Raw genomic sequence first — 446,802 nt, 5'->3', positions numbered from 1 at the left:
GGGGATGATGATCTGCAACGACCGCCGCTGGCCGGAAGCCTGGCGCGTGCTGGGGCTGCAGGGGGCGGAGCTCGTGCTGCTGGGCTACAACACGCCGCGCCACGATCCCACGACGCCGCAGCACGACCGGCTGGCCGAGTTCCACAACCACCTCTCCATGCAGGCCGGCGCCTACCAGAATGGCTGCTGGGTGGTGGGCGTGGCCAAGGCCGGCGTGGAGGAAGGCATCGAGCAGATCGGCGGCAGCTGCATCATCGCGCCGACCGGGGAGATCGTGGCGCAGGCCATCACGGCGGGCGACGAGCTGGTGATGGCGCGTTGCGACCTGGACGCCGCGAACCCGATCAAGCGCAACATCTTCAACTTCGCCCGCCACCGCCGACCGGAGCATTACCGGATGATCGTGGAGAGGACCGGGGCCGAGCCGCCTGCCTAGTACCCGGCCTTCGCTTCCACCTCGAAGCCGCGCTTCGCGATCAGCATGGTGCGGTCGAACTCGCAGACCAGCTTGCCATCCTGGTTGAAGCCGCGCGTGCGGATGGTGACGATCCCTGCATTCGGGCGCGACTTGCTCTCCCGCTTGTCCAGCACCTCGCTCTCGGCGGAAAGCGTGTCGCCGGCGAAGAGCGGGTAGGTGAGCTTGATCTCCTTCCAGCCGAGATTGGCGATCGCCTTCTGCGACACGTCGGAGACGCTCATCCCCACCATCAGCGCGACGGTGAAGGGGGAGCAGATGATGCAGCGGCCGAACTCGGAATGCTTCGCGTATTCCGCGTCGAAATGCATCGGGTGCTGGTTCATCGTCAGCAGCGTGAACCAGGTGTTCTCCGTCTCCGTGATCGTGCGGTTGGGGCGGTGCTCGTAGATGTGGCCGGGCTCGAAATCCTCGAAATAGCGGCCGAAGGTCTCGCGGAAGCGGCCGGGCGCGACTTCCTTGTGGGTCTGGACCAAGGCGTCCCCCTCTCGATTTGTCCGGACAATTCCGTGCCGCCGGCTGTGCGCGGCGTCAAGTGCGGCGGCGCAACCGGCGATAGGCGGGCGCGACCAGCACCGGCATGACGAAGAGCGCAAGCTGCGCCGCCGCGACGATCAGGCCGATGTCGCTCTCCCCGGGATCGCCCAGTGCCGCCAGCAGCAGCACCATGTTGCGCGTGCCGCTGACCAGGCCGGCGGAGAGCGCGCCCTCCCGCGGGGCCGGCAGGAACACCACGAAGCCGATGGCCTGCAGCGCCAGGTTCAGCCCGAGCGCGAAGCCCAGCATCAGCAGGAAGCCGAGCGGGCGCGCCGCCAGCGCCTCGCCCACGCCGTCCATGCAGGGGATCGCCGAGGCCGTCACCAGCACGACGATCCAGGTGTCGAGCACGGGTGCGGCGCTGCGCAGCGCAGGGCGCCCGGCAAGCCGGATCGCGAGCCCCGCCAGCGCGAAGCTGCCGAAGACCAGCACGGCCAGGCGCAGCGCCATCCCCCAGGGATCCACCTGCGCGGACACACCCATGAAGGCTGCGACGGCCGGCAGCAAGACCGGCGCCAAGGCATTCGAGGGTATCGCCACGACCGTCAGCAGCGCGGCATCGGCGCCGAGCAGGATCGCGAAAACCGCGGCCGACATCACGGAGGGTGTCGCGGCGATCAGCACGGCCGCGGCGAGGAAGGCGCTGCCGCCTGCCAGCAAGGGCGCCAGCAGCGCATAGACCAGCGCCGGCACGCCGAGTGTCACCCAGGCCAGCACCAGCAGCGCCAGGCGCGGCCGCCGCAGCACGCCGACGAGCGCCGCCGGCTCCACCCGCAGCAGCGCAAGTGTCATCACGGCCAGCGAGATCCAGAGCAGCCAGGGCCGCATCGTGGCGGCAAGCGGTGGCACCGCGATGCCGAGCAGCGCCCCCGCCGCGATCAGCGCCATGCCATGGCGCCGGATCAGCGCGCTCATCCGCGCGTGGAATGCGGCAGGAAGGTCACGATCTCCGGGAAGACGGTGATCAGCGCGGTGAAGACCATCATGATCGCGCAGAAGGGCCAGGCCCAGCCGGCGATGCGGAAGATGCCGTCGCGTGTCAGGCCCTGGATGACGAACAGGTTGAAGCCGACCGGCGGGGTGATCTGCGCCATCTCGATGGTGATGATGAGGAAGACGCCGAACCAGACCGGGTCGAAACCGGCCGCGACGGCCAGCGGCAGCGTGACGGGCAGCGTCATCACGATGGCCGAGAGCCCGTCCAGCACGCAGCCCAGCAGCAGGTAGAACAGCAGCAGCACGAGGATCAGCGTGTAGGGATGCAGTCCCCAGGACTGGATCTCGTTCGCAACCTCGGCCGGCAGGCCGAGGCGCGCCATTGCCTTGGAGAGGAACAGCGCGCCCACCAGGATCAGGCCGATCATCGAACAGGTCTTCACTGTGCCGAGCAGCGCCTGCCACAGGCCGTGCAGCGTCAGCGTGCGCTGGCCGATCGCGACGAACAGCGCCCCCAGCACGCCGATGGCTGCCGCTTCCGTGATGGAGGCGAAGCCGAAATAGAGGCTGCCCATCACGAAGCCGATCAGGAAGACGATCGGGATGAGGTTCGCGAGCGACCGGATCGCCTCGGCGCGCGGGATGGCGGGCTCCTGCGGGGGCACGAGCGAAGGGTCGCGCCAGGCACGGAAGGCGATCCAGCCCATGAACATCGCGGCCAGCAGCAGGCCAGGCACCAGTCCGGCGATGAACAGCTCCAGGATCGAGACATCAGCGACGACGCCATACACGATCAGGGGGATCGAGGGCGGGATGAGGAAGCCGAGCGTTCCCGCGCCAGCCAGCGAGGCCACCGCGAGCCGCCGGTCGTAGCCGCGTGCGAGCAGCTCCTGCAGCGTGATACGCCCGACCGTCGCCGTGGTGGCGGCGCTGCTGCCGGAGACGGCGGCGAACAGCGTGCAGCCCAGCACGTTCACATGCACGAGCCGCCCCGGCAGCCGCCGCGTCCAGGGCGAGAGGCCGCGGAACAGGTTCTCCGACAGGCGCGTGTGGAACAGCAACTCACCCATCAGGATGAAGAGCGGCAGGGTGATGAGCTCCACCGCCGTGCTGCTGGACCAGATGTCGCCCGCGAGGAATCGGTCCACCCGCATGTCGCGGAAGGTCTCGAGCGCGACGACTCCGATGGACATCAACGCAACGCCGACCCACACGCCACCCGCCAGGGTGACGACGAGCATGCCGAGGACGAGGGCGAGCGGACCCGTCATTCGGCGCCGCCGCCATAGCCCGCGCCGAGGTCGGGCCGCAGGCCGACCAGCAGCCGCAAGAGCCGCGCGAAGAAGGCGAGCAGCAGCAGCGTGACACCGAGCGTCAGCAGCGCCTGCGGGATCCAGAGCGGCGTGCCCATCGGGTAGTAGGAGGTCGAGCCGAACTCCACCGTGCGCAGCAGCTGCTGCCACAGCGCCCAGGTTGCGAAGCCCAGGATCCCGAGGGCGAAGGTGGTGCCGAGCAGGTCGAGTAGCCTGGCCGCGCCGGGCCCCAGCGCCTGTAGCAGGATGCCGACGCGGATATGCCCGCCCTGCCGCAGCGTCCAGCCCGCGCCGCAGAACAGCACGAAGCATTGCAGGTAGATCGCGTATTCCACCGCCCAGGGCTGCGACCAGCCGAGGAAGGATGTCGCGATCACCTCGGTGATCAGGATCAGCGCCAGCAGCGCCGCCGAGACGGCGGCGACCACCGCGCCGGCGGCGCAGAGCAGGTCGATGCCGCGCAGCAGCGCCGCCAGGGGGGGCGGCGCGGCGCGCGCGTCATCGCCGCTCGTCACGCCCGGCCGACGCGCTGGCGGAACTGCTGGATGATCGGGCCGGCCGGCGCGTTCGTGCGGGCGAAGTCATCCGCCATCGTGGCGGTGGCCTGGCGCAGCGCCTGCAGCAGGGCGGGGGCGGGCTGCGCCACCGTCATGCCGTTGCGCTTCAGCTCCTCCATGCGCAGGTCGTGCTCGCCCTTCGAGACGTTCCAGAATTCCGGCTCCATGCGCTTCGCGAGCTGCATGATGGTGTCGCGCGTGGCCTGCGGCAGACGGTTCCAGCTCTCCCGGTTCACCACCATCAGGTTGGACGCCCAGAGGTGGTTGGTGACGTAGGTGTGCTTCAGGAATTCCCAGTAGCGCTGCGCGACGGCGGTGGTGCCGCTGGTCATCACCGCATCCACGCGGCCGGAGGCGAGCGCCGGCACGACATCGGGGTTGGTGAGCTGCTGCGGCACCATGCCGAGGCGCGTGACCATCTCCGCCGTCACCCGGTCGTAGGTGCGCATGCGGATGCCGCGCAGGTCGGCCGCGGTGTTGATCGGCTTCTTGAAATACATGCACTGCATCGGCCAGGGCACGACGTAGAGCACGACGTTGTTCCGACGCTCCAGCTCGCGCTCCCAGGTGGGGCGGACGAGGGAATGCATGGTCGCCAGCTCGTCGTAGCTGGCGATCAGGAAGGGGATGCTTTCGATGCCGAGCATCGGCACGTCGCCGACATTCTGGAAGCCCGCCATCTCCGCCATGGGCACCACGCCGTCGCCCACGGCGCGCACCGTCTCGTTCGCGCGGACGCCGAGCGAGCCGCCGGCATGCACGGTCATCTGCACCGCGCCGTTCGTCGCTTCCCGCACGGCAGTCGCGAAGCGGCCGGCATTGACGGTATGGAATTCCGAGGGGCCCCAGGGAATGGACACATCCCAGCGCGTCGCGGACTGCGCGGACGCCTTGCCGCCGATAACGCCGGCCAGGCTCAGGCCGCCGGCCGCCCGCATGAGGTCGCGTCGCTGCATGTCTCGTCCTCCTGGATCTCCCTGGCCAGACCTAACCATGCGTCCCTGGCGCTGACAACGGTTGTTCGGACAAATCGCCCGCGCCGTCTGGCGCCGCGGAGCGCGGGGCGGATAGGTTGCCGGTAAGGCAGGCGGGGACAGCCCATGAATGAGGCGGAACGGCATTTCGACGGCACCATCGGCCAGGTGCCGGAGAGCGTCGCGCTGTTGCGGCGCCACGCGCCGGAGGCCTTCGCGGCCTATCTGGCGGCCCGCGAGGCGGCGTATCGCCCGCCGCCCGAAGGCCACCTGCCGCTGGCCCAGAAGGAGCTCGTCTTCATCGTGCTGGACGTGGCCGCCGGCCATGTGGAGGGCGCGGTGGCTCATGCGGAGGCAGGGCTGCGCGCCGGGCTGACGCCGGGGCAGATCATGGAGGCGCTGTCCATCGCCATTCTCATCCACGGCCATCAATGCTGGGCGCGGGCCGGGGCAGCGGTTATGAAGCGCGTCGAGGAGCTTTCGGCATGAGCGGCGCGGTGCGCCTGCTGCGCCAGGGCGCCGTGGCGACGCTGCTGCTGGACCAGCCGGCGCGGCGGAACGCGATGACGCGTGCGATGTGGCGCACACTGCCGGCGCTGGTGGCAGAGGCCGCGCGGGACGCGTCGGTGGCTGTGCTGCGGCTGGAAGGCGCGGGCGGGCATTTTTGCGGCGGCGCGGACATCAGCGAGTTCGCAGAGACCTATGCGACGCTCGAAAACACCACACGGGCGAATGCGGAGATCGGCGCGGCCGTCGAGGCGCTCGCGGCCTTCCCGAAGCCGGCCGTCGCTGTCATCCGTGGCGCCTGCGTCGGCGGTGGCGTCGCACTGGCACTGGCCTGCGATCTGCGCTTTGCGGCCGATGATGCGCGGTTCGCGGTGACGCCGGCGAAGCTCGGGCTGATCTACAGCCAGGCCGACGCCACGCGGCTGATGCGCGCGGTGGGCGCGGCGCGCGCGAAGGACCTGCTGTTCACGGCACGGCTGGTCGAGGCCGCGGAGGCGCTGCGCATCGGCCTGGTCGAGGAGGTCTGCGCGGCCGAGGCGCTGGAGGATTTCGTGGCGCAGCGCATCGCGCCGATGGTCGCCGGATCGCGCCCCGCACTGCGGGCCATCAAGGCCGTGGCGAATGCCATCGAGGATGGTGCCGAATGGGAGTCGGCCGAGTTGCGCACGATGTTCGACGAGGCCTTCGCCGGGGACGATTTCCGGGAAGGCTACGAAGCCTTCCTCGCGAAGCGCGCGCCGGTGTTCAGGGCGCGCTGAGCGCCTCCGCCACGCCGACCAGCAGTGCCTCGGTGTAGGCGTGGCTGACGAGCTGGACGGAGGCGGGCAGATCCTCCGTCGGCCAGGGAAGCGCGATGGCCGGCAGGCCGGCGATATTGGCAAGCGCGGTGAAATCCGCCTGGTCCGGCGGCGGCGCCGCGCCGAAGGCGAAGGCGCGCTGCGGCGCCGTGGGCATCAGCAGCAGGTCGCAGGCGTCGAGCGCACGGAGCGCGCCCGCGCGCACCTCCGCCAGTCGGAACATCGCGCGCGCGAGCCGCACCGTGCCGGCTTCGCGCCCGTATTGCAGCGCGGCGCGGAAGCCCGGCGTGGTCGCGGTGGGGTCGGCGATCAGCGCTTCGTGCAGCGCGGCGGCCTCCGCTTCGATCAGCAGCAGGCCGGCCCGGCGCGCGGCGCCGGGCTCCCAGCCCCGCACGGCGACGGGTGCGACGATGGCGCCGGCGTCGCGCAGGCGCTGCGCGGCTGCCTCCCAAGCGGCGCGGACCGCGGGTTCCATGGGCGCGGCGAGGATCGGCTCCGGCAGGCCGATGCGCAGTCGGGCAAGATCGGGCGCGGCCTTCGGCACGGCGTGCCAGCCATCGGGGGCTGGCCGGCTGGCGGGGTCGGTCGGGTCGTCGGAGACCATCGCCTCCAGCCCGCGGGCGGCGAGACGCGGCGTGCGCGCGAGCATCCCGACATGATCGAAGGCCGGGGACAGCGGCACGACGCCGCTGCGCGAAACGAGCCCCGTCGTCGGCTTCAGCCCGACCACGCCGCAATAGGCGGCGGGAATGCGCACGCTGCCCATCGTGTCCGTGCCGATGGCGAGATCCGCAAGCCCCGCGGCGATGGCCGCGCCAGATCCGCCCGACGATCCGCCGGGCGTGAAGCCATGGCGCAGCGGGTTGTGGCAGAGCCGCGGCTCGTCCGTGATGGCGCCGAGCGCGCCTTCATGCATCGCGACCTTGCCCAGGATGGCAGCGCCCCCCGCGCGCAGCCCGGCGACGCAGGGCGCGTCCCGCGTCGCCATGCGCGCGGTGTGGACGGCGAAGCCGGCCGTCGTCGGCATGCCGACGACGTCCACATTGTCCTTCACGGCCAGGGTCAGGCCGGCGAGCGGCCCGTCCGTCGCGGGCTGTGGTGCGTAGTGCCAGAAGATGCCCCAGCGATCGTGCATCACTTGCGCTCGTCCAGCAGGCGGATGGGCTTCTGGCGGCTTTCCACCTGGGTCAGCGCGGCGAGGCTGCCGGGCGCTTCCAGCGCAACCGCCACCTCCACGCCGAGGCGCGTCTTCAGCACCGCCTCGAGCGTCTCGCGCAGGCCGTCCGCGCGCTCGCCGCGGACTTCGAGATGCGCCGTCATCGCATCGCGCGCGCCGTCGCGCCGCACGCGGCAGATGAACTCGCCGGTCGCGGCCTCGCAATGCTCGACCAGCAGGGCGCCGATGCCGGTTGGGAACAGGTTGATGCCGCGGAGCTTCACCATGTTGTCGCTGCGGCCGAGGAAGCCCTTGATGCGCCGGAAGGGGATGCCGAGGGGGCTCGCGCCCGCCACTTCCTCCGTCACGTCATGCGTGTTGAAGCGGATGATCGGGAAGATGTCGTCCTTGAAGAGGCAGGTGCAGATCATGTCGCCGAGGCGGCCGCGCTCCACCGGCTGGCCGGTGTCGGGGTCCGCGATCTCCAGCGCATGCGCATCCTCCATCACATGCATGCCCGTGCGGTCCGGGAACTCGCCGGCGATGATGCCGGTGTCGCCGACGCCGTACCAGTCATACACCGCGGCACCGCCCCAGGCGGCCGAGAGGCTCGCCTGGCTCTCGCTGCCGAGATGGGCGCAGATCAGGCGGATGGGGATGTCGCGGCCGGGGACGAAGCCTTCCTCGCGCGCCACTTCGGAAAGCCGCTTGATGTAGTCTGCGAAGCCGATGAGGCAGGTTGCGCCGAATTCCTTCATGATGAAGACCTGCTGCGCGCTGCGCGTCTCCGTGCCCGTGCCTGCCGACATGAAGCGGGCGCCGACCCAGTGTTGCACCGTCTCCCGCACGTAATGGCCGCCATTGATCAGGCCGTGGCCGTAGACGCTGTGCACGACGTCGTCGCGCGTCATGCCGGCGGCCAGGTAGAGTCGGGCGAGCAGGCGGTTCTGCACCTCGCGGCTCTTCGGGCCGAACAGCAGGGGCTGTGGCTTGCCGGTGGTGCCGCTGGTGGTGTGGAAGATGATCTGCGGCCGGCGCTCCGGCGGATGCGCATCCTGGCCGTGGAAGTCGCCGATGGGCGGGTGCTCCGCCACGCTCGCCATGATGTCGGCCTTGTCGTAGCTGGGCAGCTTCGGGAGGTCATCGAGCCCGCCTATGTCGCCAGGCTCGATGCCCTTCGTACCCCAGAGCCGCTGGTAGAACGGCACCTTCCAGGCGAAGGCCATCACCTTCCGGAAGTCGCGTTCCTGTCGCGCGCGGAGTTCGTCACGCGAGAGGCCGCGCAGCGCGCCGGGAAAGTCGGGGCCGATCGGGTAGTCGCGCCGCAGGCCCTCGGGGTCCATCGCGGTGACGTAGTCGAAGACGGCCATGCGCGGCTCCGGTCAGGGCAGGAGGTCGTTCAGGCGGATCGCGGGCGCGTCGTCCAGCAGGGCGAAGGCGGCCGCGATCACCGCATCCGCACGCTGCGCATCCACGCCGGCGCTGTCCATCAGCATGCGTGCCTTGGCGAGGATGGCGTCCTCGGCCAGCGGGTTCTCGGGATCGCCGAGCGCATCGGCGACGCTTTCGCGCAGCAAGGTGCCGTCATCCAGGCGCAGCGTGACGGCGGCGCCGAAATGCGCCGGATAGGCGGTGGTGAAGGCTGGCGATTCCTGCGCCGTGACGCGGCCGCGGAGCGCGGTGATGTCGGCGCGGTCGAGCGCCGGCGGGTCGAAGGCGGCGAGCGGCGGCGGGCCGTCCAGCAGGCAGACCGCCACGGCATGCTGGAGGGAGAACTTCGCTGCGATGGTGTCACGCGGCGCGGGACGGTCGCAGAAGGCCAGCGCGTCGGCATAGCTCTCGACGGTGACGCCTGCGATGGCGCGGCCTATCACCTTCGGGCGCAGGGCCAGCGCGGCGTCGATCGTCGGATGCGCGTGGCGGCAGGCGGGCCAGGGCTTGAAGCTGGTCGCATGCACCAGCCAGGCGGCGTCGGGCTCTGCCAGCACGCGCTCCGGTCGCGCATCGGGCGCCAGCCCCGCGAAGACACCCTGCGGGCCTTCAAGAATATGGCGAGGGCCGGTCAGGCCCAGCGCCGCGAGCTCCGCCGCCTCCAGGCCCATCGCGGCCGCGCGGGCGGTATGCAACTGCTTCGTCATCACCGGCTCGTGCCGGCACTGCCACACGCCGCCGGCCTGCGTGCCGGCATTGCCGAGCGCCCAGGCCGTCGCGGCCGCGTCGAGATACAGCAGCGACGCGCAGGCGGCGGCGGCGCCGAAGGGGCCCATGGTCGCGGTCGGGTGGAAGCGCGCGTAATGCGCGCCGCCCATGGCGCGGCCGATCCGGATCTCGGCCTCGTAGCCGCGCAGGATGGCGTCGAGCAGCGCCAGGCCGCCGGCGCCGAGCTCCGCGGCCAGTGCGAGGGCCGCAGGCATCACGACCGGGCCGGGGTGCAGGATCGCCTCGCGGTGGACGTCGTCCATCTCGAGAACGTTGCCGAAGGAACCGTTCGCGAAGGCGGCCTCGCGCGCGGTGGTGCGGCCGCCACGGATCACGCGCGCGGAACCGGCGGGCTGCACGGCCGCGTGGCGGCGGAACACGGCGCCCGTCTCGCTTGCCGCGCCGGCCGAAGCACAACCGATCCAGTCCAGCAGATGCAGCACCGCGCGCCTGCGGTCCGCCGGCGCGACGGGCCGCGCCAGCAGTGCGACGAGGCCTTCGGTGAGCGAGGCCTCAGCCATCGGCCAGGCGTTTGCGCGCCTCGGCAATCGCCTCCGCCGTATGCTCGCCGAGCTTCGGCAGCTTGGGGTTCAGCGTGCCGGGTTCATCGCGGAACTTGATCGGCAGGCCGAGATGCAGGTTGCCTTCCTCATCGCGAACGAGCATCCGGCGCGCGAGGCTGTGCGGCTGGTGCAGCGCCTCGCGCAGGTCGAGCACCGGCGCAAAGCAGACATCGCGGCCGGCGAACCAGGCTTCCCACTCGTCGCGGGTCTTCGTCGCGAAGGTCTCTCGCAGGAAGGTCTCCGTCAGCTTGTGCGCGGGGCCAGGCGGGCCGGAGGCGGCGGGGATCAGGTCGGCGCGGCCGAGCGCATGCAGCAGGGTCTCGACGAACTTGTGCTCGCTGCCGCCGAGCACGACCCACTTGCCGTCCTTCGTGTCGTAGATGTTGTAGAAGGCGCCGCCGCCCCACTGGCGTTCCTCCTTCACCCGCGGGGGGCGGTCCTCGGCGAAGACGGCGCCGGTGGCGTTGGGCAGCCAGGAGAGCGTGGCGTCGAACATCGCCATGTCGATCACGTCGCCGCGCCCGGTCGTCTCGCGGCGATACAGCGCCATCAGGATGGCAGAGAGCGCGAGCAGGGAGGCGGTGACGTCGGCCAGCGGGACGTTCGGATGCGTCGGCTTGCCGTCCTGCCCGAGGCTGATCGAGACGGTGCCGGCCAGCGCCTCCACGGCCAGGTCATGCGCGGGGCGGTCGCGGAGCGGGCCGTCCTGGCCGAAGGCGGAGATGGAGCAGTAGACAAGCCGAGGGTTGAGCGCGGTCATCGCCGTCGCGCCGATGCCGAGGCGATCGGCGACGCCCGGGCGGAAGGATTCCAGCATCACGTCGCAGCTGCGCGCGAGATCGTGCAGCGCCGCGAGATCAGCGGGATCCTTGAGGTTCAGGACGACGGACTTCTTGCCGCGATGGGTGTTGCGGAACCACACGCTCTCGCCATTCGCGCGCAGCCCGATGCTGCGCACCGGCTCGCCCGCGGGCGGCTCCACCTTGATCACCTCGGCGCCGTGATCGGCCATGACCGTGGTGAGATACGGCCCCGGCAGGAACAGCGAAAGGTCGAGGACACGGACGCCTTGCAGCTTCATACCGGGTTCCGCGCGATGAGTTGCTTCGCGATGATGATGCGCTGCATCTCGTTCGTGCCCTCGCCGATGCACATCAGCGGCGCGTCGCGGTAGTAGCGCTCCACGTGGTATTCCTTCGAGTAGCCGTAGCCGCCATGGATGCGCATCGCTTCCATGCTGTTCTCGACCGCGGCCTCGCTGGCGAAATACTTCGCCATGCCGGCTTCCATGTCGCAGCGCTCGCCCTTGTCGTAGGCGCGCGCGGCGTCATAGGTCAGCAGGCGTGCCGCCTGCAGCCGCGTCGCCATCTCGCCGAGCTTCAGCTGGATCGCCTGGTGCTCGCAGATCGGCTTGCCCATGGTGCGGCGGATCTGGCTGTAGCGCACGGAATCCTTCAGCGCCGCGGAAGCGAGGCCACAGCCGCGCGCGGCGACGTTGATGCGGCCGAGCTCCAGGCCGGACAGCGCCGCCTGCAGCCCCTTGCCTTCGCCGCCGATCAGGTTCTCGGCGGGCACGGCGTAGTCTTCGAAGACCAGCTCCGCGGAATCGATGCCCTTGTAGCCGAGCTTCTCGAGCTTGCGGCCGACGCGGAAGCCGGGACCCTTCGGCGCCAGCACCATGGACATGCCCTTGTGGCGCGGCTCGGCTTCCGGGTTGGTCTTCACCAGCAGGGCGAAGCAGGTGCCCTCGATGCCGTTGCTGATCCAGGTCTTGGTGCCGTTGATCACATAGCCTTCGTTGCTGCGCCGCGCGCGCGTGCGGATCGCCTGAAGGTCCGTGCCGCAGTCCGGCTCGGTCAGCGCGAGGCCGCCGCGGATCTCGCCGGCGGCGAATTTTGGCAGCCACTGCCGCTTCTGCTCCTCCGTCCCCATGCGGGTGACGATGGCGGCCATGATGAGGTGGCTGTTGAAGATCCCGGAGAGTGACATCCAGGTCTCGGCGATCTTCTCGACGATCTTGGCGTAGGTCGTGGCAGACAGGCCGAGGCCGCCATACTCGACCGGGATGGTCGCGCCGAACAGGCCGAGCTCCTTCATCTGCGCGACCATCTCATGCGGGTATTCGTCCGCATGCTCCAGCCGCAGCACATGCGGCCGCACGTCGCGTTCCAGCCATTTCTCGATCACGTCGAGAAGGGCGTCGTCCTCCTCGGACTGGCGGGCGATGTTCACGTCCATGGCGGCCTCCCGCGGCATTTGTCCGGACAAATTAGCGCGCCCCGGCGGGCGGTCAATCGCGGCCCGCGAGCACCGCGGGCAGGGCGGCGATGTCGGGCACCGCCTCGATGCCCGCGATCATCTCGATCACGCGATGCGCGCGGTCGCGTGGCAGCGCAGGCTCCGCATGGCCCCAGCAGCGCAGGAACTTTTCTTCGTTTTCTGCCTCGGTGAGGGCCGCCTTCGGGTGGCCATAGGCATGCGGCAGCAGCATCTCATGCACGGCGCCGGAGTTCAGCGTGATCACGAAGCGTTGCGGGTCCAGCGCGTTCTCGTTGGTGTTGCCGTCCGGCTCGTGGCGGATGCGCGCGGCATAGGCGTGCACGCGGGGATCGCGCAGCGCCTCGCCGCGGAAATGCGGCACGTCGCAGGCGCCATGCGCCAGCCAGACGCCGCCGACGAAGGGCAGGCAGAGCTTGGCGTAGTTCGACGCCGGGTCGGGCACGAGCGGGCGGCCGACCAGGCGGCGCACCAGCGGCGGCGCGTAGCAGACCACCTCCGCGACGTCGTCGGCGGCAAAGCCGTGCTCGCGCATCATGTCGCGCAGCGCGTGCACCAGGCCATGCGTCAGGCGGCCGGAGGGGAAGGGCTTGTGCGAAAGCTGCTCGATCTCCCAGCGCTTGCCGAGGCGTTCCGCGACGCGTTCCGGGTGGAACTGCCCGTCCTCGATCAGCACGTAGTAGCCGTAGCGGCCGTGGAAGATGTCGAGCGGGCCTGTCAGGCCCGCCGCGGCGAGGTCCGTGGCCCCGATCGCGCCCCGCGCATTGTAGCCGATCTGCAGCCCCAGCGCCGGCGAGCCCTCGACATGCGCCTGCATCGTGCCGCAGGTCTGGGCGTACATGTGGCCGAAGGCGCTGCGGATCGTCCCGGCGTCGAAGCCGGCGAGGTTGCCGATCGCCGCGGTGGCGCCGAAGCCGCCGGCGGTGGCGGGGCGGAAGAAGCGCAGCGGCGCATCCGTCGCCATGCCGAGATTGCCCGCGACATCCACGCCGACCGCCATCGCGGCCAGGAAGCGCTTGCCGTCCACGGGACGGCCGCGCGCGGCCTCGCGTTCCGACCAGGCCATCAGCGCGGACAGCAGCGTCGCCATCGGATGCACCACCGCGCCTTCATGGACGCAGTCGAATTCCAGGCAGTGGATCAGATAGGCATTGGCGATGGCGGCCGATCCCGCCGACATGCGGTGCCCGCCGACCCAGGCGGTCGCCTCGTCGCCCGGTCCCCAGGAGCGCGCGAGTTCGAGCACCTGCGCGACGCCCGTGCCGGAGCTGCCGGCGACACCGACGCCGATGGTGTCCAGGAGGAAGGTTTTCGCGCGCGCGATGGCTGACGCGCTGAGATCCGCGAAGCGCACGCGCGCCGCGTGCTGCGCCAGGGCTTCGGTGACGTCGTAGCTCATCGTGCGGCGGGCTCCGCGGGGGCGGGGGTGTGGGCGGCGAAGGCGCGCGCGATCTGCAGCCGGGTGGCGAACCACACGCCGGCCTTGCTGCGCGCGTGCTGCACGAAGCGGTCGAAGGCGCGGATGCGTCCGGGGCGGCCGATGATGCGCAGATGCAGGCCGAGCGACATCATGCGCGGCGCCGATGCGCCTTCCTCCCACAGCACCTCGAAGGTCTCGACGGCGTAGTCCAGCCACTGCTCCGGCGTGTAGCCGGGCGCAAGCCAGAACTTCATGTCGTTGGTGTCGAGCGCATAGGGCACGAGCATGATGGCGCGCGGCCCGGCATCCGTCTCCACGACATCCCAGCGCGGCACGTCGTCCGAGAAGTCGTCCATGTGGTACAGAAAACCTTCCTCCGCCAGCGTGCGGCGCAGGCGCGGCGAATGCAGGTAGCGCGACAGCCAGCCGAGCGGGCGTTCGCCCGTGGTGGCGCGGATGCTCTCCACCGCCTTGCGCACGAAGTCGCGCTCGCGTTCCTCGTTGTAGGAGAACTGGTGGATCCAGCGCCAGCCATGGCTGCAGGGCTCGTGGCCACCGGCTGCGATGGCGCGGCCGATCTGCGGCGCGCGTTCCAGCGCCATCGCCGCGGCGGTGAAGGTGGCGGGGATGGCGTGCTTCTTCAGGATGGCGTCCACGCGCGGCCAGCCGGCGCGGATGCCGTATTCGTAGTTGGACTCGTTCGCGAAGTTGCGGATCGGCACCTTGAGGTGGACGCCGAGCTCGTCAACCGGCTCCGGCCCCTTGTCGCCGTCGCGCAGCGACATCTCGGCCCCTTCCTCGACATTCACCACGATGCTGAGCGCGAGGCGCGCCTCATCCGGCCACATGGCGGGTTCCCCGGAACTTGTCCGGACATTGCCTAGCGCGCGGCGCGCCGCGCGTGAAGTCTCAGCCCTCCTGCCGGCGCAGCCGCATGGCGTAGGTGAAGCCCTCCGCCGGGTGCCAGTTGCGCGAGACCAGCAGCGTCTGCCCATCCGTCAGCACGTGGCGCCGCATCAGCAGCATGCCGGTCGCCCGTCTCTTGCGGCGCAGCGCGTCGGCGGCGGCGGCGGGGAGGGGGCCGGCCGAGATCTCCTGGACGACTTCCGCGACCTCCACGCCGAAGCGCCGTTCGATGGCGTGGTGGATCGCGCCGCGCTCCGGCAGGTCCGGCCCGATCGCGGCGAAGCGCGGATGGATCAGGATGTCGGTGGTGGCGAGCGGCCGTCCATCCTGGCCGATGCGCAGCCCTTGCACCGAAAGCCACATCTCACCGACCTCGCCCTGGGCCAGCGCCGCTTCCTCACGGCCGAGCGGGGCCATGCCGCGGTGGTTGATCAGCAGCCGCGTGTCGTCGCCGTAGCGCATCAAGCCGTCGATGCTGGGAATGCCGAAGACCTCACCGCGCGGCGGCTCGCGTGCGATGACGATGCTGCCGGCACCCTGCCGCCGCTCGACCAGCCCGGCTTCCACCAGGCGACGCAGCGCCTCCCGCACGGTGTGGCGGGAGACCTTGAGCGTGGCGCAGAGCTCGGCCTCTGTGGGCAGCAGCGCACCCACGCCATACCGCCCTTCGGCGATCGCGTCGCGCAGCCGCTGCTCGATGCGGGCGTAGAGCGGGGCGCGCGGCGTGACGTCGCGCGGCGACATGCGTCTCAGTGCTTCTCGAGCAGGGCTCCGAAGCCCTGGACCTTGTCCTGGATGCCGTTCTGCCGCAGCGCCCACCAATAGGTGGCCGTGTTGATGGCGATCACCGGCTTGTCGAGCCAGAACTCGGCGATGGCGGCAAGGCGCGCCATGGCCAGGTTGGTGCCGACCTGCACGATCGCCTGCACCGAGGAATCGTTCAGCTCCAGGATGGCGTCGCGCAGCGTGCGTTCGGAGACATGGGCGATGGCGACCGGGCTCTCGCATTTCAGCCCCTTCAGTGCCGCCACCTCGTAGCCGCAGTCGTTGAAGAACCGCACCACCTGCCTGTCACCCACGGGTTGGTAGGGGGTGATCACCGCGATGCGGGTGATGTCCGGCCCGAGCGTGCGCAGCGCGGCGCGGCAGGCGTCGGAGCCCATCGCCACCTTCACGCCGGCCCGCGCCTCGATGCGCTTCTCGAGCTCGACCGAGCCTTCGAGCCCGTCCCAGAAGGTCTCGGCGGACATGCCCATGACCAGGTAGTCGGGCTCGCAGGACATCACGGAATCCACGCAATCCATGATGGTGCCGCGGATCGCGTCCATCAGCGCGCTGAAATCCGGGTCGTTGGCGAGCTTCATGTTGGGGATGCTGATGCGGCCGAAATGGTTCGTGACGCCGGGGGGCCGCATGGCGTCGAATTCCGGCTGCACGGAGGTGTTGGTGGAGGGCGCGATGACGCCGAACTTGCGGCGCCAGCCGAGGCTGTCCGTCATGGGGCGATCCTTCCCGTCGCCCGCAGGCTAGCGCGCCGCTTTTGTCCGGACAACTCGCCCGTCACGGCCCCGCGACGGAGGGCAGCCACAACGCTATTCCCGGAAAGACCATCAGCACCGCGATCGCGAGGATGTAGACCAGCACGAAGGGCAGCACGCCGGAGAAGACGTGGCTGATCGGCCCGCCGTCGCGGCGCAGCCCCTGCAGCACATAGAGCACGGTGCCGTCCGGCGGGCTGATCAGCGCGATCTCCACCAGCATCGTCACCACCACGCCGAACCAGATGGGGTCGTAGCCGAGCGCCATGACGACCGGGAAGATCACCGGGACGGTGGTGATGATCATGGAGAACCCCTCCATGAAGGTGCCCATCGCCAGGTAGAAGCCGATGATCAGCGCCATGACGACCCAGGCCGGCAAAGGCAGCGCACCGACCGCCTGCGCCATCATCTGCGGCACGCCGAGCAGGCCGATGACGTAGTTCAGCACATAGGCGCCCATCAGGATCAGGCCGATCATCGCCGTGTTGCGTGCCGTCGCCTCCGCGCTGTTGTGCAGCATGCGGAAGGAGAAGCGGCCCTCGGCGACCGCTATCGCGATCGCGGCGACGACGCCGAGCGCGGCGGACTCGGTGGGCGTCGCCAGGCCGGCATAGATCGTTCCCAGCACGACGAAGATCAGCAGCAGCGTCGGGATCAGCCCGACCAGCGCGCGCAGCTTCTCCCGCAGCGGGATCGGCGGGCCGGGTGGCGGTGCCGCGGCCCGTTTCAGCAGGATGACGACGATGAAGAACGCCACAACCATCAGCGCCGGGCCGAGCGCGGCGAGATACAATGCGCCGACGCTGGTTTCCGTGATCAGCGCGTAGATGATGAAGGTGATCCCGGGCGGGATCAGGTTGCCGAGCGCGCCGCCCGCCGCAAGCGAGCCCATGACCATGCGCGGGTCGTAACCCTTGCCCTGGAAGAAGGGCATCGCGACCGAGCCCATGGCCGCCGCCGTCGCCACCGAGGAGCCGGAGATCGCCGAGAACACGCCGGAGGCCACGATGTTCGTGTGCAGCAGCCCTCCCGGCATGCGGTCCAGCCAGACATTCAGCGCGCGATAGAGGCGTTCGGAGAGGCCGGCGCGCAGCAGGATCTCGCCCATCAGCAGGAACAGCGGCACCGAGACGAGCACGAAGGAGGAGGAGGGGCCCCAGATGGTCTGGCCGAGGAAGCTCCAGAACGGGCGGTCGGAAAAGGCGAAGCCCATCAGGATGCCGAGCACACCGAGCGCGGCGCCGATATAGATGCCAGCCGCGAAGAAGGCGCAGAAGATGCCGAGCACGACGAGGATCGGCCCGATCGGCAGCGACCCGGCATCTGCCATGCCGAAGAAGGACAGGCCGATGAAGACGCCGAGCAGCAGGAGGATGAAGACGACGGCGATCACTGCGACGCGCCCGGCGTCTTGATCGCGACGAGCGCTTCCTCCGCCTCCTCGGTGTAGCTGCGGGAGGAGAGGTTGCGCTCCACCTGGCGCGCGTCGCCGGCCAGGGCGAGCAGCAGGTTTTCCAGCAGCATTGCCACGATCAGCAGCAGGAACACGATCAGCCCTGCGGCCCAAAGCCCCTGCGGGACGGCGAGTGGTGTGCGCAGGGCGCTGATGTCGGTGGCGTTGAACAGCAGGCTCTCATCCACCAGGTCCCAGGCACCCTTCGCCAGGAACGCCATCAGGAATCCCAGCAGCGCGAGCGAGAGCAGGTGCAGCCAGACCCTGACCGGGCGCGGCAGGTGGTTGATCAGCACGTCGATCCGGACGTGGCCCCGCTGGGCCAGGCCATGCGCCAGCCCCCAGGAGAGGCCGAAGGCGAGCATGTAGCCGGAGATTTCCACCGTCGAGCCGGTGCTGAAACCCAGGAAGGCGCGCGCCAGGACCTCGAAGGCGATGAAGAAGGCGCAGAGCACGAAGCCCCAGCCCGCGACCACGCCCATCACGGTGGCGACGAGGGTGATGCCGCGGCGGAGCGCCGTGGCCGCCTTCAGCATCCGACGGGCCCTCCCCGACGCGGGAGGGCCCTGGGCGCGCGCGTCACCGCGCCTCGTACCGCACGCCGGAGATCGGGGCGACGACGCGGTTGTAGGTCTCGCCGCAGGCGGCGCCGCAGCGGCGCACGAAGGCGGGCAGCACGTTGTTGGTCAGGATGCCGCGCAGCGTCTGCAGGTCCTCCGGCGTCGCGCGGGTGACCGTCATCGGGCGGTTCTCCACCAGCCGGCCGATGGAGCAGCCCTGGCGCTGTCCGATGTTGCAGGCGATGCCGTCCTCGGTCGCTTCCTCGCCGAGCTTCCACTGCGCGTCCTGCAGTTCGGCGAAGGTCGTGGTGATCAGGTCGCGCGTGGGCGCGTCCAGGCGGTTCCACCAGTTCAGGTTCACGAAGTAGCCGAAGGTCGACCAGGCGACGGGCAGGGCATACATATGGGTGGTCACCTCGTACCAGCGCGCGCCGTTGCCGCTGCCGGTGCCCGTGATGGCGCAATCCACCACGCCGCGCTCCAGAGCGCCGTAGACCTCGGGGAATCCGATCCCGACGGCCTGGCCGCCGACTGCGGTGACGAAGTCGTTGATCGAGCCGCCACCGGTGCGGATGCGCTTGCCGCGCAGATCGGCCAGGCTGTTCACCTTGTCGCGGCAGAACAGCACCTGCGCCGGGTAGGGCGCGGTGGCGATGATGCGCACGCCGATGCGCTCGAGCCCACGGTTCAGCTCGGGCGTCAGCGCTTCCGCGACGCGGCGCGCCTGGCCGATATCCGGGTTCAGGCCCGCGAGGTCCGGCATGTCCAGCAGCGGCACGTCGCCCGCCACGGTGTTCAGCGGCACCGCGCCGATATCCACCTGGCCCGAGCGCACAAGGCGCACGATCTCGGGCCCGTTCAGGTTCCGCTCCGGCCAGGAGGCGAGGGTGACGCGGATGCGCCCGTTGCTCCGCTGCGGCAGGCCCTCGCGCAGCATCGGGATGTCCACACGGGTCCACTGTGGAATGCCCGGCGAGGGCTGCGTCACTGCCTGAATGTTCACTTGGCCCTGCGCCTGGGCCGGCCCGGCAAGCATCGCCATGCCAAGCGCCGCGCCCAGCAATGCGCGGCACATCGTCCCGATCCTGGTCATGCTTCGATCCCTCTCCCGTCCGTCTCTCGGCATGGCCAACATAAGCAAGGCCGATGCCGTGGACTCGCTCTCCCAAGGCTCGGGAGAGTGCCGCAGGGCGGGCCGGCAGGGAAGCCGGGCCTGGGAGCCTACTCGGCCTTGATCCCGGCGGCGCGGATCACACCGCCCCATTTCGCTATCTCGGCGCGCTGGAAGGCGGCGAACTGCGCGGCGGTGCTGCCGACGAGGTCGAGCCCGAGCGTGGCCGAGCGCTCCGCCACCTCCCGGTCGCGCAACGACGCGGCGACTTCCTGCTGCAGCCGGGCGATGGCGGCCTCCGGCGTGCCGGCGCGGACGGACATGCCGTACCAGTTCTGCACCTCGAATTCCGGCAGCGTCTCCTTCAGCGTCGGCACGTCGGGCAGCGCCGCCATGCGCTTCGGTCCCGTGGTGGCGAGAGCGCGCACGCGCCCGGCCTCGATATGCGGCTGGCCGATGGCGAAGGCGTCGAACATGAACTGCACGCGCCCGCCGATGAGGTCGGCATAGGCCGGCGCGCTGCCGCGATACGGCACGTGCACCGTGCGGATGGCTGCCTGCGCGTTGAGCAGCTCGCCCGAAAGATGCGGCAGGCCGCCGTTGCCGGAGGAGCCGAAATTCAGCTCGCCGGGCTTTGCCTTCGCCAGCGCGATGAACTCCGGCAGGGTCTGCGCCGGCACGGCCGGGTTCACCACCAGCACGAAATCCAGCGAGGCGACATGCGACAGCGGCGCGAGGTCGCGCAGCAGGTCCACCTTGTCGGGATACAGCGCCTGGTTGACCGCCAGCACGCCCGTCGTGCCGAACAGGATCGCGTGGCCGTCCGCCTCGCCGCGCGTCACGGTCTCGGTGGAGAGCAGGCCGTTTGCGCCGGGGCGGTTCTCCACCACGACGGGCTGGCCGAGCTTCTCCGACATCTTCGGCGCCATCAGGCGCGCCAGGATGTCGATGCCGCCACCGGGCGGGAAGCCGATCACGATGCGCACGGGCCGGTTCGGCGCCCAGGCTTGCGCGGCGGCGCCGCGGCCGAGGAAGGGCAGGGCGCAGGCCGACAGCAGCAGGCCCCGTCGCGTCGCGCGCATTTCCATCTCGCTTCCTCCCGCTTATGCCGGATCGTCGCCGGGCTGTTGAGATTTGTCGCATGCTGGGATTAGTTTGTGCGGCCGGTCAAGGGCGAGCCGTGACGACCGGGCAGGAGGGAACGTTGGGAGCCGCACGCGACGCGACGCGCGAAGTGCATGTCTATGCCGGGACTGCCGGCCACTCGGCCTGGTTCAGCGACGATCTGGGCGAGAGCTGGGTCCATCCGAACAGCCATTCCGGCATGTATCTGGAGGCACGCGTGTGGTCGCTGGCCAGCCATCCGGCGCGGCCCGAGCGCCTGTTCGCAGGCACCGACATGGGCCTCTATCGCTGGGACGAGGCGACGGCGCGCTGGGCTGCGCTCGACTCGCCGATGCAGGATGTCTGGGCCGTCGCGATCGATCCGAAGGACCCGGATGTGCTGATCGCCGGCACGCGGCCGGCCTCCTTCTGGCGTTCCGCGGATGCGGGCAGGAGCTGGCACCAGTTGCAGGCACCGGGCCTCGCGCAGTTCTCCGAGCAGAACATGGGGCCGACGCGCGTGACGCAGATCCTGTTCGATCCGGTGAATGACGGCACGGTCTGGGCCTCGGTCGAGATCGGCAGCATCTACCGCAGCAAGGATCGCGGCCGGACCTGGGAGAGGAAGGACTCCGGCCTCGTTTCCGGCGACGTCCATGGTCTGGCCGTGATCGCGCTGCCGGGTGGCGGCAAGGCGCTGCTCGCGACCACCAATCGCGGGCTGCACCGCAGCGAGGACGATGGCGAGAGCTGGCACCTGCAGGAGCTGCCCTCGCCCTGGCCCTACACCCGCGGGGTGCAGCCGCGCGCCGATAATTCGGGCGTGGTGTTCCTGGCCAATGGCAACGGCCCGCCGGGCAATGACGGCTTCCTGCTGCGCTCGCGCGACCATGGCCGGAGCTGGGAGGATGCGAAGCTGCCGGGCGCGCTGGAGAGCAGCGTGTGGTGCATCGCGACGGATCCCGCCGATCCCATGCTGATCTTCGTCTGCACCAATCTCGGCGAGCTGTTCCGCAGCACCGATGGCGGGGAGAGCTGGACGCGCCTGCCGCATGTCTTCGGCGAATTGCGCGCGTTGCACTGGCGGTCGCTGCCGAAGGGCACGCGGCAGGCGGCGCATTCGATCACGCGGCCGACGCTGAAGGCCGTGCAGTTGGGCTGGAAGGCGGCATGAGCGCACGATTTCCCGCCGTCCCGCCGGAGGCGATGGACGAGGCGCAGTGCGCCCTGGTGGCCGAGATCGCCGGCGGGCCGCGCGGCGGTGTGCGCGGGCCGTTCCTGGCGCTGCTGCACAACCCGAAGCTTGCGCATCGCGTCCAGGCGCTGGGCGAGCATCTGCGCTTCGGCACGGGCCTGCCGCAGCGCCTGGTGGAGATCGTGGTGCTGGCCACGGCGCGGCACTGGACCTGCCACTACGAATGGGTCGCGCATTCCCGCATTGCGCGGAACGAGGGCGTGCCGGAGCACATCATCGAGGCGATCCGCCTCGGCCGGCGCCCCGACCCGATGCAGGAGGATGAGCGGCTGGTCTATGACGTCGCGCTGGCCGCGCATGACAGCGGCGACCTGCCCGATGCGCTGTTCGCGGCGGCGGAGGCGCGATTCGGCAGGGCCGCGATCCTCGATCTGCTGGCGCTCTGCGGCTACTATGCGATGCTCGCGATGGTGCTGAACACGGCGCGGCCGCCGCTGCCCGATGGCACCGCGCCGCCGCTGCAACCGCTGCCGAGAGGTGCCGCATGAGTCAGACATTGCGCGTCGGCCTGATGGTGCCGGCGAACAACACCACGATGGAAGGCGAGCTGGCGGCCTGGCTGCCGCCCGGTGCGCAGATCACGCGCGTCGGCATTCCCCGCGGCGCCGGGCTGCTGACGAAGGAGACGATGCCGGCCTATCGCGACACGGCGATCGCGCTGGCGGCCCAAAGCTTCTCGCCGGCGACGCATGACCTGGTGGCCTATGGCTGCACGGCCGCGGGCTTCATCTCCGGCCCGGCGGGCGATGCGGAGCTGGCGGCGGAACTCGCGCGGGTGACCGGGCTGCCGGTGGTGACGACCGCGCGGTCCATGGTCCTCGCGCTGCAGGCCGCGGGCGCGCAGCGGATCGCGGTGGTGACGCCCTATCATGCTGCCGTGAATGCGCAGCTCACCGCCTTTCTTGAGGATGGCGGCATCGCGGTGGAGCGGCTGGACAGTTTCCGCGCCGCGGATGTGCATGCCCTCGGTCGCATCACGGCGGAGGAGGTGCGGGACCTCGCGGAACGCACCATGGGCGATGACGTGGATGCGCTGTTCATCGGCTGCTCGCAGCTGCCGACCCATGCGGTGCTGGATGGCCTGGCGAAGCGTTTCGGCAAGCCCGCGCTGTCCTCGATCAGCGCTACGGCCTGGCAGGCGCGACAGGTGATGCAGCAGCGCGCGGCGGCGTAGCCGCTTCCCGCCACGGGGGCGGATCAGCGCAGCGGGGAGTGCGGCGCGGCCAGCACCAGGCTGCTCTCGACCTCCTCCACCAGCGATCCGTGCCGCGCCAGCACGCTGTCCTGGTGCCAGGAGCGGGCGAAGCGCGCGGACGCGTCGGCGTGCGCAAGAAGCTGCACGACCTCGTTGATCGGCCCCGCCGTCGTGACCCAGACGCCGAGCGTGCCCGCCTCGCCATCGGCCGCCACGGCGCGCGCCAGCTCGCCCGCGCCGCCGGCCACGCTGCGGATCAGGCGGAACTCGTAGAGGCGTGAGGGCGCGGGCGGCGGGCGCAGCGGCAGCACCGCGTCCATGAAGCGCACCACCTGGCGCAGCATCAGAGGTCGGACATGCGCCAGGTACTGCTCGCGCCAGGCGGGCAGCGCCTCCAGCTCCAGCCGCAGCTTGCGGCGCGTTTCCAGGTCCTCGTGGCGCCACAGGTTGAAGACCGTGTTGGCGGCGCCGACCTCGCCCGCCCAGAAGCCCAGCAGCACGCCGAACCGGTCGCCGCGGACCGGCACCGCGACCTTCTCCGCCAGCTCCATGTAGCGGGCCATCGCGCCGGGCCGGAGGGTGTAGATGCGGAGTTCGTCCACCATGTGCGCGATCTCGTGCTTGATCGATTGCCGTATGGTGGGACATTCTTCCGGATGCCGCAACGCGCGGCAAAAGGAGGAAACGCATGCGACGGCTGCTTGCCGCGGTGCTCGGCGCCGCCCTGCTGTTCGGTGTTGCGCCGGCGGCGATTGCCTTCCCCGACCGGCCGATCCGCCTGATCGTGCCCTACGGCCCCGGCGGCATCACGGACATCACGGCCCGCATCATCGCGCCCGCGCTGGGCGATCAGCTCGGCCAGCAGGTCGTGGTGGACAACCGGCCGGGCGGCGCGGCGATGCTGGGCTTCGGCATGACGGCGCGCGCCCCGGCCGATGGGCACACGCTGGTGCTGGCCACCACCGCGCTGGCGGCGAACCCCGTGCTGTTCCGCGACATACCCTATGATGCGCGGCGCGACTTCACGCCGGTCAGCCTGGTCGGGCTGGTGCCCATGGTGCTGGTGGTGCCGCGCAACGCGCCGGCGAACTCCATCGCGGAGTTCGTGGCCCTGGCGAAGCGGCGCGACGGGCAGATGAACTACGGCTCCGCCGGCAATGGCAGCGGCAATCACCTGACGACCGAGATGTTCATGCACGCCGCCGGCATCCGCGCGACGCATGTGCCCTACCGCGGCGGCGGGCAGGTGATGACGGACCTCGTCGCCGGCCGCGTCGAGTTCGTCTTCGCCGTGCTGCCGACGGCGCGGCCCTTCATCCTGGATGGCTCGCTGCGCGCGCTCGCGGTCACTGGCCGCACCCGTAGCGATGCGGTGCCCAGCGTGCCGACGGTGGCGGAGACGGTGCTGCCCGGCTTCGCGCTGTACGAGTGGCTCGGCCTGCTCGGGCCCGCAGGTTTGCCGGAGCCGGTGCTCGCGCGGCTGCACCAGGCCGCCGTCGCCGCCGTGCGGGATCCGGCAATCGCGGAACGGCTGAAGGGCATCGGGGTGGAAGCGCAGGGCAGCGATCCCGCAACGCTCGCCACGCATCTCGACAGCGAGCTGCGGCGCTGGGACGACCTCGCGAAGCATGTCCGCTTCGAGGTCGCGCAGTGAGCGCCGCGTCGGCGGGCGTGCTGCGCAATGCGGCCGCGGTGCCCTGGATCGAAGGCCCGGGGCATCACGGTGGTGCGCTGTCCAAGGTGCTGGTCGCGGCGGGGGAGGGTGGCTCGCGGCTGACCGACTACCGCATCTCCTCCTACGCGCCCGGCGCGCATGTGGCGCGCCACGCGCATGAGACGAAGGAGCAGATCTACCATTTCCTGGAAGGCGAGGGCCTGCTGGAACTGGGTGAGGCCGCGCATGTCGTGCGCGCCGGCGACTGCGCGTTGATCCCTCCACATGTGCCGCACGCGCTGCAGAACACCGGCATGGGCCGGCTGGTCTTCATCGTCGTGACGGTGCCGCTGTAGCTCACCCCACCGCGCGCGCCGGGCGCGCGGCCTGCGGCTGCTCCTCGACCAGTCGCGTGCAGGCTTCGCGCGCGGCCGCCATCACCCGCTCCGCCAGTGCCGGCCTTGCGGAGGGCGGCACGCGGCCGGCCTCCGTCGCGATGCCGAGGCTGCCCAACACCTCGCCCTGCGCGTTGAAGAGGGGCGCAGCGATGCCAAGCACGCCGGGCTGGAACTCGCCGATCGTCACGCAATGCCCGGCCTCCCGGATCAGGCGCAGCGCGTTGCGGAACGCATCCCAATCCGCGCCAAGGCCGGCGGCGGCAATCGTCGTGCGGTGCTTCACGAAGAGCGTGCGCAGCCGGTGCGGCGGCAGATGCGCGAGGATCACCTTGGAGGCCGCGCCGGCGAAGAGCGGTCGCTTCTGGCCGCGGCTGAACAGCCCGGCCGGCGCGCCCGCGGCCGGCACGTCGTCCACGCACATCACCGCGCCGCTGAAGAGCAGGCAGAGCAGCCCGCTGAACCCTGTCTCCGCCGCAAGGCGCCGCATGGGCGGGCCGCCGCCCGCGCTCACCGGGTCGCAGAGGCGCATCGTGCGGTCCAGCTCGATGATGCGCGGCCCCAGCATCCAGGCGCCGCCCGCCACCGGAGAAAGCAGGCCCGCCGCCTGCAGCGCCTTCAGGTAGCGGTAGAGGGTGGAGCGCGATGCGCCGGAGTAGCGGATCAGGTCCTCGGTGGACCAGGCCGGCGCCGCCGTGGTGAAGACATCCAGCAGGCCGAGCATGCGGTCGAGGCTGCTGCCCGAGCGGCGCGGCGAAGAAAGTCCCGTCATGCTGGACATCCCAACGCAGGCCCCCTAGCGTGGCGGCGGTCACGAAGCGGCGCCGCGGAAGGCGCCGCCGGGCAGGAGGAAGCGGTCATCACGGCCCAGGATAGAGCCGCGAATCCGGCGCAGCGAAGGCTTGCCGAAGGCGGGACCGTCCTGTGCATGGGCGTGCGGCAGACCCGCACCCCCGACATCGCCCAGATCGCTGCGGCCTGCGGCTTCGACGCGCTGTATCTCGACATGGAGCACAGCCCGCTCTCGATCGAGACGGTCTCGGCGATCTGCGTGGCCTCGGCCGGCCTCGGTATCGCGCCGCTGGTCCGGCCGCCCGGCCATGGCGCGGACTGGATCGGGCGGATCCTGGACGGCGGCGCGCAGGGCCTCATCGTGCCGCATGTGAACACGGCAGCCGAGGCCGAGGCGCTGGTGCGCGCCGCGCGCTTCCCCCCGCTCGGCCGGCGTTCCGTGATGGGCGCGGGGCCGGGCGTGCGCTATCGCGCGTTGCCGCTCGGCGAGATCAATGCCGCGCTCAACGCCAACACAACCCTGGTCTGCATGATCGAGACGCCGGAGGGCGTGGCGAACGCCGAGGCCATCGCCGCCGTTCCCGGCGTGGACGTGCTGCTGATCGGCTCCAACGATCTGTGCACGGAGATGGGGATTCCCGGCCAGCTCCGTCACCCCGATCTGCGTGCCGCCTATGAGCGCGTCGCAGCCGGCTGCGCAAAGCATGGCAAGCTGCTGGGCGTCGGCGGCATCCGCGGCGATGCGGAGTTGCAGCGCGACCTGATCGGCCTCGGCGCGCGCTTCCTCATCGCCGGCAACGATGTCGGCTACCTGATGGGTGCGGCGCGGGCGGATGTCGCCACGCTGCGGAAACTCATCGGCGGCTGAGATGGCGCGCGGTCGCCTCACGCTGCTCTCGGCCGCCGAGCGACGCTATTGCGAGCCGCTTCTCGCCAGCTTCGCGGCACGCCATCCGGCGGTGGAGCTCGACTTCGTCTTCGGTATCAGCACCTCCCTGCACCAGCGCTTCCTGGCCGAGCTCGCCGCCGGCGACGCGACCGCCGACCTTATCTGGAGCAGCGCCATGGACCTGCAGATGGGCCTGGTGCTGCAGGGCGAGGCGCAGCCGCATGGCGTCGCGCATGGCCTGCCGCACTGGGCAGCGTATCGCGACCTTGCGCTATCCACGACGGCGGAGCCGATCGTCACGCTGATGCGCGGCCCGCCCGCGCCGGCGGGCACGCCGGGCGAACTCGCCGCGCTGCTCCGCGCGCAGGCTCCGCGGTTCCGCGGGCAGGTGGTGGTGCCCGACATCGAGGCGAACGGCCTCGGCTTCCTTTCCATGTTGCGCTGGAGCCTTGAGGCGCCGGAATTCGGAGCGATGCTGGACGCGCTCGCCGCCGTGGCGCCGCGCCCGGTCGGCTCCATCGGGCAGCTTGCCGCCGCCATGGAGCAGGGGGCGGGGCTCGGGCTGCATGTGCTTGGCGCCTATGCCGCGCGCGCGGCAGCGGCGCATCCCGACCTGTCCGTCGCGCCTTCCGCCGCGCCACCGGCGGCGGTGGCGCGCGTCGCCTTCATCCCCCGCCGCGCCGCCAACCCGGAAGCGGCCGCGGCCTTCCTCGCGCATCTCGTTTCGCCCGAAGGGCAGGCGGCACTGGGCGCGGCGGGGCTCTACCCGCTCCTCGGCGCGGCGGCGCAGCCCGTCTCCTCGATCGCGCTGGACCAGGGATTCGAGCGCCTGCTCGACCCGGCGAACCGCGAGGCGATGCTCTCAAGCTGGCGCGAAGCCGTCGGCCGCAAACACGCGTGAAGGGAGGACACCACGCCATGAACCGTCGGACCCTGCTCGGCGCACTTGCCGCTGCGCCGCTCGCAAAGCCGGCCTTCGCGCAATCCGGCTGGCCGGATCGGTCGCTGCGCATCGTCGTGCCCTTCGCGCCCGGTTCCTTCACCGACACCTCCGCGCGCCTGGTCGCGGCCGAGATGTCCGGGCCGCTGGGTCAGCAGGTGATCGTGGAGAACCGGACCGGCGCAGGCGGCACGGTCGGCGCCACCGCCGTCGTGCGCAGCCCGGCCGACGGCTACACCATGCTGCTGACGGACAATTCGCTGGCGATCTCGCCGGGCCTCTATAACAACCTGCCCTTCGATCCGCTCAAGGACCTGCAGCAGGTCAGCCAGATCGCGACCTCGCCCTCCATCCTGCTGGTGCGTCCCGGCCTCGGGCCGAAGACGCTGGCGGAGCTTGTGGCCCTGGCGAAGCAGAAGCCGGGCGAGATCACCTTCGGCTCGGGCGGGCAGGGCTCCTCCGCGCATCTCGCGATGGAGCTGCTGCTGAATGTCGCGGGGATGCGCGCGTTGCACGTGCCGTTCCGCGGCGTGGCGGCCGCGATCCAGGAGGTGATCGCGGGGCGCGTGGACATGGCGATCGCGAGCCTCGCTTCCGGTGTCGCGCATGTGCGCGGCGGCTCGCTGCTGGGCCTTGCCGTCAGCGGCGATGCGCGCAGCGCGATGCTGCCCGACGTGCCGACCTTCGCCCAGGCCGGCCAGCCCGGCTACACCATGTCCTATTGGTGGGGCATCGCCGTCGCCTCCGGCACGCTCGCGCCGATCGTCGCGCGGTTGAACAGGGAGGTGGTCGCGGCCTGCGAGAAGCCGGCGCTGCGCGAGGCGTTCGCGCGGCAGGCCGCGGTGCCCGTGACCTCCACGCCCGAGGCAATGAGCGCCTTCCTCGCGCGCGACGTCGCGCTGTGGAAAGAGGTGATCGCCCGCGCGGGCGTGAAGGTGGAATAGGAGAGCCCGCTTGCACGAGAACGAACCGCCGCCGGCCTTCCGCGCGCCGCCTCTCTCCTGCGACGCGCATTTCCACGTATTCGGCCCGGCCGAGCGCTATCCCTACGCGTCCTCCGAGCCGCTGCGCTACGCACCCCCGGTCGCGGAGCTTGCGGACTACATGGCGCTGGCAAGGCATCTCGGCATCGAGCGTTTCGTCTTCGTCCAGCCCAGCGCCTATGGCCGCGACAATGCCTGCATGCTGGACGCGATGAAGCAGATCGGGCCGCAGCGCTGCCGCGGCATCGTGGACATCGAGGAGGACGCACCCGACGTCCTCCTCGCGGAGCTGGACGCAATCGGCGTGCGCGGCGTGCGGATCAACTACTCGCCCGTGAAGCCGCATGTGCCGGGCTTCTCCGCGACCATGCTGCCGCGCATCCGCCGGTTGGAGGCACGGTGCATCGAGCTCGGCTGGCACCTCGATTTCCTCGGCCCGGGCTGGCTGACGGAGGAGCTGCTGCCCACCTTCGCCTCGCTGCGCTGCCCCTTCAGCGTTGCGCATATGGGCATGTTCCTGGCGAAGGACGGGCCAGCCCAGCCGGGCTTCCTGAAGCTTCTGGAGATCGTGCGCGGCGGCGCGGTGCAGGGCTATGTCAAGTTCACCGGCACTTACCGCATGGCGACGCCGCCCGGCTTCGCCGATGCGGTGCCGATGGCGCGTGCCGTGATCGAGGCTGCGCCGGACCGGATCATCTGGGGCAGCGACTACCCGCACCTCTCCTTCGCGGATCAGGTCGGCTCCGTGCAGCTCTTCAACCTGCTCAAGGATTGGGCACCTGAGGAGGCGATGCGCCGCAAGATCCTCGTCGACAATCCGGCGGCGCTATTCGGATTCTGACGATTGCAAGCGTCTGGCCGGTCTTGACGGGACTGCGGCGACGCCCGAATGATCGAGCAAGATCAAGCAACCACGACGCGAGGGATGTTCCAGGATTGCCCGGGCCGAGGCCCGGCAAGCCGGCCCCTTGCGCGGCGAAAGGGAACGTGCCGGATGACGCAGCCTGTGACGGGCGTCGAGCATTGGACGGACAAGGGCGATGTCCGTCTCTTCCTCTGGGAGAAGCGCTCGGTGGCGCCGGGTCCGCGGCGCGGGATCATCCTCTTCATCCACGGCTCCTCCATGGGCTCCCAGCCCACCTTCGACCTGCAGGTGCCGGGGCGCGACGACACCTCGGTGATGGATCTGTTCGCGCGTGCCGGCTACGACACCTGGTGCCTGGACAATGAGGGCTACGGCCGGTCCTCGAAGCGTCGCGACATCATCTGCGACATCGCGACGGGCGCCGACGACATCGAGCGCGCGGCCGAATACATCGCCGCGCAGCGCGGGCCTGAGCCCCTGCTGGTCTATGGCATCTCCTCGGGCGCGCTGAAGGCGGCGCTCTTCGCGCAGCGCCGGCCGGAACGCGTGAAGCGCCTGGCGCTCGATGCCTTCGTCTGGACCGGGGAGGGCAGCCCGACGCTGGAGCAGCGGCGGAAGAAGCTGCCGGAGTACCAGGCGGCCGGGAAGCGGCGCCCGATCGATCGCGACTTCGTGCGATCCATCTTCACGCGCGACCATCCCGGCACCGGGGACGAGACCCTGGTGGAGGCCTTCGCGGACGCGATCCTCGCCCTCGACGACAGCGTGCCGATCGGCACCTATGTGGACATGTGCCTGAACCTGCCAGTGGTGGATCCGGCGAAGATCACGGTGCCGACCATCGTGATGCGCGGCCAGTACGACGGCATCGCGGGCTTCGACGACCTGATCGAGTTCTTCAGGCGCCTGCCCAACGCGGACAAGCAGTTCGCGGTGATGCCCGGCATCTCGCATGCCAGCTTCCAGCAGAAGAACCACGCGCTGGTGAAGCACATCCTGGCATCCTTCTTCGCGCAGCCGGACCCGGTCTACCGGGGCGCGGCCGAAGGCCACTGAACGTCGCCGGCGCGCCGCCGGTCCAACGGGAGGAGACAACGACGATGGGCTTCACCAACCGCATGATCGGCCGCCGCGCCTTCGGGGCCGGCGCTGCCGTCGCCGCGCTCGGCGCTGCGTTGCCGCGCGGCGCATCAGCGCAGTCCGGCTTCCCCACGCGCAATTTCCGCGTGGTGATCCCAACCGGCCAGGGCGGCGGCGCGGACCGCCTGGCGCGCGCCTTCGACGACGCGTGGTCGAAGCTGCTCGGCGGCCGGCAGTTCGAATACGAGTTCTTCCCGGGCGCGGCCGGCCAGGTGGGCTACGAGCTCTACGTCAACCGGCGCGATCCGGACGCCTACAACCTGCTCTTCGGCAACATGGGGCCGGAGATGATCATGTATGCCCTCCAGCGGCCGCGCTTCCGCTTCCCCGAGGACATCTCCTATTTCTGCCGTACCGACATCGACGACAGCGCCATCTTCGTGAAGAACGACTCGCCCTTCCGGCGGGTCGAGGACATCGTTGCGGAGGCGAAGCGCCGGCCGTTGAACGTCGCGGTCAGCCGCATCCCGCACCCGGCCTCCATCGGCATGCTGGCGCTGGGCGAGGCGCAGGGTGCGCGGTTCAACCTGATCCCCTATGGCGGCGGCAGCCCGACGCTCGTCGCGGTGATGAACAGCGAGGCCGACATCGGCGCGCTGCCGGTCAGCGGCCTCACGCTGCAGCGCGGGCGCCTCAAGGTGCTCGGCGTCTTCGCGCGCGAGAACGTGCTGGCCGACCTGACGGAGAATGCGCCGACCATCAACCAGGTGTTCGGCACCCGCATTCCGGACCTCTATTCCTCGCGCGCCTGGGCGATCCACACCCGCGCCATCGAGCGTTTCTCGGACCGCTTCCAGATCCTGGAAGACACGGCGAAGAAGGTCTTCGACGATCCGCTGTTCAAGGAGTCGATGGAGAAGGTCGGCCAGCCGGCGCAGACGCTGCGCTTCGGCGACCGCGCGACCTGCACGGAATACGCCCTGGCGATGATCGAGCTGGCGAACCGCTACCGCCAGCAGCTTTCGGCGCAACGCTAGCCCAAACCCGGCCGGAGGAGGTTCGAATGCAACGCCAAGGCAGCGACCCTCCGCCGATCGGGCAGGAGCTGATCATTCCGGCCCTCGCGGTCGGCTTCACCGCCTACTATTTCTGGACGGTGCAGGAACTGGCCTGGGAGGCGAAGGCCAACGGCATCGTCATCGGCGCCATCCTCCTGCTGCTGGTGGCGCTGCTGCTGTTCCGCGTGGGCTGGCGGGTGGCGAACCGGCAGGCCACGTTGCGCTTCACGCTTGGGGGCGATCCCGAGACGGATCGGGTCCGCCTGATGCTGATGGCGCTGATGGTGGCGTTCCTCGTCGTTCTGCCGCTGCTCGGCACCAGCATCACGCTCGGGCTGATGCTCTTCATCGGCATGTGGCTGCTGGGCGGTCGGCACTGGCCGAGCCTGATCGGCGTCTCGGTCATCACGCCGCTGCTCGTCTGGGCCACGCTGATCGTCATCCTGGGCACGCGCTTCCCGCTCGGCCCCTTCGAGCATGCGATGGCAGCGCTCTTCGGCATCGGGCCGGTGGACTGATGGAACTCGACCTCGCGACGATCGCCGATCTCTTCGGCCGGTCCTTCTCGCTCTGGTGGGCGATCATCCCGGGCATCGCGCTCGGCCTCGCGGTCGGCGTGCTGCCGGGCTTCTCGCCGCAGAACACGCTGATCATCCTGCTGCCCGTGACGCTGGCGATGGATGTGGAGGCGGCGCTCGCCTTCATGATCTCGCTCTACTGCGCCAACCATCTGTCGGGCGGCATCCCGGCGATCCTGGTGAACATTCCGGGCAGCGCGGGTGCCGCCGCCACCTGCATCGACGGCTACCAGATGACGAAGAAGGGCCAGGCGCAGCAGGCGCTGATGCTGTCCTTCATCGCATCGGTGGCCGGCGGGCTGATCACTTCCGTCGCCGTGCTCGGCGTCCTGCCCTTCCTTGCGGAACTCGGCCTGATCCTGCGCTCGGTCGAGATGGTGGTGATCATCCTCTTCGGCTTGACGCTGATCGCGGTGCTGGCCGCGAAGGACATGCTGAAGGGCCTGATCGGCGGGGCCTTCGGCCTGATGCTCGGCGCAATCGGGACCGACCAGGTCTATTCGACGCCACGCGCCACCTTCGGCTTCCTGGAGCTGTATGACGGGCTGCCGCTGGTGCCGGTGCTCATCGGCCTCTTCGCCATCAGCGAATGCCTGGTGATGCTGGAGGAGAAGTTCGGCGGCGGCAGCAAGCCAGCCACGCAGCAACGCCCGCAATGGGCGGATACGCTGGACGGCATCCGGCTCTCCCTGCGCTACTGGTGGCAGATCGTCTGGACCGCCTTCCTCGGGCTTGCCATCGGCGTGATCCCGGGCGCGGGCGCCTACATCGCGTCCTTCGTGGCCTACCAGCAGTCGCGGCTGTTCTCCAAGACGCCGGAGAAATACGGCACCGGCTTCGCCCCCGGCGTGATCGCGCCGGAAAGCGCGAACAACGGCGTCACCTCCGGCACGCTGGTGCCGACCATGGCCATCGGCATCCCCGGCGGCTCGACGGCCGCGGTGATGATGATCGTGCTGCAGTACCAGGGCATCACGCTCGGGCCGCGGCTGTTCCAGGACAGCCCGAACATCGCCTACGGCGTCTTCGTGATGATGACGGTCGCCTACATCTTCATGATCCCGCTGATCCTGCCCATGGCGCGCTACGCATCCAAGGTGGTGACCGTGCCGGTGCATGTGATCGTGCCGCTGATCCTGGGGCTGACGGTGATCGGCGCCTTCGCCGACCGGGAATACATGTTCGACATGGCGCTCGCGCTCGGCTTCGGCGTGATCGGGTACATCGCGGTCAAGACCAACTACCATGTCACCTCGATCCTGATCGGCGTGCTGCTCGGCCCGATCTTCGAACGCTACCTGCTGCGCAGCCTGCGCATCGGGCAGGGGGACATCATGGTGCTGTTCTCCTCGCCCATCGCGAATGCGCTGTGGGTGCTGCTGGTGATCTCGGTGGTGCTGCCGATCTGGCGCGAGCGCCGGCTGGCGCGGCGCGCTGCTGCCTGAAGGAAGACACAGGATGAGCGAGGGCGCGGTTTCCGCGAAGGGCCTCAGGCGGATCGCCTGGCTGGACATGCCGGGCGGCGGCCAGGTCTATGTGGATGGAGGCTACGCCTATATCGGGCACATGGAGCCGCCGCACGGCACCTCCATCGTGGACGTGTCCGATCCGCGGAACCCGCGCATCGTCGCGCGCCTCGACCCACCGTCGAGCGGCTCGCACACCCACAAAGTGCGTGTCGCTGGCGACATCATGGTCACGAATGTCGAGCAGGATCAGCGGCATGCGCTGCGCCGCGCAAAGCGCATCCCGGAGATCGAGGCTGCCTATCTCGCGCAGCATGGCCGCGCCATCAGCGATGTGGAGCTCGCGGCCGCGATCAAGGTGAAGCCCGGCTTCCTGCCGCGTGCCCGCGCCTCGCTGACCGAGCCCGCCTATGCCGAGGGCGGCTTCCGAGTCTGGGATATCCGCGACCGCTCCAACCCGAAGCTGCTGACGCACCAGCTCACCGGCGGTATCGGCGTGCACCGCTTCGACCTGGATGCGCGCTACGCCTACATCTCGACCGAGATGGAGGGCTATGTCGGCAACATCCTGGTGATCTACGACATCGCCGACCCGGCGAAGCCGCGGGAGGTCTCGCGCTGGCACATGCCGGGCCAGCACGTCGCCGCCGGCGAGGTTCCGACCTGGCAGGGGCAGCAGCACCGCCTGCACCACACGCTGCGCCATGGCGACCAGCTCTTCGCCGCTGTGTGGTATGCTGGCTGCCGCATCCTCGATGTCAGCGACATCACGAGGCCGAAGGTGGTCGGCGAATACCGCTACCATCCACCCTTCCCGGAGCCGACGCACACCTTCATGCGCGTGCCCTTCCAGATCGGTGGCCGCGACATCGCCGTGGCCGTGGACGAGGAGCACGAGCATGTCGCGGGCCAGTTGCATGGCGGCCTCTGGGTCTTCGACGTGACGGACCCCGCGAAGATCCAGCCGCTGTCCATGTGGCACCTGACCGAGCTGGACAATCCCTACGTCAAGGCCGGCGGCCGCTTCGGCGCGCACCAGTTCCAGGAGCACATGGAGGACACCTGCCTCTACACCACCTGGTTCGGCGGCGGGCTGCGCGTGGTGGACATCGCCGATCCGACCGCGCCGACGGAGGTGGCGCACTGGCTGGCGGAGCCGCCGCCCGGCCAGAGCAGCCCGCAGGCCAACGACGTGGACACCGACGCGCGCGGGCTGGTCTATGTGCTGGACCGCAACCGCGGCCTGGAAATCCTCGAGCGCACGGCATGACCACGCCGCCGGCCTTCTTCTGCGGCGCGATCAAGACGGCGGTGGAGCGGCTGGACTGGCCTGGTCATCCGGAGATCGCCTGGGGCACGGTGGGCGCGCTGCGCGACCGCGTGCTGGAGGGTGAGCGCCCCGCGGTGATCGTGGTCAGCGACGACGCGCTGGAACGCCTCGCCGCGCGCGGGCTGATCCGGCGCGAAGCGATCCTCAAGCTCGGCCTCGCCGGCACCGGCCTGGCGCTGCGCGAGGGTGCGCCGCGCCGGCCCATCGACACGCCGGACGCATTCCGCGCCGCGCTGCTCGCCGCCGAGAGCATCGGCTGGGCAGAGGGCAGCAGCGGCGCCACCGCCGGCAAGCACTTCGAGGCCGTGATCGAAAAGCTGGGGATCGCCGATGCGGTGCGGGCCAAGGCGAAGCTTGTGCGCTTCGGCGTCGAGGCCGTCGCCGCCTGCGGCCGCGGCGAGGTGGAGCTTGCGGTCAGCCAGGTGACGGAGATCGTGAACCGTCCCGGTGTCTCGCTGCTCGGCGAGTTTCCGCCGCCCTACGACCTCGCCACCGGCTATGCCGCGGCCCCGGTCGCGGATGGCGCACAGGCGGAGGCGATCCTGGCCATGTTAGGCTCGCCCGCCATGCGCAATGCGCTGGACGCCATTGGCTTCAGGCAGGAGAGAGCGCCATGACCGCCCAACGCCGCGCCCTCGGCGCCAACGGCCCGCTCGTGTCGCGCATCGGGCTCGGCTGCATGTCGCTCTCCGGCGTCTATGGCGATGCCGACGACGCGGCCTCGGAGAAGCTGATCCATCACGTGCTGGACCAGGGCGTGAACCACCTCGACAGCTCCGACATGTATGGCTGGGGCCACAACGAGGAGGTGATCGGGCGCGCGATCAAGGGCCGCCGCGACCAGGTCTTTCTCGCCTCCAAGTTCGGCCAGATCCGGCGCGAGGGCGGCGGCAACGGCGTCGACGGATCGCCGGCGCATGTCGCGGCGGCCTGCGAGGCTTCGCTGAAGCGCCTCGGCGTGGACCACATCGACCTCTACTACCAGCACCGCGTGGATCCGAACGTGCCGGTGGAGGAGACGGTCGGTGCGATGACGCGGCTGGTGGAGCAGGGCAAGGTGCGCTGGCTCGGCCTGTCGGAAGCCGCGCCGGATCGCATCCGCCGGGCGCATGCGGTGCATCCGATCAGCGCGATCCAGACAGAATACTCGCTGCTCTACCGCACGGAGGCGGAGCAGACGCGGGAGGTGACTCAGGAACTCGGCATCGCCTTCGTCGCCTATGCGCCGCTTGGCCGCGGCTTCCTCTCCGGCACCATCAACACGCTGGAGGATGTTGGCGGCCGCCGTGCGCAGCATCCGCGCTTCCTGCCGGAGAATTTCGCGCACAACCACGCGCTGGCGATGCGCGTGGCCGATTTCGCGCGGGAGAAGGGCTGCACGCCGGCGCAGCTCTGCTTGGCCTGGCTCCTGGCGCAGGGCGACGACGTGTTCCCCATCCCCGGCACGCGCAGCGCCAGCCGGTTCGACGAGAATCTGGGCGCGCAGGATGTGGTGCTGACGGCGGAGGAAGCGGCGCGCATCTCCGCCACCATCCCGGCCGGTGCCGCCGCCGGCACGCGCTATCCCGCCGGCGGCATGAAAGGCGTGTTCATCTGAAACCGCGGCCCAGTTAGCCGGGCGTTAGTCCCTGAAGCGGCATTTCCTTCCCGGCCAAAGCCGGGGAGGAGTGCATGACGAAGATCTCCAGTGCATGGCCGGACCCGGCCTTCCCGGGGCGGCACGTCATCCAGGACGCGCTGATCGCCATCCGCAACCATCTCGGGATGGAGGTGGCGTATCTCTCGGAATTCTTGGGAGACCGCTCCGTCTTCCGTCATGTGGACGCGCCGGGCCTCGAACATCTGATCAAGCCGGGCGACAGCATGCCGCTCGCCGATGTCTACTGCACCCATATCCTGGAAGGCCGGCTGCCCGAGCTGATCCCGGATACGGCGGCGGAACCGCTGGCACGGGCGCTGCCGATCACGCGCAACGTGCCGATCGGCGCGCATGCCTCGTTGCCGATACGCCTTCCGGACGGCTCGCCCTATGGCATGTTCTGCTGCCTGAGCCCCCGTCCGAACCCGACGCTGAACCGGCGCGACCTGGAGACGATGCGGGTCTTCGCGGGCCTCGCGGCGAGGCAGGTGAATGCGGAGCTGGAAGCGCAGCGGCAGGGGCAGGCACGCCGCGCGGCGCTCGATGCGGTCATGCAGGGCAGCAACTTCTCCGTCGTGTTCCAGCCCATCATGGACCTCGCGCGGATGTCTACCGTCTCCTGCGAGGCGCTTTGCCGCTTCAGCCCGCAGCCCTACCGGTCGCCCGACAAATGGTTTCGGGACGCGGCCGAGGCGGGACTGGCCGTGGATCTGGAACTGATGGTCATCGAGCGCGCGCTCGCGGCGTTGGATGCATTGCCGCAAGCCGTGACGCTGTCGGTCAACGCCTCGCCCGAAACCATCCTGAGCGGCCGGCTGGAGGAGGCGCTTATCGCCCGCCATCTGCCGCGCACCGTGCTGGAACTGACCGAGCATGCGATGGTGCCGGACTATGGCGCGCTGCAGTCCATCCTGGCGCCGCTGAAGAATCGCGGGCTGAAGATCGCCGCGGATGACGCGGGCGCCGGCTATTCCGGGCTGCAGCACCTGATCCAGCTCCAGCCCGACATCATCAAGATGGACATGAGCCTGACGCGCAGCCTCGATGCCGATCCGGCGCGCCGCGCGCTGGCCAGCGCGATGACCTATTATGCGCGGGAAACGCGGGCCATCCTGGTGGCCGAAGGCATCGAGACCGAGGCGGAACTCGCCACGCTGCGCAGCCTTGGGGTGGACCGGGGCCAGGGCTACCTGCTCGGCCGCCCCGCGCCCCTGGCCGCCCTGCTCGGGCCCGCACTGGCGGCCGCGGCCTGAACCGGGCGGTTCACGCGACGGCCGGCCGAGCGAGACGCAGGCGCAGCGCCGACAGCAGCGGCCAGGCCGCGAGCACGATGCCGGCCGCCATGATCGAGCCCGACAGCCAGTTGTGGAAGAACACCGTCAGGTCGCCCTCGCTGATCAGCAGCGACTGGCGGAAGGCTTCCTCCGTGCGGTCGCCCAGCACCAGCGCCAGCACCAGCGGCGCCAGCGGGTAGTCCAGCTTCTTCAGGACGTAGCCGATCACGCCGAAGGCCAGCATCAGCACGATGTCGAATTCGGCGTTGTTCACGGTGTAGGCGCCGATCGCGCAGACCACCAGGATGATCGCCGCGATCACCGCGAAAGGTACGCGCAGGATTGCCGCGAACCAGGGCACGGCGACCAGCACGATCAGCAGCCCGGCGATGTTGCCGAGATACATGCTGGCGATCAGCCCCCAGACGAAGTCCGCCTGCTCCACGAAGAGCATCGGCCCCGGCTGCAGCCCCCACATGATGAGGCCGCCGAGCAGCACCGCCGCGGTGGGCGAGCCCGGCACGCCGAGCGTCAGCATCGGCAGCAGCGCGGAGGTGCCGGCGGCGTGCGCTGCCGTCTCCGGCGCGATCACGCCCTCGATCCGTCCCTTGCCGAACTCCGCGCGGTGCTTCGAGATGCGGCGCGCCACGCCATAGGACATGAAGGAGGCGGGCGTCGCGCCGGCAGGCGTGATGCCCATCCAGCAGCCGATCAGCGCGGAGCGCAGCGCGATCGCCCAGTGGCGCGGCAACTCGCGCCAGGTGCGCAGCACCACCTTCAGGTCGATGCGCGCCTTCTGGCCGCGGAAGCGCAGCCCGTCCTCGATGGACATCAGGATCTCGCTGATGCCGAACAGGCCGATCACGGCGACGAGGAAGTCGAAGCCGCGGATCATCTCCGTGCTGCCGAAGGTCAGGCGGAGCTGTCCGGTCATCGCATCCATGCCGACGGCGGCGAGCAGGAAGCCGAGCATCATCGCCATCACGGTCTTCAGCGCGGAGCCGCGGCCCATGCCGATGAAGGCGGCGAAGGAGAGGAACATCACCGCGAAGAACTCCGGCGGGCCGAAGCGCAGCGCGAAGCCGGCGATCACCGGCGCGACGAAGGTGATCATCACCACCGCGACGAAGGCGCCGACGAAGGAGGAGGTGAAGGCCGCCGTCAGCGCCTCCCCGGCGCGGCCCTGCTGCGCCATCGGATAGCCGTCGAAAGTGGTGGCGACGCTCCATGGCTCGCCGGGGATGTTGAACAGGATCGAGGTGATGGCACCGCCGAACAGCGCGCCCCAGTAGATGCAGGAGAGCATGATCACCGCCGAAACCGGCGGCATCGCAAAGGTCAGCGGCAGCAGGATCGCGATACCGTTGGCGCCGCCGAGGCCGGGCAGCACGCCGATCAGCACGCCGAGCACGACGCCCACCAGCATCAGCACCAGGTTCTCGGGCTGCAGGGCCACGGCAAAGCCCTGCATCAGCAGGCCGAACTCGTCCATCATCCGCTCCGGAATGTCGTGGGAGTCGGGAGCCTCGGGTCAGTAGCCCAGAAGCTCCTCCAGCGGTCCCTTCGGCAGCGCGACGAGGAACCAGATCTCGAACACCGCGAAGGCGACCAGCGCCGTTGCGACGCCGCTGGCGGTCGCCCGCAACGGGCCGAAGCCGCCGAGGCGCCACATGAACCAGGCAACGAGCAGCGCCGAGGCGACATAGAGCCCGATGAAGGGGATCGCCGCGACATAGATCGCGGTCGGCACGAAGACCGTCGCGACCGTGCGCAACTGCTCCCAGCTCAGGAACAGCGGTGCCGCGCGGCCGCGCAGCTCGCCCCCGCGCGGGCGTGCCGCGAGCGCGACGCCGACCAGGTTGATCGCCGAGGCGGTCACCAGCAACAGGCCGATCCAGAAGGGGAAGTAGCCGGTCTGCGGCCCGTCCGCGGCCCAGCCGGCACCGAGCCGCAGGCTGTCCCAGATCGCGGCGGCCCCGGCGGCCATGAAGCCGAGGGAGGCGACCGCCTCCATCGTTCCCACGCCGACGCCGCCGTGCGCCGCGGTCTGCGGCACGTGCAGCTCCATCCCGACTGCGCCGGCCGCCGCGCCATCCGGCGCGCGCGGCGGATGGCGCGGTTCCTCGCCCGTCACCAGGGGCATCAGCTCTGGCCGGCGAGGAAGCCGGCTTCCTGCATCAGCGCCCGGTGGCGTTCCTCCTCGCGCGCGAGCCAGGTGGCGAAGGCGTCGCCGGTCATGGTGGTGGTGTTGAAGGCGCCCTGCGCCATCAGCTCGCGCCATTCCGGCGTCTCGCGCACCTTGCCGAGGAGATCGGCGTGGAAATCCAACTGCGCGGGCGTGATGCCGGGCGCGCCCATGATGCCGCGCAGCATCAGGTATTCCACATCGAGGCCGGATTCCTTCGCCGTGGGGATGTCGCGCCACGCCATCGTCTCGGTCATCTTCTCGGTGCCCGCCAGGCGCTGGCTGTCGAAGACGCAGAGCGGGCGCAACGCACCGGCGCGCCAGTGCGTCACCGCCTCGATCGGGTTGTTGACCGTGCTGTCGATGTGCCGCCCGACCAGCTGCACCGCCACCTCTCCGCCGCCACGGAAGGGCACGTAGTTGAAGGGCGCGCCGGTGGCGCGCGTGATCGCGGCGGTGATGATCTGATCTTCCTGCTTCGATCCGGTGCCGCCCATGCGCAGGCGGCTGCCCTTCGCCGCCTCCACGAACTCGCCGACGGTCTTCCAGGGCGACTCTGCGTTCACCCACAGCACGAACTCGTCCAGCGCCATCATTCGGATCGGCGTGAGGTCGCGCCAGCTGAAGGGCACGCCGGTGGCCATCGGCGTGGTGAAGAGGTTGGAGAGGGTGATGATCAGTACATGCGGGTTGCGCCGCGCGCCCTTCGCTTCCAGGAAGCCTTCCGCACCGGCGCCGCCGGCCTTGTTCACCACCACGATCGGCTGGCGCAGCAAGTTGTGTTTGGAGACGATGCCCTGGATGGCGCGCGCCATCTGGTCCGCACCGCCTCCGGTTCCGGCCGGGACGATGAGCTGCACCGGCCGCGTCGGTTCCCAACCGGCGGCCGACGCGCCGCGCCCGCCCAGTGCCGCCATGCTCACTCCGCCGCCAAGGCCCAGCGCCAGGCTCCGGCGCGACACCAGCTTCGACATCCGTGCGACTCCCTCCATGCGGCGCGCTGGGCGCCCGCGCTTCCATCTCCAGGGCCTCGCGGCCGTGGCGTGTCACGACGGATGGGGCGGAAACCACTGTAAAGCAAAGAAAATCGTGTAAAGCGTGGCGGGGGCCTTGCCGGGCGCATCCGGCTGCTGCCTGTTCGCTGCCGGCAGAACGGGGGAAGGGACATGGTCCTGTGGGTCCGCTACGCGCATGACGGCGCGGAGGGTTTCGGCATGCTGGAGGGAGAGGCGATCCGCGTACATGCGGGCGATCTTTTCGCCGGCGCCACGCCGACCGAGGAGACGATCGCGCGGGCCGATGTCGCCCTGCTGCCGCCGGTGCGGCCCGGCCTGTTCGTCGGTCTCTGGAACAACTACCGAGAGGCGGCGGCGAAGCAGAACCTGGCGATCCCGGAGACGCCGCTCTACTTCCTGAAGTCGCCGCGCAGCGTCATCGGGCCCGAGGCGCCGATCCGCCCGCCGCCCTCCTACGCCGGCCGTGTGATCTACGAAGGCGAGCTGGGCCTGGTGATCGGCAGGCGCGTGCACGACGTGGATGAGGATGACGCCGCGGCGGCGATCTTCGGCCTCACCTGCGTGAACGACGTCACCGCGCTCGACCTGCTGAACGCGGATCCTTCCTTCGCGCAGTGGGCGCGCGCCAAGGGCTGCGACAGCTTCGGCCCGATCGGCCCGGCGATCGCGACCGGCCTCGACTGGTCCGCGCTGCGCGTGCAGGTGACGCTGAACGGACGCATGCGGCAGGACTATCCGTGCAGCGACATGATCCTGCCGCCCGCGCGCATCGTGTCGCTGCTCTCGCGTGAGATGACGCTCGAGCCCGGCGACGTCATCGCCTGCGGGACCAGCGTGGGCGCGCTGCCGATGCGCCCCGGCATGGCCGTGGAGGTCACGATCCAGGGCATCGGGACACTGCGGAACGTCTTCGAAGGCCCCGTCGGAGCGGGCTGAGCGGCAGAGGCGGGCGCTTCCACCCCCAGCGCCCGCCGCTGCGGGCGCGCTCAGCCGACCAGGATGTCGGTGCCTTGCACGAGCCCTGTGACGCCGAACAGCAGAATGCCACCAGGGTCGTTGGCGAAGCCGATCCAGGTGCCGTTCGCCACTTCCCGCACCGCCAGGCTGTCGCCGTTGAGCGTGATGCGGATGGCGTCGCGCCCGGCCTCGAAGCCGCGCACCAGATCCACGCCGTCCGTTCCGACGACATAGATCAGCAGGTCCGGGTCGCCATCGGGCAGCGCCGATCCAGGCCCGCGGAGATCGATGTAGTCCTGGTCGGTGAGCAGCACCTGCTGCGCGCCGGCCGGCCCCCGCAGGATGGCCGTGCCGCCGTCAGCGCCGCCGATCACCGTGTCCGCGCCCTCACCGGCGCTGATCACGTCCAGGCCGGCCCCGCCCGAGATGGAATCCGCGCCGGCGCCACCAAGCATGCGGTCGCTTCCGGCGTCGCCCTGCAGCGTGTCCGCACCCTCGCCGCCGGCCAGAAAGTCGTCCCCGGGGCCGCCTTTCAGCAGGTCGTCCCCGTCGCGTCCCAGCAGCACGTCGTTGCCATCGAGGCCGCGCAGCCGGTCGTCGCTGTTCCTGCCGACAATGCGGTCGACCGCCGGCGTGCCGCTGCGGTCGCGGCCGACCTCGACGACGAAGGTCTCGTCATGGGGTGCCCCGGCGAGGTCCGTCGCGCGCAACGTCAGGTTCAGCAGCGCACCGTTGGTGAAGGGCAGGGGGCGCGCGATCTCCAGCGCATCGCCGTCGATGGCGAAGAAGCCGCGCGGGTTGCCGCCCGGCGCGAAGGACAGCGAGACGCTGTCGCCCGCGTCCGGGTCGGTCGCCGTGATCCGCGCCACCAGGCTGCCTGGCGGCAGGTAGGACGCCACCCGCTGGTCCGAAAGCGTGATGTCGTCGGGCGCCTGGTTGCCGGCGTCGTCGTTGACGAAGGTGCCTGTGGCCGAGAGCGGGCCAGTGGTGGACAGGGTGCCCTCGCTGGCCGAGAGCAGTGTCAGGACCACGTGCTCGTCGGCTTCCGGCCGCGTGTCGCCGGCGGCGAGCACGTTGACGAAGCGCTGCGTCTCGCCGGCGCCGAAGGTGATCTCGAAGGTACCGAATCCGTTGCCGAGGCCGGTGCCGCCATCGGCGACGGTGGCGATGTCGTCGGCGGTGGTGCCGCCGCTGCCGCCGATCGAGAATGTCACGACCGAAGCGTAGGCAAGGTCGCCGGTGCGGGTGATGACGAACTGCAACAGCCCGCCGGTCGCATCGCCCTCCGGCGCAACGCCGGCGGTGGCGGAGGACAGCGCGATCTCCGGATAGACGTCGTCGTTGACGAAGGTGCCTGTGGCCGAGAGCGGGCCGGTCGCGGACAGCGTGCCCTCGGTGGCGGAGAGCAGCGTCAGCACGATGCCTTCGACATTTTCCGGCACGGCGTCGCCGGTGGCGATCACGGTGATGATGCGCTCCGTCTCGCCGGGGTCGAAGGTGACCGTGAAGTTGCCGAAGCCGGCGCCGAGGCCTGTGCCGCCATCCGCGACGGTGTCGACGTCGTCGGCGGTGGTGCCGCCCGCGCCGGCACCCACCGAGAATGTCACGACCGAGGCGTAGGCGAGGTCGCCGGTGCGGGTGATGACGAACTGCAACTGCCCGCCGATGGCGTCGCCCTCCGGCACGCTGCCGGCGCTGGCGGAGGACAGCGCGATTTCCGGGTAGATGTCGTCGTTGGTGAAGGTGCCGGTGGCGCTCAGCGGTCCGGTGGCGGAAAGCATTCCCCCGGTGGCGGAGAGCAGCGTCAGCACCACGCCCTCGTCGGCCTCCGGCACGGTGTCGCCGGCGGCGATGACGGTGATGGTCCGATCGGCCTGGCCGGGGTCGAAGGTGACCGTGAAGTTGCCGAAGCCGGCCCCGAGGCCTGTGCCGCCATCGGCGACGGTGGCGACGTCGTCGGCGGTGGTGCCGCCCGCGCCCGCGCCGACCGAGAATGTCACGACCGAGGCGTAGGCGAGGTCGCTGGTGCGGGTGATGACGAACTGCAACTGCCCGCCGATGGCGTCGCCCTCCGGCATGCTGCCGGCGCTGGCGGCTGACAGCGCGATCTCCGGGTAGGCGTCGTCGTTGGTGACGGTGCCGGTGGCGTTCAGCGCCTGCGTGGTGGACAGGGCGGCGCCGCTGGCCGAGAGGATGGTCAGCCGGATGCTCTCGTCGGCCTCGGGCAGCACGTCGCCGAGCGCGAAGATCGTGATGTTCGTCGCGTCCTGGCCTGGGTCGAAGGTCGCCGTGTAGATGCCGAAGCCGGTGCCGAGGCCGTCGCCGCCATCGGCGACGAGGCCGACATCGTCCGACGTCGCGGCGACGCCGCTCAGCTCGCCGCCGACCGAGAAGGTGACGGTCGCGCTGCCCGAGAGGTCGCCGCTGCGCACCAGCCGGAAGACCATGGACCCGCCCTGCGCGGAGCCGGGCAGGTCGCCCTCGGCCGCGCTGACGACCGTCGGCGGATCGAAATACACCACGCCCGTGCCCGGCGCGTCGTCGTCCAGGATCGTCACCTCGATCAGCGCGTTGCGCGGGTCCACCGCGCCGGGATTGCCGCCTGTCGGGCCGTCAATGGTGACGGTGAAGCCTTCGTCCGCCTCCGCCACCGAATCACTGGTAATCAGGATCAGGAATTGCGCCTCCGCCTCGCCGGCTGCGAAGGTGTACTGCGCCTGCGTGTTCTGCTCGAAGCCGCCGCGGGTGTCGTCTTCCTCGGCGCTGTCGCCGGCGAGCGCAGGGGCGATGCTGAACAAGATCGTGGCCTGGTCCAGCACGCCGCTGCGCGCGATCGTGAAGAAGTACTGGCCGTCGGTGCCCGTGCCTTCCTCGACGGTGAAGCCGCTGCCGGTCAGGCGGTAGACCGTCGGTGCGAAGGTGACGGTGATCAGGCCGAGGTCGGTGTTGCCGCCGGCGCCGCTGTCGTCCTCCATGAAGTAGACGAAGCTGCCGGTGCTGCCGCCGACATCGGGTGACACGCGATAGCCCAGCGTCTCGTTGGTGGCGGGGTCGAGGACCGCCTCGAAGCTGCCGACGAAGTTGCCGAAGCCGGTGTGGCGCACCGCATCGCCATCCGCGTCGACGGTCGCGTCCTCGAGCATCTCCAGGGTGATGACCTCGCCGGGCGCAAGGGTCAGCGCGAAGTCGCCGGCTTCGGGCGCGGTGTTGTCCACCAGGATGGTGACGGTGGCCGCGGCGACGTTGCCGAGGACGTCGCGCACCGCGTAGGTGGCCTCGTCCTGATACGGGATCGCCTGTGCATTCGGATCAGCCTCGTAGCCGATGACGCCCGGGATGCCCGACCCCGTGACGATCTCCTGACCGAAGAAGCCGCGCCCGAGCTGCGTCAGCACGAAATCAGCCGGCCCCGCGCCGGGGCTCACGAGCTGCAGGCTGCTGCCGCCGTCATTGCCGAGCAGCACGGAGACCGGCAGAACGCCGGTCTTCCCGAAGCTCCAGCGGATCGTGTCGGCATTCGCCTCCAGCGGCTCGGCGATCTCGAATCGCAGTGTCGCGCTCGGATACGGGAAGGTCGGCTGGGCGCCGCCGAGGTCGGGCTGGTCGATGATGCCGTAGGTAATGGAAAAGCCGCCGGCGTAGTCGGCCACCGGCGTGAAGGTGATGCCGCCGAGGTCATTGTTGCCGAAGCCGGCCAGCGTTCCGAACGGCCCCGTGCCGCTGCCGTTGTAGAAGGCCAGGGTGACCGGATCGCCATCCGGATCGGCATTGCCGGGCGCGCGGACGATGGGCCCCCAGTCGAAGCTGTTGGCGACGCCTGGCTGGACGTAAAGCGTCTGGTCCGTCGCCACGGGCACTCGGTTGGCGAGGGTGACCTGCACGGAGGCGCTGTAGAAGGTCCCGTCCGTGTCCTGGGCGTCGTACTGGAAGCTGACGGTTCGCGCGGCCGTGCGGTAATCCGTGAGGTAGAAGAGTTCCGCGGACCGATCGATGCTGAGCATGAAGGTGCCGTCGTTGAAGAAGGCGCCGTCGGAGACGCTCACACCACGGTCGTTTGCCAGCAGCGTCGCGAAGGGGATGACGATCGTGCCGCCGATGGTGCCGCGCACGACGTCGTCCAGCGCCTCGGGCGGAGCCGTGACCGGCTCGATGGTGACGGTCGCAGTGCTGCCGAGCTCGACGAAGCCGTTCGCTTCCATCTGCGTGCGGTACGTGAAGCGCAGCGGCGCGGTCAGCGGGTTGTCGAGGACTGCCAGCAGCAGGCCTTCCGGAAACTCGGCGGGTTCGTAGCCCGCGTTGGCGATGTCTGCGGCATCGCGCAGCACGGAGAAGAAGGCGATCCCCGGCCCGGCGACGGGCAGGATCGCATCGAAGGTCAGCGTGTCGCCATCCGGGTCGAAGTCGTTGGCCAGCAGGGCAGCGATGCTGATCGCGACCTCCTGCGTGCCCGCCGCGCCCTGCACGGTGTCGCTGTAGGAGAAATGCGCGCGCCCGATGCCGGAGGCAGAGCTGCCCTCGTAGATCGCGGACCAGTCGACCAGCGTGAGCGGCACGGCCCCGTTCGCCAGGTCCTGCGCCGTCACGCCGAAGGCGAGTTGCTCGACGTCCACCACCTCCGCCCTGAAGCCGCTGCCGGGCCCCATGCCCAGGAAGTTGACGAGGAAGCTCGACAGGAGAGGGGCCGCGTAGAATTGCGGCGTGCCTTCCAGCGCGAGCACGTCGTTGCCGTCGCCCCCGAAGACCTGGTCGTGATCGCGCGGCCCGGTGTCGGACCTGCCTGCCGCCAGCGTATCGTTGCCCGGCCCGCCGCTGATAACGTCGTCTCCGTCGCCGCCATCGATGACGTCGTTGCCGCTACTGGTGGAGGGTCCCGCCCCGAAGATGTCGTAGTCGTCGCCGGTCAGGTAGTCGGCGCCGGCGTCGCCGATCAGCGTGTCGTTGCCCGCCCCGCCCACGCCGCTGTCGATGCCCGACGCGCCCGCGACAATGCTGTCATTGCCCTCGCCGCCATCGAGCAGGCCGAAGCCGCTGCCGGATGTGACGAGGGTGTCGTTGCCGTCCTCCCCGAACAGCCGGTCCGTCCCGCCCGTACCGGCGCTGAGTCCGGTCAGGGAGTCGTCGCCGGTATCGCCATAGATCTCGTCCGGCAGGTCGGCGCGACCCGGCAGCGTGTCGGCATTCGGGGTGCCGGGGATGGTCTGCGACATGGTGCAACGGGCTCCGCCGATGCGGCGAAAGCCGATCCGGGTCTTCCGGTGGCCGTCCGCCCACGCTCAGGGGCGGCCGGCAGGCTTCAGCGCAGCGGCAAGGATCCGTTAGCGAATTTGTCGTGCTTGCGGAACAGAGAAATTGCAGGAGAACGCCGGTGAAGAACACCGGCGTTCTCCTGCAAGAAAATGTCCGATACTACTCCGTTACGGACAAGAAACGCCCAGGGGGCGCCCTCAGTAGCAGCCCGCAGCCCGCCCCCGTGCGCGCACCAGCGCCAGCACGGTCCGGCAGGTCGGCACCTCCACGCCCACCAGCTCCGCCAGCTCCACCACCACGCCCAGCAGCGCGTCGATCTCCATCGGCCGTCCGCGCTCCAAATCCTGCAGCATGGAGGTCTTGTGCGCGCCCACCTCCGCCGCGCCCGCGATGCGCTTGTCCACGTCGATCGCGAAGCGCACGCCGAGTTTCTGCGCCACCTCCTGGCCTTCCAGCATCATCGCACGCGCCACGCCGCGCTGGCCGTCATCCGCGATCACCACGTCGAGCGTCGCGGTGGTGAGTGCGGAGATCGGGTTGAAGGCCATGTTGCCCCATAGCTTCACCCAGATCTCGTCGCGGATCTTCGGGCGCACCGGCGCCTTGAAGCCCGCGGCGATCAGCGCCTCGGACAGCGCCGCGATGCGCGGCGTGCGGGTGCCGTCCGGCTCGCCGAGGGTGAAGCGGTCGCCATAGGTGTGCTCGATCACGCCAGGCTCCGGCACCTCGGCGGCCGGATAGACGATGCAGCCTATCGCGCGCTCGGGCGGCAGCAGTTCGGAAACGACGCCGCCGGGATCCACGCTCTCGACGCGGTGGCCCTCATGCGGGCCGGCAAGCTTGTGAAAATACCACCAGGGAATGCCGTTGACGGCCGAGACCACCGCCGTCTCCGGCCCGAGCAGCGGCTGCATCTGCTTCGCCGCGCCGGGCAGCGAATGCGCCTTCAGCGTGACCACCACATAATCCTGCGGTCCCGCTTCCTCCGCCGAGCCGACGGCGCGCACCGGCACCACGCTCTCCTGGCCTTCGCTGCGCAGCGTCAGGCCCTTGGCCTGCATCGCGGCCAGATGCGGCCCGCGCGCGATCACCGTGACCTCGGCGTCGCCCTTCGCGGCGAGCTTCGCCGCCATCAAGCCGCCGATCGCGCCGGCGCCGAATACGCAGAGCTTCATCGCGCGTCCCTCAGCCCGTGACGCCGAGCTTCTCGGCCAGGCCGATGCGCATCAGCTTGCCCGTCGCGCCCTTCGGGATCTCCGGCACGAAGACCACCTTGCGCGGCACCTTGAAGTCGGCGAGCGACTTCGCGCAGAAATCGCGCAGCTCGCGCTCTGTGCATTCGGAGCCCTCGCGCAGCACCACGGCCGCGCCCACTTCCTCGCCGAGCTTCGGATGCGGGATGGCGAAGCACAGAACCTGCGCGACGGCGGGATGCGCGGAGAGCACGCCATCCACTTCCAGCGGCGACACCTTCTCGCCGCCGCGGTTGATCAGCTCCTTGAGGCGGCCCGTCAGCATCAGGAAGCCGTCCTCGTCGAACATCCCCTGGTCGCCGGTGCGGAACCAGCCATTGGTGAAGGCCTTCGCGTTCGCTTCGGGGTTCGCTTCGTAGCCCTTGGTGACGTTCGGGCCGCGGATCACCACCTCGCCGATCCCGCCCTGCGGCATGATGGTGCCGTCGTCATCCATGATGGCCACTTCGGGCCCTGCGGCGCGGCCGACCTTGCCGGGCTTGCGCGGGCCTTCCAGCGGGTTCGAGCACATCTGGTGGCTCGCCTCGGTCATGCCATAGCTCTCGACCAGCGGGCAGCCGAAGGTCTTTTCCATCTGCTCCATCACCGGGCCGGGCAGGGAGGCCGAGGAGGAGCGGATGAAGCGCAGCTTCACGCGCTCGATGATCTCCTTGTTGCGCTCGGCCCGCGAAAGGATCGCCTGGTGCATGGTCGGCACGGCGGTGAACCAGGTCGGCTTCTCCTCGTCCATCCAGCGGAAGAAGCGCAGCGCGTCGAAGCCCGGCGTGCAGACCACCGCACCGCCGGCGCCGAGCGAGCTCAGCACAGCCGCGATCAGGCCGTGGATGTGGAAGAGCGGCATCACGTTGAGGCACGCGTCGCGCGATGTCAGCGACAGCGATGCGCCGATGTGGCGGGCGGAGGCGCAGACATTGCCGTGGCTCAGCGGCACGATCTTCGGCCGCGCCGTGGTGCCGGAGGTGTGCAGCACCAGCGCGACGTCGTCCTCCTCCGCCATGCCGGGCTTCGCCGCCGCGGCATGCGCGCCGCCTTCCAGCGTGAAGTCGCCCGCGGCGGCGCCCGGGATCAGCTCCAGGATCGGCACGCCAAGTTTCTGGGCAGCTGCGCGGGCCGGCGTCTCGGAGCCCTTCAGCACCACGAGCGCCTTGGCCTTCAGGTCCTCGATGTAGAAAGAAAACTCATCCTCGCGGTAGGCGGGGTTGAGCGGTGCGGTCGTGGCGGCGCAGGCGATGGCGACAAAGGCGGCCGCCATCTCCGGCCCGTTCGGCAGCACGATCGCCACCCGGTCGTTGCGCCCGATGCCGATGCCGTTGAGCGAAGCGACCGTTTTCCGTGCCAGCTCGCGCAGCGCGCCATAGGTCAGGTGCGGGCGGCCCTCGGTGGCGCGCAGCGCCGGATGCGGCGCCTCGCCGCGTTCGAGCAGTTGGGCGACGGTCCGAAAGGCGGTCATGCGACGTCTCCGTGTGCACGCTGGTCTATATCGGTGGGGGCAGGGGCCTGGAAGCCCGACGGATCAGCGCGGGTAGGTCTGGTCCCGCACGGCTTCGATCAGCACGGGCTCCAGGCCGGGCGGGGCCAGGGTGATGGTCTCGACATGGTCGGCATGCAGCCGGTGGATCAGCGCCCCGGGCCCGCGGCTGCCGGCCATGCCGGGCTGGTCGGCCGGATCGCAATAGAAGGAGAGCGCCGGCGCCCAGGCATGCAGCACGGGCCCGCGGCGGACTTCGTGATGCAGATGGATATGGCCGGAGGCGACCAGCCGCAGGCCGGGATGGTCCAGCAGCGGCGCCAGCGCGCCGCGCGCTTCCGGCGCGACGGACCAGGGATTCCACGCGGCCTCGTCCAGCGTGGCGAGGAAGGGCGGCTTGTGCAGGAACAGCGCGATCCGCCGCTCACCCGCGCCGGCCGCCGCCTCCGCGATGAAGGCGGCCTGCGCCGCTTCCTCCGCATGGCCGCTGCCCATCACCTCCGAATTCAGGCCGACGATGCGCCAGCCGGGCAGGTCCAGCACCGCGCGGTCCGCGCCGAGATGCCGCCGCCAGCGCGCCAGCCGCGCATCATCCACCGGCTGCCGCGCCGAAAGCCGCGCCTCGCTGCCGACATCGTGGTTGCCGGGCAAGGCCATCAGCCGCCCCGGCAGGCCGCGATGCGCCGCGGCGGCGAATTCCAGGTCGGCGTCGCCGCCCGCGCCGTCCAGCGAAAGATCGCCCGTCGCGACGACGAGATCGGGCGCGACCTCCGCGGCGGCACGCGCCACGCGCTCGAAGTTGCCGCGGAACAGCGGGCTGCGCGGCGAGAGATGCGCGTCGGAAACCTGCAGCAGCGTGATCAAGGGCTCAGCTCCGGTCGGGTGCCGCGCCGGCGGTGTTGACCCCGATCAGCGGATAGATCGGGCAGACCCCCGTGATGCCGGTGACCAGCGGCAGGAAGCCGATCAGGCCCCACCAGCCGAGCGGCCCGAAGATCCACATCAGCACCATCGCCGTGCCGACCCCGATCCTGAGCGTCCGGTCGAGCGATCCGACATTGCGTCCCATGCGGCGCCATCCCCTGTCCACCCGGGATCACACACCGATCCCCCGCCCGCCGTCCAGCAGGCCCCAGCAAGGCTGGACGGCCGCGCGGCGCCGGGGCCATGCTCGCCATCGCATGGAGGGAGGCGGCATGGCGATCGAGGTCTGGTCCTGGCCCACGCCGAATGGGCACAAGGTCCATATCGCGCTGGAGGAACTCGGGCTGCCCTACACGGTGGTGCCGGTGAACATCGGTGCCGGCGAGCAGTTCCGCCCGGAGTTCCTGGCCATCACGCCGAACCACCGCATCCCCGCCATCGTGGACCCGGACGGGCCGGGCGGGCAGCGCCTGGCGCTGTTCGAATCCGGTGCGATCCTGATCTACCTGGCCGAGAAGGCCGGTGCGCTGATCCCGAAGGATCCCGCCGCGCGCTACGCCTGCCTGCAATGGCTGATGTTCCAGATGGGCGGTGTCGGCCCGATGTTCGGGCAATACGGCCATTTCCACACCTATGCGCCCGAGCGCATCCCCTACGCGATGGATCGCTATGCCAAGGAGGTGCGGCGTCTGCACCGCGTGCTGGACAAGCGCCTGGCCGAGGCCGAATGGCTCGCCGGCTCCGAGTATTCGATCGCCGACATCGCGACCTTCCCCTGGATCCGCCTGCCGGAACGCCGAGCGATCAACCTGGCCGACTATCCGAACGTGAAGCGCTGGCACGACGCCATCGCCGCGCGCCCCGCGGTGCAGCGCGGCGTTCAGGTCCTCGCCGACCGCCAGCGCAAAGGCAGCATCACCGAAGCCGAGCGGGAGATCCTGTTCGGCGCAACCCAGTTCCAGGCACGCTGATCCATGGCTGAAATCGACCACATCGTCATCGGCGCCCGCACCCTCGCGGAGGGGGCCGCCTATATCGAGGCGCATCTCGGCGTGAAGCCCGGCCCGGGCGGCACGCATGAGGGCGTGGGCACGCACAACCTGCTGCTGGGCCTGGGCAGGAACAGCTACCTGGAGGTGATCGCCCCCGATCCCGCCCAGCCCGAGCCGCCGCATCCGCGCCCCTTCGACCTCGACAGCCCCAGTGTGCGCACGATGCTGGACGCCGAGCCGCGGCTGCTCGCCTGGGTGGCCCGCACGCCCGTGCTGGATGCCGTGGTGACGCGCCTCGGCGCGCACCATGCCGGCGAGATCCGCGCGATGAAGCGTGGCAAGCTCTCCTGGCGGATGGCGATGCCGCCGCAGAACCAGGACATGAGCAACCTGATCCCCGCCCTGATCCAGTGGGACGATGGGAAGGGTGCCGCGCCGCGGCTGGCTGATTCCGGCGTCCGGCTGGTCGCGCTCGAGGCCGAGCATCCGGAGGTGGACGCGGTGCGCCTCGCTCTGGCCGGGCGCGGGCTGGACGAGGCGATCCGGCTCCGCCGCAGCCCGCATGCCAGGCTGGTGGCGCGCTTCACCCGCGCCGACGGCACGGAGGCCGTGCTCGCCAGCGCCTGAACCGGCCTGCCCCGCCCGCCGGCCCTTCGCCCGGCGGGGCGGCCCGGTTGCGAGAGGCATGGCCCCCCGCACGCCGTAATGGTAAATTCAGGCTCTTCGCACCGCGGGTGAGTGGAAGGAACAGGATGCCCTTGCGGCTTGCCGCGTCACCGGATCGGCTGGTAGCGCCAGACGCTGGCGGGCGGCAGGTTCAGCGGTGTCCAGGCCTCCCGCTTCGCCGTGAGCCCCAGCTTGCGATACGGCAGCGGCGAGGTGATGCAATAGGTGTAGAGCAGGAAGCCCTTGCCGGGCGCCACGGCCTCGACCGCATCGACGAAGCGCTGCTGCTGCTCCAGCGGCAGCATGACCAGCGGGATGCCGCAGATCGCCGTCCCCACCTTGCCGTGCAGCCGCTCGGGCAGGTCGCGCGCCAGCTCGAACGCGTCGCCCTGGATCACGTTCACGCCGGGCAGGACCTGGCGCAGGTGGTCGGCCATGTCGCGTACGATCTCCACCACGACCAGCCGCTCGGCCGGCACGCCGGCGGCGAGCAGGGCGCGGCTGATCACGCCGGTGCCGGCGCCGAGCTCCACCACCACCTCGTCCTCGGCCCGCCGGACCAGCGCCGCGATGCGCCGGCAGAGCGCGGGAGAGGAGGGGATGACCGAGCCCATCTGCAACGGATTGGCCAGCCAGCGGCGCAGGAACAGGCCCGTGTTCCTGACCTCGGCATGCGAGCGGCCCTCGCCCTGGCCCACTTCTGCGGGGCGTTGGCCATCCGCGGCGATGTCCGACATGCGGTTCTCCTCGACAGAATCGTGACAGGCAGGCGGCACCGCTACCCGGCGCGCCGGGACAGCGCGCGCACGCATCGGCGTCAGTGGCGTGACAAGTCGCTGACGGCCCCGGGCGTTCGCGCCCCCCGGCTCACGCCCGCGCGAGGCCGCCGATGACCGCCCGTGTCCTCGTGGTGGACGACATCGTCGCCAATCTCCGCCTGCTCGAGGCGAAGCTGCTGAACGAGTACTACGAGGTTTCCGTCGCCGGCTCCGGGCAGGAGGCGCTGGCGCTGGTGCAGCGCTGGCAGCCCGATGTCGTGCTGCTGGACGTCATGATGCCGGGGATGGACGGGTATGAGGTCTGCCGCCGGCTGAAGGCGCAATCGGCCACTGCCCATATCCCGGTCGTGATGGTGACCGCGCTCACCGACCAGGCGGAGCGGGTGCGGGGGCTGGAGGCGGGGGCGGACGACTTCCTCTCCAAGCCGGTGGACGACGCCACGCTCTTCGCGCGCCTGCGAGCCCTGCTGCGCATGAAGCAGGTGCTCGACGCCTGGCGCCTGCGCGCCGAGACGGCACGGGACCTCGGCTTCGAGCCGACGCCCGGGCCATCCGCCTCCGTCGCCGGTGCCCGCGCGCTGCTGGTGCTCGGGGAGCCGGCCGAGGCGGAACTGCTGGGCGACATGCTGCGGCGCGACGGGGTCGAGGCGAGCGCCTCCGCCGACATCGCCGGCGCCTGGGATGCGATTCGCCGCGAGCTGCCCGACGTGGTGCTGATCAGCCTCGCGCCCGATGGCGGGGATGCGCTGCGCTTCGCCTCCCGCCTCCGGGCGGAGACACTCACCCGGGACGTGCCGGTGGTGCTGGTCGCCGATGCCTCGCAAAAGGGTCTCGTGCTGCGGGGCTTCGACCTGGGCGCCAATGATCATGTGCTGCGCCCGGTGGACAGCAACGAGCTCCGCGCCCGGATCCGCAACCAGATCCGCCGCAAGCGCTACCAGGAACGGCTGCGGGCCGAACTCGACCGGTCGCTGGAACTGGCGGTGACCGATCCGCTGACCGGCCTGCGCAACCGCCGCTACGTGCGGCGCCACCTGGATGCGGTGCTGCGCGGCACCGGGGCCGCAGTGCTGCTGCTGGACGTGGATCACTTCAAGCGGGTGAACGACACCTATGGCCATGCCGCGGGCGACCTCGTGCTGCGTGAGGTGGCCGAGCGCGTCCGCGCGCATCTGCGCGCCGCCGACGTCGTCGCGCGCTATGGCGGCGAGGAGTTCATGGTCGTGATGTCGGGTGCCAGCACCGAGGATGCCTGCCTGGTGGCGGAGCGGCTGCGCGGCGCCATCGCCTCCTCCCCGGTGCTGGTGGACGGGCACTCGCTGAGCGTCACGGCGAGCGTCGGCGTCGCCTCCGGCGGCGCGGGTGCCGCATGCGACGACGTGATCGGCGCCGCCGACGCGGCGCTCTACCGGGCGAAGAACAACGGCCGGAACCGGGTGCAGGCGGCGGAGACGCGGGACTGGCCGCCCGAATCGATCACCGACCGTCGCCCGCGCGTCGGCATCTGAAGGGGCCGCAAACGTCGAAAGCCCGGCCAGGGGCCGGGCTCTCCATGCCGTTCCGGGCAGCGGGCCGGAGGCCCGCCGGGATCACTTGATCTTGGCTTCGCGGAACGGAACGTGCTTGCGCGCGACCGGGTCGTACTTCTTCAGCTCGAGCTTGCCCGTGGCCGTCCGGGTGTTCTTCTTCGTCACGTAGAAGTAGCCGGTGTCGGCGCTGCTCACGAGCTTGATGAGGACGGTGTTGGCCTTGGCCATGGTCAGGGTTCCAGCGGATAAAATGGCGGGCACCGCGCACACCGACGGTGGCCCGGCAGGACGCCGGAACATAGTCGGGCGCCGCCGCAGGTCAAGGCGAAAGGGCGGGCTGCGGACCGGGTGCCCGCCGAAGCGCCCTACTGCGGCAGGGATCGCAGCGCCGTCTCATAGGCGCGAGGGCTGTCGATCAGGGCCCGCGCGGCCGCAAGATCGGCCGGCCGGCCCTCGGCCGGCGGGCAGGCGCCGCGCAGGGCGACCACCTCCGAAGGCAGCACCGGCGGCCGCGCCGCCCTTTGCCGGGCCAGCGCCGCCGCCATGGGCGGGCGCCCGGCCGCGAGCTCCGCGAGGCCGGCGGCGAGCGCCTCCGGCCCCAGGCTGGTGCAGAGCTCCGGCAGCACGCCGAGGCCCTGCACGGGCCAGCCGGAAGGCGAGACCACCTGCGACCAGGTGATCAGCAGCTCCGCCTCGTTGGCCAGCGGCGCGACCAGCTGGATCAGGCCCTTGCCCGTGGTGGCGCTGCCCACGATCACGGCCCGGTGGCGCGCGGCCAGCGCCATGGCGACGATCTCGGCCGCCGAGGCCGTCCGGCCGTCCACCAGCACGACCACCGGTCTGCCCTGCGCCAGGTCGCGCCCGCCCGCCACGTAGCGTCGGGCCGCATCGGGGTGCCTTCCCTCGGTGCGCGCAACCTCGCCCGAGGTGAGGAAGGCGTCGGCCACGGCCACCGCCTGGGTCAGCAGCCCGCCCCGGTTGCCGCGCAGGTCCAGCACCACGCCGCGGGGCGGGCGGTCGTCGAAACCCTCCACCAGCGTCGCGATGATCCGGTCCTCGGTCTGGGAGGAGAAGCCGCTGACGCTGATCCAGAGGATGTCGTCCCGCCGCTCCACGCTCACGGTCTCCGGCACCACCAGCTCACGCACCAGCGTCACCCCGAAGCGGCGCGTGCCCCGCGCCAGCGTCAGGGTCACCGCCGAGCCTTCCGGCCCTTCGAGCAGGGCGGCGGCCCGCTCGGGCTCGGCGGCGCTGAGGCGCCGGCCGTCCACGGCGAGCAGCCGGTCGCCGACCCGCACGCCTTCCTCCGCGGCCGGGCCGCCCTGGGTGACGGCGACCACCCGCAGCCCGTTGCCGCGCACCGCGATGCGCAGGCCGAGTCCGGACTGGCCGACCCGCCGCTCGCGGCTGATACGGGCCTCCGCGGCCGTCACGTAGCGGCTGTAGGGATCGAGGTGGTTGAACACCTCGTCGAAGCCCGACGCGATCACCCGGTCCGCCCCGGCCCGGCGCAGTACCGGCGAGACCCGCCAGGCCGCCTCGTAGGTCTCGGCGAGCAGCTCGCCGAGCGCGGTGCCCGCCGCCTCGGGTGTGGCGGCGGCGGCAAGGCGTGCGAGGGGAAACGCCGCCAGCGGCTTGTCCTCCACCGTCACTCGCAGCTGACCGTCGTGCTGGACGACGTCGAATCGGGGGTCGAGCACGCCCAGGCCGCGCAAGGACCAGAGCGCCAGGTCGGGAATCGCCGCGCCTTCCAGGTGACGCTCCAGCACGAGGCGCATCGCCTCGGCGATCACGCGCTGCGCCAGCGGGCGGGGAAACGCCTCGGCGTCCGCCAGCGCCGGCAGCGGCGCCGCGAAAAGCCAGAGGCTCAGCGCCGCCGCGAAGGCCCGGAACGCCGACCCGAATGGGAAGGAGGCTTGCGGCCGCGCCCGGCGCGCGGATCGCCCTGCATCAGCCGGAACACCATGCCGCCGGTGCGCGGAGTCGCGGAGACGAGTTGAACCTCGACCGCCTGGCCGAGGCTGAAGGTGAGGCGCGTTCTCTGGCCGGTCATCGCGTGCCCGGCTCCATCCAGCTGCCATCGGTCGTCCGGCAAGGACGCCAGCGGGACGATTCCGCTCGCGCCATTCGCCTCTACAGTCACGAAGAGACCGAATCGAGTCACCCCACTGATTCGCGCATCGAACATGTCGCCGACGCGGTCCGCCATCCAGGCGGCGAGATAGCGGTCCACCGCATCGCGTTCCGCCATGGCGGCGCGGCGCTCGGTCTGGGTGATGTGCTCGCCCGTGTCGGGGAAGCGCGCGGCCTCCTCCTCCGCCAGGCCGTCGCGGCCGAGCTTCAGGCCGTTGACCAGAGCGCGATGCACCAGCAGGTCGGCGTAGCGCCGGATCGGGCTGGTGAAATGGGCGTAGCGCGCCAGCGCCAGGCCGAAATGGCCGATATTGTCCGGGCTGTAGGCCGCCTGGGACTGGCCGCGCAGCACCGCCTCGTTCACCAGCCGCGCCTCCGGCCGGTCCTTCACGAGCTCCAGCACCTGGGAGAAGTCCCGCGGGTGGATGCGGTCGCGCGGCGCCAGCTTGATGCCGAGGCCCTGCAGGAACTGGCGCAGGCCTTCCAGCTTCTCGTCGCTGGGGCGGTCATGGACGCGGTACATGCAGGGCTGGCGCAGCCGCTCCAGCTCCTCCGCCGCGCAGACATTCGCGGCGACCATGAACTCTTCGATCAGCTTGTGGCTGTCGAGACGGGCGCGCGGGACCACCGCCTGGACATTGCCCCTGGAGTCGAGCAGTACGCGGCGTTCCGGCACGTCGAGATCCAGCGTGCCGCGCCGCTCGCGCTCCGACAGCAGCGCCCGGAACGCGCCGTAGAGCTTCTGGACGTGGCCGGCTTCCAGCCCTTCGGGATCGGTGCCGGCATCGTGGTGGGCCTGCACCTGTTCGTAGGTGAGGCGGGCGGCGCTGCGCATCAGGCCGCGGCCGAAGCGGTGGCCGGTCTTGGTGCCCGCCCTGTCGAAGCGCATCTCCACGAACAGGCAGCCACGATTCTCGTTCGGCCGCAGGCTGCACCAGCCATTCGAGAGCGCCTCGGGCAGCATCGGCACGACGCGGTCCGGGAAATACACGCTGTTGCCGCGCGCCCAGGCCTCCCGGTCCAGGGCCGAGTCCGGCTTCACGTAGTGGGCGACATCGGCGATGGCGACGAGCACGCGCCAGCCATGCCCGTCGGGCTCGGCGAAGACGGCATCGTCGAAGTCGCGGGCATCCTCGCCGTCGATGGTGACGAGGGGGATGCCGCGCAGATCCTCGCGGCCGCGCACGGTCACTCCCTTGGCGCGCTCGGCCTCCTGCACCGCTTCGGCGGGAAAGATGTCCGGGATGCCGTGGGCGTGGATGCAGACGAGGGAGACGCTGCGCGGCTCGCCCATGCGGCCCAGCACCTCGACGATGCGGGCCGGGCGCGGGCCGAAGGCGCGGTGCTGGGGCAGGGGCTCGGCCAGCACGATGTCGCCCGCGGCGGCGCCGTTCGCGTCGGCGGGCGAGACCATCCAGTCGGCGCGCTGGCGGCGGTCGGTCGGGATGATCCTGCCTTCCTCGAAGACGCCGAGGATGCGGGCGGGTGCGCCGCTGCCGGCGAGCCGCTTGAAGGTGCGGCCTTCGTATTTCGTACCGCCGAGGAATTTCAGCCGCGCGAGGACGCGCTCGCCCGGCGCGAGGGCGGGCTGGCCGCGCGCCTCGGGGCGCATGAAGATGGCGGGGGGCGGCCCGTTTGCCTTGTCCCACTGCACCGGGCGCGCGATGGCGTCGCCATCGGCGTCGGTGCCGACGACCTCCACCACGGTCATGTCGGGCAGGCGATCGGGTGCGGCGAAGCCGCGGCGGCCGGCGGGCGCGGCCTGGCCGGTTTCCTTCAGCGATCGCAGCAAGTCGCGCAGCGCCGGGCGCTGTTCGGTGGTCAGGCCGAAATGCCGGGCGATCTCGGTCTTGCCGACGCGGCCCGGCGCGTCGCGGAGGAAGGCGCGGAGTTCCTCGCGGCTGGGCAGCCGCGGCTCGCCCTTTTCGCCCCTCGGCTTCCGCCGAGGTGCCTTCGCGGCAGTATGCTCGAACCGCTTCGCGTCTCCCGCGGCTGCGGGAGGGGCCGCGCGACCTTCGGGTGTCGCCCGAACCCGCTTCCGCGCGGCATGCCCCTTCTTCGGCGGCCCGCGGCGCGGCATCCTATTTCGCCTTGCGGGTGGCGGTCTTCGCGGCCGGCTTCTTCGCCGCGGGCTTCCGCGCCGGCGCCTTCTTCGCCGCGGCCTTCCGTGGCGCCGCCTTCGGCTTCTCCTCGCCATCCGGCGCCGCCGCCTTGCGCGAAGCCGGTTTCGCCTTGCCCTTCGCGCCCTTGGCTCCCCGCGGTGGCAGCGCCTTGCCCTTCTCGGCGAGCAACGCGACCACCTCGTCCAGCGTCGCCGCTTCCATCTCCATGCCGCGCGGCAGGTTGGCGACCATGCCGCTGTGCAGGGCATAGGGACCGAAGCGGCCCTTGCGGATCTCCACCGGCTGCGCGTCCTTCGGGTGCTGTCCCACCAGACGAACCTTGGCGCGCGCCTTGGCCAGCAACTCCATCGCGCGGTTCATGCCGAGCGTCAGCACCTCATCGCCGGGCTCGAGCGACTGATACACGTTGCCCAGCCGCACATAGGGCCCGAAGCGGCCGATGCCTGCGGTGATCTCCTCCCCCGTCTCGGGGTCGCGTCCGACCACGCGCGGCAGGGAGAGCAGGCCGAGGGCGGCCTGCAGGTCCAGCGTCTCGGGGTTCATGTCGCGCGTGAGGCTGGCGCGGCGCGGCTTCACCTTCTTGCCGTCCTGCTCCGTCTCCTCGCCGAGCTGCACATAGAGCCCGTAGGGGCCGCGCCGCAGCGTCACTGGCTGGCCGGTGGCGGGGTCCACGCCCATCTCGCGCTGGCCTTCGTTGAGCCCTGCCGCGCCTTCGGCCTCGGCCCCGGGCACCGCCAGCGGCCGCGTGTAGCGGCATTCGGGGTAGTTCGAGCAGCCGATGAAGGCGCCCTGCCGCCCCAGCCGCAGCCCAAGCCGGCCATTCGCGCAGGCGGGGCATACACGGCCATCCGAGCCGTCCGCCTTCTGCGGGAAGAAATGCCGCCCCAGCTCCTCGTCCAGCGCGTCGATAACGTCGCTGATCTTGAGGTCGGTGGTCGCGGCGATTGCGGCGGAAAAATCCTCCCAGAAGGCGCGCATCACCGCGCGCCAGTCGGCGCGCCCGCCGGAGATGTCGTCCAGCTTCTCCTCGAGCCCCGCGGTGAAGCCGTAGTCCACGTATTTCTCGAAGAAGGATTCGAGGAACGCGGTGACGAGGCGCCCGCGATCCTCCGGCAGGAAGCGCCGCTTCTCCAGGCGGACATATTGCCGGTCCTGCAGCACCTGCAGGATCGAGGCATAGGTGGAGGGGCGCCCGATGCCGAGCTCCTCCAGCTTCTTCACCAGCGTCGCCTCCGAGTAGCGCGGCGGCGGCTGGGTGAAATGCTGGGTGGCGGCGACGGCGCCGGTCTTCAGCGGGTCCTTTTCCCGCATCGGCGGCAGCGTCTTCTCGTCGTCATCGTCGGCGGCGGCCGTCGCGATGCCCGCGCGGGCGTCGGCCGCGCGGTCGTCCTCGTCCTCCCGATAAAGGCGCAGGAAGCCGTCGAAGGCGACGACCGAGCCGGTGGCGCGCAGCCGCGTCTTTCCTGGCCCGTCCGCGATCTCGACCGTGGTCTGGTCTAGCTCGGCCGACTGCATCTGGCTGGCGACGGCACGCTTCCAGATCAGCTCATAGAGGCGGCGCTGGCGGTCATCGAGGAACGGCCCGACCTGCTCTGGCGTGCGCGTGACGTCCGTCGGGCGGATCGCCTCATGCGCTTCCTGCGCGTTCTTCGCCTTGGACTGGTATTCGCGCGGCGCGCCCGGCACGTAGTCGCCGCCGAAGCTTTCCTTGACGTGGTCGCGGATGGCGAAGATCGCCTCGCGGGCCATCTGCACGCCGTCCGTCCGCATGTAGGTGATCAGGCCCACCGTCTCGCCGGCAATGTCCACGCCTTCGTAGAGCTGCTGCGCCAGGCGCATGGTCTGCTGCGCGCCGAGGCCGAGCTTGCGGGACGCTTCCATCTGCAGGGTCGAGGTGGTGAAGGGCGGCGGCGGGTTGCGCCGCACGCGCTTCTTCTCGACCGAGACGACGCCGAAGCGCCCGGCTTCTACCGCCCGCTTCGCGGCCAGGGCCGCCGCCTCGTTCGGCAGGTCGAACTGCTCGAGCTTCTTTCCTTCGTGATGGGTCAGGCGGGCCGTGAAGGGGGCACCGGTGGGGGTCTGGAAGCGCGCCTCGACCGTCCAGTATTCGCGCGCCCGGAAGGCCTCGATCTCGGCCTCGCGCTCGCAGATCAGCCGCAGCGCGACCGACTGCACGCGGCCGGCCGACTTCGACCCTGGCAGCTTCCGCCACAGCACCGGCGAGAGGTTGAAGCCCACCAGGTAGTCCAGCGCGCGGCGGGCCAGATAGGCCTCGATCAGCGGCGTATCGAGGTCGCGCGGGGCGGCGATCGCGGTCTGGATGGCGCGCTTGGTGATCTCGTTGAAGGTGATGCGGTTGACCTCGACGCCCTTCAGCGCGCCGCGCCGGGCCAGCATGTCCTTCACATGCCAGGAGATCGCCTCGCCCTCGCGGTCCGGGTCGGTGGCCAGGAACAGCCGCCGTGCGCCCTTCAGCGCCTGCGCGATCTCGCGCACCTGGCGCTCACCGCGGTCATCCGCCTCCCAGTCCATGGCGAAGTCCTCCTCCGGCCGGACGGAGCCGTCCTTGGGGGGGAGGTCCCGGACATGGCCGAAGGAAGCGAGCACGCGGAAATCGCGGCCGAGATACTTGTTGATGGTCTTGGCCTTTGCCGGGCTCTCGACCACGACGACGTCGGTCATGCTTGCGGATTCGCCCAGTTTGTCCGGCGCAAGCCGGTCAGCTTGCGGCGCGCGCGACGCGGTTGCCGGGCAGGGGTTCCACCAGACCGGAAAGCTCCAGGTCCAGCAGGATGGCCCGCACCGTTGGCGGCGAGAGGTGGCAGCGCCGGACCAGATCGTCAACGGCTACCGGTGTAGGTCCAATCAATTCAAGCAGTTGCGCGGCGGCATCGGAGGGCGCAGGGGGCTCCTCCACCTCCTGCGGTTGCGCTTCGGACTCGCTGCGGGGGCGGAACAGGGGCAGGTCGCGGGGCGCCTCGGGCAGGTGGGCGAACACGTCCTCGGCCGTCTCGACCAGATGGGCGCCCTGCCGGATCAGGTCGTTCGACCCACGGCAACGCGGATCGAGCGGGCTTCCCGGCACGGCGAAGACCTCGCGCCCCGCTTCCAGCGCCAGGCGCGCTGTGATGAGGCTGCCGGAGCGCAACGCGGCCTCGACCACCACCACGCCCAGCACCAGGCCGGCGACGATGCGGTTGCGGCGGGGAAAGTGGCGGGCAAGCGGGGCGGTGCCGAAGGGCGCCTCGGCCACCACGGCCCCGCCTTCGGCCGCGATGCGGGCCTGGAGCTTGGCGTTCTCGGGCGGGTAGGGCTGGTCAAGGCCGCCGGCGACCACCGCGACGGTGCGCCCATGCGCCTCCAGCGCACCAAGATGGGCCGCCGCATCCACGCCGCGCGCGAGGCCAGAGGTGACGGCAAGGCCACCGGTGGTCAGACCCGCCGCGAGTTCCTCCGCGATGCGCCGCCCGCTGGCCGAGGCCGCGCGGGCGCCGACCAGCCCCACCTGCCGCCGCAGCAGGACAGATGCGTCGCCGAGCACGGCGAGCACCGGCGGCGCGTCCTCCGTCAGCGCGAGCAGCGGCGGGTAGCCGGGGCCGTCCAGGTGAAGCCAGGTGCCGCCGAGCTTTGTGACTGCCCCTGTCTCCCGTTCGGCGGCGTCGGCGGGGAAGGGGGCGAGAGGACGCCCCGTCTGCGAGGAGATGCGCGGCAGCGCTGCCAGCGCCGCGGCGGCCGAGCCGTGGCGGGCGAGCAGCCGGCGGAAGGTGGAGGGGCCGATGCCCTCGGTCCGGGCGAGGCGAAGCCGCGCGAGGTGGTCCGCGTCCCGCAACCCGCCTAGCCCTTCGAGCCCACCCGTGGTTCCGTCCCCGCCAGCAGGCGCTGGATGTTCGCCTTGTGCCGCCAGGCGATCAGCGCCGCGAGTCCCGCGGCGAAGACCGCGAGCTTTGCATCCCCGAAGATCAGTGCCGCGATCGGCGCCGCAACGCAGGCCGCGAGCGCGCCGGCGGAGGAGATCCGCGTCACCGCGAACACCGCCAGCCATGTGCCCAGCGCCACGGCGCCCAGCCACCAGGCTGCGCCGAACAGTACGCCCGCACCGGTGGCCACGCCCTTGCCACCCTTGAATCCGAGCCAGACCGGGAAGGCGTGGCCCGCCATGGCAGCGACGCCCGCCACCAGCCCGGCATCCTCGCCCCAGAGCCAGCGCGCGATCAGCAGCGCCGCGAGCCCCTTCACCGCGTCCAGCACCAGCGTCGCGGCCGCGAGGCCCTTGTTCCCGGTGCGCAGCACATTGGTCGCGCCGATATTGCCCGATCCGATGCTGCGGATGTCACCAAGGCCAGCCGCCCTGGTCAGCAGCAGCCCATAAGGCACGGAGCCCAACAAGTATCCGAGCGCGGCAGCGAGCAGAAAGGTCATCCGAACACCCGCCGCCCGGCCTTCCAGGTGCCGAGCACCTTGCCTTCCAGCGCCCGCCCGTCGAAGGGCGTGTTCTGCGCCTTGCCGGGCAGCTTCCCGGCCTCCACGCGCCAGCCGCGCTCGGGGTGGAACAGCACCAGGTCCGCGGGCGCACCCTTGCGCAGCGTCCCGGCCTCGATCCCCAGCAGCTTCGCGGGCCGTGCCGTCAGCAGGTCCAGCGCCTGCAGCAGCGTCAGGTCGCCGGCATGCACGCGGGCCAGAGTCACCGCGAGCAGCGTCGCGAGCCCCGCCCCGCCAGCCTCGGCCTGGGCGAAGGGCAGGCGCTTGTCGTCGGCGTCGCGCGGCTGGTGGTCCGACGCGATGGCGTCGATCGTGCCGTCCTTCAGCGCGGCCACCACGGCGAGCCGGTCCTCGTCCGAGCGCAGCGGCGGGGAGAGTTTCGCATAGGTGCGATACTCGCCGATCGCCGTCTCGTTCAGGTCGAAATAGGGCGGCGCGGTGTCGCAGGTAACGCGCAGGCCCAGCACCCGCGCGGCGCGGATGTGGGCGAGGGCGGCCGCGGTCGAGACATGTGCGAAATGCACATGCCCGCCGGTGATCTTCGCGAGCTCGATGTCGCGCGCGACCAGCATGGATTCCGCGGCGACGGGGATGCCGGGCAGGCCCATGCGCGTCGCGCGCTCGCCTTCCGTCGCGGCGCCGCCGGCGGCGAGGCTCGGCTCCTCCGGATGCTGCACCACGAAGCTGCCGAAGGCGCGGGCGTAGGACAGCGCGAGGCGCATGGTGCGCGCATTGCCGATGGCGCGCGTTCCGTCGGTGAAGGCGACGGCGCCGGCTTCCTCCAGCAGGCCGTATTCGGCGATTTCCTTCCCCGCGCAGCCCGCTGTGGCCGCTGCATAGGGCAGGATCGTCACGCAGCCCGTCGCCTCGCCGCGGCGGATCACGAACTGGATCAGCGCGGCGTCGTCCAGCGGCGGGTCGGTGTCGGGCAGCGCGCAGAGGGTGGTGATCCCGCCAGCGGCGGCCGCCTGAGCCGCCGAGGCGATGGTTTCGCGGTGCTCGGCGCCGGGCTCGCCCAAGGCTGCGCGCAGATCCACGAGGCCGGGCGCGAGGCAGGCGCCACCGGCATCCACAACTTCCGCCCCGTCCAGTCGGCCGAGGCCGGTGCCGTGGTCCAGGATGATTCCGTCCCGCACCAGCAACTCGCCAGCCGCATCGAGGCCCGAGGCGGGGTCCAGCAGGCGGGCGTTGGTGATATGCAGCAGGCTCATGCGTTGCGCCGCAGGTTGCGCGACAGCAGGTCCAGCACCGCCATCCGCACCGCAACCCCCATCTCCACCTGCTCACCGATCACGCTGCGGGCGGGATCGTCGGCCACCGCGCTGTCGATCTCGACGCCGCGGTTCATCGGGCCGGGATGCATCACGATGGCATCCGGCTTCGCGTAGGCCAGCTTTGCGGCATCCAACCCAAAGAAGCGAAAGAACTCGCGCGCGCTGGGCACCAGGCCGCCAGTCATCCGCTCTTTCTGCAAGCGCAGCATCATCACGACATCGGCCCCTTCCAGGCCCGACTTCATGTCGTGATGCACCTCCACGCCGAGCCGCCCGGCTTCGGACGGGATCAGCGTCGGCGGGCCGACGATGCGGACGCGGGCGTTCATCGTCAGGAGCAGGTGGATGTTGCTGCGCGCGACGCGGGAATGCAGCACGTCGCCGCAGATCGCGACCGTCAGCCCCTCCAGCCTGCCCTTGCGGCGCCGGATGGTCAGCGCGTCCAGCAGCGCCTGGGTCGGGTGCTCATGCGTGCCGTCGCCGGCATTGATCACCGCCGCATCCACCTTCTGGGCCAGCAGCGCCGGCGCGCCGGACTGGCCGTGGCGCACCACCAGCAGGTCGGTCCGCATGGCGTTCAGCGTCGCGGCGGTGTCGAGCAGCGTCTCGCCCTTGTTCACGCTGCTGGTGGACACCGACATGTTGACGATGTCGGCGCCCAGCCGCTTGCCGGCCAGCTCGAAGCTGGTGCGGGTGCGCGTGGAATCCTCGAAGAACAGGTTGATGAGCGTGCGGCCCTTCAGCAGGTCGCGCTGCGTGGTGCCGCGCCGGTTCTGCAGGGCGTAGTGGTCCGCCAGCTCCAGCAACTCGGCGATATAGGGCGGCTCCAGGCCTTCGATGGCGAGGAGGTGGCGGAAGGGGTAGGGCACGGGGCCGCACCTTAGGCGCGGCGGCGGGGATTCGGCCAGTCTGGCGGCTTGCATGTCGGGCGGGCCGATTCAGACCTTCGGGCCTCGCGGCCCTCCGGTCATCGGGCCGCCTCAGCCCGGATGGGTCGCGTCCAGCGCCGCCTGGAGCATGTAGGCCGCCGCAGCCGCATCCACGCGTTCCGCCCGCTTGGCGCGCGACAGGTCGGCCTCGATCATCGCCCGGTTCACGGCCGCGGAGGACAGCCGCTCGTCCCAGAAGGCCACGGGCAGCGCGGCCGCCTCGGCCAGCGCCCGGCCCCAATCCTTCGCCGCCTGCGCCGCCGGGCCGAAGCTGCCATCCATGCCGAGCGGCAGCCCGACAACCAGTCCGCCGGCGCCTTCCTTCCGCGCGATCGCCGCCACCTCGGCCGCCACCGCGCCGAGCTTCCCCCGCTTCAGCGCCGTGTAGGGCGAGGCGAGGGTCAGCGACACGTCCGACAGCGCCACGCCGATCACCTTCGTGCCGGGATCGAGACCGATCAGCCTTGTGGCGCGGGGCAGGCTGGCGCGGAGCTCGGCGACGGTCAGGGGCGGCATGGCGCCGGAAGGACCGGATCGGCCCCCGCCGGTCAAGCCGCCCCGTCGCCTACTCCACCGGCCTCAGGTGGTTCGCCACCGCGTAACGGCCGATCCGCCGCCCGAGCTCGAGCCCCGCATCGCAGGCGAAGCGGAAATGCAGCCCGGCGGCGATGCGGCTTTCGGCATTCTCGCGCGCTGCGGCGGCGAAACCCTGGAAGCGCCGCACCGGGTTCTCCGGCAGGGCGGTGGTCGAGGCCAGCGCGAAAGGCGTGGCATCGCCGAGGAGCTCCGCCATAACCGCCGCCGCCGCAGCCCCGAGCGTGGCATGGGTGGAGGGATGGTCCTGCACGGGCGGGGTCGGCAGCAGCGGCTCCCAGGCGGGGTCGGGCGACGTTTCCGGGTTGAAGTCCTGCGCCGCCATGCGGATCGCCGTCACCGGGCGCCAGAAATCATGGTGGATCTTGGAATCCCAGCCCGCGATGTAGCCATCCGCCAGGGCCATGTTGACCAGGGCAAACAGCCGCGCGGCGTCCCACAGGTCCAGCGCATGCTCCCGCGCGGCCACGCGCGCCACCCGGTTCCAGCCGATGTCGGAGAACTCGTACCAGAAATGGGCGGCGTGCGTCTGGTCCTCCGTCCGGTCCGCCGAATCCTTGCCGCCGATGCGCTTCACCTCCGCGAAGGCGCGGGCATAGGCAGCGCTCTCGACCGAGGTCGGCGGGGCGGTGCGGAACTGCGCGGGCCGGAGCAGGGCGAAGGGCCGGACGGAGCGCCACTGCGGCGCAAACAGGAAATCGTAGCCCGGCGTGTAGCGATAGGCGCCGACATGGTTCATCGGCCCGTAGCGCTCGACCCGGTCGGCGCCGTCGCCGGCACGCGAGACCAGCATGGTCGCGGCCACGGTCTCGCCGAGCAGGCGCCCGCGCGCCACCGCCTCGCCCCGCCCGGCCTCCAGCATCGTCTTCTCGGCCTCGAAGGCGAGGGCCTCGCGCTGGCCGGGGCAGAGGGCGCGCAGGACGCCATGCGCCGCGGCCGAGGCCGCCACGGCCGGGTCCGCGCCCTGCACGGCCGACAGCGGCAGGTGGGTGGCGAAGCGCGGCGCCGCGGCGTTCACCGCGTCATGCATCGCCAGATGCATCATGGCGAGGATGCGGCTGGCGGCGAGCGGGTCGCGATAGCCGTCCTTCGCCTTGATCGCCTGGTAGGCGGCGAGGCTCCAGCGCGCGACGAGATCGCCGCCCGGATCGAAGCCGGGCTCGGCGGCCTGGCCCGCAGCGGCGGCTTGGCCCGTCGCCAGATACGCCCCGGCCATGCCCGCGCCGCCACCGAAGGCGGCCGCGGCCAGCAGGGCGAGGCCTCGGCGGCCGAAAGCGTGTGTCGGGTGCTCTGGCATCGTGTGGCTCCGCTGCGCTTCGCCGCGCACGGCGCGGCCTTGGCGCCGGGTTTTGGGCCAAGGGCGTTTCCAGGCGATTGCGCCGCGGCGAGAATCAGGTTTCGCGCCCGTTTCGCCGGCGTGTCGCGTGCGACGCCGGTGGCGCGGATGGCGCGGGCCTTGACTTCCGCCGCCCTCGGCGCTTCCTGCCGGGGTCATTCAAGCCTGGAAAACCGCCCGAAAATGTCGCTCGACGCCGCCACCGTGAGGCGCATCGCCTCGCTGGCCCGCATTCGCCTGGAAGAGGACGAGGTCGGCCGCATGCAGGCCGAGCTGAACGGCATCCTGGGCTGGATCGAGCAACTGCAGGCGGTGGACACCGAGGGGGTGGAGCCGATGGCCGGCGGCGCGCCGGAGGGCCAGCCGGCGATGCGCATGCGCGAGGATGCGGTGACCGATGGCGGCCAGGCGGATGCCGTGCTGGCGAATGCGCCGGACCGCATGGGTGCCTATTTCGGCGTGCCGAAGGTGGTCGAGTGATGCGCCTGACCGATCACACGCTGCGCTCCGCCCTGGATGCGCTGAATGCAGGCGAGACGACCTCCGTTGCGCTGACCGAGGCGTTCCTGGAGGGCATCGCGCGCCTGAACCCGCGGCTGAACGCCTTCATCACCGTCTCGGCCGACCAGGCGCTGGAGGCGGCGAAGGCCTCCGACGCGCGGCGCGCGGTGGGGAAGGCGGGGCCGCTGGAAGGCGCTCCGCTGGCGATCAAGGACCTGTTCTGCACGGCCGGCACACAGACCACCGCCGGCAGCGCGATCCTCGGCGGCTTCGTCCCACCTTACGAGAGCACTGTAACAAAAAACCTGCTGCGCGACGGCGCGGTGTTCCTGGGCAAGGTGAATCTCGACGAGTTCGCCATGGGCTCCTCCAACAAGACCAGCGCCTATGGCGCGGTGGAGAACCCCTGGTCGCGCGCCAACGACCCCGATACGCGCCTGGTGCCGGGCGGGTCCTCGGGCGGGTCGGCGGCGGCGGTGGCCGCGCATCTGGCGCTTGGCGCGACAGCGACCGACACCGGCGGCTCCATCCGCCAGCCGGCGGCCTTCTGCGGCATCGCCGGCATCAAGCCGACCTATGGCCGCTGCTCGCGCTTCGGCATCGTGGCGTTTGCGAGCTCGCTGGACCAGGCGGGCCCCGTCGCGCGCACCGTCGAGGATTGCGCGATCCTGTTGCGCAGCATGGCGGGCTTCGACCCGCGGGACGCGACCAGCGCCGACCTGCCGGTGCCCGACTTCGCCGCGGCCTGCGCGCGCCCGGTGAAGGGGCTGCGGATCGGCGTGCCGCGCGAGTACCGCCTGGACGGCATGGCGCCGGAGATCGAGGCGCTGTGGCGGCAGGGGCTGGACTGGCTGGTGCAGCAGGGTGCGACGCTGGTGGACATCAGCCTGCCGCACACGAAATACGCGCTGCCGACCTACTATGTGGTGGCGCCGGCCGAGGCCTCCTCCAACCTCGCGCGCTATGACGGCGTACGCTTCGGCCTGCGCGAGACGGCGCAAAATTCCGACCTGCGCGACCTGTATGAGCGCACCCGCGCGAAGGGGTTCGGGGCCGAGGTGCAGCGGCGCATCATGATCGGCACCTATGTGCTGAGCGCCGGCTACTACGACGCCTACTACCTCAAGGCCCAGAAGGTGCGCGCGCTGATCCGCCGCGACTTCGAGCAGGCCTGGGGCCAGGTGGACGCCATCGTCACGCCGGCGACGCCCTCGGCGGCCTTCGGCATGGACGAGAAGCAGGACGATCCGGTGACGATGTACCTGAACGACGTCTTCACCGTGACGGCGAACCTCGCGGGCCTTCCCGGCATCGCCGTGCCGGCGGGACTGGACGCGCAGGGCCTGCCGCTCGGCCTGCAGGTGATCGGCAAGCCCTGGGACGAGGAAACCTGCTTCAGCGTCGGCGCGGCGATCGAACGCGCGGCAAACTTCACGGCGGTTCCGGGGATCCGCGCATGAGCTACACCATCGAAGGCAACACCGGCCCCTGGGAGCTGGTCATCGGCCTGGAAGTCCACGCCCAGGTCATCTCCCACTCCAAGCTGTTCTCCGGCGCCGCGACCGCCTTCGGCGCCGAGCCGAACAGCCAGGTGTCCTTCATCGACGCCGGATTCCCCGGCATGCTGCCGGTGATCAACCGCGAATGCGTGGCGCAGGCCGTGCGCACCGGGCTCGGGCTGAATGCCGAGATCAACCTCTGGTCCCGCTTCGACCGGAAGAACTACTTCTACGCCGACCTGCCGCAGGGCTATCAGATCAGCCAGTACGCCCACCCGATCGTCGGCAAGGGCGAGATCGAGATCGAACTTGCGGACGGCGCGAAGAAGATCGTGGGCATCACGCGCCTGCACCTCGAGCAGGACGCAGGAAAGTCGCTGCACGACCAGCACCCGACGAAGAGCTTCATCGACCTCAACCGCTCCGGCGTCGCGCTGATGGAGATTGTTTCAGAACCCGACATGCGCAGCCCGGAAGAAGCCGGGGCGTATCTCACCAAGCTGAGACAGATCCTGCGCTACCTCGGCACCTGCGACGGCAACATGGACGAGGGCTCGATGCGTGCCGACGTCAATGTCTCCGTCCGCAAGGCGGGCGAGGGCTACCGCACGCGCTGCGAGGTGAAGAACGTCAACAGCGTGAAGTTCGTCATGCAGGCCGTCGAGGCCGAGGCGCGGCGCCAGATCGAGGTGTGGGAATCCGGCGGCACCGTCGAGCAGGAGACGCGCCTGTTCGACACGCAGCGCGGCACGACGCGCTCGATGCGGTCGAAGGAGGATGCGCATGACTACCGCTACTTCCCCGAGCCCGACCTGCCGCCGCTGGTCCTGGAGCCGGACTGGGTCGAGCAGCTGAAGGCGTCGCTGCCCGAACTGCCGGATGTGCGTCGCGCGCGCTACGTCGCCATGGGCCTCACGCCCTATGACGCGCATGTCCTGACGCTGGAGAAGGAGACCGCCGCCTTCTTCGAGACGGTGGCGAAGGGCCGCGACGCGAAGCAGGCGGCGAACTGGGTGACCGGCGATTTCTTCGCCGCCCTCAACCGCCTGAAGCGCGACATCACCGACCCGCCGGTGACCGCCGAGAACCTCGGCGGATTGCTCGACCTGATCGCTGACGGAACCGTCAGCGGCAAGCTGGCGAAAGAAATATTCGAGATCATGATCGAGACGGGCAAGGCGCCCGGCGTGATCGTCGAGGAACGCGGCCTGAAGCAGGTGACCGACACCGGCGCCATCGAGGCCGCGGTCGCCGATGTGCTGGCGAAGAACGCCGACAAGGTCGCGGAATACAAGTCCGGCAAGGACAAGCTGTTCGGCTTCTTCGTGGGCCAGACGATGAAGGCCATGCAGGGCAAGGGCAATCCCGCGCTCGTGAACGAGGTGGTCAAGAAGCTCCTGGGCTGAGTATTTTCCTCATGCGCGCCGCGCCGCCGGCGCGCAGGGGAGATTCCCGGTCATGGACCAGCCACCGCCGCCGCAGCCGCAGGGCCTCGCGCCGATCATGGAGCGCGGCCTTGCCATCCTCGCGGTCGGCGGCGTGGTGCTCGGCATCCTGGCAACGCTGCAGCCCTTCGCGACCTCCATCATGTTTGGCGCGATCCTGGCCATCGCGCTCTGGCCGCTGCGCGACACGCTGGTCCGGCGCGGCATCGGCCGCGGGCTCGCCGCGACGCTGCTGATCCTCCTGGTTCTGGCCGCCATCGTGTTGCCGACGCTCGCCATCGCCCCGGGCCTGGTCGAAGCGATCAATGCGGGGATGGTCTGGGCGCGCGAAGCGCTGCTGCGCGCGCCGCTCGAGCCGCCCGCGTGGCTCGCCGACCTGCCGGTGGTGGGCAGCAAGGTCACCGCGGGCTGGGGGCAGCTGGCCGAGGCTCGGGACAATCTGGGAGCGGTGATCGCGCCCTATCTGGTTCGCTTCCAGTCGGTGCTGCTGAGCGTCGCCGGCGGGCTGGCCGACAGCCTGATCCAGATGCTGCTGGCGCTGGCCGTCGCGGCGATGTTCTGGACCTCGGGCGAAGCGATCGCGGACTCGCTGCAGCATGCCGCGCGGCGGATCGGCGGGGCGACCGGCGCCGATGTGCTGGCGACCGCGAGCGGCGCGGTGCGCTCGGTGGCCTATGGCGTGGTCGGGACCTCGATCTGGCAGGGCGTGGCGGCGGCGATCGGCTACGCCATCGCCGGTGTTCCCGCCGCCTCGCTGCTAGGATTCCTCACCTTCGTCTTCTCGATCAGCCAAGTGCTGAGCCCTCTGGTGGTCGCCATGTGGATCGGCGCCGCCTGGTGGCTGTTCGACCAGGGGCAGACCGGATGGGCGGTCTTCATGGCCGCCTGGGGCCTGACCGCCATCTCCTCCGCCGACAACCTGATCCGCCCGATGCTGATCAAGCGCGGCGTGGACATGCCGCTGTCCATCGTGATCATCGGCGTGTTCGGCGGCTTCGTCGCCTTCGGGTTCCTGGGCCTGTTCATCGGCCCGGTACTGCTTGCGGTCGGCCTGGTGATGCTGCGGGCCTGGCGGGCGGCGACGCCGGTGTGACGCCGCCGCCCTGTTTCTCCGATCAGGCGGGCCGCACACCCCAGGGATAGGGCATGCTGCCTTTCTGGAAGCCGGTCAGGTTCCGCCGGTAGGCCGTGCGCATGGTGAACTGGCCGAGCGGCACCGTCGCCACGTCGTCCTGCGCAAGCTTGTTCAGCTCGTTCGCGATGGTGAGCTGCTTGTCGGCATCCGGCGCGTCAAGCCAGGCCGCGACCAGTTCCTGCGCCCGCGGGCTGGTGTACCAGCCAAACCAGCCGGTCGGGCCGGGGCCCTTCACCAGCGAGGAGACGGCGGGGTTCAGGTAGGCCAGCGCCGAACCATAGGTGTGGAAGATGCTCCAGCCGCCCTGCTCGACCGGTTCCGTGCGCACGCGGCGCTGCACGACCGTGCCCCAGTCGGTCTCCGCCAGTTCCACGTTGAAGCCGATGCGGCGCAGCCGGTCGGCCGTCACCTGGCCATGCGGCCCGATCAGCGGGAAGTCGGTGGGGTTGATGATGACGACCTTCTCGCCCTTGTAGCCGCTGGCCTGCAGCGCCGCGCGGGCCCGGTCCAGGTTGCGCGGCGGCGCGTTGACCGGCGAGAGGTCCTCCGTGCCCAGCGGCGTGCCGCAAGGAAAGAGGCTGCGGCAAACGCGCCAGACGCTGCGGTCGTCGCCGAGCGTCGCGCGCATGTATTCCTCCTGGTCCACGGCGAGCGCGACGGCCTGGCGCACCTTCACGTCGTTGAACGGCGCCTGCAGGTGGTTCAGCCGCATGATCGACATGATGCCGTAGGGGTTCAGCACGTCCACGGTGACGTTGCGGTTGCGCTGCAGGGTCGGGATCAGGTCGGGCAGGGGCTGGTCCAGCCAATCCACCTCGCCGGCCTGCAACGCCGCGGCGGCGGTCGCGGGGTCTGGCAGGATGTGCCACTCGATGCGCGGGAAATGCGCGATCTTGCCGCCCGCCGCACCGTCCGCGGCCTCGCTGCGTGGGCGATAGCCGTCGAACTTCTCGTAGACCAGGCGACTTCCGGCGACGAACTCGTTGCTGCGGAAGCGGTAGGGACCGCTTCCCACCACCTCGCTCACCTGCGTGTTCGCATCGGTGCGCGCCAGGCGCTCCGGCATGATGAAGGGCACGTTCGCATCAGGCTTGCTCAGCGCGTCCAGCATAAGGGCGAAGGGGCGCTTGAGCCTGATCTCGATCGTCCGGTCATCGGGCGCGCGCCACTCGTCCACGCGTTCGGCCAGGATCTGGCCGAAGGGGTCGCGCTTCGCCCAGCGCGCCAGGGAGGCCGTGCAATCCTGGGCGCGCACCGGCTCGCCATCATGGAAGCGCAGGCCCTCGCGCAGGCGGATGCGCCAGATGCGGCCATCGGCCGAGACCTCGTGCCGCTCCGCCATCTGTGGCCGCGGGCGGAGCTGGCCGTCCATGCCATAGAGCGTGTCGTACACGTGATAGCCGTGCATCTGCGTCACGATCGCCGTCGTCCAGATCGGATCGAGCGTGGCGACGTTGGCCTGCGGCACGAAGCGCAGCGTCATCGCGCGCGTGGATTGCCCGAGGGCGGGCGCGACGAGACCGCCTGAGGCCGCGAGGCCCGCGGCGGCGGTCATGAAGCTACGACGACGCATCATCTTCCTCCTGTTGTGCTTTTAGTTGTTCGAAGGCTAGGCGTGCGACGCGCCCTCGGTCAACGCGTGGCGTGCGGCGCGGTATTCGGCCGTGAGCCGCGCCACGACCTCGCCCGCCGGCAGGACCTCCGCGATGCCGCCGACGCCCTGGCCGGCGCCGAAGATGTCCTTCCAGGGCCGCGGCCGGTTCGCGCCATAGCCGCTGCGCGCCTGCTCTGCCGGCAGCGCTTCGGGGTCGAGCCCCTGCGCGGCGATCGAGGGCTTCAGGTAGTTCGCCGGCACGCCGCTGAAGAAGGGCGTGTAGAGGATGTCGGCGGCGCGGCTCTCGACGATCATCGCCTTGTGGCGTTCGTTCGCCATGGATTCCGTCGTCGCGATGAAGCGCGTGCCGACATAGGCGAGGTCCGCGCCCATCGCCTGCGCCGCCAGGATCTGCCGCCCCTGGGTGATGGCGCCCGACAGAGCGAGCGGCCCGCCGAAGATGCGCCGCACCTCGTCCACCAGGGCGAAGGGCGAGAGCGTGCCGGCATGGCCGCCCGCACCGGCCGCCACCAGCACCAGCCCGTCCACGCCGGCTTCCAGCGCCTTCTCCGCATGGCGCAGCGTGGTGACGTCGTGCAGCACGATGCCGCCCCAGCCATGCACCTGCTTCGCGATGTCGCCCGGTGCGCGCAGCGAGGTGATGACGATGGGCACGCGATGCCGCGCGCAGGCGGCAAGATCATGCTCCAGCCGCGCGTTGCTGCCATGCACGATCAGGTTCACGGCGAAGGGCGCGTCGCCTTGCCGCAGGCCTTCGCGAATGCGCGTGAGCCACACGTCCAGTTCCGCCTCCGGCCGCGCATTCAGGGAGGGGAAGGAGCCGACGATGCCGGCGCGGCACTGCGCGATCACCAGTTCCGGGTTGGAGACGAGGAACATCGGCGCGCCAATCACCGGCAGGGCCAGGTTCTGCAGAAGGGGCGGCAGGGGCATGCACGGGGTCCGGAGCGGTCTGGGGCCGAGCATGCCGTCCGCGCCCGCCCCCGTCCAATCGCCTTGACCCGGTGTGGGGGGCGGGCGATCAAGCCGGCCGGATAAATCAGGGGAAGCGCAGCATGACAGGTCCCGTGCGGTTCGAGATCGCCGAGGGCATCGCCATCGCCACCATCGCGAACCCGCCTGTCAACGCGCTCTCCGCCGCGCTGCGCGGCGCGCTGGCCGAGGCGGTGACACGCGCCACGGCGGATCCCGCCATTCGAGGCTTGGTGATCGTCGCGGAGGGCCGCACCTGGATCGCGGGCGCCGACATCTCCGAATTCGGCAAGCCGCCGGTCGCGCCGACCCTCGCCGATTTGATCGCGCTGCTGGATGGCTGCCCGAAGCCCGTGGTGGCGGCGATTCATGCCGCGGCGCTCGGCGGCGGGCTGGAGGTGGCGATGGCCTGCACGGCGCGGCTGATCGGGCCCGCCGCGAAGCTCGGCCTGCCGGAGGTGAAGCTCGGCCTGCTGCCGGGCAGCGGCGGTACGCAGCGCGCGCCGCGGCTGATGGGCGCCGCGCCGGCGCTGAAGCTGATGGTGCAGGGCGATCCGCTGGACGCCAAGGCCGCGGTCGCCGCGGGGCTCGCTGATGCGCTGGTAGAGGGCAACCTCCGCGCCGCCGCCTGCGCCCATGCCGCGAAGCTTGCCGGCGAGCCTCTGCCCAGGCCTGTTTCGCAGCGCGACGAGGGGCTGGGTTCCCGCGACGCCTTCGAGGCGGAGGCCGCTGCCCTGGCGAAGCGCGCCGCGACCGAGCCGCAGGTCGCCGCCATGATCGCCTGCGTCCGCGCGGCCTTTGAGAAGCCCTTTGCCGAGGCCCTGGCCGAGGAACGCCAGGCCTTCCTCGATCTGCTGCAGGACCCGCGCAGCAAGGCGCTACGCCACGTCTTCTTCGCGGAGCGCGAGGCGGCGAAGATCGCGAACCTTCCGGAAGGCACGAAGCCGCGGAAGGTGGAACGCGCCGCGGTGCTCGGCGCCGGCACGATGGGCGCGGGCATCGCGATGTGCTTTGCCAATGCCGGCATTCCCGTGCGCGTGATCGAGACGGACGAGGCCGCCATGAAGCGCGGCCTCGACCGCATCCGCGCCACCTACGAGGCCAGCGTGAAGCGCGGCAGCCTGACGCCGGAGAGGCGCGCTGCGCGCATGGCGCTGGTCGAGGGTGCGGTCGGCCTCGACGCCGCCGGCGACGCCGACATCGTGATCGAGGCGGTGTTCGAGGAGATGGGGCTGAAGAAGCAGGTCTTTTCCACCTTGGACAAGGTGGCGAAGCCCGGCGCGGTGCTGGCCTCGAACACCTCCTATCTCGACATCGACGAGATGGCGGCGGCGACAAGCCGACCGGGCGACGTGCTGGGGATGCATTTCTTCTCGCCGGCGAACGTCATGCGGCTGCTGGAGGTCGTGCGCGCGAAGCACACCGCGCCGGATGCGCTGGCGACGGCGGCAGAGATCGGACGGAAACTCGGCAAGGTGCCGGTGGTGGTGGGCGTCTGCTTCGGCTTCGTCGGCAACCGCATGCTGGCGCGGCGCACGCAGCAGGTGGAGCGCCTGCTGCTGGAAGGCGCGCTGCCGGACCAGGTGGACAAGGCGCTGACGGATTTCGGCTTCCGCATGGGCCCCTGCGCGATGGGCGACCTGGCCGGGCTCGACATCGGCTGGCGCATCCGCAAGGCGACCGGCAAGCGTGCGCCGGTGGCCGATGCGCTGGTGGAGGCCGGCCGGCTCGGCCAGAAGACCGGCAAGGGCTACTACCTGTATCCGGAAGGCGCGCGCGCCGGCGTGCCCGATCCCGACGTGGCCGCGCTGATCGCGAACGTTGCGGCGCAGGAAGGCGTGGCGCGCCGCGCGATCGGTCAGGAGGAGATCCTCGACCGCCTGCTGCTGCCGATGGTGAACGAGGGCGCTCGTATCCTGGAGGAAGGCATCGCCGCCCGCCCCGGCGACATCGATGTTGTCTGGCTGCACGGCTACAACTGGCCGGCCTGGCGTGGCGGACCGATGCATTGGGCCGATGCGCGCGGGCTGAAGGAGGTCTTCGCGCGGCTGACGGAACTGGCGCGGCAGAGCGGCGACGACAGCCTGGCGCCGGCGCCGCTGCTGGCGCGGCTTGTCGCCGAGGACCGGGGCTTCGCGAGCCTTCGATGATGTCCCGAGTGGCGCATCCCTGGGAGGCGAGCTACCCGCCTGAATGCCGCTGGGACGCGCCGATCGCGCAGGGCACGCTGCCTGGTTTCCTGGACAAGGTCGCGGCGCGCTACGGCGATGCGCCGGCCCTCGGATACCGCGGCGATGTGCTGAGCTATGCCGAAGTGAAGCGGCTTTCCGACCGCGTGGCTGCCGCCCTGATGGCGATGGGCATCGGGCGCGGCGATTGCGTCGCGCTCTACCTGCCCAACACGCCGTGGCATCCGATCTGCTTCTTCGCCGCGCTGCGCACCGGGGCGCGCGTGACGCATCTCTCCGCGCTGGATGCGAAGCGGGAGCTGGCGCACAAGGTGCGGGATTCCGGCGCGACGCTGCTGATCACGACGGGCTTCGCGCCCCTGCTGGAGAATGCGGCCTGGCTGCGCGCGGAAGGCGCCGTGGCCCGCGTGCTGCTGGCGCCGGAGGCGCGCTGGAACGGCGAGGATTTTTCGAACGATTTCCCGCTGCTGCCGGAAGCGGAGCCGACGCAATCCTGGCCCGCGATCGTGCCCGACGACGTCGCGCTGCTGCAATACACCGGTGGCACCACGGGCACGCCGAAGGGCGCGATGCTGACGCATGGCAACCTCACGGCCGCCATCAGCATCTACAAGGCCTGGCGGGACCGCGCGACGATCCCGGAAGGGCAGGGGCGCTGCCTCGTGCTGCTGCCGCTGTTCCACATCTTCGCGCTGACTGCCGTGCTGCTGCGGCAGATGTCGGAAGGCCATCTTTGCCACCTCCGCCCGCGCTTCGACGCGGCGCAGGCGGTTGAGGAGTTTCGGGCGCTCCGCATCACCACCTTCTCCGGCGTGCCAACCATGTGGATCGGCATCCTGAACATGCCGGGCGTGACGCGCGCGCATTTCGCGACGCTGCGCCAGGCCTCCTCCGGCGGCGCGCCGATGCCCTTCGAGGTGCAGCAGAAGCTGGAGACGCTGGTCGGCCTGCGCATCGGCGGCGGCTGGGGCATGACGGAAACCTGCCCCGCCGGCACGCGCATCCCGCCCGATGCGCCGCGGCGCGCCGGCCTCATCGGCCTGCCGCTGCCCGGCATCGAATTGCGCATCGTCGATCCCGATAACCCCACCGTGGAGCGCGCCGTGGGTGAGGTCGGCGAGATGGCGGTGCGGGGGCCGAACGTGTTCTCCGGCTACTGGAACCGTCCCGCCGAAGAGAATGCGCGCGCCTTCGCCGATGGCTGGTTCCTCACCGGCGACATGGGCTGGATGGATGAGCGCGGCCATTTCACGCTGGTGGATCGCCGCAAGAACATGATCCTGTCCGGCGGCTTCAACGTCTATCCCGCGCAGATCGAGCAGGCGATCTACGAGCATCCGGACGTCGCCGAATGTATCGTCATCGGCGTGCCGGATGCGTATCGCGGCCAGGCGGCGAAGGCCTATGTCGCACTGAAACAGGGCGCACGCGGCTTCACGCTTGAGGAGCTGCGCACGTTCCTCGCGGATCGCCTCGGCAAGCACGGGATGCCTGCCGCGCTGGAGATCCGAGACAATCTTCCTCGCAGTGCCGCCGGCAAGCTGCTGGCCAGCGCGCTGCGCGACGAGAACAGGGAGTAGAGGCCATGGAGCTGCGCTACACCGCCGAGGAGATCGCCTTCCGCGACGAGCTGCGGCAGTTCTTCCGCACGCAGATCCCGGCCGAGATCCGCCGCAAGGTCAGCGAGGGCCGCGCCCTGGCGCGGATCGACTACGTCACGTCCCAGAAGATCCTGCATGCGGCGGGGCTGGCGACGCCGAACTGGCCGGTGGAGTGGGGCGGCAAGGACTGGTCCCCGGTGCAGCGCTACATCTTCGTCGAGGAGCTGCAGGCCAATGCCGTGCCGCAGCCGCTCGGCTTCAACGTGACCATGGTCGGCCCGGTCATCGCGACCTTTGGAAGCGAGGACCAGAAGCGCCGCTTCCTGCCGGGTACCGCCAGCCTCGACATCTGGTGGGCGCAGGGCTTCTCCGAGCCCGGTGCCGGCTCCGACCTCGCCAGCCTCAAGACCACCGCGCGGCGCGAGGGCGAGCATTTCGTCATCAACGGCCAGAAGACCTGGACGACGCTCGGCCAGTATGCCGACTGGATTTTTTGTCTCGTTCGGACGGATGCCAGCGCGAAGAAGCAGCAGGGGATCTCGTTCATCCTCATCGACATGAAGACGCCCGGCATCACCGTGCGCCCGATCGTCACCATCGATGGCGGGCATGAGGTGAACGAGGTCTTCTTCGACGAGGTAAAGGTGCCGGCCGAGAACCTTGTCGGCGAGCTCAACAAAGGGTGGGACTATGCGAAGTTCCTGCTTTCCAACGAGCGCATCGGCATCGCGCGCATCGGCATGACCAAGGAACGCCTGGCCCGCGTGAAGCGCCTGGCGCAGGAGACGCCTTCCGGCGAGGGCACGGTCTGGGACGACCCGGATTTCCGCCGCCGCCTCGCCTGGTCGGAGATCGAGCTGAAGGCGCTCGAGATCACGCAGATGCGCGTCGTCGCCGCTCAGCGCACGCGCGCAGCCGACAAGCCGGACCCGTCGAGCTCCATCCTCAAGATCAAGGGCAGCGAGATCCAGCAGCAGGCGACGCAGCTTCTCATGGATGTCGCGGGCCCCTACGCCGCGCCGCGCCCGGATCGCGAGGAGGACGGGCTGAACCTGCCCTCCGTCGGTCCCGAATGGGCGGATGCCGCCGCGCCGCTGTTCTTCAACTTCCGCAAGGTCTCGATCTACGGCGGCTCGAACGAGATCCAGCGCAACATCATCGCGAAAGCGTTCCTGGGGCTCTGACGTCAGATGGATTTCGACCTCACCGACGAACAGCGCCTGCTGGCCGAGAGCGTCAACCGCTTCGTCTCCGACCGCTACGGCGACTTCGAGAAGCGCAAGGCCTACCGTGCGGAAGCGAAGGGCTACGCCGCCGCCAACTGGTCTGCGATGGCGGAGATGGGCTTGCTCGCCCTGCCGTTGACCGAGGAGGAAGGCGGCTTCGGCGGCGGGCCGGTGGAGACGATGCTGGTGATGGAAGCCATCGGCCGCGGCCTGGTGGTGGAGCCCTATCTCGCCACCGTCGTCCTCGGCCTCGGGCTGCTGCGCGGCGCTGGCGGCCCGCCCGAACTGCAGGCGCAGGTCGCCGCAGGCGAGGCGACGCTCGCCTTCGCGCATCAGGAACGCCAGGCGCGCTACGACCTGCACGACCTCGCCACCACCGCGCGGCGCGACGGCGACGCGTATCTCCTCGACGGCGCCAAGGGTGTCGTGCTGAACGGCGACACGGCGGATCGCATCATCGTCTCGGCGCGCCTGTCCGGCGGGCGCCGCGACCGCACCGGCATCGGCCTGTTCCTGCTCGACGCCGCGACGCAAGGCGTCACGCGTCGCGGCTACGCCACGCAGGACGGGCTCCGTGCCGCCGAGATCGTGCTGGAAGGCGCGCGCGCCACGCTGCTGGCGGAGGACGCGCTGCCGCTGGTCGAACGCGTCGCGGACGAAGCGATCGCCGCCCTCTGCGCGGAGGCGGTGGGCGCGATGGAGACGCTGCGCGACCTGACGGTGGACTACCTCAAGACCCGCCAGCAGTTCGGCCGCGCCATCGGCGAGTTCCAGGCCCTGCAGCACCGCGCCGCCGACATGCTGGTGGCCACCGAGCAGGCGCGCAGCATGGCGATGTATGCCGCCATGATGGTGCAGGAGCCCGACGCGGCGGCCCGTTCCACCGCGCTTTCGGCCGCCAAGGCGCTGGTCGGGAAGCTGGCCGACCAGCTCGGCAAGGAGGCGATCCAGCTGCATGGCGGCATCGCCATGACCGAGGAATACAAGGCCGGCCACTACTTCAAGCGGCTGTCCATGCTGAACGTCCTGTTCGGCGACGTGGACCATCATCTCCGGCGCGTGGTCGCGGCCGGCGGCCTCCCGGACTGACCCGACGGGCCGGGCGGCGCGGGGGTACGGGATGCCGCGGAAGGGGATCTGGCGGCGCGCGCTGCTTGCCGGGGTCTTGGCGCTGCCCGCGCGGCCGAGCCTCGGCGGCGCCGGCTTTCCCGGCCGCCCGATCCGCATCCTCGTGCCCTTCCCGCCGGGCGGCACCACCGACCTGCAGATGCGCGCGCTGGCCGAGCCTGCTTCCCGGCGCCTCGGCCAGCCCGTGATCATCGAGAACAAGCCCGGCGCCGGCGGCACGCTCGGCGCCGCGACCATCGCGCGCGGCACGCGGCCGGACGGCTACACGCTTTCGGTCATGCCTGGCAGCGTGTTCCGCATGGCGGCGATGTCGTCGTCACCGCCCTACGACCCGCTCGCGGACTTCACCTGGATCATCCGCCTGGTGGGCTACACCTTCGGCATCGTGGTCCGCGCCGATGCGCCCTGGCGGACCCTGCGGGCGTTCCTGGACGACGCCCGCGCGAATCCGGGACGCATCACCTTCGGCACCCCCGGCGTCGCAACGCTCGATGTCACCATGGAGCAGATCGCCCGCGCCGCCGGCGGCATCCAGTGGGTGCATGTGCCCTTCCGTGGGGGCACGGAGAACCTGCGCGCGCTGCTGGCCGGCCAGATCGACGCCGCGGCCGAGAACAGCCTCTGGGCCGATCTTGTGCTGCAGGGGCGGTTGCGTCTGCTCGCCACCTGGGGCGAGGCGCGTACGGCGCGCTTTCCCGCCGTGCCGACCCTGCTGGAGAGCGGCATCCCGGTCGTCGCCTCCGCCCCCTACGGCTTGGCCGGCCCGCGCGGGATGGACGCCGACGCCGTGCGCATCCTGCATGACGCGTTCCGCGATTCGCTCGACGATCCTGGGCATCGTCAGGTCCTCGCGCGGTTCGACATGCCGCTGCTCTACGCCGACAGCGCCGCCTATGAGCGATACGCCCAGGCGTTCCACGCCGAGGACAGCGCCATGATCCGCGCCATGGGCCTGCGCATCTGAAGGCTGCGGCGCCCGGCGCAGGCGAGATACCCGGACGACCGAACAAGTTGTTGATGTGAAATTTCCGTGGCGCGGAATACTGCCTTTACTTTCGTTAACCGTGTCTCCTTATCGTTCCGATGCGTGCGGTACCAAGGAATGGGCTCTGGGCCCGTCGGATCGCTCGGCTGGGGAAACGAAGCGACATGCCCGATGGCCTTCTTCAGGCCCAGGCCATACAGGCGCGCGCGCCGCGCCAGAGTGCCGCGCTGCCGATCCTCGGCGCCGGCGCGGCGCTGCGTGTCGTGCTGATCACCAGCCGCGAGACGAGGCGCTGGGTAATCCCGAAGGGCTGGATCGAGCCGCGAGAGGCGCCGCATCGCAGCGCGGCGCGGGAGGCCTTCGAGGAGGCCGGGCTGGCCGGCGAGGCGGACCCCGATCCGCTCGGCCTCTATGCCTATCCGAAGCGCCTGGCCAGCGGAGCGGTGCGCCCGACCGAGGTCCTGGTCTTCCGCTACCGCGTCGCCCGGCTGCTGCATGACTGGCCCGAGCGGCGCGAGCGTGAGCGCAAGCTCTTCACCGCCGAGGCGGCAGCGGCGGTGGTGAAGGAGCCGGGTCTCGCCGAACTGCTGCGTAAGCTCCGCTCGGCCTGATGGCCGCCGCTACGGCGCCACGAAGCCGTCCGGCGTGATCCCGCGCGGCTTCACCAGGTCGTAGGGGCCGCGCGGCAGGTAGCGGCCACTGCCGGGCTCGGCCTGCACCTTTCCGTCCCGCATCACCACCTCGCCGCGGCGGATCGTCATGGCCGGCCAGCCGGTGACCTCCAGCCCCTCATAGGGCGTGTAGTCGATCGCGTGCTGCATCAGCGCGTTCGTGATGGTCACCTTCTTCGCCGCATCCCAAAGCACGATGTCGGCATCGCTGCCCGGCTGGATCACGCCCTTGCGCGGATAGAGGCCCATGATCCGCGCCGGGTTGGTCGCGGTCAGCTTCACGAAGTCCTCGAGGCCGATGCGGCCCTTGGAGACACCCTCGCTGAACACGATGGGCAGCCGCGCCGCGAGGCCGGGGATGCCGTTCGGGATGTCGCGGAACACCGCGTCCCGCCCGTTCTGGGCCTTGCCCTGCGTGCCCTCGTAGCTGAAGCCGCAATGGTCGGAGGAGACGACGTCGAGCGTGCCGCGGCGGATCATCTCCCAGATGCGCGCATGCTCGGCCGTGTCGCGCGGCGCCGGGCTGCACATGAACTTCGCGCCCTCGAAGCCGGGGCGGTCCATGTGGGCGGCGGTCAGCGTGACGTATTGGGGACAAGTCTCGCCCCACACCTTCAGCCCGCGCGCCTGGGCGCGGGCGATCTCCTCCGCGGCTTCCTCGCAGGAGACGTGGAAGACCTGGATTGGCTGGTCCACCAGCTCGGCCAGCGCGATGGCGCGGTGCGTCGCTTCCCGCTCCACCACGCGCGGGCGCGACCAGGCGTGGTATTTCGGCGCGGTCATCCCCGCTTCCAGCAGCGCGCGGGTGCGCCAGCCGATCGCGTCGTAGTTCTCGCAATGCACCGTCACCAGGCAGCCATGCCGGCGCGCGGCGAGGAGCACCTTGATGAACTCGGCGTCGTTCAGGTGCAGCGGCTCATAGGTGAGAAACACTTTCAGGCTGCGCACGCCCTCCGCGACGACCTTCGGCACTTCCTCGTTGATCACGGCATCGGTCGGGTCTGCGATGATCTGGTGGAAGGCGTGGTCGAGCATTCCCTTCGCGCCGCGCGCCTTGTAGTCCGCGAAGCGCTCCAGGATGCCGCCGCCCTTGAACTGCGGGATGAAGCAGACGGCGGAGGTGGTGCCGCCGGCGAAGGCGCTGGCGGAGGCGGTGACGAAGCTGTCCTCGTGCACCGTGCCGTTCGCCTCCGGCTGCTCGATGTGGCAATGCGTGTCCACGCCGCCCGGCAGCACAAAGAGCCCGTCGGCCTCGATCACCTGCGCGGCATCGCCGATGCGCTCGGCGATGGCGGCGATGCGGCCGTCCTTGATGCCGATATCGCAGCGCGCGGCGCCGAAGGATGTGGCGACCAGGCCGCCGCGGATCGCGATGTCGTACTCGGGCATGGCGCGTCTCCTATCTGCGCGTCGGGGCGCTCATCGCCGGTCGGCGCGGTCCGCGGCATAGGCGCGACCGTAGCGCGCCTCGAGCCGCCGTTGCACGAAGTCCCAGGCGGTCGTCATCGCCAGGTACCAGATGGCCGCCACGATGAAGAGCTCCAGCACCATGAAGCGTTCCTGGATCAGGATCTGCGTGCGGCGCAGCAGCTCCTCCATGGAGATGACGCTGGCGACGGAGGTGGTCTTGAGCAGGCCGTTCACGGAATTGCCGAGCGGCGGGATGATGATGCGGAAGGCCTGCGGCCAGGTGATGGTGCGGAACACCTGCGACTTGGACAGGCCGAGCGCGAAGCCTGCCTCCCGCTGGCCCTTGCCGACCGCGAGGATGCCGGCGCGCACGATCTCCGAAAGGTAGGCCGCCTCGTTCAGAGAGAGGCCGAGCAGCGCGGCCTGCGTCACGCTGAAGCGAAGGCCGAACAGGGGCAGGCCGGTGTAGATGATCAGCAGTTGCACCAGCAGCGGCGTGCCGCGGAACAGCCAGCAATACGCCGCGGCGACGCCGGACAGTGCGCGATTGCCCGAGAGCCGCATCAGCGCCAGCGCGATCCCCAGCACCAGCCCGCAGGCCAGGGAGGCGACGGTCAGCCACAGCGTGGTGAGCGCGCCTTCCAGCAGGAACGGATTGAAGAGGTACTCGAAGAACCCCGACCAGGACCAGATCTGCATATGCCCTCAGACGCCGTGCGCGCGCCTCATGCCGTCGGCATGCCGGGCGGGGGCGGCATTCGCGGCATCGGCCTGCGCGAGATGCGCAGGCCGCCCGTTCCCGTTCTTCACTGCGGCCCGACGATGGCGAAGGCGCGGTCGGCGATACCGACGCCATACTGGTCGAACAGCCGCTCCAGGCTGCCATCGGCCAGCATCTGCTGCAGCGCCCAGGAGGTCTCCTCCGCCAGCTTGCGCGAGCGGAAGGCGAGCGCCGCCGGCGTCGCGTTCAGCCCGTGCAGCACGCGCGGGAATTCGCCGCGCCGGTCATATTCCGCGGCGACCGCGTCGATGCTTGTCACCGCATCCACCTGGCCCGCGCGCAGCGCCTGGAAGGCGACGGCGAAGTTGTCGAAGGTGCGGATGTTGATCGCGGGCTTGCCCGCCTGGGTCAGGCGCTGGCTGATGGCGCGCAGGCTCCGCTCCTCGAAGCCGCCGAGCTCGACGCCCACGGTCTTGCCGGCCAGGTCGTCCTCGGTGCGGATGCTCTTCGGGTTGCCGCGCGCCGCGCTGATCGCCACCGCGTTGTTCTCGTAGCGGATCATCTGCATCATCCGCGCGCGTTCCTCGGTGTAGAAGATGCCGGTGTTGATCATGTCCCACCGGCGCGCGGCGAGGCCCGGGATCATCGCACTGAACTCGATGCGCACGTATTCCGGCGTCAGGCAGAGCCGCCGCGCGATCTCGTTGCCGAGTTCGATGCGCATCCCCTGCAGCTGGCCCTGCGCGTTGACGAACTGCAGCGGCGGCAGGGTGGGGTTCGTGGACATCACCAGCGTGCCGGGCTTCACCAGCTCGCCCGCCGGCACGCGCGGCGTGCAGTTCTGAGGGGCCTGCGCGAAGGCGGGCGTTGCGATCACCGCCGCGACGGCGGCCAGAATCAGACGACGCATGTTGCTCTCTCCCTGTCCCTTGCGGGGTTCCTAGGCCGCCTGCCTGGCGCCTTCGGCCAGCAGGCCCATGGTCTGCAGAACCGCGGCAAGCCGCGGCATGTCCGCACCCGGCAGTGGCAGGCGCGGCGGACGCGGATTGCCCATGTCCATGCCCATCAGCCGGAACCCGGCCTTGGTGCCCGAGACGTAGCGCGGCCCGCCCACCCAGGGCAGCAGCGGCGCAAGGCGCCGATACAGCGCCAGCGCCCTGTCCATGTCCTTGTCGAACGCCGCCGCGTGGAACATCTCCGTCGAGAGCTTCGGCGCGAGGTTGGAGCACACCGCCACCCAGCCGATCGCGCCGAGCCATGCGCTTTCGTAGCCCAGCACGCCGGCGAAGACCTCCATCCTGTCGCCGCAGAGCGCCACGATGTCGCGCACGCGGGTGACTTCCAGCGTGCTCTCCTTCACGTAGCGGCAGTTCGGGATGCGGCTGATCTCGGCCAGCATTTCCGGCGTCATGTCCACATTGGCCGTCGCCGGGTTGTTGTAGACCATGATCGGGATGCCGATGGCCTTCGCCACCGTGTCGTAGTGGTGGATCAGCTCGGCCAGCGTCGGCACCGAATAGAAGGGCGGGATGATCATCACGCCGTCGGCGCCGAGCGCCTCGGCTTCCCTGCTGGTGCGCACCACCTCCCGCGTGTCCTCGGCGCCGGTGCCGACCAGCACGGGCACGCGGCCCGCGGCGGTGCGCACCACCGTCTCGACGATGGCCGTGCGTTCCTCAGGCGAGACCGAGAGGAACTCGCCGGTCGAGCCGAGCGGGATCAGGCCGCGTATGCCCTCGCGGATCTGGAACTCCACGAGGCGCTCCAGCGCCTTGATGTCCACCGCCGCGCCGCCTTCGGTGAAGGGCGTGATGAGCACGGTGTAGCAGCCGCGGAAAGGCTCACGTGATGCCCTTGGGGCCATGGTCCGGGGCTCCCTGTCGTGCCGGGACGTGTCGTGCGAACATCCGACCGCCATTCGACCGGTACGACAACCCCCCTGCGATGCGATTGATCCATCCGCACATCACGCCGTCTGCCGAAGCGGTGGGCATCACCTTCGACTGTCGCCCGCTTTCCGCGCTGCCCGGCGAAACCGTGGCAGCCGCGCTGTCCGCTGCCGGAATCCTTGCCTACCGCCACACCGCGAGCGGCGCGCCACGCGGATTGTGGTGCGGCATGGGTGCCTGCTTCGACTGCCTTGTCACCATCGACGGCCGCGCCAACCAGCGCGCCTGCCTCGCGAAGGTTGCGCCGGGGATGGTGGTGGAGAGCGCTCCGCCCGCAGCGCCCGCGCCGCTCGCGCCGGAACCGGCATCGCAGGCCGCCGAGATTGCGCCCGACGTGCTCGTGGTCGGCGCGGGACCGGCCGGTCTATCCGCCGCCATCGCCGCGGCCGAGGCGGGATGTTCCGTTGTGCTGCTCGACGAGCGCGACGCAGCGGGCGGGCAGTATCTGAAGCCGCTCGCGGCAAGCCACGCGCATGCCGCACCGGATCGCCAGTTCCGCCAGGCCGCGGCGCTGCGCGCGCGTGCCGAGGCGGCGGGCGTCGTCTTCCAGCACGGGGCGACGGTGTGGGGCGCCTTCGCGCCGGATGAGCTCGGCGTGCTGGTCGGCGGCCGGAACATGGTGGCGCGGCCGCGCCGCCTCGTGCTCGCGCCCGGCGCGCATGAGCGGCCCGTGCCGATCCCTGGCTGGACGCTGCCCGGCGTGATGACGACGGGCGCCTTGCAGACCCTCGCGCGCGCCAACCGCGTCTCGCCGGGGCGCCGCGTGGTGGTGGCGGGCAACGGCCCGCTGAACCTGCAGCTCGCCTGCGAATTGGTGGAAGGCGGCGTCGAGGTCGCGGCCGTGCTGGAGGCCGCGCCGAAGCCCGGCTTCCGCGCCTGGCGCGAGGCCGTCACGCTGGCCGCGCGTGCGCCGGACCTCGCCTGGGATGGCGTGCGCTATCTCGCCGTTTTGCGCCGCGCCGGCGTGAAGGTGATCTGGGGCGCGATGCCGGAGCGGGTCGAGCCGGCCACGGACGGGCTGACGCTGCATGCCGAAGCGCCGGGCGGCCCGCGCGCGGTCACGGCGCAGGCCGTCGCGCTCAATCTCGGCTTCCAGCCGGAGACGGGGCTGGCGCGTGCGCTCGGCTGCGCGCATCGCTTCACCGACAGCGGGCTCGGCCGATTGGAAACGATCACCGGGCCGGATGGCCGAACCAGCCTCGCGCAGGTGCTCGCCATCGGCGACGGGGCGCAGATCGGCGGCGCCCGCATCGCGCTGGCGCGCGGTCGCCTCGCGGGGCTCGCCGCGGCACGCGATCTCGGCCGCGCGGTGCCGGACGACGCCGCGAGCCGCACGGCGCTCGCGCGCGCCGAGGCGTTCCAGGCGGCGCTCTGGCGCCTGTTCGAGGTGCCGGGCTTCGACGCGTCGCGTCTTGCCGACGACACCGTCGTCTGCCGCTGCGAGGAAGTGAGCGCGGGCGCGCTGCGCGCGGCGATGGCGCAGGGCGCGTGTTCGCTCGGGTCGCTCAAGAAGGCGACGCGCGCCGGCATGGGCCGATGCCAGGGGCGGATGTGCGCCGCGACGGTCGCGCGCATCGCGGGCGCCGGGACCGAGCCCGACTGGGCCGCGCCGCGCGCGCCGGTGAAGCCCATCCCCGCGCTGGCGCTGGCGATGGAAAAGCCGGAATGGACCGAGGCGCCATCCTTCGAAGCCGTCTCCCTCCCCCGCGATGCGGGGGAGGGTCGGGGTGGGGGCCGCGCACGCTCCGAGACCGCCTGCGACCTCCTCGTCATCGGTGCTGGCGTGCTCGGCCTCGCCATCGCCCGCGCCGCGGCGCGCGAGGGCCTGCATGTCGTCGCGCTCGATCGCGGCGAGCCGGGGCAGGGCGCTTCCACCGCGAATGCCGGCAGCCTGCATGTGCAGCTGCATGCCTACGACAGCGCCGGCGCGGCGGAAGGGCCGGAAAGCGCCGCGGCGCAGATCCTCACCTTGGGGCCACGCTCCGTCGCGCTGTGGCGCGACATCGCGCGCGAGTCGGGCGAGGCGCTGGCGATCCGCACCGAGGGCGGGCTGATGCTGGCGGAAACCGAGGCGCAGCTTCGCGCGCTCGCCGACAAGGTCGCGATGGAGCGCGATTTCGGCGTGATCTCCTCGCTGCTCGGCGCCAACGAGCTCTACGCCGCCGCGCCCTGGCTCGCACCCGGCTTCGCGGGTGCGGCCTTCTGCGCGGAGGAAGGCCAGATGGACCCGCTGCGCGGCCTCTCCGCGCTGCTGCGCCTGGCGCGCGAGGCGGGCGCCGAGATCCGTGGCGCGACGCCCGTCACCGCGCTCTCGCGCGAGGGCAGCGTCTTCCGCGCGGAAACCCCGGAGGGCGTGATCCGCGCCGCGCGCGTGGTGAACGCCGCCGGCCCCTGGGCCGGGCAGATCGCCGCGCGACTCGGCGCGCCGATCCCGGTGCGCGCCACGGTGCAGCAGGTGATCGCGACCGAGGCAGCGGGGGCGGAACTGCTGCGCCCGCTGGTGCTCCACGGGTCGCGCCATCTCAGCCTCAAGCAGGGTGATGCCGGACATCTGATCCTCGGCGGCGCCTGGCCGGGCGAGCTCGACGCGGCGGGCCGCCCGCGCAACCTGCGCGCCAGCATCGAGGGCAATCTCTGGGTGGCGCGCAGCGTGCTGCCGGCGATCGAAGGGCTGCATGTGATCCGCGCCTGGACCGGGCTGAACGTGCTGATCCCCGGCCCGATCCTCGGCGCCGATCAGCGCGTGCCGGGCCTGTTCCACGCCGTCACCTTCAACGGATGGACACTCGCGCCGGTGATCGCGGAGCTGATCGCGGAGGCGCTGCGCGGAGGGAAGGGACCGCCGGCGGTCTTCTCGCCTTCGGCCTACGAAAGCCGGTCGTAGATCACGTGCAGCGCGCCGCCGCTGCGCGGCGTGCAGCTTCGCAGTGCGAAGCGCGCCTCCGGCGTGCCCTCGGGAAACAGCGCGATGCCCTCGCCGAGCACGATGGGCAGCACCGCCATCTCCAGCACGTCGAGCCGTCCCGCCGCGAGCATCTGCCGCAGCAGGTCGCCGCCGCCTTCCACCCAGACGCGGCGATGGCCGCGCGCCTCGAGCGCTGCCGCGATAGTCGTCACCGCGCCGGCAAGTGGTTCCACGCCCGGCGGCCTGTCGGGCAGGTCGCGATGCGTCACCACGAAGACCGGCTTTTCCGGATACGGCCATGCGCCCATCCGCCGCACGGCCTCGTAGGTGCCGCGGCCCATCAGGATGGCGTCGACCTCGGCATAGAAGGCCGCGAAGCCGAACTCCTCCGGCGGTCCGGCCATCTCCAGCCAATCCACCGCGCCATCCGCCCGGGCGATCCTGCCGTCCAGCGAGACGGCGATGTGGCAGTGGAACAGCGTCTTCAATGCAGCCGCGGCGCCTTCAGGAAGCTCGCGCGGTCTGCGCTCGCGACCGCGAGGTCGATGCGGCGCCCGTCGCGCTCGGCCGAGAGCGTCACCTTCACGCCCGCATTCCCGCAGGACCACAGGCTGCGCCACAGCCCGGCGAGATCCGTCGCCTCATGCCCCTCGATCGAGAGGATCCTGTCGCCCGCGCGCAGCCCCGCACGCTCCGCCGGCCCCTTGCTGGCGACCGAGGCCACCACCACGCCTTCCTCCTGGTCGGCGGCATAGACGCCGAGCCACGGCCGCGCCGGCTTGTTCACGCGGCCATAGCTCAGCAGGTCGTCCAGGATCGGATGCAGCAGGGCGACGGGGACGCACATGTTGAGGTCCATCCGCCGGCCGCGCTTGTCGCGATGCTGCAGCACCAGCGACCCGATGCCGAGCAGCTTGCCGTCCGGCCCGATCAGCGCCGCGCCGCCCCAGGAGGGATGCGCCGGTGCCGTGAACAGCGCCTCCTCCAGCAGGTATTCCCAGTAGCCGGCAAAGGGCTCCTTTGCGACGATGGAGCAGGCGATCGCGCCCGCCTCGTCCTCGCCGGCCGCGGCGGCGAGCACGGTCTGCACCCCGGCCTCCGGCGTCTGCGCGGGGCCGAGCGGCATCGCCGGCGCCTCCAGCCGGCCGAGCGCCTGCACCAGGCCGAAGCCGGTCTCGAAGTCATAGGCCAGCGCATGGCCCGGCACGACGCGGCCGGCGGCGGTGGTGATCCAGATGCTCTCGGACTCGCTCACCAGGTAGCCGATGGTCAGCACCAGCCCGTCCTCGCGGATCACCACGCCGCTGCCCTCGCGCTCGGTCCCGAGCGTGCGGGCCGAGAAGGCATCGGCAGGCACGCGCGACTTCAGGGCCACCACCGAACCCAGCGCCGTCCCGAGGTCATAGGCATAGTCGGCCGGATCGGGCCGCAGCTCCTCCGGGATCGTCCAGTCCTCGTCCGCCATTGCGTATCCTGCTTCCGGGCCCGCAGCCTAGCCAAGACCGGCCCGCAGGCGAAGCGGGGGCGGGTTCATTGGCTATGCCGGCAGTTCCTCCAGCAACTCGATCTGCCATTGGAGCTCGGCCGGGGAGAGGGTCCAGCTGCCCTCCACGTTCGCCCGGAGCACGCGCGGGCGCGGCACGCCGAGCGCCGACTGCACCTCCTCCGCGAGTTCCGCGGTCCAGCCCGCGCGCCAGCACAACGCCGCGATGGCGCGTGGGCTGCGCAACGCCAGCGCGGCCTCGACGCGCCCCTCGCCGAAGCCGGTCGCAGCGGCGAGAAGCGCCGAGAGCGCCGCCCGGTCGCCGCTGCGCGCCGCCTCCCGCGCGGCGCCCTGGCTGGCCGCGGACTCGGCCAGGTGGGCCTCTATTCGCGGCCGCAACGTCTCGGCGAGCCCTTCGGGCAGGTCGGGGCGGCTTGCCAGGGCCTGCAGCAGATGGGCGGCCAGGATTTCCCCCAGCGCCCGCGCCGCCCTGGCCGGCAGACGCGGCCGGCGCACCAGCGCCGCCTGCCACGAATCCTGCCCGGCCGAGCCGGCCGCCAAGCGGTCCAGCGTGGCTTCCCGGATCGCGGCCGAGGGGTTCGCCAGCAGCGCCGCAATCGCCGGCGCATCGGTGGTGCCCGCCAGCGCTTCCGTCACCGGCTCCGTCAGGCGCGGTCGGGCGGCGACCAGGCGGCGGGTGAAGGCCGCCGGCGGGGCCGAGACCAGCGCCAGCAGGTCCTCTTCCGTCAGCAGGGGCGAGAGCCGCAGGACGGGCTCGGCCACCGGCAGGGCGGTGTCGCGCGCCAGGCGCAGGATCAGGTCGCGCGGCGCGTCGGGCAGGCCGGCGACGGCATCGGACAGCGCGGCGCGCACCGCGACCGCGGCGTCCTCCACCAGTCGCCCGAGGATGGCGCCGGTCATGCGCGCGAGCCGGTCCTGCGCTGCGGCGGTCAGCCCCGGCGCGAGCCGGCCGATGCGGCGCGCCAGAGCCTCCCGCACTTCCGTCTCGGCATCCTCGGCCAGCAGCAGCCCGGCCTGGGGCGGCGTCGCGGCATTGGCCGCGACGGCGGCGCGCACCTCGGGCGCGGGATCGGCGGCCAGGAAGGTGAGCAGCTCGGGCGAGGTGCGGTCATCCGCCGCAAGGGCGGTGCGTGCGGCGACGCTGCCCTGTCGCTCGCGCAGCGCGGCGTGGCTCATGCGGCGCGCCTTTCGCGCTTGCGGTGATACATCGCGGCATCGGCCCGCGCGATCAGCGCCTCCGCGCTGTCGCCGGGTGCCACTTCGGCGACGCCGATGCTGGCCGCCACCGCCGCAGTGCCGGCTTCCGGGAAGCCGGGCAGCGGCCCCGGCGCGCCGAGCGACGCACACCGTTCCAGCGCATCCCCAGGCGTCGCACCGGGCAGCCAGAGGGCGAACTCGTCGCCGCCCAGCCGCGCGGCAAGCTCGCCCGCTCCGGCCATCGCCGACAGCCGTCCGGCGAGCGCGCGGATCGCGGCGTCCCCCGCGGCATGGCCGTGCCGATCGTTCACCCGCTTCAGCCCGTCCATGTCGAGATAGGCGATCACGCCGGCCGGCTGGCGCGCCCTGCCATGCTCCAGCGCCTCGGCAAAGCCGCGGCGGTTCAGCAGTCCGGTGAGCGGATCGGTCCGCGCCGCGGCGGCCAGTTCCGCCTGGCGTGCGGCCTCCGCCTGCAGCCCGGCCAGGGCGGGGGCCAGCGCCGCCAGAAGCTCCCTCTCTTCCGCATCCGGGGGCGTCGCGCGCCAGACGCGAAGTGCCAGCCCCTGGCCGAGGGCGAGGCTGTCGGAGGCGCCGCTTGCAGTGCCGGCCTGCGCCAGCGGCGCCGCGCCCTCCGGCGCCGCCGGCAGCAGCGCGGCGGCGCGGAAGCCGAGCGCCTGGCAAAGCCCTTCCAGCAGCGTCGCGAGCGCCGGACCGGCCGCGCCCTCCGTGGCGCGGCCGCGCCCAGCGAGGCCGAGCAGCCTTGCGATCGCGGTCGCGCGGCGCAGCATGCGCGCCGTGGCGAGCCCGTCGCGTTCCTCCGTCGTGACGTCACGGGCGACGCCGCGCAGCCCGCCCGTATCGAGCGCGAGCGCCGTCACCTCCAGGCAGGCCGCCTCGCCCACCGCGGTGCGGAACCACGCGCGCAGGCCGCGCGGCGGGGCCGCGGGATCGAATGGATCGGGGCCGTCCTCCGCATCCAGCAGGCGGCGCATGGAATGGCCGAGCAGCGCCTCGGCGGCGTGGCCGAGCACCTCCTCCGGGGCGAGGAAGGTCAGGCGGCCCTCGGCGTCGGTCTCGAACAGCAGGTCGGCCGCCAGCAGCGCGAGGTCACGCCAGCGCGCGCGGCTCTCCAGCAGCGCGGCGGCGAGGGGATCGGCGGGTCCGGCGGTCATGGCGCCCACAATGCGGCACGGCGCTGAACCGCTGGTTGACGCTGCCGCGGGTCACCGCGTTGACAGCGCATCGCCCCTCTTCCAAACCTCGCGGCCTGCCCATCAGCCCAGGACCACGATCACCATGGACAAGACCGCCCTGCAGGCGCGCATTGAGGCGCTCTGGGCCCGCCGCGACACGCTCAACGCGCAGACCACCGGCCCAGACCGTGCCTGCGTGGAGGAAGCGCTGGCGCTGCTCGATTCCGGCGGCGCCCGGGTGGCCGAGCCCGACGGCAAGGGTGGCTGGAAGGTGAACCAGTGGCTGAAGCAGGCCGTGCTGATCAGCTTCCGCCTCTCCGACAGCACGGTGATGGACACCGCCGCCGGCGCCTACGACAAGGTGCCGCTGAAGTTCGAGGGCTGGGGCGAGAACCGCTTCAAGGCCGCCGGCTTCCGCGCGGTGCCCGGCGCCGTGGTGCGCCGCTCCGCCTACATCGCGCCGAACGTGATCCTGATGCCGAGCTTCGTGAACCTCGGCGCCTATGTCGATTCCGGCACCATGGTGGACACCTGGGCGACAGTCGGCTCCTGCGCGCAGATCGGCCGCAACGTGCATCTCTCGGGCGGCGTCGGCATCGGCGGCGTGCTGGAGCCGCTGCAGGCGAACCCGGTGGTGATCGAGGACGACTGCTTCATCGGCGCCCGGTCCGAGGTGGTGGAAGGCGTGATCGTCGAGCGCGGTGCGGTGCTCTCGATGGGCGTCTACATCGGCGCCTCCACCAAGATCGTGGACCGCGCGACCGGCGAGGTGATCTACGGCCGCGTGCCGGCCTATTCGGTGGTGGTGCCGGGCGCGCTGCCGGGCAAGCCTCTGCCGGACGGCTCGCCGGGGCCGAGCCTCTACTGCGCGGTAATCGTGAAGAGGGTGGATGAGCAGACGCGGTCGAAGACGAGCATCAACGAGCTGCTGAGGGATTAGCGCGTGAGAACCCCCACCCCGACCCTCCCCCGCTTCGCGGGAGAGGGAGCAGGGCATGCTGACACTCCCTCTCCCGCTTGCGGGGGAGGGTGGCGGCGCGGAGCGCTGCCGGGTGGGGGGTCGCGTGCCGCGCGATGCGGCCACGCGCCATGACCGCCGACCCCGTTCCCGTCGCCCAGGCGCTGATCCGCTGCCGCTCCGTCACGCCCGCCGATGACGGCGCGCTGGACGTTGTGCAGCGCTTCCTCGAGCCGCTGGGCTTCGCCTGCACGCGCCTCGTCTACGGCCCCGACGACTACCGCGTGGACAACCTCTTCGCGCGCCGCGGCACCGAGGGGCCGCATTTCTGCTACGCCGGCCACACCGATGTCGTGCCGCCCGGCGACGTCGCCGCCTGGCGCGACGACCCGTTCTCGGCGACCATCCGCGATGGCGTGCTCTACGGCCGCGGCGCCTGCGACATGAAGGGCGGCATCGCCGCCTTCCTTGCCGGCCTGGCCGACTTCCTCGCCGCGAACCCCGCGCACAAGGGCTCGGTCTCGCTGCTGATCACGGGCGACGAGGAGGCCCGGTCGGTGGACGGGACGGCCAAGGTCCTCGAATGGATGCAGGCCAATGGCCAGATCCCGGACATGGCCCTCGTCGGCGAGCCGACCAGCCGCCACGCGCTCGGCGACACGATCAAGATCGGCCGTCGCGGCAGCCTGAACGCCTGGGTCACGGTGGACGGCATCCAGGGCCACAGCGCCTATCCGGCCGGCGCCGACAACCCGATCCATCGCATGGTCGCGGCACTCGGGCCGCTGCTGTCGGCGCCGCTCGACAACGGCAGCGCGCATTTCCCGCCCTCGACCCTGCAGGTCACGGGCTTCGACGTGGGCAACCGGACGAGCAACGTCATCCCGGCCACGGCCCAGGCGATGCTCAACATCCGCTTCAACGACCACCACACCAGCGCGCATCTCACCGAACGCCTGCACGCCGCCTTCAAAGCCAGCGGCGCCCGCTACACGATGCGCACCGAATGCTCCGGCGAGAGTTTTCTGACCGAGCCGGGCCCCTTCGTGGACGGCCTGTCGCGCGCCATCGCGCGCGCCACCGGCGTGACGCCGAAGCTCGACACGGGCGGCGGCACCTCCGATGCGCGCTTCATCGCGCGCTACTGCCCGGTGGCGGAGTTCGGGGCGGTGGGCGAAACGCCGCACCAGGTGGATGAGCGCGCGCCGGTGGAGGAACTCCGTCGGCTGGCCGGCGCCTATCGGGCGATCCTCGAGGAGTTCCTGACCTGAGCGGAACGCAGCAGCCGCCGATGCGCGAGGTGATCGTCTCGGGCCTCGCCGGCGCCTTCCTGCTCGGCCGAGGCCGCAGCGAGGGCTTCGCCCTGATGGAGGACACGCCGGAGGGCGCTTGGCGCTCCTTCGTCGCGGCGCTGCTCTGCCTGCCGGCCTTCCTCGCGATCCGGGTCTTCGCCTGGGCCGGGATCGGCGCGCCGGAAGGCGGGCTGCTGCGGGGGCTGCTGGCCGAGCTGATCGGCTACAGCATCGCCTGGACGGCCTTCGCGCTGCTCTCGCTCGGCATCGCGCGCGCCTGGGGACGCAACGGCGAGTGGCCGCGCTTCATCTCGGCCTGGAACTGGACCAACATCGTCCAGTATCTCGTGCTGCTGGCGCTGATGCTGCCGGGTGCGCTGGGGCTGCCGGATGCGCTCTCGCAGGTGCTGACCCTGGTCGGGCTCGCCTACGCGGTGTGGCTGGAGTGGTTCGTGGCGCGGCGCGCGCTGGGCGTGGAAGGCGGCCGGGCGGCGATCATCGTGGCGCTCGACCTCGTGCTCGGCCTGTTCCTGGGCGGGTTGATCCGCACGCTCTCCGAAGGATGACGGGCATGGCCTTTGCCGCCGATGCGCTGCTGCGCTTCGCGACCGAATGCTGCCGCGTCGCGGGCTTGCCCGCCGACAAGGCGCGCGACGTCGCGGAGGTGCTGGTCGAGGGCGACCTGATGGGCCACGACACCCACGGCCTCGCGCTGCTCACGCCCTATCTGGACAGCCTTGCCGCCGGGGAGATGCGGGCGGAGGGCGAGCCCGAGACGATCTCGGCCACGCCGGTTGTGCGGAGCTGGGACGGTCGCAAGCTGCCCGGGCCCTGGCTGGTGCGCCGCGCGATCGCCGCGGCGGACGAGGCGGCGGAGGGATTCGGCATCGGTGCCGTCGCGATCGCGCGCAGCGGCCATATCGGCTGCCTCGCCGCCTATGCGCCGCCGGTGGTGGAGCGCGGGCGGATGCTGGTGCTGACCTGCTCCGATCCCTCCACCGCGTCCGTCGCGCCCTGGGGCGGCACGCGGCGGGTGATCACGCCCAACCCGCTCGCCGCCGCCTGGCCGACGCCCGAGGGGCCGGTGATCCTCGACGTCTCCATGTCCATCACGACCAATGGCATGACCGGCCGCCGCCGCGCCGAGGGCACGCGCTTCCCGGGCCAGTGGCTGCTTGATGCGGCTGGCAACGCGACCGACGACCCCAACGCCTTCTTCACCGACCCGGCTGGCACGCTGCTGCCGCTGGGTGGGATGGAGGCCGGGCACAAGGGCTGGGCCCTCGGCCTGCTCGTTGAGGCGCTGACCAGCGGGCTCGCTGGCCATGGCCGCGTGGAAGGCCGCACCGACTGGGGCGCGAGCGTTCTGGTGCTGGTGCTTGACCCGGCGAAATTCGGCGGGGCGGAGGCCTTCATGGCGGAAGGCGGCTGGATGGCGCAGGCGGTACGCAACAACCCGCCGCGCCCTGGCATGACGCCGCGCATGCCGGGCGATGCGGCGATGGCGCGGCGCGCGAAGGCGCTGGCGGAGGGTGTGGCGCTGCATCCCTCCGTGCCGCCGGCACTGGCGAAGCTGGCGGCGCGCTACGGGGTGGCGCCGCCGGGCTGAAGCCGGCGCGCAACGTTGATCCACTCCCAGAGGATCGCGTCGTGTTCCGAGAAGCGCCAGCCCTCGTGGTCGGCCTTGTCGCGGTACCAGGCGCCGATCTCGCGCCGCCACCACGCCAGAGTCCGCTCACCCTCTCCGTAGGCACGCGCCATCGCCTCCGTGACGTCACGGAACCGCACGGTCTCGACGCCGGTCGTCTCGACGATGCCGACCGGTCTTTCGCGCCCGTCGAGAAGTACAGAAAGTGCGCCGGCGAATGGGATGCGGCCATCTGGATAGTCGGAGAAGGGCGACGAGGTCGCGGTCTTTGTGCCGTCGAGAATCAGCGCGGCGCCGTAATCCGCGAGGTCGGGCGTGCCGCCGATGCGCATCGAGAGGAAGAACCGCCCGGATTCCCCGGGGAAGGCGGCTTCGAGGATGTCGTGGCGGTGATCCTGCATCACACCCACTCCGGCTCGGGATCGTAGCGGGCGGCGACGAAGACGAGCCCCTCGGCCGGCGCGGTCTGGCCGGCCTTGGTCCTGTCCCGCCCGTCCAGCAGCTGCCGCGGCCAGTCCACGCCGCGCTTGCCGGCGCCGACCTCCACCAGCGTGCCCACCAGGTTGCGGACCTGATGGTGCAGGAAGCTGCGCGCCTCCGCGACGATGACCACCTCCTCGCCGAGGCGGCTGACCTCGAGCCGGTCCAGCGTGCGCAGCGGCGACTTCGCCTGGCAGGCGGCGGCACGGAAGGCGGAGAAGTCGTGCCTTCCCAGCAGACGCTGCGCCGACGCGTGCATCGCCTCGGCATCCAGGCGCCGCTTCACGTGCCAGAGCCGTCCGGCTTCCAGCGCCGGGCGCGCGCTGCGGTTCATGACGCGGTAGCGATAGGCGCGGCCGGTGCAGGCGAAGCGGGCCGACCAGTCATTGGCGACGCGCGCGGCGGCAAGCGCGACGACGGGATGCGGCGCGGTGCGGGCGTTGATCGCCTCCCGCACGCGCTCGGGCGGCAGCTCGGCGGCGAGCATCAGGTCCACCACCATCGCCTCGGCATGCACGCCGGCGTCGGTGCGGCCGGCGGCCGTGGCGAGCGGTGGCTCGCCGCGGTTCAGCGGCGCCGCCGCCTCCTCGATCACCTGCTGCAGCGAGAGCCCATCCGCCTGGCGCTGCCAGCCGACGAAGCCGGTGCCGCAGAATTCCAGCCTGAGGGCGTAGCGGGGCATCTCAGCCCAGCAATTCGCCGGGCCTCAGCGCGTAGCCGCGCAGGAAGGCCTCGGCGTCCATTGCGGCGCGTCCCGCGCGCTGGAGCCGCAGCAGGCGCAGCGCGCCCTCGCCGCAGGCGACGGTCGGCGCGGCATCCAGCACCGTTCCCGGTGCGCCAGCGCCCTCGGCGGGCTCCGCGGCCAGCACGCGGATGGTCTCGTCGCCATGCGCGAAGAAGCAGCCGGGCCAGGGGTTCAGCGCCCGCACCCGCCGGTCCAGCGCCGCCGCGGGCTGCGTCCAGTCGAGGCGGCCGTCCTCCTTCGCGATCTTCGGCGCATAGGTGACGCCCTGCTCCGGCTGCGGCGTTGCGGCCGGGTCTTCGGCCAGCGCACGCAGGATGAGCGTCGCGCCGAGTGAGGCCAGCGCATCGTGGATCTCGGGCGTCGTGGCGCGGGGCCCGATCGGCACCGCGGCGCGCAACAGCATCGGGCCGGTGTCGAGGCCTTCTTCCATCCGCATGATGGTGATGCCCGTCTCGGCATCGCCGGCGAGGATCGCCGCCTGGATCGGCCCCGCCCCACGCCAGCGCGGCAGCAGCGAGGCATGGATGTTGAGGCAACCGCGCCGCGGCGCATCGAGCATCGCCTTGGGCAGGATCAGCCCATAGGCGGCGACCACCGCGGCATCGAGATCGAGCGCCGCGAAGGCCGCGTGTTCCGCCGTGTCTCGCTTCACCCGCGCCGGGGTGCGGACCGGCAGCCCGAGTTCCAGCGCCGCGCGATGGACGGGGCAGGGGGTCTCCTTCTGGCCACGACCGGCGGGGCGTGCCGGCTGCGCATAGACGCAGGCGATCTCATGCCCCGCCCCGTGCAGAGCGCGCAGCGCCGGCACCGCGAAGTCCGGGCTGCCCATGAAAGCGAGGCGCATCAGGCGGCCGCCGCAGGCGGCCGAGGCCGCGAACCCGGCCCGCCGCTCGTGCGGTGCAGCCAAGGCCGCGGACGCGGCCGCCCGGCGTCTGAGGGCATTGGAAGATCCCTACTCCCTGGCTTTGGACTTCAGTTCCTTGGCCAGCTTGCGCAGCAGCATGTTCCGCTTCAGCGCGGAGATGTGGTCGACGAACAGCACGCCATCGAGGTGGTCGATCTCGTGCTGCAGGCAGGCGGCCATCAGGCCCTCCGCCTCCATCTCCTGCCGCGCGCCGGTCAGGTCCGTCCAGCGCGCCTTCACCCGGGCGGGACGCGTGACATCGGCGAACTGGCCGGGGAGGGACAGGCAGCCTTCCTCCCGCGTTGCCAGCTCCTTGCTCTCGGCCACGATCTCCGGATTGATCAGCACGATCGGCTGCGGCGTCTCCTCGGGCCGGAGGTCGATGACCACGAGGCGCAGCATCTCGCCCACCTGCGGGCCGGCAAGCCCGATGCCGGGCGCCTTGTACATCGTGGCCAGCATGCGCTCCGCCAGGGCGGGCACGCGCGGATCGCCCGGCTCGACCGGCTTCGCCTTGGCGCGCAGCCGCGGGTCGGGGACGTAGAGGATGGGGAGGAGCTCGGCTTCGGTCATCGCTGGGGTCCGCAGGACGCCAGACCTAGCCCCCCGCCACCCCCCTTGCAACGGCATGAGACAGGGCCAAAATCCTGCATCGCAGGGCGCTTCGGGTCCTGCATTTCGGATGCCTTGCCCAGCACATCCAGGCCGGCCAACGCCGGCGGGGATGGGGGAGGCCAGGGGAACCCAGGATGTCGCGTCCCTCGCTGTTCGGTTCGCCGCTTTTCCTCGGCTTCGACCATCTCGAGCAGATGCTCGACCGGGTGCAGAAGAACGCCGACGGCTACCCGCCCTACAACATCGAGCAGACCGGCGACACGCGGCTGCGCATCACGCTCGCCGTCGCGGGCTTCTCGATGGACGACCTGCAGATCACGCAGGAAGACAACCAGTTGGTGATCCGCGGCCGCCAGAAGGAGGACACGGAAGGCCGCGTCTTCCTCCATCGCGGCATCGCCGCCCGCCAGTTCCAGCGCGCCTTCGTGCTGGCCGAGGGCATCGAGGTGGAAGGGGCCTGGCTGGACAACGGCCTGCTGCATGTGGACCTGCGTCGCCCCCTGCCGGAGGCGCGGGTCAAGACGATCCAGATCGCCACCCGCGGAAACGGCGCGCAGCGCCCCGTCGTGGGGGGCCTGGCCGAGCCGATGACGGACGGCCGCGTCAAGGAGGGGTGACCGACGACACCCTCGCAACACGGGCACGGGCCTCTCGGGGACGTGCCGGAAGGAGTGCACCATGAACGAGCATGACGGCGGCGCCGAGACGGGCCGCATCCAGATCAGCGCCGCGGCGCTGCGCAACCTTTCCGTGCAGGATTTCGCCCGCCTCGGGCTCGAGGAACTGGCCTATGTGCGGCCGGTCGTCCTGAACGGTGCCCGCGCCTTCTCGATCCACGCGGCCGACGGCACGCCGATCGGCGCCGCGCCGAGCAGCCAGCTCGCGGCCGCTGCGATCCTGCAACACGAGATGGAGCCCGTCGCGGTTCATTGACCCCACGCCGCGCGCACTCCTAGGCTTGCCGGCAACGGCAGGAGGGAGGAACGCGCCATGCGGGTTGGAAGACGCATTCTGCTTGCGGGCGCGGCGTCGCTGGCCGCCCGGCGGGCCTTCGCACAGGCACCGGCGCTCCGGATCGTGGCGCCGTTTCCGCCGGGCGGGTCGGTGGACCTGGTCGCGCGGATCGTGCAGCCGAAGGTGGCGGAACTGCTGGGCGGCGCCGTGGTGGTGGAGAACCGCGGCGGCGCAGGCGGCATGCTCGGATCCGAGCAGGTGGCGCGCAGCGCGCCCGATGGCAGCACGGTGGTCTGGGGCAACATCGCCACCCATGCGCTGAACGCCGCGGTCTACACCCGCATGCCGTACGATCCGGTCGCCGACTTCGCGCCAGTGACGCTGGCGGCGCAAGTGGAGTTCATGCTGGCCGTGCACCCCTCGGTGCCGGCGCGCACGGTCGCCGAGCTGGTGGCGCTGGCCAAGGCGGAGCCGGGCAAGCTGAACTACGGCACGGCCGGCGCGGGCAGCCTGCCGCATCTGCTGACGGAGATGCTGAAGCGCGCCGGTGGCGGGCTGCAGATCGAGCACGTGCCCTATCGCGGCGGCGGGCCGATGCTGGTGGATCTGCAGGCCGGCCACATTTCCATGACCATCGCCGATGTCGCGAACATCCTGCCGCTGCTGCAGGCGGGGCGGCTGCGCGGCATCGCGGTGGCGGGCGCGGAGCGCAGCGCCGTGCTGCCGGACCTGCCGACCATCGCGGAGACGCTGCCCGGCGTGGTGGGCACCGCCTGGCACGGCATCTTCGCACCCGCGCGGACGCCAGCCGATACGGTGAAGCGGCTCAACGCGGCCTTCGTGGGCGCCGTCCGAGACGCGGATGTCCAACAGCGGATGCGCGCGGCGGGCACGGTGCCGGTCGGCTCCACGCCGGAGGAACTGGCCGACTTCCAGCGCGCCGAGATCACGAAATGGACGGAGATCGCGCGCGCGGTGGGCGCGAAGGTCGAATAGGGGCAGGGCGCCCGAAAGCCTCCCCCGCGGCAGCGGGGGAGGCGAAGGGCGTCAGCCGGCCTTCGCGTCGATCCAGCCGACATGGCCGTCGGCGCGGCGGAACACCACGTTCATCGCGCGCGAGGCGCGGTTGCGGAACATCAGCGCCGGCGCCTGCAGCAGGTCGAGCCGCATCACCGCCTCGCTGACGGTCAGTTCCTCGATGCTGGTGACGGATTCCGCGATCACCGCGGGATGATCCTGGCCGTTCGCCACCACGGTTTCGGCCGCATCCTCCATGTCTTCCTCAGGCTGGCGCAGCACCATCTGCCGCGCCGGCTCGCCTAGCGGACGGTCGCGCTCCGCGGCCATGCTGCGCGCATGGTCGTTCACCCGGCGCCTGTAGCGACGCAGCCGCTTCGCAACATGTTCGGCCGCCTCCTCGAAGGCGCGGTGCGCGTCGGGGCCCTCGCCCTCGCCGCGCATGAACAGGTCGCGCCCGGCCTTGAGGTTGATGTCGCAGACGAAGGCGTGGCCCTTGCCGTTGCGGCGGAAGGTCACGTTGGCTTCCAACGCGTGGTCGAAATACTTTCGCGCGATGGTGCCTAGGCCTTCGCGGACATGGGTCTGCAGCGCTTCGCCGGTTTCGACCTGCTTGCCCGCGACAGTGATGTGCATGTGGGGTGAACTCCGCTCCAGAGGTCGGAGAGGGCCACCCACGGTCAGGCCGGGACGGCCTTCTCCCGCTTGCGCTGCACCGATGAGGGAATACGCAGCGCCTCCCGGTATTTGGCCACCGTTCGCCGCGCGATGTCCACACCTTCCTTCCGCAACCTTTCGACGATGGCGTCGTCCGAGAGGATGTCGTCCGGGTGCTCCTGCGCGATCATCTCCCGGATGCGGAAACGGATCGCTTCCGCGGAATGGGCCTCGTTGCCGGACGTGCCGGCGATGGCGGTGGTGAAGAAATACTTGAGCTCGAAGGTCCCGCGCGGCGTCGCGATGTGCTTGTTCGCGGTCACCCTGCTGACGGTGCTCTCATGCATGGAGACGGCTTCCGCCACGTCGCGCAGGATCAGCGGGCGCAGATGCGCCACGCCATGGCGGAAGAAGCCGTCCTGCCGGCGCACGATCTCGGCCGCCACCTTCAGGATGGTGTTGGCCCGCTGTTCGAGCGACTTGACCAGCCAGGTCGCGCTCTGCAGCCGGTCCGCCAGGAAGGCCTTGTCGTCCTTGGACTTCGCGCCGACCACCGCGCGCGCGTGGAAACCGCGGTTCACCAGCACCCGCGGCAGCGTCTCCGGGTTCAGCTCCACGCTCCACTCGCCGTTCTCGAGGCGGCGCATCAGCACGTCCGGCACCACCATGGGCGGCGGCGCGGCGTCCCAGTTGGCGCCGGGCTTGGGATCCAGCCGCTTGAGCTCGGTGATCATGTCGGCGAGGTCTTCCGAATCCACCCCGCAGACCTTCATCAGCCCGCGCAGGTCGCGCCGCGCGAGCATGTCCAGGTTGTCGAGCAGCGCCTCCATGCAGGGATCGAGCCGGTTCAGCTCCGCCAGCTGCACGGCGAGGCATTCGCGCAGGCTCTGCGCGAACATGCCCACCGGATCGAGCCGCTGCAGCCGCCGGCGGACGCCGGCCACCAGCGCCTCCTCGCACCCCATGGCCGTGGCGATCGCGGCATCGGTCACCGGCAGCCGGCCCGCGGCATCCACCATCGCCAGCATCTGCGCCGCGATCAGCCGCTCCTGCGCCGCGTGGAAGGTCAGGCGGATCTGCTCGCCCAGATGCTCGCGCAGCGTCAGCCGGGCATCGGCGACCTCCTCGATGCCGGAGAGGTCGTCCTCGAAGTCGCCGCGGCCGCCGCGCCCGATCCCGGTGCCGAGCCCGGCCGCGCCGTCGGGGTCGTAGACGTTGTCCCATTCGGCATCGAGCGGCGCGGCACCCTCGGCGGGCAGCGCGTCGGAGGTCGCGGCGGCGTGCGCATCCGCGGGCTCGGGGGCGGCGGGTTCCGGTGCGCGCTCATCCGCCGTGGTGCGCGGCTCGGGGCGCTCGTCGCGCTCGAGCAGCGGGTTGCGTTCCAGCTCCTCCTCGACGAAGGCGGAAACCTCGACGTTGGAGGACTGCAGAAGCTTGATGGCCTGCCGCAACTGCGGCGTCATCACCAGCGACTGCGACTGCCGCAGGTCGAGGCGTGGACCTAGCGCCATGGCGACCCGTGCGGCTGCTGCCTGCGGTTCCCCCCACCCATCGCCGCGCCCCTAGAGGGAAAACCTTTCCCCAAGGTAGACGCGGCGCACGCCCTCATGCTCGACGATGTCGCGCGGGCTGCCCTCCATCAGCACCTGGCCTTCGTGGAGGATGTAGGCGCGGTCGATGATCTCCAGAGTCTCGCGCACATTGTGGTCGGTGATCAGCACGCCGATGCCGCGGTCCTTCAGGTGCTTCACCAGGTCGCGGATCTCGCCGACGGCGATCGGGTCGATGCCGGCCAGCGGCTCGTCCAGCAGGATGTAGGCGGGCTGCGTGGCCAGCGCGCGCGCGATCTCGCAGCGCCGCCGCTCGCCGCCCGAGAGCGCGAGGGCAGGGGCGCGGCGCAGATGCGCGATGCCGAACTCGGCCAGCAGCGCGTCCAGCATCTGCTCTCGGCGGTCGCGGATCGGCTCGATCACCTCGAGCGCGGCGCGGATGTTGTCCTCCACGCTGAGGCCGCGGAAGATCGAGGCCTCCTGCGGCAGGTAGCCGAGGCCGAGCCGCGCGCGGCGATACATCGGCAGGAAGGTCACGTCGTGACCGTCCATCATCACCTGGCCTTCGTCGGGCTGCACGAGGCCGGTCATCATGTAGAAGGTCGTGGTCTTGCCGGCGCCGTTCGGGCCGAGCAGCCCCACCGCCTCGCCGCGCTTCAGGTTCACCGAGACGCCGCGCACCACCGGGCGCTTCTTGTAGCGCTTGCCGAGCCCGATCGCGACGAGGCCGGCATTCTGCGCGGCCAGGCGGATGGCGGGTCCGCCCTCGGCGCGCGGGCTGTCCGGCGGGCTCATGGCGCGGCCCCCGGGCGCGGCTGGCGTGGCTGCCGGGCGGCGCCCTGCGGCATGCCGGCCGGCGGCAGCTGCGCCTCGCCGGGCTGGCCCTGCTGCGGCACGATCAGGCCCTGGACGCGCTGGCCGGGCGCGGAGACGAGGCGCGCGATGCCGCTGCGCAGGTTCACGATGGCTTCCTGCCCGTTCAGCTGGTTGTCGCCGCGCGTGATGCGGACGCCGCCGAGCAGGCGCGCCATGCCGGTCTGCGGCGAATAGACCCCGCGCTCGCCGCGCACCACTTCGTCCGGCGTGCGGATCTCGACCTGCCCGAAGGCCTCGACGCGGTCGATGCGGCTACCCTCGCCGCCGCCGGGAAGGCCCGGGATGCCGGGGCGGCCCGGCTGCGCCGCAGGCTGGGCGGCGGGCTGCGCCGTAGGCGCTCCGGCCGCCGGGTTCTCCATGAAATGGGCGACGAGCGTGTCGGCGGTGATGCGGCGGTCGTCGGTGGTGGTGACCACCGCCCCGCCGCGCGCGACCGCCATGCGCCGCTGCGGCCAGTATTCCAGGCTTTCGCGCGCCGTGATCCGCTGGTCCGGCGTCTCCAGCGCGAGGCCCTGGCCGGAGAGCACCATCACCGCCTGGTCCATGTCGTAGACCGCGCGGCTGCCGGTGGCCTTCTCGCTGGCGGAGGTGATCCGGACATTCCCCTCGGCCTCGAGGCGCCAGATCTCGCTGCCGGAGACGGGGCTTGCGGCGGACTGGCCCTCCCGCTGCGCGGCCGCGCCGCTGCGCGGCCGATAGCGCGCGATCAGCCGGTCGGCGTCGATGATCACGCCGTCCCGCGCGGCGCGCGCATTGCCCTGCGCGATGACCGCCTGCTCCTGCTGGCGCCACTCGATCCCGTCCTCGGAGGTGATCTCGACCGGCCCGCCCTGGGTCAGGTCGAGCGTCTGCGCCGCCGCCGGGCCTGCGGCGAGCAGGGCGGCGAGCACCAGCGCGCCGGCCGCCCTCATGGCGTGCCCTCCAGCACGGCGCGGGCCTTGCCGGTGAAGACCACCACCTGGCCGCGGTCGCGCAGCCGGAAGCCCTCGGCGGTCAGCGTGCCGAAGGGGCCCTGCGCGGCGACCGGCGAATCGCCGGCGGCATTGCCGCCGGTGACGTCGATGGCGGCGCGGTCGGTGACGAACTGCGTGCCGTCGTCGTGGTGGATCGTCACCCGGCCGGCGAGGTCGAGATGGTTGCGTGGCCGGTCGTAGCGGCCCTCGCGCGCCTCCATGTAGAGCCAGCCGCCATCGGTCAGCAGCAGGTCGGCGCGCGGCGCGCGCAACTGCACCACCTCCTCGCTGCCGGCCTGCACGGCGGTGTCGGCAGTGACCGTGTAGGGGCGGTTCTGCTCGTCCAGGCCCTGGAAACGCGGCTGCACCACGCTCAGCGCATCCGGCCGGACCTCCGTGACGCGCTTGAAGGCCACGCGTCCGCGATCGGCGGCGCTTTCGATCTCCGGCCAGAGGGCGATGGCGGCGAGGAGGGCCACCGCGGCGAGCGGGAGCACGCGCTTGGCCACCGCGACCGCCACGCGGCGCCGCATGAGCTGGCCGGCTGTCGGCGGGGCCCTGCGACGGGACGGCGGCGGCAGCCGGCTGGCGGGCGGGCGCGCCGCGGCCGCCGGCGAGGGGCCGCGCGCAGGGATCAGGGGAGGGGACTTCACCAGCCTTGTATGGGCCTCGGCATGGCGGGGGTCAACGCAACAAAGCGATCGGACAAGAAATGTGCCAGTATGCGACAATCAGTTCTTCACAAACGCTTGAGGTTAGCGCTTCGCACTTGACGGATGAGTCCACCCATCAGTGGGCGAAGAGGTCGGGGTCCTCGTAACCGAGCAGGTCGAGCCGGCCGCGGGTTGGCAGAAAGGCGTAACAGGCCTCAGCGAGGTCGAGTCGCCCCTCGCGCTGCAGCAGCGCCTTCAGCTTCGCCCAGAGCGCATGCAGGTGCAGCACGTCCGAGGCGGCATAGGCCAGCTGTTCGGGTGTGAGGTCCGGCGCGCCCCAGTCGCTCGATTGCTGCTGCTTGGAGATCTCGACCCCCAGCAGGTCCTTCAGCAGATCCTTCAGCCCGTGCCGGTCGGTGTAGGTCCGCACCAGCTTGGAGGCGATCTTGGTGCAGACCACCGGCGCGACGGTGACGTCCAGCGCGTGGTGCAGCATCGCCACGTCGAACCTGGCGAAGTGGAAGATCTTCAGCACCGCCGGATCGGCCAGCAGGCGCTTCAGGTTCGGGCAGTCCGAGCCCCGGCCGCCGAGGGCAGGCGGGATGATCTGCACGCAATGCGCCGTGCCGTCGCCGGCCGAGAGCTGGACGAGGCAGAGCCGGTCGCGCCGCGGGTCGAGGCCCATCGTCTCGGTGTCGATGGCGACGGAGGCGCCGAAATCGAGCCCGTCGGGCAGGTCGTGCTTGTGGAGGCGGATCATGGCGCCTTGGGTGAACAGGGTCTCGCCCATGGGTCGCGACCACCTCTCGAAAACCCGCTTGGCGCGGGTGGTGCCCAGGAAAGGACTCGAACCTTCACGGCCTCGCGGCCACAGGTACCTGAAACCTGCGCGTCTACCAATTCCGCCACCTGGGCAGGTGCGCGATGCGGCGCTGTGTAGGGGGGGCGCCGCGGAGGCGTCAAGCGGGGGGGGCCTGCGATCGTCGCAGGGCGGAGGCGCCCGCGGCGCCGAGCACCGGAGACGTGAATCGCAGGCCTGTCCCTTTGGCCCCTTATGTCGCGCCGATCGCGTTCAGCCGCCGCTCTTCGTCCACGATGTAGTCGCGGATCACCGGCACGTCGTCGCGACGTTCGGAAATCAGGATCTGGAAGACGAAGTTGGAGCCGTGCAGGAAGCCCAGCTCCACGCTGGCCAGGTAGAAATCCCACATCCGGCAGAAGCGCTCGCCCATCTTGGCCACCGCCTGCTCCCGCACGGCGTCGAAGGCCTCCCGCCAGTGCTTGATGGTCCAGTAGTAGTGCAGGCGGAGCATCTCGCAGTCGGCGCACCAGGTGCCGGTGCGCTCGAGCGAGGCGAAGACCTCCGACATCGCCGGCACGTAGCCGCCGGGGAAGATGTACTTTCGGATGAAGGGCGCCGTGGTGCCGGGCGGCGACTGGCGGCCGATGCAGTGGACGAGGGCGAATCCGCCCGGCTTGGTCAGCGCCTTGATCTTCCGGAAATACGTGTCGAACTCGTCGATGCCGATCGCCTCCATCATGGCAATGGAGACGACGCGGTCATAGGTGCCTTCCAGCAGGCGGTAGTCGAGCTCGCGGAACTCCACGAGATCCGTCACGCCCTCATCCACCGCGCGCTGCTTCGCGATGGCGCATTGCTCGGGCGAGAGGGTGACCGAGACCACCTTCACCCCGTAGTTCCGCGCCAGGAAGGTGCCGAGCGCGCCCCAGCCGGAGCCGATCTCGGCCACCGTCATCCCCGGCTCCAGCCTGAGCTTCGCCGCGATGTGGCGCAGCTTGGCCAGCTGCGCCTCGTGCAGCGTGGCGTCCGGCGTCGGGTAGTAGGCGCAGGAATAGGTCATCGTGGGATCGAGCCAGGTCCGGTAGAACTCCGGCGGGATGTCGTAGTGGTGGCGGATGTTCTTCGCCGCCAGGCCGAGTGGGTTGCGCTGGTGCCAGCGGCGCGCCGCGCGCCAGGCCTTGCGCAGCGCCTGCTGCACCGGGTGCGCCGCGAGGCCGGAGCGGTTCACCGAGAACAGGTAGAGAAGGTCGAAGACCCGCTGCCCGCCCTCCATCACCAGGCGACCGTCCATATAGGCCTCGGCGGCCTTGAGTTCGGGATTGAAGAAGATCTCGTGCTCGACCTTCTTGTCGGTCAGGCGGATGGCGACGTTCGGCCCGTCCGCCCCGCTGCCGAAGCGATGCGCCACGCCGGCGTGGTCGGTGACGGTCAGGCTGCCGCGCTGGACGAAGCGGTTCAGCAGGCTGGAGAGGAGTCGCATGGGCCCGTTCCGAGATGCGGGCCCTGTATGGCCGCATGCGGCGGGCGCGGCCACCCCGAAGGGCCCGCTTGGCGTGTCCAGTATGGGCTCATATGGTCCGGCCCGCGAAGGTTGGGGAGTTGACCATGCGGGGTGCGCTCGAGCGCAAGGTGGCGACGGTGTTCGGCGGCTCCGGCTTCATCGGCCGCTACGTCGTCCAGCGCCTCGCCCAGCAGGACTACGTCGTCCGGGTGGCGGTGCGGGACCCGGCCGGGGCGCGATTCCTGCAGACCCAGGGGCGCGTCGGCCAGATCGTGCCGCTGGCCGCGCCGGTCACCGATGCGGCGGGGGTCGCCCGCGCCGTGGAGGGCGCCCAGGTGGTGGTGAACCTGGTCGGCATCCTGTTCGAGCGCCGGCCGGGCGATTTCCGGCGCATCCAGGGCGAGGCGCCGGGCGCCGTGGCGCGGGCCGCCGCGGCCGCGGGCGTGGAGTCCTTCGTGCATCTTTCGGCGATCGGCGCCGATGCCGCCTCGCCGAGCCTCTATGCGCAAACCAAGGCCGAGGGCGAGGAGGGGGTGCGCGCGGGCTTCCCGGCGGCGACCATCCTGCGCCCCTCCGTGGTCTTCGGGCCGGAGGACGGGTTCTTCAACCGCTTCGCGGGGATGGCCTGGCTGCCGGTGATGCCGGTGGTGAGCGGCGGCACGCGCTTCCAGCCGGTCTATGTGGGCGACGTGGCCGATGCGGTGGGCGCCGCCCTCGCCCGGCCGGAGGCGCGCGGCAAGACCTATGAACTCGGCGGCCCGCGCGTCATGACGATGCGGGAGGTGCTGCGCTTCATCCTGGAGGTGACGCGGCGCCGCCGCCCGATGGTGGACATGCCGCCCGGTCTGATGCGCTTCCAGGCCGGGCTTCTGCAGCGGCTGCCGACGCCGCCGCTGACCCAGGACCAGCTTCTGCTGCTGGAGCGGGACAACGTCGTGGCGCCCGACATGCCCGGGCTCGCGGAACTCGGCATCGCGCCGACCTCGGTGGAGAGCGTGGTGCCGGGCTATCTGAAGCGGTTCCGGCCGGGCGGCGGTCGCCGCGAGGTGGCGTGAAGGTCCGGATCGGACCTTATACAACGCGCTGAGAGTGCGCTTCCGACGCTGAACAGGTCCGGTTCGGCCGAATGCGACAGAAAAACTGTCCTTATCGGCCAGATCGGACTCGCAACCCCGCGAGGCTTGCTGTAGAGGCCGCCGCCGATGGGCGCGCTGAAAGCGCCCAGGGAGGGTCTCGCCGTCATGGCCGAACGGATGCTGCAATTCGTGCGCCTGGATCAGCGCCAGCCCGAGAAGCGGGCGGCGGAGACGCGCCGCGCCGATTTCGGCGAGATCTACAAGGAGTTCGAGCCGCAGGCCGCCACCGCCCAGGCCAGCCGCTGCAGCCAGTGCGGCGTGCCCTTCTGCCAGGTGCATTGCCCGCTCAACAACAACATCCCCGACTGGCTGAAGCTGACCGCCGAAGGCCGCCTCGAGGAAGCCTACGAGGTCGCCTCCGCCACCAACACCTTCCCCGAGATCTGCGGCCGCATCTGCCCCCAGGACCGCCTCTGCGAGGGCAACTGCGTCATCGAGAAGGGATTCGGCAGCGTCACCATCGGGTCGGTGGAGAAATACATCACCGACACCGCCTGGGAGCGCGGCTGGGTGAAGCCGCCGAAGCCGCGCCGCGAGCTGGCGCAGAGTGTCGGCATCGTCGGCGCCGGCCCGGCCGGCCTTGCCGCGGCGGAGCGGCTACGGGTGCGTGGCTACCAGGTGCATGTCTATGACCGCTACGACCGCGTCGGCGGGCTGATGATCTACGGCATCCCCAACTTTAAGCTCGAGAAGGATGTCGTGCTGCGCCGCTGGAAGCAGTACGAGGAAGGCGGCATCCACTTCCACCTGAACACCGCGGTCGGGCAGGACGTCTCGCTGGCGGAGCTGCGCGCGCGGCACGACTCCGTGCTGATCGGCACCGGCGTCTACAAGGCGCGCGAGATGTCGGCGCCGGGCATCGGCCTCGACGGCATCGTGCCGGCGCTGGACTACCTCACCGCCGCCAACCGCGTCGGGCTCGGGGAGGCCGTGCCGGCCTTCGCCTCCGGCGCGCTGGACGCCACGGGCAAGCATGTGGTGGTGATCGGCGGCGGCGACACGGCGATGGATTGCGTGCGCACCGCGGTGCGCCAGGGCGCGACCTCCGTCACCTGCCTCTACCGCCGCGACAAGGCGAACATGCCCGGCTCCATGCGCGAGGTGTACAACGCCGAGGAAGAGGGCGTGCGCTTCGAATGGCTCGGCGCGCCGGAAGCCTTCCGCGGGGAGGGCCATGTCAAAGGCGTCATCGCACACCGGATGCATCTCGGCCTGCCCGACGCCACCGGCCGCCAGCAGGTCACGCCCATGCCGGACAGCCGCTTCGAGCTGCCGGCGGACCTCGTCATCATGGCGCTCGGCTTCGACCCGGAGGACCTGCCGACGGCCTTCGGCGAGAAGGACCTGCCGGTCACGCGCTGGGGCACGCTGAAGGTGGACCACCGCACGATGATGACGGCGCTTCCCGGCGTCTTCGCCGCGGGCGACATCGTGCGCGGCGCCTCCCTCGTCGTCTGGGCCATCCGGGACGGCCGCGACGCGGCCGAGCAGATGGACCTCTACATGCAGCAGAAGGCGAGCCCCCTCGCCGTGGCCGCGGAGTGAGCGCGATGACCCACGAGAACGGTTCCGAGTTTGCCTCGCGTTTCGCCGCCAACCGCGACCTGCTAGCGAGCACTGCGCATGTCGACACAACAGAGCACGATGCCTGCGGCGTCGGCCTCGTCGCGGCGCTGGATGGCAAGGCCAGCCGCAAGGTGGTGCAGGCGGGCATCGACGCGCTGAAGGCCGTCTGGCATCGCGGCGCGGTGGATGCCGACGGCAAGACCGGCGACGGCGCCGGCATCCATATCGAGATCCCGCAGGACTTCTTCGCCGAGGTCGTGCAGCGCGGCGGCGACCGCGTGCGGCCCGGGCGCATCGCCGTCGGCATGGTCTTCCTGCCCAAGACCGACCTCGGTGCGCAGGAGCGCTGCCGCGGCATCGTCGAGACCGAGGTGCTGAACGCCGGCTACGCCATTTATTCCTGGCGCCAGGTGCCGATCGACGTGGCGTGCATCGGCGAGAAGGCGAACGCTTCCCGCCCCGAGATCGAGCAGATCCTGATCTGGGACCCCGAGCAGCGCGACGAGGCGACCTGCGAACGCGACCTCTATGTGATCCGCCGCCGGATCGAGAAGCAGGCGATCGCGGCACAGATCCCGGAGCTCTATCTCTGCTCGCTCTCCTGCCGCTCGATCATCTACAAGGGCATGTTCCTGGCGGAGAGCCTGACGGAGTTCTATCCGGACCTGCTGGACGAACGCTTCGTCAGCCGCTTCGCGATCTACCACCAGCGCTACTCGACCAACACCTTCCCGACCTGGCGTCTGGCGCAGCCCTTCCGCATGCTTGCCCACAACGGCGAGATCAACACGCTGCACGGCAACGTCAACTGGATGAAGAGCCACGAGACGCGCCTGTCTCACCGGCTGCTCGATTCCTTCATGGACGACATCAAGCCGGTGGTGCAGGCGGGCGGCAGCGACACCGCGACGCTCGACAACGTCTTCGAACTGCTGGTGCGCGGCGGGCGCGACGCGCCGATGGCCAAGGCCATGCTGATCCCCGAGAGCATCGGCAACAACGCGACGATGCCGGAGGCGCATCGCGACCTCTTCCTCTACTGCAACGCCGTGATGGAGCCCTGGGATGGGCCGGCCGCGATCTGCGCGACCGACGGCAACTGGGTGATCGCCGGGCTCGACCGCAACGGCCTGCGCCCGATGCGCTACACCGTGACCGATGATCGGCTGCTGATCGTCGGCTCCGAGACCGGCATGGTGAAGCTCTCCGAGGACGCGATCCTGGAGAAGGGCCGCCTCGGGCCCGGCCAGTGCATCGGCGTGGACCTCGCGACCGGCAGCTTCTACGGCGACCGGGCGCTCAAGGACCTTCTGTCCGCGCGCAAGCCCTTCGGCCAGTGGACGCAGCGCACCACGCGCATCGATGGCATCGTGAAGGGCGGCTGGGAGGAGCTCTCGCGCTTCTCCGGCGAGGAACTGCGTCGCCGCCAGCTTGCCGTCGGCTACACGCTCGAGGAGCTGGAGACGATCCTGCACCCGATGGTGGAGGATGCGAACGAGGCCGTGGGCAGCATGGGCGACGACACGCCCATCGCCGTTCTTTCCGGCCAGTATCGCGGGCTGCACCACTATTTCCGCCAGTCCTTCAGCCAGGTGACCAACCCGCCGATCGACAGCCTGCGCGAGACGCGGGTGATGACGATCAAGACGCGGCTCGGCAATCTCGGGAACATCCTCGACGAGGACCCGACGCAGTGCGACATGCTCATGCTGGACAGCCCCGTGCTGTCCAACGCCGAGTTCGCCGCGATGCGCGCCTACATGGCGGACACCGCCTGCGTGGTGGACTGCACCTTCCCGGTGGCGGAGGGCGAGCAGGGCCTGCGCCGCCACATCGAGCGCATCCGCCGCGAGGCCGAGGACGGCGTGCGCAGCGGCTGCACCCATGTCATCCTGACCGATGAGCAGCAGGGCGCGGACCGCGCGCCGATCCCGATGATCCTGGCGGTCGGCGGCGTGCACACGCATCTGGTGAAGAGCTCGTTGCGCACCTTCACCAGCCTGAACGTCCGTTGCGCGGAGGCGATCGACGTCCACTACATCGCGGTGCTGATCGGCGCTGGCGCGACCACGGTGAACGCCTATCTGGCGCAGGAGAGCATCGCGGACCGCCATCGCCGCGGCTTGTTCGGCAAGCTTTCGCTGCAGGATTGCGTCGCCCGCTACAAGAAGGCGGTGGACAAGGGCCTGCTGAAGATCATGTCCAAGATGGGCATCGGCGTCCTGTCCTCCTACCGCGGCGGCATGAACTTCGAGGCCATCGGCCTCTCCCGCGCGCTGGTGGCGGAGTTCTTCCCCGGCGTGCCGAGCCGGATCTCCGGCATCGGCCTTTCCGGCATCGCGCGGCGCGTGCTGGCGCTGCACGCCAAGGCCTGGGACGCGGATGCGGTGACGCTGCCGGTCGGCGGCCTCTACAAGCTGCGCCGCCGCGGCGAGAACCACGCCTTCGACGGCAGCCTGATCCACACGCTGCAGAAGGCCGTGGAGACCGACAGCTACCAGACCTTCAAGCGCTACTCCGACGGCGTGCGGAAGCTGCCGCCCGTCGCGCTGCGCGACCTGCTGGACTTCCGCACGGAAGGCCGCGCCCCGGTTGCGCTCGAGGAGGTCGAGAGCATCACGGAGATCAGGAAGCGCCTGGTCGCGCCCGGCATCTCCCTCGGTGCGCTCTCGCCGGAGGCGCATGAGACGCTCTCGATCGCCATGAACCGCATCGGCGCGCGGAGCGATTCCGGCGAGGGCGGCGAGGATCCGGCGCGCGCGCGGCCGCGCTCCAATGGCGACAACGCGAATTCCGCGATCAAGCAGATCGCCTCCGGCCGCTTCGGTGTGACGGCGGAGTATCTGAACAACTGCCGCGAGATCGAGATCAAGGTGGCGCAGGGCGCGAAGCCCGGCGAGGGCGGCCAGCTTCCGGGCTTCAAGGTGACGGAGCTGATCGCGAAGCTGCGCCATTCGACGCCGGGCGTGATGCTGATCAGCCCGCCGCCGCATCACGACATCTACTCGATCGAGGACCTGGCGCAGCTCATCTACGACCTGAAGCAGATCAACCCGGATGCGACGGTCTGCGTGAAGCTGGTGGCGCGCAGCGGCATCGGCACCATCGCGGCGGGCGTTGCCAAGGCGAAGGCCGATGCGATCCTGGTGTCCGGCCATTCCGGCGGCACCGGCGCCTCCCCGCAATCCTCGATCAAGTATGCCGGCCTGCCCTGGGAGATGGGCCTCAGCGAGACGCACCAGGTGCTGCAGCTCAACCGGCTGCGCCACCGCGTGAAGCTGCGCACCGATGGCGGCATCAAGACCGGGCGCGACGTGGTGATCGCCGCGATGCTCGGCGCCGAGGAGTTCGGGATCGGCACGGCCAGCCTCGTCGCGATGGGCTGCATCATGGTGCGGCAGTGCCATTCCAACACCTGCCCGGTCGGTGTCTGCACGCAGGATGACGACCTGCGGAAGAAGTTCGCCGGCACGCCGGAGAAGGTGATCAACCTGTTCAGCTTCGTGGCGGAGGAGGTGCGCGAGATCCTTGCCGGCCTCGGCTTCCGCAAGCTGACCGACGTGATCGGCCGCACCGACCTGCTGCGCCAGGTCAGCCGCGGTTCCGAGGACCTCGACGACCTCGACCTCAACCCGCTGCTGGTCAAGGCCGATGCGGGGCCCTTCGAATCCTACTGCACCCTCGAAGGCCGCAACGAGGTGCCGGAGACTCTGGACGCCGAGATGATCCGCGACGCCGAGGCGCTGTTCCGCCACGGCGAGAAGATGCAGCTGCAGTACAACATCCGGAACACCCACCGCGCGATCGGCACCAAGATCAGCTCCAAGATCGTGCGAAAGTTCGGGATGAACGGCTTGCAGCGCGGGCACCTGACGGTGAGGCTGCGCGGCTCCGCGGGCCAGTCGCTCGGCGCCTTCGCGGTGCGCGGCCTGAAGCTCGAGGTGTTCGGCGACGCCAACGACTATGTCGGCAAGGGCCTCTCGGGCGGCACCATCGTGGTGCGTCCCGCGCCGTCGGCGAAGCTCGTCTGGAACGAGAACACCATCATCGGCAACACCGTGCTCTACGGCGCGACCGGCGGTGCGCTGTTCGCTGCCGGCCAGGCCGGCGAGCGCTTCGCGGTGCGCAACTCCGGCGCGCTGGCGGTGGTGGAAGGCTGCGGCGCGAATGGCTGCGAGTACATGACCGGCGGCTGCGCGGTGATCCTCGGGCCGGTCGGCGACAATTTCGGCGCCGGCTTCACCGGGGGCATGGCTTTCGTCTACGACGCGGACGCGACCTTCGAGCAGCGGATCAACCCCGAGACGCTGCTGTGGCGGCGCCTCGGCGGCAGCGCCCACTGGGAGGACGTGCTGCGCGACCACATCGGGCGGCATGTGCGGGAGACGGGCAGCCCCTTCGCCGCGCGCCTGCTGAACAACTGGGCGGTGGAGCGCGCCCACTTCTGGCATGTGGTTCCGAAGGACTACGCGCGCTACCTGCCGAAGCCGATGGAAGACGCGCCGGCCGTCGCGGCGGAGTGAGTCGCGGCGGCGTGACCTGATCCGGTCGCCGACCCGTTGGCCGCGCGGCGCGCGCGTGCCATAGGGATGGTGACCGGAGTCGCGCGAGGCCGATGCGGACCCTCTACCACCTTCCCCTGTCGCCGTTTTCCCGCAAGGTCCGCCTCGCCCTGGCGGAGAAACGCATTCCGTTCGACCTGAGGCTCGAGCGGGTGTGGGACCGGCGTCCGGAATTCCTGGCGCTGAACCCTGCCTGCACGGTCCCGGTGCTGCAGGACGCGAACGGCCTCGTGCTTGCCGATTCGAACGCGATCTGCGAGTACCTGGACGAGGCCTATCCCGACCTGCCGCTGCTCGGCCGCACGCTGGCGGAGCGAGCGGAGGTGCGGCGCCTCGTCGCCTGGTTCGACCACAAGTTCCAGTCCGAGGTCACGCGCAACCTCCTGCACGAGCGGCAGATGAAGCGCCTGCTCGGGCGCGGCAATCCGGATGCCGGCGCGATCCGCGCGGGCTATGCGAACCTCAAGCCGCATCTCGACTACATCGGCTGGCTGGCCGAGACGCGCGCCTGGCTCGGCGGCAGCAGCCTCAGCCTCGCGGATCTCGCCGCGGCGGCGCATCTCTCCGCGCTCGACTACATCGGCGACGTGGACTGGTCGCTGAATGACGGCGCCAAGGACTGGTATGCGCGCATCAAGTCGCGTCCCGCCTTCCGCGCCATCCTCGCGGACCGCCTGCCGGACCTGGCGCCCCCCGCGCATTACGACGACCTGGATTTCTGATCCGCAACCACGGATGTGCCCCGGCGTTCCGGCGAGGAACGTCCGGAGATGCCCGTGTGAGCCGACTGCCGCTCCGCCTTCCCCTCGCCCTGCTGCTGCTGCCCGCGCTGGCCGCCGCACAGCAGGTGACACCGCCCGTGGCCGGCGGGCCGCCGCCGGGGCGCGCCGCCTCCATCGGCGCCGATGCCGGCCCCGCCGACCAGCGGCCCCGGACCGACAGCGCGCAGGCGGTCAACCGCGGCACCGACGGCTCGGCGGTCGGGCTCGTGGAGCCTGGCAGCACGGGCACGACGCCGCAGGGCTTCCTCGGCCGGTCCACCGCCGGCGCGCGCGAGCCGGATGCCCCGATTGGCGGCGCGCCGGAGATGAGCCGCCCGCCCCGGTAGCCGCCTATTCGGCGAAGAGCGCCCAGAGCAGCGGCAGCAGCAGCGCCGTCGCCAGCGCGTTCAGCCCCATCGCGAGCCCGCTGAAGGCGCCTGCCGTCGCATTCACGGACAGCGCCCGCGCCGTGCCGATGCCATGCGCCGCCGTCCCGATCGCGAGCCCCCGCGCGCGCCAGTCCCTCACCCGCATGAGGTCCAGCACGAGCGGGCCGAGCGCGGCGCCGGTGATGCCGCCGAGGATCACCACCACCGCGGTCAGGGAAGGCAGGCCGCCGATCCGCTCGGCGATGCCCATCGCGACGGGCGTGGTGACGGAGCGTGGCGCCAGGCTCGCCGTGACTTCCGGCGCCGCGCCGAGGGCGAGCGCGATGGCGATTCCGGCGAGCGAGGCGAAGGCGCCGCCCAGCACGACGGAGGCGATGGCCGCCGCCGCCGAGCGCCGCACCAGCGCCAGCTGCCGGTAGAGCGGCACGGCGAGCGCCACCGTCGCGGGGCCGAGCAGGAAGTGCACGAATTGTGCGCCGGCGAAGTAGTCGCGGTAGTCCACGCCGGCCGCCAGCAGCCCGCCGGCGAGCAGCGCCACCGCGATCAGCACCGGATTGGCCAGCGCATGGCCGCCGCACCAGCGATGCACGCGCAGCGCCAACAGCCAGGCAAGCAGCGTCGCGGTGAGCGCGGCCAGCGGCTCCCGCGCCAGGTAGACCCAGATCTCGGCAAGGTCGTTCATCCGCCGCCGCGCCGCAGCAGCCATTGCGCCAGCCGCCCCGTCGCCGCGATGGCGAAGAGCGTGCCGGCGAGGATCGCCAGGGACAGCGGTGCCCAGTCGCGCGCCAGCAGCGGCAGGTGCAGCACCACGCCGACGCCCGCGGGCACGAAGAGCAGGCCGAGATTGCCGAGCAGCGAATCGGCGGTGGCGCCGAGCTCCGCCGGCACCTCCCGCCGCCGCAGCAGCAGCGCGAGGAACAGCAGCACCATCCCGATCACGGGGCCGGGGACCGGCAGCGCGAAGGCGCGCGCCGCCACCTCGCCCAGAAGCTGGCACACGAGCAGCGCCGTGATCGCCGGGATCACCGCCGGGCCGGCCCGGCTTCGCTCAGCGCGAGGTTCTGCGCGGCGAGGTCGGCCGCGGCGCTGCCCGGCGCGATGGCCACCACGCGTTCCCAGTCCCGCCGCGCGCCCTCCTCGTCGCCGGCGAGCTGACGGAGGATGCCGCGCTCCAGCAGGCCCTCCACGTGGTCGGGCTCGATCGCCAGCGCGCGGTCCAGGTCGCGCCGCGCCATGTCGGGGCGGTCCAGCTGGCGTAGCGCGGCGGCGCGGAAAACCAGCGCCTCGGCGCGGTCCGGGTCCAGCGACAGCACGCGGTCGAGGTCCTCCAGCGCCTCGCGGTAGCGGCCGAGCGTACCGAGAGCGACGGCGCGGTCCACCAGCAGTTCGAGATCCTCGGGCGTCAGGGTCAGGGCGAGGGTCGTCGCGCCATAGGCGCGGTTGGCATCGCCGGCCAGCAGCCAGGCCTGCGCGGCCTGCGCGAACAGTGCTGCCTTGGTCGGCCTGTCGCCGGCGCCGCGGGCCGCGATCGCCTCCAGCCGCGTCGCCGCCTGCGCGGGATCGCCAAGCGCCAGGATGGCCAGCGCCTCGCATTGCTCGGCCGCGCTCCCGCCCTGCGCGCTGCGCCATTGCGCGGCGAAGCCGCGTGCCGCGTCCGGGTCGCTGCGCAGAAGCGCGTTGCAGCGTTCCGACTCGCTCGTCGCCGCCGGGGCGGCGGGCTCCGGGGGCGCGGCCGCGGACGCAGCCGCTTCCGGCGGCGGGCCGGGCGGGGAGGGGGAACGCAGCCAGACAGCGCCTGCCACCGCGCCGATCAGGACGGCGGCGGCGCCACCGAGCAGCAGGGCACGGGGCCTGGGACGCATCGGCGGCAATCTATCCCCCGCACAGGCGTGCTTCCAGAGCGCGACGCGTCTCCCGCCCCTTCACGACGGGCGGAAGGCGGCGCATCTGCAGGGGATGGAAGCGCGGATGGTGGTGGCCGGGATCGGCTATGCGGGCAGGGCGATCGCTGCGGAGGCCGTGGCGCACGGCTTCGTGGTGACGGGCACGACGCGCGACCCGGTGGCGGCGAGCCCGCCCGCGGGCGTTGCGCTTGTGGCCTTCGCGGAAGCCGCTGCGGCGCTGCGGCAGGCGACGCATCTGATCGTCACCGCCGCGCCCGAGCAGGGCGGCGATCCGGTGCTGGCGGCGCATGGGGAGGCGATCGCCGCGGCGCCGGCGCTGCGCTGGATCGGCTATCTCTCCACCACCGGCGTCTATGGCGACCGCGACGGCGGCTGGGTGGATGAGGCGACGACGCCGGCGCCGGGCCAGGCACGCTCCGTCCGCCGCCTGGAAGCCGAGCAGGCCTGGCGCGCGGTGGCGGTGGCGCGCGGCGCGGCGCTCGACCTCTTCCGGGTCGGCGGCATCTACGGCCCCGGTCGCAGTGCGCTCGAGGAAGTGCGGGCCGGCGTGGCGCGGCGCGTGGTGAAGCCGGGCCACGCCTTCAGCCGCATCCATCGCGACGACATCGCGCTCGCAGTCGTCGCCGCCGCGTTGCGCCCGGACGGGCAGCGTGTGCTGCACCTGGTGGACGACGAACCCGCGCCGAGCGCCGTGGTGGTGGAGGAGGCGGCGCGGCTGCTCGGCGTCGCGCCCCCGCCCGCGATCCCCTTCGAGGAGGCGCGGCAGCGCATGTCGCCCATGGCGCTTTCGTTCTGGACGGAGAATCGCCGCGTCGCGAACGTCATCACGAAGCAGGCGCTCGGCATCGCCTGGCGCTGCCCGACCTACCGCGAGGGGCTTCGCGCCATCCTCGCCGCCGGCGATCAGGGCTGAGCGCGCAGCGCGTCAAGCGTCTCGGCCAGCAGGCGGAGGTCCTCGGGCCGGCTCAGCCGGTGGTCGCCATCCTTGATCAGGTGCAGGCGCACATCCTCGCCCACGATCGCGTCCACCAGTTTCAGCGCGTGCTGCCAGGGCACGTCCGGGTCGCGCATGCCCTGCAGGATGCGCACGGGGCAGGCGAGGGGGATCGGCGCGTCCAGCACGTTGTGCCGGCGGCCATCCTCGATCAGCGCGCGGGTGACGGGTGTCGGCTCGCCATACTGGCTCGGCAGATCCAGCACGCCCTTGGCCATGATCTCGGCGCGCTGTTCCTCGGTGAAGGCGGGCCACATCAGCGTCTCGGTGAAGTCGGGCGCCGGCGCGATGCCGATCAGCCCCGCGATGCGCTCCGGCCGCGCGCGGGCAAGCAGCAGCGCGATCCAGCCGCCCATCGAGGAGCCGATGAGGATCTGCGGCCCCTCGGTCAGCGCGTCGAAGACGGCGATGGCATCCGCCGCCCACTGGCCGATGGTGCCGTCCTCGAAGCGCCCGGCGCTCTCGCCATGGCCCGAATAGTCGAAGCGCAGCAGCGCCTGGCCAGACGCGGCGCAATGGTCGCGCAGAGCGAGCGCCTTCGAGCCCTGCATGTCGCTGCGGTAGCCGGGCAGGAAGACCACGCCTGGCCCGCTGCCGGGAAGCCGTGCCCAGGCGAGGCGGCCATCGAGGCGGCCGGTCTCCTCCGTCACCGCGGCAGGCCGCGGCGCGAGAGATTCGCCATCAGCGCGCCGATGCCGAAGCTCCAGGGCGGGCATTCGTCGGTGCGGTCCACCTCGTTGGCGAGTGCGCCGAGGCGGGGACTCGCGATGCGCACCACATCGCCCTCCTTGTGCGTGAAGCCCATGCCCGGCGCGCCCCGATCCTTCACCGGCGAGAAGGGCGTGCCGAGGAACAGCACCGCGCCATCGGGATACTGGTGATGCGCGCCGATCATCTGGCCGACCACATCGGCCGGATCGCGCGCGATCGCGCCGACCGGGCCGTGCTCGTCCAGCGTGAAGCCGTCCCGGCCGGTGATGGTCACGCGCAGCTCGGCGCGGCGCACATCCTCCAGCGTGAAGCCGGCATCGAACAGGCGGATCATCGGGCCGAGCGCGCAGGACGCGTTGTTGTCCTTCGCACGGCCGAGCAGCAGCGCGCTGCGCCCTTCCACGTCGCGCAGGTTCACGTCGTTGCCGAGCGTGGCGCCGACGATCCGGCCCTGGCCGTTCACCACCATCACCGCTTCCGGCTCCGGGTTCGACCAGGAACTCATCGGATGCACGCCGACCTTGCTGCCGACGCCGACGGCGGAGAGGACGGGCGCCTTGGTGAAGATCTCGGCGTCGGGTCCTATCCCGACCTCGAGGTACTGGCTCCACCAGCCCTTCGCGACCAGCGCCTCCTTCACGCGCGCCGCCTGCGGGCTGCCGGGCACCAGGTTCGCCAGGTCGTCGCCGATGATCGCGCGCACCTCGGCGCGCACCGCCTCGGCCTGCGTCGCGTCGCCGCGGCAGCGTTCCTCGATCACGCGTTCCAGCATCGACCGCACATAGGTCACGCCGGCGGCCTTGATCACCTGCAGGTCGATGGGCGCCAGCAGCCACGGCTTGTGGGCGTCGCGCGCGGCGTGATGCGCGTTGGCGAGCGCCGCCGGCAGGTCGAGCGCGGAGGGCACGCCCTCGCGCCGGATCGCGCCGAGCGGGTCGTCGCTGTTCAGCCAGGCGCTGCAGGTGCCGAAGGCGGGCGTCATGTCGAAGCTTGCGCCGCCGAGCAGCGCAAAGACCGAAGGACCATCCGGTGTCATCACCCTGAGCGCGAAGGCGCCATCGCGCCAGTCCTGCGGCAACGCTTCGGCGGACCATGCTGCATCGGTCATCGTCACGTTTCTCCCCCCGGGTTGCCGCAAGCCTAGCGGCATCGCGGGCGCGCGGAAGGGGGGTGGGCGATCACGACGAAAGCCGCGTCACGCGCGACATGGCGGTGAAACCTCTTTGGCTGCGGGGCGCAATCGAACGGAAACACGCCGCGCCTAGCACTCCGGCCACCCGACGCGGTGGCTGACGCTCTCGCCACCGCGCGACAACCGACCGGAGGACCAGAGAGATGCCGCACGCCGACATACACGGGAATGCCGTGTCCACCGCCAACCGCGCCGCCATCGCGAAGCTCGACGAGGCGACCGGGCTGATGCTCGGCTTCCGCGCCGACCCGCTCGCCGCAATCGACGCCGCCATCGCCGAGCAGCCGGACTTCGCCATGGCGCATGCCTTCCGCGCCGGGCTGATGGTGATGTCCATGGAGCGCGCGAGCGTGGCCGAGGCCGAGGCGAGCATCGCCGCGGCGTGGGACCTTCCGGTCGCCAACGACCGTGAGCGCGCGCATCTCGCCGCCGCGCAGGCCTGGTGCGAGGGCGACTTTGTCGCCGCGCATCGCGGCTATGCGGCGCTGGCTGCGGCGCATCCGCGCGACCTCTTTGCGCAGCAGGTGGCGCACCAGTTCGACTTCTTCCTGGGCAACCCCGCCGGCCTGCGCGACCGTCCCGCCGCCGCGATGCGTGCGTGGCGCACGGGCGAGGAGGGCTTCTCCTGGCTGCTCGGCATGCAGGCCTTCGGCCTCGAGGAGAATGGCGAGTACGCCGCTGCCGAGGATGCCGGGCGCATGGCGCTGGCGCTGCAGCCGCGGGACGCCTGGGCGGTGCATGCCGTCGCGCATGTGATGGAGATGCAGGGGCGCGACCAGGAAGGCGCGGCCTTCCTGGAGCGGCGTGAGGCCGATTGGGCGCCGGCGGCGATCCTCGCCGTGCACAACTGGTGGCACCTGGCACTGTTCCACCTGGAGCGCGGCGCGTTCGACCGCGTGCTCGGCATCTACGACCGCGCCGTGGCGCATGGGATCGCGAAGGGCGAGGCGCAGCCGGCGATCGACCTGGTGGATGCCTCGGCCATGCTCTGGCGGCTGCTGCTGCGCGGCGCAGACACGGGCCGGCGCTTTGCGCAGCTCTCCATGGCGTGGCAGCAGGCGGGCGGCGAGGGCTTCTATGCGTTCAGCGACCTGCATGCCGTGATGGCGCATCTGGGCGCGGGGCGCGAGGAGGCGGCGGCGCAGGTGCTGGGCGCGATGCGCCGCGCGGCGGCGGGTCAGGGCACCAATGCGCGCCTCACGCGTGAGGTCGGGCTGCCGCTTTCCGAGGGCGTGTGGGCCTTCTCGCGCGGCGACTTCGATCGTGCCGCGCAGCTGATGGCGCCGGTGCTGCCGCGGGCGCGCGACTTCGGCGGCTCCAACGCGCAGCGCGACGTGCTCAGCCTGACCTTGCTTGAGGCGGCGCTGCGAGGCGGCGATCGTTCCCTCGCGCAGCTGTTGGCCGCCGAGCGCATCGCGGCGAAGCCGGACAGCCCTCTGGCGCAGGCGTTCTGGGCGCGCGCCGGCGGCGGCAGGCTCGCGGCCTGATCCGGGCCGCCGCACCCCTGTTCGGGCGCGGCGTGCCGGCTTCGCGTAAGCGGGAACTACCGCAATTGCCGCTCCGACCCTGACGTTGGCCGATCGGCGGGGCGCCCTGCACGCAGGGCGCTCCGGCGCGAACGGAGACGAGGAGGAGCAGAACATGGCGAAGAAGTGGCTCACGCATGCGGCCGGCGCCACGCTCTTCGCAGCCGCGGCGCTCGGTGCGCCGCAGGCGGCGCAGGCGCAGTGGGGCGGCAACTACGACACCTACCAGTACGGGCAACGCACCCCGTATCGGGGCGGCGAGCGCTACGAGCGCTTCGACCGCGAGCCCGATTGGAGCGGCTACAACCAGTTCAACCCGCGGCGCAATGACGGCTATGGCTACGGCAACCGCTACGGCGGCAGGCCCTATGCCGGCGGCGAGCGCTACGAACGCTTCGATCGCGAGCCCGACCGGAGCGGCTACAACCAGTACAATCCGCGCCGCAACTACGGCGGCTATGGCTATGGCGGCGATGCCGGCACGCGCTACGGCCAGCGTTCGGAGCGCTACTACGACCGGATGGAGGATCGCTACGACCGGCTCGAGAGCCGCTCGGACGACTGGGACAGCGACTGGGATCTCTGGTGAGCCGGCCCCGGCGGCGCATCGCGGCGCCCGCGCACTAGCCGAGGCGCCGCCGGGACGGTAACGGGGCGGCTGCATGCCGTCCCCGCCCGCCATCCTGCAGGTCCTGCCCGCGCTCGTCTCGGGCGGGGTGGAACGCGGGACGGTGGAGATCGCGGAGGCGATCGCCGCCGCCGGGATGCGGGCGCTGGTCGCCTCCGCCGGCGGGCCGTTGGCGAGGGAGGTGGAGCGCGTCGGCGGTGCGCATGTGGCGCTGCCGCTCGACACCAAGTCGCCCTTCGGCATCTGGCGCAACGCCGCCGCGCTGGCGAATCTCGTCCGCGGCGAGGGGGTGGCTGTCCTGCATGCGCGCTCCCGTGCGCCGGCCTGGTCGGCGCTGCTGGCGGCGCGGCGGACGGGCGCGCATTTCGTCACCACCTATCACGGCGCCTACAACGAGGGCCTGCCGGGCAAGCGGCTCTACAACTCGGTGATGGCGCGGGGCGAGCGGGTGATCGCGATCAGCCGCTTCATAGCGGACCTCGTCGCGGCCCGGCACGGCACGCCGGCCGCGCGCATCCGGCTGATCCCGCGCGGCGTGGATCCGCGCCGCTTCGATCCGGCCCTCGTGCCGTCGTCGCGGGTGCTGGCGCAGCGCGAGGCCTGGGGCGCTGCGCCCGGCCAGGCGGTGGTGCTGCTGCCGGCGCGACTTACGCGCTGGAAGGGGCAGATGGTGCTGGTGGAGGCGCTGCCGCGCCTGCCGGGCGTGCTGGCGGTGCTGGCAGGCGGCGGCAACGACGGCTTCGCTGAGGAACTGCGCGCGCGCGCCGCATCGTTCGGCGTCGCCGACCGCGTGGTGCTGGCCGGGCATGTGGAGGCGCTGGATCTCGCGCTCTGCGCGGCCGATGTGGTGGTGCATGCCAGCACCGACGCCGAGGCCTTCGGTCGCACGGTGATCGAGGCGCAGGCCATGGCGCGGCCGGTCATCGCTTCCGACCTCGGCGGTCCGCGCGAGACGGTCGAGCCCGGCGTGACCGGCTGGCGCGTTCCGCCGGGCGATCCGGCGGTGCTGGCCGAGGCGCTCGGCCAGGTGCTGGCGATGCCGGAGGCCGAACGCGCCGCGATCGGCGCGCGCGCGCGACAGGCGGTGCTCCGCGACTACACGACGGCGGCGATGCAGCGGGCGACGCTCGAGGTCTATCGCGAGCTGCTGGCGTGAATCGCATCCTCGTCATCCGGCTCGGCGCGCTCGGGGACTTCGTGCAGTCCTTCGGGCCCTTCGCGGCGATCCGCGCGCATCATTCCGGCGCGCGGATCACCCTGCTGACGACGCCGCCCTTCGCGGAACTCGCCCGGCGCAGCCCCTGGTTCGACGAGGTCTGGGCGGATGGAAGGCCCTCCTGGAAGCACCCCGGGCGGCTGCTGGACCTGGCGAGGCGGCTGCGCGGGGCACGATTCGACCGGGTCTACGACCTGCAGACTTCCTCCCGCTCCTCCCGCTATCGCTGGCTGGTCGGGCGGGGGGCGGAGTGGTCCGGCATCGCCCGCGGCGCCTCCCACCCCCATGCCAACCCCGAGCGCGACGCGATGCACACGGTGGAGCGGCAGCGCGAGCAGCTGGAGATGGCGGGGATCCGGCACTTCCCGCCGCCGGCGCTGGACTGGCTGGACGCCGATGTCGCCCGCTTCGCCCTGCCGCCGCGCTTTGGCCTGCTGATCCCCGGCGCATCGCCGCTGCGGCCGCTGAAGCGCTGGCCGGCCGAGCATTTCGCGGCGCTGGCCGCGCGCGCGGGGCAGCCGGTGGCGGTGCTGGGCGGCAAGGCGGAAGCGGAGATCGCCGCGCGCATCCTGGCCGAGGCGCCCGGCGCGCTGGACCTGACCGGGCGCACCAGCTTCGCCGAACTCGCCGCCATCGCGCGCCGGGGCGACTGGGCCGTAGGCAACGACACCGGCCCGACCCATCTGGTGGCGACCGCCGGCTGCCCGACGCTCGCGCTGTTCGGGGAGGACAGCGACCCGGCGCTCTGCGCCCCGCGCGGCCCGGCGGCGCAGGTGCTGCGCCACGTTCCGCTGGCGGAACTCGGCCCCGAGGCCGTCCGCACCGCGCTCGCCGCACTGCCGCCCCGCGCCTGAGGCGCCTTGACGCGCGAGGGGCCGGCTGGCCATGTGCCGCGTCCCGCAACCCCCGAGGAGCCCGGAAGCCTTCCCATGCCCGCGATCACCCTGCCCGACGGTTCCGTCCGCACCTTCGACGGGCCCGTGACCGGCACGACGGTGGCCGCGGCGATCGGGCCCGGCCTTGCCAAGGCCGCGCTCGCCATGCAGGTGGACGGCAAGGTCCGCGACCTCGCCCATGCCATCGAGCAGGACGCGACCGTCCGCTTCATCACCCGCAAGGACCCTGAGGCGCTGGAGCTGATCCGGCACGACGCCGCGCATGTGCTGGCCGAAGCGGTGCAGGCGCTGTTCCCGGGGACGCAGGTGACCATCGGGCCGGCGATCGAGAACGGCTTCTACTACGACTTCGCCCGCAACGAGCCATTCAAGCCCGAGGACTTCCCGGCCATCGAGCAGAAGATGCGGGAGATCGTCGCGCGCAATGCCGGCTTCGAATGCATCGTGACGAGCCGGCACGAGGCGATGGAGCTCTTCGAGAAGAAGGGCGAGAAATACAAGGTCGAGCTGATCCGTGACCTGCCGCGCGGCGAGACCATCACCCTCTACAGGCAGGGCGACTGGGTGGACCTCTGCCGCGGGCCGCATATGCGCGGCACCGGCGATGTCGGCACCGCCTTCAAGCTGATGAAGGTGGCCGGCGCCTATTGGCGGGGCGACCACCGCAACGCGATGCTCTCGCGCATCTACGGCACGGCCTGGCGCGACCAGAAGGAGCTCGACGCCTATCTCCATCAGCTGGAGGAGGCGGAGAAGCGCGACCACCGCAAGATCGGCAAGGAGATGAACCTCTTTCATCTCCAGGAGGAGGCGGTCGGCTCGGTCTTCTGGCACCCGAAGGGCTGGAAGCTCTACCGCACCGTCGAGGACTACATGCGGCGCCGGCTCGACCAAGCGGACTACCTGGAGGTGAAGACCCCGCAGCTGGTGGACCGCAAGCTCTGGATCGAGAGCGGCCATTGGGAGAACTACCGCCCGCACATGTTCATCGCGACCGTCGAGGACGAGTCCGAGAAGGACCGCGTGCTGGCGGTGAAGCCGATGAACTGCCCCTGCCACGTGCAGATCTTCAACCAGGGTGTGCGCAGCTACCGCGAGCTGCCGATGCGCCTGGCAGAATTCGGCGCCTGCCATCGCTACGAACCCTCGGGTGCGCTGCACGGGATCATGCGCGTGCGCGCCTTCACCCAGGACGACGCGCACATCTTCTGCACCGAGGACCAGATCGCCACCGAGACCGTGCGCTTCGTGGAGCTGCTGTCGGGCATCTACCGCGACCTCGGCTTCAGCGATTTTCGCGTGAAGTTCTCCGACCGGCCCGAGAAGCGCTCGGGCAGCGACGCGGTGTGGGACCAGGCGGAAGGCGCGCTGAAGGAGGCGTGCCGGATCGCCAATGTCGAATACGTGCTGAACCCGGGGGAGGGCGCCTTCTACGGCCCGAAGCTGGAATTCGTGCTGCGCGACGCGATCGGGCGCGACTGGCAGTGCGGCACGCTGCAGGTGGACTTCGTCCTGCCGGAGCGGCTCGGCGCCGAATACGTGGCGGAGGATGGCAGCCGGAAGCGACCGGTCATGCTGCACCGCGCGATCCTCGGCAGCTTCGAGCGCTTCCTCGGCATCCTGATCGAGCAGCATGCCGGGCGCTTCCCGCTCTGGCTTGCGCCGGTGCAGGTGGTGGTGGCGACCATCGTCTCGGACGCCGACGAGTATGCGCGGGAGGCCGTTGCCGCGCTGCAGGCCGCGGGCATCCGGGCGGAGCTCGACCTGCGGAACGAAAAGATCAACCGCAAGGTCGTGGACCATATCGACCAGCGCGTGCCCGTGCTGGCCGTGGTCGGCCGGCGCGAGGCCGAGGAGCGCGCCCTGGTGCTGCGCCGCCTGCCGGGCCGCGAGCAGGAGACGGTGAAGCTGGCCGAGGCGGTCGCCCGCCTGGCCGCGGAGGCCACGCCCCCCGACCTTCGGGTTGCGTCGGACTGATCGGATCGCCATAAAGATGGCATATTGACAGAAACTGCGACAGGAGAGCGCCATACCCCGAGGTCCGATGCCCGCCCAGCTGCCGACAAGAGACGGCCCGCGGGTCAACGAGGAGATCCGCACCCCCCAGGTGCGCCTGATCGACCAGAACGGCGAGATGCTGGGCGTGATGAGCGCGCGGGAGGCGTTGATCCGCGCCTATGATGTCGGCCTCGACCTTCTCGAGATCAGCCCCAATGCGGTGCCCCCCGTGGTCAAGATCCTTGACTACGGCAAATACAAATACGAGCAGCAGAAGAAGGCGAACGAGGCCCGCAAGCGCCAGAAGGTGGTCGAGATCAAAGAGATCAAGGTCCGCCCGAACATCGACGACCACGACTACGATGTGAAGATGCGCCAGATGAAGGAATTCATCGGCGAGGGCGACAAGGTGAAGGTCACGCTGCGCTTCCGCGGCCGCGAGATGGCGCACCAGGACCTGGGACTGAAGGTGCTGGACCGGATCCGCACCGAGATGGCGGAGATCACCAAGGTCGAGGCGATGCCCCGGCTGGAGAACCGCCAGATGATCATGGTACTGGCGCCGAAGTAACGGCGCCGGACCGGCCCCGCGCGATGCTCGCCCGGTTGCGCGCGCTGTTCGCGCCGCCCGCGACCATCGCGACGGAGCGCACGCCCTCGGCCAAGCCTGGCCTCTCGCCGCCCGATCCAATCGCCAGCGATCCCGTCCTGCAAGCCGCCGCCGCGCCACTGCGGGCGGGTCTGGCGGATCGCCTGGGCTCGATGGATTCCGCCCTGGCGGCGCTGCAGGCCGCAGGCAGGCTGCGCCCCGACCAGCTGGACTATGCGCGGCTGCACCGGCGCCGCTTCGCCGAGGCCGCCCAGGCCATCGCCGTGCTGCTGCAGGACCATTCCGACTGGCCGGAATGCCGCGTGGTGGAGATCGGCTCCTCGATCACGCCCATGCTCTACAAGCGGCTGTTTCCGGCGCTGCGCATCGGCTCCGCCTGCCTGTTCCGCCACCCGCAACTCGACGGCGTGGTGGAGCAGGCGGCGCAACTCGACCTGGAGAAGGCCGATCTGCGCCAAGGGCCCGTGTTGCCGCATCGCGACCAGCATCTGGTCATGCTGTGCGAGGTGCTGGAGCACCTGGTGGTGAACCCGGCCAACCTGTTCCGCGCGCTTGCCGGCAGCCTGGCGCCGGGCGGGCTGCTCTACGTCACCACGCCGAACTTCTTCCGCGCCGAGGCGCGGGCGGCGCTGCTGGCCGGGCGGAACCCGGTGGCGATCTATCCGCCGGCCTTCGGACCGGCCGACCGCTTCCACCACCATGTGCGCGAATACGCGATGGCGGAACTGCTCCACGCCATGCGGGACGCCGGGCTCACGGTGGCGGCGGCCTACTACTCCGATTGCTGGGACACGCCGCAGGACGCGGCGCTGCTGCCCCCGGATGCCCTGCAGAACCTCGTCGTGCTCGGTCGCAGGCCGACGTGAGCGGCTCGCCGCTCACCCGGCCTGCATTGCCGCGTCCTTCGACTTCCGCAGGTTCGGCAGCAGCATCAGGCCGAGCGCGATCGCGGCCAGCACCAGCAGCGTCGCGCTGATCGGCCGCTCCACGAAGACGCCGACATCGCCGCGGGAGAGCAGCATGGCGCGGCGCAGATGCTCCTCCATCATCGGGCCGAGCACGAAGCCCAGCAGCAGCGGCGCGGGCTCCATCTTCAGCTTGGCGAAGACGTAGCCGACGATGCCGAAGGCGAGCATGACATAAAGGTCGAAGACGTTGTTGTTCAGGCTGTAGGCGCCGATCAGGCAGAAGGTGAGGATGCCGACGAACAGGTATTTGTAGGGCACGCGCAGCAGCTGCACCCAGATGCCGATCATCGGCAGGTTGATGACCAGCAGCATCAGGTTGCCGATCCACATCGAGGCGATCAGGCCCCAGAACAGATTGGGCTGCGCCTCCACCATGCGCGGCCCGGGCTGGATGCCTTGGATGATGAGCGCCCCCACCATCAGCGCCATGACGGCGTTGGAGGGAATGCCGAGGGTGAGCAGCGGGATGAAGCTGGTCTGCGCGCCGGCATTGTTGGCGCTCTCCGGCCCTGCCAGCCCCTCGATTGCGCCATTGCCGAACTTCTCCGGCCGCCGCGTGATCCGCCGCTCCAGCATGTAGGAGGCGAAGGCGGAGAGCGATGCGCCGCCGCCCGGCAGGATGCCGAGGCAGGTGCCGAGCATCGTGCCGCGCAGCACCGCCGGCGTCGCGTAGCGCCACTCCTCGCGCGTCAGCCACAGCTTGCCGCGCTTGGCGACGATGCCGGCGCGGATTTCCGGATTCTCGAGGTTCAGCACCACCTCCGCGATGCCGAACAGGCCCATGGCCAGTACGACGAAGTTGATGCCGTCCGACAGCTCCGGCACGCCGAAGGTGAAGCGCTGCTGCCCGGTCTGCACGTCGGTCCCGACCATGCCGAGCGAGATGCCGAGGATGACCATGCAGACGGCCTTCACCACGCTGCCCTGCGCCAGCACGCAGGAAACGATCAGGCCGAGCAGCATGAGAGAGAAATAGTCGGCCGGCCCGAAGGAGAGCGCCACCTGGGTCAGCAGCGGGCCGGAGGCGGCGACGAAGAAGGTCGCGACCGTGCCCGCGAAGAAGGACCCCATGGCCGCGATGGCCAGCGCCGCGCCGGCCCGGCCGGCCTGGGCCATCTTGTAGCCCTCGATCGCGGTCACGACGGCGGAGATCTCGCCGGGCAGGTTCAGCAGGATCGCCGTGGTCGAGCCGCCATACTGCGAGCCGTAGTAGATGCCGGCCAGCATGATGATCGCGGTGGTCGGATCCAGGCCGAAGGTCAGCGGCAGCAGCAGGGAGATGGTGGCGGTCGGACCCAGCCCGGGCAGGACCCCGATGGCCGTCCCGATCATCGCGCCGAGGAAGGCGAAGCTCAGGTTCTGCAACGTGAGCGCGACGCTGAAGCCGAGCAGCAGGTTGTCGATCATGCCGGATCCCCAGGTTGAGCCGCGCGGGAGCGCGATTCAGGCGGCGAAGGCCCACCAGACGATCGAGGCGAGCAGCCCTGCTTCGATCGCCCCCGCGAAAGGCGGGATCGGCTGGTTGAGCGCAAGTCGAACGAACGGGACACCAAGACCAGCGGCCAGGACGGGTCCGATGAAGTGCGCTGCGGTCACCGTTGCGGCCAGTGTCGCAACGATACGTATTGCTGGCGAGCGCATGGCACTTCGGATTTCTTCTGAAGTTATCCCATACCATGATCCTCCGCTTCGGTTTTCCTTGAACGTGAAGCCGGATGGGATCAACCGGGGCTGCCTTGATTTCGCCTCCTTGTGAAAAGATGCCAGGTTCCGCATGGGTCGGGCTCGCTCCACGCCGGCCATCGGCCTTGACGCGCGGGCGGTGGCGGGCGTATCGAGCCCATCTTCGGTCCGCCCTGGACCCTTTCGTCGGCCCCGATGGCGGGGCGGGCGCCGCCGCTCCGCGATGCTCGCGCAGCGGCGCGAACCGTTTTGGGGCGGCCGCAGGCGGAAAGGAAGCAACGGCCCTCATGTTCGAGGCCTTGGGCAACAGGCTGACCGGGGTCTTCGACAAGCTGCGCCGCCGTGGCGCGCTGTCGGAGGCCGATGTGCAGGAGGCGCTTCGCGAGGTGCGCGTGGCCCTGTTGGAGGCCGACGTCGCCCTGCCGGTGGTGCGCGACCTCATCGCCAAGGTGCGCGAGCGCGCCGTGGGCGTGGAGGTGATCCGCTCCGTCTCCCCCGCCCAGCAGGTGGTGAAGATCGTCAACGATGCGCTGGTCGAGGCGCTCGGCGGCGGCGAGGGAGACAGCGGGAAGCGCGGCCTCGACCTGAATGCGCCGGCGCCGGTGCCGATCCTGATGGTCGGCCTGCAGGGTTCGGGCAAGACCACGACCTCGGGCAAGATCGCGCTGCGCCTGCGCGCGCGGGAGCGCAAGAAGGTGCTGCTCGCTTCGCTCGACGTCCACCGCCCCGCGGCGCAGCTGCAGCTGCAGACGCTGGCGCAGCAGGCCGAGGTGACCAGCCTGCCGATCGTCGCCGGCGAGACGCCGATCCAGATCGCCGCGCGCGCGATGGATGTGGCGCGGCGCGAGCTCTACGACGTGGTGGTGCTGGATACCGCCGGCCGCCTGGCGATCGACGAGGCGCTGATGGCGGAAGTGGCGGAGGTGAAGGCCTTCGCCAGGCCGCATGAGACGCTGCTGGTCGTGGACGCCATGACCGGCCAGGACGCGGTGAACACCGCCCGCGCCTTCCAGGAGAAGGTGGGCGTCACCGGCGTGGTGATGACGCGCGTGGACGGCGACGCCCGCGGTGGCGCCGCGCTGTCCATGCGCGCGGTCACCGGCGCGCCGATCAAGCTTCTCGGCGCGGGCGAGAAGCTGGACGCGCTGGAGGATTTCCACCCCGACCGCATCGCGAACCGCATCCTCGGCATGGGCGACATCGTCTCCCTCGTCGAGAAGGCGGCGGAGCAGCTCGACCAGGCCGAGGCCGAGAAGCTCGCGAAGAAGATGCAGAAGGGGTCCTTCGACCTCGAGGACTACGCCCAGCAGCTCAAGCAGATCAACAAGATGGGCTCGCTCTCCGGCATGCTCGGCATGCTGCCGGGCGTCGGCAAGATGAAGAAGCAGATCGAGGAGGCGAACCTCGATCAGACCGTGCTGAAGCGCCAGGCGGCGATCATCGGCAGCATGACGCCGAAGGAGCGCCGCAACCCGGACCTCATCAAGGCGAGCCGCAAGAAGCGCATCGCCGCCGGCAGCGGCACCTCCGTGCAGGAGGTCAACAAGCTGCTGAAGCAGTTCGACGACATGTCCGCGATGATGAAGCGGATGAACAAGCTCGGCCAGAAGGGAATGATGCGCGGAGGCCTCTCCGCGCTGATCCCCGGCCTTGGAAACCGCAGACCTTTCTGAACACAGGAGCGTAGAGAAGCTATGGGCCTCAAGATCCGTCTTGCCCGCGCCGGCGCGAAGAAGCGGCCGTACTACCACATTGTTGTGGCCGACAGCCGCAGCCCGCGCGACGGCCGCTTCATCGAGAAGCTGGGCAGCTACAACCCGATGCTGCCGTCCGACCATCCGGACCGCGTGCGCCTGTATGCCGAGCGGATCAACCACTGGAAGTCGCAGGGCGCGCTGCCGACCGATCGCGTGGCGAAGTTCCTCGGCCATGCCGGCCTGGCGCCGATGCCCGTCTTCCCCGAGCAGCCCAAGAAGTCCGCGCCGAAGAAGAAGGCGCAGGAGCGGGCTGCCGCGGCCGCCGCGGCGGCGGGCTGATCGGGCGCGCCTGAGGGCTGGTCGTGACGAAGCGCGTGCTGCTTGGCGAGATCGGGAGGCCGCACGGCGTGCGGGGCCTGGTGCGTCTGCACGCCTTCACGGACGACCCGATGGCGATCGGCCGCTACGGCGCGCTGACCGACGCGACCGGCACGCGGAGCTTCGCCGTGCAGCCTTTGCCGGGTGGGCTTGGCCGTATCGAGGGCATCGCGGATCGCGACGCCGCGGCGCGGCTGACCGGCACGAAGCTCTATGTCGCGCGGGAGAAGCTGCCGCCCTCCACCGACCCGGACGAGTTCTTCCTTTGCGATCTCGAAGGCCTGTCTGCCTTCGATGCGGACGGGAAGGCGCTCGGCACCGTGCGCAGCGTGGAGGAATACGGCGCGGGCGCGTTCCTGGTGATCCAGGATGGCGCGCGCGAGCTGCTCGTGCCCTTCACCAAGGCGGCCGTGCCGGCGGTGGATGTCGCTGGCGGGCGCGTTACCGTGGTGCCGCTGCCGGAAGTCGTCGTGGAACCGCGTCCTGGCGAGGAGGCGGCCTGATGACCTGGCGCGCTTCCGTGCTGACGCTGTTCCCGGAGATGTTCCCCGGTCCGCTCGGCCTCTCGCTTGCCGGCAAGGCGCTGCGCGACGGGCGCTGGGCGTTGGAGGCGCTCGACATCCGCGGCTTCGCCACCGACCGCCACCGCAGCGTGGACGACACGCCCTTCGGCGGCGGCGCGGGCATGGTGATGCGGCCGGATGTGGTGGATGCCGCGCTCGGTGCAGCCATCGCCGCGCAACCGGCGGCGCGGCGGATCTACCTGACGCCGCGCGGCCGGCTGCTCGACCAGGCGCTGGTGCGCGAACTCGCGGCGGGGCCGGGCGTGATCCTGCTCTGCGGCCGCTACGAGGGCGTGGACCAGCGCGTCATCGAGGCGCGGGAACTGGAGGAAGTCTCTGCCGGCGATGTCGTGCTCTCGGGCGGGGAGGTGGCGGCGATCCTGCTGCTCGATGCCTGCGTGCGGCTGCTGCCGGGCGTGATGGGCGCCGCCGACAGCGCCACCGAGGAAAGCCACGGGCCGGAAGGGTTGCTGGAATATCCCCACTACACGCGGCCCGCCGAATGGCAGGGCCGGACCGTGCCGGAGGTGCTGCTCTCCGGCCACCATGCGGAGGTCGCGAAGTGGCGCCGCGCGCGGGCCGAGGAGGCCACGCGCACGCGCCGCCCCGATCTCTGGGCCAAGCATCTGAATCGAAACGCGGGCGAGGGCGGGCGGCTGGACGGCCAACCGGCCGCCGCCTAGATGACCTCACAGAAGGAACCACTCCGATGAACCTGCTTCAGCAGTTCGAGGCGGCGCAGCAGGCGCGCCTCTCCGCCGCCAGGGCGACGCCGGATTTCGCGCCGGGCGATACGGTCCGCGTGATGGTGAAGGTGGTCGAGGGCGAGCGCATCCGCACCCAGGCCTATGAGGGCGTGGTGATTGCGCGCTCCAACCGCGGCCTGAACAGCAACTTCACGGTTCGCAAGCTGTCCTACGGCGAGGGCGTGGAGCGCGTCTTCCCGCTCTACTCGCCGAACGTCGCCGAGATCCAGGTGGTCCGCCGCGGCCGCGTGCGCCGCGCGAAGCTCTATTACCTGCGCGGCCGCACCGGCAAGTCCGCCCGTATCCAGGAGCGGGCGCGCGAGACCACGGCCTCCGCCGAGGGCTGAACTGAATCACCCGCGCGACCCGCATGGTCGCGCGGGACCTGCTTGAGAGGTGAGGAAGCCATGTCGGCACAGAAGCCGCGCACGCTGTTCGACAAGATCTGGGACGCCCACGTGGTGGAGACGCTCCCGGACGGCACCGCGCTGCTCTACATCGACAAGCACCTCACCCATGAAGTGACCAGCCCGCAGGCCTTCGAGGGCCTGCGCATGGCCGGCCGCAAGGTGCGCCGGCCGGATGCGACGATCGCGGTGGTGGACCACAACATCGCCACCGACGCCTCCCGCTACGGGACCATCGAGGATCCCGAAAGCCGCGTGCAGGTCGAGACGCTGGAGAAGAACGTCAAGGAGTTCGGCGTTCCCTACATCCCGCTGACCGACAAGCGGCAGGGCATCGTGCATGTCATCGGGCCGGAGCTGGGTCTTTCGCTGCCGGGCATGACGATCGTCTGCGGCGACAGCCACACCTCGACGCATGGCGCGCTCGGCGCGCTGGCCTTCGGCATCGGTACCTCCGAGGTCGAGCATGTGCTGGCGACGCAGACGCTGTTGCAGAAGCCGGCGAAGAACATGCGCGTCAGCGTGGACGGCACGCTCGCGCTCGGCTGCACGGCGAAGGACATCGTGCTGGCCATCATCGGCCGCATCGGCACGGCGGGCGGCACCGGCCATGTCATCGAATATGCCGGCGAGGCGATCCGCGCGCTGGACATGGCCGGCCGCATGACTGTCTGCAACATGTCCATCGAGGCCGGTGCCCGCGCCGGCATGGTGGCGCCCGACCAGACCACCTTCGACTACGTGAAGGGCCGCCCCTTCGCGCCGAAGGGCGAGGGCTTCGACCGCGCGCTGGCCTGGTGGAAGACGCTGCCCTCCGACGCCGACGCGCATTTCGACACGGAAGTGCGGCTCGACGCCGCGCAGATCGCGCCGCAGGTCACCTGGGGCACCAGCCCCGAGGACGTGCTGCCGATCACCGGCAGCGTGCCGAATCCGGCAGAGGTCGCCGACGAGGCCAAGCGCGCGCGCATGCAGCGCATGCTGGACTACATGGGCCTCACGGCGGGCCAGCGGCTGCAGGACCTCGGCGTGGACGTGGTCTTCATCGGGTCCTGCACCAACAGCCGCATCGAGGACATCCGCGCGGCGGCGGCCATCGTGAAGGGCCGCAAGGTGGCCGATGGCGTGCGCGCGCTGGTGGTGCCGGGCAGCGGCCTCGTGAAGGAACAGGCCGAGCAGGAGGGGCTCGACCGCGTCCTGAAGGAAGCGGGCTTCGAGTGGCGCGAGGCGGGCTGCTCCATGTGCCTCGGCATGAACCCGGACAAGCTGAAGCCCGGCCAGCGCTCCGCCAGCACATCGAACCGCAACTTCGAGGGCCGCCAGGGTCCGGGCGGGCGGACGCATCTGCTTTCGCCGGCCATGGCGGCCGCGGCGGCGCTCGCGGGGCGGCTTGCCGATGTGCGCGACTTCCAGCCGAAGGGGGCGGTGTGATGCAGGCCTTCACGACCCTGACCGGCGTCGCGGCGCCGATGCCGGAAGCCAATGTGGACACCGACAAGATCATCCCCGCGCGCTTCCTCAAGACCATCGCGCGCACCGGGCTCGGGCGTAACCTCTTCGCCAATCTTCGCTACCGGCAGGACGGCACGGAGAACCCGGACTTCATCCTGAACAAGGAGCCCTACCGGAAAGCCGAGGTGCTGATCGCGCACGAGAATTTCGGCTGCGGTTCCTCGCGCGAGCATGCGCCCTGGGCGCTGCTGGATTTCGGCATCCGCTGCGTCATCGCGCCGTCCTTCGGCGACATCTTCCACAACAACAGCTTCAAGAACGGCATCCTGCCGATCCGCCTGCCGCGCGAGGTCTGCGACCAGCTCATCGAGGATGCGAAGCTCGGCCAGAACGCGCGCGTGACGGTGGATCTGGAGCGGCAGGTCGTCGTCCGCCCGAACGGGGAGGAGATCCGCTTCGAGGTGGATCCCTTCCGCAAGCACCTGCTGCTGAACGGCCTAGACGACATCGGCCAGACGATGCAGCACGCCCCGGCCATCGACGGCTACGAGGCAAAGCAGAAGGCCGCGCAGCCCTGGCTGTACTCGGCTGCACCGGGGGTCTGAGATGCCTGCGAACAAGAAGCTCCTCATCCTGCCGGGCGACGGTATCGGCCCGGAGGTCGTGCGCGAGACGCGCCGGATCATCGAATGGCTGGAGCGCCGCCGCGCCATCACCTTCGAGATCGAGGAAGGGCTCGTCGGCGGCATCGCGCTCGACACCACCGGCTCCGCCTGCCCGGACGAGACGGTGGAGGCCGCGAAGGCTGCCGATGCCGTGCTGTTCGGCTCGGTCGGCGGACCCAAATGGGACAGCCTGCCCTTCGACAAGCGGCCGGAACTCGGCATCCTGCGCCTGCGCAAGGATCTCGGCCTCTTCGCGAATCTGCGCCCGGCGGTGGTGCTGGACCCGCTGCTGGACGCCTCGGCCCTGAAGCACGACCTGGTGCGCGGCCTCAACATCATGATCGTCCGCGAGACGACCAGCGGCGTCTATTTCGGCGAGCCGCGCGGCGTGACCACGGGCGCCGACGGCAAGCGGACCGGCGTGGACACGCAGCTCTACCATGAGGACGAGATCGCACGCGTCGCGCGCGTGGCCTTCGAGCTGGCGCGCCAGCGCCGGAACAAGGTGACCAGCGTCGACAAGGCGAATGTCATGCAGTCGGGCCGCCTCTGGCGCGCCGTGGTGGGCGAGGTCCACAAGGCCGAATTCGCGGATGTCGAGCTCGAGCACATGTACGCCGACAACTGCGCGATGCAGCTCGCCAGCCGGCCCAAGCAGTTCGACGTCATCCTGGCCGACAACCTGTTCGGCGACGTGCTGTCCGACCTGGCGGCGGCGCTGACCGGCTCGCTCGGCATGCTGCCCTCGGCGACGCTCGGCGAAGTCCAGCCCACGGGCAAGCGCCACGCGCTCTACGAGCCGATCCACGGCTCGGCGCCGGACATCGCCGGCAAGGGCATCGCGAATCCGTCGGCGCAGATCCTGTCCTTCGCCATGCTGCTGAAGATCTCCTTCGGCATGGAGGAGGAGGCTGTGCTGATCGAGCAGGCGATCGAGAAGGTGCTGGCCGGCGGCCTGCGCACGGCGGACATCATGGCGCCCGGCATGGCGCGCATCGGCACCAGCGTGATGGGCGAGGCGGTGCTGCGGGAACTCGACAAGCTCGCAGCATGAAGTCGCCGCCCGGGGGTTGCGCCCCCGGGCCGGCCCCGCTACATCGCCGTTCCCGGCAGGACCCGTAGCTCAATTGGATAGAGCACCAGACTACGGATCTGGGGGTTAGGGGTTCGAATCCTCTCGGGTCCGCCAGGGATGCGCGCCGCCGCGCGACGGCTGCAAGGATGGATGGGCGCTTCGCCCGGAGAATTCCATCGGTGGTGAAGTTATCTTCCCGCCTGCTTCTTCCGCCCGCCGCCGTCCCGGGCTGCTTCCTGCCATTCACCGCGTCGACAGCTCAGCCCTCCCGGCCATGACGAACCGGCCGACGCAGTGCTGCCCTGCCTGTGTCGCCGTCGCGATCCCGTCCTTTTGCATCGGCGCCGTGCCGGCGGGGCCGGGCCGTCCATGACGCTCGTCCCCGATGCGCCGTCCGCCCTGCAGGAGCGCATCGGGGCGCATGCGGCGCTCCGCGCGCGCTATCTCGCCCGGCCGCATCCCGGCGCGCCGGCGATGCGCATGCTGCGGCTGCTCGCCGGGGCGGCGCGCGGCGCCGGGCGCTGGGCCTTCCTCGGCCTGGTCGGCGCCGTGGTCCTGACCGTCGTCGGGCAGCTTCTGGTCAACCTGCGAATCACCACCTGGAACGCCGATTTCTTCGACGCGCTGGAGCGACGCTCGGCGCCGGAGCTGTTGCGCCAGGCGTGGATCTTCCTCGCCATCGTCCTGGGCTGGATGGCGGTTGTCACGGCCGCGCTCGTCGCCAAGCGCCGCCTGGTCATTGCGCTACGGCGCCATCTCACGCTGATGCTCACCGGCGCCTGGATGGATGCCGGGCGCCATTACCGGCTGCGCAACATGGAAGGCAGCCACGACAACGAGGATGGCCGCATCGCGGAGGATGCGCGCGTGGTCTGCGAGATGGGGGTGGACTTCCTCGCCTCGCTACTCGCCGCGACGCTGCAGTTCGTCGCCTTCGTCGGAATGCTCTGGATCCACTCCGGTACGGCGCGGCTGGCCATCGGCCGCGTCGAGGTCGCGATACCGGGCTACATGGTCTGGATCGCGCTGGTCTATGCGTTCCTGGGCGCCGCCCTGGCGATCTTTGTCGGCCGCCCGCTGGTGCGCGCGACGGATCGCCGCCAGGCGGCCGAGGCCGATTTCCGTGCGAGCCTGCTCGCCGCGCTTTCGCACTCGCCGGTGATCGCGCTGACCGGTGCGGAGCCGGGCGAGCGCCGGCGCCTCGCCGGGGCCTTTGCGCGCGTGCAGGCCAGCTGGAACGTCCAGACCGGCTCGTTCCGCAATCTGTCTTTCCTCTCTTCCGGGTTCGGCCTGCTGACCGCGGGCCTGCCCATGCTGATCCTCGCGCCAAGCTACCTGGCGGGCGAGATCAGCCTCGGCACCCTGATGCAGCTCACCATCGCCTTCGGCCAGGTCGTGGGCGCGCTGCTCTGGCTCTCGGACAACTACCCGACCATCGCGCAGTGGGAGGCTTCGGCCGAGCGCGTGCTGGCGCTGCACGAGGCGGTCTGCGACCTGCCGGGCGAGGCCTCGGCCGCCGGGCCGGGCCGCGTCCTGCGGGCTGCGGAGAAGGGGCCGGAACTCGCCTTCCGCGCGGTGACGCTGCTGGGCTCGGCCGGGGAGGTGCTGCTGTCCCGCTTCGACACGGTGATCCGCCCGGGCGAGCGCGTGCTGCTGGAAGCGCCGCCGCAGGTCGCCGCCGCCCTTTTCCGCGCGGTGGCGGGGCTGTCCAGCTGGGGGGCCGGGCGCATCGAGCTGCCGGAGCACTCCGCGCCCTTCTTCATGGGCGAGCGGCCCTTCCTGCCACGCGCGCCGCTGCGCGAGGCCGTGCTCGAACCCCAGGCCGTCGGCGACGTGGCCGACGAGGCGCTGAAGGCGGCAATGCTCGCAACCGGCGTCGCGCATCTCGTCCCGATGCTGGACGCCGTGGCGGACTGGGAGGAGGAGCTGGGACTCGAGGAACAGCAGCGCCTGCAATTCGCGCGGTGCCTGGTGCAGCGGCCGGGCTGGATCATGATGCATGACGCGACAAGCGCGCTGGGCGCGGCGGAGGAGGCACGCTTGCTCGCGGCGCTGGCTCAGCACCTGCCGGATGCGGCGATCATCTCCATCGCCCATCGGCCGATCGCCGAGGGGCTCTACCAGCGGCGCATCACGCTCCCCGCAGCAGCCTGAGCCGCGGCGCGCCGGTTCAGCGCGGCGGCTTGCCCGCGGTGAAGGCCGCCGCGCCCCGGCGCCATTCGCCATCCGCGAGGCACCGGTCGATGGCCAGCATCTCATAGGCCTGGCCCGTGCGCAGGTCGCTTTCCATGCCGACATCGATGCAGCGCTTCGCGAGTTGCACGGAGAGCGGGAAGGCCTGCAGGATCATGCCCACCGTCTCCTTCACCGCCGCCTCTAGGTCTTCCGGCGCGACGACGCGGTTCATCAGGCCGACGCGCAGCGCCTCCTCCGCGCCCATCACCCGGCCGGTGAAGAGCAGCTCCTTCGCCAGCGCCTTGCCCACGATGCGCGGCAGGCGCTGCGTGGCACCGACGGAGCCGCGCACCGCCTCCGGGTACCGGAAGGAGACGCGGGAGGAGGCGAGGATGAAGTCGCAGGCGGTCGCGATCTCGCAGCCCGAGCCGATGATCGGCCCGTGCCCCACCGCGATGCAGGGCTTCGGGCAATACTGGATGGCGTCATAGGCGGCGAAGGCGGCGAGGCGGCGGTTGCGCAGCCATTCCTCCGTCACGCCCGCACGCTCCTTCATGTCGGCGCCGGCGCAGAAGGTCGGGCCGGCGCCGCGCACCAGGATCACGCGCACCGAGCCATCCGCTTCCAGCGCCTTCACCGCGGCGTGGAGGTCGAGCGCCATCTGCAGGTTGAGCGCGTTGCGCTGGTCGGGCCGGTTCAGCGTGATCGTGCCGACACCGTCCAAGGCTTCGCACAGCACCGTCTCGAACTGGCTGCCCATCAGATCGCTCCTTCCGCGCGCAACGCGGCGATCGCCGCCGCGTCCAGCCCCAGCCGCTCGCGCAGCACCTGCTCCGTGTGCTCGCCCAGCATCGGCGGCCGCGTCACCTCCAGCCGGTCGTAGCCCGAGAAGCGGAAGGGCACCGGCAGCGCCGGGAATTCTCCCAGCTTGGGATGCGCGAAGGCCGAGACCATGCCGCGCGCCTTCACATGCGGGTCCTCCACCACCTCCCGCACATCCAGCACCGGGCCGGCCGGCACGCCGGCGGCGACGCAGGCCTCGACGAAGGCATCGCGCGTCCAGCCGCGGATGGCCTCCGACAGGCGCTGCATCACCTCGGCGCGGTTCTCGAGCCGCGCGGCATTCGTCGCCACGCGCGGATCGGCGCCCCAGTCGGAGAGGCCGAGCAGCCTGCACAGCGGCGCCCAATGCGGCTCGTTGCAGGTGATCTGCACATGGCCGCCGTCGGCGGTCGCGAAGGCGGCCGAAGGCACGCGGCCCGGATGTTCCGTGCCCATGCGCCCGGGGACCTCGCCGAGGGCGAACCAACGCGCGGCGGCGATGGTGAGCAAGCTGACCTGGCCGTCGAACATCGAGAAGTCGATATGCGTGCCGCGGCCCGTCGCGTTGCGGCCCATCAGCGCCGCGAGCACCGCGATCGCCGACCACAGGCCGGAGGACAGGTCGGCCACCGGCAGCCCCGCCTTGCAGGGTGCGCCGCCCTGCTCCCCGGTCAGCGACAGCATGCCCGTCATCGCCTGGAACACCGTGTCGTAGCCGCGGCGCTTCGCATAAGGCCCGTCCTGGCCGAAGCCTGTGACGGAGAGATAGACGATGCGCGGATTGACCCGCGCGATGCTGGCGTAGTCGAGCCCGTAGCGCTTCAGCGTGCCGACCGTGAAGTTCTCCACCACGACATCGGCGCCGGCGGCGAGGTCGCGCACCAGCTGCTGCGCCTTCGCGTTGCGCAGATTGGCCGTGATGGATTTCTTGCTGCGGTTGGCGGTGAAGCCATAGGCGCTCTCGCCCTGGATCATTGGCTCGTAGAAGCGGATCTCGTCGCCGGTGCCGGGCTGCTCCACCTTGATCACCTCGGCGCCCATCTCGGCCAGCAGCATGGTCGCATAGGGCGCGGCCAGCACGCGGGCGAGATCGAGGACGGTGATGCCTTCCAGCGGCTTCATGCCGGTGTTCCCTGCGCGTCAGCCAAGGCCGAGATCGGTCAGCGCGAAGTCGCGCAGCTTGTTCTTCTGCACCTTCGCGCTGGCCGTCATGCCGATATGCTCGAAGCTGTCCACGATGCGCAGGTGGCGCGGCACGCGGAAGCCGGCCAGGCGTTCGCGGCACCAGGCGAGCAGGTCGTCGGGCGTCGCGGCGCCGGGCGCGCGCAGGATCACATAGGCGGCGGGCACCTCGACCAGGCGCGGATCGGGCACGCCGACCACCTGCGCCTGCACCACGGCGGGATGCGCGTGCAGCACATCCTCCACCTCGGCCGGCGCGACATTCTCACCGCCCACCCGGATCAGCTCCTTGGCGCGGCCGGAGAAGCGCAGGCGCCCGTCCTCGTCCATCACGCCGAGGTCGCCGGTGTGGAGCCAGCCTTCCGCATCGATCGCGCGGGCAGTCTGCTCGGGCATGTTGTAATAGCCCTTCATCAGCGCCCAGCCGCGCACGAGGATCTCGCCGAGCTCGCCGGGCGCGCAGTCGCGCGCTTCCTCCGGGTGGCGGATGCGGACCTCGAGGCCGGGCAGGGGGAAGGCATAGCCTTCCAGGCGCTTCGCGGGGTCGTCGTCGAAGGGGCCCATCGCCACGTTGGGCGAGGCCTCGGACTGGCCATAGGCGCAGCAGATGCCGGGCATCCCGAAACGTTCCTGCGCCTGGCGCATGACAAGGCCCGTCGCCGCGGCCCAGCCGCCGCGCAGCGCGATGCGTTCCTCGGGCGGGCGCGGCTCGCCCAGCATCATGAGGAACATCGTGTCGTTGCCGCAGATATGCGTGCAGCACTCCGCCTGCAGCATGCGCAGCGCGAGCGCGGCATCGAAGGTCGGCGTGGTGACGTAGGTCGCGCCGGCGGTCAGCGCGGCGAGGAAGGAGAGGGTGACGCCCGCCACATGGAACAGCGGTCGCTGGCTGAAATAGCGGTCGCCCGGCCGCAGCCCGAGCCGCTGCCCGACATGGAAAGCGTCGCGCAGCATGCTGTCATGCGACAGCATCGCGCCCTTCGGCGCGGAGGTGGTGCCGGAGGTGTACTGGATCAGCACCGCGTCCTCCGGCTGCACGCCAAGGCTCTCCGGGTCGAAGCCGGCATCGGGATCGCGGTCGAGCTCGGCATGCGGCAGCGCCGCGCGGGGCAGGTTAGCGCCGAGCACCAGCAGCCGGCGCAAGCGCGGCAGCGCCGCGCCGGGCAGGGCGCTGTCCACCGCCGGCTCGATGCCGCGCAGCATCGCAACGAAATCCACCTTGAGCAGCCTGTCCTGCATCACCAGGAAGGCCGCGTCGGACTGGCGCAGGCAATAGGCGATCTCGGGCGGGCGCAGCCGGGTGTTCACCGGCACGACGACGGCACCGAGCGTGCCGGCGGCGAGCAGCAGCGCCGTCCACTCCACCGAATTGCCCATGCAGATCGCGACGTGGTCGCCGCGCCGCAGGCCGAGCCGATGCAGATTCGCCGCGCGCCGCAGCACCAGCGTGCGGAGCGCGGTGAAGGTGATGCGCTCGCCGGGAAGGACCACGGCCTCGGCATCCGGCCAGAGGCGTGCCGCCCGGTCCAGCGCGCCCCAGTAGGTCGTCTTCGGCCAGTCCGGTGGCGGTCCGGCCACGCCCATGCTCAACGCCCGCGCTCGGCGCGCCAGGCCTTGAACTCCTCGAGGCTCCGCGGGTCGGTCGCGGGATAGAGGCCGCGGATTGAGCGGCCTTCCGCCACCTTCTCGGCCACGAAATCCTCATAGGCGGTCATCTCGGTGCCCTCGGCGGCGATCTCCTCGGCCAGATGCGCCGGGATCACGATGACACCGTCGGCATCGCCCACCAGCACGTCGCCCGGGAAGACCGGCGCGTCACCGCAGCCGATCGGCACGTTGAGGTCGATGGCGTGGTTCAGCGTCAGGTTGGTCGGCGCCGAGGGGCGGCTGTGATAGGCGGGGATGCCGAGGGCGGCGATTTCAGCCGAATCGCGGAAGCCGCCATCGGTGACGACGCCCGCGACGCCGCGCGCCTTCAGTCGCCCGACCAGGATCGCGCCGGCCGAGGCCGCGCGGGCATCCTTGCGGCTGTCGAAGACCAGCACCGCGCCGGGCGGGCACTCCTCGATCGCCTTGCGCTGCGGATGCGCGGGGTCCCTGAAGACCTCGAGCGTGTTCAGGTCCTCGCGCGCCGGGATGTAGCGTACGGTGTAGGCTTCCCCGACCATGCTCTCGCCGCCGGCCGGATGCAGCGGCAGCACGCCCTGGATCATCTGGGTGCGGAAGCCGCGCTTGAACAGCGCGGTCGCGATGGTGGCGGTGCTGATCCGGCGCAGCTTCGCGCGGGTGGAGTCACTCAGCGGCATCGACTTCGCCTTCGCTCAGTAGATCACGGGTTCGGGGACGGGCGCGCCGAAATCCGTGCGCAGGAAATCGAAGTCGCAACCCTCATTGGCCTGCTGGATGTGCTTCGTGAAGGCGAAGCCGTAGCCGCGCTCGAAGCGGGCAGGGGGCTTCACCCAGGCCGCGCGGCGCCGCGCCAGCTCCTCCTCGCCGACGCGCATGGTAATGCTGCGCGCATCCACGTTGATCTCGACGATGTCGCCGGTGCGCAGCAGCGCCAGCGGCCCGCCGATGTAGCTTTCCGGCGCCACGTGCAGCACGCATGCGCCGTAGCTGGTGCCGGACATGCGCGCATCCGACATGCGCAGCATGTCGCGATGGCCTTCCTTCAGCAGGCGCTTCGGCATCGGCAGCATGCCCCATTCCGGCATGCCCGGCCCTCCCTGCGGCCCGGCATTACGCAGCACCATCACCGTGTCGGGCGTGAAGGGATAGCTCTCGTCGTCCACCGCCTTCTTCATGCTGGGATAGTCGTCGAACACCACCGCCGGGCCGGCATGCTTCAGGAACTTCTGGTCCATCGCCGCCGGCTTGATGACGCAGCCGTCGGGCGCCAGGTTGCCCTTCAGCACCGCCAGCGAGCCCTCGCCATAGATCGGATTGGACAGCGGGCGGATGACGTCGTCGTTGTAGACCTTTGCGCCCGCGATGTTCTCGCCCACGGTCCTGCCGGAGACCGTCATGCAGGACAGGTCGAGATGCTCCGCCATCGTGGCCATCAGGCCGCGGATGCCGCCGGCGTAGTAGAAATCCTCCATGAGGTAGGTCTTGCCCGAGGGCCGGACATTCCCGATCACCGGCACCTTGCGGCTGGCGCGCTCGAAATCATCGAGGCCGATCTCATGCCCCGCGCGCCGCGCCATCGCGATGAGGTGGATGATTGCGTTGGTTGAGCAGCCCATCGCCATGGCGACGTTGATCGCGTTCAGGAAGGCGGCGCGCGTCTGGATGCGCCTGGGCGTCACGTCGTCCCACACCATGTCCACGATACGCCGGCCGCTTTCGGAACAGAGGCGGATATGGCCGGAATCCGCGGCGGGGATGGAGGACCCACCCGGCAGTACCATGCCGACGGCCTCCGCGATCGCGGTCATGGTGCTGGCCGTGCCCATGGTCATGCAGGTGCCGTAGCTGCGCGCGATGCCTGCTTCCACGCCCAGCCAGTCCTGCTGCGTGATCGTGCCGGCGCGCAGCTCATCCCAGTATTTCCAGGAATCCGATCCCGACCCGAGTGTCTTGCCGCCCCAGTTGCCGCGCAGCATCGGGCCGGCGGGGATGAAGATCGCCGGGATGTCCATGCTGGTCGCGCCGAGCAGCAGGCCCGGCGTGGTCTTGTCGCAGCCGCCCATGAGCACGGCGCCGTCCACGGGATGGCTGCGCAGCAGCTCCTCCGTCTCCATCGCCAGCATGTTGCGGTAGAGCATCGTGGTCGGCTTCACGAAGCTCTCGGAGAGGCTGAGCGCGGGCAGTTCGACCGGGAAGCCGCCGGCCATCAGGATGCCGCGCTTCACATCCTCCACGCGCGTCTTGAAGTGGACGTGGCAGGGCTGCAGGTCGGACCAGGTGTTCACGATCGCGATCACCGGCCGGCCCTGCCATTCCTCCGGTGCGTAGCCCATCTGCATGGCGCGGGAGCGGTGGCCGAAGCTGCGCAAATCGGCCGGGCCGAACCAGCGGCGGCTGCGCAGCTCCTCGGGCTGCTTGCGGCGGGACGTATCGCTCATCTCTTGGCCTCTGGCGTGGTCGTGGCGCGCGACACTGTCGGACAGGCGGCCGCCGAGGGGAAGCGGGGCAGGGGCCGAGTTCCCCCTCGCCGCCACCGCCCTGCCAGATGGCTATCGCAGCGTCAGGCCGATCGCCTTGACGATCGGATCCCAGGTCGCCCGCTCCTCCTGCAGGAAGGTGGTGAGCTGCGCGGGGCTGCTCGGCACCGCTTCCGCACCCTGGCGCGTAAGGGCGGCGCGCACCGCCTCGTCCTGCTGCGCCGCCGTCACCGCGGCGGCGACACGATCGAGGATCGGCGCCGGCGTGCCTGCGGGGGCCAACAGCGCCTGGAAGTTGCGCACGCGCAGCGCGGGCAAGCCGAGCTCCGCGGCCGCGGGGATGTCAGGCGCGAGCGGAGAGCGCCTGTCGCCGGTGATCGCCAGCGCACGCACCCGGCCGCCTGGCAGCAGCGGCAGCACCGCGGAGATGTCGCCGAACAGCCCGTCGATCTTGCCGCCGACGAGGTCTGGCAGCGCCGCGCCGGTGCCGCGATAGGGAATGTGCTCGAAGCGCACGGAGGCGATCTGCCCGAGCAGTTCCATCGCCAGATGCGGCGTCGTGCCGATCCCGGCCGAGCCCATGTTGAGCCCGCCGGGTCGCGTGCGTGCCAGCGCGACGAATTCGGCGAGCGTCGTCGCCGGAAGCTCGGCATTCACCGCCAGGATCTGCGGGCTGCTTGCGATCAGCGCGATGGGCGCCAGCGCCTGCAGCGGGTCGGGCGCATCGGCGCTGGCCGCGGGCGCGATCACCAGCGGTCCCGGGGAGCCGACCAGGAGCGTGTAGCCGTCGGGTCGTGCGGCCGCGACCAGGCGCGTGCCGACCACGCCGCCGGCGCCGGCGCGGTTCTCCACGACGACCGGCCCGAGATGTCGCCGCAGCCCGTCCGCCAGCGGGCGCGCGACGTTGTCCACGGGGCCGCCCGGCGCGAATGGCACGACCAGGGTGATGGCGCGGCTCGGCCAAGTCTCGGTCTGTGCCGTCGCGACGGCCGGCAGCAGCAGCGACGCAAGCAGGGCGCGTCGGGAAAGGGCGCTCATTGGATGCTGATCCCGCCGCGGCGGATGACCGGTCCCCATCGCTCCGACTCCTCCTTCACGGCTGCCGCAAGCTCCGCCGGCGTGCCGCCCAGCTTCTCGATGCCCAGGATGCGGAAGCGGTCGGCGACGATGGGTAGGTTCAGCACTGCATTCATCGTCGCGTTCAGCTTCTCGATGATCTCCGGTGGCGCGCGTCCCGGTGCCAGCAGGTAGTTGAAGGACGCGTCGTGATAGCCTGGCAGGGTGCGTGCCAGCGGCGGCAGCTCCGGGGCGGCGGCGGCGTGCTCGGCCGTGCTGACGGCCAGCGCGCGCAGCTTGCCCTCGCGCACCAGCGGCAGCAGCGTCGCGATGTTGTCCATCATGAAGTCCACGCGCCCCGCCATCACTTCCTGCGCCGCCGGGGCGGTGCCGCGGAAGGGCACGTGCAGCAGCTCCACATCCGCCATCTGGCCGAGCATCGCCGAGGCGAGATGGCCGGAGGAGGCGACGCCTGCGCTGCCATAGCTCAGCGGCTGCGGCGCGCGCTTCGCCAGCGCGATCAGGCCCGCAGGATCAGGCGCCGCGAAGTCGGGGCCGACGACCAGCAGCTTCGGCGCGCGCATCAGCGCGATGACCGGCGCGAAGTCGGCGACCGGGTCGTAGGGCAGGTTGCGCATCAGGAAGGGGTTGAGGATCTGCACATTCGGCGTGGCGTAGAGCAGCGTGTGTCCGTCCGGCGCGGCCCGCGCGACAGCGACGGCGCCGATGGTGGTGCCGCCGCCGGGGCGGTTCTCCACCGTCACGGGCTGGCCGAGATCCTGGCCCAGCGGCTCTGCGATCAGTCGCGCGATCGTGTCGGCCGCGCCACCCGGGGCGAAGGGGACGATGAGGCGGATCGGGCGGTCCGGCCGCCAGCCCTGAGCCCGCACGCGCGGTGCAGCGAGGCTCGCCGCCGCCGCGAACAGCACGACGCGGCGCGCAAGGCGATACGGGTGCGCTGGCATGGCCTCCCTCCCTGTTTGTGTCGTTAGGTCAGTCCTATGACCTTATTCGCGCTCCCGGCGCTTGTCGAGGGCGCGCCGCCTGGACAGTCCTCGCGCCGGGCCCTTAAGTGAAAAGCCTAGCCTATAGGCGGAAGGGAGAGGAATGGCCGAGCCTGCCCCGCTCACGCTCGAAGACCTGGATGCGCTGGACGATGCCGCCTTCCGTGCGCATGTGCGCGGCTGGATCGAGGCGAACACGCCGCCCGAGTTGCGCTTCCCGCGACGCCGCCTGCACTGGCGGGAGAACCGGCCCTGGTACCTGGCCCTGTCGCGCCGCGGCTGGCTGGCGCCCGCCTGGCCGCGCGCGCATGGCGGCATGGGGCTGAACGCGACGCGCCAGCTCATCATGATCGAGGAGTTCGAGCGCTGGGGCTGCCCGCGCATCAGCGACATGGGCGTGCTGATGCTCGGGCCGCTTCTACTGAAGCACGGCAGCGAGGCGCAGAAGCGCCGCTTCCTGCCGCGCATCCTCTCGGGCGAGGACATCTGGGCGCAGGGCTATTCCGAGCCGAATGCCGGATCGGACCTGGCCGCGCTGCGGCTGGAGGCGGCGGATGCCGGCGACCATTGGGTACTCAACGGGCAGAAGACCTGGGTGACCTTCGCGAACGACGCCAACTGGATCTTCGTGCTGGCGCGCACGGACCGCGGCGCGAAGAAGCAGGAGGGTATCTCATTCCTGCTGCTGCCAACGGACAGCCCGGGCCTCTCCATCCGGCCGATCCTCAATCTCGACCTGCATGACGAGTTCTGCGAGGTCTTCTTCGACGATGTCCGCGTGCCCAAGGACATGCTGGTGGGCGAGGTCAACAGGGGCTGGACCTATGCCAAGGCGCTGCTCGGCTTCGAGCGAGTCGCCATCGGCTCGCCGCGGCTTTCGGCCAATGGCCTCGCTGCGCTGATGCGTCTGGCGCAGCGGATGGGGCGCGCCGAGGACCCCGTGTTCCTCGACCAGTATGCGCGCTTCCGGCTGGAGCTCGCGGACCTCAAGGCGCTGTATGAGAGCTTCACCGCGGCGCTCCGCCGCGGCGAGACGCTCGGCCCCGATGTCGCGATCCTGAAGATCGTGCAGACCGAGCTCTACCAGCGCATCACCGATGCGATGCTGGAACTGGCCGGCGGCCATGCCGGGCTGCTGGACCCGATGGAGGATGCGTTGCACCCGGCGGGACAGTTCCTTCTCGCGCGTCCGACGACGATCTTCGGCGGCAGTTCGGAGATCCTGCGCAACACGCTCGCGCGCGGCCTGCTGGACCTGCCGGCATGAGCGCGCTGCCGAACATCCGCGTGCTGGACATGACGCGCGTCTTCGCCGGCCCTTGGGCGGCGCAGATGCTGGGCGATTTCGGCGCCGACGTGGTGAAGGTGGAGCAGCCGGGCACGGGTGACGACGTGCGCCGTATGGGCTTCCGCGCGCGCGACGCGGAGGGCAGGGAGGTCGGCGCCACTTCCTCCTTCCTCGCGATGAACCGCAACAAGCGCAGTATCGCGCTCGACATCGCGACGCCGGAAGGCCAGGCGAGGCTGCGCGCGCTGGCGGCGAAGGCCGATGTGTTCCTGGAGAACTTTCGGGCCGGCGGCCTGGCGAAATACGGGCTCGACTACGCCGCGCTCTCGGCCGTCAACCCGCGCCTGGTCTATTGCTCGATCACCGGCTTCGGCCAGGACGGACCCTATGCGCCGCTGCCCGGCTACGATCCGATCTTCCAGGCGATGAGCGGGCTGATTAGCGTGACGGGCCAGCCGGATGGCACGCCCGGCGCCGGCCCGGTGCTGGCGGGCTACAGCCTGTCCGACATCAATGCCGGCTTCTACGCCGCCATCGCGATCCTGGCCGCGCTGCATCACCGCGACACCGTCTCCGGCCGCGGGCAGCACATCGACCTGGCGCTGCTCGATGCGCAGATCGCCGCGCACTCGCATATCGCGATGAACTGGCTGGTCTCCGGCAGGATGCCGGTGCGCGCCGGCGCGGCCAGCCAGATCAACACGCCCTGGCAGGCCTTCGAGACCGCGGACCGGCCGCTGATGGTCGCCATCGGCAACGACCGGCAATTCGCGCAGTTCTGCCGCGTCCTGGGCCTGCCCGACATGCCCGGCGACCCACGCTTCGCCACCAACCGCCAGCGCATGGCGCACAAGGCGGAGATGCTGCCGCTGCTGCAGCAGGCGCTGCGCGCACGCAAGGCGCGGGAATGGATGGATGCGCTGAACGCGGTCGGCGTCGCTTCCGGTCCCATCAACGATTTCGGCGCGGTCGCGGAAGACCCGCAGGTGCGCCATCGCGGCGTCTTCACGCAGGTGGAGGGTAATGGCGCGCCAATAATCGCCAATCCGATCCGCTTCTCGGAAACGCCGCCGCGTTACACGCGGCCCGCGCCCGACCTCGGCGAGCACACGGAGGAGGTGCTGCGCGACTGGCTGGGAGAGGGCCCGTGACCGAGGCCGAAGCCCACGCCGCGCGGATGGACTCGCTGCGGATGATCCGCGACAGCGCGGCCGCGATCGCGCCGCCGGGCGGGGATCTGCGGCGCGTCCGCGCGCTGCGCTTCACCGAGGCCGGGCACGATCCCGCGGTGCTCCGCCGCATGGGCGAGCTGGGCTGGATCGGCCTGCGCCTGCCGGAGGAGGCGGGCGGCATCGGCCTTGGCATGGCCGAATGCTGCGCGCTGGCGGAGGAACTCGGCCGCGCCCTCGTGCCGGAACCGCTGATCCCGGCGCAGCTTTCGGCCGCGCTGCTGCTGACGGTCGGCGCGGAGGATCACCTGGCGTCGCTGCTGTCCGGCGAGTGCTTCGTCGCGACGGCCTGGCAGGAACGGCCTGATGCGCTGGAGGCGCCCGGCACGCCCGGCGCGGCGCGGCTGTTCGTGCCGGCGGCGCGCGCGGCGCAGGGTTTCCTGCTGCCGATCCATGACGGCAACGGCCTGGCATTGCACCTGGCGGAAGCGCCGATGCTTGACGTCTCGATGCTGCAGGATGGCGGCCATGTCGCGACGCTGCGGTCCGGCGCGACCCGCCGCCTCGGCGGCCTGGGCGACGCCCTGCCACGGGCGCTGGACGAGGCGGCGCTGGCGACGGCCGCCTACCTTCTCGGCGTCATGGAGCGCGTCTTCGCAATGACGCTGGACTATCTGCGCACGCGCCAGCAATTCGGCCGCCCCATCGGCGGCTTCCAGGCGCTGCAGCATCGCGCGGTGGACCTGCGCATCCAGATCGCGCTGACGCGCGCCAGCGTCGAAGCCACGGCCGCGACCCTCGATGCCGGCTGCACCGACACGCAGCGCCAGGCCGCTGTCTCCCGCGCCAAGGCGCGCGCGGCGGAGGCGGCGATGCTCGTCACCCGCGCCGCCGTGCAGCTGCACGGCGCCATCGGCTACACCGACGAATACGATGTCGGCCTGTTCACGCGGAAGGCGATGGTGCTGGCGAACGCCTTCGGCTCCGCCGCACTGCATCGCCGCCGCTTCCTGGCGACGGAGAGCGAGGCGGAGTCCTGAATTCTACCGGAGCTTGATGTCGATCCGCACCACGTCGCCGCGGTAGATGCCGTCGGCCACCATCACCAGCACGCCGCGCTGATCCACCGCGGCGCGGCGCACATGCGCGACCGGGGCGTTGAGCGGAACCCGCAGCGCCGCCGCCGTCTCGACATCCGCGGTGCCGATGGTCAGCGTCTGCCGCGCATCGCCGATCCGCACGCCGGGCAGGCTCGCCACCAGCTTCAGCGCGGTCTTGGTGCGCAGGTCCTCCTCCGTCACCTTCGGCGCCAGCCGCTCGTCGAGATAGACATCGGCCAGCAGGAAGGGCTGGCCGTCGCGCCAGTGGCGGCGGTGGAAGTGGCGGTAGAGCGCGGCGGGCCGGCCGATCTCCGCAGGCGGCACGGCGGTCGCGGGCAGCTTCTCGCGGATGGACAGCGTCTCGATCTCCGCCCCTTCGCGGGAGCGCAGCAGGCCGGACCAGTCCGTCTCCACTTCGCACCAGAGCCGGTTCGCGGCGGGCGCGGCGCGCACGAAGGTACCCTTGGCGCGGAAGCGCTCGATCAGCCCCTCGGCCTCCAGCTGGTCCAGCGCCTGGCGGATGGTGGCGCGCGCGACCCCGCATTCCGCCGCCAGGTCATCCACCGTCGGGATCTGCGCGCCGGGCTTCCAGGCGCCCTGCTCGATCCGGCGACGGAACAGCGTGGCGAGCTGGATGTAGCGCGACACCGCGCTGCGGCTGAGGTCGATCGCGGGCGTGGCACGGATGGCCGAGGACATGACCGATGCTTATCCGGCGCCCGCGGCCGCGTCCAGGAAGTCGCGGCCGGCGCGGAAAGCCTCGATGTCGGAGACGATGCGGGAGACCACGGCCGCGCGCGTTTCCACCGTGATGGAGGCCGAGTGCGGCGCGAGCACGACGTTCTCCAGAGCCAGGAAGCGCGGGTCGAGCGCCGGTTCCGTCGCGAAGACATCGAGCCCCGCGCCGGCGATCGCGCCCGTCTCCAGCGCATCCAGTAGCGCCAGCTCGTCCACCACGCCGCCGCGCGCGATGTTCACCAGCACGCCGCGGGGCCCGAGCGCCCGCAGCACGGCGGCGTCCGCCATGCGGTCCGTGTCCTTGCCGCCCGGCACCGCCAGGATCAGCACGTCGGATCGCTCCGCAAGCGCCAGCACCGAGGGCACGAAGCCGTAGGGCAGATCAGGCTTCTCGCGCGGGCCGGTCCAGAGCACGGTCATGCCGAGGCCCGCGCAGCGCCGTGCGATGGCCTGGCCGATCTTGCCCATCCCGGCGATCCCGGCGGTCTTGCGGTGCAGGCTGGTGGAAGGGCGCATCCGCTCCTTGCCCCAACGCCCGGCGCGCACGAAGCGGTCGGCTTCGGCCACCAGCCGCGCGGCGCCGTACATCAGCCCGATCGCGGCATCCGCCACGTCCTCCGTCATGACGTCGGGCGTGTAGGCCACCGCGATGCCGCGCCGCGCGGCGGCGCCAAGGTCGATGCGCTCGAGCCCCGTGCCCTGGCTCGAGAGCAGCCTCAGGTCGGGGAGCCTGTCGAACTGCGCCGCGCCCGCGCCATGCATCGCGGTGCAGACGGCGATGCGGAAGCCGGGGCGCGGGCCGTCCGCCGGCTTGTCCTCCACCAGGTCGAAGCGCTCGGCCAGTGCCGCCCGCAGGTCAGCCGGGATGGGGCAGAGCAGCAGGATCGCCTCGCGCCCCGTCATGTCAGCGGCCCTTGAACACCGGCTTGCGCTTCTCCGCGAAGGCGCGCCAGGCTTCCTGCGTGTCCTCGGTGGAGGCCAGTGCGACGGTCTGCGACTGCTCGAAGCGGTAGCCCTCGTGCAGCGGCATGTATTCGGTGACCTGGAAGCTGCGCTTCGCCGCCTGCACGGCCAGCGGCACCTTCGCCGCGATCTCCGCGCCGATCTTCCGCGCCTCGTCCAGCAGCGCCTCGCGCGACAGGCAGAGCGAGGCCGCGTTCATGCGCAGCAACTCCGGCCCGGACATTCGGCGCGCCGTGTAGATCATCAGCCGCGCATCGGATTCGCCAAGATGCCGGCGCACATGCTTCACGCCGCCGGCAAGGCCGACATCCACCTCGGTCATGGACAGGTAGGCGTCCTCCGCGACGAGGATGATGTCCGCCGAAAGGGCGAGCACGCAGCCCGCGCCGATGCCGAGGCCGTTCACCGCCGCGATCACCGGCTTGCCGCATTCCATCACGCTGTCGAAAACGGCGCGTGTCAGGCGGTTGTGCCGCGGATAGGCGCCGGGATCGCCGGCGATGTTCGGGCGCTCCTTGAGGTCGGCGCCGGCGCAGAAGGCCTTGCCGGCGCCGGTCAGCACCACCGCGCGCACATCCTCGCGGTCGTGCAGCGCGTCGAACACGCGCACGATCTCCTCCCGCATCGCGCGGTTCATCGCGTTGACGGGCGGGCGGTCCAGCGTGACGGTGGCGACGTAGCCGGCCACCTCCAGCCGCAGCGTCTCGTAGGCGTCGCTCATTTCACCCGTATCCCCGCTGCCTCGATCACCTGCTTCCAGCGCGCGCTCTCGGCCGCCGGCGCGACGGCCGCGGCAGAACGGTGCCGGCGTCGCATCATGCCTACTCCAGCTTCGCACCGGTTGCGCGCACCACCTCGCCCCAGGTGGCGTAGGTCTCGCGGATGAAGGCGACGAACTCGGTCGGCGTGCTGCCGACAATCCGGCCGCCCTGGCCGGACAGCACGCGCTGCACCTCCGCATCCTGCAGCGCGCCCCGCGCGGCATCGACGAGGATCCCGACACGCTCTTCCGAAATGCCGGCGGGGCCGAAGATGCCGTACCAGGTCTCGCTGACCATGCCCGGGACGCCGGCTTCGATGGCCGTCGGCACATCAGGCAGGATGGCCAACCGCTCCCGCGAGGTGACCGCGAGCGCCGGCAACGCGCCGGCGCGCACCTGCCCGAGCAGCGCCGGCACGTCGGCCGCCAGGATCTGGATGCGCCCGCCGAGCAGGTCGGTGACCGCCGGTGCCGCGCCGCCATAGGGGACATGGACGATGTCGATGCCGGCGCGCAGCTTGAGCAGCTCGCCCGCCATGTGGAGCGAGGAGCCGATGCCGGCCGAGCCGAAGGAAAGCTGCCCGGGCAGCGCCTTCGCCATGGCAACCAACTCGGCGAGGTTGCGTACGCCGAGGCCGGGCGAGACGGAGACGATCTGCGGCACCGCCAGCACCTGCGTGATCGGGGTGAGGTCGCGAAGCGGATCGTAGGGCATGTTGCTGCGCATATGCGGCAGGATGACGATCGCGCCGGAGGAGGCGAGCACAAGCGTATGCCCGTCCGGCCGGGACTTCGCCACGACATCCACGCCGATGGAGCCACCCGCGCCGGCGCGCGACTCCACCACGACGGGCTTGCCGAGGCGGTCAGACATGACGCGGGACACGGTGCGCGCGATGAGGTCTGCAGGCCCGCCCGCGGCGAAGGGCACGATCATCCGCAGCGGCTGGTCGGGAAAGGCCTGCGCCCTGGCGCTGCGGGCCAGGGCCGGCACGGCCATTGCGGCCAGGGTTGTCCTGCGGGTGATCATGGTTGTCCTCCCTTTTGTCAGTCGTCGAAGCCGAAGAGCCGGGTCGGGTTTTCCACCAAGATGCGCCGTACGAGGTCCTCGTCCTTCGTCCAGTCCAGGAACAGGTCGAGCATCGCGCCGGCATCCGGGGCGGGCGCCATGCGCACATACGGCCAGTCCGACCCCCAGAGCAGGCGATCCGGATTGGCGGCCAGCAGCCTGTCCTGCAACGGCCGCAGCGTCTCGATCCCGCCCGCGCGCGGCACGCGGCAGAGTGTGAGCTTCACCCAGAGATGCCCATCGCGCAGATGGCCGAGGATGCTGTCGAAGCCCGGGTCCTCGGCGCCCCGCGGCATCGCGAGGTGATCCACCACCAGCGGCACGCCGAGCTTCGCGAGGCTCGGCAGCAACGCCTCGCATTGCGAGGCTTCCGCCCAGAGATGCGCCTGCCAGCCAAGCGCGCGCAGCCGTGGCGCGAGTTGCTGCAGTGCATTGACGCCAATCGCGCCCGGATAGCGCCCGCTGCCGCCCGGCGCGCGCATCTCCGTGAAGCGGAGCGCGCGCACGCCGGCCGCGTGCCAGGCTTCCAACGTCGCGTCGGTCACCGTCTCGTCGGCGATCATCACGCCGCGCAGCGAGGGGTCGCGCGCGAGCGCATCCAGCAGGCAGGCGGGATCGCGGCCATAGGGCGCGGGCTGCACCAGCACGGCTCGCGCGCAGCCCAGTCTCGCCCGCATCGCCTGGTGTACCTCCAGCGATGCCAGCGGCAGCGCGTAGGGCGAGGGGCCGTTCGGGAAGCGCGCGTCGAAGACATGGGTGTGCGAGTCGCAGGCGCCCGCCGGCACCGCATGCCGCGTGCGCGAGACGTCGGGCGCCGCGACGCGCTCCGTCACCGCCCGCGTTCCGGCAGGTCGAACAAGCCGCGCGACGGCGCGGTGAGCGGATCCGGCTCGCCATCCGGCAGCGGGATGCCATGCGCGTTCAGCGTCATGGAGACCATCGTGTAGTAGCCGATCAGCGCCGTCAGCTCGACCACGCCCTTCACGCCGAAGGCCTCGCGTGCGGCAGCGTAGGTCGCGTCCGAGACGCGGCCATCGGCCTGCAGCTCGCGCGCGAAGTCGTAGACCACGCCCTCCTGCGCATCGTTGAACTCCGGCGCGCGGCCGTCGCGGATCGCATCCAGCACCGTGGGCGCGATGCCGGACTCGGCGGCGACGCGGGCATGGACGAACCACTCCACCTGGCTGCTCCAGCGACGCCCGGTGACGCAGATGGCAAGCTCGGAAAGGTGCTTCGGCAGGGAGGTGTTGAAGCGCAGCGCCTCGCCCAGCGCGGACCAGCGGCCGGCAAGCTCGGCGTTGTGGATCGCGGCGCGCAACGGGCCGATCACCTGGCCGCGCGGGCCCGAGACGACGCGGTCCCAGACCTCGCGCTGCGCCGCGTCCAGATCCTCGCGACCGGGCAGGGGGATGCGCGGCGCCATCAGATCACCCCTGAATCCCGGAGCGCCGCGCGCTCCGCATCGCTGATCCCGAGTTCGCCCAGCACCTCGGCCGTGTGCTGGCCGAGCGTCGGCGGCGGCGTCTCGAAGGTCAGCGGCGCGTCCTGCAGCCGGATCGGGTTGACCACCTGCTGCACGCGGCCGGCCAGCGGATGCGGCAGTTCGCGCAGCATCTGCCGATGCAGCACCTGCGGATCGGCGAAGACGTCCGGCACGCTGTTGATCGGGCCGCATGGCACGCCGGCCGCGTCGAGCAGCGCGGTCAGCTCCGCGCGGGTGAAGTCGCGGAACCGGTCCGCGAGCAGCGGCGTCAGCGCCGCTTCGTGCCGCACGCGATCCTGGTTCTTCATGAAGCGCGGATCCGCGGCCCAGTCCGGTCGGCCGATCGCCTCGCACAGCTTCGCGAACTGTCCGTCATTGCCGACCGCGAGCACGATGTGGCCGTCCTTCGCCGGGAACACATCCTGCGGCTGGATGTTCGGATGGCGGTTGCCCGCGCGGTGCGGCACCTTGCCGCCGACCAGCCAGTTCATCGCCTGGTTCGCCAGGAAGCCTGCCTGCACGTCGAGCATGGCAAGGTCGATCGTCTCGCCCTGGCCGGTGCGCTCGCGGTTCGCGATCGCGGCGAGGATCGCGACGGTCGCGTACATGCCGGTCATTAGGTCCACGATGGGCACGCCGACCTTCTGCGGCGCGCCGTCGCGTTCGCCGGTCACGCTCATCAGCCCGCCCATGGCCTGGATCATGAAGTCATAGGCCGCCTGGTCGCGCCGCGGCCCGTCCTGGCCGAAGCCGGTGACGGAGCAGTAGATCAGCGACGGTTTTTGCGCTCGCAGGCTGGCCGCATCCAAGCCGTATTTCGCCAGCGCGCCAGCCTTGAAATTCTCCACGACCACGTCGGCGGTTTCCGCGATACGCTTCACGATCGCCTGGCCCTCCGGCTTTGCGATGTCGAGCGTGACGCTGCGCTTGCCGCGGTTCACCGCGAGAAAGTATCCGGCTTCCTTCGTCGGCGTGCCGTCCTCCGCCTTCAGGAAGGGCGGGCCCCAGGCGCGCGTGTCGTCGCCCGCGCCCGGCCGCTCGATCTTGATCACGTCCGCGCCGAGATCGGCCAGGATCTGCGTCGCCCAGGGCGCGGCCATGATGCGGCCGAGGTCCAGCACGCGGATATGCGAAAGCGGTCCGGGCATGCGCGTCAGGCGTCCACGATCGGCGTGGAAATCATGGACGGCCGCCGCGCGAAGCCCTCCTGCCAGGCGGAGAAGCGCGGGCAGCGTGCCCGCCAGCCGAGATCGCCGAAGCGGAAATCCATATAGGCACCCGCGACCGCCGCGGTGATCTGCGCCAGCCCGAGGGGAGCCGCCGCGATCGCCTCGATCTCGGCCTCGATCGCCGGTAGCACGGCGTCGGTCTTGAGCGCGAAGGCCTCGATCAGGTCGGGCAGGGGCTGCGGACGGTCGCGCTCGTTTCGCCAGAGGATGAGCAGGTCGAGGAAGCCGTCCAGCAGCGCGTGCCGCCGCAATTCCTGCCAGCGCGCCGCGCCGCCGGCCGGGATCAGCTTTCCGCCGCCCGCCAGGCTGTCGAGATACTCGATGATGACCTGGCTGTCGTAGAGGATCGTCCCGTCCTGCAGCACCAGCGTCGGGATTTTTCCCAGCGGGTTCTCCGGCAGCAGTTCCCGCGCCGGCTTGCGCATGGCGACCACGGTGCGGACGGTGCGGATGCGGTCGGCGAGGCCGAGCTCATGCGCAGCGACCATGACCTTGCGCACGTAGGGCGAGCGCGGCGACCAGTGCAGCTTCATCATGCGCTCCGCGCGTCCTCCCCTGATCGGCCGAAAGGTCAGCTTTATGACTTAAGCCCTTTTCCCCGGCACGGTCCAGCCCTAAGCTCCCGCCGGCTTCGGGGACGGGCGTGCATGCCGATCACCTATGCGGCGGTGAAGGCGCTGTCGGCGCAGCTCTACGACTGGTCGTTGCGCAAGGTGCCGGACGACACCAAGGCCGGGCTGGAAGCGGCGCTTGCGCGCGAGACGCAGGAGGGCGCGCGGCAGATCCTGCGCATGATGCTGGGCAGCGCGCGCCGCGCGGAGCAGGATGAGCGCTTCGTCTGCTCCGATGCCGGCGTGCCGGTTTATCATGTGACCATCGGCACGGCGGCGCAACTCGACGGCGACATCAAGCAGGCGATCGGCGACGGCTTCGACGAGCTGGTCGAGCGCATCAGCCCGCCGCTGCTCAAGCATGTGACGAACCCGCTGACGAACGAGCGCGGCTACAAGGGCAAGGACATGCCGCTGATCACCTGGGATGTCGCCGGCGGCGCCGACTGGGTGGAGATCCTGTGCCAGCCCAAGGCGCTCGGATCCGGCCGCTGGGCCGCGCTCGAGACCTTCTCCTTCCCGACGCTTGCGCAGATCGAGGAATACGTGATGAAGGTGGTGATGCAGGCGGGCTCGCAGCATTGCCCGCCGGTGATCATCGGCGTCGGCATCGGCGGCAGCTTAGACGTGGCGGCGAAGATCGCGAGCAACGCGACGATGCGCCCGGTCGGCAGCACGAACCCGGAACCCGTGCTGGCGGCGATGGAGGAGCGGCTGCTGCGCGCCGTGAACGCCACGGGCTTCGGCCCGATGGGCACGGGCGGCGACACCACCGCGCTGGCCGTGCATGTGGATTACGCGGCGGGCCACGGCTACACGCCCGTCGCGGTCTGCTTCAACTGCTGGATCAACCGCCGTACCCGCGCGCGCCTGCATGCCGATGGCAGCGTGGAGCGCTTCGAATGAGCGCTTCCGATGACCGAAGGGCGGAGGCGCCGGAGGCGACGAGCACCGAAGGTCTGAATCGGATGCGAAGCATGCGCTTCCCGATGTCGCCGGCCGATGCGCGCAGCCTGCGCGCCGGCGACGTGATCCTGGTGGAGGGCGAGATCGTCATCACTGCCGGGCTGCCGACTCATCTGCGCCTGCTGGACTGCGCCGAGCGCAACGCGGCGCCGCCCATCGCGATCGCCGGCGGATCGTTGCTGCATCTGGGTTCCTACAGCCGCGACACGGCGGATGGCGGGCTGGAGGTCCTCTACATGAACCCCACCACCAGCACGCGCTTCAATGCGCTGATGCCGCGGCTGATCCGCCACTACGGGCTGACGGCGGTGGGCGGGAAGGGGGGGCTCGATGCGGGCTGCGTCGCGGCCATGCAGGAGGTCGGCTGCGTCTACCTCTCCTTCCTCGGCGGCGGCGCGCCGCTGCACACGGCAGCCATCCGCGCGGTGAAGGAGGTCGCGTGGAACGACCTGGTCGCGCATTACCGCCTGGTGCGCCTCGGGGTCGAAGGGCTCGGCCCGCTGACCGTCGGCATTGATGCGCATGGCAACAGCCTGTTCCAGAGCCTGCAGGCCGGTGCCGCCGCGCGGATGCCCGAAATCCTCGCGCGCCTCGCGCAGGACCGCGAAGGAGCAGGCGCATGACGGCGCTTCCCGAGGGCATCGAGCCCGAGGTGCCGGTTCCCGGCTATCCGAACACCTGGACGCACACGCCGGCGCAGCCGCTGCTGCCGCGCCCGGCGGGCCGTACGGAGATGGCGGGGCCAGTCAGGCTGCACCGCAAGCTCGTGCCCGGTGCGGTGAACCTGGCGGAGGCGACGCCCGGACGGCCTGCTATCGGGCAGCTCATGCAGATCGGCGGCCGCATCCTCGACGAGGCGGGGCGGCCGGTGGCCGGTGCCGTGGTGGAACTCTGGCAGGCCAATGCCGCCGGGCGCTATGCCCACGCCAATGACGGCAGCGCCGCGCCGCTCGATCCGAATTTTACGGGGCATGGACGCGCGCTGACCGACGAGGATGGGCGCTACGCCTTCACCACGATCAAGCCCGGCGCCTATGCCGTGCCGGTGCAGGAGACCTGGTGGCGCCCGCCGCACCTGCATTTCTCGGTGCATGGGCCGTCCTGCCTCTCGCGGCTGGTGACGCAGATGTATTTCCCCGGCGAGCCGCTGAACGCGCTGGACCGCATCCTGAACGCGATCCCCGATGGCGCCGCGCGGTCGCGCATGATCGCGCGCTTCCTGCCGCCGCCCTCGGTCGGCGATTTCTTCCTCGGCTTCACGCATGACATCGTGCTGCGCGGCCGCCACGCGACGCCGGAGGCATGAGGATGTTCCCGACCTCGCAGCAGACCATCGGGCCCTTCTTTCCCGCGGAGTTCTTCGGTCCCGCCGACCATGACCTGACACGCGTCTCGGCCGAGGCCGCGCCGACGCGGCGCGGTGAGGCGATCCTGCTGCGCGGCCGCGTGACGCGCCAAGGCGGGCTGCCCTGCGTGAACGCCGTGCTGGAACTCTGGCAGGCCGACGCGGCGGGCCGCTTCGCCGGCGATGCGGATGCGGATCCGGACTTTCTGTTCTGGGGCCGTGCGCGCACCGATGGGGATGGCCGCTACGCCTTCCGCACCGTGCTGCCGGGCCGCTTCGCGGATCAGCTCGGCCCGCGCGCGTCGCATGCGAATGTCACGCTGCTGGGCAGCGGGCTGATGCGGCGCGTGCTGACCACGCTCTTCTTCCCGCGCGCCGCGGAGGAGCTCGCCGCCGACCCTGTGCTTGCGCTGGTGCCGTCCGGTCGCAGGCCGCTGCTGCTGGCTGATCCGGCTGGCGAGGAGGACGGGCTGCGCGTCTTCCGCTTCGACATCCGCTTGCGCGGGACGGACGAGACTCCCTTCTTTGCGGTGTAGGCGCGCCGGCCGCGCGGCGCAGCCGGCGCCGCATGGCCGGGCGCGCAGCCTACGGCGCCTGGCCGGATGTTGCTTGATGCCTGCGGCTCGGACACACTCCCCCCTGCATTCCAAAGGGGACGGAACCTTTGCGACTCGGCGTTCGTGCCGGGCCTCTCCGCGCTTCCGCGCTGGCCCTGCCGCTGGCGGTGCTCCTGCCGACCTTCCCCCTGTGTGCGCAGCCTGTCGGCGGCGGCACCGGCCTCGGCGACATCCGGGACGAGCTCGCAGGGCGGCTGGAGGCGCTGCGGTCTTCGCTGCGCGCCCGGCCCGGCGGCGTGCTCGGCCTCATGGGATACAGCATGGTGCCGGATGGCTCGGCCAATGCCGTGCAGGTGGATCGAAGCACCGTCAGCGGCGGCAGCGACGACGGAGCCGATACGACCCTCACGCTCAGCCAGTTCGGTTTCGGCTTCACCTGGAGCGAGGCCTTCCCGCTGTTCACCGAGATCTATGGCGGCTACGCCCGCTATGATCCGCGTGCGGTCTTCTCGGGAACGGGCACGCGCCGCACGCCGCTGCGCTGGAACAACTTCACGACGACGGTGGGTATCGGATACGATATCCGAATTGCTGAAAATCTCTGGCTGCGCCCGATCGTGAACTTTGCCGGCGGCTACGCCGCGGGCGACGCCAGCCTGTTCGCGCAATTCATCAAATACCGCACCGATCTGGACATCGCCGCGCTCACCGACCGGCACGTGAATGTCTGGGGCGTCGGCGGGGCGTTGATGCTCGCCTATTACGACTATCGGCCGGAGCGCGACATCGACGTCGAGCTTCGCTACACGCAGCTCCGCCTCGAGACCTTCGGTGACACGCTGCCTGCCGCAACGGGCAGCTCGACGGCCGAAACCATCGGGCTCTGGGCCCGCTACCGGTGGCCGACGGGGCGGGAAGTCTTCGGCCGCCCGCTACGCTGGGTGCTCGATGGCTCGGCGACGAGCTATCTGGGCGACCAGCGCGAGGCGATCGGCTTCGCCTGGTCGGCCAAGTTCGGCGGCGGCATCGAATTCGACACCGGGCGTTGGGAACTCGGTGCCATGGGCATCAACCTCAATCGTGTCCGGCTTATCGGCCGCTACTTCATCGGCGACGACAACATCACCGGCTACTCGATCGGCATTGGCATGAGCTTCTGACGCGCCGGCGGTCGCCCGGCCTTCAGAAGCGGAAGGTCACGCCGAGGAAGGGGCCGCTCATCGCGATGTCCGCCTCGACATTGTCCCTGCTGCGGTCCACCGCCATGTAGCGCCAGCCCGCCCGCCCGATGATGGCTGGCGTGATCCGCCAGTCGAGCGACCCGATCGCCTGCCAGGTCAGCTTGGAGCCGGTGTCGAAGCCGCCGACGTCGCCATAGGCGGTCAGCGAGAAGGCCTCGCTCAGCCGCACCTGGCCGCGCGCGGCGATTAGCGGATCCACCCAGTTGGAAGACGCGCTGGCGGAACGACCGGCGAGCAGCCCCTGGTTCGCGCTGACATCGGTGTCCAGCCACCAGGCGCGGAGGCCGCCGCCGACATCCAGCCAGTAGCCCGGCTGCTCCACCGCGCGGAACAGGCCGACCACGGAGAGCTCCGTCGTGGTCAGGCGGGTGTCGCCGCCGCGCACCGCGATGCTGCGCGGCGAGTTGAAGCCTTCCTCGTTCTCCAGGTAGACGAAGTCGAGCACCACGCCGAAGCGCCCGCGCCGCGCTTCGGCGGTCGCCATGGCGCCGAATTTCAGCGAGTCGAAGACATCGCCGAAATCCGCGCTGAAGTCGCGGTTGCCGCCGCGCGGCAGGGTGACGTCGCCGCTGACGCCGGCGAACCAGACATAGGGTGACAGGCTGAACTCCCAGCCGTCATTCCGCGTCTGCGCGACGGCGGGCTGGGCCGCGCCGAACAGCCCTGCGAGCAGCGCGCCCCCGATCGTCAGGTTGGCAATCTTCCGTGGCGAGGCACTGTCCGGCCGTCGCGTCGCTGTCCGAACCGTCATGATAAGTCCTCGCGCATGAAGCCGCGGCCCGGAGGAATCCCCGATGCCCGCCGGGCCGCAAGAGATTAGCGAGTCCCTTTCTTGACCGCATCGGCCCGCGCTATCCTGTTCGGGCGAACCCGGAGGTTGATCGCGCTTGCGCCTTGTTGAGCAGTCCCCGGTCGATGCCGCGGTGCATGCCACGCAGGAGGTGGAGGAGCACGCCGCGGCGATCGTCGGGGGAACGTTCGAGTTCCTGCCGGTGCCGGGCAGGTCCTTCCGCGCGGGCCTGCGCCGGCTCCGTGTCGCCGACATGGTCGTGCAGCACGGGGACAGCACGGGCCACGCCATGCTCGGCGCGATGCATCCCGGGCTCGGCACCCTTCTGCTGCCGTTCCACTACCCGCAAGGCATCGGTCGCCTCAACGGCGCGGAGGTGCACCACGCGGACGCGCTTCTGGTGCCGGGCGGGCTGGAGTTCCGCGGCACCTGTTCCGCGCGGCATGAGTGGATCGCCTTGGCGGTGCCGCTCGAGCGCATGGGGGCCTGGCTGGAACTCGCCAGCCCCGCCCTCACCTTTCCGGCGCAGGCGTCGGTGCTGCAGGTCTCGGAGACCGCGCATGCCGAACTGCTCCGCATCTGCCTCGCCACGGCGGACTATGCCGAGCGCCCGCCCGACGTCCTGTCCGAGCCCGGCTGTGCCGAGAACATGGCCCTCTCGCTCGTGGACACGCTGATCGACGCGCTGGCGACCGGCGTGACACTGCTGCCGCGGCCCCGTGCGGCGCGGGAGGCACAACGTGTCGTGCGGCTGGCGGAGGACTACCTTCGCGCCAACATCCATCGTCCCGTCTATCGGGAGGAGCTGTGCGCGGCGCTGGGCGTGTCCCTGCGCAAGCTGCACGACGCCTTCATCGGCGTCACGGGGCTCAGTCCGCAGACCTATCTGAAGGTGCGGCGACTTGCGCTGGTCCGGGGCGCCCTGCGGAGGTCGGACGCTGGCCACGCGCTGGTGAAGTCCATCGCCCTCTCGCACGGCTTCTGGCATCTGGGCCATTTCGCTCGCGATTACCGACAGCTGTTCGGCGAGACACCCTCCGAGACCCTGGCCGGGGCATCGGCCCGCGCGCCGGGCGGAGAAGGCCGGACGCGGCGCGCCGCCTGAGGCACGTCCGCCGGTTCGGCGGCGTGGGTGCAAGTCGAACATTATGCATAGCGGCGCGGCGCGCGCCGCCCCGGCCCCCCCCAGCTCTGGTAATTGCCCGTTTCGGATAGCGTGGCCGGCTGACCCGGTGCACTGACGGTCGAATACTCCATCCTCGGCGCCCGGCTGGCGGGCGATGCTGCGGCCGACAGGAGAGTAACGTGGCATTCAGGAAGCAGCTTGCGCGCAGCGCCCTTCTCTCCGCGGCGGCGTCATTGGCGTTCGGCTTGGCGGCATCCGCGCAGGTCGTGCGCGGCACCCCGGGTTCGCCGGACGCGGTGATGACACCGCAGGGATTGCAACTGCCCACGCCGACGCCGCCCTTCAGCGGCGTCATCATGCCGAACCTCGTTGACAGCCAGCCGGCCTGGCCCCCGCAGGTCATGCCGCCCGAGCGCGCGCCGAATGTCCTGCTGATCCTGACCGACGACGTCGGCTTCGCCGCGCCCTCCACCTTCGGCGGCGTGATCCCGACGCCGACGCTGGACCGCGTCGCCCAGAACGGCCTGCGCTACACGCAATTCCACACCACCGCCCTCTGCTCGCCGACGCGAGCCGCGCTGCTGACCGGCCACAACCACCACCAGGTCGGCTTCGGCAACATCAGCGAACTCTCGATGGGCTTCCCCGGCTACAACTCCGTCATCCCGCGGGAGACCGCGACAGTCGCCGCCATCCTGCAGGAGAACGGCTACGCCACCGCCTGGTTCGGCAAGAACCACAACACGCCACCCTGGGAAGCCTCCGCCGCCGGGCCCTTCACCAACTGGCCGGTCGGCATGGGCTTCGACTATTTCTACGGCTTCATCGGCGGCGACACCTCGCAGTGGCAGCCCGGCAACCTGTTCCGCAACACCACCCCGATCCACCCCTATGTCGGCACGCCCCGGGGGGAGTGGAACCTGATCACCGCGATGGCGGACGACGCCGTCAACCACATCCGCACCAACACCGAGATCGCGCCGAACCGGCCCTGGTTCATCCACTACGCCCCGGGCGGCACCCACGCGCCGCACCACCCGACCCGCGAATGGATCGAGCGGATCGAGGCGATGCGCCTGTTCGACGAAGGCTGGGAGAAGCTGCGTGAGCGCATCTTCGCCAACCAGCAGCGGCTCGGCGTCGTCCCGGCCAATGCGCAGCTGACGCCCTGGCCGGCCGACCTGCTGCGCCGATGGGACAGCCTGAGCGACGCCGAGAAGCGGCTGTTCATCCGCCAGGCCAATGTCTACGCCGCCTACCTCGCCTACACCGACCACGAGATCGGCCGAGTGATCGCCGAGGTCGAGCGGCTCGGCCAGCTCGACAACACGCTGATCATCTACATCAGCGGCGACAACGGCAGCAGCGCCGAGGGCTCGGTCAACGGCACGCCGAACGAAGTGATGTACTTCAACGGCGTCGCGCTGGACGCGCAGCAGCAGATGCCGTGGTACGACGCCTGGGGCAGCGACCAGACCTACAACCACATGGCGGTCGGCTGGACCTGGGCCTTCGGCACGCCGTATCGCTGGACGAAGCAGGTCGCGAGCCATTTCGGCGGCACGCGCAACGGCATGGCGGTGTCCTGGCCGCGCGGCATCGCCGACCGCGGCGGCATTCGCACCCAGTTCCACCACGTGATCGACGTCGTGCCGACCATCCTGGAGGCCGCGGGCATCCCGCAGCCGCGCTCGGTCAACGGCATCACGCAACGGCCGATGGCCGGGACTTCGATGGCCTACAGCTTCCCGCAGGCGGCGGCCAACGCGCCGTCCACGCGCCGGACGCAGTATTTCGAGATCATGGCCAACCGCGCGATCTACCACGATGGCTGGATCGCCAGCACGACGCCGCCCGCCCCGCCCTGGGAGGGCACCGCGCCGCGCCCCGAGGACGCGATGAACGGCTACCGCTGGGAGCTTTACGATCTGCGGGCGGACCCGACGCAGAACAACAACCTTGCTGCGCAGCAGCCGGACCGGCTGCGGATGCTGCAGGAGCTTTTCACCATCGAGGCGACGCGCAACCAGGTCTTCCCGCTGAATGGGAACGGGCTGGCCGGCATGCTGGTCGCGCGCCCCGGCCCGGCCGCCGGACGCACGCACTTCGTCTATACCGGCCCGTCCTGCTGCACCCAGGCCAATGCGGCGCCCAACGTCCTGAACCGCTCCTTCCGCATCACCGCAGAGGTCGAGGTGCCGGCCGGCGCCGACGGCGTGCTGGTGACGCAGGGTGGCCGCTTCGCTGGCTGGGGGCTCTACCTGCTGCAGGGCAGGCCGGTCTTCACCATGAACCTGCTCGACATTCAGCGCGAGAGGTGGGAAGGCCCGGCCCTGCCGGCGGGGCGGCACACCATCGTCTACGACTTCGTGCTCGACATGCAGGGGCCGATCCCATTCGCGCATGGCGGCACCGGCACGCTGACCGTGAACGGCCAGCAGGTCGCGCAGCGCGCCATCCCGCGCACCACGCCCTTCACCTTCGCCTGGGACGAGACCTTCGACGTCGGCATGGACACCGGCACGGCCGTGGACGATCGCGACTACCAGGTGCCCTTCGCCTTCACCGGACGGATCGGCCGCATCACGTTGGATCTCGGCCAGGGCACGGTGACGCCGGAGGCGGTGCGCAACTTCGGCGCCCTGATGGCCCAGCGTGCACGAGAGGCCGAGCGCGCCGCGCCGGCCACCACCACCGCGCCGCGCTGATGCACGCCGCGCGGCGGCGGTTTGACGCCGCCGCCGCGCTCCTCCATCTCATCCCCAACCGGCGCCCGTCGCCGGGCAGGGAGAGAGACAGAGATGGCGACTTCGCATCCCACCGGCCTCACGCGGCGCAGGCTCTCGCTGGCGGCGGGCTTCGGACTGGCGGCCGCGGCGCTGCCGCGGATGGGGGCGGCCCAGCCCCGCATCCCCGACGGGCCCGTGACCATCGTCGTGCCCTTCACGCCGGGCACCGGGCCGGACATCCTGGCGCGCCTCGTCGCGCCGGTGCTGCAGCAGAAGTTCGGCCAGCCTGTCGCCGTGGACAACCGCGCCGGCGCCAGCGGCAACATCGGCAGCCAGGCGGTCGCGCGCGCCGCTCCGGACGGGCGGACGCTGGTGATGCAGCCCAACACCTTCGTCATGAATCCGAGCCTGTTCCGCCAGGTGCCCTACGACCCGGTGGCGAGCTTCTCGCCGATCGCGAAGCTGGCCGTGGGCGACCTGGTGCTGGTGGTGAACCCCGACGTGCCCGCCACCGATGCGCGCGCCTTCGCGGCGTGGTCGGCCGCGCAGCCCGGCGGCGCGAACTATGCCTCGCCGGGCATCGGCACGCCGCATCACCTGGCGATGGAGCTGTTCCGCCTGACCGCCAACGTGCCGATGAACCACGTGCCCTATCGCGGCAGCGCGCCCGCGATCCAGGACCTGATCGGCAAGCGTGTCGCGGCGATGGTGCTGCCGGTGCATGTCGCCGGGCCGCTCGCGCGCGACGGCCGCATCCGCATCCTCGCCGTCGGCAGCGCGCGGCGCGTGGAGAGCGCGCCCGATGTGCCGACCATGGCGGAGGCCGGCTACCCGGACGTGCTGGTGGACCTCTGGTATGCGCTGCTCGGCCCGGCGGGCCTGCCGGATGATTTCGTCGGCCGGGTCAACGCGGACCTCAACGCCTGGCTGGCCGAGCCGGCGACGCGCCAGCAGCTTCTGGCGCAGGGCCTCGTGCCGACGCCGGGCACGCCGGCCGATCTCGCCGCCCTGATCCGCCGCGACCTGGCGCGCTGGGCCGATGTGATCCGGCGCGCCGGGATCAGCGCGGACTGATGCGCCACTCGTCGGGGCCCGACATGCGCCCGCCGAAGGCGGGCGAGGCCGCGAACGCGGCCCGCTGCAGGTGCAGCGAAGCCGAGCGCCGAAGGCGCGCTGGCGTCTGAAGCATGAAGTGCGTCAGCACTTCATGAGCCCGGAGTCAGCGCCGCCTTGTCGTAGCCGGCGACGCGCTTGTAGCCCTCGAGCATCGCGGTCAGCTCCTCCTTGCTGATCACGTCCTCGATGCGGGCGAAGGGGCGGTCGCCGCTGCGCTGCCAGACCTCGCGGATGATCGCGTCGGGCGGGCTGGTACGGTTGGTGCGCACCACCTGCGCCGTGGGGCCGAGGCGGCGGGTTTCGTACTCCTGCAGCGCCGCTACCGGATCGGCGTGCCCGCCGAGGCATTCCGCCAGCGCCTTCGCATCCAGGATCGCCTGGCCGGCACCGTTCGACCCGCGCGGATACATCGGATGCGCCGCGTCGCCGAGCAGCGTCACGCGGCCATGGCTCCAGCGCGGCAGCGGGTCCTTGTCCACCATCGGATATTCCAGGACCGTCTCGGCCTTCCGGAACATCTCGGGCACGTCGAGCCAGTCGAAATGCCAGTCGGCGAAGGCGGGCAGGAAGTCCTCCAGCCGACCCGGCTTCGCCCAGTCATTCGCGGCGTAGTTGGGCGTCTCGATCTCGGCCACCCAGTTCATCAGCTGCGTGCCGTCCGGGTAGTCGCGGATCGGATAGACGACGATCTTGCCATGCGCGAGCCAGCCGGCGCGCACCATCGTCGCGCCGGAGAGGATCGGCTTCATCCGCGTGACGCCGCGCCACATGTTGACGCCCGAATAGAGATAGGGCGGCTCGTCCGGGAAGAATGTCCGGCGGATCGCGGAATGGATGCCGTCCGCGGCCACCACCGCATCCGCGCGCTCGGCCGGCAGGGCGGCGCCCGTCTCGGTCTCGGCCAGGTGCAGGGTGACGCCCGAGGCATCCTGCTCCAGGCCCGTGCAGCGTGTGCCGGTGCGCACCGACCCTGGCCCGAGCCGCCGCAGCACCGCCTCCAGCAGCACCATCTGAAGCTCGCCGCGATGGATCGAAAGCTGCGGCGTGGCGTAGCCGGCGCCGCGGCCCAGCGGCTCGACATGGATGAGCTGGCCGAAGCGGTTGAAATACGCCGCCTCCTTCGTCGCAACCGCAACGGCTTCCAGCGGGCGCAGCACGTCCAGCGCCTCAAGGAAGGCGGTCGCGTGCGGCAGCAGGTTGATGCCGACGCCGAGCGGGCGGATCTGCGGCACCGCCTCCAGCACCTCACAGCCGATGCCGCGCGCCTGCAGCGCGAGGGCGGCGGTCAGCCCGCCGATGCCGCCGCCGACGATCACGACCTTCATGCACCTGCTCCTCGGCCCTGCTGCCGCGGCTTTACCCCGGCGCGGGCCTGCGGCGGAAGGGGGCGAGTAGCCGCCCCATCAGCCCCGGCACCGACCACAGCGCCGCGAAGATCGTCAGCGCGCAGAGGACGGCGCTGATCGGGCGCGTGAAGAAGGGCGTCAGGTCGCCGCCCGAGAGCGTCAGGCCACGCAGCAGGTTCTTGTCGAGCAGGTCGCCCAGCACGATGCCGAGCACCAGTGGCGCCATGGAGAAGCGAAGCTCGCGCAGGATGAAGCCGACCAGGCCCGCGCCGAGCATCACCCAGATGTCGAACAGGCGGGAGGTGATGGCGAAGGCGCCCACAGTGCACAGCACGAAGACGATCGGCATCAGCCGCGCGCGGGGGATCAGCAGCACCCAGAGCAGCGGCCGTACCAGCACCAGGCCATAGACCAGCTTCACCATGTCCGCGATGATCAGCATCGCGACGATCTGGTAGATGAACTCGGGCGCCGTGATCGCCAGCATCGGCCCCGGGTTGAGCCCGTGGATCATCATCGCCGCCATCAGGACGGCGGCCGGCGCACTGCCCGGTACGGCCAGCGTCAGCACCGGGATGATGGCGCCGGGCACGCAGGCGCTCTCGCCCGTCTCGGCGGCCATCAGCCCCTCGACGCTGCCCTTGCCGAATTTCTCCTTCTCCGCGCTCGCACGCTTTGCCGCGGCGTAGCTGGTCCAGGCGGCGATGTCCTCGCCGAGGCCTGGCATCGCACCGATGAAGGTGCCGAGGCCGCCGGAGCGCAGGATGGTGCGCCAATATTGCGTCACGTCGCGAATGTGCGGGATGACGCTGTCCATCTTGGAGCTGACGGCCTTCACCGCCGGCCCGCGCATGGAGTTCAGCACCTCCGCCACGCCGAAGACGCCGACCAGCACCGGCAGCAGCCCGAGCCCGCCGGCGAGATCGGTGTTGCCGAAGGCGAAGCGCGGATAGGCGTGGTTCGCCTCCTGCCCGACCGTTGCGACAAGGAGCCCGAGAAAGCCGGCGATATAGCCCTTCAGCGGATCGCCGCCGGAAAGCGACCCGGCGATGACGATGCCGAACAACGCCACCCAGAACATCTCGTAGCTGCCGAACTGCAACGCGAACTCGCCGAAGCTCGGCGCGAAGAGCGCCAGGATCATCGTGCCGAACAGCGTGCCGAGCCAGGAGCCGAGCGTGGAGATGCCCATCGCCCGTCCCGCGAGCCCCTGTCGCGCCAGCGGATAGCCATCCAGCGTGGAGGCAGCGGAGGCCGGCGTGCCCGGAATGTTGAGCAGGATCGCGCTGCGCGAGCCGCCATAGATCGCGCCGACATAGACGCAGACCAGCACCAGCATCGCCACGTTCGGGCCCATGCTGAAGGTCAGCGTGGTGAGCAGCGCGACGCCCATCGTCGCCGTCAGGCCGGGCAGGGCGCCCACCACGATGCCGATCAGCACGGCCCACAGCGCGTGGAAGATCGCGCCGCCCTGCAGCACATGGGCGAAGCCCGCGCCCAGCATCGAGATCGGGTCGGTCAAGGCAGCCGCACCAGGAAGATCCGCTCGAAAACCAGCATCACCGCAAGCCCGGTGCCGAGCCCGATCAGCGCCGCCTCCACCAGCCGTCGTGGCCTCCCCTTCGGCCCGAGCTCCCATTCGAAGATGGCGGTGAAGGCGAAGACGAAGAGCGCGCTCGCCATCCAGAAGGGCAGGCGCCCGACCAGCACGCCCGCGTAGACGGTGCCGAGCACCGCCGCGATCAGCAGGCGCGACGCGTCGGTGCGCGCATGTGACGCCGGCGCCGACTGCGCCCGCAGCGCGCCGCGACGCACCGCGCGCAGCCCGAGCACGATCGCCAGCAGCGAGATCACGGTCGCGTGGAAGCCGGGCACGATGCCCGGCGCCGTCAGCCCGGTCTGCGACTGCTCGACGAAGGTCGGCATGTTCCAGGCCAGCGCGATCACGCCGAGCCCGAAAGCCAGCAGCACCGCCGCGGTGACCAGGTCCCAGCGCGGCGGCAGCGGCGCGCGGTCGCCGGAGAAGGGGCTTTCCGCCTCTTCCTCCGGCGCCTGCTGCGCCGTCACGCGGGCGCCCCGCCCAGGATCAAAGCCGCTGGATCCCCAGCGTGTCCGGGCTCACCTTCGCGGTGCCGCCGTCGAAGTAGAGCCAGGCGGTCTGGCGCACCATCTTCCAGGCCTGGTTGTGGGCTTCCTCGCCATAGAGCGGCGCGAAGACCGCGGCGCGCTGCGCGGCGTAGTCCTTCAGGCGCTGGCTGTTCGCGATCTTGTCGCGCCAGACCTGGCCCATCGTGTCCACCACGTTCTGCGGCACGCCCTTCGGGCACCAGATGCCGAAGTAGTTCAGCGGCGCCGGGACGTTCGGCAGCCAGCGCGTGATGGAGGGGATCTCGCCGAAGCCCTGCAGCGTCACCGGCTGCTCGGCCTGGACCGCCAGCGGGATCAGGCGGCGCGCGCGGATCATCTCGGCGGCTTCCACCAGCAGCACGGCGCCCATCGGCGTCTCGCCGCTGACGGTCGCGATCATCGCCGGGTTGCCGCCGTCATAGGTGGCGTGGCGGTAGTTGATGTTGGTCGCGGCCTTGACCGCGGACATCATGTTGTGCCCGGCCGAGCTCACGCCCGCCGTCGCAACCGCGAGGCTGGCGCCGCGGCTGCGGAAGGCCTCCATGGCGGCACCGAAGTCGCGGATGCCGGCCTGCGGATTGGCGACGAGGATGTTCACATTCGCCACCGCGAAGAACAGGTTCCAGTCCGCCAGCATCGTGTCGAGCAGTCCGAGCACCTTGTAGCAGCCCACATCCACCGCCGCGCCGGCGGCCCAGGTGTAGCCGTCCTTCTCCGCCGCGAGGGCGTTGCGCGTGCCGATGGAGCCCGAGGCGCCGGGCTGGTTCACCACCACGAAGCGCTGGCCGAGCGCGGCCTCGAGCTCCGGCGCGACGAGGCGCACCATCTGGTCAGTGGAGCCGCCGGCCGCCCAGGGCACGATGATCGTGACCGGTCGTTCGGGCCGCCACGCGCCCTGCGCGCGTGCGATGCCGGGCATGGCGAGGCTTGCCGCGCCGGCGGCGAGCAAGGTCCTGCGTGCGATGGTCATTCTGGTCCGTCCTCTCCCGTGGTGCGGTAACCCGGCAGTTACCGGGATGGTGCGGCGATGGCGCCGCAGCGTCAACCGAACTCGGGCCCGGCCATGGCGACGAGCAGCCCGGGCGCGCCGGGCAGCGGCGTGCCGAGTGTCATGCGCGTGAAGCGCCTGAGCCGTTGCGCGCCGGCGGCCTCGATGGCGAGGGCAAGCTCCGCCTGGTCGTCGGCGAGGTCGAGCAGCGCCGGCCCGCCGATGGCACCGCGCGCCGCCGCGACCAGACCGACTGCCGCGGCGGGAGAGCGCGCGACCACCGGGCCGATCTGCGGCAGCCGGAACCCGTCGCGGCCGAGCGCGAAATCCGCACCGTCCTGCGTGATCCAGGCGGCCTGAGGCAGCCGTGCGGCGAAGCCGCGCAGCAGGCTCTCGCGCGGCACGCCGAAGGCCGCCGCATCGCGGTCGAGGATGCCGTCCCAGTCCTCCGCGCGCAGCGCGCGCGCGGGCGCCGCGCCGCCGGAAGGCGCAGCGCCCAGGCGCCAGCGCGCGAAGCCGAAGCGGTCCTCGAAGCCGAGGCGGCGATAGACCTCTCGCCCCTCCGGTGTCGCATCCAGTGCGATGCAACGCGTGCCGGAGAGCGCCTCCACCGCCCAGCGCATCAGCGCGGTCGCCAGCCCGCCGCGCCGCCGGTCCGGCCGCACCAGCACCATGGAGATCCAGGCGAGGTCCGGACCGAAAGGCAGCACGGCGGCGGTGGCGGCCAGGCAGTCCGGGTGGCCGTCATCCAGGGTCCGCACTTGGCCCTGGCGCAGGAAGACGCGCCAATCCTCCGCCGTCTGGTTCCAGCCGGCGGTGGCGGAGAGCGCGACGGCGCGGGGCAGGTCGTCCTCGGTGAGCGGGCGGGGGGGCATGGCGCCAAGGCTTCCGCCTGCCGGGCGCGGGGTCAACCTTGACGGCATGGTCCGCGCGGATTTGGCTGCGCGGATGCCGCGCATGCTGCTCATCGGATGTGGCGCCTTCGGGCGCGTCCATGCCGCGGCGCTGGCGCGGCTGGGTGTGACGGCGCTCGGCTATGATCCGTCGCAGGCGGCACGCGCCGCCCTGCCGGGCCTGCGGTTCGCGGACACGCTGGAGGACGGGCTCGCCGCTTGTGACGCCGCGATCGTCGCCACGCCGCCCGAGACGCATCGCGCCATCGCGGAAGCGGTGCTGCGCGCTGGCTGCGGCCTTTTCCTGGAGAAACCGGCCACCGTGACGGCGGCGGAAAGCGTGGAGCTCGAGGCGATCGCGCGCGAGACCGGCTGCATCGCGCAGGTCGGCCTCTATTTCCGCTTCCACCCCAAGGCGCAGGCCCTGCATGCGATGGTCCGCGCGGGCGACTTCGGTCGGCTGCATCACCTCTCCGCGCGCATGTCGGGGTTGAAGCGCGCACGCGCCGATTCCGGCGCGCTGTTGAACGACGCGGTACATTTTGCCGACCTGCTGCCCTGGATGGCGGGGGAGGCGCCGGCGCGGGTCTTCGCGACGCTCTCCGATCCGCTCGGGCGCGGGCGGGAGGATCTGGCGCTGATCCAGCTTCTCTTCCCCTCCGGCGCCACCGGCTTCATCGAGGCCGGCTGCGTCCTGCCCGGCGAGCATGACGACGCCGTGGTACCCGGCGCGGAGACGCGCAAGCTGCTCGCCATCGCCGGGCGCGATGCGCTGGCCGAGCTCGACTTCGCGGCCGAGCGCCTGGCGCTGCGGCGCGGCCGGCATGAGCCCGCGCCGGGCGGCGCCTGGCTGCCCGCTCATGCGCCGCGAGAGATGGTGGACGCGCCGGGGCTCGATCCCGTCGGCGTCGTGACGGCGCAACTCGCGGCCTTCCTCGAGGCGGTGCGAAGCCGCGTGCCACAGGGACCCGGCCTGCGGGAGGGCGGCGTCGCGCCGCTCGCCATCCTGGACGCGGCGCGGCGTTCGGCGCAGGAAGGCCGTGTCGTCACGATCGGGGAGGGGTGATGCGCATCGCGCTGTGCAACGAGGTCGTCGCGGGGCTGCCCTTCGTCGATCAGGCGCGCCTCGCCGCCGGCCTTGGCTATGCGGGGCTGGAAGTCGCGCCCTTCACGCTCGACGCAGAGGCGCCGCATCTGCTGCCCGCCTCGCGCCGCGTCGAGCTGCGCCGCATCGCGGAAGCGGAGGGCGCGCCGATCACCTCGCTGCACTGGCTGCTCGTGGCGCCGGCAGGGCTTTCCATCACCGGCGCCGATCCCGCGCTGCGCGCCCGCACGCTGGACGTGATGCAGCGGCTGATCGGCCTCGCCGCCGATCTCGGCGCGACGCTGCTGGTGCATGGCTCCCCGAAGCAGCGCCAGGTGGAGGCGGAGGGCGACGCAGCGCGCGCGGAGGAGGCGATGGCCAAGGCCGGTGCCTGGGCCGCGCAGCACGGCCTGACCTATTGCCTGGAGCCGCTGGATGCGCGCCAGACCAATTGGGCGCGCACGGTGGCGGAGGCGATCGCGATCGTCGAGCGCATCAACGCGCCCGGCCTGAAGACGATGCTGGACGTCAGCGCCGCCGGCAATGGCGAGGCCGAGCCGGTGGAGGCGCTGCTGCGCCGATACGTGCCGACCGGCTGGATCGCGCATGTGCATCTGAACGACCGCAACCGCCGCGGTCCGGGGCAGGGGAATGACCGCTTCGGCCCGGTGCTGCGCGCCCTGCGCGAGACGGGCTATCGCGGCTTCTGCGCCGTCGAGCCCTTCGACTACCACCCGGATGGCCCGACCTGCGCCGCGCGCGCGATCGGCTACCTCTCCGGCCTGATGGAGCCAGCCTGATGCACGCGCCGCGCTTTTCCCTCATCGAGACGCAGCGCCTGGAATGGCCGTTTAAGCTGCGCATGCCCTTTCGCTTCGGCGTGATCACGGTCACGCATGGCCGCCAGGCGGTTGTGCGCGCGCGCATCCGGCTGGAGGATGGCAGCGAGCACTGGGGCGTCGCGGCCGAAACCCTCGCAGCGAAATGGTTCGACAAGGACCCCGCGCTCTCCGACGCCCAGAACGAGCAGCAGCTTCGCCGCGCGCTTGAGATCGCGACGGAGGCGACACGCGCCGCCGGCGCCAACACCGCCTTCGGCCATTTCGCCGACACCTATGCGCAGGTCACCGCCGCCGCCGGCGCGGAGAAGCTCAACCCGCTGGTGGCCAGCTATGGCCGTGCGCTGCTGGACCGCGCGATGCTGGACGCGCTGCTGAAGGCGAAGGGTTTCTCCTTCTGGCGTGGCATGCGCGCCAACATCGGCGGCATGCTGCCGCACGCCGTCGTGCCCGACCTCGCCGGCTTCGACTTTTCCGCGTTGCTTGCCGCGCTCGATCCGCTGCGGCGTATCCACGCGCGGCACACCGTCGGCCTCGTGGACCCCATCACCGCGTCCGACCAGGCGGAGCGCGTGGATGACGGGCTGCCGGAGACGCTTGAAGACGTGGCCGCGACCTATCGCCACCGCTACTGGAAGCTGAAGGTCGGCGGCAACGTGCAGGCCGATGTGGAGCGCCTGTCGCGCATCGCCTCCGTGCTCGACCGGCTGCACGGCGGCTACCACGCCAGCCTCGACGGCAACGAGCAGTACGAGGATGCCGAGGGCGCGCTCGCGCTCTGGCGCGCCATGGAGGCGGAGCCGCGGCTTGCGAAGCTGCGCAACTCCATCCTGTTCATCGAGCAGCCGGTGAAGCGCGCCCGCGCGCTGGACACGGGCATGGGCACGCTCGCCGCCGCGCGGCCGGTCATCATCGACGAGAGCGATGGCCCGCTGGACGCCTTCGTCACCGGGAAGGCGCTGGGCTATGCCGGCGTCTCCTCCAAGGCCTGCAAGGGCGTCTGGCGGTCGCTGGTCAACCTCGCGCGCTGCCGCGCCTGGAACGCGGCGGAAGGGCGCGACCGCTACTTCATGTCGGCCGAGGACCTGACGACGCTCGCCGGAATTTGCGTGCAGCAGGATCTGGCGCTGGTGTCCTTCATGGGCCTGCCGCATGTCGAACGCAACGGCCACCACTTCGTGGACGGCTTCGCCGGCCGCCCGAAGGCCGAGGCGGTGCGCTTCATGGAGGCGCATCCCGATCTCTACGCCGACACCGCGCGCGGCCCGCGCTTGGCCATCCGCGACGGCGTGCTCGACCTCGGCTCGCTCGACGTGCCGGGCCTTGGCGCAAGCACCGAGCCGGACTTCGCGGCAATGGAGCCGATGCCGAAGGCCGCCTGGCCCTGAGGGCCGCCAACCGGTCTGGCCTCCCCGCAGCCGGCCGGGCAGAGTGCGCCGCAAGGAGCCGAGGAGCCTCGCCATGATCGACCTGCACGCCAAGCGGATGGAAGGGCCCGTCATCCGCCTCCACCCGGATGACAACGTCGTCGTCGCCCGCGTGGACATCGAGCCCGGCACGCCCATCCCCGGCGAGAACATGGTAGCGCGGGAGAAGGCCCCGGCCGGCTACAAGATCGCCACCCAGCACCTGCGCAAGGGCGATCCGGTGCTGAAATACCAGGTGACGATCGGCTTCGCCTCTGAGGACACGCCGCCCGGCACCATGCTGCACGGCCACAACATCGAGTTCCGCGAATTCGACCGCGACCCCGCGATCGGCCGCGATTTCCGCCCCGTCGCGCCCGTCCCCGAAGCCGAGCGCAAGACGTTCCGCGGCATCGTCCGCGCCGATGGCCGCGTCGGCACGCGCAACTACATCGCGGTCGTCTCCAGCGTGAACTGCTCCGCCACCGTCAGCCAGGCCGTCGCCGACTGGTTCACGGAGGAACGCCTGGCGGACTACCCGAATGTGGACGGCGTCGCCGCCTTCACCCACTCCACCGGCTGCGGCATGGAATTGTCGGGCGAGCCGATGGACCTGCTGCGCCGTACCCTCGGCGGCTACATGAAGCACGCCAATGTCGCGGGCGTGCTGGTGATCGGCCTCGGCTGCGAGCGCAACCAGATCAAGTCCATGCTGGAGAGCCAGGGCCTCACCCCCGGCCCGATGCTGCGCACCATGGTCATGCAGGAAGTGGGCGGCACGAAGAAGAGCATCGAGGCCGGCATCGCCGCCGTGAAGGAGATGCTGCCCGAGGCGAACCGCGCAACGCGCAGCACGGTCAGCGCCGCGCATCTCTGCATCGGCCTGCAATGCGGCGGCTCCGACGGCTTTTCCTCCATCACCGCCAACCCGGCGCTCGGCGCGGCCGTTGACCTGCTGGCGCGGCACGGCGGCACCGGCATCCTCTCGGAGACGCCGGAGATCTACGGCGTGGAGCACACGCTCACGCGCCGCGCCGCCAGCCAGGAGATCGGCCAGAAGCTGCTCGAACGGATCCGCTGGTGGAAGGACGTGTACGCGGCGGGGCGCGACACGCAGATCAACGGCGTGGTCAGCCCCGGTAATCAGGCCGGCGGCCTCGCCAACATCTTCGAGAAGTCGCTCGGCGCCATGATGAAGGGCGGAACCGGTCCGCTGATGGGCGTCTATCACTATGCCGAACCGGTCACCGCCAAGGGATTCGTCTTCATGGACACGCCGGGATTCGATCCCGTCTCCGCCACCGGCCAGATCGCAGGCGGCGCCAACATCATCGCCTTCACCACCGGTCGCGGCTCCATGTATGGCGCGAAGCCGGTGCCGAGCGTGAAGCTCGCCACCAACACGCCGATGTACCGTCGCCTCGAGGACGACATGGACATCAATTGCGGTGAGATCCTGGACGGCACGGCGAGCCTGCCGGAGATGGGCGAGCGCATCCTCGACCTGCTGCTCCGCATCGCCTCCGGCGAGAAGAGCAAGAGCGAGGAGCTCGGCGTCGGGCGGCACGAATTCGCGCCCTGGCAGATCGGCATCACGGGCTAGGCGCGGCGCATGGCAACCGGCCTTCTCGCGCTTCTCGACGACATCGCCGGAATCGCCAAGATCGCGGCGGCGTCGGTGGACGACGTCGCGGCACATGCGGCCAAGGCGGGCGCCAAGGCGGCGGGCGTCGTCATCGACGATGCCGCCGTCACGCCGCGCTACGTGGTGGGCTTCGCCGCGGCGCGCGAGATCCCGATCGTCAAGAAGATCGCCATCGGCTCGCTGCGCAACAAGCTGGTCTTCCTGCTGCCGGCGGCACTCGCCCTCAGCGCCTTCGCGCCCTGGCTGGTCATGCCGTTGCTGATGCTGGGCGGCGCCTTCCTCTGCTACGAAGGGGCGGAGAAGGTGTGGGAGAAGATCAGCCCGCACGGCGCCCACAAGCACGAGGAGAAGGTCGGCGCCGTGCCGCAGGATCCTCGGGCGCTGGAGGATGCGCGCGTCGCCGGCGCGATCCGCACCGACTTCATCCTCTCGGCCGAGATCATGGCCATCGCGCTCGCCACCATCACCACCGATTCGTTCTGGATGCGCGCGATCGTGCTGGCTGCGGTCGCCGTCGGCATCACCTTCGTTGTCTACGGCGCGGTCGCGGTGATCGTGAAGGCGGACGATGCGGGGGCGGCGATGGCGCGCGGCGGCAACGGCGCCGTCGCGGCGCTCGGCCGCCTGATCGTGCGCGGCATGCCGCCCTTCCTGGCGCTGCTCGCCGTGGTCGGCACGGCCGCGATGCTCTGGGTGGGCGGCGGCATCGTGCTGCACGGCCTGTATGAGTTCGGCCTGAAGACCATCGGCCACCTGCCGCAGGACCTGTCGCATGCGCTGCTGCCATCCGGCGGCTTCCTCGCGTGGCTGGTCGAGGCCATCGTCGCCGGCGTCTTCGGCCTGCTGCTCGGCGCCGCCATCATCCCGCTGGTGGAGCGCGTGGTTGCGCCGCTGGCGAAGCGCCTGCGCCGCGCGCCGGCGGCGTAGCTCAGCGCGCGGGCGCGTCGCCGCAGCGGTTGCGCAGCCTGCCGCCATCCGCGACCGCCATCGCGACCAGGATCTCGTCCGGGCGCGGCGCGTCGGCGAGGGTCACCGTCACCGCGTCGAAATGCGCGAAGCTCCAGGGGTCGTCCTTGTGGCCGAGCGGGATGTCGAGCGTCGCGCCGGCGTGTCCGACCTTCACGACGCTGCCGATCAGCGCTGCGCCGCCGCCGACCGCGGCGCGCATCGGCTTGCCGAGGTGCGGATGCACGCAGGCGCCGCCATGCTCCACCTCGCCGGCCACGCCCACCAGCGCCGCCTTGCCGTAGGACACGGCCGGCCCGCCGAGCAGCGCCACGAGCCCCGGCATGAGCCGCGCGCCAAGCTCCGCCCCGGCCTCGAACAGCGCCGACAGGTCCTGCACGGCGGGTTGCCCCGCGAAGGGGTTGCGGATCACGGCGAGGCCGACGGCCTTCACAACGGGGCGTTCGGGCATGGTGCCGAGCTCCTCGAAAATCTCCTCGCGCCATGTGACGATCTTGCGGATGTGCATGCGGCGGTTCTCCCTCGCCCCAGCATCACGCGCCTTTAGGCCCGGCATCAAGGGATTGCGCTGGTAAGCTTCCGGCGACCCCGGCAGGCTGCGGCGCATGACCTACATTCTCTACGGCGACCGGGGCTCGGGCTCCGCGATGGTCGAGATGGCGCTGGCCGAGGCCGGCCAGGCCGTCGAACTGCGCAGCGTTCCGCTGGAAGGCGATCACCAGCTCCGCGCCGCGTATCGCGCCATCAACCCGATGGGTCGGCTGCCGACGCTGCTGCTGCCGGACGGCACGGTGCTCACCGAGCATCTGGCGATCCTGCTGACCATCGCGGATCTCCACCCCGACGCCGCGCTGCTGCCGCCGGCAGGCGACCCGGCGCGCGCCATCGCGCTGCGCTGGATGGCGCTGATGGCGAGCGAGTTCTATCCGCTGGTCACCGTCTGGGACTACCCGGCCCGTTATACGCCCGACGCCACGGCCCTGGCCGGCATCCGCGACCGCGCGGTCGCGCAGGCGCGCGACGTGCTGCGCGTGGTGGAGGCGCATGCCGGGCTGCGCGGCGCGGGGTCCGAACCCTTCCTCCTCGGCGCGCGCTTCAGCCTGGCGGACATCCCGATCGCGGTGATGTCGCGCTGGATGGGCGGCCGTGCCTGGACGCCGGCGAATTTGCCGCGCATCGAGGCGCTGGCCCAGGCGGTCGCTGCCCGGCCGGCCATCGCTGCCATCTGGCGGCGCCACCGACTGTCCGGCGACTGAAACAATCCAGCACTTGCAACTGCGCTTCCCGTAGCCGCAGGCTCGCGGGCCGGGTTCACCTTCGCCGGGCGCAGCGCGCCCCGGGAGCTTCGCATGTCCGGCTTCCTCACCGAGGACGACCTGGAACGGCTTCGGCCGGCCAACGAGGTCATGTTCCCCTCGCCGATCCCTACGCAGGTGGTGGCCTCCGACGAGTTCATGCCCGTGCCGCAGAACGAACGGCAGAAGCGCGTCGAGGCGCGCATCAAGGCGATGGCCGACGAATACGGTCCGAAGCATGGCCTGTCGCGCCGCCGCTTCCTGCAGACCGCCGCTGGCATGGCGGCCGCCTTCCTCGCGATGAACGAGGAGTATGGCGAGCTCTACGGCGTCAGCCGGGCGGAAGCGCAGACGCCGGGCGCAGCCGATGCGCGCGCGGCCGCGCTGCGCGACCAGTTCGTGTTCGACGTGCACACGCATTTCCTGCGCCCCGACACGCGGCTGATGACCTTCGTCAACGCCCGCCGCGCGGTCGGCCAGGCCGGCTGGAACCCGCAGCTCGTCGGCGTGGAGCAGACCATCGAGCATCTGATGGAGGCGAACTGGTTCAAGGAGATGTTCCTCGACAGCGACACCAAGGTGGCGCTGATCAGCGGATCGCCATCCGAGGATCCGCGCGACTGGTTCCTGACCAACGACATGAAGTTCGATGCGCGAAAGCGCGTCAACGACGCCGCCGGCACGCGTCGCGTCCTGACGCATGGCATCTTCACCCCCGGCATGCCCGGCTGGATGGACGAGGTGGAGCGCTGCATCACCGAGCTCGATGTGGACAGCTGGAAGGGCTACACGGTCGGCGACAACACCAACAAGCACCTGGCGCAGCATCCCTGGCGGATGGATGACGAGAAGCTGCTCTATCCCTTCTACGAACGCATCCTGCGCGCGGGAAAGAACATCGTCTGCGTGCACAAGGGGCTCTATCCGCAGCAGGTGACGGACCGCTTCCCGCACCTGGTGCCCTATGCCGGCGTGGACGACGTGGGCAAGGCGGCGAAGGATTTCCCCAACATCAACTTCGTCATCTACCACTCGGCCTATCGCTGGACCGGTGGGGGCGGAGCGGGCATCGGCGTGGAGCAGTTCGCCCGCACCGGCCGCGTGGACTGGACCACGGACCTGGCGGAGATTCCCGCGAAGTTCGGCGTCAGCAACGTCTATGGCGACCTCGGGCAGATCTTCGCGCAGACCACGGTGATCGAGCCCGGTCTCTGCGCCGCGCTGATGGGCACGTTGATCCGCGGCCTCGGCGCGGACCACGTCGTGTGGGGCACGGACGCCGTCTGGACCGGATCGCCGCAATGGCAGATCGAGGCACTGCGCCGCCTGGAAATCCCGGAGGCCATGCAGCGGCAGCACGGCTTCGCGCCGCTCGGCGAGGCGGACGGGCCGGTGAAGCGCATGATCTTCGGCGAGACGAGCGCGCGGATGTACAACTACCAGCGCCGCGCCGACCTGATGGACGACGCCGTGAGCAAGGCCAAGGCGCAACACGCCGCCAGCGGCCAGGGCCGCAGCAACCTCGCCTATGGCTACGTGATCTGCGACCCGGAAGGCGAGACCATCGTCTCCTGAATGCGCCTGCCACTCCCTCCCCCATTGCGGGGGAGGGGTCTGCTACGCACGCTGCAACGCGATCGCACCCGGCAGGCGCTCGCTCGTCCAGAGCGCATCCAGCACGCGCCGCGCGGTCGCATCGCCCACCGCCGGCGCGGTCAGCTCGAGAAACTTCCCGGACAACTCGTCGTCGCTCAGCGGCAGGTCGGGATCGCCCTTGCGCGTGGGCTGGAAGTGCTGAAGCGTGCACCCGTCCTTCAGCCGCACCGTCACGCGCGCCGCGCGCTGCTGCGGATAGGCATCCGCCAGTTCGGGATCGAGGCTGACGCTCACCCGCGGCATCAGCGCGTGGATGGCGGGATCCGTCAGCCGCTCCGGCGCGAAGGCCGCCAGCCGCACGCCACCGAGCAGCAGCAGCGCCGCCGCGCAGTACTGCATGCTGAAGCGCGCTTCCTGCTCGGTCTCTGCGACGGGGCGGTCGCAGATGTCCTTGGTCGGGCCGTAGCCGCCGACATGGATCGCCTCGACATCCGCCGCGCCGAAACCCGCCTGGCGCTGCAATTCCAGCAACCCGTCGAGGCCGGCGAAGATGTGGCCGCAGCAGCCATGGTTCTTGAAGGTGATGGCCTCGATCGCATGCGTCTCGCCCAATCCGGCCAGTGCCTTGTCCCACTTGCCGCGATCCTCGCTGGTCGCCGCGGCAAATCCGACCGGGCCGTCCAGCACGTCGAGCGCGCCGGTCACGCCGGCATGCGCGGCCAGCGCGGCGAGCACGCCGGCTTCCGCCGCGTGGCCGGCATGCAGGGGCTTGCTCATGCCGGCGCCGCGGAAGGCCTGCTGCAGGCCGCTCGCCATCGTGGCCGCCGTGGCAAGCGCATGCGCCGTGCGTTCCGCATCGCTGCCGAGCAGCACCGCCGTCGCGGCTGCGGCGCCGAAGGTGCCGACGGTGCCGGTGGTGTGCCAGTAGCGGTAATGGCTCGGCTGCACCGCCAGGCCGATGCGGCAGGAGACCTCGTAGCCCGCGACGACCGCGCGCAGCAGCGCGGCCATGTCGCCGCCGCGCGCCTGCGCCGTGGCGAGGGCCGCCGGCATGGTCGGGCAGGCCGGGTGGTAGCCCGCGTCGCGATAGATGTCGTCGAACTCGACCGTGTGGCTCGCCGTGCCGTTGAGCAGGGCGGCGCGGCGGATATCGGAAGGCCTGCCATCCACGTAGCAGATCGCGGCGCCGCCTTCCGGCGCGCCGGCCGGCAGGGCGCGGGCCATGAGCGTCGCGGGCGGATGCGCGCAGCCGGCCAGGAGCACCGCGAACCAGTCCACCAAGGCCCGGCGCGCATGGTGTTCCAGGCCGGCGGAGAGCGGGCGGTCGCGCCAGCCGGCGGCGTGCTCCGCCAGCACCGTCAAGGGGTTGTGCATCGTTCCGCTCCCACGTCGCGCCGCTGAGGCCGTGCCGCGTATCCTAGCATCCCGTCCGGTTCCCTGGCAGGTTGCCAGGAGACAACGCCTGATGCCGTGAGAGACCATGGTCCACGCCCCTCAACGTCCGCCCGCGGATGCGCCACCCGTCCGCATCAACCTCTATTCCGACACGCAGACACTGCCGACCGCCGCCATGAAGGAGGCGATGATGCGGGCGGAACTCGGCGACGAGCAGCATGGCGACGATCCGACCGTGCATGCGCTCTGCGACCGCATGGCCGCGCTGATGGGGAAGGAGGCAGCGGTCTTCATGCCCTCCGGCACGATGTGCAACGTCGCCGCGACGCTGACGCATTGCCGGCCGGGCGACGAGATCATCGCGCATGAGACCGCGCATATCCTCACCAGCGAGGGCGGCGCGCATGCCGCGCTCGGCGGCTTCCAGATCCTGCCGCTGACGGGTGCGCGCGGCATGTTCTCACCCGATGAGCTGCGCGCGCATATCCGCGGCAAGTCGCGTCACACGCCGACGCAGCGGCTGGTCGAGGTGGAGCAGACCGCGAATATCGGCGGCGGCGCCGTCTGGCCGAAGGCGACGCTTGATGCGATCGCCGCGATCGCCAAGGAGCATGGCCTCGCCACGCATATGGACGGCGCGCGGCTGATGAATGCCTGCGTCGCCGCGGGCGTTCCGGCGCATGACATGGCCGCGGGCTATGACAGCGTGTGGCTCGACTTCACCAAGGGCCTGGGCGCGCCGCTCGGTGCCGTGCTCTGCGGCACGCGCGAGTTCATCGACGATGCCTGGCGCTGGAAGCAGCGCCTGGGCGGCGCGATGCGCCAGGGCGGCATCTGCGCCGCCGCCTGCCTGTATGCGCTGGATCACCACGTGGCGCGGCTGGCGGAGGATCACGCCAATGCCAAGGCGCTGGCGCGCGGCCTGGCGCAGCTTCCCGGCGTGAAGGTGGAGGCGCCGGACACCAACCTGGTCTTCTTCGACCCGTCCGGCGCGGGCGTCGGCGCGGCGGAACTGGTCGGCCGGATGCGCATGCAGGGCGTGCAGCTTTCGATGCTCGGCGGCCGCATTCGCGCCTGCACGCATCTGAACGTGACGGCGCCGATGATCGAGGAAACCCTGCAGATCCTCCGCCACGCTTTGCAGCGTGCCTGAATGCAGGTCCAGGAGGCTCAGCCTCCTGGTAGGGGGTTCGGGGGGCAAAGCCCCCCGATCATCTTGAACGCAGTCTCGACCGTCGCGGCCCTTACCGCCGTCCGGTCCCCCTGGAACACGTGCCGCGCCACGCGGGTCTCACCGCCGCGCTGCGCGCAGCCGATGAAGACGAGCCCGACCGGCTTCGTCGCCGTCCCGCCCCCCGGCCCCGCGATCCCGGTGCAGGAGACGGCGATGTCCGCGCCCGATGCCGCGAGCGCGCCCTCGGCCATCTGCCGCGCCACCGGCTCGCTCACCGCGCCGTGGCTGGCGAGCATCGCCTCCGGCACGCCGAGCATCCGCGTCTTCGCCGCGTTGGCATAGGTGACGTAGCCCGCCAGCACGGTCGCGGAGGATCCCGGGATCGCCGTCAGCGCCGCGGCGATCAGCCCGCCGGTGCAGCTTTCGGCCGTCGCCACCGTCAGCCCCTGCGCCTGCAGCGCCGCGAGCAGCGCGGCGGCGTCGTCCAGCGTCTTCGGCGTCAGCATCATCCGATCACTCCCGGCACGGTGGCCTGCAGCAGCACCAGCGCCGCCGCCGCGATGGCGCCGGCGAGCAGGTCGTCCAGCATCACCCCTGTCGCACCCGGCTGCGCATCCGCCCAGGAGACCGGCCAGGGCTTGGCGATGTCGAGCAGCCGGAACAGCACGAATGCCAGCGCCACGCCCGCCAGCGTCGGCACCGGCAGGGCCGCGAGCGCGAGCAGCATGCCCGCGCCCTCGTCCACGACGAACCAGCCGGGGTCCTCGTCCTCTGTCAGCACGCGCGACGCGGCCCAGAAGCCGGCGAGCGTCAGCAGCAGGGAGAGCGCCAGGCAGGGAAGGGGGCCGAGCAGCGCGAGGGGTAGCACGACGGCCGAGCCCCATGTCCCCGGCGCTGGCCGCAGCAGCCCGGCGCCGCCGAGCGTGGCCACAAGGCGCGCCATGTCCAGCCCGTCGCCCTGCCGGCGCGTCATGGAATTCCGTCCAGGAACGGTTCGATCTGCGCCAGCACGGGCGGCGCCTCCAGCAGCGGCGCATGGCCGTTGCCGGGCAGTTCGTAGAACGCCATGTCCGGCCGCTCGCTGCGCATGCGGTCCGCGGTTTCCGTGGAAAGCAGCTGTGACAAGCCGCCGCGCAGCAGCATCAGCGGCGCATGCGCCAGGGCGCCGAAGGGCCCCCAAAGCTCCGGCACGCGGCCGCCGGCACGCATCGCCTCGGCGATGCGGATGTCCCAGCGCGGATGCCACAGCCCGTCCGCCCCGCGCGCGTATGTGTTGGAGACGAAGCGCCGCCAGCCGGCCTCGTCGATCACATGCGGTGGCAGCACCGCACGCAGATGCGCCATCGCGGCCTCCAGCGAGGGCAGCGCCGGATCATGGCCCACGAAGCCCTCGACATGCCCGAGACCCACCGGCTCCAGCTTCGGCCCGATGTCGTTGAGCACCGCGCCCGCGACGGCGCCAGGGCGCAGCACGGCCAGCACCATCGCCAGGATACCGCCGAAGCTCGTGCCGACGATGATGGCGCGCGGGCAATGCAGTGCGGCCATCGCATCCAGCACGTCGCGCAGCGCGCTCTCGATCCCGTAGCGGGCGGGCGAGGCGGCCCGCGCGCTCTCGCCATGGCCCGCCAGGTCGAGCGCCAGCACGCGCCGCCTTCCCGCGTGGCGCTCCGCGAGCGCCGCAAAATCCTGCGCGCAGCGGGTGATGCCGTGCAGGCAGAGGATCGGCGCGCGCCCCTCAGGCCCGGTGAAATCCAGCGCCGAGAGCGCCAGCCCGTCGCGGGCGCGGAAGCCGATGCGGCGCGGGGTCACGGACGGCCCGCCAGGAAGGTCTCCAGCGGATGCGCCATGTCGCCCGTCGCGGGGTTGCGCGCGCGATAGACGACGACGTTCTCGATCACGCGCTGCACGTAGTTGCGCGTCTCGGAGAAGGGGATCAGCTCGATCCAGTCGCGTATGTCGGGCCCGCCCGGGGCGCGCGGATCGCCATAGACTTCGACCCACTGGTCCACGCGCCCGGCGCCGGCATTGTAGGCGGCCGCCGCGAGCGGCAGCGCGCCGGCATAGCGGTCGAGCCGTTCGGCGATATAGGCCGAGCCGAGCCGCAGGTTGTGCGCGGCGTCGCTGGTCAGCATCGCCGTGCTGTGGGGGATGCCGAGCCGCCGCGCTACGCCGCTGGCCGTGGCGGGCAGCAGCTGCATCGGGCCGCGCGCATTGGCGCGGGAGACGGCCGTGAGCTCGAAGTTGCTCTCCTGCCGGGTGATGGCGTTGACCACCGCGGCCTCGGCGCCACTGGACGGCGTGGGGTAGGGGGTGGGCCAGCCATCCTCCAGCAGGATCACGCCATCTGCGCCGGCGCGGCGCGCCACCCAGACCGCGTGGTCCGGCCGGCCCATCAGCACGGCGAGGCGAGCGATCAGCCAGCGATCCGTCGCGTCGGGCGAGAGCTCCTCCATGCGCAGCAAAAAGACCCGCGCGCGGTCGGACTGGCCGAGGTCGCCGAGGGTGACAGCCGCGCGCGAGAGCTCCCGCGCGCCGAAGTTGCGCGCGACCTCGGCGGGGGGTTCGGGCAGGGTGGTCGCGCCGATGCGCGCCGAAAGCTGCGCCGGCGTCTCGCCCAGCGCGCGGCTGGAAAGCTGGCCGTAGAAGGCGACGGGCAGCGCCGCGCCCTGCTCCCAGCGGGCGCGCGCCTCGGCGGGGCGGTTGAGCGCGGCAAGCGCCAGCCCTTCCCAATAGGCGCTGCGCGCGCGGGTGATGACGCTGCGGCTGCCGTCGTCCACGCGCGCGAAATGACGTTGCGCAGTGGCCGCGTCGTTCAGGCGGCGCAGCGCGATGAAGCCGGCGAGGAACTCCGCCTCCTGCCGCGGCTCGCCCGGCTCCGTCTGGCCGTGATTGGCCACCAGGCGATAGGCGGAGCGCGCATCGAACTGGCGGAGCAGCTTGCGCGCCAGGATCTGCCGCTCAGCCCAGATCGCGCGGGCGGCTTCCGGCGAGAGGTCGCGCTGCAGCGGCTCGGCTGCCGCCCAGACGGCCGCCGCTTCGGAGTCCCGGTCAGCCTGGCGCAACTGCCGTGCGGTCGCATAGGCCACGCCGATGTCCCGCGTCGCCGCGCCGGCATTGATCTCGCCATTGCTGCGCGCGGCCAGGCGCGCCTCGGCGGTGGCGCGGCGATTGCCGTCCAGCCGCGGCATCACGCGCGCAGCCGCCGCGGCCTGGTTCTCCCAAAGCAGCCGGTCGAAGCGGCGCCAATGATCGTCCGCCGTAAGCTGGGCGGCGAAGCGCTCCAGGAAGGCGGCCTCGGCGGCCGGGTCCGCCGGCGGGCCGTCGCGCCAGGCGCCGCGCAGCATCGGCGTCGCCTCGGCGCCCCGGCCCGCGCGGGCCAGCGCATCCGCATGGCGCTGCGCCGCCTCCACCCCGCGCGGCGGGATGCGCGCGAAATGTCGGAGCACCAGCGCATCGTCTGGGTCGGTGGCCAGCGCCTCCTCGGCGCGGCGGGCGGTGGTCTCGGGCAGCGGCCAGTCGGGATTTTCCGCCAGCCAGCCCGCGATCTCGGCGCCCGAGGCGCCGGAGCCGCGGCTGTGCATGCGCGTCCAGGTCACCAGCTTCCGCGCAACGGGGTCGGCGGTGCGGGCCAGCGCCTCGGCCTCGTCGTACCGGCCTGCCTGGGCGGCGGCGAGGGCCTGGCGCCCGGCATTGCGCGCCGCCTCGGGGGCCCAGGGCTGGGCCGCGGCAGGCAGGGCGAGGGAAATCAGCAGGATGGCGAGCAGGGTCCGGCGCATGCCTCGCAGCATAGCGCGATTCGGGAGGCAAGGGCGGCGTCGCGGCAGGCCGCGCCACCTGCTTGCGGCAGGGCCGCGCCACCTGCTTGGGGCAGGCCGCGCCACGCCCTTGCGGCAGGGCCCCGCCACGCCTAGGTTCCGCGACCCGCCACACACCGAGGGAAGACGCATGTTCCGGGGATCGCTGGTCGCCTTGATCACGCCCATGCAGGCCGACGGCTCCCTCGACCTGAAAGCCTTCGCCGACTTCGTGGAGTGGCAGATCGCCGAGGGCACCCAGGGCCTGATCCCGGTGGGCACCACCGGCGAGAGCCCCACGCTCAGCCATGAAGAGCATCACCAGGTGGTCGCGCAATGCATCGCCACCGCGCGCGGCCGCGTGCCGGTGATCGCGGGCACCGGCAGCAACTCCACCGCCGAGGCGATCGACCTGACGCGCCATGCGAAGCAGGCGGGCGCCGATGCGGCGCTGGTGGTGACGCCCTACTACAACAAGCCGACGCAGGAAGGCCTGTACCGCCACTACATGGCGATCGCCGATGCGGTGGCGCTGCCGATCATCATCTACAACATCCCTGGCCGCAGCGTCGTGGACATGAGCGTCGAGACGATGGGCCGGCTCGCGAAGCACCCGAACATCGTCGGCGTGAAGGACGCGACCGCCAACCTGACGCGTCCGCTGCACACGCGCATCGCCTGCGGCCCGGAGTTCTGCCAGCTCTCGGGCGAGGACCACACGGCGGTCTCCTATCTCGCCGCCGGCGGGCATGGCTGCATCAGCGTCACGGCGAATGTCGCGCCGCGGCTCTGCCGGATGATGCACGACGCCTGGTCGGCCGGTAAGCCGCAGGAGGCGATCGCGATCCAGGACCGGCTGGTGCCGGTGCATGACGCGATGTTCTGCGAGACCTCGCCCGGACCCGTGAAGTATGCCGCGAGCCTTCTCGGCCGCAGCACCGATCTTTGCCGGCTGCCCATGGCCCCGGTTGCCGAGAGCACCAAGGTCCGCGTGCGCGAGGCCATGACCGGCGCCGGCCTGTTGAATTGATGGAAGGAAGCCGCGCCCGCTTCTCCCTCTCCCGCTTTGCGGGGGAGGGTCGGGGTGGGGGCTTCCGAAGCCCCGAAGAATGGCCGAACCACGAAAAAAGGGCCTGATCAGCCACGGCGTCGCCGCGCAGAACCGCAAGGCGCGCTTCGACTACAAGATCAACGACACGATCGAGGCCGGCGTCATGCTCGTCGGCCCCGAGGTGAAGAGCCTGCGCGCCGGCCGCGCCACCCTGGCTGACGCCTGGGCCGGCGAGCGCGACGGCGAGATCTGGCTGTTCAACGTCTACATCCCCGAATGGCAGGCCGGCAGCTTCGTGGCCCGCTTCGAACCGCGACGCCCGCGCAAGCTGCTGCTGCACAAGAAGCAGGTGCGGGAGCTGATCGGCGCCATCACGCGGGACGGCACGACGCTGGTGCCGATGGACATCCACTTCAACGAGCGCGGCGTGGCGAAGGTCACGCTCGGCCTCGCGGAAGGCAAGAAGAAGCACGACAAGCGCGCCGCCATCGCGGCGCGCGACTGGCAGCGCGACAAGGCCCGGCTGATGCGGGAGAAGGGGTAGGGGGCGGCTCCCTCCGCCTCGGCCCCTCCCGGCCCGGTGCTCAGGCGGCCGGGCGCGCCTTCGCCTCTCCCAGCGCGTCCAGCATCAGCCGCGCCGCAGGCTCGGCCGAGGCCGGATTCTGGCCGGTGACGAGGTTGCCGTCGCGGACGGCATAAGGCGCGAAATCCGCCCCGCCCTCGAAGCGGCCGCCAAGTTCCCGCAACCGGCTCTCGAGCAGGAAGGGCACCACGTCGGTCAGGCCCGCCGCCGCCTCCTCGGAATCGGTGAAGCCGTTCACCCGCCTGCCCTCGACGACAGGCCGGCCGTCCGCCCGCCTGGCCGCCACGAGGCCGGCGGGCCCGTGGCAGACCCCGCCGACCGGCTTGCCGGCGTCGAACAGCGACCCGACCAGGGCCGCGAGCGGCGCGCTGCCGGGCAGGTCCCACATCGTGCCATGGCCGCCCGGCAGGAAGATCGCGTCCCAGCCGGTCCGGTCGAGGCTGGCGACGGGACGCGTCGCGCGCAGCGCCGCCATGGCCTTGCTGTCCTCCAGGAAACGGGTCACCGCGGGCGGGTTCTTCTCCGAGAGGCTGGTCGGGTCAGCCGGCGGCTCGCCACCGGCGATGCTGGCGAGCGTGACCTCGTGGCCGGCATCGCGGAACGCCCAATAGGGCGCGGCCAGCTCCTCCCAGTAGAAGCCCGTCGGGCGCTTGCCGCCGAGGTCGCCATGGCTCGTGAGGACGATCAGGACCCTGCTCATCTCGTGTTCCGTCTCCGTGTCGATGCGCGTGCGGGCGGAACGCCCGCCGCCATGAGCAGCAGATGTGGCGGCGCCGGCGGAGCGGAAATCAGGGATGCGTTTGGTCCGCATCGGTCCATTGGCCTGGTGGATGCCGCCGGCGGGCGGACGCGTCCGGCCCTTGCATCCGCGTCGCATGGCCGCAACTTACGCCGGGCGAGGAGAGGGCATGGCCGAGGACGACGCCGTCCCGCTGACCGGCAAGGTCAAGGACAAGCTGATCGCGACGAAGCAGGACTGGGCGCGGGAAGGCCGGCTGCTCACCGGCATGCATGCCGATCCGCGTGCCGAGCGCCTGCCGCCGGGCCAGCGGCTGGTGCAGGATTTCCCGGTGCTCGACCTCGGCGTGCAGCCGGATGTGAACCCGCAGAACTGGCGCCTCAGGATCGAGGGTCTGGTCGCGGCGCCGGTGCGCCTCACGCTCGAGGAGTTCCGCGCCCTGCCACAGGTGGAGCGCGTCAACGACATCCACTGCGTCACGCAATGGTCGCGCTACGACAACAGCTGGCACGGCGTCTCGGTCGCCACGCTGCTGGAGATGGCCCGCCCGAAGGACGAGGCGCGCTTCGTCGCGCTGACCAGCTACGACGGCTACACGACCAACCTCGCCATGGCCGATTTCGCCCGCGAGGAGAATCTCTTCGCCCATTCCTGGGAAGGCGCGCCGCTGGAACGCCGGCATGGCGGCCCGGTGCGGCTGGTCGTGCCGCATCTCTACTTCTGGAAGAGCCCGAAATGGGTGACGCGGATCGAGTTGCTGCGTGAGGACCGGCCTGGCTTCTGGGAGGTGCGCGGCTACCACAATCGCGGCGATCCCTGGATGGAGGAGCGGTATGGGTGATGTTCCGCGACGCTCGTTGCTCGCCGGCGCTCCGCTGCTGATGGCGGCCGCACCCGCGCCGACCGCCTTCGACTTCACGCTCGACGCGCTGGAGGGCGGGAGGCTGCCGCTCGCCGACTTCCGCGGCCAGGCGCTGCTGATCGTCAACACCGCGAGCTTCTGCGGCTTCACGCCGCAATATGCCGCGCTGCAGCGCCTGCACGACCGCTTCGCGGGGCAGGGCTTCGCGGTGATCGGCGTGCCCTCCAACGACTTCGCGCAGGAAAGCACGGACGCCGCGCGCATCCGGCAGTTCTGCGACACGATGTTCGGCATCACCTTCCCGATGGCCGCGCTGACGCGAGTGCGCGGGCAGGGGGTGCATCCGCTCTTCGCCTGGCTCGGCCAGCGCGCCGGCGGCCCGCCGCGCTGGAACTTTCATAAGTATCTGGTGGCGCGGGACGGCATGGCGGTCCGCGCCTTCCCGACATCCACCGAGCCCGACAACCCGGTGGTGCTGCGCGCGGTGGACGCCGCGCTGGCGGGGCGGCCGCTGGCGTAGCGCGCGGCGACGGGCGATACCGCTTGCGTGTCACGCCGCCTCCTCCTGCCTCTGCTGCTTGCGGTTGCCGGCTGCTCCACCGGGGATGCGCTGATGGTCAACCAGGCGCGGCAATCGCTGGTGGGGCTGCCGGCCGACGACCTGCGCCTCTGCGCCGGTATCCCGGACCGGGAGGCGGAGTCGCCCGGCGGCACCTTCTGGACCTATGACCGCGGCGCCCCGGCCTCGGCCCTGTCCGGCGGCCTTCCCTGGGTGGATGTCGGCGTGAGCATCTCCGGCAGCGGCGAGTGCCGGACCACCTTCCACCTCGTCGAGGGTCGGGTCCGCCGCATCGGCTACAGCGCCGCGCGCGAGGCCGGCGTGATGACCGACGCAGCCTGCGCGCCCGTGGTGCGCGGCTGCATGCGGATGCTGCGCGAGGGCGCGATCGCCACGCGGTAGCGCTCAGGGCCGGGCGAGCACCGCCTGCACCACCGCCTCGAACATCTCGGTCGTCAGCCGGCCCGTCTGCGTGTTGTAGCGGCTGACATGATAGCTGTCGGCCAGCGCCACGCCGTCGGGCAGCTCGTGCATCGCGCCATGGGCGAATTTCACCCGCGCGACCGGGATGCGGTAGGTCTTGAGCAGCGCGTTGTGCGCCACCAGTCCGAGCGCGATCACTGCCTTCAGGCGCGGCATCGCCGCGCGCTCCGCCGCGAGGAAGCGGTTGCAGGTGGTGATCTCGGCCGGCGTCGGCAGGTTCTCCGGCGGCACGCAGCGCACGGCGTTGACGATGCGCACGCCTTGCAGCGCCATGCCGTCCTGTGGGTCCTCCCGGTATTCGCCGGTTGCCAGGCCGTATTTCAGCAGGGTGGCGTAGAGCAGCCGACCGGCATGGTCGCCGGTGAAGGGCCGCCCGGTCCGGTTCGCGCCCTTCACCCCCGGCGCCAGCCCCAGCACCATGATCCTGGCCTCTTTCGGTCCCCAGCAGGGCACCGGCGCGTTGTGCCACTCGGGCCACTTTGCCCGGTTCGCCTCGCGATAGGCGACGAGCCGCGGGCAGAGGGGGCAGTCGCGGCCAGGGGTGTCGGCGGTCTCGCTCATCGCCGCCGCATAGCCCGCCCGGCGCTACTCGGGCAGGTCCACCGGGTCGCGGAAGGGATCGGCCGGCGTCGGGCGGGCCCGATCCGGCGCCCGGACCACCGGCGGCCGCGGTCGCGGCTCCGTCTGGCGGCGGGTGATGTCGGGGGCGAGCTCGGCCAGGTCGATGAACTGGTCGGCCTGCCGGCGCAGCTCGTCAGCAACCATGGCCGGCTGGGTCCGGATGGTGGAGAGCACCGACACGCGGACGCCCTGCTGCTGAACCGCCTCCACCATGCGGCGCAGGTCCCCGTCGCCGGCGAAGAGCACGACGTGATCGAGGCGCGGCGCCAGCGTCAGAACGTCCACCGCCAGCTCGATATGGATGTTGCCGCGCACGCGGCGGCGGCCCGCGGAATCCGTGAACTCCCGCGCCGCCTTCGTCACCACGCAATAGCCGTTGTAGCCGAGCCAATCGACCAGCGGCCGCAGCGGGGAGTATTCCTCGTTCTCCAGCAGCGCCGTGTAATAGGCGGCCCGGACCAGGCGGGCCTGCCGGCGGAAGAAGCCGAGCAGGTCCTTGTAGTCCACGTCGAAGCCGAGGTTGCGGGAGGCGCCATAGAGATGCGCGCCGTCTATGAAGAGACCGAGCCTCTCCTGGGGATCGAAATGCACGTCCAGCTCTTTCGCTCGCAGCTTTCGGACCATAGTGAAAGCGTCACGCAACGTCACCGGTCCGTTCCGCGGCGCGTCGCGTGATTCTGGTCGGGATCGGCGCGAACCTGCCGGGGCCGGACGGCGCCCCGGCGCTTGAGACCTGCCGGCGGGCCGCGGTGGCGATGGACGCCCTGCCGGGCCTCAGGCTGCGGGCCCTTTCGCGCTGGTTTGCGACCGCGGCCCTGCCGGCGGGCTCCGGCGCGCCCGACTACGTCAACGGCGTGGCGCTGCTGGCGCCGAGGCCGGGCGCCGCCGCGCCCGATCCCGCGGCGCTGCTGGCGGCGCTGCAGGGCATCGAGGCCCGCTTCGGGCGGGTGCGGCCCTATCCCAACGCGCCGCGCACGCTCGACCTCGACCTCTTGGACCTGGACGGGATGCTCCGGCCGGCGCCGGACCCGGTGCTGCCGCATCCGCGGATGCAGGACCGGGCCTTCGTGCTGGCGCCGCTCTGCGACCTCGCGCCGGGCTGGCGGCACCCCGGGCTCGGCCGCACCGCCGCGCAGTTGCTGGCCGCCGCCGGCATGGCGGGTGTCCGTGCCCTCGGCTTGGCGCTTGCACCCGCAGGCGCCGATGGCTACATGGAGGTTTCACCGAGTTAGGGGAGGGTTGCCCCGGGCCATCGCATGCCCGGAAGGCCGCCGCACCCCGCAGCACTGGAGCCGCCATGGCACGCGTCACGGTCGAGGATTGCGTCCTCAAGGTGCCGAACCGCTTCGAGCTGGTCCTGCACGCCGCCCAGCGCGCGCGCAACATCAGCCGCGGCGAGGAACTGACGGTCGAGCGCGACAACGACAAGAACCCCGTCGTCGCCCTGCGCGAGATCGCCGAGGACACGGTGGACCTCGACGCCCTGCAGGCCGACCTGGTCAAGTCGCTGCAGCGCGCGCCGGAGCCCGAGCCGGCCGAGGAGGAGGTGCTGGACCTCATCGCGACCGACGAGAACATCTTCGGCGTGATGGACGTCAACGAGGAGCCGGCCGGCGACGGCGCGGGCCTCGAGGACCTCTCGGCCGACGACATCGAGGCGGCGATCGCCGCCGAGCTCGGCGGGAAGCGCTGACGCCGCGACGAAAAGGCGGGGGCGCCGCCCCCGCTTCCCCGAACAGGCGCCGCCCCGCGGCGGCGCTGCCATGAACGCGCCCATCGGGCCTTCCTGGGCGCCCGAAGGCCTGGCCGGCGGCGTGCCGGCCAGCGCAGGCCAGGACCTGGCCCGCATCGTCTCCACCTACGACCAGCGCGCCGACGTATCGCTGATCGAACGCGCCTTCGAGGTCGCCGCGGCCGCCCATGCCGGCCAGGCGCGCGAGAACGGCGACCCCTACATCACCCACCCGGTTGCTGTGGCGCAGATCCTGGCGCAATACCGGCTCGATTCCGCCTCCATCGCCACCGCGCTGCTGCACGATGTGGCGGAGGACACCAAGACCGGCCTTGCCGAGCTGGAGAAGCGCTTCGGCAAGGAAGTCGCCCGCCTGGTGGACGGCGTCACCAAGCTGACGCGGCTGGAGCTGCAGTCCGAGCGCACCAAGCAGGCCGAGAACTTCCGCAAGCTCGTCCTCGCCATGTCGGAGGACATACGGGTCCTCCTCGTGAAGCTGGCGGATCGCCTCCACAACATGCGCACGCTGCACTTCGTCCCGCAGCCCGAGCGCCGCCGCAAGACCGCGCGCGAGACGATGGAGATCTTCGCCCCCCTCGCCGAGCGCATCGGCATGGACGCGCTGAAGACCGAGCTGGAGACGCTCTCCTTCCGCGAGCTCGACCCGGACGCCTTCCAGACCATCGCCGCCCGCCGCGCCTTCCTCTACGGCCAGGGCGCCGAGCTGATCGACGAGATCAAGGACGACCTCGCCCGCGTGATGAAGGAGAACGGCGTCGAGGTGCTGGAGCTGACGGGCCGCGAGAAGTCGCCCTATTCCATCTGGCTGAAGATGCACGGCAAGAAGGTGGAGTTCGAGCAGCTCTCGGACATCATGGCCTTCCGCGTCATCGTCGCCGACAAGGCGGCCTGCTACGGCGCGCTCGGCGCCGTCCACAGCGCCTATCGCGTGGTGCCCGGCCGCTTCAAGGACTACATCTCCACGCCCAAGCCGAACGGCTACCAGTCGCTGCACACCGGCGTGACCGTGCCGGAGAAGCGCAACGCCAAGATCGAGGTGCAGATCCGCACGCGCGACATGCACGAGGTCGCCGAATACGGCGTCGCGGCGCACTGGATCTACAAGCATGGCGGCGTCGCCGCGAGGGACCAGCAGAAATTCCCCTGGGTGAAGGCGCTGCTGGAGATCCTGGAGCAGGCCGCCGAGCCGCAGGAATTCCTGGACGCCACGCGCCTCGAGCTGCACCGGGACGAGGTGTTCTGCTTCACGCCGAAGGGCGACCTGATCGCGCTGCCGCGCGGCGCCACCTGCGTGGACTTCGCCTACCAGGTGCACAGCCAGGTCGGCGACCAATGCGTCGGCGCCAAGATCAACGGCGTCATCAAGCCGCTGCGCACGCCGCTCGAGAACGGTGACCAGGTCGAGGTCATCACCGCCCGCGGCGGCACGCCGAACCCGCAATGGGAACGCTTCGTCGTCACCGGCAAGGCGAAGGCGCGCATCCGCCGCTTCGTCCATGCCCAGCAGCGCGAGGTCAGCCGCCAGGAAGGCCGCGCCGCCATCGCGCGGGCCTTCCGCCAGGAAGGGGTGGAGTTCTCCGAGAAGGCGATCGAGCCCGTCCTGAAGCAGCTCAAGCAGCCGAGCTTCGAGGAGCTCTGCCTCGTCGTCGCGGCAGGCGGCCTCACACCGAAGGAGGTGCTGCACGCGGTCTACCCGGAGTTGCGCGGCCCGCCGCGCGTGATGGACCCGCTGCCCATCGCCCGCTCCCGCCCGCGCGCCGTGCCCCCGATCCCGACCAAGGGCGGCCGGCGCGACGTGGCGATGGGCGTTTCCGGCCTCGTCGCCGGGATGCAGGTGAACTTCGCCGGCTGCTGCCACCCGCTGCCCGGCGACCGCATCGTCGGCATCGTCACCACGGGCAAGGGCGTGACGGTCCACAAGGCGGATTGCCACAACCTGTCGGGCTTCGCGGACAGCCCCGAGCGCTTCCTCGACATCGACTGGGACTACGAGGGCGGGGCAGGGGGCGCGCATCTTGGTCGCATCGAGGTCGTCGCCTCGGCCGATCGCGGCGCCCTCTCGGCCGTGACGGATGCGATCGCCCGGCAGGACGGCGCGATCGAGAACCTGCGCATCCATCATCGCGGCCCGGACTTCCAGGAGATCTCGATCGACGTGGAGGTGCAGGACCTGCGCCACCTGTCGAACATCATCGCCGCGCTGCGCGCCGTGCAGGGCGTTGCGCAGGCCGAGCGGGCCAAGGGTTAAGGGCGCTTCATGATCATCGGCCTCGGCAGCGACATCATGGACATCCGCCGGATCGAGCGGGTGATCGAGAAGCACGGCCAGCGCTTCCTGGAGCGGGTTTTCACGCCGCTCGAGATCGCCAAGGCCGAACGACGGACCGAACGAATTCGCGCCGCGACCTATGCCAAGCGCTTCGCGGCGAAGGAGGCGGCCTCCAAGGCGCTCGGCACCGGCTTCCGGCAGGGCGTGTTCTGGCGCGACCTCGGCGTGGTGAACCTGTCCTCCGGCCAGCCGACGCTGCGCATGACCGGCGGCGCGGCCGAGCGGCTGAAGGCCATCACGCCGCCCGGCCACCTGGCGCATGTGGCGCTCACCATGACCGACGAATTCCCCTACGCCCAGGCGATGGTGATCATCAGCGCCGTCCCGGCCCCGGCGATCCTCGGCGGCCTCGCCCGCCCGGCGGCCACCCCGATGCCGCAGGACGCTCTTCCTTGACACGCAGGGGGGCGCCGCGCTCTATCCGCGCGCCCAGCAACGGATCCGGCGCCTCGTCCGGCCAGTAGGATGCCCGTGAACACCCCCTCCATGGCGAAGAAGAAGTCGGGCGGCTGGCTCGAGTCCATCAAGACCATCGTCTATGCCGGGTTGATCGCCATCGGCATCCGGACGATCGCCTTCGAGCCCTTCAACATCCCCTCCGGCAGCATGATCCCGACCCTGCTGGTGGGCGACTACCTCTTCGTCTCGAAATATTCCTATGGCTATTCGCGGCATTCCATGCCGTTCAGCCCGAACCTGTTCTCGGGGCGCATCTTCGGCAGCCTGCCGGAGCGCGGCGACGTGGCGGTGTTCAAGCTGCCGCGCGACAACTCGACCGACTACATCAAGCGCATCATCGGCCTGCCCGGCGACCGCATCCAGGTCCGCGGCGGCGTGCTGCACCTGAACGGCCAGCCGGTGCGGCGCGAATTCGTCGGCAACTACACGGTCGAGGGCGACGGCCCGCGCATGGTGGTGCGCGAATTCCGCGAGATCCTGCCGCCGCAGCCGGGCGTCGAGCCGCACGCCCACCTGATCCTCGAGATGTCCGACGACCAGCCCTACGACAACACGCCGGAATTCGTCGTGCCCCCCGGCCATGTCTTCGCGATGGGCGACAACCGCGACAACAGCCTGGACAGCCGGGCGCAGAACGCGGTCGGCTTCGTCCCGCTGGAGAACCTGGTCGGCCGCGCGGAATTCATCTTCTTCTCGGTCGATGGCTCCGCCCGCTGGTGGGAGATCTGGGGCTGGCCGACTGCCATCCGCTGGTCGCGCCTGTTCAGCGCGGTCCGGTGAGCGGCGCGGCGCACCCGGACGAGGACCTGCCGGAGCCGGTCGCCGCCCTCGCGGCGCGCCTGCCGCACCGCTTCGCGCGCCCCGACCTGCTGCTGCATGCGCTGACCCACCGCTCGGCGGCCGATCCGCGGCAGCGGATGCTCGACAGCAACGAGCGGCTGGAATTCGTCGGCGACCGCGTGCTCGCGCTCGCCATGGCCGAATGGCTGGCCGAGCGCTTCCCGCAGGAGCGCGAGGGCGATCTCGGCAAGCGGCTCGCGCATCTCGTCGCGCAGGAGAGCCTGGCGAAGGTCGCCGCCTCGCTCGAGATCGGGGACGCGCTGCGCGTGCCGGCCAGCGAGGAGCGGTCCGGCGTGCGGCGCCGCGCCTCCGTGCTGGCCGATGCGGTGGAGGCGCTGCTGGGCGCGCTCTATGTGGATGGCGGGCTGGAGCCCGCGCGCGCCCTGGTGCGCCGCGAATGGTCGCCGCTGCTCGAGGCCTCGGCCCATCCGCCGGTCTCGCCCAAGACGCGGCTGCAGGAATGGACGCTCGGCCGCGGGCTGGGCCTGCCGGAATACATGCTGGTCTCCGCGACGGGGCCCTCGCACAACCCGATCTTCGTCGTGCGCGCGCTGGCCGCCGGGCAGGACGCCGAGGGCAGCGGGGAGAGCAAGCGCGCGGCGGAGCAGGAAGCGGCCGCGAAGCTGCTGGCGCAGCTCGGCGCATGAGTGACGCGCCGGCTGAACCGGGGCCGATGCGCTGCGGGCTGGTCGCGGTGGTCGGCGCGCCGAATGCGGGGAAATCCACGCTGGTGAACGCGCTGGCGGGCACCAAGGTCACCATCGTCTCGCCCAAGCCGCAGACCACGCGCTTCCGCATCCGTGCGGTGGTCATGGAAGGGCGCAGCCAGGTCGTGCTGGTGGACACGCCCGGCATCTTCGCGCCCCGCCGGCGGCTCGACCGCGCGATGGTCAATGCCGCCTGGACCGGCGCGCAGGATGCGGACCTCACGCTGCTGCTGGTGGATGCCCGCGCCGGGCTGAAGGAGGATGTGCGCACCATCCTCGACGGCCTCGCGAAGTCGCGCCGCCCGCTGATGCTGGCGCTGACCAAGGCCGACCTGATCCCGCGCGAGCGGCTGCTGCCGCTGGCGAAGGAGCTGAATGACATCCTGCCCTTCCGCGAGACCTTCATGGTCAGTGCGCTGAAGGGCGACGGCCTCGACCGCCTGCGGCAGGCGCTGGGCGCCGCGATGCCGGAAGGACCGTGGCTGTTCCCCGAGGACGACCTCTCCGACCTGCCGCAGCGCATGCTGGCGGCCGAGATCGTGCGCGAGCAGGTGCTGCGCCAGACGCATGAGGAAGTGCCCCACCACGCCACGGTCGAGACCGAGCAGTGGGAGGAGCGTAAGGACGGCAGCGCCCGGATCGAGGTGACGATCTACGTCAGCCGCGCCAGCCAGAAGGCGATCCTGATCGGCGACAAGGGCGCCCGCATCAAGGAGATCGGGCAGCGCGCGCGGTCCGAGCTGGAGAAGCTGCTGGAGCGCCGCATCCATCTGTTCCTGAACGTGAAGGAACGGGCCGGCTGGGACGAGGAGCGCGGCAGGCTGCGCGCGCTGGGCCTGGACGATCCGGGGTAGCCGCCGCGGGCCTCGATTGGCCCGGGCAGGCGCCTAGTAGCGCGGCTCGCCGATGCGGAAGGTGCCGGTGATGCGCATGAAGCGGGTGTTGCGGAAGATGCTCGTCCCCGCGCCGCCATCGCTCCAGTTGCGCACCGGGCCGCTGTCCAGGTGGATGAAGCCGCGGCTGCGATAGACGCCGACGCCGCCCTTCTTCAGCGCCAATGCCGCCTCGGCCACGGCGGGCAGGCGCCCGGCCGCTATCCCGACATCAACGGCCGAGGCGCGCAGGTGCTGGCTGTCGCCGGCGCCGTGCACCGCCCGATTCACGGCCGGGGTGCGATAGCCGGAATGCACGTCGAGTTCGCCCGTCAGCCGCGTGCGCGCCGCAACCTCCCACAGGATCGCGATCGCGTCGGCGTCGAAGGGATGTGGCGGGCAGCCGGGGTCGGCCAGCACCTCGGACAGCTCGGCCATCGCCGAGCGGTCCGGCGCGCGGCCGTCATGCCAGGTGCCGTCGAATTTCGCGCCGCTGCCCGCGTGCTTCAGCGAAATCCGCCGAGCGGCGGCATGGGAGGTGCGGGGCAGGACCAGCGTGGCGAAGGCGGCTGCGCCGCCAAGGATGAGACTGCGTCGCATGGCTCTTCCTCTAACCAATGTCGCCGGCGAGCGCGACCCCCTTCCGCCCCTCCCGGCCCCCGCGCAGGGCACACGATCGGTTCAGCCGCGCTGCTGCCTTGATCGCGGACGCGGGATATGGAAGGCCCCGCCGATGGAGTGGCAGGCCCCCGCGGTGGTGCTGGATGTGCGGCCGCACGGCGAGTCGGGCGCCGTGGTCACGCTGCTGACCGAGGCCCATGGCCGCCACGCGGGTCTCGCGAAGGGCGGCGCCTCCCGCGCGCAGGCGCCGCTGTGGCAGCCAGGCAACCTGGTCGAGGCGCGGTGGGTCGCGCGACTCGCCGACCAGCTCGGCGCCCTGTCCGGCGAGCTCGTGCATCCCGCCGCCGCCCTGGCCATGGAGGACCCGCTTGCGCTTTCCGTGCTCCGCGCCGCGACCAGCCTGGCCGAAGGCGCGCTGCCGGAGCGCGAGGCGCATCCGCGCATCTTCCACGGCCTGGTGGCGCTGATCGCCACCCTGGCCCGGGGAGCCGAGGCCGCGCTGCCCGACCTGGTGCGCTGGGAGGCCGACCTGCTCGCCGATCTCGGCTACGGCCTCGACCTTGCCCGCTGCGCCGTGACCGGCACGCAGGATGAGCTGGCCTTCGTCTCCCCCCGCACCGGCCGGGCCGTGTCGGAGCGTGCCGCGGGGGAGTGGCGGGACCGGCTGCTGCCGCTCCCGGCCTTCCTGCTCGGTCAGGGGCCGTCCGGGCCGGCGGATTGGCTGGCGGGCCTGCGCCTCACCGGCCATTTCCTGGCCCGCGACGTGTTCGGGCTGCAGCACCGGCCGCTGCCGGCGGCGCGGGAGATGCTGGCCGACCGGCTCGCCGCGCTGGTGGCGCCGCCGGCCGATCCGGGCTAGACGCCTCCCGACAGGAACGAAGCGCGAATCAGCCGCAGCATGCCCGACGACATCAAGACGCCGCCCGCCGGCGGGTCCTCGCACGAGACCCCGCTCGCCGATGCGCTCTCCGAGCGCTACCTGGCCTATGCGCTGTCCACCATCGTCAGCCGCTCGCTTCCGGATGTGCGGGACGGGCTGAAGCCGGTCCATCGCCGCCTGCTCTATGCGATGCACCAGTTGAAGCTGGACCCCGAGGCAGGCTTCAAGAAATGCGCCCGCATCGTCGGCGACGTGATGGGCAAGTATCACCCGCATGGCGACAGCAGCATCTACGAGGCGCTGGTGCGGCAGGCGCAGGATTTCGCCGCGCGCTACCCGCTGGTCGAGGGCCAGGGCAATTTCGGCAACATCGACGGCGATAACGCCGCGGCCATGCGCTACACGGAAGCGCGGCTGACCGAGGTCGCGCAGGCGCTCCTCGACGGCATCGAGGAGAATGCCGTCGATTTCCGCCCCACCTATGACGGGGAGGAGAAGGAGCCGCTGGTGCTGCCGGCGGCCTTCCCGAACCTGCTGGCGAATGGCGCGGCGGGCATCGCCGTGGGCATGGCCACCTCCATCCCGCCACACAACGCCGGCGAGCTCTGCGGTGCGGCGCTCGAACTGGTGCGCAACCCGGACGCCACGGTGGACGACCTGCTCAGGCACGTCCCCGGCCCGGATTTCCCGACCGGCGGCATTCTGGTGGAATCGAAGGAAGCGATCCGCGAGGCCTATGCGACCGGCCGCGGCGGCTTCCGCCTGCGCGCCCGCTGGGACGTGGAGCCGCTCAAGAACGGCACCTGGCAGGTGGTCGTCACCGAGATCCCCTACCAGGTGCAGAAGTCGCGCCTGATCGAGCAGATCGCGCAGCTGATGGAGGAGAAGAAGCTCCCGCTGCTCGGCGATGTGCGCGACGAGAGCACGGATGTCGTGCGGCTGGTGCTGGAACCGAAGTCCCGCACAGTGGACGCCAAGGTGATGATGGAGACGCTGTTCCGCGCGACCGCGCTGGAGAGCCGCTTCCCCCTCAACATGAACGTGCTCGACGCCGACCGCACGCCGCGCGTGATGGCGCTGAAGGACGTGCTGCGCGCCTGGCTCGACCACCGCCATGTCGTGCTGGTGCGCCGCACGGAGCATCGCCTCGCCGCCATTGCGCGGCGGCTCGAGATCCTCGACGGCTATCTGATCGTCTACCTGAACCTGGACGAGGTCATCCGCATCGTCCGGGAGGAGGACAAGCCGAAGGAAGCGCTGATGGCGGCCTTCGGCCTGACGGAGGTGCAGGCCAACGCCATCCTCGACATGCGCCTGCGCGCCCTGCGCAAGCTCGAGGAGATGGAGATCCGCAAGGAGCACAAGAGGCTCTCGGCGGAGCAGAAGAAGCTGCAGGGCCTGATGAAGTCCGAAAAGGCCCGCTGGGATGCGATCGCCGAGGAGCTCGAGGCGACGCGCCAGAAATTCGGCGACGGCGCGCTCGGCAAGCGCCGCACCACCCCCGGCGCGGCGCTGCCGGAGGTTGCGGTGGACGAGCTGGCTTTCGTCGAGAAGGAGCCGATCACCGTCATCCTCTCCGAGAAGGGGTGGATCCGCGCCCAGAAGGGCCACCTGCCGGACGAGGCGGAGCTGCGCTTCAAGGAAGGCGATTCCGAGCAGTTCCGCCTGCACGCGCAGACCACCGACCGCATCGTGCTGTTCGCGACGAATGGCCGCGCCTTCACGCTCAAGGCCGACGCCATCCCGCGCGGCCGCGGCGATGGCCAGCCGGTGCGGCTGATGGTGGACCTCAGCAACGAGGACGCGATCGTGACGCTTTTCGTCCATGAGGACGGCGCGAAGTGGCTGCTCGCCGCGACGGACGGCAAGGGCTTCGTGGTGAAGGGCGAGGAGCTGCTGGCGGAGAAGCGCACCGGCAAGCAGGTGCTGCTGGTGGACCCGCCGAAGGAGGCCTGCGTCTGCATCCCGGCCGAGGGCGACAGCGTCGCGGTCACCGCCAATGACCGCCTGCTGGTCTTCCCGCTCGACCAGGTGCCGGAGATGGCGCGCGGCCGCGGCGTGCAGCTGATCGGGCTCAAGGATGGCGAGCTGAAGGACGCGCAGGTGTTCAAGTCCAAGGAAGGCCTCGCCTGGCGCCATGGCAGCGGCGTCCGGGTGGAGACCGACCTGCGGAGCTGGCGCGGCCAGCGCGCCGGCGCCGGCAAGAGCCCGCCGCCCGGCTTCCCGCGCAACCGCCGCTTCGGGGTATGATACCGCGCGCACAAAGGCTTCACCTTTGTGCCCCTCATACGCCGGGCGGGCCGCGTCCGCGGCCCTTGGCTTCGCGCCGTGCGGCGCGGCGCGTATTCGCGCGCTCGGCCCTTCGTGCCGCAGCTCCGAACTTCGTGCGCTTGGCATGATCGCGCCGCCGCGCATCCCGGCAGGCGACTCAATCTGTCACTTGTGCGGAACGGCCGGGCATGCGTTCATGCCCGGCGCGCCTTGGGCCGGGGAGCCGGGGCAAGCCAATTCTTCGAAGGCGGCTGTCAGCCAGCCACGCCGTGATCGGCGGGAAGGAGGCTTGCGTGGTGACCGGACCCGGGATTCGAGACCTGCTCGACTCGCTCGCGCGTGCCATGCCGGAGGCAGGGCCGGTCCGCGATCGCGCGCGCGACGAGACGCTGGAACTGCTCGTGGCGATATTCGGTCCGCCGGAAGGTGAGCCCGATGCGGCGCTCGAGGCGCGAATCAGCCGCGCGGCGGACGCCATCCTCGCGGAGCGCAGCGCCTTGCCGCGGAACCCCAACGCGCTCGCCCCGACAGTCGTGACCTCCGCCCGCCAGCGCGTCGCGGGCGTGGTCAGCCGCCGACGCTGACCTTTGCGTGCCCCTCGGCGGGCTGTTCCTCGACGGCCGGCGCCGCGTGCTCGGGCAGCATCCGCCAGATGCCGCCCGTGAGCGCCTCGCTCGGCCGGAAGCGGGCCTTGTAGCTCATCTTCCGGCTCTCCGGCACCCAGTAGCCGAGATACACATAGGGCAGGGACACGGTCTGCGCCCGCGACACCAGCCACAGGATCGCGTGGGTGCCGAGGCTGCGGCGGGTCTCCGCCGGATCGAAGAAGGAATAGACGGCGGACAACCCGTCCGAGAGCCAGTCCGTCAGACAGGCCCCGACGAGGCGCCCGGAGGTGTCGCGGAACTCGACCACGCCACTGGTGATCGGCGTGTCCTCGACCATGGCGCGGTAGTCGTAGAAGCCCATCGCGGCCATGTCGCCGTCGCCGTGCCGCGCCGCCTGATAGCGCTGGAACAGGCCGAACTGCTCGGCCGAGGCGCGGGCCGGCATCTCGAAGGCGGTTATGTCGGCATTGACGCGCATGATCCGGCGCTGCGTGCGGTCGGGCTGGAACTGCCCGGCCACGATGCGGATCGGGATGCAGGCGCGGCAGCCGGGGCAGACCGGGCTGTAGGCGATGTTGTGGCTACGGCGGAACCCGGCGCGGGACAGCCGGTCATGCGTCGCCTCCGCATCCGCGCCGGCGAGTTCGGTCACGATCTTCCGCTCCGTCCGCCCAGGAAGGTACGGACAGGGAAGTGGTGCCGTCGTGTAGAAGAATTGCGGGCGGCGGGCGGTGCGATGGAGCATCGGTCCCTGCAGTCTCGGCGGAGTGACGCGGCGAATCAACAGTCCCGCGGGTGGTTCCTCATGGCGTGAGCCGGATGCGTCCCGCCTCGCGCTGCGGCGACCGGCCCAGGCGCAGAACGTCGCCCTCGCCCCAGCGTTGCAGCAGGTCGCCCCAATGGTCGGAGAGCGGGTGTCCCGACTGCCCCGTCGCGATCATCACGAGCACCCCGTCCGGATCGGCGAGGTCGAACACGGCGCGCAGCCCGGCGCCGTGGACATGCTGGAAGGGATTATCGCCGGTGCCGCGGAAGCCCCCGCGCGACACCGTCTCCCCATCCCCGCCCGTCGGCGCCGCCAGCGCGATGGCGGAGCCGAGCAGCGGGACGTAGCGCAGCACAGGATGCTCGAATCGCGCGACATGCACCGCCCCCCAGCGCCAGTCCGCGGGATTGCTGCCGTGCCGCGCCTCCAGCGACTGGACGGCATCGTCGAGCGAGCGGGTGAGCAGCGAGGCGCAGGCATCCGCCCCGCACCAGGCGCTGCCCCGGCCGTCCCGCGCCAGCAGGAAGGCCAGGAATTCCGGGCCCGCCAGCCCCTCCGCGGAGGTCGCGCCGCCGCGCTCCAGCGCCAGCCGGCGGAAGGCGCGCAGCCAGGTGTGGAACAGCAGCGGCTGCGGTGCGTCGGCCGTCATCGTGCCGTCCCAGTCGCGCAGCAGCGCGTGGGCGCGCGCGGAGGCCGGGTTGGGGCGGATGGCCTGCAGCGTCGGCAGCACGTCCCTGGCCAGCAGGGAGAGCGTGTCGTTCTGCATCGCCGCGAACTCGGACGCCGAGTGCCTTGGCCGCGCCGCGAGCAGTTCCCCGATGCGACGCAGCCGCCAGTCGCCGAACCAGTGCTCGCCGAGGAACACCGGGTGGTCGGGCGGGGCCGGGCGGCTGTTCGCGGCCGCGAGCATGCCGCTTGCGGGATTCTCCAGATGGGGCATCTCGTCGAAGGGAACGAAGCCGATCCAGTCGCCCTCGCCATCCCAGCCCGGGACCGGCAGCGTGCCGTCGCCGCCCTCGCGGATCGGCGTGCGGCCGACGAGATACTGCGCGATGCCGCCCGAGGCCTCCGCCACCATCAGGTTCTGCGGCGGGCTGGTCACCCGCGCTGCCGCGGCGCGCGCCTCCGCCAGCGTGGTGGCGCGGTTCAGCGCAAGCAGGCCGTCCGCGCTGGTGTCGCCGGGCGCGAGGTTCGCCATCGCCACCGACAGCACCATGTCGTGCGGCAGCCCGGCCTGCGGCTCCACGTCGCTGATCACGGGGCCGTTGCGCGTCTCGCGCACGACGAGGCGCTCGCGGTCGTGGCGACCGCGGATCTCGATGAACTCCTCCCGAACCAGGAAGGGCCTGGGGCCTTCTGGGGTCTCGTAGCTGTCCTGGTCCACCAGGCGCTCGATGAACACGTCCTGGGTGTCGGAATGCGTCGTGGTGAAGCCCCAGGCGAGCCGCTCGTTGCGGCCGATCACCACGGCCGGCACGCCCGGCGCCGTCGCGCCCGCGCGGAAGCGCCCGCCGGGCAGCTCGATGCGGGCGAGGTACCAGAGGATCGGAGCCTGGAAGCCGAGATGCGGGTCCGAGGCCAGCAGCGGCGCGCCGGATGCGGAGCGGGCGGCGGTCACCGCCCAGGCATTGGAGGCGCTGTCGGGCAGGGGCGCGTCCTCCCCGAAGACCGGCACCTGGGCCAGCATGCGGCCCAGCGCCTCGGGCGGCAGCACCGCCGACAGGTCGAGCCGCCCGCTGCTCCGGTCCTGCGGCCAGAGCATCGGCAGCCTGTCCTCATCCACCAGGCGCGCCGCGCGCGCCCGCTCGATGTCGCGGCGCCACGCGCCGGAGAGCCAAAGCCCCATCACCCGGCCCCACAGCAGCGAATGCTCCGGCTTCCACGGCTCCGGTTCTCCGAGAACGAGGAATTCCGGCGCGCTCATCATGCCGCGGGCGGCGATCCGGGCGTTCACGCCCTGCGCATAGGCTTCCAGCAGGTCGCGCGCCTCGGGCGAAAGGCTCTCGAGGTCGCCGCGGGCGCGCTCCGCGAGGCCCAGGGTGCGGGTGAAGCGGTCGAGCCGCAGCGCGCTGGCGCCGGCGATCTCGGCCAGGCGTCCCTCGCCGCCGCGGCGCATGGCGTCCATCTGGAACATGCGGTCGCGGGCGTGCAGCCAGCCGAGCGCGATGGCGGCATCGCGCTCGGTCTGCGCGGTGATCCGCGGGATGCCGTTGCCGTCGAGGGTGATGCTGACGGGCGCGGAAAGGCCGGGGATCGCCGCCTCTTCCGAGGCATCGGGCAAGCTGGTGTAGACCAGCGCCAGGGCGAAGAAGGCGGCAAGAATCGCCAGCACGGCGACGAAGCCCACCACCCGCCCGCCGAAGCGGAGAAGCGGGGCGAGGAAGGAGGACTCCCGGCGCCGCTTTCCGCTCCGGCGGCGCGGTTCGCCCTCCGGCCGGCGGCGCCGGCGGCGCCGGCGGCTGCCCTGGACGGGCTCCTCGCCGGCAGGCCGATCGGACGCCAGGTCGTTCATGACGCGCCGCGCCGCTTCATGAGTCCCGCCCCGCGCGGCCTCAGCCCATGTTCACCATGATGGTCTTCTTGTGCGTGAAGTGCTCGAGCATCGCCTCGAGCGAGGCCTCCTTGCCGAGGCCCGACTGCTTCACGCCGCCATAGCTGAGATTGGCCTGCACCACGAGGTTCTGGTTGATCTGCACCAGGCCCGCTTCCAGCCGATGCGCGAGGTCGAGCCCGACCTTGAGGTTGTTGGTCCAGAGGCTCGCAGCCAGGCCGTAGTCGCTGTCATTGGCCTCGGCCAGCACGGCCTCGGGGTCGTCGAAGGGCTGGATGACGGTGACGGGGCCGAAGATTTCTTCCTTCACCAGCCGGCTGTCCTTCGTGAGCCCGGTGAAGATGACGGGCTGGATGAAGAGCCCCTTCTTCAGCGCCGGGTCCTTCGGCATGGCGGAGCAGACATGGGCGGTGGCGCCGGGTGTCTTCGTGCCTTCCGCGATGTAGCCCTTCACCTTCTCGAACTGGCCGTCGCTGATGATGGTGCCGATGTCGGTCTTCTCGTCCAGCGGATCGCCCATGACCATGTTGTCCACGGCGGTCTTCATGGCCGTGACGAAGCGGTCGAAGATCGGGCGCTCCACATAGATGCGGCTTGCCGCCGTGCAGGACTGGCCCTGGCGGGTGAAGCGCATGGAGGTCAGCGCGCCGGAGACCGTCTTGTCGAAGTCGCAATCGGCGAAGACGATCATCGGCGACTTGCCGCCGAGCTCCAGCGTCACCGGGATCAGCTTCTCGGCCGCCGCCTTGTAGACGATCTTCCCGGTCTCGACCGAGCCGGTGAAGGTCACCTTCTTGACCTGCGGATGCGAGACCAGCGGCGCGCCGCATTCCGGGCCGAAGCCCGAGACCATGTTGAACACGCCGGGCGGCAGCACACGGTTGAGAATCTCGCAGATGCGCAGCACGGCGAGCGGGGCTTCCTCGGCGGACTTCACCACCACCGTGTTGCCGGCCACCAGCGCCGGCGCGACCTTCAGCGCCATCAGCAGCATCGGCACGTTCCACGGGATGATCGCGCCGACCACGCCCAGCGGCTCGCGCACCGTCACGCTGAGCACGTTCGGCGCGAAGGGCACGCTCTCGCCCTTCAGCTCGGAGCCGAGGCCGCCGAAGAACTCGAAGACGTCGGCGACGACATTGGCCTCCACCCGCGATTCGGTGCGCAGCGCCTTGCCGGTCTCGAGCGCGATCAGCCGGCCGAGCTCCTCCACATGCGCCTTCAGCGCGGCCGAGCAGGCATGCACCATGGCGCCGCGCTTGCGCGCAGGGACCTTGGCCCATTCCTTCTGCGCCTTCGCGGCGGCGGCCACTGCGGCATCCACATCGGCGGCGTCGCCTTCCGCGGCGCGGGCGATCTCCTCGCCCGTCGCGGGGTTCACGACGGCGAAGGTCTTGCCGGAGCGGGCCGGCACGTAGCGCCCCGCTATGAAGTGATTCCCCGACAGGGCCTTGGCGAGCGCAAAGCAGTCGTTGGTGGGCGCTTCGGGCGTCGGATGGGGGCGGTCGAGCATGGGTTTCCTCCCGCAGGATCGGGACCTAATAGAGGCCCGCGACCATGCGGCGCCAGACCCCCCGCGGCAATGATGGCGGGACGCCGAGCTGAGAGGACCGAGAAGCAGATGGAGAAGGCGCCGAGCGGCCCGCTGAAGGGCCTCAGGGTCCTGGACCTCACCCGGGTGCTGGCGGGGCCGACGTGCACGCAGATGCTGGGCGACCTGGGCGCCGAGGTGATCAAGATCGAGCGCCCCGGCGCCGGCGACGACACCCGCGGCTTCGCGCCCCCGTTCTGGCCCAACACCCAGGAAAGCGCCTATTTCCTCGGGGTCAACCGGAACAAGAAGTCGCTGACGCTGGATATCGCCGCGCCCGAGGGGCAGGAGATCATCCACCGGCTGCTCGAGACCTGCGACATCCTGGTCGAGAACTTCAAGGTCGGCGCGCTGGCGAAATACGGCCTGGGCTACGAGCAGCTCAAGGCGAAGCATCCGGGCCTGATCTACTGCTCGATCACCGGCTTCGGCCAGACCGGCCCCTACGCCCCGCGCCCCGGCTATGACGCGCTGATCCAGGGCATGGGCGGCGTGATGAGCCTGACCGGCGAGCCCGACGGCCTGCCGCAGAAGGTCGGCGTGCCCGTGGCGGACCTGTTCGCCGGCCTCTATGGCTGCATCGGCATCCTGGCCGCGCTGCGCCACCGGGAGCGCACCGGCCAGGGCCAGCAGATCGACATCGGCATGCTGGACACCTCGGTCGCCTGGCTGGCGAACCAGGGCATGAACTACCTGGCGACCGGCGAGAATCCGCCCCGCCTCGGCAACCAGCATCCGAACATCGCGCCCTACCAGGTCTTCCCGACCAAGGACGGGCACATCGTGCTGTCCGTCGGCAACGACCCGACCTTCGAGCGCTTCTGCAAGTCCTTCGGCTGCGAGCAGCTGCTGGCCGATGAGCGCTTCCAGACCAACGCGAACCGGGTCGCGAACCGCGACGCGGTGACGGAGGCGCTGACCCCGGTGATGCAGTCCAGGACCACCGCCGAATGGGTGGCGGCGCTGGAGGAGCGGAAGATCGGCTGCGGGCCGATCAACAAGCTTTCCGAGGTCTTCGCCGATCCGCATGTGCAGGCGCGGGGCTGCGTGGTGCCGCTGCAGCATGCCTCGGGCGAGACGGTGAAGGTGATCGCCAACCCCGTCAGGCTCTCCGGGACGCCGGCCGACTACCGCATTCCCCCGCCCCAGCTCGGCGAGCATGCCGAGGAGGTGCTGTCCGGCCTGCTCGGCATGTCCGCGGCCGAACTGCAGGCGCTGAAGGACAAGGGCGTCGTCTGAGCCGCGGATCGGAAGCGCGCCCATGATCCCCCGCCAGAACCGCCTGCGCTACCTGCTCGCCGGCGGGTTCCAGCAGCTCGCCTGGACCGAATGGGGTCCGGAGCAGGGCGCGCCGGTGGTCTGCGTGCATGGTCTGACGCGCAACGCGCGGGACTTCGACGCGCTCGCCGCGGCGCTGGCGGCGCAGGGGCGGCGGGTGCTGTGCCCGGACCTGCCGGGGCGCGGCGCCTCCGACTGGCTGCCGGACCCGATGCTCTACACGCCGCCTTCCTATGTGGTGGCGCTGGCGCATCTGCTGGCGCGGCTGGATGGGCCGGTGGACTGGGTGGGCACCTCGCTCGGCGGCCTCTGCGGCATGATGGTCGCGGCGGGGCGCAACACGCCGCTGCGGCGCCTGGTGCTGAACGACATCGGCAGCCGGGTGCCGGCCACCGCCGCCGAGCGGATCGCGGCCTATGTCGGCACGCGGCTCGTCTTCCCCGACGTGCCGGCGCTGGAGGCGCATCTACGCAAGGTGCATGCCCCCTTCGGCCCGCTGACGGATGCCGAGTGGCGCCACCTGGCCGAGCACAGCGCGCGGCGCCTGCCGGATGGCAGCATCACCACCCACTACGACCCCGACATCGCCGTGCCCTTCCGCGATGCGCCGACCGGCCCGGTGGACCTCGCGGCCATCTGGTCGCTGGTGCGGCTGCCGACCCTGGTGATCCGGGGCGCCGAGAGCGACATCCTGGACGAGGAAACCGCCGCCGACATGGCGACGCGGACGGGGGTGGAACTGGTCACCCTGCCGGGCATCGGCCACGCGCCGGCACTGATGGACCCGGCACAGATCGCGCTGGTTTCGGGCTTCCTCGACGCGGCGCGCTGAGCGCCGGAGCCCCTCGCGATACCGTGACCGCCGGCTGCCAGGCTCCGCCTGGGACGACCAGGCGGGCCGCCCACAATATGCGTGCAGACGCATTGAATTGGGGAGGCAGGGATGGGCAGGCTGCAGGGCAAGGTTGCGCTGATCACCGGTGGCGCGCGGGGCATGGGGGAGGCGACGGCGCGGCTCTTCGTGGCGGAGGGCGCCCGCGTGCTGCTGACCGACATCCTGGAGGAGCAGGGCCAGGCGCTGGCCCGCGAGCTCGGCGCGGCCGCCCGCTTCCAGCGGCATGACGTGTCCGACCCCGTCGCCTGGCGGGAAGCCGTTGCCGCGGCGCGCGACGCCTTCGGCGGGCTCGACGTGCTGGTGAACAATGCCGGCATCTACGAGCCCTCGCCGCTCGCCGAGACCGAGCTCGCGCTGTTCGAGCGGATCTACCGCGTGAACCAGCTTGGCGTGTTCCTCGGCATGCAGGCGGCGGTGCCGGCGATGCGGGCCCGCGGGGGCGGGGCGATCGTCAACTTCTCCTCCATCGCCGGGCTGCGCGGCTTCCCCGGCGCGGTGGCCTATGTCGGCACGAAATGGGCGGTGCGCGGCATGACCAAGACCGCGGCGGTGGAACTCGCCGCCGACCGCATCCGCGTGAACTCCGTCCATCCCGGCCTGATCGACACGCCGATGATCGCGGCCAACACGGAAGAGACGAACCAGGCGGTGATCGCCGCGACGCCCCTGAAGCGCGCGGGCGAGCCGGAGGAGGTGGCGCGGCTGGTGCTCTTCCTCGCCTCCGACGAGGCCAGCTACGTCACGGGCGCCGAGGTGGCGGTGGATGGCGGATGGACGGCCTGAGCGCCGCTTCCGCCGCGAGCCAGGGCGCCGGATCGGCGCCATCCTCCACCGCCCAGCAGGCGGCGATGACGGCGCCGGCATAGCCCCAGGCCAGCACCCGCCGAGGGTCCAGGCCGGCGACCTCGGCGATGATCGCGGCGCGTCGCGGCGCGCGGGCGAGCAGCGCGGGATCGGCCGGGTTGCGGAGCAGGCAGGCGGCCTCGGCGGCGGGCTCGCCGAGCAGGCCCTTGGGATCCACCGCCACCCAGCCATCGCCCTCGCGCAGGATGTTCCGGTGGTGCAGGTCGCCATGCAGCAGCGCAAGCGGCGGCGCATCGGCGGCGAGGTCGCGGAGCAGCCCCGCCGCGCGGTCCAGCATCGCCGTCGCCAGCACGCCGGCACCGGCGGCTAGGGCGCGGCCCCAGCCGGCGGCCTCGGCGAAAAGTGCGCCGTCGGGCGGCGGGCAGGGCAGGGCGGCGACCAGCCCTGCCGCGATCCGCGTCGCCGCGTCGTCGTCCTGCCGGGCGAGGTCGAGCAGGGGCGTGCCGGGTGTCGCGCGGGCGAGAAGCAGAGCGCCCTCCGCCGCATCTTCCCGCAGCAGGCGCGCCGCGCCGCGCCCCTGCATCGCGCCGAGTGCCGCGATCTCCGCCGCGACGCCCTGGCCGGGCGGGGCGAGCTTCAGCACGCGATCCGGGCCGACCGCCAGCACCCGCGCGGCCGGGCTTTCCGCGAGCATCGGTCCGGGTGCGAGGCCCCATGCCGCGGCGATCCTTGCCGCCCGCGCGTCCAGCCCCGCGCGCCACGCCGCCAGCCGGCGCGTGCGGCTCACGTGCCGAGGCGGCGGGCGATCGCGCGGGGCGGCGATTCCTCCTCCACGCGCAGCCGCCCGGTCCGCAGCTTCACGCCCTGCCACCAGGAGAGCGCATGGACGGGCGGTTGTGGCAGCGGCGGCAGGCGGTTGCGCTCGGTCTCCGGCAGCAGGGCACGGCGCGCGACGCGCAGGCGCTGCAGCCTCCACCAGGCGAGGTTTTCGTCCTCGCCCGGCTCGGCGTGGCGGAAGGCCAGCAGCGCATCCACCTCCGCCCGCTGCAGGCGGAGTGCGGCGACCGCGGGCTCCTCGGGCCGGTCGGAGGCGCCGTGCCAGGGTCGGCGCAGCGCCGCCCGTTCAGGCAAGACATTCCCCCGCGCGCTTACGCACGACGAAGCATTCGCGCCGCCTCCACGGCGAAATAGGTCAGCACGCCGTCGCAGCCGGCGCGCTTGAAGCCGAGCAGGCTCTCCAGCATCGCCTTCTCGTGGTTCAGCCAGCCATTCTGCACGGCCGCCATGATCATCGCGTATTCGCCGCTGACCTGATACGCGAAGGTCGGCACGCGGAACTCGTCCTTCACCCGACGGCAGATGTCGAGGTAGGGCATGCCAGGCTTCACCATCACCATGTCCGCGCCCTCCGCGAGGTCGAGCGCCACTTCGCGCAGCGCCTCGTCGGAATTGGCGGGGTCCATCTGGTAGGTCTTCTTGTCGCCCTTCAGCGCGCCGCCCGATCCCACCGCGTCACGGAACGGGCCGTAGAAGGCCGAGGCGTATTTCGCCGCGTAGCTCATGATCCGCGTGTGGATCAGGCCGCGCGCGTCGAGCGCCGCGCGGATCGCCGCGACGCGGCCATCCATCATGTCGGACGGCGCGATGACGTCGATGCCGGCTTCCGCCTGGATCACGGACTGGATCGCCAGGATCTCCAGCGTCTCGTCATTCGCCACGTAGTGCCCGCCGGGGCCGTCGCGCAGCACGCCGTCATGGCCGTGATCCGTGTAGGGATCGAGCGCCACGTCGCCGACCAGGCCGAGCTCCGGGAATTCCTTCTTGAGCAGACGCGCCGCGCTGCACATCAGGTTCTCGGGGTTCTTCGCCTCGGTCCCCTCCGCGTCCTTCTTCCCGGCGGGCGTCGCGGGGAACAGCGCCAGCGCCGGGATGCCGAGCTTCGCCGCCGGCTCGACATGCGCGGCCAGCCGATCGAGCGTGACGCGCTTCACGCCGGGCATGGAGGCGACGGGTGTTTCCGTCGCCGTGCCCTCGATGACGAAGATCGGCCAGATCAGGTCGTCCACCGAAAGGCGGTTCTCCGCCACGAGGCGGCGCGTGAAGGCGTCCACCCGGTTGCGGCGCATCCGCACCGCCGGGAACGCGCCCTGCTGGCGCGGCTGCTCCAGGCTCTGGGCGTGGCCCTTCTCGAAGGCGTTCACGACGCGGCCGCCAGCGCCTGGTCGAGATCGGCGATGATGTCGTCGATATGCTCGATGCCGATGGACAGGCGCACATAGCCGGGCGTCACGCCGGTCTTCGCCTGTTCCTCGACCGTGAGCTGGCTGTGCGTGGTCGTCGCCGGATGGATCGCCAGGCTACGGGCGTCGCCGATGTTCGCGACGTGGTAGAACATCTTCAGCGCCTCGATGAACTTGCGGCCCGCTTCGGCGCCGCCCTTGAGCTCGAAGCCCATCAGCGAGCCATAGCCGCCCTTCAGCGCCGCATCGGCGCGACGCTTCCATTCGCCTTCCATCAGGCTGGGGTGGATCACCCGGGCGACCGCCGGGTGCTTCGCCAGATGCGCCGCGACCTTCAGCGCGTTCGCGCAGTGGCGTTCCATGCGCAGCGGCAGCGTCTCCATGCCCTGCAGGAACAGGAAGGCGTTCATCGGCGCCATCGGCGCGCCGAGGTCGCGCAGCAGGCAGGTGCGCATGCGGATGATGTAGGCGATGGGCCCGAGCGGCTTCACCGCCTGCGTCCAGACCGCGCCGTGATAGGACGGGTCGGGCGTGTTCAGCGTGGGGAAGCGCTCCGCATGGGCTTCCCAGTCGAAATTGCCGCCATCCACCACGATGCCGCCGATCGAGGTGCCGTGGCCGCCGATGAACTTCGTCGTCGAATGCATCACCACCGCGGCGCCGAGCGCCAGCGGCTTGCACAGCACCGGCGCCGCCGTGTTGTCCATGATCAGCGGCACGCCGAGCTTCCGGCCGATGGCGGCGACCTCGGCGATGGGGAAGACCTGCAGCTTCGGGTTGGGCAGCGTCTCGGCGTAGTAGCAGCGGGTCTTCGCGTCGGTCGCGCGCGCGAAGCCCTCGGGGTCCGCCGGGTCCACGAAGCGGACCTCGACGCCGAACTGCTTCAGCGTGTTGGCGAAGAGGTTCCAGGTGCCGCCGTAGAGATCCGTGCTGCTGACGATGTTGTCGCCGGCCTGGCAGAGATTCATCACGCTGAAGGTCGTCGCCGCCTGGCCCGAGCCCAGCGCCAGCGCGGCCACGCCGCCTTCCAGCGCCGCGACACGCTGCTCCAGCACGTCCACGGTCGGGTTCATGATGCGGGTGTAGATGTTGCCCAGCTCCTGCAGCGCGAAGAGGCGCTGGGCGTGGCCCGTGTCCTGGAACTGGAAGGAGGTGGTCTGGTGGATCGGCACGGCGACCGAGCCCGTGGTGGGATCGGCCCGCCAGCCGGCATGGAGCGCGATCGTCTCCGGGTTGGTGTAGGTCACGGGCATTCCTCCGGTGCTTGGCCGCCCACAGGGATGGCACAGCCGAAGCGGGCTGGGGAAGGGCCGGCGCGGCTTTCTCCATCCGGGGCCGCGGCTGGCAAGCCATTCCCCCGTCGCGCCGCCGCGCAACAGCTTGTGGCAGTGGTTCCGGCCGGCCACCGGGCGTGGTAGTGCTAAGCCCATGACCCCCCAGGATGTCCCGGTCGCGCTCGGTTCGGACCATGCCGGCGTCGCGCTGAAGGCGACGCTGATCGAGGCGCTGCAGGCCGCCGGCCACCCGACCTTCGACATGGGCACGACCGGCACCGAGAGCGTGGACTACCCGGATTTCGCCGATGCGGTGGCGCAGGCGGTGATGGACGGGCGGGCACGCTTCGGCGTGCTGGTCTGCGGCACGGGCATCGGCATCTCGATGGCCGCGAACCGCCATGCCGGCATCCGCTGCGCCCTGGTGCATGACATGACGGTCGCCCGGCTTTCCCGCGAGCACAACGACGCCAATGTCATGGCGGTCGGCGCGCGGGTGACCGGGCCGGAGGTTGCGCTCGATGCGCTGCGCGCCTTCCTCGCCACCCCCTTCGCCGGCGGCCGCCATGAGCGCCGCGTGCGCAAACTCACGCCCGACTGGAGCCCGCGATGAACCAGCAGACCCCGGCGATGACCCCGGCGCGCTTCTTCCAGGCGGGCGTCGCGGAAAGCGATCCTGAACTCGCCCGCGCCATCGATCTCGAACTCGGCCGCCAGCAGGATGGGATCGAGCTGATCGCGTCCGAGAACATCGTCTCACGCGCCGTGCTGGACGCGCAGGGCAGCGTGCTGACGAACAAGTATGCGGAGGGCTATTCCGGCCGCCGCTACTATGGCGGCTGCGAGTTCGTGGACATCGCCGAGGACCTGGCGATTTCGCGGGTCACCAAGCTGTTCGGCTGCGGCTTCGCCAATGTCCAGCCGCATAGCGGCGCGCAGGCCAACCAGGCCGTGTTCCTCGCCCTGCTGCAGCCGGGCGATGCCTTTATGGGCCTCGATCTGGCGGCGGGTGGCCACCTGACGCATGGCTCGCCCGCCAACCTCTCGGGCAAGTGGTTCAAGCCGGTGCCGTACACGGTCCGGCGCGAGGACCAGCTGATCGACATGGCGGAGGTCCGGCGCATCGCGCTGGAATCGAAGCCGAAGCTGATCATCGCCGGCGGCAGCGCCTATGCCCGCACCTGGGATTTCGCCGCGTTCCGCCAGATCGCGGACGAGGTCGGCGCGTATTTCATGGTGGACATGGCGCATTTCGCCGGTCTGGTTGCGGGCGGCGCGCATCCCTCGCCCTTCCCGCATGCGCATGTGGTCACCACCACCACGCACAAGACGCTGCGCGGCCCGCGCGGCGGCCTGATCCTGACGAATGATGAGGCGCTGGCGAAGAAGTTCAACAGCGCGGTCTTCCCGGGGCTCCAAGGCGGCCCGCTGATGCATGTCATCGCGGCGAAGGCCGTGGCCTTCGGGGAGGCGCTGAAGCCCGAATTCCGCGCCTATGCCAGGCAGGTCGTCGCCAATGCCAAGGCGCTGGGCGAGGGCTTGAAGGCGCAGGGCCTCGACCTCGTCACCGGCGGGACGGACAACCACCTGGTGCTGGTGGACCTGCGGCCGAAGAAGCTGACGGGCAAGGTGGCGGAAGGCGGGCTGAACCGCGCGCACCTGACTTGCAACAAGAACGCCATCCCCTTCGACCCGGAGAAGCCGATGGTGACCAGCGGCATCCGCCTGGGCTCCCCCGCCGCCACCACCCGCGGCTTCGGCGAGGCCGAGTTCCGCGAGGTCGCGACCCTGATCGGCGAAGTCCTGGACGGCCTCGCCGCCGCCAATTCGCCCGAGGCGAATGCCGCGGTCGAGGAGCGCGTGAAGGGCCGCGTGCTGGAGCTCTGCCGGCGCTTCCCGATCTACGCCTGACGCATGGCGCCCTCGGTGCAACAGATGGACCACGCATCGAGGATCCGGCCGCACAGCGGCCGGCGCCGCCCACATGACAGTGCCGCCGGGTGCGACCGTTGCGCGGCGAAGGCAAGCGCGCCGATGCGCGCGCCCGCCGTCTGAGGGCACCATAGGATGCGCTGCCCCTTTTGCGGCAACGAGGACACGCAGGTGAAGGACAGCCGTCCCGCCGAGGACGGCGCCTCGATCCGCCGTCGCCGGTCCTGCCCCGCTTGCGGCAACCGCTTCACCACCTTCGAGCGGGTGCAACTGCGGGAGCTGGTGGTCATCAAGTCCGATGGCCGCCGCGTGCCCTTCGACCGCGACAAGCTGGCGCGCAGCGTGCGCATCGCGCTGCGCAAGCGCCCCTTCGACGAGGAGCGCATCGAGCGCATCGTCAACGGCATCCAGCGTCGGCTGGAGGTGGAAGCGGACAGCGAAGTGACCAGCCGCCGCATCGGCGACGTGGTGCTGGACACGCTGCGCGACGTGGACCAGGTGGCCTATGTCCGCTTCGCGTCGGTCTACAGGAATTTCCGCGAGGCCAAGGATTTCCAGGCTTTTCTCGGCCAGATGGACGGCAGCTGAGTCGAACTGGCGGCGGCGCACTCGACGAGCTTTACAACCCTGTTGACGCGCTCGCCGTTATGCATCGCCGCCGCCCTGGCTCGCGGCCGTCGACACAAAGGACTTACTTTCAACGGTTTAGTGCCGACGCCGCGACCCTCTGAGCCCTTCTGACGGCGTCGGCGTCCACTCGCGACGGATCGGCGACCGTCGGCAGAGTTTACAGGCCGACACGGCCGGGTCGCCAAAACGCAGCGCCGGTGCGGGTTCTCCAGTGTGGTGCCGATTTTGCTTGGAACGTTCCGGTTGCTCAAAGGGGGCGCCGCGACCACCATGCCTGCCCACGCCCGATCGGTCTGGAGACCACGATGCACGACGGAAAGCTTGCGCTTCTTCTCGCCACGAGTCTGGCTTTGGCGCCTCCCCTGCCGGCCGAGGCCGCGAGCCTGGTCGGCACGAGCGTTACAGCCACGGACACGTTCTGGACTGTTGGGCCGGCAGCAACAGCCGTGGTCGGCAACGGTATCGAGTTCACCCTCAGCTTATTTGGTGTAGATGGTTTCACGGTTGACGTGACGGCCGATGCCATCGTGATGACGGGGATCTACTCGCTTGCTGATCCCCACAACCTCACAAGCCCCTTTCTCCTGACGGTCGGGGACCTGAATTTCGGTCCTGGCCTCGTCATCACGGGGGTCAACTTCAGTACGAGCCAGACGATTGGCGGGCTGCTCGGATCGGACGGGCTGGTCGCGTCGGATGTGAGCTTCACCACCGACAGTGTATCGCTCAACTACAATTTCGTCTCGTGGCCCCGTGGAGCGAGCGTCACCTTGACCTTCGATCTCGGCCCAGCGGCGACGGTGCCAGAGCCGGCGTCGCTGATGCTGCTGGGCTTCGGTCTTGCAGGCCTCGCCGCCACCCGCCGCCGGAGCCATCCCGCCGGCGCATGACGCCCCGGGCGCCCGTGCGGGCGCCCGGCCCTTCCGCCTCCGGGCAGGCTGCGCCAAGTAACAGCGATGTGCCCCCGCGACGCCGCCTGACCTCCGTGCCCGACCCTGCCGACCTTGCCCATATGCAGGCCGCGCTGGCGCTGGCGCGGCGTGGGCTCGGCAATACCTGGCCCAATCCGGCGGTCGGCTGCGTCATCGTCCGCGACGGCGCGGTGGTCGGCCGCGGCTGGACCCAGCCCGGCGGGCGCCCGCATGCCGAGACGGAGGCGCTGCGCAGGGCAGGGGACCTCGCCCGCGGTGCCACCGCCTATGTGACGCTGGAACCCTGTTCCCATCACGGCCGCACGCCGCCCTGCTGCAATGCGCTGATCGGCGCCGGCGTCGCGCGCGTCATCGCCGCCATGCGCGATCCCGACCCGCGGGTGGATGGCCGCGGCTTCGCCATGCTGCGCGCGGCCGGCATCGTCGTGGAGGAAGGGCTGCTGGAAGCCGAGGCGCAGGCGATCAATGCCGGCTTCTCGCGCCGTATCCGCGCGGGCCGCCCCGTGGTGACGCTGAAGCTCGCCACCACCCTCGACGGCCGCATCGCCACCCATGCGGGCGAAAGCCAATGGATCACCGGCCCCGAGGCGCGGCGGGAGGCGCACGCCATGCGCGCGCGGCATGATGCGATCCTGGTCGGCTCCGGCACGGCGGTGGCGGACGACCCCGACCTCACCTGCCGACTGCCCGGCGCGGCGCCCACCCGCTCGCTGCGGGTGATCGCCGATGCGCGGCTGCGCACCCCGCCCGGCGCACGCGTGTTCGCCACCGCCCGGCAGCATCCGACCCTGCTGGTGACCGTGCCGGGCCACAAGCCGGCCGCCCTCGCGCCCTATCTGGAAGCCGGTGCCGAGGTGGCGACCGTCGCCCGTGGGCCGGAGGGGCTGAGCCTCACGGCGCTGCTCGGCGCGCTGGCGCAGCGCGGCGTGACGCGGGTGCTGGCCGAGGGCGGCGCCGGCATCGCCGCTGCCCTGCTGCGGGAGGGGCTTGTGGACCGGCTCGCCTGGTTCCATGCCCCGGGCGTCATGGGCGGGGACGGGCTGCCGGCGGCCTACCGCCTGCCGGTTGAGGTCCTGGCCGCCATGCCCAGATTCCGCCGCGTCGCCGCCCGTCCGCTCGGGCCCGACTGGCTCACCGAATTCGAACCGCGCGAGGCCTGACCGATGTTCACCGGGATCGTCACCGACCTCGGCACCGTGCGCGAGATCCTGCCCATCGGCGGAAGGCACGACCACCGCATGGTCATCGGCACTTCGCCGGGCTTCCTGGCCGCGCCGGTGCAGGCGGTGATCGGCGCCTCCATCGCCTGCTCCGGCGTCTGCCTGACGGTGGTGGAGCTTGGCGGCGACTGGTTTGCGGTGGAAGCCTCGGCCGAGACGCTGTCCAAGACCACGCTCGGCGAGTGGAAGCGCGGCATGCGGGTGAACCTGGAACGCGCACTGCGGCTGGGCGACGAGCTTGGCGGGCATCTGGTCGCGGGCCATGTGGACGGCACGGGCGAGGTGGTCTCCGCCACGCCGGAGAACGCCTCCGTCCGCTGGCGCTTCCGCGCGCCGCGCGAGCTTGCGCCCTTCATCGCGCCGAAGGGCTCGATCGCGGTGGATGGCGTCTCGTTGACGGTGAACGAGGTGGCGGGCGACGAATTCGGGGTGAACATCATCCCCCACACCGCCGCGGTCACCACCTTCGGCACGCTGCAGCCGGGCAGCCGGGTCAATCTCGAGATCGACATGATGGCGCGCTACGTGGCGCGCCTGCGGGAGTACCAGCGGTGAAGGTCGAGACGACGCAGACCAGCTTCGCCGAATTCCTCAGCCCCGCCGAGGAGCTGCTGGAGGAAGCCCGGCGCGGCCGCATGTTCATCCTGGTGGATGACGAGGACCGCGAGAACGAGGGCGACCTCGTCATCCCCGCGCAATTCGCCACGCCCGACGCCATCAACTTCATGGCCCGCCACGCCCGCGGCCTGATCTGCCTGGCGATGACGCGCGCGCGGGTGGAGCAGCTTGGCCTGCCGCTGATGGCGCAGTCCAACGGCACGCGCCACCAGACCGCCTTCACCGTCTCCATCGAGGCGCGCGACGGCGTTACCACCGGCATCTCGGCCGCCGACCGCGCGCGCACCATCGCGGTGGCGATCAACCCGGAGCTGGGGCGCGAGCACATCGTCACGCCGGGCCATGTCTTCCCCCTCGTCGCGCGCGACGGCGGCGTGCTGGTGCGTGCGGGCCACACCGAGGCCGCGGTGGATTTCGCGCGCATGGCCGGGCTCAACCCCGCCGGCGTGATCTGCGAGATCATGAACGACGACGGCACCATGGCGCGCATGCCGGACCTCGTCGCCTTCGCGCAGCATCACGGCCTCAAGCTTGGCACCATCGCGGACCTGATCGCGCATCGCCGCCGCACCGAACGCCTGGTGCGCCGCGTGGAGGAAGGCTCCATGGAGGGCGTCGGCGGCACTTGGCGTGTGGTGGTCTATGCCTCCACCCTCGACCATGGCGAGCATCTGGCGCTGGTGAAGGGCGACCTCTCGCGGCCCGGGCCGGCGCTGGTGCGGATGCACGCGGCCTCCATGCTGCAGGACCTCGTTGCGGGGCGCGTCGAGCATGAGCTGCACCGCGCGATGCGCCTGATCGAGGCGGAGGGCAGGGGCGTCGTCGTGCTGCTGCGCGACTGGCGGCCCGACGGGCTCTCCCAGGCGATCCGCGCCGGGCGCGAGCGGCGGGCCACGGCGCCCGAACTGCGCGACTACGGCATCGGCGCGCAGATCCTCGCCGATCTGGGCTTGCGCGACATCATCCGCCTGTCCGACAACCCCCGCCCTGTGGTCGGCCTGGAAGGCTATGGGCTGACGGTGGTCGAGAGCCGGCCGATCCTGAAGGATTCCGCGTGAGTACGAAGGACTCTCCCGAACGCGCCCGGGCGGCGCTCGACGGCCCCGCGCCGCGGGTGCTGGTGATCCTGGCGCCCTACTATGCCGATGTCGTGGGCGGCATGGTCCGGGGCGCGCGCGGCGTGCTGGCCGAGGTCGGCGCGACCATCGACGTCGCCGATGTCGCCGGCGCCTATGAGCTGCCCGCGGCCTTGCGCATGGCGCTGCGCCGGGGTGGCTGGGACGGCTTCCTGCTGCTCGGCTGCGTCGTGCGCGGCGAGACCGATCACTACACCTTCATCTGCGAGGCGGTCTGCCAGGGCGTGATGGACCTCTCGGTCGAGACCGGCGCGCCGCTCGGCTTCGGGCTGCTGACGGTGGACACGATCGAGCAGGCGGTCGCGCGCTCCCGCGACGACCGCATGAACAAGGGCGCCGAGGCGGCGCATGCGCTGGTGCAGCAGATCGCGCTGGCGCGGCGGTTCGCGTCATGAGCGGCAAGGCGCAGATCCAGCGCGGGCGCCCGCGCACCGGTGCGCGAGTCGCCGCCGTGCAGGCGCTGTTCCAGTCGGAGCAGGCCGGCGAAAGCCCGGAGACGGTGATCGAGCAGTTCGTCCGCCACCGCCTCGGTCCCAACGAGGCCGAGGAAAGCTTCGGCGAGGGCCGCGTGCCGGAGGCCGATGTGCGCCTCTTCGCGAAGCTCGTCCGCGCCGCGGCGAGCAACATCGAGCCGATCGACGGCGCGCTCGCCGAGGTGCTGGCGAAGGACTGGCCGCTCGAGAAGCTCGATCCCGTGCTGCGCGCCCTGCTGCGCGCCGCCGGCGCCGAGCTGATGCAGAAGAACGACCCGCCGATGCGCGTGGTGATCAACGAGTATCTCGACATCGCGCACGGCTTCTTCGCCGGCGACGAGCCGAAATTCGCCAATGGCGTGCTGGAGGCGCTGGCGCGGAAGTTCCGGGCGGATGAGTTCGCGCGGGGGTAGGGGATCAGCCCCCACCCCGACCCTCCCCCGCACTGCGGGAGAGGGAGAAGAAGCCCTCCCCCGCAGTGCGGGGGAGGGTTGGGTGGGGGCGGCGCTGCCTTCCCCAACATGACGCTTCCCCCCGAATTCGCCCTGATCGCCCGCCATTTCCGCCCGCTCGCCGGCGCCGGCGCGCTCGATCTTTCCGATGACGCCGCACTGCTCGATCCCCCCGCCGGCCGCCAGCTTGTCCTCGCCGCCGACGCCATGGTCGCCGGCGTGCATTTCCTGCCGGACGACCCGCCGGACACGATCGGCCGCAAGCTGCTGCGGGTGAACCTGTCGGACCTCGCCGCCATGGGCGCGGCGCCGCTCGGCTACCTGATGACCTGCGCCTTCCCGCAGGGGACCGACGATGCCTGGATCGCGCAATTCGTCGCGGGCCTCGCGGCGGACCAGGCGGAATTCGGGCTGACGGTGCTGGGCGGCGACACCGTCGGCACGCCCGGCCCGGCGACCTTCTCGCTGACCATCCTCGGCACGGTCGAGCCCGGCCGCGCGCTGCGTCGCGCCGGCGCGCGGCCCGGCGACGAGGTCTGGGTCTCCGGCACCATCGGCGACGGGGCGCTCGGCCTGCTGTCGCTGACCGGCCGCCTGCCGCCCGACCCGCACCTCGCCGCGCGCTACCGCGTGCCGGCGCCGCGGCTGGCGCTCGGCCAGGCGCTGTCCGGCGTCGCGCGCGCCGCGATGGATGTCTCGGACGGGCTGGTGCAGGACCTCGGCCATCTCGCCCGCGCGGCCGGCTGCGGGGCGGTGATCGAGGCGCCGTCGGTCCCTCTCTCTGAACCCGCCAGCGCCGCGCTGGCGGCCGATCCGGCGCTGCTGCCGCGGATCCTCTCCGGTGGCGACGACTATGAGCTGCTCTTCGCGGCCGATCCGGCCGATGCCGGTCGGGTGCTCGCGGCCGCGAAGGCGGCGCAGACCCCCGTGGCGCGCATCGGTCGCTTCCTGGACGGGGAGGGCGTGGTCGTGCTGGATGCGCAAGGGGCCGCCATCCCGCTGCCCCGCGGCGGATGGAGCCACTTCGCGTGAGCATCGCAGGAACCGGGCCGCAGGCCCTCGCCGCCGAGAAGCGGATGAAGCTCGACGTCCTGCTGCTGTTCTTCTGCCAGGCCTCGATGAACGCCTCCATCGTCGGCCAGGTCGCGATGAGCGCGCTGATCGGCTACAGCCTGGCCGAAGACAAGTCGCTCGCGACGCTGCCTTTCGCGCTGCAGATGGTCGCGACAATGGCCGCTTCGATTCCGGCCGGCGTGATCTTCGCGAAGCTCGGGCGCCGGGCCGGGTTCACGCTGGGCGCCTTCGCCGCGCTGACCGGCACGCTGATCTTCGCCGCCGGCATCTGGATGCATGATTTCTGGCTCTACGTGGCCGGCGGGCTGCCGGCCGGCATCGGCTTCGGCATTGCCCAGCACTACCGCTTCGCCGCCGCCGAGGTCGCCTCGCCCGCCTATCGTCCGCGCGCCATCGCGCTGGTAATGGCCGGCGGCGTTCTGGCGGCGATCTTCGGGCCGGAGATGGTGAAGCACAGCAAGGACATGGTGGAGCCCTTCCTGTTCCTGGGCACCTACCTGATCTTCGCAGGCCTGCCGCTGGTCTGCCTGGTGCTGCTGCATTTCGTGCGCCTGCCGCCCGCGCCGGCGCCGCAGGCGAGCCCGACCCCGGTGTGGGAGATCGTCCGCCGACCCGCCTTCCTCACCGCCGCCGCGGCCGGCGCGATCGGCTACGGCGCGATGAACCTGGTGATGACCTCGACCCCGCTCGAGATGATGGCCTGCGGCTTCGCGGTGACCGCGAGCGCGACCGTGATCCAGGCGCATGCGGTCGCGATGTTCGCGCCCGGCTTCTTCACCGGCCGGCTGATCGGGCGCTACGGCGCCCGGCGCATCATCGCGGCCGGCGCCGCGCTCAACATCGCCTGCATCGCGGTGGCGGTGATGGGGCTCAGCTTCGGGCACTTCACCGTGGCGCTGGTGCTGCTCGGCCTGGGGTGGAACTTCATGTTCACCGGCGCCACCGCGCTGCTCGGCGAAAGCCACACGCCGGCGGAGCGGGTGCGGGCGCAGGCGGCGAATGATTTCATCGTCTTCGGCACTGTCGCCTGCACCGCGCTGGCCTCGGGCGCGGTGCATGCCGGGTACGGCTGGAACGTGCTGAACCTGGCGCTGCTGCCGGCCCTTCTCTTCGCGGCGGTGATGGTGCTGCGCAGCCGGCCGGCGCCGCGCCTCGCGTAGCGCCCGGCGTGCGCGTCGGGCCTTGGCCTACTGGCCGCTGCCCGGGCTCGCGGCGCCAGGACCACGCTGCGGCTGCTGGCTTCCGGGCACGCCGACGCGCCCGATATTGCCGAAGAGCTGCTGCAGCACGCTGCGCTCCGTGCCCGGCGAGGGCGTGACGCGCGACACCATCTGGATCTCGCGGCCGTCCTCCATCCCGAGGCGGCGGACCTCCTGCACGGTGCCGCCCGGATCGAAGCGCACCACCAGGACATTCTGCTCGATCACGCCCAGGTTGCGCGCCGGCCGCTGATGGGTGATGCCGCTGATGTAATACCACTCGCTCGGGTCGAAGGTGCCGCTGGCGGAGGGCGAGCCGAGCAGCGCCTCGACATCGTCGCGGGAGGAGACGCCCGGCGTGATCTGGCCGACCTGCTCCTCGGTCACGGCATGGCCGCGGAACTGCCGCGGCGATTCGAAGAGCCCGGCGCCCGGCACGCCCGGCACCGCCGCGGTGGGAAGGTACGAGCACCCGCCCAGTGTCAGCGCGGCGGCAGCCAGGAGAGCCCGGCGGCACGGAAAGCGGGAGGGGCGCCCGGTCGGGGCTCCGAACGGCACGTTGACCATCCTGCGTTGGCGCTCCATCTGGGCCGCATGCCATCGCGCCGTCCGCCGGTCAATCCGCGCGGCTGCGGGGGCCACGCTCACGGAGTTCGTCGCATGGGCCTGCTCGGCCTCTTCACCCGCAAGCCGCATGAGAGAGCGGGCTTCGCGCTCTATGGCGCGGCCGTGGGGGCGGCGCGCCAGCCGGTCTTCTTCGCGGAGCTCGGCGTGCCCGACACGCTGGATGGCCGCTTCGACCTGGTGGCGCTGCACACCGGCCTGCTGGTGTGCCGCATTGCGCGCGACCCGGACCCGCGCGCCAAGGACCTGGCGCAGGCCGTGTTCGATGCGATGTTCGCCGACATGGACGTGAACCTGCGGGAGATGGGGGTCGGCGACCTGGCCGTCGGCAAGCGCGTGAAGCGCATGTGGGAGGCCTTTCACGGCCGCGCCCAGGCCTATGAGGCGGCGCTGCGGACCGGCGACGAGGCCGGGCTGGCGGGGGCGCTGGCCCGCAACGTCTGGCGCGGGGAGCCGCCGGAGGGCTCGGCGCCGCGGCTCGCCGCCATCGCGGTGGCAGCCGATGCCGCGCTCGACCGCGTGCCCTTCGCCGAGCTCGTGGCGGGCCGCGTGGACTTTCCCCCGGTGCCCGCATGACCGCCCCCGAGTTTTCCCGCCTCGTCCGCCTGGTGCCGGAGCGGCGCGAGGTGGAGCTGGTGGCCGACGAGGCGGAGCGGGCCGCACTCGCCCGGCGCTTCGGCATCCTCGGCATCGGCGCCGTCTCGGCCCGGTTGCGGCTGGAGCCGGAGCCGGGCGGCACCATGCGTGCGCGCGGCCGGCTGGAGGCGGAGGTGGAGCAGGCCTGCGTCGTCACGCTGGAGCCGGTCGCGCAGCGCGTCTCGGCGCCGGTGGACCTGCGCATCCTGCCCGAAGGCCAGGAACCCGCCGACGACGACCCGGACAGCCCCGACGAGATCGAGAGCGAGGGCGGCCAGGTGGATCTCGGGGAGGCGGTGGCCGAGCAGCTGGCGCTGGCGCTCGATCCCTATCCGCGTGCCGAGGGCGCGGTGCTTCCCGTGCTCGACGAGGAGCCGCCGCCCGAGGAAGCGCCGGCCCGGCCGAACCCCTTCGCGAAGCTTGCAAAGTTGCGCGAACAATGATCTTTGCCGGGCCGCATCGGGTTGCCGCTTGCGGCCCTGGGGGGGCGGTGCTAATGCGCGCGGCTCACCCGATCTTGCAGTCCGTTGACGAGAAAGGCTCGGCGCCATGGCCGTCCCGAAGAAGAAGGTTTCGCCGTCCCGCCGTGGGATGCGCCGCAGCCATCACGCCCTCAGCGCCTCGGCGCATCATGAGTGCTCGAACTGCGGCGAGCTCAAGCGCCCGCACCATGTCTGCTCCCATTGCGGCCATTACGATGGGCGCGAGGTGGTCTCCGCCGAGAAGGCCAGCGGCACCGTCCGTCTCTGAGCCGGGCATGACGGGCGCCGCACCGATGTGGCGGGGCCGGCAGGGGGGTCATGACGGTGCCTGACGACGCGGGACCGCCAGCCTCTCCGGCCTTTTCCCTGGCGGTGGACGCCATGGGTGGCGACCATGCGCCCGATGTCGTGCTCGACGGGCTCGAACTGGCGGCGGAGCGCCATCCCCATGCGCGCTTCCTGCTGGTGGGCGACGAGGCGCGGCTCGGGGCGCTGCTCGCGAGGCGCAAGCGCGCCGCCAAGGCCTGCAGCGTGCGCCATGCGCCGGAAGCCATCTCCGGCGACATGAAGCCGACCGCGGCGCTGCGCGTCCGCGGTTCCTCCATGCGCGTGGCGATCGACGCCGTCGCCGCCGGCGAGGCGGCGGGCATCGTCTCCGCCGGCAACACCGGGGCGCTGATGGCGCTGGCCAAGATCGTGGTGAAGACGCTGCCGGAGATCGACCGGCCGGCGCTCGCCGCGATCGGGCCCTCGGCGCGCGGCGACGTGGTGATGCTCGACCTCGGCGCGAATGTTCAGTGCGACGCGCGCAACCTGGTGGAATTCGCCGTGATGGGCGACGCCTTCGCGCGCTCCGTGCTCGGCCTCACCAAGCCCACCATCGGCCTGCTGAATGTCGGCTCCGAGGAGCTGAAGGGCGACGAGCGGGTGCGGCAGGCCGCGGACACGCTGCGCGATTCCCTGTTCGGCGAGAATTTCCGCGGCTTCGTCGAAGGGCACGACATCGCCGCCGGCACGGTGGACGTGATCGTCACGGACGGCTTCACCGGCAATGTCGCGCTGAAGACCGGGGAGGGCGCGCTGAAGCTGATGCGCGACCTGCTGCGACAGGTCTTCACCAGTTCGATCCCCGCCCGCGTCGGCTACCTGCTGGCGCGGCCGGCGCTGGATCGGCTGCGCGAATGGATGGACCCGCGACGCTACAACGGCGCCGTGCTGATCGGGCTCAATGGCGTCGTGGTGAAGAGCCATGGCGGCACCGATGCGCTGGGCTTCGCCCATGCGGTGGACGTCGCGATGGACATGGTGACGCACCGCTTCAACGAGCGGATCCGCGAGGGGCTCGTTCGGCTGTCCCAGGCCGCGCCCCGGCTCACCGACGCGCCGGGCTGAAGGAGGCGAAGATTCCCGCGTTGCGCGCCCTGGTCGCGGGCACCGGCGGCTATCTGCCGGAACGTTCCCTGACGAATGACGAACTCGCGGCCTGGAAGGGCCTCGAGACATCCGATGCGTGGATCCGCGAGCGCACCGGCATCCGCTGCCGCCATGTCGCGGCGGAGGGCGAGACCGCCTCCGACCTCGGCCTTCGCGCCGCCCTTGCCGCGCTGGCGCAGGCCGGCGCCGCCGTGGAGGAGGTGGACGCGATCCTGGTGGCGACCTCGACGCCGGATTCCGCCTTCCCTTCCACCGCCGCGCGCATCCAGGGCAAGCTCGGCGTGACGCGGGGCTTCGCCTTCGACCTCGCGGCCGCCTGCACCGGCTTCATCTACGCCCTCGGCGTCGCTGACGCGCTGATCCGGGCCGGCCAGGCGCGCGGCGTGCTGGTGATCGGGACCGAGGTCTATTCGCGCATCCTGGACTGGACCGACCGCGGCACCTGCGTGCTGTTCGGCGACGGCGCCGGCGCGGTGTTCCTGCGCGGCGTGGCCGCCGAGGAGACTGGCGGGCGCGGCCTGCTTTCCACCCACATGCATGCCGATGGCCGCTTCGGCGACATCCTGGTGGTGGATGGCGGGGCGGGCTCCACCGGCGGCACGGGCGTGGTGCGGATGGCCGGGCGCGAGGTGTTCAAGCACGCCGTGACCAAGCTCGCCGCCGCCGTGGACGAGGCGCTGGCCGCCAACGGCCTCGGCCATGCCGACGTCGCCTGGCTGGTGCCGCACCAGGCCAACCTCCGCATCATCGAGGCGATGGGCAAGAAGCTGCACCTGCCGCTGGAGCGCGTGGTGGTCACGGTGGACCGCCATGCGAACACCTCGGCCGCCTCGATCCCGCTGGCGCTGGCCGAGGCGACGCGGGACGGGCGGATCCGGCGCGGCGATCTCGTGCTGATGGAGGCCATCGGCGGCGGCCTCACCTGGGGCGCGACGCTCGCGCGGTTCTGATCGCCCGCCGCGACAAAACCCTTGTTCCAGAAGCGCTTGCGGCGCTTTTCTCATTTGTGGACGAAAGCGTGCGGAAGGCGATACGAACCGCACGGTTGACGGCTGGCGCGGAGATCGCTTTTGTAACCGATTGAAGGACTTGCGGCGACGCGCTGCGGTCGTGTCAACCGCTGGGACGGTGCGCTCCATGAGGGCTCTGCGATGAAGACCATCACGCGCGCGAACCTTGCGGAGGCGATCTATGCGCAGGTCGGCCTCTCGCGCAACGAGAGCGCGGCCCTGCTCGAGACCGTGCTGGAGCGCATGTCGGCGGCGCTGGCGTCGGGCGAATCCGTGAAGATCTCCGCCTTCGGCTCCTTCATCGTGCGCCAGAAGGGCAAGCGCGTCGGCCGCAACCCGAAGACGGGCGTGGAGGTGCCGATCCTGCCGCGCAAAGTGCTGTCCTTCCGGCCGTCGCAGGTGCTGAAGGCGCGGCTAAACCCGGGCCAGAGCTTCGGCCCGGATGACGATGCCTGATCGCATGGCGATGACCGAGGACACCGAGGCGGAGGAGGCGGAAGGCGCGCGGCCGCGGCCGCGCAAGGCGCCCACCGCCTTCCGCACCATCAGCGAGGTGGCGGACGATCTTCAGATCCCGCAGCATGTGCTGCGCTTCTGGGAGACGAAGTTCCCCGCCCTGAAGCCGCTGAAGCGCGGCGGCGGGCGCCGCTACTACCGGCCCGAGGACATCGCGCTGCTGCGGCGCATCGCCGACCTGCTCTACACCCAGGGCTACACGATCAAGGGCGTGCAGCGCCTGCTGCGCGAAGGCGGGCTGGAGGGCGAGGCGGCGCCGGAGCTGCCGCTCGGCCATCCCGACCGCGACGAGGCCGAGCAGGACGAGGCGGACACCGCCACGCTCGCCCTGCGGGAGGCGCTGGCCACGCTCGAGAAGCTGGCCGAGGAACTGCGGATGCTCGCCGCGCGCCGCTGAAGCGGCGGTGGCGGAGGGTTGGCGGCGCCGGGCGCAGGGTGCTATGCCCCCGCCCAGTCGGAGCGTAGCGCAGCCTGGTAGCGCATCAGTCTGGGGGACTGGGGGTCGTGGGTTCAAATCCCGCCGCTCCGACCATTGCCGCAAGTCCCCTCATGTCGCGCTGAGCATATCCGGCTGATCACGTCGTGATCCCATGCGCCGCGCGATCTGCGTTGGGCATTTCATTTCGCCTGCCTTGCCGAATCGGCTTCACATGGCTGCGAGGCGGCGTCCCAACTCCCTGAGTTCGTGACAAACTCCCATTGCTGCGGTGCCAGCGCGCCGCGGCGGGGAGGCCAGTGATGCCCACGCGCAGACCACCTCTTCCCTGGCGCAGGTCGGTCCGCGGAGCGCGCGGCGGCACCTCGCCGGGCAGGCCGCTGCAGCTTCATGGATGAGCAACTCGGCACGGTGACCGACGTCGATGAGCTGCGGGAGGAGGTGGAGCGGCTGCGCCGCGAGCTGGCCGCCGCCCGCCGCATGGCCCTGCGCAGCACGGAGGCAGAGGCCGCCGCCGCGGAGCGCGGGGAGGCCGAGCGGGCCGGCAGCGCCGTCCGCACCGCCGCGGCGGAAATGGATGCGCGGGCCGCCTGGGAACGGGCGGCGGAACTCGGCATCTCCCTGGGGCGCCGGATCGCCGAGGGCCAGGCGCGGCTGATCGCCGCGCAGAGCGCCTCCACGGCGCTGGAACACGCCAATGCCGCGCTCTCGGAAGGGCAGGTCACCCTCGCCCTGCGCGAGGCCGATCTCCGTTCCGTCATCGAGAGCGCAATAGACTGCGCGATCGTCACCACGGACCGGCAGGGCCTGGTCCTGGCCTGGAATCCCGGCGCCCGCCGGCTGCTGGGGTGGGACGAGAATGCCGTGCTGGGTAGCAGCCTGGCGGAGGCCGTGGCGCCGGAAGGGCAGGCGGGCGGCGTGCTGGACGCCGACGTCGCGGCCGCGCTGGCCGGTGAACGCCTCTCCCGCGAGGGTTGGCTCCGGCGCCAGGATGGCGGCGTCGTCTGGGCTGGCATCGAGGCCATGGCGCTCCGGGCGGACAACGAGGATCAGCCGTTCGGCGTGCTCTGGATGCTGCGCGACCGCAGCCTGGAGCGGGCCGCGGCGGCGGCCCTGCGCGATAGCGAGGAGCACCACCGACTGCTGGTGGGCAGCATTGCGCAGGCGGTCTGGGAGACCGATGCCGAGGGCCGCGTCGTCGCCGACAGCCCCAGCTGGCGTGCCTATACCGGGCAGGGTGTGGAGGCCTGGCTGGCGCAGGGCTTCGTGGAGGCCATCCATCCGGACGACCGGGACGCAGCCGGGCAGGCCTTCCATGCCGCGATCGCCGGGCGCCGGCCCCTGGATGCCGAGTTCCGCATCCGGCACGCGGCAAGCGGCGAGTGGCGCTGGACCAACGCCCGCGCCGCGCCGGTGACAGGCCCGGACGGCACAACCCTCAAATGGATGGGCATGAACATCGACATCTCGGCCCGGAAGGCGGCCGAGGCGGAGGCGCGCGCGCAGGAGGCGAAGTACCGCACGCTCTTCGACTCGATGTACGAGGGCTTCTGCATCATCGAGATGCTGTTCGACGCGGCGGGCCGGCCCGAGGATTACCGCTTCCTCGAGGCCAACGGCGCCTTCGAGCGGCACACCGGCCTGCAGGACGCCATGGGGCGCCGCATCCGCGAACTGGTGCCGGGCCATGACGCCCACTGGTTCGAGATCTACGGCCGCATCGCACTGACCGGCGTGCCGGAGCGCTTCGAGAACCGCGCCGAGGCGCTCGGGCGCTACTACGACGTCCATGCCTTCCGCCTCGGCGGGCCCGGCTCTCGCCGCGTCGCCGTGCTGTTCAACGACATCACGGACCGCAAGCGCGCCAAGGATGGGCTGCGCGAAAGCGGGGAGCGGCTGCGCGGCGTGCTGGACGGGATGACGGAAGGGTTCGGCCTGCTCTCGCCCGACTTCACCATCCTGGAGCACAACCGCGAGGCGCTTCGCATGGATGGGCGCCCGCGCGAGGAGATCGTCGGGCGCTCGCACTGGGAGGCCTATCCCGGCACGAAGGGCAGCGAGCTCGGCCGGCTGCTCGAGCATGCCATGGGGGCGCGGGTGCCGGTGTCGCTGGAGCATTGCTACAGTTTCGAGAACGGGCAGGCTCGGTGGCTCGACATGCGCGCCTATCCGACGCCCGACGGGGCGCTGGCGGTGTTCTGGCGCGACGTGACGGACCGCAAGACGGCCGAGGCGGCGCTGCAGGAGCAGGAGCGGCAATACCGCACGCTCTTCGAATCGATGGACGAAGCCTATGCGGTGGTGGAGGTCCTCCGCGACGAGGCGGGCGGCTGGCGCGACTTCCGCTTCGTCGAGGTGAACCAGGCCTTCATGGTGCACACCTCCATGCCCTACCCGGTCGGCCGGACTGCGACCGAACTGCTCGGCACGCCGAACCCGCGCTGGGCGCAGATGTACGGAGAGGCGCTCGACACCGGGAAGCCGATCCGGGTCCAGGAAGCCGAGCCAGTCCTCGACCGCGTCTTCGACCTCAACATCTTCAGCCTCGACCGCCCCCGGAACCGCGTGGCGGTGCTGTTCACCGACATCACCCACCGAGTACGCGCCGAGGACGCGCTGCGCGCCAGCGAGGCGCGCTTCCGCGCCCTGGCGACGGCGGGGAGCTACCTGGCCTACCGCATGAGCCCGGACTGGCGGCTGCTGTACCAGCTCGACGGCCGGAACGTCCTCACCGGCACGGCGGAGCCGATCGCGGACTGGCTGGCGCGCTACATCCTGCCCGAGGACCGGTTGGTGTTGCAGGACGCGATCGCGGCCGCGATCCGCGACCGCGCGCTGTTCGAACTGGAGCATCGCGTCCGCCGTGCCGACGGCAGCACCGGCTGGGTGCTCTCGCGCGCCGTGCCGATCCTCGACGCGGCGGGCGAGGTTATCGAATGGTTCGGTGCCGCAAGCGACGTGACGGCGCGCCGCGGGGCGGAAGAGGCGCTGCGCGCGAGCGAGGAACGCCAGGCCTATCTGCTCGGCTTCAGCGACGCGCTGCGGCCTCTCAGCGACCCGGTGGCGATCCTGGAGGAAGCCACCCGCCTGCTCCGGCGCCGCCTCGCCGCCGACCGCGCCCTCTACGCCGAGTTCATCCATGACAACGGCCAGGACTACGTGGTCGTCGAGCGCGAGCACCGCGCGCCGGGCACCACGAGCTTCGTCGGCCGGCACGAGGCCGCGGCGTTCGGGCCCGACATGGAAGCGCTTCGCGCGGGCCGCGCCATCGTCATCCGCGACATCGAGGCGGAGCAGGCGCCCGAGGCATGGCGCGCGGTCTGGCGGGGGCTCGGCGTCCGGGCGCGGCTCGCCGTGCCGCTGATCAAGGACGGGTGCCTGGTGGCCGGCCTCGGCGTGCATGCCGCGGCGCCGCGCGACTGGACCGATGAGGAGGTTGCGCTCGTCGTCGAGACCGGCGAGCGCACCTGGGCTGCGGTCGAGCGCGCCCGCGCCGCGGCCGCGCTACGCGAGAGCGAGGAACGGTTCCGCGGCTTCGCGGAGAACTCGGCCGACGTCCTCTGGATCGCCGATGCGCAGGGGCTGCGGCTGCAATACCTCTCGCCGGCCTACGATGCCGTCTTCGGCGCTTCGCGCGACGATGCGCTGGCCGACATGGACGCGATGCGTGCGCTGGTGCATCCAGAGGACCGCGCCACCGTCGCCACTGCGATGCCGCGCACGCTGGCCGGCGAGACCGTCCGTATCGCATACCGTGTCATACGGCCCGCCGATGGCCGCATCGTGCATCTGCTGGACACCGGCTTCCCCGTGCGCGGGCCGGACGGCGCCATCCGCCAGGTGGCCGGCATCGTCCAGGACGTGACGGAGGAGCGGCGGATGGCGCGCGAGCTCGCGGGGCGCGAGCGGCATCTCCGTGCGCTGGTGGAAGGCGTGCCGCACCTGCTCTGGCGCGCCGCGGCGCAGGGAAGGTGGCAGTGGGCCAGCCCGCAATGGACCGCCTTCACCGGCCTCTCCGACGCGCAGAGCGAGGGCCATGGCTGGCTGGCCGCGGTGCATCCGGAGGATCGCGACCGCATCCTCGACGCCTGGCGGGCGGTTGGCGAAGGGGGCACCTTCGCCGCCGATTTCCGCCTCCGCTTCGCGGCCGATGGCACCTGGCGCTGGTTCCGCAGCCGCGGCATCCCGCTGCGCGAAGACGACGCGGCCGAGGCCGGCCCCTCCGAATGGCTCGGCACCTCGACCGACGTGGACGACCAGATCCGCGCGCGGGAGGCGCTCGAACGCGGCAGGGACGAGCTGGAGGAGCGGGTCAGGGCACGGACGGTCGAGCTGATGGCGGCGGAGGAGACGCTGCGCCAGGCGCAGAAGCTGGAAGCCGTGGGCCAGCTCACCGGCGGCATCGCGCATGACTTCAACAACATGCTGCAGGGCGTCGCCGGCGCTCTCGACATGGCGCGGCGGCGGATGGAAGGCAGCCGGTTGCAGGAGGCCGGCCGCTACATCGAGGCCGCCCGCGACGCGACCGGCCGCGCCGCCGGCCTCACCCGCCGGCTGCTCGCCTTCGCGCGGCGCCAGCAGCTGGAACCGCGCCAGCTCGATGCCGATGGGCTTGTGCGGGGCATGGCGGAGATGCTCCGCCGCACCCTCGGGCCGGCGATCGCGCTGGAGCTCGACCTCTGCGACGACCGCGGCGTGGTGACCTGCGACGCGAGCGAGCTGGAGAGCGCGCTGCTGAACCTGTGCATCAATGCGCGGGATGCGATGGCGGAGGGCGGGGGGCTGGTGATCGCCACGCGCGCCCGGCGGCTGACCGCCGCCGAACTCTCCTCGGACGCCGAGCCGGGCGAGTTCCTGGAACTCTCGGTCGCCGACACCGGCACCGGCATGTCGCCCGAGGTGAGGGAGCACGTGCTGGAGCCCTTCTTCACGACGAAGCCGCTGGGGCAGGGCACCGGGCTCGGGCTGAGCCAGGTCTATGGCTTCGTGCGGCAATCGGGCGGCACGCTCAGGATCGAGAGCGCGCCGGGCCAGGGCACGACGGTGCGCCTCTGGCTGCCCTTGACCGGCCGCCGCCCGGAGGCTCAGGGGCGCGCGGAGGAGACGACCGGCCAGAACCCCCAGGAGGGCGGCAATGCCACCCTGCTGCTGGTGGATGACGAGACCGGCGTGCGCGCCCCCGCGGCGGAACGCCTCCGCGACCTCGGCTACCGCGTCGTGGAGGCGCCGGACGGGCCGAGCGCGCTGCGGCTGCTCGACGAGGGGCTGGCGCCGCACCTGCTCATCACCGATGTCGGCCTGCCCGGCGGCATGGACGGCGTGCGCCTGGCGGAAGCGGTGCTCGAGCGCCGGCCGGGACTGCCAATCCTGTTCACCACCGGCTACGCCGCGGTCGCGCTGCCCGCGGGCGCCGCGGTGATCGCCAAGCCCTATCCGCTGGACACCCTGGCGCTGCGGGTGCGCAACGGCCTGGCCGCGGCGTCACGCGCCGGAATCGGATAGGGTTTCACCTGCCCTTGCCCGGCCGCCCTGCCTAAGACCGGCGGGCAAGGGGAGGGCCGGGGATGCCCTGGGAGCTGGACTGGCTGCTCGGTATGGCGCTGACCGTCGCGACCGTCATCATGCACGTCCTCGGCCTCGGGGTGATCCACCGCATCTTCATCTGGCTGGGGGTGGCGCTGCGCGGCGACGTGCGGCGCAACGCCGTGCGGTTCGGCTTCATCCTGTCGCCGGTCGTCACGGCCACCTTCGCGCTGCATGCGCTGGAGGTCCTCGGCTGGGCGGCGGCCTATCTGCACATCGGCGCGACGGAGAGCTGGCGAAGCGCGGTGATCTACTCGATGGGCGCCTTCTCCACCTATGGCCACGCCGCCGTCTATCTCGCGCCGGAGTGGCAGCTGCTCGGCGCGATCCAGGCGCTGAACGGGATGCTGATCTTCGGCCTCTCGATCGCCTTCCTTGCCGCCGTCATCCGGCAGATCTGGGCCTCGGCGCCGTTCTGACCGCGAGGCTTGCCGCCAGGGAATCGGCAAGCGCGCCGAGCGCGGCGCTCGCGGCGGCGACGAAGGCGGCGGTGTCCGCCCCGGCCACGGGCGCGGTGAGCGTCTCGGTGCGCGCCAGGTCGCGGCGCGACGCGTCGCGATGCACGATGGCGAGCTGGGCGGTCAGCCCCAGCGTCGCCGGCGCGACCAGGCCGAGGCGCTGCAGGTTGACCTCCACCACCGCATCGGCGGGGGAGGAGATGGCGCCGCCGGTCGCAACCACGCTGGAGCCCGGCAGGCGCTGCGCCAGGTTTTCCACCAGCACGCGGGTCAGCATCGCGTCGAGCGATTCGCCCCACCAGTCGTTGCCGGAGACATCGAGCCGGTATTCGGCGGCGGAGCGGACGATCTGCGTGCGGTCGAGATAGCGCGCGAGCGAGACCTCCCGCACCGAGACGCTGCGCGGGCCGCCGGTCAGCGGCGTGCCCGGCACCGGCAGCATCGTGTAGAGGGCGGGCTCGGGCGAGCGGCAGGCGGCAAGGGCGGCGAGCGCGCCGAGCGCGGCGTGGCGGCGGCGGAACGGCATCGGGGTCAGGGTCCCTGCGTGGCCCGGCCGCGGATCAGCGCCTCCGGGTTGCGGTTGAGCTGGTCCGAGAGGCTGCGCAGCGACCGCGCCGCGACCGTGATCTGCTCCAGCATCCGGTCGAGGTCGCGGCGGAACTGCGATTCGTCGCCATAGCCGCGATTGACCGAGAGCATCAGCCGGTTCGCCTGCGTCGCCGCGCCGTTCAGGCTGGCGACGAGCTGCGGCAGCGTGCGCAGGGCAGGGGCGGCGGCGGCGTCGATCCGGCGCAGCGTCTCCTCGGCCGTGGCCAGCGTGCCCTGGAGGGAGGCGAGCGCGGCCTGCAGTTCGGGCCCGCGCACCAGCGCATTCATGCCGGCGATCGTCTCGTTGAGGTTGTCGCCGATCTGCTGCAGCGGCAGGCCTTCGATGCGCGCGATCACCTGGTTCACGCCGTCGAGGATGGAGGCGAACTGGCCGGGCGCGCTCGGCATGACGATGACGCCGTCCAGCATCTGCACCTCTGCCGGTGGCGCGTTGGCGACGATCTCCATCGAGATCAGCTGCTGGCCGGTGAGGAGGTTCGCGCTGGCCAGTCGCGCGCGCATGCCCTGGCGCACCAGCATCTGCGCGTTCTCGAGCGGGCCTCGGCCTTCCGCCGTGTCGGACCCCGCGATGCGCTCGGGCTCGATCTCGTAGCGCACGGGAATGCGCAGGCTGTTGGTGGCGGGGTCGTAGACCAGCTCGTAGCCGGTGACCTCGCCGATGCGCACGCCCTGGAACTGCACCGGCGCGCCGGGAGCGAGGCCGCTGACCGAATCCGTGAAGTAGGACACCATCGGGATGCGCCGCTGGCTTGCGGCGGTGCGCGCGGCATCCTGGGTGGCATAGAGCGGGAAGACCTGCGTGGCCGCGACATCGGCGCCGTGCCGCGCATGCTCCGGCGTCTCGAAGGCGATGCCGCCGAGCACGAGGGCGCGCAGCGATTCCAGCTGCAGCTGCACGCCCTCCGCGCCGAGCTTCAGCGTGATGCCGGAGGCATTCCAGAAGCGCGAACCCTCCCGCACGTAGCGGTCGAAGGGCGCGCGGATGAAGGCGTGGATCGTGACATGCTCGGCCATGTCCGCCAGGTCCCAGCCGAGCACCTGCCCGACCGTGAGATCGCGGAAGAACACCGGCGAGCCGAGGCTGATCGAGCCCAGCCGGTCGGCGCGGAGCAGCACCGTGCGGCCGGGGGAATCGGTGTCGAGCAGCGGCGGATCCTCGAGACCGGCGAAGTCGCGCGCGGGATCCCCCCCCGTCGTGCCGGGCGCAAGCTGGATGTAGGAGCCGGACAGCAGCGTGCTGAGGCCCGATATGCTGCCGGCGAAGAGCCGCGGCTTCACCACCCAGAACCGCGCGTCGCGGGTCAGCAGCGGCGCCGCCTCCCGGTTCATGCGGATGGTGACTTCCACACGCTGGCGATCCTCCGACAGGGCGATGCCCTGCACGGTGCCGACCGGCACGTCGAGCAGGCGCACCTGCGACTGGCCGACCGTCAGCCCCTCCGCGCTGCGGAAGGTGACGGTGATGCTGGGGCCGCGGCGGGCGAATTCGTGCCAGACGAGGTAGCCGGCGATCAGCACCGTCACGATCGGGATCGCCCAGATCGGCGACAGGCGGCTGCTGCGCCCGGTGCGCGCGCGGACGACCGCTTCGGGATGCGGGCTGTCGTTCATCGGTGCGCGTCCGCTTCGGGCCGGTCGGGGTTCTCGCCGGCGGCGTCCCACATCAGCCGCGGGTCGAAGCTCTCCGCGGCGATCATCGTCAGGATCACCACGGCGCAGAAGGCGACCCCGCCATAGCCGGGCTGGATGCTCACCACCGCGCCGAACCGCACCAGGGCCACCAGGATCGTCACCATGAAGATGTCGATCATGGACCAGCGGCCGATCGCATGCACCGCGAAATACAGGCGGGTGCGGTCGCGCAGCCGCCCCCGCCAGCCGGCCTGGGTGGAGCCGAGCAGCAGGCCGAGCCCGAGCACCTTGAGCAGCGGCACGGCGACGGAGGCGAAGAACACCAGCAGCGCGAGCGGCAGCAGGCCGGCGTCCAGCAGCTCCACCACGCCGCCCAGGATGGTGCTGGGCTGGCCGGAGCCGAGCTGGATGAAGGCCAGCACCGGGAAGTAGTTGGCGGGGATGTAGAGGATGGCCGCCGCGATCAGCAGCGCCCAGGCGCGCGCGACGGCGTTCGGCTTGCGCGCATGCAGCCGGCTGCCGCAGCGCGGGCAATGCGCGTCATGCTCGTGCGGCAGGCCGACCAGCCCGCAGGTGTGGCAGGAGACGGCGCCGTGCTCGGGGCGCAGCAGGATGCCGGCGGCGTGGTCGATCTCGCCATGCGGCACGCCGCGGCGCTCCATCTCCTCCCAGACCGCCTGGCGGTCCAGCACGGCCTCCGCGGCGATCATGGTCAGCATCAGGATGAACAACGCATAGAGCGCGACGCCGAGCTCGATATGCACGAGGTCCACGAGCTTCGTGTAGGCGACGGCGACGCCGAGCAGGAACACCTCGATCATGGACCAGGGCCTGAGGTGCTCGACCAGCGCGAAGACGCGGCGGATGTGGCGCGGCGGGCGGTCGAGGCGCAGCCCCGCCAGGACGTAGACCATGGCGAACAGCTTCAGCACCGGCGCGACGACGGTGGTGAACAGCACCACGATCGTCAGTTCCCACAGCCCTGCGCGGCCCATGTCCACCGGCCCGGTGAACAGCGACGCGTCGCGGACCATGCCGGCGGTGCTGACCGTCATGAGCGTCATCACCCAGGCGATGGCGAAGATCGAGAGCGCCGCGATATTGAGCGCCAGCGCGCGGCCGATCGGATCCACCACGGCGCGGCGCAGCCGGCTGCCGCATCGCAGGCAGCTCGCGGTCTGCCCGGGCAGCAGCGAGGGCAGCGTCTGGAAGCGCCCGCAACTGGCGCATTCGCAGAGCCGCGCGGGGGTGCGCCAGGCCTCCGCCTCCGCGGCGGGATGCGCGGGGGGGGAGTCAGCGATCAGCATGGGGGCGTGGGGCGGGCCGGGCAGGCTCCGTGCCGGATGGGCGATCGCTGGAATGGCACGCGGCCGGACCTCCTTCGCGGGCCGCTGCCGCCCCTTGCGACGCCACGGGCCCGTTCAGTTGTAGTAGTTGTTCACCACCGTCGTCGGCTGGCCGTAGTGGTAGACGGAATTCGCGGCGGCGGTGGCGCTGGCGGCACCGACGGCCGCACCCGTCACGGCGCCGGCGGCGAAGGCGCCCACCGGATGATACGGGTGGTAGTACGGCACCGGCGCCACCGGCACGGGCGCCCGATAATAGCCGCCGTAATGATATCCCGAATAGCCGTGCACATAGGTCGCGCCGCCATAGCCGGGATGATAGGCAGTGCCCCAGCGATAGCCCGTGCCGGTGCCGCCGGCGTGCCAGGCCGTGCCCCAGCGCGTCACGCCGCCGGCGTGCCAGTAGGCCTCGGCGGCTGGCACGGCGACCAGGGCGCCGAGGGCCGTCGCGATCAGGATCCTGCGCATGCGCCTGTCTCCGTCGGGCTGGGTTCAGCGGTCCTGCATGCCATGGTCGTGCAGCAGCTTGCGCCAGTCGGCCAGGCTGCGTTCGCAGAACGACCGATCCACCTCATGCGACGCGCCGGCGCCGAAGGAACTCGCGAAGCGGAAGGCGGCGTTCGCGCCCATCTCCGCGACGAGGATGCCGTTGAAGGCCAGAAGCCGGCGCTGCGCGGCCTCCCGCTCCGGCTCCGGCAGGCACTGGAAGGCGTGGCCGGCCATCAGGCCGAGATTGATCAGGCCGCGGTCCATCGTCTCGACCGTCGGCGGGCCCGGCGGCGGGGCCGGGGCCTGCGCCCGTGCCGGCACTGCCGCCGAAACCGCTAGGAGGGCCAGGCCCAGCAGGCGCATGCGCATCGTGGCTCGTCTCCGGATGCCGGGCGGCCGCCGGGGCCGCGCGTCTCGCTCCGCAGGCTAGGCGGGGCGAGGCGGGCCTGCGCAGGCCAAACGCTATCCGTTTTGGGTGAAGCGCATCGCCGCGCGGCCGGTGCGCTGGGGCGGCGATGCGCTATCCTGCCCGGATGCAGCGGGAGAGATGGCATGGCTGAACCGGACGGCGCCGCGCCCTGGCGGCGCGTGGGCATGCTGATCCCCTCCTCTAACACCTCGATCGAGCGGGAATACCCGGCCTGGATGCCGGCCTCGCTCTCCTTCCATTTCGCGCGCCTGCCGATGACGCGGCTGGATGCCCCGGGCATGGCGGAGCAGCAGGCGGAGATGCGCCGCGCGGTGACGAGCCTCGCCGATGCGCGGGTGCATGCGGTGCTGCTCTGCCAGACCGCGGCCAGCTTCTGGATGGGGGCGGCGTGGGACGCGGAAATCCGCCGGGAGATGCAGGGCTGGGCCGGCGTGCCGGCGCTGACGGCCGCGCAGACCGTGTTCGATGCGCTCGCCGCGCTCGGCGCACGACGCATCGGCTTCGCGGCGCCGTTCCCGGAAGAGATCGGCCAGGCGAGCCTGCGCTACCTGGAGGCGGGCGGCGTCACCGTGCTGCGCAGCGCTTTTGGTGGCCTGCGCGACAACTTCGCCATCGCGGAGATCGCGCCCGACCAGGTGCTGGACCTCGCCGCCCGCGCCGACCATCCGGAGGCCGAGGCGCTGCTGCTGCCGGGAGGCAACATGCAGTGCCTGGCGCTGGCGGATGCGATCGAGGCACGGATCGGTAAGCCCGTCGTCTCCACCAACTCCGCCGGCATGTGGGCGCTGCTGCACCAGTTCGACCTGCGCACGCCGCTGCAACGCGGCGGGCGCCTGCTGCGCGAACTGCCGGCGCGGCGTTAGCCCCGGGCCGAGAGGAACTCCAGCAGAGCCGCTGTGCAGGCCTCGGGCGCCGCATCGCCGATGTTGTGCGGCATGCCTTCCAGCGAAACCAGTCGCGCATCGGGGATCAGCTTCTGCATGCGCTCGTACTGGTCGTGCGAGCCGATCGGCTCATGGCCGGGTGCGACGATCAGCGTGGGGCAGCCGATGCGCGGCAACTCGTCCTCCCAGTCGCGGCTGCTCATATGCGCGACGAAGCGGCCGATGAAGGGCAGGTCGTTGCCGCCGGTCTGGCGGCAGAACCAGTCCACGAGCCCCGGATCGGCGTCCGCCGGGAAGCGATCCGCGACGCCCGACCGCATGAAGGCCTCGAGCCCCATCGCGGCGGCCTTGGCCGGCCAGGTGCCCGCCTGGCTGTTGCGCAGCCCGGGCGTGGAGGCGAAGAGCGCGAGCGTCGCGACGCGCCCTGGATGCTCCATCGCCAGGCGCTGCCCGACATAGCCGCCGGCCGAGAGCCCCACCGCATGCACGCGTGGCACGCCGAGATGGTCGAGAAGCTCCACCACGTCGGCGACCAGGCGTTCCACGGTCAGCGGCTGCGCCTCGGTCGGGATGGCGGAGGCGCCGTGGCCGCGCAGCTCCAGGCTCAGCACCGTCCGCTGCCGCGCAATGTCGGGGATCCAGGAGAACCAGCGGCGATAGGACCCCATGGCCGCATGCAGCAGCAGCACCGGCACCTCGGGCGTGCGCCAGGGCGGGGTGAAGTCGTCCACGCGCCAGGCGAGGCGCACGCCGTCGCTTGCCGTCAGGAAGGACATGTTGGGGTGAAGGCTGCTCATCGGACCCGTCGCGCAACGTGGTGGCACATCGTCACGCGCCGCGCGGCGTTGCGCAATGCGCGCCGAGGACTACGATGCCCGGCAAGACCGGGAGAGGAGGGAGAAGAGAATGTTCCGCCGTCGCCACCTGCTGGCCGCTTCGGCTGCCTTGCCCATCGCCCGCGGCGCCGCCGCGCAATCCTATCCCGACCGCGCGCTGCGCGTCGTCGTGCCCTTCGGGCCGGGCGGCGGCACGGACAACCTGATGCGGGTGATCGAGGCGCCGACCCGTGCCGCCTTCGGCCAGCCGCTGGTGATCGAGAACCGCGCGGGCGCGGGCGGCACCATCGGCACCGATCTCGTCGCGCGCGCGCCGGCCGATGGCTACACCGTGCTGGCGGTGGACAGCAGCTACGCCATCAACCCGGCGCTCTTCCCCAGCCTGCCCTATGATCCGGCGAAGGATCTGGTGCCGGTCAGCCTGCTGGCGAGCGGGCCGGTGATCCTGCTGGCGCATCCCTCCCTGCCGGTGAACACGGTGCAGGAACTGGTGGCGATGGCGAAGGCGCAGCCCGGGGCGCTGAACTATGCCTCGGGCGGCAACGGCGCTTCCACGCACCTGGCGGGCGAGCTGCTGAAGATGGTGGCCGGCATCGACCTGGTGCATGTGCCCTATCGCGGCACCGGGCCGGCGACGACGGATGTGGTGGCCGGGCATGTGAAGCTGATGTTCAATGGCATCAGCGCCGCGCGGCCGCATGTGGATGCGGGCCGGCTGAAGCCCCTGGCCGTCACCGGCGCGCAGCGCGCCGCGGCGCTGCCGAACGTGCCCACTTTCGCGGAATCCGGGCTCGCGGCGGTGGAGGCCTCCACCTTCTGGGGCGTGCTGGCGCCGGCAGGCACGCCGCAGGCGGCCATCGCGAAGCTGTCCTCCTCCTTCCGGTCCGGCGTCACCGATCCTGCCGTGCAGGAGCGGCTGCGCAGCCTGGGCTTCGAGCCGATCGGCGGCGATGCCGCCGCTTATGCCGAGAACCTGCGCAGCGAGACGACGAAATGGGCCGAGGTGGTGCGGCGGGCGAATGTGAAGCTCGACTGAGTCCGCGCATCGCATCGCCGCGCGCGGCGTGAGATCGCCCTGGATCGCCGCGCTGGGGGCGACCCTGCTGATGCAGGTGATCGCCTCCTTCATGGCGCACAGCCTGCCGGTCGTGGCACCGCTGCTGACCGGCGATCTCGGCCTGGCTTCGGAGGCGATCGGCAACCTCTCCGCGCTGAACGCCTTCGGCACGGTGCTGTTCCTGGCCTTCGGCGGGCCGTTCCTGGCGCGGCTCGGACCGGTGCGGATGCTGCAGATCGGGGCGGCGATGTCGGCCGTGGGGCTTCTCGCGCTCGCCAGCGGGACGGCGCCCGCGCTGGTCTTCGCGGCGCTGCTGCTGGGCGTGGGCTATGGCCCGAGCCCGCCGGCGGGCAGCCGCATCCTGGCCGCGACGGCGCCGCCGCGGCACCGCAGCCTGATCTTCTCGGTGAAGCAGGCTGGCGCGCCGATGGGCGGCGTGCTGGCTGGGCTGGTGACGGCGCCGGTGGCGAGCCTGTTCGGCTGGGGCGCAGCGCTCGCGGTCTGCGCGGCGGCGGCCTTCCTGGCGGCGCTGTCCATCCAGGGGCTGCGGCGCGATCTGGACGCCGAGCGCGATCCGGCGCGATCCATCCGGCCGCGCGATGTCCTCGCGCCGCGCACCCTGGCGCTGCCCTTCACCGCCCTGCGCCTGGCACCGGCGCTGCTGCCGCTGACGCTGCTCGCGGTCTCCTTCGCCATCGTGCAGGGCTGCCTCTTCACCTTCACCGTCACCTGGCTGGTCGAGACGCGCGGCCTGACGCTGGTGGAGGCGGGCGGCGCCTTCGCGGCGATGCAGGGCGCGGGCGTGGTGGCGCGCATCGTGCTGGGCTGGCTGGCGGACCGCACGGGGCGGCCGATCGTGAACCTGCTGGTGCAGGGCTTCGCCGCCGCGGCCGCGGTGCTGCTGCTGGCGGCGCTGCCTGAGGCGCCGGGCGCGGCGCTGGCCGCGCTGCTTTCGGCCGTGGCGGGCTTCGTGGCGGCAAGCTGGAACGGGATCTACCTGGCGGAGGTGGCGCGGCTTTCGCCGAAGGACCGAATCTCCGATGCGACCTCCGGCTCCACGCTGCTGACCTTCCTCGGCTATGTCGCGGGGCCGCTGCTCTACGGGCTGCTGGTGACGGCGAGCGGCGGCTGGGTGGTGCCTATGCTCGCCACCGCGGTGCAGCTTGCGCTGGTCACGTTGCTGGTCGCACCGGCGCTGCTGCGCGCCAGCCGGTAGCGGTCAGGGCAGCTTGCGGCGTCGCGTGCGGCGCGGCGGATCGGCGGGAAAGGCGAGCCCGCTGGCATCCACGCCGAGGCCGACCAGCATCTTCGCCTGCGCGACGGCCGCGCCGTAGCCTTCCAGCACCGGCACATCCCAGCCGATCTCCGCGAGCCGCTGCTGCAACGGCGCCTGCAGCCAATAGGCCGCCGAGCAGCCGAGGATGAAGCAATCCGCGCCATCCTCCTCGATGGCGGCGACGGCTTCGGTGACGGCGACTTCCAGCATGGCGGAAGGCTCGCCCCGGGCATGGCGCTCGGCTTCCTGCTGCACGTTGATCCGGCCCTCATGCGCCGCGCGGGGCAGGGGGAATTCCAGGTTGCGGATCGAGGCGCAGCGATCCTCCATCCGATACAGCTGCACCAGGTCCGCCATGCGGAGATTGTGGTTCTCCGACACGTCGAGGATGGTGAAGCGCCGGCCGAGCAGCGATGCGGCGTGCATCTGCGCATGCGCGCAGGCCGTGACGACGACGCGGTGGCGATGCGCGATCTCCCGCGCCTCGAGGAAGCCGGGATCGCCGCCGCCGAGCAGCACCAGCGCATCCCAGCGCCCGCTCGCCGCTTCCTGCCGCACCACGGGCAGGCGGTTGACGCCGGCGATGGCGAATTCCTCGCGCATCTCCACCGGCCAGAAGCCCGGCGAGGCGGGCGCGCCGGGGTGCACGTCCCACTCCACGTCGTGCAGCAGCACCGGCAGGCGCGCGGCGTTGCCGAGCATCGTCTCGCGGCTGTTGGCGAAGGTGCCGAGGGTGAGGCCGCCATCGGCGGGCGGCGCATAGGCGCCGATCAGCAGCATCCGGCAGGGCGCGGCCATCATGAGCATCTCTCCTTCCTGCGTCGCGCATCAGCCGCCTGCGGCGGCCAGTTGGCCGCCGAGGCCGCGGATGCGGCCCGCCGCCTGTGCGGCGAAGCCAAGCGCCAGGGGCGCGCCGGCGTCTGAGGGCGAAGTGCGCCAGCACTTCGCAACGCAAATCAATAGGCGGAGCGGCCGCCATCGGCGGCGATGGTGGCGCCGGTGATCATGCGGGCGGCATCCGAGGCGAGGAAGACCGCGGTGGCGGCGACATGCTCCGGCTCGCCGACCCAGAACGGGTACTCGCGCAGCCGGCCAACCGGGTCCTGCGGATCGCGGCCGTCCGCCTGCGCATCCAGCCCGCCCCATTGGCGGATGATCCGCTCCGTCATCACCCGGCCGGAGGCGATGACGTTGGCGCGGATGTTGTGCTTCGCATAGGTGGCGGCGAGCGCGCGCGTCAGCGACAGGATCGCGCCCTTCGCCGCGGTGTAGACGTGATGCGGGCTGGCGCCGCGCAGCGCCGCGCCGGAGGACATGTTGACGATGGCCCCGCCGCCCGCGGCGATCATGTGCGGGATGGCGTGGCGGCAGCAGAGGAAGGTGCCGCGCAGGTCGAGGCCGATGGTGCGGTCGAACACCTCCAGCGGCACGTCCACCACCGTGTCGTCCTCGGGCACGGAACCGCCGGCGCAGTTGAACAAGATGTCGAGGCCGCCGAAGCGCCCGGCGGCCGCGTTCACCGCCGCGGCGACCTGCGCATCCTCGCGAAGGTCGGCCGACAGCGCGATGGCCTCGCCGCGGGCATCGCGCACGGCCTGCGCGGCACGCTCGGCGCGCGCGGCGTCGAGGTCGCAGGCGGCCACGCGCGCGCCGGCAGCCGCGAAGGCGAGGCACGCCGCATGACCGATGCCGCCGCCGCCGCCCGAGACGAAGACGACCTTGCCGTCGAGCCGCGGGTTCATGGCATCGCCTTCGGGTAGCCGAACCTGGCCGTGAGGAAGGCCAGGATGTCCGTCACGCAGCGATCCGCCATCATGTCCGCGATGTTGTGCGGCATGTGCGGATACTCGACCATCGTCACGTCCGGGATGCGCTCGCCCATCGTGTCGTAGCTGTTCGCGGAGCCGACGGTCTCGCCGCCCGGATAGATGACCAGCGTCGGCGCCTTGATGCGCGGCAGTTCCGCGCTCCACTCCTGCGTCGCCATATAGCCGATGAAGCGCGCGATGTAGGCGGGATCGTTCTCGCCGGTCTGTTGCAGGAACCAGCGGATCATGCCGGGATCGGTGCGCTCCACGTCGAAGCGCATCGCGATGGTGCGCGCGAGGAAGGGTGTGAGGCCCTCCTTCTCGATCAGCGGCAGCCATTCCAGCGCGCTCGGGCTGAGGCCGGGGGTGGAGCCGATCACGGCGAGGCCGAGCACGCGCTCCGGCCGCGTGATGGCCAGCCGCTGCGCCAGGTAGCCGCCCGCCGAGTTGCCGACGAGATGCGCCTGCCGGGCGCCGACGGTGTCCATCAGCTCCTCCACGTCACGGACGAAGCGCTCCATCGAAAGCGGCACGTCCGGCTTGGGCACCTCGGAGGCGCCATGGCCGCGCAGGTCCATCCGCACCACGCGGAAATGCCGTGCCAGGCCCGGAATCCAGGAGTAGAACCGCCGGGAGTTGCCCATGGCCGAATGCAGCAGAACCAGCGTGGGCGGCGCGGTCCAGGGATCGGTGAAATCGTCCACCCAATAGGCGATGCGCAGCCCGTCGCTGGCGGTGAAGCTCAGGCCTTCGGTCATGCCGGACGGTCTCCCTGCGTCACGTTGCGGCCGGAGAGGGTGATGGCGGCATGGCCCGATGTAAACCGTCGGGCGCGCCCCCGAACCTGCGGTGGCGCCGGGCGTTGCAGCGGGTCAGGGCGGGCAGACCGGCCCGCCCGCCGAACCCTCAACGCCAGCCAGGGAGCCCCGACGCCATGGGCCTTTTCTCCAAGAGCATCAAAACGCTCGACGACCTGTTCGTCCACACGCTGCAGGACATCTACTATGCCGAGCAGCAGATCGCGAAGAACCTGCCGACGATGATCCGCAAGGCCTCCGACCCGAGCCTGAAGCAGGGCCTGGAGCACCACCTGTCCGAGACGCAGAACCACATCAAGCGGCTGGAGCAGGTGTTCCAGATGCATGGCCAGCCGGTGAAGGGCACGACCTGCGCCGCCATGGACGGCATCCTGGAGGAAGCCTCGGACATCCTCGGCGTCGCCAACGACAACGACGTCACGGACGCGGCGATCATCTCCTCCGCCCAGGCGGTGGAGCACTACGAGATCACGCGCTACGGCACGCTGGTGGCCTTCGCCAAGCAGCTCGGCCGGAACGACTGCGCCTCGGTCCTGCAGCAGAACCTGGACGAGGAATACGCCGCCGACCGCAAGCTGAGCGCGATGGCGGAAGCGCGTGTGAACCGCCGGGCGGCATGACCCGGGAAGGCGCCGGCCAACGGCCGGCGCCGCACCCGCTTCAGCCGGCCAGCTCTCGCCGGACGATCGCCGCACCGTCGGCCAGCGCCTTCAGCTTGCCGAAGGCCCGCTCCCGCGGCAGGTACTTCATCCCGCAATCGGGCGCCGCCACCAGCCGCTCGGCGGGCACATGGCGCAGCCCCTCGCGCAGCCGCGCCGCCACCGTCTCCGCGGTTTCCACCTCTGCCGCGCCGAGGTCGAGCACGCCGAGCATGATCGTCTTGTTCGACAGGTCGCGCAGCATGCCCAGGTCCAGCTTCGGCTGCGCCGCCTCGATCGAGATCTGCGCCGCGCTGCTGTCCGCGAGCTGCGGCAGGAAGGAGTAGCCGGAGGGCTTCTCGCTCACCACGGCCGCATAGCCGAAGCAGAGATGCACGACGGTCGGCCCCGCCACGCCTTCCAGCGCGCGGTTGATCGCCTTCACGCCGTAGCGCTTCGCCTGCTCGGGCTTCGCCTGCAGCCACGGCTCGTCGAGCTGGATCACGTCCACGCCCGCGGCCTTGAGGTCCCGCGCCTCCTCGGCGACCACCTCGGCATAGGCCATGGCCAGCGCTTCCTCGTCGCCGTAATGCTCGTCCTTCGCCTGCATGGAGAGGGTGAAGGGGCCGGGCAGGGTGATCTTGGTGACTCGGTCGGTGTTGGCGCGCAGGAACTGCACGTCCCGCACCTCCACCGGGCGGCGGCGACGCAGCGCGCCGACCACGCGCGGCACCGGCGTCGGCTTGCCCATGCGGCCCACCACGATCGCCGGCTGGTCCACGTCCACGCCTTCGAGTGCCAGGGCGAAGCGGTTGGAGTAGCTTTCGCGCCGCATCTCGCCATCGGTGACGATGTCGATGCCCGCCCGTTCCATGTCGCGGATCGCCAGCACCGTGGCGTCGTCCTGCGCCTGTTCCAGCGCATCCTCCGGCACGCGCCAGATCTCCTTCACGCGCACCCGCGGCACGACGTTGTTCTTCCGCAGCATGGCCTGGTCCACCAGCCAGGCCGGTTGCGGATAGCTGCCGACGACGGTGGTGGGCAGGAGGGTGGCGTCGGTCATGGCGTGTCCTCGATCGGTCGCCGCATCCCGGCGCGGCGCGGGCGGAAAATGCCGCCGGCCCCGCGCCGCCACAAGCCCGCGACCTGCCTCGGGCATGGCACCGCGGCGCGCGGCGCGGTAAACGGCAGGTTGGCAGCCGCGCCGCGACAGGAGGGAAGCGTGCAGGACCTCGACGTCAACGACATCACCGATGCCGTGATCGCCCAGATGGCGACCACGCCCGATCCGCGGCTGCGCCAGATCATGGAGGCCGCGGTGCGCCACCTGCACGCCTTCGCGCGCGAGGTGGAGCTGACGCCGGACGAGTGGCTGAAGGGCATCGCCTTCCTGACCGCCGTCGGCCAGATGTGCTCGCCCGTGCGGCAGGAATTCATCCTGCTGTCGGACGTGCTCGGCCTCTCGCGCCTGGTGAACGTGATGCATGATTCGACGGGCCGCGAGGCGGCGGGCACCGAAACCAGCCTGCTCGGCCCCTTCTTCCGCGAGCAGGCGCCGGAGATCGCGCTGGGCGAGAGCATTGCGCGCGTCTCCAGCGGGCCGGAGATCGTGCTCTACGGCCAGGTGAAGGACGCCGCCGGCAAGGGCGTCGGCGGCGCCTGGGTGGATGTGTGGCAGACCGATGCCGATGGCCTCTACGACCTGCAGGCCCACTCGCCCGATGTCATGGACATGCGCGCGCGGCTGCGCTGCGACGCGGAGGGACGCTTCCAATTCCGCACGCTGAAGCCGCTCGGCTACTCCATCCCGATGGACGGGCCGGTGGGCGAGCTGGTGCGCAGGCAGGCCCGCCACGGCTTCCGGCCCGCGCATATCCACATCCTCGTCGCGGCGCCCGGCTATCGTGAGCTGGTCACCGCGCTCTACTTCGGCGACGACGCGCATGTGGACAGCGACACGGTGTTCGGCGTGTCGAAGTCGCTGGTCGTCACGGCGCAGGACAATCTGCCGGACGCGCCGGTGCCCGGTATGCCGAGCGTGCGCTACGACTTCACCCTGTCGCGCGAGACCGAGGGCGGCGGCGGTCGCGTGGGGTCCGACCCGTCGAAGCTGGTGCCCGCAAGCGGCTGAGGAATCGTCACAAGGTCAGGCTGCGGCAAGAAATGTCAGGTTGTCGTCTCGGCGATTGAATACGCTCGCGACACGCTGAATGGTCGGCGAAACGACGTGCGGGCGCATTGCGTCCCGCGTCTCCACGCAACGCCTGACCAGCAGGGTGCCGGCCCATGCCGATCATCGGCGACGATCTGGACAACGTTCTCGAGGGTAGCGCCGAGGCGGACACGCTCGTCGGCCTCGGCGGCAACGACCGCCTCTACGGCTTCGGCGGCGCGGACAGCATCGTCGCCGGCGAGGGCAACGATGTCGGCCTCGGCGGCTCCGGCGCCGATACGCTGGAAGGCGGCCCGGGCGCGGACACGCTCGAGGGCGGCACCGAGGATGACGACCTCCGGGGCGGCACGGGCCATGACACGCTCGCCGGAAACGCGGGCGCCGACACGCTGTTCGGCGGCGCCGACAACGACCGCCTGACCGACACCGAGCAGTCCAACAGCCTGTTCGGCGAGCAGGGCGCCGACACGCTCACGGGAACCGGCCTGCTCGACGGCGGCGCCGATGACGACGTGATCCGCTATGTCGCGGGCGCCGGCACGACGGTGCAGGGCGGCGACGGCAAGGACCACATCGCCCGTCATACAGGCACGACCAGCGGCACGCTCCTCAACGGCGGCGCGGATGACGACACGATCATCGGCACCGTCGGCGGCGAGACGCTGCTGGGCGGCAGCGGGGCCGATACGCTCGACGCCGGTGCGGGCCATGACAGTCTCGGCGGCGGCAGCGATGGCGACACGCTCTCCGGCGCCGCGGGCAACGACACGCTCGATGGTGGCGAGGGCGCGGATACGCTCAGCGGCGGCGCCGATCGCGACAGCCTCGACGGCGGCGCCGGATCGGACACGCTCTCGGGCGGCGCCGGGCACGACACGCTCGACGGCAACGCCGGCACCGATGTCGCGATGTTCACCGGCAACATCGGCGACTACGCCATCACTATCGACACCCTGGCCGGCACGGTCACCATCCAGGATCTGCGCACGCTCTCGCCCGACGGCACCGATGTGCTGCGCAACATCGAGGTGGCGAGCTTCGCCGATGACGACCTGGTGCTGGTCGCGGGCGGCGGCGTCACGCTGACCGGCAGCGACGGCCCGGACACGCTGGAAGGCGGCCCCGCGGAGGACAGCATCACCGGTCTCGCCGGCGCCGACAGCCTCTCCGGCCTCAGCGGCCCGGACACGCTGCTCGGCGGCAGCGAGGCGGACACGCTGCTCGGCGGCACCGGCTCCGACCTGCTGCTCGGCGAGGGCGGGTTGGACAGCCTGGATGGCGGCAATGGCCGCGACACGCTCGATGGCGGGGACAGCGCGGACACGCTGCTCGGCGGCGGCGGCGCGGATTCGCTGCTCGGCGGCCTCGGCGCCGACCTCCTGACCGATGGCGAAGGCGCCAACAGCCTGGACGGCGCGGGTGGGGCGGACACGCTCACCGGCGCCGGCCTGCTGATCGGCGGCGAGGGCGATGACGTCATCGAGTATCTCGCGCTTGGCGCGACCACCGTGCAGGGCGGGGCGGGGCAGGACCGGATCAGCCGCAAGGACGCGACGGCCGGCGGCGCGCTCCTCGATGGCGGCGAGGACGAGGACACGGTGATCGGCACCAGCTACGCCGAGACGCTGCAGGGCGGCGGCGGCGACGACACGCTGGATGCCGGCCGTGGCGACGACGTGATGCAGGGCGGCGCCGGCAACGACACGATGGATGCCGGGTTCGGCGACGACACCATCGATGGTGGGGAGGGCGACGACCTCGTCACCTTCGGCAGCGCCATCGGCAACTACACCATCCTCCGCCGCGGCATCGACGCCGATGGCGGCAGCCGCCTGGCGATCTTCGACAACCGCGACAACAGTCCGGACGGCGTGGACTTCCTGGACGGGGTGGAGGCGCTTTCCTTCGGCGGGAAGCTCCACTTCGTCGCCGATATGAGTTTCGATGGCTACCTGCTGATCGGCACCGAGGACGACGACTTCATGGAAGGCACGGCCTTCTATGACTGGATCATCGGCCTTGGCGGCGCGGACACGCTGCACGGGCTGGACGGCAACGACCGGCTGGATGGCGAGGAGGGCAATGACAGCCTGCTCGGCGATGGCGGGCGGGATCTGCTCGATGGCGGCCTCGGCAACGACACGGCGGAGGGCGGGAGCGCGGAGGACACGCTGTTCGGCGCCGAGGGCGACGACGTGCTGCGCGGCGGCACGGAGAATGACCGGCTGCTCGGCGAGGAGGGGAACGACACGCTGGAAGGCGGGGACGGCGCCGACACCCTGTTCGACGACGAGGGGTGGAACGCCTTCTACGGCGAGGGCGGGGCCGACACGCTGGGCGGCATCGGCCTGCTGGATGGCGGCGACGGCAACGACCTGTTCCAGTACATCGCCTCCGGCGCCACCACGGTGCTGGGCGGCGCGGGCAACGACCGCATGCTGCGGCTTTCCGGCAATCTCAACGGCACGGTGCTGGATGGCGGCGCGGATGACGACAGCATCGCCGGCTCGCGCTTCGCCGATGCGCTGTTCGGTGGCACCGGCTCGGATTCGCTGGATGGCGGCGACGGCGCGGACAGCATGGAAGGCGGCGACGGCGCCGACAGCATCGAGGCCGGCGGCGGGAACGACACGATCGATGGCGGCGCCGGCGACGATCGCGTCATCTTCACCGGCCGCCTCGAGCAATACACGATCCTGCGGGACGGGGCCGACGTCCTGGTTCTCGACAACCGCCACACCGCTCCCGACGGCGATGACAGGCTGCGCGGCGTGGAGGTGCTCGGCTTCGCCGATGGCGTCACCTTCGCGCCCGTGGCCGGCAACACCGGCCTGCAGTGGCTTGGCGGCGCGGAGGCCGACGCCCTCACGGGCAGCGAAAATGCCGACCTGCTGGAGGGCCGCGAGGGCGACGACGTGCTGGTCGGCCTTGCTGGCCACGACCGGCTGCTCGGGCAGGACGGCGCGGACAGCATCCTCGCCGGCGACGGCAATGATTCCGTGTCCGGCGGGATCGGCGCGGACACGCTCGATGGCGGCGCGGGCGACGACCGGCTGGATGGCGGGGACGAGAACGACCTGCTCCACGGCGGCACCCAGAACGACACGCTCTTCGGCGGGCACGGCGCCGATACGCTGCTGGCCGGGGACGGCGCCGACTCGCTCGAGGATACGAGCGGCATCAATGCGATGTTCGGCGAGGGCGGCGCGGACACGATCGCCGGCGGCGGCTTGCTCGACGGCGGCGACGCGGACGACGTGCTGCGTTACATCGCCGCGGTCACGACAACGGTGCAGGGCGGCGAGGGCAATGACAGCATCGCGCGGCTCTCCGGCAACGGCGGCGGGTCGCTGCTCGATGGCGGCGGCGGCGACGATACCGTGCTGGGCTCGGCGTGGGGCGAGACGCTGCGCGGCGGCGAGGGCGCCGATACGCTGCATGGCGGCGACGGCGACGACAGCCTTGAAGGCGGCGGCGGCGCCGATACGCTGACGGGCTGGGGCGGCTTCGACACGCTGCGTGGCGGCGACGGCATCGACGTCGCGATCTTCCGCGGCAGCCGCGCCTTCTACACCGTGGTCGGCGACCAGACCGGCATGACGATCTACGACAACGTCGAGGGCACGCCGGACAACACCGACGTGCTGTTCGACATCGAGGTCGTGGTGTTCAACGACCAGGTCGTGCAGGTGTCGGACGGCTTCTCCGGCCTGCTGGTGGACGGCACGCTGGGCGACGATGCGGGCCTCGCCGGCACCATCCTCAACGACACCATCCGCGGCTTCGACGGCGCGGACAGCATCGCCGCCATCGCGGGTGCCGATTCCATCGAGGGCGGCGCCGGGGCGGACACCATCTCCGCCGGGGCGGGCCATGACGCGGTCGATGCCGGGGAGGGCGACGACCTGGTTTCTGGCGGCGCCGGCGCGGACAGCCTGCTGGGCGGCGCGGGCGCGGACAGCCTGGCCGGCGAGGGCGAGGCCGACACGCTCGATGGCGGCAGCGGCGCGGACACGATGGAAGGCGGGGAGGGCGATGACCTGTTCATCGCCGACGACGCCGCGGACGCGGTGATCGAGGCGCCCGGCGGCGGCACCGACACGCTGCGTACCGCGCTCGCCTGGACGCTGGGCGCCGAGCTCGAGCGGCTGGAACTGGTCGGCGCGGCGAACATCGGCGGCACCGGCAATGCGCTCGACAATCTGATCTCCGGCAATGCCGGCGCGAATCGCCTGCGCGGGATCGTCGGCGTCGATACGCTGCAGGGCGGCGCGGGCGACGACACGCTCGATGGTGGCGCCGGCGCCGACCGGATGGAGGGCGGCGACGGCAACGACATCTACACGGTCGAGAATGCCGGCGACCTCGTGGTCGAGGGCGCGGATGCGGGCGTCGATCTCGTCGCTTCGGTAATCGGCTGGACGCTCGCCGCCCATGTCGAGAACCTCACGCTGCTCGGCAATGCCGCGATCGACGGCGCCGGCAATGCGCTCGGCAACCGCATCCTCGGCAATGGCGCGGCGAACCGGCTGGCCGGCGAGGACGGGGCCGACACGCTGGAAGGCGGGGGGGGCGCCGACACGCTGGATGGCGGCGAGGGGATCGACCGGCTGGTGGGCGGCGCGGGCGACGATGTCTTCATCGTCACGCCCGGCGACGTGATCGTCGAGCAGGCCGGCGGCGGGGTGGAGACCGTGCTGTCGGCCACGAGCTGGTCGCTGCGCGCGACACTCGAGAACCTCGTCCTGACCGGCGCCGCGGACGCGAATGGCAGCGGCAACCTGCTCGACAACCTGATGCACGGCAATGGCGGCGCGAACCGGCTGTTCGGCATCGCAGGCGACGACACGCTGCAGGGCGGCGAGGGCGACGACGTGCTGGATGGCGGCGCCGGAGACGACCTGCTGGAAGGCGGTGCGGGGAACGACATCTATCTCGTCGACAGCGCGGGCGATCTCGTCGTGGAGGGCGCGGATGGCGGGCTCGATTCGGTGATCGCGGCGCTCTCCTGGACGCTCGGCGGCGGGGTCGAGACGCTGCTGCTGCGCGGCGGCGCCGTCTCGGGCACGGGCAACGCGCTCGACAACCGGCTGGTCGGGACGGGCGGCGCCAATCGGCTGGATGGCGGGGACGGCGCCGACACGCTCGACGGCGCCGGCGGCGCGGACACGATGGAGGGCGGTGCCGGCGACGACACCTATCTCGTCAACAGCGTGCTGGACCAGGTGGTCGAGGCGCCGGGCGGCGGCATCGACACGGTGCGCACCACCGTCTCGCTGGCGCTGTTCGAGGATGTGGAGCGGCTGCTGCTGATGGGCGATGCGGCCCTGCAGGGCATCGGCAACGCGCTCGGCAACGCGATCTCGGGCACGGCGCTGGCGAACCGGCTCGAGGGCCTCGGCGGGAACGACATCCTGAACGGCTTCGAAGGCGCCGACACGCTGGAGGGCGGCCAGGGGCGCGACAGGCTGCTCGGCGGCGCGGGCGAGGACCTGCTGGTCGGCGGCGCCGGAGAGGACACGCTGACGGGCGGCGACGGGGCTGACCTGTTCCGCTTCGACGCGCCGGGCGAGGGCCCGGACCTGATCATGGATTTCGCCGTGGGCCTCGACCGGATCGCGATCTCCGCCGCCGGCTTCGGCGTTGCGCTGCCGGAAGGCGCTTTGGACCCATCCGTCTTCGCCGCGGACGCGCCCACCGCCGCGACGGCGCAGTTCGTCCACCTGGCCGCGACGGGTGTGCTCGCCTTCGATCCGGACGGCACCGGCGTGCTGACCGCGATCGGGATCGCCAGGCTCGACAATCTCGCCCCGATCACGGCGACCGACATCCTGCTGGTCGCCTAGGCGCCGCCGGCGCCGCGTTCAGGCGGCGAGCAGCGGTGCCTCGCCTTCCAGCGTGGTGCGGTGCATGCGGCGCGTATAGCGCGCCTCGTCGAAGGGCGTGGCGCAATGCTGCGTGCAACGGTTGTCCCACAGCACCGCATCGCCCGGCCGCCACTGGTGCCGATACAAGAAGCGCGGCTGCTGTGCATGGGCGCAGAGCTCGGCGATCAGCGCCTTGCCTTCCTCCGGCGCCATGCCTTCGATCTCCACGGCCCAGCGCCCGATGTAGAGCGCGGTGCGGCCACTCCGCGGATGGCGCCGCGCGATGGGATGCCACACATCCGGGCGCTCGCGCTTCTGCGCCTCGGTCAGCGGCGGCAGGTGCGGATAGTTGATGCTGTGCATCTCGACGCGGCTGAAGCGCGCAAGCCGCCCATGCAGCCGCTGCCGCAGCGCCTCCGGCAGCGCGTCCCAGGCGGCGTACATGTCGGCGAAGAGCGTGTCGCCGCCTTCCGGCGGCACCGTCACGCCGAACAGGAAGGAGCCCGCATTCGGGATCGCCTTGTCCTCGCCGTCGCTGTGGAAGCCCATACCGGCCCGGCGCATGCCCACGGCCTTGCCGCCCTCCTCGGCATTGCCGACGACGAAGATCTCCGGGTGGCCTTCCAGGTCGTACTGGGGCGGCGTCATGATGTGCAGCGGGCCGAGGCGGCGGGTGAAGGCGATCTGCTCCTCCGGCGTCATCGCCAGGTCGCGGAAGACCAGGATCGCGTGGTCGAGCCAGGCCTGCTGCACGCGGCGGAAGGCGGCCTCGTCCAGCCGCAGCCCCTTGTCGGCGCCGGTCACCTCCGCGCCGAAGCCGGTCGTGGTGAGCGGCCTGATCTGCAGGGCCATGGGAACCTCCGATGACGGGGCGCCAGGGCGGCGCTCCGGCCATTCTGGCGCGCCGTCGCGCCCCGGCGTCAACCGGAGCCGCCGGGCGGCTCAGCCCTGCGCTGCGAGGAAGCGCTCCACCTCGGCGCGGCGCGGGATCGGCGCGACCGCGCCATAGCCGCGCGTGGAGAGCGCCGCGGCGGCGTTGGCGTAGCGCGCGGCCTGCGGCCAATCCTCGCCCGCCATGCGCCAGGCGAGAAAGGCACCGGCGAAGGTGTCGCCCGCGCCGGTCGCGTCCACGGCCTGCACGCGGAAGCCCGCGATGCGCTCGCGCCCTTCGCGCGTGGCCATCAGCACGCCCTCCGGGCCAAGCTTCAGCATCACGCGCGGGCAGAACTTCAGATAGGCGTCGGCGATCGCGTCCGCGTCCTGCAGTCCGGTCAACGCCTGCGCATCCTCGAGCGAGGGGAAGATCAGGTCGGCCATTGCGGCCGCCGCATGGATGCAGGCGCGCGCCCGCGCGAGCGGCCAGAGGCGCAGGCGCAGATTGGTGTCGAGGCTCACCAGCGCGCCAGCCTTGCGCGCGATCTCCATGGCGCGGAAGGCTGCGTCGCAGGACGTCTCGGAGATGCCGAGCGTGATGCCCGAAAGATGCAGCACCTTCGCCGCGCGGATCGCGGCCTCCGGCAGTGCCTCCGGCCCCAGCCGCGCGGCCGCGCTGCCCTTGCGGTGGAAGGTGAAGTGATGCCCCTGCGCGTCATGCGTGACGAAGTAGAGGCCGGTCGGCGCGGCGGGATCGGTCGGCACCGCGCTGTCGTCCACGCCCTCCTCCCGCCAGAGCGCCCGGAAGGCCTCGCCGGCGCGGTCGGCGCCGAGGGCGGTCACCATGCCCACCTTCGCCCCGCTGCGCGCCGCCGCGATCGCGGCGTTGGAGGCATCCCCGCCGAAGCCTTCCAGATACAGCCGCCGCCCGTCCGGCCCCACCGGCAACTGGTTGAACTCCAGCATGGGCTCGCCCATGCAGAGGATGTCGCTCATGCCTGGACGATCCCGAGCGCGTCACGCGCGGCCTGCTCCACGGCGGCGCGGTCGCCGCGCGCCAGCAGCGTCTCGTCCACCAGCCGCCCGCCCATGCCGACGAAGGCGGCGCCGGCGGCGAAGTAGTCGGGCGCGGTGCGCGCATCCACGCCGCCGGTCGGGCAGAAGGCGACATCGGGAAAGACCGAGCGCAGCGCCTTGAGGTGGCCGGGCCCACCGGCGGAGGAGGCGGGGAAGATCTTCACCGCATCCGCGCCGGCGGCGAGCGCCGCGCGCACCTCGGTCGGCGTCATCGCGCCGAGCAGCGCGCAGGCGCCGCGTAGATGCGCAGCCTCGGCCACGGCGGCATCCACCCAGGGCGCCACCAGGAATCGCGCGCCGGCCGCCAGGCAGGCCTCGGCGGCCGCGCGGTCCGGCACCGTCCCGGCGCCGACCAGCAGCGCGGGATCGGCTGCCAGGCGGCGGATCAGGCCGGGTGCATCCGGCACCGTCATGGTGATCTCGAAGACGGTGATGCCGACGCCGCGCAGCCAGTCCACGGCGTGCTCGGCAAGCTCCGGGCGCGTGGTGCGCACAACCGGGATGACGCGGGCGGCGGCGAGGCGCGGGATCAGCGGATGCATCGGGCGTGGCTCCTGGCCGGGATCATGGGGCGCGCGCCGCTTCGGCGATCCGCCGCAGCCGGGCCGTCGCGCCCGGCGGGGCGAGCGCGGCGGTGGCGGCGGCGAGGGCCTCCGCCAGGGCGAAGGGCAGCAGCGCGGCGGCGTCGCCGGGGCCCGGCTGGTCGCGCAACACGCAGGGGATGGTGAGCGCGGCTGCCATCGCCAGCGGCGTGCCCGGACGGGTGATCGCGATCACCGACGCGCCGGCGGCGGCCGCAAGCCGCGCCGCGGCCAGCACATCCGGCTCCGTCCCTGCACGGGCGAAGCACACCGCGACGGCCTCAGCCTCCAGCGATGCGGCGGCGGCGGTGCGGAGCGCGCCATCCATGCGCGCCACCACCGCGCGGCAGAGGCCCATCAGCGCGGCTTCCAGATGGCGGGCCGGCGCGAGGCTGGCGCCGCAGGCCCAGATCTCCACGCGCGAGGCGAGCAACAACGCCAGGGCGGCCCGCGCCATCAACTCGCCATCGAGCGCGTTGCGTGCGGCGCCGAGACTGGCGATTGCCGAATCCAGCGCCGCCTGCGCCGCCGCGCCCGCCGGCATGCCGGGGATGATCGGGCGCGCGGTGGGCGGCGGGCCGGCTGCCTGTTCCCGCACCACGGCCAGGCGAAGGCCGGAGAAGCCCTCCAGCCCGAGGGCACGGCAGAAGCGGATGACGGTGGGTTCGGAAACGCCCGCGGCGCGGGCCAGCGAGGCGACGGTGGCATCGGGCACGGCGGCTGGATCGGCCGCAACGAGTTCCGCGACGCGGCGCTCGGCCGGGGTCAGGCGCTCCAGTGCTTCGGCGATGCGCTCGCGCAACGGCGGCCTCCCTGTCGAGTCGGAAGGCTAGCCCTTTGCGCGCCGGTGCGCAGCGGCGTTCCGGCGGTCAGCGACGGGCGGCGGCCTCGAAGGCGTCTGCGGTGGCGAGCAATTCATGCGACGCCGCGCGGGCGCGCTCGGCCTCCAGGGCCGCATCGCCGAGCGCGCCGCGAAGCCGATCCGTGCTGGCGCCAAGGCCCGCGACCGCGCCGTTCAGCGCCTCGACCTCGCTGCGGAAGGCCGCGACGGCCACGCGCTGCTGCTCGAGGGCGGCGTCCAGTTGCCGCAGCGCGCGGCGCAGCCGGCGTTCCGGCGTGTCGGGGAAGGCAATCAGCGCCGCATCCGGGGCGGCGACGTCGGCGTCTGTCATCCGGCGGGCTCCGTCGTTAACGAAATCCTACCACAGACAGATTTTTTGAGACAATCCCTATTTTTCGATCAGGCGGCCACGGCGCCGAGAAGCAGTGCGCCGGCCGCGCAGGCGGACAGCAGCCAGCGCAGCCGCAGATAGTCCTGCCCCACCAGCCCTGCGCGCCCGCCGAGCGTCTCCACCCCCGCCGTCGCCAGGATGCCGAGCGTCAGCAGGATCAGGCCCGACGGAACCGGCAGCAGCAGCGCGACCCAGGCCACGAGCGCCGGCACCACGCCGAGGCCGAGGCGCATGGCGGCGGCGCCCTGTTCGGCCGGCGGGGCGCGCAGCGCCAGGCCCCAGTGCACCGCGCCGAGGAAGGCGAGGATGGTCGCGCCATAGGCCGCGAGGGCCTCGGCGGCCGGGGGCCAGCCCGCCAGCGCGGCCGCGGCGAGGCCGAGGAAAGGGATCAGTCCGGCAAGGCCGAGCGGCCGGGTCGGGGCGGGAAGGGCGGTGTCCGTCATCGGCCCACATCTTCCCCCGCCGGCACCGGGCGCAACCCCCCGCGTTTCCCTGCGGGCCGCGCATCCCGTAGAGAGGCCCGCCACACCTGTTCCGGAGCCGCGCATCCTCATGGCCATGGGCCTCGAGATCCTGCTGATCCTTCTGCTGGTCCTGCTCAACGGCGCCTTCGCGATGAGCGAGCTGGCGATCGTCTCGGCGCGCCGGCTGCGCCTGCAGGCGATGCAGCGCAAGGGCAGTGCCGGGGCGGCGGCGGCCATTGCGCTGGCCGATGACCCGCAGCGCTTCCTGCCGACCGTGCAGGTGGGCATCACCCTGGTCGGCATCCTGGCCGGCGCCTTCGGCGGCGCCCGCCTCTCGGGCGGCATCGCCGATCTGCTGGCCCAGATTCCCGGCCTGCAGCGCTTCGCCGCCGAGATCGCCTTCGCGCTGGTGGTGATGCTGATCACCTATCTCTCGCTGATCCTGGGCGAACTGGTGCCGAAGCAGCTTGCGCTGCGCCATCCCGAGCGGATCGCGGTACTGGTGGCGCGCCCGCTCAGCTGGCTCTCCCGCGCCACGGGGCCTGTGGTGTGGCTGCTCTCCACTTCCTCCGCCTTCGTGCTGCGGCTGTTCGGCCGCCACGACGCCTCCGACCAGGCCGTGACGGAAGAGGAGGTCAAGGCGGTGGTGGCGGAGGGCGCGACCTCCGGCGCGATCGAGACGGAGGAGCGGCACATGATCGAGCGCGTGCTGCGCCTGGCGGACAAGCCGGTGCGCGCGCTCATGACGCCGCGGACCGAGCTGGAATGGATCGACCGCACCGCGCCGCCCGAGGATGTCGCGGCGCGGCTGCGGGCCTCCAACGTCACGCGCTTCGTGGTCTCCGACGGGCGTGTGGACAACGTGGTGGGCGTGGTCGCCGCGAAGGACCTGCTGGACCAGCTGCTTGCCGGCGCGCCGCTCTCGGTGCCGGCGGCGATGCGCCAGCCGCTGGTGCTGCCGGACACGCTCTCGGCGCTGGATGCGCTGGAGCGCATGCGGGGCGATCCGATCGGCATGGCGCTGGTGCTCGACGAGTACGGCAGCTTCGAGGGCGTCGTCACCGCCTCCGACCTGCTGGAGGCGATCGTCGGCGAGCTTGGCGTGCAGGAGCCCTCGGAGTCGGTGCCGGTCACCCGCCATGACGGCAGCCTGCTGCTGGATGGGATGATGGCGAGCGACGAGCTGAAGGCGCGGCTTGACCTGCCGGACCTGCCGCGCCAGGGCACCTACCACACCGTGGCGGGGCTGATGCTGGCGCTGCTGCAGCGCGTGCCGAAGGAGGGCGACCGGATCGTCTGGGCCGGCTGGCGCTTCGAGATCGTGGACATGGACGGACGGCGCATCGACAAGGTGCTGGCCGTGAAGGAGGAGGTGGCGGAGGCGGTGCCTCCGCCGCGCTGAGCCTTCGGGCTCAGCCCCCGTTGCTGCTGGCGTGGGACTTCGCGATCGGCGCCACGAATTGCGGCTCGGTGTCCCAGGGGAACAGGATCCAGGTGTCCTGGCTCACCTCGGTGATGAAGGTGTCCACCTGCGGCTTGCCGGCGGGCTTCGCATAGACCGTGGCGAAATGCGCCTTGGGCAGCAGGGCGCGAATGACCTTCGCCGTGGTGCCCGTGTCCACCAGGTCGTCGATGATCAGCCAGCCCTCGCCGCGGCTTTCCAGCGCCGCGGCCGGCGGCTTCACCACGCTCGGCTCGCCGCGCTTCTCCTCGTCATAGGTGACGATGGAGACCGTCTCGATCAGGCGGCATTCCAGTTCGCGCGAGATGATCGCGCAGGGAATGAGCCCGCCGCGGGTGATCGCGACCATGCCCGCATAGGGGCCCTTGTCCACCAGCCGCCAGGCGAGCGCCTTGGCGTCGCGGTGCAGCTGGTCCCAGGTCACGGTGTAGTAGCGGATGGCCATGCGGATCCCTCTGGTCGTCTTCGGCGGCAAGGTTGCGCGGTACCAACGAGGCTGCGCGGCCCCCGCCCCGACCCTCCCCCGCAAGCGGGGAAGGGAGTCTCTTCAAAACATTCTGCCGCCGTCGGGCACCTTCAGGTCGGGGCGCAGCAGCACGACGGCCCCGTTCTCGTCCGGCACGCCCAGCACGAGAATCTGGCTCTCGAAGCCGGCGATGCGGCGGGGCGGGAAATTCACCACGGCGAGCACCTGCCGCCCGATCAGCCGGTCCGGCGTGTAGTGGACGGTGAGCTGCGCCGACGATTGCTTGACCCCGATCTCGCCGCCGAAATCCACCCAGAGCTTGATCGCGGGCTTGCGGGCCTCGGGGAAGGGCTGGGCGTCCACCACCGTGCCCGCACGGATGTCCACCCGCTCGAAATCGGCATAGGCGATCTGGTCCATGGCGCGTCATAGCCCGCGGCGGGGCGGGGTGGAACAGCGTCCGCGCGGGCTTGCGCAGGGGCGCCGCGGGGTTCATTCACCCGGGTCGGAGAAAGGAACGCCCATGACCCTGCCGATGACGCCGAGCTTCCGCCTGGACGGGCAGCGCGCTCTGGTGACCGGCGCGAGCAAGGGCATCGGGCGCGCCGCCGCCGTGGCGCTGGCTACCGCCGGCGCCTCCGTCGTGATGGCCGCGCGCAGCCTGGACGAGATGGAGGAGCCCGTCGGCGAGCTCCGCGCCGCCGGGCACCAGGCGAAGGCGGTCCGGCTGGACGTGACCGACCGCGCCGCGGTGCGGGCGGCCATCGCCGCCGAAGGCCCCTTCGACGTGCTGGTGAACAATGCCGGCACCAACATCCGCGAGCCCTTCCTGGAGCTGAAGGACGAATCGCTGGATGCGCTGCTGGACCTGAACCTGCGGGCGATGTTCACCACCGCGAAGGCGGTGGCGGAGGGCATGGTCGCGGCCGGGATCAAGGGCTCGATCATCAACCTCTCCTCGGTGAACGGGCATGTCGCCGGCGCCAACCGCAGCGTCTATTCGGCGACGAAGCACGGCGTGGAGGGCATGACCAAGGCGATGGCCTTCGAGCTCGGCCCGCATGGCATCCGGGTGAACGCCATCGCGCCCGGCTTCGTCGAGACGCCGTTGACCCGCCCGGTGCTGGACGATCCGCAATTTCGCGCCCGCGTCGTGCGCTCCATGCCGCTCGGGCGCGTGATGAGCGTCGAGGACATCATGGGCGCCGTGGTGTTCCTCGCCGCGCCGGTCAGCGGCATGGTCACTGGGCTGAGTCTTGTTATCGACGGCGGCTCGCTCACGCATTGATGGCTTCGCCACCAATGCGTGAGCGAGCCTTTCGCGCGCCCTCAGACGCCGGGCGGCGGCTCCGCCGGCTTGGCTTCGCGCAGGGCGCTCTTGCGCCAGTTCCGCTGTCGGGCTGTGCGCGGGCCGCATTCGCGGCCTCGGCCGGCATGGCCGGCCGCATGGTTGAGACCGAGCAGGTGAAACGATGAAGCGCGATTTCCACGCACCCGGCCGCAGCGCCGTCTATGCCGCGAACGGGATGGCGGCGACCTCCATGCCGCAGGCGACGCTCGCCGCGCTCGACATCCTGCGCGCCGGCGGCAATGCGCTCGACGCCGCCATCGCCGCCGCCGCCGTGCTGGCGGTGGTGGAGCCGCAATCCACCGGCATCGGCGGCGACTGCTTCTGCCTGTATGCGCCGGCCGGCACGGGGAAGGTCGTCGCGATCAACGGCTCCGGCCGCGCGCCGCGTGGTGCCACGCCGGAGGCGCTGCGCGCCGCGGGCCTCACGCAGATGGAGCCGCTCTCGGCGCATTCCGTGACGGTGCCCGGCGCCGTCGCCGCCTGGGAGGCGCTGAACCGCGCGCATGGGCGCAAGGGCATGGAGGAGCTGCTGCAGCCCGCCATCCGCTTCGCGGAGGAGGGATTCTTCCTTTCCGGCCGCGTGGCGCATGACTGGGCCTCCTCGGTCGGCAAGCTGTCGAAGCACCCGGCGACGGCGCGGCGCTTCCTGAAGGATGGCCAGCCCTATGGGCTCGGTGACCGCTTCGCGCAGCCGGAGCTCGCGGCCACGCTGCGCGCCATCGCGAAGGGCGGCGCCAAGGCCTTCTACGAAGGTGCGATCGCCGCTGACATGGTGGCGACGCTGCGCGAGGCCGGCGGCACCCATGCCGAGGCGGATTTCGCCCGCGCCGCCGCCGGCGCCGACTTCGTCGAGCCGATCCGGCGCGCCTGGCGCGGCATGGAGGTGTTCCAGTGCCCGCCCAACGGATCGGGCCTGCTGGTGCTGATGATCCTCGGCATGATCGAGCGGCTGGGCACCGCGGAGGGCGGCTTCCTCTCGGTCGAGCGGATGCATCGCCACATCGAGGCCGCGCGCCTGGCCTATCGCGACCGCGACGCCTTCCTGGCCGACCCGGCGCAGGTGGAGGTGCCGGTCGCGAAGCTGACCTCCGACGCCTATCTCGAGAAGCTGGCGAAGCTGATCCGCGACGAGGCGGCGATGGCCGAGATGCCGCCGGCGGGCGAGGCCGATTGGGCGAAGCACAAGGACACCGTCTATCTCTGCGTCGTGGACCGCGACGGCAATGCGTGCAGCTTCATCAACTCGCTCTTCGAAGGCTTCGGCAGCGGCATCCTCGCCGAGAAGTCGGGCGTCATGCTGCACAACCGCGGCTTCGGCTTCCGCCTGCAGGAAGGCCATCCGAACTGCATCGCGCCGGACAAGCGCCCGATGCACACCATCATCCCCGGCATGGTGATGAAGGACGGGCAGGCGGTGATGCCCTTCGGCGTGATGGGCGGCCACTACCAGCCGATGGGCCAGACCTGGTTCCTCGCCAACCACTTCGAATACGGCCTGGACGTTCAGGAGGCCCTGGACGCGCCGCGCCTCTTCCCGCGCCTCGGCAAGGTGCAGGTGGAGCGCGGCATCCCGAACGCGGCCGTGGACCGGCTGAACCGCCTCGGCCACGAATGCGAGCTGATCGACAAGCCGCATGGCGGCGGCCAGGCCATCCTGATCGACCGGGAGAAGGGGTGCCTCGTCGGCGGCTCCGACCCGCGCAAGGATGGCTGCGCGATGGGCTACTGAGCCCGGCTGAACCAGAAGGACCGCGTCGCGATGACCGAACCCTGCGACCTGACTGCCGTCGCCGCACGCCGCATGATCGGCGCGCGCAAGCTGAGCCCCGTCGAGCTGCTGGACAGCTGCCTCACGCGCATCCGCCAGGTGAACCCGGCGGTGAACGCGATGGTCGCGCTGGACGAGGAACGCGCCCGCGCCACGGCGAAGGCGGCGGAGCAGGCGGTGATGAGCGGCGCGAAGCTCGGCCCGCTGCATGGCCTGCCCATCGGGATCAAGGACCTGGAGGAGACCAAGGGCCTGCGCACCACCTGGGGCAGCCCGCTCTTCGCCGATCACGTCCCGACCCGGGACGAGGCGATGGTGGCGAATCTCCGCGCGGCGGGCGCCATCGTGGTGGGCAAGACCAACACGCCGGAATTCGGCGCCGGCGCCAACACGCGCAACACCGTCTATGGCGCGACGGGCAATCCCTTCGATCCGACGAAGTCCGCCGCCGGATCGTCCGGCGGCTCCGCGGTGGCGCTGGCGACGGGGATGGTGCCGATCGCCTCGGGCAGCGACACCGGCGGGTCCCTCCGCAACCCGGCGGCCTTCAACGGCATCGTCGGCTTCCGCCCCTCGCCGGGGCTGGTGCCGAGCGAGCGGCGCGGCCTCGGCTGGTCGAACCTGCCGGTGCTGGGGCCGATGGCGCGCACCGCCGAGGATTGCGCGCTGCTGCTCTCCGCCATGGCCGATGACGACGCGCTCGATCCGCTCGCCTACAGCCTGCCGGCACGCGCCGTGCGGAAGGGCGACCGGGACCTGTTCCCCCCGATGCCGGTGGACCTCTCGACGCTGCGCGTGGCGGCGACGCCCGATTTCGGCTTCGCGCCCACCGAGAAGCACATCCGCGAGGTGTTCGCCGAGCGCGTCGCGGCGCTGCAGCCGCTGTTCGGCCGCGTCGCCCAGGCGACTCCCGATTGCCGGGGCAGCGACGAGGCCTTCGAGGTGCTGCGGGCGGCCAGCTTCCTGCAGGCGCATCTCGAGAAGGCGCGGAAGACGCCCGACATGGTCGGGCCGAATGTCCGCGCCAATGTCGAGGAAGGGCTGCGCTACAGCCTGGCCGACTATGCCCGCGCCGCGGCCGAGCAGACCCGGCTCTATCGCGTCTGGCAGGGCTTCTTCCGCGACCACGACGTGATCATCACGCCCGCCATCACGATCAGCCCGCGCAACTGGCGCGAGCTGTATCCCGCCGAGATCGACGGCCAGCCGACCCGGACCTACTTCCACTGGCTGGCCATGGCCTATGCGGTGACGCTGGTGGGGCACCCGGCGATCAGCATCCCGCTCGGCAAGGACCGCGCCGGCATGCCCTTCGGCCTGCAGATCGTCGGGCCGCGCGGCGGGGATGCGCTGGTGATGGCGGTGGCGGCGGCGATCGAGGCGGCGGTGGCCGGCGACGCCACGCTCGCCCGCCCGGTGCCCGACATCGCCGCGCTGAAGGCGGCGCGGCCGATCTCGGAAATGCCGGAGTTCCGGACCTGGGGCTGAGCTACCAGCCCCGGTAGTAGGGCCTCGGCCGGTAGCCATATCCATAGGCGGGCCTGCCGTACCGATAGGCAGGCCGCCCATAATAGTAGTTGTTGGTGTAGCGCGGCCGGTCATTGGCAGCGGACGCGATCGCCAGCCCCGCGACCGCCGCGCCGGCGCCGAGCGCGACCGTCGCCGGCACGTTCAGGCTGCCGTCAGGGTTGGTGCAGGCGCCGAGCAGCACGGCGCCGGACAGGGCGAGGACAGGCATCAGCCGCATCGTCGGTTCCTCCAAGGCTCGGAGTCTCGCCGCGGCCGGCGGCCCGCATCCGGCGCCCGTGTGGCCGGACGGCGTCGAATGCGGCAGCGCCGAGGCAGGGAGCGGGCCGGCGGTGCTTCAGCCCCGGCCGCCGGAGAAGGCGTTGAAGGTCTGCAGGGTGTAGGTGTCCTTAACGCCGGGAACGCTTTGCACCCGCTCCACCACGAACAGGCCGATGTCCTCGTCGGCCTCGAGGTAGAACTTCCCGAGCAGGTCGTACTGCCCGCTGATGGAATGCATCTCGGACAGCTGCGGGATGGAATCGGCCATTTCGCGGGCGACCTTGTACGCCTGCCCCATCTCGCACTTGATCATCACGAAAATTGCGCGCATCGCCCCTCGCTCCCGCGGCTTCCGGCACCACATTGGTCTGGTCGCGGGCGGGGGGCTAGCTGTGCCCCCGCCCTCCAACGGCACGTTTCTTGATAAGCTGTCCGCTGCTTGGCTTCCACGTCCGCCCTCGCACGCGCCGTGCCGGGCGGATTTTGCTTGGGGGCCTGTCCAACCGGGTGGGACTGAACCCGGCCGGAGAAACAAACCGACACGAATCGGCCCTTGCCGGAACGTGGCCGTCGCGCGAGAAGTTCGGGGGTCAGGATAAACCGAATGCGAACACTTCCCCAGCTTGCCATTCTGGCCCTCGTCGGAGGGCTCGGTGCCGCGTGGCACATCTATGGCGAGCAGGTCGGGCTGCCGCGCCCGCTGGCGCTGGTGGGGCTGGAGGCGGCTGCGCCGACCGGGCCGCAACGCGGCGGCGGGGCCGGCGCTCCGGTGGGCGTGGTCGTGTCCCCGGTGCGCACCGGCACGGTGGTGGATCGGGCGGAGAGCGTCGGCACCGTGCGGGCGCGGGATGCCGTGACCATCACCGCCAAGGTGACCGGGATCGTCCAGGCGATCCGTTTCCAGGAAGGCCAGCGGGTGCCGGAAGGCGAGGTGCTTGTGGAGCTCGACGCCGCGGCGCTGCGGGCCGAGCTGGACCAGGCCCGCGCCCTGTTCGACGACGCCCGCAGCCAGCTCGTCCGCGCCCGAGGCCTGCAGCCCGGCCAAACCATCACCGCGCAGCGGCTGGAAACGCTCGAAGCCGTCACCCGCCAGGCGGAAGGCCGGGTGCGCCAGGCCCAGGCGCGCCTTGAGGAGCTGCGCGTCACCGCCCCCTTCAGCGGCCGCGTCGGCCTGCGCCAAGTGAGTGTCGGCGCGCTGGTGCAGCCGGGAACGGTGGTGACCACCCTCGACGACATCTCCCGCGTGCGGGTCGAGTTCTCGGTGCCCGAGATCTACGTGGCCCGCGTGCGTGAGGGCAGCGCCGTGACGGCCCGCGCGGCCGCCTTCGGGGACCGGCGCTTCCAGGGCCGCGTCGCCGTGGTGGACACCCGGATCGACACGACCACGCGGACCGTGCGCGTGATCAGCGAGTTCGACAACGCCGACGAGGCGCTGAAGCCCGGCCTGTTCATGACGGTCGAGATCGAGATGCAGCGCCGCGACGATGCGCTGCTGGTGGCGGAGGAAGCGCTCGACCCGCTGGGCGACCGCAACTTCGTCTATGTCATCCGCGACAACCGCGCGCGCCGCGTGGAGGTTCGCCTCGGCCAGCGGCTGCCGGGCGAGGTCGAGATCCTGTCCGGCGTCCGGCCGGGCGATGCGGTGGTGGTGCGCGGCCTGCAGCGCCTGCGGAACGACGCGCCCGTGCGCGTGACCGAAACCCTGACGCGGCCGACCTCCTGACCGGGGGGCGGGGAAGGCACACGCCATGGTCCTGTCCGACATCTCGATCAAGCGCCCGGTCTTCGCGACCGTGGTCAGCCTGCTGCTGATCGTCCTCGGCCTCGCTTCGCTCTCGAAGCTGCCGATCCGCGAATACCCGAAGATCGACCCGCCGGTGATCTCCGTCACCACCACCTATCGCGGCGCTTCGGCCGCGGTGATCGACACCCAGATCACCGAGCTGATCGAGGCCGCGGTCGCGGGGATCGAGGGCATCAAGTACATCACCTCGCAGTCGCGCGACGAGCGCAGCCAGGTGACCATCGAGTTCCGGCTCACGCGCGACGTGGACGCGGCCTCAAACGACGTGCGCGACCGCGTAGCGCGCACGCTTGCGCGCCTGCCCGATGCCGCCGACACGCCGATCGTCGCCAAGGTGGACGGCGATGCGCGCCCGATCCTGTGGATCGCGCTCGTCTCCGACCAGCTCTCCGGCATGGAGCTGACCGAGATCGCCCGCCGGCGCTTCGCCGATCGGCTGGCGGTGGTGGATGGCGTGGCGCAGGTGCTGGTGCTGGGCGAGCGAAAGCCCTCCATGCGGATCTGGCTCGACCGCCAGGCGCTCGCCGCGCGCGGGCTGACCGTGCAGGACATCGAGGACGCGATCCGGCGCGAGAATGTCGAGCTGCCCGGCGGTCGCATCGAGAGCCAGGCGCGCGAGCTGACCGTGCGCACCGACACGCGCATGAGCCGGCCGGAGCAGTTCCGCCAGGTCGTGATCAGTCGGGTGGGCGGCGCGCACGTGCTGCTCGGCGACGTCGCGACGGTGGAGGTCGCGCCCGAGGACACGCGCGGCGGCTACCGCATCAACGGCAAGCCCGCGGTCGGCCTCGGGATCCTGAGGCAGTCCACCGCGAACACGCTCTCCGTCGCCGAAGGCGTGAAGGAGGAGGTGGAGCGCATCCGCGGCGCCGTCCCCGAAGGCGTGGAGGTGGTGGTCGGCTACGACGAGAGCCTGTTCATCAGCCAGTCCATCTACGAGGTGGAGCACGCGCTGATGATCGCGCTGGCCCTCGTCGTGGTGGTGATCTTCTTCTTCCTGCGATCCTGGCGAGCCACCATCATCCCGGCGGTCGCGATCCCCGTCTCGATCATCGGGTCCTTCATCGCGCTTGCCGCGCTCGGCTTCTCCATCAACGTTCTGACGCTCCTCGGCCTCGTGCTGGCGATCGGCCTCGTGGTGGACGACGCCATCGTGGTGCTGGAGAACATCCATCGCCGCATCGAGGAGGGCGAGCATCCGCTGCTCGCCTCCCTCCGGGGCGCGCGGGAGATCGCCTTCGCGGTGATCGCGACGACGCTGGTGCTGGTGTCGGTGTTCCTGCCGCTGTCCTTCATGGGCGGCAACACGGGACGCCTGTTCACCGAGTTCGGCTTCGCGCTGGCGGCTTCCGTGGTGTTCTCCGGCCTGATCGCGCTGACGCTGACGCCGATGATGTGCTCCAAGCTGCTCAAGCCGCATGAGGGCGAGAGCCGGCTGGTGCGCTGGACCGAGCCCTTCTTCCTCGGGATGAACTGGCTGCTGCGTGTCACGCTGAAGCGGGCGCTGGCTGCGCCGCTGATCACGCTCGGCGTCATGGGCCTGGTCTCGGCGCTCGCCGTGGCGCTGTTCCAGGTGATCCCGAAGGAGTTCGCGCCGACCGAGGATCGCGGCGTCGTCATCATCCCGACCACCGGACCCGAGGGCGCGAGCTTCGCCTACACCGGCGAGCATGTGCAGCGGATCGAGCAGATCGTGCAGCCCTATGTCGAGAGCGGGGAGGTGGAGTCGATCTTCGCCACGGTGGGCGGCTTCCAGCGGCCGGCGCAGGGCAACGTCGCCAACGTGTTCGTGCGGCTCGCCCCCTGGCATGAGCGCGAGCGCAAGCAGCAGGCCATCACGGCCGAGATCATGCCGCGCCTGCTGCAGATCCCGGGCGTGCGCGCCTTCGCGCTCAACCCGCCCTCGCTCGGCCAGCGCGGCTTCCAGCCGCCGGTGCAGTTCGTGATCGGCGGCACCGACTACGCCACGCTGGTCGAGTGGCGTGACCGCTTCCTCGCCCGCGCGCGGGAGAACCCGCGACTGCTCAACCTCGACAGCAACTTCCGGGAGACGAAGCCGGAGATCCGCGTGGACATCGACCGGCGCAAGGCGGCGGAACTCGGTGTCTCGATCCAGGCGGTCGGCCGCACCATCGAGACCATGCTCGGCTCGCGCGAGGTCGGCACCTATGTGCAGGGCGGCGAGGAATACCGCATCCTGCTGCAGGCGCGCGAGGAGGACCGCGCGACGCCCTACGACCTGCAGAACATCTTCGTCCGCACCAGCGCGGGCGGCGCGCTCGGGCTGATCGGCACCGGCGGCGCCCAGCAGGGCGGCCTCGTGCCGCTCGCCAATGTCGTCACCCTGTCGGAACGCGCACGGCCGCAGAGCCTGGCGCGCGAGGACCGCGTGCGCGCCATCACCATCTCGGCCTCCCTCGCGCCCGGCTACACGCTCGGCGAGGCGCTGGCCTTCATGGAGGGCGTGGCGCGCGAGGTGCTGCCGCCGGAGGCGCGGATCAGCTATCGTGGCCAGAGCCTGGAGTTCAAGGAAAGCTCCGGCGCGCTGTATGTCACCTTCGCCCTGGCGCTGCTGGTGGTGTTCCTGGTGCTGGCCGCGCAGTTCGAGAGCTTCGTCCACCCCTTCATCATCCTGCTCTCGACGCCGCTGGCGGTCACGGGCGGCCTGCTGGCGCTGCACCTGACCGGGCAGTCGCTCAACGTCTTCAGCCAGATCGGCATGATCCTGCTGATCGGATTGATGGCGAAGAACGGCATCCTGGTGGTGGAATTCGCCAACCAGCTGCGCGACCGCGGGCTGTCCATCCACGACGCGGTGCTGGAAGCCTCCGTGGTGCGGCTGCGGCCCATCCTGATGACATCGATCGCCACCGTGTTCGGCGCCGTTCCGCTCGCGATGGCGACGGGCGCGGGCGCCGAGAGCCGCATGGCGATCGGCTGGGTGATCGTGGGCGGCGTCTCGCTCTCCACCATCCTCACCCTCTACGCGGTGCCGGCGCTCTACCTGCTGCTGGCCGGCTACACCAAGCCGATCGGCGCCATCGCCGCGCGGCTGACGGAACTCGAGAAGCGCGACCCAGTGCCGCATCCGGCGCCGGCCGAGTAAGTCGGCCGGAGTAGGCGGGTCATCCGCCCTGGGCTAAACCTCCGCACGCTGAGTGCGGAGGAAGGCTCATGGCGGATGCGGCGAGGCCGGAAGGTCGGACGGGCGGGCAGTTGCTGGCGGATGCGCTGGTGGCGAACGGTGCCACCCACGTTTTCGCCGTGCCCGGCGAGAGCTATCTCGACCTGCTCGACGGCCTCTACAACCAGCGCAACCGCATCGAGCTGGTGACCTGCCGCTTCGAGGCTGGCGCCGTCCACATGGCCGAGGCTCAGGGCAAGCTTACGGGGCGCCCCGGCGTCGCCGTCGTCACGCGCGGCCCCGGCGCCTGCCACGCCGCGATCGGCGTGCATGTGGCGCAGCAGGACAGCACGCCGCTGGTGCTGCTGGTCGGGCAGATCCCGGTTTCCGAGACTGACCGCGAATCCTTCCAGGAAGTGGACTATCGCCGCTTCTTCTCCCCAATCGCGAAATGGGTGACGCAGATCGACGAGGCCGCGCGCATCCCCGAGCTGATGGCGCATGCCTTCGACGTGGCCGTCAGCGGCCGCCCCGGTCCCGTCGTCGTTGCGCTCAGCGAGGAGATGCAGAAGCACCTGGCCAGCGTGCCGGACATCGGGCCGCAGCCCGTGCTGCCGCCGCATCCGGCGCCCGATGCGATCCCGCGCCTGATGGCGATGCTGGCGAAGGCGGAGAAGCCGCTCGCCATCCTCGGTGGCACGCGCTGGACGGATGAGGGCCGCGCCGCAATTCGCGACTTCCTCGTCGGCAACGACATCCCCGTCGCCGTCGCTTTCCGTCGCCAGGGCTTGTTCGACGGAACGAGCCCGCACTACGCGGGCGATCTCGGCGTCGGCGCGGATGCGCAGCTCGTCGCGAAGGCGAAGGAGGCCGACCTGATCCTCGCGATCGGCACGCGCCTCGGCGAGCCGGTGAGCCAGGGCTACACGCTGTTCGACCTCGCCGGCGGCAAGCCGATCGTGCAGGTGCATCCCGAGCAGAGCGAGATCGGGCGAGTGCATCGCGTGGCGCTCGGCGTCGTTTCCGACCTCAACGCCTTCGCGCAGGCCGTCACGGCGCAGCGTGTGGCGCAGCCGCGCTGGGGCGCCTGGCGCCAATCGGTGCGCGCGGCGCGCGAGGCGCAGGCGAAGGCGCCCGAATACGAGGGGCCGCTGAACCTCGCCGTCGCGCTGCAGCAGCTCGAGCAGGTGCTGCCCGACGACACGATCTTCACGACGGACGCCGGCAACTTCGCCACCTGGCCGACGCGCTTCATGCATCTGCGCGAGAAGCAGGAATTCCTAGGCCCGACCAATGGCGCGATGGGCTATGGCGTTCCCGCCTCCATCGGCGCCGCCATCACCAACCCCGGCCGCTGCGTTCTCTGCTTCGTCGGCGACGGCGGCGCGTTGATGACGGGGCAGGAACTCGCCACCGCCTTCCACCACGGTGCCGCGCCGATCATCATGGTGTTCAACAACGGCATGTACGGCACGATCCGCATGTACCAGGAGCGCACCTATCCCGGCCGCGTCTCCGGCACCGCGCTGACGAACCCCGACTTCGCCCGCTTCATCGAAAGCTTCGGCGGCCATGGCGAGGTGGTGACCGCCACCGACGAACTCGTCCCCGCCTTCCAGCGCGCACGCGCCAGCGGCAAGCCGGCGATCATCGAAGTGCGCACGAACCCCGAGCAGGTGACCAACCGCGCGACGATCGCACAGCTGCGGGAGCAGGCGACGCGGTAGGGCGGAGCGCGTTGCGGGGGCGCTGCCCCCGCGCCCCCGCCGGGGAGCTTGAAGCTCCCCGGACCCCTGCATTCGCTTTTCAACGCCGAAGGCGGAGGGGGCCTGAAGCCCCCTCCGCCTTCGGCGTTAAACGGTCGCGGGTTCCAGGGGCCTCTGGCCCCTGGTGGGGGTGCAGGGGGCAAGGCCCCCTGCATGGCCGCTACCGCCCGACCGCGTAGCCCTGCATCCCGCGCGGGTTCGCGCCGGCGAAGAGTTGGCCGTCGGTCTCCTGCCTGGCGCCGGTCAGGCGTCCTTCCGACCAGTCGCCGCCAACTTCCGCCAGGTGGCCGCGGTCGCGCAGCGCCATCGCGACGTCGGGCGCGTAGCGGCCCTCGATCACCACCTTCCCGGGCTTCGCCGCGCGCGGCCAGAAGGAGGAGATCCAGTGTTCCGTGTGGAAGGACGGCGCGTCGATCGCCTGCTGGATCGTCATCGCGTGGTCCACCATGCGGGCGAACATGATGGGCTGCCACTGGTCCTGCTGCTCGCCGCCGGGCGTGCCGAAGCTCATCCAGGGGCGGCCGTCCTTCAGCGCCATCGCAGGGGAGAGCGTGGTGCGCGGCCGCTTGCCGGGGAGCAGGCCGTTCGGATGCTTCTCGTCCAGCCAGAACATCTGCCCGCGCGTGCCGAGGCAGAAGCCGAGTTCCGGGATCGCCGGCGAGGATTGCAGCCATCCGCCGGATGGCGTGGCGCTGACCATGTTCCCCTGGCTGTCGATGACATCCACGTGGCAGGTGTCGCCGCCCGAGGCGCCGAGCCGTGCGACGGTCGGCTCGCCCGCGCCGGCCGCGCGCGTCATCCATTCGTTCCGCGCCTCCGCGGCCGCGAAGTCGGGCGCGGGGCGGTCGAAGCCGGGGATGCTGCCGGGGCGCAGCTCCATCGAGGCGCTCTCGCCGATCAGCTTGCGGCGTTCGGCGACGTACTCCTCCGACAGCAGCGCGTGGATCGGCACGTCCACGAAGTTGGGGTCGCCGTAGAAGGCCTCGCGATCGGCGAAGGAGAGCTTGAGGCATTCGACGACCGTGTGGATGAAGCGCTCGCCGAGCGGGTCCATGGCGCCGATGTCGAAGCCCTCCAGCAGCGCCATTGTCTGCAGCATGGTCGGGCCCTGGCTCCAGACGCCGCATTTCAGCAGCGTGGTGCCGCGGTAGTCGCGCTTCAGCGGCGCCTCGATCCCGGCGCGCCACTTTGCCATGTCGTCGCCGGTCAGCACGCCCTTGTGGCGGCGGCCGGAGGTGTCGAGCACCTCGTTCGTGCGGAAGAAGCGGTCGATCGCCTCGGCGACGAAGCCGCCGTACCAGGCGCCCCGCGCCGCCTCGATCTGCGCCACGCGATCATGCCCGGCGGCCTCGGCCTCGCGCAGCAGGCGCTCCCAGGTGTCGGCCAGCGTCGGGTTGGCCCAGAGCTTGCCTTCCTGCGGCCCGCCATCGCGCAGCCACAGCGCGGCGGAGGTCTTCCATTCCTGCTCGAACATCGGGCGCACGGTGTTCAGCGTGGCGATGATGCGCGGCACGTAGTGCACGCCGCGCCGCGCATAGCCGATCGCGTAGGACAGCACGTCGCGCAGCGACCAGGTGCCGAAGTCGCGCAGCATCAGCACCCAGGCGTCGAAGGCGCCCGGCACCATCGCGGGCAGCAGCCCCGTGCCCGGCACGAGGTCGAGTCCCAGATCGTCGCGCACATGGCCGATGGTGAGCCCTGCGGGCGCGACGCCCTGGCCGCAGATCACGTGCTGCGCGCCGGACTTCGCGTCATGCACGATGATCGGGGCGTCGCCGCCCGGCCCGTTCAGATGCGGCTCCACCACCTGCAGACAGAAGCCCGCCGCCGCCGCCGCGTCGAAGGCGTTGCCGCCGCGCTCCAGCACGCTCATCCCGACCTGGGAGGCGATCCAGTGCGTGGAGGCGACGACGCCGAAGCTGCCGGCGATCTCGGGGCGGGTTGTGAACATGCGATGAACCTTCGTGGTGGTCCGCTTGAGGATGCGGATAGGCGCAGGCAGAACGGCAAGGGTCAAGACGGAGGGATCGCGTGCTTGTCGCGGTCGTCGGCCCCTCGGGCGCCGGCAAGGATACGCTGATGGCGGGCGCGCGGGCGCAGCTGGCCGGGGATCCGCGGATCCGTTTCGCCTGTCGCGTGATCACCCGCCCCGCCGAAGCCGGCGGCGAGGACCATGTCCCGGCGACGGAGGAGGAATTCGCGCGGCTGCGCGAGGCCGGCGGCTTCGCCCTGTGGTGGCAGGCGCATGGCCTGTCCTACGGTATCCCGGTGCATCAGGCGGCCGGGATCGGGCAGGGTTTCGTCATCGTGGCGAATCTCTCGCGCGGCGTGCTGCAGGACGCTGCCACGCGCTTTCCCCTCATGGTGCTGGAGATCACCGCCCCGGCCGCGGTGCTGGCCGCGCGCCTGGCGGAACGTGGGCGAGAGGCGGCGGAGGACGTGGCGCGGCGCCTGGCGCGGGAAGCGGCCTTGCCGCCTGGCCTGACGGTGCATCAAGTGATGAATGACGGCCCGCGGGAGCAGGGCATCGCGCAGGTGGTGGCGGCGCTGCGCTCGGCCGCGAATGCCGTCGCGACCGCGCGGCGCTGACGGCTCAGCCGAGCAGCGGCAGGCGCTCCGCGATCAGGAAGGGCGCGCCGGGCGCGGCCTGGGTGAACAGGCACAGTTCCGTCACACTGCGGGGCAGGGCGGGCGCCTCGCCCAGATGGGCCGTGAGCACGGGCTGCACCACCGCGCGCTCCGCCTCCGTCAGGCGCCGGCTCAGCGTGACGTGGAACCACCATTCGTCGAAGACATAGGGGTAGCCCCAGCGCTGGATGTGCTCGCGCTGGCGGGGCGTCGCGCGCTCCGGCCGGCGGCGCGCGATCTCCTCCGGCGAGGGCGCGGCGCGATGGTGGTCGAGCGCCTCCACGCAGGCGTCGCAAAAGGCCTGCAGCGGCGCCGACTTCTCGCCCTCCAGCAGCGCGAGGAAGCCGTGATGCTCGGCCAGCACCAACGGCGGCAGCGCGAAGGGCCGCGTGCGTGCGGCGAGCGCCATCGCATCCGCGCGGAAGGCGTGCCAGTCGGTCGCGAGCCGGAAGGGCGGCTTCATCGTGCCATGCAGGCCATAGCCGCGCGCATCGGCGGTGATCTCGGCGATGTCGAGGCCGGGAAGCGCCGGCTGCGGCAGCGTCGCGCCTGTCTCCGCATCGCGGCCGAGCCAGGCGGAGCCGAGGCGGTGCAGCGGGTCCTCGAGCCGTGGCGCCCAGTAGAGCGCCACCCTCATAGCCGCGCTCCTGTGCAGCCACGCATCAGGCAACGCGCTCCCCGGCGCGCCAGACCTTGCGCACGATGGCGTGGCCCTCATGCGGGCGCACCTGCACGAGGTCGGCGCGCAGCTCCTTCTCGATCCGGCCGCGATCCTGCAGGCCGACCATGCGCGCCGCACGGTCGGTGATCATGCCCACGGCCTGCGGCAGCGTGATCGTGCCGCTGCCGGCGCTGAGCCAGGCGGCCTCGATCATCGCCGGGGGCACGTAGTCGCTCGCCAGCACATCCACCGCGCCCGCCCGCACCAGGTCGGCGGCGGCGACGTTGCCGGAATGGCTGCCGCCGCGGACGATGTTCGGCGCCCCGGCGATGACCTCGACGCCGAGCTTCTTCGCCTCGCGCGCTGCTTCCATCACCACGGGGAACTCGCTGATCATCACGCCGTCCGCGGCGTTCTGCCGCACGCCTTCCGGCGTGTCGTCGTCATGGCTCGCCAGCGGCAGTTTGCGATGCGCGACGCGATCCAGCAGCCAGCGCCGCTGCTTCTCGCGCAGGCGGCCGCGCTGCTCCAGCAACTCGCCGATCCGCTTGTCCACCTGTTCCGGCGTCTGCCGGTTCTGGCGAACGCGCATCTCGCGATAGCGGTCGATATCGCGGTACTGCCCGACGCCCGGCGAATGGTCCATGAGGCTGACCATGCGCACAAGCGGATGGTCAGCCACCATCTCCACCAGAGCCGGCATGTCGACCGCCGGCAATTCGCAGCGCAGATGCAGGAAATGCTCGCTCTTCAGGAGCCCGGTCGGGGCCAGGGCGTCCAGGTCGGCCACGCCGTCGCGAAAGGTCTGGGTGCGGCCCACATCGAAGCCGAGATCGCCGAGGCAGAGCGCATCCAGCACCGTCGTCACGCCGGCGGCGATGGTCTGTGTGTCATGCGCGAGCATGGCGGATCGCGAGGGCCAGCGCGCCGTCGCGCGCGGCTGCACCTGGCGTTCCAGGTTGTCCGTATGGACGTCCACGATGCCCGGGATCAGGTGGTCGCCGTCGAGGTCCTGCGCGCCGGGCAGGTGGCTGCGGCCGGGCTGGACCTCGGCGATGCGTGCGCCGCGGATCACCACCGTGCCGGCGATCACCTCCTCGGGCAGCACCAGCAGGGCGTTGGTCAGGACGGTTTCCGGGGTCATGCGGCCTCGTGCAGGGGGGCGACGTCGAACAGGCGGTCCGCGACGCGGTCGCGCACCTCGGCATCGTGGAAGATGCCGACGATGGCGGCGCCGCGCGCCTTGGCTTCGGCGATCAGCCCGATCACGACCTCGCGGTTGGCGGCGTCGAGGCTGGCGGTCGGCTCGTCGAGCAGGAGCACGGGATAGCCAGGGGCGAAGCCGCGGGCAAGGTTCACGCGCTGCTGCTCGCCGCCCGAGAAGGTGGCCGGCGGCAGGTGGTGCAGCCGGGCGGGCAGGTTGAGGCGCGTGAGCAGCGCCTCGGCGCGGGCCAGCGCCGCGTCCCGCGCGACGCCGCGCGCCATCAGCGGCTCCGCCACGATCTCGATGGCGGGAACGCGCGGGATGACGCGCAGGAACTGCGAGACATAGCCAAGCGTGTCCCGCCGCACCTCCCGCACCAGCCGCGCATCGGCCGTGGCGAGGTCCACCGAGGCATCGTGGTGGCGGATCAGGATGCGCCCGCTGCCGGCGCCGTAATTGCCGTAGAGGCAGCGCATGAGGGTGGACTTGCCGGCGCCCGAAGGGCCCGACAGCGCCACGCATTCGCCCGGCGCGACGGTGAGTTCGAGCGCCTGCAGCACTGGCAGCGTGACGCCGCCCTGCAGGTGCAGCGTGAAGGACTTTCCCAGGTTCTCGGCACGCAGGGCGAAACTCATGCCGCGAGCACCGAGGTGACGAGCAACTGCGTATAGGGATGCTGCGGGTCGTCCAGCACGCGGTCGGTCAGGCCCTGTTCCACCACCTGCCCGTGCCGCATCACCAGGATGCGATGCGCGAGCAGCCGCGCAGCGGCGATGTCATGGGTGACGAGCAGCACCGAGAGCCCGAGCTCCGCGACCAGCGCGCGGATCAGGTCGAGAAGGCGCGCCTGGACCGAGACATCAAGCCCGCCGGTCGGCTCGTCCATGAACACCAGGCGCGGATGAGTCACCAGCGTGCGCGCGATCTGCAGCCGCTGCTGCATGCCGCCGGAGAAGGTGCGCGGCAGGGCGTCCAGGCGCTCGGGGTCAATTTCGACGCGGCGCAGCCAGTCGGCGGCGGCGGCGCGGATGTTGCCGTAGTGGCGCGCGCCGGTCGCCATCAGCCGCTCGCCGATATTGCCGCCGGCGGAGACGCCCATGCGCAGGCCGTCGCGCGGGTTCTGGTGGACGAAGCCCCATTGCGTGCGCATCAGGTGCCGCCGCGCGGCCTCGTTCATGCCGAGCACGTCCTGCCCGTCGAAGATCACGCTGCCGGCATCCGGCGCCGCCAGCCCCGACAGCACGCGCAGCAGCGTCGTCTTGCCGCTGCCGGATTCACCGACGATGGCCACGACCTCGCCCGGCCAGATGTCGAGGTCCACGCCGTCCAGCGCGGCAATGCGGCCGAAGCGCAGTTCCAGGCCGCGCGCGGAGAGCAGCGGGCTCATTCGGCGGCCGCTTTCGTCGCCTGGCGCTCCGTGCAGTAGTCGGTGTCGGAGCAGACGAAGATCTTGCCGCCGCGATCGTCTGTGATCACCTCGTCGAGGTAGCTCTCGCGCGAGCCGCACAGCGCGCAGGCATGCGGCGCGCGGATCGGGCGGAAGGGATGGTCCTCGAAATCGAGGCTCCGCACCGCGGTGTAGGGCGGCACGGCGTAGATGCGCTTCTCGCGCCCCGCACCGAACAGCTGCAGCGCCGGCATGCGGTCCATCTTCGGATTGTCGAAGGCGGGAATGGGCGAGGGCGACATCAGGTAGCGACCATCCACCATCACCGGGTAATTGTAGCTCGTCGCGATATGGCCGTGCCGCGCGATGTCCTCGTAGAGCTTCACATGCATCAGCCCGTAATCGGCGAGCGCGTGCATCCGCTTCGTCTCCGCCACGCGTGCCTCGAGCCGGAACAGCGGTTCCGGCATCGGCACCTGGTAGACGAGGATCTGGCCTTCCGTGAGTTGCCGCTCGGGGATGCGGTGGCGTGTCTGGATCACCGTCGCCTCCGCCGTCCGCTCCGTGGTCGCGACGCCGGCGACGCGGCGGAAGAAGGCGCGGATCGAGACGGCGTTGGTGGTGTCGTCCGCGCCCTGGTCGATCACCTTCAGCACGTCGGACGGCCCGAGGATGGAGGCCGTCACCTGGATGCCCCCGGTGCCCCAGCCATAGGGCAGCGGCATCTCCCGCGAGCCGAACGGCACCTGGTGGCCCGGGATCGCAACGCCCTTCAGGATCGCGCGCCGGATCATCCGCTTCGTGGATTCGTCGAGATAGGCGAAGTTGTAGCCGGTGTCGTGGGCGTAGGCGCCTTGCGCGCCCCCCTCACCCAACCCTCTGCCCCCTGAGGGGGGAGAGGGCTTTGCGGCGGCGCTTGTCATTCGGCCGCGGCCTTCATCGCGCTTTCGCGCATCGTGCGCACATTTTCGAGGTCGCTCTGGAAGTCCACGTAGTGCGGCAGCTTCAGGTGCTCCACGAAGCCGGTCGCCTCCACATTGTCGCAGTGGTACAGCACGAATTCCTGCTGCTGCGCCGGCGCATCCGCTTCCTCGCCCAGTTCGGCGGCGCGCAGCCCGCGATCCACCAGCGCCATCGCCATCGCCTTGCGCTCGCCATGGCCGAAGACCAGGCCGTAGCCGCGGGTGAATTGCGGCGGCTCTGTGCGGCTGCCCTTGAACTGGTTGACCATCTGGCATTCGGTCACGCCGATGTCGCCCAGCTCGATCTCGAAGCCGAGCTCCGGCGGCGTGAAGCAGACGGCGACATCGCCCACGCGGATCTCGCCGACGAAGGGATGCGCGTTGCCGTAGCCGCGCTGCGTGGAATAGCCGAGGCCCAGAAGAAAACCCTCATCGCCGCGCGCCAGCGCCTGCAGGCGCACGGCACGGTCGGCGGGGAAGCGCAGCGGCTCGCGCGTCAGGTCGCCGGGCTCGGCCTCGCTTGGCTGCTCGCGCTGCATCAGCCCCTCGCGCGCCAGCAACTCCGTCACGCGCGGCGTTGGTGCCGTGTCGGGTTCTGCCTGTGACGCAGCTTCCGGCGGCAGTCCTGCGGCAGTCAGGGAAAAATCCAGCAGCCGGTGCGTGTAGTCGAAGGTGGGGCCCAGCACCTGCCCGCCGGGCAGGTCCTTGTAGGTGGCGCTGATCCGCCGGCGGATCCGCATGGCGCCGGTGTCGAGCGGCGCCGTCGCGCCGAAGCGGGGCAGGGTGGTGCGATAGGCGCGCAGCAGGAAGGCTGCCTCGATCAGGTCGCCCTTCGCCTGCTTCACCGCCAGCGCGGCCAGCCCGCGGTCATGACAGCTTCCCTCCGCCATCACGCGGTCCACCGCGAGGCCGAGCTGTTCCTCGATCTGCGCGACGGAGAGCTCCGGCAGCGCCGCATCGCCGCGCCGCGTCTCGGCCAGCCAGGCATGCGCCGCGCCGATCGCCTGCTCGCCGCCCTTGGTCGCGACATACATCGCGCTACGACTCCTCGATGCGAAGGCTGCGCGGCAGCGCGGCGATGCGCGCCCCGGCGCAGAGGATGACGTCCACGCTGCACGGGAAGCGCGCATGGTTGCGTGCCCATTCGGCGACGAAGCCCGGCGGCGCCCCGGTGACGCGGAGGCGATGTTCGTCGCGGATGCCCGGCCCGCGCAGGCGCCAGCCGCCTGCCTCCTCCAGCGCCGCCACCTCCAGGATCAGGGTCGCGCCACGCTCCGGCTCCTCATCGGTGCCGGCCTCCAGCTCCATCAGCGTGGCGCCCGGATCCAGCACGAAGGCCGCGCCGTCGCAAACGAAGGGGCAGCCGCAATGGAAGCGCACCCACGCCTCCACCTCCGTCCCGGCAGCAAGGCGCAGCGGCGTCGCGGCGTCCACCAGCGTCAGCAGCACCGAGGCGGCGGCGGGCGAGAGGCCCGGCGGGAGTTCCGGCGGCGCCACCACCGCCTGCACGCGGCCGGGTCGGCTCATCGCCTCCAGCACCGCGCGGAAGCTCGCCTGCGCGTCGAGCACGGGATCGGCGAAGCCGGGATAGCGCGTGTCCATCAGCGCATCTGCGTCATGGTGAAGAAGTTCACGCGCGTGGCCGCGGCCTTGCGCGCCTCGGCCTCCCGCGTGCTGCGCTGCGCGGCGGCGAGCGGTGCGATCACCGCCTCCTCCACCGCCTCTCGCGCGGCCTCGTCCAGCATCAGCGCATCCACCAGCGCCGCCAGCTCCGCCTGGCGCGCATCGCGCCCGGCGACATAGGCATGCCCGACGCGTCCATCGGCCAGCCGCACCGTGCAGCGCGTGACCGTCATCTCGCCGAGGTTGAAGGGCGCCCCGTCGCCGCCCGCGCGGCCGCGCACCATCACGAGGCCCGTCTCCGGCCCGCGCAGCCGCGCATGCGCGGGAAGCGGAGCGAGCCGGGCGAGCCTGCCCTCGATCTCCGTCGCGCTGGCGCGGGCGAGCACGCCCATCCAATGGCGCCGTTGGCCGGTCTGATCATGCGCTGCGGCAGGGGAGGAGGGTGACATCGGCACGTCCAAATTCATCTAGACGACTAGTCATCCGTCCACTTATGGTCAAGGCGAATTTGCCAGCCGGAGAGGCACAAGAGGTTGAAGTTTCCATGACGCCCGACGCCGTCGCGCCGGATCAGTCGACCGGCCTCACGCGCCGCCAGGGCATCGCCCTCTGGCGCCAGATCCAGCACACGCTGGAAGCCGAGATCGCGGATGGCCGCCACAAGCCGGGCGCCCGCCTGCCGACGGAGGCGGAGCTCTCCGCGCGCTTCGCCGTCAACCGCCACACGGTGCGCCGCGCGATGGAGGAATTGCAGGGCCGGGGCCTGGTGCGGATCGAGCAGGGGCGCGGCAGCTTCGTGGCCGAGGACGTGGTGGACTACCGCCTCGGTCCGCGCACGCGCTTCTCGGAGAACATCCGCGCGCAGAACCGCGAGCCTGCCGGGCGCATCCTGCGTATCGCGGAGGTGCCGGCAGAGGCCGGGCTGGCGGAGGCGCTCGGCATCCGCCGCGGCCGCGCCGTGGTGCTGGTGGAGCGGCTGGCCCTGGCCGATGGACGGCCCGTGGTGATCGGCACGCATCACTTCCCCGCCGCGCGCTTCCCGCAACTGCCGGAACTGCTGGCGCAGAACCCCTCGATCACGGCGGCGCTCGCCGCCTGCGGCGTGCCCGACTACCGTCGCCGCGTCACGCGCATCACCGCGCGCCTGCCCACGCCGGAGGAAGCGGACCTGCTGCAGCAATCCCGCAGCCGGCCGGTGCTGGTGACGGAGGCGGTCAACACCGATCCTGCCGGCGCGGTGGTGGATGTCACACAGTCCCGCTACGCCGCCGGTCGCGTGCAGCTGGTGGTGGAGTCGTAGCGAGACATGGACTGGACGATCGCCGGAGGCCGCGTGCTGCGGGGCGAGGAACTGTCCGCGGGTGAGGTCGCGCTGCGCGACGGACGCATCGCGGCCGCGCCGGCGCATCCCGCGCGCCGCTTCGACGCCACCGGCCTGCTGGTGCTGCCGGGCATCGTGGACATCCATGGCGACGCGCATGAGCGGCAGATGCAGCCGCGCCCCGGCGTGGATTTTCCGCCTGAGGTCGCGCTGCGCGACAGCGCCGCGCAATTGCTCGCCGCGGGCATCACCACGGCCTTCCTGGGCGTCACCCTCTCCTGGGAGCCGGGGCTGCGCGGGATCGAGGCCTGGCGCGCGACGCTGGCCGCCGTTGAAGCGGTGCGACCGGCCGCGGGCGTGGACCTCCGCGTCCATTGCCGCTTCGAGGCGGACAATCTCGACGCGCTCGAGGAGCTTCTTGCGGACATCGCTGCCGGGCGCGTGCAGCTGCTCGCCTACAACGACCATACGCCCGGCATCATCCGCAAGCGCGAGGACGCCGACGCGATGGCGAAGTATGCCGGCCGCGCCGGGGTCAAGCTGGCGGACTACATCGCGCTGGCCGAGCGCGCCTGGTCGCGGCGGCCGGAGGTGCCGGCGGCGCAGGCGCGCCTGGCCGAGGCCGCGCGCGTGGCCGGCATCCCGATGCTGAGCCATGACGACGCGACGCCCGATGCTCGCGCCGCATTCCGCGCGCTGGGTGCCGCGATCTGCGAGTTCCCGATGGCGGAAGCGGTCGCGCAGGCGGCGCGGGAGGCGGGCGAGCATGTGGTGATGGGCGCGCCCAATGTGGTGCGCGGCGGCAGCCATCTGGGGTGGTCAGCCGCGGCGCCGCTCGCCGAGCGCGGCCTCGTGACGGTGCTCGCCTCGGATTATGTTTGGCCGGCGCTGCTGCAGGCCGCCTTCGTGATGGAGGCGCGTGGCGTGCTGGACCTGGCGCGCGCCTGGGCCCTCGTCTCCGCCAACCCGGCCGCGGCGGCGGGGCTCGAGGATCGGGGGCGGATCGCGCCGGGGCTGCGCGGCGACGTCGTCGTGGTGGATCCCCGACGTCGTGCGCCGCTGGCGACCTTCGTGGCCGGCCGCCTCGCCTGGATCGCGCCGGAGGGCGCCGCGCGGCTTCACTGACTCCGGACCGCGCATTGCGTGCCATCGGTGCCGGTCGTATTTTCTATAGCAGCCGCTACAGATCGCCGGATCCCGACGCCCGCATGGCCCGCCCGCGCGCCTTCGACGAGACCGCCGCTCTGGATGCGGCCACGGACTGCTTCTGGCGCAGCGGCTACGCCGCGACCTCGGTGCGCGATCTCGGCGCGGCGATGGGTCTTGGCGCGCCGAGCCTCTACAACGCCTTCGGCGACAAGCACGCGCTCTTCACCCGCTGCCTGGATCGCTATCTCGACGGCAACATGCGCGCGCGCATCCGCCGCCTGGAGTCCACCCTGCCGCCCCGTGCCGCCATCGAGCGCTTCCTGGAGGAGGTGGTGGCGCGTTCGCTGGCTGATCCGCGGGGCTGCCTGCTGGTGAACACGGCGCTGGAAGTCGCCCCGCACGATGCCGCGATCGCGGAGCTCGTCGCGGATCGCCTTTCCGAGCTGGAGGGCTTCTTCCACCGCTGCCTCTCCGTCGGGCAGCGCGACGGCACGATCGCCGCGAGGCGTCCGGCGCGCGACGTGGCGCGGCTGCTACTGACCACGATCATGGGCCTGCGCGTGCTGGCCCGCGCGCATCCCGAGCCGGCGTTGCTGAAGGGCGCCGCCCGCCAGGCGCTGAGCCTGCTCGACCCCGCCGCGCCCGACTGATCCCAGAACCGGAAGCCGAGGACCATGGCCCGCCAGCTCTACGAACTCTGCGGCACCGATGCCGAGCGCATCTTCAGCCCCTATTGCTGGCGCAGCCGCATGGCGCTGGCGCATAAGGGCCTCGACTTCGAGAGCGTGCCCTGGCGCTTCACCGAGACCGACCGGTTGGCCTTCGCGCAGCATGAGAAGGTGCCGGTGCTGGTGGATGGCGCGCGCGTGGTCGCGGATTCCTGGGCCATCGCGCAGTATCTCGACCAGGCCTATCCGGACCGGCCGAGCCTGCTGCACGGCCAGCCCGCCGGCTACCGCTTCCTCGCCGCCTGGAACGACAGCGTGCTGCTGGCGGGGATCGGCCGCATGATCGTCTCCGACATTCCCGCGCTGCTTGGCCCGAAGGAGCGCGCCTATTTCGTCGAGAGCCGCGAGAAGCGCTACGGCATGACGCTCGAGCAGGTGACCGCCGATCGCGAGGCGCGGCTGCCCGCCTTCCGCGCCGCGTTGCAGCCGATGCGGCTGATGCTGCGGGAGCAGCCCTTCTTCGGCGGCCAGGCGCCGGACTACGCGGATCACATCGTCTTCGGCAGCTTCATGTGGGCGCGCAGCTGCAGCCCGCTGCGCCTGCTGGAGCTGGACGACGTGGTGCATGCCTGGCGCGAGCGGCTGCTCGACCTGCACGGCGGCATGGCGCGCCGCGCCCCCTGCTTCGGCGCCTGAGCCGCAGCCGCGCCGGGCGCGCCCCGTTGTTGGGCGCGAAGGGGACCATTAGGCTTCCCGGATGACCCCGCCCGCACCCGGCAGCGCGGCGCTCACCCCGCTGTCACGTCGCACCCTGCTCGCCGCATCGGTCGCGGCAGTTGCGCTGCCCGCATCGGCGCAGGAGGCCTGGTCGCCCACGAGCCCGGTGCGCATCATCGTGCCCTCTCCCCCGGGGGAGGTCGCCGACCTTCTCATGCGCATGCTGGCCGAGCGCCTGCAGCCCGCCCTCGGCCAGCCGGTCGTGGTGGAGAACCGGCCCGGCGCCGGCGGCACCGTCGGCATGGAATACGCCGCGAACCAACCGGCCGACGGCACCGCCGCGGTGATGGGCGGCAAATGGCCCACCACCATCGCGCCCAGCCTCCACCCGCACCTCGGCTACGATCCGCTCAGGGACATGACGCCGATCGCGCTGATCGCCTCCGTCCCGCAGCTTTTCGTGGTCAACAAGGACTTCCCGGTCAACGCGATCGGAGAACTGGTGGCGCGGGCGCGGGCCAATCCGGGCGCGATCTTCTACGCCTCACCCGGCAACGGCACGACGCAGCACCTGAACATGGAGCTGTTCGCCAGCATGACGGGCGTGCAGCTGACGCATGTGCCTTATCGCGGTTCCGGCCCGGCTCTGGCGGACCTCATCGCGGGCCAGGTTTCGCTGATGTCGGACACGCTGGCGGCGCTCACGGGGCCCGTGCGGGGTGGCCAGCTGCGCGCGATCGCCGTCACCTCGGCCGAGCGCTCGCCCTTCTTCCCGGATGTACCGACGGTCGCCGAACAGCATGTGCCCGGCTACGCCTCCGTGGACTGGATCGGCCTGCTTGGCCCACGCGATCTGCCCGATCCGATCGCCGCGCGCTTCGAGCAGGAGGTCGCGAGGATCCTGCGGCAGGCGCAGATCCGCCAGCGCCTGGCAGAGGCGGCCTTCACGCCAAGCTTCCTGGATCGCCGCGCCTTCGCCGACTTCATCGCAAGCGAGACGACGACCTGGCGGGAGGTGGTGCAGAAGGCGGGCGTCAGGCTGGACTGACGCGCCTCGCGGCACCGCCTCCAACCCCTTCCTTTGCGCCGCGCCGCGCCCTAGCCTCGTTCCGCGAGCCCGGCGAACGGGCCGCGGGGCCGGCGCCATCGGGCGCGGCAGGCAAGGGGGAAGGAAACCGTCATGCTGCGTCTCAGCGTGAACGGGCGCACGACCGAGGTCGAGGTGGACCCGGCGACGCCGTTGATCTTCGTGCTCCGCAACGACCTGGAGCTCAACGGGCCCAAGCTCGGCTGCGGGCGCGCGCAATGCGGCGCCTGCACCGTGCTGGTGGACGGCCGCGCGGTGCGGTCCTGCCAGATGCGGGCGGGCGATGCGGTCGGCCATGTCGTCACCACGCTGGAAGGTCTCGGCACGCCCGAACGGCCGCACCCGCTGCAGGCGGCCTTCATCGCCGAGCAGGCGGCGCAATGCGGCTACTGCACCAACGGCATGATCATGCAGGCCGCGGCGCTGCTGCAGGAACGCCCCGCCAGCCTGGACGAGGCGACGGTGAAGGAGGTGCTGGACCACAACCTCTGCCGCTGTGGCACGCAGCCGCGCGTGGTCCGCGCCGTGCTGCGCGCGGCGAACGGGCGGGGGGCCTGACCATGGGCGCCGAGATGCCGTCCCGCCGCGCCTTCCTGGGCGCCTTCGCCGCCGGCACCGCCGGCCTCGCCATCGGCTTCCGCTGGCAGGAAGCAGCCGGACAGGCCGCGCCAGCGCCGGTCACGCCGATGCTGCGCAGCAACCCGCGCCTCGACAGTTGGGTGCGCATCACGCCCGATGGGCGCATCGTCGTGCTCACCGGGCGGGTCGAGCTGGGGCAGGGCGTGCTGACCGCCATGCGCCAGATCGCCGCCGAGGAGCTGGATGTCGCGCCCGAGCGGATCGAGCTGATCTCCGGCGACACGGCCCAGACCGCGAATGAGGGCGTCACGGCCGGCAGCCAGTCCATCCGCTTCGGCGGCGAGGCGCTCGGCGTCGCCTGCGCGGATGCGCGCGCCACGCTGCTCGGCGTCGCCGCGACGCAATGGAGCATGGAGCGCGCCGCGCTCGGCGTGCGCGACGGCGTGATCGAGGGGCTGGGCGGCCGGCGCATGACCTATGCCGAGGCCGCGTCCCACGTCTCGCTCGTGCGGCCGGTGGACACCACGGCGCGGCGCAAGCCGCCGATGGCGGCCACGCTGATCGGTACCTCCATGCCGCGCACGGACATCCCGGCGAAGGTGTTCGGCCGGCAGGTGTTCATCCACGACATGCGGCCCGAAGGGCTGCTGTTCGGCGCCGTGGCGCGGCCGCCGGGCTATGCGGCGAAGCTCGTCTCGCTCGACATGGACTGGGCGCGCGGCCTGCCGGGCGTGGTCGCCGTGGTGCGCGACGGATCCTTCCTGGGCGTCGTCGCGCGGCGCGAGGAGCAGGCGAACGACGCGGCACGGAAGATCGTGGCGGCCGCGCGCTGGCAGGACGGTGCGGCGCTGTTCGGCGGCAAGACCGCCTTCGATCACCTGCTGACCGCGCCGGCCGAGACGCGCACCATCCACACGACCGAGGCCGGTCCGGCCGGCGCGCGCAGCCACCGCGCCGAGTATCGCCGGGGCTTCCAGGCGCATGCCTCGATCGGCGCCTCCTGCGCGCTGGCGCGCTGGGACGATGGCCGCCTCACGGTCTGGTCGCACACCCAGGGACCGTTCCCGCTGCGCGGCGACCTGGCGCGCGGCCTACGCATGCAGCCGGACGCGATCCGCGTGATCCATGCGCAGGGCTCGGGCTGCTACGGGCACAACGGCGCGGACGACGTCGCGCTGGATGCCGCGCTGCTCGCGCGCGCGGTGCCGGGCAAGCCGGTGCGCGTCCACTGGACGCATGAGGAGGAGATGGTGTGGGAGCCCTGGGGCTCCGCCATGGTCGTGCGGCTGGAGGCCGGGCTCGGCGCCGATGGCGGCCTCGCCTCCTGGGCGCATGATGTCTGGTCCTTCCCGCACTCCACGCGGCCGGGCGGCTCCAGCGGCTGCAACCTGCGCTCCGCCTGGTATCTGGAGAACCCGGTGCCGCCGCCGCGCGCGACCGATGGCGCGCTGCCCAACGGCGCGGCGGCGCGCAACGCGGTGCCGATCTATGCCGTGCCCGGGCAGAAGGTGACGACGCATTTCCATGCGGAGATGCCGGTGCGGACCTCCGCGCTGCGCACCCTCGGCGGCTACTTCAACGTGGTCGCCGCCGAGATGTTCATGGACGAGTGCGCGGCGCTGGCGGGGCAGGACCCGGTCGCCTACCGGCTGCGCCACCTGCGCGACCCGCGGCTTGTGGCCGTGCTGCAGCGTGCCGTTGCGCTTTCCGGCTGGCAGCCGCGCCCCGTGACGCTCGGGCGCGGACGCGCGCAGGGGACGGAACTGGTCGGCACCGGCGTCGGCCTGTCGAAATACAAGAACTCCGACAGCCATGTCGCGGTGGTCGCGCGCGTCGCGGTGGATGTCGGCAGCGGCGCGGTGCGGGTGCAGCGGATGTGGGCCGCGACCGAGGCCGGGCGCGCGGTGAACCCGGACGGCATCGCCAACCAGATCGAGGGCGGGATGGTGCAGTCCGCGTCCTGGACGCTGATGGAGGAAGGCCGCTGGGATGGACGCCGCATGACCAGCGAGGACTACCACGCCTACCCGATCATCGGCTTCGGCCAGGTGCCGGCGATCGAGAGCGTGCTGATCGACCGTCCGGACCTGCCCGCGCTCGGCGTGGGGGAGGGCAGTCAGGGCCCGACGGGGGCCGCGATCGCCAATGCGATCCTGGACGCGACGGGCCGGCACGTGCCGGAGGTGCCCTTCACGCCGGAGCGCGTGCTGGCGGCGCTCCGGGCCTGACCGGGCGACGGCTCACCGCCGGCCGAGGATCTTCCAGATCCCGCTGGCGGTGAGCACGTCGGTGCCCTGCGAGGTCAGCGCGCCGCGCAGGAAGATCACCGACATGGTCCGTCGCACGACGATGCCGCGCGCCTCGATGAAGAAGCCGGGACGCGCCGGCGAGAGGTAGTGCAGGTCGAGCTGGATCGTCGCCACCGGCACGTCGCCGGCCGCCCTGCGCGCGACGCGGCCCATCGTGTGGTCGATATAGGTCGCGAGGATGCCACCATGCACCACGCCGAGGCCGTTGGCCTGCCCGGCGCCGGTCTCGAAGCCATAGGCGAAGCCCTCGCCCTCCTCGCGCTCCCAGTGCCGGGTCATCACCTGCGGCAAGGCCGGATCGTCGAAGGGCTTCCAGCCCATCGCCGCGGGATCGAACGGCATGGAAACATACCTCTGCGCGGATATACGGAAGGGCGACAGCATCATACGCGGCCGGCGGCCACGACCGATGCACGATTGCGCAGAGGTGCGCTGATTCGTCCAGACTGTGAGGGGATCGTTACGCGGCGCCGCCGCGCACCGGCCCGCGCCGCTCCCGCGCATGCCGCAGCAGCGCCAAGCCGCGATACACGCCATGCACCATCTTGCTGTACGGCATCGCCACGAAGAGGGCGAGCACCAGCCCGAAATGCAGCGCGAGCAGCATGCCCATCGCGCCGGTGTGGCGCAGCGCCAGCAGCAGCAGCCCGGTCGAGCCGACCAGGAACAGCAGCATCAGCATCGCATACTCGCCGCCCATAAGCTGCCGCGCGACCGGGACCGGATCGGTGATCACCTTCACCCAGATCAGCCCCGCCGTGCCGATGCAGAGCAGCACGCCGCCCCAGGTGCCGAGCTGCACCGGCAGGCTCCAGAAGGCGTGCGGCGAATGCCAGCCGAAGACGTGGTGATAGATCGCGCCCGTGCAGGTCGCGGCGAAGCACAGCAGGAAGCCGTAGAACATCGCCTGGTGCAGCCAGCGGCGATGCATCGCGAAGCTGTCGTCCAGGTCGTTGCAGCCATGCCCGCCGCCGCCGAGGTTGCGCAGCGTCAGGATGTCCACCGTCGCGTCCACCGCCGCCGCCCGCGGCACCGGTCCCGCGCCGCCCGCCGTGCCGCGCCAGTAGCGGATGCCGCCCATGGTCATGGCCAGGATCGCATAGCCGAAGGTCGCACCGGCCAGCAGGTTGATCAGCCAGAGCGGGATGATGCGGAAGAAGGCGCCCTGGCCGGTCTGCGCCGTGTAGAGCACCGCCGGGTCCTTCAGCGCGACGGTCGCCAGCAGCACCAGCGTCACGATCAGCGCCGCGGCGAGCGAGACGATGGTGCCATTGCGCTCGAACAGGCGGCCCATCGGCGCCGGCCAGGCATGCGCCGCGTAGCTCTCCTGCCGGATCTGCGCGAAGGTCGCGGGGATGTTGATCTCGAAGGGGTGTGGCGGCGCGTATTGGCAGGCGTGGTAGCAGCCCTTGCAGCCATGGCAGAGATTGGCGAGGTGCGTCAGGTCGCCCTCGCTGAAGCTGCGGCGCATTGCCATCGCCGGGAACACCGCGCAGTAGCTCTCGCAATAGCGGCAGGCGTTGCAGACCTGCATCTGCCGCCAGGCATCCTGCATCGCCTCGCTGGGCGCGGGAGGGGTCGCTTCAGTTGCGGACATGGCGCGCGGCCTCCTCGCCGGCGATGCGGCCGAACACCGTGCCGAGCGTCATCCCGAAGCCCGCCAGGTAACCCTGGCCGAGGATGTTGCCGGACATGATCTCGCCGGATGCGAACATGTTGCCCGAGGGCTTGCCGTCGGCCATCAGCACGCGCGCGCGGTCGTTCACCTTCAGGCCGAGGAAGGTGAAGGTGATGCCGGTGCGCAGCGGATGCAGGATGAAGGGCGGCTTCTCGATGCGCCGCGCCCAGTGGCTCTTGGGCGGCGTCAGCCCCTCGGTGCGGCAATCGTCGGGCACCATGGGGCGGAAGGTGCCGGGGCGCACGGCGGCGTTGTATTCCGCGACCACGCGCTCGAGCTTCGCGCCGTCGATGCCGGCCATCGCCGCGACCTCCGCGATGGTGTCCGCCTTGTAGGGCGGGAAGACGCTCGGGAGGTAGTCGAGCTCGGCCTGGCTGTCGGTGATGGCGAAGGCGCATTGCCCGGGCTGCTGCGCGATCAGGCGGCCCCAGATGGCGTAGCGCTTCGGCCAGACATCCTCGCCCTCGTCGTAGAAGCGCTCGACATTGCGGTTCACCGCGATGGCGAAGGGGATGCAGTCGAGCCGCATGGCCAGCCCGCCATCCTCCATCGGTGCGCGCGCGTCGTTGGCCACCGCGTGGAACTGCGTGGGGTCGCCCACCTCCTGCACGCCCTGGTCCAGCAGGTCGCGCAGCACGCGGCCCTGGGCATAGGGCGTGCCGCGGATCTGGAACTCGTCCGCCGCGCTGCCCCAGTATTGCCGCAGCCATTCGCGGTTCGCCTGGAAGCCGCCGGAGGCCGCGACCAGCGCCTTGAAGCGGATGCGCTCCGGGAAGCCCTTGTGGGAGACGATCGCCTCGGTCGCGTAGCCGTCCTGCACCGCGATGTGCTGCACCTCGGTGTCGTAGAGGATCTCGACGCCGAGCGTCGTCGCGGTGCGGTACAGCGCGTTGAGGAGCGCCTTGCCGCCGCCCAGGAAGAAGGCGTTGGTGCGCGAGAGGGAGAGCGTGCCCGAGAGCGAGGGCTGGAAGGTCACGCCGCAGGAAGCGAGGAAGGCCGGCGCGTGCTGGGAGGCGCGGATGCACATGCGCGCCAGATGCTCGTCGGTCTTGCCGCCGGTCACGCGCAGCAGGTCGTCCCAGTACTCCTCTTCCAGGTAGCTCTCGGTCTGCACGTCGGTCGGCGCCGGGTGCAGCGCGCGCAGGTTGCGCGTGTGGCGGGAATTGCCGCCGCGCATCGGCAGCGGCGCGTGCTCGGCCAGGATCACCGAGGCACCGGCCCGCCGCGCCTCGATGGCGGCGCAGAGCGCCGCATTGCCGCCGCCGGCGACCAGGACGTCATAGGTCCGGGTGAAGTCGGGCATTGTGTCCCCGCGAATTCCGCTGGCCTTGTATCCAGTTGTATCCCATGATGTCCAGAGCCATGGACCTGCCGCCCGCGCCGCCGCCCGTCCTGCCGCATGCCCCTCGGGACCTCGGCCAGGAAGCCTATGACCGGATCCGCGACGCGGTCCGCGAGGGGCTCCTCGCGCCCGGCCTCCGCCTGACGGAGACCGACCTCGCCGCGCGCGTTGGCGTCTCCCGCACGCCGGTGCGCCAGGCGATCGCGCGGCTGGAGGCCGAGGGTCTGCTCACCCGCGATCCACGCCGCGGCCTGACCGTGACGCGCCCCGACCACCAGCAGGTGGTCGAGCTCTATGTGATGCGGGAGATCCTGGAAGGTGCCGCCGCGCGGCTCGCGGCGCAGCACGCGACCGAGACCGAATTCGACGCCATGGCGGAACTGATCGAGGCGGAACCGGGTGCCTTCGCCGATGCCGCGGCGCTCTCGGAATTGAACCAGCGCATACACGGCATGCTCTATCTTGCCGCCCACAACCGCTACCTGCTGCGTAGCCTGGAGCAGATCTCCGCCACCATTGCGCTGCTGCCGACGCTGCTGACGCAGGGCGGACGCGCCGCCGAGGCGCATGCCGAGCATCGCGCGATCCTCGCCGCGCTTCGGCGTCGCGACGGCGATGCGGCGGAGGAGGCTGCCCGCGGCCATGCGCGCGCGGCGCAGCGGCACAGGCTGGCCTGGCTCGGCCGGGCGGTCGCCATGCCCGTGGCGGCCCCGGTCGCGCGACGGGAAGGACGGTGACGGGCATGGCCGATCGGCCGGACCACGGGCTGCTGCCGGGCTTCGCGGCGGCCGACATCGAGACCTCCGGCGGGGCGCGCATCCATCTGCGCCATGCGGGGCAGGGGCTGCCGCTTCTGCTGCTGCACGGCAATCCGCAGACCCATGTGTGCTGGCACCGCATCGCGCCGCGCCTGGCGGAGCATTTCCACGTGGTCGCGGCCGATCTGCGCGGCTATGGCGACAGCACCGGGCCCGACCCGTCCGTCACCGCCAACTACAGCTTCCGCGCCATGGCGCAGGACCAGGTGGAGGTGATGCGTGCGCTCGGCCATGAGCGCTTCTTCCTGGCCGGGCACGATCGCGGCGCCCGCGTGGGTCACAGGATGGCGCTGGACCACCCGGAGCGCGTGCTGCGCCTTGCGTTGCTCGACATATTGCCGACGCTGCATGTGTGGCGGAACGCCTCGGCCGAATGGGCCATGAAGTCCTGGCACTGGGTCTTCATGCCGCAGGAAGGCGACCTGCCCGAGACGATGCTCGAAAGCGTGCCGGCGCGCTGGTACATGGAGCGCAAGATCGGGAAGAAGGGCGTGGGCCTCTCGATCTTCGACCCGCGCGCCTTCGAGGAATACGTCCGCTGCTTCACGCGCAAGACGATCCGCGCCTCCTGCGCCGACTACCGGGCCGCGGCAACGGTGGACCGGGCGATGGACGAGGCGGATTTCGCGGCGGGCCGCAGGATCGCCTGCCCGACGCTGGTGCTGTTCGGCGGCGGCAGCCACACCGGCGAGGTCTTCGACGACGTCACGGCCGTCTGGCGCGACTACGCGACGGACCTGGTCGGCGATCGCCTGCCCTGCGGCCATTACGTCCCCGAACATGCGCCGGACGAGACGCTGGCCTGGTTTCTGCGCTTCTTCGGCGCCGGTCCCGCTTGACATGCCCTCCGGCGCCGCGCCATGCGACAGGATACGGAACTCGACACGGGAGGATCACAAATGGGTAGCGACTTCGAGGCCCGCGGGCCCGGGCGGCGCAGGCTGCTCCAGGGCGCCGCGGCGCTTGGCATGGCCACGCTGCTGCCGGCGGCGGCGGTGCGGGCGCAGACGAACTTCGCCGGCAAGACGATCGAATGGGTGATCCCCTTCGCCGAGGGCGGTGGCAGCGACGTCTGGGCCCGCTTCATGTCGCCCTACCTGGCGAAGTACCTGCCCGGCCGGCCGAGCGTGATCGTGCGCAACGTGCCTGGCGGCGGCTCGATCACCGGCACCAACGACTTCTACCAGCGTGCCCGGAACGACGGCTCCACCTTCATCGGCACCTCGGGCTCGACGCAGTTCCCCTTCCTGCTGGGCGACCGCCGCGTGCGCTACGACTACAGCAACATGCCGCCCGTCCTGGTCTCGCCGACTGGCGGCGTGGTCTATCTGCCGGCGCGCTTCAACGTCGCGAACGCCCGCGAGCTCGGCAAGATCAAGGACCAGGAGCTGGTCTATGGCAGCCAGGGCGCGACCTCGCTCGACCTGGTGCCGATGCTCGCCTTCCATCTGCTCGGGCTCAAGGTCCGCCACGTCTTCGGCATGCGCGGCCGCGGTGAGGGACGGCTGGCGCTGGAGCGCGGCGAGGCGACGATCGACTACCAGACCTCCTCCGCCTTCCTGACGCAGGTGCGTCCGATGATCCAGGCGGGCAACGCGGTGCCGCTCTTCTCCTGGGGCGTGCTGGACGCGCAGGGCAACGTGGCGCGCGACCCGACCTTCCCGGACCTCCCGCATTTCGTCGAAGCCTATGAGATGATGCACGGCAAGAAGCCCTCGGGCGTCGAGTACAACGCCTATCTCGCCTTCTTCGGCTCGGGCTTCGCGGCCCAGAAGCCGGCGATGCTGCCGCGCGGTACGTCGCCCGAGATCATCGCCACCTATCGCCGCGCCTTTGCCGAGGCGGTCGCCGATCCCGACCTGCAGGCGAAGAAGGAGGAGGTGCTCGGCGACTACGAGCAGGCGGTGGGCGACAACATCCAGCGCCTCTACGAGGTCGCGACCACGATCGACGCCGATGCGCGCGAGTGGGTCCGCAACTTCCTCACCACCAATCACAACGTGCGCTTCTGACGCGCCTGGCCGCCGGCGCAGGCCGGCGGCCGCATCTTCGGGGAGACAGCTTCATGATCCGCATCGGAAGGCGCGCCCTGCTGGGCGCCGCCGCTGGCGCCGCCATCCTGCCTGGCCGCGCCGGCGCGCAGGTGAGCTTCGCCGGCCGCACCATCGAATTCGTCATCCCCTTCGCCGAGGCCGGCGGCAGCGACGTGTGGGCGCGCTTCCTCGCGCCCTACATCGCCAAATACCTGCCGGGGCAGCCCACCATCATCATCCGCAACATCCCGGGCGGCGGCTCCATCACCGGCGGCAACGAATTCGCGCAGCGCGCGCGGCCGGACGGGATGAGCTTCTTCGGCTCCTCCGCCTCCACCCAGCTGCCCTTCCTGCTGGGCGACCGGCGGGTGCGCTACGACTATGCGAACTGGGTGCCGATGATCGTCTCGCCCACCGGCGGCGTCGTCTATGTCTCCTCGCGCACCGGCATCAGCCGCGGCGACCAGATCGCCCAGCTCAAGGACAAGGAGCTGGTCTTCCCGAGCCAGGGCGCGACGGGCCTCGATGTCGTTCCGATCCTGGCGCTGCACATGCTGGGCCTGAAGGTGCGCTACGTGTTCGGCATGCGCGGCCGCGGCGATGCGCGGCTGGCGGTGGAACGCGGCGACGCCTCGATCGACCACCAGACCACGCCCGCCTGGCTGACCCAGGTGGTGCCCATGGTGCAGGCGGGCACCGCGGTGCCGCTGTTCTCCTACGGCGTGCAGGACGAGAACGGGAAGATCGTGCGCGACCCCTCCTTCCCGGAGATCCCTACCTTCGAGGAGGTATATCGCTCCATGATGGGCCGGGAGCCTGCGGGCCCTGAATACGACGCCTATCTCGCCTGCTCCGTCTCCGCCTTCGCCGGCCAGAAGCCGGCGGTGCTGCCGAAGGAAACGCCGGCGCCGATCATCGCCGCCTACCGCAAGGCCTGCGAGGATGCGGTGAGGGACCCCGAGCTGATCGCCCGCCGCGGCGACATTCTGGGTGACTACCGGCAGGCCGTGGGCCCGGCCGCCGACCGGCTCTACGCCACCGCGACCAGCATCTCGCCCGAGGCGCGCGCCTGGGTGCGGCAGTTCCTGACAGCCAACCACAACGCCCGCTTCTGACGGGACACGCCGCGCGCCGGTGGAAAGGCCTTCGCCATGATGGACATCATCCTCGGCGCGCTCTTCGAGCTGCTGACGGTCGAGCGTCTCATGTTCATGATGCTCGGCGTCAGCGTGGGGCTGGTGATCGGGGTGCTGCCGGGCCTCGGCGGCATCGCCGGCCTCTCCCTGCTGCTGCCCTTCATCTACGGCATGGACGCCACCTCGGCGCTCGCCATGCTGATCGGTCTGATCGCGGTCATCCCGACCTCCGACACCTTCTCCTCCGTGCTGATGGGCATACCGGGCTCCTCGGCCTCGCAGGCGACGGTGCTGGACGGCTTCCCGCTCGCGCAGCAGGGGCAGGGGGCGAGGGCGCTCTCGGCCGCCTTCACCGCCTCGATGATCGGCGGCTTCTTCGGCGCCGTCGTGCTGACATTCTCGGTGATGGCGGCGCGGCCGATCATCCTGCTCTTCGGCTCCGCCGAGCTGTTCATGCTGACGCTGTTCGGGCTTTCGACGGTGGCCGCGCTCTCCGGCGGCAACCTCGCGAAGGGCGTCGCCTCCGCCTGCCTCGGTCTCGCCTTCGGCATGATCGGCGCCGCGCCGGCCACCGGCGAATACCGGATGGATTTCGACACGCTCTACCTCAGCGACGGTCTGCCGCTGGTCATCGTCGGCCTCGGCATCTTCGCGCTGCCCGAACTGTTCAACCTGCTCCGCAGCGGCGGCGCCATCGCGCAGCACAACCCGATGGGCACCGGCTGGCTGCAGGGCGTGCGCGACGTGTTCCGCAACCCCTGGCTCGTGCTGCGCTGTTCCGGCATCGGCGCGCTGATCGGCGCAATCCCGGGCATCGGCGGGTCGGTCGTTGACTGGATCGCCTACAGCCACGCGATGCAGACCTGCAAGGACACGCGCAACTTCGGCAAGGGCGACATCCGCGGCGTCATCGCGCCGGAAAGCGCCAACAACGCCACGCAGGGCGGCGCGCTGCTGCCGACGCTGCTGTTCGGCATTCCCGGCTCCGGCTCCATGGCGATCTTCCTCGCCGGGATGATCCTGATCGGGCTGCAGCCGGGGCCCGCCATGGCGGACCGCAACCTCGACGTCACCTACACGATCATCTGGTCGCTCGCGATCGCCAACTTCGCCGGCACCCTGATGTGCATCCTGCTCGCGCCCGGCATCGCGAAGCTGACGACGATCCGCTACGCGCTGATCGCGCCCTTCATGATCATGATCATCAGCTTCGCCGCCTTCCAGGCAACGCGCAGCGTCTACGACATGATCGCGCTGTTCGCGGTGGGGCTGCTCGGCCTTTTCCTGCGCCGCTTCGGCTGGTCGCGCCCGGCCTTCCTGATCGGCTTCGTGCTGTCCCTCGGCGCCGAGCGTTACCTCTACCAGGCCGTGCAGTTCTCCGGCTTCGAATTCCTGACCCGGCCGGTCGCGCTGATCATCCTGGCGCTGACGATCCTCTCGCTCTGGGCCGGGCTGCGGCGCAGCCAGGCGGCGGTGAACACGGAGGGCGCGGCGGAGGAATCGCGCGCGACGGTGCTCACGCCGCAGATCGTCTTCTCGGTCCTGCTGCTCGCCTTCTTCGGCTGGGTGATGTTCGAGGGGCTGAAGAACTCCTACCTCGCGGCGCTGATGCCGGCGGTGGTTTCCTGCGTCGGCGGCCTCTCGGTGCTGTATGTGCTTGGCATGCAGGCGCGCGGCGCGAAGGCGGCCGGCACCACCAACTTCGACCAGGAAGCCCATGCCACGGATTCCGGCCCCTGGCCCTTCGTCGGCTGGGCGCTCGGCTTCCTGGCAATGACGCTGCTGATCGGCTTCTTCGCCGCGCTCGCGTTGTTCTTCCTGGCCTTCCTGCGCGTGGTGGCGCGCTGCGGCTGGCTGCAGACGCTGCTGCTGACCGCGGCGGCCTGCGGCTTCATCCTGCTGATGGCGCACTCCCTCAACCTCGTCTTCCCCGGCGGCCTCCTGCAGGATCTCTACGACCTGCCCTGGCCCCTCCGCTGAGAACACCGCCCATGACGCTCCAGACCGCGATCCCCTGCACCTTCATGCGCGGCGGCACCAGCCGCGGCCCGTATTTCCTGCGCTCCGACCTGCCCGAGGACCGGGAGACGATGGGGCAGGTGATCCTGGCCGCCGTGGGTTCGCCCGATGCGCGGCAGATCGACGGCATCGGCGGCGCGACGACGCTGACGACCAAGGTCGCCATCGTCTCGAAGGCGGAGCCCGGGCAGCCTCAGCAGATCGACTACCTCTTCGCCCAGCCCGCGGTGGACCGCGCCTTCGTGGATTGGGGCCCGACCTGCGGCAACATGCTTGCCGGCGTCGGCCCCTTCGCGATCGAGCGCGGCCTCGTCCCGGCCGAGGACGGCGAGACGAAGGTGCTGATCCGCGCCGTCAACACCGGCGCGCTGATCGAGGCGGTGGTGCAGACCCCGGCCCGGCGCGTGCGCTACGACGGCGACACCGCGATCGCCGGCGTGCCCGGCACCGCCGCGCCGATCCTTCTGAACTTCGCGGATGCCGTGGGGGGTGCGACGGGCAAGCTGATGCCAACGGGCAACGCGCTCGACCGGATCGAGGGCGTGGACGTCACCTGCCTCGATGTCTGCATGCCCGTCGTGATCACGCGCGCGAAGGACCTCGGCAAGACCGGGCGCGAGACGGCGAAGGAACTCGACGCCGACAAGGACTTCATGGCACGCATCGAGGTGATCCGCCGCGCTGCCAGCCTCGCCATGGGCATGGGCGACGCGGAAGGGCGCGTGATCCCCAAATTCGCGATGGTCGCGGAGCCCGCGACACCGGGCGGATCGGTGCTGGCGCGCTACTTCACGCCGCTCGCCTGCCACGAGGCCATGGCGGTGACGGGCGGCATCTGCATCGCCTCCGCCTGCAAGCTCCCGGGCACGGTCGCGCAGGGCCTGGCGCGCGTCACCGACGCGATGCGCGAGGAGGTGGTGATCGAGCATCCCACCGGCACGATGGAAGCCGTGATCAGCATGGCGAGCGGCGCCGACGGCAAGCCCACCATCGCCGCGGGCGGCACGCTGCGCACCGCGCGCATGCTGATGAAGGGCGAGGTCTACGTACCGGGCCGGGTCTGGGCCGGGAAGTAGGCCGCCGCTACACGCCGCAGAGCCGCGCGATCTCCTCCGGACGCTCGAAGAAGGCGTCCGGCGCCTCGGCGCGCAGCCTGTCGGGATTGGCATAGCCCCACGCGACAGCCCCCGCCGCGATGCCGGCCTCCCGCGCCGCGGCGATGTCGCGCAACTCGTCGCCGACGGCGAGCGCCTGCGGCGCGGCGATGCCGGACTCGCGCAGGATCCGGCGGAACCGCGCGGCCTTGCCGAACAGGCTCGCTTCCGCGGCCAGGTGCGCGATGCGCGCCGACCGCGCCGTGCCGAGCGTGCGACGGATCTGAGCGGCGCTGTTGGAACTGGCGATGCCGAGGGCGATGCCTGCGTCGGCAAGGCGGTCCAGCATCCCGGCCACGCCCGGGAAGAGCGGTGGAGGCGGCGCCTCCCGCGCCAGGCGGCGGAGCTCTGTACCGATTGCCGGAAGGCGCCATCGCGACACGCCGAGGCGCCGCATCACGGTCGGCGCGTCGCAGGCCCGCAACGCCTCGAGCTCCGCCTGATCCGGCCGCGTGAAGCCGAAGCGCGGCGCGAGACCGTCCAGCGCGGCCAGCAGCCAGGGCCAGCTGTCGGCCAGGGTGCCGTCGAAGTCGAAGATGACGAGGCGAGGGGGCAGGCGGCGTGCTCCGCTGTGAGGTTTGTCGGTTCTCTGTGTGGCAGGGTCAGCGGATGTGAGGAAGTCGCGCCGCGGCCCTTAACAAAAAGCTGCTCTGGATTGCATTAGAAGGGCTGAACAGGACGGTAAACGAAGTATCAACTGCTCTCAACATTGTGATAAGATGTGATAAACGGCTGTAAATACAGGCTTCCTGATTGACGCGCATAGGTTGTTCACCCCTTTCTAACGACCAATTGATAGTGGCAGTGGCCACTTCGGTCGTTTCAAGGGATCTGATCCATGCAGCAGCCCGGAATCCTCGGCCAATACTCGTGGGAACTCCTCGAGGATGGATCGGAGGCCACTCCGGCCGCCGCGGCGCCGCCGCCCCCGCCGCCCGGTGAGGCGTTCGGCGGCGGCGGGGAGGTGCTGACGGCGCTCTTCGCGGCCATGCCGCAGCCCGAGGACACCACCGATGTTGCGACCGCTTCAGGCTTCGAGGCGACGCAGGTCCCGGCCGGCGAGGCGGTGGCCCATGGCGGTGGCTGCGCCTGCGGCGCCTGCGCGATGCCGGGCTACGACGACACGCAACTCGGCGAACTGGCCGGCATCGACCTGGCCGCGGGGCCGGAGGGCGCGGTCATCGACGCCACGGTGACGCAGAGCGTGGTGCCGACGGGCGGCGTCGGCATCGCCTATGGCGACACCTTCAAGCTGCACAGCAACCCCGGCTCGAAGCTGACGGTCTTTCTCGACTTCGACGGCCACACCACCACCGGCACGACCTGGAACTCCTATTGGAGCACCAGCAGCTTCTATTCCCCGGCCTTCTCCACCGACACGTCGGAGACGTTCAACACCACCGAACTGCTCCGCATCCAGCAGATCTGGGCGCGCGTGGCCGAGTATTTCTCGCCCTTCAACGTGAACGTCACGACCCAGGATCCGGGTGTCGAGGCGCTGCGCTACAGCGGCAGCAGCGATACGGCCTATGGCATCCGCGTGGTGATCACCGATGAGGGCGGCAAGAACTTCGGCGGCATCGCCTACAAGAACAGCTTCATGTGGAACGTGGACACGCCGGTCTTCGTCTATTCGAACCGCCTGGCCGATGGCGCGAAGTCGATTGCCGACGCGGCCGCGCACGAGATCGGCCACTCCATGGGCCTCGACCATGACGGCCGGAACACCTCCGAATACTACTACGGCCATGGCTCGGGCGCGACGGACTGGGCGCCGGTCCTGGGGGTCGGCTACAACGCGAACATCGTCCAGTGGAGCAAGGGCGAGTACAACGGCGCCACGAACACCCAGGACGACCTGAGCATCATCACCACGCGCAACGGCGCGGTGACCTATCGGGCCGACGACCACGGCAACACATTCAGCAGCGCATCCGCCCTCGGCGGAACCGTCGCGGGCGGCGTCGCCACGGTGGAGACCTTCGGCGTCATCACCGGCTCGGGCAGCCGAAACGACGTGGACATGTTCAGCTTCCAGCTGGGCGGCACGGGCGCGATCGACCTGACCGTCTCGGGCTGGACCCGGGCCTATGTCAGCGGATCGAGCACGCCGGTCTACACCGCCTCGCCCTTCAGCATGCTGGACGTGGCGCTCACCCTCTACAACGACAAGTTCCAGCAGGTCGCCACCTGGAACGAGGTGGCGCGGATCGACGGCGTGCTGAAGCTCTCGGGCCTTGCCGCCGGCACCTACTACCTCGGCCTGGACGGCGTCGGCGTCGGCGATCCCATGGCCGCGACGCCGACCGGCTACACGGATTACGGCTCGCTCGGCCAGTACATGATCCGCGGCACCTACACCGTGGCGGACACCAGCAGCGGCAGCACAGGTGGGAGCACCGGCGGCAGCACCGACACCGGCACCTCCGGCAGCACGGACACCGGCCTCAAGGACACGGGCGGAGCCTCGCTCACCGTGGACCGCACCAGCCTGACGACGGTGGAGGGCGGCACCCAGACCGTCACGCTGCGCGCAGTCGGCGCCACCGGCGACGTCCTGGTCGCCACCAGCGGCCTGAACGCCGCGGAGGGCAAGCTGGCGCCGGTGGACATCGTGCTGAGCGCGGCCAACAACTGGACCGCTTCGGTCGCCGTCACCGGCGTGGATGACCGCAACGTGGACGGCAGCGTCGGCTATGCCCTGCAGTTCAGCGCCGACGGCTTCGGCTCGCAGACGGTGTCCGTGACGAACCAGGACAACGACAAGTCGGCCGCCGCCGCCGGCACCATCGTCGGCACCTACAAGACGAAGCCCAGCGTGAACAACGGCACCGTGGCCGTCCAGTCGGCCGATGACGGCAGGTTCACCACCTGGCGCGAGGGCGTGTTCAACGACGGCAAGGCTGGCATCGAGCTGCGCTGGCAGTTCAACGGCCTCACGGCGGGCGACAAGCTGGTTCAGGTGGACGCCTGGTCCGGCGTCGAGGCCTTCCGCTTCGAATACTCGGTGGACAACGCCGCCACCTGGCGCCTGTTCGATGGCGCGAGCGCCGGCAGCCTGGCCTGGAACACCGACCTGCTCGCGACCGGCGTCGGGAGCAGCCTGTGGGTTCGGCTGGTGGACACCGACCGGACCGACACGAGCCGGGACACTTTCGGCGTCGACCTCATCACCGTCACGGACAAGCCCTCCTCCATCGTCGATGACACGGGCGGCGGCACCGGCGGCGGCGGGGCCAGCGACGGCGGCACGGGAGACGGCGGCACGGGCGACGGCGGAACCGGCGGCGGCACGGGCGGCGACACCGGCGGCACGGGCGTGCTCAGCGTGAGCCGCAGCGCCCTGACCACGGCCGAGGGTCAGGCGGCCAGCTTCACCATCAGCACCACCGGCGCCACGGGCGACGTGAAGGTCTCGATCACCGGCGTGAACGCGGCCGAAGGCGCGCTGGACAGCTCCGAGGTGGTGCTGAACGCCCTCAACGGGTGGACCGCGACGGTCGAAGTGACGGGCACGGAGGACCGCAACGCGGATGCCGACGTCGCCTATGCCCTGCAGGTCGCGGCGGCAGGCTACACGGCGCAGACGGTGACCGTGACGAACGCGAACGACGACGTCTCGGCGCTCACTGCCGGCACGATCGTCGGCAACTACACGACCCGCCCGAACATCAACAACGCCAGCGTCGCCGTGCAGGCCGCCGACGACGGCAGGGTCACCACCTGGCGCGAAGGCTTCCTCAGCGACGGGAGCGTCGGCATCGAGCTGCGCTGGGAATTCACCGGCCTGTCCGCCGGCAACAAGCTGGTGCAGGTGGATGCCTGGTCCAGCGTCGAGCTGTTCCGCTTCGAATACTCGGTGGACGGCGCCGCGACCTGGCGCGGCTTCGATGGCGCGGCCGATGCCGCCCTTCGCTGGAACACCGACCTGGTGGCCACGGATGTCGGCTCGAACCTCTGGGTCCGCCTCTTGGACACCGTCCGCACCGACACCGTGAACGACACGATCTCGCTGGACCTGATCACCGTGGCGCCGGCCGACCATCTGTTCGGCTGACGCGCCCGGCGGCGCGGCGTGCCCCGCACACCGCCCGGCGGCCGCATGGCCGCCTGGCGCGTGTGTCAGCTCGGGCCGGGATCGTGGCGCGCGCAGAAGGTCTCGGCATCGAGGCGGCGGATCTCCTCGAGCGCCGCGGCCAGCTTCTCGCGCGGCCAGTCCCACCAGGCGATACGCAGCAGCGCCGCGCGGATCTCCTCGGGGAAGCGGCGGCGCAGCACGCGTGCGGGATTGCCGACCGCGACCGCGAAATCCGGCACGTCCCGGGTCACCACGGCCCCGGCGCCGATCGCCGCTCCGGTGCCGATCGAGACGCCCGGCAGCACGATCACGCCATGGCCGAGCCAGACATCGTGGCCGAGCGTGACGCGATGGCTGCGCCGCCAGTCGAAGAACCCGGCCTCGTCCGGCCCGAGCCCATAGGCGCTGGCGCGATAGGTGAAGTGGTTCAGCGCCACGCGGTCCAGCGGGTGGTTGCCGGGGTTGATGCGGGTGTGGCTGGCGATGGAGCAGAACCGGCCGATCGTCGCGTAGATGATCTGCGCGTCGTGGACGACATACGAGTAGTCGCCCATCTCCACCTCGGCGAGCGTCGTGCGCGCGCCGACCTCCGTGTAGATGCCGAGGCGCGAGTCGCGCACGCTCGCCGTCGGATGGATGAAGGGCTCGAGGCCCAGCCGCTTCTTCGCCGTGCCGGGGTCCTGGTAGGTCGTCGTCTCGGTCATGCGCGGATCAGCCTCATCCGGATGCGGCGGCTCGCCCAGTCTATCGCAGCGACCGCCGCCAGGATCATCAGCACGATGAAGGCCGCCTCGTCCCAGTTGTTGATGCGCATCCGGTCCGCCAGCGCCAGCCCGATGCCGCCCGCGCCCACCACGCCGATGATGGTGGCGGAGCGGGTGTTGCTCTCGAAGGTGTAGAGCACCTGCGCCAGCATCACCGGCGCGGCCTGCGGGATCAGCCCGAAGCGGATGGCGTGCAGCCGCGATCCGCCGGCGGCGCGCACGCCTTCGACCGGGCGGCGGTCGGCCGATTCCAGCGCTTCCGAGAACGTCTTGGCCAGCGTGCCGATATCGGGCACGGCGAGGGCCAGGATGCCCGCGAAGGGCCCCATGCCGACGGCGGAGACGAAGATCAGCGCCCAGACCAGGCTGTCCACCGCGCGCAGCCCGTCATAGCTGCGGCGCACGGTGAAGCGCGCGAGGCGGCTGGCGATGACGTTGCCGGCGCCGAGGAAGGACAGCGGCAGTGCCACCGCGGCGGCGAGCAGCGTGCCGAGGAAGGCCATGGCAACGGTCTCGGCCAGCGCCTCGAGCAGGTCGTAGAGGCGCCCGCCCGGCGTCGGCGGCCACATCAGCGTCAGCAGCCAGCCGAGCTTGCCGAGCCCGTCCCAGATGCGCAGCGGCGAGGCGTCCACGCGCCACAGCCCGACCAGCAGCAGCAGGACGCAGAAGGCGAACAGGGCGTGAGTCCGAGAGAGAGTCATGCCGCGCGCAAATTCTCCGCCCCGATCACCCGCCGGCGCAGCGCCGCGCAGAGCAGGTCGATCGCGGTGACCGTCGCCAGCAGCAGCAGCAGGATCGCGGAGATGTCGGGGTAGCTGAACTGCCGCACGGAGAGATAGAGCTCCTCCCCGATGCCGCCGGCGCCGACGATGCCGAGCACGCTCGCCTCGCGCACGTTGATCTCGAAGCGCAGCAGCCCGAAGGAGAGCAGGCCGGGCAGGGATTGCGGCAACACGCCGAAGCGCATCGCCTCGCCCCAGCTGCCGCCTGCCGCGCGCACCGCCTCCACCGGGCGGAGGTCGGCATTCTCGTGCACCTCGGCGAAGAGCTTGCCGAGCGCGCCCATGCTGTGCAGCGCGATCGCCATCACGCCCGCGAGCGGGCCGAGGCCGAAGGCGTAGACGAAGATCAGCGCGAAGACGAGCGTCGGCACGGTGCGCGCCAGTTCCAGCACGCGGCGCGAGGCGCCGACCGCCCAGCGCGGCGCCAGGGTGGAGGCGGCGGGGAAGGAGAGCAGCAGCGCCGCCGCGGCGCCGAGCACGGTGCCGGTATAGGCGATCAGGATCGTGTCGAGCAGCAGCAGGACCCAGGCGTCGAGGCCCCACATCCATTCCGCCAAATCCTCGCCCAGGCTCGCCCAGCGCAAGGTCGGAATGGTGCGCCCGATGTAGTCCGCGGCCATCGGCAGCCCGGCGGCGAGGCGCGCCAGGCTGACCTCGCCGATCTCCGAGGCTGCGCCGAGCGCGAGCAGGAACAACGCGCCCCAGACGGTGAAGGAAAGGCGCCGGCCACGCCGGCGGCGCAGCCAGGCCTGCTCCGCCGCGCGCACGGCCTCGCCGCCGGGCAGCGCGCCAGCCGCGAGGGCCGGCGTGCTCACGAGCGCTGGCGGCGGCGTTGCAGATTCTCCTCGACCACCGCGATGACGTCGAGATAGTCCTCGTGCCGCGTCGGCGCGACGCCGGTGGCGCCGGAGGCCGCGACGGCGAAGGCGGCCGGGTCGCGCTCTGGCATGGCGAAGACGGCGGCGGCCCAGTCGCGCTTCAGGTCCTCCGGCAGGTCGGCGCGCATCACCCAGGGCGAATTCGGGATCTGCGGGCTGGTCCAGACGATGCGCGTGGAGCCCGCCGGGATCATGCCCTTCTCCACCATGCGCTGGATGTTGCCGCGGCTCTCGTTCGACCAGAAGGTGGCGCCGGCGTCGAAGGTGCCGTTGAGCACCGCGATCACGCTCTGCTCATGGCTGCCGGAGAAGCCGGTGCGGCCGAAGAAGCTGTTGGGCTCGAAGCCGGCCTTGCGCAGGAAATAGGCAGGGAAGGCAAAGCCCGAGGTGGAGTTCGGGTCGGCGAAGGCGAAGGACTTGCCGCGCAGGTCCTCGATCCGGCGATAAGGGCTGTCGGCCTTCACGAAGGCGACGGAGTAGTACCCGGTCTCGCCCTGGTTGTCGCGGTCGCGCGCGAAGGGGACGACCCGGTCGCCCATCACGCGGCGGGCGAGGGCGTAGTTGGCCGGGCCGATGCGGGCGAACTCGATCTGCCCAGCGCGCATCGCCTCCACCACGCCGGCATAGTCGGTGGCGCGGAAGACGCGCAGCTTCACGCCGAGCGTGCGCTCGACATAGTCTTGGAAAGGCTGCTGGCGGGCGATGGCGTCGCGCTCGTTCTCGGCCGAGGAGATGCCGAGGCGCAGCTCGCGGAACCGTGCGCGCCAGCCCGCCGAGGCGCTTCCCTGGGCGCGGGCGAGGGCGGGCGCGGCGAGCAGGGCGCTCGCAGCGAGCAGCGTGGTGCGGCGGCGGATCATCGGCTGTCGTCCTTGCTCTCGGCCCGCATCGGGGCCGAGGCCGGTCTAGCCGGACCCGGTTGCAGCCGCGTGACGTCGCGGTGACCGCGCGGCGACAAGCCACGCCACCACGAAGCACAGCAAGGACGGGGAAGATGGCTCCGGCGGTTGGATTCGAACCAACGACCAACGGATTAACAGTCCGCTGCGCTACCGCTGCGCCACGCCGGATCAGCCGAGGAGCGGGCCTATAGCAACCGAACCCGGCCGGGTGAAGCCCCCTTCACCCCGTCTCGCCGGAAGCGCGCCGCGCCACGTCGGGCGGGTGCGCGGGAAACAAGGAGACGGGGACAGAAGAGGGGGGACAAAAGAGAAAGGCCGCGGCCGGAATCGAACCGGCATTCACGGATTTGCAGTCCGGTGCATCACCACTCTGCCACGCGGCCGCGTGAGGCGCCTCTATCCGGCACCGGCCGGCCCCGGTCAAGCAGCGTCGCCGCCTGCGCTGCACGGGGAAGGGTCGCGACTTGGCCGGGGCGGGGGGCGAACGTATAAGCGCCGCGAGGCAAGGTGTAGCGGCAATGCAAGGCGACGTGACCCAGGACATGGCGGAATCCCGCCGGCGAATGGTGGATGGCCAGCTTCGGCCGAACCGGGTGACCGATTCCCGCCTGATCGCCGCGATGGGCGAGATCCCGCGGGAACGCTTCCTGCCGCCCGGCCTCGCCGCGCGGGCTTATGTGGACGAGGATGTCCGGCTTCCCGGTGGCCGGGGCCTCATCGAGCCGATGGTGATCGCGCGCATGCTCCAGCTGCTGTCCATCCGGGACGGCGACCGCGTGCTCGTGGTCGGCGCAGGCACCGGCTATGCCGCGACCGTCGCGGCGCGCTGCGGTGCGCGCGTCGTAGCGCTGGAACAGGACCCGGCGCTCGCCGCGGCCGCCCGGCGCGCCACCGCCGGCCTCGTCGCCCCCGCCGATCTCCGCGTGGTCGAGGCGCCGCTCGCCGCCGGATTCCCGACGGCCGCCCCCTATGACGGTATCCTGATCGAGGGCGAGGTCTCCGAGATTCCGGCCGAGATCACCGGCCAGCTGGCTGAAGGCGGGCGCCTGGTGACGGTGCTCGCCGCCTCGGAGCGGGGGCAGGCCGCGCGTGCGGTGCTCGGCCGGCGCATCGGTGGCAGCTTCAGCGTGACGCCTGCCTTCGATTGCGCCACCCTCGCACTGCCGGCCTTCGCACGGCGGCCGAGCTTCGTCTTCTGAGCCGGGCCGGCGCGCTTCTGGCCCGAGCGATCCTGCTGTAGGATCGACGCGATCGCGGAGAGAACTGCATGACGTTGTCGCCCCGCCTCGCTTTCGCCGCCGTGTTGTTCGCCGGCTCGGCGCTCGTCCAGGTTCGCCCGGCGGAGAGCCAGACGCTGCAGGAAGCGCTGGCGCTCGCCTATGCCAACAATCCGACGCTGCAGGCGGCCCGCGCCCAGCTTCGCGCCGTCGACGAGAACGTGCCGCAGGCGCTGGCCGGCTGGCGCCCCACGGTGCAGTTCACCGGCTCGGCCGGGCAGCAGACCGGCTCGGCCACCGGCCAGCCGGCCTTCCCGCCGGGCGCGCCGCGGACGCAGACGGATTGGCGGTCGCGCGACATCTACAGCATGCAGGGCTCGGTGACCCAGCCGATCTATCGTGGCGGACGCACCGTGGCCTCGACCCGGCGGGCGGAGAACCAGGTGCTGGCGCAGCGCGCCCGCCTCTTCGCCACTGAGCAGCAGGTGCTTCAGGACACCATCAACGCCTATGTCGCCGTGATCCGCGACCAGGAGGAGGTGCGCCTCAACACCAACAACGAGCAGGTGCTGATGCGCCAGCTCCAGGCCACCAATGAGCGGTTCCGGGTGGGCGAGATCACCCGCACGGACGTCGCCCAGGCGGAAAGCCGCCTTGCCGGCGCCCGGGCGCAGCGCGCCGACGCGGAAGGGCGCCTCCAGGCCTCCCGCGCCACCTTCACGCGCCTGGTCGGCCAGCCGCCGCAGCGCCTGACGCCGCCGCAGCCGCTCCGCACCCCGGTTGCCAATGCTCGGGAGGCGGCCAGCTATGCCGCGCAGAACAACCCGAACGTGGTCGCGGCGCTGTTCGACGAAGCCGCGGCACGCGATTTCATCGACGTGCAGTTCTCCCAGCTTCTGCCGCAGCTCAGCCTGAACGGCAGCGTGTTCCGGCAGGACAACCAGACGACGGACGGCGTGCGGCAGGACGGCACCGCGGTGACCGCCAACCTGACGGTGCCGCTGTTCCAGGGCGGCGCCGAATACGCCCAGGTCCGCCAGGCCCGCCAGCAGGCGCAGCAGGCCCGGCAGGTGGTGGAGGACCAGCGCCGCGCCGCCACCCAGCTCGCGACCCAGGCCTTTGAGGTGCTGCAGGCGGCCCGTGCCCAGGCCGACGCCAACCGCGCCCAGATCCGCGCCCAGGAGATCGCGCTCGACGGCGTGCAGCGCGAGGCGATCGTCGGCAGCCGCACGACCCTCGACGTGCTGAACGCCGAGCAGGAACTGCTGAACGCCCGCGTCAGCCTGGTCCGCGCGCTGGCCAACCTGATCACCGCTTCCCACAGCCTGGCCGCGGCGGTCGGCCGGCTCACCGCGCGCGACCTGAGCCTTCCGGTCGAACTCTATGACGCGGAGGCGTATTACCGCGCCGTCCGCAACCGCTGGGTCGGATGGGGCGACTCCTCCGCCGACCGTGTCGCCGATCGGGGGCGTTGAGCCATGAGTGCTGCACCGGAAGCGCCGAAGCCGGCCGGTCCCGACCCCGCCATGGACGACATCCTGGCCTCCATCCGGCGGATCCTTAACGAGGACGATGGCGTGCCGACGCCCGGCCCGCAGGCCGGCGAAGGCTCGGAACGCCGGGACGCGGGCGAGCCCGAGCCCCTGCAGTTGACCGAATCGATGCTGGTGCAGCCGGCGCCGCCTTCAGGGGGGTCGTCCGCGCCCGTAGCGCCCGTGGAAGCCGAGGCAGCGGCAGGGCCCGAAGCGCCGGCGCCGGAAAGTCCGCCTGCCGCCGCCCTGGTCGCGCCGGCCGTGGCCGCGGCCACGACGGCCGCCGTCGGCAAGCTGCTGCGGACGGTGGCGCAGGAGCGCGCCGCCACGATCCACCGCGGCGGCCCCACCATCGAGGATGTGGTGCGGGAAGAGATCCGGCCGCTGCTGAAGGACTGGCTCGACCAGCACCTCCCGCCACTGGTCGAGCGCCTGGTCCGCGCCGAGATCGAAAGGGTGGTCGGCAGGGCGCTGTAGCGCCTTTCCCCCGCGGCGCGCGCCCTGCGCGCCGTCCCCATGCGCGGCGAAGCCCTTGACGGCGCCCGACCGGCGCGGAAGGGATGGCCGCATGCTGACGAAGACCTTCGATCCCGCGGCCGTCGAGCCGCGCCTCTACGAGTTGTGGGAGAAGCTGGGCGCCTTCACGGCCGACCCGGCCTCCTCCGCGCCGCCCTTCGTCATCATGATCCCGCCGCCCAACGTCACGGGCAGCCTGCATATCGGCCATGCCCTGACCATGTCCGTGCAGGACATGCTGACGCGCTGGCGCCGGATGCAGGGGCGCGACGCGCTGTGGCAGCCCGGCACCGACCATGCCGGCATCGCGACCCAGATGGTGGTGGAGCGGCTGCTGGCCTCGCAGGGGCAGGACCGGCGCGCGATGGGCCGCGAGGCCTTCCTCAAGCATGTGTGGGAGTGGAAGGCGCAGTCGGGCGGCGCCATCACGCGCCAGCTGCGCCGCCTGGGCGCCAGCCTGGACTGGCCGCGCGAGCGCTTCACCATGGACGAAGGCCTGTCGCGGGCCGTGCTCAAGGTCTTCGTCACGCTGCACCGGCAGGGGCTGCTCTATCGCGACCGGCGCCTGGTGAACTGGGACCCGGTGTTCCAGACCGCGATCTCCGACCTCGAGGTCGAGAGCCGGGAGGTGAAGGGCAGCCTCTGGCACCTGAAGTATCCGGTGGAGGGCGAGCCCGGCCGCTTCCTGGTCGTGGCGACCACGCGGCCCGAGACGATGCTCGGCGATACGGCGGTCGCCGTGCATCCCGAGGATGCGCGCTTCGCCGATCTCGTCGGCAAGCACCTGATCCTGCCGCTGACCGGGCGGCGCATCCCCGTGGTGGCCGACACGCATTCCGACCCCGAGAAGGGCAGCGGCGCGGTGAAGATCACGCCCGCGCATGACTTCAATGATTTCGAGGTCGGCAAGCGGCACGCGCTTTCCATGCCCTCCGTGCTTGATGCCGATGCGAAGGTCATGGTTGCGGAGATCGAGGCCGAGCTGGCCGAGGTGCCCGGCATCGGCGACCCCGCCTTCGTGCGCGCGCTGGACGGCCTCGACCGCTTCGATGCGCGCAAGAAGATCCTGGCGCGGCTGGAGGAACTCGGCCTCATCGAGAAGATCGAGGCCCATACGCACATGGTCCCGCATGGCGACCGCTCCGGCGTGCCGATCGAGCCGCGGCTGACCATGCAGTGGTACGTGGATGCGAAGACGCTGGCGCAGCCCGCGATCAAGGCGGTCGAGACCGGGCAGACGGTCTTCGTGCCGCGCCAGTGGGAGAACACTTTCTTTGCGTGGATGCGCGACATCCAGCCCTGGTGCGTCTCCCGCCAGCTCTGGTGGGGCCACCAGATCCCCGCCTGGTACGCGCCGGACGGCGAGGTCTTCGTCGCGGAGAGCGAAGCCGAAGCGGCAGCGGCGGCGCGCGAAAAGTATGGCCGCGACGTCACGCTGATCCGCGACGCGGACGTGCTGGACACCTGGTTCAGCAGCGCGCTCTGGCCCTTCAGCACGCTGGGCTGGCCGGATGAGACGCCGGAGTTGAAGAAGTACTACCCCGGCAGCGTGCTGGTGACGGGCTTCGACATCATCTTTTTCTGGGTCGCGCGGATGATGATGATGGGCATCCACTTCATGAACGAGGTGCCGTTCCGCCACGTCTACATCCACGGCCTGGTCCGCGACGAGAAGGGCCAGAAGATGTCGAAATCCAAGGGGAACGTGATGGACCCCCTGGAGCTGATCGAGGCCTACGGGGCCGATGCGCTGCGCTTCACCATCGCCGCGCTGACCGGGCCGGGGCGCGACGTGAAGCTCGGCCGCAAGCGTGTGGAAGACCACCGCGCCTTCGTCACCAAGATCTGGAATGCCGCGCGCTTCCTGGAGATGAACGGCATCGTCGCGGATGCCTCCTTCGATCCCGCGACGGCGAAGTCCCCGCTCGCGCGTTGGATCCTCGATGCATCGAACCGCGCCGTGGAGGAGTGCACCGAGGCTCTTGAAGCCTACCGCTTCGACGAATACGCCGCCGCGGCCTATCGCTTCGCCTGGGGCAGCTACTGCGACTGGTTCATCGAACTCGGAAAACCCGTGCTGAACGGCCCGGACGGGCCGGAAAAGGCCGAGGTGAAGGGCGCCGCGCAGCATGTCTTCGGCACCATCCTGAAGCTGCTCCACCCGGCGATGCCCTTCGTCACCGAGGAGCTGTGGCACCTGTTCGGCTACGGCGAGCAGGGCAGCCTGATCCGCGCTGCGTGGCCGGCACCGGTGACCGTGCCGGATGCCGAGGCGGCGCGCGCCGAGCTCGACTGGGTGGTGGCGCTCATCGGGGAGGTGCGCGGCGCGCGCGCCGAGATGAATGTGCCCCCCTCCGTCACCGTGCCGCTGCTGCTGCAGGGCGCCGCGGGGACGACGTTGGCGCGCGCCGATCGCTGGATCGACGCAATCCGGCGCCTGGCGCGTGCGACCGAGGTGAAGCCGCTCGATGGCGCCGCGCCGAAGGGCGTGGCGCAGGTGGTCGTCGGCGAAGCGACGGTGATGCTGCCGCTGGCGGATGTCATCGACCTTGGCGCCGAGCGCACGCGCCTGGCGAAGGCGCGGGCGGCTGCGGAGAACGAGGCGAAGAAGATCGCCGCCAAACTCGGCAACGCCGATTTCGTCGCCCGCGCCAAGGAGGAGGTGGTCGAGGAGAACCGCGAGCGCCTCGCCGCCGCCGAGGCCGAGATGGCGCGGCTCGATGCCGCGCTGGCGCGGATCGCGGAGTAGGGCAGGGCTATGGACGCCGGCACGATCAAGCTGCTGGTGGCAATCGTGCTGTTCTCGGTGCCCGTGATCTTCTGCGCCGAGATGCTGCCGAAGCGCGAGATCGCCGGGCGCCGCCTGACGCGGCCGCAGGCCCAGTCGGTCGGTGCCGTCATCGGGCTGGTGGTGGGGATCGGGTTCCTGCTGGCCACGGGCTAGGCAAAGCTGCCGGCCGGACCCGAGATACTACATTAGTAATGTTGAGTGTTAGAGTCTTCCTCACTACTCTGTGACCGTGTCGGTTGCCTCTCTGGCTACCGGCAGAGGCGACGAGCATGGCGCATGCGCGCCATTGGGGAGGGCAAGGCGTGAGACGCCACTTCAAGATGCTGCCGGTCCTGGCCTTGGGCCTGGCGGCGGCGGCACCGGCTTGGGCCGGCTTCACCTTCGGCTACCAGCCGGGCAATTGCGGCGACTGCAACCAGTCGGTGAACTTCCACGGCGCCGGATCGGGCGTGAGCATCACCGGCAACACCAACCCTGCGCCGATCTACGACGTCGTCGTGCAGAGCCTGGAGGGCATCACCCTGCACGGTAGCGGCCAGGTGGTGGACACGGGCGTCGGCGGCACGGGCTTCAACTCCATCATCATCACGCCGGCGCTTCCCTATGCCTGGACGTATGTCGAGTTCATGCTGGACGCGACCGCGAAAACGCATGTCGGCGGCTCACTCACGCTCACCGTCACCGACGTGAACGGGCAGGCCGTATCCTCCACGGCGCTGAACTTCCCCTGGGAAGGCAATTCCGGCACCAACCAGCATTACTACGTCCAGGCCTCCGGCGGAGACGTGATCCGCAGCCTCACGATCAGCTACGTGGACACCGACTGCATCAGCCCGACGGCCGCGTGCAACCGCATCCACAGCATCGAGAACATCGACATCAAGTCCACTCGGATCGACGTCGTGCCGGAGCCGGCTGCGATGGTCCTCTTTGGCCTCGGCCTCGCCGGGCTCGGCCTCACGCGGCGCCGCCGCGCGGCCTGACGGGCAGGGTACAGCGGGCCAGCGGGGCGGCTCCTGCCGGGAGCCGCCCTTTTTTCGTGCCGGTGCAGTGCCCGGCCGCGCTTGCCCAGCCGCGCGTCGCGCGCGAAAAGGCGGTGCCAGATCGCCTCGGGAACGCAGATCCATGACCAAGTGGGACAAGTCCAAGCTGCCCAGCCGCCACACCACCGTGGGGCCGGAGCGCGCGCCGCATCGCAGCTACTACTACGCGATGGGCCTGACGAAGGAGGAGATCGAGCAGCCCTTCGTCGGCGTCGCCACCTGCTGGAACGAGGCCGCGCCCTGCAACATCGCCCTCTCGCGCCAGGCGCAGAGCGCCAAGAAGGGGGTGAAGGCCGCGGGTGCCACGCCGCGCGAATTCACCACCATCACCGTCACCGACGGCATCGCCATGGGCCACCAGTCCATGAAGTCGAGCCTCGCCAGCCGTGACCTGATCGCCGACAGCGTGGAGCTGACCATGCGCGGCCATTGCTATGACGCGCTGGTCGGCCTCGGCGGCTGCGACAAGACGCTGCCCGGGCTGATGATGGCGATGGTTCGCCTGAACGTGCCGAGCGTGTTCATGTATGGCGGCTCGATCATGCCGGGCAAGTTCCGCGGCAAGGACGTGACCGTGCTCGACGTGTTCGAGGCGGTGGGCCAGCACGCGGCGGGCAACATGTCCGATGAGGACCTGCTGGAGCTGGAGCAGCATGCCTGCCCCGGCGCGGGCGCCTGCGGCGGCCAGTTCACCGCCAACACCATGGCCTGCATCAGCGAGGTCATCGGGCTCGCGCTGCCCGGCTCCGCCGGCGCGCCGGCGCCCGACCAGAACCGCGACTACTGGGCCGAGAAGTCGGGTGAGGCGGTGGTGGAGCTTATCCGCCGCAACCTGCGCCCGCGCGACATCGTCACCAGGGACGCGCTGTTCAACGCCGCGGCCATCGTCGGTGCCACCGGCGGCTCCACCAATGCCGGCCTGCACCTGCCGGCCATCGCGCATGAGGCGGGCATCAAGTTCGACCTGCACGACGTGGCGGAGATCATGCGCGCCACGCCGCACATCGCCGACCTGAAGCCGGGCGGGAAGTATGTCGCGCTCGACGTGTTCAACGTCGGCGGCGTGCCGGTGATCATCAAGGCGCTGCTGGATGGCGGCTATCTCCGCGGCGATGCGATGACCGTCACCGGCAAGACGCTGGCCGAGAACCACCGCGAGGTGATCATCCCGAAGGACCAGGACGTGGTCCGCCCAACCTCCGACCCGGTCAGCCCGATCGGCGGCGTGGTCTCGCTCAAGGGCACGCTGGCGCCGGAAGGGGCCATCGTGAAGATCGCTGGCATGAAGACGCTGCGCTTCGAGGGCACGGCGCTCTGCTTCGACTGCGAGGAGGATGCCTTCAAGGCGGTGGAGATGCGCGCCTACAAGCCCGGCGACGTGATCATCATCCGCTACGAAGGCCCGAAGGGCGGCCCCGGCATGCGGGAGATGCTCTCCACCACCAGCGCGATCTACGGCCAGGGCATGGGCGACAAGGTCGCGCTGATCACCGATGGCCGCTTCTCCGGCGCGACTCGCGGCTTCTGCATCGGCCATGTCGGGCCCGAGGCCGCGGTGGGTGGGCCGATCGCGCTGATCGAGAACGGCGACCGCATCATCATCGACGCCGACAAGGGCACCATCGACCTGATGGTCGAGGAAGCGGTGCTGGCCAAGCGCCGCGCCGCCTGGAAGCCGCGCAAGACCGACTACAGCTCCGGCGCGCTCTGGAAGTATGCCCAGCTCGTCGGCCCGGCGCTGAACGGCGCGGTGACCCATCCGGGTGCCGCCGAGGAGAGCCACGTCTACGCCGATCAATGACGCGTGAGGGGCGGTGCCGCGCCACGGTGCCGCCCCGAACGCCCCGGTTCCGCCGCCGCGCCGCCCGACCTCCGGCATCCGCGGCGCGTTGTATGGGGATCGCGGCGGCTACGCCCCCAACCGGCCGCCGCGCCGGAGAGCCCCATGCCACGGTTGCGCCTGTTCGGCCTGCTGGCGTCAGCGTTCCTGCTGTCGGGCTGCGTCATCGCGGCCGAGACCGGGCCGGTCTATGGCTACGGCTACGGCTATCCGCGCCCCTACTACGCGCCCGCGCCCGTCTATCGGCCGCCGGTGATCTATCGCCCGGCGCCGGTCTACCGCCCGTACTACGGCCCCGCCTACCGTCCTTATGCCTATGGCCCGCCGCGTCGCGCCGGCCGGCCGCCGGGTTGGGGCCGACCCCACCGGCGCGATTACCGCCGCTGGTAGCGGCGCGGCGCTATGCCGCCAGTTCGACCAGCACGGGCGTGTGGTCGGAGGGGCTTTCCTCGCTGCGCGGCGCGACGTCCACCTCGGCGCCCGTCAGCCGCTCCGCGAGTTCCGGGCTCAGCAGTGCGTGGTCGATGCGAAGCCCCACATTCGCATCGAAATTCGCGCCGTAATCCCAGTAGGTGTAGAGCCGATCGCCCGGATGCAGCGCCCGCACCGCATCCGTCAGACCGAGATGCTCCAGCGCCCGCCAGGCCGCGCGCGTCTCCGGCCGCACGAGGGCGTCGGTCGGCGGCAGGGCGCGGGGTGCCAGGTCCAGCTCGGTCGGGCAGACATTGAAGTCGCCGAGGATGGCGAAGGGCAGGAAGGCATCCAGCCGTGCCTTCGCCACCTCCCGCAGCCGCGCCATCCAGGCAAGCTTGTAACCGAAACCCTCGTCGCCGCCGGAATTGCCGTTCGGCAGGTAGATGCCCGCCACCCGCATCCCCGCGGCCGAAACCTCGATGTAGCGGGCCTGGGTGTCGGCGTCGTCGCCGGGCAGCGCCTCAGACACCACCTCGAAGGGGATGCGGCCGAGCACCGCGACGCCGTTGCGCCCGCCGGACTGGCCCACTGCATGCAGGCGGTAGCCGCTGCCCTCGAATTCCAGCCCCGGGCATTCCTCGGTCTTGCACTTCAGCTCCTGCAGGAAGAGCAGGTCCGGCTGCTTGCGATCGAGGAATCGCCGCACATGCCCGGCGCGGCGGCGGATCGAGTTCACGTTGAAGGTCGCGAGGCGCATGCGCCGGACACTGCCCGCGGCCGGGCGGCTCGTCGAGAGCGGCGGTCCGGGAAGATCACCCGACCGAGAAGGACGTCCCGCAGCCGCAAGCGCTGACCGCCTGCGGGTTCTTCACCGCGAAATGCGCGCCGATCAGCGCCTCGGCCCAGTCGAGCTCGGCGCCGGCGAGCAGCTCCAGGCTGACCGGGTCCACGAAGACCCGGCCCTCGCCCTCCTCGACCACGAGGTCGTCAGGCGCCGGCGCATCCTCCAGCCCGAAGCGGTACTGGAAGCCGGAGCAGCCGCCGGCATCCACCGCCAGGCGCAGCCCGGCGCCGGGCTTGCCCTCGCGGGCGGCGATCTCGGCCACCTGCGCGGCGGCGCGCGGCGTCACGCGGAACGGGGCGAGGGGGGCTTCGGTGGTGGCGAGGTCCATGGCGTCCAAGACTCCTTGATCAGGAAGATAGGGCGGCAGGAGCCCGCTTTCCAACCGCCACGCCCGTTGCCGCCGCCGCCGCCGCAATGCTACGCGCCGGGGATGGACCAACAGCGCCTGGCGGACGGGCTGGCCCCCTGGGCGGTGCGCGCGGCCGAATCGCGCGGCCGCCTGCATCCGGAAGCGGCGGGCGGGGTACGCTCGCCCTTCCAGCGCGACCGCGACCGCATCATCCACTCCACCGCCTTCCGGCGGCTGCAGTACAAGACGCAGGTCTTCGTCTATCACGAGGGCGACCATTTTCGGACGCGCCTGACCCATTCGATCGAAGTGGCGCAGATCGCCCGCTCCATCGCGCGCGAGCTCGCGCTGGACGAGGACCTGGCGGAGGCGCTGGCGCTGGCGCATGACCTTGGCCACCCGCCCTTCGGCCATGGCGGGGAGGATGCGCTCGACGCGATGATGAAGCCCTATGGCGGCTTCGACCACAACGCGCAGTCGCTGAAGGCCGTGACGCTGCTGGAGACGCGCTATGCCGGCTTCGACGGGCTGAACCTCACCTGGGAGACGCTGGAGGGGCTGGCCAAGCACAACGGCCCGCTGCGCCGCCCGCCGCCCTACATCGCCGAATACGACCGGCGCCACCCGCTGGACCTGACGATGCATGCCAGCGCGGAGGCGCAGGTCGCCGCCATCGCCGACGACATCGCCTACAACAACCACGACCTGGATGACGGCGTGCGCGCCGGCCTGTTCACGCTGGAGGAAGCCGCCGCGCTGCCGCTGGTCGGCGAGGCGTGGGAGGCGGCGAAGCGCGACAACGCCACGCTCCCCGGCGACCGCGCGATCAGCGAGACGGTGCGCCGCGTGATCAACGCCATGGTGAATGACGTGGTGGCGGAGGCGCGCCGGCGCATCGCCGCGCTGGGACCGCGCGTCGCCGACGACATCCGCGCCGCGGACCGCCCGGTGGTCGCCTTCTCCGACGGGATGATGGAAGCGAACAACGAGTTGCGCGCGTTCCTCTTTGCGCGGATGTACCGCCACTGGCGGGTCAACCGCACGACGCAGAAATGCAAGCGTGCGCTGCAGATGCTGTTCACCCTGCTGCATGGCGAGCCGCGCCAGCTGCCGCCCTGGTGGCACGCCAAGGCCGGCGAGGCGGGTTCGCGCGAGGCCGCCGCGGCGGTCTGCGACTACCTTGCCGGCATGACCGACCGCTACGCGCTCGAGGAGCACAAGCGGCTGACGGATCCGACCGTGCCGGGCTGAGCGGGCGCTCGCGGCGCCCACCCGCCGCCTGCTACTCCGCCCGGATGTTCGCCGCGCGCACCACCTCGCGCCAGCGCGCGATCTCGGCTTCCTGGAAGGCGCGATACTCGGCCGGGCTGTTGCCGACCACGTCGAACCCGATGGCGTTGAGGCGCTGCACGTTCTCGGGGTGCTTCAGCGCCTCCACCACGGCGGCATGCACGCGCGCCTGAAGGGCCGGCGCCATGCCACCTGGCGCCATCACCGCCTGCCAGGAGGTCACGACGAAATCCGGAAGCCCCTGCTCGATCGCGGTCGGCACATCCGGCAGCAGCCGGTTGCGCTCGGCCGAGGTCACCGCGATGGCGCGCAGCCGGCCGCCCTGGATGTGTCCCGCCACGGTGCCGAGGTTCTGGAAGCTGAGCTGGACATTGCCGGCGATCAGGTCCGTCGCCGCCGCGGCGCCGCCCTGATAGGGCACATGCTCGGGGTCGGTGGCCGTGCGCTGCTTGAACAATTCCATCGTCAGGTGGTCGGAGGAACCGACGCCCGAGGTGGAGTAGCTGGTCTTGCCGCGGTTCTGCTTCAGCCAGTCGATCAGCTCCGCCATCGTCCGGACCGGGACCTTCTCGGCGTTCACCACCAGGACGTTGGGCGTGGTGACGGCGAGCGTGATCGGCGTCAGTTCCCGGATCGGGTCGTAGCCGAGGTTCGGCCGCAGCGCGGTGTTGATGGCGAAGACGCCGATCGAGCCGACGAACAGCGTGTGGCCGTCCGGGGCGGCGCGGACCACGGTGCGCGCGGCGACCTCGCCATTTGCGCCGGGGCGGTTCTCCGCCACCACCGGCTGGCCGATGTTCATCCGCATGGCGATGGCGCGCGCGGTGATGTCGGACGGGCCGCCGGCGACGAACGGCACCACCACGGTCACCGGGCGGGACGGCCAGTCAGCCTGGGCGCGGGCGGCGGCGGGCAGCAGCGGCGCGGCGGCGAGCGCGCCCATAAGGGTGCGACGATACATTGGTGTTTCCTCCCGAATGATGGTCGGCAGCATGCCGCGTCCGGCGCGGCGCCGGAAGGGCGCGGAGATCAGCCACGAGCTTTCAAGGCCACGCGGTCGATCTTCCCCGTGCCCGTCTTCGGCAACTCCGCCACGAGTTCCACCACGCGCGGATATTTGTAGGGCAGCAGCGCCCTTTTCGCGTGGTCCTGCAGTGCCGCGGGCAGGGTGATCGGGTCGGCCTCTTCCTTCGCCACCACCCATGCTTTCAGCGTCATCCGCCGGTCCGGCAGCTCCAACGCCAGCACCGCGACCTCCTTCACCGCCGGGTGGTTGGCGAGGCAGAGCTCCACCTCCATCGGGTGCACCCACTGCCCCGAAACCTTCACCAGGTCGTCGGCGCGGCCGCGGAAGTAGTGGAAGCCCTCGGCATCACACAGGAAGCGGTCGCCGGTGTAGATCCAGCCGCCCTCGCGCATCGTCTCGGCCGTCTTGTCGGGGCGGTTCCAGTAGCCCGGCGCGTTGGAATGGCCGCGCACCCACAGGATGCCTTCCTGGCCGTCGCCGACCTCGCGCCCGTCGGGATCGCGCAGCACCACCTCGTAGCCCGGCACGCGGCGGCCGGCGGCGCCGGGGCGATGCCCCTCGGGCGCGTTTGAGAGGTAGATGTGCAGCACCTCCGTGCTGCCGAGCCCCTCGATGATGTCGAGCCCGGTTCGCCGCTTCCACAGCGCCGCGACCTCCTCCGACAGCACCTCGGCCGCCGAGATGCAGAGGCGCAGGGAGCGCGTGTCCGCATGTTCCGCTTCGGGCGCGTGGCATAGCGCGGTGTAGAGCGTGGGCAGCCCGAAGAAGACAGTCGGTCGATGTTTTCCGATCGCGGCGAAGACGCGCGCCGGATCGGGCCGGCCGGCCAGCAGAACGGAGGACGCGCCGGCGGCGAACGGAAAGCTCAGGCTGTTCCCGAGGCCGTAGGCGAAGAAGATCTTGGGCACCGAGAAGCAGATGTCGTCCGGCGTGAGCTTCAGGATGCGGTCGGCATAGCTCGCCACCGTGTAGGCGATATCGTGCTGGAGATGGACGATCCCCTTCGGCCGGCCGGTGGAGCCGGAGGAGTAGAGCCAGAAGGCCATGTCGTCGCGATGCGTGTCCGCGGCATCCAGCTGGTCGGGATGCGGCGCGGAGAAGGCCTCGAGGGTGGTGACCGCGACACGGTCCGAGGCCGCCTCGCCACTGGCGATGATGACATGGGCGAGGTTGGTGCCGGCGGTCGCCTGTTCCGACAGCGCCTGATCCGCCAGCGCGCCCTCGATCACTGCGACGCGCGCCTCGGTGTGCGCCAGATAGAAGTTCAGCAGCTCGGGCGGCGTCAGAGTGTTGATGCAGACCGGGACGAGGCCCGCCCGGATCGCGCCGAAAAAGGCGATGGGCATGGCCGGCGTGTCGTCCAGCAGCAGCAGCACGCGCTCCGACCGCCTCAGCCCGAGCGCCAGCAGCCCGTGCCCGAAGCGCGATGCGGCGGCGCAGAGCGCGGCATAGCTCAGCGCGCCGCCATCGTGGTGGATCGCCGGCCGCGCGCCGTTGCCGCGCGCGAGATTGTCGAACAGCACCGACGCCGCGTTGAACCGCTCCGGCACACGGAAGGAAATCTCGCGCGCGCCGGGCGCGTCGTCGGGGCAGGTGTCGCGGATCATGCGGTGAGCTCCGGGCGTTCCGCGCGCACCCGCGCGACGAAGGCGGGCGCGATGCGCGCCAGGCGATCCAGGTCCACCCGGCCCGAGCGCTGGATATAGGACAGCGCGAAGTCGATGGGCGCGAGCCGCATGTGCTCAGCGAAATCCTCGTACCAGGCCGCCGAGGCATCCGCCGCGGCCGTCAGCGTCTCGACGATCGGGCGCCGCGCGGCCTCGAAGGCGGCGAGCGCGGCGGGCACGTCGCCCCATTGCGCATCCAGCGCCTTGGCCAGCGCGATCGCATCCTCGAAGGCCAGCCGCGTGCCGGAGCCGATGGAGAAATGCGCGGTGCGGAGCGCGTCCCCGATCAGCACCGTCCGCCCGTCATGCCAGCGCGCATTGCGCAGCACCGGGAAGCGCCGCCAGACGGAGCGGTTGGAGACCAGCGGATGCCCCGCCAGTTCCGGCGCGAAGATTTCTTCGAGCGTGGCGCGCGTCGCCTCGGCGTCCATGCTCGCGAAGCCGGCCTGCTCGAAGGTCGCCGCGTCGCATTCGACGATGAAGGTGCTCATCCCCGGCGCGTAGCGGTAGTGATGCGCGTTGAACGCGCCGAGTGCCGTCCGCCGGAAGGTCTGGGTCAGCGTGTCGAAGCGCCGCGTCGTGCCGAACCAGGCGAAGCGGTTGGTCAGCTCGCGGATCTCCGTGCCGAAATCGCCCGCGGCACGCAGGGCGGAATTCACCCCGTCGGCCGCGACCACGAGGTCGTAGCCCGCAAGCTCCGCCGGCCCGATCCGCGTGCCGAATGCGGGCGCGACGCCGAGCGCGCGGACCCGCTCCGTCAGCAGCCGCAACAGATCGAGCCGCGGGACGGCGGTGAAGCCGATGCCGTCGATGACGACCTGCCCGTCGGGGTGGTTCAGCGTGATGGCCTGCCAGGATTCCAGCCGCGCCGTCAGCGCCGCATGCAGCCCGGGATCGTCGATGGCGAGGAAATCCAGCGCCCGGTCGGAGAACACGACGCCGAAGCCGAAGGTCGCACCCTCCGGGTTCTGCTCGAAGACGCGGATTTCCGCCGCCGGCCGGCGGGCGCGGAGCAGCGCCGCCAGATGCAGCCCGGCCGGCCCGGCGCCGGCGATGGCGATGCGCATGGGTGGCTCCCTGGCGCTGGTTCGAGGGCTGCTGCTGCCCTACCGGCCGCAGCAGCCCCCGCCGCGCGGGCCTTCGCCACCCTGGCGGCGCAGGAAGGTCGGGATGTCGAGGCCCAGTTCCTCGGCCTGCTGGTCGCGCTTCGCGCCGCGCGGCCAGGGACAGTCCGCGCAGGGCCGCAGTCGCTGGGCGGGTGGGCAGTCGCAACGCTCCTTTACGATCGCGTCTTTCATGGCGCGTCCTCCCTCGCCGGGCAGGATAGCGGCGCGGCGCCGGGCATGGCGACACCCTGGCGCCTGGGCTAAACCGCGCGCCATGACGCACGACATCTTCGCCGCCATGCGCGCCCGCACCGTGGCGGCGCTGCGCGAGATCCTGCCGGACCTGCCCGAGGAGGCCTTCGCCAAGGTCCAGACCGAGCCGCCGCGCGACCCGAGCCATGGCGACATGGCGACCAACGGCGCGATGGTCGTGGCCAAGCTCGCCCGGGTCGCCCCGCCCAAACTGGCCGCCGACCTCGCCGCGCGGCTCGCCGCCCTGCCGGAAGTGGCGGAGGCCGCGCCGGCCGGCCCCGGCTTCGTCAACCTCCGCCTGCGGGAGGAGCATCTGCGTGCCCTGGTCCCCGCCATCCTCGCCACCGGCGAGTCCTTCGGCGACAGCCGGATGGGGCAGGGGGTGCGGGTGGACGTGGAATACGTCTCCGCCAACCCGACCGGGCCGATGCATGTCGGCCATTGCCGCGGCGCCGTGGTGGGCGATGCGCTCGCCGCGCTGCTGGCCAAGGCCGGCTACGACGTGACGCGCGAATACTACATCAACGACGCCGGCGCGCAGGTGCTGGCGCTCGCCTATGCCGCCTACTGGCGCTACCTGCAGGCGCTCGGCACGACGATGACGGAGGAGCACTACGCCCAGTCCGTCCCCGGCGGGCTCCAGTATCGCGGCGAATACCTCATCCCCGTCGGCGCCGCGCTGAAGGAGCGCCACGGCGACGCGCTGGCCGCGCCGGACGGGATCTATGGCTACGCCGCCGCCGGCCCCGATCTCTGGCTCGACATCGTCCGCGACACCACCGTCCACCTGATGATGGACGCGATCCGCGAGGATCTCCGCGCCCTCGGCGTCAACCAGGAGGTCTTCATCAGCGAGCGCGCCGTGGTCGAGGCCGGCAAGCTCGAGCAGGCCGAGGCGCTGCTGGCGGAGAAAGGCCTGATCTATCGCGGCATCCTCGAGCCCCCCAAGGGCAAGACGCCGGAGGATTGGGAGCCGCGCGAGCAGACCCTGTTCCGCGCGACCCAGTTCGGCGACGACGTGGACAGGCCGCTGCGCAAGTCGGACGGCTCCGGCACCTATTTCGCCAACGATGTCGCCAACCACCTGCACAAGATCGAGCGCGGCTTCGCCGAGCTCGTGCATGTCTGGGGCGCGGACCATGGCGGCTACGTCAAGCGCATGAAGGCCGCCGTCGGCGCGCTGTCCGACAACCGGGTCACGCTCGACGTGGTGCTGACCCAGATCGTGCATGTGATGAAGGGCGGCCAGCCGGTGCGCATGTCGAAGCGCGCGGGCACATACGTCACCCTGCGCGACCTGATCGAGGAGGTCGGCAAGGACGCCGTCCGCTTCACCATGCTGACGCGCAAGGCCGATGCGCAGATGGAATTCGACCTCGACAAGGTGGTGGAGCAGTCGCGCGACAACCCGGTCTTCTATGTGCAGTATGCGCATGCACGGTGCCGCAGCGTGCTGCGCCAGGCCGGCGATCCGGCCTCGGCGGACCTCGCCGCGGCGCCCCTCGATGCGCTGTCCGACCCGGCCGAGATGGCGCTGATCCGGCGCATGGCCGCCTGGCCGCGCACCGTGGAGGCTGCTGCCGCGGCGCGGGAGCCTCACCGAATCGCGTTTTTCCTCCAAGACTTGGCCGCCGATTTTCATGTATTGTGGAACAGGGGTCGGGATGACTCGACCCTGCGATTCATCCGGGCGGAGGAGCCGGAGGCGACACGGGCACGGCTTGCCCTCGTCTCCGCCACGGGGGTGGTGCTCCGCTCGGGCCTCGCGGTGATGGGGGTCGAACCGGTCGAGGAGATGCGATGACGATGGACGCGATGGTCCCGTCCTACCGCGTGCAGCGGGAGGCCTCAGGCGTTCCCTGGCGGATGCTCGCGATCGCCGGCGGGCTGCTGGCGGTGCTGGCCGTGGCGGCCGGCGGCTGGTGGGCGCTGCGCTCCTTCGGCCAGTCCGGGCCGGTGCCGGTGGTGGAGGCCGATCCGCGTCCCTTCAAGGTGAAGCCCGAGTATCGCGGCGGCCTCCGCGTGCCAAACCAGGACGAGCTGATCCTCGACCGTCCCTCCAACCGGGCGCAGCTCGCCACGCCGCGGAACGCGGTCATGATGCCGGAGGCCGAGGCACCGAATATCGGCGGGCTCCGTGCCGCCGTGGCGCCCCCGGCGCCCGTCGTGCCGCCCGCGCCCGTCGCGGCGCCGGAGCCGGCGGCCCCTGCACCGGCCGAGGCTCAGGCCACGGCGCCCGCCGCCGAACCGCCGCCTGTCCGCACCGGCCGCGTGCAGGTTCAGCTCGGCGCGCTCAACTCGCCCGAGGCGGCGCGCGCCGAATGGGATCGCCTGTCGCGCCGCGCGCCGGAGCTGTTCGAGGGCCGCAGCCCCCAGATCCTCCGCCTCGAGCGCGGGGAGGGCCAGGCGCCGCTGTTCCGGCTGCGCACCGGCGGCCTGCCTGACCAGGACGCCGCCACCGAGTTCTGCCAGCAGATCCGCGCCCGCGGCGGCGCCTGCGTGCCGATCCGCGGCTGAGCGCATGACGCACACCCGCGCCGCCATCGTCGGCCTGTCCGGCACCGCCCTGACGGCCGAGGAGGCGGCGCTGTTCCGGCGTCACCGCCCGCTCGGCGCCATCCTGTTCCGCCGCAATGTCGAGTCGCCGGCCCAGGTCGCCGCGCTTGCCGCGGCGCTGCGAGAGGAGCTGGGGGAGACGGCACCGATCCTGGTGGACCAGGAAGGCGGCCGCGTGGCGCGGCTGCGCCCGCCGCACTGGACCGCATTCCCGCCTCCCGCCAGCTTCGAGGGCAGGCCGGAGGCGGCGGCGGAGGCGAATGCCGCGCTGCTCGGCGCCGAAAGCGCCGCGGTCGGGCTCGACGTGGTCTGCGCCCCCTGCCTCGACCTGCGCCTGCCCGGCGCGCATGACGTGATCGGCGACCGCGCCTTCTCCGACCGGCCGGAGGAGGTCGCGCGCCTCGGCGCCGCCTGGGTGCGCGGCCTGCATGCCGCCGGCTGCATCCCGGTGATCAAGCACATCCCCGGCCATGGTCGGGCGCTGGTGGACAGCCATGAGAGCCTGCCCCGCGTGACCGCCTCCACCGCCGAGCTCGCGGCAGACATTGCGCCCTTCCGCGACCTCGCCGCCTCCGGCGCCTGGGCGATGACGGCGCATATCGTCTACGAGGCCTGGGACGCCGAGCGCCCCGCCACCCTTTCGCCCCGAATCGTGGCGGAGGTGATCCGCGGCGCGATCGGCTTCGACGGCGTGCTGGTCTCGGACGACCTGGCGATGGGCGCGATGCGCGGCCTGTCGAACGACCTGGCGGGCGCGGCCATCGCGGCGGGCTGCGACCTGGTGCTGCATTGCACCGGCGTCCTGGCCGAGACGGAGGCGCTGCTCGGCGCCTGCCCGCCGCTTTCCGATGATGGCGCGCGCCGCCTGGCGGCGGCCCGGGCCGCCATGCTGCGGGGGCGCCGGCCGCTGCAGGCGGTCGCCTGAACATGTCCTGGCTCGCGGAGGTTTCCGCGGTCGCGCTCGCGGCCATCCTCGCGATCACCCTGCATGAGGCGGCGCATGGCTATGCCGCGAAATGGCTGGGCGACGACACCGCGGCCCGGCTCGGCCGGCTTTCGCTGAACCCGCTGCGGCATGTGGACCCGACCGGCACGCTGATCGTGCCGGGCCTGCTGCTGGCCACGCAGATGCTGACCATCGGCCGCGTGGAGGCGATGTTCGGCTGGGCGAAGCCGGTGCCCGTGGACATCTGGCGCCTGCGAAACCCCCGCTGGGGCATGGTGATGGTCGCCGCAGCGGGGCCGGCGATCAATTTCGCCCTTGCCTGGGGCTTCGGGATCGCTGCCCATGGGGTGGAGGCGATGGCCGATTCGCTGCCGGTCTCGGCAACGGAGTGGCTGCTGCGCTTCGTCGCGATCAGCATGCTGGTGAACGTCGTCCTGGCCTGTTTCAACCTCCTGCCGATCCCGCCCCTGGATGGGGGCCGCATCCTGGTCGGCGTCCTGCCGGCCCCGGCCGCGCGCGCCGTCGCCTCGCTGGAGCGGGCGGGGCTGTTCATCGTGCTCGGGCTGATCTTCGTGCTGCCGATGCTGGTGCCCGGGCTCGATCCGCTGGGCTGGCTGCTGCGCAACGTCGCGCTGCCGGTGCTGCGCTTCATCTTCATGCTCTCCGGCCACTGAGGGGGACCCGCATGACCGCCGCCGCCGCTGCCATGCCCGCCGTACCCGCCTTTCCCGCCCCGCTCGGCGCGGCCGGCGCGCCGGTGCTGCTGCTGCACCTCGATGGCTTCGAGGGGCCGCTCGACCTGCTGCTGGACCTCGCCCGCGCCCAGAAGGTGGATCTGGAGCGGATCTCGATCGTCGCGCTGGTGGACCAGTATCTTGCGGTGATCGAGCAGGCCCGCGGCCTCCGGCTGGAGATCCAGGCCGAATGGCTGGTGATGGCCGCCTGGCTCGCCTGGCTGAAGTCCCGCCTGCTTCTTCCGAAGGAGGAAGCCGCGGGCGAGGACCCCGAGGCGCTGGCCGGCCGCCTGACCGACCGCCTCGCCGAGCTCGAGCGCATGCGGGCCGGCGCCGCCTGGCTCGGCGTCAGGCCGCAGCTGTTCCGCGACCTGTTTCCGCGCGGCGCGCCGGAGGACCTGACGGTACAGGACCGCTCCGGCATCCGCGCCGACCTCTCGGCGCTGTGCCAAGCCTATGTCGCGGGGCGTCGCCGCGCCATCGCCAAGCGCCCCTACCGCCCGAAGCCCCGCCGGCTCTGGTCGGTGCAGGAGGCGATCACCCAGCTTTCCCGCGCACTCGGCGAGTTTCCCTCCTGGGCGGTGCTGCAGCGATTCCTGCCGGATGGGGAGGTCGGTGCCTCCCTCGACACGGTGGAACGGCGCGCGGCACTTGCCAGCACGCTCGTGGCGGGCTTGGAGATGGCCCGCGGCGGCGCGGTCGAGCTTCGCCAGGAGCGGGCCTTCGGCCCCATCATGCTCCGCCGCGCCGAGCGCGTGGAGGAGAACAAGGATGTCCGCGCCGCCTGAGGATGCGGCCCCGCCGGAAGATCCCCCGGCGGCAGCAGAGGAACCCGCGCCCCCCGCCCCCGCCACGCCCGAGGCGGTGCGGCTGGCCGAGGCGCTGCTCTTCGCCTCCGACCGCCCGGTGACGCCGCAGCGGCTGCAGCAGGTGCTGCCCGAGGGTCAGCTTGCCGCCACCGTGCTGGCGGCGCTGGGCGAGGCGTTGCAGGGCCGTGGCGTGGTGCTGGCCGAGGTCGCCGGCGGCTGGGCGCTGCGCACGGCGCCGGACCTCGCCCCGGCGCTGACCCGCGTGGTTGAGGTGCCGCGCCGCCTGCCGCGCGTGGCGATGGAGACGCTGGCCGTCATCGCCTGGCACCAGCCCGTGACTCGCGCCGAGGTCGAGGAGATCCGCGGCGCCGGCCTGTCCCAGGCGACGCTGGAGGCACTGCTGGAACATGGCCTGATCGCGCCGAAGGGCCACAAGGAGGTGCCCGGCCGCCCGACGCTCTGGGGCACCACGCCGCGCTTCCTGGAGCAGTTCGGCCTGACCTCCATCAAGGACCTTCCGAAGCGCGAGGAGCTGGTCAGCGCCGAGGCCGCGGCGCCGCTTCTGGCGGCTGCCGAGGAGAAGGCGGAGGAGGAGGCGGGCGAAGCTGCGCCGGAGGGCTCCGGGGAGGACGTAGGACGGTGACGCCGCCACCCCGGCCCTGTCCCGCACTGCGGGGGCGGGAGAAGGAGCCCTCCCCCGCGGTGCGGGGGAGGGTTGGGTGGGGGCCCGGCCTTCCCCCATGACAATATCCTTCGACTCGATCAGGCACGCCTATCCCGAGCGCGGCGAGGTGCTGCGCGGCCTGTCGCTGGCCGCGAAGCCCGGCGAGATCGTCTGCCTGCTCGGCCCCTCGGGCTGCGGCAAGACGACGCTGCTGCGCCTCGCGGCCGGCCTGGAGCCGCTGCAGGCCGGGCGGATCGCGCTCGGCGGCGAGACCATCGCCGAGCCGGGGCGCGAGGTGCCGCCCGAATCGCGCGGCGTCGGCTTCGTCTTCCAAGACTATGCGCTGTTCCCGCACCTGACGGTGGAGGACAACGTCGCCTTCGGCCTGCGCTTCGTCCCCCGCGGCCAGCGCAAGTGGCGCATCATGGATGCGCTCGCCCGCGTCGGGCTGGAAGCCTATGCGCAGTCCTGGCCGCACATGCTCTCGGGCGGGCAGCAGCAGCGCGTGGCCCTGGCCCGCGCCCTGGCGCCGCGCCCCGCCGTGCTGCTGCTGGATGAGGCCTTTGCCAGCCTCGATGCGCGGCTTCGGGAACAAGTGCGCGACGACACGCTGCACGTACTGCAGGAATCGGGCATCGCAACCCTGATCGTCACGCATGACGCGGAGGAGGCCATGTTCATGGCGGACCGCATTGCGCTGATGAACGAGGGCCGGATCGAGCAGCTCGGCACGCCGGCCGATCTCTATCTGGGCCCCGCCACGCGTTTCGTGGCCACCTTCCTCGGCGAGGTGAACCGGCTTCCCGCGCGCCTGCGCGACGGCAAGGTGGAGACGCCGATCGGCGCCATCGCGCTCGGCAACCGCCTGCCCGCGAGCGGCCTGCCGCGCGAGGAGGGCGCGCCGGTCGAGGTGCTGCTGCGGCCAGAGGGGCTGCGGGTGCTCGGCGCGCCCTCGCTGGAGCCGCCTGCGGCCGCCGCGGAAGGCGGCACGCTGGCCGAGGTGGAAGCCTGCCGCCTGCTCGGCGCCACCACCCTGGTGCATCTCGCGGTGCCGGATGGGCAGGGGGGGCTGCTGCATCTGCATGCCAGGCTGCCGCCGGGAACCTGGCTGCAGCGCGGGGAGCAGGTTTCGGTCGCGATGGATGCGGAGCGGGCCTTCGTATTCCCGGCCGAGGCTCCCTAAGTAGGGGTGACGCAAGCCGGCCGCATTGGCGGGGCGCGGCCTTCCTGCTAACGGGAACGCCCCGCCGTCCGGGGCGAGAAGCCGGATGCGGGGAAGGGGTGGCATGCTCGGTCTCGACTGGACGGAACTTGCGCTGATCGCGGTGGTCGCGGTGGTCGTCATCGGCCCGAAGGACCTGCCGGAGGCGGTGCGCGGGATCGCGAAGGGCATCCAGAAGCTGCGGCGCATGGCCGGCGAGTTCCAGGGCCAGCTCGACGAGGTGGTCCGCGAAGCCAAGCTCGAGGACGTGCGGAACCAAATCAACGAGATCCGCAACTTCGACTTCCGCGGCGCGGTCGAGCGCGAGATCGACAAGGACGGCTCGATCCGCAAGACCTTCAACGAGGACCCGATCGGCAACCCGCTGAAGGACGCCTTCGAGGATCGCCCCGCGCCCGCGCATGGCGCGGAGGTGACGCCGCCGCCCGCCCCCCCTGCCGCCGAAACAGCCAATCCCGCGCCGCCCTCGCCGCCGGCCGCACCCGCTTTCGTCCCGCCCGGCGTCGCCGCGGCGACACCCCCGCCGCCGCCCCTGCCCGCGGCCGCCCCGATCCAAGCACCCGCCGCCGCGCCGCCGCCCGCCGGCAGCGGCCCCGCGGCCTGAGACCCGAAGGCTTCCGCCGTGCCGCGCGATCCCGAAGATACGATCGACGACAAGCCCATGCCGTTGATCGAGCACCTCATGGAGCTGCGCACGCGGCTCATGTGGTCGATCGGCGCCTTCATCATCGCCTTCGCGATCTGCTACTATTTCTCGCGCCAGATCTACGGCTTCCTGGCCGCGCCGCTCGCCGACATCCTGGCCTCCCAGAGCGGGCAGGAGCGGCGGATGATCTTCACCGCGCTCTACGAGGCCTTCTTCACCTACCTGAAGGTCGCCTTCTTCGGCGCGGTGTTCTTCAGCTTCCCGATGTGGGCGACCCAGCTCTGGCTGTTCATCGCGCCGGGCCTCTACCGGAGCGAGAAGAAGGCAATCATGCCCTTCCTTGTCGCCTCGCCGTTCCTGTTCATCGCCGGCGCGGCGCTGGCCTACTACTTCATCTTTCCGCTGGCCTGGAAATTCTTCATCAGCTTCGAGACGCCGGCGGATGCCGGCACCGTCGCCATCCAGCTGGAGGCGAAGGTCAGCGAGTATCTCTCGCTGGTCATGCACATGATCCTGGCCTTCGGCATCGCCTTCCAGCTGCCGGTGCTGCTGACGCTGATGGCGAAGGTCGGCATCGTCAGCGTGGACGGTCTGAAGCGGGGCCGGCGCTACGCCATCGTCGGCATGTTCGTCGTCGCCGCCATCATCACGCCGCCCGACGTGATCAGTCAGATCGGCCTCGCCCTGCCGCTGATCCTTCTCTACGAGATCTCGATCCTCGCGGCGGGCTGGGTGGCGCCGAAGCCCGACAAGGACGCGACGTGACGCTGCCGCCCCGGCCGCATTCCGGTTTCGAGGAGGAGCAGCTTCCCCTCGGCGGCGACGCGGCCCAGGACGTCGCCTACGACCCCGCGCGCGACGAGATGGTGGAGATCGTGAACCTCTCGCAGAAGCGCACCGGAGTGCCCGGCACGATCTTCATCTCGACCCGGATGGCGGCGCACGGACCCCGGATCAAGTGGTGGCCCGGCAGTCCAGAGCGGAATGGGCCCTGCCCGGTGGTAACGTTGGGAGATCCACCACGCACCATCAACATGGGCCTTCCGCCGGCGGCAGCGCGCGCCAGTGAAGCCGAAGCGGTGGCCTGGGCAACGCTGAACCGCGGTGCGTTGCTCCGCTTCTGGCAGGATGGCGCGGTCTGGATGGAGGACGAGCTCAGGGCCTTTCTTGACGGCCTGCGGAAGCTTCCATAGCGAATCCCCGTGCCGCCCTGGGCGGCGCCCGACGCGACAGGTTTCACATCATGCATGACATCCGTGCCCTGCGGGCCGATCCCGCAGCCTTCGACGCGGCGCTGGCGCGGCGCGGGATGGCGCCGGCCTCGGCCGAGGCGCTGCGCCTCGATGACCTGCGCGTGGAGGCCACGCGCATCGTCCAGGCGGCGCAGACCACGCGCAACGAGCTGTCGCGGCAGATCGGCGCGGCGATGAAGGCGGGCGACGCCGCGACCGCCGAGCGTCTGAAGGCCGAGGTCAAGGCAGCGATGGACGCCGCTGCCAACGCCGATCCGGACGCGCAGGAGAAGGCGCGCGACGCGCTTCTCGCCACGCTGCCCAACCGCCTCGACCCCGACGTGCCGGAAGGCGCGGACGAGACGGCCAATGTCGTGCAGCATGTCCATGCCGAGCCCGCCGCCTTCGCCTTCACGCCGAAGCAGCATTTCGAGCTCGGCGAGGCGCTGGGCATGATGGACTTCGCCACCGCCGGCAAGCTCGCCGGCGCGCGCTTCACCGTGCTCAAGGGCGCGCTTGCCCGCCTGGAACGCGCGCTCGGCCAGTGGATGATCACGCTGCACACCGAGGAGCACGGCTACACCGAGGCGACCGTGCCCTACCTGGTGAACGACGCCACGATGTACGGCACCGGCCAGCTCCCGAAATTCGGCGAGGACCTGTTCCGCACCACGGATGGCCGCTGGCTTATCCCGACCGCCGAGGTGCCGTTGACCAACTTCGCCGCGAAGGAATTGCTGGCCGAATCCGACCTGCCGATCCGCCTGACGGCGCTGACGCCCTGCTTCCGCTCGGAAGCCGGGGCCGCGGGCCGCGACACGCGGGGGATGCTGCGCCAGCACCAGTTCGCGAAGGTGGAGCTCGTCTCGATCACCCGGCCCGACCAGTCGGCCGAGGAGCATGAGCGCATGACGCGCTGCGCCGAGCGCGTGCTGACCGAGCTCGGCCTCACCTGGCGGCGCGTGCTGCTCTCGGCCGGCGACACCGGCTTCGGCGCGGCCAAGACCTACGACCTCGAGGTCTGGCTGCCGGGGCAGCAGGCCTGGCGCGAGATCTCGTCCTGCTCCAATTGCCGCGACTTCCAGGCTCGACGGATGGAGGCGCGCTTCCGGCCGGGCGGCGGGAAGGGAACGGAGTTCGTGCACACGCTGAACGGCTCCGGCGTGGCCGTCGGCCGCGCGCTCATCGCCGTGCTGGAGACCTTCCAGCAGGAAGACGGCAGCATCGCCGTGCCGGATGTGCTGCGCCCCTGGATGGGCGGCCTCGCACGGATCGCGCCGCGCGGCTGACTCCGCGAGGATGTGCCCCGGCCTGACGGTGTCAGGCCGGGCGGGGGCGTCTATTCGGCCTCGGGCGCGGCCTCCGGCGGGTGCTCCGTCTCGTCCATCCACATCAGCATGTAGGCGGCGAAGGAGATCAGCAGGCTCATCCAGATCTCGTGGTGCAGCGCGAGCGCGATGAGCCCGGCGGCGCCGCTGACGAAGAAGGCGATCCAGGGCCGCGCATAGGCAAGCCGCAGGACATAGGCGAAGGGCGCCAGGGTGACGTCGAAAACAGCCGACATGGAGTGCTCCGGGACGGCGCGCCGGCTGTCCGTGGACCGGTTGCTGCGGGGCGCGCGCCCGCAGGCTTGCCGCCGCGGGAAGGCGGCGCAAGCGGGCGCGGCGATTGCATCCCCGAATTCATCCCGGCGAGAGCAGCCGGGCAAGCTAGCCGCGCAACGCCGTCATCAGGCGGCCATGCGCACGCCGAGCCGCCCCGCCAGGTCCTGCACGAACTGCCAGGCGACGCGGCCCGAGCGCGCACCGCGCGTGACGGACCATTCGACCGCCGCGGCGCGCAGATCCTCCGGCCCGATCGGCAGGCCGAAGGTCGCGGCGTAGCCCTCGATCATGGCGAAGAAGGTGTCCTGGTCGCAATTGTGGAAGCCGATCCAGAGGCCGAAGCGGTCGGACAGCGAGACCTTCTCCTCCACCGCCTCCTGCCCGTGGATGGCGCCGCGCGACTCGTTCTCGATCATGTCGCGCGGCATCAGGTGGCGGCGGTTGGAGGTGGCGTAGAACAGCACGTTCGCGGGACGTCCCTCGATGCCGCCGTCGAGCACGCTCTTCAGCGCCTTGTAGTCCGCGTCCTCCCGCTCGAAGGAGAGGTCGTCGCAGAACACCAGGCAGCGCCGCTGCTGCCCACGCAGGATGTTCAGCAGGTCGGGAAGGGTCCGGATGTCCTCCCGGTGGATCTCGATCAGCGCCAGCGCGCCCGGTTTCTCGGCGTTCGCCGCCGCATGCGCGGCCTTCACAAGCGAGGATTTGCCCATCCCCCGCGCACCCCAGAGCATCGCGTTGTTGGCCGGCAGGCCGCGCGCGAAGCGCAGCGTGTTCTCCAGCAGGATCGCCTTCTGCTGCTCCACGCCCTTGAGCAACAGGATGTCCACGGCGGCGATGCGCGGCACGGGGGCAAGCCGCGGCACGGGCGACGGGTGCCAGACGAAGCCGTCGGCGGCGCCGAGATCGGGGCGCGGCGGCAGCGCTGGCGCCAGCCGCTCCAGCGCCTCCGCGATGCGGGTCAGCGCGGGCAGCAGCGCATGGTCGGGCAACGGGCGGTCTGTCACGGCTTCGGTCCGGCGGGCGGGTTGACGGCGGGGGGGCGGAAGCTAGGTTGCGCGCCGAACGCCCGCAACCCACCCGAACGAAACGGACGCCGGACCGCCATGTGGATCTCACCCGCCTATGCCCAGGACGCCGCTGGCGGCACCGGGGCCGTGGTCATGCAGCTTCTGCCGCTGATCCTGATCTTCGCCGTGTTCTACTTCCTGCTGATCCGCCCGCAGCAGAAGAAGATGAAGGAGCATCGCGAGATGCTGCAGAAGCTGAAGCGCAATGACCGCGTCATCACCGGCGGCGGCATCATCGGCACCATCAGCAAGGTCCGCGACGACAGCGACGAGATCGAGGTGGAGATCGCTTCCGGCGTGCGCATCACCGTGCTGCGCGGCACGATCAGCAGCGTTGTCGCACCGCCCTCCGCGGCAAACGACGCCAAGCCGGCCGACGCCGCGAAGGGCTGACAGCCCGAACCATGCCCCGCACGCATGACGCGCCATGCGCCATGCGTGCGGGACTTCGCGTTCCGGCGGTGCCAGGCTGCGCGCAACGACACGGAGCCTTGCCATGACCATCCCCAAGACCCTGCTGCAGATGGCCGGAGCCGATCTGGCGCCGCACCCGCTGGCCGATTCGGTGCTGCTGCTGATCGACGCGCAGGGGGAATATCGCACCGGGCGCCTGCCGCTTGATGGGATCGAGCCCTCGCTGCAGGTGCTGGCCGGGCTGCTCGCCAGGGCGCGGGCGGCCGGGGCGGTGGTGATCCATGTGGCGCACAAGGGCCGGCCCGGCGGGCTGTTCGACCGCGACGGCGCGGGCGGAGCCATCCTGGACGCCGTGGCGCCGCGTGACGCCGAGCCGGTGGTCGAGAAGCCGCTGCCGAACGCCTTCGCCGGCACCGACCTGGCCGAGCGCCTGGCGGCGACCGGGCGGAAGAATCTCGTCGTCGCCGGCTACCAGACGCATATGTGCGTCAGCTCCACCGCGCGCGCGGCGCTCGATCTCGGCTATCGCGTGACGATCCCTGCGGATGCCTGCGCCACGCGCGCGCTGCCGGACCCGCTGGGCGGGGAGCCGATCTCCGGCGCGGCGATCCATCGCCATGCGCTGGCGGAGCTGGCCGACCGCTTCGCGATCGTCGTGCCGGCGGCGGCACTCACCTGAACGCAAGAAGGGCGCCGACAACGCCGGCGCCCCTTTCCATCGTCTGAGGATGGTCACGGCCGGTCCCGGGCGGGGCCGGCCGTCGCCGTTCAGGCGCTCTGGCCGCTCTTCATACCGCCCTTCTGCAGCAGGTCGGCCACCACTTCCCAGTTCACCAGCTTGTCCAGGAAGTTCTGCAGGTAGTTCGGGCGGACGTTGCGGAAGTCCAGGTAGTAGGCGTGCTCCCACACATCCACGCCGAGGATCGGCTGGCCTTCGCCGGTGGAGAGCGGGTTGGCGCCGTTCGGCGTCTTGGTGACCTTCAGCTTGCCGTCATTGCCGATGACGAGCCAGGCCCAGCCCGAGCCGAACTGCGTCACGCCCGCCTGCTTGAAGTCCTCCTTGAACTTCGCGAGGCCGCCGAGGTCGCTGTCGATCTTGGCCTTCAGCGCGCCGGGCAGGTCGTCGCCGCCGCCGCCGGGCTGCATGACCTGCCAGAACAGGATGTGGTTGTAGTGCTGGCCGGCCTGGTTCAGCACGGGCAGACCTTCTGCCCCCGACTTTCCTGCTTCGGCGCAGATCTGCTCCAGCGACTTGCCGGCCAGGCCCTTGCTCTCGATCAGGCCGTTCAGCGCCGTGACATAGGCGTTGTGGTGCTTGCCGTGGTGCAGTTCCAGGGTCTCCTGGCACATGCCGTTGGCGGCGAGCGCATTGGTGGAATAGGGCAGCGGCGGCAGCGTGAAGGGCATCATTGTCTCCCGAATGGCGCAATTGGCGGTCGCGCCGGAACGCGCGCCCAGGCCGCGAGTGACCTAGGCTTGGCCCGAAGGAGCGTCAACTGCGCTTGCCTCCGGCGCACGGCCGCTTCATCTGCCGCGAATGCCCGAAGCCCCCGAGGCGGACCTGGCCGGCTTCGTCCGCGCCCATGATCCCGACCGATTCCTCTGCACGCTCTTCGCGCCGGCGGCTGCGCGCCCGGCGCTGTTCGCACTGACCGCCTTCAATCACGAACTGGCGCGCGCGCGGGAGGCGGCGAGCAACCCGATCGCCGCGCAGATCCGCCTGCAATGGTGGCGCGACGCCGTGGAAGAGGCGGCGGCCGGGCGGCCCGCCCGGCGGCACGAGGTGGCGACGCCGCTCGCCACGGCGATCGGCGCGGGCCTGCTCGATCCCGCCGCGCTGCTCGCGATGATCGAGGCGCGGGAGGCGGAGACGGAGGAGGACGGCCTCGAGACCGAGCAAGACTTCGTCGCCTGGCTTCGTGGCACGTCGGGCGGCTGGTCGGCCGCGGCAGGGCGTGCCCTCGGCGCCGATCCGGAGGCGGCCGAGGTGCTGCGCGCGCTCGGCGCGGCCTACGGGCTCGCGGGCGTGCTGCGGAGCGTCCCCGCGCATGCGGCCCGAGGGCGCTGCCTGCTGCCGCGCGACAGGCTGGCGGCGACCGGGCTGAGCGCGGAGTCGGTCGTGGCGACGCCGCACGCCCCGACAGTCGGCGCGCTGGCCGCGGAGATGGCGGCGGAGGGGCTGGAGGCGCTGCGCGGCGCCCGGCGCGACATCCCGCGCGGCGCCGTCGCGGCGGCGCTGCCGGCGGTGCTGGCGGCGCGCGACCTCATGCGGCTTGCGGCGGGGCGCGAGGTGCCCGCACCGCGCGGGATCGGGGACCGGCTGGCAGTGACGCTGGCCGGCTTGCGCGGCCGGGTGTGAGGCGGGCGGCCCGTCCCGAGGCGCGCAATCGCTGCGCTATGCCTCCGATGGCCTGCGCCGCCGACGCGAGGCCACACCGAGCCCAAGCAGGCCGGCGGCAAACAGCGCCAGGCTCGCCGGCTCCGCCACGGCCGCCGCAGTCGAAATCGGGATGATGTAGACTTGGTCGATCACCACGTCCTTGGACGGCGCCAGGTTGGTGTTGAACACGAACTCGATGGCGTAATTGCCCGGCGTCGCGACCATGGTCGTGCCGGAGAAGGCCTGCCAGGACTGCGCCGGCGCGGTGGAGGCGGCGAAGTTCGCCAGCATCATGCCCGCGATACTGCCGCTGAAGGTGGCGTCGCCGCGGTTGTTGAAGCCGTTGCGCGGCAGATAGGCGCTGAAGCCGATCTGGTAGCTGCCGGCCTCCAGGAAGACGATCTGGGAGAGCCTTTCGTTGACGGCCAAGTCATCCACGAAATAGGCGGCGCGCGCGCCGGCCGCGTCCGGCGAGTCGGTCGGCGCATCGCTCGGCCGCACCGGTTCGCCATAGGCACCCGTGGGGTAGGTTGCGCTGCTGTTGTAGGTGATGACGGAGGCCGGGTTCCTCAGGTTTCCGCCGCCCCGCGTCCAGCCGTCGAAGCCGGACTCGAAGCTGCCATTGACGACGAGATTTCCGGCTTGGACGCCCGGGGCAGCGGCAAGGCCGAGCAGCGCCAGGGTCAGCAGGGCGAGGTGGTGGTGCATGACGCGGTTCCAATGAGCAAGCCAGTTTTGAAGCAAAAATGATCCGCGTCGCAATAGGTGAACACAACTCCTGACAATTCCTCAGGAATCGAGCAAAACACCCTGGCTGTGATGTGACCTTCGCCGGGTCGGCTTCTCGGCACTGATTGCGCTCCGTAGCATGCAGCAATTGCGGGGGCGGGGGCATGCATGTGCTGGTCTGAGGCGGCGTCGGTGGGGATGGTGGCGCTTGGCGCCGGTGCGACCGTCTGGACGCTGCGCCGGGGCGATCCGCCGGCAGTGCCCGCCGCCGTTGCGTGGTTCACCCTGATGGAGGGCCTGCAGGTCGCCGGCTATGCCGTGGTGGACCAGTGCGGCAGCCCGGTGAACCAGTCCGTCACGCTGCTGTCCTACCTGCACATCGCCTTCCAGCCGCTGTTCATCAACGCCTTCGCCATGGCGCTGATCGCTGGCGGGGTCTCGGCCTGGATGCGGAGCGCGGTGCATGTCATCGGCGGCGCCTCGGCCGCGGTGATGCTGCTGCAGCTCTATCCCTTCGAGTGGGCGGGCCCGTGCCGCGCGGGCACGGCGCTTTGCGGCGCGGCGCTCTGCACCGTCTCGGGCGACTGGCACCTCGCCTGGGACATCCCGTTCAATGCCCTGGTGCCGCCGATCCCGCTCTTCGCGGGCTCGGTCTGGACCTTCCCGAGCTACATGATCGCGGTCTTCATCGTGCCGCTGGCCTATGGCGCATGGCGCTTCGTGCTGTTCCACGCGCTGCTGGGGCCTATCCTGGCCTCGCTGCTGACCGGCAACCCGAACGAGATCGCAGCCATCTGGTGCCTGTTCTCGATCGGCCTCGTCTCGGTCGGCGTGATCCCGCCATTGCGGCGCGCGGTGTTCGGCGTGCCCGCAATGGCGCTGCCGAGCCGCCTGGCCGGCCGGCTCTGATCACGGAAGGAACGGCACGCACCGCCTGCCCGAGGGAGACGCCCGGAAGCACCGCTTCCGGGCGCCACGCTCGGCTCGGCGTTCTCAGGCCGCGCGGCGGCGCACCGCGGAAAGGCCCAGCAGGCCCATGCCGAACAGTGCGAGTGCCGCGGGAGCGGGTACATCCACGACCGGCGGCGGCGGATTGCCCTCGATCACATAAACCTGGTCGATGACCACGTCCTTCGACGGGAAAAGATTGGTGTTGAAGACGAACTCGATATCGTAGTTGCCGGGTGCGGCGATGACCGTCGCGCCCTGGAAGGTCCGCCAGGTCGTGACCGGCCCGGCCGACACCGCGTAGTTCGCCAGGACGAGGCTGAGGATCGTGCCGGAGAAGGTGGCATCGCCGGCATTGGCATAACCGTTGGCCGGCGCGTAGGCGCTGAAGCCGATCTGGTAGGTGCCGGGATTGAGGAAGATGGTCTGCTTCAGGCTCTGGTTCACCGTGAAGTCCGACACGAAGTAGGCCGCGCGCGCGCCGGGCGCGTCGGGCGAATTGGTCGGCGCGTCATTGGCGGGCACCGCCTCTCCGAAGGCGCCGTTCGGATATGGAGACGCCGCACCGTAAAAGATCGCGACAGGCGGGTAGCCCTGAGTGTCGACGCCGCCGATGGCCCAGCCCGTAAGACCGGACTCGAAGCTGCCGTTGGTGACAAGGTTGGCCGCAGCAGCGGGCAATGAAATTCCGATGCAGAACGCTGATGCGAGAAGAATGTTGCGCATGCTGTCGTGTGCTCCTCTGGTTCGAGTGGCGCCCTGCACACAATGCAATCGCAATGCCAGAGTGACATACAATTTGAATACAATGTCTTACGATGCAACGCCTCCGGCCGACGCCCCGGCGTGTAAAGAAAGCCGACGCAATATCGTCGTTTGATCGCCTAGTGCGCGAGGTTTGTCAGATTTTTCGACACTCCGGGTGCAACGAGCGAAGCCGGCATGCCACGCCGGCTTCCGGCCGCCTCCTGCTCAGGCCCGCTTGCGGCGCCTGACCGGCTCCGGTGCGGCAACCGCGCCGTCGCGCGCCAGGATCGGCGCCAGGAAGCGCCCGGTGTGGCTTTCCTTCACGGTAGCCACCTGTTCCGGCGTGCCGGCAGCGACGATGCGCCCGCCGCCCTCGCCCCCCTCCGGGCCGAGGTCCAGGATCCAGTCGGCGGTCTTGATGACCTCCAGGTTGTGCTCGATCACCACCACCGTGTTGCCCTGCTTCACCAGCGCATGCAGCACTTCCAGCAGCTTCCGGACGTCCTCGAAATGCAGCCCGGTGGTGGGCTCGTCCAGGATGTAGAGCGTGCGGCCGGTAGCGCGGCGGGACAGTTCCTTGGACAACTTGATGCGCTGCGCCTCGCCGCCGGAGAGCGTCGTCGCCTGCTGGCCGAGATGGATGTAGCCGAGCCCGACGTCGCGCAGCACCACCAGCTTGTCGCGGATGGCTGGGACAGCCGAGAAGAACTCCACCGCCTCGTCCACGGTCATGTCCAGCACGTCCGCGATGGACTTGCCGCGGAACTTCACTTCCAGCGTCTCGCGGTTGTAGCGCTTGCCCTTGCAGGTGTCGCAGGTGACGTAGACGTCGGGCAGGAAGTGCATCTCGATCTTCAGCACGCCATCGCCCTGGCAGGCCTCGCAGCGGCCGCCCTTGACGTTGAAGCTGAAGCGGCCGGGCGCATAGCCGCGCGCGCGTGAATCGGGCAGCTCGGCGAACCAGTCGCGGATCGGGCCGAACAGGCCGGTATAGGTCGCGGGATTGCTGCGTGGCGTGCGGCCGATCGGCGACTGGTCGATGTCGATGATCTTGTCGAGATGCTCCAGCCCCTCGATCCGCTCATGCGGGGCCGGCACCTCGCCGCTGCCCATCAGGCGGCGCGACGCGGCCTTGAACAGCGTCTCGATGACCAGCGTGGACTTGCCGCCGCCGGAGACGCCGGCGACGCAGCAGAAGGTGCCGAGCGGGATCTCCGCCGAGACGTCCTTCAGGTTGTTGCCCTTCGCGCCGACCACCTTGATGGTGCGCTTCGGATCGAAGGGCCGCCGCGTCTCCGGCATCGGGATGCGGCGGATTCCGGCGAGGTACTGGCCGGTGATGCTGGCGGGGTTGCGCTCGACCTCGGCCGGCGTGCCCTGGGCGATGATCCGCCCGCCGCCCTTGCCCGCCGCGGGGCCGATATCCACCAGGTGGTCGGCGCTGCGGATCGCGTCCTCGTCATGCTCGACCACCAGCACCGTGTTGCCGATGTCGCGCAGCCGCCGCAGCGTCGCCAGCAGGCGCTCGTTGTCGCGCTGGTGGAGGCCGATGGAGGGCTCGTCCAGCACGTACAGCACCCCGGTCAGCCCGCTGCCGATCTGCGAGGCCAGCCTGATGCGCTGGCTCTCGCCGCCCGACAGCGTCGCGGAGGAGCGGCCGAGCGAGAGGTAGTCGAGGCCGACATCGTTCAGGAACTGCAGCCGCTCCTCGATCTCGCGCAGGATGCGGCGCGCGATCTCGGCGCGCTGCGGCGTCAGCGTCGGCATCACGCCGGCGAACCAGTCCCGCGCGCGACGGATGGACAGCTCGTTCACCACGCCGATGTGGCTGCCCGCGACCTTCACGCTCAGCGCCTCCGGCTTCAGGCGATGGCCGTTGCAGGCCGGGCAGGGGCGTTCGGCCTGGTAGCGCGAGAGCTCCTCGCGGGTCCACGGGTTGTCCGTCTCGCGGAACCGGCGCTCCAGGTTCGGGATGACGCCCTCGAACGGCTTCTTCACGTCATAGCCGCGAAGCCCGTCCTTGTAGCGCAGCGTGACCACCTCGGCGCCCGTGCCGTTCAGCACGACATTCCGAAACACCTTCGGCAGATCCTGCCAGGGCGTCGTCATCGCGATCTTGTAGTGCCGCGCCAGGCTTTCGAGCGTCTGGTCGTAATAGGGCGAGGAGGCGCCGGCCCAGGGCTGCACCGCGCCGTCCTTCAGGCTGCGCGTGTCGTCCGGCACGACCAGCATCGGGTCGAAGAAGGCCTGGGTGCCGAGCCCGTCGCACGTAGGACAAGCGCCCTGCGGGCTGTTGAAGCTGAAAAGCCGCGGCTCGATCTCCTCGATCGAGAAGCCAGAGACGGGGCAGGCGAATTTCTGGCTGAAGACGGTGCGCTCGTTCGTGTCTGCATGGTCCGCATAGGCGATGCCGTCCGCCAGGCCGAGCGCCGTCTCCAGGCTGTCGGCCAGGCGCGACTGCACGCCCTCGCGCACGACGATCCGGTCCACCACGATCTCGATGTCGTGCTTGAACTTCTTGTCCAGCTTGGGTGGCTCGGAGAGCTGGTGAACCTCGCCGTTCACCTTCACGCGTTCGAAGCCGCGGCGCTGCCATTCGGCGAATTCCTTGCGGTATTCGCCCTTCTTGCCGCGCACCACGGGCGCCAGCAGCAGCAGCCGCGTGCCTTCCTCCATCGCCATGATGCGGTCCACCATCTGGCTGACCGTCTGCGCCTCGATCGGCAGGCCCGTGGCCGGGCTGTACGGCACGCCGACCCGCGCCCAGAGCAGGCGCATGTAGTCGTGGATTTCCGTCACCGTGCCGACGGTGGAGCGCGGATTGTGGCTGGTAGTCTTCTGCTCGATGGAGATCGCCGGCGACAGGCCCTCGATCGAATCCACGTCCGGCTTCTGCATCAGTTGCAGGAACTGCCGCGCATAGGCGCTGAGCGATTCCACGTAGCGCCGCTGCCCCTCCGCATAGATCGTGTCGAAGGCGAGCGAGGACTTCCCCGACCCCGAAAGCCCCGTGACCACCGTCAGCGTGTCGCGCGGGATGTCGAGGTCGAGGTTCTTCAGATTGTGCTCGCGCGCGCCGCGAATGCGGATGAAGCCGCTCATGGATCACCGATTCCGCACAGGAGAACCGCGGTCGTGGTCACGACCGCGCGTTCGCATCTTGTTCTCGGGAGGTCTACGCCGTTATAGATGGTCTGGAAAGAGGTTTCGCCAGAGGGCGTCCCGCCGCATGGCTGGCCTGCAAACCGCGGCCGGGATAGGCTTCCGGCCGAAAAGCGTAAGGGATTCCGACCGATGGCCGGAGTGAACAAGGTGATCCTGCTGGGCCGGCTGGGCCGCGACCCGGAGGTGCGGAACTTCCAGAATGGCGGCCGGGTGGTGAACCTGCGGCTGGCGACCTCCGAGCGCTACAAGGACCGCGAGGGGAACATGCAGGAGCGGACCGAGTGGCATTCGGTCGCCATCTTCAACGAGAAGCTCGGCGAGATCGCGGAGAAATACCTGCGCAAGGGCTCCGAGGTGTATCTCGAAGGCCAGCTCGAGACCCGGAAGTGGCAGGACCAGTCGGGCCAGGACCGCTACACCACCGAGATCGTGCTGCGTCAGTTCCGCGGCGAGCTGGCGCTGGTCGGCGGCCGTGGGGGCGGTGGCTCCGACATGGGGGAGCCCTCGGAGAGTGGGGGCGGCTATGGCGGCGGGCGGTCCTCGGGATCGGGTGAGCGCAGCGGCGGTGGCTGGGATCGCGGCGGCGGAGGGGGCGGCGGCTCCCGCTCCGGCGGCGGCGGCGGCGGCGGTGGGCGCGCGCCGGCGAAGTCCGACCTCGACGACGACATCCCGTTCTGAGCCGACAGGCACGGCCCCCCGCGGGTTTGTGCCGAGGGCGCCGCGGCCCTATATGGACAGGATATTTCGACCCGCCGCGGCAGGCCGGAGTCGAGGCACTGAGACGGGCCGGCGCATCGTCGGCCGTAGCGGCAAGCCAGGGGCGGTGATGCCCGCCTCGGCGCGCCGAGAGGGCCGGCAAGGCCTCCGCCCAGCGCCCCGCTCCCTCTCCCAGGCGGATAGCCGCGGCATCCGGATGCCGGCCCAGAGGAACACGGCTTGAGCGACACGACTCCCGAGGATCCGAACGCCTCGTCCGACATCGCGCCCGTCGGGCTCGAGGAGGAGATGCGGCGGTCCTATCTGGACTACGCGATGTCCGTCATCGTCTCGCGCGCGCTGCCCGATGCGCGGGACGGGTTGAAGCCGGTGCACCGGCGCATCCTCTTTGCCATGCACGAGGCCGGCTACACGGCCGACAAGCCGCACCGGAAATCGGCTCGCGTCGTCGGCGACGTGATGGGCAAATACCACCCGCATGGCGACAGCGCGATCTACGACGCGATGGTGCGCATGGCGCAGCCCTTCTCCATGCGCGTGCCGCTGATCGACGGCCAGGGCAATTTCGGCAGCATGGACGGCGATGCGCCGGCGGCGATGCGGTACACGGAGGTGCGCCTGGCGCGCTCCGCCGCCGCGCTGCTGGAAGGCATCGAGGAGGACACGGTCGACTTCGTCCCGAACTACGACGAATCGGCCGAGGAGCCGCGCGTGCTGCCGGCGGCCTATCCGAACCTGCTGGTCAACGGTGCCGGCGGCATCGCCGTCGGCATGGCGACGAACATCCCCACCCACAACCCGGGCGAGGTGATCGACGCCACGTTGAAGCTGATCGAGGAGCCGGACACCCCGCTCGTGGACCTGATGCGGATCATCCCCGGCCCGGATTTCCCGACCGGCGGCCTGATCCTCGGCCGCGCCGGCATCCGTTCCGCCTTCGAGACCGGCCGCGGCTCCATCCCGCTGCGCGCCCGCGCGACCATCGAGGAGATGCGCGGCGGCCGGTCCATGATCGTCGTCACGGAGATCCCCTACCAGGTCAACAAGGCGAGCCTGATCGAGAAGATCGCGGAGCTTGTCCGCGCCAAGGCGATCGAGGGCATCTCCGACCTGCGCGACGAGAGCGACCGCGACGGGCTGCGCATCGTCATCGAGCTGAAGAAGGACGCGACGCCGGAAGTCGTGCTGAACCAGCTCTATCGCTTCACCCAGCTGCAGACCTCCTTCGGCGTGAACTTCGTCGCGCTGGATGAAGGCCGTCCGCGTCAGATGGGGCTGAAGGACGCGCTGCTCGCCTTCATCAGGTTCCGCGAGGAGGTGATCGCGCGGCGCAGCCGCTTCCGCCTGAACAAGGCGCGCGACCGCGGCCACAACCTGATCGGCCTGGCGGTCGCGGTGGCGAACATCGACGAGGTGATCGCCCTGATCCGCGCCGCGCCGGATGCCGCCGCCGCGCGCGTCGCGCTGATGGCGCGCGACTGGCCGGCCGCCGATATCGGCCCGCTGCTGGCGCTGGTGGACGACCATCGCAACGTGCTGACCGAGGGCGGCACGGTCCGCCTGACGGAAGACCAGGCGCGCGGCATTCTCGACCTCCGCCTGCAGCGCCTCACGGGCCTCGAGCGCGAGAAGATCGCGCAGGAGCTGTCGGAAGTCGGCGCCACCATCCGCGAGCTGCTGGAGATCCTCGGCTCCCGGCCGCGCCGGATGGAGCTGATGGCGCAGGAACTGCTGGCCGTGCGCGCGCAGATCGCCACGCCGCGCATGACGGAGATCGTGGACGGCGTCGCCGACCAGGACGACGAGAGCCTGATCGAGCCGGGCGTCATGGTCGTCACCATCACGCGCGACGGCTATGTGAAGCGCACCGGGCTCGACGTGTTCCGCGCGCAGAACCGCGGCGGGCGAGGCCGAAGCGCCGCCGGCCGGCGGGAGGACGACATCGTCGTCCGCAGCTTCGTCGCCCACACGCACCAATGGGTGCTGTTCTTCACCAGCCGCGGCATCGCCTTCCGCGAGAAGGTCTGGCAGCTGCCAGAAGGCGGCGCGACGGGTCGCGGACGCAGCCTGCGCCAGGTGCTCCAGCTGCAGGCGGAGGAATCTGTGACCGCCGTGCTGCCGCTGCCGCAGGACGAGACGCTGTGGGAGAATTTGCACCTCGTCTTCGCGACCGCGGGCGGCAATGTCCGGCGCAACAAGCTGAGCGACTTCCGCAATGTCCGCGCGACCGGCCTGATCGCGATGAAGCTTGACGAGGGCGACAGCCTGATCGGCGTCGCGACCTGCCGCGAGGGCGACGATGTGATGCTCGGCTCCCGCCGCGGCCGCGCCATCCGCTTCCAGGCGGAGAGCGACACGCTGCGCGTCTTCGCCGGGCGCGACAGCACCGGCGTGCGCGGCCTGCGCCTGCTCGGCGACGACGCGGTGATCTCGCTGGCGGTACTGCGCCATGTCGAGGCGAGCCCGGGCGAGCGCCTGACCTATCTCCGCTGGGCGGCCCAGAAACGCCGCGCGGCCGGGGAGGACGTGGCCGAGCCGAACGGCGCCGAGGGTCCGACCGTCGAGGCGGTGGGCGAGGCGGTCGAGGAAGAGGTCGTGCCGCAGGAGAAGCTGGACGCGATGGAGGCGGCGGAGGAGGTGGTGCTCACCGTCACCGACCGTGGCTTCGGCAAGCGCAGCTCGGCCTACGAATACCGAGTGACCGGCCGCGGCGGGCAGGGCATCACCGGGATCACCCTCACGCCGCGCACGGGGCGGGAGGTGGTGGCCACCTTCCCGGTGCGCGCGGGCGACGACGTGATGCTGGTCACGGACGCCGGGCGCCTCATCCGCCTGCCGGCAGACCAGGTGCGCATCACCGGCCGCACCGCGCAGGGCGTCACGCTGCTGCGGCTCGACGACGGCGAGCGCGTCACCTCCTGCTTCCCGGTGATGGAGGAGGAAGAGGCGGCGAATGGCGGCGATGCCGCGGCGCCCGGCAACACGGAACCCGACCCGCAATGAGCAGGCAGCGCATCGGCCTCTATCCCGGCACCTTCGACCCGGTGACCAACGGCCATCTCGACGTGATCGGCCGCGCCGCGCGGCTGATGGACCGGCTGGTGGTCGGCGTCGCGATCAATGCAGGGAAGGGGCCGCTCTTCCCGCTCGAGGAACGGGTGGAGCTGGTCCGCGCGGAGACCGACCGCATCGCGCAGCGCACGGGCTGCGAGGTGGTGGTGCAGCCCTTCACCGGCCTGCTGATCGGCTTCGCGAAGGAAGTTGGCGCGCAGATGATCCTGCGCGGCCTGCGCGCCGTGACCGATTTCGACTACGAGTTCCAGATGACCGGCATGAACCGCCGCCTGGACCCGGAGATCGAGACCGTCTTCCTGATGGCCAGCGAGACGAACCAGTTCATCTCCTCGCGCTTCGTGAAGGAGATCGCGATTCTCGGGGGCGACATCTCCACCTTCGTGACGCCGCTCACCCTGGAGCGCACGCTGGCCCGCGTGCGCCGCAACAAGGACGCCGCCGAATGATGCTTTCCTTCCGTCGTCGCGCGCTGATTGGCGCCACCTTCGCGCTGCCGGCCGTGGCTCGCGCCCAGGCGCAGCCCACCAATCCCGAGAACACGCTGGTGATGGAGCTGAAGGACGGCGAGGTGCGCATCCTTATGCTGCCGGAGCTCGCGCCGCGCCATGTCGAGCGGATGCGCACGCTGACGCGCCAGGGCTTCTACAACAACACGCCCTTCCACCGCGTGATGGAGGGCTTCATGGCGCAGGGCGGCGACCCCACCGGCACCGGGACCGGCGGCTCGCCGCTGCCCGACCTGCCGGCCGAGTTCGTCCCGGCGAGCCGCGCGCGGTTCCTGCGCGGCACCTGCGGCATGGCGCGGGCACAGAATCCCAACTCGGCGAACAGCCAGTTCTTCATCATGTTCGCCCCCGCCCCCTTCCTGGACGGCCAGTACACCATCTGGGGCCGCGTCGTTTCCGGCATGGAGGCAGTGGACAAGATCAAGCGCGGCGTTGGCCAGTCCGGCATGGTGCCGCCGCCGCCCGACCGCATCCGCCGCATGCGGGTAGCAGCCGATATCGGCTGAGCCTATAGGTTGCCGGCTTCGGCCGATGCGTTGCACCAGGACACGAACAGCAGGACCGACCCGATGAGCGAAGCAAGCCCCGTCCCAGAGAACACCCTGCTGCTGGAGCTCAAGGACGGCACGGTGACGATCGAGCTGCTGCCTGATCTCGCACCGAAGCATGTCGAGCAGATCAAGGCGCTCGCCGCGCGCGGCTTCTACGACGGCACGCCCTTCCACCGCGTGATCGACGGCTTCATGGCGCAGGGCGGCGACCCCACGGGCACGGGCACCGGCGGCTCCGACCTGCCCGATCTGCCGGCGGAATTCAGCCCGCCCGGCAAGGCCCGCTTCATGCGCGGCACCTGCGGCATGGCGCGCACCAACAACCCGAACAGCGCGAACAGCCAGTTCTTCATCATGTTCGCCCCGGCGCCGAGCCTGGACGGCCAGTACACCATCTGGGGCCGTGTGGTCTCCGGCATGGATGTGGTGGACAAGATCAAGCGCGGGGGCGGCCCGAACGGCATGGTGCGGGAGCCGGACGTGGTGAAGTCCATGAAGCCCGGCACCGCGGCGGCACCTGCGGCCGAGGCGGAGAAGCCCGCGGAAGGGGCCGGCGGGGTTGACAGCACCCCTGCGGCGGACGCCTAAAGCCGGCGCTGCGCCGGCCCGTTCCGCGGTCGGCAGGACGAGCCCGTAGCTCAGCCGGTAGAGCACGTGACTTTTAATCATGGGGTCGTGGGTTCGAGTCCCACCGGGCTCATAAGCGCAGCGTTGTCAGCGCGGAATCTTCACGAACTGCCGAGGCTGCCATGAGTTCGGCCCGGCATGAAAATCCTGCATCCGAACCACGACGACCGTCATCCGCCGCAGATGCCCTGGACCTTCCCGCTGATCGCCGGCACGGCGATCTTGGCGGTGCTGTTGATGGCCCTGGCGGAGCGCATGGTGGGCTGACCTCCCCGGCGGCCGGGGCCCTGGCCGCCGGCGCGCCGTTTCCCGCCGGCGCGTCCGGCGGTATGGGGCAGGGGTGATCGAGTCCTCCGTCCTGCCGGCCCGCCTCGCGATCGTCATACCGGTCTTCCGCGAGGCGGCGAACGTTGTGCCGCTGGTCCAGCGGCTGGATGCGGCCCTGGCGGGGATCGCCTGGGAAGCCGTGTTCGTCGACGACGACAGCCCCGACGGCACCACGGCGGAGGTCCGCGCCATCGCCGCGCGCGATCCCCGCATCCGCTGCATCCGCCGCGTCGGGCGGCGCGGCCTTGCCTCTGCCAGCATCGAGGGGATGCTCTCCGTCTCCTCCCCCTTCGTCGCCGTGATGGATGGCGACCTGCAGCATGACGAGACGATCCTGCCCGCCATGCTGCGCGCGGTGGAGCAGGGCGCCGACATCGCCATCGGCTCGCGCCATGTCGCGGGCGGGGCGGCGTCGGAAGGCTTCTCGGCTGCCCGCGGCGCGCTCTCCGATGCCGGCACGCGATTGGCGCAGGCGCTGCTGCCCGTCACCGTCGCCGACCCGATGAGCGGCTTCTTCCTGCTGCGGCGCGACCTGGTGGAACAGGCGGCGCCAAGGCTGACGGGGCGCGGCTTCAAGATCCTGCTCGACCTGCTGCTGACCGTGCCGAGGACAGTCAGGATCGTCGAGGTCCCCTACAGCTTCCGGGCGCGCGAGCATGGCGATTCCAAGCTCGACGCGACGGTCCTGATGGAATTCGCGGGCCTGCTGCTGGACAAGCTGACGGGCGGCCTCGTGCCGCTGCGCTTCGTCGCCTTCGCGGCCGTCGGCGCGGTCGGCGTGCTGGTGCACATGGCCGCGCTGGCCACCCTGGTGTTCGCAGGCTTCGCCTTCGGCCTGGCGCAATGGGGCGCGACGCTGGTGGCGATGACGGCGAACTTCGTCCTGAACAACCGCATCACCTATCGCGATGCGCGGCTGCGCGGCGCGGCGCTGTGGCGCGGGCTGGTGCTGTTCTACCTGGTCTGCGGCATCGGCGCGGCGGCGAATGTCGGCATCGCGAACCTGCTGGTCCGCGACGGCGTGCTGGCCTGGGGCCTGGCCGGGGCGGCGGGCGCGCTCATCACCGTGGTCTGGAACTACGCCGTCTCCTCCACCCTGGTCTGGCGGACGCGCTGAGGGATGAGCGCCTGGGGCGCTGCCCTGCTGGCGGTCACCGCGCTGCGGCTGGTCGTCGCCGCGATCACGCCGCTCGCGCCGGACGAGGCGTACTATTGGGTGTGGTCGCGCGTGCTACAGCCCGGCTATCTCGATCACCCCCCGATGATCGCCGTCTTCATCCGGGCGGGCACGCTGCTGGCGGGCGAGACCGCCTTCGGCATCCGCCTGCTCGGGCCGATCGGCATCGCCCTTGCCAGCTTGGCGCTGGCGGATGCGGCCAACCGCCTGTTCCCGGCGCAGCGCCCCGGCGCCTGGGCGGCCGCGCTGTTCAACGCCACGCTGGTCGTCGGCGTCGGCGGCATCCTCGCCACGCCGGACACGCCGCTGCTGGTGTTCTGGTGCGCCGCGCTCTGGGCCCTGGCGCGGCTGCATACGGATGGCGATGGGCGCTGGTGGCTGGCCTTCGGGCTGTTCTGCGGCCTGGCGCTGCTGTCCAAATACACCGCGGTGCTGCTCGGCGCGGGCGCAGTGGCCTGGCTGCTCATGTCCCGCCCCGCCTGGCGCTGGTGGCGGGACTGGCGGCTCTATGCCGGCGGCGTTCTGGCGGCGGTGGTGTTCGCCCCGGTGATCCTCTGGAACGCCGCGCATGATTGGGCGAGCTTCGCCAAGCAGGGCGGCCGGGCCGGCGTGGACGCGCCGGGCGTCACCTTCCGCTTCCTGGGCGAGCTGATCGGCAGCCAGTTCGGGCTGGCCACGCCGCTGGTCTTCATCCTCTGTGTCGCGGGCCTCGGGCTGGCGGTCGCCGCCTGGTGGCGGCGCGGCGATGCCGGGGCGGGCCTGCTGGCGGCGATGGTGCTGCCGGGGACCGCGATCTTCCTCTGGCAGGCAACCGGCAGCCGGGTGCAGGGCAACTGGCCCGCCATCCTGTACCCCGCCGCCTGCATCGCCGCCGCGTCCTTCACGCCGCGCCGGCTGCTGGGCTGGCGGCGGCCGGCGCTCGCGCTCGGCGCCGTGCTCGCGCTCGGCGCCTACATTCAGTCCGCCTTCGCGCCCCTCCCGCTGCCGCGCCGCCAGGACCCGACGCTCGCCCGCCTTGGCGGCTGGGACGATTTCGCCGCCGCCGTCGAGGCCGAGCGGCGGCGCATCGGCGCCGGCTTCGTCGCCGCCGAGGAATACGGCCTGGCCTCGCAACTCGCGTTGCGGCTGCCGCCCGGGGTGCCGGTGATGGCGCTGAACCCGAGATGGACACTTTTCAACCTGCCGCGCCCGATCCCCGGCGTAACCGGCATGCTGGTGCAGAGCGAAAGACGGGACAGCGCGCCGGACTGGCCCGAGGCCGAGCCCGTCCGCCGCATTGAGGGCTCGCTGGTCCGTGCCCGGCACGGCATCGAGGCCGAACGGTATCGCGTCTTCCGCGTCGAGACCCGGCCCGGACAGCCGCCGACGGCGATCCTTCCCCGCCCCGCGCCTTGACGCGGGGGGAAGCCGACAGAACCTTATCCGGGTTGGCCGCCCGAACGCGGAGAGGACCATGCGCATCCATCGCAAGCGTGGCTGGGAACTGCCGGACCATGCCGCAACGCCCGAACATGTCGCGCTGAACCGCCGCGCGCTGATGGCCGCCGCCGGCGCGGGAGTGATGCTCTCGGCCGAGGCGCAGGCGCAGTGGCTGTTCGGCCGCGGCCGCTCCTCCAACGATCCCTGGCAGCGCAACCCGGCGGACCTGCCGGACCTGCCGCCGGCAATGCGCAACCCGCGCTACCAGCCGGGCCGCGCCCTGACGCCCGAGCGCGACCCCGTCACCTACAACAATTTCTACGAATTCGGCTCGAACAAGGACATCTGGCCGACCGCCCAGCGCATGCCGACCAGCCCCTGGACGGTGAAGGTGGACGGCATGGTCGAGCAGCCCGGCGAATTCGCCGTAGACGACCTGATGAAGCGCATCGGGCTGGAGGAGCGCGTCTATCGCCTGCGCTGTGTCGAGGCCTGGGCGATGACGGTGCCCTGGACCGGCTTCCAGCTCTCCAAGCTGCTGGAGATCGTGAAGCCGCTCGGCTCGGCGAAGTATGTGCGCCTGGAGACGGCGCAGCGGCCGGATTCCATGGTGGGCCTGCGGCAGAGCTGGTACCCCTGGCCGCATATCGAGGGCTGCACGGTCGAGGAAGCGGCGAACGAGCTGACCTTCATCGTCACCGGCATCTATGGCCGCCCGCTGCCGGCGCAGAATGGCGGGCCGTTCCGCATCGTCTTCCCATGGAAATACGGCTTCAAGTCCGGCAAGTCGCTCGCCCGCATCACGTTGACCGACGAGCGGCCGAAAAGCTTCTGGGAGACGCTGCAGGGCAACGAGTACGGCTTCTGGGCGAATGTGAACCCGGAGGTGCCGCATCCCCGCTGGAGCCAGGCGACCGAGCGCCTGATCGGCACTGGGGAGCGCGTGCCGACGCAGATCTTCAACGGCTATGGCGAGTTCGTCGCCTCGCTCTACACCAACCTGCAGAACGAACGGCTCTGGGCGTGATCATCCTGGCGGCAATGCTGCTGGCCCTGGCGGGCGGCATTGCCATCTGGTTCGGCCCCTGGACGCCGCTCGGGGCCTTGATCTTCGAACTCTACCCGCCCTTCCTCAACACGCTGCAGGCCGGCGTGCAGCGGCGGATCGCGCCGGAGCTTTGGGACCTGGTCTTCCTGCCGGTGCTGACCGCGCCGGCCTGGGTGATTCCGTTCGTCCTCGGCGACCTGCTGCTGGTCATCGGCATCCTGCGGCGCCGGCGGAGACGCCATGGCTGAGTCGCGCGCCCGCATCCTGCTGGTGGAGGACACCGCCTCGCTCGCGGCGGTCTATGCCGAATACCTGCGCGGCGCCGGCCATGCCGCGGAGCATGCACGCACCGCGGCGGAGGCGACGAAGCGCGCCGCCGCCGATCCGCCCGATGCCGTGCTGCTCGACCTCCGCCTGCCGGACGGCGACGGGCTTTCGGTGCTGCGCACGCTGCGCCGCGACACGCCGGACATCCCCGTGATCGTCATGACCGCGCATGGCAGCGTGACGACGGCGGTGGAGGCGATGCGCAGCGGCGCCGCCGACTTCCTGGTGAAGCCCTTCGCCGCCGAGCGCCTGGCCGTCACGCTCTCCAATGCGCTGGAACGCGCGGCACTGAAGCGGGAGGTGCGCGACCTGACCGCCGCGCGGCCGCGCAGCAACTTCCAGGGCTTCGTCGGCGCCGCGCCGGCGATGCAGGCGGTCTATCGCGTGTTGGAGACCGCGGCGCAGTCCCGCGCCACCGTCTTCATCACCGGCGAGAGCGGCACCGGCAAGGAACTGGCGGCGGAGGCGGTGCACAAGCTCTCGCCGCGCCATGCCGGCCCCTTCATCGCGATCAACTGCGCCGCCATCCCGAAGGACCTGATCGAAAGCGAGATCTTCGGGCATGTCCGCGGCGCCTTCACGGGCGCCGTCGCGGACCGCATCGGCGCGGCGCAGGCGGCCGATGGCGGCACGCTGTTCCTCGACGAGCTCTGCGAGATGGACCTCTCGCTGCAAGGCAAGCTGCTGCGCTTCATCCAGTCCGGCACCTTCCAGCCGGTCGGCAGCACCCAGGCGCGGCGGACGGATGTGCGCTTCGTCTGCGCCACCAACCGCGACCCGCTGGAGGAGGTGAAGGCCGGCCGCTTCCGCGAGGATCTGTACTACCGCCTGCATGTCGTGCCGGTGCGCCTGCCGCCGCTGCGCGAGCGCGGCGAGGACGTGGTCGCGATCGCCGAGGCGATGCTGGCGCGCAGCGCGGCCGAGGAAGCGAAGCCCTTCCGCGGCTTCACCGAGGACGCGAAGGCTGCGCTGCTGACGCATCGCTGGCCGGGCAATGTGCGCGAGCTCGAGAATGCGGTGCGCACGGCTGTCGTGCTGAACAGCGGCCAATGGGTGGAGGCGGCGATGCTGCCGCTGCGCATCGCCGCACCGGAGCCTGCGGCACAAGCGGCCACCGAAACACCGCCGCCGTCCGCGCCCATTGCCGTGCTGCCCGCGCCGCAACCGCCCTCGGGCGATCCGGCGCGGCTGATCCGCCCGCTCGCCGATGTGGAGCGCGAGGCGATCGAGCGCGCGGTGCTGCTCTGCGACGGCAACATCCCGAAGGCCGCGGCCTTCCTGGGCGTCAGCCCGTCCACGCTCTACCGCAAGCGCGCGTCCTGGGGCGAGAGCGCGGCCTGATCAGTCGAGGCCGAGGCGGCGCCGCGCGAGCGCGATGACGCGCAGTGCCTCGGGCCACAGGCCGAAGCTGTCGGGGCGTGCGCTGTCGCACCACGCCACCTCCGTCACGTCGCCGCCGGGTCGCGGCTCGCCCGCTTCCCACGCCGCCACGAAGTCGATGATCGTGTAGTGGAAGCGCGGGCCGGCGCCGGCCTCGCCGGGCGTGATCGCATCCACCACGGCGAGCAGCTCGAGTGGTCCGACCTCGACGCCGGCTTCCTCGAGCAGTTCTCGTCGTGCCGTCTCCTCGGCGCGCTCGCCGAGGCGCTGCGCGCCGCCGGGAAGCGACCATTCGCCCATGCGCGGCGGCCGGCCGCGACGGACCAGCAGCACATCGGCGCCCCGGAAGACCAGCACGCCGATGCCGACCCAGGGGCGGGTCGGGTATTCGCGCGGGTTGCCGCTCAATTCGGCTGCTGCGCCGGCGGTGCCGGCTGCGCGGCCGTGCCAGGCGTGGCCGGGGCCTCGGCCGCGGGCGCCTGATCCGGCGCCGGCGCGCGCTGCTCCTTCACCAGGTCGGCGAGGCGCGGGACGAAGGCCTTCTCCTTCCACTGGCCGACCTGGTAGGCCCAGCCCTGCCAGCGCGCGTTCAGCCGCTGCCCTTCCTCGCCGCCCTCGGCGGACAGCCGCACCCAGAGATTCTCGCCGTCCTTGTGCGCGACCACGGCGATGCGGAGATCGTCGGTGAGCGCGAAGCGCGCCTCGCCGATCTTCTCGCCGGGGATGTCGGCGGCGCGCTGCACGTCGAGGAAGGTTAGGAACTCGAAGGCGCGTCCGACCTCGTCCAGGCTGATCTCGTCGAGCTCCGGCGTCTCGGCGGGCTCCACCACGGCCATCGTGCCATCCGGCTCGCCGCCGCGGCGCAGCACCAGGCGCGGCTCGCCCACGCGCTCGATCTCGGCGGCGCGCACGCGCTCGCGCGGGATGTTCGCGATGTCGCGGTCGATCCAGAGATTGGGGTCGGAGTCGATGGGCAGCCGGCCTTCGGCCAGCCAGGCCTGCGCCTCGCCGGGGCGGCGGACATAGACGCTTTCCGGCACGTTGCCCTGCACGCGCATCCGCCGCCGGCCGATGATCAGCTCCGCGATCACGCCGCCCTGCGCATCCAGCACGCGCAGCAGGGAGGATGTGGCGCCCTGCTTTGTCGGATCCTCGACGCCGAGACGCTCCAGCAGCTCCGGGTTGGCCGTGCGCGGCTCGGTCAGGCGCAGCTCGGTCAGGCCGACGAGCAATTCGCGTACCTTCTCGGGGCGAACCGGATGGCCGGCCTTGGCGGGCAGCACCCAGGCCTCGCCCTCGCGGTTGACGGTCAGCGTGCCGTCATGGCGCGTCACCTCGATCCTCGCGGCATTCGCCAGCCGCGGCGCGAGGCCGGGGAAGGCGAGCGGCGTCGCCGTCGAGACCGGCGGCTCCGTGCGGTCGGGCGTCAGCATGATGGCGGCGCCGACGGTCGCTGCGGCGGCGGTCCCGAGCAGCAGGATGGTGCGGCGGTTCATGCCCGGGCTCCCGCGCGGCGGCGTGCCCGGACGATGCCGAGGCCGATGGCGAAGACCGTCAGCAGCGCTGGCACCAGCACGATGTTGAGCAGCCGCAGGCGGTTTTCCAGCCCCTCGATGTCGCGGCGGAGTTCGAGCTGCACTTGGCGCAGCTCGCCGCGGGTCCGGCGGATCTCCTCCCGCGCTCGGTCGATCTCGGCACGCTGCTCGGGCGTGATCACCGCGCTCGCCTGCTGGCCCTGCGGGCCCTGGCGCAGCTCGCGCAGGCGGCGTTCGGTGGCTTCCAGGCGCTCCTGCAGGCCGCGCTCGGTCTGGCGGAACTGCGCCTCCGCGCCGCGGCGGATGTCCTCGACCATCTCGAAGGGGCGGAGCGATTCGCCGCGCGAGCGGAGCCCGACCAGCGCCTCGCCGCCCGCCATGCTGTCGGCCAGGTTGATAACCAGCGCGCCGTTGTCGCTGAAGGGCGTGCTGACCTGCTGGCCGAAGAAATCCTGCACGCGGACCCAGAACCGGTCCTCCAGGATGTCGGCGTCGTTCGCGACGACCAGGTTCGCCGGGCCTTCCGTGCGGGCCCGATGCGCCGGAAAGTCTTCGGGCCGCTCGGCGCCCTCGGGCGGCGGGGGCGGGCCTTCGAAGGCCGAATTGAGCGGGCCGCGCACGCGCGCCGCGATCACCCGCGCGCGGCCATCCGGCGCAAATTCCGCCAGCAGCCGCGCCGGGCTCGGCTCCTGCCGCACGCGGGCGGCATCCACCATCTGGGTGCGCTCGCTGGAGGTAATGAGCGGCACGAATTCGATGCTCGCACCCTCGCGCCGCCGCACCTCGCCGGCCGAGGCGACGGTCACCTGGGAAAGCTGCGCCGTCGCGATCTCGCTGTTGGAAAGACCGGCCTGCGGCACGTTGAACCAGGCGAGGTAGTCCACCGCCTGGATGCGGTCGCGCGGATCGGCGCGCACGCGCCAGGCGCCGCGCTGGTCCAGCACCACCTGGTTCGACGGCGCCTCGATCCCCCAGGCGTTCAGCAGCCGGTCGAGGTTGCTGGCGGTGTCGCGCGCCGGTGGCTGGCCGGGGGAGGGACGGGAGGCCTGGCTCTCGCTGTGCGGGTCCACCATCACGATCAGCCGCCCGCCGCGCATGACGAACTGGTCGATGGCGTATTGGGTGGCGTCCGAGAGGTTCTGCGCATGCGCCACCAGCAGCACCTGCACGTCCGGCTCGATCACCTGCGCGTCCAGCGGCACGTCGCGCACCGTGTAGAACTGACGCAGCTGGTTCATCACGACATAGGGCTGGCCAACGCCGGGCTGGCGCATCATCAGCGCCCGCGGATCGCCGTTCAGCGGCAGCGAGGACATGACGCCCAGCACCGGGCGCGTCGGGTTGGACAATTCCCACACCAGCCGCGTCAGGTCGTATTCCAGGAAGCGCTCGCGGTCCGGCTGGAAGAAGGGGATGGTGCGCTCGTCATCCAGCAGATTGGTGCCGACCAGGCCGAACCAGACCTGCTCGCCGGACTGGTCCACCGGCACGCCCTGCAGGCCGAGCGCCTGGGCGCGGTCCTCGGTCTCGGAGAAGGGCTCCGGGTCGAGCACTTCCAGGCGCAGCCTGCCGCCGGCCACCGCGACGTATTCGTCGAGCATGGCGCGCACGCGGTCCGCATAGGCGCCATAGGCCGGGATCTCCGCACCCAGGCGGCGCGAATAGAACAGGCGCAGCGTGATCGGGTCGTTGAGCCCGCGCAGCACCTGCGCCGTGCCGTCGGACAGCGTGTAGAGCCGGTTCTGGGTGAGATCGAGGCGGGCGCTGGGCAGCAGCCGGTCCGCCAGCATGTTCACGCCCACGGCGAGGATAGCCGCAAGCAGCAGCGCGACGAGGGCGGAGAGGCCGCGCTTGCCCCGGGGTGCGGGGCCAGGAGCGGGAGTGGTGGTGCTGCTCATGGGATCAGTCCGCCTTCCTCTGGTCCACCGCGACGGTGTTGGCGAAGAGGAAGAAGCCGATGAAGGAGGCGAAGAAGATCACGTCCCGCGCCGCGATGATGCCGCGCGAGAAGCCGCCGAGGCGATCCGTCACGCTGATGGCGCGCGCGATGTCGGCCATTTGCGGCACGCGCTGCGAGAGGAACTCCGTCACCACCGGCGTGCCCGCGGCCGTCAGGAAGAAGCAGGCCGCGACGGCCAGCACGAAGGCGATCACCTGGTTCTTGGTCAGCGCGGAGATCGCGGCCCCTACCGCCAGGAAGGCGCCCGCGACCATCAGGCAGCCGAGATAGCCCGTGGCGATCACGCCGTTGTCCGGCTCGCCCAGGATGTTGACGGTGATCACCAGCGGGAAGGTCAGCAGCAGCGCGATGGCGCAGAAGGCCCAGGCCGCCAGGAACTTCCCGACCACCGCCTGCCACTGCGCGATGGGCAGCGTCAGCAGCAGCTCGATGGTGCCGAGCCGGCGTTCCTCGGCCCAGAGCCGCATCGTCAGTGCCGGCACCAGGAACAGGAACAGCCAGGGGACGAAGGTGAAGAAGGGCTGCAGGTCCGCCTGGCCGCGGGTGAAGAAGTTCCCGATCGTGAAGGTCAGCGCGCCGGCCAGCACCAGGAAGATGACGATGAAGACGTAGGCGACCGGTGTCGCGAAATAGCCCGCCAGCTCGCGGCGGAAGACGGTGAGCACGCCACCCATGGTCAGGCCGCCTCCCGCGGGGCTTCGCTCAGCGTGAGTTCGCGGAACACCGCATCCATGCTCGGCCCGCGCGCGGCGAGCTCCGCCGGCGTCGCATCGGCCACCACCCGCCCGCGGGCGATGATCACCGCGCGGCTGCAGACGGCCGAGACCTCCTCCAGGATGTGGGTGGAGATGACGATCGCCTTGTCCGGCGCCATGGCGCGGATCAGGTTGCGGACCTCGTGCTTCTGGTTGGGGTCGAGGCCGTCGGTCGGCTCGTCCAGCACCAGCACGGGCGGATCGTGCAGCAGCGCGGCGGCGAGGCCGACGCGGCGCTTGAAGCCCTTGGAGAGCGTCTCCACGGGCTGCAGCCGCACGCCTTCGAGCTGGGTGAGGTGCATCGCGCGGGTCACGCGGTCGGCCAGCGCGCTGCCGTGAAAGCCGCGCGCCCGGCCGCAGAAGCGCAGGAAACCCGTGACGGTCATCTCGGGATAGGTCGGCGCGCCTTCCGGCAGGAAGCCGAGATGGCGCTTCGCGGCCACCGGCTTGTCCACCACGTCGTCGCCGCAGATGCGCGCGGTCCCGGCGGTCGGCGTCATGAAACCGGCCAGCATGCGCATGGTGGTGGACTTGCCCGCGCCGTTCGGGCCGAGGAAGCCCAGCACCTCGCCCTTCGACACGGTGAAGGAGACATCGTCCACGGCCGTGAAGGCCCCGAAGCGCTTCGTGAGGCGCTCGATCTCGATCAAGGCGGTCAAGGCGCGTCCCCAGTCTTCCCCGGCTGGGGCGATTAAGCGCGCCGCGCCGGGCTTGCAACCCCCGCGCGCGCGGCAGGGTTTTCCGAAGTGTTTCGGGGGGTTACGTCGCGTTCAGCCGCCTCGGGCGGGGTCGAGCGCCGCAGCGACCGCCCGGCGCTGGCGCCGCGGCAGCAGCTTCATGGCCAGGATGAAGCCCGAGAGCAGCAGGCAGACGGCATTGGTCAGGATCAGCGGCCACTGGCCGAGAAGGATCCCGTAGGTCAGCCAGAGGGCGAAGCCGAGCACGGTGATCGCATACATGCGCAACGAGATCGCGGCCGTGTCGCGCGTGCGGATCACCTTCCAGGCCTGCGGGACGAAGCTGGTGACGGAGCAGAGCGTGGCGGCGTAGCCGACGAGGCTGGCGGGATCCATGGTGCGGCCAAACACCCGGCGCGCCCACAGGTTGCGCTCATCCGGCATCCAGCCGCGCCAGCGTGGGGTCGTGCCCGAACAGCGCCAGCAGCGTCAGCGCCGCCTGGCCGCGCGGCGAGGCCAGGTCCGGGTCACGGTCCAGCAGCGCCTGGGCGTCGCGATGGGCGATCTGGGTCAGGCGGCCGAACTCGTCCGGGTCCTCCCGTGGGTCGAGCAGGCGGCCGCCCTGCATGCCCGATTGCCGCTCCCGCAAAACGTCGCCGCCGCCGCGGGTGCGCAGGTCTTCCTCGGCGATCAGGAATCCGTCCTCGGTGTCGCGCAGCACCAGCAGCCGGCGCTTTTCCGACTCCGACAGGCCCTCGGAATGCACCAGCAGGCAGGATGATGGTTTCTGACCGCGCCCGACGCGGCCGCGCAGCTGGTGCAGGGCGGCGAGGCCGAAGCGCTCGGCCTGCTCGATCAGCATGATCGTCGCTTCCGGCACGTCCACGCCGACCTCGACCACCGTGGTGGCGACCAGCAGCTTCGTGCGGCCGGCGGCGAAATCGGCCAGCGCCTGCTCGCGGACGGGCATGTCCTGCAGGCCATGCGCCATGCCGACCTGGCCGGGGAAGCGGGCGGACAACTCGGCGAAGCGGTCCTCGGCGGCGACGGAATCATCGCTCTCGCCGCCGGAGATGGCGCGCACCACCCAATAGGCGCGCTCGCCGCGCGCCAGCGCCTCGCCGAGGCGCTCGACCACGTCGGGCAGGCGCTCCTGGGAGACGATGCGGGTGGTGATGGGCTGCCGCCCCGCCGGCTTCCCTTCCAGACGGGAGACGGCCATCTCGCCCCATTGCGTCAGCAGCAGCGTGCGCGGGATGGGCGTGGCGGTCATCACCAGCATGTCCGCGTCGCGGCCCTTGTTCGCCAGCATCAGCCGCTGCGCCACGCCGAAACGGTGCTGCTCGTCCACGATCGCGAGGCCGAGGTCGTGGAAGGCCACCGCATCCTGGAACAGCGCATGGGTGCCGACGACGATGCCGATACGGCCGGAGGCGAGGCCGCGCAGCACCTCCTTCCGCTCGGCGCCCTTGATGCTGCCGGTCAGCAGCCGGACCTCGACGCCGGCCGGGTGGCAGAGCTTCACCAGCGTCCGCAGGTGCTGCCGCGCCAGCAGTTCGGTGGGTGCCATCAGCGCGCCCTGCGCGCCGGATTCGACCGCGCGCAGCATCGCCAGCACCGCCACGAGGGTCTTGCCCGCGCCCACATCGCCCTGCAGCAGTCGCAGCATCCGGCGCGGTGCGCCCATGTCGGCGCCGATCTCCGCCAGAGCCTGCGCCTGGCCGGGCGTCAGGCTGTGCCCGAAGGCGGCCAGCGCCGCCTCCTGCAGCGCGCCCGTCCCGGGCAGGGCACGGCCCGGCCGGTTGCGTTGGCGCCGCCGCACCAGGGCGATCGCGACCTGGCTGGCCAGCAACTCGTCGTAGGCCAGCCGCCGGCCTGGCGCGTGGGGCAGGGGGCCGGTCGGGCGTTGCAGGGTGCGGATGGCGACGTCGAAGGCGGGCCAGCCTTCCCGCGCCAGCAAGGGCAGGTCCGCCCATTCCGGCAGGGGATGCAGGCGCGAGAGCGCGGCGTCCATCGCGGCGCGCAGGCGCTTCGGCGTCAGGTCGCGCACCAGGGGCCAGACCGGCTCCGCCAGCGGCAGCGCCTCCGGCCGTTCCGCGCTGAGCGGGTTCAGCATAGCCCAGCCCCGGCTGCCCTCCGCCAGCACCCGCCCGGCGAGGAAGCGGAAGGACCCGGCCGGCAGCAGCTTCTGGATCCAGGGCAGGCGGCCGTTCATGTAGCGGATGGTCAGCGGCCAGCCGCCGGAGACCGCCTTCACCTCCACATAGGGTCGGCCGGTGGAGCGGGCGCGCGCGGCGCGCAGGCTCTTCACCTCCACCTCCAGCACGCAATCCTGGTCGAGCGGCGCTTCCTCCGGGCTGGCGACTCGGCGGCGGATGATGACGCGCTCGGGCAGGTGCAGCAGCAGGTCCAGAACCCGCTCGCCGCCGGTCGCCTCCTCCAGCAGGCGGGCGAGGGTGGGGCCGACGCCTTCCAGGCTCTCGAGCGGCGCGAGCAACCCGGCGGCCGCCCCGGCGTCCGTCAGTTCAGCCATGTGCCGCGTCGGGCTGACAGGATTCCCATGCACCCCTATATCGCACCGGCGAGCGCCCAAGCCGACATGCCAGACGAGCCAGACCCCGACTCCCTCTCCCCCCGCCGCAAGCGCCTGCTGTTCCGTGCCTGGCACCGCGGTACGAAGGAGGCCGACCTGATGATCGGCGGCTTCGTGAAGCGCAACATCGCCGGTTTCACGGACGGCGAGCTGGACGAGTTGGAAGCCGTGCTGGAACTGCCCGACGTGGACCTGGCCGACTGGCTCTCCGGCCGCCGCGCCATCCCCGCCCATGTCACCACGCCGATGCTGGAACGGATGGCACTGGAATGCGGCGGCACGGGCGCCGGCGTACCGCCGGATCTGCGCTGATGCATCGTCCTCAGCTTCATCCCTCTCCCCTCGGAGGGGGGGGCGAGCGCCAAGGGCGCTCGACAGCGCGCAGCCTTGGCGCGCAGCGCCTAGACGGAGCAGGTGAGGGGGGCTGCGCGCAGCGCATGATGGCGTGGGCTGTCTCGGTCTGCGCGCCCCCCTCACCCAACCCTCTCCCCCCTGCGGGTGGAGAGGGCCTTGCAGGCAGGGCGCCCACCTAGATGGACACGATCCTCGTCCATGGCGCGCCCGAGGGCTTCGACGCGCTGCTGCTCGCCCGCCGCCGGGCCGAGACGCGCAACCCGGTGCTGCATGTCTGCCGCGACGATGCGCGCATGGCGCGGATGGCGGAGGCGCTCGCCTTCTTCGCTCCCCACTTCGAGGTGCTGCGCTTCCCCGCCTGGGATTGCCTGCCCTACGACCGCGCCTCGCCCAACCCGGAGATCGTCGCGGAACGCGTCGCGACCCTGACGCGGCTGGCCGAGAAGACACCGACGCCGCGCATCCTGCTGACCACCGTGAACGCCCTGGTCCAGAAGGTGCCGCCGCGCGCGGCCTTCCGGGGCGCGACGCTCGCGCTCAGGCGCGGCGGAAGGCAGGATCCGCAGGCGTTGGCGGCGTTCCTGGAAGCGAACGGCTACCACCGCACCGGCACGGTGATGGAGCATGGCGAATACGCCATGCGCGGCGGCATCGTGGACCTGTTCCCGGCCGGCGAGGGCGAGCCCGTCCGTCTCGACCTGTTCGGCGACGAGATCGAGGATCTGCGGCGCTTCGACACCGCCACCCAGCGCAGCGGCGAGAGGCTGGAAAGCCTGACGCTGCGGCCGGTGGGCGAGATCTTCCTCGACGCCGATTCCATCTCCCGCTTCCGCAGCGCCTATCGCGAGCTGTTCGGCGCCGCCGCGGCGGAAGACCCGCTTTATGTCTCGGTCAGCGCCGGCCGGAAGCATCCCGGCATGGAACACTGGGCCGGCTTGTTCCATGCGGCGATGGAGACGCTGGTCGACCATCTCGGCGAGGACGCGACCGTCTCCTTCGACCACCAGGCCGAGGACGCGCTGGCGGTACGGATGGAGATGATCGCCGACCACTACGAGGCGCGGCGCGGCGGCACGCGCGAAGGCGAGATGCCGTATCGCCCCGCGCCGCCCGACCGGCTGTATCTCGATCTCGACGCGTGGGAGGCGATGCTGGCCGAGCCCACGGTGATGCGCTTCGTCCCCTTCGCGCCGGCCTCCGACCTGCCCGGCGTGGTGGATGCCGGCGCCCGGCCCGGCCGGCTCTTCGCGGATGTGCGCGCCGAGGGAAAGAACGTCTTCGCCGCCTATGGCGAGCATGCGAAGGCGCTAGCCGCGCGCGGCCACCGGCCGCTGCTCGCGGCCTGGACCCGGGGCAGCCGCGAAAGACTCGGCAACCTGCTCCGCGAGAACGGCGTTGCCTCCGAGCCCGTCGAAGACTTCCTTCAGTTCCAGAAGCTGGCGAAAGGCGCCGTCGGGCTGGCTGTCCTGGGTCTGGAGCGCGGGTTCATTTCCTCAGACATCGTGGTCACCGGCGAGCAGGATCTGCTGGGCGAACGCATCGCGCGCCCACCCCGTCGCCGTCGCCGGGCCGACCAGTTCATCGCGGATGCGACCGAGATCGCGGAAGGCGACCTAGTCGTCCACCAGGACCACGGCATCGGCCGCTATGACGGGCTGGAGACGATCGAGGTCTCGGGCGCGCCGCATGAATGCCTGCGCCTTGTCTATGACGGCGGCGACAAGCTGTTCCTGCCGGTCGAGAACATCGAGATCCTGTCGCGCTTCGGCAGCGAGACGGCGGGCGTCGCGCTCGACAAGCTCGGCGGCGGGTCCTGGCAGGCGCGCAAGGCCAAGGCGAAGCAGCGCATCGCGGACATGGCCGCGGCGCTCATCAAGGTGGCGGCCGAGCGCGCGACGAAGCAGGCCATCGCGGCGATGCCGCCCGAAGGCGCCTGGGACGAGTTCTGCGCCCGCTTCCCCTTCGCCGAGACCGACGACCAGCAGCGCGCGATCGCCGACGTGCTGGAGGATCTCTCCGCCGGCAAGCCGATGGACCGCCTGATCTGCGGCGATGTCGGCTTCGGCAAGACCGAGGTCGCGCTGCGCGCCGCCTTCTGCGTGGCGATGACGGGCGCGCAGGTGGCGGTGGTGGTCCCCACCACGCTGCTCTCCCGCCAGCACACCCGCACCTTCACCCGCCGCTTCGAGGGGCTGCCGGTGAAGGTGGCGCAGCTGTCGCGCATGGTGACGCCGAAGGACGCGGCGCAGGTGCGCGAAGGGCTGAAGGACGGCTCGATCAACATCGTCGTCGGCACCCATGCGCTGCTGGCGAAGGGCGTGGAATTCGCCGATCTCGGCCTCGTCATCGTCGACGAGGAGCAGCATTTTGGCGTCGCCCACAAGGAACGCCTGAAGGCGCTGAAGTCGGACGTCCATGTGCTGACGCTGACGGCCACGCCCATTCCGCGCACGCTGCAGCTGGCGCTGACCGGCGTGCGCGAGATGAGCGTGATCGCGACCCCGCCGGTGGACCGGCTCGCCGTGCGCACCTTCATCATGCCCTGGGACGGCGTGGTGATCCGCGAGGCGATCCAGCGCGAGCGCTTCCGCGGCGGCCAGATCTTCTGCGTCGTTCCCAGGCTCGAGGACCTGCCCAGGGTGCGCGAGCGGCTGGCGGAGATCGTGCCGGAAGCCCGCGTCGCCGAGGCGCATGGCCGCCTCTCGCCGACCGAGCTCGAGCGCGTGATGACCGAGTTCGGCGACGCCAAGCACGACATCCTGCTCTCCACCAACATCGTGGAAAGCGGGCTCGACATGGCGGCGGTGAACACGCTGATCATCCACCGCGCCGACATGTTCGGCCTGGCGCAGCTCTATCAGCTGCGCGGCCGCGTCGGGCGCGGCAAGCAGCGCGGCTACGCCTATCTCACCTGGCCGCAGACGCATCGCCTCTCGGCCGCGGCGGAGAAGCGCCTTGAGGTGATGCAGACGCTCGACAATCTCGGCGCGGGCTTCACGCTGGCCTCCCACGACCTCGACATCCGCGGCGCCGGCAACCTGCTCGGCGACGAGCAGTCCGGCCACATCCGCGAGGTCGGCATCGAGCTCTACCAGCAGATGCTGGAAGAGGCGGTGAACGAGCTGAAGCACGGCACCGGCAAGGACGCCGTGGACGACCGGGAATGGACGCCGCAGATCAATCTCGGCCTGCCGGTGATGCTGCCCGAGGCCTATGTGCGCGACCTGCCGGTGCGCCTCGGGCTCTATCGCCGCATCGGCGCGCTGCAGAACGAGGCCGAGATCGAGGCGATGGCCGCGGAGCTCGCCGACCGCTTCGGCAAGCTGCCGCCCGAGGCCGAGACGCTGCTGCAGGTGGTCTTCCTGAAGTCGCTCTGCCGCGCCGCGGGGGTGGAGAAGGTGGATGTCGGGCCGAAGGGCATCGTCATCGGCTTCCGCGGCAACCGCTTCGCCGACCCGGCGTCGCTGGTGCAGTGGGTGGCTGGGCAGGGCGCTGCCGTGAAGCTGCGCCCGGACCACAAGCTCGCCTTCTCGCAGGAAATGCCCTTCGAGGCGCGCGTGCGCGAAGCGCGCCGCCTGCTCACCGCGCTCGCCGAGGTGGCGCGCGGCCGCGTGCCGGAGACGCCGAAGCCGCCGAAGCAGGCCGCGCCCCCGCCGAAGCAGCCGCCCGCGGCGGCGAAGAAGAGCGTGTTCCGCCCGACCATCGTGCCGCCGGCGCCGAAGGGCGCCGCGACCAAGCCGATCCCGTTCCCCGGGCGGTGGAAGCGGTAAAGGGCGTCAGCCCTCCACCAGCGCCACGTCCAGCAGGCGCTCCAGCACTTCCGGCTCCTGCGCGCCGGCGATGGCATGCCGGCCCTGCACCACGAAGCAGGGCACGCCGTTGATGCCCAGGCGATGGGCGCGGAGATTGTCGGCATGCACCGCCTCGGCCTCCTGCGGGCCGGCCAGCGCCTGGCGCGTGGCCTGTGCATCCATCCCGATCGTCCCGGCTATGGCCGCCAGCACGTCCAGGTCGCCGATATCCAGGCCTTCGAGGAAATAGGCGCCGAACACGGCCTCCACCGCCGCCTCCGCCAGCCCCTGGCGCTCCGCCAGGCGGACCAGGCGATGGGCGTCGAGCGAGGGCGGGATGCGGCGGATGCGGTCGAAGGCGAATCGCAGGCCCTCGGCGCGGCCGAGCTCGGTGATCGTGGCGTGCAGGCGCCGGGCGCGCTCCTCGCCGCCAAACTTGCGCATCAGGTAGTCCTGCCGCGCCAGCCCGCCCGGCGCGATGTCCGGGTTCAGCAGGAAGGGCCGCCAGACGATGTCGGCCGCAAGGTCGGGCCGCGCGCGCAGTGTGCGCCGCAGCCGGTGCGTGCCGAGGTAGCACCAGGGGCAGACCAGGTCGAAGACGACCTCGATCTGCAGCCGGGCGCGCGGCGGGGCGAGGATGTTCACCGGGGCAGGATAGCAGGCCCGGAGGGGGCCGGTGAACGTGCCGGCAGGCGTGAAATCGTCACGCCGCGCGCGCCGGCGCGGCGCCGGCCTGCATCGTGCCGGCCAGTAGCCGGTAGGCCGCCTCCCAGGCGTCGCGGACCGGCGGGCTGAACCCGTCGCCCAGCCCCTCGGCCAGCGTGTCGAGCAGCGCCGCCCCGACCGTATCGTAGTGGGAAGGCTGCACGCCGTAGCCGGCATGCCGTCGCCCGAGTTCGGCCGCCGCCGGAAGCAGCCGGTCCGGCTCCCGCAGGTTGTTCACCACGAAGCCCAGCGCCGCCATCAGCTTCCGTCCCTGCTCCCCCATGTCGGCATGGCGGAACAGCCGGTGCATCGCGGGGTCCATGGTGAAGAGGCGTTCGTAGAAGATCGCCGCGGCCATCTCGCCGAGCGGCGCGATGACGCGGAAGCTGCGTTCCACATGCGCGATCTGGTCGGGCCTCATGGCGGGTCTCTCCCTGCGACGCCACGAGCCTCGCCGGGGCGCGTGTCGCCAGGATTGCGGGGGAGGGCTCTATTGTTTCGCCGGTTTCACGCCGGCCTGAGCCGCTGGCGTGCTTTGCTACCAGCGCGGCAGGGGATCATAGGGCATCACGGCAGGCTGCGGGGTCCGGTCCGCCTGCACGGTGAGCGCGGCGGCCGCGGCGGCCACCACCAGGATAAGCGCGGCCAGGACCCAGTAACGGCGATGCCGTGGGGGCTCAGTCATGGAGGCAGGATAGTGGCGATGCGCCATAGGGTCTACTTAGGGTTGTCCTAATGTGGTTGGCAATCCTCTTTTGGCGAATCTTACGGCCTTGACACATTTCTTGCGCGCCGCCGCGGCTTGCCGCGCAATCGGCATCCCGGGCACGCCATGAGCTCGTCGTCATCGCCTCCGGCGCGGCAGCCCGGCCCGTGATTGCCTCGGCCTCCGCACCGTCAAATACTCGTGAAGCCTGAGGGAGGGACTGGAGTGGGCCAGGATCGGGAGGAACACACCCCGCCGGCTTGCGGGCAGGCTGATCCGCGGTGAGCCCCGGCCATCCGCTGGATCCGATGCCGCCGCTGGCGCGGCTGCGCCCGGCGGCCGAAGCGGCGGCCCGGCCGGATCGCATGGCGCTTCAGCGGATCTGCCGGCTGCTGGTGCTGCTGGGCGGCGCATCGGCGGCGATCCTGGCGCTCGGCCCCCGCATCCTCGACATCCGCGACACCGGCTGGCTGCTGCACGGCACCCTCGGACCGGACCCCGTCGCCTACTGGCTGGCCTGGCGGTATTTCTCGGTCGCGCCCTGGACGCTGCCGCTCGGCCTCAACCCGGCCTACGGGCTCGAATTGGCCAGCGCGATCTTCTTCGTGGACGTGGTGCCGCTGGCCGCCTTCATCGCAAAGGCGCTGCTGCCGGTTGTCGAGATCAAGCAGTACTGGGGCCCCTGGCTGGTGCTCAGCGCCATGCTGCAGGGGGCGATGGCGTGGCGCCTGCTGGCGCTGTCGGTGGAGGATCCCGTCTCCCGCGCCTTCGGCGCGCTGCTCTTCGTGTTCCAGCCCCTGCTGCTCAATCGCTATGGCGGGCATTTCGCCCTGGCCTCGCAGTGGGCGCTGCTCTGGGCGCTCTGGCTCTGCCTGCGGCCCGCAGGACGTCGCCAGGCGCTGCAATGGGCCGGCTGCCTCGGCCTCGTCGCGATGCTCAACCCTTATGTGCTCGCGATGTGTGCCGGCCTGTGGGTGTCCGACCTGGCCGCCCGCGGGATCAACGCCGGGCGCATCCGCCCCGTCCTGGGGGAAGCGCTGGGCGTGCCGGCGGCGGGGTTGGCGGGGCTCTGGCTCGCCGGCTACTTCACGGTCCGCGGCGAGGTTGAGCCGATGGGCGTGCATTACGGCCATTCGCAGCTCGACCTGACCGCGCCCTTCGATGCGGTGGAGTGGGGGCGGCTGCTGCCCGCGCTGCCCGGGCTGCGGCACTGGGAGCATGGCGGCGCCTATCTTGGCGCCGGCGCGCTGGCCGTGCTTGCCGTCGCAGCCATGCTCGCCTGGCGCGGCGGCCTCGGCGGGGCGCTGCGACGGCACCGTCCGCTGCTGGTCGTCCTCGGGGGCATGCTGCTCTTCGCGATCTCCAACCGCGTCGCGGTCGGCGGCCATGTGCTGGTGGAGATCCCGCTGCCCGCGCCGGTGATGCGGCTTGCCGACATGCTGCGCGCCTCCGAGCGGTTCTACTGGCCGCTGGGCTATGCCGCGCTGTTCGGCGCGGTCTCGCTGGTCGCGCTGCGGTTGCCGATACGGGCCGCCCGGATCGTGCTCGGGGTCGCGCTGGCGCTGCAGGTTGTGGACGTGGATGCCGGCATGGCGAAGTTCCGCGCGCTGGTGGCGGAAGCGCCCCGCCAGGCGGCGGAGCGCCTGCCCGATCCCTTCTGGTCCCAGGCGGCGCTGCGCTACGGTCGGGTGCGCGCCGTGCCTGCCGCGAATTTCGGAGCGGATTGGGAGCCGGTCGCCCGTTTCGCGGCACGCCACCGTCTGCCGACCGATGTCGTCTACCTGTCGCGGGTCGAGGCCGAGGCGTTGCGCCGGTTGAATGCCCGGACGGTTGCGGATTTCGACGCCGGCCGGTGGGAGCGCGGCACGCTCTACGTCCTGCGCGACGAGGGCGCGCTGCGGCTGGTGGAGCGGCGCGCGAATCCCTCGCGCGACCTGCTGACCGTGGTGGACGGGCTGCAGGTCTTCGCGCCGGACTGGCACACGCGCTGAGCGCGGAGGCACAGGGGGAAGGGATCGCCCTGCTCACCCCGCGGTCAAGCGCGGGTTGGGAGACGGCTGCGCTGGCGGAGGGAGTGCGACCGGATTCGAACCGTCTCCATTCGCTGGCAGGCAGCGATCGGTGACAGACTCATCTCCTTCGGCCGTACACCTAGCCCGGCGGCAGGTCGGCTTGCGCCGATGCCGCTGGCGCGCCCGTCAGTCGCGCGCCGGCCCTCCCCTCGCCAACGTGGATTCGCCTAGCGTCACCACGAACCGGTCGAGCCGCCCGGTGAAGGCGAAGGGCGCCCGGTAGTCGCGCTCATCCACCGAGGATCCGGTGTCGAGCCCGACATCGAAGGTCTCGTCGCCCTGCACCGCGAAGGGCAGCGTCCGCGCCATCGCCTGGCGCGCGACGACCTGGCCGTTGACCGACAACGTGCCGGTCCCGCCGCGCCCCACCGGCGCGCCGGATGCCTCGGGCTGGAACTCGAAGGCGATGCTGTGGCGCCCTGGCGGCAGGGCATTCGGCGCCTCCCACCGCACCCGCTCCATGTCGAGCAGGTTCCAGGTGAAGACCGGCCGGCCGCCGAGCAGGTAGAAGCCCCAGCCCGCGAAGCGCCCGCCATGCGTCGCGATCACGCCGTTCGCCCCGCCGGCGGGCACCTCGATCTCGGCCACCAGCCGGTAGGCGCGGTTCAGCAGCGACGGCGCCGCGCTGCCGAGCAGCCCGCTCCCCGTGCCGCGATAGACGAATTCCTGCCGCCCGGCCGAGGGGCCCGGCCGCTGCGTGATCAGCCGCGGCAGGCTCGAATTGTCGAGCGGCAGGACCTGGAAGCGCGCCGCCTCGATCAGGAAGCGCTGCTGCATGTCGCGCAGCCGCTCCGGGAACTGCGCGGCGAGGTTCCGGCTCTGCGTCGGATCCTGCTCGAGGTTGTACAGCTCCCAGCTGTAGCCGTTCACCACATCCTCCGGCAGCCGGCCCCCGCTTTGCCAGGGCAGGGTCGGCGGCGTCGTGTTGGCGTACCAGCCATCGTGGTAGATCCCGCGATGGGCGAGCATCTCGAAGTGCAGCGTGCGGCGGCGCGACCGCGCCGCGGCGTTCGCGGCGTCGAAGGTGTAGGCCATGCTGACGCCCTCGATCGGCCGCTGCGCCACGCCGTTGACCATGCGCGGCTCGGGGATGCCGATCGCCTCCAGGATCGTCGGCGCGATGTCCATCACGTGGTGGAACTGGTGGCGGATGCCGCCGCGATCCGCGATGCGCCGCGGCCAGGAGATCGCCATGCCGTTGCGCGTGCCGCCGAAATGGGAGGCGACCTGCTTGGTCCACTGGTAGGGCGTGCCGAAGGCCCAGGTCCAGCCGACCGCGAGGTTGGGATAGGTGCTCGGCCCGCCCCATTCGTCGATGACGGGCAGCTGCCGCTCGACCGGGATCTCGACGCCGTTGAAGAAGGCGACCTCGTTCGGCGTGCCGTGCACCTGGCCCTCGGCGCTGCCGCCATTGTCGCCGCTGATGTAGATGATGAGCGTGTTGTCGAGCTGCCCGGCGTCGCGCACCGCCTGGATGACGCGCCCGATCTCGTGGTCGGTGTAGGCGAGGTAGGCCGCGAAGACCTCGGCCTGCCGCGCGTAGAGGCGGCGTTGATCCGCCGAGAGGCTCGACCAGCGCGGCAGCGTGTCCGGCCAGGGCGGCAGCACCGCGTTCGGCGGCAGCACGCCCAGGCGCTGCTGGTTGGCGAAGATGCGCTCGCGGATCACCTCCCACCCCTCGTCGAACTGGCCACGGAAGCGCGCGATCCATTCGGGCGTCGGATGATGGGGCGCATGCGCGCCGCCCGGCGCGTAGTGGATGAACCAGGGGCGGCCGGGTGCCACCTCATGCAGTTCGCGGATGCGCGCGATGGCCTCGTCGGCCATGGCGGTCGTCAGGTTCCAGCCCGGCCGGCCTTCGAAGGGCAGGATTCGCGTCGTGTTGCGATAGAGGTTGCCCGGCTCCCACTGGTTCGTCTCGCCGCCCATGAAGCCGTAGAAGACATCGAAGCCGAGGCCCGTGGGCCAGCGGTCGAAGGGGCCGGCGGGGCTGATCTCCCAGGGCGGCGTGTTGTGGTTCTTGCCGTACCATGCGGTGGAGTAGCCGTTCTGGCGCAGCGTCTGCGCGATCGTCGCGGTGTCGGCGCCGATGATCGCGTTGTAGCCGGGGAAGCCCGTCGAGAGTTCCGCGACCGCGCCGAAGCCGACGGAATGCGGGTTGCGGCCAGTGAGCAGCGAGGCGCGCGTCGGCGAGCAGAGCGCGGTGGTGTGGAACTGCGTGTAGCGCAGCCCCGTCTGCGCCACCTGGTCGAGCGTGGGCGTTGGGATGACGCCGCCGAAGGTGGACGGCGAGCCGAACCCGACATCGTCCGTGATGATCAGCAGGACATTGGGCGCGTTCTCGGGCGCGCCGAGCGTCGGCGGCCAGGCCGGCGTGCTCTCCCGCGCGGATGGGCTGATGGTGCCGGCGAAGGGCGCGGGCGGCTGGGGCAGGACGCGGGAGTTCGGGAACTCGACCGCGGTGGCGGAGCCCGGCGTGCCGCGAAGCTGCTGCGCTGCGGCGGGCGCGGCCGCCGTCGCCAGGCCAGCGATGAGGACGCCGACAACCCCGATCGCCGGCAGTTGCGCACGCAAGAGCCAAGCAGGCCCGCCGCGCGTATGAGTTGGCCAATCCGTTGTTGCCTGGGCCAATTTCTCCGTGGGCGAGATCCAGCAGCGAGCGATTGACGACGGCATGGCCAGCGACAAGCCAAGTCTCATATCCACATTCCCTCGTCCACGCAGGCCCAACTAGTGAGACGATAACCCGGTCTCTTGGATTCAGCGAGTACGGCGGCGGCGGTGCTTGCCACGGGGTTTTGACCTGGAGCAATGCGCAAAAGAACTGTGTGAATTGGAGTTGATGGGGTGGACGGCCCCTGCTGCGTGGCATCGAGCGTCCTGGCGGGGGTTGGGCGCGGTTCGCTTCGTTGGGTTAGTTGGGCATGATGCGGGCCGCGTTTTTGCCCCTGCCCACGATACGGCACGGGCACAATCAGATCGAAAGGGAGCCGGGCGGAGAATATGAAAATGAGACTTATCGAAGTGCAGGTTGCGGCCCTGCTGTCTGTCTTCATCTGCAGTCCGCTGTCTGCGCAAGAAGCACCAAGAGGCGGCGGAGCCACTGTCAATGCTGATGCGACCCGGCCAGTCGGTTGGATGGAACGGGATACGCTCACCGGCGATTGGGGTGGCCTCCGGACTTCGTTGAGAGAACATGGCATCACACTCGCCCCTCGAGTGACACAATTCTACCAGGGTCTGGTTGGCGGCGGCCCGAATCGCAATTTCCAATATGGCGGCAAGGCTGACCTGCTGCTCAATGTCGACCTCAGCAGGTTGGGGTTTTGGGATGGCTTCTCGGTAACCATCCACGGAGAGTATAATTTCGGTCGGAGTATCAACGGGGTTGGGGGTGTGGTGTCCCCGCCCAACACGGCGCTCCTTTTTCCAGGGATGGAGGGTGCCGACCGCTTTGACCTGTCGAGCGTTTATTTTCAGCAGCGGTTCGGAAACTCGGTTTCCCTGTTATTCGGCAAATTCAACATGATCGATCTCGCTGGCATGAGGCCGTTCAGTGGCGGTGCCGGCATCGACTCGTTCTGGAACCTTACCTTCGCCGCTCCTCCCAGCGCCGCTGTCCCGCCCTATCTCTTCGGTGCCATGTTGAGTGTGCGAACGGAAGCCGCCACTTTCGGCTTGTGGGTCTATGATCCTGTCAGCGTGGTCAACAAGACAGGTTTCGAAGCGCCTTTCGCTGACGGAGTCTCGATCCGCGGGAGCGTTGATTTCCCAGTCACCATCGGTGGTCTCAGCGGGCGTCAAGGATTTGCCGCCTTGGTCAGTACCCAGCCAGGCATCGACCAGGACAGCAAAGGCGACATCTTCATTCCACCGTTTCCTCCAGATCGACCTGACATCATCAAGAAGGCTTCTCCCCATGGCTCAGGTGCTCTCAAGGGGTGGTATCTGAGGGGGCTTGACTCCCGGAACAAAACAGGCCCGATTCGGGGGCGATGGCCCAGCGCCGCCCTGATCGTCCGATGTCGCGTGCCGAGTTCGAGGATCTCTTCCCGGACGAGCGCGCCTGCGTCGAATACCTCGCTGAAAAGCGCTGGCCGCAGGGCTTCGTCTGCCCTGATCCGAAGTGCCAAGGCCGCAAAGCCTGGGAAATTCGCGAGGAGAATGGGCTCTGGGAGTGCGCCCGCTGCGGCCGTCAGACCTCGGTCAAGGCCGGCACGGTGCTGCACCGCTCGAAGCTGCCGCTGCGCACCTGGTTCCTGGCGGTGCACATCGTCACCAGCCACTCCAACGGGATCTCCGCGCTCCAGCTCCAGGCCCAACTCGGCCTGGGCAGCTACAAGACGGCCTGGCTGATGCTGCGCAAGCTCCGCCGGGCGATGGTCGACCCGGACCGAGAGCCGCTGGCCGGCGTCGTGGAGGTCGACGAGACAACCATCCCTCTGCGCACGCAGGACGATCCCGTGGCCGGCGGCCAGGGGCGCAGCCACGTGGGCAAGGTGGCGATCGTCGGCGCCGTCGAAATCGAGGACCGACGCTATCCGGGCCGTATCCGCCTGCAGCGCATTCCGGCCTACGACGCCGACACCCTCGGCGGCTTCGTCGAGGAACAGATCAAGCCGAAATCCGTGGTCGTCACCGACGGCCTGCCGGCCTATCGCGCCATCGCAGGCGAGTACGAGCACGTGCCGAAGGTGGTGGGGAAAATGGCGGCCCACGTCGTGCTGCCGTGGGTGCACAGGGTTTTCTCGAACATGAAGCGCTGGGCCATGGGCGTATTCCACGGCCTGCGCGGGCCGCACCTGCAGGCTCACCTCGACGAGTTCGTGTTCCGCTGGAACCGACGACGATGGCGACGCGCCAGCTTCGACACGCTGCTTGGCATCGCCATGCGACTGCCGCACGCAGGCTTCAGGGACTTCGTGCCGCGGGCCACGTGATGCGCGGCCCTTCCGATCCCTGAACCTCTTGGAGCCACCCCTCGGGCAACTCGTCCCCAGGGATGCGCACATCGCTTCCAGCTTTCGCCAGAATGCGATCGAAGTCGCCAGGCTTCGCGCGGCGAGCGCGCTCTTCAAGGTAACTGACCTGCTCCGCAACGCTGAGATCGCGCGCCTGGAGGGGCTTTCCTCCTTCTCGCTCGCCCATGCGCCTCACTCCTGCACTCTCAGCCAAGCCTACGAGACCGGACGGCAATCGGCCACTGCCTCAAGATGTGGTGCTACCTGAGCCAACGGGAGAAGCCTTTCATCAAGAACAGTCGTTACCACTTATCCTATTCGTTCGACCAATATCTTTATCGGCGGAGCGAAAATTCCAGGGAGGGCTTCGGGCTCTTTGGCCAGTTCGGCATCTCGGACGGCAATCCCAACAACCTATACTGGTCGGCCCTCGTGGGCATAGGCGGCACCGGATTGATTCCGGGCCGGAGCCGGGATAACTGGGGAATCGCTTATTACTACAATGCCCCGAGTCGGGATTTGATGAGTGCCTTTGCGCCCCGTGTGAGGATCAAAGACGAACAGGGACTGGAAGCTTTTTACAATTTCCAAGTGACACCGTGGCTCACTGTGGGTGCGAACGTGCAGGTCATCGCTCCTACTCTAGAAGAGGGCACCGTTGTCGCGCTCGGGCTCCGGACCGTCACAAGGTTCTGAGTGTCTGTTCGGGAACAGTCTGAATCTCTGGAATCACTTGTGATTCGATGTGGCCTGCTCGAGCGGTCCGAGCGCATCCCCGGCGCAGTCCTGACGGGCGAGTGCCAGAGCCAACGCGAACTGCGCCTCGGCCTCGCGCGGATGCGCGGCGATGGCGCGACGCAGCGCTGCCTCGGCGGCGCCGTGCCGCCCGCGCGGTGCGCCTCGAAATCCGAGAGGTTCACCAGCGTGCCGCGAGGCGTCGCATCGCGGGCCAGAGCGTCCCGGTAGGCCGTCGGCGCCGGCCGTATCGCCAGGCGCGGCGAACAGCGCGGCGATGTTCACCTGCGCCTCAGGCCGCTCGGCGGCGACACGTTCGTTCTTCAGCAATTCCTCGCCCGCACGGGCGAAAGAGAGGCGCGCGGCCTCCACGCGGACATGCTGCGTCTCATCCGCCAGGGAGCGCCCGGCATAAGGCGGTTACGGGGATCCAGGCCTCCCAGCGTGCGCGGCGCGAAGAGCGTGGCGAGGCCGGTCAGCGGGGCGAGACGATTGAATTGCATGGGCTGGTTGAACCTCATCGGCCGGTGGCATCCGAAACGATGATGGTCTCCCGTGTTTCCACGCGGGCCCGTGCCGTGGCTTGTGATGCATCAGGTCTTGGCCGGCACCTCGGCATGGCGCCGGCACACAGGCCGTGTCGCAGATTGCACAGGGCGCCCTGTCCTGACCGGCGGCGAGGGGCTCATGCAACCGGCTTTCGTGTCACATCAGGCGGGCGGCCGTTTGACCCAGGCTTCCCCACGCAGCATGCGTTGCCGTCCATACTCGAAGAGCGGCCGCATATACGCTCGGTCGAATGGCAGCGTGTAGGGGATTGCGAAGTCATTTCCGATGAAAGCCAGGTTGTAGTCCACGTGGTCCCGCTCTGACGCCAGATGCATCCGGACCACATCATTCCGGCCGGACGCGGCGATCATCGAGCCGACGGCCCGCCCGACGATTCCAAGCGTGCGCCGATTGACCTCGCTGCCCCTGGGTTCAAGCCGCGCGTTGCGGATGATCCAGGCGCGGATCGGTGCCGTCGGCAAGCCCCTGGCAATGCGTTGCCGTCGCAAGTCGCCCACGCTGCTGGGGTAGAGGAAGGCCTGCGCGAACACCCCCCCATCCACATGCAGTTCCTGGTATTGGCCTTCCCCCAGGCTGACGTCGAACAATACCGGCGCGAAAGCCCCCGGAATCGCGGCCGACGCGAGCATGATCCGCCGCACCGTATCGAGCGCGCGGGGATGTCCGCTCCGGGCAATCGCGCCGACGTTCCAGATCACCGGCCGTTCCGCATCCAGGTTGGTGGTTCCGATGAGCAGCAGCCGCCCTGCATCATAGGCGCGCGCGATTTCACCCAGCATCTGCTCGGTCATGTGGCGGGAAATCGTGCGAAGCAGGGGGGTGTTGTCCGCCATCGCGTCGTCGAAAAGTGCGGCGGTGGGGTATCGCCGGGTCAGGATGTCGGCGAGGGTGACCTCGGTGTAGACCGCGCGCAGCGCCGCATCCCAGTCGCTGCCCAGAAAGGCAAAGGGTGCCGTCAGCGCGCCGGTGCTTACCCCGGTGACCAGAAAGAATTCCGGCCGGGTGCGCAGTTCGGTCCAGCCGACCAGCAGGCCGGCGCCAAAGGCTCCATCCTCGCCGCCGCCCGAGATGGCCAGCAGGTCCAGCTCGGGAATCGGAGCGCCCGCCGGCAGGCCGCGCCTTGCGATGTTGCGTTGCACCGCCGCCGCAAACTCCTGTTGCAGCCCGAACTGGCCCGCCGGGTCGCTTGGGAAGAAGCGCTCATTGGGCAGGCCCAGGACCGTGACCTCTGGGCGTCGTTCGACGGGCACAGCCGGCAGCCGCGTTGGCAGGGCGCATCCAGTCAGTCCCAGGGCCGCGCTCGTCGACAGGAGGGCTCGTCGGGAGAGGGTCGGTGCCACGGGGCGGATGGGGCAGTGCTCACGCAGATTGCGCATTGTTTGTCTCGATATTCGCCATGGTCTGGAAACGGGGTTTTGTTCGAGAGAGGGCACGCTGGAGAACATCGAAGGTAAGTTGGCATGCGCAAGAGTTTCGGTGAGCCAGCAATTACCCTGGGCGCCCAGCGTTTAAGGTGTGGCATCTCTCCTTTGCAAGTTCGGTTTGAACCGCCCCGGGTTTGCCGGAGGCTGTTTGGTTTGAGTCACGCCGCCAGGAGCAGGTTCTCCTGGGCAGCATAGTAGATTGCTTCGGCCTCGGCCGGCGGGATATTGCCGATGGGCTCCAGCAGCCGCCGATGGTTGAACCAGTCCACCCATTCGAGGGTGGCGAATTCCACGGCCTCGAGCGAGCGCCAGGGGCCGCGCCGGTGAATGACTTCGGCCTTGTAGAGACCGTTGATGCTCTCGGCCAAGGCGTTGTCATAGCTGTCGCCGACGCTGCCGACGGAGGGCTCGATGCCGGCCTGGGCCAGGCGTTCCGTGTAGTGGATGGAGACGTACTGGCTGCCCCTGTCGCTGTGATGCACGAGGCCGCCGCGATGCAGCGGGCGCCGCTCGTGCAGGGCCTGTTCCAGCGCATCCAGCACGAAGCCCGTATGCGCGGTCCGCGACACGCGCCAACCGACGATCCGCCGCGCATAGGCATCGATGATGAAGGCGACGTAGGCGAACCCTGACCAGGTCGCGACATAGGTGAAGTCGGAGACCCACAGCGCGTTCGGGCGCGGTGCCTTGAACTCCCGGTTCACGTGGTCCAGCGGGCAAGGTGCGGCCTTGTCGCTGATCGTCGTCCTGACCGGCTTGCCGCGGATCACGCCCTGCAGGCCCATGCTGCGCATCAGGCGTGCGACGGTGCAGCGGGCCAGGTCATGGCCCTCGCGCTTCAGCTGCCGCCAGACCTTGCGCACGCCGTAGACGCGGAAGTTCTCCTCGAACACGCGCGCGATCTCGGGCATCAGTGCGGCGTCGCGCTGCGCTCGGGCCGGCAGCTTGGCCGGATCACGCCGCCGGGCCGCCTGCACGCGATAGGTCGATGGGGCGATCGGCAAGACATTGCAGATCGGCTCGACCCCATAAACCTCACGATGATCATCGATAAAGCCGATCATGGCTTGAACCGGCGGTCGAGCTCCGCCTGGGCGAAATACGCCGACGCCTTGCGCAGGATTTCGTTCGCCTGCCTCAGCTCGCGGTTCTCACGCTCCAGGGCCTTGAGGCGGGCCGCCATCTCCGTCGTCGGGCCAGGCCGGCGGCCGGTATCGCGCTCCGCCTGCTTCACCCACTCGTTCAGCGTCTGGCCCGTGCAGCCGATCTTGGCCGCGATCGACAGGATCGTCGCCCAGCGCGACGGGTGCTGCGCCTCGTGCTCAAGCACCATCCGCACCGCCCGCTCGCGAACCTCAGGCGAAAACTTGTTCGTCGTCTTGCTCGTCATCGCTCCAGCCTCTCAGGAGTTGGAGCCTCCGACAAACCCGGGGCGGTTCAGTTTGCCGCGCGTCGCGCTCGCTGAGCACCCAGTGTCAGCCGGTTGTGCGGTTTGCGGCGAACGCGCCATCCCGCTCACGGCACGCGCCGCTTCACCACCTGCACAGACAGCGTCGCCGCGACGAGATCGAAGGTGGCTGGCGAGATGTTCCTGGCCATGACGCGCACGGTGTTGTTGGATCACGCCGCGGCATCAAGCTCGATGAACCGCGTCGACGACACCAGCGCCGCGTAGGCGAAGTCCCCCTGACGCGCGCCAGGCACGGTGACGTCGAGCAGGCTGGTCGCCCCAGGTGCCAGGTTCGGCAGATCCCAGGACACCTCCGCCGCGAATTCCCGCTGCCCGACCGGCAGCGCCGGCGTGCCGCAGAGCAGCGCCGGCGCCGCCTCGGGCAGGCCGTAGAGGCGCAGGGCCTCGACCTCGATCTGCCCGTCGAAGCCGACAATGCCGATCTGCGCGAAGGCGACGCCGGGCCCGAGCCGCACCGTCATGCGCTTGTTCAGCGAGGCGTCGGCCATGGCGGCACCGCCGGTCCAGGCCTTGGCCAGCACGTTCCACAGCAGGGTCGTGATCGAGACCAGCGCGTCGTCGGCGACATTCTCCCGCACATTCATCGACGCATCGAAGCAGCGCACGAAGATCCGCCCGCCATCCGCGCCGCCGACGAGGGAATGCACCAGCGCGAACTCCTTCGCCTGTGAACACTCCACCACGAAGGCCAGCCCCCGCTGCGCTTCGAGCAGCAGCCCGCGGGAGGTCGGCGTGATATCGTCCAGCCCGTTGAAGGACAGCCCGGCCAGCGTCGTGGCGCTGGTCGTGGAGGTCGCGACCACCGCCAGCCCCTCCACCCCGATCTCGGTGGAGCTGTGCCGGAACGCCTTGGCGCGGACATTGGGCATCGCCCCCAACAACCGCAGATGCCGCGACGCCGGGGCGCGATGCCGGTTGAGCACGGTGTTGCCGCAGCGGGTGGCGGTCGCGGCGTAGTCAATGCCAACCTGGTAGGTGTTGCTCCACGCCACCTCGTACTCGCAATCCTGTGCCGCGGCGGTGTGCCGCGCGACGATCGGCGAGCAGGCCTCCATGCGCAGCGCCCGGCCGATGATGGCCGAGCCGCTGGTCTCGTTCAGGAAAGGGATGGCGACGTTCGGGTCGAGCTGGCGCAGTTCGAAGTTCGGCGCGTCGAAGACGTGCCGGTTGTGGTTGGAATAGGCGCCGTCCGCCTTGGACAGCCGGATCCCGAAGCGGTCGATGGTGGGGTTGATCCCGGTCGCGATGGCGAAGTGGCCGCCATAGTAGCGAACAGATGTGTTCCAAGCGGTCGCGGTGGCGCAGCGGATGTCGAGGCCGATGCGGTTGTTGAGGATGCGGCCGAGATGGAAGGTGCTGTCCTCGACGCCGCGGCCGTCGCCCAGCGTGCGCATGCCGATGGTGAAGCCCGAGACCAGACGCAGCTCGACCACCGAGGCGTCGACGTTGCGCACCAGGATGCCGATGTCGCCCTCGTCGAGCCAGTCGGACTGGGTCTGCCGGACAACCTGCAGCCCGGCGTAGTGCTTCTCGCCGTTGCGGACGGCGCCGCCATCCCCGAGCGTCAGCACGGTGGCCGGGGCGGTGCCGGTGTAGCGGAGCACGCCGTGCATGATCAGGCCGCGGGCACCGCCGCCGAGGATCACGCCGGCAGAGACGTTCCAGGTGCCGGGCGGGATGACGGCGAATTTTTGGTCCGCGGCGGCGCGGTCGAAGGCCGCCTGGATGGCGGCACGGTCGTCGGCGACGCCGTCGCCGAGGCCGCCGAAGTCGGACGGCAGCACCGTCTCGCGGTCGCGGAGGTATTTGGCGAGATCGGTCTTGCTGACCGCGGTGTCGAGCACCAGCAGGTCGTCGATGCGGGCGGGCATGGTGGGGTTCCCTACAGCGCAGTCGCTGTCACCGGCCCGGCCAGGGCCGATACGTTGCCCTCGGCCGAGACGGCGCGCAGCCAGTACCAACGGGTGTCCCCGGTGCTGAGGCCGGTGCGGTCCCAAAAGAGGCTGGTCGGCTCCGCCGCCAGCTTGGTCGCGGCGGCGAGGCTGCTGGTGCTCGCCTCGAACACCTGAAGGCGGATGGCATCGGGCGGGAAGCTGCCGGAGAGGCGAATGCCGCCGGTAATCCCCGTCGCGGTGGGCGCCGCCACCGCGGCCGGGACGAGGGCCTGCCGCCAGCCCGAGACCGCGCTGCTGCGCGCCACGGCGCGCACCCGGAAGCCGGTCGGCTCGGCGGTGGGGATCGCGGCCGCGGTGGCGCCGAGCGAACCGCCATAGCCCTGCCAGGACGCGACTGAGGCCGGCTGAAACTCGACCTGGTAGCCGGCGAGGTGGGAGGAGCCGACCGCCGCCCAGGACAGGGAGAGCGCGGCAAAGGCGGTGGTCTGCGGCGTCTCCACCGTGATTGCGGCCGGCGTGGCGATGACGCCCGGGTTGGGCAGCACCACGGCAGGGTTCGACCCGGTGGCACGTTCATCGACCGCCGGGTTCCAATCCCACACCGCGGCGTCCTCCTCCTCCAGGGTGAGGTCGACACCGCCCTCGGCCGCCAGCGACCAGGCGGTGACCCGCGCCGGAAAGGGCGTCAGCCGGTCGAGCGCGACCGTCGCCGCCTCCCAGGGCCGCAGGCGCAGCGCCGAGAGGTTGGCTGGGAAGGCCACGGTGCGCTGGCGGCGGTTGCGCTCCAACTCGACCTTCATCAGCCGCTGCACGGTGCTGGCCGAGGTGGTGAGCGGGAATTCGAGGTCGCGGTAGATCATCTCGCCGCCATCCTGGGCGACGTAGTTGGAGGCCAGCAGCGGCGGCGCGTCGGTCGGCTGCCAGTTGGCGGCGGGCTCGACATAGACGGCGCGCACCCCGTTGAAGAGGTCCCGTCGCGGCCGCGCGCCCTGGATGGTGACGTCGCCGCGGAGATCGTCCGAGGTCAGGGTGGCGGCGGGCAGCGCCGGCGCCCCAGCATGGATGAAGAACCGCCCCCCACTCACCACCAACGCGCCGGCCATGGCGGCGGCGAGCTTGCGAGTGATGGCGATCTTGCCCTCGGCCAGCGACAGCACGCCGTTGGCGGTGTAGCGGCGCTCGTAGACCCCGGCCCGGGTGCCGACCAGCTCGTCGCAGATGTTGGCGGCGGCGATCAGGGCGGGGATGTCGATGTCGGACCAGGACGCCCGCCAACCGAAGGGCGCGGTGAGGTACCAGGCGAGCAGCAGGGCGGGGTTGTCGGACCAGCCCACCATCCCCGTGCGCGGGTCGAGGATGGTGTCGGCGCCCTCGACGATGGCGGCGATGTTGGGCGGGCCGGCGGGAAACGCCTCGGCGGTGAGTTTCAGGCGGACGGCGACATAGGCGCGGCTGCGGCCGCGATGCGCGCTGGTCCACTGGCCGCCAGTCTCGGCGATCAGGTTGGCATCGGCCACCTGATTTGGATCCCCCAGGTGCCGGTCGGTGCGGAGCAGCCCGGCGAGCGATCCGTCGCCCTCGAGCTTGTCGCCCAAAAACACCTCGCCGATGGCGCGGACGCGGTGCGCGGCGAGCACGACCACCGAGTAGAAATAACCGTCGGCGCGGCCCTCATCGTCGGTTGCCGAGTGCAGGAAGACGATGGGTCCCGACACCTTGCAACGGCCGAGGACGAGCTGATGCTCGGTGACCGGCTGGCGGAAAGCCTGGGTGCGGCCGGCGCCGGGCTGGCCGGCGTCGAAGCCGGCGATCGCCGCCGCCTGCGGGCTGAGGCTGGCCTGCTTTTTCTGCTTCTGCGGGAAGACCGACTGGCCGATGGCCGAGACGATGAAGGCGGCGCCGGCGCCGACCACGGCACCGATGATGCCACCGCCGACCGCGGCGGAGGCGACGCCGGCGGCGGCGACCGCGATGAGGGGGACAGCGGCAGGCATCAGGCGCGGTCCTCCGAGGCGTCAGTCGATGCGCCAGGCGGTGGTGCAGGTGGTGAGCGGGACGCGGACCAGGCCGCGGGGACCGACAAAGGCCGCACGGCCGCCATCCACCACCACGCCGAGGCGCGGCGGGTCACCGGCGAGGACAACGTCCCCCGCTCGTGCAAAGGCCGGCGGGATGCGCGGGAAGCCGGCGCTGTCCGCCGTGGCCTCCAGCGTCGGCCGGCTGCGCCAGGCGGGCATCCGGCCCGTGCTGGCGCGCACCGCGGCCAAGGCAAGCCGCCCGCAGTTCCAGCGATGGGCGTGAAAGGGGCGCGCCTCCGCCGCGGTGAGCAGGGCTGCCAGCCGCGCGTGCCAATCCGGCAGACGGGCCATCAGCTGGCGGGCAGCCGGATCTCCGCCTCCTGCAGGGCGGGGACGAACTCGAAGAAGCGATCCCCCGGATACTCGGCCTGCTGGTCGGCATCGGTGTAGCGGCGCACCTCGGCACGCTCGAGGTCGACGAGCCGGCTCTCGCAGGTCAGCGAGATGCGCGGCTCGGCCCCGTCCACCACCTGCATGGTGTCCATCAGCCCGGCCCAGAGGGGAAAGGGATCGGCGACGAAGGCACCCTCGGGATCGAGCAGCGCGCCCCACAGCCGCGCCGGGCGCAGCCGGAAGGACTGCTCGGCCAGCGCGATGTCCACCACCTCCTGCGGCACCGGCGACAGCGTCAGGGTGATGCGCACCGCCCTGAGCTCGGCGGTCTCCTCGATGTCGGAGACGGCGCCGATGGTGCCCATTCCCTCATAGGTCACACCGGCCCAATCGAGCGGTCCGAGCCCGGTCCAGGCGCGGATCGGCCCGGAGGCGAAGTCGAGCTCGACCAGGACGACGGGCGTGGCGACCGGCGCGGTGGCGGCAGCCGCGGCCTGGGGCGAGAGCCGCGGCGTGGCGGTGATGCCGTCGGTCACGGCAGGGCCTCCTCGAGGCGGATGGTGATGGCGGTGAAGCGCCCCGGCCGGGTGGGGTTGGCGCCCTCATCGTCGGAGGCGAGGCGCATGGCGACGGTCGGCGTGGTCAGCACCAGCGGCTCGGCGAGCGGGGCGGCGGCGCGCAGCGGCGGAGCGATCGGGATGGTGGCGGTGCCGGTGCCGGACGCCACGACCTGCTCGGTCGCCATGTAGAGCCGGCCGGCGAGCCCGATATGGTCGCCCGCACCGACCGCCACCGCGTTGGGCCACCAGCCCTGGGTTGTGAGCGACAGCGCCCCGCGCGCGGCGCCGGGCGCCAGCGATGGCGTACCAGATCCCACCACCATCCCCGTCCCATCGGTGAAGATGGTGGCGTCCGAGAAGGAGTACGGCCCCGAGGGCACCTCGCCCTGGCTCCGCGGATCGCCGGTGCGGTACTCGCGCCGCCAGTCCCAGATGCGGATCGTGTTGGCCGAGCCGGCCAGGGCGGCGAGCAGCCCCTCCAGCACGCCGGCCTGGATGCGGTTGAGCGGATCGAAGCTGGCCTCGGCGATCCAGCGCGCGCCGTCGCGGCGCAGCACCTGGGTGGCGCGGCTGACCGGCGAGACAAAGCGCAGCGTATTGTGCTGCAGGTAGAAGCTCAGCCGCGACGGACGGAGCGCGGCAGGCCAGGCGTATTCGGTCATGGCTCGCCCTCCCCCTACCCGCGCACCGTGTCGTAGGCCGCGCCGCCGCGGCGGATGGCGTCCAGCGTCATCGCCGAGGCCTGCCGGGCGATCTGCCCGGCGAGCAGCCGCAGCCGCGCCTCGACGCCGGCATCGGCGCCGCGGGCGTCGATGCTGATGCTGGTGTGGATGGTCGGGCCGGCAGCGCCCGGCACCGCGCCATTGGGGAGCACCGTCCCGGCCTGGCGCGGGACGAACCACTCCGGCCCGCGCTCGCCGACAATGTAGGGCTGTCCGGCGGCGACCGGTCCGCCCTCGGCGCGGAACAGCCCGCCGAGCCAGGAGCCGACATCGGTGAACAGGCTGTCGAAGGAGATGCCCGACAGCCCGGCCGAGACGGCATTGCCCAGCGGTTCGGTGATGACCTTGCGGGCGAGGATGCGGGTGATGTCCTGCAGCAGCCCCTCCAGCACGGAGGAGAACTTCTCGCCCTTGACAATCGCGTCCTCGAAGGCGCTGGAGAAGGTCAGGCCCAGTTCGCGGACGGTGTCGGAGGTGCGTTCCGCACCGCGCTGCACACGCTCCTCCGCCCGTTCCAGCTCCTCCATCGCCGCGACCGCCTCGCGCTGGATGGTCTCGTCAGGCACGGAGCGGCCGGCCCGTTCCGCCCGCTCCACTAGGCTGGAGAGATTGGCGAGGCGGCGCTGGTAGCGCTCATAGGCGGTCTCGTTCTGCTGGATCAGCCGCTCGCGCTCGCGCAGCAGCTCGTTGAGCTCCCGCTCGGCCTCGCGGGCCTCGCGCGCGCCCTCATTGCTGGCGCGCCGGACGGCGGCGACGCGGGGCTCGAGCCGGCGCAGCGCCTCGTCGCGCTCCTGCAGGGCGAGGGTCTCAAGGCGGGTGCGCTCGGCGGCGGTGACGCCACCGGCCGCCTCCGCCTCGCGCAGCCGCCGGACCCGCTCCTCGTATTCCCGGTTGATCCGGAAGCGGTCGTCGAGGTCGCGGGTGAGCTCCTGGACGTCCTGCGTGGCGCGTCGCCTGCGGGCCTCGGCCGCGGCGGTGGCAGCGCTCTCCTGCTCGCTGCGCTGGCGCTCGCCAGCGGCCTGCTCGCCGCGGGTGATCTCGCCCTGGAGGTCCGTGTATTGCCGGCGCAGCTCCTCCAGCCGGGCCGCGCGATCAACCCCGGCCTGCTGCTCGGCGGTGCCGACCAGGCCGGGGCGGATGCTGCCGCGGCGGACCGGGGCGGTCAGGCTGGCGCGGCCGTCCTGCTGGCTTTCCAGCCGGGCGATTTGGGCCGCCAGCGCCTCGGCCTGGCGGCGCATGCCGGCGAAGCGTTCCTCCTCGCTGAGCAGGCCCGCACCCTGGCGGACGCCATCCACCGCGCGGGCGGCCGCGGAGAGCGCTCGGGCCAGGGCGTTGGACAGGCCAATGGCGCGATCGAGCTGGCCGAGGAAGTTCTCGGTCGCGGCGGAGAGCTGACCGAAGGCGCGGCCGAGCGAGAGCGGCGCGCGGTCGAGTTCGGCGCCGAGGCGTTCGGTAGCCCGCAGCAGCGCGGGGAAGACCCGCTCGGCGGTGAGCTTGCCCTCGGAGCCGAGCTTGCGCAGTTCGCCGATCGAGACGCCGAGTTCCTTGGCCAGCCCCTCGGCCAGCAGCGGCATGGCCTCGAGGATGGAGCGGAGCTCGTCACCCTGCAGCACGCCGGAGGCCAGCGCCTGCGCAAGCTGCAGGGTGGCCGAGGAGATCTCCTGCGTGGAGGCGCCGGAGACGATGGCGACGCGTTGCAGGCCGCCAACCAGGCGGACCACCTGGTCGGAGGTGGCGCCGATCTCACGGGCGGCGATCGAGAAGCGTTGGAAGGCGTCGACGCTCTCGGACACCGCGACGCCGGTGGAGAGTGCGTTGCGATAGAGCGCCTCGTAGACCTGGCCGGCGCGCTCGACCGAGCCGGTGGCGTTCTGCAGGCGGGAGAGGCTCTGGGTGAGCGCATCGCCAGCCTGGACCAGGGCACGGGCCGCGATCGCGACGCCGGCGATTTGGATACCGCGGGTGGCGACGTCGAGCAGTTCGAGCGAGCGCGACGCGCGCTCGGCGCCGCCCTTGATCTGGTCGAGGGAGCGCTGGCCGGTCTCGCCGACCTCGCGCAGCCCGGCCTTGACCCGGGCAGCATCGTCCAGCGAGAGGCGGACCGAGACGCGGCGGGTGGCGTCGGCCATGTCAGGTCGTCTTCCCCTCGCGGCGCGCAGCGGCGCCCTCGGCCATGCCGATGCGGATGGCGAGCAGCAACTCGGCGGCGGCCCAGCCGGCGGCGCCGAGATCGCGCGCCGCGGCCAGCGCGCCGGCGGTGTCGAGCGTCAGGCCGGCCATGGTGGCCTCGGCGCAGGCGGTGCCGGCGGCCCAACAGGCATGGCCCTCAAGGCTGGTGGGGGCGTGCGCGGCGTAGGGGCAGGCGTCGGCGCAGTCGCGGCCGAGGCCAGCGCAGCCGCGGCAGTAGTCGGGCCCGCGGCCGAAGTGCCAGGCGGCGCGCGCCCTCAGCCGTTTCCCTCGGCGGCCACGGCCGCAACGGGGCCGGTGGCGCGGTCCCAGAACGACGCAGCGATATCGTCGAGGTCCATCAGGCGCTCGACCGCCTCGGGCGAGAGCGGCAGCGGCTTGCCAGCGGCATCGCCGACGCCCTCCCAGGCGGTGACGGCGTGACGGGCGAGCGCCTTGACCAGGAAGGCGAAGGCCAGGCCGCGCGCCATGTCGGGGTCGAGGTCGGCCTCCGCGGCGCGCAGTGCGCCGAGGCGGCGGGCCGAGCCGGCCTGGGCGGCGGCCATGACGGCGGTGGTGACGGGACGGATTTCCAGGCGCACGCCGCGGGGAAGGTCGAGCCAATACGGCTCGGCTGGGAGGTCGAGGGTGAGCATGAGGTTCTCCATTATGGGGACATCGGAACCGCATCCGTGAAATAGCGCAGCAGTAGGACCGAGCTAGCCAGGGCTCGTCCGCATTACTGGGGCGAAGTTGCCCGGTGCGGCGTCATGAAAACCGGAAAAGCGCCAAGATGAGAGCGACGGCCGTTCGGACCCTTTCGGACATTCGGACAAGGCGATCAAATGGCCCGCCGGGGCGAAAGCGGTCCTGCAGACTACGAATGTCGAGGCAAGCACCCAGACAGCCGAAGGCTACCGAAGGTAATGGCGGCTAAATCACCGGCACACTCTCGTTCAACGCAGCTACCCAGGTGGCGCTACGGGGTCCTGGCTGTATAGGGTGAAACAATGCATCTACCATTCATATTCCTCGACGCTACCTGGCACATCGGTCGACGGAGCCCGGATGGTAGGCTGCATAAGCGATTCACGAAAAACTGGGACTACGAGTTCGGGCTACTTTCCGTGTCGCTCGACCCCGAAGCCTGGAGGTCCGGCTGGGCGGGTGAAGAGGGCGTCATCTACGAGGTCGCCGCATCCGGGCGGCCGCTTTGCTTCCTCGATGCAGATAACACCTTGGCGTACCATAGGAATGCGATCGAGGCGGCCGCGATCCATGCACAGCTAATTCGACGCGACGCATCCGGCATCCACGCGGCGGAGCAACTCTATCTTGCACTGGACCTAACGGCGAATTCGCAGCTTCATCTTGAAGGGCGTCCGTTCGAGGATCAGCTACTGCAAGCGGCTCTCGCAGTGCTGGCCTCAGGGGACGGCATGATTGACGGACTGTGGTGGCCCGACACGCTGAACGGAGCGACGAGGACCGAGCGAGGCGGCGTCTATCAGCACCGCCTCGCCGAACTTGCGATCGCCATCACCCCCTCCGCGTCCCTTGCTCCGAACCTGTCGGCGAAGGAGCTTCCGTGTGCCATACTGTAGTAGGCAATGTCTGTAGGCGCGCCTTCTGCAGCTGCATCAGGGTCGCAGTGGCGTTCGCCAAGCGCCAGCCAGCGTTGGGGCCGATCGCCGCCATCGCTAACTCATCGATTACTACAAATGCTGGGGTGACCTTTCTTGCCGACACCATCCTACGACAAGCCGAGGCCCCCAATTCCAGCGGCGACCGAACGTCTGGTGCTGGTCGAGGCTGGCCATGCCTGCGCCATCAAGGAGTGCCGCGACCACACGTACCTCGAGCTTCACCACATTGACGAGAACCGTGAGAACAACGACCCGGCTAATTTGATCGCGCTGTGCGACAGGCATCATAAGATGGCGCATGCCGGCGTAATCGATCGCAAGGCTTTACGCCTCTACAAGCAGTTGCTGTCGACAAGCCGGGAGGCCGATATCATGGCGCGCCTCGCCCGGCTGGAGGGACAGATAGGCGGCGGCGCATCCGAGCTACCTGTTGTCGAGACTAGCGAGGAGCAGCCGGCGGACGCCGGCATTAGGAAATTCTCCGCCACGCGGTCAGCCGTTCAGGCCTTCGCCCTCTGCCAGGTCGCGATCACGAAGTATGAACAGGACGTCGGCACCTATTTTGAGCGGCACGTGGAGCTCGTTGCCGGCGAAAAGAGACTGGTCCTTGATGGCCTGAAGCAGTTCGCCAACGAAACGGCAGATATCATTGTGGATTTCAGCTATATCCGGAAGGCGTATCTAGACGCGCCGGCCTATGGGAAATGGCTGCGCGAGAAGGTCGAGCTCTACGAGGTGATGACTGGGAGGAAGGCCGCCGGAGTTCTCCTCGTTGTGGTTAGTAAAGAGAATATGCTGGAGGAATTCGCCCTCCCTGCCATCCGACAGAGCGCGCTTGATAATGCCGTGACCCTGCAGATCTATTCCTGCGACCAGGTTGGCTTCCATCCTGGGCCAATTAGCGCCGCTCTGCTCTGACGGAGTGACGCTGAGCTGAAAGCCGTCTTTCGCCACCCGACGAGCTTGGCGGATGGCAGTCCCACTGATCGCTTGAGGACGTTTGGGGCTACAGCCCGACCTGTCGAGATCCTGCCGCCAGTTGGTCGTTGATGCTGGTTGGTGGATCGAGGGAGTAGTGCAGGACAGTTTCACACGTACTCCGCCCCCGCTTGCAGATTCTTCAGCACGGCCGTCATCATGCGCGTGGCCGTGGCGTTGTAGGCCGCGCGGAACTCGAAGCTCGCCTCGACCCCAGCCGGGCCCTCGATCGGGGTTTTCGCCAGCGCCAGGTAGACCTCGTGCAGCGTGAAGGTCAGGCTGCGGTTGGCGTCGATCGTGTAGCTGAAGGCGAACTCCGCCGGCGCGTTGTTCTGTGCCTGGGTCAGCAGCGTGGTGTCCGCAAAGCGCGCGGTGATCTGGCCGGTCGCGCGCGCGATGCCGGGATCTACGCCTTCCACCTTCCGGTCGGCGCGTATGGTGCGCACCATCTCCATCCCGTTGGCGTAGGTCAGCCGCGCCCCGGTCACCTGCGCCAGCGCCGAGCCGTTTCGGTTGATCGCGCCCTGCGCCTTGTTGAAGGCCGTGTAGGCGGCGCTGGTCGGCGTGCCGCCCGCGCTTGAGGCGCCGCGCGTCGAGCCCTGGCCCATCAGCCCGAAGGTGGCGGTGGCCGGGCCGGTCGGCGAGAAGTCGATCTCCAGCGTGTCGGCGCGCACGCCGGTGCAAAGATCGTAGTTCGGCACGTCCGGGTAGCCGATCTCGATGCTGTTCGAGGGCAGCGCCGCGGCGCCGGATCCGAAGCTGTGGATGAAGTTCGGGCTGGTGCCTGTGGTGGTCGGCGGGCCGAGCAGCAGGCGCAGCCAGTGGCCGATGTTGACGAGGTCGACCGGCACCACCGCCTGGCCCTGCACGGTGACCGTGTCGAGGAAGGGCGCCGCGGGATCGCGGCTGCTGCCCACGCCGATGACGTCGGCATCGAGCAGCGGCTGCTCGGCGCCGAGGTCGCAGGAGAGGAACGGCATGCGCAGCCAGTCGCCCGCGGGGGCGGTGCCGTAGGTCGCCTCGGGGATCATGAGCAGACGGCAATTGGCGCCGATGGCACGGGGCATCGGAGATCTCCGGGATCAGCAGGAGGAAGAAGCGTCAGGCCAGCGGCGAGCCGGCGACGGTGAAGAACAGCGCGACAGGGACGGAGGCAGCGCGGGCCGCAGCGGCGCCCTCGAACTCGACATCCTCGACATCGGGCGCACCGGGCTGTGCCCATTCCACTGCGCCACCGAGGGTCCGGTCGGCGGTGATCGCGGCGGCGATGTCCACCAGCAGCACATCGAGCAACGCGGCGCGCGCCGCCGGCGTCGCGCCACCAACGATGACCTCGACCTCGGCGCGGTGCTCGATCGCCCAGGCGAGCGGCGAGAGGATCGCCGTCTCCTCCACGGTCTCGCCATCGCGGATGACGACCAGCCCGCCCGGCGGCAGACGCTGCGGTACGGTCTCGCCGCGCAGGACCAGAGGGGCGGGATTGCGGGTGGCGAGTGCCGTCTGCAACCGGCCGTGCAACGCCGCGATCGCAGCCTCCCGCACGCTCACGGCGCCGCCCTCCCGCTCTCACGCTCCCACGCCGCGACGAACCGCCCCGGCAGCCGGCGCAGCCCGCGCTCAGCGGCGCCCTTCACGTCCAGCCGCTTGGCGAGCTTCACCTGCGGCAGCAGCAGGAACATCGGCACCATCCCGCGCTGGAGCATGCCGCGGGCCCAGGCCTCGCGGCCCTTTCGGTTGCCGGTAACGACCTCCGCGAGGCCGCCGGCGATCAGGCGCGTCCGCCGACGCCGGCCGGTCTGCTCGCCCTGACGCAGCGGCAGGCACCACACGAAGCCCCGCCCCGAGCGGAACGGCCGGAGGAAACCCTGCCCGGAGGCGACCATCTGCGCCGGCGTGACGCGCAGGCCCTTCTCGCCACGGCCGCGGCGTCCCCGCGCCGCGTTGAAGCCGGTCGCGATCGCCAGGAACTTCCGGCCACCCTTGGCGCGGATCAGCGCCCCGCGCTCGAAGGCGTCGATGACGTTCGGCACCTTGGTCCAGACCAGCCCAGCGGAACGCAGTGACTGCCCCGAGCGGGGAAACACCTGCGACCGCCAGGCATTGGCGATGCCGCGCGCATTGCCGCCGAAGCTGCTGCTGACCTGTCGTCGCAGCTCCTGCTTGACCTGCTCGGTCTCGGCGCGGATCGCCGTCATCGCCGCGCGCTCACCGGCCCGGACCTCGGCCGCCAGTACCTGCCGCAGGTCGCCGATGATGCGGGCCGCCAGCCTCACGGCGTGCCGCCATCGCGCGGCGGCAGGCCGGTGCGATGGCGGATGATGGCGACCGCGAGGTCGTGCAGCGCCGCCTGGCCGAGGTAGCCGAACACGAAGGCGAACAGGAACCGGCCGTATTCGTTGAACTCGAGGAAGCCACCGAGGGCGTAGCCGGCGCTGCCGACCAGGGCGGCGGAGGGCACCTCCCAGGCGAGGCACCAACCGAAGCGGCGGCGCTCGGGGTTATTCCAGCGGACGAAGCCGCCGGCGAGACCAGCCGCGGCGCCGAGCAGCAGGTCGCGCAGGATCTCCAGCAGGGTGAGAGCATTCTGCGGCATGGGGTGGGGCTCCTATCGCTGGCAGAGCACGCGCCAGGCGGTGCCGGAGGCGTCGCGCTCGGCGTGGGTGACGGTGAGCAGGTCGGGCCCGAGGCCGAAGCTGTCGCCGGCGGTCAAGTCGGGCAGGACGGCGGTGGCGACGGAGAGGATGTCGGTGGCCGAGAGGATCTCGGTGCCGAAGGCGTCGGCGACGCGGTCGGGTGACGAGCGCAAGACCCGGACCGGAACTGCCGGACCAATGCCGCCATGCCGATAGACCGCCTCGACGCCCAGGTTCGGGTCGGCGAGCAGGGCCGCCATCGCATCGGCGAAGGCGGTCACTGCTCGCCCCCGGCGGCGGGGTTCAGGCGCCGCACCGCCGCGAGGTGGGAGGCGCAGTCGCCATGGGCGGCGTCGTAGGCCAGCAGCAGCTCCGCCACCTGTCCCTGCGTCAGCTGGTCCGAGGCCGGCAGCGCCGGCGCCTCCGCGCAGACCAGCAGGGCGTCAGGGAGGCGAAGCGGCAGCAGCCGGATCTCCGGCGGTGCGGCCGGCGCGCAGGCGGTCGACAGCATCGCGCAGCACAGAGGCAGCGCCGGCAGCATGGCTCGGATCACGGCGGAGGACCTCCAGGTTGGCGCCAAGGCGCGCGGCCCGGGCGCGGGCGCGCTCGGCCTCGCCGGTCAGCGCGGCGATGTGGCGGGCGTGCTCGGCGGTGGCGCGGGCCAGCGCGGCTGCATTGGCTTCGGCGGTGCGCGTGGCCGCCGCGGCGTCGAGGCGAGCCGCGTCGCGCTGCGATCGGAGTTGCCATGCGGTCAGCACCGCCATGGCGACCGCTGCTGCCAGGCCGATCGGTACGACGTGCCGGCCGAGCAGCGCGAGGATGGCCGCGCCCATCAAGGATAGGCCTTGCGGTCGAGTTCGAAGTGCGGCCCGTCCCGGAAGGAGGCCCAGTCGCCGCCCCAGACGATCGGCACGCCGAGCTCCTTCGCCGCAGCCTTCATTGCCGCGCCGATCTGCTCATACAGAGGCCAATCCCAGCGGACCTCTCCCTGCTCGACCGCACCGTCGCCATCGTCGCCATCGTCGAGCCAGTAGGCCAGATCGACCGCGTGGCCGGTGATGTGCCGACTGTTCATGGTGCGCGAGGCCCCGATCGCGACTAGCCGGGCCTGGCGCTCGCGCGAGCGCAGCCCCTCGGTGACGATGAAGGGCACCGCCAGGCGGGCCCGTTCAACGACGCGCACCAGGTCTCGGTGCACGCCCGCGAGGCGTGCGCGGTCGCGCGGCAGCAGCGTGGTCATCACGTCCCCGAGGCCGGCACGCGGGCCAGCATCACGCGGACGGTGGCGTCAGCCGCCAGGGCAGCGACGGTGCAGAGCCCGACCTGGTAGTTGCCGGTCGCCGTGGTGGTGATGCGGCGGTTGGTGTTGTCCCAGAACACCCGCGCGCCCTGACTGATGGCGAGTGCGGGCTCCTTGGTGAGCTCGAACTCGCCGCGGGTCTCGCACTCGATGCTGGCGTTCTGCGCGGCGTCGGACGCCGCCACTCCGAAGAAGGCGCCGACCAACATGCCCTGACCGGAAAGGATCCCGCCGGCATAGGGCACGACCATGGGCACGGAGCGCGCGTCGGGACGGATACAGTTGCGCATGGGAGGTTCTCCTGAAACGCCGAAGGCGCCCCGCAGGGCGCCCTCGACGAAGCTGCTGTGGCGGTGGGAAGGATCAGGTGCCCGGATTGAACCAGGCGCCGCGCCAGTCGATGGCGCCAACGCCGAAGTCGAAGATCACGCTGACCTCGACGCCGTCGGCGCCCTGCACCGGGCCGGTCGTCACCTGCGGCCCCTCGGCGCCGTTGAGGTAGCCGTAGACATAGACCGGTGCCGCGACCGGGTCGGAGAACAGGTACCAGCGGTTCGCCTGGACCAGCGGCTCGATCACCGGCTGCACGAAGCCGGCAAAGACGTTGGCCTTGCCGATCTCGCTCGCCTGCACGACCACCGTCGCCTGGCGAGCGGCGAGCTCGAGGTTGGGCCCGACCAGCAACCGCATGGTCTGGCCCATCGAGATGGGCAGCCCGTCCAGCGTGCGCTGCTTCATGATGGCGGTGCGGCCGGCGCCGATGGTCGCGGTGTCGAGCACCGTGCCGGTGCTGGCCTTGTTCGCCCGCGCGGCGCCGGTGGCGAAGACGGGGGCGCCGCCGGTGGTTAGCATCGGACCGTCACCATTGGCCGAGTTCACCAACTGGTATGCGGTGGCGTTCTCGAACTCGGCGACGCGGCGGCCGATCGCGGCGGCGAAGTCGGTGAAGGCGCCGAGATCGTCGTTGACCAGCATCGGCCGCGTGACGCGGATGCGCCGCGCGAAGGTCTGCAGCAGCACGATCTCCTGGCTCTCGGACATGGTGCCAACCTGGATCTCGCCGTTCTCGGCGAGCGGCAGCAGGGTCGGGAAGTCGCCGATGCGCAGGTGACGGTGCGGCTTGAAGTCGCGGAAGTCGCGGCGGAGGAAGATCTGTCGGTAGGTCGGCTGTGCCGGCTGGTAGGCGGCAAGCAGCATCTTGTTGGCAGCGGCGGCCAGCAGCAGCGGGAAGTCCGAACTGGTGTGGAAGGCGCGCTCGGCGAGCAACGTGGGATTCCGGGGCACGCTCCGCTCGCCGCGCGCACGGAGCAGCTCGCCGATCATGTCGGAGGGGCGCCAGCCCATGAACTCGGCGTGGCGCCCGGACCGACCATTCTCCCCCTGGGGCTGGTAGCCGGGCATGGCGCGGGCGGCGAGCGCCTCGGCCATGGCGTCGAGGATCTGCGCCGGGTCGTCATGGCCGGGGCCGGTCTCGGGGCGCGCCGGAATGGACGGACGCGGGCCCTGCGCCACCAGGGCGTCGAACAGGGCACGACGAGCCTGGTCGCCTGTCCAGCCCTGGGCGATGGCGTCGGCACGCACCGGGGTGATGCGTTCCGCCGGCAGGAAGGCGCGGGCGGCCTCGACCGCGGCGTCGATGCCAGCGATGCGCTCGCGCTCGGCGCGCTGGGCCTCGGCACGGACCGCGTCGAGGTCCGGTGCGGCGCGGGTCGGCTCGGGCGCCGGGACGGCGGCCGCAGCGGGGGGCGTGGTGGTCACGGTGCTCTCCTGGGGCGGGGTGGGCGGCGCAGACGGCGCCGGCGCGGCCGGGGCTTCCGGCGTCGTCTCGGGCATGGTGGGGACCTCATCAGGCAGGGCAGGCTCGATCGCGATGGCAGGCGCGCCCTGCGACGCCTCACCCCGCACCGCCGCGTCGCGGTCCACCGGGACCGGCACGACGGAGATCTCGAAGGGCTCCCAATCCACCGCGCGATGGACGGTCTCGCCGGTGGCGGCGTCGGGCCGCGGCTCGTAGCGATGCACGCGATAGCCGACGCTCACTGCCCGCAGCGTGCCGTCGGCGATGCGCTGCCAGATCGGCTCGACGTCAGCCGCGGAGCTGAACTGCAGCGTGGCGTAGCCGCGCCCGCGCTCGAGGCGGGCGGCGACCACCCGCCCCAGCACATCCCTGGCACCACCGCGGCGATGGGTGTCGAGCACCGGGGCGCGGCCGGAGCGCAGCGCCTCCATCCGCACCGCGTCGGGCGACATCTCTAGCTCCTCGGTGATCAGGCCGAGGGCGGGGACGAAGTTCCGCGCGCGGGCGCCGGTCGACCAGACCACCTCGACCGTGCGCGCAGCGCGGTCGACGGTGGCCGGGGCGGTGATGGCGCGCTGCGCCACAATCGGCTGCCCAGCAGCAGGAAGTCGATCGGACGCAGCAGCAGGCTCCGGCGCGGCATTGCTGCCGCCCGGTTCGATAGGTTCGGTCATGGTCAGCCCTGTGCTGGGGTCTCGCGCTGCGGCACCGCGGCTCCGGTCGCGGCGATCTCGACGGCGGCCATCTGCGCGGCGTCCTGGGCCGCGCCAGACTTCGCGACGCGACGCGGATCGGTGTCGAGCGAGATGCCCGCCTCGTCGAGCAGGGCGTTGGCCTCGCGGATCATCTCCACCGCGGCGCGGAAGTCGTAGCCGAAAGCGCCAGCCGCCTCGGGCTGCGGCACGAAGCCGGCGCGCACCTGGGCGATTAGGGCGGTTGTGTCCTTCAGCGGGTCAATCATCTCGTGCGCCGGCGGGACGTGGCTGACGCCGTCCGGCATCTCCGCGCCCCACAGTCCGAGCAGCGCGCCCTGGGCGTGGAAGCGGTCCGCGATGGGACGGACCAGCATCGGGATCAGCATGCCGTACTGGACCTGCTCGCAGAGGCGGCGGAACTCGATCTTGCCGGCGCGGAGGCTGGAGTAGTTCGCCTGGGTCAGGTCGCCGGAAACCTGGTCATAGGTCAGGCCGGCGCCCACCGCGGCGGCCTCCAACGCGCGGCGAGCGAAGGCGGTGTGCGATCCTCCCCCACTCGGGTTGACCACCTCCACCGATCCCATGCCGCGGCGATAGAGGATCATGCCCGGCTCAAAGCTCTCGACGGTGCGGCCCTGGGCGTCGCGGAGCAGGCCAGCGGCGGCGCCAGTCAGGGCCTCGTCGCCCTCCTCGGTGACCACCGCCGCGAGGCAGGCCTCGATCTTGGCCTTCATCAGTAGCGCGGCCTCGTAGTCGCCGAGGTCGCGAAGGCGAAGGAGGATCGGCGCGAGCCAGGAGACGTCGCGCAGCTGGCCAGGCCGGCGCTTGCGGTAGATGTGCAGCACCTCCGATGCCGGGATCCGCTCGCTGCTCTGCCAGGTCGCCCCCGGCAGGATCCAGGCGGCGCCGGGATGCACCCGGTGCAGCCAGTAGCCAACCGGCTCGCCGGCCTCTCCAAGCGCGATGCCCTGGATGGTCGGCGTGCCCTCCACCATGCCGGTGCGCGCGGTGTCGAGGTGGTCGCTCTCCAGCACCTGCAGCCGCAGCCCGATCGGGTTCGCCGGCGACGGCCGCACCATCAGCAAGCGGAGGAAGCACTCGCCGCTCTCGACCACCGCCCGCATCACCAGCGCCTGCAGCCCGTAAAGATCGAGCCTGCCCTCGGCGTCGCAGGCGGTGCTCTCCGCCCAGCGCTGCCAGGCGCGGCCATGCGCGTCGTCGGGCCAGCGGGTGGTGATGCCGGCGCCGACTGCGTTGCCGGTCCAGAGGTCGACGATGCGGCTGGCGTAGGGGTCGTTGCGCACGGCGTCGCGGGCGCGTCGCGCGACGGTCGCCGCCGCCATCCCGACCTCGGCATTGGCGCTGCCGCCGGAGGGTGCCCAGGCGGAGGCGCGGTGGTCCTGCGCCGCGGCGTAGCCGCGCAGCACCTGCCATGCATCGCGGAGGCGTCGGATCACCCGGTTCTCTCCCGCGAGAAGCTGGCGAGGGTCACGGAGGGACGGCGCGCTGCGCTCGTCTCCGCCCCGCGCAGCACGGCCAGCGCCCGGCCAAGCTCATCGAGGCTGCGATACTCCACCGTCCGCCCCTCGAAGCTCACGCGCGTGGTGCCGCCGGTGAAGGCCGCGGCCAGCGCCGCCGCGCGGCTGCCGGCCGGCTGCGCCAGCGCCCAGGCAAGAACTGCCGGATCCATCACGCGGCCCTGAGTGTCGGCAGCGGCGTCGCCGCGTTGACCAGGTAGGACAGGCCACTCGGCGGGTTCGCCATGATCGGCACGCCTACCTGGTGCGCCAGCGCCGCGAAGAACCCGTTCTCGCTCCCGGTGCCGCCGCCGGCGCCGCCATCCGCGGCGGCCGAGCCGAGCAGCAGGGTGTTGCCGCCGCTGAAGGCCTGGGTGCTGGTGCCGCGCACCGAGGGCGCACCGGAAAAGCACAACAGCAGCCACCAGACCCCGGCCGAGATCCAGCGCGGCTGCGCGAAGGGGCAGAGCGCATTGCCGGCGGCAGCCGTGTCGGCGTCCGCCACCGGTTCCTCGACCACCGCCCCCGGCCGGCCTGCGCCGTTGTCGGCGGCCAGCGCCATGCGCAGGAGGCCCGCGGCGCCGGTCGTCACGCTCACTGCCATCGCCGAGAACAGTCCCGGCCGCGCGAGCACGTAGGGGACGCAGTAGAGCCGGTTCGCCGTCATCGCGACGGCGCCGCCCACGGCGCGTGCGTGCTGCGAGGCGTAGAACCGCCCCGAGACGTAGGGCAGCATCGCCGGTGCCGACGGCAGGTAGTGCTGGAACAGCGCGGTCATGCAAGAGGCCGGATACCGAGGGTGAGCAGGCGCTCCGCCGCCTGGTTGACCGGCTCGGCGGCGAGGCCCGAGCGCAGCCGCAGCCAGCGCCAGCCGAGCAGCAGGGTCGGTGGCAGGGTGAGCGCGCGGCCGGCGGCGACGGTCAGCACCACCTCGTTGCCGAGATGGTCGTGGAGATCCGCCCAGGCCGCAGGCTCGCCCTCGTCGAGCGAGCCCTGCAGGGTGAGCGGGGCATCTGTCCAGGCAGCAGGCAGCAGAAGCAGGCAGACGCCGTAGCCGACGCTGGCGACGGGTCCGCTCAGGGCCTGGCCGGCGGCTATGCTGGTGCGCACGGGTACGATCGCGGTCATCAGGATCTCCGGAATCAGCGCAACCAGCCGCCACGTGGGGCGAGCCAGGCGCGGGGACGGGTCGGCGGTGCAGCGGCGGACGATGCCTGCGCCGCTGCGGACGATGGTTCGTCGGCCGGCAGCGACAGCGCGTCGGCCATCCGCGCCCAGCGCCCTTCGCCCCAGCCATCCATGCCGAGCGCGGCCGCGGCGGCGCGCGCATAGACGCGGCAGTCCAGCGCCTCATTGCGTTCGCGGGTCTTCACCCATTCGAGCCGGCGAAAGCCATTCCGACCCGCCCGCGCGACCAACTGCTCGGCGGTGAGCTGCCGGCAGAATTCTTCCCCCGCGGCATGGATTGGCAGGTGCACGAAGCCCGCCGGGAAGGGATCGCCGCTCTCCTCGGTCGGGCGGTCGAGCTTCAGCCAGCCATAGGTCTCGGCCTTGAGAAAGGACGACCCGACCGGCCAGACCTTGAGCCCGCCGAGCTTGCGCCCGTTGCGCCGCACCTCGGTGGCCGCCGGCTGGCCGACCGCGGCGCGCAGCCCGTCCTGACCTTTGACCGCGATGGCGCAGCCGGCCCCGGCACGCCGCACGAAGGAATAAACCTCGGCGGTGGTCATGCCGTCGCCGCTGTCGATCGCTGCCATGGCGACGGGCAGACGATGGCCCGAGGCATGCCGCCAAGTCTCACCGAGCAGCCGCCGCAACTCCTCCCACACCGCCGCCTCGAACGGGTTCCCCACCAGCACGCGGTGCTCGACCAGCCAGGACTGGCGGTCCTGCCCCCAGGCCCAGATCGAGGCCTCGAGGCGGTCACGCTGGACATCCACGCCCGCGGTCAGCAGCAGCCCGCCCAGCGGGACTGAGCCGACCGGCCAGCGCTCGCGGCGATCGTAGAACCGCTGCCAATCCGGCGCCTCGCCCGCCTCCTGCCAAGTCTCGCCGAGGACCGTGTTGCGGAACGTCTTGATCGCCCGGTCGTCACCCTGGGCGGCAAGCCAGAGCCGCGCGATTTCCGACCAGGGCATCCAGCCGGGCGGCGAATAGAGGGCCGAGATGTGGAAGCCGATCGCGTGCGGATCGGTCGGCTCCGCTGTCGCCCGCCACTCCCCCGCAGACAGCATCGCCGCCTTGTGCTGTTCCCCGATCGCCTGGTCGCAGGCCTCGCAGAGATATCGGGCAGTGTCGGGTGCTCCCTCGTCCCACACCAACCGCTCGAAACGCAGATGCTGGCCATGGCCACAATGCGGGCAGGGCACGAAGAAGCGCCGCTGGTCGGTGGCGAGGTACTCCCGCTCGATCCGCGACAGGCCGGCGATGGTCGGCGTCGAAACCAGGAGCATCTTGCGCCGCCAGCCGAAGGTGCGCGCCCGGGCCTCGGCCAGCGCAATCGGATCGCCTTCGCCCTCGACATCGCCGGGATAGGCGTCGATCTCGTCGAGGAACAGGAACCGCGCTGACATCGAGCGCAGGCCGACGGCACTGTTCGCACCGGTCATCACCAGCTGACCACCGGGGAACTCCTTGCTGAGCTGGCGGTTGCCACTGTCCCGCGAGCGTGCCGGCGCCACCCGTTCCCGGATCGCGGGTGTCTCCTCCACCAGCGGGTCGATGCGCTGGTCGGAGAAGCGCTTGGCGAGTTCGGTGGTTGGCTGCACCGCCAGCATCGGCGCGGGCACGTGGTGCAGGATGTAGCCGAGCCAGTTGTTGCCGGCCTCGGTGGCGCCGACCTGCGCCCCCTTCATGAACACGACGCGCCGTGCCGGATGCACCGCCGACAGCGCGTCCATCACCTCGCGGAGGTACGGTGTCCGGCCCGTTCTCCACGGGCCAGGTTCAGAGGAGGCACGGCTGCCGAGGATCCGGTGCCGCTCCGCCCATTCCGACACCCGGAGCTGCGGCGGCGGACGGAGCATCACTCCGGCGCGACGGCGGACATGATCACGCGTTCGCGGTCCGATCTCTGCCAGCGGCGCCGCCGTCGAGGTCTGGAGGATCGAAGCGATCGGCTGCCTCCGAGAGCAGGTCGGTGATGTGCGCCTGTAGGACCGTCTGCAGCAGGTGAGGGTCGACGCCGAGCTCCGCGGCGATCAGCCCGGAGACGCGGGCCGGCCAATTCAGCAGCGCGTCGCGCATCGCGCCGGCGATCTCGTCGATCGTGGCGTTGGCTTCGGCGACGTCGAGCAGCCGGCGCTTGTTCTCGTCGAGTGCGAGCCGCTGCGCCTCGACCTTGAGCGCGAGCTGCGCGACCTTCAGCCGTGCGTAGGGCGTGCCCTCGGCCCCGCCGCCACCGCCACCATTCGCCAGCGGCGACCGGGCGGGATCCGCGGTCTCCACCAGGCGGCGGCGGGTCTTGTCGATGTCCCACTGGCCGTCCGGCTCGCGGGCGATGCGGTTGGTTTGCTCGGCCTTGCGCAGCGCCGTCTCGGTGATGCCGATGCGGCGGGCGGCCTCGCGGGTCGAGGGGGTCAGCTCGGGCATGGCGGCGACCTCCCGCCGCCCGTGGTGTTCATGACGACCAAGGGCCCGCTACCCTTCGGTGGCGGGCCCTCGATGCGTCCGGCCGTATTGTCAGGCCGGCAGGTGGTAGATCGTGTAGGACCCGCGGGCGCCCTCCTTGTTCGGGCCGACCTGGCGGACCCGCTCCAGCACCTGCACCTCGATCCCCTGGCGCTTCTTCAGGCCCGCGAAGAAGCCACGGACGGTGTGCTGCTGCCAACCGGTCGCCTCGCAGATCTGCGCGATGGTCGCGCCCTCCTCGCGGCGGAGCATCGCCACCACCGTCTCCTGCTTCGTGCCCTCGCGCGGCTTGCGAGGCGCGCCGGGCTCACGCGCCTGGCGGGGCGGCTTGCCCGCGAGCGTGGCGCGGAGGGCCGCCATCGGGCCGTCGAGAGCAGTGATCATGTCCATTTCGCGGTTGGCCTCGTCGTCCCAGGCCGCGAGCAGCGCCGCGGCGGCGTCGCGCAGGCTGGCCCGCTGGGCGGGCGCGGGCGCGGCCTGGGCGGCTTCCTGCGCCGGGGCGTCCTCGTCCCGCGGCGCCTCCTCCGTCCCGCCCGAGGGCGCCGTGTCCGCGCCCGTCGCGCCGGCCTCCGCGGTGGCGCGGCGCTCGGCGTTGCGGCGCGCGATCGCCTCGGCGCTCTGCTCGTCTTCCTCCGGCGCGTCGCCCGCGTTCGGGTCGATGCCGATGGCACGCAGCCCGTCGTCGGTGATGCGCGCCACGATCCAGGTCCCGTCCTCATCCTGGCGCCAGCCGAGCCCGACATGCTCCCGCGGAGCATTGATCTCGGTCAGCAGGTTGTTCTTGATCAGGCTGCGGAACACCGCGTTGCGGGCCGCGGCCGGCAGGGTCTTCGGCGCGCCGGCGAGGCCCATCTCGTGCTGCGCCGCGGCGCTCAGGATCACGCGCTGGGTGTCGGAAAGCTTCGTCATCGTGGTGGTCTCCGGTGTCGGGTGCCGACCATCGGCCCCTACTGCCGGGAGCCCCGCCGGCGCTGCCGGTCGGGGCCGCGGCGGGTTGTGCCGCGTGCTACTCAGCGAATTCGCCGCGCTTGAAGTAGCAGTCCGTCACGCTCGCCAGCCGGCTGTTCCAGTGTTCGAGCGTCGCGGCCTTGCCCCAAAGGACGTCCTCGGGATCCGCCCCGAAGTGGTCCGCGCTCATCTGCTGCAGTTCGGCGACCATCGCGTCGAAGCGGACCTTCTGCTGCAGGAAGGCTTCGAGGCTCTTCTGCTGGTTGCGGGCGGCGCGGGCTTCGCGGTCGGTCATGGTCGTCTCCGTCGTGGTGCAGGGCATCCCCTGCGCGTGACAGACCATTCGCGCTGTGCCGCGCGCGAGCCAAGCAAGATGCATTGGCACGGGATTGCTATGATTCGGCGGTGTGGATCACATCATGATCGCCGACGCCGCGTGCCGCTGCGACATCGGCAAAGATGCGGTCTTCGCCATCCAGCACCGCGGCCTCGCCGGTCGCCTCCTGCCAGCGCCGGACGATGACATCGGCATAAGCTGGATCGAGTTCCAGCAGCACAGCACGACGCCCGGTCCGCTCCGCCGCGATCATCGTCGTGCCGGAGCCGCCGAACGAATCCAGCACCGTGTCGCGCTGCTTGCTGCTGTTGCGGATCGCGCGCTCGACTAGCGCCACCGGCTTCATGGTGGGGTGGAGGTCGTTCCTCGCCGGCTTGTCGAAGTGCCAGACGTTCCCCTGGTCGCGCGCGCCGCACCAGTAGTGCTGCGCGCCGGCCTTCCAGCCGTAGAGCATCGCCTCGAACTGCTGGTGGTAGTCGGCACGGCCGAGCGCGAAGGTGTTCTTCGCCCAGATGATGGTGCTCGACCACTTCCCGCCCGCCTCCTGCCAGGCGCGGTGCAGCGTCGGCCATTCGGACGAGGACATGCAGATGTAGCAGGCGCCCTTCGTCACCGAGAGCAGGTTCGCCAGCGCAGGCCGGAGGAAGTCGAGGAAGCCCTGGCCGAGTGCGTCGTTGGCGATCGTCATCTTCGCCGCGGTGCCGCCCTGATAGGCGACATTATAGGGCGGGTCCGTGAAGGCCATGTCCGCAAGGCGGTCGGCACCTAGCGCGCGCTGCACGTCTGCGAGCTTCGTGGCATCGCCGCAGAGCAGGCGGTGCTCACCACAGCGCCAGATATCACCGGCGCGGGTGACGGAGACGGCGGGTGGCTCGGGCGCCTCGTCGACGTCGTCATCGAGACCGGCATCCGCCGCGGCCAGCAGCCGATCGAGTTCCATGCCCGAGAAGCCAAGCACGTCGAGGTCCACCACCGCCTCGTCGCGAATGCGGGCGATCTCGGCGGCGAGCAGCGCCTCGTCCCAGCCGGAGTTCAGCGCGAGCTGGTTGTCGGCCAGGCGCAGCGCCCGCGCCTGCGCCTCCGTCAGATGCGCGAGCCGGATTGCCGGCACCGCGGCCATGCCGAGGCGCTTTGCCGCCATGACGCGGCCATGGCCCGCGACCAGCACGCCGGCGGTGTCCACCAGCACCGGGTTCACGAAGCCGAACTCGGCGATCGAGGCGGCGATCTGCGCCACCTGCGCCTCGGCATGCGTGCGCGCGTTCTCGGCGTACGGAACCAGCGCGGCGACGGAGATGGTGGTGACCGCAAGATCACGCAGCATCGGGCAGTACCTCCGTGCGCGCCGCGGCCACGGCGTCGTAGTCCCTCCCGTCATCCGCCAGAGTCACCGGCAGGTCGGGATGCAGCATCCGCCAGCGCGCGATGGCGAGGTCGACATAGGAGGGCGCAAGCTCGATGACACGGACGCGACGTCCGGTGCGCTGGCCTGCCAGGATGGTGGTACCGGAGCCGCCGAACGGCTCGAAGACGACGTCGCCCTCGTCCGTGTAGGCGCGCATCAGGAACTCGGGCAGCGCGACCGGGAACACCGCCGGGTGCTCGGTCTCGATGCCGCGGCCCTTGTGGCGGGTGATGCGCAGCACGCTGTCGGGGATGCGCATCTCCTGCACCGGCAGGCCGATGTGGGTGTACGCCTTCACCTCGCCGTCGGCGGCGCGCAGCCCGCTGCCCTTGTTCGGGGTGCCGGCCCATTTGCAGGGGACGATCTTGTTCGCCTGCCGCGCCTCGCGGTTGAAGTGGAAGACCAGCTCGAAGGCGGGCGCCAGGCGGCCGTTCCAGTCGCCAGGCAGGCCGGGGCCTTGGTCCCAGGCGTAGAGCCCGAAGCGCCGCCAGCCCTGCGCGCGCATCCAGTCGAGCCAGCCCTGCCAGTACGGCTGCCACTCGCCCTCGCGGTGGATCAGCCCGAGGTTCACCAGCACCTGCGCGTCGCGGCGCAGCGCGCCGTCGAGATGCTGGAACACGGCCTGCATCAGCGCGTCCCAATCCGAGACGCCGCCGGTGGTGTAGTCGCGCTGGTTTCCGTAGGGCGGGCTGGTGAACAGCAACGCCGCGCGGTCCGCGCCCATGACGCGGGCGACCGACGCGGCATCGGTGCTGTCGCCGCAGAGCAGCCGGTGCTCGCCGAGCAGCCAGAGGTCGCCTGGTCGGGTGACGGCCTGGCGCGGCGGATCCGGTTCGGCATCCGCGGGGTCACCCTCCGCCGAGGCATCCGTCTCCGCCGCGCCGTCCCCGCCCCCCTGGACCGCGGGTGCCGACAGGGCCTCGGGCGCGTCGCCGTCGGACACGGCATCTCCAGCCGCCGCGAGGATGTCGTCGAGCTCCGCGGCCGAGAAGCCGAGCGCCGCAAGGTCGAGGTCCGGCGCGGCACGCGCCGCGGCGAGCGCATCGCGCAGGAGCGCCTGGTCCCAGGTGGCATTCTCCGCGATGCGGTTGTCGGCGAGACGCAGCGCCTCCTTCTGCGCCGCGGATAGGTGCCGCAGCACGATGGTCGGCACCTTCTCGATGCCGAGCGCGACGGCGGCCTCGAGCCGGCCATGGCCGGCAATCAGCACGCCGGCCTCGTCCACCAGCAGCGGGTTGGTGAAGCCGAAGGCCAGCATGCTGGCCTTGATCTGCTCGATCTGCGCAGCGGCGTGCACGCGCGCGTTGCCGGAATGCGCGCGCAGCTCCGCCACCGGGCGCAGCAGGATCTTCGCTGCCATCCAGGGGAGCGTCATCGGGCCATCCGGAATCAGGAGGGGTGCGAACCATGCGAACCGCGGCTGCGAACCGACGCGGCGGAGGTTCGCAGCTAAGCGATTGAGATTAGGGCCGAAGGGTGCGAACTGCGAACCACATTTCCGGCCAGGCGCTAGCGATGTTGCGCGCTTCCGCCCCCCGCATACGACGGGCGCAGGAAGGAACCATCGGCTCGCGAGCCACTGTCTCGATGGAGCGACGCTGTGGCTGGTGAGCCACCGCCACCAGCGAGACGCACGTCTCGCCAGTGACGGCAGACAAGCACGGCGAAATCACACCGAGCAATGCACTCATTGAGGCTGTGCAGATTTTGCAGCAGCATCGTCCCGAAGGGCCGACGTTGTTGCGCAGACCGCCGCACGGGCGGGCGGAGCAAGGCCGTAGTGCGCCGTCAGGATGCCGAGTGTCCCGAGCAGGATCCCGTGCGCGATCGCAGGCGTGACCGCGCGCCCGTTCCAGCCCTGGCGCAGCGCCCAGTCGCGCACGCTGTTCTCGAGGCCAAGCACGTACCAGGCGATGCTGCCGGAGGGGCTGCCGAAGCCGCCGAGATGTGTCATCGCGCGGGCCACGCGCTCGCGTGCGACGGTCTGGCTCTCGGAGAGCAGGTCTGCCCTGCCACCAGGGATGCGGATCATCGGCATGGTCCGCACGCGATCGAGCGCAGCACGCTGGAACACGGCGCGGAAGATCTCGCCCGCTTCGTGCATCTGCGGCGTGATGCTGCCGTTGGCGAGTAGCACGCCCAGGCTGTCGACTGCGCGGCGGTGCAGGATGGGCGTGCCCGTATCCGGGTCGGTGCCACGGGCAGCCTCGTCGAAGCCGCCGTGCTGCAGCCGCCACTTGGAGGGCTTGGACAGGTCCTCGCGCGGCGTTGTGGTCCGCTTCGCCTTGCGCTTACCGGCCATGGGCGTTGCCTCCGTTGCGCCGCCCCCAGCGGCGGTTGGCCTCGTTGGTGATGGCCTGGCGCAGCCAGGGATCGGTGATGTCGTCGACCGGGATCGCGGCGACGCCATGCCGGTGCCATGCGGCCGCGCGCATCGCGTTGAGCTCGGGCTCGCTGGTCGGACTGCGCAGACGTCCGATCGGGCTGCGCGAGAGGCTGGGGGCGCCTGGAATGCTCATGCGCGGCCTCCCTGTGCGTCGGTGAGCCAGAGCAGGATGGCGATCGCGTCGGCCTCGTTGTCGTCGGCTGGCGCGAAGCCGCGTGCCTGGATTGCTGCGATCATTGCCGCCTTGTCGGCGTTGCCGCGGCCGGTCGCGAAGCGCTTGATGGTGCCGACCGGGACGCCCTCGTAGGCGATGCCGCGTTCCTCGCACCAGGCGGAGAGGTGGGCCAGGAAGCCGCCGTAGAGGTGCGCGGCGTCGGTCCCGGCGTGGGCGCGGACCTCCTCGAAGGCGATGCGGGACAGGCCGTTCGCGAGGCTGGCCACCTCGGTCAGCCAGCTGCGGAAGCGGAGGAAGCGCATCCCGCCGCCCTCGAAGCGGCTCGGCTTGAAGGAGATGGTGCCGGAGGTGATGCCCCCGTCCTGGCCGCGCAGCGCCCAGCCGGTGGTGGTGCCAAGGTCGAGGGCGAGGACGGCGTGATGCCGCAGGGCGGCGGGCAGAGCAGCGCTGATCGGCGGCCCGCTTGCGTGCGCCGCGGGCATGGGGAGAGTCGCGAGAGCCATGGGGTCTCCGAGAGGGGATCGTCGTGGTGAGGGCGGCGACGGCGCGGTTCTTGGCGGAGCTCGCCGTCGCTGCCCGGCTTTCCGGGATGGCCATCTCGCAGGCGGCCCGGTGCTGTGCGGGCGGCGCATCACGGCACCCCATCGAGCCATGGAGGCGTCGTGGGGGTCTGTGGGGGTCTTTGGTTCGAAGATCCCCTGGCCGAAACCCGCGTATTTCCTGGACTTTGGGGGTCTTGGGGATCTTGGGGGTCTTTTCCGGCCTCTTCTTCATGCGCGTGCGCGCGCGCACATGCGTAGGGGTTGGAAAAAGACCCCCAAGACCCCCAAGACCCGTCAACGCCGCGGAATTCCTGGCTTGAACCGATGGGGGTCTCGCCGCGTGAGACCCCCACAAGACCCCCAAGACCCCCATGGACGGGCGTCTCGGCAGCGGGTTCGAGCCGCCAGCGTTGCGAATTGTGCAGCACCTTCCCCTGCCGGAGGTGGACCAGCCGATCGCTGATGCGGAAGGCGCGGTCGCGCAGCTTGGTGAAGGCCGCTCCGAGCGAGACCTTCAGGCCATGCTCGTTCTTCGCGCTGATTGGCAGGCTGGCCTCGGCGCTCTGCGCCAGGCCGAGCAGATCACTGACGCTGACCTCGGCGCTGCCGAAGCGGTCCCACCAAAGCTGGATGAAGGCGCGCCACGCACCACCCTCGCTGTCGGAGGCGGCGATCACCTCGTCGAGGTTGTCCAGGAAGCCGGTGACGCCCGCGACCTGCAGGATGCCGCCCAGCGTCTGGCTCCATACTTCGAAGCTGCCCAGGCTGCGGGCCCCGCGCGGACGACCAGCGGCAATCCAGGCACGGCAGAGCGTGAGGCAGGCCGCGACCAGCCGCGCGCGCTGAGCGCGGACCCAGACCATGAGGTCGGGATGCCGGAAGCCATCGCGCCGCCAAGGCTGGTCGGTGCGGGCGTCGAGGCGGATGCGGACGAGGCGGCGGGCGATCTCGTGCGAGACGGCCGGATTGTTGCCCGTGGCGACCCAGGCGCAGCGCACCGGCAGGCGGACCATGTCCGAGGCGCCGAGCACGCGGTCCTCCCAGACCGGAGCGGTCAGGGCGGCGGCCAGGGCGGAGCTGTCGAGTTCCTGGCGGAGGTTGTCGATCAGCAGCAGCGTCGGCAGTTGGCGCAGCTTTGCGGTTAGACGCTTGCGCCATTCATCCTCGTCGCGCCCCTCTGTCATCACAGATGCGCCGACGCCGGTGAGGATGGTCGCGATGGCGTCCACCATGAGCGTCGCGCCGGTGCCGGGCGTGGGCTTCTCGATCATGTGCAGCGGTGTCGGCGCGTCGATCATCGGTCGTACGAAGCCGAGCAGCAGAAGCGCGAGCGCATGGGCACGCTCCGCCTCGCCAGTGAAGGGGAAGTCGCCGAGCAGGTCGTCGAGGAGGAGGTTGCGCGCGGCGTTGATCTCGGCCGGCGTCGGCCGCTCCGGCACCGGCGGCAGCAGGAAGCCCGGCGGCGGGCGATAGAGCAGCCGGGCGTCAGGGTGGTAGCCGGGCTCGGTGAGCAGCACGCCGCCGCGGCCAAGCACCGGCGCGGTGACGATCCCGGCCAGCACCGGCAGCGCCGGGTCAGGCGTAGCGACCAACGACTTCACGAGGCCGGTTGGTGGCGGCGTGGGCACGAGGTCGCCCTTGGCGTTCGCTTTTCGCCAGTCGGCGAGCTTCGCCAGCATGTGGCGCAGGCGCTCCTCGCGCACGGTGACCGCAACAGGACGGCCGTCGTCGTCGGGTACGACCCAGGACGGCTCGCCGCCGAGACGGAACAGCCAGGGCGAGCGGTTGGCGGACAACACGAGGCCCCAGGCGCGCGCGGTGGCGCGGTCGAGATTGCCCTCGTCAGCGCGGGCGGTGGGGAGCGGACGCGCCGGCTCCAGGAAGCCAATGGGCAGGTGCCGACCGGTCTCCGGCTCCTGAGGCGGTGGCTCGGGAGCGGCGCTGCGCATCGCCTGGTCGACCAGCGCGGCGATCGCCTCCGCCCCGTCGCGCCGCAGCATGTCGTTGAAGTCGTCGCCCTCGCGTGGAGGCAGGGCGATGGACACCTCGCGGCCCTCGAGGCGGAGCTTCGCGGCGGCGGCCTCCGCGGCCCGCATGCCCGCACCGGACGCGTCGTGGTCGGCGAGGATGACAACGCGCTTAGCCTCGGACGGGAGCAGCGCCTGCTCGAGGCCGGTGGTGGAGAGCGCCGCCCAAACCGGCAGCCCGGGGCAGGCCAGCATCGCCGCGAGCCCGGTCTCGATGCCCTCGCAGAGGCCGAGCACGCCATGCGGGCCAGGTGGTGCCAGCCGCACCGTGCCGCCGCCGCTGCGGCCAAGCACCATGCGCGGCTTCGGGATGTCGGCCTTCCGGACCGTCCTGCCATCGTCCTGGAGGTACGTGCGATGGATCGCCACCACCTCGCCAGCGAGGTTGCGGACCAGCGCGACCATCGCCGGATAGCCGGCGCGGGTCTCGAAGTTCGCCAGATCGGGATGAAAGAGCAGGTCCGCGCCCTCGGGCACGGCCAACCCGCGGCCCAGCAGGTAGCACTCCGCTGCCGTGCCGTGGATCGGCTGCGCATGTTCCCGGATGAAGGCGATGTCGCGGAAGGCGTCGCGCTCGGGTTTCGGTGCGGGAGGGGGCTCCTGGCGCGCCGGGCCTTCGCCGGTCCAGCCGGTCATCCCCGCCGCATGCGCGAACAGCGTCCGGTCCGCCAGGCCCGTGCCGTGCGCCAGCGTCGAGAGCGGCCCACCGCCATCGCCGCCGTCGAAGTCATGCCAGTCGCCGGCGTGCTCGCCCCGCAGCATGATGACGCAGGAGCCCGACTGCCGCGGCGGGGCGCCCTGGATGTTGGCCAGCCGCCATTCGTCGCCCATCCGCCGACCGTTCGGGAACATGCCTGGCACCCAAGCATGGGCCGTTTCGCGTAGCCTCTGGACGATGGCCTCGAGGTCGTAGCGCGCCGGTGCAGTGGCCGCGTCGTTCAGGTCAATCAAGCAGCACCAGCCCGCGCTCGGCGCGCGTGATCGCGGTGTAGAGCCAGCGGGCGCGGTCTTCGGGGGTGCGGGAGAGGCGATCGTCGTAGACGATCACGTTCTCCCATTGGCTGCCCTGCGCCTTGTGGCAGGTGATGGCGTAGCCCCAGGAGGTCTCGATCAGCCCGCGCAGTTCGCGCCAGTCGCGGCGTTCGCGCTCGGGATCGCGCTGCAGATGCTCGTCGTAGTGGCCCTTGTAGAAGCGGTGCCGCCCAGCGATTGCGACGCCATCCTCGGTCGTGACGCTGGCGCGGAAGGCGAGCGGGCTGTCATCCTCGATGTCGATGAGATGCACGAACATCCCGTTGACCAGGCCGAGATCATGCCGGTTCTTGAGGCAGATGATCTTTTCGCTGCGGCCTGCCGGATAGACGTCGGGGAAGCCAGCGGCGGCCTTGATGCTGGCGTTGAGCCAGAGGCGTGTGTTGTTCCGCCCGCAGATGACCTGGCCACCGCGCAGCATCTGGGCTGGGCCGACGGCGTTCCGCGGCAGCTTCCAGACATGCTCGTCATGTCCACCGGGCGGGATCTCGATGCCCTGCCGCGCCATGGTGGCGAGGCGGATGATCGCGCTCTCGCCTGCCTGGCGGTGGATTTCGGTTAGCATCACGTCGGGCGGCGCCTCAGTGAAGGCGCCAGCACCCTTGATCGGCGGCAGCTGGCCGGGATCGCCGAGCACCAGGATCGGCTTGCCGAAGGCGAGCAGGTCGGCTGCCATCTCCGGCCCGACCATGGAGACCTCGTCCAGCACGACCAGCGCGGCGTCCCGCACGCGCGACTGTTCGTTCAGCAGGAAGGAGGGCTTGTGGATGTCGGCGAGTCGGAGCTGCAACTTGCTGATCTGCGTCTCCGCGAAGGCGCGCTCGGCAGGGCCCATGCGGCGCAGATCGCGCTGCAGGTCGAACAGCTCCTTCTCGACTCGAGCGATCTCCTCCGGCGTCGCCTCCGAGACGCGATAGATGAGGGAGTGGATGGTCGAGGCGGGCGTGCCCTTGCGCGTCATCACCAGCGCAGCCTTGCCTGTGAAGGCCGCGAACAGCACACCGCCTGCGGTGTCGCCGTCGCGCGCCATGGGGTCCAGGCCGAGCGCCTCGATCGCGGCGGCGGTAATCGTGCTCTTGCCGGTGCCGGCATAGCCGAAGAGCCGGAATACCTGCTGCTGGGTGCGGCGCGTCCGATACCAGTCCACGATGGCTGCGATGGCGGCGGCCTGCTGCGGCGAGGGTGTGATGCTCATGCTGGCGCCTCCCAGCATCGCGTTGCGTAGGGGCAGAGGCGGCAGAGGAAGAAGTCGGCGGCCTGGGCGATACGCGGCGGCAGCTCGCCCGCCTCGGCAGCTCGAAGGATCTCGACCGCGTGGTCCGACAGCCGCTGCGCTTCCGCTGGATCGAACGGCACCGCCTCGTGGTGCAGCGCCAGCGTGTCGCGGTTCAGCGCGGTGAGCAGCGCCACCTCGAGATCGAGGTAGGCCATGTAGAGCTGCACCTGCGCAAAGTAGATCGGCTTCGACAGACGCAGCCCGCGCTTGACCAGGTCGGTCCATGATTTCTGGCCGAGAGCCTTATGCTCCCAGAGGGAAGGCCAGCGGATGCCGACATCGGGCCCTGCGACGATGACGCCATCAGCATGGCCGCGCAGCTTTCCGCCCGCGGCGGCAAAGCCGAACTGCTCGCCATCGGCGCCCCGATCACGCAGGTCGAAGCCCGCGAGACGGAGCCAGCGGATGGAGAGCGCCTCGAACTGATGGCCGGCGTCGAAGACGCGGAGAATGCCGGCGTCGAAGTCGCGATCCTTCGGTGCGTGAGTGATTTCGTAGACCAACTTACGGGCACAAGGCTCGCCGACCCGGCTTCCACCGAGATAGTCGCGCGGCACCTGCTGCCGCTGGCGCGCGAGAAGGGCAGCATCGATGTGCAGGTTGATGCGCGCGGTGATGGTGGCGGCGTCGCTTGCCGGTGCGTCGCCCCGTCCATAGACAGCACCCGAGCCGTGATTCAGGTCGAGCATGTGCCGCTCCGCCGCAGCATGCCCTTCGTCGCAGGACTTTTGCTCCCTGTCCGCCGCCGGCAGTACTCGATGAAGCCCGGGGCGTTCAGGTTCTCCTTCTGCGTGCCCCAGCGCAGGTTGCTGGCCCTGTTGTTGGCCGCGTTCTCGTCCAGGTGCATCACCACCGCGCCTTCGAAGGGCGGCGGTCCGTGGAATGCCTCCGCGACGAGCCGGGCAACCTTCCAGCTTCGCTCGCCGACGGTGGTGATGAAGCGCCCGTCTGTCTTGTTCCAGACGCCGAATGTCGGCGTGCCGCCATAGGGGCGCTCGCCACCATTCGGCATTGTCCCGCGATACGGCGGGATCATCACGCGCCCCTCGCTGCTGGCCAGCACGCCCGGCACGCTGGGGACATCGCGCCAGATCTCTCCGGTGCTCATGGCGATCTCCCCTCAGCTAAAAGGAATCGGGTCGTCGAGCGGATCGCGCTCGGCGGCCTGGCGCTGCATCGAGGCCTGGAAGCCGTCGACGCAGGCCTCGATGATGCGGTCGATCTCCGCCGCGCTGCGGTCGTGGAACGGCGCCATGAGCTGCAGCTCGACCAGTACCTCGGCGAGCGGCCTCCGCGCCTCCTTGATCGCGCGCGCTTCCATCTGCGTCTTGTCGATCACGCCGTTCGATCTCCGCGCGAGCGCGCCACCGGCGTCGCAGCAGGCCATGCTGCAGAAGCGGTGGTGCGGGAACTCGCCGAGCCGCATCTCGTGCACGTAGCCGAAGCCCTTCGCCTCGCGGCTGCACAGGGCGCAGACCAGGCGACGAACCTGGTCCTCCGGCGTGCAGCCCCGCATCGGCATCGGCTTCGCGGCGGGAGCGCGAACCTCCCGTGGCCGGCTCCAGCGTCGTCGGACCATTCCGCCATCAGCCGTTCAGCCAGGCCGGACCGTTGGCGAGCGGTGCCTGCGGCGGCGGAGGCGCGGGCTGGGCGGGCGGCGCGGCGGCAGGGGCGGCCCATGCCGGGGCGGCGGTCACCGGCGCCCGGGGCGCGCCCGTGTTGGCCCAAGCGGGGGCTGCCGCGGAGGGCGCGGAAGCCGGGCGCGGTGTCCGATGCGTGGAGGGCGACGGCGGCACTACCTCGCCGGCCATGATGCGCGCGTATTCGGGCTCGCCCGGCAGCACGACCCGGTCGAGCCTATTCTGGTCGCCATACTCGACGTTGGTCGATGCCTCGACCTTGATCTTGGCGGCGAAGGTGATGCCCGAGAGATCGGCCAGCCCGCGCAGCACGCGCTTGGCCTTGGCGGCCTCGCTCATGTCTTGCGGATCGAGGCCGAGCGCGCTGTCGATCATGGCGCGGAAGGTCCCCTTCGAGATCTTCCAAGCGATGGAGACGCCGTGCTCGTCGACCTTCCCACCAGCGACGGTGAAGTTCTGCCAGAACTTCCGCTTGGCGTGCGGGCCGACCAGCACCGTGAACTCGGCGTCGATCATCTTGGTGTCGCCGCCGCTGCGCGAGGCCTTCAGCAGGCCCCGGTCCACCTCGCCCTGGCCGTCGATCCCGCCGGGACGGATCACCATGGTCACCTTTGCGAAGGTGCCATCCGGGATCAGGTCGGAGCTGCGCGGCAGCTCGGCATCGTTCATGTCGTACATCGAGGTCTCCTCTCGGCTCAGGCGACGGGCGCGGCGGGGGCGTTGATCTTGCGGAGCAGGGCGGCGAGGTCGGCGGGCTCGGTTTCGTCGAGGCGGCCGGAGCGGTCCTTCGCCGGCAGCCCGAAGCGATTGCCGGCACGGCACACGAAGCGCCGTTCGGTGCCGCGCTCTGGGTCGTGGCGCAGCGTGCCGTCCTCCTCGCGCGTGAAGAGCGACATCGAGATGACCTGGTCGACGATGCCGGGGAGCTCGCGGCCGGCCTTGCCGCCCTCCATCTGCGGCTGCCAGGTGACCTTGCCGAACTCGTCGGTGTGCTTCTCCAGGATGCCGACCATGATCGTGGTCTTGCCCGGCGCGTGCTGCAGATGCTTCAGCAGCCCGATCACCTCGCGCGCCATCAGGCCGTAGGCGCCACGAACATCCGGCTTGCCGGTCTTTTCGGAGAAGGCCTCGGGCTGCTTCTTGGCCCAGGCCATCGCCTGGCGCGTCAGGTCGGTGATGCTGTCCAGGAAGACGATGGACTTGCTGGCGAGCAGCGCGATGAGCTCGGGATGCAGGCCGGCGAAGTGCGTGTAGTGCTGCTGCGAGAAGAACGCCTCCGGCGCCGCGGCAGGGTTCGCGCCGCCAACCAGCGAGGCGAGCACCACCATGTCCTCGAAGCAGCGGACAGGGATGCTGTCGCCCGGCCAGTCCTGGACGGACTTCATCCCGGCCTCGAGGTCGATGCAGACCGTCTCACTGGGCGCCAGGCGCTTCAGCTGCGTCGTCTTGCCGACGCCGGTCGGCCCGAACAGCGCGATCGTGGTCTTGTTGGCCGCGCGCGACAGGCGCTCGTCGGCGGTGACGATGCGGAGTGCCATCAGCGCGGCCCTCCGATCGCAGGGCGGATGCCCGGCCCGTGCGGGCTGTCGCGCAGGGCGACGTCGTTCAGGATGGTGAGGCGGTAGCTGGGCTTTCCGGTCCGTACCATGCGCGCCGGCTCGAAGGCGCCGCGGATGCGCTCGGGCCAGGCGGCGTAGGCGCGCTCCGAGACCTTGAAGGTGAGCTCGACATACTCGCCCGGGTCCTCGCCGCCGGCGCGGATCTGCTCCACCAGCGCAGCGAGGCGCCGCTGGTCCCATTCCACCCGCTTGGGCAGCTCGACGGCGACCTCGACGGTGCCGTCCTCGAAGCGGACGATGCCGGTGTCCTTGCCTGCCGCGGCCCGGGCGCCGACCGCGCGCTGCTCGTAGCGGAGCGCGATGGCGCCCTCGATCCAGTCGAGGGTGCGCTTGGCCGCGTCCAGCGCCTCGCGGGCATCGGACTGCAGCAGCGCGAGATGCTCGGGCGGCAGGGCGATCACCTCGCCCACGGGGAGGTGACGCAGCGCGTCCAGGGTCGGACGGTTGGAGCGCGTGTCCATGGTCAGGCGGCCTCCTGCATGGGCATGGCGGGGATCGGGGAGGCGCCATCACTGACGGCCGGCGGGGGCTCCGGGATGCGCAGCGCGCGGCGGATGTCCGCCGGCATGGCGGAATGCGGGATGCGCGCGAGGGCGCTGCGCCGCAGCCGCAGGGGGCAGAGATCGGCGATCTCGCACCAGGCTTCGCGCGCCTGGCGCCAGTTGGGCGCGCCATCCAGCAGGAAGCGCACCGCCTCCTCGCGCTCCTGGGGCTTGAGGCCGGGCGTGAAGGTGCGGCGCGGGCCCTGCGGCGTGTCGATCATCCGCGGGCGGGCGAGGCGCGCATCGGGGGTGGCGGCGTCCTCCAGCGCGCGGTGGATGACGGCGGCGGCGAGCTGGATTTCGGGAACAGGCAACCGTTCGGACAGCATGCAGCGATGCTCCGTGAAGGGCGGGGACGGGTCGGGCGGGGGAAAGAGGGAGGACGGAGCGGGGCTATCCGTCGTCGGCCCCGGCGCGGGGCGGATCGCCGGTGGCCGTGGGCGTGCCGACAAGGTCGGCAGGGCTGAGTGCGATGCCCTGTGCGGCGGCCAGCGCGAGCAGGCGCTGGTGGTGGCGCGCGGGGATCAGCCCGCCGCTGCCGCCGCGGTGCTTGGGCAGCGCCCAGCGATGCACGGCGCTGCGGTCGAGGCGAAGCAACTGGGCGAGCGGGCCTGCGCCGCCGAAGCGGGCGAGGACGGTGGCGGCGGGATCAACCGGGGGCATGGGGGATAGGTAGATCGTCCTCCGCGCGCGCCACAATGCACTATTTGCGCGAGACGTAGTTGACCCACTCGGTATTGCGGATTACGCAACACTATCCCCGGTATCCACAGCTTTCCCCATGGACAGCCGGGGCGAATCCAGGTGGGAGCCTCTCCATGCCGACAGCCAAATCCGCGTGCGGACCGCTGCAGCGCGCCGAATCGCCATGCTGACGATCGAGCAGATCCGGGAAGGGCTCGCCCAGCCTGGCAAGTCGCAGAAGGGCCTGGCCGCGGCGATGGGCGTCGACAACAGCACCATAAGCCGGTTGCTGGCGGGCAAGCGGCCGATGCGGGCCCACGAGATCCCGGTGATCCTCGGCTACCTGGAGGCGGGTTCGACAGCGGCCGGGGGACGGGCGCGCGCGATGCCAGAGATCGTGCAGATCGGCGGTGACCGATTCGCCATGCTGCCGGTCTACGACGACATGGTCTCCGCGGGCCCGGGGCTCGAGGCCGAGGATGCGCCGCCCTCCTATCGCATTGCATTTCGGGTTGACTGGCTGCGCCGCGCGGCGCGCGGGAACATCGGCGATCTCGTGGTGCTGACGGTCGACGGCGACTCGATGGAGCCGACGCTGCGCCAAGGCGATTCGGTGCTGGTCGACATGGGGCAGCAGCGGCCAGGCCAGAAGGACGGGATCTATGTGATCCGCACCGATGGCGGACTTCAGGTGAAGCGCGTCGCGGTGAACCCAACCAACGGCCGGATCAGCGTGATCTCGGACAACAAGGACCTGTATCCGACCTTCAGCGACATCCAGCCGGACGCGATCCACGTCATCGGGCGGGTGATCTGGCTCGGGCGTCAGGTCGGGATGTGAGGGCTGCGCGCCCGCTGCAATCAGTGCATTGCACGGGCGGTTGCTCATCTGGCAGCAGCGGGGCATGGCCCGCCTCGCCGCCCAGCCCCTCAATCAGCATCTCACGCCCCACCTCCGCGAGGTGTGCGATCTTCTCGCCCGCGGCCTGCTGCGGCTGCGCAGCCGCGCTGCCGAGGAAGCAGCGCGCGACGCCGCGGACCAGGGAGAGCGGCCGCTACACTTTGCGGCCCCGCAGCGCCTGCATGCGAACCGGACCACCCGGAGAGACGCATGACGCGCACCACGAAGCCCAAGCCCACCACCCCGCCGACCTTCACGGCGCCGGCGATCCCGCCCGCCGACGTGCTGGGCCGACTCGCCGCCCTCAAGACCGCCGCCACGCCGGTGCTGAAGCAGCAGTGGCGGGAACTCTTCGGCACGGAGCCGCCGCCCTACAACCGGCGCTTCCTGGAAAGCCGGCTGGCCTATCGGATCCAGGAGCTCGCCTATGGCGGCCTGAAGCCCGAGACGCTGGCCCGGCTCGAAGCGCTCGGCGAGCAGCTCGACGGCGGGAAGGTGACCGTCCGCCGCATGCGTGGCGACGACAGGCCGATCGCCGGCACGCAGCTGATCCGCGAGTACCAGGGCGTCGAGCACGTGGTGACCGTCACGCGCGCCGGCTACGAGTACCAAGGCCAGCCCTACCAGTCCCTCTCCGCCATCGCGCGCGCCATCACCGGCACGCGCTGGAACGGGCGCGTGTTCTTCGGGCTGCGCCCGAGCCGGAGCGCGGCATGAAGCGCGACGCGAAGCCGGCCGCTGCGATGCCGGCGACCGTGCGGAAGCTCCGCTGTGCGGTCTACACCCGGAAGTCGAGCGAGGAAGGCCTCGACATGGAGTTCAACTCGCTCGACGCCCAGCGCGAGGCGTGCGAGGCCTTCATCGCCAGCCAGCGCGCCGAGGGCTGGGTGCTGGTGCCGGACCGCTATGACGATGGCGGCGTGTCGGGCGGGACGCTGGAACGGCCCGCGCTGAAACGCCTTGTCGCCGATATCCAGGAGGGGCTGATCGATGTTGTGGTGGTCTACAAGATCGACCGCCTTTCCCGCTCGCTGGTCGACTTCACCAAGCTGGTCGAAGTGTTCGACGCGAACAGCGTGACGTTTGTGTCGGTGACTCAGAGCTTCAACACGACCACCAGCATGGGGCGGCTGACGCTGAACATCCTGCTCAGCTTCGCGCAGTTCGAAAGAGAGGTCATCGGCGAGCGCATCCGCGACAAGGTGGCGGCGTCGCGCAAGCGCGGCATGTGGATGGGCGGTTACGTGCCGCTCGGCTACGACGTGCGCGATCGGAAGCTGGTGGTGAACGACACCGAGGCCGCCCTGGTGCGGCGGATCTTCCAAGGCTTCGTCGAGACCGAGTCCTGCACGAGGCTGGTCCAGGTGCTGCGCGCGGAGGGTGCCACCACGAAGCGCGGCCGCACACTGACGAAGAGCGACGTCTACCGCATTCTCAGTAACCGCGTGTACCTGGGCGAGGCGGTGCACAAGGGCACGGCCTATCCCGGCGAGCACGATGCCATCGTCAGCCAGGCGCAGTGGGACGCCGTGCACGCCGTCCTGCAGGTGAGCCCGCGGGTACGGGTCAACCGGACGCGGAACACCACGGCGCCGCTGCTGCGCGGGCTGATCTTCGACAGCGACGGTCGCGCGATGTCGCCGAGCCACAGCCGCGGCCGGAGCGGGCAGATGTACCGCTACTACGTCAGCCAGGCCGTGCTGAAGGGCGGCGCGACCGAGCGGCCGGCCATCGCGCGGCTGCCGGCCGGCGAGATCGAGGCGGCGGTGGTCGCCCAGGTGCGCGCACTGCTCCGGCAGCCCGAGATGGTCGTCGGCACCTGGCGGGCGGCACGCGCGACGGCGCCCGACGTCACCGAGCAGGAGGTGCTGCTGGCGCTGGAGCGGATCGAGCCGCTGTGGGACGAGCTCTTCCCCGCCGAGCGGGCGCGGATCGTGCGGCTGCTGGTGGATCGGGTCGACGTCCGAGCCGAGGGCGCAGCCGTGCGGTTGCGGCTAGACGGGCTCGGCAGCCTTGTGCGGGATCTGGCTGCCCAGGCGCCCGAGGCCGGTAGGGCGGCGGCATGAGCGAAGCGCCCCAAACCCTAACCGTGGTCATCCCGCTCCGGGTGAAGCCGCGGGGCGGGCGGAAAGCCATGGTCACGCCGGGCGTGTTGGCGCTGGAGCGCCGGCAGGACATCACGCTCATCAAGGCGGTGGCGCGAGCGTTCCGGTGGCGGCGGATGCTGGAGGCCGGCCAGTTCGCCACGATCAAGGACTTGGCCGCGGCCGAGAAGATCAACTCGTCCTACGTCTCGCGGGTGCTGCGGCTGACGCTGCTGGCGCCCGAGATCGTCGAGGCGATTCTGGACGGGCGGCAGCCGGAGGGGATGACGCTGCCGGAGATGATGGAGCCGTTTCCGGAGTATTGGCACGTTCAGCAGCCGATGCTGCGTCAGTTGCCGTAGCCGTCACGCGCCGCTGAGAGCCTATCGCGGGCGTGCCTGCGGTTCGACTTCGGAACCGCGGTGTGCCGCGATCTACATCTGGTGGCTTCAACCCGCGTGCTGCAATGGCTCATCGCTGCCGGCCGCGGCGCCAGGCGCCAACTTGTCCCTGCGCGCTGGTCGTCCCCCTGGTGTCTCAGCGCCGGCCTACGGTGACATGCTGATCACCACCGCATCGCCACCGAGGCTCAGCATCAAGCCGGTGCGCCGCGCGCGCAGCCGCATGATGACGCCAGCGGCGTTCTCGAGCCAGAGCTCGCCGGCGCTTGCCGTACCGACAGCGCCACCGTAGCGCGCCTGGCCGTATGCGCCAGCGAAGTCGCGCGGGTCGCGCAGATTGAACACGTCGCCCTCGGCCTCGAGTGTCGAGGCGCCAATGCCGCCTATCCCGCCGGCCGCGATGGTGAAAGGGTAGTCGCGCCCGCGATAATGCAGCGTGCCGCTGCCGCCACCACCGCTCGCCACATAGGCGGCCTGCACCTGTCGCATCTCGACCCGCGCATCCGGCGTCCGGCCCGCGACCGCGTTGGGGCCGACGCCACCCGTGCCGCAACCGGCTGCGCCGAGAGCCATGACCATGGCGGAGCCGCGCAGAATCATCCGGCGGCCTTGGCGTCGCGTCGTGTCGTTCATTGTCTTCTCCATGAGTCTTGGCGAAAGGCTTCTCCCCATGGCTCAGGTGCTCTCAAGGGGTGGTATCTGAGGGGGCTTGACTCCCGGAACAAAACAGGCCCGATTCGGGGGCGATGGCCCAGCGCCGCCCTGATCGTCCGATGTCGCGTGCCGAGTTCGAGGATCTCTTCCCGGACGAGCGCGCCTGCGTCGAATACCTCGCTGAAAAGCGCTGGCCGCAGGGCTTCGTCTGCCCTGATCCGAAGTGCCAAGGCCGCAAAGCCTGGGAAATTCGCGAGGAGAATGGGCTCTGGGAGTGCGCCCGCTGCGGCCGTCAGACCTCGGTCAAGGCCGGCACGGTGCTGCACCGCTCGAAGCTGCCGCTGCGCACCTGGTTCCTGGCGGTGCACATCGTCACCAGCCACTCCAACGGGATCTCCGCGCTCCAGCTCCAGGCCCAACTCGGCCTGGGCAGCTACAAGACGGCCTGGCTGATGCTGCGCAAGCTCCGCCGGGCGATGGTCGACCCGGACCGAGAGCCGCTGGCCGGCGTCGTGGAGGTCGACGAGACAACCATCCCTCTGCGCACGCAGGACGATCCCGTGGCCGGCGGCCAGGGGCGCAGCCACGTGGGCAAGGTGGCGATCGTCGGCGCCGTCGAAATCGAGGACCGACGCTATCCGGGCCGTATCCGCCTGCAGCGCATTCCGGCCTACGACGCCGACACCCTCGGCGGCTTCGTCGAGGAACAGATCAAGCCGAAATCCGTGGTCGTCACCGACGGCCTGCCGGCCTATCGCGCCATCGCAGGCGAGTACGAGCACGTGCCGAAGGTGGTGGGGAAAATGGCGGCCCACGTCGTGCTGCCGTGGGTGCACAGGGTTTTCTCGAACATGAAGCGCTGGGCCATGGGCGTATTCCACGGCCTGCGCGGGCCGCACCTGCAGGCTCACCTCGACGAGTTCGTGTTCCGCTGGAACCGACGACGATGGCGACGCGCCAGCTTCGACACGCTGCTTGGCATCGCCATGCGACTGCCGCACGCAGGCTTCAGGGACTTCGTGCCGCGGGCCACGTGATGCGCGGCCCTTCCGATCCCTGAACCTCTTGGAGCCACCCCTCGGGCAACTCGTCCCCAGGGATGCGCACATCGCTTCCAGCTTTCGCCAGAATGCGATCGAAGTCGCCAGGCTTCGCGCGGCGAGCGCGCTCTTCAAGGTAACTGACCTGCTCCGCAACGCTGAGATCGCGCGCCTGGAGGGGCTTTCCTCCTTCTCGCTCGCCCATGCGCCTCACTCCTGCACTCTCAGCCAAGCCTACGAGACCGGACGGCAATCGGCCACTGCCTCAAGATGTGGTGCTACCTGAGCCAACGGGAGAAGCCTTCTTGGCGATGGCGCCGAGCGCGGCCGCTATCGAAGCAGCCGCCGATGTGGAAGGTGGGCTGTCGTAACGAGAATTGATCCGCGCGACCCGGTGCGCACGGCGGTCTCAACAGGGCGGCACGCCGGCAACGCAGCGCCGCGTCGTACGTCGGGCGACGCCGGCGGCGCTGGCCGGCGTGGCCGGCCGCCCCACGACGGCGTCGGCCTGCGACGTCCAGGACCCGCGCGCGACGTAGGCAGCCGGGTCCGCTGTCATGACGAAGCCGAATGCCAGGAGACAGGCGGCCCACCTCAGGATGCGTGACATCGTTCCCGCGCGCTCCTCTACCTGATGACCATGTCGCCGACAGCATTCGCGGTGACCGAGGCCGGATCCAGCTGCCTTGCGCCCGACGGCGGCGTGAAGACGAAGCGTGCCGGATCGGCCTGCGGCGCGACGTTCCAGTTCGTGAGCTGCAATGTGTATTGCGGCCCACCGGGGATGGTTTTCGTCGTGATCACGTAGCGCACGGGCAGCGGCCGGTCGCCCGACGTGACCCAGAGCTGCCAGTCCACCTCGGCACCGCGGAACGCAAGCTGGTGCACCTCGACGCCGTCGATGAAGGTCATGCCGACATGGGCGCCGCTGACGATGTCCGTCGTCGCGCTGTCGAGCGGCCGCTCGGCGAGCAGGTCGGCGCCGGGCGCGTCGAACCCCATCCGGTGCACCGCCTCCACCGCCGCGGCGATGCTCGGCGCGGGCAGCCGAAGGAAGGCATTCGCTTCCCGGCCGAAGAGGATGAGCTCCCTGCTGTCCAGGACCATCTCTGCGACGCCGGCTGCGCCGCGTCGCACCGCGTGCAGCCGGTCGGGGCGCTGCACCAGCAATTCGCCGGCGTGCAGGAACTGGAGTTTCTGACCCTCCGTCGTGACGACCTCGTCGACGGCGGCATAGGCGACCGAGAAGCTCCGAAGCCCGCCCAGATATTTGGACATGGCGTCCAGCACGCTGCGCGCGTCGGCATCGATCGCCCCCTGGGCCCGCAAGGACGTGGGTGCCCCCAGGATGCCGGCCGCGACCACGGCCGCTGCCAGCGCCGCTGTCCTCACGCGCGACGAGAGGCTCTTCATAGATGTCGTGGCGCGGTCGCGGACAACCGCGACGTGCGGGCCCGAGTCCGGCATCGAGGATCCGTATGGCGAGGGGGGCATGACATATGCCGCCGCAGCGTTTCCGTCCGGCATGGCCCACCTCCAACCGCTTATGCGCCTGCATGCACGCAGTGCAGCACCGCGGTGGCGACTGTAGGCCCCGTCACCCCCGTCGGCCTGGACAACACGTATCCCGATCCGGCAATTTCATCGCTCCGGCTGATCACGCGCTCGTGACATGAGCCGGCCCGCCAGGGTGTAACCTTCCTGGCGCGCGAAGGCCCGTTGGCGCGTGGGCAGGCTTCCATGCGGCAAGGGGGAAGGGTTGTGGCTGCGTTCGAGAAGGTGGCGTCCGCACAAGCGCTGACGCGCCGCTTCGACAAGGCCGGTGACTTCGGCTCCGCCCTGCTGGGCGGCGAGTTCGACACCACCCCTGAGCGGAGCGAGCCCTTCTTGGCCACGCTGCGCCTGCTCCGCGTCGGAGACATGGTGGTGCAGCAGGGCACCACCTCGGCGCACAGGACGCGCGGCGGCATCTTCCCGGGGATCGCGGTGCTCATTGTGAACCTGCAGGCTGCGGAGCGCCCTGCCCGGGTTAATGGCGCGGAGGTTGGCACCGCGGAGGCGGTCCTGCTCGGCGGCGGCGCCGAACTGACCGTGTACAACCCTCGGTACCTGGACTGGGCGGCCCTCGCGCTGCCCCTGCCGTTGCTCGAGGAACTCGTCGAAGTTGCCCCTCTCCCGCTGCGTGTGCGGGGGGCGAGCAGCCTCTTGGCGCTGCGGCCCGACCGGGCGGCTCGGCTGGCCAGCGCGCTCTCGGCAGCGGGGCGGTTGGCGGAGGACCTGCCGGCGATGGTGGACACACCGTGCTGCGCGTCCAACCTCGCCATGGCGCTGCGCGAGGAGGTCGCCGCCGCGCTGACGGCCGAGGCCGAGATCAGGCCGCGTCCACGTGCCGTCGGGCAGGCGCTGCGCATTGTCGCGGCAGCCGAGGCCTTCATGGAGGCCGACCTGACCCGGCCGGTCTACACCGAGCAACTCTGCGCGGCGCTCGGCGTCTCTGCCCGGCGCCTGCACGACGCCTTCCACGCCGCGCTGGGGATCAGCCCGCACGCCTACCTCAAGTCGCGCCGACTCATGCTGGTCCGCCGCGCGCTGCTGAGCCGTGAGGATGGCCCGGACCTCGTGAAGTCCGTCGCCCTTGGGCATGGCTTCTGGCACCTCGGCCATTTCGCGCGCGACTACCGGGCCTTGTTCGGCGAGTTGCCCTCGGAAACGCTCGCCTCGCGCGGGGCGAAGGGGTCGGCACGTGGCCGGCCGCGCAAAGCGGGCGATGGTGCAGCCTGACCCGGGCGCGCCCTCCGTTCCATCGGTCGCGGGCTGCTGATTCTGGATAGTAACCGGCCGAGACAACCGGGCATGCCGGGCGCATCCTGTCATCGCAGGGAAACGCCGGCACGGCGTGCATGCTGGCGTGCCTGCAGGCATTTTTCGGGGGCAGGCGATGAGGATTCTCGGAGCGCTCGCAACCGGGGGCGCGGTGACCGTCCTGTCCTTCGGGCTCATGACGTCGCCTGCCTCGGCGCAGCAGTTGCGCGGGACGGCAGGCGCGCCGGCTGCTGAGGGTGCGCCGCGGATGGATGCCGATGCCCTGGCCCGTTCGGCGCAGAATCCCATCGCCGCGATGATCAGCGTGCCGTTCCAGAACAACACGAACTTCAACTACGGCCCGAACGGTCACACGCAGAACATCCTTAACATCCAGCCGGTGGTGCCGTTTCGCGTCAACGAGGACTGGAACGTCATCACCCGCACGATCCTGCCCGTCATTTCCCAACCCAGCTTCGCGCCGGGTGAGGACAGCACCTTCGGTCTCGGCGCGGTGCAGTTCTCGACCTTCCTCTCGCCTGCGCAGGCGGGGCGGGTGATCTGGGGCGCGGGCGCGGTCGTCCAGGCGCCGACGACCACCGACAGCGCGCTCGGCAGCAATGTCTGGGGCGGCGGGCCGACCTTCGTCGCACTGACGATGGCCGGCCCCTGGGTGCTCGGCGGCCTGGTGAACAACATCTGGTCGTTCGGCGGCGAGGAGCGCAACCGCTACAACAACTTCACCTTCCAGCCCTTCATCAACTACAACATCCCGCAGTCGCCCGGCACCTACCTGTCCTTCTCGCCGCTGATCACCGCGAACTGGGAAGCACGCTCGGGAGAGCAATGGACGGTGCCTGTCGGCCTCGGCGCAGGGCAGATCTTCAGGATCGGGGCACAGCCGGTGAACGCGCTGGCCGGCGCCTACTACAACGTGGTGCGTCCCGACATCGGCCCGGAATGGCAGTTGCGCTTCCAACTGCAACTGCTCTTTCCGCGATAGACGCGCGAGGCCGCGGGCATTGAGCGCGCAGCCGGCAGCGCTGGCGGAGCGGCCGATTTCGGACGGGATGGTCGCGATTCCCGGCGGCACCTTCCTGATGGGATCCGACCACCACTACCCGGAGGAACGCCCCGCGCATCGGGTGACGGTGAGCCCGTTCCACATGGATGCGACCACCGTCACCAACGCCGCCTTCGCCCGCTTCGTGGCGGCGACCGGCTATGTCACCTTCGCCGAGCGCCCGCTCGACCCCGCGCTCTATCCTGGCGCGCAGCCGGCCATGCTGGTCCCCGGCTCGCTGGTCTTCCGCATGACGGAGGGCCCGGTTGATACCCGCGAGATCGCCAATTGGTGGCACTGGACCCCCGGCGCGCAGTGGCGCCATCCGGAAGGTCCGGGCAGCGACCTCGCGGGGCGCGAGGACCACCCGGTGGTGCACGTCGCCTACGAGGACGCGGAGGCCTACGCCGCCTGGGCCGGCAAGCAGCTGCCCACCGAGGCCGAGTGGGAATTCGCCGCCCGCGGCGGCCTCGAGGGCGCCGAGTTCGTCTGGGGCGAGGAGCTGGCGCCGGGCGGCGTGCATCTCGCGAACACCTGGCAGGGCCCCTTCCCCTGGCGCAACTTCGCCGCCGACGGCTTCGAGCGCACCGCGCCCGTCGCGAGCTATCCGCCCAACGGCTACGGCCTCTACGACATGGCCGGCAATGTGTGGCAATGGACCAGCGACTGGTTCGCCGCGCGCCATGCCGCCGATCCCGCCAAGCCCTGCTGCGCGCCGACCGATCCGCGCGGCCCGGCGATGGAGGGCAGCTACGACCCCGCGCAGCCACGCATCCGGATCCCGCGGAAGGTGGTGAAGGGCGGCAGCTTTCTCTGCGCGCCCTCCTACTGCCGGCGGTACCGGCCGGCCGCGCGCCACGCGCAGATGGTGGACACCGGCATGAGCCACATCGGCTTCCGCTGCATCCGCCGCGACGTACCCATCATCCACGAAGGAGACACCTTGTGAATAACGACGACAACCGGCCGTCGCGCCGGACCATGCTGCTCGGCGGCGCCGCCGGCCTCGCCGCGGCGGCGGGCGGGGTGCAAACCGCGCAGGCCCAGACAGCGCCCGCGCAGCCGCGCCCCGCAGCGCCCGCGCCCGGTGGAACGGCGCGACGGCCCAACATCCTGGTGATCTTCGGCGACGATATCGGCTGGGCCAACATCTCCGCCTACAACATGGGGATGATGGGCTACCGCACGCCCAACATCGACCGCATCGCCCGCGAAGGCGCGATGTTCACCGACCACTACGCGGAGAATTCCTGCACCGCCGGCCGGTCGGCCTTCATCACCGGGCAGAGCCCGTTCCGCACCGGCCTGTCGAAGGTCGGCCTGCCCGGTGCCGCGGAAGGCATGCGGCCGGAGGATCCGACCATCGCCGTGCTGCTCAAGGCGATGGGCTATGCGACGGGCCAGTTCGGGAAGAACCACCTGGGCGATCGCGACGAGCACCTGCCGACCATGCATGGCTTCGACGAGTTTTTCGGCAGCCTCTACCACCTGAACGCCGAGGACGAGCCGGAGAACCCGGACTACCCGCGCAACCCGGAATTCCGCCGCCAGTTCGGGCCGCGCGGCGTGCTCAAGTCCTGGGCGAACCCGGACGGCACGCAGCGCATCGAGAACACCGGCCCGCTGAACATGAAGCGAATGGAAACGGTGGACCAGGAGTTCCTGGCCAGCGCGCTCGACTTCATCGACCGCGCGCATGCCGCGAACCGACCCTTCTTCACCTGGTTCAACTCGACCCGCATGCACGTCTGGACAAGGCTGCAGGAGTCAAGCCGGGGCGTCACCGGGCTCGGCGTCTATGCGGACGGGATGGTTGAGCATGACGGTCATGTCGGACAGTTGCTGAAGAAGCTCGACGACCTCGGCATCACGGAGAACACCATCGTCCTCTACACCACCGACAACGGCGCCGAGGTGATGTCCTGGCCCGATGGCGGCAACACCCCCTTCCGCGGCGAGAAGGCGACCGCCTGGGAAGGCGGCTTCCGTGCACCGGCCGCGATCCGCTGGCCCGGCCGCATCCAGCCGGGGCAGGTGATCAACGAGATCGTCTCCCTGCAGGACTGGCTGCCGACGCTGGTGGCCGCCGCCGGCGAGCCGGAGATCAAGCAGAAGCTGCTTGCGGGCCACCAGGCCGGCGCGCGCACCTACAGGGTGCATCTCGATGGCTACAACCAGCTGCCGCTGCTCACCGGCACCGGACCCGGTGCACGGCAGGAGATGTTCTACTTCACCGACGACGGCGACCTGGCCGCGCTGCGCCACGGCAACTGGAAGATCCACTTCATGATCCAGGAGAACACCGGCCTGCGCGTCTGGGAACGCGCCTTCACGACCTTGCGCCTGCCGATGCTGTTCAACCTGCGATCGGACCCCTACGAGCGCGCGGAGGAGAGCATCGACTACGGCCGCTGGCGGATGGAGCGCGCCTTCGCCTTCTTGCCCGCGCAGCAAATTGTCGGGCGTTTCCTGGCCACCTTCCGCGACTTCCCGCCGCGGCAACCACCGGGCAGCTTCAGCCTGGGCGATGCGATGGCGCGGCTGCGGCACGGCACCTCCGGGCGCTGAAGGGCCGACCATGGCCGCCCATCGCCAGGCGGGGCGGCCATGGGATGTTGCGCGATCCACACATGACCGAGGGGCCGCGCCGCTGCCGGCAACCGCCCCTCCGTCAACAAGGAGACCGATGACGATGTCCAGGTCGGAAACTCCGCCGCTCGCGGCTGGTGCTGCCGTTGCGCTCACCTGCCTCCCCGCGGGCGATGCCCTGCCGGACTTCCCGTTCGGCGGGCCATTTCCCGCGGTCAGCGTCACCTTCTGAATCCGCGTGAGATGCGCGAGGCCCCCAGATGACGAAGGCGTCGGAGCGAACAGGCCCGGACGTCCTGCGTCCGCTCCGGACCGGGCGAAGCTGCAGCAGCCCGGCGCCCTCGACGCGGTTCCCTCCGTCGCTCAGGCCTGCCCTGCCACCGCCCGGCAGGGCGCAGCCAGGACGATTCCGTTATTGCAGTCGGCGTGTAGAACGAAGCCCATGACACCGCTCGCGACACGTCGCGCCGTCCTCGGCCTTCTGCTGGCAGGCCTCGGCGCACCCTCGCTGCGCGCCCAGCCTGCCCGGGATCCGTTGCCGTCCTGGCGCGACGGCCCGCGCAGAAGGGCGCTGCTGGACTTCGTGGCGGCGGTCACGCGCGAGGGCTCTTCGGAATTCGTGGCGCCCGCGCAGCGCATCGCCGTGTTCGACAATGACGGCACGCTCTGGGTGGAGCAGCCGGTCTACACGCAGCTCCTTTTCATCCTCGACCGCATCCGCACGCTCGCCCCGCAGCATCCGGAGTGGCAGCAAGATCCGCTCTTCCGCGCCGCGATCGCGGGCGACCTGCGTGGCGCCGCGGCGGGCGGCGTGGACGGGCTCCTGAAGCTTGCAGCCGCGGCCCAGGCCGGGAACTCGCCCGAGGCGTTCCAGCGCATGGCCGCGGAATGGCTCGCCAGCGCGAGCGACACGAGATGGCGCCGGCCATACACGCAACTCGTCTACCAGCCGATGCTGGAGGTCCTGGCCTTCCTGCGCGCCAACGGCTTCACAACGTTCATCGTCTCCGGCGGTGGAGTCGAATTCGTTCGCGCCTTCGCGCAGGAGGTCTACGGCATCCCGCCGCATCAGGTCATCGGGTCGACCTTCGCCCTGACACCCGGCGAGCAGGACGGCCGCATCACGCTGACGCGCGAGCCGCGCGCGGACTTCGTGGATGACGGGCCAGGCAAGCCGGTCGGCATCGCTCGACATGTCGGCCAGCGACCGATTGCCGCCTTTGGCAATTCAGACGGTGACTGGCACATGCTGCGCTACGCGACGGAGGGGCCTGGGCGGCGGCTTGGCATGATCATCCGTCACGACGACGCGGAGCGCGAATATGCCTATGACCGGGAGAGCCATGTCGGACGGCTCTCTCGCGCGCTTGATGAGGCAGCAGGGCGCGGGTGGCACGTCGTTTCGATGCGCGAGGACTGGACGCGGATCTTCGAGCGGGACTGAAGCGCGCGTCAGCCCAGGCTATGCTTCTGCCGCTTCGTCACCCGCACCGTCAGCGGCGCCGAGGCGAGCGACCGTGACCCGGCCGTCGGCGAGGACCTGCCGCAGCAAAGCCGCGGCGAGTAGCGCGAGGGCGAGCGCGGTGAGGAGTCCGCCCGCGATGCGCTAGAACGGGGGCGAGTCGATATCGGTCAGGGCCAGCGCCAGAAGGACCAGCGGCCCGAGTAGGAGGATCGGCCAGGTGAGCCGGGTCGGCGACTTCAGCCCCAGCAGGCCGACCACCAGGATGGCGGCCAACAGCAGCGCCTGCGGCCAGCCGCCGAGGAACCCGATGCTGCGGAGCGGCTCCCCCACGAAAACCAGTAGGCCGCGCGCGCCCAGCAGCCAGTGCAGCGTCGGATCGCCATGGGGCAGCCGGAGCAACTGGCCCGGAACTTCTGGCCCGAGGATGCTCAGACCGCTCTATCGGGCGCCGCCGGAGGATCGGGCCGGTGCCGGAGCCCCAGGATCCGCCTGGCGCAGCGACGGATGGCTGCTCTCCCAGGCGCGGCCCTCGAGCATGCGCGTGCGGCCATACTCGTACAACGCACGCATGTAGGCCGGCTCGAAGGCCGACCTCCAAGGCGTGCCGAAATCATCCCGGATATAGGCAAGGTTGAAGCCTACACCATCCCGTCGCGTCAGGTTCTGCAAGCGGATGATGTCGTTCTGGCCGCTGTACTGGATCATCGAGGAAATCGCCCGACCTGCGATGCTCAGCAGGTTGCGGTTGGCATCTGTACCGTCACCGCGCAGCCGGGAGTTCCGGATTATATATGCGTTGCGCTCGCGCGGCGCGATGCGACTCACCTCCTCGGTCCGCATACCGGTTGGATAGAGGAACGTCTGCGCCACAACGCCGCCGTCGACGTGCATTTCCTGCCAGGACCGGCCACCGGACTCTACATCGAACATGACGGGAGAGACGGCACCCGGGACCGAGGCGGAGGCGCGCAGGACGTCGCGCACGAGACCGAGCGCGCCAGGGTGGCCGCTCGCCGCGATCGCGCCGATGTTCCAGATCACCGGTCGCTGCGCGTCGAGATTGGTCGTGCCGATCAGCAGGAGCCTCCCCTTGGCATACTCCGCCGCTATCGCCGCGAGCATCGCCGCGTCGACATAGCGCGCGATCATCCGCGCGAGCGGCGCGCTGTCGGCAATGCCATCGCTGAAAGGGATCGCCACCCAGTCCCGTTGACGGAAAATGTCGTCCGGGCCGATGCCGGTGTAGGCCTCTCGCAGGCTCGCGTCATACGCAGATCCGAGGAAGGCGAGCGGCGCACTGAGCGAGCCGGTGCTCACGCCGGTGACCAGCTTGAAGCTCGGCCTGTCGCCCTTTTCGGTCCAGCCGTTCAGCAGGCCGGCGCCGAATGCGCCATCGTCGCCGCCGCCGGAGATGGAAAGAAAATGAGCCGGCGGCAGGCGATCACGGCCGACGCGAAGCCCGAGATGCCGCATCTCGCGCTCCGTGGCTGTCAGCGCTTCGTCGCGTAGCCGGTCGAGGTCCTCGTCGCCCCAAAAGCGGGCGTTCGGTACGCCGAGGACAGTGACCCCTGACTGAAGGGCAGGCGGCACGCCGCTGCCGCGGTCCAAATTGGCGCAAGCCGGCAACGCCAAGCTGCCGCCAATGAAAAGTCGCCGAGATATCCGGGACAAGCGCCTCGGCTGTTCCTTCGCCATACTAGGCTCTCCTGCCCTGGGTGAGACACGCAGTTTCAGGTGTGATGCCGCAATCTACGTCGCTGTAAAAGATAAGACGAGCGGGGTGCGCGCACCTTGATGGTGATCAACAGAACGCCCCGCCGCATCCAGCATTTCGAGATGCTCGGCCATCGCGGCATCTACCGCGACGGCTGGTACAAGGCCCTCTACCGACAGCGCTACCGCGTCCAGATCATGTTCGGCCGCCTCAAGCATTGTGACGTGCTCCCCGCTTTCCTACCGCGGATAACTTGGACCCGTTCTCCGTTTGGCCCTGGTTGGGACCGTGGTGGATCGGGCCGAGGGCGCGGAGCCCTCAAGTAGCGCAGCGCCCTCGGCCCGATCCTTCGCGCGGGCGCTGTATCTCGCAAACTCCTCCGGCGTCCGACCGCCAAGGCTGCCGTGCGGCCGGGCTCGGTTGTAGTCCTCCCGCCAAGCCTCGATCAGCCCACGCGCCTGGGTCAGCGAGCCGAACACGTGCTCGTTCAGGCATTCGTCCCGCAGGCGGCCGTTGAAGCTCTCCACGAACGCATTCTGCTGCGGCTTCCCAGGCGCGATGTAGTGCCATTCCACCCCGCGTTCCTCCGCCCAGCGCAGCACTGCCACCGAGGTCAGCTCCGTGCCGTTGTCGCTGACGACCATCGCGGGCAGGCGCCGGCCGGCCACCAGGCGCTCCAGTTCGCGCACAACGCGCGCCCCGCTGATCGAGGTGTCCACCACCGTCGCCAGCGCCTCGCGCGTGAAGTCGTCCACCACGCACAACACCCGGAACCGCCGACCATCGGCCAGCGCATCGGCCACGAAGTCGAGGCTCCACCGCTGGTCGGCACCCTGCGGCACCGTCATCGGCGCCCGCGTGCCGAGCGCGCGCTTGCGTCCGCCGCGTCGCCGCACGGACAGTCGCTCCTCGCGGTACAGCCGCCAGATGCGCTTCAGGTTCACCGCCGCGCCCTCCCGCCGCAGCAGGATCGCAAGCCGCCGGTAGCCGAACCGGCGGCGCTGATTGGCAAGCTCGCGCAGCCGCTGCCGAAGCTCTGCGTCCCCGCCATCGGCGCGCACATACCGAAATGCCGAGCGATCCACCCCGATCAGCCTGCAAGCCGCCCGTTCGCTGTAGCCGTGCTCGCGCATCACGCGCTCCACCGCTCCGAACCGCGCTGCAGGCCCGATCAGTTTTTTCTCAGCAGGTCCCGCAGCACCGAGTTGTCCATCACCGCCTCGGCCAGCAGCTTCTTCAGGCGACGGTTCTCGTCCTCCAGCCCCTTCAACCGCGACGCCTCTGACGGCTTCAGGCCGCCGTACTTGGCCTTCCAGTTGTAGAGCGTCTGGTCGCTGATCCCGTGCTTTCGGCACAGATCCGCCGCAGACCGCCCCGCCTCATGCTCTTTCAGGATCCCGAGGATCTGCCCCTCGGTGAACCGGCTCCGTCGCATCGTCCTCCGCTCCTCGCCGGATCCAACTTATCCCTGGCTGGAACCGCGGGGAGCACGTCAATTGGCGCCGCATCGCCACCCGCTACGACCGCTGCGCCACCGTCTTCTTCGGCGCCATCACCCTCGCCGCCATCTTCACCTTCTGGCTGCGAGAATGAGGTCTGACCCTAGCGTCAGCGCGGTTTGGTCGCGCGTTCGAATAGGTCGATTCTGCACGCCGCACTAAATGTGAAGACAGGACTGCCTCTGCTTTCCAAGTCTCGTGCGATCTCGATTATTTCCCTAATGGTCCGATTGGGACCCAAGTAAACGTCAATAATTGACTTTTCCACCTGAATTGCAGCATCAATCACGGGCTGGCTAGAGGTCAATCGCATACGCCCTATCATTCCATGAATCTCCAACAGACCTGCCACGTCATCAATGTCATCTGTCTTAGCCCTGTGGGCTTCCACCAATAAGCGCGTCGCAGCAGCTATGAAGGTCTGATAGAGTTCCTTCAGTTCGGTGCTCTCGGCCTGGCGAAGTGCGTGTCGAAGTTGTGTCCGCTGGGTCAGCCAAGAAGTGATGAACGACGTAAGTCCACCTATGGTGGCGCCAGCAAGGGCCGCTAAAGCTGAGACGTATGAGGGATCCATGGCCTCGCACACTGCGCCGGCAACGGCGCCCGACTGGCCGAAAAGAAGCCAGCCGGGGTCCGTTGCAACTCGTTAATTTAGCGAATCATTCCCGCTAGTCAGCCCTACCGCCTCTGGCACACGACATTCAGAGTCGCCTGCCGTCCCAGCGCGACCTGTTCGAGGGCGCGGCCGATGGCCCCCTTGAGCTTGGCTGGGTCGTCCACCTTCTCGCCGTAGCCGCCGAAGGCCTCTGCGATCTTGTGGTAGTCGGGCGAGGGCGAAAGGTTGACGATCGGCAGCCTGTTGGCCTTGGCGGCGAGCCCGTCCGGGTACATGGACATGACAGCGTCGCGCACGGCGTGCCACTCGGAATTGTTCATGATCATGGTGAGGACGGGCAGTTTTTCCGCCTGGCTGACGAAATGGGCCGCCGTCGGGCAGCCGAACATGTAACCGCCGTCGCCCAAGGTCGTGATCACCGTGCGGTCCGGGGCGGCGAACTTGGCGCCCAGCCCCATGCCGAGCCCCATGCCGAGCGACCCCGACCCCAAGGACGTTGCCATGAAGTCGCGATCGTCCTCGATGTCGAGGAAGTCAAAGGGCACGCCAATCTCCTCGGCGATCGTGGTGTTGGCGCCCTTGACCTCGTTCACGCAATGGGCGGCCCAGACATAGCTGATCGGGCTTTCGGTGGACGCGGCTTCGATGGCGGCCCTGCGGCTATCGAGCAGCGCCTGGCGCTTTTCGCCGTTGAGCTTGCGGCGGCGGTCGGTGGCCGCCCCCCTGTCCTTCAGCTTTATGTTGAGCATGTCACCCAGAATCGTGAGCGACGCAGCCGGATCGCCGGCGATGGCGAGGTCCATCTCGAAGCCGCGGAAGGGATAGGTGGCGAAATGCGGGTCCGGGGCGATGTGGATGAGCCGGGCATCCTTGTTGGGCTGCATGTGTTTAGGCACCCAAGGAACCGGCGAGTTCAGCACGAGGATGAGGTCGGCGGCCTTGAGCGCGGGGCCGTTCACCCGACCCAGGTTCATCGGGTTCGACGAGGAAAGCGCGGCGTGCGGGCCGGTGTGCACCGCGATTGCGTGGGCCTCCGCGAAAGCCCCGAGCGCCTTGAACGTCGCGGCATTCGCCGGGGTGGTCATGACGATGATCGGGTTCTCCGCCGCCGCGATCATGTCGGCGGCGCGCTCGATCGCATGGATGTCGGCGACCGCCGGAACGGTGCCGAAGGCGCGCCCACGCGGCAGGGGGCCGGGGTTGGTCGAGGGACTGCCCAGCAATTCGCGCGGCAGCTGAAGGTAGACCGGGCCTTTGGGCTCGCTCATGGCGATGTCGACGGCGCGGCCGACGACCGTGTTGATCGGCTGGCCGTGGCGCAACTCGTATTCCCACTTCACGTGTTCGCGCACCATGGCCGCCTGGTCGTAATTCTCCTGAGCCCAATGGATCCAGAAGTCGCGGGACCCTGGGTCGCCGGTCTCGGTGCTCGGTGAGCGGCCGGAGGCCAGAAACATCGGCGTATTGTTACGCGCAGCGTTCATGAGCGCGCAGATCGTGTTCGCGGTGCCCACGTTGACGTGCACCATGGCACCCGCGATGTTGCCGCTCATCAAGTAATAGCCCTGCGCCATGGCGACGGCGACGTGCTCGTGCGGCACGGTGACGAATTCGGGCATGTCGCCGCCGTCCTGCCGGTTCCGCAGGATGCCCTCGATGATCGGCGCGAAATCGGTGCCGCCGTTGGCGAATACGTGGCGAATGCCGCAGGCCTTGAGCGCCGCCATGTAGGACTGGGCGACCGTGATCCCCGAGGGTGTCTCGACGTTCATTGATACCTTCCTGAAGCCCCTCGGGCCGTTGATGCTTTCCACACCCTTGAAGGTATCTGCGTGGGGCCAAACACCCATTGATCTGCATCAACCTGCCGATGATGGCACAACGTGCGTGCGCCTTTTCCGAGTATCGCCTGCCGGACGAGGACTGAGATGCTGCGCAAGAAGTCAGCGGTAGTTCAGCGGGAAATTGGACGAGGTGAGGTTGAAGCGAACCCAATGAACAGAAACCTGGATTGATGGGGTGGACGGCCCCTGAGCGGCATCTGTGTGCCAAGCTCGGAGCTGTTGAAGGCATCGAGCGAGAGGAGCCGTCCGCCATGAAGACTACCGGAAAGGCCGTCCCGGTCACCATCGGTCTCGACATCGCGAAGAACTTCTTCCAGGTGCATGCGGTCGACGCCGCCGGCCAGGTCGTGCTGCGCCGCAAGCTCGGCCGCGGCGAGGTGCTCCGCTTCTTCGAAGCGCAGCCCAAAACGCTGGTCGGCATCGAGGCGTGTGGCACCGGCCATCACTGGGCGCGCGAGATCGCCGCACTTGGGCACGAGGTTAAGCTGCTGCCGCCGACCTACGTGAAGGCCTACGTCAAGCGCGGCAAGACCGACGCCGCCGATGCCGAGGCGATCTGCGAGGCGGTCACGCGGCCCAACATGCACTTCGTGCCGATCAAGACACCGGAGCAGCAGGCGGCGCTGATGATGCACCGCGCCCGCGAGTTGCTGGTCGGGCAGCGCACCGCGCTGGTCAACGCGCTCCGCGGCCACCTGGCCGAGCTCGGCATCGTCACCGCCAAGGGCATCCACCGCGTCTCCGATCTTGTGGCAGAACTGGTCGGGATGGAGGACACCAAGATCCCCCCGCTGGCGCGGGCCTCGCTGCGCTGCCTCGCCGCTCAGATCGAGGCGGTGGAGGCGCAGATCGAAGAGCTCGAGGCGCTGATCATCGAGTGGCACAAGGGCAATGCAGCCAGCCAGCGACTGGCCAGGATCCCCGGCGTCGGGCCGATCACGGCCTCGGCGGTGGTCGCTGCGATCGGCGATGCCTCCAACTTCACCTCCGCCCGCCACCTTTCGTCGGCACTGGGGCTGACGCCACGTCAGAACAGCAGCGGCGGCAAGGCGAGGCAGGGCGGCATCTCCAAGGCCGGAGACACCTACCTGCGGCGCCTGCTGTTCATCGGCGCCATCGCGGTGATTCGAAGCAAGAGGCCGCAGGAAGCCGGAAGCTGGCTGGCGCGGCTGCTGGAGCGCCGGCCGGCGAAGGTCGTGGCCATCGCCATCGCGAACAAGACCGCGCGCGTCATCTGGGCGATGCTGCGTCGCGGCGAGGCCTATCGGGCGCCGACGACGCCCATCGCCGCTGCAGCGGCGGCCTGAGCAGGGAGGGTCAGGGCTTCCCCGCCGGAGATGCCGCGGCCGGCAGGGGCGTAGGGGCGAAGCGGAGTGATGGCACAACCGGTCGAGACCGGGACCCGGCAGAAACCCGACTAGGTCGCGTGGACAAACCTGATCCATAGACGGATCGAAGAGAGGGCGGCGAAGCCGAGGAAGCTGTCGGCGGTCTGGTCGTAGCGGGTGGCGACGCGACGGCTGTTCTTCAGGCGGTTGATGAAGCACTCGATGCGGCTGCGCAGCGCGTAGAGGGGCCGGCTGACGCAGTGCTGGACGTGGCGGTTCCGCTTGGTCGGGATCTCCGGCACGGCGCCGCGGTCGCGCAGATCCTGCCGGATCGGGTCGCTGTCGTAGCCTTTGTCGCCGAGCATGATGGCGGGGTCGCTGTCGCGCGCCTCCATCAGCGCGTCGTAGTTCGAGCAGTCAGCCTCCTGCCCGGCGGTCACGTGCAAGGCGATGGGCAGGCCGTGCGCATTGCCGCGGATGTGGAGCTTGCTCGTGAAGCCACCTCGCGAGCGGCCAAGACCCTGTCGATGATTCCCCCCCTTCCGCCGGCGGCGCAGTGGTGCGCCCGGATGCTGGTGCTGTCGATCATCTGCAGGAGGTCGGCCTTGCCGCCGCCATCGGCCAAGGCTTCCAGCATCACGTCCCACAGGCCCGACGCCGTCCAGCGACGGAACTGACGGAACACCGAGTTCCAGTTGCCGAGCTCGGCCGGCAGGTCACGCCACGGCGCGCCAGTGCGCGCGATCCAGAAGATGGCGTCGAGCACTCGCCGGTGGTCACGCGCTGGCCGGCCGCCGAGCGGGCTGGCTGACACGACGAAGGGTTCGAAGAAGGACCACTCCTCGTCCGTCAGCAGCCCGCGGATCAACGCCGATCTCCATCCCAGAGATCAGCGTGGAATCACGCCCGCGTCCGGCTGTGAATCCCTCAGCCGCAGGTTTGTCCACGCGACCTAACGCTTGGCGTCCTCGAACGCGATGGATTGATTGGGAGCTGGGTCGCGGACTGCATCAGGGCCAGCGGTCATTCGTACCGCACAGACAGGCCGGACACATGACCGCAACCCGACCGCGGCGCCGTCACACGCAAAATGCCCTTGCATCGAGGGGGCCGTCCACACATGGCGTTGGATCGGAATCGGCACGGCAATCATGCTCGGTCTGAGCCTCGTTTCCGGGCTGCTTATCCTGCCGCTGCTAGGCGACTCGGTCGCGGTTCCGGCCGATCCTGCTGCGCCCTCTCCGAGCGCTCCGTCCTATGGAGGTGGCTTGCGCCTGCTGCTGGCGGCAGTGCTGTCGTTCCTGAGCTTCGTCGTCGGTGGCTTCATCGTCGGTGCCCGCTCAGCCGGCCGTACGGTTGTCGAGCCCGCAATCTCGGCCGCCTTTGCAGTGGCACTCAGCCTGCTTCTGGGCGGCGCCTTCACGCTCGGCAACCTGCTCGCGGGCGGCCTCGTGCCGTTCCTTGCCGGCCTGCTCGGCGGCTGGCTCGGCGAGCGGCATCAGCGCAGCCGCAGCACGACCACCCCGGTGGGGTGATAGTGTAGCTCAGACGCTCCCTGCCTACGGAGAACGACATCGAAGCTGCCCGCCTGCCCTGACAGGCTCCGCCATGCGGACCTCGGGTGATGGCGCCCGCGGCTGGCCGGGTGCGGGTAAGTAACCCCGACGGCGTCAGAGTCGTCACGGCACCCTTCGCTTCGTCACCTGAACCGACAGCGTCGCCGCGGCGAGGTCGATGCTGGTGTTCGACACATTGCGCGCGAGGACGCGGACGGTGTTGTTGGACCAGGCGACCCGCTGTTCCTGCAGGTGAAGGAGGCGCGGCGATCCGTGCTCGAGCCCTATGCCGGCGCAAGCCCTGTCACGCATCCGGGCGAGCGCGTGGTGCGCGGCCAGCGGCTGATGCAGTCGGCGAGCGACATGTTCCTCGGCTGGCTGACCGGCGCGGGCAAGGGCTATCTCAACCTTTATGTCCGGCAGCTGAACGACGTGAAGATCAAGCCGCAGATCGAAGTGGCGGTTCCCTCGGGCACCAAGGTCTATGCGCGCTACACAGGGATGGCGCGGGCGCATTGCCGGTCGGGCGATCCCGTCATGCTCAGCAGCTACATGGGCGACAGCGAGGCCTTCGAGGACGCGATGGCGGATTTCGCCGCCGCCTATGCCGACCAGGCCGAGCGCGACCATGAGGCGATGGTCGCCGCCGTGCGGGCGGGGCGCATCGAGGTCCGTTCGGAAGCCTGACGCGCGGGCAGCAGAACGGGGAGAGCCATGGAGGGGCATCGTTTCGGGACGCGCCGAACGCGACACAGGGGTAATCGGACACGGCTGAGGCCCGCCGCGACAGCGCAGGCGCTCCGAGCCGGCTGCTTCGCCGCCGGGGTGCACTGGTCCTTGCCTTCGCGCTGCCAGCCTGCGGCGCGATCCGGCGCTAGGCCGCGGTCCTGGTGCCCCTTCAGGACAGCGCCACGATACCCGGTATTCCGAATGCGCGCTTTTGGGTCGACTCCCAGCTGGATGCACTGCGCGCCGAGGTGTTCGCGGCGTTGGGGCGGGAGGCGCGGCATCTTGGGCTCGCGCCAGGCGGCGACCTTCGCCGCTTGCCGCCGGCGCATTTCTTCGCCCTGTCGGGCGCAGCGACTACGGCGCCTTCGGCGCGGGCGTCTTGGTCGGCTGGACGGAGACCGGCACGCGCCATGAGTTCAAGCTCGTCACCGGCGTCAGCACCGGCGCGCTGAAGGCGCCTCTGGCCTTCATCGGGCCCTGCGAAGGATCCCGTGCTGCGGGAGATCTACAGGGGCATCGGGCCCGACCAGTCCGGCGGCGCGACTGGTTGTGGCCCCGATAAACGAGCCTTCATCCTGCCGACGCGCGATCCAGTAAGTCCCGGTGTCTTCAAGACGTTTCTGCAGCACGTGGGCATCGATGAAGCCACCTACGTCTACGAGCTCCGCCCCAATCTGTGAAACGAAACGTCTGGATCGATGGGTCACCGCCGTACCAAAGTATTCGCTCTCGAAGTACGGATTTCGGGCAAGTGGGGCTCGAAGCAGGGCGAGTGGCGACCGCGCTGAAACCGGCCTTTTACCTCGGTTTTTGAGTTCCGTACTAAATCGGCTAAGTCAGGAGGTCCGGAGAGAGGTGGCCTCCGGAGAGCGATTTCCGGGAGTCTCCGCCCCGGGCCAGTCAACAGGTCTGCCCGGAAAACCCCAGGAGACCTGGCACTCAGCGCGGCGGTCGGTCTGTCGGAGAGCGGGACGCCTCAGGGAACTGGCGGATGGGGTGGGATTCGAACCCACGGTGGGCTTGCACCCACGGCGGTTTTCAAGACCGCTGCCTTAAACCACTCGGCCACCCATCCGTCCGTGCCGGCATAGACCGAGGCGGCGGCCCCGCGGAAGGGGCCGGGCGAGCGGCGGCTCAGAAGCGGGCGACGGCGCCGAACAGGACGCGGTTCTGGATGCCGTGCCCGATCCCGCCGGCCCCCATCGCGGCCGCCGCGCCGCCGAACAGGTCGCGCCGCGTGAAGAGGTACTCCACCCCGATATCGAGCCAGCCGGTGTCCACGGACCCGTCCGCGCGCAGCGTCGCGAAGGGACTCCAGATCAGGTTCGCGAAGACCTGCTGCAGCTGGTCGTTGAGCGCCAGCGCCGAGGAGGAGCCCGGCGTGAACTGCCGCGCATAGTCCGGGTAGTCGAGCTTCGACCAGGAATAGCTGAAGTTGCTGCGCAGCTGCGTGGTCCAGAAGCGGCGATAGGCGCCGGTCAGGCCCCAGGACGGGATCGCCTCCATGTCGAAGCCCGAGGCGGCCGAGGCGAGGCCGAGATTGGTGATCGCGTCCGGCCCGCCGGTGTTGCCGAAGAAGTAGCGCCCGATGCCCTGGCCGACGAAGGCCATGCCGATAAGCTCGTCCGGGCCGAAGGCCGGCGCGATGACCTTCATCGGCATGCGCAGATGCCCGGCCACGCCCCAGCCAAGCGTGTCCTGCTCGCCCTGCGGCGCGGGCGCGGTGGTGCCGCTGGTGTTGATGGAGAGCTGGCGCAGCATGCCGCGCAGCGCGCCTTCCCACCCGTCCTGCCGCCAGCCCAGCCGCACATGCAGGTCGGGCGCGGTGTTGATGGCCGGGCTCGCGCTGCCGTCGGTGTTCTGGGTCGGCGTGACCAGGCCGGCGACGCCCACATAGTTCGTCTCCGGCGCCTCCAGCGCGACCTGGCCGGTGATGGTGCGGTTCAGCGCCGGATCGGCCCAGACCCGCGTGAGGCGGAGCTGCGCCTGCCGGACGAAGGACTGGTTGAGGTTGGTGGCGTCGATGATCGTCTCGAACAGGCCCTCGTTCCACAGGCTGTTGGTCTGGCCGATCAGCACGCGCCAGTCGTTGTCGGGCAGCGTCAGCTCGGCCCAGGCCTGGCGCAGGCGGAACACGGCGTTGTTGGAGGTGGGTGGCCCGCCGCCGAAATCGCCCTCGATGCGCGTCTCCACGCGGCCCCAGCCGGTCTCGCTGCGCGTGTCCACGCCGATCCGGCTGAAGCGGGCGGTCATGCCATAGTCGCCGCCCTGCATCGCCGCGACGCTGCCCTGCAGCGGGATGGTCGCCGGCGGCGGCGCGTCGGTCTGGTTGCGGCTGTCGAAGTCGTGCCAGGAGGTCAGCTTGATGAAGCCATAGAGCCGCACCTGCGTCTCGGTGCCGGGCACGCGGAAGGCGATGCCGGGCAGGTCGGAGCGCAGCGCCTCCAGCGCTGCCTCCCGCCCGGCCTGGCGCGCGGCTTCCTCCAGCGCGGCAGGCGAGGGGGCGGCGGCGGCCGGCACGGCGACCACGGGCGCCGGCGCCGCCGCGGGCCGAGGCGGACGGGGTGCGCGTGCAGCGGGGGCGGGCGCGGGACGGGAAGGCGCGCCGGCCACCGCCGGCGCGGCGGGCTGGCGCTGCCTTGCTTCCAGCGCGTCCAGCCGGCGCTGCATGGCTTCGAGCTGGCGGCGCAACTCGGCAATCGTCGCGGCATCGTCGGATTGCGCCAGCGCGGGCTGGCCGCCGATGGCGAGCCAGCCGGCGGCGAGTGCTGCGGCGATCGCGGCGTGCCGCATGGACGTCTCCCTTCGTCTTGGCGCGCAACCGCAGGGCGGAGGACGCCGGCCCGATGCGAGCGACGGTAACGAGGCCGCCGCGCCGGCGTCATGCACGGGACGTATCCCCCATGTGCGGTCTGTCCCAGGCGCGAGGCTGCATCGGCGTTTGCCCTGCCGGCCGCGCCTGTGGCATCCAGCCGCCATGCCCATCACACGGCGACTCGCGCTCACCGCCGCCCTTGCCGCGCTGCCGGGCGGCGCGCTTGCGGCCACGCAAAGCTTCGACGCGTTCCTGGACGGCGTGCGCCGGGATGCTCGGGCCGCCGGCGTCTCCCAGGCGACGCTGCAGCGCGCGCTGTCCGGCCTCAGGCCGATCGACCGCGTGCTGGAGCTGGACCGGCGCCAGCCCGAATTCACCCAGACCTGGGAGCAGTACCGCGACGCCCGCCTTTCCCAGGCGCGGATCGAGGGCGGGCGCCGCGCCTATGTCGAGAACCGCGCGACGCTTGAAGCCGTGCAGGACCGCTTCAAGGTCACGCCCCGCGTGGTCGTCGCGATCTGGGGCCTGGAGACGAACTACGGCGGCTTCACGGGTAACTTCAACGTGATCCAGAGCCTCGCGACGCTGGCCTGGGACGGCCGCCGCTCCGCCTATTTCCGCAACGAGCTGATCGCCGCCCTGAAGATCCTGGACGGCGGGCATGTCTCGGCCGACCGGATGCGCGGCTCCTGGGCCGGGGCGATGGGCCATCCGCAGTTCATGCCTTCGAACTTCGACCGTCTCGCCGTGGACCTGGATGGCGACGGCCGGCGCGACATCTGGGACAGCCGCGCCGATGCGCTCGGCTCGATCGCCAACTACCTGGCGCGCTCCGGCTGGCGCGAGGACCAGCTCTGGGGAAGGGAGGTCGCGCTGCCGGCCGGCTTCGACCCGGATGAGGCGCGGCGGGACAATACGAAGCCGCTCCGCGAATGGGCGCGCCGCGGCGTGCGACGGTCGGATGGCGCGCCGCTGCCCGCGCTCGACCTTCCGACGGCGATCCTCCTGCCGGGCGGGGCGAGCGGGCAGGCCTTCGCGATCTACCCGAACTTCAACGTGATACGGCGCTATAATCCCTCCAATTTCTATGCGCTCGCGGTGGGCCTTCTCTCCGACAGGGTGGCCTGAGGCGGCATGGCAGGCCCCGGCCGCCGCCGGCTGCTGCTGCTGCCGCTGGCCGGCATCGCCGCCTGCGCGCCGCAACCCACGCCGCAGCCGCGCTACATGGTTGGCGCGCCGTACCAGCTCGGCGGCGTATGGTCCTATCCGCGCGAGGATTTCGGGCTGGTGCAGACCGGCCTGGCCAGCGTCGCCGCCGACACGCGGGCCGGGCGCCGCACCGCCAATGGCGAGGTGCATGACCCGCAGGCGCTGACCGCCGGCCATCGCACGCTCCAGCTTCCCGCCATCCTGCGCGTGACCAACCTGGAGACCGGCCTGGAGATCGAGGTGCGCGTGAACGACCGCGGCCCGGCCAATCCCGGCCGCATGGTGGAGCTCTCGCGCCGCGCGGCGGAGCTGATCGGGCTCCGCCCCGGAGGCGCGGCGCAGGTGCGGATCGCCGTGGCGCCGGAGGCGAGCCAGGCGCTGGCCGCCGGCCTGCCGAACGAGGAGGCTCCGCGCCTCGCCGTGGCGACGGCACCGCTCGGCCCCGTGCAGCGGGAAGACCTGGCGCCGCCGCCCGGCGCGGCGCAGGCGGCGCGGGTGCGGGAGGCGCGGGCGCTTCCTGGCGTGGCCGCCTCGCCCGCCGCTGCGGCACCGGCCTCGGGCGCGCCGCCCGCGCGCCTGCCGGAGCGCGTGGCGCGCGTTCCCGCCCAGCCCGGCCGGCTCTATGTGGAAGCCGCGACCTTCGGCCGGCGCGACCTGGCGCAGCAGCAGGCGGCGCGCATCGGCGGCGGGGTCGAGGCGATCGGGCCGCGCGGCCGGCAAAGCTTCCGCGTGCGGATCGGCCCCCTCGCCAGCGTGGCGGAGGCCGATCGCGCGCTTGAGCGGACTCTCCGTGCGGGCGTATCGGAAGCCAGGATCCTGGTGGACTGAGCGCGAGTCGTTGGACGCGCCGGCTCGCCCGGCCGGTGCTTGGGGGATGGGCGATGCGCCGTCGTGACGTGATGCTGGCTGCCGCGGGCCTCGCGGGCAGCCCGCTGCTGGCCGGGGAGGCGCTCGCGCAGCAGCGGCGCCCGCAGCGCCCGGCGCCGCCCGCCGCGCCGCCCTCCACGCCCGCCAGCAGCCCGCTCGGCCCGGTGGACACCCAGGCGCGTCAGGCCCTGCTGATCGATTTCGACACCGGCGCGGTGCTGCTCGAGAAGAACGCCGAGGAGCGGATGCCGCCGAGCTCTATGTCGAAGCTGATGACGATGTATGTCGTCTTCGACCTGCTGAAGCAGGGCCGACTCCGCCTCGACCAGCAGCTGCCGGTCAGCGAGCGGGCCTGGCGGATGGGCGGGTCCAAGATGTTCGTCCAGATCGGCAGCCAGATCAGCGTGGAGGACCTGGCGCGCGGCGTCATCGTCCAGTCCGGCAACGACGCCTGCATCGTGCTGGCCGAGGGGATCAGCGGCTCCGAGCAGCAATTCGCCGAGCTGATGAACGAGGTCGGCCGCCGGATCGGCCTGCGCGACAGCGTCTTCCGCAACGCCACCGGCTGGCCGGACCCGGAGCACCGCATGACCGCGCGGGACCTGGCCACGCTGGCCCGGCGCATCATCAGCGACCACCCCGAATACTACCGCTTCTATAACGAGCGCAGCTTCCGCTGGAACGACATCACCCAGGAGAACCGCAACCCCACGCTCGCGCGCGTGCCCGGCGCCGATGGCCTCAAGACCGGCCATACGGAGGAAGCGGGCTATGGCCTCACCGCGAGCGCGATCCGCAACGGGCGGCGGCTGATCCTGGTGGTGAACGGCCTGCCCTCGATGCGGGCGCGGGCGGAGGAGAGCGCGCGGCTGCTGGAATGGGGTTTTCGGGAGTTCGACAACGTCGTGATGTTCCGCGCCGCCGACACGGTCGAGGACGTGCCCGTGTATCTGGGCGAACGGCCGACGGTGCCGCTGGTGACCGGGCGCGACCTGGTGCTGACCATGCCGCGCGCCTGGCGCACCAGCCTGCAGGCGAAGGTGCGCTTCGACGCGCCGATCCCGGCGCCGGTCGCCAAGGGGCAGGAGATCGGGCGGTTGCTGGTGAGCGGGCAGGGCGTGCCGGAGATGACGGTGCCGCTGATCGCCGGCGCCGATGTGGACCGCCTGGGCCTGCTCCCGCGCATCCCTGCCGTGATCGGGCGCTGGTTCGGCGGCTGAGCGGCGTGACGGCGCGCGGCATGGGGCACGGCGCGTGACGCGCGGGCGCTTCATCACTTTCGAAGGCGGCGAGGGCGGCGGGAAGTCCACCCAGGCGCGCTGGCTTGCCGCGCATCTGGCGAGGCAGGGGCTGCCGGTGCTGCTCACCCGCGAGCCTGGCGGCTCGGCCGGGGCGGAGGCGATCCGCAGCGTGCTGCTGGAAGGCCAGGGCTTCGACCCCGTCGCCGAGGCTATGCTGATGTTCGCCGCCCGGCGCGAGCATGTCGTCGCCACCATCCGGCCCGCGCTCGCGGCCGGGATGTGGGTGGTCTGCGACCGCTTCGCGGACTCCACCCGCGCCTACCAGTGCCACGGCCAGGGCGTGGCGGGAGAGGTCTATGGACGTCTGGCCGAGCTCGCGCTGGAAGGTCTGGCGCCGGACCTGACGCTGATCCTCGACATCGCGCCCGAGGCCGGCATGGCGCGCGCCATGGCCCGCGGCGCGGCCGCGGACCGCTATGAGCGGCTGGATGGCGGCTTCCATGCCCGGGTGCGCGCCGGCTTCCTCGCAATAGCCGCCGCCGAGCCCCATCGCTGCGCCGTGCTCGATGCGGCGCGTCCGGCCGAGGCGGTCTTCGCCGACATCCTCTCGACCGTCG

The 446,802-nt window shown here is 71.0% G+C and carries 428 protein-coding genes, 7 tRNA genes, 2 pseudogenes and 1 other annotated feature (2 of these 438 running past the window's edge); of the genes and pseudogenes, 214 read left to right on the top strand and 223 right to left on the bottom strand.

The window, feature by feature from the left end; genetic code table 11:
- Positions 1-436, top strand: the final stretch of a protein-coding gene (locus DFH01_RS15500) for an N-carbamoyl-D-amino-acid hydrolase (RefSeq protein ID WP_109871344.1). It extends 500 nt beyond the left edge of the window; only the last 436 of its 936 coding nucleotides appear in the window; its start codon lies off the left edge, out of view; the stop codon is at positions 434-436.
- Here the strand turns inward: DFH01_RS15500 and DFH01_RS15495 are convergent.
- Genes DFH01_RS15495 through DFH01_RS15475 form a run of 5 tightly spaced genes read right to left on the bottom strand, consistent with a single transcriptional unit; the run spans position 433 to position 4,774 of the window.
- Entirely contained in the window at positions 433-951 is a 519-nt protein-coding gene (locus DFH01_RS15495) for a MaoC family dehydratase (protein WP_109871343.1), read from the bottom strand. The genes DFH01_RS15500 and DFH01_RS15495 overlap by 4 nt on opposite strands.
- 55 nt (positions 952-1,006) lie before the next feature.
- The gene (locus tag DFH01_RS15490) at positions 1,007-1,927 is read right to left on the bottom strand and encodes a hypothetical protein (protein ID WP_109871342.1); all 921 of its coding nucleotides are present in this window, start codon (positions 1,925-1,927) and stop codon (positions 1,007-1,009) included.
- On the bottom strand, positions 1,924-3,219 hold the full coding sequence (locus tag DFH01_RS15485) for a TRAP transporter large permease (protein ID WP_109871341.1): 1,296 nt from the start codon (positions 3,217-3,219) through the stop codon (positions 1,924-1,926). The genes DFH01_RS15490 and DFH01_RS15485 overlap by 4 nt, the downstream gene beginning before the upstream one ends.
- Complete coding sequence (locus DFH01_RS15480) at positions 3,216-3,776, bottom strand: TRAP transporter small permease subunit (protein WP_233256127.1); 561 nt, start codon at positions 3,774-3,776, stop codon at positions 3,216-3,218. The genes DFH01_RS15485 and DFH01_RS15480 overlap by 4 nt, the downstream gene beginning before the upstream one ends.
- The gene (locus DFH01_RS15475) at positions 3,773-4,774 is read right to left on the bottom strand and encodes a TRAP transporter substrate-binding protein (protein WP_109871340.1); all 1,002 of its coding nucleotides are present in this window, start codon (positions 4,772-4,774) and stop codon (positions 3,773-3,775) included. The genes DFH01_RS15480 and DFH01_RS15475 overlap by 4 nt, the downstream gene beginning before the upstream one ends.
- Before the next feature lie 144 nt (positions 4,775-4,918).
- Here DFH01_RS15475 and DFH01_RS15470 point away from each other — a divergent pair, with 144 nt between their 5' ends.
- Both DFH01_RS15470 and DFH01_RS15465 read left to right on the top strand, forming a co-directional pair.
- A complete protein-coding gene (locus tag DFH01_RS15470) occupies positions 4,919-5,281 on the top strand; it encodes a carboxymuconolactone decarboxylase family protein (RefSeq protein WP_109871339.1) in 363 nt (120 codons plus the stop codon).
- The gene (locus DFH01_RS15465; RefSeq protein WP_109871338.1) at positions 5,278-6,057 is read left to right on the top strand and encodes an enoyl-CoA hydratase/isomerase family protein; all 780 of its coding nucleotides are present in this window, start codon (positions 5,278-5,280) and stop codon (positions 6,055-6,057) included. The genes DFH01_RS15470 and DFH01_RS15465 overlap by 4 nt, the downstream gene beginning before the upstream one ends.
- On the opposite strand, the gene DFH01_RS15460 is transcribed toward DFH01_RS15465, so the two are convergent.
- The 13 genes from DFH01_RS15460 to DFH01_RS15400 all read right to left on the bottom strand — a co-directional run bounded on the left by DFH01_RS15460 (position 6,044) and on the right by DFH01_RS15400 (position 20,370).
- On the bottom strand, positions 6,044-7,231 hold the full coding sequence (locus DFH01_RS15460; RefSeq protein WP_109871337.1) for an amidase: 1,188 nt from the start codon (positions 7,229-7,231) through the stop codon (positions 6,044-6,046). The two genes, DFH01_RS15465 and DFH01_RS15460, sit on opposite strands and share 14 nt — an antisense overlap.
- Positions 7,231-8,622, bottom strand: a complete 1,392-nt coding sequence (locus DFH01_RS15455; RefSeq protein ID WP_109871336.1) for a phenylacetate--CoA ligase family protein — start codon at positions 8,620-8,622, stop codon at positions 7,231-7,233. The genes DFH01_RS15460 and DFH01_RS15455 overlap by 1 nt, the downstream gene beginning before the upstream one ends.
- Before the next feature lie 12 nt (positions 8,623-8,634).
- The gene (locus DFH01_RS15450; protein WP_109871335.1) at positions 8,635-9,972 is read right to left on the bottom strand and encodes an MmgE/PrpD family protein; all 1,338 of its coding nucleotides are present in this window, start codon (positions 9,970-9,972) and stop codon (positions 8,635-8,637) included.
- On the bottom strand, positions 9,965-11,095 hold the full coding sequence (locus DFH01_RS15445; RefSeq protein ID WP_109871334.1) for a CaiB/BaiF CoA transferase family protein: 1,131 nt from the start codon (positions 11,093-11,095) through the stop codon (positions 9,965-9,967). The genes DFH01_RS15450 and DFH01_RS15445 overlap by 8 nt, the downstream gene beginning before the upstream one ends.
- A complete protein-coding gene (locus DFH01_RS15440) occupies positions 11,092-12,252 on the bottom strand; it encodes an acyl-CoA dehydrogenase family protein (RefSeq protein ID WP_109871333.1) in 1,161 nt (386 codons plus the stop codon). Before DFH01_RS15440 ends, DFH01_RS15445 begins: the two co-directional genes overlap by 4 nt.
- Positions 12,253-12,304: 52 nt before the next feature.
- Positions 12,305-13,690 carry an MmgE/PrpD family protein gene (locus DFH01_RS15435; protein WP_109871332.1) on the bottom strand — a complete coding sequence of 462 codons (1,386 nt, stop codon included), beginning with the start codon at positions 13,688-13,690 and terminating at the stop codon, positions 12,305-12,307.
- Complete coding sequence (locus DFH01_RS15430; protein ID WP_109871331.1) at positions 13,687-14,559, bottom strand: polysaccharide deacetylase family protein; 873 nt, start codon at positions 14,557-14,559, stop codon at positions 13,687-13,689. Before DFH01_RS15430 ends, DFH01_RS15435 begins: the two co-directional genes overlap by 4 nt.
- 61 nt (positions 14,560-14,620) lie before the next feature.
- The gene (locus DFH01_RS15425) at positions 14,621-15,361 is read right to left on the bottom strand and encodes a GntR family transcriptional regulator (RefSeq protein ID WP_109871330.1); all 741 of its coding nucleotides are present in this window, start codon (positions 15,359-15,361) and stop codon (positions 14,621-14,623) included.
- A gap of 5 nt (positions 15,362-15,366) precedes the next feature.
- The gene (locus DFH01_RS15420; protein WP_109871329.1) at positions 15,367-16,116 is read right to left on the bottom strand and encodes a maleate cis-trans isomerase family protein; all 750 of its coding nucleotides are present in this window, start codon (positions 16,114-16,116) and stop codon (positions 15,367-15,369) included.
- A gap of 61 nt (positions 16,117-16,177) precedes the next feature.
- Positions 16,178-17,551, bottom strand: coding sequence for a TRAP transporter large permease (locus DFH01_RS15415; protein WP_109871328.1), 1,374 nt, complete (start codon positions 17,549-17,551; stop codon positions 16,178-16,180).
- Positions 17,548-18,147 carry a TRAP transporter small permease subunit gene (locus tag DFH01_RS15410; RefSeq protein ID WP_109871327.1) on the bottom strand — a complete coding sequence of 200 codons (600 nt, stop codon included), beginning with the start codon at positions 18,145-18,147 and terminating at the stop codon, positions 17,548-17,550. The genes DFH01_RS15415 and DFH01_RS15410 overlap by 4 nt, the downstream gene beginning before the upstream one ends.
- Positions 18,148-18,190: 43 nt before the next feature.
- Positions 18,191-19,264 (bottom strand): TRAP transporter substrate-binding protein, encoded by a 1,074-nt coding sequence (locus DFH01_RS15405; RefSeq protein WP_158287773.1) that lies wholly within the window; start codon positions 19,262-19,264, stop codon positions 18,191-18,193.
- Between the two features lie 128 nt (positions 19,265-19,392).
- A complete protein-coding gene (locus DFH01_RS15400; RefSeq protein WP_109871325.1) occupies positions 19,393-20,370 on the bottom strand; it encodes a Bug family tripartite tricarboxylate transporter substrate binding protein in 978 nt (325 codons plus the stop codon).
- A gap of 116 nt (positions 20,371-20,486) precedes the next feature.
- Here DFH01_RS15400 and DFH01_RS15395 point away from each other — a divergent pair, with 116 nt between their 5' ends.
- Genes DFH01_RS15395 through DFH01_RS15385 form a run of 3 tightly spaced genes read left to right on the top strand, consistent with a single transcriptional unit; the run spans position 20,487 to position 22,815 of the window.
- On the top strand, positions 20,487-21,560 hold the full coding sequence (locus tag DFH01_RS15395) for a WD40/YVTN/BNR-like repeat-containing protein (RefSeq protein WP_109871324.1): 1,074 nt from the start codon (positions 20,487-20,489) through the stop codon (positions 21,558-21,560).
- A complete protein-coding gene (locus DFH01_RS15390) occupies positions 21,557-22,129 on the top strand; it encodes a carboxymuconolactone decarboxylase family protein (RefSeq protein ID WP_109871323.1) in 573 nt (190 codons plus the stop codon). Before DFH01_RS15395 ends, DFH01_RS15390 begins: the two co-directional genes overlap by 4 nt.
- A complete protein-coding gene (locus tag DFH01_RS15385) occupies positions 22,126-22,815 on the top strand; it encodes a maleate cis-trans isomerase family protein (RefSeq protein WP_109871322.1) in 690 nt (229 codons plus the stop codon). The genes DFH01_RS15390 and DFH01_RS15385 overlap by 4 nt, the downstream gene beginning before the upstream one ends.
- Positions 22,816-22,838: 23 nt before the next feature.
- Here the strand turns inward: DFH01_RS15385 and DFH01_RS15380 are convergent, their stop codons facing one another.
- Positions 22,839-23,441, bottom strand: coding sequence for an NIPSNAP family protein (locus tag DFH01_RS15380; protein WP_109871321.1), 603 nt, complete (start codon positions 23,439-23,441; stop codon positions 22,839-22,841).
- Between the two features lie 83 nt (positions 23,442-23,524).
- On the opposite strand from DFH01_RS15380, the gene DFH01_RS15375 reads away from it, so the two are divergent.
- Both DFH01_RS15375 and DFH01_RS15370 read left to right on the top strand, forming a co-directional pair.
- The gene (locus DFH01_RS15375) at positions 23,525-24,490 is read left to right on the top strand and encodes a tripartite tricarboxylate transporter substrate binding protein (RefSeq protein ID WP_109871320.1); all 966 of its coding nucleotides are present in this window, start codon (positions 23,525-23,527) and stop codon (positions 24,488-24,490) included.
- Positions 24,487-24,846 carry a cupin domain-containing protein gene (locus DFH01_RS15370; RefSeq protein WP_109871319.1) on the top strand — a complete coding sequence of 120 codons (360 nt, stop codon included), beginning with the start codon at positions 24,487-24,489 and terminating at the stop codon, positions 24,844-24,846. Before DFH01_RS15375 ends, DFH01_RS15370 begins: the two co-directional genes overlap by 4 nt.
- Position 24,847: 1 nt before the next feature.
- Here the strand turns inward: DFH01_RS15370 and DFH01_RS15365 are convergent, their stop codons facing one another.
- Positions 24,848-25,657 (bottom strand): IclR family transcriptional regulator, encoded by an 810-nt coding sequence (locus DFH01_RS15365; protein WP_158287772.1) that lies wholly within the window; start codon positions 25,655-25,657, stop codon positions 24,848-24,850.
- Between the two features lie 156 nt (positions 25,658-25,813).
- Here DFH01_RS15365 and DFH01_RS15360 point away from each other — a divergent pair, with 156 nt between their 5' ends.
- The 12 genes from DFH01_RS15360 (at position 25,814) to DFH01_RS15305 (ending at position 37,758) form a co-directional block, all read left to right on the top strand.
- The gene (locus DFH01_RS15360) at positions 25,814-26,545 is read left to right on the top strand and encodes an HpcH/HpaI aldolase family protein (RefSeq protein ID WP_109871317.1); all 732 of its coding nucleotides are present in this window, start codon (positions 25,814-25,816) and stop codon (positions 26,543-26,545) included.
- A gap of 1 nt (position 26,546) precedes the next feature.
- Positions 26,547-27,467, top strand: coding sequence for a substrate-binding domain-containing protein (locus tag DFH01_RS15355; RefSeq protein WP_158287771.1), 921 nt, complete (start codon positions 26,547-26,549; stop codon positions 27,465-27,467).
- Positions 27,468-27,484: 17 nt separating this feature from the next.
- A complete protein-coding gene (locus tag DFH01_RS15350) occupies positions 27,485-28,450 on the top strand; it encodes a tripartite tricarboxylate transporter substrate binding protein (RefSeq protein WP_109871315.1) in 966 nt (321 codons plus the stop codon).
- Positions 28,451-28,460: 10 nt separating this feature from the next.
- Positions 28,461-29,330 (top strand): amidohydrolase family protein, encoded by an 870-nt coding sequence (locus DFH01_RS15345; protein ID WP_109871314.1) that lies wholly within the window; start codon positions 28,461-28,463, stop codon positions 29,328-29,330.
- A 153-nt stretch (positions 29,331-29,483) separates the two neighbouring features.
- Positions 29,484-30,410, top strand: a complete 927-nt coding sequence (locus DFH01_RS15340) for an alpha/beta hydrolase (RefSeq protein WP_109871313.1) — start codon at positions 29,484-29,486, stop codon at positions 30,408-30,410.
- 44 nt (positions 30,411-30,454) lie between these two features.
- The gene (locus DFH01_RS15335) at positions 30,455-31,471 is read left to right on the top strand and encodes a tripartite tricarboxylate transporter substrate-binding protein (protein ID WP_109871312.1); all 1,017 of its coding nucleotides are present in this window, start codon (positions 30,455-30,457) and stop codon (positions 31,469-31,471) included.
- 26 nt (positions 31,472-31,497) lie between these two features.
- Positions 31,498-32,010 (top strand): tripartite tricarboxylate transporter TctB family protein, encoded by a 513-nt coding sequence (locus DFH01_RS15330; protein WP_109871311.1) that lies wholly within the window; start codon positions 31,498-31,500, stop codon positions 32,008-32,010.
- Entirely contained in the window at positions 32,010-33,515 is a 1,506-nt protein-coding gene (locus DFH01_RS15325; RefSeq protein WP_109871310.1) for a tripartite tricarboxylate transporter permease, read from the top strand. The genes DFH01_RS15330 and DFH01_RS15325 overlap by 1 nt, the downstream gene beginning before the upstream one ends.
- A 13-nt stretch (positions 33,516-33,528) precedes the next feature.
- Entirely contained in the window at positions 33,529-34,806 is a 1,278-nt protein-coding gene (locus tag DFH01_RS15320) for an LVIVD repeat-containing protein (RefSeq protein ID WP_109871309.1), read from the top strand.
- A complete protein-coding gene (locus DFH01_RS15315) occupies positions 34,803-35,483 on the top strand; it encodes a substrate-binding domain-containing protein (protein ID WP_109871308.1) in 681 nt (226 codons plus the stop codon). The genes DFH01_RS15320 and DFH01_RS15315 overlap by 4 nt, the downstream gene beginning before the upstream one ends.
- Positions 35,480-36,463 carry an aldo/keto reductase gene (locus tag DFH01_RS15310; protein ID WP_109871307.1) on the top strand — a complete coding sequence of 328 codons (984 nt, stop codon included), beginning with the start codon at positions 35,480-35,482 and terminating at the stop codon, positions 36,461-36,463. The genes DFH01_RS15315 and DFH01_RS15310 overlap by 4 nt, the downstream gene beginning before the upstream one ends.
- A gap of 74 nt (positions 36,464-36,537) precedes the next feature.
- The gene (locus tag DFH01_RS15305) at positions 36,538-37,758 is read left to right on the top strand and encodes a sensor domain-containing phosphodiesterase (RefSeq protein ID WP_109871306.1); all 1,221 of its coding nucleotides are present in this window, start codon (positions 36,538-36,540) and stop codon (positions 37,756-37,758) included.
- A gap of 10 nt (positions 37,759-37,768) precedes the next feature.
- Here DFH01_RS15305 and DFH01_RS15300 read toward each other — a convergent pair whose 3' ends face one another.
- Genes DFH01_RS15300 through DFH01_RS15290 form a run of 3 tightly spaced genes read right to left on the bottom strand, consistent with a single transcriptional unit; the run spans position 37,769 to position 40,938 of the window.
- Entirely contained in the window at positions 37,769-39,271 is a 1,503-nt protein-coding gene (locus tag DFH01_RS15300) for a tripartite tricarboxylate transporter permease (RefSeq protein ID WP_109871653.1), read from the bottom strand.
- Positions 39,272-39,310: 39 nt separating this feature from the next.
- Positions 39,311-39,922 carry a tripartite tricarboxylate transporter TctB family protein gene (locus tag DFH01_RS15295; protein WP_199231244.1) on the bottom strand — a complete coding sequence of 204 codons (612 nt, stop codon included), beginning with the start codon at positions 39,920-39,922 and terminating at the stop codon, positions 39,311-39,313.
- Positions 39,922-40,938: a Bug family tripartite tricarboxylate transporter substrate binding protein gene (locus tag DFH01_RS15290; protein ID WP_109871305.1), complete on the bottom strand. Its 1,017-nt coding sequence runs from the start codon at positions 40,936-40,938 to the stop codon at positions 39,922-39,924. The genes DFH01_RS15295 and DFH01_RS15290 overlap by 1 nt, the downstream gene beginning before the upstream one ends.
- A 192-nt stretch (positions 40,939-41,130) precedes the next feature.
- Between DFH01_RS15290 and DFH01_RS15285 the strand changes: the two genes are divergently transcribed.
- On the top strand, positions 41,131-41,916 hold the full coding sequence (locus DFH01_RS15285) for a fumarylacetoacetate hydrolase family protein (RefSeq protein ID WP_109871304.1): 786 nt from the start codon (positions 41,131-41,133) through the stop codon (positions 41,914-41,916).
- Between the two features lie 50 nt (positions 41,917-41,966).
- On the opposite strand, the gene DFH01_RS15280 is transcribed toward DFH01_RS15285, so the two are convergent.
- The 5 genes from DFH01_RS15280 to DFH01_RS15260 form a co-directional block, all read right to left on the bottom strand.
- Entirely contained in the window at positions 41,967-47,144 is a 5,178-nt protein-coding gene (locus DFH01_RS15280; RefSeq protein ID WP_109871303.1) for a Calx-beta domain-containing protein, read from the bottom strand.
- Positions 47,145-47,381: 237 nt separating this feature from the next.
- Positions 47,382-48,359, bottom strand: coding sequence for a 2-dehydropantoate 2-reductase (locus DFH01_RS15275; RefSeq protein WP_109871302.1), 978 nt, complete (start codon positions 48,357-48,359; stop codon positions 47,382-47,384).
- A gap of 10 nt (positions 48,360-48,369) precedes the next feature.
- Positions 48,370-49,887, bottom strand: a complete 1,518-nt coding sequence (locus DFH01_RS15270; RefSeq protein WP_109871301.1) for an acyl--CoA ligase — start codon at positions 49,885-49,887, stop codon at positions 48,370-48,372.
- Positions 49,888-49,950: 63 nt separating this feature from the next.
- On the bottom strand, positions 49,951-50,769 hold the full coding sequence (locus DFH01_RS15265; RefSeq protein WP_109871300.1) for a metallophosphoesterase family protein: 819 nt from the start codon (positions 50,767-50,769) through the stop codon (positions 49,951-49,953).
- 4 nt (positions 50,770-50,773) lie between these two features.
- On the bottom strand, positions 50,774-50,974 hold the full coding sequence (locus tag DFH01_RS15260) for a YgaP family membrane protein (protein ID WP_109871299.1): 201 nt from the start codon (positions 50,972-50,974) through the stop codon (positions 50,774-50,776).
- Positions 50,975-51,101: 127 nt separating this feature from the next.
- Between DFH01_RS15260 and DFH01_RS15255 the strand changes: the two genes are divergently transcribed.
- Positions 51,102-51,800, top strand: a complete 699-nt coding sequence (locus DFH01_RS15255) for a glutathione binding-like protein (protein WP_109871298.1) — start codon at positions 51,102-51,104, stop codon at positions 51,798-51,800.
- 3 nt (positions 51,801-51,803) lie between these two features.
- Positions 51,804-52,448, top strand: a complete 645-nt coding sequence (locus tag DFH01_RS15250) for a VOC family protein (RefSeq protein WP_109871297.1) — start codon at positions 51,804-51,806, stop codon at positions 52,446-52,448.
- A gap of 146 nt (positions 52,449-52,594) precedes the next feature.
- Here the strand turns inward: DFH01_RS15250 and DFH01_RS15245 are convergent, their stop codons facing one another.
- Positions 52,595-53,224, bottom strand: coding sequence for a class I SAM-dependent methyltransferase (locus tag DFH01_RS15245; RefSeq protein ID WP_233256126.1), 630 nt, complete (start codon positions 53,222-53,224; stop codon positions 52,595-52,597).
- Positions 53,225-53,376: 152 nt separating this feature from the next.
- Here DFH01_RS15245 and DFH01_RS15240 point away from each other — a divergent pair, with 152 nt between their 5' ends.
- A complete protein-coding gene (locus DFH01_RS15240; RefSeq protein WP_109871296.1) occupies positions 53,377-54,774 on the top strand; it encodes a PleD family two-component system response regulator in 1,398 nt (465 codons plus the stop codon).
- Between the two features lie 81 nt (positions 54,775-54,855).
- Here the strand turns inward: DFH01_RS15240 and rpmG are convergent, their stop codons facing one another.
- The 10 genes from rpmG to DFH01_RS15190 all read right to left on the bottom strand — a co-directional run bounded on the left by rpmG (position 54,856) and on the right by DFH01_RS15190 (position 67,624).
- On the bottom strand, positions 54,856-55,023 hold the full coding sequence (rpmG, locus tag DFH01_RS15235) for a 50S ribosomal protein L33 (protein ID WP_109871295.1): 168 nt from the start codon (positions 55,021-55,023) through the stop codon (positions 54,856-54,858).
- Positions 55,024-55,160: 137 nt separating this feature from the next.
- Positions 55,161-56,588 (bottom strand): S41 family peptidase, encoded by a 1,428-nt coding sequence (locus tag DFH01_RS15230; RefSeq protein ID WP_109871294.1) that lies wholly within the window; start codon positions 56,586-56,588, stop codon positions 55,161-55,163.
- Between the two features lie 74 nt (positions 56,589-56,662).
- Positions 56,663-59,008, bottom strand: coding sequence for a ribonuclease R (gene rnr, locus DFH01_RS15225; protein WP_109871293.1), 2,346 nt, complete (start codon positions 59,006-59,008; stop codon positions 56,663-56,665).
- A gap of 1 nt (position 59,009) precedes the next feature.
- Positions 59,010-61,733, bottom strand: coding sequence for a type I DNA topoisomerase (gene topA, locus DFH01_RS15220; protein ID WP_109871292.1), 2,724 nt, complete (start codon positions 61,731-61,733; stop codon positions 59,010-59,012).
- Between the two features lie 37 nt (positions 61,734-61,770).
- Positions 61,771-62,880, bottom strand: a complete 1,110-nt coding sequence (gene dprA / locus DFH01_RS15215) for a DNA-processing protein DprA (RefSeq protein WP_109871291.1) — start codon at positions 62,878-62,880, stop codon at positions 61,771-61,773.
- 5 nt (positions 62,881-62,885) lie between these two features.
- Complete coding sequence (gene plsY, locus DFH01_RS15210; protein WP_109871290.1) at positions 62,886-63,470, bottom strand: glycerol-3-phosphate 1-O-acyltransferase PlsY; 585 nt, start codon at positions 63,468-63,470, stop codon at positions 62,886-62,888.
- Positions 63,467-64,741 carry a dihydroorotase gene (gene pyrC / locus DFH01_RS15205; RefSeq protein WP_109871289.1) on the bottom strand — a complete coding sequence of 425 codons (1,275 nt, stop codon included), beginning with the start codon at positions 64,739-64,741 and terminating at the stop codon, positions 63,467-63,469. Before pyrC ends, plsY begins: the two co-directional genes overlap by 4 nt.
- A complete protein-coding gene (locus DFH01_RS15200) occupies positions 64,738-65,673 on the bottom strand; it encodes an aspartate carbamoyltransferase catalytic subunit (protein ID WP_233256125.1) in 936 nt (311 codons plus the stop codon). Before DFH01_RS15200 ends, pyrC begins: the two co-directional genes overlap by 4 nt.
- A 111-nt stretch (positions 65,674-65,784) precedes the next feature.
- Positions 65,785-66,249: a Holliday junction resolvase RuvX gene (gene ruvX, locus DFH01_RS15195; protein ID WP_109871287.1), complete on the bottom strand. Its 465-nt coding sequence runs from the start codon at positions 66,247-66,249 to the stop codon at positions 65,785-65,787.
- Positions 66,250-66,298: 49 nt separating this feature from the next.
- Positions 66,299-67,624 carry a vanadium-dependent haloperoxidase gene (locus DFH01_RS15190; protein ID WP_146217071.1) on the bottom strand — a complete coding sequence of 442 codons (1,326 nt, stop codon included), beginning with the start codon at positions 67,622-67,624 and terminating at the stop codon, positions 66,299-66,301.
- Positions 67,625-67,846: 222 nt separating this feature from the next.
- Here DFH01_RS15190 and gatC point away from each other — a divergent pair, with 222 nt between their 5' ends.
- From gatC to DFH01_RS15170, 4 genes are read left to right on the top strand one after another with little or no spacing between them, the layout of a single operon-like run.
- Positions 67,847-68,143, top strand: coding sequence for an Asp-tRNA(Asn)/Glu-tRNA(Gln) amidotransferase subunit GatC (gene gatC / locus DFH01_RS15185; RefSeq protein WP_109871285.1), 297 nt, complete (start codon positions 67,847-67,849; stop codon positions 68,141-68,143).
- Positions 68,143-69,624 carry an Asp-tRNA(Asn)/Glu-tRNA(Gln) amidotransferase subunit GatA gene (gene gatA / locus DFH01_RS15180; protein ID WP_109871284.1) on the top strand — a complete coding sequence of 494 codons (1,482 nt, stop codon included), beginning with the start codon at positions 68,143-68,145 and terminating at the stop codon, positions 69,622-69,624. The genes gatC and gatA overlap by 1 nt, the downstream gene beginning before the upstream one ends.
- Entirely contained in the window at positions 69,621-71,069 is a 1,449-nt protein-coding gene (gene gatB / locus DFH01_RS15175) for an Asp-tRNA(Asn)/Glu-tRNA(Gln) amidotransferase subunit GatB (protein ID WP_109871283.1), read from the top strand. The genes gatA and gatB overlap by 4 nt, the downstream gene beginning before the upstream one ends.
- Before the next feature lie 52 nt (positions 71,070-71,121).
- Complete coding sequence (locus DFH01_RS15170) at positions 71,122-72,201, top strand: AI-2E family transporter (protein ID WP_109871282.1); 1,080 nt, start codon at positions 71,122-71,124, stop codon at positions 72,199-72,201.
- Positions 72,202-72,223: 22 nt separating this feature from the next.
- Here DFH01_RS15170 and DFH01_RS15165 read toward each other — a convergent pair whose 3' ends face one another.
- Entirely contained in the window at positions 72,224-73,816 is a 1,593-nt protein-coding gene (locus tag DFH01_RS15165; protein WP_109871650.1) for an ABC transporter substrate-binding protein, read from the bottom strand.
- A 36-nt stretch (positions 73,817-73,852) separates the two neighbouring features.
- The gene (locus tag DFH01_RS15160; protein WP_109871281.1) at positions 73,853-74,791 is read right to left on the bottom strand and encodes an NAD(P)H-dependent flavin oxidoreductase; all 939 of its coding nucleotides are present in this window, start codon (positions 74,789-74,791) and stop codon (positions 73,853-73,855) included.
- Between the two features lie 122 nt (positions 74,792-74,913).
- Here DFH01_RS15160 and DFH01_RS15155 point away from each other — a divergent pair, with 122 nt between their 5' ends.
- The 6 genes from DFH01_RS15155 (at position 74,914) to DFH01_RS15130 (ending at position 82,570) form a co-directional block, all read left to right on the top strand.
- Complete coding sequence (locus DFH01_RS15155) at positions 74,914-76,980, top strand: 3-hydroxyacyl-CoA dehydrogenase NAD-binding domain-containing protein (protein WP_109871280.1); 2,067 nt, start codon at positions 74,914-74,916, stop codon at positions 76,978-76,980.
- On the top strand, positions 76,980-78,599 hold the full coding sequence (locus DFH01_RS15150) for an AMP-binding protein (RefSeq protein WP_109871279.1): 1,620 nt from the start codon (positions 76,980-76,982) through the stop codon (positions 78,597-78,599). The genes DFH01_RS15155 and DFH01_RS15150 overlap by 1 nt, the downstream gene beginning before the upstream one ends.
- A 5-nt stretch (positions 78,600-78,604) precedes the next feature.
- Positions 78,605-79,804, top strand: a complete 1,200-nt coding sequence (locus tag DFH01_RS15145; RefSeq protein ID WP_109871278.1) for an acyl-CoA dehydrogenase family protein — start codon at positions 78,605-78,607, stop codon at positions 79,802-79,804.
- 6 nt (positions 79,805-79,810) lie between these two features.
- Complete coding sequence (locus DFH01_RS15140; protein ID WP_109871277.1) at positions 79,811-80,935, top strand: acyl-CoA dehydrogenase family protein; 1,125 nt, start codon at positions 79,811-79,813, stop codon at positions 80,933-80,935.
- A gap of 31 nt (positions 80,936-80,966) precedes the next feature.
- A complete protein-coding gene (locus DFH01_RS15135) occupies positions 80,967-81,938 on the top strand; it encodes a tripartite tricarboxylate transporter substrate binding protein (protein WP_109871276.1) in 972 nt (323 codons plus the stop codon).
- Positions 81,939-82,123: 185 nt separating this feature from the next.
- Positions 82,124-82,570 carry an NUDIX hydrolase gene (locus DFH01_RS15130; protein WP_109871275.1) on the top strand — a complete coding sequence of 149 codons (447 nt, stop codon included), beginning with the start codon at positions 82,124-82,126 and terminating at the stop codon, positions 82,568-82,570.
- Positions 82,571-82,579: 9 nt separating this feature from the next.
- Here DFH01_RS15130 and hydA read toward each other — a convergent pair whose 3' ends face one another.
- The 4 genes from hydA to DFH01_RS15110 form a co-directional block, all read right to left on the bottom strand.
- Positions 82,580-84,019 carry a dihydropyrimidinase gene (gene hydA / locus DFH01_RS15125; protein ID WP_109871274.1) on the bottom strand — a complete coding sequence of 480 codons (1,440 nt, stop codon included), beginning with the start codon at positions 84,017-84,019 and terminating at the stop codon, positions 82,580-82,582.
- Between the two features lie 30 nt (positions 84,020-84,049).
- Positions 84,050-84,739, bottom strand: a complete 690-nt coding sequence (locus DFH01_RS15120) for an amino acid ABC transporter permease (RefSeq protein WP_109871273.1) — start codon at positions 84,737-84,739, stop codon at positions 84,050-84,052.
- A gap of 107 nt (positions 84,740-84,846) precedes the next feature.
- Entirely contained in the window at positions 84,847-85,671 is an 825-nt protein-coding gene (locus tag DFH01_RS15115) for an ABC transporter substrate-binding protein (protein ID WP_109871272.1), read from the bottom strand.
- 30 nt (positions 85,672-85,701) lie between these two features.
- Positions 85,702-86,625, bottom strand: coding sequence for a dihydrodipicolinate synthase family protein (locus tag DFH01_RS15110; RefSeq protein ID WP_109871271.1), 924 nt, complete (start codon positions 86,623-86,625; stop codon positions 85,702-85,704).
- An 80-nt stretch (positions 86,626-86,705) separates the two neighbouring features.
- On the opposite strand from DFH01_RS15110, the gene DFH01_RS15105 reads away from it, so the two are divergent.
- Positions 86,706-89,594, top strand: coding sequence for an FAD-dependent oxidoreductase (locus DFH01_RS15105; RefSeq protein WP_109871270.1), 2,889 nt, complete (start codon positions 86,706-86,708; stop codon positions 89,592-89,594).
- On the opposite strand, the gene DFH01_RS15100 is transcribed toward DFH01_RS15105, so the two are convergent.
- The 4 genes from DFH01_RS15100 to DFH01_RS15085 form a co-directional block, all read right to left on the bottom strand.
- Positions 89,576-90,103: a dihydrofolate reductase family protein gene (locus DFH01_RS15100; RefSeq protein WP_109871269.1), complete on the bottom strand. Its 528-nt coding sequence runs from the start codon at positions 90,101-90,103 to the stop codon at positions 89,576-89,578. The two genes, DFH01_RS15105 and DFH01_RS15100, sit on opposite strands and share 19 nt — an antisense overlap.
- Positions 90,100-91,080 (bottom strand): S1C family serine protease, encoded by a 981-nt coding sequence (locus DFH01_RS15095; protein ID WP_109871268.1) that lies wholly within the window; start codon positions 91,078-91,080, stop codon positions 90,100-90,102. The genes DFH01_RS15100 and DFH01_RS15095 overlap by 4 nt, the downstream gene beginning before the upstream one ends.
- A 72-nt stretch (positions 91,081-91,152) precedes the next feature.
- Positions 91,153-92,295, bottom strand: coding sequence for a DUF2336 domain-containing protein (locus DFH01_RS15090; RefSeq protein WP_109871267.1), 1,143 nt, complete (start codon positions 92,293-92,295; stop codon positions 91,153-91,155).
- On the bottom strand, positions 92,292-93,488 hold the full coding sequence (locus DFH01_RS15085; RefSeq protein ID WP_109871266.1) for a GGDEF domain-containing protein: 1,197 nt from the start codon (positions 93,486-93,488) through the stop codon (positions 92,292-92,294). Before DFH01_RS15085 ends, DFH01_RS15090 begins: the two co-directional genes overlap by 4 nt.
- A gap of 124 nt (positions 93,489-93,612) precedes the next feature.
- On the opposite strand from DFH01_RS15085, the gene dapD reads away from it, so the two are divergent.
- The 4 genes from dapD (at position 93,613) to DFH01_RS15065 (ending at position 97,368) form a co-directional block, all read left to right on the top strand.
- Positions 93,613-94,449: a 2,3,4,5-tetrahydropyridine-2,6-dicarboxylate N-succinyltransferase gene (gene dapD, locus DFH01_RS15080; protein ID WP_109871265.1), complete on the top strand. Its 837-nt coding sequence runs from the start codon at positions 93,613-93,615 to the stop codon at positions 94,447-94,449.
- Between the two features lie 149 nt (positions 94,450-94,598).
- Positions 94,599-95,738, top strand: coding sequence for a succinyl-diaminopimelate desuccinylase (gene dapE, locus DFH01_RS15075; RefSeq protein ID WP_109871649.1), 1,140 nt, complete (start codon positions 94,599-94,601; stop codon positions 95,736-95,738).
- A gap of 20 nt (positions 95,739-95,758) precedes the next feature.
- Complete coding sequence (locus DFH01_RS15070) at positions 95,759-96,325, top strand: YIP1 family protein (RefSeq protein WP_109871264.1); 567 nt, start codon at positions 95,759-95,761, stop codon at positions 96,323-96,325.
- Positions 96,326-96,330: 5 nt separating this feature from the next.
- Positions 96,331-97,368, top strand: coding sequence for an Ldh family oxidoreductase (locus tag DFH01_RS15065; protein WP_109871263.1), 1,038 nt, complete (start codon positions 96,331-96,333; stop codon positions 97,366-97,368).
- Here the strand turns inward: DFH01_RS15065 and DFH01_RS15060 are convergent.
- From DFH01_RS15060 to def, 4 genes are all read right to left on the bottom strand, one after another.
- Entirely contained in the window at positions 97,344-97,808 is a 465-nt protein-coding gene (locus DFH01_RS15060; RefSeq protein ID WP_109871262.1) for an ASCH domain-containing protein, read from the bottom strand. The two genes, DFH01_RS15065 and DFH01_RS15060, sit on opposite strands and share 25 nt — an antisense overlap.
- Entirely contained in the window at positions 97,808-98,569 is a 762-nt protein-coding gene (gene truA, locus DFH01_RS15055; RefSeq protein WP_109871261.1) for a tRNA pseudouridine(38-40) synthase TruA, read from the bottom strand. The genes DFH01_RS15060 and truA overlap by 1 nt, the downstream gene beginning before the upstream one ends.
- A 1-nt stretch (position 98,570) precedes the next feature.
- Complete coding sequence (gene fmt, locus DFH01_RS15050; protein WP_109871648.1) at positions 98,571-99,476, bottom strand: methionyl-tRNA formyltransferase; 906 nt, start codon at positions 99,474-99,476, stop codon at positions 98,571-98,573.
- A gap of 108 nt (positions 99,477-99,584) precedes the next feature.
- Entirely contained in the window at positions 99,585-100,109 is a 525-nt protein-coding gene (def, locus tag DFH01_RS15045) for a peptide deformylase (RefSeq protein ID WP_109871260.1), read from the bottom strand.
- A 176-nt stretch (positions 100,110-100,285) separates the two neighbouring features.
- On the opposite strand from def, the gene DFH01_RS15040 reads away from it, so the two are divergent.
- The 3 genes from DFH01_RS15040 to DFH01_RS15030 all read left to right on the top strand — a co-directional run bounded on the left by DFH01_RS15040 (position 100,286) and on the right by DFH01_RS15030 (position 102,101).
- Positions 100,286-100,768 (top strand): Hsp20 family protein, encoded by a 483-nt coding sequence (locus tag DFH01_RS15040; protein ID WP_109871259.1) that lies wholly within the window; start codon positions 100,286-100,288, stop codon positions 100,766-100,768.
- Positions 100,769-100,829: 61 nt separating this feature from the next.
- The gene (locus DFH01_RS15035; protein ID WP_109871258.1) at positions 100,830-101,084 is read left to right on the top strand and encodes a DUF1150 family protein; all 255 of its coding nucleotides are present in this window, start codon (positions 100,830-100,832) and stop codon (positions 101,082-101,084) included.
- Positions 101,085-101,228: 144 nt separating this feature from the next.
- A complete protein-coding gene (locus DFH01_RS15030) occupies positions 101,229-102,101 on the top strand; it encodes a Bug family tripartite tricarboxylate transporter substrate binding protein (protein WP_158287770.1) in 873 nt (290 codons plus the stop codon).
- A gap of 51 nt (positions 102,102-102,152) precedes the next feature.
- Here DFH01_RS15030 and hpf read toward each other — a convergent pair whose 3' ends face one another.
- The 8 genes from hpf to DFH01_RS14990 form a co-directional block, all read right to left on the bottom strand.
- Positions 102,153-102,758, bottom strand: coding sequence for a ribosome hibernation-promoting factor, HPF/YfiA family (hpf, locus tag DFH01_RS15025; protein ID WP_109871256.1), 606 nt, complete (start codon positions 102,756-102,758; stop codon positions 102,153-102,155).
- 44 nt (positions 102,759-102,802) lie between these two features.
- Positions 102,803-104,290, bottom strand: a complete 1,488-nt coding sequence (gene rpoN / locus DFH01_RS15020; RefSeq protein ID WP_109871255.1) for an RNA polymerase factor sigma-54 — start codon at positions 104,288-104,290, stop codon at positions 102,803-102,805.
- 51 nt (positions 104,291-104,341) lie between these two features.
- A complete protein-coding gene (gene lptB, locus DFH01_RS15015; protein WP_109871254.1) occupies positions 104,342-105,124 on the bottom strand; it encodes an LPS export ABC transporter ATP-binding protein in 783 nt (260 codons plus the stop codon).
- Positions 105,121-106,116, bottom strand: a complete 996-nt coding sequence (locus DFH01_RS15010; protein WP_109871253.1) for an LptA/OstA family protein — start codon at positions 106,114-106,116, stop codon at positions 105,121-105,123. The genes lptB and DFH01_RS15010 overlap by 4 nt, the downstream gene beginning before the upstream one ends.
- The gene (gene lptC, locus DFH01_RS15005) at positions 106,113-106,679 is read right to left on the bottom strand and encodes an LPS export ABC transporter periplasmic protein LptC (RefSeq protein WP_233256124.1); all 567 of its coding nucleotides are present in this window, start codon (positions 106,677-106,679) and stop codon (positions 106,113-106,115) included. The genes DFH01_RS15010 and lptC overlap by 4 nt, the downstream gene beginning before the upstream one ends.
- Before the next feature lie 268 nt (positions 106,680-106,947).
- Positions 106,948-107,601: a ribonuclease D gene (locus tag DFH01_RS15000; RefSeq protein ID WP_109871252.1), complete on the bottom strand. Its 654-nt coding sequence runs from the start codon at positions 107,599-107,601 to the stop codon at positions 106,948-106,950.
- Positions 107,602-107,639: 38 nt separating this feature from the next.
- Positions 107,640-107,726, bottom strand: a tRNA-Leu gene (locus DFH01_RS14995).
- A 137-nt stretch (positions 107,727-107,863) separates the two neighbouring features.
- Positions 107,864-109,093 carry an SAM-dependent methyltransferase gene (locus DFH01_RS14990; protein WP_109871251.1) on the bottom strand — a complete coding sequence of 410 codons (1,230 nt, stop codon included), beginning with the start codon at positions 109,091-109,093 and terminating at the stop codon, positions 107,864-107,866.
- Between the two features lie 125 nt (positions 109,094-109,218).
- Between DFH01_RS14990 and DFH01_RS14985 the strand changes: the two genes are divergently transcribed.
- The 5 genes from DFH01_RS14985 (at position 109,219) to DFH01_RS14965 (ending at position 117,486) form a co-directional block, all read left to right on the top strand.
- Positions 109,219-110,169: a complex I NDUFA9 subunit family protein gene (locus tag DFH01_RS14985; RefSeq protein ID WP_109871250.1), complete on the top strand. Its 951-nt coding sequence runs from the start codon at positions 109,219-109,221 to the stop codon at positions 110,167-110,169.
- Between the two features lie 186 nt (positions 110,170-110,355).
- The gene (locus tag DFH01_RS14980; RefSeq protein ID WP_109871249.1) at positions 110,356-111,795 is read left to right on the top strand and encodes an NAD(P)-dependent oxidoreductase; all 1,440 of its coding nucleotides are present in this window, start codon (positions 110,356-110,358) and stop codon (positions 111,793-111,795) included.
- A 5-nt stretch (positions 111,796-111,800) separates the two neighbouring features.
- On the top strand, positions 111,801-116,339 hold the full coding sequence (gene gltB, locus DFH01_RS14975) for a glutamate synthase large subunit (protein ID WP_109871248.1): 4,539 nt from the start codon (positions 111,801-111,803) through the stop codon (positions 116,337-116,339).
- 92 nt (positions 116,340-116,431) lie between these two features.
- Positions 116,432-117,100 (top strand): FtsZ-binding protein FzlA, encoded by a 669-nt coding sequence (fzlA, locus tag DFH01_RS14970; RefSeq protein WP_109871247.1) that lies wholly within the window; start codon positions 116,432-116,434, stop codon positions 117,098-117,100.
- Positions 117,101-117,156: 56 nt separating this feature from the next.
- Positions 117,157-117,486, top strand: a complete 330-nt coding sequence (locus tag DFH01_RS14965) for a hypothetical protein (RefSeq protein ID WP_109871246.1) — start codon at positions 117,157-117,159, stop codon at positions 117,484-117,486.
- 4 nt (positions 117,487-117,490) lie between these two features.
- Here DFH01_RS14965 and DFH01_RS14960 read toward each other — a convergent pair whose 3' ends face one another.
- Genes DFH01_RS14960 through DFH01_RS14950 form a run of 3 tightly spaced genes read right to left on the bottom strand, consistent with a single transcriptional unit; the run spans position 117,491 to position 119,390 of the window.
- Entirely contained in the window at positions 117,491-118,210 is a 720-nt protein-coding gene (locus DFH01_RS14960) for an LrgB family protein (RefSeq protein WP_109871646.1), read from the bottom strand.
- Entirely contained in the window at positions 118,207-118,554 is a 348-nt protein-coding gene (locus tag DFH01_RS14955; RefSeq protein ID WP_109871245.1) for a CidA/LrgA family protein, read from the bottom strand. The genes DFH01_RS14960 and DFH01_RS14955 overlap by 4 nt, the downstream gene beginning before the upstream one ends.
- On the bottom strand, positions 118,551-119,390 hold the full coding sequence (locus tag DFH01_RS14950; RefSeq protein ID WP_233256123.1) for a tetratricopeptide repeat protein: 840 nt from the start codon (positions 119,388-119,390) through the stop codon (positions 118,551-118,553). The genes DFH01_RS14955 and DFH01_RS14950 overlap by 4 nt, the downstream gene beginning before the upstream one ends.
- Positions 119,391-119,484: 94 nt before the next feature.
- Between DFH01_RS14950 and DFH01_RS14945 the strand changes: the two genes are divergently transcribed.
- Entirely contained in the window at positions 119,485-120,345 is an 861-nt protein-coding gene (locus DFH01_RS14945; RefSeq protein WP_109871244.1) for a Rossmann-fold NAD(P)-binding domain-containing protein, read from the top strand.
- On the opposite strand, the gene DFH01_RS14940 is transcribed toward DFH01_RS14945, so the two are convergent.
- Complete coding sequence (locus DFH01_RS14940; RefSeq protein ID WP_233256122.1) at positions 120,336-121,076, bottom strand: alpha/beta hydrolase; 741 nt, start codon at positions 121,074-121,076, stop codon at positions 120,336-120,338. The genes DFH01_RS14945 and DFH01_RS14940 overlap by 10 nt on opposite strands.
- Positions 121,073-122,245: a fumarylacetoacetate hydrolase family protein gene (locus DFH01_RS14935; RefSeq protein WP_109871243.1), complete on the bottom strand. Its 1,173-nt coding sequence runs from the start codon at positions 122,243-122,245 to the stop codon at positions 121,073-121,075. Before DFH01_RS14935 ends, DFH01_RS14940 begins: the two co-directional genes overlap by 4 nt.
- Before the next feature lie 227 nt (positions 122,246-122,472).
- Here DFH01_RS14935 and DFH01_RS14930 point away from each other — a divergent pair, with 227 nt between their 5' ends.
- The 7 genes from DFH01_RS14930 to DFH01_RS14900 all read left to right on the top strand — a co-directional run bounded on the left by DFH01_RS14930 (position 122,473) and on the right by DFH01_RS14900 (position 130,069).
- On the top strand, positions 122,473-123,816 hold the full coding sequence (locus tag DFH01_RS14930) for a tetratricopeptide repeat protein (RefSeq protein WP_109871242.1): 1,344 nt from the start codon (positions 122,473-122,475) through the stop codon (positions 123,814-123,816).
- 154 nt (positions 123,817-123,970) lie between these two features.
- Positions 123,971-124,444, top strand: a complete 474-nt coding sequence (locus DFH01_RS14925; RefSeq protein WP_109871241.1) for a hypothetical protein — start codon at positions 123,971-123,973, stop codon at positions 124,442-124,444.
- A 73-nt stretch (positions 124,445-124,517) separates the two neighbouring features.
- A complete protein-coding gene (locus tag DFH01_RS14920; protein ID WP_109871240.1) occupies positions 124,518-125,639 on the top strand; it encodes a glycosyltransferase family 4 protein in 1,122 nt (373 codons plus the stop codon).
- Entirely contained in the window at positions 125,636-126,553 is a 918-nt protein-coding gene (locus tag DFH01_RS14915) for a glycosyltransferase family 9 protein (protein WP_109871239.1), read from the top strand. Before DFH01_RS14920 ends, DFH01_RS14915 begins: the two co-directional genes overlap by 4 nt.
- Before the next feature lie 75 nt (positions 126,554-126,628).
- Positions 126,629-128,572: a threonine--tRNA ligase gene (gene thrS / locus DFH01_RS14910; protein WP_109871238.1), complete on the top strand. Its 1,944-nt coding sequence runs from the start codon at positions 126,629-126,631 to the stop codon at positions 128,570-128,572.
- 67 nt (positions 128,573-128,639) lie between these two features.
- The gene (gene infC / locus DFH01_RS14905) at positions 128,640-129,164 is read left to right on the top strand and encodes a translation initiation factor IF-3 (protein ID WP_109871237.1); all 525 of its coding nucleotides are present in this window, start codon (positions 128,640-128,642) and stop codon (positions 129,162-129,164) included.
- A gap of 35 nt (positions 129,165-129,199) precedes the next feature.
- Positions 129,200-130,069 (top strand): class I SAM-dependent methyltransferase, encoded by an 870-nt coding sequence (locus tag DFH01_RS14900; RefSeq protein WP_158287769.1) that lies wholly within the window; start codon positions 129,200-129,202, stop codon positions 130,067-130,069.
- 12 nt (positions 130,070-130,081) lie between these two features.
- Here DFH01_RS14900 and DFH01_RS14895 read toward each other — a convergent pair whose 3' ends face one another.
- Both DFH01_RS14895 and DFH01_RS27835 read right to left on the bottom strand, forming a co-directional pair.
- Positions 130,082-131,578 carry a tripartite tricarboxylate transporter permease gene (locus DFH01_RS14895; RefSeq protein ID WP_109871235.1) on the bottom strand — a complete coding sequence of 499 codons (1,497 nt, stop codon included), beginning with the start codon at positions 131,576-131,578 and terminating at the stop codon, positions 130,082-130,084.
- Positions 131,579-131,614: 36 nt separating this feature from the next.
- Entirely contained in the window at positions 131,615-131,947 is a 333-nt protein-coding gene (locus tag DFH01_RS27835) for a hypothetical protein (protein WP_146217069.1), read from the bottom strand.
- Positions 131,948-132,141: 194 nt separating this feature from the next.
- Here DFH01_RS27835 and ffh point away from each other — a divergent pair, with 194 nt between their 5' ends.
- The 10 genes from ffh to DFH01_RS29010 all read left to right on the top strand — a co-directional run bounded on the left by ffh (position 132,142) and on the right by DFH01_RS29010 (position 140,991).
- Positions 132,142-133,527 carry a signal recognition particle protein gene (gene ffh, locus DFH01_RS14890; protein WP_109871234.1) on the top strand — a complete coding sequence of 462 codons (1,386 nt, stop codon included), beginning with the start codon at positions 132,142-132,144 and terminating at the stop codon, positions 133,525-133,527.
- 21 nt (positions 133,528-133,548) lie between these two features.
- The gene (gene rpsP / locus DFH01_RS14885; protein ID WP_109871233.1) at positions 133,549-133,890 is read left to right on the top strand and encodes a 30S ribosomal protein S16; all 342 of its coding nucleotides are present in this window, start codon (positions 133,549-133,551) and stop codon (positions 133,888-133,890) included.
- 23 nt (positions 133,891-133,913) lie between these two features.
- Positions 133,914-134,432 (top strand): ribosome maturation factor RimM, encoded by a 519-nt coding sequence (gene rimM / locus DFH01_RS14880; RefSeq protein WP_109871232.1) that lies wholly within the window; start codon positions 133,914-133,916, stop codon positions 134,430-134,432.
- Positions 134,432-135,175, top strand: a complete 744-nt coding sequence (gene trmD / locus DFH01_RS14875) for a tRNA (guanosine(37)-N1)-methyltransferase TrmD (protein ID WP_109871231.1) — start codon at positions 134,432-134,434, stop codon at positions 135,173-135,175. Before rimM ends, trmD begins: the two co-directional genes overlap by 1 nt.
- A gap of 26 nt (positions 135,176-135,201) precedes the next feature.
- Positions 135,202-135,585 carry a 50S ribosomal protein L19 gene (rplS, locus tag DFH01_RS14870; RefSeq protein WP_109871230.1) on the top strand — a complete coding sequence of 128 codons (384 nt, stop codon included), beginning with the start codon at positions 135,202-135,204 and terminating at the stop codon, positions 135,583-135,585.
- Positions 135,586-135,645: 60 nt separating this feature from the next.
- A complete protein-coding gene (gene leuC, locus DFH01_RS14865; RefSeq protein WP_109871229.1) occupies positions 135,646-137,076 on the top strand; it encodes a 3-isopropylmalate dehydratase large subunit in 1,431 nt (476 codons plus the stop codon).
- Positions 137,076-137,702: a 3-isopropylmalate dehydratase small subunit gene (gene leuD, locus DFH01_RS14860; RefSeq protein ID WP_109871228.1), complete on the top strand. Its 627-nt coding sequence runs from the start codon at positions 137,076-137,078 to the stop codon at positions 137,700-137,702. Before leuC ends, leuD begins: the two co-directional genes overlap by 1 nt.
- Before the next feature lies 1 nt (position 137,703).
- Entirely contained in the window at positions 137,704-138,816 is a 1,113-nt protein-coding gene (gene leuB, locus DFH01_RS14855) for a 3-isopropylmalate dehydrogenase (protein ID WP_109871227.1), read from the top strand.
- Between the two features lie 58 nt (positions 138,817-138,874).
- A tRNA-Arg gene (locus tag DFH01_RS14850) sits at positions 138,875-138,951 on the top strand.
- A 255-nt stretch (positions 138,952-139,206) separates the two neighbouring features.
- Positions 139,207-140,991 carry an ABC transporter ATP-binding protein/permease gene (locus tag DFH01_RS29010; protein ID WP_109871226.1) on the top strand — a complete coding sequence of 595 codons (1,785 nt, stop codon included), beginning with the start codon at positions 139,207-139,209 and terminating at the stop codon, positions 140,989-140,991.
- Positions 140,992-141,007: 16 nt separating this feature from the next.
- On the opposite strand, the gene DFH01_RS14840 is transcribed toward DFH01_RS29010, so the two are convergent.
- The 7 genes from DFH01_RS14840 to DFH01_RS14810 form a co-directional block, all read right to left on the bottom strand.
- Positions 141,008-141,772: an enoyl-CoA hydratase/isomerase family protein gene (locus DFH01_RS14840; RefSeq protein WP_109871225.1), complete on the bottom strand. Its 765-nt coding sequence runs from the start codon at positions 141,770-141,772 to the stop codon at positions 141,008-141,010.
- The gene (locus DFH01_RS14835; RefSeq protein ID WP_109871224.1) at positions 141,772-142,956 is read right to left on the bottom strand and encodes a CaiB/BaiF CoA transferase family protein; all 1,185 of its coding nucleotides are present in this window, start codon (positions 142,954-142,956) and stop codon (positions 141,772-141,774) included. The genes DFH01_RS14840 and DFH01_RS14835 overlap by 1 nt, the downstream gene beginning before the upstream one ends.
- 18 nt (positions 142,957-142,974) lie before the next feature.
- Positions 142,975-144,594, bottom strand: coding sequence for a class I adenylate-forming enzyme family protein (locus tag DFH01_RS14830; RefSeq protein WP_233256121.1), 1,620 nt, complete (start codon positions 144,592-144,594; stop codon positions 142,975-142,977).
- Between the two features lie 8 nt (positions 144,595-144,602).
- Positions 144,603-145,322, bottom strand: coding sequence for a ribonuclease activity regulator RraA (locus DFH01_RS14825; RefSeq protein WP_109871222.1), 720 nt, complete (start codon positions 145,320-145,322; stop codon positions 144,603-144,605).
- A gap of 15 nt (positions 145,323-145,337) precedes the next feature.
- The gene (gene araD, locus DFH01_RS14820; protein ID WP_109871221.1) at positions 145,338-147,083 is read right to left on the bottom strand and encodes an L-arabinonate dehydratase; all 1,746 of its coding nucleotides are present in this window, start codon (positions 147,081-147,083) and stop codon (positions 145,338-145,340) included.
- A 111-nt stretch (positions 147,084-147,194) separates the two neighbouring features.
- Positions 147,195-148,160, bottom strand: a complete 966-nt coding sequence (locus DFH01_RS14815; RefSeq protein ID WP_158287768.1) for a Bug family tripartite tricarboxylate transporter substrate binding protein — start codon at positions 148,158-148,160, stop codon at positions 147,195-147,197.
- Complete coding sequence (locus DFH01_RS14810) at positions 148,157-149,143, bottom strand: tripartite tricarboxylate transporter substrate binding protein (protein WP_109871219.1); 987 nt, start codon at positions 149,141-149,143, stop codon at positions 148,157-148,159. The genes DFH01_RS14815 and DFH01_RS14810 overlap by 4 nt, the downstream gene beginning before the upstream one ends.
- 142 nt (positions 149,144-149,285) lie before the next feature.
- On the opposite strand from DFH01_RS14810, the gene DFH01_RS14805 reads away from it, so the two are divergent.
- The 3 genes from DFH01_RS14805 to DFH01_RS14795 are packed head-to-tail and all read left to right on the top strand — an operon-like array spanning position 149,286 to position 152,679.
- Positions 149,286-150,449, top strand: a complete 1,164-nt coding sequence (locus DFH01_RS14805; protein WP_109871218.1) for an acyl-CoA dehydrogenase family protein — start codon at positions 149,286-149,288, stop codon at positions 150,447-150,449.
- Positions 150,446-151,621 (top strand): CaiB/BaiF CoA transferase family protein, encoded by a 1,176-nt coding sequence (locus DFH01_RS14800; protein WP_109871217.1) that lies wholly within the window; start codon positions 150,446-150,448, stop codon positions 151,619-151,621. The genes DFH01_RS14805 and DFH01_RS14800 overlap by 4 nt, the downstream gene beginning before the upstream one ends.
- On the top strand, positions 151,618-152,679 hold the full coding sequence (locus DFH01_RS14795; RefSeq protein ID WP_109871216.1) for an acyl-CoA dehydrogenase family protein: 1,062 nt from the start codon (positions 151,618-151,620) through the stop codon (positions 152,677-152,679). The genes DFH01_RS14800 and DFH01_RS14795 overlap by 4 nt, the downstream gene beginning before the upstream one ends.
- Before the next feature lie 3 nt (positions 152,680-152,682).
- Here DFH01_RS14795 and DFH01_RS14790 read toward each other — a convergent pair whose 3' ends face one another.
- The 8 genes from DFH01_RS14790 to DFH01_RS14755 form a co-directional block, all read right to left on the bottom strand.
- Positions 152,683-153,438, bottom strand: coding sequence for a GntR family transcriptional regulator (locus tag DFH01_RS14790; RefSeq protein WP_199231243.1), 756 nt, complete (start codon positions 153,436-153,438; stop codon positions 152,683-152,685).
- A gap of 9 nt (positions 153,439-153,447) precedes the next feature.
- Entirely contained in the window at positions 153,448-154,380 is a 933-nt protein-coding gene (locus DFH01_RS14785) for a 2-hydroxyacid dehydrogenase (protein ID WP_109871215.1), read from the bottom strand.
- Position 154,381: 1 nt separating this feature from the next.
- A complete protein-coding gene (locus DFH01_RS14780; protein ID WP_109871214.1) occupies positions 154,382-155,161 on the bottom strand; it encodes an enoyl-CoA hydratase/isomerase family protein in 780 nt (259 codons plus the stop codon).
- 100 nt (positions 155,162-155,261) lie between these two features.
- Entirely contained in the window at positions 155,262-156,230 is a 969-nt protein-coding gene (locus DFH01_RS14775) for a Bug family tripartite tricarboxylate transporter substrate binding protein (protein WP_109871213.1), read from the bottom strand.
- Positions 156,231-156,247: 17 nt separating this feature from the next.
- Complete coding sequence (locus tag DFH01_RS14770; protein WP_109871212.1) at positions 156,248-157,102, bottom strand: amidohydrolase family protein; 855 nt, start codon at positions 157,100-157,102, stop codon at positions 156,248-156,250.
- Positions 157,099-157,692 (bottom strand): carboxymuconolactone decarboxylase family protein, encoded by a 594-nt coding sequence (locus DFH01_RS14765; RefSeq protein ID WP_109871211.1) that lies wholly within the window; start codon positions 157,690-157,692, stop codon positions 157,099-157,101. The genes DFH01_RS14770 and DFH01_RS14765 overlap by 4 nt, the downstream gene beginning before the upstream one ends.
- Positions 157,692-158,900 carry a CaiB/BaiF CoA transferase family protein gene (locus tag DFH01_RS14760; protein ID WP_109871210.1) on the bottom strand — a complete coding sequence of 403 codons (1,209 nt, stop codon included), beginning with the start codon at positions 158,898-158,900 and terminating at the stop codon, positions 157,692-157,694. The genes DFH01_RS14765 and DFH01_RS14760 overlap by 1 nt, the downstream gene beginning before the upstream one ends.
- Before the next feature lie 5 nt (positions 158,901-158,905).
- A complete protein-coding gene (locus DFH01_RS14755) occupies positions 158,906-159,517 on the bottom strand; it encodes a glutathione S-transferase family protein (protein WP_233256120.1) in 612 nt (203 codons plus the stop codon).
- Positions 159,518-159,628: 111 nt separating this feature from the next.
- Here DFH01_RS14755 and DFH01_RS14750 point away from each other — a divergent pair, with 111 nt between their 5' ends.
- The 5 genes from DFH01_RS14750 (at position 159,629) to DFH01_RS14730 (ending at position 163,620) form a co-directional block, all read left to right on the top strand.
- A complete protein-coding gene (locus DFH01_RS14750) occupies positions 159,629-160,498 on the top strand; it encodes a fumarate hydratase (protein WP_109871209.1) in 870 nt (289 codons plus the stop codon).
- Positions 160,495-161,181, top strand: a complete 687-nt coding sequence (locus DFH01_RS14745) for a fumarate hydratase C-terminal domain-containing protein (RefSeq protein WP_503487621.1) — start codon at positions 160,495-160,497, stop codon at positions 161,179-161,181. The genes DFH01_RS14750 and DFH01_RS14745 overlap by 4 nt, the downstream gene beginning before the upstream one ends.
- Positions 161,178-161,864 (top strand): dioxygenase family protein, encoded by a 687-nt coding sequence (locus tag DFH01_RS14740; RefSeq protein WP_109871208.1) that lies wholly within the window; start codon positions 161,178-161,180, stop codon positions 161,862-161,864. The genes DFH01_RS14745 and DFH01_RS14740 overlap by 4 nt, the downstream gene beginning before the upstream one ends.
- A 2-nt stretch (positions 161,865-161,866) precedes the next feature.
- Complete coding sequence (gene pcaG / locus DFH01_RS14735; protein ID WP_158287767.1) at positions 161,867-162,439, top strand: protocatechuate 3,4-dioxygenase subunit alpha; 573 nt, start codon at positions 161,867-161,869, stop codon at positions 162,437-162,439.
- A gap of 188 nt (positions 162,440-162,627) precedes the next feature.
- Positions 162,628-163,620: a hypothetical protein gene (locus DFH01_RS14730; RefSeq protein ID WP_146217068.1), complete on the top strand. Its 993-nt coding sequence runs from the start codon at positions 162,628-162,630 to the stop codon at positions 163,618-163,620.
- Positions 163,621-163,642: 22 nt separating this feature from the next.
- On the opposite strand, the gene DFH01_RS14725 is transcribed toward DFH01_RS14730, so the two are convergent.
- Entirely contained in the window at positions 163,643-164,452 is an 810-nt protein-coding gene (locus DFH01_RS14725; protein WP_109871205.1) for a porin family protein, read from the bottom strand.
- Between the two features lie 172 nt (positions 164,453-164,624).
- Here DFH01_RS14725 and DFH01_RS14720 point away from each other — a divergent pair, with 172 nt between their 5' ends.
- The 3 genes from DFH01_RS14720 (at position 164,625) to DFH01_RS14710 (ending at position 169,420) form a co-directional block, all read left to right on the top strand.
- Positions 164,625-165,596, top strand: a complete 972-nt coding sequence (locus DFH01_RS14720) for a helix-turn-helix domain-containing protein (RefSeq protein ID WP_158287766.1) — start codon at positions 164,625-164,627, stop codon at positions 165,594-165,596.
- A 320-nt stretch (positions 165,597-165,916) separates the two neighbouring features.
- Positions 165,917-168,325: an arylsulfatase gene (locus DFH01_RS14715; protein WP_109871640.1), complete on the top strand. Its 2,409-nt coding sequence runs from the start codon at positions 165,917-165,919 to the stop codon at positions 168,323-168,325.
- 93 nt (positions 168,326-168,418) lie between these two features.
- Positions 168,419-169,420: a tripartite tricarboxylate transporter substrate binding protein gene (locus DFH01_RS14710; protein WP_109871203.1), complete on the top strand. Its 1,002-nt coding sequence runs from the start codon at positions 168,419-168,421 to the stop codon at positions 169,418-169,420.
- Between the two features lie 131 nt (positions 169,421-169,551).
- Here DFH01_RS14710 and DFH01_RS14705 read toward each other — a convergent pair whose 3' ends face one another.
- The 5 genes from DFH01_RS14705 to DFH01_RS14685 form a co-directional block, all read right to left on the bottom strand.
- Entirely contained in the window at positions 169,552-170,787 is a 1,236-nt protein-coding gene (locus tag DFH01_RS14705; RefSeq protein ID WP_109871202.1) for a flavin-dependent oxidoreductase, read from the bottom strand.
- 31 nt (positions 170,788-170,818) lie between these two features.
- Positions 170,819-172,330 (bottom strand): tripartite tricarboxylate transporter permease, encoded by a 1,512-nt coding sequence (locus DFH01_RS14700; protein WP_233256119.1) that lies wholly within the window; start codon positions 172,328-172,330, stop codon positions 170,819-170,821.
- Positions 172,327-172,875, bottom strand: a complete 549-nt coding sequence (locus tag DFH01_RS14695) for a tripartite tricarboxylate transporter TctB family protein (protein ID WP_109871201.1) — start codon at positions 172,873-172,875, stop codon at positions 172,327-172,329. Before DFH01_RS14695 ends, DFH01_RS14700 begins: the two co-directional genes overlap by 4 nt.
- A gap of 19 nt (positions 172,876-172,894) precedes the next feature.
- The gene (locus DFH01_RS14690) at positions 172,895-173,905 is read right to left on the bottom strand and encodes a Bug family tripartite tricarboxylate transporter substrate binding protein (RefSeq protein ID WP_233256118.1); all 1,011 of its coding nucleotides are present in this window, start codon (positions 173,903-173,905) and stop codon (positions 172,895-172,897) included.
- A 71-nt stretch (positions 173,906-173,976) separates the two neighbouring features.
- The gene (locus DFH01_RS14685) at positions 173,977-174,798 is read right to left on the bottom strand and encodes a GNAT family N-acetyltransferase (protein ID WP_158287765.1); all 822 of its coding nucleotides are present in this window, start codon (positions 174,796-174,798) and stop codon (positions 173,977-173,979) included.
- Positions 174,799-174,880: 82 nt separating this feature from the next.
- Between DFH01_RS14685 and DFH01_RS14680 the strand changes: the two genes are divergently transcribed.
- From DFH01_RS14680 to DFH01_RS14660, 5 genes are all read left to right on the top strand, one after another.
- Positions 174,881-175,882, top strand: coding sequence for a Gfo/Idh/MocA family protein (locus DFH01_RS14680; protein ID WP_158287764.1), 1,002 nt, complete (start codon positions 174,881-174,883; stop codon positions 175,880-175,882).
- Positions 175,882-176,700: a sugar phosphate isomerase/epimerase family protein gene (locus tag DFH01_RS14675; protein WP_109871199.1), complete on the top strand. Its 819-nt coding sequence runs from the start codon at positions 175,882-175,884 to the stop codon at positions 176,698-176,700. Before DFH01_RS14680 ends, DFH01_RS14675 begins: the two co-directional genes overlap by 1 nt.
- Positions 176,700-178,127 carry an enolase-like domain-containing protein gene (locus tag DFH01_RS14670; protein ID WP_109871198.1) on the top strand — a complete coding sequence of 476 codons (1,428 nt, stop codon included), beginning with the start codon at positions 176,700-176,702 and terminating at the stop codon, positions 178,125-178,127. Before DFH01_RS14675 ends, DFH01_RS14670 begins: the two co-directional genes overlap by 1 nt.
- Before the next feature lie 73 nt (positions 178,128-178,200).
- Positions 178,201-179,748, top strand: a complete 1,548-nt coding sequence (locus DFH01_RS14665) for a UxaA family hydrolase (protein WP_109871197.1) — start codon at positions 178,201-178,203, stop codon at positions 179,746-179,748.
- 9 nt (positions 179,749-179,757) lie between these two features.
- The gene (locus tag DFH01_RS14660; protein ID WP_109871196.1) at positions 179,758-180,717 is read left to right on the top strand and encodes a DUF808 domain-containing protein; all 960 of its coding nucleotides are present in this window, start codon (positions 179,758-179,760) and stop codon (positions 180,715-180,717) included.
- A 1-nt stretch (position 180,718) separates the two neighbouring features.
- On the opposite strand, the gene DFH01_RS14655 is transcribed toward DFH01_RS14660, so the two are convergent.
- The gene (locus DFH01_RS14655; RefSeq protein WP_109871195.1) at positions 180,719-181,264 is read right to left on the bottom strand and encodes an amino acid synthesis family protein; all 546 of its coding nucleotides are present in this window, start codon (positions 181,262-181,264) and stop codon (positions 180,719-180,721) included.
- 97 nt (positions 181,265-181,361) lie between these two features.
- Here DFH01_RS14655 and DFH01_RS14650 point away from each other — a divergent pair, with 97 nt between their 5' ends.
- The gene (locus DFH01_RS14650; RefSeq protein WP_109871194.1) at positions 181,362-182,012 is read left to right on the top strand and encodes a glutathione S-transferase family protein; all 651 of its coding nucleotides are present in this window, start codon (positions 181,362-181,364) and stop codon (positions 182,010-182,012) included.
- Positions 182,013-182,105: 93 nt separating this feature from the next.
- Positions 182,106-183,626, top strand: a complete 1,521-nt coding sequence (locus DFH01_RS14645; protein ID WP_109871193.1) for an amidohydrolase family protein — start codon at positions 182,106-182,108, stop codon at positions 183,624-183,626.
- A 42-nt stretch (positions 183,627-183,668) separates the two neighbouring features.
- Here the strand turns inward: DFH01_RS14645 and DFH01_RS14640 are convergent, their stop codons facing one another.
- Positions 183,669-185,021, bottom strand: a complete 1,353-nt coding sequence (locus tag DFH01_RS14640; RefSeq protein ID WP_109871192.1) for an MmgE/PrpD family protein — start codon at positions 185,019-185,021, stop codon at positions 183,669-183,671.
- A 106-nt stretch (positions 185,022-185,127) separates the two neighbouring features.
- Here DFH01_RS14640 and DFH01_RS14635 point away from each other — a divergent pair, with 106 nt between their 5' ends.
- Positions 185,128-186,195: a threonine aldolase family protein gene (locus DFH01_RS14635; protein WP_109871191.1), complete on the top strand. Its 1,068-nt coding sequence runs from the start codon at positions 185,128-185,130 to the stop codon at positions 186,193-186,195.
- Positions 186,196-186,212: 17 nt separating this feature from the next.
- Here the strand turns inward: DFH01_RS14635 and DFH01_RS14630 are convergent, their stop codons facing one another.
- From DFH01_RS14630 to DFH01_RS14615, 4 genes are read right to left on the bottom strand one after another with little or no spacing between them, the layout of a single operon-like run.
- Positions 186,213-186,722 (bottom strand): CinA family protein, encoded by a 510-nt coding sequence (locus DFH01_RS14630; protein ID WP_109871636.1) that lies wholly within the window; start codon positions 186,720-186,722, stop codon positions 186,213-186,215.
- Complete coding sequence (locus DFH01_RS14625) at positions 186,722-187,189, bottom strand: phosphatidylglycerophosphatase A family protein (RefSeq protein ID WP_233256117.1); 468 nt, start codon at positions 187,187-187,189, stop codon at positions 186,722-186,724. The genes DFH01_RS14630 and DFH01_RS14625 overlap by 1 nt, the downstream gene beginning before the upstream one ends.
- Positions 187,186-188,028, bottom strand: a complete 843-nt coding sequence (locus DFH01_RS14620; protein ID WP_158287763.1) for an alpha/beta fold hydrolase — start codon at positions 188,026-188,028, stop codon at positions 187,186-187,188. The genes DFH01_RS14625 and DFH01_RS14620 overlap by 4 nt, the downstream gene beginning before the upstream one ends.
- Positions 188,025-189,995 (bottom strand): lytic transglycosylase domain-containing protein, encoded by a 1,971-nt coding sequence (locus DFH01_RS14615; RefSeq protein WP_109871633.1) that lies wholly within the window; start codon positions 189,993-189,995, stop codon positions 188,025-188,027. The genes DFH01_RS14620 and DFH01_RS14615 overlap by 4 nt, the downstream gene beginning before the upstream one ends.
- Before the next feature lie 169 nt (positions 189,996-190,164).
- Between DFH01_RS14615 and dapA the strand changes: the two genes are divergently transcribed.
- Positions 190,165-191,043, top strand: a complete 879-nt coding sequence (dapA, locus tag DFH01_RS14610; protein WP_109871190.1) for a 4-hydroxy-tetrahydrodipicolinate synthase — start codon at positions 190,165-190,167, stop codon at positions 191,041-191,043.
- Positions 191,044-191,122: 79 nt separating this feature from the next.
- Positions 191,123-191,608 carry an SsrA-binding protein SmpB gene (gene smpB / locus DFH01_RS14605; RefSeq protein WP_109871189.1) on the top strand — a complete coding sequence of 162 codons (486 nt, stop codon included), beginning with the start codon at positions 191,123-191,125 and terminating at the stop codon, positions 191,606-191,608.
- A gap of 40 nt (positions 191,609-191,648) precedes the next feature.
- Here the strand turns inward: smpB and DFH01_RS14600 are convergent, their stop codons facing one another.
- Entirely contained in the window at positions 191,649-192,347 is a 699-nt protein-coding gene (locus tag DFH01_RS14600) for a type 1 glutamine amidotransferase domain-containing protein (protein WP_109871188.1), read from the bottom strand.
- Positions 192,348-192,555: 208 nt separating this feature from the next.
- On the opposite strand from DFH01_RS14600, the gene DFH01_RS14595 reads away from it, so the two are divergent.
- The 3 genes from DFH01_RS14595 to DFH01_RS14585 are packed head-to-tail and all read left to right on the top strand — an operon-like array spanning position 192,556 to position 194,209.
- Positions 192,556-193,227: a sulfite oxidase-like oxidoreductase gene (locus DFH01_RS14595; RefSeq protein ID WP_109871187.1), complete on the top strand. Its 672-nt coding sequence runs from the start codon at positions 192,556-192,558 to the stop codon at positions 193,225-193,227.
- Positions 193,220-193,768, top strand: coding sequence for a glutathione peroxidase (locus tag DFH01_RS14590; protein WP_109871186.1), 549 nt, complete (start codon positions 193,220-193,222; stop codon positions 193,766-193,768). Before DFH01_RS14595 ends, DFH01_RS14590 begins: the two co-directional genes overlap by 8 nt.
- A 27-nt stretch (positions 193,769-193,795) precedes the next feature.
- On the top strand, positions 193,796-194,209 hold the full coding sequence (locus DFH01_RS14585) for a hypothetical protein (RefSeq protein ID WP_146217065.1): 414 nt from the start codon (positions 193,796-193,798) through the stop codon (positions 194,207-194,209).
- Between the two features lie 3 nt (positions 194,210-194,212).
- Here DFH01_RS14585 and DFH01_RS14580 read toward each other — a convergent pair whose 3' ends face one another.
- Complete coding sequence (locus DFH01_RS14580; protein WP_109871184.1) at positions 194,213-194,851, bottom strand: uracil-DNA glycosylase; 639 nt, start codon at positions 194,849-194,851, stop codon at positions 194,213-194,215.
- A gap of 24 nt (positions 194,852-194,875) precedes the next feature.
- Complete coding sequence (locus tag DFH01_RS14575) at positions 194,876-195,502, bottom strand: LabA-like NYN domain-containing protein (RefSeq protein WP_109871632.1); 627 nt, start codon at positions 195,500-195,502, stop codon at positions 194,876-194,878.
- Between the two features lie 80 nt (positions 195,503-195,582).
- On the opposite strand from DFH01_RS14575, the gene folK reads away from it, so the two are divergent.
- From folK to era, 7 genes are all read left to right on the top strand, one after another.
- Positions 195,583-196,143 carry a 2-amino-4-hydroxy-6-hydroxymethyldihydropteridine diphosphokinase gene (folK, locus tag DFH01_RS14570; RefSeq protein ID WP_109871183.1) on the top strand — a complete coding sequence of 187 codons (561 nt, stop codon included), beginning with the start codon at positions 195,583-195,585 and terminating at the stop codon, positions 196,141-196,143.
- 65 nt (positions 196,144-196,208) lie between these two features.
- Positions 196,209-196,604, top strand: a complete 396-nt coding sequence (gene rpoZ, locus DFH01_RS14565; RefSeq protein WP_109871182.1) for a DNA-directed RNA polymerase subunit omega — start codon at positions 196,209-196,211, stop codon at positions 196,602-196,604.
- Positions 196,605-196,674: 70 nt separating this feature from the next.
- A complete protein-coding gene (locus DFH01_RS14560; protein WP_109871181.1) occupies positions 196,675-198,912 on the top strand; it encodes a RelA/SpoT family protein in 2,238 nt (745 codons plus the stop codon).
- Between the two features lie 9 nt (positions 198,913-198,921).
- On the top strand, positions 198,922-199,389 hold the full coding sequence (acpS, locus tag DFH01_RS14555; RefSeq protein ID WP_109871180.1) for a holo-ACP synthase: 468 nt from the start codon (positions 198,922-198,924) through the stop codon (positions 199,387-199,389).
- 69 nt (positions 199,390-199,458) lie between these two features.
- Positions 199,459-200,232 (top strand): signal peptidase I, encoded by a 774-nt coding sequence (gene lepB, locus DFH01_RS14550; RefSeq protein WP_233256116.1) that lies wholly within the window; start codon positions 199,459-199,461, stop codon positions 200,230-200,232.
- Complete coding sequence (gene rnc, locus DFH01_RS14545; protein WP_233256115.1) at positions 200,229-200,939, top strand: ribonuclease III; 711 nt, start codon at positions 200,229-200,231, stop codon at positions 200,937-200,939. The genes lepB and rnc overlap by 4 nt, the downstream gene beginning before the upstream one ends.
- Positions 200,936-201,853 carry a GTPase Era gene (era, locus tag DFH01_RS14540; RefSeq protein WP_199231240.1) on the top strand — a complete coding sequence of 306 codons (918 nt, stop codon included), beginning with the start codon at positions 200,936-200,938 and terminating at the stop codon, positions 201,851-201,853. Before rnc ends, era begins: the two co-directional genes overlap by 4 nt.
- 33 nt (positions 201,854-201,886) lie before the next feature.
- Here era and DFH01_RS14535 read toward each other — a convergent pair whose 3' ends face one another.
- Positions 201,887-202,471: a YcbK family protein gene (locus tag DFH01_RS14535; RefSeq protein ID WP_109871177.1), complete on the bottom strand. Its 585-nt coding sequence runs from the start codon at positions 202,469-202,471 to the stop codon at positions 201,887-201,889.
- Between the two features lie 133 nt (positions 202,472-202,604).
- Between DFH01_RS14535 and recO the strand changes: the two genes are divergently transcribed.
- The 3 genes from recO to DFH01_RS14520 all read left to right on the top strand — a co-directional run bounded on the left by recO (position 202,605) and on the right by DFH01_RS14520 (position 206,227).
- Positions 202,605-203,351: a DNA repair protein RecO gene (gene recO / locus DFH01_RS14530; RefSeq protein WP_109871176.1), complete on the top strand. Its 747-nt coding sequence runs from the start codon at positions 202,605-202,607 to the stop codon at positions 203,349-203,351.
- Positions 203,352-203,390: 39 nt separating this feature from the next.
- A complete protein-coding gene (gene parC, locus DFH01_RS14525; protein WP_109871175.1) occupies positions 203,391-205,622 on the top strand; it encodes a DNA topoisomerase IV subunit A in 2,232 nt (743 codons plus the stop codon).
- Between the two features lie 317 nt (positions 205,623-205,939).
- On the top strand, positions 205,940-206,227 hold the full coding sequence (locus DFH01_RS14520) for a hypothetical protein (RefSeq protein ID WP_146217064.1): 288 nt from the start codon (positions 205,940-205,942) through the stop codon (positions 206,225-206,227).
- On the opposite strand, the gene DFH01_RS14515 is transcribed toward DFH01_RS14520, so the two are convergent.
- Genes DFH01_RS14515 through DFH01_RS14505 form a run of 3 tightly spaced genes read right to left on the bottom strand, consistent with a single transcriptional unit; the run spans position 206,211 to position 211,081 of the window.
- Entirely contained in the window at positions 206,211-206,996 is a 786-nt protein-coding gene (locus DFH01_RS14515; protein WP_109871173.1) for an arginyltransferase, read from the bottom strand. The genes DFH01_RS14520 and DFH01_RS14515 overlap by 17 nt on opposite strands.
- Before the next feature lie 58 nt (positions 206,997-207,054).
- A complete protein-coding gene (locus DFH01_RS14510) occupies positions 207,055-209,529 on the bottom strand; it encodes a penicillin acylase family protein (protein ID WP_109871172.1) in 2,475 nt (824 codons plus the stop codon).
- Positions 209,530-209,569: 40 nt separating this feature from the next.
- Positions 209,570-211,081 (bottom strand): aldehyde dehydrogenase family protein, encoded by a 1,512-nt coding sequence (locus tag DFH01_RS14505; protein ID WP_109871171.1) that lies wholly within the window; start codon positions 211,079-211,081, stop codon positions 209,570-209,572.
- Between the two features lie 108 nt (positions 211,082-211,189).
- Here DFH01_RS14505 and DFH01_RS14500 point away from each other — a divergent pair, with 108 nt between their 5' ends.
- From DFH01_RS14500 to DFH01_RS14490, 3 genes are all read left to right on the top strand, one after another.
- A complete protein-coding gene (locus tag DFH01_RS14500) occupies positions 211,190-212,398 on the top strand; it encodes a CaiB/BaiF CoA transferase family protein (protein ID WP_109871170.1) in 1,209 nt (402 codons plus the stop codon).
- A gap of 22 nt (positions 212,399-212,420) precedes the next feature.
- Positions 212,421-213,269 carry an alpha/beta fold hydrolase gene (locus tag DFH01_RS14495; RefSeq protein WP_199231239.1) on the top strand — a complete coding sequence of 283 codons (849 nt, stop codon included), beginning with the start codon at positions 212,421-212,423 and terminating at the stop codon, positions 213,267-213,269.
- A gap of 111 nt (positions 213,270-213,380) precedes the next feature.
- Positions 213,381-214,115 (top strand): glucose 1-dehydrogenase, encoded by a 735-nt coding sequence (locus tag DFH01_RS14490; RefSeq protein ID WP_109871169.1) that lies wholly within the window; start codon positions 213,381-213,383, stop codon positions 214,113-214,115.
- Here the strand turns inward: DFH01_RS14490 and DFH01_RS14485 are convergent.
- The 4 genes from DFH01_RS14485 to DFH01_RS14470 all read right to left on the bottom strand — a co-directional run bounded on the left by DFH01_RS14485 (position 214,072) and on the right by DFH01_RS14470 (position 217,629).
- Positions 214,072-214,923, bottom strand: a complete 852-nt coding sequence (locus tag DFH01_RS14485) for an aminoglycoside phosphotransferase family protein (protein ID WP_146217063.1) — start codon at positions 214,921-214,923, stop codon at positions 214,072-214,074. The genes DFH01_RS14490 and DFH01_RS14485 overlap by 44 nt on opposite strands.
- Complete coding sequence (locus DFH01_RS14480; RefSeq protein WP_109871167.1) at positions 214,920-215,267, bottom strand: hypothetical protein; 348 nt, start codon at positions 215,265-215,267, stop codon at positions 214,920-214,922. The genes DFH01_RS14485 and DFH01_RS14480 overlap by 4 nt, the downstream gene beginning before the upstream one ends.
- A gap of 17 nt (positions 215,268-215,284) precedes the next feature.
- Positions 215,285-216,262: a porphobilinogen synthase gene (gene hemB, locus DFH01_RS14475; protein WP_109871629.1), complete on the bottom strand. Its 978-nt coding sequence runs from the start codon at positions 216,260-216,262 to the stop codon at positions 215,285-215,287.
- A 71-nt stretch (positions 216,263-216,333) separates the two neighbouring features.
- Entirely contained in the window at positions 216,334-217,629 is a 1,296-nt protein-coding gene (locus tag DFH01_RS14470; RefSeq protein WP_109871166.1) for an O-acetylhomoserine aminocarboxypropyltransferase/cysteine synthase family protein, read from the bottom strand.
- Positions 217,630-217,804: 175 nt separating this feature from the next.
- On the opposite strand from DFH01_RS14470, the gene rpiB reads away from it, so the two are divergent.
- From rpiB to DFH01_RS14415, 11 genes are all read left to right on the top strand, one after another.
- Entirely contained in the window at positions 217,805-218,263 is a 459-nt protein-coding gene (gene rpiB, locus DFH01_RS14465) for a ribose 5-phosphate isomerase B (protein WP_109871165.1), read from the top strand.
- Positions 218,260-219,561: a serine hydroxymethyltransferase gene (gene glyA / locus DFH01_RS14460; protein ID WP_109871164.1), complete on the top strand. Its 1,302-nt coding sequence runs from the start codon at positions 218,260-218,262 to the stop codon at positions 219,559-219,561. The genes rpiB and glyA overlap by 4 nt, the downstream gene beginning before the upstream one ends.
- Before the next feature lie 156 nt (positions 219,562-219,717).
- On the top strand, positions 219,718-220,170 hold the full coding sequence (gene nrdR / locus DFH01_RS14455) for a transcriptional regulator NrdR (protein WP_109871163.1): 453 nt from the start codon (positions 219,718-219,720) through the stop codon (positions 220,168-220,170).
- A gap of 347 nt (positions 220,171-220,517) precedes the next feature.
- Positions 220,518-221,102 (top strand): PEP-CTERM sorting domain-containing protein, encoded by a 585-nt coding sequence (locus tag DFH01_RS14450; protein ID WP_109871162.1) that lies wholly within the window; start codon positions 220,518-220,520, stop codon positions 221,100-221,102.
- A gap of 95 nt (positions 221,103-221,197) precedes the next feature.
- Entirely contained in the window at positions 221,198-222,304 is a 1,107-nt protein-coding gene (gene ribD, locus DFH01_RS14445) for a bifunctional diaminohydroxyphosphoribosylaminopyrimidine deaminase/5-amino-6-(5-phosphoribosylamino)uracil reductase RibD (RefSeq protein ID WP_442899703.1), read from the top strand.
- 3 nt (positions 222,305-222,307) lie between these two features.
- Positions 222,308-222,919 carry a riboflavin synthase gene (locus DFH01_RS14440; protein ID WP_109871160.1) on the top strand — a complete coding sequence of 204 codons (612 nt, stop codon included), beginning with the start codon at positions 222,308-222,310 and terminating at the stop codon, positions 222,917-222,919.
- The gene (ribB, locus tag DFH01_RS14435; RefSeq protein WP_109871159.1) at positions 222,916-224,040 is read left to right on the top strand and encodes a 3,4-dihydroxy-2-butanone-4-phosphate synthase; all 1,125 of its coding nucleotides are present in this window, start codon (positions 222,916-222,918) and stop codon (positions 224,038-224,040) included. Before DFH01_RS14440 ends, ribB begins: the two co-directional genes overlap by 4 nt.
- Positions 224,037-224,513, top strand: coding sequence for a 6,7-dimethyl-8-ribityllumazine synthase (ribH, locus tag DFH01_RS14430; protein ID WP_109871158.1), 477 nt, complete (start codon positions 224,037-224,039; stop codon positions 224,511-224,513). The genes ribB and ribH overlap by 4 nt, the downstream gene beginning before the upstream one ends.
- Entirely contained in the window at positions 224,510-225,004 is a 495-nt protein-coding gene (nusB, locus tag DFH01_RS14425; RefSeq protein ID WP_109871157.1) for a transcription antitermination factor NusB, read from the top strand. Before ribH ends, nusB begins: the two co-directional genes overlap by 4 nt.
- A 108-nt stretch (positions 225,005-225,112) precedes the next feature.
- Positions 225,113-226,075 carry a thiamine-phosphate kinase gene (thiL, locus tag DFH01_RS14420; RefSeq protein ID WP_109871156.1) on the top strand — a complete coding sequence of 321 codons (963 nt, stop codon included), beginning with the start codon at positions 225,113-225,115 and terminating at the stop codon, positions 226,073-226,075.
- Positions 226,072-227,277, top strand: coding sequence for an MFS transporter (locus tag DFH01_RS14415; RefSeq protein ID WP_233256114.1), 1,206 nt, complete (start codon positions 226,072-226,074; stop codon positions 227,275-227,277). The genes thiL and DFH01_RS14415 overlap by 4 nt, the downstream gene beginning before the upstream one ends.
- A gap of 27 nt (positions 227,278-227,304) precedes the next feature.
- Here the strand turns inward: DFH01_RS14415 and DFH01_RS14410 are convergent, their stop codons facing one another.
- Positions 227,305-227,763: an outer membrane protein assembly factor BamE gene (locus DFH01_RS14410; RefSeq protein WP_233256113.1), complete on the bottom strand. Its 459-nt coding sequence runs from the start codon at positions 227,761-227,763 to the stop codon at positions 227,305-227,307.
- 213 nt (positions 227,764-227,976) lie between these two features.
- On the opposite strand from DFH01_RS14410, the gene DFH01_RS14405 reads away from it, so the two are divergent.
- The 10 genes from DFH01_RS14405 to DFH01_RS14360 all read left to right on the top strand — a co-directional run bounded on the left by DFH01_RS14405 (position 227,977) and on the right by DFH01_RS14360 (position 238,456).
- Entirely contained in the window at positions 227,977-228,516 is a 540-nt protein-coding gene (locus tag DFH01_RS14405) for a ubiquinol-cytochrome C chaperone family protein (RefSeq protein WP_109871154.1), read from the top strand.
- Complete coding sequence (locus DFH01_RS14400; RefSeq protein ID WP_109871153.1) at positions 228,513-229,019, top strand: YceD family protein; 507 nt, start codon at positions 228,513-228,515, stop codon at positions 229,017-229,019. The genes DFH01_RS14405 and DFH01_RS14400 overlap by 4 nt, the downstream gene beginning before the upstream one ends.
- A gap of 106 nt (positions 229,020-229,125) precedes the next feature.
- Positions 229,126-229,326: a 50S ribosomal protein L32 gene (rpmF, locus tag DFH01_RS14395; RefSeq protein ID WP_109871152.1), complete on the top strand. Its 201-nt coding sequence runs from the start codon at positions 229,126-229,128 to the stop codon at positions 229,324-229,326.
- A 50-nt stretch (positions 229,327-229,376) separates the two neighbouring features.
- Entirely contained in the window at positions 229,377-230,450 is a 1,074-nt protein-coding gene (gene plsX, locus DFH01_RS14390; protein ID WP_109871151.1) for a phosphate acyltransferase PlsX, read from the top strand.
- An 11-nt stretch (positions 230,451-230,461) separates the two neighbouring features.
- Positions 230,462-231,442, top strand: a complete 981-nt coding sequence (locus DFH01_RS14385; RefSeq protein WP_109871627.1) for a beta-ketoacyl-ACP synthase III — start codon at positions 230,462-230,464, stop codon at positions 231,440-231,442.
- Positions 231,443-231,643: 201 nt separating this feature from the next.
- Positions 231,644-231,958: an integration host factor subunit alpha gene (locus DFH01_RS14380; RefSeq protein ID WP_109871150.1), complete on the top strand. Its 315-nt coding sequence runs from the start codon at positions 231,644-231,646 to the stop codon at positions 231,956-231,958.
- Positions 231,945-232,415, top strand: a complete 471-nt coding sequence (locus DFH01_RS14375) for a MerR family transcriptional regulator (protein WP_442899702.1) — start codon at positions 231,945-231,947, stop codon at positions 232,413-232,415. Before DFH01_RS14380 ends, DFH01_RS14375 begins: the two co-directional genes overlap by 14 nt.
- A 58-nt stretch (positions 232,416-232,473) precedes the next feature.
- Positions 232,474-232,550 (top strand) — tRNA-Pro (locus tag DFH01_RS14370).
- A gap of 315 nt (positions 232,551-232,865) precedes the next feature.
- Positions 232,866-237,956, top strand: coding sequence for a PAS domain S-box protein (locus DFH01_RS14365; protein ID WP_146217062.1), 5,091 nt, complete (start codon positions 232,866-232,868; stop codon positions 237,954-237,956).
- Between the two features lie 62 nt (positions 237,957-238,018).
- Positions 238,019-238,456 (top strand): hypothetical protein, encoded by a 438-nt coding sequence (locus DFH01_RS14360; protein ID WP_109871148.1) that lies wholly within the window; start codon positions 238,019-238,021, stop codon positions 238,454-238,456.
- On the opposite strand, the gene DFH01_RS14355 is transcribed toward DFH01_RS14360, so the two are convergent.
- From DFH01_RS14355 to DFH01_RS14335, 5 genes are all read right to left on the bottom strand, one after another.
- Positions 238,422-239,021, bottom strand: a complete 600-nt coding sequence (locus DFH01_RS14355) for a PqiC family protein (protein WP_109871147.1) — start codon at positions 239,019-239,021, stop codon at positions 238,422-238,424. The genes DFH01_RS14360 and DFH01_RS14355 overlap by 35 nt on opposite strands.
- A 5-nt stretch (positions 239,022-239,026) precedes the next feature.
- Complete coding sequence (locus DFH01_RS14350; RefSeq protein ID WP_109871146.1) at positions 239,027-240,715, bottom strand: PqiB family protein; 1,689 nt, start codon at positions 240,713-240,715, stop codon at positions 239,027-239,029.
- Complete coding sequence (locus DFH01_RS14345; RefSeq protein WP_109871145.1) at positions 240,712-242,043, bottom strand: paraquat-inducible protein A; 1,332 nt, start codon at positions 242,041-242,043, stop codon at positions 240,712-240,714. The genes DFH01_RS14350 and DFH01_RS14345 overlap by 4 nt, the downstream gene beginning before the upstream one ends.
- A 114-nt stretch (positions 242,044-242,157) precedes the next feature.
- Positions 242,158-242,550, bottom strand: coding sequence for a hypothetical protein (locus DFH01_RS14340; protein WP_109871144.1), 393 nt, complete (start codon positions 242,548-242,550; stop codon positions 242,158-242,160).
- A gap of 24 nt (positions 242,551-242,574) precedes the next feature.
- Complete coding sequence (locus DFH01_RS14335) at positions 242,575-242,940, bottom strand: hypothetical protein (protein WP_109871143.1); 366 nt, start codon at positions 242,938-242,940, stop codon at positions 242,575-242,577.
- A gap of 183 nt (positions 242,941-243,123) precedes the next feature.
- On the opposite strand from DFH01_RS14335, the gene DFH01_RS14330 reads away from it, so the two are divergent.
- Positions 243,124-243,864 (top strand): maleate cis-trans isomerase family protein, encoded by a 741-nt coding sequence (locus tag DFH01_RS14330; protein WP_109871142.1) that lies wholly within the window; start codon positions 243,124-243,126, stop codon positions 243,862-243,864.
- Here DFH01_RS14330 and DFH01_RS14325 read toward each other — a convergent pair.
- On the bottom strand, positions 243,861-244,682 hold the full coding sequence (locus DFH01_RS14325) for an alpha/beta fold hydrolase (protein ID WP_109871141.1): 822 nt from the start codon (positions 244,680-244,682) through the stop codon (positions 243,861-243,863). The genes DFH01_RS14330 and DFH01_RS14325 overlap by 4 nt on opposite strands.
- A 109-nt stretch (positions 244,683-244,791) precedes the next feature.
- Between DFH01_RS14325 and DFH01_RS14320 the strand changes: the two genes are divergently transcribed.
- Both DFH01_RS14320 and DFH01_RS14315 read left to right on the top strand, forming a co-directional pair.
- Positions 244,792-245,757 (top strand): Bug family tripartite tricarboxylate transporter substrate binding protein, encoded by a 966-nt coding sequence (locus tag DFH01_RS14320; RefSeq protein ID WP_109871140.1) that lies wholly within the window; start codon positions 244,792-244,794, stop codon positions 245,755-245,757.
- 28 nt (positions 245,758-245,785) lie between these two features.
- Positions 245,786-246,994, top strand: coding sequence for an MFS transporter (locus tag DFH01_RS14315; RefSeq protein WP_109871139.1), 1,209 nt, complete (start codon positions 245,786-245,788; stop codon positions 246,992-246,994).
- A gap of 3 nt (positions 246,995-246,997) precedes the next feature.
- Here DFH01_RS14315 and DFH01_RS14310 read toward each other — a convergent pair whose 3' ends face one another.
- The 3 genes from DFH01_RS14310 to DFH01_RS14300 form a co-directional block, all read right to left on the bottom strand.
- Positions 246,998-247,861, bottom strand: coding sequence for an aspartate/glutamate racemase family protein (locus DFH01_RS14310; RefSeq protein ID WP_109871138.1), 864 nt, complete (start codon positions 247,859-247,861; stop codon positions 246,998-247,000).
- 149 nt (positions 247,862-248,010) lie between these two features.
- Positions 248,011-248,796 carry an SDR family NAD(P)-dependent oxidoreductase gene (locus DFH01_RS14305; RefSeq protein ID WP_109871137.1) on the bottom strand — a complete coding sequence of 262 codons (786 nt, stop codon included), beginning with the start codon at positions 248,794-248,796 and terminating at the stop codon, positions 248,011-248,013.
- Positions 248,793-249,620 (bottom strand): alpha/beta fold hydrolase, encoded by an 828-nt coding sequence (locus DFH01_RS14300; RefSeq protein ID WP_109871136.1) that lies wholly within the window; start codon positions 249,618-249,620, stop codon positions 248,793-248,795. The genes DFH01_RS14305 and DFH01_RS14300 overlap by 4 nt, the downstream gene beginning before the upstream one ends.
- A 176-nt stretch (positions 249,621-249,796) precedes the next feature.
- On the opposite strand from DFH01_RS14300, the gene DFH01_RS14295 reads away from it, so the two are divergent.
- Complete coding sequence (locus tag DFH01_RS14295) at positions 249,797-250,300, top strand: YciE/YciF ferroxidase family protein (RefSeq protein ID WP_109871135.1); 504 nt, start codon at positions 249,797-249,799, stop codon at positions 250,298-250,300.
- Positions 250,301-250,340: 40 nt separating this feature from the next.
- Here DFH01_RS14295 and DFH01_RS14290 read toward each other — a convergent pair whose 3' ends face one another.
- On the bottom strand, positions 250,341-251,381 hold the full coding sequence (locus DFH01_RS14290) for a uroporphyrinogen decarboxylase/cobalamine-independent methonine synthase family protein (RefSeq protein ID WP_109871134.1): 1,041 nt from the start codon (positions 251,379-251,381) through the stop codon (positions 250,341-250,343).
- Between the two features lie 159 nt (positions 251,382-251,540).
- On the opposite strand from DFH01_RS14290, the gene DFH01_RS14285 reads away from it, so the two are divergent.
- Positions 251,541-252,449: a dioxygenase family protein gene (locus DFH01_RS14285; RefSeq protein WP_109871625.1), complete on the top strand. Its 909-nt coding sequence runs from the start codon at positions 251,541-251,543 to the stop codon at positions 252,447-252,449.
- Positions 252,450-252,604: 155 nt separating this feature from the next.
- Positions 252,605-258,337, top strand: a complete 5,733-nt coding sequence (locus DFH01_RS29005) for a calcium-binding protein (protein ID WP_109871133.1) — start codon at positions 252,605-252,607, stop codon at positions 258,335-258,337.
- A gap of 18 nt (positions 258,338-258,355) precedes the next feature.
- Here DFH01_RS29005 and DFH01_RS14275 read toward each other — a convergent pair whose 3' ends face one another.
- The 6 genes from DFH01_RS14275 to DFH01_RS14250 form a co-directional block, all read right to left on the bottom strand.
- Positions 258,356-259,210, bottom strand: coding sequence for a TauD/TfdA dioxygenase family protein (locus DFH01_RS14275; RefSeq protein WP_109871132.1), 855 nt, complete (start codon positions 259,208-259,210; stop codon positions 258,356-258,358).
- A gap of 90 nt (positions 259,211-259,300) precedes the next feature.
- Positions 259,301-260,227 (bottom strand): sugar kinase, encoded by a 927-nt coding sequence (locus DFH01_RS14270; protein ID WP_109871131.1) that lies wholly within the window; start codon positions 260,225-260,227, stop codon positions 259,301-259,303.
- A complete protein-coding gene (locus DFH01_RS14265) occupies positions 260,224-260,850 on the bottom strand; it encodes a bifunctional 4-hydroxy-2-oxoglutarate aldolase/2-dehydro-3-deoxy-phosphogluconate aldolase (protein ID WP_109871130.1) in 627 nt (208 codons plus the stop codon). Before DFH01_RS14265 ends, DFH01_RS14270 begins: the two co-directional genes overlap by 4 nt.
- Before the next feature lie 22 nt (positions 260,851-260,872).
- Positions 260,873-261,691, bottom strand: a complete 819-nt coding sequence (locus DFH01_RS14260; RefSeq protein ID WP_109871129.1) for a MurR/RpiR family transcriptional regulator — start codon at positions 261,689-261,691, stop codon at positions 260,873-260,875.
- Positions 261,692-261,758: 67 nt separating this feature from the next.
- A complete protein-coding gene (locus DFH01_RS14255) occupies positions 261,759-262,061 on the bottom strand; it encodes a hypothetical protein (protein ID WP_109871128.1) in 303 nt (100 codons plus the stop codon).
- 68 nt (positions 262,062-262,129) lie between these two features.
- Positions 262,130-262,564 carry a DUF3429 domain-containing protein gene (locus tag DFH01_RS14250; RefSeq protein ID WP_109871127.1) on the bottom strand — a complete coding sequence of 145 codons (435 nt, stop codon included), beginning with the start codon at positions 262,562-262,564 and terminating at the stop codon, positions 262,130-262,132.
- Between the two features lie 115 nt (positions 262,565-262,679).
- Here DFH01_RS14250 and DFH01_RS14245 point away from each other — a divergent pair, with 115 nt between their 5' ends.
- Positions 262,680-263,987 carry a hemolysin family protein gene (locus DFH01_RS14245; protein ID WP_109871624.1) on the top strand — a complete coding sequence of 436 codons (1,308 nt, stop codon included), beginning with the start codon at positions 262,680-262,682 and terminating at the stop codon, positions 263,985-263,987.
- A gap of 10 nt (positions 263,988-263,997) precedes the next feature.
- Here the strand turns inward: DFH01_RS14245 and gpt are convergent, their stop codons facing one another.
- Both gpt and DFH01_RS14235 read right to left on the bottom strand, forming a co-directional pair.
- On the bottom strand, positions 263,998-264,492 hold the full coding sequence (gpt, locus tag DFH01_RS14240; RefSeq protein ID WP_109871126.1) for a xanthine phosphoribosyltransferase: 495 nt from the start codon (positions 264,490-264,492) through the stop codon (positions 263,998-264,000).
- 102 nt (positions 264,493-264,594) lie between these two features.
- Positions 264,595-264,933, bottom strand: a complete 339-nt coding sequence (locus DFH01_RS14235; protein WP_109871125.1) for a tRNA-binding protein — start codon at positions 264,931-264,933, stop codon at positions 264,595-264,597.
- 103 nt (positions 264,934-265,036) lie between these two features.
- On the opposite strand from DFH01_RS14235, the gene DFH01_RS14230 reads away from it, so the two are divergent.
- The 3 genes from DFH01_RS14230 to DFH01_RS14220 all read left to right on the top strand — a co-directional run bounded on the left by DFH01_RS14230 (position 265,037) and on the right by DFH01_RS14220 (position 269,120).
- Positions 265,037-265,801 (top strand): SDR family NAD(P)-dependent oxidoreductase, encoded by a 765-nt coding sequence (locus tag DFH01_RS14230; protein ID WP_109871124.1) that lies wholly within the window; start codon positions 265,037-265,039, stop codon positions 265,799-265,801.
- Between the two features lie 184 nt (positions 265,802-265,985).
- On the top strand, positions 265,986-267,593 hold the full coding sequence (gene ggt / locus DFH01_RS14225; RefSeq protein ID WP_109871123.1) for a gamma-glutamyltransferase: 1,608 nt from the start codon (positions 265,986-265,988) through the stop codon (positions 267,591-267,593).
- Positions 267,594-267,623: 30 nt separating this feature from the next.
- A complete protein-coding gene (locus DFH01_RS14220) occupies positions 267,624-269,120 on the top strand; it encodes an amidase (protein WP_109871122.1) in 1,497 nt (498 codons plus the stop codon).
- 1 nt (position 269,121) lies between these two features.
- Here DFH01_RS14220 and DFH01_RS14215 read toward each other — a convergent pair whose 3' ends face one another.
- Both DFH01_RS14215 and DFH01_RS14210 read right to left on the bottom strand, forming a co-directional pair.
- Positions 269,122-269,370, bottom strand: coding sequence for a hypothetical protein (locus tag DFH01_RS14215; protein WP_146217061.1), 249 nt, complete (start codon positions 269,368-269,370; stop codon positions 269,122-269,124).
- Positions 269,371-269,496: 126 nt separating this feature from the next.
- The gene (locus DFH01_RS14210; protein ID WP_109871120.1) at positions 269,497-269,751 is read right to left on the bottom strand and encodes an Lrp/AsnC ligand binding domain-containing protein; all 255 of its coding nucleotides are present in this window, start codon (positions 269,749-269,751) and stop codon (positions 269,497-269,499) included.
- 273 nt (positions 269,752-270,024) lie between these two features.
- Here DFH01_RS14210 and DFH01_RS14205 point away from each other — a divergent pair, with 273 nt between their 5' ends.
- The 3 genes from DFH01_RS14205 (at position 270,025) to DFH01_RS14195 (ending at position 276,075) form a co-directional block, all read left to right on the top strand.
- Positions 270,025-271,143 (top strand): efflux RND transporter periplasmic adaptor subunit, encoded by a 1,119-nt coding sequence (locus DFH01_RS14205; protein ID WP_109871119.1) that lies wholly within the window; start codon positions 270,025-270,027, stop codon positions 271,141-271,143.
- A 25-nt stretch (positions 271,144-271,168) separates the two neighbouring features.
- Positions 271,169-274,330 carry an efflux RND transporter permease subunit gene (locus DFH01_RS14200; RefSeq protein WP_109871118.1) on the top strand — a complete coding sequence of 1,054 codons (3,162 nt, stop codon included), beginning with the start codon at positions 271,169-271,171 and terminating at the stop codon, positions 274,328-274,330.
- Between the two features lie 68 nt (positions 274,331-274,398).
- Positions 274,399-276,075, top strand: coding sequence for a thiamine pyrophosphate-dependent enzyme (locus DFH01_RS14195; RefSeq protein ID WP_109871117.1), 1,677 nt, complete (start codon positions 274,399-274,401; stop codon positions 276,073-276,075).
- 199 nt (positions 276,076-276,274) lie between these two features.
- On the opposite strand, the gene DFH01_RS14190 is transcribed toward DFH01_RS14195, so the two are convergent.
- Entirely contained in the window at positions 276,275-278,065 is a 1,791-nt protein-coding gene (locus tag DFH01_RS14190) for a gamma-glutamyltransferase family protein (RefSeq protein WP_109871116.1), read from the bottom strand.
- An 80-nt stretch (positions 278,066-278,145) separates the two neighbouring features.
- Here DFH01_RS14190 and phnN point away from each other — a divergent pair, with 80 nt between their 5' ends.
- On the top strand, positions 278,146-278,703 hold the full coding sequence (gene phnN, locus DFH01_RS14185) for a phosphonate metabolism protein/1,5-bisphosphokinase (PRPP-forming) PhnN (protein ID WP_233256112.1): 558 nt from the start codon (positions 278,146-278,148) through the stop codon (positions 278,701-278,703).
- A 4-nt stretch (positions 278,704-278,707) separates the two neighbouring features.
- On the opposite strand, the gene DFH01_RS14180 is transcribed toward phnN, so the two are convergent.
- Genes DFH01_RS14180 through phnG form a run of 8 tightly spaced genes read right to left on the bottom strand, consistent with a single transcriptional unit; the run spans position 278,708 to position 285,028 of the window.
- Complete coding sequence (locus DFH01_RS14180) at positions 278,708-279,379, bottom strand: DUF1045 domain-containing protein (RefSeq protein ID WP_109871115.1); 672 nt, start codon at positions 279,377-279,379, stop codon at positions 278,708-278,710.
- A 25-nt stretch (positions 279,380-279,404) separates the two neighbouring features.
- Positions 279,405-280,547 carry an alpha-D-ribose 1-methylphosphonate 5-triphosphate diphosphatase gene (locus DFH01_RS14175; protein WP_109871114.1) on the bottom strand — a complete coding sequence of 381 codons (1,143 nt, stop codon included), beginning with the start codon at positions 280,545-280,547 and terminating at the stop codon, positions 279,405-279,407.
- Positions 280,544-281,242, bottom strand: coding sequence for a phosphonate C-P lyase system protein PhnL (phnL, locus tag DFH01_RS14170; protein WP_109871113.1), 699 nt, complete (start codon positions 281,240-281,242; stop codon positions 280,544-280,546). Before phnL ends, DFH01_RS14175 begins: the two co-directional genes overlap by 4 nt.
- A complete protein-coding gene (phnK, locus tag DFH01_RS14165) occupies positions 281,239-281,994 on the bottom strand; it encodes a phosphonate C-P lyase system protein PhnK (protein ID WP_109871112.1) in 756 nt (251 codons plus the stop codon). Before phnK ends, phnL begins: the two co-directional genes overlap by 4 nt.
- Positions 281,991-282,869, bottom strand: a complete 879-nt coding sequence (locus DFH01_RS14160) for an alpha-D-ribose 1-methylphosphonate 5-phosphate C-P-lyase PhnJ (RefSeq protein WP_269846257.1) — start codon at positions 282,867-282,869, stop codon at positions 281,991-281,993. Before DFH01_RS14160 ends, phnK begins: the two co-directional genes overlap by 4 nt.
- Before the next feature lie 44 nt (positions 282,870-282,913).
- Positions 282,914-283,990: a carbon-phosphorus lyase complex subunit gene (locus DFH01_RS14155; RefSeq protein WP_109871110.1), complete on the bottom strand. Its 1,077-nt coding sequence runs from the start codon at positions 283,988-283,990 to the stop codon at positions 282,914-282,916.
- Positions 283,991-283,994: 4 nt separating this feature from the next.
- On the bottom strand, positions 283,995-284,558 hold the full coding sequence (phnH, locus tag DFH01_RS14150) for a phosphonate C-P lyase system protein PhnH (protein ID WP_109871109.1): 564 nt from the start codon (positions 284,556-284,558) through the stop codon (positions 283,995-283,997).
- Positions 284,558-285,028 carry a phosphonate C-P lyase system protein PhnG gene (gene phnG, locus DFH01_RS14145; protein ID WP_269846268.1) on the bottom strand — a complete coding sequence of 157 codons (471 nt, stop codon included), beginning with the start codon at positions 285,026-285,028 and terminating at the stop codon, positions 284,558-284,560. Before phnG ends, phnH begins: the two co-directional genes overlap by 1 nt.
- Before the next feature lie 95 nt (positions 285,029-285,123).
- On the opposite strand from phnG, the gene phnF reads away from it, so the two are divergent.
- The 7 genes from phnF (at position 285,124) to DFH01_RS14110 (ending at position 292,328) form a co-directional block, all read left to right on the top strand.
- Entirely contained in the window at positions 285,124-285,879 is a 756-nt protein-coding gene (gene phnF, locus DFH01_RS14140; protein ID WP_109871107.1) for a phosphonate metabolism transcriptional regulator PhnF, read from the top strand.
- 6 nt (positions 285,880-285,885) lie between these two features.
- On the top strand, positions 285,886-287,025 hold the full coding sequence (locus DFH01_RS14135) for an alpha-D-ribose 1-methylphosphonate 5-triphosphate diphosphatase (RefSeq protein WP_109871106.1): 1,140 nt from the start codon (positions 285,886-285,888) through the stop codon (positions 287,023-287,025).
- 83 nt (positions 287,026-287,108) lie between these two features.
- Entirely contained in the window at positions 287,109-287,699 is a 591-nt protein-coding gene (locus DFH01_RS14130) for a TetR/AcrR family transcriptional regulator (RefSeq protein WP_109871105.1), read from the top strand.
- 24 nt (positions 287,700-287,723) lie between these two features.
- Positions 287,724-288,413 carry a glutathione S-transferase family protein gene (locus DFH01_RS14125; protein WP_109871104.1) on the top strand — a complete coding sequence of 230 codons (690 nt, stop codon included), beginning with the start codon at positions 287,724-287,726 and terminating at the stop codon, positions 288,411-288,413.
- A gap of 61 nt (positions 288,414-288,474) precedes the next feature.
- On the top strand, positions 288,475-289,482 hold the full coding sequence (locus DFH01_RS14120) for a Bug family tripartite tricarboxylate transporter substrate binding protein (protein WP_109871103.1): 1,008 nt from the start codon (positions 288,475-288,477) through the stop codon (positions 289,480-289,482).
- A 132-nt stretch (positions 289,483-289,614) separates the two neighbouring features.
- A complete protein-coding gene (locus DFH01_RS14115; RefSeq protein ID WP_109871102.1) occupies positions 289,615-290,079 on the top strand; it encodes a (2Fe-2S)-binding protein in 465 nt (154 codons plus the stop codon).
- A 14-nt stretch (positions 290,080-290,093) separates the two neighbouring features.
- Complete coding sequence (locus tag DFH01_RS14110) at positions 290,094-292,328, top strand: xanthine dehydrogenase family protein molybdopterin-binding subunit (protein WP_233256111.1); 2,235 nt, start codon at positions 290,094-290,096, stop codon at positions 292,326-292,328.
- 12 nt (positions 292,329-292,340) lie between these two features.
- Here the strand turns inward: DFH01_RS14110 and DFH01_RS14105 are convergent, their stop codons facing one another.
- From DFH01_RS14105 to tcuA, 3 genes are all read right to left on the bottom strand, one after another.
- Entirely contained in the window at positions 292,341-292,751 is a 411-nt protein-coding gene (locus DFH01_RS14105) for a PaaI family thioesterase (protein WP_158287761.1), read from the bottom strand.
- A gap of 118 nt (positions 292,752-292,869) precedes the next feature.
- Positions 292,870-294,006 carry a tricarballylate utilization 4Fe-4S protein TcuB gene (tcuB, locus tag DFH01_RS14100; RefSeq protein ID WP_199231237.1) on the bottom strand — a complete coding sequence of 379 codons (1,137 nt, stop codon included), beginning with the start codon at positions 294,004-294,006 and terminating at the stop codon, positions 292,870-292,872.
- Positions 293,993-295,390 (bottom strand): FAD-dependent tricarballylate dehydrogenase TcuA, encoded by a 1,398-nt coding sequence (gene tcuA / locus DFH01_RS14095; protein WP_109871098.1) that lies wholly within the window; start codon positions 295,388-295,390, stop codon positions 293,993-293,995. The genes tcuB and tcuA overlap by 14 nt, the downstream gene beginning before the upstream one ends.
- A gap of 59 nt (positions 295,391-295,449) precedes the next feature.
- On the opposite strand from tcuA, the gene DFH01_RS14090 reads away from it, so the two are divergent.
- From DFH01_RS14090 to DFH01_RS14065, 6 genes are read left to right on the top strand one after another with little or no spacing between them, the layout of a single operon-like run.
- Positions 295,450-296,166, top strand: coding sequence for a GntR family transcriptional regulator (locus DFH01_RS14090; RefSeq protein ID WP_109871097.1), 717 nt, complete (start codon positions 295,450-295,452; stop codon positions 296,164-296,166).
- Between the two features lie 5 nt (positions 296,167-296,171).
- The gene (locus DFH01_RS14085; RefSeq protein WP_109871096.1) at positions 296,172-297,086 is read left to right on the top strand and encodes an alpha/beta fold hydrolase; all 915 of its coding nucleotides are present in this window, start codon (positions 296,172-296,174) and stop codon (positions 297,084-297,086) included.
- A 60-nt stretch (positions 297,087-297,146) separates the two neighbouring features.
- The gene (locus DFH01_RS14080) at positions 297,147-298,259 is read left to right on the top strand and encodes a Bug family tripartite tricarboxylate transporter substrate binding protein (RefSeq protein WP_109871095.1); all 1,113 of its coding nucleotides are present in this window, start codon (positions 297,147-297,149) and stop codon (positions 298,257-298,259) included.
- A 53-nt stretch (positions 298,260-298,312) separates the two neighbouring features.
- Positions 298,313-299,395, top strand: a complete 1,083-nt coding sequence (locus tag DFH01_RS14075) for a Bug family tripartite tricarboxylate transporter substrate binding protein (protein WP_109871094.1) — start codon at positions 298,313-298,315, stop codon at positions 299,393-299,395.
- Positions 299,396-299,431: 36 nt separating this feature from the next.
- Positions 299,432-301,396, top strand: a complete 1,965-nt coding sequence (locus tag DFH01_RS14070; RefSeq protein WP_109871093.1) for a tripartite tricarboxylate transporter permease — start codon at positions 299,432-299,434, stop codon at positions 301,394-301,396.
- Positions 301,397-301,407: 11 nt separating this feature from the next.
- Positions 301,408-302,511 carry a 4-oxalomesaconate tautomerase gene (locus tag DFH01_RS14065; RefSeq protein WP_109871092.1) on the top strand — a complete coding sequence of 368 codons (1,104 nt, stop codon included), beginning with the start codon at positions 301,408-301,410 and terminating at the stop codon, positions 302,509-302,511.
- A gap of 7 nt (positions 302,512-302,518) precedes the next feature.
- On the opposite strand, the gene DFH01_RS14060 is transcribed toward DFH01_RS14065, so the two are convergent.
- Positions 302,519-303,127 carry an HAD hydrolase-like protein gene (locus tag DFH01_RS14060; RefSeq protein ID WP_269846267.1) on the bottom strand — a complete coding sequence of 203 codons (609 nt, stop codon included), beginning with the start codon at positions 303,125-303,127 and terminating at the stop codon, positions 302,519-302,521.
- 300 nt (positions 303,128-303,427) lie between these two features.
- On the opposite strand from DFH01_RS14060, the gene DFH01_RS14055 reads away from it, so the two are divergent.
- Positions 303,428-306,646 (top strand): zinc-dependent metalloprotease family protein, encoded by a 3,219-nt coding sequence (locus tag DFH01_RS14055; RefSeq protein WP_109871090.1) that lies wholly within the window; start codon positions 303,428-303,430, stop codon positions 306,644-306,646.
- Between the two features lie 65 nt (positions 306,647-306,711).
- On the opposite strand, the gene DFH01_RS14050 is transcribed toward DFH01_RS14055, so the two are convergent.
- From DFH01_RS14050 to DFH01_RS14025, 6 genes are all read right to left on the bottom strand, one after another.
- Positions 306,712-307,371 carry an LbetaH domain-containing protein gene (locus DFH01_RS14050; protein ID WP_109871089.1) on the bottom strand — a complete coding sequence of 220 codons (660 nt, stop codon included), beginning with the start codon at positions 307,369-307,371 and terminating at the stop codon, positions 306,712-306,714.
- Positions 307,368-308,132 (bottom strand): phosphonate ABC transporter, permease protein PhnE, encoded by a 765-nt coding sequence (gene phnE / locus DFH01_RS14045; protein WP_109871088.1) that lies wholly within the window; start codon positions 308,130-308,132, stop codon positions 307,368-307,370. The genes DFH01_RS14050 and phnE (DFH01_RS14045) overlap by 4 nt, the downstream gene beginning before the upstream one ends.
- Positions 308,129-309,028 carry a phosphonate ABC transporter, permease protein PhnE gene (gene phnE, locus DFH01_RS14040; protein ID WP_233256110.1) on the bottom strand — a complete coding sequence of 300 codons (900 nt, stop codon included), beginning with the start codon at positions 309,026-309,028 and terminating at the stop codon, positions 308,129-308,131. Before phnE (DFH01_RS14040) ends, phnE (DFH01_RS14045) begins: the two co-directional genes overlap by 4 nt.
- The gene (gene phnD, locus DFH01_RS14035; RefSeq protein WP_109871087.1) at positions 309,025-309,948 is read right to left on the bottom strand and encodes a phosphonate ABC transporter substrate-binding protein; all 924 of its coding nucleotides are present in this window, start codon (positions 309,946-309,948) and stop codon (positions 309,025-309,027) included. Before phnD ends, phnE (DFH01_RS14040) begins: the two co-directional genes overlap by 4 nt.
- Positions 309,949-310,083: 135 nt before the next feature.
- Positions 310,084-310,158 (bottom strand) — tRNA-Asn (locus DFH01_RS14030).
- Between the two features lie 144 nt (positions 310,159-310,302).
- Positions 310,303-310,373: transfer RNA gene (locus DFH01_RS14025), tRNA-Cys, on the bottom strand.
- Positions 310,374-310,508: 135 nt separating this feature from the next.
- Here DFH01_RS14025 and DFH01_RS14020 point away from each other — a divergent pair.
- The 8 genes from DFH01_RS14020 (at position 310,509) to DFH01_RS13985 (ending at position 319,319) form a co-directional block, all read left to right on the top strand.
- Positions 310,509-311,189, top strand: a complete 681-nt coding sequence (locus DFH01_RS14020) for a protein-L-isoaspartate O-methyltransferase family protein (protein ID WP_109871086.1) — start codon at positions 310,509-310,511, stop codon at positions 311,187-311,189.
- Between the two features lie 68 nt (positions 311,190-311,257).
- Positions 311,258-312,682 carry a TolC family outer membrane protein gene (locus DFH01_RS14015; RefSeq protein ID WP_109871085.1) on the top strand — a complete coding sequence of 475 codons (1,425 nt, stop codon included), beginning with the start codon at positions 311,258-311,260 and terminating at the stop codon, positions 312,680-312,682.
- Positions 312,683-312,685: 3 nt separating this feature from the next.
- Positions 312,686-313,216 carry a DUF2497 domain-containing protein gene (locus DFH01_RS14010; protein WP_109871084.1) on the top strand — a complete coding sequence of 177 codons (531 nt, stop codon included), beginning with the start codon at positions 312,686-312,688 and terminating at the stop codon, positions 313,214-313,216.
- 91 nt (positions 313,217-313,307) lie between these two features.
- Positions 313,308-316,004: a valine--tRNA ligase gene (locus DFH01_RS14005; RefSeq protein ID WP_109871083.1), complete on the top strand. Its 2,697-nt coding sequence runs from the start codon at positions 313,308-313,310 to the stop codon at positions 316,002-316,004.
- Between the two features lie 9 nt (positions 316,005-316,013).
- Entirely contained in the window at positions 316,014-316,199 is a 186-nt protein-coding gene (locus DFH01_RS14000; protein WP_109871082.1) for a hypothetical protein, read from the top strand.
- A gap of 149 nt (positions 316,200-316,348) precedes the next feature.
- Positions 316,349-317,029 (top strand): PEP-CTERM sorting domain-containing protein, encoded by a 681-nt coding sequence (locus DFH01_RS13995; protein WP_158287760.1) that lies wholly within the window; start codon positions 316,349-316,351, stop codon positions 317,027-317,029.
- A 142-nt stretch (positions 317,030-317,171) separates the two neighbouring features.
- Entirely contained in the window at positions 317,172-318,890 is a 1,719-nt protein-coding gene (gene ilvD, locus DFH01_RS13990; protein WP_109871080.1) for a dihydroxy-acid dehydratase, read from the top strand.
- A gap of 144 nt (positions 318,891-319,034) precedes the next feature.
- Entirely contained in the window at positions 319,035-319,319 is a 285-nt protein-coding gene (locus DFH01_RS13985; RefSeq protein ID WP_146217060.1) for a hypothetical protein, read from the top strand.
- Between the two features lie 10 nt (positions 319,320-319,329).
- On the opposite strand, the gene DFH01_RS13980 is transcribed toward DFH01_RS13985, so the two are convergent.
- Positions 319,330-320,100, bottom strand: a complete 771-nt coding sequence (locus DFH01_RS13980; protein WP_109871078.1) for an exodeoxyribonuclease III — start codon at positions 320,098-320,100, stop codon at positions 319,330-319,332.
- Between the two features lie 55 nt (positions 320,101-320,155).
- Positions 320,156-320,515, bottom strand: a complete 360-nt coding sequence (locus DFH01_RS13975; RefSeq protein ID WP_109871077.1) for a HesB/IscA family protein — start codon at positions 320,513-320,515, stop codon at positions 320,156-320,158.
- Positions 320,516-320,617: 102 nt separating this feature from the next.
- Here DFH01_RS13975 and DFH01_RS13970 point away from each other — a divergent pair, with 102 nt between their 5' ends.
- Complete coding sequence (locus tag DFH01_RS13970) at positions 320,618-321,787, top strand: deoxyguanosinetriphosphate triphosphohydrolase (RefSeq protein ID WP_109871621.1); 1,170 nt, start codon at positions 320,618-320,620, stop codon at positions 321,785-321,787.
- 31 nt (positions 321,788-321,818) lie between these two features.
- On the opposite strand, the gene DFH01_RS13965 is transcribed toward DFH01_RS13970, so the two are convergent.
- From DFH01_RS13965 to DFH01_RS13950, 4 genes are all read right to left on the bottom strand, one after another.
- Positions 321,819-322,787, bottom strand: a complete 969-nt coding sequence (locus DFH01_RS13965) for a Bug family tripartite tricarboxylate transporter substrate binding protein (RefSeq protein ID WP_109871076.1) — start codon at positions 322,785-322,787, stop codon at positions 321,819-321,821.
- A gap of 68 nt (positions 322,788-322,855) precedes the next feature.
- Positions 322,856-324,460 (bottom strand): benzoate-CoA ligase family protein, encoded by a 1,605-nt coding sequence (locus tag DFH01_RS13960; RefSeq protein WP_109871075.1) that lies wholly within the window; start codon positions 324,458-324,460, stop codon positions 322,856-322,858.
- A complete protein-coding gene (locus tag DFH01_RS13955; protein ID WP_109871074.1) occupies positions 324,457-325,587 on the bottom strand; it encodes an FAD-dependent monooxygenase in 1,131 nt (376 codons plus the stop codon). Before DFH01_RS13955 ends, DFH01_RS13960 begins: the two co-directional genes overlap by 4 nt.
- A gap of 39 nt (positions 325,588-325,626) precedes the next feature.
- Positions 325,627-325,818 (bottom strand): hypothetical protein, encoded by a 192-nt coding sequence (locus DFH01_RS13950; protein WP_109871073.1) that lies wholly within the window; start codon positions 325,816-325,818, stop codon positions 325,627-325,629.
- Positions 325,819-325,900: 82 nt separating this feature from the next.
- Here DFH01_RS13950 and argS point away from each other — a divergent pair, with 82 nt between their 5' ends.
- The 11 genes from argS (at position 325,901) to serS (ending at position 335,976) form a co-directional block, all read left to right on the top strand.
- Entirely contained in the window at positions 325,901-327,682 is a 1,782-nt protein-coding gene (gene argS / locus DFH01_RS13945) for an arginine--tRNA ligase (RefSeq protein ID WP_109871072.1), read from the top strand.
- 2 nt (positions 327,683-327,684) lie between these two features.
- Positions 327,685-328,395, top strand: coding sequence for an SPOR domain-containing protein (locus tag DFH01_RS13940; RefSeq protein WP_158287759.1), 711 nt, complete (start codon positions 327,685-327,687; stop codon positions 328,393-328,395).
- 4 nt (positions 328,396-328,399) lie between these two features.
- Positions 328,400-329,359, top strand: a complete 960-nt coding sequence (nagZ, locus tag DFH01_RS13935) for a beta-N-acetylhexosaminidase (RefSeq protein WP_109871070.1) — start codon at positions 328,400-328,402, stop codon at positions 329,357-329,359.
- 2 nt (positions 329,360-329,361) lie between these two features.
- Entirely contained in the window at positions 329,362-330,054 is a 693-nt protein-coding gene (locus tag DFH01_RS13930) for a site-2 protease family protein (RefSeq protein WP_109871069.1), read from the top strand.
- A gap of 11 nt (positions 330,055-330,065) precedes the next feature.
- On the top strand, positions 330,066-330,902 hold the full coding sequence (locus DFH01_RS13925) for a segregation and condensation protein A (RefSeq protein WP_233256109.1): 837 nt from the start codon (positions 330,066-330,068) through the stop codon (positions 330,900-330,902).
- Complete coding sequence (scpB, locus tag DFH01_RS13920) at positions 330,886-331,566, top strand: SMC-Scp complex subunit ScpB (RefSeq protein ID WP_109871068.1); 681 nt, start codon at positions 330,886-330,888, stop codon at positions 331,564-331,566. Before DFH01_RS13925 ends, scpB begins: the two co-directional genes overlap by 17 nt.
- Before the next feature lie 97 nt (positions 331,567-331,663).
- Positions 331,664-332,770, top strand: coding sequence for an ABC transporter ATP-binding protein (locus DFH01_RS13915; RefSeq protein ID WP_109871067.1), 1,107 nt, complete (start codon positions 331,664-331,666; stop codon positions 332,768-332,770).
- A 103-nt stretch (positions 332,771-332,873) separates the two neighbouring features.
- On the top strand, positions 332,874-333,413 hold the full coding sequence (gene tatB / locus DFH01_RS13910; protein WP_158287758.1) for a Sec-independent protein translocase protein TatB: 540 nt from the start codon (positions 332,874-332,876) through the stop codon (positions 333,411-333,413).
- Between the two features lie 18 nt (positions 333,414-333,431).
- Positions 333,432-334,220, top strand: coding sequence for a twin-arginine translocase subunit TatC (gene tatC / locus DFH01_RS13905; RefSeq protein WP_233256108.1), 789 nt, complete (start codon positions 333,432-333,434; stop codon positions 334,218-334,220).
- The gene (locus tag DFH01_RS13900; protein WP_109871065.1) at positions 334,217-334,648 is read left to right on the top strand and encodes a hypothetical protein; all 432 of its coding nucleotides are present in this window, start codon (positions 334,217-334,219) and stop codon (positions 334,646-334,648) included. Before tatC ends, DFH01_RS13900 begins: the two co-directional genes overlap by 4 nt.
- A gap of 50 nt (positions 334,649-334,698) precedes the next feature.
- The gene (gene serS, locus DFH01_RS13895; protein ID WP_109871064.1) at positions 334,699-335,976 is read left to right on the top strand and encodes a serine--tRNA ligase; all 1,278 of its coding nucleotides are present in this window, start codon (positions 334,699-334,701) and stop codon (positions 335,974-335,976) included.
- 50 nt (positions 335,977-336,026) lie between these two features.
- Here the strand turns inward: serS and DFH01_RS13890 are convergent, their stop codons facing one another.
- Together DFH01_RS13890 and DFH01_RS13885 are read right to left on the bottom strand one after the other, a co-directional pair.
- Positions 336,027-336,251, bottom strand: coding sequence for a hypothetical protein (locus tag DFH01_RS13890; protein ID WP_109871063.1), 225 nt, complete (start codon positions 336,249-336,251; stop codon positions 336,027-336,029).
- A gap of 165 nt (positions 336,252-336,416) precedes the next feature.
- Positions 336,417-337,295, bottom strand: coding sequence for an ATP-binding protein (locus DFH01_RS13885; RefSeq protein WP_199231236.1), 879 nt, complete (start codon positions 337,293-337,295; stop codon positions 336,417-336,419).
- Between the two features lie 99 nt (positions 337,296-337,394).
- Here DFH01_RS13885 and yajC point away from each other — a divergent pair, with 99 nt between their 5' ends.
- Both yajC and DFH01_RS13875 read left to right on the top strand, forming a co-directional pair.
- Positions 337,395-337,751, top strand: coding sequence for a preprotein translocase subunit YajC (yajC, locus tag DFH01_RS13880; protein ID WP_109871061.1), 357 nt, complete (start codon positions 337,395-337,397; stop codon positions 337,749-337,751).
- 103 nt (positions 337,752-337,854) lie between these two features.
- On the top strand, positions 337,855-338,451 hold the full coding sequence (locus tag DFH01_RS13875) for a cysteine hydrolase family protein (protein WP_109871060.1): 597 nt from the start codon (positions 337,855-337,857) through the stop codon (positions 338,449-338,451).
- Between the two features lie 89 nt (positions 338,452-338,540).
- Here DFH01_RS13875 and DFH01_RS13870 read toward each other — a convergent pair whose 3' ends face one another.
- A complete protein-coding gene (locus tag DFH01_RS13870; RefSeq protein ID WP_109871618.1) occupies positions 338,541-339,179 on the bottom strand; it encodes a superoxide dismutase in 639 nt (212 codons plus the stop codon).
- Positions 339,180-339,309: 130 nt separating this feature from the next.
- On the opposite strand from DFH01_RS13870, the gene DFH01_RS13865 reads away from it, so the two are divergent.
- A complete protein-coding gene (locus DFH01_RS13865) occupies positions 339,310-340,131 on the top strand; it encodes a squalene/phytoene synthase family protein (protein ID WP_109871059.1) in 822 nt (273 codons plus the stop codon).
- A gap of 36 nt (positions 340,132-340,167) precedes the next feature.
- Here DFH01_RS13865 and DFH01_RS13860 read toward each other — a convergent pair whose 3' ends face one another.
- A complete protein-coding gene (locus DFH01_RS13860) occupies positions 340,168-340,860 on the bottom strand; it encodes a PEP-CTERM sorting domain-containing protein (protein ID WP_109871058.1) in 693 nt (230 codons plus the stop codon).
- 189 nt (positions 340,861-341,049) lie between these two features.
- Here DFH01_RS13860 and DFH01_RS13855 point away from each other — a divergent pair, with 189 nt between their 5' ends.
- Positions 341,050-341,790: a DUF5765 domain-containing protein gene (locus tag DFH01_RS13855; protein ID WP_109871057.1), complete on the top strand. Its 741-nt coding sequence runs from the start codon at positions 341,050-341,052 to the stop codon at positions 341,788-341,790.
- Positions 341,791-341,874: 84 nt separating this feature from the next.
- On the opposite strand, the gene DFH01_RS13850 is transcribed toward DFH01_RS13855, so the two are convergent.
- Both DFH01_RS13850 and uvrA read right to left on the bottom strand, forming a co-directional pair.
- Complete coding sequence (locus tag DFH01_RS13850) at positions 341,875-342,555, bottom strand: PEP-CTERM sorting domain-containing protein (RefSeq protein ID WP_109871056.1); 681 nt, start codon at positions 342,553-342,555, stop codon at positions 341,875-341,877.
- Positions 342,556-342,801: 246 nt separating this feature from the next.
- Positions 342,802-345,678, bottom strand: coding sequence for an excinuclease ABC subunit UvrA (uvrA, locus tag DFH01_RS13845; RefSeq protein WP_109871055.1), 2,877 nt, complete (start codon positions 345,676-345,678; stop codon positions 342,802-342,804).
- 192 nt (positions 345,679-345,870) lie between these two features.
- Between uvrA and ssb the strand changes: the two genes are divergently transcribed.
- The 12 genes from ssb (at position 345,871) to DFH01_RS13790 (ending at position 356,856) form a co-directional block, all read left to right on the top strand.
- The gene (gene ssb, locus DFH01_RS13840; protein WP_109871054.1) at positions 345,871-346,419 is read left to right on the top strand and encodes a single-stranded DNA-binding protein; all 549 of its coding nucleotides are present in this window, start codon (positions 345,871-345,873) and stop codon (positions 346,417-346,419) included.
- Positions 346,420-346,746: 327 nt separating this feature from the next.
- A complete protein-coding gene (gene gyrA / locus DFH01_RS13835) occupies positions 346,747-349,461 on the top strand; it encodes a DNA gyrase subunit A (RefSeq protein WP_233256140.1) in 2,715 nt (904 codons plus the stop codon).
- The gene (coaD, locus tag DFH01_RS13830) at positions 349,458-349,979 is read left to right on the top strand and encodes a pantetheine-phosphate adenylyltransferase (protein ID WP_109871052.1); all 522 of its coding nucleotides are present in this window, start codon (positions 349,458-349,460) and stop codon (positions 349,977-349,979) included. Before gyrA ends, coaD begins: the two co-directional genes overlap by 4 nt.
- Positions 349,980-350,080: 101 nt before the next feature.
- Positions 350,081-350,545: a peptidylprolyl isomerase gene (locus DFH01_RS13825; RefSeq protein WP_442899707.1), complete on the top strand. Its 465-nt coding sequence runs from the start codon at positions 350,081-350,083 to the stop codon at positions 350,543-350,545.
- 63 nt (positions 350,546-350,608) lie between these two features.
- Positions 350,609-351,178, top strand: coding sequence for a peptidylprolyl isomerase (locus DFH01_RS13820; protein ID WP_109871051.1), 570 nt, complete (start codon positions 350,609-350,611; stop codon positions 351,176-351,178).
- A gap of 39 nt (positions 351,179-351,217) precedes the next feature.
- A tRNA-Lys gene (locus DFH01_RS13815) sits at positions 351,218-351,290 on the top strand.
- Between the two features lie 65 nt (positions 351,291-351,355).
- Positions 351,356-351,484: a hypothetical protein gene (locus tag DFH01_RS29000; protein WP_269846252.1), complete on the top strand. Its 129-nt coding sequence runs from the start codon at positions 351,356-351,358 to the stop codon at positions 351,482-351,484.
- A 73-nt stretch (positions 351,485-351,557) separates the two neighbouring features.
- A complete protein-coding gene (locus DFH01_RS13810) occupies positions 351,558-352,661 on the top strand; it encodes a glycosyltransferase (RefSeq protein WP_233256107.1) in 1,104 nt (367 codons plus the stop codon).
- A 3-nt stretch (positions 352,662-352,664) separates the two neighbouring features.
- On the top strand, positions 352,665-354,116 hold the full coding sequence (locus DFH01_RS13805; protein ID WP_109871050.1) for an ArnT family glycosyltransferase: 1,452 nt from the start codon (positions 352,665-352,667) through the stop codon (positions 354,114-354,116).
- A gap of 58 nt (positions 354,117-354,174) precedes the next feature.
- A complete protein-coding gene (msrP, locus tag DFH01_RS13800; RefSeq protein ID WP_109871049.1) occupies positions 354,175-355,167 on the top strand; it encodes a protein-methionine-sulfoxide reductase catalytic subunit MsrP in 993 nt (330 codons plus the stop codon).
- Positions 355,168-355,181: 14 nt separating this feature from the next.
- On the top strand, positions 355,182-355,436 hold the full coding sequence (locus DFH01_RS13795) for a hypothetical protein (protein ID WP_158287757.1): 255 nt from the start codon (positions 355,182-355,184) through the stop codon (positions 355,434-355,436).
- Entirely contained in the window at positions 355,429-356,856 is a 1,428-nt protein-coding gene (locus tag DFH01_RS13790; RefSeq protein WP_109871047.1) for a sigma-54-dependent transcriptional regulator, read from the top strand. Before DFH01_RS13795 ends, DFH01_RS13790 begins: the two co-directional genes overlap by 8 nt.
- Here the strand turns inward: DFH01_RS13790 and DFH01_RS13785 are convergent, their stop codons facing one another.
- The 7 genes from DFH01_RS13785 to recG form a co-directional block, all read right to left on the bottom strand.
- Entirely contained in the window at positions 356,857-357,303 is a 447-nt protein-coding gene (locus DFH01_RS13785) for an NUDIX hydrolase (protein ID WP_109871046.1), read from the bottom strand.
- Positions 357,300-358,391: a DUF4340 domain-containing protein gene (locus DFH01_RS13780; RefSeq protein WP_109871045.1), complete on the bottom strand. Its 1,092-nt coding sequence runs from the start codon at positions 358,389-358,391 to the stop codon at positions 357,300-357,302. The genes DFH01_RS13785 and DFH01_RS13780 overlap by 4 nt, the downstream gene beginning before the upstream one ends.
- Positions 358,388-360,328 (bottom strand): Gldg family protein, encoded by a 1,941-nt coding sequence (locus DFH01_RS13775; protein ID WP_109871044.1) that lies wholly within the window; start codon positions 360,326-360,328, stop codon positions 358,388-358,390. Before DFH01_RS13775 ends, DFH01_RS13780 begins: the two co-directional genes overlap by 4 nt.
- Before the next feature lie 4 nt (positions 360,329-360,332).
- Entirely contained in the window at positions 360,333-361,064 is a 732-nt protein-coding gene (locus tag DFH01_RS13770) for an ABC transporter permease (RefSeq protein WP_109871043.1), read from the bottom strand.
- 2 nt (positions 361,065-361,066) lie between these two features.
- Positions 361,067-361,804 (bottom strand): ABC transporter ATP-binding protein, encoded by a 738-nt coding sequence (locus tag DFH01_RS13765; protein WP_109871042.1) that lies wholly within the window; start codon positions 361,802-361,804, stop codon positions 361,067-361,069.
- Between the two features lie 111 nt (positions 361,805-361,915).
- Entirely contained in the window at positions 361,916-362,266 is a 351-nt protein-coding gene (locus tag DFH01_RS13760) for a SemiSWEET family sugar transporter (protein WP_199231235.1), read from the bottom strand.
- Positions 362,256-364,355, bottom strand: a complete 2,100-nt coding sequence (gene recG / locus DFH01_RS13755; RefSeq protein WP_109871041.1) for an ATP-dependent DNA helicase RecG — start codon at positions 364,353-364,355, stop codon at positions 362,256-362,258. Before recG ends, DFH01_RS13760 begins: the two co-directional genes overlap by 11 nt.
- A 66-nt stretch (positions 364,356-364,421) precedes the next feature.
- On the opposite strand from recG, the gene DFH01_RS13750 reads away from it, so the two are divergent.
- Both DFH01_RS13750 and mfd read left to right on the top strand, forming a co-directional pair.
- On the top strand, positions 364,422-364,727 hold the full coding sequence (locus tag DFH01_RS13750) for an FAD assembly factor SdhE (protein ID WP_109871614.1): 306 nt from the start codon (positions 364,422-364,424) through the stop codon (positions 364,725-364,727).
- A gap of 221 nt (positions 364,728-364,948) precedes the next feature.
- Positions 364,949-368,539: a transcription-repair coupling factor gene (mfd, locus tag DFH01_RS13745; RefSeq protein WP_109871040.1), complete on the top strand. Its 3,591-nt coding sequence runs from the start codon at positions 364,949-364,951 to the stop codon at positions 368,537-368,539.
- A gap of 6 nt (positions 368,540-368,545) precedes the next feature.
- Here mfd and DFH01_RS13740 read toward each other — a convergent pair whose 3' ends face one another.
- The 3 genes from DFH01_RS13740 to DFH01_RS28225 all read right to left on the bottom strand — a co-directional run bounded on the left by DFH01_RS13740 (position 368,546) and on the right by DFH01_RS28225 (position 369,950).
- Positions 368,546-369,205: a DsbA family oxidoreductase gene (locus DFH01_RS13740; protein WP_233256106.1), complete on the bottom strand. Its 660-nt coding sequence runs from the start codon at positions 369,203-369,205 to the stop codon at positions 368,546-368,548.
- Positions 369,206-369,263: 58 nt separating this feature from the next.
- Positions 369,264-369,686, bottom strand: a complete 423-nt coding sequence (locus DFH01_RS28765; RefSeq protein WP_109871039.1) for a globin family protein — start codon at positions 369,684-369,686, stop codon at positions 369,264-369,266.
- 117 nt (positions 369,687-369,803) lie between these two features.
- Positions 369,804-369,950 carry a hypothetical protein gene (locus tag DFH01_RS28225; protein ID WP_158287756.1) on the bottom strand — a complete coding sequence of 49 codons (147 nt, stop codon included), beginning with the start codon at positions 369,948-369,950 and terminating at the stop codon, positions 369,804-369,806.
- 302 nt (positions 369,951-370,252) lie between these two features.
- Here DFH01_RS28225 and DFH01_RS13730 point away from each other — a divergent pair, with 302 nt between their 5' ends.
- Entirely contained in the window at positions 370,253-371,962 is a 1,710-nt protein-coding gene (locus tag DFH01_RS13730) for a DUF6311 domain-containing protein (RefSeq protein WP_109871038.1), read from the top strand.
- Positions 371,963-372,169: 207 nt separating this feature from the next.
- Here the strand turns inward: DFH01_RS13730 and DFH01_RS13725 are convergent, their stop codons facing one another.
- Positions 372,170-374,617, bottom strand: coding sequence for an arylsulfatase (locus DFH01_RS13725; RefSeq protein ID WP_199231233.1), 2,448 nt, complete (start codon positions 374,615-374,617; stop codon positions 372,170-372,172).
- A 429-nt stretch (positions 374,618-375,046) separates the two neighbouring features.
- Here DFH01_RS13725 and DFH01_RS29145 point away from each other — a divergent pair.
- From DFH01_RS29145 to DFH01_RS13715, 3 genes and pseudogenes are all read left to right on the top strand, one after another.
- A pseudogene (locus tag DFH01_RS29145) lies at positions 375,047-375,832 on the top strand (carbohydrate porin); the annotation flags it as partial.
- 206 nt (positions 375,833-376,038) lie between these two features.
- Positions 376,039-376,983 (top strand): IS1595 family transposase, encoded by a 945-nt coding sequence (locus tag DFH01_RS13720; RefSeq protein WP_109870994.1) that lies wholly within the window; start codon positions 376,039-376,041, stop codon positions 376,981-376,983.
- Between the two features lie 273 nt (positions 376,984-377,256).
- Positions 377,257-377,700 (top strand): carbohydrate porin, encoded by a 444-nt coding sequence (locus DFH01_RS13715; protein ID WP_109871037.1) that lies wholly within the window; start codon positions 377,257-377,259, stop codon positions 377,698-377,700.
- Between the two features lie 33 nt (positions 377,701-377,733).
- Here the strand turns inward: DFH01_RS13715 and DFH01_RS13710 are convergent, their stop codons facing one another.
- From DFH01_RS13710 to DFH01_RS13665, 11 genes are all read right to left on the bottom strand, one after another.
- Entirely contained in the window at positions 377,734-378,111 is a 378-nt protein-coding gene (locus DFH01_RS13710) for a hypothetical protein (protein ID WP_109871036.1), read from the bottom strand.
- A gap of 338 nt (positions 378,112-378,449) precedes the next feature.
- Entirely contained in the window at positions 378,450-379,649 is a 1,200-nt protein-coding gene (locus DFH01_RS13705; RefSeq protein WP_233256105.1) for a patatin-like phospholipase family protein, read from the bottom strand.
- A gap of 242 nt (positions 379,650-379,891) precedes the next feature.
- Positions 379,892-381,123 (bottom strand): IS3 family transposase gene (locus tag DFH01_RS13700; RefSeq protein ID WP_408609192.1). Its coding sequence is split into 2 segments (ribosomal slippage): positions 379,892-380,829 and positions 380,829-381,123, totalling 1,233 coding nucleotides; the frame shifts between segments, so codons are not numbered across the junction.
- Positions 380,723-380,839: a sequence feature (AL1L pseudoknot), on the bottom strand. It overlaps the preceding gene by 117 nt.
- Positions 381,124-381,353: 230 nt before the next feature.
- Complete coding sequence (locus DFH01_RS13695; protein WP_233256104.1) at positions 381,354-383,075, bottom strand: pectate lyase family protein; 1,722 nt, start codon at positions 383,073-383,075, stop codon at positions 381,354-381,356.
- A gap of 11 nt (positions 383,076-383,086) precedes the next feature.
- A complete protein-coding gene (locus DFH01_RS13690) occupies positions 383,087-385,093 on the bottom strand; it encodes a phage tail protein (protein WP_109871033.1) in 2,007 nt (668 codons plus the stop codon).
- Positions 385,094-385,114: 21 nt separating this feature from the next.
- Complete coding sequence (locus tag DFH01_RS13685) at positions 385,115-385,468, bottom strand: DUF6950 family protein (RefSeq protein ID WP_109871032.1); 354 nt, start codon at positions 385,466-385,468, stop codon at positions 385,115-385,117.
- Positions 385,468-386,046 carry a hypothetical protein gene (locus tag DFH01_RS13680; protein WP_233256103.1) on the bottom strand — a complete coding sequence of 193 codons (579 nt, stop codon included), beginning with the start codon at positions 386,044-386,046 and terminating at the stop codon, positions 385,468-385,470. The genes DFH01_RS13685 and DFH01_RS13680 overlap by 1 nt, the downstream gene beginning before the upstream one ends.
- Positions 386,043-386,732, bottom strand: coding sequence for a hypothetical protein (locus DFH01_RS13675; RefSeq protein ID WP_109871031.1), 690 nt, complete (start codon positions 386,730-386,732; stop codon positions 386,043-386,045). Before DFH01_RS13675 ends, DFH01_RS13680 begins: the two co-directional genes overlap by 4 nt.
- Before the next feature lie 14 nt (positions 386,733-386,746).
- Positions 386,747-388,921, bottom strand: a complete 2,175-nt coding sequence (locus tag DFH01_RS13670; RefSeq protein WP_109871030.1) for a tape measure protein — start codon at positions 388,919-388,921, stop codon at positions 386,747-386,749.
- Between the two features lies 1 nt (position 388,922).
- Complete coding sequence (locus DFH01_RS28485) at positions 388,923-389,072, bottom strand: hypothetical protein (protein WP_199231232.1); 150 nt, start codon at positions 389,070-389,072, stop codon at positions 388,923-388,925.
- A 164-nt stretch (positions 389,073-389,236) separates the two neighbouring features.
- Complete coding sequence (locus tag DFH01_RS13665) at positions 389,237-389,626, bottom strand: phage-derived protein YdaY family protein (RefSeq protein WP_233256102.1); 390 nt, start codon at positions 389,624-389,626, stop codon at positions 389,237-389,239.
- 459 nt (positions 389,627-390,085) lie between these two features.
- Between DFH01_RS13665 and DFH01_RS13660 the strand changes: the two genes are divergently transcribed.
- Positions 390,086-390,562: a hypothetical protein gene (locus DFH01_RS13660; protein ID WP_146217058.1), complete on the top strand. Its 477-nt coding sequence runs from the start codon at positions 390,086-390,088 to the stop codon at positions 390,560-390,562.
- 195 nt (positions 390,563-390,757) lie between these two features.
- Complete coding sequence (locus tag DFH01_RS13655; protein WP_109871028.1) at positions 390,758-391,522, top strand: HNH endonuclease signature motif containing protein; 765 nt, start codon at positions 390,758-390,760, stop codon at positions 391,520-391,522.
- Positions 391,523-391,692: 170 nt separating this feature from the next.
- Here DFH01_RS13655 and DFH01_RS13650 read toward each other — a convergent pair whose 3' ends face one another.
- From DFH01_RS13650 to DFH01_RS13490, 33 genes are all read right to left on the bottom strand, one after another.
- Positions 391,693-392,649: a phage tail tube protein gene (locus tag DFH01_RS13650; RefSeq protein WP_109871027.1), complete on the bottom strand. Its 957-nt coding sequence runs from the start codon at positions 392,647-392,649 to the stop codon at positions 391,693-391,695.
- A gap of 34 nt (positions 392,650-392,683) precedes the next feature.
- Entirely contained in the window at positions 392,684-393,130 is a 447-nt protein-coding gene (locus DFH01_RS13645; protein WP_109871026.1) for a hypothetical protein, read from the bottom strand.
- Entirely contained in the window at positions 393,127-393,855 is a 729-nt protein-coding gene (locus tag DFH01_RS13640; protein ID WP_109871025.1) for a DUF6441 family protein, read from the bottom strand. The genes DFH01_RS13645 and DFH01_RS13640 overlap by 4 nt, the downstream gene beginning before the upstream one ends.
- Entirely contained in the window at positions 393,852-394,175 is a 324-nt protein-coding gene (locus tag DFH01_RS13635; RefSeq protein WP_109871024.1) for a phage holin family protein, read from the bottom strand. Before DFH01_RS13635 ends, DFH01_RS13640 begins: the two co-directional genes overlap by 4 nt.
- 12 nt (positions 394,176-394,187) lie before the next feature.
- Positions 394,188-394,496 carry a head-tail joining protein gene (locus DFH01_RS13630; protein WP_109871023.1) on the bottom strand — a complete coding sequence of 103 codons (309 nt, stop codon included), beginning with the start codon at positions 394,494-394,496 and terminating at the stop codon, positions 394,188-394,190.
- The gene (locus DFH01_RS28220; RefSeq protein ID WP_158287754.1) at positions 394,493-394,726 is read right to left on the bottom strand and encodes a hypothetical protein; all 234 of its coding nucleotides are present in this window, start codon (positions 394,724-394,726) and stop codon (positions 394,493-394,495) included. The genes DFH01_RS13630 and DFH01_RS28220 overlap by 4 nt, the downstream gene beginning before the upstream one ends.
- Positions 394,659-395,048: a hypothetical protein gene (locus DFH01_RS27825; RefSeq protein ID WP_146217057.1), complete on the bottom strand. Its 390-nt coding sequence runs from the start codon at positions 395,046-395,048 to the stop codon at positions 394,659-394,661. The genes DFH01_RS28220 and DFH01_RS27825 overlap by 68 nt, the downstream gene beginning before the upstream one ends.
- Positions 395,048-395,455: a M15 family metallopeptidase gene (locus DFH01_RS13615; RefSeq protein ID WP_109871020.1), complete on the bottom strand. Its 408-nt coding sequence runs from the start codon at positions 395,453-395,455 to the stop codon at positions 395,048-395,050. Before DFH01_RS13615 ends, DFH01_RS27825 begins: the two co-directional genes overlap by 1 nt.
- Entirely contained in the window at positions 395,455-395,805 is a 351-nt protein-coding gene (locus DFH01_RS13610; RefSeq protein ID WP_109871019.1) for a DUF2190 family protein, read from the bottom strand. Before DFH01_RS13610 ends, DFH01_RS13615 begins: the two co-directional genes overlap by 1 nt.
- Positions 395,806-395,878: 73 nt before the next feature.
- Positions 395,879-397,987 carry a prohead protease/major capsid protein fusion protein gene (locus DFH01_RS13605; protein WP_109871018.1) on the bottom strand — a complete coding sequence of 703 codons (2,109 nt, stop codon included), beginning with the start codon at positions 397,985-397,987 and terminating at the stop codon, positions 395,879-395,881.
- Between the two features lie 2 nt (positions 397,988-397,989).
- A complete protein-coding gene (locus DFH01_RS13600; RefSeq protein ID WP_233256101.1) occupies positions 397,990-399,465 on the bottom strand; it encodes a phage portal protein in 1,476 nt (491 codons plus the stop codon).
- On the bottom strand, positions 399,462-399,698 hold the full coding sequence (locus DFH01_RS13595; RefSeq protein WP_109871017.1) for a phage head-tail joining protein: 237 nt from the start codon (positions 399,696-399,698) through the stop codon (positions 399,462-399,464). Before DFH01_RS13595 ends, DFH01_RS13600 begins: the two co-directional genes overlap by 4 nt.
- On the bottom strand, positions 399,698-400,303 hold the full coding sequence (locus DFH01_RS13590) for a hypothetical protein (RefSeq protein ID WP_109871016.1): 606 nt from the start codon (positions 400,301-400,303) through the stop codon (positions 399,698-399,700). The genes DFH01_RS13595 and DFH01_RS13590 overlap by 1 nt, the downstream gene beginning before the upstream one ends.
- Positions 400,300-400,653, bottom strand: a complete 354-nt coding sequence (locus DFH01_RS13585; RefSeq protein WP_109871015.1) for a hypothetical protein — start codon at positions 400,651-400,653, stop codon at positions 400,300-400,302. The genes DFH01_RS13590 and DFH01_RS13585 overlap by 4 nt, the downstream gene beginning before the upstream one ends.
- Positions 400,654-400,667: 14 nt before the next feature.
- Positions 400,668-402,551 carry a phage terminase large subunit family protein gene (locus tag DFH01_RS13580; protein WP_109871014.1) on the bottom strand — a complete coding sequence of 628 codons (1,884 nt, stop codon included), beginning with the start codon at positions 402,549-402,551 and terminating at the stop codon, positions 400,668-400,670.
- 25 nt (positions 402,552-402,576) lie between these two features.
- Positions 402,577-403,116, bottom strand: coding sequence for a hypothetical protein (locus DFH01_RS13575; RefSeq protein ID WP_109871013.1), 540 nt, complete (start codon positions 403,114-403,116; stop codon positions 402,577-402,579).
- A 90-nt stretch (positions 403,117-403,206) separates the two neighbouring features.
- A complete protein-coding gene (locus DFH01_RS28760; RefSeq protein ID WP_233256100.1) occupies positions 403,207-404,064 on the bottom strand; it encodes a DUF3489 domain-containing protein in 858 nt (285 codons plus the stop codon).
- Positions 404,065-404,161: 97 nt separating this feature from the next.
- On the bottom strand, positions 404,162-404,398 hold the full coding sequence (locus DFH01_RS13565; RefSeq protein WP_109871607.1) for a hypothetical protein: 237 nt from the start codon (positions 404,396-404,398) through the stop codon (positions 404,162-404,164).
- Between the two features lie 97 nt (positions 404,399-404,495).
- Entirely contained in the window at positions 404,496-405,764 is a 1,269-nt protein-coding gene (locus DFH01_RS13560) for a site-specific DNA-methyltransferase (protein WP_109871012.1), read from the bottom strand.
- Positions 405,754-407,220 carry a site-specific DNA-methyltransferase gene (locus DFH01_RS13555; RefSeq protein ID WP_109871011.1) on the bottom strand — a complete coding sequence of 489 codons (1,467 nt, stop codon included), beginning with the start codon at positions 407,218-407,220 and terminating at the stop codon, positions 405,754-405,756. The genes DFH01_RS13560 and DFH01_RS13555 overlap by 11 nt, the downstream gene beginning before the upstream one ends.
- A gap of 312 nt (positions 407,221-407,532) precedes the next feature.
- Entirely contained in the window at positions 407,533-408,147 is a 615-nt protein-coding gene (locus DFH01_RS13550) for a hypothetical protein (protein WP_109871010.1), read from the bottom strand.
- Positions 408,137-408,364, bottom strand: a complete 228-nt coding sequence (locus tag DFH01_RS13545; RefSeq protein ID WP_109871009.1) for a hypothetical protein — start codon at positions 408,362-408,364, stop codon at positions 408,137-408,139. The genes DFH01_RS13550 and DFH01_RS13545 overlap by 11 nt, the downstream gene beginning before the upstream one ends.
- Positions 408,361-408,909 carry a crossover junction endodeoxyribonuclease RuvC gene (locus DFH01_RS13540; RefSeq protein WP_199231231.1) on the bottom strand — a complete coding sequence of 183 codons (549 nt, stop codon included), beginning with the start codon at positions 408,907-408,909 and terminating at the stop codon, positions 408,361-408,363. Before DFH01_RS13540 ends, DFH01_RS13545 begins: the two co-directional genes overlap by 4 nt.
- 128 nt (positions 408,910-409,037) lie before the next feature.
- Positions 409,038-411,827 (bottom strand): DUF7146 domain-containing protein, encoded by a 2,790-nt coding sequence (locus DFH01_RS13535; protein WP_233256099.1) that lies wholly within the window; start codon positions 411,825-411,827, stop codon positions 409,038-409,040.
- A 91-nt stretch (positions 411,828-411,918) separates the two neighbouring features.
- Positions 411,919-413,202 (bottom strand): ATP-dependent DNA helicase, encoded by a 1,284-nt coding sequence (locus DFH01_RS13530; protein ID WP_109871006.1) that lies wholly within the window; start codon positions 413,200-413,202, stop codon positions 411,919-411,921.
- Positions 413,199-413,972 (bottom strand): hypothetical protein, encoded by a 774-nt coding sequence (locus tag DFH01_RS13525; protein WP_109871005.1) that lies wholly within the window; start codon positions 413,970-413,972, stop codon positions 413,199-413,201. Before DFH01_RS13525 ends, DFH01_RS13530 begins: the two co-directional genes overlap by 4 nt.
- Entirely contained in the window at positions 413,960-414,391 is a 432-nt protein-coding gene (locus DFH01_RS13520) for an HNH endonuclease signature motif containing protein (RefSeq protein WP_158287753.1), read from the bottom strand. Before DFH01_RS13520 ends, DFH01_RS13525 begins: the two co-directional genes overlap by 13 nt.
- 12 nt (positions 414,392-414,403) lie before the next feature.
- Positions 414,404-414,799: a DUF6511 domain-containing protein gene (locus DFH01_RS13515; protein WP_233256098.1), complete on the bottom strand. Its 396-nt coding sequence runs from the start codon at positions 414,797-414,799 to the stop codon at positions 414,404-414,406.
- Between the two features lie 70 nt (positions 414,800-414,869).
- Positions 414,870-415,601: a hypothetical protein gene (locus DFH01_RS13510; protein WP_109871004.1), complete on the bottom strand. Its 732-nt coding sequence runs from the start codon at positions 415,599-415,601 to the stop codon at positions 414,870-414,872.
- A 17-nt stretch (positions 415,602-415,618) separates the two neighbouring features.
- Entirely contained in the window at positions 415,619-416,461 is an 843-nt protein-coding gene (locus tag DFH01_RS13505) for an ATP-binding protein (RefSeq protein WP_109871003.1), read from the bottom strand.
- Complete coding sequence (locus tag DFH01_RS13500; RefSeq protein WP_109871002.1) at positions 416,461-417,003, bottom strand: hypothetical protein; 543 nt, start codon at positions 417,001-417,003, stop codon at positions 416,461-416,463. Before DFH01_RS13500 ends, DFH01_RS13505 begins: the two co-directional genes overlap by 1 nt.
- Positions 417,004-417,005: 2 nt before the next feature.
- Positions 417,006-417,413 (bottom strand): hypothetical protein, encoded by a 408-nt coding sequence (locus DFH01_RS13495; RefSeq protein WP_109871001.1) that lies wholly within the window; start codon positions 417,411-417,413, stop codon positions 417,006-417,008.
- 64 nt (positions 417,414-417,477) lie between these two features.
- A complete protein-coding gene (locus tag DFH01_RS13490; protein ID WP_109871000.1) occupies positions 417,478-417,747 on the bottom strand; it encodes a carph-isopro domain-containing protein in 270 nt (89 codons plus the stop codon).
- A 205-nt stretch (positions 417,748-417,952) separates the two neighbouring features.
- Here DFH01_RS13490 and DFH01_RS13485 point away from each other — a divergent pair, with 205 nt between their 5' ends.
- From DFH01_RS13485 to DFH01_RS13465, 4 genes are all read left to right on the top strand, one after another.
- Positions 417,953-418,609 (top strand): LexA family transcriptional regulator, encoded by a 657-nt coding sequence (locus DFH01_RS13485; RefSeq protein WP_019015860.1) that lies wholly within the window; start codon positions 417,953-417,955, stop codon positions 418,607-418,609.
- Between the two features lie 270 nt (positions 418,610-418,879).
- Positions 418,880-419,386, top strand: a complete 507-nt coding sequence (locus DFH01_RS13475; protein ID WP_109870998.1) for a DUF2924 domain-containing protein — start codon at positions 418,880-418,882, stop codon at positions 419,384-419,386.
- Entirely contained in the window at positions 419,383-420,735 is a 1,353-nt protein-coding gene (locus DFH01_RS13470; RefSeq protein ID WP_109870997.1) for a recombinase family protein, read from the top strand. Before DFH01_RS13475 ends, DFH01_RS13470 begins: the two co-directional genes overlap by 4 nt.
- Positions 420,732-421,115 (top strand): ParB/RepB/Spo0J family partition protein, encoded by a 384-nt coding sequence (locus tag DFH01_RS13465; protein WP_109870996.1) that lies wholly within the window; start codon positions 420,732-420,734, stop codon positions 421,113-421,115. The genes DFH01_RS13470 and DFH01_RS13465 overlap by 4 nt, the downstream gene beginning before the upstream one ends.
- A 186-nt stretch (positions 421,116-421,301) precedes the next feature.
- Here the strand turns inward: DFH01_RS13465 and DFH01_RS13460 are convergent, their stop codons facing one another.
- On the bottom strand, positions 421,302-421,787 hold the full coding sequence (locus DFH01_RS13460) for a hypothetical protein (protein WP_146217056.1): 486 nt from the start codon (positions 421,785-421,787) through the stop codon (positions 421,302-421,304).
- A gap of 113 nt (positions 421,788-421,900) precedes the next feature.
- Here DFH01_RS13460 and DFH01_RS13455 point away from each other — a divergent pair, with 113 nt between their 5' ends.
- On the top strand, positions 421,901-422,845 hold the full coding sequence (locus tag DFH01_RS13455; protein ID WP_109870994.1) for an IS1595 family transposase: 945 nt from the start codon (positions 421,901-421,903) through the stop codon (positions 422,843-422,845).
- Positions 422,846-423,475: 630 nt separating this feature from the next.
- Here the strand turns inward: DFH01_RS13455 and DFH01_RS13445 are convergent.
- The gene (locus DFH01_RS13445; RefSeq protein WP_158287752.1) at positions 423,476-424,315 is read right to left on the bottom strand and encodes a DUF2092 domain-containing protein; all 840 of its coding nucleotides are present in this window, start codon (positions 424,313-424,315) and stop codon (positions 423,476-423,478) included.
- Positions 424,316-424,609: 294 nt separating this feature from the next.
- Between DFH01_RS13445 and DFH01_RS13440 the strand changes: the two genes are divergently transcribed.
- The 5 genes from DFH01_RS13440 (at position 424,610) to DFH01_RS13420 (ending at position 430,746) form a co-directional block, all read left to right on the top strand.
- Positions 424,610-425,629, top strand: coding sequence for a helix-turn-helix domain-containing protein (locus DFH01_RS13440; protein ID WP_158287751.1), 1,020 nt, complete (start codon positions 424,610-424,612; stop codon positions 425,627-425,629).
- A gap of 289 nt (positions 425,630-425,918) precedes the next feature.
- A complete protein-coding gene (locus DFH01_RS13435; RefSeq protein WP_109870990.1) occupies positions 425,919-426,653 on the top strand; it encodes a neuromedin U in 735 nt (244 codons plus the stop codon).
- 19 nt (positions 426,654-426,672) lie between these two features.
- Positions 426,673-427,662, top strand: a complete 990-nt coding sequence (locus DFH01_RS13430) for a formylglycine-generating enzyme family protein (RefSeq protein WP_199231230.1) — start codon at positions 426,673-426,675, stop codon at positions 427,660-427,662.
- Positions 427,659-429,281, top strand: a complete 1,623-nt coding sequence (locus tag DFH01_RS13425) for an arylsulfatase (RefSeq protein ID WP_233256097.1) — start codon at positions 427,659-427,661, stop codon at positions 429,279-429,281. Before DFH01_RS13430 ends, DFH01_RS13425 begins: the two co-directional genes overlap by 4 nt.
- Positions 429,282-429,744: 463 nt before the next feature.
- On the top strand, positions 429,745-430,746 hold the full coding sequence (locus tag DFH01_RS13420; protein WP_109870988.1) for an HAD family hydrolase: 1,002 nt from the start codon (positions 429,745-429,747) through the stop codon (positions 430,744-430,746).
- A 162-nt stretch (positions 430,747-430,908) separates the two neighbouring features.
- On the opposite strand, the gene DFH01_RS13415 is transcribed toward DFH01_RS13420, so the two are convergent.
- From DFH01_RS13415 to DFH01_RS13405, 4 genes are all read right to left on the bottom strand, one after another.
- Positions 430,909-431,166: a hypothetical protein gene (locus tag DFH01_RS13415; protein ID WP_109870987.1), complete on the bottom strand. Its 258-nt coding sequence runs from the start codon at positions 431,164-431,166 to the stop codon at positions 430,909-430,911.
- Positions 431,167-431,205: 39 nt separating this feature from the next.
- The gene (locus tag DFH01_RS13410; RefSeq protein WP_109870986.1) at positions 431,206-432,462 is read right to left on the bottom strand and encodes a patatin-like phospholipase family protein; all 1,257 of its coding nucleotides are present in this window, start codon (positions 432,460-432,462) and stop codon (positions 431,206-431,208) included.
- A gap of 54 nt (positions 432,463-432,516) precedes the next feature.
- Positions 432,517-432,699 (bottom strand): hypothetical protein, encoded by a 183-nt coding sequence (locus tag DFH01_RS27820; RefSeq protein WP_146217055.1) that lies wholly within the window; start codon positions 432,697-432,699, stop codon positions 432,517-432,519.
- Between the two features lie 21 nt (positions 432,700-432,720).
- Positions 432,721-433,916, bottom strand: a protein-coding gene (locus DFH01_RS13405; RefSeq protein WP_233256096.1) for an IS3 family transposase whose coding sequence is annotated in 2 segments (ribosomal slippage) — positions 432,721-433,664 and positions 433,664-433,916 — 1,197 coding nt in all. Because the reading frame shifts where the segments join, the coding sequence is not laid out codon by codon here.
- 47 nt (positions 433,917-433,963) lie between these two features.
- On the opposite strand from DFH01_RS13405, the pseudogene DFH01_RS28480 reads away from it, so the two are divergent.
- Positions 433,964-434,074 (top strand): annotated as a pseudogene (locus DFH01_RS28480) (IS5/IS1182 family transposase); the annotation flags it as partial.
- A 584-nt stretch (positions 434,075-434,658) separates the two neighbouring features.
- Here DFH01_RS28480 and DFH01_RS13395 read toward each other — a convergent pair.
- Entirely contained in the window at positions 434,659-436,368 is a 1,710-nt protein-coding gene (locus DFH01_RS13395) for a thiamine pyrophosphate-requiring protein (RefSeq protein ID WP_158287750.1), read from the bottom strand.
- Between the two features lie 323 nt (positions 436,369-436,691).
- On the opposite strand from DFH01_RS13395, the gene DFH01_RS13390 reads away from it, so the two are divergent.
- Positions 436,692-437,747: an IS110 family RNA-guided transposase gene (locus DFH01_RS13390; protein WP_109870984.1), complete on the top strand. Its 1,056-nt coding sequence runs from the start codon at positions 436,692-436,694 to the stop codon at positions 437,745-437,747.
- A 110-nt stretch (positions 437,748-437,857) separates the two neighbouring features.
- Here DFH01_RS13390 and DFH01_RS13385 read toward each other — a convergent pair.
- A protein-coding gene (locus tag DFH01_RS13385; protein WP_109870983.1) for an IS5 family transposase occupies positions 437,858-438,654 on the bottom strand; the annotation gives its coding sequence in 2 pieces (ribosomal slippage) (positions 437,858-438,312 and positions 438,312-438,654; 798 coding nt in all).
- Between the two features lie 382 nt (positions 438,655-439,036).
- On the opposite strand from DFH01_RS13385, the gene DFH01_RS13380 reads away from it, so the two are divergent.
- The 3 genes from DFH01_RS13380 to DFH01_RS28215 all read left to right on the top strand — a co-directional run bounded on the left by DFH01_RS13380 (position 439,037) and on the right by DFH01_RS28215 (position 440,733).
- Positions 439,037-439,303, top strand: coding sequence for a hypothetical protein (locus DFH01_RS13380; protein WP_109870982.1), 267 nt, complete (start codon positions 439,037-439,039; stop codon positions 439,301-439,303).
- A gap of 168 nt (positions 439,304-439,471) precedes the next feature.
- The gene (locus DFH01_RS13375; RefSeq protein ID WP_109870981.1) at positions 439,472-440,011 is read left to right on the top strand and encodes a DUF2252 family protein; all 540 of its coding nucleotides are present in this window, start codon (positions 439,472-439,474) and stop codon (positions 440,009-440,011) included.
- Between the two features lie 533 nt (positions 440,012-440,544).
- Positions 440,545-440,733: a hypothetical protein gene (locus DFH01_RS28215; RefSeq protein ID WP_158287749.1), complete on the top strand. Its 189-nt coding sequence runs from the start codon at positions 440,545-440,547 to the stop codon at positions 440,731-440,733.
- Positions 440,734-441,038: 305 nt separating this feature from the next.
- Here DFH01_RS28215 and DFH01_RS13365 read toward each other — a convergent pair.
- Positions 441,039-441,128, bottom strand: a tRNA-Ser gene (locus tag DFH01_RS13365).
- A 59-nt stretch (positions 441,129-441,187) separates the two neighbouring features.
- Positions 441,188-442,846: a DcaP family trimeric outer membrane transporter gene (locus tag DFH01_RS13360; RefSeq protein ID WP_109870980.1), complete on the bottom strand. Its 1,659-nt coding sequence runs from the start codon at positions 442,844-442,846 to the stop codon at positions 441,188-441,190.
- Between the two features lie 184 nt (positions 442,847-443,030).
- Here DFH01_RS13360 and DFH01_RS13355 point away from each other — a divergent pair, with 184 nt between their 5' ends.
- The 4 genes in view from DFH01_RS13355 to tmk are tightly spaced (at most 53 nt apart) and all read left to right on the top strand, a layout consistent with a single transcriptional unit that may run on beyond the window.
- Positions 443,031-443,996 carry a lytic murein transglycosylase gene (locus DFH01_RS13355; protein WP_109870979.1) on the top strand — a complete coding sequence of 322 codons (966 nt, stop codon included), beginning with the start codon at positions 443,031-443,033 and terminating at the stop codon, positions 443,994-443,996.
- Between the two features lie 6 nt (positions 443,997-444,002).
- Entirely contained in the window at positions 444,003-444,905 is a 903-nt protein-coding gene (locus DFH01_RS13350) for a septal ring lytic transglycosylase RlpA family protein (protein WP_109870978.1), read from the top strand.
- Positions 444,906-444,958: 53 nt separating this feature from the next.
- On the top strand, positions 444,959-446,164 hold the full coding sequence (locus DFH01_RS13345; RefSeq protein WP_109870977.1) for a D-alanyl-D-alanine carboxypeptidase family protein: 1,206 nt from the start codon (positions 444,959-444,961) through the stop codon (positions 446,162-446,164).
- Between the two features lie 34 nt (positions 446,165-446,198).
- Positions 446,199-446,802, top strand: partial view of a dTMP kinase gene (tmk, locus tag DFH01_RS13340; RefSeq protein ID WP_109870976.1) — the 5' portion only. 26 nt of this gene lie beyond the right edge of the window; the window shows 604 of its 630 coding nt (coding positions 1-604); the start codon lies at positions 446,199-446,201; the stop codon falls past the right edge of the window.

The sequence above is a fragment of the Falsiroseomonas bella genome, from assembly GCF_003173615.1.
Lineage (GTDB): Bacteria > Pseudomonadota > Alphaproteobacteria > Acetobacterales > Acetobacteraceae > Falsiroseomonas > Falsiroseomonas bella.
The sequence above is the reverse complement of the archived record's forward strand: the minus strand, read 5'-3'. Positions and strand labels throughout refer to the sequence as shown.

What these genes read in the sequence shown, in the direction of transcription:
- DFH01_RS13775 (WP_109871044.1), bottom strand. Translation starts at nt 360,328, where the DNA reads ATGAGCAGCACCACCACTCCCGCTCCTGGCCCCGCACCCCGGGGCAAG.
- DFH01_RS15115 (WP_109871272.1), bottom strand. Translation starts at nt 85,671, where the DNA reads ATGCGTCGTCTGATTCTGGCCGCCGTCGCGGCGGTGATCGCAACGCCC.
- DFH01_RS14840 (WP_109871225.1), bottom strand. Translation starts at nt 141,772, where the DNA reads ATGGGCAGCCAGTTCGAGACGGTGCTGTGCGAAGCCTTGGACGGTGTC.
- DFH01_RS15060 (WP_109871262.1), bottom strand. Translation starts at nt 97,808, where the DNA reads ATGCAGGATCACCGCCACGACATCCTCGAAGCCGCCTTCCCCGGGGAA.
- DFH01_RS15000 (WP_109871252.1), bottom strand. Translation starts at nt 107,601, where the DNA reads ATGGGCGAGACCCTGTTCACCCAAGGCGCCATGATCCGCCTCCACAAG.
- DFH01_RS14490 (WP_109871169.1), top strand. Translation starts at nt 213,381, where the DNA reads ATGGGCAGGCTGCAGGGCAAGGTTGCGCTGATCACCGGTGGCGCGCGG.
- DFH01_RS14505 (WP_109871171.1), bottom strand. Translation starts at nt 211,081, where the DNA reads ATGCTCGACCGCCCCCATCCGACGCCCGAAGCGCCCACCAACGACTGC.
- DFH01_RS14715 (WP_109871640.1), top strand. Translation starts at nt 165,917, where the DNA reads ATGACACCGCAGGGATTGCAACTGCCCACGCCGACGCCGCCCTTCAGC.
- DFH01_RS15455 (WP_109871336.1), bottom strand. Translation starts at nt 8,622, where the DNA reads ATGGCCGTCTTCGACTACGTCACCGCGATGGACCCCGAGGGCCTGCGG.
- DFH01_RS14110 (WP_233256111.1), top strand. Translation starts at nt 290,094, where the DNA reads ATGCCGTCCCGCCGCGCCTTCCTGGGCGCCTTCGCCGCCGGCACCGCC.
- DFH01_RS15360 (WP_109871317.1), top strand. Translation starts at nt 25,814, where the DNA reads ATGGGCGTGCGGCAGACCCGCACCCCCGACATCGCCCAGATCGCTGCG.
- DFH01_RS13350 (WP_109870978.1), top strand. Translation starts at nt 444,003, where the DNA reads ATGGCAGGCCCCGGCCGCCGCCGGCTGCTGCTGCTGCCGCTGGCCGGC.
- DFH01_RS14740 (WP_109871208.1), top strand. Translation starts at nt 161,178, where the DNA reads ATGACGGCGCTTCCCGAGGGCATCGAGCCCGAGGTGCCGGTTCCCGGC.
- DFH01_RS14625 (WP_233256117.1), bottom strand. Translation starts at nt 187,189, where the DNA reads ATGACGCGCCGGCAGGGCGACGGGCTGGACATGGCGCGCCTTGTGGCC.
- DFH01_RS14120 (WP_109871103.1), top strand. Translation starts at nt 288,475, where the DNA reads ATGACCCCGCCCGCACCCGGCAGCGCGGCGCTCACCCCGCTGTCACGT.
- DFH01_RS14380 (WP_109871150.1), top strand. Translation starts at nt 231,644, where the DNA reads ATGAAGACCATCACGCGCGCGAACCTTGCGGAGGCGATCTATGCGCAG.
- ilvD (WP_109871080.1), top strand. Translation starts at nt 317,172, where the DNA reads ATGACCAAGTGGGACAAGTCCAAGCTGCCCAGCCGCCACACCACCGTG.
- DFH01_RS13435 (WP_109870990.1), top strand. Translation starts at nt 425,919, where the DNA reads ATGGATGCCGATGCCCTGGCCCGTTCGGCGCAGAATCCCATCGCCGCG.
- rpsP (WP_109871233.1), top strand. Translation starts at nt 133,549, where the DNA reads ATGGGCCTCAAGATCCGTCTTGCCCGCGCCGGCGCGAAGAAGCGGCCG.
- DFH01_RS14935 (WP_109871243.1), bottom strand. Translation starts at nt 122,245, where the DNA reads ATGACCGATGCAGCATGGTCCGCCGAAGCGTTGCCGCAGGACTGGCGC.
- DFH01_RS13760 (WP_199231235.1), bottom strand. Translation starts at nt 362,266, where the DNA reads ATGCCGGATGAGCGCAACCTGTGGGCGCGCCGGGTGTTTGGCCGCACC.
- DFH01_RS14800 (WP_109871217.1), top strand. Translation starts at nt 150,446, where the DNA reads ATGAGCGCGCTGCCGAACATCCGCGTGCTGGACATGACGCGCGTCTTC.
- DFH01_RS15300 (WP_109871653.1), bottom strand. Translation starts at nt 39,271, where the DNA reads ATGGACGAGTTCGGCCTGCTGATGCAGGGCTTTGCCGTGGCCCTGCAG.
- DFH01_RS13610 (WP_109871019.1), bottom strand. Translation starts at nt 395,805, where the DNA reads ATGCGCAACTGTATCCGTCCCGACGCGCGCTCCGTGCCCATGGTCGTG.
- DFH01_RS14600 (WP_109871188.1), bottom strand. Translation starts at nt 192,347, where the DNA reads ATGAGCAGGGTCCTGATCGTCCTCACGAGCCATGGCGACCTCGGCGGC.
- DFH01_RS13915 (WP_109871067.1), top strand. Translation starts at nt 331,664, where the DNA reads ATGACAATATCCTTCGACTCGATCAGGCACGCCTATCCCGAGCGCGGC.
- DFH01_RS13940 (WP_158287759.1), top strand. Translation starts at nt 327,685, where the DNA reads ATGGACGCGATGGTCCCGTCCTACCGCGTGCAGCGGGAGGCCTCAGGC.
- DFH01_RS15240 (WP_109871296.1), top strand. Translation starts at nt 53,377, where the DNA reads ATGACCGCCCGTGTCCTCGTGGTGGACGACATCGTCGCCAATCTCCGC.
- plsX (WP_109871151.1), top strand. Translation starts at nt 229,377, where the DNA reads ATGACGGTGCCTGACGACGCGGGACCGCCAGCCTCTCCGGCCTTTTCC.
- DFH01_RS15035 (WP_109871258.1), top strand. Translation starts at nt 100,830, where the DNA reads ATGAACGAGCATGACGGCGGCGCCGAGACGGGCCGCATCCAGATCAGC.
- DFH01_RS15325 (WP_109871310.1), top strand. Translation starts at nt 32,010, where the DNA reads ATGGAACTCGACCTCGCGACGATCGCCGATCTCTTCGGCCGGTCCTTC.
- DFH01_RS15095 (WP_109871268.1), bottom strand. Translation starts at nt 91,080, where the DNA reads ATGGCGGACGAGGACTGGACGATCCCGGAGGAGCTGCGGCCCGATCCG.
- DFH01_RS15410 (WP_109871327.1), bottom strand. Translation starts at nt 18,147, where the DNA reads ATGCTGAAGGCGGCCACGGCGCTCCGCCGCGGCATCACCCTCGTCGCC.
- DFH01_RS14895 (WP_109871235.1), bottom strand. Translation starts at nt 131,578, where the DNA reads ATGATCGACAACCTGCTGCTCGGCTTCAGCGTCGCGCTCACGTTGCAG.
- DFH01_RS15420 (WP_109871329.1), bottom strand. Translation starts at nt 16,116, where the DNA reads ATGACGGACAGCCTCGGCTGGCGCCGCAAGTTCGGCGTCATCGCGCCC.
- fmt (WP_109871648.1), bottom strand. Translation starts at nt 99,476, where the DNA reads ATGCGCCTCGCTTTCATGGGCAGCCCGGACTTCGCGGTGCCGGCGCTG.
- DFH01_RS14330 (WP_109871142.1), top strand. Translation starts at nt 243,124, where the DNA reads ATGGCTGAACCGGACGGCGCCGCGCCCTGGCGGCGCGTGGGCATGCTG.
- parC (WP_109871175.1), top strand. Translation starts at nt 203,391, where the DNA reads ATGCCCGACGACATCAAGACGCCGCCCGCCGGCGGGTCCTCGCACGAG.
- DFH01_RS15440 (WP_109871333.1), bottom strand. Translation starts at nt 12,252, where the DNA reads ATGGACGTGAACATCGCCCGCCAGTCCGAGGAGGACGACGCCCTTCTC.
- DFH01_RS13525 (WP_109871005.1), bottom strand. Translation starts at nt 413,972, where the DNA reads ATGCTCGACCTGAATCACGGCTCGGGTGCTGTCTATGGACGGGGCGAC.
- DFH01_RS15305 (WP_109871306.1), top strand. Translation starts at nt 36,538, where the DNA reads ATGACGAAGATCTCCAGTGCATGGCCGGACCCGGCCTTCCCGGGGCGG.
- DFH01_RS13955 (WP_109871074.1), bottom strand. Translation starts at nt 325,587, where the DNA reads ATGCGCATCGCCATCGCCGGCGCCGGGCCGGCCGGGCTGCATCTGGCG.
- DFH01_RS14640 (WP_109871192.1), bottom strand. Translation starts at nt 185,021, where the DNA reads ATGCACAACCCCTTGACGGTGCTGGCGGAGCACGCCGCCGGCTGGCGC.
- DFH01_RS14115 (WP_109871102.1), top strand. Translation starts at nt 289,615, where the DNA reads ATGCTGCGTCTCAGCGTGAACGGGCGCACGACCGAGGTCGAGGTGGAC.
- lepB (WP_233256116.1), top strand. Translation starts at nt 199,459, where the DNA reads ATGCCCGTGAACACCCCCTCCATGGCGAAGAAGAAGTCGGGCGGCTGG.
- DFH01_RS15315 (WP_109871308.1), top strand. Translation starts at nt 34,803, where the DNA reads ATGACCACGCCGCCGGCCTTCTTCTGCGGCGCGATCAAGACGGCGGTG.
- DFH01_RS13865 (WP_109871059.1), top strand. Translation starts at nt 339,310, where the DNA reads ATGCCCGAAGCCCCCGAGGCGGACCTGGCCGGCTTCGTCCGCGCCCAT.
- DFH01_RS14725 (WP_109871205.1), bottom strand. Translation starts at nt 164,452, where the DNA reads ATGACGGTTCGGACAGCGACGCGACGGCCGGACAGTGCCTCGCCACGG.
- DFH01_RS15475 (WP_109871340.1), bottom strand. Translation starts at nt 4,774, where the DNA reads ATGCAGCGACGCGACCTCATGCGGGCGGCCGGCGGCCTGAGCCTGGCC.
- DFH01_RS13540 (WP_199231231.1), bottom strand. Translation starts at nt 408,909, where the DNA reads ATGGCTCTCGCGACTCTCCCCATGCCCGCGGCGCACGCAAGCGGGCCG.
- DFH01_RS13545 (WP_109871009.1), bottom strand. Translation starts at nt 408,364, where the DNA reads ATGAGCATTCCAGGCGCCCCCAGCCTCTCGCGCAGCCCGATCGGACGT.
- DFH01_RS13675 (WP_109871031.1), bottom strand. Translation starts at nt 386,732, where the DNA reads ATGACCGAATACGCCTGGCCTGCCGCGCTCCGTCCGTCGCGGCTGAGC.
- DFH01_RS13715 (WP_109871037.1), top strand. Translation starts at nt 377,257, where the DNA reads ATGTGGTGCTACCTGAGCCAACGGGAGAAGCCTTTCATCAAGAACAGT.
- DFH01_RS14535 (WP_109871177.1), bottom strand. Translation starts at nt 202,471, where the DNA reads ATGCGACGCAGTCTCATCCTTGGCGGCGCAGCCGCCTTCGCCACGCTG.
- glyA (WP_109871164.1), top strand. Translation starts at nt 218,260, where the DNA reads ATGAACCAGCAGACCCCGGCGATGACCCCGGCGCGCTTCTTCCAGGCG.
- DFH01_RS15390 (WP_109871323.1), top strand. Translation starts at nt 21,557, where the DNA reads ATGAGCGCACGATTTCCCGCCGTCCCGCCGGAGGCGATGGACGAGGCG.
- rpoZ (WP_109871182.1), top strand. Translation starts at nt 196,209, where the DNA reads ATGGCACGCGTCACGGTCGAGGATTGCGTCCTCAAGGTGCCGAACCGC.
- gyrA (WP_233256140.1), top strand. Translation starts at nt 346,747, where the DNA reads ATGCGGCGGTCCTATCTGGACTACGCGATGTCCGTCATCGTCTCGCGC.
- DFH01_RS15190 (WP_146217071.1), bottom strand. Translation starts at nt 67,624, where the DNA reads ATGCCAGAGCACCCGACACACGCTTTCGGCCGCCGAGGCCTCGCCCTG.
- hydA (WP_109871274.1), bottom strand. Translation starts at nt 84,019, where the DNA reads ATGCCCGAGTACGACATCGCGATCCGCGGCGGCCTGGTCGCCACATCC.
- recG (WP_109871041.1), bottom strand. Translation starts at nt 364,355, where the DNA reads ATGGCTGAACTGACGGACGCCGGGGCGGCCGCCGGGTTGCTCGCGCCG.
- DFH01_RS13590 (WP_109871016.1), bottom strand. Translation starts at nt 400,303, where the DNA reads ATGACCGCGCTGTTCCAGCACTACCTGCCGTCGGCACCGGCGATGCTG.
- yajC (WP_109871061.1), top strand. Translation starts at nt 337,395, where the DNA reads ATGTGGATCTCACCCGCCTATGCCCAGGACGCCGCTGGCGGCACCGGG.
- DFH01_RS13560 (WP_109871012.1), bottom strand. Translation starts at nt 405,764, where the DNA reads ATGCTGCGTGATCTTGCGGTCACCACCATCTCCGTCGCCGCGCTGGTT.
- scpB (WP_109871068.1), top strand. Translation starts at nt 330,886, where the DNA reads ATGTCCGCGCCGCCTGAGGATGCGGCCCCGCCGGAAGATCCCCCGGCG.
- DFH01_RS15010 (WP_109871253.1), bottom strand. Translation starts at nt 106,116, where the DNA reads ATGAGGGCGGCCGGCGCGCTGGTGCTCGCCGCCCTGCTCGCCGCAGGC.
- rplS (WP_109871230.1), top strand. Translation starts at nt 135,202, where the DNA reads ATGAACCTGCTTCAGCAGTTCGAGGCGGCGCAGCAGGCGCGCCTCTCC.
- DFH01_RS14950 (WP_233256123.1), bottom strand. Translation starts at nt 119,390, where the DNA reads ATGCGTCCCAGGCCCCGTGCCCTGCTGCTCGGTGGCGCCGCCGCCGTC.
- DFH01_RS13470 (WP_109870997.1), top strand. Translation starts at nt 419,383, where the DNA reads ATGAAGCGCGACGCGAAGCCGGCCGCTGCGATGCCGGCGACCGTGCGG.
- DFH01_RS13850 (WP_109871056.1), bottom strand. Translation starts at nt 342,555, where the DNA reads ATGCGCAACATTCTTCTCGCATCAGCGTTCTGCATCGGAATTTCATTG.
- DFH01_RS13395 (WP_158287750.1), bottom strand. Translation starts at nt 436,368, where the DNA reads ATGAACGTCGAGACACCCTCGGGGATCACGGTCGCCCAGTCCTACATG.
- DFH01_RS14985 (WP_109871250.1), top strand. Translation starts at nt 109,219, where the DNA reads ATGCGGGGTGCGCTCGAGCGCAAGGTGGCGACGGTGTTCGGCGGCTCC.
- DFH01_RS15425 (WP_109871330.1), bottom strand. Translation starts at nt 15,361, where the DNA reads ATGTCGCCGCGCGACGTCACGCCGCGCGCCCCGCTCTACGCCCGCATC.
- DFH01_RS13975 (WP_109871077.1), bottom strand. Translation starts at nt 320,515, where the DNA reads ATGGACCTCGCCACCACCGAAGCCCCCCTCGCCCCGTTCCGCGTGACG.
- DFH01_RS14960 (WP_109871646.1), bottom strand. Translation starts at nt 118,210, where the DNA reads ATGAACGACCTTGCCGAGATCTGGGTCTACCTGGCGCGGGAGCCGCTG.
- DFH01_RS13875 (WP_109871060.1), top strand. Translation starts at nt 337,855, where the DNA reads ATGACCATCCCCAAGACCCTGCTGCAGATGGCCGGAGCCGATCTGGCG.
- gatA (WP_109871284.1), top strand. Translation starts at nt 68,143, where the DNA reads ATGCGCCTGACCGATCACACGCTGCGCTCCGCCCTGGATGCGCTGAAT.
- DFH01_RS15450 (WP_109871335.1), bottom strand. Translation starts at nt 9,972, where the DNA reads ATGGCTGAGGCCTCGCTCACCGAAGGCCTCGTCGCACTGCTGGCGCGG.
- fzlA (WP_109871247.1), top strand. Translation starts at nt 116,432, where the DNA reads ATGCGGACCCTCTACCACCTTCCCCTGTCGCCGTTTTCCCGCAAGGTC.
- DFH01_RS15260 (WP_109871299.1), bottom strand. Translation starts at nt 50,974, where the DNA reads ATGGGACGCAATGTCGGATCGCTCGACCGGACGCTCAGGATCGGGGTC.
- DFH01_RS15355 (WP_158287771.1), top strand. Translation starts at nt 26,547, where the DNA reads ATGGCGCGCGGTCGCCTCACGCTGCTCTCGGCCGCCGAGCGACGCTAT.
- DFH01_RS14945 (WP_109871244.1), top strand. Translation starts at nt 119,485, where the DNA reads ATGGAAGCGCGGATGGTGGTGGCCGGGATCGGCTATGCGGGCAGGGCG.
- DFH01_RS15285 (WP_109871304.1), top strand. Translation starts at nt 41,131, where the DNA reads ATGGTCCTGTGGGTCCGCTACGCGCATGACGGCGCGGAGGGTTTCGGC.
- DFH01_RS14205 (WP_109871119.1), top strand. Translation starts at nt 270,025, where the DNA reads ATGCGAACACTTCCCCAGCTTGCCATTCTGGCCCTCGTCGGAGGGCTC.
- DFH01_RS14755 (WP_233256120.1), bottom strand. Translation starts at nt 159,517, where the DNA reads ATGATGAAGCTGCACTGGTCGCCGCGCTCGCCCTACGTGCGCAAGGTC.
- DFH01_RS13960 (WP_109871075.1), bottom strand. Translation starts at nt 324,460, where the DNA reads ATGATCCGCGACACCTGCCCCGACGACGCGCCCGGCGCGCGCGAGATT.
- DFH01_RS14920 (WP_109871240.1), top strand. Translation starts at nt 124,518, where the DNA reads ATGCCGTCCCCGCCCGCCATCCTGCAGGTCCTGCCCGCGCTCGTCTCG.
- DFH01_RS14195 (WP_109871117.1), top strand. Translation starts at nt 274,399, where the DNA reads ATGGCGGATGCGGCGAGGCCGGAAGGTCGGACGGGCGGGCAGTTGCTG.
- DFH01_RS15065 (WP_109871263.1), top strand. Translation starts at nt 96,331, where the DNA reads ATGGCCTTTGCCGCCGATGCGCTGCTGCGCTTCGCGACCGAATGCTGC.
- DFH01_RS14190 (WP_109871116.1), bottom strand. Translation starts at nt 278,065, where the DNA reads ATGTTCACAACCCGCCCCGAGATCGCCGGCAGCTTCGGCGTCGTCGCC.
- phnG (WP_269846268.1), bottom strand. Translation starts at nt 285,028, where the DNA reads ATGTCACCCTCCTCCCCTGCCGCAGCGCATGATCAGACCGGCCAACGG.
- tcuA (WP_109871098.1), bottom strand. Translation starts at nt 295,390, where the DNA reads ATGCCCGACTTCACCCGGACCTATGACGTCCTGGTCGCCGGCGGCGGC.
- DFH01_RS15400 (WP_109871325.1), bottom strand. Translation starts at nt 20,370, where the DNA reads ATGGAAATGCGCGCGACGCGACGGGGCCTGCTGCTGTCGGCCTGCGCC.
- DFH01_RS15090 (WP_109871267.1), bottom strand. Translation starts at nt 92,295, where the DNA reads ATGAGCCACGCCGCGCTGCGCGAGCGACAGGGCAGCGTCGCCGCACGC.
- DFH01_RS14155 (WP_109871110.1), bottom strand. Translation starts at nt 283,990, where the DNA reads ATGTATGTCGCGACCAAGGGCGGCGAGCAGGCGATCGGCGCGGCGCAT.
- DFH01_RS14655 (WP_109871195.1), bottom strand. Translation starts at nt 181,264, where the DNA reads ATGCACATCCGCAAGATCGTCACATGGCGCGAGGAGATTTTCGAGGAG.
- DFH01_RS14980 (WP_109871249.1), top strand. Translation starts at nt 110,356, where the DNA reads ATGGCCGAACGGATGCTGCAATTCGTGCGCCTGGATCAGCGCCAGCCC.
- DFH01_RS14825 (WP_109871222.1), bottom strand. Translation starts at nt 145,322, where the DNA reads ATGCCGCTGAGTGACTCCACCCGCGCGAAGCTGCGCCGGATCAGCACC.
- DFH01_RS14075 (WP_109871094.1), top strand. Translation starts at nt 298,313, where the DNA reads ATGATCCGCATCGGAAGGCGCGCCCTGCTGGGCGCCGCCGCTGGCGCC.
- DFH01_RS13515 (WP_233256098.1), bottom strand. Translation starts at nt 414,799, where the DNA reads ATGCGGGGCTGCACGCCGGAGGACCAGGTTCGTCGCCTGGTCTGCGCC.
- DFH01_RS13565 (WP_109871607.1), bottom strand. Translation starts at nt 404,398, where the DNA reads ATGACCGACCGCGAAGCCCGCGCCGCCCGCAACCAGCAGAAGAGCCTC.
- DFH01_RS13695 (WP_233256104.1), bottom strand. Translation starts at nt 383,075, where the DNA reads ATGCCCGCCCGCATCGACGACCTGCTGGTGCTCGACACCGCGGTCAGC.
- DFH01_RS14450 (WP_109871162.1), top strand. Translation starts at nt 220,518, where the DNA reads ATGCACGACGGAAAGCTTGCGCTTCTTCTCGCCACGAGTCTGGCTTTG.
- DFH01_RS14660 (WP_109871196.1), top strand. Translation starts at nt 179,758, where the DNA reads ATGGCAACCGGCCTTCTCGCGCTTCTCGACGACATCGCCGGAATCGCC.
- DFH01_RS14990 (WP_109871251.1), bottom strand. Translation starts at nt 109,093, where the DNA reads ATGCGACTCCTCTCCAGCCTGCTGAACCGCTTCGTCCAGCGCGGCAGC.
- DFH01_RS15255 (WP_109871298.1), top strand. Translation starts at nt 51,102, where the DNA reads ATGGCGATCGAGGTCTGGTCCTGGCCCACGCCGAATGGGCACAAGGTC.
- thrS (WP_109871238.1), top strand. Translation starts at nt 126,629, where the DNA reads ATGCCCGCGATCACCCTGCCCGACGGTTCCGTCCGCACCTTCGACGGG.
- DFH01_RS14000 (WP_109871082.1), top strand. Translation starts at nt 316,014, where the DNA reads ATGGACGCCGGCACGATCAAGCTGCTGGTGGCAATCGTGCTGTTCTCG.
- DFH01_RS15155 (WP_109871280.1), top strand. Translation starts at nt 74,914, where the DNA reads ATGACAGGTCCCGTGCGGTTCGAGATCGCCGAGGGCATCGCCATCGCC.
- DFH01_RS14065 (WP_109871092.1), top strand. Translation starts at nt 301,408, where the DNA reads ATGACGCTCCAGACCGCGATCCCCTGCACCTTCATGCGCGGCGGCACC.
- gpt (WP_109871126.1), bottom strand. Translation starts at nt 264,492, where the DNA reads ATGGCCATCCGCTACTACACCGTGACCTGGGACCAGCTGCACCGCGAC.
- leuD (WP_109871228.1), top strand. Translation starts at nt 137,076, where the DNA reads ATGCAGGCCTTCACGACCCTGACCGGCGTCGCGGCGCCGATGCCGGAA.
- DFH01_RS14835 (WP_109871224.1), bottom strand. Translation starts at nt 142,956, where the DNA reads ATGAAGCCGCTGGAAGGCATCACCGTCCTCGATCTCGCCCGCGTGCTG.
- DFH01_RS14750 (WP_109871209.1), top strand. Translation starts at nt 159,629, where the DNA reads ATGCCGATCACCTATGCGGCGGTGAAGGCGCTGTCGGCGCAGCTCTAC.
- DFH01_RS14015 (WP_109871085.1), top strand. Translation starts at nt 311,258, where the DNA reads ATGACGTTGTCGCCCCGCCTCGCTTTCGCCGCCGTGTTGTTCGCCGGC.
- DFH01_RS14130 (WP_109871105.1), top strand. Translation starts at nt 287,109, where the DNA reads ATGGCCCGCCCGCGCGCCTTCGACGAGACCGCCGCTCTGGATGCGGCC.
- DFH01_RS14300 (WP_109871136.1), bottom strand. Translation starts at nt 249,620, where the DNA reads ATGACCGAAGGCCTGAGCTTCACCGCCAGCGACGGGCTGCGCATCGCC.
- ruvX (WP_109871287.1), bottom strand. Translation starts at nt 66,249, where the DNA reads ATGCCGCCCCTGACCGTCGCCGAGCTCCGCGCCAGCCTGCCCCGCGCC.
- nusB (WP_109871157.1), top strand. Translation starts at nt 224,510, where the DNA reads ATGAGCGGCAAGGCGCAGATCCAGCGCGGGCGCCCGCGCACCGGTGCG.
- phnK (WP_109871112.1), bottom strand. Translation starts at nt 281,994, where the DNA reads ATGAGCCCGCTGCTCTCCGCGCGCGGCCTGGAACTGCGCTTCGGCCGC.
- DFH01_RS14135 (WP_109871106.1), top strand. Translation starts at nt 285,886, where the DNA reads ATGGACTGGACGATCGCCGGAGGCCGCGTGCTGCGGGGCGAGGAACTG.
- DFH01_RS13985 (WP_146217060.1), top strand. Translation starts at nt 319,035, where the DNA reads ATGCCACGGTTGCGCCTGTTCGGCCTGCTGGCGTCAGCGTTCCTGCTG.
- DFH01_RS14590 (WP_109871186.1), top strand. Translation starts at nt 193,220, where the DNA reads ATGGGTGATGTTCCGCGACGCTCGTTGCTCGCCGGCGCTCCGCTGCTG.
- DFH01_RS14650 (WP_109871194.1), top strand. Translation starts at nt 181,362, where the DNA reads ATGACCTACATTCTCTACGGCGACCGGGGCTCGGGCTCCGCGATGGTC.
- DFH01_RS15335 (WP_109871312.1), top strand. Translation starts at nt 30,455, where the DNA reads ATGGGCTTCACCAACCGCATGATCGGCCGCCGCGCCTTCGGGGCCGGC.
- DFH01_RS15465 (WP_109871338.1), top strand. Translation starts at nt 5,278, where the DNA reads ATGAGCGGCGCGGTGCGCCTGCTGCGCCAGGGCGCCGTGGCGACGCTG.
- DFH01_RS15350 (WP_109871315.1), top strand. Translation starts at nt 27,485, where the DNA reads ATGAACCGTCGGACCCTGCTCGGCGCACTTGCCGCTGCGCCGCTCGCA.
- DFH01_RS14020 (WP_109871086.1), top strand. Translation starts at nt 310,509, where the DNA reads ATGCAAGGCGACGTGACCCAGGACATGGCGGAATCCCGCCGGCGAATG.
- leuB (WP_109871227.1), top strand. Translation starts at nt 137,704, where the DNA reads ATGCCTGCGAACAAGAAGCTCCTCATCCTGCCGGGCGACGGTATCGGC.
- rpmG (WP_109871295.1), bottom strand. Translation starts at nt 55,023, where the DNA reads ATGGCCAAGGCCAACACCGTCCTCATCAAGCTCGTGAGCAGCGCCGAC.
- DFH01_RS13665 (WP_233256102.1), bottom strand. Translation starts at nt 389,626, where the DNA reads ATGGAGAACCTCATGCTCACCCTCGACCTCCCAGCCGAGCCGTATTGG.
- DFH01_RS14780 (WP_109871214.1), bottom strand. Translation starts at nt 155,161, where the DNA reads ATGAGCGACGCCTACGAGACGCTGCGGCTGGAGGTGGCCGGCTACGTC.
- serS (WP_109871064.1), top strand. Translation starts at nt 334,699, where the DNA reads ATGCATGACATCCGTGCCCTGCGGGCCGATCCCGCAGCCTTCGACGCG.
- DFH01_RS14335 (WP_109871143.1), bottom strand. Translation starts at nt 242,940, where the DNA reads ATGCGCATGCGCCTGCTGGGCCTGGCCCTCCTAGCGGTTTCGGCGGCA.
- DFH01_RS14220 (WP_109871122.1), top strand. Translation starts at nt 267,624, where the DNA reads ATGACCGAACCCTGCGACCTGACTGCCGTCGCCGCACGCCGCATGATC.
- DFH01_RS15485 (WP_109871341.1), bottom strand. Translation starts at nt 3,219, where the DNA reads ATGACGGGTCCGCTCGCCCTCGTCCTCGGCATGCTCGTCGTCACCCTG.
- DFH01_RS14085 (WP_109871096.1), top strand. Translation starts at nt 296,172, where the DNA reads ATGGCCGATCGGCCGGACCACGGGCTGCTGCCGGGCTTCGCGGCGGCC.
- hpf (WP_109871256.1), bottom strand. Translation starts at nt 102,758, where the DNA reads ATGCACATCACTGTCGCGGGCAAGCAGGTCGAAACCGGCGAAGCGCTG.
- nrdR (WP_109871163.1), top strand. Translation starts at nt 219,718, where the DNA reads ATGCGCTGCCCCTTTTGCGGCAACGAGGACACGCAGGTGAAGGACAGC.
- thiL (WP_109871156.1), top strand. Translation starts at nt 225,113, where the DNA reads ATGACGCTTCCCCCCGAATTCGCCCTGATCGCCCGCCATTTCCGCCCG.
- DFH01_RS29010 (WP_109871226.1), top strand. Translation starts at nt 139,207, where the DNA reads ATGACGCTCGTCCCCGATGCGCCGTCCGCCCTGCAGGAGCGCATCGGG.
- argS (WP_109871072.1), top strand. Translation starts at nt 325,901, where the DNA reads ATGACGCACGACATCTTCGCCGCCATGCGCGCCCGCACCGTGGCGGCG.
- acpS (WP_109871180.1), top strand. Translation starts at nt 198,922, where the DNA reads ATGATCATCGGCCTCGGCAGCGACATCATGGACATCCGCCGGATCGAG.
- DFH01_RS15470 (WP_109871339.1), top strand. Translation starts at nt 4,919, where the DNA reads ATGAATGAGGCGGAACGGCATTTCGACGGCACCATCGGCCAGGTGCCG.
- DFH01_RS13555 (WP_109871011.1), bottom strand. Translation starts at nt 407,220, where the DNA reads ATGACGCTCCCCTGGATGGCAGCGAAGATCCTGCTGCGCCCGGTGGCG.
- DFH01_RS14265 (WP_109871130.1), bottom strand. Translation starts at nt 260,850, where the DNA reads ATGCATCCGCTGATCCCGCGCCTCGCCGCCGCCCGCGTCATCCCGGTT.
- DFH01_RS15460 (WP_109871337.1), bottom strand. Translation starts at nt 7,231, where the DNA reads ATGCACGATCGCTGGGGCATCTTCTGGCACTACGCACCACAGCCCGCG.
- DFH01_RS13795 (WP_158287757.1), top strand. Translation starts at nt 355,182, where the DNA reads ATGCTGCTGGCCCTGGCGGGCGGCATTGCCATCTGGTTCGGCCCCTGG.
- DFH01_RS13490 (WP_109871000.1), bottom strand. Translation starts at nt 417,747, where the DNA reads ATGCCCCCGGTTGATCCCGCCGCCACCGTCCTCGCCCGCTTCGGCGGC.
- DFH01_RS13690 (WP_109871033.1), bottom strand. Translation starts at nt 385,093, where the DNA reads ATGCCTGCCGCTGTCCCCCTCATCGCGGTCGCCGCCGCCGGCGTCGCC.
- DFH01_RS13510 (WP_109871004.1), bottom strand. Translation starts at nt 415,601, where the DNA reads ATGTACGACATGAACGATGCCGAGCTGCCGCGCAGCTCCGACCTGATC.
- DFH01_RS15310 (WP_109871307.1), top strand. Translation starts at nt 35,480, where the DNA reads ATGACCGCCCAACGCCGCGCCCTCGGCGCCAACGGCCCGCTCGTGTCG.
- DFH01_RS13925 (WP_233256109.1), top strand. Translation starts at nt 330,066, where the DNA reads ATGACCGCCGCCGCCGCTGCCATGCCCGCCGTACCCGCCTTTCCCGCC.
- DFH01_RS13820 (WP_109871051.1), top strand. Translation starts at nt 350,609, where the DNA reads ATGAGCGAAGCAAGCCCCGTCCCAGAGAACACCCTGCTGCTGGAGCTC.
- DFH01_RS13930 (WP_109871069.1), top strand. Translation starts at nt 329,362, where the DNA reads ATGTCCTGGCTCGCGGAGGTTTCCGCGGTCGCGCTCGCGGCCATCCTC.
- DFH01_RS13580 (WP_109871014.1), bottom strand. Translation starts at nt 402,551, where the DNA reads ATGCTCCGTCCGCCGCCGCAGCTCCGGGTGTCGGAATGGGCGGAGCGG.
- DFH01_RS14295 (WP_109871135.1), top strand. Translation starts at nt 249,797, where the DNA reads ATGGGCCTTTTCTCCAAGAGCATCAAAACGCTCGACGACCTGTTCGTC.
- nagZ (WP_109871070.1), top strand. Translation starts at nt 328,400, where the DNA reads ATGACGCACACCCGCGCCGCCATCGTCGGCCTGTCCGGCACCGCCCTG.
- DFH01_RS14250 (WP_109871127.1), bottom strand. Translation starts at nt 262,564, where the DNA reads ATGACGGACACCGCCCTTCCCGCCCCGACCCGGCCGCTCGGCCTTGCC.
- DFH01_RS13455 (WP_109870994.1), top strand. Translation starts at nt 421,901, where the DNA reads ATGGCCCAGCGCCGCCCTGATCGTCCGATGTCGCGTGCCGAGTTCGAG.
- DFH01_RS13870 (WP_109871618.1), bottom strand. Translation starts at nt 339,179, where the DNA reads ATGCCCTTCACGCTGCCGCCGCTGCCCTATTCCACCAATGCGCTCGCC.
- DFH01_RS14685 (WP_158287765.1), bottom strand. Translation starts at nt 174,798, where the DNA reads ATGCCCCCCCGCCCGCTCACCGAGGACGACCTGCCCCGCGCCGTCGCG.
- DFH01_RS13970 (WP_109871621.1), top strand. Translation starts at nt 320,618, where the DNA reads ATGGACCAACAGCGCCTGGCGGACGGGCTGGCCCCCTGGGCGGTGCGC.
- DFH01_RS28220 (WP_158287754.1), bottom strand. Translation starts at nt 394,726, where the DNA reads ATGCTGTCGACCGCCTGCGCGCCGGCCGCACCGCCGGAGATCCGGCTG.
- DFH01_RS14805 (WP_109871218.1), top strand. Translation starts at nt 149,286, where the DNA reads ATGGCCGAGCCTGCCCCGCTCACGCTCGAAGACCTGGATGCGCTGGAC.
- DFH01_RS13750 (WP_109871614.1), top strand. Translation starts at nt 364,422, where the DNA reads ATGCCAGACGAGCCAGACCCCGACTCCCTCTCCCCCCGCCGCAAGCGC.
- DFH01_RS14815 (WP_158287768.1), bottom strand. Translation starts at nt 148,160, where the DNA reads ATGAGCGCCCTTTCCCGACGCGCCCTGCTTGCGTCGCTGCTGCTGCCG.
- DFH01_RS15160 (WP_109871281.1), bottom strand. Translation starts at nt 74,791, where the DNA reads ATGCCCCTGCCGCCCCTTCTGCAGAACCTGGCCCTGCCGGTGATTGGC.
- smpB (WP_109871189.1), top strand. Translation starts at nt 191,123, where the DNA reads ATGGCCGAACCACGAAAAAAGGGCCTGATCAGCCACGGCGTCGCCGCG.
- DFH01_RS14810 (WP_109871219.1), bottom strand. Translation starts at nt 149,143, where the DNA reads ATGCCAGCGCACCCGTATCGCCTTGCGCGCCGCGTCGTGCTGTTCGCG.
- rnr (WP_109871293.1), bottom strand. Translation starts at nt 59,008, where the DNA reads ATGCCGCGCCGCGGGCCGCCGAAGAAGGGGCATGCCGCGCGGAAGCGG.
- DFH01_RS13495 (WP_109871001.1), bottom strand. Translation starts at nt 417,413, where the DNA reads ATGCTGTCCGAACGGTTGCCTGTTCCCGAAATCCAGCTCGCCGCCGCC.
- DFH01_RS13860 (WP_109871058.1), bottom strand. Translation starts at nt 340,860, where the DNA reads ATGCACCACCACCTCGCCCTGCTGACCCTGGCGCTGCTCGGCCTTGCC.
- DFH01_RS14560 (WP_109871181.1), top strand. Translation starts at nt 196,675, where the DNA reads ATGAACGCGCCCATCGGGCCTTCCTGGGCGCCCGAAGGCCTGGCCGGC.
- DFH01_RS14680 (WP_158287764.1), top strand. Translation starts at nt 174,881, where the DNA reads ATGCTGCTCATCGGATGTGGCGCCTTCGGGCGCGTCCATGCCGCGGCG.
- DFH01_RS15430 (WP_109871331.1), bottom strand. Translation starts at nt 14,559, where the DNA reads ATGTGGCCGGATGAGGCGCGCCTCGCGCTCAGCATCGTGGTGAATGTC.
- DFH01_RS14055 (WP_109871090.1), top strand. Translation starts at nt 303,428, where the DNA reads ATGCAGCAGCCCGGAATCCTCGGCCAATACTCGTGGGAACTCCTCGAG.
- DFH01_RS15140 (WP_109871277.1), top strand. Translation starts at nt 79,811, where the DNA reads ATGGATTTCGACCTCACCGACGAACAGCGCCTGCTGGCCGAGAGCGTC.
- DFH01_RS15070 (WP_109871264.1), top strand. Translation starts at nt 95,759, where the DNA reads ATGCGCGAGGTGATCGTCTCGGGCCTCGCCGGCGCCTTCCTGCTCGGC.
- DFH01_RS15150 (WP_109871279.1), top strand. Translation starts at nt 76,980, where the DNA reads ATGTCCCGAGTGGCGCATCCCTGGGAGGCGAGCTACCCGCCTGAATGC.
- era (WP_199231240.1), top strand. Translation starts at nt 200,936, where the DNA reads ATGAGTGACGCGCCGGCTGAACCGGGGCCGATGCGCTGCGGGCTGGTC.
- trmD (WP_109871231.1), top strand. Translation starts at nt 134,432, where the DNA reads ATGACCTGGCGCGCTTCCGTGCTGACGCTGTTCCCGGAGATGTTCCCC.
- DFH01_RS13720 (WP_109870994.1), top strand. Translation starts at nt 376,039, where the DNA reads ATGGCCCAGCGCCGCCCTGATCGTCCGATGTCGCGTGCCGAGTTCGAG.
- DFH01_RS28485 (WP_199231232.1), bottom strand. Translation starts at nt 389,072, where the DNA reads ATGGCCGGCCTGACGCTCGACACCGCCGGCGCGCTGGCCGCGGCGCGC.
- DFH01_RS14765 (WP_109871211.1), bottom strand. Translation starts at nt 157,692, where the DNA reads ATGGCGCCGCGCATCCCCCTGCCCGGTCGCGAGGATCTGGACGCGGCG.
- DFH01_RS15445 (WP_109871334.1), bottom strand. Translation starts at nt 11,095, where the DNA reads ATGAAGCTGCAAGGCGTCCGTGTCCTCGACCTTTCGCTGTTCCTGCCG.
- DFH01_RS27820 (WP_146217055.1), bottom strand. Translation starts at nt 432,699, where the DNA reads ATGCTTGAGGCGGCCGAACATGATCTGGACGCGGTAGCGCTGTCGGTA.
- DFH01_RS14615 (WP_109871633.1), bottom strand. Translation starts at nt 189,995, where the DNA reads ATGCGCCGGACCCTGCTCGCCATCCTGCTGATTTCCCTCGCCCTGCCT.
- DFH01_RS13500 (WP_109871002.1), bottom strand. Translation starts at nt 417,003, where the DNA reads ATGGACACGCGCTCCAACCGTCCGACCCTGGACGCGCTGCGTCACCTC.
- phnF (WP_109871107.1), top strand. Translation starts at nt 285,124, where the DNA reads ATGACGCCCGACGCCGTCGCGCCGGATCAGTCGACCGGCCTCACGCGC.
- DFH01_RS15405 (WP_158287773.1), bottom strand. Translation starts at nt 19,264, where the DNA reads ATGACCAGGATCGGGACGATGTGCCGCGCATTGCTGGGCGCGGCGCTT.
- araD (WP_109871221.1), bottom strand. Translation starts at nt 147,083, where the DNA reads ATGAGCGATACGTCCCGCCGCAAGCAGCCCGAGGAGCTGCGCAGCCGC.
- DFH01_RS13805 (WP_109871050.1), top strand. Translation starts at nt 352,665, where the DNA reads ATGAGCGCCTGGGGCGCTGCCCTGCTGGCGGTCACCGCGCTGCGGCTG.
- mfd (WP_109871040.1), top strand. Translation starts at nt 364,949, where the DNA reads ATGGACACGATCCTCGTCCATGGCGCGCCCGAGGGCTTCGACGCGCTG.
- DFH01_RS15320 (WP_109871309.1), top strand. Translation starts at nt 33,529, where the DNA reads ATGAGCGAGGGCGCGGTTTCCGCGAAGGGCCTCAGGCGGATCGCCTGG.
- DFH01_RS14050 (WP_109871089.1), bottom strand. Translation starts at nt 307,371, where the DNA reads ATGACCGAGACGACGACCTACCAGGACCCCGGCACGGCGAAGAAGCGG.
- DFH01_RS28765 (WP_109871039.1), bottom strand. Translation starts at nt 369,686, where the DNA reads ATGAGGCCCGACCAGATCGCGCATGTGGAACGCAGCTTCCGCGTCATC.
- DFH01_RS15245 (WP_233256126.1), bottom strand. Translation starts at nt 53,224, where the DNA reads ATGTCGGACATCGCCGCGGATGGCCAACGCCCCGCAGAAGTGGGCCAG.
- DFH01_RS13670 (WP_109871030.1), bottom strand. Translation starts at nt 388,921, where the DNA reads ATGGCCGACGCCACCCGCCGCGTCTCGGTCCGCCTCTCGCTGGACGAT.
- DFH01_RS13505 (WP_109871003.1), bottom strand. Translation starts at nt 416,461, where the DNA reads ATGGCACTCCGCATCGTCACCGCCGACGAGCGCCTGTCGCGCGCGGCC.
- DFH01_RS14125 (WP_109871104.1), top strand. Translation starts at nt 287,724, where the DNA reads ATGGCCCGCCAGCTCTACGAACTCTGCGGCACCGATGCCGAGCGCATC.
- recO (WP_109871176.1), top strand. Translation starts at nt 202,605, where the DNA reads ATGGAGTGGCAGGCCCCCGCGGTGGTGCTGGATGTGCGGCCGCACGGC.
- DFH01_RS13650 (WP_109871027.1), bottom strand. Translation starts at nt 392,649, where the DNA reads ATGCCCCGTGCCATCGGCGCCAATTGCCGTCTGCTCATGATCCCCGAG.
- DFH01_RS14790 (WP_199231243.1), bottom strand. Translation starts at nt 153,438, where the DNA reads ATGTCCTCGGCCATCCGTGCCACGCCCGCGATCGACCTCAGCCGCAGC.
- DFH01_RS14470 (WP_109871166.1), bottom strand. Translation starts at nt 217,629, where the DNA reads ATGCCCGTGACCTACACCAACCCGGAGACGATCGCGCTCCATGCCGGC.
- DFH01_RS14090 (WP_109871097.1), top strand. Translation starts at nt 295,450, where the DNA reads ATGGACCTGCCGCCCGCGCCGCCGCCCGTCCTGCCGCATGCCCCTCGG.
- DFH01_RS14230 (WP_109871124.1), top strand. Translation starts at nt 265,037, where the DNA reads ATGACCCTGCCGATGACGCCGAGCTTCCGCCTGGACGGGCAGCGCGCT.
- DFH01_RS13855 (WP_109871057.1), top strand. Translation starts at nt 341,050, where the DNA reads ATGTGCTGGTCTGAGGCGGCGTCGGTGGGGATGGTGGCGCTTGGCGCC.
- dapD (WP_109871265.1), top strand. Translation starts at nt 93,613, where the DNA reads ATGGACAAGACCGCCCTGCAGGCGCGCATTGAGGCGCTCTGGGCCCGC.
- DFH01_RS13770 (WP_109871043.1), bottom strand. Translation starts at nt 361,064, where the DNA reads ATGGGTGGCGTGCTCACCGTCTTCCGCCGCGAGCTGGCGGGCTATTTC.
- DFH01_RS13575 (WP_109871013.1), bottom strand. Translation starts at nt 403,116, where the DNA reads ATGCCCGAGCTGACCCCCTCGACCCGCGAGGCCGCCCGCCGCATCGGC.
- DFH01_RS14630 (WP_109871636.1), bottom strand. Translation starts at nt 186,722, where the DNA reads ATGCTGACGCCGAAGACGCTGGACGACGCCGCCGCGCTGCTCGCGGCG.
- DFH01_RS14925 (WP_109871241.1), top strand. Translation starts at nt 123,971, where the DNA reads ATGGCGAAGAAGTGGCTCACGCATGCGGCCGGCGCCACGCTCTTCGCA.
- DFH01_RS13420 (WP_109870988.1), top strand. Translation starts at nt 429,745, where the DNA reads ATGACACCGCTCGCGACACGTCGCGCCGTCCTCGGCCTTCTGCTGGCA.
- DFH01_RS15170 (WP_109871282.1), top strand. Translation starts at nt 71,122, where the DNA reads ATGGACCAGCCACCGCCGCCGCAGCCGCAGGGCCTCGCGCCGATCATG.
- DFH01_RS14345 (WP_109871145.1), bottom strand. Translation starts at nt 242,043, where the DNA reads ATGCTGATCGCTGACTCCCCCCCCGCGCATCCCGCCGCGGAGGCGGAG.
- DFH01_RS14375 (WP_442899702.1), top strand. Translation starts at nt 231,945, where the DNA reads ATGACGATGCCTGATCGCATGGCGATGACCGAGGACACCGAGGCGGAG.
- DFH01_RS13530 (WP_109871006.1), bottom strand. Translation starts at nt 413,202, where the DNA reads ATGAGCATCACACCCTCGCCGCAGCAGGCCGCCGCCATCGCAGCCATC.
- DFH01_RS15110 (WP_109871271.1), bottom strand. Translation starts at nt 86,625, where the DNA reads ATGGCCCCAAGGGCATCACGTGAGCCTTTCCGCGGCTGCTACACCGTG.
- DFH01_RS29000 (WP_269846252.1), top strand. Translation starts at nt 351,356, where the DNA reads ATGAAAATCCTGCATCCGAACCACGACGACCGTCATCCGCCGCAGATG.
- DFH01_RS13965 (WP_109871076.1), bottom strand. Translation starts at nt 322,787, where the DNA reads ATGTATCGTCGCACCCTTATGGGCGCGCTCGCCGCCGCGCCGCTGCTG.
- gatB (WP_109871283.1), top strand. Translation starts at nt 69,621, where the DNA reads ATGAGCTACACCATCGAAGGCAACACCGGCCCCTGGGAGCTGGTCATC.
- DFH01_RS14595 (WP_109871187.1), top strand. Translation starts at nt 192,556, where the DNA reads ATGGCCGAGGACGACGCCGTCCCGCTGACCGGCAAGGTCAAGGACAAG.
- DFH01_RS14515 (WP_109871173.1), bottom strand. Translation starts at nt 206,996, where the DNA reads ATGCTCCATCGCACCGCCCGCCGCCCGCAATTCTTCTACACGACGGCA.
- DFH01_RS14310 (WP_109871138.1), bottom strand. Translation starts at nt 247,861, where the DNA reads ATGCTCATGATGGCCGCGCCCTGCCGGATGCTGCTGATCGGCGCCTAT.
- DFH01_RS14405 (WP_109871154.1), top strand. Translation starts at nt 227,977, where the DNA reads ATGGGCCTGCTCGGCCTCTTCACCCGCAAGCCGCATGAGAGAGCGGGC.
- DFH01_RS15135 (WP_109871276.1), top strand. Translation starts at nt 80,967, where the DNA reads ATGCCGCGGAAGGGGATCTGGCGGCGCGCGCTGCTTGCCGGGGTCTTG.
- DFH01_RS15085 (WP_109871266.1), bottom strand. Translation starts at nt 93,488, where the DNA reads ATGACCGCCGGACCCGCCGATCCCCTCGCCGCCGCGCTGCTGGAGAGC.
- DFH01_RS14105 (WP_158287761.1), bottom strand. Translation starts at nt 292,751, where the DNA reads ATGCCGTTCGATCCCGCGGCGATGGGCTGGAAGCCCTTCGACGATCCG.
- DFH01_RS14080 (WP_109871095.1), top strand. Translation starts at nt 297,147, where the DNA reads ATGGGTAGCGACTTCGAGGCCCGCGGGCCCGGGCGGCGCAGGCTGCTC.
- topA (WP_109871292.1), bottom strand. Translation starts at nt 61,733, where the DNA reads ATGACCGACGTCGTCGTGGTCGAGAGCCCGGCAAAGGCCAAGACCATC.
- ssb (WP_109871054.1), top strand. Translation starts at nt 345,871, where the DNA reads ATGGCCGGAGTGAACAAGGTGATCCTGCTGGGCCGGCTGGGCCGCGAC.
- DFH01_RS13595 (WP_109871017.1), bottom strand. Translation starts at nt 399,698, where the DNA reads ATGGATCCGGCAGTTCTTGCCTGGGCGCTGGCGCAGCCGGCCGGCAGC.
- DFH01_RS14355 (WP_109871147.1), bottom strand. Translation starts at nt 239,021, where the DNA reads ATGCCGTTCCGCCGCCGCCACGCCGCGCTCGGCGCGCTCGCCGCCCTT.
- DFH01_RS13520 (WP_158287753.1), bottom strand. Translation starts at nt 414,391, where the DNA reads ATGAGCACCGGAGAGATCTGGCGCGATGTCCCCAGCGTGCCGGGCGTG.
- ffh (WP_109871234.1), top strand. Translation starts at nt 132,142, where the DNA reads ATGTTCGAGGCCTTGGGCAACAGGCTGACCGGGGTCTTCGACAAGCTG.
- DFH01_RS15040 (WP_109871259.1), top strand. Translation starts at nt 100,286, where the DNA reads ATGTCGCGTCCCTCGCTGTTCGGTTCGCCGCTTTTCCTCGGCTTCGAC.
- DFH01_RS15380 (WP_109871321.1), bottom strand. Translation starts at nt 23,441, where the DNA reads ATGGTGGACGAACTCCGCATCTACACCCTCCGGCCCGGCGCGATGGCC.
- DFH01_RS13615 (WP_109871020.1), bottom strand. Translation starts at nt 395,455, where the DNA reads ATGACCACGCTGCTGCCGCGCGACCGCGCACGCCTCGCGGGCGTGCAC.
- DFH01_RS27835 (WP_146217069.1), bottom strand. Translation starts at nt 131,947, where the DNA reads ATGCGGAACCTGGCATCTTTTCACAAGGAGGCGAAATCAAGGCAGCCC.
- DFH01_RS13635 (WP_109871024.1), bottom strand. Translation starts at nt 394,175, where the DNA reads ATGCCGCAGAATGCTCTCACCCTGCTGGAGATCCTGCGCGACCTGCTG.
- DFH01_RS13605 (WP_109871018.1), bottom strand. Translation starts at nt 397,987, where the DNA reads ATGACCGAACCTATCGAACCGGGCGGCAGCAATGCCGCGCCGGAGCCT.
- DFH01_RS14180 (WP_109871115.1), bottom strand. Translation starts at nt 279,379, where the DNA reads ATGAGGGTGGCGCTCTACTGGGCGCCACGGCTCGAGGACCCGCTGCAC.
- pyrC (WP_109871289.1), bottom strand. Translation starts at nt 64,741, where the DNA reads ATGAGCCTGCTGCATATCACCAACGCCCGCCTGCTGGACCCCGCCTCG.
- DFH01_RS13825 (WP_442899707.1), top strand. Translation starts at nt 350,081, where the DNA reads ATGGAGCTGAAGGACGGCGAGGTGCGCATCCTTATGCTGCCGGAGCTC.
- DFH01_RS14325 (WP_109871141.1), bottom strand. Translation starts at nt 244,682, where the DNA reads ATGAGCAGCCTTCACCCCAACATGTCCTTCCTGACGGCAAGCGACGGC.
- infC (WP_109871237.1), top strand. Translation starts at nt 128,640, where the DNA reads ATGCCCGCCCAGCTGCCGACAAGAGACGGCCCGCGGGTCAACGAGGAG.
- DFH01_RS14645 (WP_109871193.1), top strand. Translation starts at nt 182,106, where the DNA reads ATGTCCGGCTTCCTCACCGAGGACGACCTGGAACGGCTTCGGCCGGCC.
- DFH01_RS15145 (WP_109871278.1), top strand. Translation starts at nt 78,605, where the DNA reads ATGGAGCTGCGCTACACCGCCGAGGAGATCGCCTTCCGCGACGAGCTG.
- DFH01_RS13360 (WP_109870980.1), bottom strand. Translation starts at nt 442,846, where the DNA reads ATGCGGCACGCCGCGATCGCCGCAGCACTCGCCGCCGGCTGGCTCGCC.
- DFH01_RS14785 (WP_109871215.1), bottom strand. Translation starts at nt 154,380, where the DNA reads ATGACGGGGCGCGAGGCGATCCTGCTGCTCTGCCCCATCCCGGCTGAC.
- DFH01_RS15295 (WP_199231244.1), bottom strand. Translation starts at nt 39,922, where the DNA reads ATGCCCCTGGTGACGGGCGAGGAACCGCGCCATCCGCCGCGCGCGCCG.
- DFH01_RS14440 (WP_109871160.1), top strand. Translation starts at nt 222,308, where the DNA reads ATGTTCACCGGGATCGTCACCGACCTCGGCACCGTGCGCGAGATCCTG.
- DFH01_RS14175 (WP_109871114.1), bottom strand. Translation starts at nt 280,547, where the DNA reads ATGACCCCGGAAACCGTCCTGACCAACGCCCTGCTGGTGCTGCCCGAG.
- DFH01_RS14320 (WP_109871140.1), top strand. Translation starts at nt 244,792, where the DNA reads ATGTTCCGCCGTCGCCACCTGCTGGCCGCTTCGGCTGCCTTGCCCATC.
- DFH01_RS14665 (WP_109871197.1), top strand. Translation starts at nt 178,201, where the DNA reads ATGATCGACCTGCACGCCAAGCGGATGGAAGGGCCCGTCATCCGCCTC.
- DFH01_RS14350 (WP_109871146.1), bottom strand. Translation starts at nt 240,715, where the DNA reads ATGAACGACAGCCCGCATCCCGAAGCGGTCGTCCGCGCGCGCACCGGG.
- DFH01_RS14290 (WP_109871134.1), bottom strand. Translation starts at nt 251,381, where the DNA reads ATGACCGACGCCACCCTCCTGCCCACCACCGTCGTCGGCAGCTATCCG.
- DFH01_RS15130 (WP_109871275.1), top strand. Translation starts at nt 82,124, where the DNA reads ATGCCCGATGGCCTTCTTCAGGCCCAGGCCATACAGGCGCGCGCGCCG.
- DFH01_RS14495 (WP_199231239.1), top strand. Translation starts at nt 212,421, where the DNA reads ATGATCCCCCGCCAGAACCGCCTGCGCTACCTGCTCGCCGGCGGGTTC.
- DFH01_RS15275 (WP_109871302.1), bottom strand. Translation starts at nt 48,359, where the DNA reads ATGAAGCTCTGCGTATTCGGCGCCGGCGCGATCGGCGGCTTGATGGCG.
- DFH01_RS13790 (WP_109871047.1), top strand. Translation starts at nt 355,429, where the DNA reads ATGGCTGAGTCGCGCGCCCGCATCCTGCTGGTGGAGGACACCGCCTCG.
- DFH01_RS14510 (WP_109871172.1), bottom strand. Translation starts at nt 209,529, where the DNA reads ATGAACGACCTGGCGTCCGATCGGCCTGCCGGCGAGGAGCCCGTCCAG.
- DFH01_RS14070 (WP_109871093.1), top strand. Translation starts at nt 299,432, where the DNA reads ATGATGGACATCATCCTCGGCGCGCTCTTCGAGCTGCTGACGGTCGAG.
- DFH01_RS15385 (WP_109871322.1), top strand. Translation starts at nt 22,126, where the DNA reads ATGAGTCAGACATTGCGCGTCGGCCTGATGGTGCCGGCGAACAACACC.
- DFH01_RS13535 (WP_233256099.1), bottom strand. Translation starts at nt 411,827, where the DNA reads ATGTTCCCGAACGGTCGGCGGATGGGCGACGAATGGCGGCTGGCCAAC.
- DFH01_RS14580 (WP_109871184.1), bottom strand. Translation starts at nt 194,851, where the DNA reads ATGAGCGAGACCGCCGACACCCCTGGCCGCGACTGCCCCCTCTGCCCG.
- DFH01_RS14930 (WP_109871242.1), top strand. Translation starts at nt 122,473, where the DNA reads ATGCCGCACGCCGACATACACGGGAATGCCGTGTCCACCGCCAACCGC.
- DFH01_RS13445 (WP_158287752.1), bottom strand. Translation starts at nt 424,315, where the DNA reads ATGCCGGACTCGGGCCCGCACGTCGCGGTTGTCCGCGACCGCGCCACG.
- rpmF (WP_109871152.1), top strand. Translation starts at nt 229,126, where the DNA reads ATGGCCGTCCCGAAGAAGAAGGTTTCGCCGTCCCGCCGTGGGATGCGC.
- tcuB (WP_199231237.1), bottom strand. Translation starts at nt 294,006, where the DNA reads ATGTCCGCAACTGAAGCGACCCCTCCCGCGCCCAGCGAGGCGATGCAG.
- DFH01_RS13980 (WP_109871078.1), bottom strand. Translation starts at nt 320,100, where the DNA reads ATGCGCCTCGCGACCTTCAACGTGAACTCGATCCGCCGCCGCGCCGGG.
- DFH01_RS14705 (WP_109871202.1), bottom strand. Translation starts at nt 170,787, where the DNA reads ATGAAGGTCGTGATCGTCGGCGGCGGCATCGGCGGGCTGACCGCCGCC.
- DFH01_RS13585 (WP_109871015.1), bottom strand. Translation starts at nt 400,653, where the DNA reads ATGACCGCGATCGTACCCGTGCGCACCAGCATAGCCGCCGGCCAGGCC.
- DFH01_RS15280 (WP_109871303.1), bottom strand. Translation starts at nt 47,144, where the DNA reads ATGTCGCAGACCATCCCCGGCACCCCGAATGCCGACACGCTGCCGGGT.
- DFH01_RS15365 (WP_158287772.1), bottom strand. Translation starts at nt 25,657, where the DNA reads ATGACGGGACTTTCTTCGCCGCGCCGCTCGGGCAGCAGCCTCGACCGC.
- DFH01_RS13390 (WP_109870984.1), top strand. Translation starts at nt 436,692, where the DNA reads ATGAAGACTACCGGAAAGGCCGTCCCGGTCACCATCGGTCTCGACATC.
- def (WP_109871260.1), bottom strand. Translation starts at nt 100,109, where the DNA reads ATGACCGAAGCCGAGCTCCTCCCCATCCTCTACGTCCCCGACCCGCGG.
- DFH01_RS14275 (WP_109871132.1), bottom strand. Translation starts at nt 259,210, where the DNA reads ATGGCCCTGCAGATCAGGCCGCTCACCACGACCGGCTTCGGCGCGGAG.
- DFH01_RS14200 (WP_109871118.1), top strand. Translation starts at nt 271,169, where the DNA reads ATGGTCCTGTCCGACATCTCGATCAAGCGCCCGGTCTTCGCGACCGTG.
- DFH01_RS14005 (WP_109871083.1), top strand. Translation starts at nt 313,308, where the DNA reads ATGCTGACGAAGACCTTCGATCCCGCGGCCGTCGAGCCGCGCCTCTAC.
- phnD (WP_109871087.1), bottom strand. Translation starts at nt 309,948, where the DNA reads ATGATCCGCCGCCGCACCACGCTGCTCGCTGCGAGCGCCCTGCTCGCC.
- pcaG (WP_158287767.1), top strand. Translation starts at nt 161,867, where the DNA reads ATGTTCCCGACCTCGCAGCAGACCATCGGGCCCTTCTTTCCCGCGGAG.
- DFH01_RS14690 (WP_233256118.1), bottom strand. Translation starts at nt 173,905, where the DNA reads ATGACCATCGCACGCAGGACCTTGCTCGCCGCCGGCGCGGCAAGCCTC.
- DFH01_RS13465 (WP_109870996.1), top strand. Translation starts at nt 420,732, where the DNA reads ATGAGCGAAGCGCCCCAAACCCTAACCGTGGTCATCCCGCTCCGGGTG.
- DFH01_RS14500 (WP_109871170.1), top strand. Translation starts at nt 211,190, where the DNA reads ATGGAGAAGGCGCCGAGCGGCCCGCTGAAGGGCCTCAGGGTCCTGGAC.
- uvrA (WP_109871055.1), bottom strand. Translation starts at nt 345,678, where the DNA reads ATGAGCGGCTTCATCCGCATTCGCGGCGCGCGCGAGCACAATCTGAAG.
- DFH01_RS15290 (WP_109871305.1), bottom strand. Translation starts at nt 40,938, where the DNA reads ATGTCGAAGCTGGTGTCGCGCCGGAGCCTGGCGCTGGGCCTTGGCGGC.
- phnL (WP_109871113.1), bottom strand. Translation starts at nt 281,242, where the DNA reads ATGAGTTTCGCCCTGCGTGCCGAGAACCTGGGAAAGTCCTTCACGCTG.
- DFH01_RS15435 (WP_109871332.1), bottom strand. Translation starts at nt 13,690, where the DNA reads ATGAGCTACGACGTCACCGAAGCCCTGGCGCAGCACGCGGCGCGCGTG.
- coaD (WP_109871052.1), top strand. Translation starts at nt 349,458, where the DNA reads ATGAGCAGGCAGCGCATCGGCCTCTATCCCGGCACCTTCGACCCGGTG.
- DFH01_RS13460 (WP_146217056.1), bottom strand. Translation starts at nt 421,787, where the DNA reads ATGAACGACACGACGCGACGCCAAGGCCGCCGGATGATTCTGCGCGGC.
- DFH01_RS28760 (WP_233256100.1), bottom strand. Translation starts at nt 404,064, where the DNA reads ATGACGAAGCTTTCCGACACCCAGCGCGTGATCCTGAGCGCCGCGGCG.
- DFH01_RS15340 (WP_109871313.1), top strand. Translation starts at nt 29,484, where the DNA reads ATGACGCAGCCTGTGACGGGCGTCGAGCATTGGACGGACAAGGGCGAT.
- rpiB (WP_109871165.1), top strand. Translation starts at nt 217,805, where the DNA reads ATGACCCCCCAGGATGTCCCGGTCGCGCTCGGTTCGGACCATGCCGGC.
- gatC (WP_109871285.1), top strand. Translation starts at nt 67,847, where the DNA reads ATGTCGCTCGACGCCGCCACCGTGAGGCGCATCGCCTCGCTGGCCCGC.
- DFH01_RS15270 (WP_109871301.1), bottom strand. Translation starts at nt 49,887, where the DNA reads ATGACCGCCTTTCGGACCGTCGCCCAACTGCTCGAACGCGGCGAGGCG.
- ggt (WP_109871123.1), top strand. Translation starts at nt 265,986, where the DNA reads ATGAAGCGCGATTTCCACGCACCCGGCCGCAGCGCCGTCTATGCCGCG.
- hemB (WP_109871629.1), bottom strand. Translation starts at nt 216,262, where the DNA reads ATGCGCCGCAACCGGGTGGACGCCTTCACGCGCCGCCTCGTGGCGGAG.
- msrP (WP_109871049.1), top strand. Translation starts at nt 354,175, where the DNA reads ATGCGCATCCATCGCAAGCGTGGCTGGGAACTGCCGGACCATGCCGCA.
- DFH01_RS15330 (WP_109871311.1), top strand. Translation starts at nt 31,498, where the DNA reads ATGCAACGCCAAGGCAGCGACCCTCCGCCGATCGGGCAGGAGCTGATC.
- DFH01_RS13485 (WP_019015860.1), top strand. Translation starts at nt 417,953, where the DNA reads ATGCTGACGATCGAGCAGATCCGGGAAGGGCTCGCCCAGCCTGGCAAG.
- DFH01_RS14400 (WP_109871153.1), top strand. Translation starts at nt 228,513, where the DNA reads ATGACCGCCCCCGAGTTTTCCCGCCTCGTCCGCCTGGTGCCGGAGCGG.
- DFH01_RS13345 (WP_109870977.1), top strand. Translation starts at nt 444,959, where the DNA reads ATGCGCCGTCGTGACGTGATGCTGGCTGCCGCGGGCCTCGCGGGCAGC.
- DFH01_RS15165 (WP_109871650.1), bottom strand. Translation starts at nt 73,816, where the DNA reads ATGCGTCGTCGTAGCTTCATGACCGCCGCCGCGGGCCTCGCGGCCTCA.
- DFH01_RS27825 (WP_146217057.1), bottom strand. Translation starts at nt 395,048, where the DNA reads ATGGGCGCGGCCATCCTCGCGCTGCTCGGCCGGCACGTCGTACCGATC.
- DFH01_RS15490 (WP_109871342.1), bottom strand. Translation starts at nt 1,927, where the DNA reads ATGAGCGCGCTGATCCGGCGCCATGGCATGGCGCTGATCGCGGCGGGG.
- DFH01_RS13550 (WP_109871010.1), bottom strand. Translation starts at nt 408,147, where the DNA reads ATGGCCGGTAAGCGCAAGGCGAAGCGGACCACAACGCCGCGCGAGGAC.
- DFH01_RS14305 (WP_109871137.1), bottom strand. Translation starts at nt 248,796, where the DNA reads ATGAACCCGCGGCTCGACGGCAAGGTCGTCTTCGTCTCGGGCGGCGGC.
- DFH01_RS14635 (WP_109871191.1), top strand. Translation starts at nt 185,128, where the DNA reads ATGGTCCACGCCCCTCAACGTCCGCCCGCGGATGCGCCACCCGTCCGC.
- DFH01_RS14360 (WP_109871148.1), top strand. Translation starts at nt 238,019, where the DNA reads ATGCCCTGGGAGCTGGACTGGCTGCTCGGTATGGCGCTGACCGTCGCG.
- DFH01_RS14775 (WP_109871213.1), bottom strand. Translation starts at nt 156,230, where the DNA reads ATGATCACCCGCAGGACAACCCTGGCCGCAATGGCCGTGCCGGCCCTG.
- DFH01_RS13780 (WP_109871045.1), bottom strand. Translation starts at nt 358,391, where the DNA reads ATGAACCGCCGCACCATCCTGCTGCTCGGGACCGCCGCCGCAGCGACC.
- DFH01_RS29005 (WP_109871133.1), top strand. Translation starts at nt 252,605, where the DNA reads ATGCCGATCATCGGCGACGATCTGGACAACGTTCTCGAGGGTAGCGCC.
- DFH01_RS14210 (WP_109871120.1), bottom strand. Translation starts at nt 269,751, where the DNA reads ATGCGCGCAATTTTCGTGATGATCAAGTGCGAGATGGGGCAGGCGTAC.
- DFH01_RS14245 (WP_109871624.1), top strand. Translation starts at nt 262,680, where the DNA reads ATGGGCCTCGAGATCCTGCTGATCCTTCTGCTGGTCCTGCTCAACGGC.
- DFH01_RS13685 (WP_109871032.1), bottom strand. Translation starts at nt 385,468, where the DNA reads ATGGCCCGTCTGCCGGATTGGCACGCGCGGCTGGCAGCCCTGCTCACC.
- DFH01_RS14270 (WP_109871131.1), bottom strand. Translation starts at nt 260,227, where the DNA reads ATGAGCGACATCCTCTGCATGGGCGAGCCCATGCTGGAGTTCAACCAG.
- dapE (WP_109871649.1), top strand. Translation starts at nt 94,599, where the DNA reads ATGACCGCCGACCCCGTTCCCGTCGCCCAGGCGCTGATCCGCTGCCGC.
- DFH01_RS14745 (WP_503487621.1), top strand. Translation starts at nt 160,495, where the DNA reads ATGAGCGCTTCCGATGACCGAAGGGCGGAGGCGCCGGAGGCGACGAGC.
- DFH01_RS14255 (WP_109871128.1), bottom strand. Translation starts at nt 262,061, where the DNA reads ATGACAGACGCCGACGTCGCCGCCCCGGATGCGGCGCTGATTGCCTTC.
- DFH01_RS15250 (WP_109871297.1), top strand. Translation starts at nt 51,804, where the DNA reads ATGGCTGAAATCGACCACATCGTCATCGGCGCCCGCACCCTCGCGGAG.
- DFH01_RS13950 (WP_109871073.1), bottom strand. Translation starts at nt 325,818, where the DNA reads ATGAAAGACGCGATCGTAAAGGAGCGTTGCGACTGCCCACCCGCCCAG.
- leuC (WP_109871229.1), top strand. Translation starts at nt 135,646, where the DNA reads ATGTCGGCACAGAAGCCGCGCACGCTGTTCGACAAGATCTGGGACGCC.
- DFH01_RS14340 (WP_109871144.1), bottom strand. Translation starts at nt 242,550, where the DNA reads ATGCGCAGGATCCTGATCGCGACGGCCCTCGGCGCCCTGGTCGCCGTG.
- DFH01_RS13410 (WP_109870986.1), bottom strand. Translation starts at nt 432,462, where the DNA reads ATGGCGAAGGAACAGCCGAGGCGCTTGTCCCGGATATCTCGGCGACTT.
- gltB (WP_109871248.1), top strand. Translation starts at nt 111,801, where the DNA reads ATGACCCACGAGAACGGTTCCGAGTTTGCCTCGCGTTTCGCCGCCAAC.
- phnH (WP_109871109.1), bottom strand. Translation starts at nt 284,558, where the DNA reads ATGGACACGCGCTATCCCGGCTTCGCCGATCCCGTGCTCGACGCGCAG.
- DFH01_RS15105 (WP_109871270.1), top strand. Translation starts at nt 86,706, where the DNA reads ATGCGATTGATCCATCCGCACATCACGCCGTCTGCCGAAGCGGTGGGC.
- DFH01_RS14235 (WP_109871125.1), bottom strand. Translation starts at nt 264,933, where the DNA reads ATGGACCAGATCGCCTATGCCGATTTCGAGCGGGTGGACATCCGTGCG.
- dapA (WP_109871190.1), top strand. Translation starts at nt 190,165, where the DNA reads ATGTTCCGGGGATCGCTGGTCGCCTTGATCACGCCCATGCAGGCCGAC.
- DFH01_RS28225 (WP_158287756.1), bottom strand. Translation starts at nt 369,950, where the DNA reads ATGACTGAGCCCCCACGGCATCGCCGTTACTGGGTCCTGGCCGCGCTT.
- plsY (WP_109871290.1), bottom strand. Translation starts at nt 63,470, where the DNA reads ATGACCTTTCTGCTCGCTGCCGCGCTCGGATACTTGTTGGGCTCCGTG.
- DFH01_RS13355 (WP_109870979.1), top strand. Translation starts at nt 443,031, where the DNA reads ATGCCCATCACACGGCGACTCGCGCTCACCGCCGCCCTTGCCGCGCTG.
- truA (WP_109871261.1), bottom strand. Translation starts at nt 98,569, where the DNA reads ATGCCCCGCTACGCCCTCAGGCTGGAATTCTGCGGCACCGGCTTCGTC.
- DFH01_RS14760 (WP_109871210.1), bottom strand. Translation starts at nt 158,900, where the DNA reads ATGCCCGGACCGCTTTCGCATATCCGCGTGCTGGACCTCGGCCGCATC.
- DFH01_RS14010 (WP_109871084.1), top strand. Translation starts at nt 312,686, where the DNA reads ATGAGTGCTGCACCGGAAGCGCCGAAGCCGGCCGGTCCCGACCCCGCC.
- rpoN (WP_109871255.1), bottom strand. Translation starts at nt 104,290, where the DNA reads ATGGCGCTAGGTCCACGCCTCGACCTGCGGCAGTCGCAGTCGCTGGTG.
- tatB (WP_158287758.1), top strand. Translation starts at nt 332,874, where the DNA reads ATGCTCGGTCTCGACTGGACGGAACTTGCGCTGATCGCGGTGGTCGCG.
- DFH01_RS13475 (WP_109870998.1), top strand. Translation starts at nt 418,880, where the DNA reads ATGACGCGCACCACGAAGCCCAAGCCCACCACCCCGCCGACCTTCACG.
- DFH01_RS14215 (WP_146217061.1), bottom strand. Translation starts at nt 269,370, where the DNA reads ATGCCTGTCCTCGCCCTGTCCGGCGCCGTGCTGCTCGGCGCCTGCACC.
- DFH01_RS15120 (WP_109871273.1), bottom strand. Translation starts at nt 84,739, where the DNA reads ATGCAGATCTGGTCCTGGTCGGGGTTCTTCGAGTACCTCTTCAATCCG.
- DFH01_RS14670 (WP_109871198.1), top strand. Translation starts at nt 176,700, where the DNA reads ATGCACGCGCCGCGCTTTTCCCTCATCGAGACGCAGCGCCTGGAATGG.
- DFH01_RS14675 (WP_109871199.1), top strand. Translation starts at nt 175,882, where the DNA reads ATGCGCATCGCGCTGTGCAACGAGGTCGTCGCGGGGCTGCCCTTCGTC.
- DFH01_RS15375 (WP_109871320.1), top strand. Translation starts at nt 23,525, where the DNA reads ATGCGACGGCTGCTTGCCGCGGTGCTCGGCGCCGCCCTGCTGTTCGGT.
- DFH01_RS14710 (WP_109871203.1), top strand. Translation starts at nt 168,419, where the DNA reads ATGGCGACTTCGCATCCCACCGGCCTCACGCGGCGCAGGCTCTCGCTG.
- lptB (WP_109871254.1), bottom strand. Translation starts at nt 105,124, where the DNA reads ATGAGCCCGCCGGACAGCCCGCGCGCCGAGGGCGGACCCGCCATCCGC.
- phnE (WP_109871088.1), bottom strand. Translation starts at nt 308,132, where the DNA reads ATGACTCTCTCTCGGACTCACGCCCTGTTCGCCTTCTGCGTCCTGCTG.
- DFH01_RS13890 (WP_109871063.1), bottom strand. Translation starts at nt 336,251, where the DNA reads ATGTCGGCTGTTTTCGACGTCACCCTGGCGCCCTTCGCCTATGTCCTG.